This is a genomic window from Pseudomonas sp. LBUM1643 (assembly GCF_059716215.1).
On record NZ_CP166813.1, the window covers coordinates 2,405,967 to 2,867,339 of the forward strand.

General features: G+C 58.8%; 409 protein-coding genes, 2 tRNA genes and 16 pseudogenes (1 of these 427 cut by a window edge). 267 read left to right on the plus strand and 160 right to left on the minus strand.

Annotated features, from left to right (window positions below; all coding sequences use genetic code 11):
• Together ACA063_RS10855 and ACA063_RS10860 are read left to right on the plus strand one after the other, a co-directional pair.
• On the plus strand, positions 1 to 435 hold the 3' portion of the coding sequence (locus tag ACA063_RS10855; RefSeq protein WP_497665839.1) for a GlxA family transcriptional regulator. Its footprint begins 516 nt before the window's first position; only the last 435 of its 951 coding nucleotides appear in the window; its start codon lies off the left edge, out of view; the stop codon is at positions 433 to 435.
• Between the two features lie 168 nt (positions 436 to 603).
• Complete coding sequence (locus tag ACA063_RS10860) at positions 604 to 2,088, plus strand: ATP-binding protein (protein ID WP_497665840.1); 1,485 nt, start codon at positions 604 to 606, stop codon at positions 2,086 to 2,088.
• On the opposite strand, the gene ACA063_RS10865 is transcribed toward ACA063_RS10860, so the two are convergent.
• On the minus strand, positions 2,053 to 4,875 hold the full coding sequence (locus ACA063_RS10865) for an ATP-binding protein (protein ID WP_497665841.1): 2,823 nt from the start codon (positions 4,873 to 4,875) through the stop codon (positions 2,053 to 2,055). The two genes, ACA063_RS10860 and ACA063_RS10865, sit on opposite strands and share 36 nt — an antisense overlap.
• A gap of 519 nt (positions 4,876 to 5,394) precedes the next feature.
• On the opposite strand from ACA063_RS10865, the gene ACA063_RS10870 reads away from it, so the two are divergent.
• On the plus strand, positions 5,395 to 5,970 hold the full coding sequence (locus ACA063_RS10870) for a flavodoxin family protein (RefSeq protein ID WP_497665842.1): 576 nt from the start codon (positions 5,395 to 5,397) through the stop codon (positions 5,968 to 5,970).
• A gap of 148 nt (positions 5,971 to 6,118) precedes the next feature.
• On the opposite strand, the gene ACA063_RS10875 is transcribed toward ACA063_RS10870, so the two are convergent.
• A complete protein-coding gene (locus ACA063_RS10875) occupies positions 6,119 to 6,559 on the minus strand; it encodes a helix-turn-helix domain-containing protein (protein WP_497665843.1) in 441 nt (146 codons plus the stop codon).
• A 156-nt stretch (positions 6,560 to 6,715) separates the two neighbouring features.
• Between ACA063_RS10875 and ACA063_RS10880 the strand changes: the two genes are divergently transcribed.
• From ACA063_RS10880 to ycaC, 4 genes are all read left to right on the plus strand, one after another.
• Entirely contained in the window at positions 6,716 to 7,636 is a 921-nt protein-coding gene (locus ACA063_RS10880) for a LysR substrate-binding domain-containing protein (RefSeq protein ID WP_497665844.1), read from the plus strand.
• Between the two features lie 392 nt (positions 7,637 to 8,028).
• The gene (locus ACA063_RS10885; RefSeq protein ID WP_497665845.1) at positions 8,029 to 8,640 is read left to right on the plus strand and encodes an antibiotic biosynthesis monooxygenase; all 612 of its coding nucleotides are present in this window, start codon (positions 8,029 to 8,031) and stop codon (positions 8,638 to 8,640) included.
• Positions 8,637 to 10,475 (plus strand): amidohydrolase family protein, encoded by a 1,839-nt coding sequence (locus ACA063_RS10890; protein WP_490145869.1) that lies wholly within the window; start codon positions 8,637 to 8,639, stop codon positions 10,473 to 10,475. The genes ACA063_RS10885 and ACA063_RS10890 overlap by 4 nt, the downstream gene beginning before the upstream one ends.
• Positions 10,476 to 10,544: 69 nt before the next feature.
• Positions 10,545 to 11,171, plus strand: coding sequence for an isochorismate family cysteine hydrolase YcaC (gene ycaC / locus ACA063_RS10895; RefSeq protein WP_008032694.1), 627 nt, complete (start codon positions 10,545 to 10,547; stop codon positions 11,169 to 11,171).
• Positions 11,172 to 11,412: 241 nt separating this feature from the next.
• On the opposite strand, the gene ACA063_RS10900 is transcribed toward ycaC, so the two are convergent.
• Together ACA063_RS10900 and ACA063_RS10905 are read right to left on the minus strand one after the other, a co-directional pair.
• Positions 11,413 to 12,849, minus strand: coding sequence for a mechanosensitive ion channel domain-containing protein (locus ACA063_RS10900; RefSeq protein WP_497665846.1), 1,437 nt, complete (start codon positions 12,847 to 12,849; stop codon positions 11,413 to 11,415).
• A gap of 265 nt (positions 12,850 to 13,114) precedes the next feature.
• Positions 13,115 to 14,134, minus strand: a complete 1,020-nt coding sequence (locus ACA063_RS10905) for an alpha/beta hydrolase (protein ID WP_497665847.1) — start codon at positions 14,132 to 14,134, stop codon at positions 13,115 to 13,117.
• Between the two features lie 213 nt (positions 14,135 to 14,347).
• Between ACA063_RS10905 and ACA063_RS10910 the strand changes: the two genes are divergently transcribed.
• Positions 14,348 to 15,238, plus strand: coding sequence for a LysR family transcriptional regulator (locus ACA063_RS10910; protein ID WP_497665848.1), 891 nt, complete (start codon positions 14,348 to 14,350; stop codon positions 15,236 to 15,238).
• Between the two features lie 144 nt (positions 15,239 to 15,382).
• Here ACA063_RS10910 and ACA063_RS10915 read toward each other — a convergent pair whose 3' ends face one another.
• From ACA063_RS10915 to gspG, 3 genes are read right to left on the minus strand one after another with little or no spacing between them, the layout of a single operon-like run.
• Positions 15,383 to 15,988 (minus strand): hypothetical protein, encoded by a 606-nt coding sequence (locus ACA063_RS10915; RefSeq protein ID WP_497665849.1) that lies wholly within the window; start codon positions 15,986 to 15,988, stop codon positions 15,383 to 15,385.
• 29 nt (positions 15,989 to 16,017) lie between these two features.
• Complete coding sequence (locus ACA063_RS10920) at positions 16,018 to 17,205, minus strand: type II secretion system F family protein (protein ID WP_497665850.1); 1,188 nt, start codon at positions 17,203 to 17,205, stop codon at positions 16,018 to 16,020.
• A 14-nt stretch (positions 17,206 to 17,219) separates the two neighbouring features.
• On the minus strand, positions 17,220 to 17,654 hold the full coding sequence (gspG, locus tag ACA063_RS10925; protein WP_162440966.1) for a type II secretion system major pseudopilin GspG: 435 nt from the start codon (positions 17,652 to 17,654) through the stop codon (positions 17,220 to 17,222).
• Between the two features lie 195 nt (positions 17,655 to 17,849).
• Between gspG and ACA063_RS10930 the strand changes: the two genes are divergently transcribed.
• From ACA063_RS10930 to ACA063_RS11030, 21 genes are all read left to right on the plus strand, one after another.
• Positions 17,850 to 18,458: a lytic transglycosylase domain-containing protein gene (locus tag ACA063_RS10930; RefSeq protein WP_497666506.1), complete on the plus strand. Its 609-nt coding sequence runs from the start codon at positions 17,850 to 17,852 to the stop codon at positions 18,456 to 18,458.
• Between the two features lie 398 nt (positions 18,459 to 18,856).
• Positions 18,857 to 24,685 carry a manganese-oxidizing multicopper oxidase MnxG gene (gene mnxG, locus ACA063_RS10935; RefSeq protein ID WP_497665851.1) on the plus strand — a complete coding sequence of 1,943 codons (5,829 nt, stop codon included), beginning with the start codon at positions 18,857 to 18,859 and terminating at the stop codon, positions 24,683 to 24,685.
• A gap of 174 nt (positions 24,686 to 24,859) precedes the next feature.
• Positions 24,860 to 26,824, plus strand: coding sequence for a YncE family protein (locus tag ACA063_RS10940; RefSeq protein WP_497665852.1), 1,965 nt, complete (start codon positions 24,860 to 24,862; stop codon positions 26,822 to 26,824).
• A 13-nt stretch (positions 26,825 to 26,837) separates the two neighbouring features.
• The gene (locus ACA063_RS10945) at positions 26,838 to 27,494 is read left to right on the plus strand and encodes an SCO family protein (RefSeq protein ID WP_497665853.1); all 657 of its coding nucleotides are present in this window, start codon (positions 26,838 to 26,840) and stop codon (positions 27,492 to 27,494) included.
• On the plus strand, positions 27,491 to 28,111 hold the full coding sequence (locus ACA063_RS10950) for an SCO family protein (RefSeq protein WP_497665854.1): 621 nt from the start codon (positions 27,491 to 27,493) through the stop codon (positions 28,109 to 28,111). The genes ACA063_RS10945 and ACA063_RS10950 overlap by 4 nt, the downstream gene beginning before the upstream one ends.
• Before the next feature lie 9 nt (positions 28,112 to 28,120).
• On the plus strand, positions 28,121 to 29,671 hold the full coding sequence (locus ACA063_RS10955) for a cytochrome c/ABC transporter substrate-binding protein (protein WP_497665855.1): 1,551 nt from the start codon (positions 28,121 to 28,123) through the stop codon (positions 29,669 to 29,671).
• A gap of 12 nt (positions 29,672 to 29,683) precedes the next feature.
• The gene (locus ACA063_RS10960) at positions 29,684 to 30,637 is read left to right on the plus strand and encodes a peptidylprolyl isomerase (RefSeq protein ID WP_497665856.1); all 954 of its coding nucleotides are present in this window, start codon (positions 29,684 to 29,686) and stop codon (positions 30,635 to 30,637) included.
• Positions 30,638 to 30,857: 220 nt separating this feature from the next.
• Complete coding sequence (locus ACA063_RS10965) at positions 30,858 to 31,376, plus strand: response regulator (protein ID WP_497665857.1); 519 nt, start codon at positions 30,858 to 30,860, stop codon at positions 31,374 to 31,376.
• An 84-nt stretch (positions 31,377 to 31,460) separates the two neighbouring features.
• Positions 31,461 to 33,167 (plus strand): GspE/PulE family protein, encoded by a 1,707-nt coding sequence (locus ACA063_RS10970; protein WP_497665858.1) that lies wholly within the window; start codon positions 31,461 to 31,463, stop codon positions 33,165 to 33,167.
• Positions 33,148 to 33,951, plus strand: a complete 804-nt coding sequence (locus ACA063_RS10975; RefSeq protein WP_194693511.1) for a hypothetical protein — start codon at positions 33,148 to 33,150, stop codon at positions 33,949 to 33,951. Before ACA063_RS10970 ends, ACA063_RS10975 begins: the two co-directional genes overlap by 20 nt.
• Position 33,952: 1 nt before the next feature.
• Positions 33,953 to 34,498, plus strand: a complete 546-nt coding sequence (locus tag ACA063_RS10980) for a PilN domain-containing protein (protein WP_497665859.1) — start codon at positions 33,953 to 33,955, stop codon at positions 34,496 to 34,498.
• Positions 34,485 to 35,033 carry a GspMb/PilO family protein gene (locus tag ACA063_RS10985; protein WP_497665860.1) on the plus strand — a complete coding sequence of 183 codons (549 nt, stop codon included), beginning with the start codon at positions 34,485 to 34,487 and terminating at the stop codon, positions 35,031 to 35,033. The genes ACA063_RS10980 and ACA063_RS10985 overlap by 14 nt, the downstream gene beginning before the upstream one ends.
• Positions 35,033 to 35,554 carry a hypothetical protein gene (locus ACA063_RS10990; protein WP_497665861.1) on the plus strand — a complete coding sequence of 174 codons (522 nt, stop codon included), beginning with the start codon at positions 35,033 to 35,035 and terminating at the stop codon, positions 35,552 to 35,554. The genes ACA063_RS10985 and ACA063_RS10990 overlap by 1 nt, the downstream gene beginning before the upstream one ends.
• Positions 35,551 to 37,389, plus strand: a complete 1,839-nt coding sequence (locus ACA063_RS10995) for a type II secretion system protein GspD (protein ID WP_497665862.1) — start codon at positions 35,551 to 35,553, stop codon at positions 37,387 to 37,389. Before ACA063_RS10990 ends, ACA063_RS10995 begins: the two co-directional genes overlap by 4 nt.
• A 2-nt stretch (positions 37,390 to 37,391) precedes the next feature.
• A complete protein-coding gene (locus ACA063_RS11000; RefSeq protein ID WP_497665863.1) occupies positions 37,392 to 37,865 on the plus strand; it encodes a type II secretion system protein in 474 nt (157 codons plus the stop codon).
• Positions 37,866 to 37,869: 4 nt separating this feature from the next.
• Complete coding sequence (locus ACA063_RS11005) at positions 37,870 to 38,244, plus strand: type II secretion system protein (RefSeq protein ID WP_162440974.1); 375 nt, start codon at positions 37,870 to 37,872, stop codon at positions 38,242 to 38,244.
• Positions 38,219 to 38,758 (plus strand): type II secretion system protein, encoded by a 540-nt coding sequence (locus ACA063_RS11010; protein ID WP_497665864.1) that lies wholly within the window; start codon positions 38,219 to 38,221, stop codon positions 38,756 to 38,758. Before ACA063_RS11005 ends, ACA063_RS11010 begins: the two co-directional genes overlap by 26 nt.
• Positions 38,755 to 39,147, plus strand: a complete 393-nt coding sequence (csgE, locus tag ACA063_RS11015) for a curli production assembly/transport protein CsgE (protein ID WP_497665865.1) — start codon at positions 38,755 to 38,757, stop codon at positions 39,145 to 39,147. The genes ACA063_RS11010 and csgE overlap by 4 nt, the downstream gene beginning before the upstream one ends.
• Positions 39,144 to 39,563, plus strand: coding sequence for a curli assembly protein CsgF (locus ACA063_RS11020; protein WP_497665866.1), 420 nt, complete (start codon positions 39,144 to 39,146; stop codon positions 39,561 to 39,563). Before csgE ends, ACA063_RS11020 begins: the two co-directional genes overlap by 4 nt.
• A 31-nt stretch (positions 39,564 to 39,594) precedes the next feature.
• A complete protein-coding gene (locus ACA063_RS11025) occupies positions 39,595 to 40,461 on the plus strand; it encodes a CsgG/HfaB family protein (RefSeq protein ID WP_162440970.1) in 867 nt (288 codons plus the stop codon).
• A gap of 1,086 nt (positions 40,462 to 41,547) precedes the next feature.
• On the plus strand, positions 41,548 to 41,877 hold the full coding sequence (locus ACA063_RS11030) for a DUF6124 family protein (protein WP_497665867.1): 330 nt from the start codon (positions 41,548 to 41,550) through the stop codon (positions 41,875 to 41,877).
• Positions 41,878 to 42,100: 223 nt separating this feature from the next.
• Here ACA063_RS11030 and ACA063_RS11035 read toward each other — a convergent pair.
• Positions 42,101 to 42,319 (minus strand): annotated as a pseudogene (locus ACA063_RS11035) (curlin); the annotation flags it as partial.
• A gap of 137 nt (positions 42,320 to 42,456) precedes the next feature.
• Here ACA063_RS11035 and ACA063_RS11040 point away from each other — a divergent pair.
• A complete protein-coding gene (locus ACA063_RS11040) occupies positions 42,457 to 43,545 on the plus strand; it encodes an RHS repeat-associated core domain-containing protein (RefSeq protein WP_497665868.1) in 1,089 nt (362 codons plus the stop codon).
• Between the two features lie 148 nt (positions 43,546 to 43,693).
• Here ACA063_RS11040 and ACA063_RS11045 read toward each other — a convergent pair whose 3' ends face one another.
• From ACA063_RS11045 to ACA063_RS11060, 4 genes are read right to left on the minus strand one after another with little or no spacing between them, the layout of a single operon-like run.
• Positions 43,694 to 45,142, minus strand: coding sequence for a curlin (locus tag ACA063_RS11045; protein ID WP_497665869.1), 1,449 nt, complete (start codon positions 45,140 to 45,142; stop codon positions 43,694 to 43,696).
• A 27-nt stretch (positions 45,143 to 45,169) separates the two neighbouring features.
• A complete protein-coding gene (locus ACA063_RS11050) occupies positions 45,170 to 45,631 on the minus strand; it encodes a curlin (protein ID WP_497665870.1) in 462 nt (153 codons plus the stop codon).
• Positions 45,632 to 45,691: 60 nt separating this feature from the next.
• Positions 45,692 to 47,938, minus strand: coding sequence for an Ig-like domain-containing protein (locus tag ACA063_RS11055; protein ID WP_497665871.1), 2,247 nt, complete (start codon positions 47,936 to 47,938; stop codon positions 45,692 to 45,694).
• 35 nt (positions 47,939 to 47,973) lie between these two features.
• Positions 47,974 to 49,320, minus strand: coding sequence for a hypothetical protein (locus ACA063_RS11060; protein ID WP_497665872.1), 1,347 nt, complete (start codon positions 49,318 to 49,320; stop codon positions 47,974 to 47,976).
• Between the two features lie 282 nt (positions 49,321 to 49,602).
• On the opposite strand from ACA063_RS11060, the gene ACA063_RS11065 reads away from it, so the two are divergent.
• The 5 genes from ACA063_RS11065 to ACA063_RS11085 all read left to right on the plus strand — a co-directional run bounded on the left by ACA063_RS11065 (position 49,603) and on the right by ACA063_RS11085 (position 58,047).
• A complete protein-coding gene (locus ACA063_RS11065; protein WP_497665873.1) occupies positions 49,603 to 51,051 on the plus strand; it encodes a sensor histidine kinase in 1,449 nt (482 codons plus the stop codon).
• A 185-nt stretch (positions 51,052 to 51,236) separates the two neighbouring features.
• Positions 51,237 to 54,044, plus strand: a complete 2,808-nt coding sequence (locus ACA063_RS11070; RefSeq protein ID WP_497665874.1) for a multicopper oxidase domain-containing protein — start codon at positions 51,237 to 51,239, stop codon at positions 54,042 to 54,044.
• Entirely contained in the window at positions 54,041 to 55,069 is a 1,029-nt protein-coding gene (locus ACA063_RS11075) for an SCO family protein (RefSeq protein ID WP_497665875.1), read from the plus strand. Before ACA063_RS11070 ends, ACA063_RS11075 begins: the two co-directional genes overlap by 4 nt.
• Before the next feature lie 91 nt (positions 55,070 to 55,160).
• Entirely contained in the window at positions 55,161 to 56,651 is a 1,491-nt protein-coding gene (locus tag ACA063_RS11080) for a sensor histidine kinase (protein WP_497665876.1), read from the plus strand.
• Positions 56,620 to 58,047, plus strand: coding sequence for a sigma-54-dependent transcriptional regulator (locus tag ACA063_RS11085; RefSeq protein WP_497665877.1), 1,428 nt, complete (start codon positions 56,620 to 56,622; stop codon positions 58,045 to 58,047). Before ACA063_RS11080 ends, ACA063_RS11085 begins: the two co-directional genes overlap by 32 nt.
• A gap of 5 nt (positions 58,048 to 58,052) precedes the next feature.
• Here the strand turns inward: ACA063_RS11085 and ACA063_RS11090 are convergent, their stop codons facing one another.
• A complete protein-coding gene (locus tag ACA063_RS11090) occupies positions 58,053 to 58,433 on the minus strand; it encodes a hypothetical protein (protein WP_497665878.1) in 381 nt (126 codons plus the stop codon).
• 746 nt (positions 58,434 to 59,179) lie between these two features.
• On the opposite strand from ACA063_RS11090, the gene ACA063_RS11095 reads away from it, so the two are divergent.
• Both ACA063_RS11095 and ACA063_RS11100 read left to right on the plus strand, forming a co-directional pair.
• Complete coding sequence (locus tag ACA063_RS11095) at positions 59,180 to 59,986, plus strand: methyltransferase domain-containing protein (RefSeq protein ID WP_497665879.1); 807 nt, start codon at positions 59,180 to 59,182, stop codon at positions 59,984 to 59,986.
• A gap of 121 nt (positions 59,987 to 60,107) precedes the next feature.
• Complete coding sequence (locus ACA063_RS11100; protein ID WP_497665880.1) at positions 60,108 to 60,491, plus strand: c-type cytochrome; 384 nt, start codon at positions 60,108 to 60,110, stop codon at positions 60,489 to 60,491.
• Positions 60,492 to 60,722: 231 nt separating this feature from the next.
• On the opposite strand, the gene ACA063_RS11105 is transcribed toward ACA063_RS11100, so the two are convergent.
• A complete protein-coding gene (locus ACA063_RS11105; RefSeq protein WP_497665881.1) occupies positions 60,723 to 61,295 on the minus strand; it encodes a chorismate mutase in 573 nt (190 codons plus the stop codon).
• Positions 61,296 to 61,448: 153 nt separating this feature from the next.
• On the minus strand, positions 61,449 to 61,967 hold the full coding sequence (locus ACA063_RS11110) for a phage infection protein (protein WP_497665882.1): 519 nt from the start codon (positions 61,965 to 61,967) through the stop codon (positions 61,449 to 61,451).
• 235 nt (positions 61,968 to 62,202) lie between these two features.
• On the opposite strand from ACA063_RS11110, the gene ACA063_RS11115 reads away from it, so the two are divergent.
• From ACA063_RS11115 to ACA063_RS11130, 4 genes are all read left to right on the plus strand, one after another.
• The gene (locus tag ACA063_RS11115) at positions 62,203 to 62,802 is read left to right on the plus strand and encodes a histidine phosphatase family protein (protein ID WP_497665883.1); all 600 of its coding nucleotides are present in this window, start codon (positions 62,203 to 62,205) and stop codon (positions 62,800 to 62,802) included.
• Positions 62,803 to 62,983: 181 nt separating this feature from the next.
• Positions 62,984 to 64,330, plus strand: a complete 1,347-nt coding sequence (locus ACA063_RS11120) for an MATE family efflux transporter (RefSeq protein WP_490147511.1) — start codon at positions 62,984 to 62,986, stop codon at positions 64,328 to 64,330.
• A gap of 93 nt (positions 64,331 to 64,423) precedes the next feature.
• Positions 64,424 to 65,089 carry a phosphoribosyltransferase gene (locus ACA063_RS11125; RefSeq protein WP_497665884.1) on the plus strand — a complete coding sequence of 222 codons (666 nt, stop codon included), beginning with the start codon at positions 64,424 to 64,426 and terminating at the stop codon, positions 65,087 to 65,089.
• 326 nt (positions 65,090 to 65,415) lie between these two features.
• On the plus strand, positions 65,416 to 65,985 hold the full coding sequence (locus ACA063_RS11130; protein WP_497665885.1) for a YceI family protein: 570 nt from the start codon (positions 65,416 to 65,418) through the stop codon (positions 65,983 to 65,985).
• Between the two features lie 238 nt (positions 65,986 to 66,223).
• Here ACA063_RS11130 and paoC read toward each other — a convergent pair whose 3' ends face one another.
• From paoC to paoA, 3 genes are read right to left on the minus strand one after another with little or no spacing between them, the layout of a single operon-like run.
• On the minus strand, positions 66,224 to 68,422 hold the full coding sequence (paoC, locus tag ACA063_RS11135) for an aldehyde oxidoreductase molybdenum-binding subunit PaoC (protein ID WP_497665886.1): 2,199 nt from the start codon (positions 68,420 to 68,422) through the stop codon (positions 66,224 to 66,226).
• Complete coding sequence (locus tag ACA063_RS11140; protein WP_497665887.1) at positions 68,419 to 69,375, minus strand: FAD binding domain-containing protein; 957 nt, start codon at positions 69,373 to 69,375, stop codon at positions 68,419 to 68,421. Before ACA063_RS11140 ends, paoC begins: the two co-directional genes overlap by 4 nt.
• Positions 69,372 to 70,013, minus strand: a complete 642-nt coding sequence (gene paoA / locus ACA063_RS11145) for an aldehyde dehydrogenase iron-sulfur subunit PaoA (protein WP_497665888.1) — start codon at positions 70,011 to 70,013, stop codon at positions 69,372 to 69,374. Before paoA ends, ACA063_RS11140 begins: the two co-directional genes overlap by 4 nt.
• A 436-nt stretch (positions 70,014 to 70,449) precedes the next feature.
• Between paoA and ACA063_RS11150 the strand changes: the two genes are divergently transcribed.
• Positions 70,450 to 71,142, plus strand: a complete 693-nt coding sequence (locus ACA063_RS11150; protein ID WP_497665889.1) for a GNAT family N-acetyltransferase — start codon at positions 70,450 to 70,452, stop codon at positions 71,140 to 71,142.
• 154 nt (positions 71,143 to 71,296) lie between these two features.
• Here the strand turns inward: ACA063_RS11150 and ACA063_RS11155 are convergent, their stop codons facing one another.
• Together ACA063_RS11155 and ACA063_RS11160 are read right to left on the minus strand one after the other, a co-directional pair.
• Complete coding sequence (locus ACA063_RS11155; RefSeq protein WP_497665890.1) at positions 71,297 to 72,601, minus strand: ATP-binding protein; 1,305 nt, start codon at positions 72,599 to 72,601, stop codon at positions 71,297 to 71,299.
• Positions 72,598 to 73,338 carry a response regulator gene (locus tag ACA063_RS11160; RefSeq protein ID WP_497665891.1) on the minus strand — a complete coding sequence of 247 codons (741 nt, stop codon included), beginning with the start codon at positions 73,336 to 73,338 and terminating at the stop codon, positions 72,598 to 72,600. Before ACA063_RS11160 ends, ACA063_RS11155 begins: the two co-directional genes overlap by 4 nt.
• A gap of 306 nt (positions 73,339 to 73,644) precedes the next feature.
• Here ACA063_RS11160 and ACA063_RS11165 point away from each other — a divergent pair, with 306 nt between their 5' ends.
• The 3 genes from ACA063_RS11165 to ACA063_RS11175 all read left to right on the plus strand — a co-directional run bounded on the left by ACA063_RS11165 (position 73,645) and on the right by ACA063_RS11175 (position 75,670).
• Positions 73,645 to 73,908, plus strand: a complete 264-nt coding sequence (locus tag ACA063_RS11165; protein ID WP_162439512.1) for a DUF2790 domain-containing protein — start codon at positions 73,645 to 73,647, stop codon at positions 73,906 to 73,908.
• 43 nt (positions 73,909 to 73,951) lie between these two features.
• Positions 73,952 to 74,290: a hypothetical protein gene (locus ACA063_RS11170; protein WP_497665892.1), complete on the plus strand. Its 339-nt coding sequence runs from the start codon at positions 73,952 to 73,954 to the stop codon at positions 74,288 to 74,290.
• A gap of 168 nt (positions 74,291 to 74,458) precedes the next feature.
• Positions 74,459 to 75,670: a cytochrome c biogenesis protein DipZ gene (locus tag ACA063_RS11175; protein WP_497665893.1), complete on the plus strand. Its 1,212-nt coding sequence runs from the start codon at positions 74,459 to 74,461 to the stop codon at positions 75,668 to 75,670.
• A gap of 211 nt (positions 75,671 to 75,881) precedes the next feature.
• On the opposite strand, the gene ACA063_RS11180 is transcribed toward ACA063_RS11175, so the two are convergent.
• Complete coding sequence (locus ACA063_RS11180) at positions 75,882 to 76,343, minus strand: GNAT family N-acetyltransferase (RefSeq protein WP_497665894.1); 462 nt, start codon at positions 76,341 to 76,343, stop codon at positions 75,882 to 75,884.
• A 117-nt stretch (positions 76,344 to 76,460) separates the two neighbouring features.
• Positions 76,461 to 77,435 carry an AraC family transcriptional regulator gene (locus ACA063_RS11185; protein ID WP_497665895.1) on the minus strand — a complete coding sequence of 325 codons (975 nt, stop codon included), beginning with the start codon at positions 77,433 to 77,435 and terminating at the stop codon, positions 76,461 to 76,463.
• Positions 77,436 to 77,625: 190 nt separating this feature from the next.
• Between ACA063_RS11185 and ACA063_RS11190 the strand changes: the two genes are divergently transcribed.
• Positions 77,626 to 77,895: a DUF4242 domain-containing protein gene (locus ACA063_RS11190; RefSeq protein WP_497665896.1), complete on the plus strand. Its 270-nt coding sequence runs from the start codon at positions 77,626 to 77,628 to the stop codon at positions 77,893 to 77,895.
• A gap of 35 nt (positions 77,896 to 77,930) precedes the next feature.
• Positions 77,931 to 78,743, plus strand: a complete 813-nt coding sequence (locus tag ACA063_RS11195) for a class I SAM-dependent methyltransferase (protein ID WP_497665897.1) — start codon at positions 77,931 to 77,933, stop codon at positions 78,741 to 78,743.
• Between the two features lie 711 nt (positions 78,744 to 79,454).
• Here the strand turns inward: ACA063_RS11195 and pcsA are convergent.
• Positions 79,455 to 80,177, minus strand: a complete 723-nt coding sequence (pcsA, locus tag ACA063_RS11200; RefSeq protein ID WP_497665898.1) for a phosphatidylcholine synthase — start codon at positions 80,175 to 80,177, stop codon at positions 79,455 to 79,457.
• Positions 80,178 to 80,611: 434 nt separating this feature from the next.
• Here pcsA and ACA063_RS11205 point away from each other — a divergent pair, with 434 nt between their 5' ends.
• The 4 genes from ACA063_RS11205 to ligD all read left to right on the plus strand — a co-directional run bounded on the left by ACA063_RS11205 (position 80,612) and on the right by ligD (position 86,899).
• Positions 80,612 to 81,337, plus strand: a complete 726-nt coding sequence (locus ACA063_RS11205) for a tellurite resistance TerB family protein (protein WP_497665899.1) — start codon at positions 80,612 to 80,614, stop codon at positions 81,335 to 81,337.
• A 500-nt stretch (positions 81,338 to 81,837) separates the two neighbouring features.
• Complete coding sequence (locus tag ACA063_RS11210) at positions 81,838 to 83,220, plus strand: iron-containing redox enzyme family protein (RefSeq protein ID WP_497665900.1); 1,383 nt, start codon at positions 81,838 to 81,840, stop codon at positions 83,218 to 83,220.
• A 10-nt stretch (positions 83,221 to 83,230) separates the two neighbouring features.
• Positions 83,231 to 84,223: a methyltransferase gene (locus ACA063_RS11215; RefSeq protein ID WP_497665901.1), complete on the plus strand. Its 993-nt coding sequence runs from the start codon at positions 83,231 to 83,233 to the stop codon at positions 84,221 to 84,223.
• A 3-nt stretch (positions 84,224 to 84,226) separates the two neighbouring features.
• Positions 84,227 to 86,899, plus strand: coding sequence for a DNA ligase D (gene ligD / locus ACA063_RS11220; protein ID WP_497665902.1), 2,673 nt, complete (start codon positions 84,227 to 84,229; stop codon positions 86,897 to 86,899).
• A 343-nt stretch (positions 86,900 to 87,242) separates the two neighbouring features.
• Here the strand turns inward: ligD and ACA063_RS11225 are convergent, their stop codons facing one another.
• From ACA063_RS11225 to potE, 3 genes are all read right to left on the minus strand, one after another.
• Entirely contained in the window at positions 87,243 to 87,644 is a 402-nt protein-coding gene (locus ACA063_RS11225; protein WP_497665903.1) for a hypothetical protein, read from the minus strand.
• Between the two features lie 145 nt (positions 87,645 to 87,789).
• The gene (locus ACA063_RS11230) at positions 87,790 to 90,075 is read right to left on the minus strand and encodes an Orn/Lys/Arg family decarboxylase (RefSeq protein ID WP_497665904.1); all 2,286 of its coding nucleotides are present in this window, start codon (positions 90,073 to 90,075) and stop codon (positions 87,790 to 87,792) included.
• Positions 90,075 to 91,481 (minus strand): putrescine-ornithine antiporter, encoded by a 1,407-nt coding sequence (gene potE, locus ACA063_RS11235; protein WP_497665905.1) that lies wholly within the window; start codon positions 91,479 to 91,481, stop codon positions 90,075 to 90,077. The genes ACA063_RS11230 and potE overlap by 1 nt, the downstream gene beginning before the upstream one ends.
• A gap of 182 nt (positions 91,482 to 91,663) precedes the next feature.
• Here potE and ACA063_RS11240 point away from each other — a divergent pair, with 182 nt between their 5' ends.
• Positions 91,664 to 91,993, plus strand: a complete 330-nt coding sequence (locus ACA063_RS11240) for a hypothetical protein (RefSeq protein ID WP_497665906.1) — start codon at positions 91,664 to 91,666, stop codon at positions 91,991 to 91,993.
• A gap of 395 nt (positions 91,994 to 92,388) precedes the next feature.
• Complete coding sequence (locus tag ACA063_RS11245) at positions 92,389 to 93,042, plus strand: peroxiredoxin (protein WP_497665907.1); 654 nt, start codon at positions 92,389 to 92,391, stop codon at positions 93,040 to 93,042.
• Between the two features lie 104 nt (positions 93,043 to 93,146).
• On the opposite strand, the gene ACA063_RS11250 is transcribed toward ACA063_RS11245, so the two are convergent.
• From ACA063_RS11250 to ACA063_RS11275, 6 genes are all read right to left on the minus strand, one after another.
• Positions 93,147 to 93,668, minus strand: coding sequence for a cytochrome C (locus tag ACA063_RS11250; RefSeq protein WP_497665908.1), 522 nt, complete (start codon positions 93,666 to 93,668; stop codon positions 93,147 to 93,149).
• Between the two features lie 235 nt (positions 93,669 to 93,903).
• Positions 93,904 to 94,425 (minus strand): methylamine dehydrogenase light chain, encoded by a 522-nt coding sequence (locus ACA063_RS11255; RefSeq protein ID WP_497665909.1) that lies wholly within the window; start codon positions 94,423 to 94,425, stop codon positions 93,904 to 93,906.
• A gap of 18 nt (positions 94,426 to 94,443) precedes the next feature.
• The gene (gene mauD, locus ACA063_RS11260; protein ID WP_497665910.1) at positions 94,444 to 95,070 is read right to left on the minus strand and encodes a methylamine dehydrogenase accessory protein MauD; all 627 of its coding nucleotides are present in this window, start codon (positions 95,068 to 95,070) and stop codon (positions 94,444 to 94,446) included.
• Between the two features lie 3 nt (positions 95,071 to 95,073).
• Positions 95,074 to 95,613 (minus strand): MauE/DoxX family redox-associated membrane protein, encoded by a 540-nt coding sequence (locus ACA063_RS11265; RefSeq protein ID WP_497665911.1) that lies wholly within the window; start codon positions 95,611 to 95,613, stop codon positions 95,074 to 95,076.
• Between the two features lie 12 nt (positions 95,614 to 95,625).
• Positions 95,626 to 96,774: an amine dehydrogenase large subunit gene (locus ACA063_RS11270; RefSeq protein WP_497665912.1), complete on the minus strand. Its 1,149-nt coding sequence runs from the start codon at positions 96,772 to 96,774 to the stop codon at positions 95,626 to 95,628.
• Between the two features lie 546 nt (positions 96,775 to 97,320).
• On the minus strand, positions 97,321 to 98,811 hold the full coding sequence (locus ACA063_RS11275) for an ATP-binding protein (protein ID WP_497665913.1): 1,491 nt from the start codon (positions 98,809 to 98,811) through the stop codon (positions 97,321 to 97,323).
• 373 nt (positions 98,812 to 99,184) lie between these two features.
• Between ACA063_RS11275 and ACA063_RS11280 the strand changes: the two genes are divergently transcribed.
• The 9 genes from ACA063_RS11280 (at position 99,185) to feaR (ending at position 107,197) form a co-directional block, all read left to right on the plus strand.
• Complete coding sequence (locus tag ACA063_RS11280; protein ID WP_497665914.1) at positions 99,185 to 100,348, plus strand: acyl-CoA dehydrogenase family protein; 1,164 nt, start codon at positions 99,185 to 99,187, stop codon at positions 100,346 to 100,348.
• Between the two features lie 25 nt (positions 100,349 to 100,373).
• Complete coding sequence (locus ACA063_RS11285) at positions 100,374 to 100,745, plus strand: hypothetical protein (RefSeq protein WP_162441144.1); 372 nt, start codon at positions 100,374 to 100,376, stop codon at positions 100,743 to 100,745.
• Between the two features lie 3 nt (positions 100,746 to 100,748).
• Positions 100,749 to 101,219: a nuclear transport factor 2 family protein gene (locus ACA063_RS11290; protein WP_497665915.1), complete on the plus strand. Its 471-nt coding sequence runs from the start codon at positions 100,749 to 100,751 to the stop codon at positions 101,217 to 101,219.
• The gene (locus ACA063_RS11295) at positions 101,216 to 102,361 is read left to right on the plus strand and encodes an amidase (RefSeq protein ID WP_497665916.1); all 1,146 of its coding nucleotides are present in this window, start codon (positions 101,216 to 101,218) and stop codon (positions 102,359 to 102,361) included. Before ACA063_RS11290 ends, ACA063_RS11295 begins: the two co-directional genes overlap by 4 nt.
• 23 nt (positions 102,362 to 102,384) lie before the next feature.
• Positions 102,385 to 103,668, plus strand: a complete 1,284-nt coding sequence (locus ACA063_RS11300; protein ID WP_497665917.1) for an aromatic ring-hydroxylating oxygenase subunit alpha — start codon at positions 102,385 to 102,387, stop codon at positions 103,666 to 103,668.
• Positions 103,665 to 104,165, plus strand: coding sequence for an aromatic-ring-hydroxylating dioxygenase subunit beta (locus ACA063_RS11305; protein ID WP_497665918.1), 501 nt, complete (start codon positions 103,665 to 103,667; stop codon positions 104,163 to 104,165). The genes ACA063_RS11300 and ACA063_RS11305 overlap by 4 nt, the downstream gene beginning before the upstream one ends.
• Before the next feature lie 10 nt (positions 104,166 to 104,175).
• A complete protein-coding gene (locus ACA063_RS11310) occupies positions 104,176 to 104,916 on the plus strand; it encodes an SDR family NAD(P)-dependent oxidoreductase (protein ID WP_497665919.1) in 741 nt (246 codons plus the stop codon).
• A 258-nt stretch (positions 104,917 to 105,174) separates the two neighbouring features.
• Positions 105,175 to 106,125, plus strand: a complete 951-nt coding sequence (locus tag ACA063_RS11315) for a PDR/VanB family oxidoreductase (RefSeq protein ID WP_497665920.1) — start codon at positions 105,175 to 105,177, stop codon at positions 106,123 to 106,125.
• Between the two features lie 151 nt (positions 106,126 to 106,276).
• The gene (gene feaR, locus ACA063_RS11320) at positions 106,277 to 107,197 is read left to right on the plus strand and encodes a transcriptional regulator FeaR (protein WP_497665921.1); all 921 of its coding nucleotides are present in this window, start codon (positions 106,277 to 106,279) and stop codon (positions 107,195 to 107,197) included.
• A 309-nt stretch (positions 107,198 to 107,506) separates the two neighbouring features.
• On the opposite strand, the gene ACA063_RS11325 is transcribed toward feaR, so the two are convergent.
• Positions 107,507 to 108,136: a response regulator transcription factor gene (locus ACA063_RS11325; RefSeq protein ID WP_162440369.1), complete on the minus strand. Its 630-nt coding sequence runs from the start codon at positions 108,134 to 108,136 to the stop codon at positions 107,507 to 107,509.
• A gap of 261 nt (positions 108,137 to 108,397) precedes the next feature.
• On the opposite strand from ACA063_RS11325, the gene hpaC reads away from it, so the two are divergent.
• On the plus strand, positions 108,398 to 108,910 hold the full coding sequence (gene hpaC / locus ACA063_RS11330; RefSeq protein WP_497665922.1) for a 4-hydroxyphenylacetate 3-monooxygenase, reductase component: 513 nt from the start codon (positions 108,398 to 108,400) through the stop codon (positions 108,908 to 108,910).
• Positions 108,891 to 109,250, plus strand: coding sequence for a DUF6124 family protein (locus ACA063_RS11335; RefSeq protein WP_497665923.1), 360 nt, complete (start codon positions 108,891 to 108,893; stop codon positions 109,248 to 109,250). Before hpaC ends, ACA063_RS11335 begins: the two co-directional genes overlap by 20 nt.
• A gap of 356 nt (positions 109,251 to 109,606) precedes the next feature.
• Here the strand turns inward: ACA063_RS11335 and ACA063_RS11340 are convergent, their stop codons facing one another.
• Positions 109,607 to 110,929: an alginate export family protein gene (locus tag ACA063_RS11340; RefSeq protein ID WP_497665924.1), complete on the minus strand. Its 1,323-nt coding sequence runs from the start codon at positions 110,927 to 110,929 to the stop codon at positions 109,607 to 109,609.
• Positions 110,930 to 111,342: 413 nt separating this feature from the next.
• Here ACA063_RS11340 and ACA063_RS11345 point away from each other — a divergent pair, with 413 nt between their 5' ends.
• From ACA063_RS11345 to ACA063_RS11355, 3 genes are read left to right on the plus strand one after another with little or no spacing between them, the layout of a single operon-like run.
• Entirely contained in the window at positions 111,343 to 111,477 is a 135-nt protein-coding gene (locus ACA063_RS11345; protein WP_497665925.1) for a hypothetical protein, read from the plus strand.
• A 30-nt stretch (positions 111,478 to 111,507) separates the two neighbouring features.
• On the plus strand, positions 111,508 to 111,897 hold the full coding sequence (locus tag ACA063_RS11350) for a c-type cytochrome (protein ID WP_497665926.1): 390 nt from the start codon (positions 111,508 to 111,510) through the stop codon (positions 111,895 to 111,897).
• A 47-nt stretch (positions 111,898 to 111,944) separates the two neighbouring features.
• Entirely contained in the window at positions 111,945 to 113,435 is a 1,491-nt protein-coding gene (locus tag ACA063_RS11355; RefSeq protein WP_497665927.1) for an aldehyde dehydrogenase family protein, read from the plus strand.
• Positions 113,436 to 113,577: 142 nt separating this feature from the next.
• Here the strand turns inward: ACA063_RS11355 and ACA063_RS11360 are convergent, their stop codons facing one another.
• Positions 113,578 to 114,018: a helix-turn-helix domain-containing protein gene (locus tag ACA063_RS11360; protein ID WP_497665928.1), complete on the minus strand. Its 441-nt coding sequence runs from the start codon at positions 114,016 to 114,018 to the stop codon at positions 113,578 to 113,580.
• 4 nt (positions 114,019 to 114,022) lie between these two features.
• The gene (locus ACA063_RS11365; RefSeq protein WP_497665929.1) at positions 114,023 to 114,346 is read right to left on the minus strand and encodes a DUF4258 domain-containing protein; all 324 of its coding nucleotides are present in this window, start codon (positions 114,344 to 114,346) and stop codon (positions 114,023 to 114,025) included.
• A 153-nt stretch (positions 114,347 to 114,499) separates the two neighbouring features.
• Between ACA063_RS11365 and ACA063_RS11370 the strand changes: the two genes are divergently transcribed.
• The gene (locus tag ACA063_RS11370; protein ID WP_497665930.1) at positions 114,500 to 115,645 is read left to right on the plus strand and encodes an alkaline phosphatase family protein; all 1,146 of its coding nucleotides are present in this window, start codon (positions 114,500 to 114,502) and stop codon (positions 115,643 to 115,645) included.
• 201 nt (positions 115,646 to 115,846) lie between these two features.
• Entirely contained in the window at positions 115,847 to 116,068 is a 222-nt protein-coding gene (locus ACA063_RS11375; protein ID WP_497665931.1) for a hypothetical protein, read from the plus strand.
• Between the two features lie 203 nt (positions 116,069 to 116,271).
• On the opposite strand, the gene ACA063_RS11380 is transcribed toward ACA063_RS11375, so the two are convergent.
• The 6 genes from ACA063_RS11380 to ACA063_RS11405 all read right to left on the minus strand — a co-directional run bounded on the left by ACA063_RS11380 (position 116,272) and on the right by ACA063_RS11405 (position 123,220).
• Positions 116,272 to 116,649, minus strand: coding sequence for a RidA family protein (locus ACA063_RS11380; RefSeq protein ID WP_194693446.1), 378 nt, complete (start codon positions 116,647 to 116,649; stop codon positions 116,272 to 116,274).
• A gap of 34 nt (positions 116,650 to 116,683) precedes the next feature.
• Positions 116,684 to 117,385, minus strand: a complete 702-nt coding sequence (locus ACA063_RS11385; protein WP_497665932.1) for a DUF3726 domain-containing protein — start codon at positions 117,383 to 117,385, stop codon at positions 116,684 to 116,686.
• Entirely contained in the window at positions 117,385 to 119,091 is a 1,707-nt protein-coding gene (locus ACA063_RS11390; RefSeq protein WP_497665933.1) for a hypothetical protein, read from the minus strand. Before ACA063_RS11390 ends, ACA063_RS11385 begins: the two co-directional genes overlap by 1 nt.
• 26 nt (positions 119,092 to 119,117) lie before the next feature.
• A complete protein-coding gene (locus ACA063_RS11395; protein WP_497665934.1) occupies positions 119,118 to 120,671 on the minus strand; it encodes a BCCT family transporter in 1,554 nt (517 codons plus the stop codon).
• A 106-nt stretch (positions 120,672 to 120,777) separates the two neighbouring features.
• Complete coding sequence (locus ACA063_RS11400; RefSeq protein WP_194693442.1) at positions 120,778 to 121,764, minus strand: dipeptidase; 987 nt, start codon at positions 121,762 to 121,764, stop codon at positions 120,778 to 120,780.
• Between the two features lie 13 nt (positions 121,765 to 121,777).
• The gene (locus ACA063_RS11405; RefSeq protein WP_497665935.1) at positions 121,778 to 123,220 is read right to left on the minus strand and encodes an aldehyde dehydrogenase family protein; all 1,443 of its coding nucleotides are present in this window, start codon (positions 123,218 to 123,220) and stop codon (positions 121,778 to 121,780) included.
• 92 nt (positions 123,221 to 123,312) lie between these two features.
• Between ACA063_RS11405 and ACA063_RS11410 the strand changes: the two genes are divergently transcribed.
• From ACA063_RS11410 to ACA063_RS11425, 4 genes are all read left to right on the plus strand, one after another.
• Positions 123,313 to 124,194 carry a LysR family transcriptional regulator gene (locus ACA063_RS11410; protein ID WP_497665936.1) on the plus strand — a complete coding sequence of 294 codons (882 nt, stop codon included), beginning with the start codon at positions 123,313 to 123,315 and terminating at the stop codon, positions 124,192 to 124,194.
• A gap of 668 nt (positions 124,195 to 124,862) precedes the next feature.
• Positions 124,863 to 125,828, plus strand: a complete 966-nt coding sequence (locus ACA063_RS11415) for a Bug family tripartite tricarboxylate transporter substrate binding protein (RefSeq protein WP_497665937.1) — start codon at positions 124,863 to 124,865, stop codon at positions 125,826 to 125,828.
• A 1-nt stretch (position 125,829) separates the two neighbouring features.
• Complete coding sequence (locus ACA063_RS11420) at positions 125,830 to 126,324, plus strand: tripartite tricarboxylate transporter TctB family protein (protein ID WP_497665938.1); 495 nt, start codon at positions 125,830 to 125,832, stop codon at positions 126,322 to 126,324.
• Positions 126,325 to 126,337: 13 nt separating this feature from the next.
• Positions 126,338 to 127,846, plus strand: a complete 1,509-nt coding sequence (locus ACA063_RS11425) for a tripartite tricarboxylate transporter permease (RefSeq protein ID WP_497665939.1) — start codon at positions 126,338 to 126,340, stop codon at positions 127,844 to 127,846.
• A 6-nt stretch (positions 127,847 to 127,852) separates the two neighbouring features.
• On the opposite strand, the gene ACA063_RS11430 is transcribed toward ACA063_RS11425, so the two are convergent.
• The 3 genes from ACA063_RS11430 to ACA063_RS11440 form a co-directional block, all read right to left on the minus strand.
• Complete coding sequence (locus tag ACA063_RS11430) at positions 127,853 to 130,294, minus strand: TonB-dependent siderophore receptor (RefSeq protein WP_497665940.1); 2,442 nt, start codon at positions 130,292 to 130,294, stop codon at positions 127,853 to 127,855.
• 227 nt (positions 130,295 to 130,521) lie between these two features.
• Positions 130,522 to 131,499: a FecR domain-containing protein gene (locus ACA063_RS11435; RefSeq protein ID WP_497665941.1), complete on the minus strand. Its 978-nt coding sequence runs from the start codon at positions 131,497 to 131,499 to the stop codon at positions 130,522 to 130,524.
• Positions 131,496 to 132,002, minus strand: coding sequence for a sigma-70 family RNA polymerase sigma factor (locus ACA063_RS11440; protein ID WP_162440653.1), 507 nt, complete (start codon positions 132,000 to 132,002; stop codon positions 131,496 to 131,498). The genes ACA063_RS11435 and ACA063_RS11440 overlap by 4 nt, the downstream gene beginning before the upstream one ends.
• A gap of 201 nt (positions 132,003 to 132,203) precedes the next feature.
• Between ACA063_RS11440 and treS the strand changes: the two genes are divergently transcribed.
• Complete coding sequence (gene treS, locus ACA063_RS11445) at positions 132,204 to 134,270, plus strand: maltose alpha-D-glucosyltransferase (RefSeq protein WP_497665942.1); 2,067 nt, start codon at positions 132,204 to 132,206, stop codon at positions 134,268 to 134,270.
• Positions 134,271 to 134,453: 183 nt separating this feature from the next.
• On the opposite strand, the gene ACA063_RS11450 is transcribed toward treS, so the two are convergent.
• Positions 134,454 to 135,242: an AraC family transcriptional regulator gene (locus ACA063_RS11450; RefSeq protein ID WP_497665943.1), complete on the minus strand. Its 789-nt coding sequence runs from the start codon at positions 135,240 to 135,242 to the stop codon at positions 134,454 to 134,456.
• An 85-nt stretch (positions 135,243 to 135,327) separates the two neighbouring features.
• On the opposite strand from ACA063_RS11450, the gene ACA063_RS11455 reads away from it, so the two are divergent.
• Positions 135,328 to 136,326, plus strand: coding sequence for a bile acid:sodium symporter family protein (locus tag ACA063_RS11455; RefSeq protein WP_497665944.1), 999 nt, complete (start codon positions 135,328 to 135,330; stop codon positions 136,324 to 136,326).
• 358 nt (positions 136,327 to 136,684) lie between these two features.
• Here the strand turns inward: ACA063_RS11455 and msrA are convergent, their stop codons facing one another.
• Complete coding sequence (gene msrA, locus ACA063_RS11460; protein WP_497665945.1) at positions 136,685 to 137,194, minus strand: peptide-methionine (S)-S-oxide reductase MsrA; 510 nt, start codon at positions 137,192 to 137,194, stop codon at positions 136,685 to 136,687.
• Positions 137,195 to 137,964: 770 nt separating this feature from the next.
• On the opposite strand from msrA, the gene ACA063_RS11465 reads away from it, so the two are divergent.
• From ACA063_RS11465 to ACA063_RS11475, 3 genes are all read left to right on the plus strand, one after another.
• Positions 137,965 to 139,065, plus strand: a complete 1,101-nt coding sequence (locus tag ACA063_RS11465; protein WP_497665946.1) for a polyamine ABC transporter substrate-binding protein — start codon at positions 137,965 to 137,967, stop codon at positions 139,063 to 139,065.
• A 219-nt stretch (positions 139,066 to 139,284) separates the two neighbouring features.
• Positions 139,285 to 139,665, plus strand: a complete 381-nt coding sequence (locus tag ACA063_RS11470) for a RidA family protein (RefSeq protein ID WP_497665947.1) — start codon at positions 139,285 to 139,287, stop codon at positions 139,663 to 139,665.
• A 133-nt stretch (positions 139,666 to 139,798) separates the two neighbouring features.
• A complete protein-coding gene (locus ACA063_RS11475; RefSeq protein WP_497665948.1) occupies positions 139,799 to 140,236 on the plus strand; it encodes an HIT family protein in 438 nt (145 codons plus the stop codon).
• A 25-nt stretch (positions 140,237 to 140,261) separates the two neighbouring features.
• Here the strand turns inward: ACA063_RS11475 and ACA063_RS11480 are convergent, their stop codons facing one another.
• Positions 140,262 to 140,723: a hypothetical protein gene (locus ACA063_RS11480; protein WP_497665949.1), complete on the minus strand. Its 462-nt coding sequence runs from the start codon at positions 140,721 to 140,723 to the stop codon at positions 140,262 to 140,264.
• Positions 140,724 to 141,026: 303 nt separating this feature from the next.
• Here ACA063_RS11480 and ACA063_RS11485 point away from each other — a divergent pair.
• Positions 141,027 to 141,101, plus strand: a tRNA-Gln gene (locus ACA063_RS11485).
• Positions 141,102 to 141,221: 120 nt separating this feature from the next.
• Here ACA063_RS11485 and ACA063_RS11490 read toward each other — a convergent pair.
• Positions 141,222 to 142,172, minus strand: a complete 951-nt coding sequence (locus tag ACA063_RS11490) for a phosphotransferase (protein WP_497665950.1) — start codon at positions 142,170 to 142,172, stop codon at positions 141,222 to 141,224.
• Positions 142,173 to 142,463: 291 nt separating this feature from the next.
• Between ACA063_RS11490 and ACA063_RS11495 the strand changes: the two genes are divergently transcribed.
• The gene (locus tag ACA063_RS11495) at positions 142,464 to 142,919 is read left to right on the plus strand and encodes a GNAT family N-acetyltransferase (RefSeq protein WP_497665951.1); all 456 of its coding nucleotides are present in this window, start codon (positions 142,464 to 142,466) and stop codon (positions 142,917 to 142,919) included.
• A gap of 44 nt (positions 142,920 to 142,963) precedes the next feature.
• On the opposite strand, the gene ACA063_RS11500 is transcribed toward ACA063_RS11495, so the two are convergent.
• From ACA063_RS11500 to ACA063_RS11510, 3 genes are all read right to left on the minus strand, one after another.
• Complete coding sequence (locus ACA063_RS11500; protein WP_497665952.1) at positions 142,964 to 144,142, minus strand: trans-sulfuration enzyme family protein; 1,179 nt, start codon at positions 144,140 to 144,142, stop codon at positions 142,964 to 142,966.
• A complete protein-coding gene (locus ACA063_RS11505; protein ID WP_497665953.1) occupies positions 144,139 to 145,515 on the minus strand; it encodes a pyridoxal-phosphate dependent enzyme in 1,377 nt (458 codons plus the stop codon). The genes ACA063_RS11500 and ACA063_RS11505 overlap by 4 nt, the downstream gene beginning before the upstream one ends.
• Before the next feature lie 345 nt (positions 145,516 to 145,860).
• The gene (locus ACA063_RS11510) at positions 145,861 to 146,289 is read right to left on the minus strand and encodes a nuclear transport factor 2 family protein (RefSeq protein ID WP_497665954.1); all 429 of its coding nucleotides are present in this window, start codon (positions 146,287 to 146,289) and stop codon (positions 145,861 to 145,863) included.
• Between the two features lie 149 nt (positions 146,290 to 146,438).
• On the opposite strand from ACA063_RS11510, the gene ACA063_RS11515 reads away from it, so the two are divergent.
• Positions 146,439 to 146,705 carry a ParD-like family protein gene (locus tag ACA063_RS11515; protein WP_497665955.1) on the plus strand — a complete coding sequence of 89 codons (267 nt, stop codon included), beginning with the start codon at positions 146,439 to 146,441 and terminating at the stop codon, positions 146,703 to 146,705.
• Entirely contained in the window at positions 146,702 to 147,475 is a 774-nt protein-coding gene (map, locus tag ACA063_RS11520; RefSeq protein WP_497665956.1) for a type I methionyl aminopeptidase, read from the plus strand. The genes ACA063_RS11515 and map overlap by 4 nt, the downstream gene beginning before the upstream one ends.
• 471 nt (positions 147,476 to 147,946) lie before the next feature.
• Here map and ACA063_RS11525 read toward each other — a convergent pair whose 3' ends face one another.
• Entirely contained in the window at positions 147,947 to 148,477 is a 531-nt protein-coding gene (locus ACA063_RS11525) for a glyoxalase superfamily protein (protein ID WP_497665957.1), read from the minus strand.
• Positions 148,478 to 148,694: 217 nt separating this feature from the next.
• Here ACA063_RS11525 and ACA063_RS11530 point away from each other — a divergent pair, with 217 nt between their 5' ends.
• A complete protein-coding gene (locus tag ACA063_RS11530) occupies positions 148,695 to 149,174 on the plus strand; it encodes a VOC family protein (RefSeq protein WP_162440673.1) in 480 nt (159 codons plus the stop codon).
• A 59-nt stretch (positions 149,175 to 149,233) separates the two neighbouring features.
• Entirely contained in the window at positions 149,234 to 149,626 is a 393-nt protein-coding gene (locus ACA063_RS11535) for a GFA family protein (protein WP_194693423.1), read from the plus strand.
• Between the two features lie 154 nt (positions 149,627 to 149,780).
• Here ACA063_RS11535 and ACA063_RS11540 read toward each other — a convergent pair whose 3' ends face one another.
• A complete protein-coding gene (locus tag ACA063_RS11540) occupies positions 149,781 to 150,311 on the minus strand; it encodes a cupin (protein ID WP_497665958.1) in 531 nt (176 codons plus the stop codon).
• A 796-nt stretch (positions 150,312 to 151,107) separates the two neighbouring features.
• On the opposite strand from ACA063_RS11540, the gene ACA063_RS11545 reads away from it, so the two are divergent.
• On the plus strand, positions 151,108 to 151,533 hold the full coding sequence (locus ACA063_RS11545) for a DUF2628 domain-containing protein (RefSeq protein ID WP_497665959.1): 426 nt from the start codon (positions 151,108 to 151,110) through the stop codon (positions 151,531 to 151,533).
• A 186-nt stretch (positions 151,534 to 151,719) separates the two neighbouring features.
• Here the strand turns inward: ACA063_RS11545 and ACA063_RS11550 are convergent.
• The 3 genes and pseudogenes from ACA063_RS11550 to ACA063_RS11560 all read right to left on the minus strand — a co-directional run.
• Positions 151,720 to 151,998, minus strand: a pseudogene (locus tag ACA063_RS11550) (GGDEF domain-containing protein); the annotation flags it as partial.
• A gap of 48 nt (positions 151,999 to 152,046) precedes the next feature.
• Entirely contained in the window at positions 152,047 to 152,751 is a 705-nt protein-coding gene (locus tag ACA063_RS11555; RefSeq protein ID WP_497665960.1) for a class I SAM-dependent methyltransferase, read from the minus strand.
• A 60-nt stretch (positions 152,752 to 152,811) separates the two neighbouring features.
• Positions 152,812 to 153,753 (minus strand): DMT family transporter, encoded by a 942-nt coding sequence (locus ACA063_RS11560; protein ID WP_497665961.1) that lies wholly within the window; start codon positions 153,751 to 153,753, stop codon positions 152,812 to 152,814.
• Positions 153,754 to 153,827: 74 nt separating this feature from the next.
• On the opposite strand from ACA063_RS11560, the gene ACA063_RS11565 reads away from it, so the two are divergent.
• Positions 153,828 to 154,682 (plus strand): LysR family transcriptional regulator, encoded by an 855-nt coding sequence (locus ACA063_RS11565; protein ID WP_497665962.1) that lies wholly within the window; start codon positions 153,828 to 153,830, stop codon positions 154,680 to 154,682.
• Here ACA063_RS11565 and ACA063_RS11570 read toward each other — a convergent pair whose 3' ends face one another.
• The 3 genes from ACA063_RS11570 to ACA063_RS11580 form a co-directional block, all read right to left on the minus strand.
• A complete protein-coding gene (locus ACA063_RS11570) occupies positions 154,683 to 156,017 on the minus strand; it encodes an amidohydrolase (protein WP_497665963.1) in 1,335 nt (444 codons plus the stop codon).
• 506 nt (positions 156,018 to 156,523) lie between these two features.
• Entirely contained in the window at positions 156,524 to 157,216 is a 693-nt protein-coding gene (locus ACA063_RS11575; RefSeq protein ID WP_497665964.1) for an RES family NAD+ phosphorylase, read from the minus strand.
• Complete coding sequence (locus tag ACA063_RS11580) at positions 157,210 to 157,614, minus strand: hypothetical protein (RefSeq protein ID WP_490148392.1); 405 nt, start codon at positions 157,612 to 157,614, stop codon at positions 157,210 to 157,212. The genes ACA063_RS11575 and ACA063_RS11580 overlap by 7 nt, the downstream gene beginning before the upstream one ends.
• A gap of 190 nt (positions 157,615 to 157,804) precedes the next feature.
• Here ACA063_RS11580 and ACA063_RS11585 point away from each other — a divergent pair, with 190 nt between their 5' ends.
• The 3 genes from ACA063_RS11585 to ACA063_RS11595 are packed head-to-tail and all read left to right on the plus strand — an operon-like array spanning position 157,805 to position 160,731.
• Entirely contained in the window at positions 157,805 to 158,239 is a 435-nt protein-coding gene (locus ACA063_RS11585; protein WP_497665965.1) for a hypothetical protein, read from the plus strand.
• Complete coding sequence (locus tag ACA063_RS11590) at positions 158,236 to 159,696, plus strand: ATPase domain-containing protein (RefSeq protein WP_497665966.1); 1,461 nt, start codon at positions 158,236 to 158,238, stop codon at positions 159,694 to 159,696. The genes ACA063_RS11585 and ACA063_RS11590 overlap by 4 nt, the downstream gene beginning before the upstream one ends.
• Positions 159,697 to 159,705: 9 nt before the next feature.
• Positions 159,706 to 160,731, plus strand: coding sequence for a sensor histidine kinase (locus ACA063_RS11595; RefSeq protein WP_497665967.1), 1,026 nt, complete (start codon positions 159,706 to 159,708; stop codon positions 160,729 to 160,731).
• Here the strand turns inward: ACA063_RS11595 and ACA063_RS11600 are convergent.
• On the minus strand, positions 160,711 to 161,115 hold the full coding sequence (locus tag ACA063_RS11600; protein WP_497665968.1) for a GFA family protein: 405 nt from the start codon (positions 161,113 to 161,115) through the stop codon (positions 160,711 to 160,713). The two genes, ACA063_RS11595 and ACA063_RS11600, sit on opposite strands and share 21 nt — an antisense overlap.
• Before the next feature lie 109 nt (positions 161,116 to 161,224).
• On the opposite strand from ACA063_RS11600, the gene ACA063_RS11605 reads away from it, so the two are divergent.
• Together ACA063_RS11605 and ACA063_RS11610 are read left to right on the plus strand one after the other, a co-directional pair.
• Positions 161,225 to 161,797: a nucleotidyltransferase family protein gene (locus tag ACA063_RS11605; protein WP_497665969.1), complete on the plus strand. Its 573-nt coding sequence runs from the start codon at positions 161,225 to 161,227 to the stop codon at positions 161,795 to 161,797.
• Positions 161,798 to 161,845: 48 nt separating this feature from the next.
• Positions 161,846 to 162,094, plus strand: a complete 249-nt coding sequence (locus ACA063_RS11610) for a hypothetical protein (protein ID WP_497665970.1) — start codon at positions 161,846 to 161,848, stop codon at positions 162,092 to 162,094.
• A 166-nt stretch (positions 162,095 to 162,260) separates the two neighbouring features.
• Here ACA063_RS11610 and ACA063_RS11615 read toward each other — a convergent pair whose 3' ends face one another.
• Positions 162,261 to 162,485 carry a hypothetical protein gene (locus ACA063_RS11615; RefSeq protein ID WP_497666507.1) on the minus strand — a complete coding sequence of 75 codons (225 nt, stop codon included), beginning with the start codon at positions 162,483 to 162,485 and terminating at the stop codon, positions 162,261 to 162,263.
• 416 nt (positions 162,486 to 162,901) lie between these two features.
• On the opposite strand from ACA063_RS11615, the gene ACA063_RS11620 reads away from it, so the two are divergent.
• Positions 162,902 to 163,705: an alpha/beta fold hydrolase gene (locus tag ACA063_RS11620; RefSeq protein WP_497665971.1), complete on the plus strand. Its 804-nt coding sequence runs from the start codon at positions 162,902 to 162,904 to the stop codon at positions 163,703 to 163,705.
• Here ACA063_RS11620 and ACA063_RS11625 read toward each other — a convergent pair.
• Positions 163,695 to 164,510 carry a DUF1206 domain-containing protein gene (locus ACA063_RS11625; RefSeq protein ID WP_497665972.1) on the minus strand — a complete coding sequence of 272 codons (816 nt, stop codon included), beginning with the start codon at positions 164,508 to 164,510 and terminating at the stop codon, positions 163,695 to 163,697. The two genes, ACA063_RS11620 and ACA063_RS11625, sit on opposite strands and share 11 nt — an antisense overlap.
• A gap of 146 nt (positions 164,511 to 164,656) precedes the next feature.
• On the opposite strand from ACA063_RS11625, the gene ACA063_RS11630 reads away from it, so the two are divergent.
• The 8 genes and pseudogenes from ACA063_RS11630 (at position 164,657) to ACA063_RS11665 (ending at position 173,795) form a co-directional block, all read left to right on the plus strand.
• A complete protein-coding gene (locus ACA063_RS11630; protein WP_497665973.1) occupies positions 164,657 to 165,394 on the plus strand; it encodes a DUF72 domain-containing protein in 738 nt (245 codons plus the stop codon).
• A gap of 100 nt (positions 165,395 to 165,494) precedes the next feature.
• Positions 165,495 to 166,259, plus strand: a pseudogene (locus ACA063_RS11635) (MCP four helix bundle domain-containing protein); the annotation flags it as partial.
• A 132-nt stretch (positions 166,260 to 166,391) separates the two neighbouring features.
• Positions 166,392 to 167,117: a methyl-accepting chemotaxis protein gene (locus tag ACA063_RS11640; RefSeq protein ID WP_497666508.1), complete on the plus strand. Its 726-nt coding sequence runs from the start codon at positions 166,392 to 166,394 to the stop codon at positions 167,115 to 167,117.
• Between the two features lie 247 nt (positions 167,118 to 167,364).
• Entirely contained in the window at positions 167,365 to 168,933 is a 1,569-nt protein-coding gene (locus ACA063_RS11645; RefSeq protein WP_497666509.1) for an ABC transporter substrate-binding protein, read from the plus strand.
• 14 nt (positions 168,934 to 168,947) lie between these two features.
• Entirely contained in the window at positions 168,948 to 169,889 is a 942-nt protein-coding gene (locus tag ACA063_RS11650; RefSeq protein ID WP_497665974.1) for an ABC transporter permease, read from the plus strand.
• Positions 169,886 to 170,761 carry an ABC transporter permease gene (locus ACA063_RS11655; RefSeq protein WP_497665975.1) on the plus strand — a complete coding sequence of 292 codons (876 nt, stop codon included), beginning with the start codon at positions 169,886 to 169,888 and terminating at the stop codon, positions 170,759 to 170,761. The genes ACA063_RS11650 and ACA063_RS11655 overlap by 4 nt, the downstream gene beginning before the upstream one ends.
• A 2-nt stretch (positions 170,762 to 170,763) precedes the next feature.
• The gene (locus tag ACA063_RS11660) at positions 170,764 to 172,395 is read left to right on the plus strand and encodes an ABC transporter ATP-binding protein (protein WP_497665976.1); all 1,632 of its coding nucleotides are present in this window, start codon (positions 170,764 to 170,766) and stop codon (positions 172,393 to 172,395) included.
• Between the two features lie 116 nt (positions 172,396 to 172,511).
• On the plus strand, positions 172,512 to 173,795 hold the full coding sequence (locus ACA063_RS11665) for an OprD family porin (RefSeq protein WP_497665977.1): 1,284 nt from the start codon (positions 172,512 to 172,514) through the stop codon (positions 173,793 to 173,795).
• Between the two features lie 701 nt (positions 173,796 to 174,496).
• On the opposite strand, the gene ACA063_RS11670 is transcribed toward ACA063_RS11665, so the two are convergent.
• Positions 174,497 to 175,375: a GntR family transcriptional regulator gene (locus ACA063_RS11670; RefSeq protein ID WP_497665978.1), complete on the minus strand. Its 879-nt coding sequence runs from the start codon at positions 175,373 to 175,375 to the stop codon at positions 174,497 to 174,499.
• A 190-nt stretch (positions 175,376 to 175,565) separates the two neighbouring features.
• Here ACA063_RS11670 and ACA063_RS11675 point away from each other — a divergent pair, with 190 nt between their 5' ends.
• The 3 genes from ACA063_RS11675 to ACA063_RS11685 are packed head-to-tail and all read left to right on the plus strand — an operon-like array spanning position 175,566 to position 179,837.
• Entirely contained in the window at positions 175,566 to 177,065 is a 1,500-nt protein-coding gene (locus ACA063_RS11675; protein ID WP_497665979.1) for a serine hydrolase domain-containing protein, read from the plus strand.
• A 27-nt stretch (positions 177,066 to 177,092) separates the two neighbouring features.
• Positions 177,093 to 178,400 (plus strand): omega-aminotransferase AptA, encoded by a 1,308-nt coding sequence (gene aptA / locus ACA063_RS11680; RefSeq protein WP_497665980.1) that lies wholly within the window; start codon positions 177,093 to 177,095, stop codon positions 178,398 to 178,400.
• Positions 178,401 to 178,409: 9 nt separating this feature from the next.
• Positions 178,410 to 179,837 carry an aldehyde dehydrogenase family protein gene (locus tag ACA063_RS11685; protein WP_497665981.1) on the plus strand — a complete coding sequence of 476 codons (1,428 nt, stop codon included), beginning with the start codon at positions 178,410 to 178,412 and terminating at the stop codon, positions 179,835 to 179,837.
• Positions 179,838 to 179,889: 52 nt separating this feature from the next.
• Here the strand turns inward: ACA063_RS11685 and ilvD are convergent, their stop codons facing one another.
• The gene (gene ilvD, locus ACA063_RS11690; protein ID WP_497665982.1) at positions 179,890 to 181,572 is read right to left on the minus strand and encodes a dihydroxy-acid dehydratase; all 1,683 of its coding nucleotides are present in this window, start codon (positions 181,570 to 181,572) and stop codon (positions 179,890 to 179,892) included.
• Positions 181,573 to 181,981: 409 nt separating this feature from the next.
• Here ilvD and mqo point away from each other — a divergent pair, with 409 nt between their 5' ends.
• Positions 181,982 to 183,631, plus strand: a complete 1,650-nt coding sequence (mqo, locus tag ACA063_RS11695) for a malate dehydrogenase (quinone) (RefSeq protein WP_497665983.1) — start codon at positions 181,982 to 181,984, stop codon at positions 183,629 to 183,631.
• Between the two features lie 434 nt (positions 183,632 to 184,065).
• On the plus strand, positions 184,066 to 184,380 hold the full coding sequence (locus tag ACA063_RS11700) for a hypothetical protein (RefSeq protein ID WP_497665984.1): 315 nt from the start codon (positions 184,066 to 184,068) through the stop codon (positions 184,378 to 184,380).
• A gap of 71 nt (positions 184,381 to 184,451) precedes the next feature.
• Here ACA063_RS11700 and ACA063_RS11705 read toward each other — a convergent pair whose 3' ends face one another.
• Positions 184,452 to 184,736, minus strand: coding sequence for a hypothetical protein (locus tag ACA063_RS11705; RefSeq protein ID WP_497665985.1), 285 nt, complete (start codon positions 184,734 to 184,736; stop codon positions 184,452 to 184,454).
• Positions 184,737 to 185,166: 430 nt separating this feature from the next.
• Between ACA063_RS11705 and ACA063_RS11710 the strand changes: the two genes are divergently transcribed.
• The 4 genes from ACA063_RS11710 (at position 185,167) to ACA063_RS11725 (ending at position 188,440) form a co-directional block, all read left to right on the plus strand.
• Positions 185,167 to 185,478, plus strand: coding sequence for a DUF6124 family protein (locus ACA063_RS11710; protein ID WP_497665986.1), 312 nt, complete (start codon positions 185,167 to 185,169; stop codon positions 185,476 to 185,478).
• 304 nt (positions 185,479 to 185,782) lie between these two features.
• Entirely contained in the window at positions 185,783 to 187,138 is a 1,356-nt protein-coding gene (locus tag ACA063_RS11715; RefSeq protein ID WP_497665987.1) for a DUF6861 domain-containing protein, read from the plus strand.
• 10 nt (positions 187,139 to 187,148) lie between these two features.
• A complete protein-coding gene (locus tag ACA063_RS11720; protein ID WP_497665988.1) occupies positions 187,149 to 187,766 on the plus strand; it encodes a GAD-like domain-containing protein in 618 nt (205 codons plus the stop codon).
• Between the two features lie 56 nt (positions 187,767 to 187,822).
• The gene (locus ACA063_RS11725) at positions 187,823 to 188,440 is read left to right on the plus strand and encodes a GAD-like domain-containing protein (RefSeq protein ID WP_497665989.1); all 618 of its coding nucleotides are present in this window, start codon (positions 187,823 to 187,825) and stop codon (positions 188,438 to 188,440) included.
• 56 nt (positions 188,441 to 188,496) lie between these two features.
• On the opposite strand, the gene ACA063_RS11730 is transcribed toward ACA063_RS11725, so the two are convergent.
• The gene (locus ACA063_RS11730; RefSeq protein WP_497665990.1) at positions 188,497 to 189,702 is read right to left on the minus strand and encodes an MFS transporter; all 1,206 of its coding nucleotides are present in this window, start codon (positions 189,700 to 189,702) and stop codon (positions 188,497 to 188,499) included.
• Between the two features lie 112 nt (positions 189,703 to 189,814).
• Between ACA063_RS11730 and ACA063_RS11735 the strand changes: the two genes are divergently transcribed.
• On the plus strand, positions 189,815 to 190,426 hold the full coding sequence (locus ACA063_RS11735; protein WP_497665991.1) for a TetR/AcrR family transcriptional regulator: 612 nt from the start codon (positions 189,815 to 189,817) through the stop codon (positions 190,424 to 190,426).
• Between the two features lie 80 nt (positions 190,427 to 190,506).
• The gene (locus ACA063_RS11740; protein ID WP_268932937.1) at positions 190,507 to 190,635 is read left to right on the plus strand and encodes a hypothetical protein; all 129 of its coding nucleotides are present in this window, start codon (positions 190,507 to 190,509) and stop codon (positions 190,633 to 190,635) included.
• 66 nt (positions 190,636 to 190,701) lie between these two features.
• Here ACA063_RS11740 and katG read toward each other — a convergent pair whose 3' ends face one another.
• The 6 genes from katG to ACA063_RS11770 all read right to left on the minus strand — a co-directional run bounded on the left by katG (position 190,702) and on the right by ACA063_RS11770 (position 198,208).
• The gene (gene katG, locus ACA063_RS11745; protein ID WP_497665992.1) at positions 190,702 to 192,960 is read right to left on the minus strand and encodes a catalase/peroxidase HPI; all 2,259 of its coding nucleotides are present in this window, start codon (positions 192,958 to 192,960) and stop codon (positions 190,702 to 190,704) included.
• A gap of 438 nt (positions 192,961 to 193,398) precedes the next feature.
• Positions 193,399 to 194,412 (minus strand): proline racemase family protein, encoded by a 1,014-nt coding sequence (locus ACA063_RS11750; protein WP_497665993.1) that lies wholly within the window; start codon positions 194,410 to 194,412, stop codon positions 193,399 to 193,401.
• A 39-nt stretch (positions 194,413 to 194,451) separates the two neighbouring features.
• Positions 194,452 to 195,240 (minus strand): ABC transporter permease, encoded by a 789-nt coding sequence (locus ACA063_RS11755; protein WP_497665994.1) that lies wholly within the window; start codon positions 195,238 to 195,240, stop codon positions 194,452 to 194,454.
• Positions 195,237 to 196,079: an ABC transporter permease gene (locus ACA063_RS11760; protein WP_497665995.1), complete on the minus strand. Its 843-nt coding sequence runs from the start codon at positions 196,077 to 196,079 to the stop codon at positions 195,237 to 195,239. Before ACA063_RS11760 ends, ACA063_RS11755 begins: the two co-directional genes overlap by 4 nt.
• Positions 196,076 to 197,143, minus strand: a complete 1,068-nt coding sequence (locus tag ACA063_RS11765) for an ABC transporter ATP-binding protein (RefSeq protein ID WP_497665996.1) — start codon at positions 197,141 to 197,143, stop codon at positions 196,076 to 196,078. Before ACA063_RS11765 ends, ACA063_RS11760 begins: the two co-directional genes overlap by 4 nt.
• 15 nt (positions 197,144 to 197,158) lie before the next feature.
• Positions 197,159 to 198,208, minus strand: coding sequence for an ABC transporter substrate-binding protein (locus ACA063_RS11770; RefSeq protein ID WP_497665997.1), 1,050 nt, complete (start codon positions 198,206 to 198,208; stop codon positions 197,159 to 197,161).
• A 117-nt stretch (positions 198,209 to 198,325) separates the two neighbouring features.
• On the opposite strand from ACA063_RS11770, the gene ACA063_RS11775 reads away from it, so the two are divergent.
• On the plus strand, positions 198,326 to 199,369 hold the full coding sequence (locus ACA063_RS11775; RefSeq protein WP_497665998.1) for a GlxA family transcriptional regulator: 1,044 nt from the start codon (positions 198,326 to 198,328) through the stop codon (positions 199,367 to 199,369).
• A 167-nt stretch (positions 199,370 to 199,536) separates the two neighbouring features.
• Complete coding sequence (locus ACA063_RS11780; RefSeq protein WP_497665999.1) at positions 199,537 to 200,664, plus strand: GGDEF domain-containing protein; 1,128 nt, start codon at positions 199,537 to 199,539, stop codon at positions 200,662 to 200,664.
• Between the two features lie 710 nt (positions 200,665 to 201,374).
• Here the strand turns inward: ACA063_RS11780 and ACA063_RS11785 are convergent.
• The 4 genes from ACA063_RS11785 to ACA063_RS11800 all read right to left on the minus strand — a co-directional run bounded on the left by ACA063_RS11785 (position 201,375) and on the right by ACA063_RS11800 (position 207,686).
• Positions 201,375 to 203,585, minus strand: a complete 2,211-nt coding sequence (locus ACA063_RS11785; protein ID WP_497666000.1) for an LTA synthase family protein — start codon at positions 203,583 to 203,585, stop codon at positions 201,375 to 201,377.
• Between the two features lie 117 nt (positions 203,586 to 203,702).
• On the minus strand, positions 203,703 to 205,739 hold the full coding sequence (locus ACA063_RS11790) for an LTA synthase family protein (RefSeq protein ID WP_497666001.1): 2,037 nt from the start codon (positions 205,737 to 205,739) through the stop codon (positions 203,703 to 203,705).
• A 52-nt stretch (positions 205,740 to 205,791) separates the two neighbouring features.
• Positions 205,792 to 206,391, minus strand: coding sequence for a hypothetical protein (locus ACA063_RS11795; RefSeq protein WP_497666002.1), 600 nt, complete (start codon positions 206,389 to 206,391; stop codon positions 205,792 to 205,794).
• Positions 206,388 to 207,686 (minus strand): sialidase family protein, encoded by a 1,299-nt coding sequence (locus ACA063_RS11800; protein ID WP_497666003.1) that lies wholly within the window; start codon positions 207,684 to 207,686, stop codon positions 206,388 to 206,390. The genes ACA063_RS11795 and ACA063_RS11800 overlap by 4 nt, the downstream gene beginning before the upstream one ends.
• A 375-nt stretch (positions 207,687 to 208,061) precedes the next feature.
• Between ACA063_RS11800 and ACA063_RS11805 the strand changes: the two genes are divergently transcribed.
• The 14 genes from ACA063_RS11805 (at position 208,062) to ACA063_RS11870 (ending at position 223,973) form a co-directional block, all read left to right on the plus strand.
• Positions 208,062 to 208,769 carry an SDR family NAD(P)-dependent oxidoreductase gene (locus ACA063_RS11805; protein ID WP_497666004.1) on the plus strand — a complete coding sequence of 236 codons (708 nt, stop codon included), beginning with the start codon at positions 208,062 to 208,064 and terminating at the stop codon, positions 208,767 to 208,769.
• A gap of 135 nt (positions 208,770 to 208,904) precedes the next feature.
• Positions 208,905 to 209,957, plus strand: coding sequence for an AraC family transcriptional regulator (locus tag ACA063_RS11810; protein ID WP_497666005.1), 1,053 nt, complete (start codon positions 208,905 to 208,907; stop codon positions 209,955 to 209,957).
• Between the two features lie 73 nt (positions 209,958 to 210,030).
• Entirely contained in the window at positions 210,031 to 211,272 is a 1,242-nt protein-coding gene (locus ACA063_RS11815; RefSeq protein WP_497666006.1) for a sterol desaturase family protein, read from the plus strand.
• Between the two features lie 2 nt (positions 211,273 to 211,274).
• The gene (locus ACA063_RS11820) at positions 211,275 to 211,832 is read left to right on the plus strand and encodes a hypothetical protein (RefSeq protein WP_497666007.1); all 558 of its coding nucleotides are present in this window, start codon (positions 211,275 to 211,277) and stop codon (positions 211,830 to 211,832) included.
• Between the two features lie 75 nt (positions 211,833 to 211,907).
• Positions 211,908 to 213,872: a DUF1302 domain-containing protein gene (locus ACA063_RS11825; RefSeq protein WP_497666008.1), complete on the plus strand. Its 1,965-nt coding sequence runs from the start codon at positions 211,908 to 211,910 to the stop codon at positions 213,870 to 213,872.
• A gap of 50 nt (positions 213,873 to 213,922) precedes the next feature.
• Complete coding sequence (locus tag ACA063_RS11830) at positions 213,923 to 215,290, plus strand: DUF1329 domain-containing protein (RefSeq protein ID WP_497666009.1); 1,368 nt, start codon at positions 213,923 to 213,925, stop codon at positions 215,288 to 215,290.
• 287 nt (positions 215,291 to 215,577) lie between these two features.
• On the plus strand, positions 215,578 to 216,078 hold the full coding sequence (locus ACA063_RS11835; RefSeq protein ID WP_497666010.1) for a GNAT family N-acetyltransferase: 501 nt from the start codon (positions 215,578 to 215,580) through the stop codon (positions 216,076 to 216,078).
• Positions 216,079 to 216,365: 287 nt separating this feature from the next.
• Positions 216,366 to 217,586 (plus strand): helix-turn-helix domain-containing protein, encoded by a 1,221-nt coding sequence (locus tag ACA063_RS11840; protein WP_497666011.1) that lies wholly within the window; start codon positions 216,366 to 216,368, stop codon positions 217,584 to 217,586.
• Between the two features lie 35 nt (positions 217,587 to 217,621).
• Positions 217,622 to 218,254, plus strand: coding sequence for a Vgb family protein (locus tag ACA063_RS11845; protein WP_497666012.1), 633 nt, complete (start codon positions 217,622 to 217,624; stop codon positions 218,252 to 218,254).
• Positions 218,255 to 218,618: 364 nt separating this feature from the next.
• Complete coding sequence (locus ACA063_RS11850; RefSeq protein WP_497666013.1) at positions 218,619 to 220,622, plus strand: aminotransferase class I/II-fold pyridoxal phosphate-dependent enzyme; 2,004 nt, start codon at positions 218,619 to 218,621, stop codon at positions 220,620 to 220,622.
• A 24-nt stretch (positions 220,623 to 220,646) separates the two neighbouring features.
• Positions 220,647 to 221,429 carry a transporter substrate-binding domain-containing protein gene (locus tag ACA063_RS11855; RefSeq protein WP_497666014.1) on the plus strand — a complete coding sequence of 261 codons (783 nt, stop codon included), beginning with the start codon at positions 220,647 to 220,649 and terminating at the stop codon, positions 221,427 to 221,429.
• 119 nt (positions 221,430 to 221,548) lie between these two features.
• Positions 221,549 to 222,262, plus strand: a complete 714-nt coding sequence (locus tag ACA063_RS11860; protein ID WP_162440711.1) for an ABC transporter permease — start codon at positions 221,549 to 221,551, stop codon at positions 222,260 to 222,262.
• A gap of 5 nt (positions 222,263 to 222,267) precedes the next feature.
• Entirely contained in the window at positions 222,268 to 222,966 is a 699-nt protein-coding gene (locus ACA063_RS11865; RefSeq protein WP_162440710.1) for an ABC transporter permease, read from the plus strand.
• Positions 222,966 to 223,973 (plus strand): DMT family transporter, encoded by a 1,008-nt coding sequence (locus ACA063_RS11870; RefSeq protein WP_497666015.1) that lies wholly within the window; start codon positions 222,966 to 222,968, stop codon positions 223,971 to 223,973. Before ACA063_RS11865 ends, ACA063_RS11870 begins: the two co-directional genes overlap by 1 nt.
• Here ACA063_RS11870 and ACA063_RS11875 read toward each other — a convergent pair.
• Positions 223,929 to 224,414, minus strand: a pseudogene (locus tag ACA063_RS11875) (TetR family transcriptional regulator C-terminal domain-containing protein); the annotation flags it as partial. The gene ACA063_RS11870 and the pseudogene ACA063_RS11875 sit on opposite strands and share 45 nt — an antisense overlap.
• A 162-nt stretch (positions 224,415 to 224,576) precedes the next feature.
• On the opposite strand from ACA063_RS11875, the gene ACA063_RS11880 reads away from it, so the two are divergent.
• The 3 genes from ACA063_RS11880 (at position 224,577) to ACA063_RS11890 (ending at position 227,687) form a co-directional block, all read left to right on the plus strand.
• Positions 224,577 to 225,593: a M14 family metallopeptidase gene (locus ACA063_RS11880; RefSeq protein ID WP_497666016.1), complete on the plus strand. Its 1,017-nt coding sequence runs from the start codon at positions 224,577 to 224,579 to the stop codon at positions 225,591 to 225,593.
• Between the two features lie 427 nt (positions 225,594 to 226,020).
• The gene (locus ACA063_RS11885) at positions 226,021 to 227,049 is read left to right on the plus strand and encodes an AbrB family transcriptional regulator (protein WP_497666017.1); all 1,029 of its coding nucleotides are present in this window, start codon (positions 226,021 to 226,023) and stop codon (positions 227,047 to 227,049) included.
• A 170-nt stretch (positions 227,050 to 227,219) separates the two neighbouring features.
• Positions 227,220 to 227,687 carry a cupin domain-containing protein gene (locus ACA063_RS11890; RefSeq protein WP_497666018.1) on the plus strand — a complete coding sequence of 156 codons (468 nt, stop codon included), beginning with the start codon at positions 227,220 to 227,222 and terminating at the stop codon, positions 227,685 to 227,687.
• 64 nt (positions 227,688 to 227,751) lie between these two features.
• On the opposite strand, the gene ACA063_RS11895 is transcribed toward ACA063_RS11890, so the two are convergent.
• The 3 genes from ACA063_RS11895 to ACA063_RS11905 form a co-directional block, all read right to left on the minus strand.
• Positions 227,752 to 228,357 (minus strand): LOG family protein, encoded by a 606-nt coding sequence (locus tag ACA063_RS11895; RefSeq protein ID WP_497666019.1) that lies wholly within the window; start codon positions 228,355 to 228,357, stop codon positions 227,752 to 227,754.
• Between the two features lie 192 nt (positions 228,358 to 228,549).
• Positions 228,550 to 229,968 carry a MocR-like pyridoxine biosynthesis transcription factor PdxR gene (gene pdxR, locus ACA063_RS11900; RefSeq protein WP_497666020.1) on the minus strand — a complete coding sequence of 473 codons (1,419 nt, stop codon included), beginning with the start codon at positions 229,966 to 229,968 and terminating at the stop codon, positions 228,550 to 228,552.
• Positions 229,969 to 229,992: 24 nt separating this feature from the next.
• A complete protein-coding gene (locus ACA063_RS11905) occupies positions 229,993 to 230,595 on the minus strand; it encodes an FMN-dependent NADH-azoreductase (RefSeq protein ID WP_497666021.1) in 603 nt (200 codons plus the stop codon).
• A 193-nt stretch (positions 230,596 to 230,788) separates the two neighbouring features.
• Between ACA063_RS11905 and ACA063_RS11910 the strand changes: the two genes are divergently transcribed.
• Positions 230,789 to 231,244 (plus strand): carboxymuconolactone decarboxylase family protein, encoded by a 456-nt coding sequence (locus ACA063_RS11910; protein WP_497666022.1) that lies wholly within the window; start codon positions 230,789 to 230,791, stop codon positions 231,242 to 231,244.
• Between the two features lie 81 nt (positions 231,245 to 231,325).
• The gene (locus ACA063_RS11915; RefSeq protein ID WP_497666023.1) at positions 231,326 to 231,646 is read left to right on the plus strand and encodes a DMT family transporter; all 321 of its coding nucleotides are present in this window, start codon (positions 231,326 to 231,328) and stop codon (positions 231,644 to 231,646) included.
• A gap of 2 nt (positions 231,647 to 231,648) precedes the next feature.
• Here ACA063_RS11915 and ACA063_RS11920 read toward each other — a convergent pair whose 3' ends face one another.
• On the minus strand, positions 231,649 to 232,431 hold the full coding sequence (locus tag ACA063_RS11920) for an alpha/beta hydrolase (RefSeq protein WP_497666024.1): 783 nt from the start codon (positions 232,429 to 232,431) through the stop codon (positions 231,649 to 231,651).
• Between the two features lie 104 nt (positions 232,432 to 232,535).
• On the opposite strand from ACA063_RS11920, the gene ACA063_RS11925 reads away from it, so the two are divergent.
• The 6 genes and pseudogenes from ACA063_RS11925 (at position 232,536) to ACA063_RS11950 (ending at position 237,328) form a co-directional block, all read left to right on the plus strand.
• The gene (locus tag ACA063_RS11925; protein WP_497666025.1) at positions 232,536 to 233,822 is read left to right on the plus strand and encodes an NTP/NDP exchange transporter; all 1,287 of its coding nucleotides are present in this window, start codon (positions 232,536 to 232,538) and stop codon (positions 233,820 to 233,822) included.
• Positions 233,809 to 234,753 carry an aldo/keto reductase gene (locus ACA063_RS11930; RefSeq protein WP_497666026.1) on the plus strand — a complete coding sequence of 315 codons (945 nt, stop codon included), beginning with the start codon at positions 233,809 to 233,811 and terminating at the stop codon, positions 234,751 to 234,753. The genes ACA063_RS11925 and ACA063_RS11930 overlap by 14 nt, the downstream gene beginning before the upstream one ends.
• Before the next feature lie 228 nt (positions 234,754 to 234,981).
• Positions 234,982 to 235,501 (plus strand): annotated as a pseudogene (locus ACA063_RS11935) (ABC transporter substrate-binding protein); the annotation flags it as partial.
• A 220-nt stretch (positions 235,502 to 235,721) separates the two neighbouring features.
• Positions 235,722 to 235,937: pseudogene (locus ACA063_RS11940) on the plus strand (ABC transporter substrate-binding protein); the annotation flags it as partial.
• Positions 235,938 to 236,078: 141 nt separating this feature from the next.
• Positions 236,079 to 236,978: a polysaccharide deacetylase family protein gene (locus ACA063_RS11945; RefSeq protein ID WP_497666027.1), complete on the plus strand. Its 900-nt coding sequence runs from the start codon at positions 236,079 to 236,081 to the stop codon at positions 236,976 to 236,978.
• Positions 236,979 to 237,088: 110 nt separating this feature from the next.
• Positions 237,089 to 237,328 (plus strand): DUF1652 domain-containing protein, encoded by a 240-nt coding sequence (locus tag ACA063_RS11950; protein WP_162440551.1) that lies wholly within the window; start codon positions 237,089 to 237,091, stop codon positions 237,326 to 237,328.
• A 155-nt stretch (positions 237,329 to 237,483) separates the two neighbouring features.
• On the opposite strand, the gene ACA063_RS11955 is transcribed toward ACA063_RS11950, so the two are convergent.
• The gene (locus ACA063_RS11955; RefSeq protein ID WP_497666028.1) at positions 237,484 to 238,371 is read right to left on the minus strand and encodes a LysR family transcriptional regulator; all 888 of its coding nucleotides are present in this window, start codon (positions 238,369 to 238,371) and stop codon (positions 237,484 to 237,486) included.
• 127 nt (positions 238,372 to 238,498) lie between these two features.
• Between ACA063_RS11955 and ACA063_RS11960 the strand changes: the two genes are divergently transcribed.
• The 8 genes from ACA063_RS11960 (at position 238,499) to ACA063_RS11995 (ending at position 246,178) form a co-directional block, all read left to right on the plus strand.
• A complete protein-coding gene (locus ACA063_RS11960) occupies positions 238,499 to 239,647 on the plus strand; it encodes a muconate cycloisomerase family protein (RefSeq protein ID WP_497666029.1) in 1,149 nt (382 codons plus the stop codon).
• A gap of 10 nt (positions 239,648 to 239,657) precedes the next feature.
• A complete protein-coding gene (catC, locus tag ACA063_RS11965) occupies positions 239,658 to 239,948 on the plus strand; it encodes a muconolactone Delta-isomerase (protein ID WP_497666030.1) in 291 nt (96 codons plus the stop codon).
• Positions 239,949 to 239,999: 51 nt separating this feature from the next.
• Positions 240,000 to 240,929, plus strand: a complete 930-nt coding sequence (gene catA / locus ACA063_RS11970; protein ID WP_162440555.1) for a catechol 1,2-dioxygenase — start codon at positions 240,000 to 240,002, stop codon at positions 240,927 to 240,929.
• A 192-nt stretch (positions 240,930 to 241,121) separates the two neighbouring features.
• Positions 241,122 to 242,081: an AraC family transcriptional regulator gene (locus ACA063_RS11975; protein ID WP_497666031.1), complete on the plus strand. Its 960-nt coding sequence runs from the start codon at positions 241,122 to 241,124 to the stop codon at positions 242,079 to 242,081.
• A gap of 291 nt (positions 242,082 to 242,372) precedes the next feature.
• Positions 242,373 to 243,734, plus strand: a complete 1,362-nt coding sequence (gene benA, locus ACA063_RS11980) for a benzoate 1,2-dioxygenase large subunit (RefSeq protein WP_490146835.1) — start codon at positions 242,373 to 242,375, stop codon at positions 243,732 to 243,734.
• On the plus strand, positions 243,734 to 244,222 hold the full coding sequence (gene benB / locus ACA063_RS11985) for a benzoate 1,2-dioxygenase small subunit (RefSeq protein WP_497666032.1): 489 nt from the start codon (positions 243,734 to 243,736) through the stop codon (positions 244,220 to 244,222). The genes benA and benB overlap by 1 nt, the downstream gene beginning before the upstream one ends.
• 10 nt (positions 244,223 to 244,232) lie before the next feature.
• Positions 244,233 to 245,246 (plus strand): benzoate 1,2-dioxygenase electron transfer component BenC, encoded by a 1,014-nt coding sequence (gene benC / locus ACA063_RS11990; protein ID WP_497666033.1) that lies wholly within the window; start codon positions 244,233 to 244,235, stop codon positions 245,244 to 245,246.
• A gap of 164 nt (positions 245,247 to 245,410) precedes the next feature.
• Positions 245,411 to 246,178: a 1,6-dihydroxycyclohexa-2,4-diene-1-carboxylate dehydrogenase gene (locus ACA063_RS11995; RefSeq protein WP_497666034.1), complete on the plus strand. Its 768-nt coding sequence runs from the start codon at positions 245,411 to 245,413 to the stop codon at positions 246,176 to 246,178.
• A 22-nt stretch (positions 246,179 to 246,200) separates the two neighbouring features.
• On the opposite strand, the gene ACA063_RS12000 is transcribed toward ACA063_RS11995, so the two are convergent.
• The gene (locus ACA063_RS12000) at positions 246,201 to 246,563 is read right to left on the minus strand and encodes an NUDIX hydrolase (protein WP_497666035.1); all 363 of its coding nucleotides are present in this window, start codon (positions 246,561 to 246,563) and stop codon (positions 246,201 to 246,203) included.
• 207 nt (positions 246,564 to 246,770) lie between these two features.
• Between ACA063_RS12000 and ACA063_RS12005 the strand changes: the two genes are divergently transcribed.
• Entirely contained in the window at positions 246,771 to 246,962 is a 192-nt protein-coding gene (locus ACA063_RS12005; RefSeq protein ID WP_497666036.1) for a DUF2188 domain-containing protein, read from the plus strand.
• Between the two features lie 191 nt (positions 246,963 to 247,153).
• Here ACA063_RS12005 and ACA063_RS12010 read toward each other — a convergent pair whose 3' ends face one another.
• Positions 247,154 to 247,393: a hypothetical protein gene (locus tag ACA063_RS12010; RefSeq protein WP_162440563.1), complete on the minus strand. Its 240-nt coding sequence runs from the start codon at positions 247,391 to 247,393 to the stop codon at positions 247,154 to 247,156.
• A 172-nt stretch (positions 247,394 to 247,565) separates the two neighbouring features.
• Between ACA063_RS12010 and ACA063_RS12015 the strand changes: the two genes are divergently transcribed.
• Together ACA063_RS12015 and ACA063_RS12020 are read left to right on the plus strand one after the other, a co-directional pair.
• Positions 247,566 to 247,793 (plus strand): hypothetical protein, encoded by a 228-nt coding sequence (locus ACA063_RS12015; protein WP_497666037.1) that lies wholly within the window; start codon positions 247,566 to 247,568, stop codon positions 247,791 to 247,793.
• Positions 247,794 to 247,862: 69 nt separating this feature from the next.
• Positions 247,863 to 248,198, plus strand: coding sequence for a hypothetical protein (locus ACA063_RS12020; protein WP_162440564.1), 336 nt, complete (start codon positions 247,863 to 247,865; stop codon positions 248,196 to 248,198).
• A 3-nt stretch (positions 248,199 to 248,201) separates the two neighbouring features.
• Here ACA063_RS12020 and ACA063_RS12025 read toward each other — a convergent pair whose 3' ends face one another.
• The gene (locus tag ACA063_RS12025; protein WP_497666038.1) at positions 248,202 to 248,756 is read right to left on the minus strand and encodes an RrF2 family transcriptional regulator; all 555 of its coding nucleotides are present in this window, start codon (positions 248,754 to 248,756) and stop codon (positions 248,202 to 248,204) included.
• Positions 248,757 to 249,003: 247 nt separating this feature from the next.
• On the opposite strand from ACA063_RS12025, the gene ACA063_RS12030 reads away from it, so the two are divergent.
• The 4 genes from ACA063_RS12030 to ACA063_RS12045 all read left to right on the plus strand — a co-directional run bounded on the left by ACA063_RS12030 (position 249,004) and on the right by ACA063_RS12045 (position 253,749).
• Positions 249,004 to 250,206, plus strand: a complete 1,203-nt coding sequence (locus ACA063_RS12030; protein ID WP_497666039.1) for an NAD(P)/FAD-dependent oxidoreductase — start codon at positions 249,004 to 249,006, stop codon at positions 250,204 to 250,206.
• A gap of 304 nt (positions 250,207 to 250,510) precedes the next feature.
• Positions 250,511 to 251,800 (plus strand): NAD(P)/FAD-dependent oxidoreductase, encoded by a 1,290-nt coding sequence (locus ACA063_RS12035; RefSeq protein ID WP_497666040.1) that lies wholly within the window; start codon positions 250,511 to 250,513, stop codon positions 251,798 to 251,800.
• A gap of 27 nt (positions 251,801 to 251,827) precedes the next feature.
• Positions 251,828 to 252,382 (plus strand): helix-turn-helix domain-containing protein, encoded by a 555-nt coding sequence (locus ACA063_RS12040; RefSeq protein ID WP_497666041.1) that lies wholly within the window; start codon positions 251,828 to 251,830, stop codon positions 252,380 to 252,382.
• 20 nt (positions 252,383 to 252,402) lie between these two features.
• On the plus strand, positions 252,403 to 253,749 hold the full coding sequence (locus tag ACA063_RS12045) for a glutamine synthetase family protein (RefSeq protein ID WP_162440569.1): 1,347 nt from the start codon (positions 252,403 to 252,405) through the stop codon (positions 253,747 to 253,749).
• Positions 253,750 to 254,008: 259 nt separating this feature from the next.
• Here ACA063_RS12045 and ACA063_RS12050 read toward each other — a convergent pair whose 3' ends face one another.
• From ACA063_RS12050 to ACA063_RS12155, 22 genes are all read right to left on the minus strand, one after another.
• Positions 254,009 to 254,236, minus strand: a complete 228-nt coding sequence (locus ACA063_RS12050) for a DUF6555 family protein (protein WP_162440571.1) — start codon at positions 254,234 to 254,236, stop codon at positions 254,009 to 254,011.
• Between the two features lie 104 nt (positions 254,237 to 254,340).
• Positions 254,341 to 255,438, minus strand: a complete 1,098-nt coding sequence (gene tssA / locus ACA063_RS12055) for a type VI secretion system protein TssA (protein ID WP_497666042.1) — start codon at positions 255,436 to 255,438, stop codon at positions 254,341 to 254,343.
• 94 nt (positions 255,439 to 255,532) lie between these two features.
• The gene (locus ACA063_RS12060; protein WP_162439829.1) at positions 255,533 to 256,051 is read right to left on the minus strand and encodes an Hcp family type VI secretion system effector; all 519 of its coding nucleotides are present in this window, start codon (positions 256,049 to 256,051) and stop codon (positions 255,533 to 255,535) included.
• Positions 256,052 to 256,214: 163 nt separating this feature from the next.
• Positions 256,215 to 258,710, minus strand: coding sequence for a type VI secretion system membrane subunit TssM (gene tssM / locus ACA063_RS12065; RefSeq protein ID WP_497666043.1), 2,496 nt, complete (start codon positions 258,708 to 258,710; stop codon positions 256,215 to 256,217).
• Complete coding sequence (tagF, locus tag ACA063_RS12070) at positions 258,707 to 259,633, minus strand: type VI secretion system-associated protein TagF (protein WP_497666044.1); 927 nt, start codon at positions 259,631 to 259,633, stop codon at positions 258,707 to 258,709. Before tagF ends, tssM begins: the two co-directional genes overlap by 4 nt.
• A 31-nt stretch (positions 259,634 to 259,664) precedes the next feature.
• Positions 259,665 to 263,543, minus strand: coding sequence for a type VI secretion protein IcmF/TssM N-terminal domain-containing protein (locus ACA063_RS12075; protein WP_497666045.1), 3,879 nt, complete (start codon positions 263,541 to 263,543; stop codon positions 259,665 to 259,667).
• A gap of 30 nt (positions 263,544 to 263,573) precedes the next feature.
• Complete coding sequence (gene icmH / locus ACA063_RS12080) at positions 263,574 to 264,287, minus strand: type IVB secretion system protein IcmH/DotU (RefSeq protein WP_497666046.1); 714 nt, start codon at positions 264,285 to 264,287, stop codon at positions 263,574 to 263,576.
• On the minus strand, positions 264,284 to 265,627 hold the full coding sequence (gene tssK / locus ACA063_RS12085) for a type VI secretion system baseplate subunit TssK (RefSeq protein ID WP_162439824.1): 1,344 nt from the start codon (positions 265,625 to 265,627) through the stop codon (positions 264,284 to 264,286). Before tssK (ACA063_RS12085) ends, icmH begins: the two co-directional genes overlap by 4 nt.
• Positions 265,620 to 266,369 carry a type VI secretion system lipoprotein TssJ gene (tssJ, locus tag ACA063_RS12090; RefSeq protein WP_497666047.1) on the minus strand — a complete coding sequence of 250 codons (750 nt, stop codon included), beginning with the start codon at positions 266,367 to 266,369 and terminating at the stop codon, positions 265,620 to 265,622. The genes tssK (ACA063_RS12085) and tssJ (ACA063_RS12090) overlap by 8 nt, the downstream gene beginning before the upstream one ends.
• A gap of 23 nt (positions 266,370 to 266,392) precedes the next feature.
• Positions 266,393 to 268,996 carry a type VI secretion system ATPase TssH gene (gene tssH / locus ACA063_RS12095; RefSeq protein WP_497666048.1) on the minus strand — a complete coding sequence of 868 codons (2,604 nt, stop codon included), beginning with the start codon at positions 268,994 to 268,996 and terminating at the stop codon, positions 266,393 to 266,395.
• A complete protein-coding gene (gene tssG, locus ACA063_RS12100; RefSeq protein WP_497666049.1) occupies positions 268,993 to 270,063 on the minus strand; it encodes a type VI secretion system baseplate subunit TssG in 1,071 nt (356 codons plus the stop codon). Before tssG (ACA063_RS12100) ends, tssH (ACA063_RS12095) begins: the two co-directional genes overlap by 4 nt.
• On the minus strand, positions 270,027 to 271,859 hold the full coding sequence (tssF, locus tag ACA063_RS12105) for a type VI secretion system baseplate subunit TssF (RefSeq protein ID WP_497666050.1): 1,833 nt from the start codon (positions 271,857 to 271,859) through the stop codon (positions 270,027 to 270,029). The genes tssG (ACA063_RS12100) and tssF (ACA063_RS12105) overlap by 37 nt, the downstream gene beginning before the upstream one ends.
• On the minus strand, positions 271,859 to 272,341 hold the full coding sequence (tssE, locus tag ACA063_RS12110) for a type VI secretion system baseplate subunit TssE (RefSeq protein WP_162439819.1): 483 nt from the start codon (positions 272,339 to 272,341) through the stop codon (positions 271,859 to 271,861). The genes tssF (ACA063_RS12105) and tssE (ACA063_RS12110) overlap by 1 nt, the downstream gene beginning before the upstream one ends.
• Before the next feature lie 25 nt (positions 272,342 to 272,366).
• Positions 272,367 to 273,869, minus strand: a complete 1,503-nt coding sequence (gene tssC / locus ACA063_RS12115; protein WP_162439818.1) for a type VI secretion system contractile sheath large subunit — start codon at positions 273,867 to 273,869, stop codon at positions 272,367 to 272,369.
• Between the two features lie 10 nt (positions 273,870 to 273,879).
• Entirely contained in the window at positions 273,880 to 274,413 is a 534-nt protein-coding gene (tssB, locus tag ACA063_RS12120) for a type VI secretion system contractile sheath small subunit (protein WP_194693663.1), read from the minus strand.
• A gap of 70 nt (positions 274,414 to 274,483) precedes the next feature.
• Entirely contained in the window at positions 274,484 to 275,233 is a 750-nt protein-coding gene (locus ACA063_RS12125) for a hypothetical protein (protein WP_162439816.1), read from the minus strand.
• A gap of 650 nt (positions 275,234 to 275,883) precedes the next feature.
• Positions 275,884 to 276,786 carry an immunity protein Tsi6 family protein gene (locus ACA063_RS12130; protein WP_497666051.1) on the minus strand — a complete coding sequence of 301 codons (903 nt, stop codon included), beginning with the start codon at positions 276,784 to 276,786 and terminating at the stop codon, positions 275,884 to 275,886.
• A 59-nt stretch (positions 276,787 to 276,845) separates the two neighbouring features.
• Positions 276,846 to 277,109: a hypothetical protein gene (locus tag ACA063_RS12135; RefSeq protein ID WP_497666510.1), complete on the minus strand. Its 264-nt coding sequence runs from the start codon at positions 277,107 to 277,109 to the stop codon at positions 276,846 to 276,848.
• A complete protein-coding gene (gene tri1, locus ACA063_RS12140) occupies positions 277,106 to 278,227 on the minus strand; it encodes an ADP-ribosylarginine hydrolase Tri1 (protein ID WP_497666052.1) in 1,122 nt (373 codons plus the stop codon). Before tri1 ends, ACA063_RS12135 begins: the two co-directional genes overlap by 4 nt.
• A gap of 286 nt (positions 278,228 to 278,513) precedes the next feature.
• Positions 278,514 to 278,993, minus strand: a complete 480-nt coding sequence (locus tag ACA063_RS12145) for a hypothetical protein (protein WP_497666053.1) — start codon at positions 278,991 to 278,993, stop codon at positions 278,514 to 278,516.
• Positions 278,994 to 279,008: 15 nt separating this feature from the next.
• Positions 279,009 to 279,338, minus strand: coding sequence for a hypothetical protein (locus ACA063_RS12150; protein WP_497666054.1), 330 nt, complete (start codon positions 279,336 to 279,338; stop codon positions 279,009 to 279,011).
• Between the two features lie 8 nt (positions 279,339 to 279,346).
• Complete coding sequence (locus ACA063_RS12155; protein WP_497666055.1) at positions 279,347 to 280,807, minus strand: DUF6861 domain-containing protein; 1,461 nt, start codon at positions 280,805 to 280,807, stop codon at positions 279,347 to 279,349.
• Positions 280,808 to 281,505: 698 nt separating this feature from the next.
• On the opposite strand from ACA063_RS12155, the gene ACA063_RS12160 reads away from it, so the two are divergent.
• The 23 genes and pseudogenes from ACA063_RS12160 to ACA063_RS12270 all read left to right on the plus strand — a co-directional run bounded on the left by ACA063_RS12160 (position 281,506) and on the right by ACA063_RS12270 (position 307,280).
• On the plus strand, positions 281,506 to 282,546 hold the full coding sequence (locus ACA063_RS12160) for a hypothetical protein (protein WP_497666056.1): 1,041 nt from the start codon (positions 281,506 to 281,508) through the stop codon (positions 282,544 to 282,546).
• Positions 282,546 to 283,274, plus strand: coding sequence for a hypothetical protein (locus ACA063_RS12165; protein ID WP_497666057.1), 729 nt, complete (start codon positions 282,546 to 282,548; stop codon positions 283,272 to 283,274). The genes ACA063_RS12160 and ACA063_RS12165 overlap by 1 nt, the downstream gene beginning before the upstream one ends.
• Before the next feature lie 71 nt (positions 283,275 to 283,345).
• Entirely contained in the window at positions 283,346 to 285,193 is a 1,848-nt protein-coding gene (gene tssI / locus ACA063_RS12170; protein ID WP_497666058.1) for a type VI secretion system tip protein TssI/VgrG, read from the plus strand.
• A 12-nt stretch (positions 285,194 to 285,205) separates the two neighbouring features.
• Entirely contained in the window at positions 285,206 to 285,787 is a 582-nt protein-coding gene (locus tag ACA063_RS12175) for a hypothetical protein (protein WP_497666059.1), read from the plus strand.
• A gap of 35 nt (positions 285,788 to 285,822) precedes the next feature.
• The gene (locus ACA063_RS12180) at positions 285,823 to 286,290 is read left to right on the plus strand and encodes a DcrB-related protein (RefSeq protein ID WP_497666060.1); all 468 of its coding nucleotides are present in this window, start codon (positions 285,823 to 285,825) and stop codon (positions 286,288 to 286,290) included.
• A gap of 5 nt (positions 286,291 to 286,295) precedes the next feature.
• A complete protein-coding gene (locus tag ACA063_RS12185) occupies positions 286,296 to 290,534 on the plus strand; it encodes an RHS repeat-associated core domain-containing protein (protein WP_497666061.1) in 4,239 nt (1,412 codons plus the stop codon).
• Positions 290,531 to 290,818 (plus strand): hypothetical protein, encoded by a 288-nt coding sequence (locus ACA063_RS12190; RefSeq protein ID WP_497666062.1) that lies wholly within the window; start codon positions 290,531 to 290,533, stop codon positions 290,816 to 290,818. The genes ACA063_RS12185 and ACA063_RS12190 overlap by 4 nt, the downstream gene beginning before the upstream one ends.
• A 394-nt stretch (positions 290,819 to 291,212) precedes the next feature.
• The gene (locus ACA063_RS12195; RefSeq protein WP_497666511.1) at positions 291,213 to 295,379 is read left to right on the plus strand and encodes an RHS repeat-associated core domain-containing protein; all 4,167 of its coding nucleotides are present in this window, start codon (positions 291,213 to 291,215) and stop codon (positions 295,377 to 295,379) included.
• A gap of 16 nt (positions 295,380 to 295,395) precedes the next feature.
• Positions 295,396 to 295,728, plus strand: coding sequence for a DUF7716 domain-containing protein (locus tag ACA063_RS12200; protein WP_194693674.1), 333 nt, complete (start codon positions 295,396 to 295,398; stop codon positions 295,726 to 295,728).
• 170 nt (positions 295,729 to 295,898) lie between these two features.
• Positions 295,899 to 296,780, plus strand: a pseudogene (locus tag ACA063_RS12205) (AHH domain-containing protein); the annotation flags it as partial.
• A gap of 10 nt (positions 296,781 to 296,790) precedes the next feature.
• Positions 296,791 to 297,375: an imm11 family protein gene (locus ACA063_RS12210; protein WP_497666063.1), complete on the plus strand. Its 585-nt coding sequence runs from the start codon at positions 296,791 to 296,793 to the stop codon at positions 297,373 to 297,375.
• Positions 297,376 to 297,463: 88 nt separating this feature from the next.
• Positions 297,464 to 297,781 (plus strand): hypothetical protein, encoded by a 318-nt coding sequence (locus tag ACA063_RS12215; protein WP_497666064.1) that lies wholly within the window; start codon positions 297,464 to 297,466, stop codon positions 297,779 to 297,781.
• A gap of 112 nt (positions 297,782 to 297,893) precedes the next feature.
• Positions 297,894 to 299,801, plus strand: a pseudogene (locus ACA063_RS12220) (RHS repeat-associated core domain-containing protein); the annotation flags it as partial.
• Positions 299,802 to 299,831: 30 nt separating this feature from the next.
• Positions 299,832 to 300,176, plus strand: coding sequence for an HNH/ENDO VII family nuclease (locus tag ACA063_RS12225; protein ID WP_497666512.1), 345 nt, complete (start codon positions 299,832 to 299,834; stop codon positions 300,174 to 300,176).
• Positions 300,177 to 300,186: 10 nt separating this feature from the next.
• The gene (locus ACA063_RS12230; RefSeq protein ID WP_497666065.1) at positions 300,187 to 300,657 is read left to right on the plus strand and encodes an SMI1/KNR4 family protein; all 471 of its coding nucleotides are present in this window, start codon (positions 300,187 to 300,189) and stop codon (positions 300,655 to 300,657) included.
• A gap of 135 nt (positions 300,658 to 300,792) precedes the next feature.
• A complete protein-coding gene (locus tag ACA063_RS12235; protein ID WP_497666066.1) occupies positions 300,793 to 300,915 on the plus strand; it encodes a hypothetical protein in 123 nt (40 codons plus the stop codon).
• A pseudogene (locus ACA063_RS12240) lies at positions 300,903 to 302,435 on the plus strand (RHS repeat-associated core domain-containing protein); the annotation flags it as partial. The gene ACA063_RS12235 and the pseudogene ACA063_RS12240, both read left to right, overlap by 13 nt.
• 362 nt (positions 302,436 to 302,797) lie before the next feature.
• Positions 302,798 to 303,337: a DUF8309 domain-containing protein gene (locus ACA063_RS12245; RefSeq protein WP_497666067.1), complete on the plus strand. Its 540-nt coding sequence runs from the start codon at positions 302,798 to 302,800 to the stop codon at positions 303,335 to 303,337.
• 21 nt (positions 303,338 to 303,358) lie between these two features.
• Positions 303,359 to 303,667, plus strand: coding sequence for a hypothetical protein (locus ACA063_RS12250; RefSeq protein ID WP_497666068.1), 309 nt, complete (start codon positions 303,359 to 303,361; stop codon positions 303,665 to 303,667).
• Between the two features lie 391 nt (positions 303,668 to 304,058).
• Positions 304,059 to 304,348, plus strand: a pseudogene (locus tag ACA063_RS12255) (hypothetical protein); the annotation flags it as partial.
• Positions 304,349 to 304,402: 54 nt separating this feature from the next.
• Positions 304,403 to 305,464 carry an ankyrin repeat domain-containing protein gene (locus tag ACA063_RS12260; protein ID WP_497666069.1) on the plus strand — a complete coding sequence of 354 codons (1,062 nt, stop codon included), beginning with the start codon at positions 304,403 to 304,405 and terminating at the stop codon, positions 305,462 to 305,464.
• A gap of 204 nt (positions 305,465 to 305,668) precedes the next feature.
• Positions 305,669 to 306,415, plus strand: coding sequence for a hypothetical protein (locus ACA063_RS12265; RefSeq protein WP_497666070.1), 747 nt, complete (start codon positions 305,669 to 305,671; stop codon positions 306,413 to 306,415).
• A 178-nt stretch (positions 306,416 to 306,593) separates the two neighbouring features.
• Positions 306,594 to 307,280, plus strand: coding sequence for a hypothetical protein (locus ACA063_RS12270; RefSeq protein ID WP_497666071.1), 687 nt, complete (start codon positions 306,594 to 306,596; stop codon positions 307,278 to 307,280).
• A gap of 30 nt (positions 307,281 to 307,310) precedes the next feature.
• Here the strand turns inward: ACA063_RS12270 and ACA063_RS12275 are convergent, their stop codons facing one another.
• Positions 307,311 to 307,559 carry a hypothetical protein gene (locus ACA063_RS12275; RefSeq protein WP_497666608.1) on the minus strand — a complete coding sequence of 83 codons (249 nt, stop codon included), beginning with the start codon at positions 307,557 to 307,559 and terminating at the stop codon, positions 307,311 to 307,313.
• Positions 307,560 to 307,577: 18 nt separating this feature from the next.
• On the opposite strand from ACA063_RS12275, the pseudogene ACA063_RS12280 reads away from it, so the two are divergent.
• Positions 307,578 to 308,021: pseudogene (locus ACA063_RS12280) on the plus strand (RHS repeat domain-containing protein); the annotation flags it as partial.
• Here the strand turns inward: ACA063_RS12280 and ACA063_RS12285 are convergent.
• Positions 308,019 to 308,408 (minus strand): annotated as a pseudogene (locus tag ACA063_RS12285) (type IV secretion protein Rhs); the annotation flags it as partial. The pseudogenes ACA063_RS12280 and ACA063_RS12285 overlap by 3 nt on opposite strands.
• A 272-nt stretch (positions 308,409 to 308,680) precedes the next feature.
• Here ACA063_RS12285 and ACA063_RS12290 point away from each other — a divergent pair.
• The 11 genes from ACA063_RS12290 to ACA063_RS12340 all read left to right on the plus strand — a co-directional run bounded on the left by ACA063_RS12290 (position 308,681) and on the right by ACA063_RS12340 (position 314,757).
• Positions 308,681 to 309,121, plus strand: a complete 441-nt coding sequence (locus tag ACA063_RS12290; RefSeq protein ID WP_497666072.1) for a DUF6386 family protein — start codon at positions 308,681 to 308,683, stop codon at positions 309,119 to 309,121.
• A 90-nt stretch (positions 309,122 to 309,211) separates the two neighbouring features.
• The gene (locus tag ACA063_RS12295; RefSeq protein WP_497666073.1) at positions 309,212 to 309,754 is read left to right on the plus strand and encodes an imm11 family protein; all 543 of its coding nucleotides are present in this window, start codon (positions 309,212 to 309,214) and stop codon (positions 309,752 to 309,754) included.
• Positions 309,755 to 309,834: 80 nt separating this feature from the next.
• Positions 309,835 to 310,161, plus strand: coding sequence for a hypothetical protein (locus ACA063_RS12300; protein WP_497666074.1), 327 nt, complete (start codon positions 309,835 to 309,837; stop codon positions 310,159 to 310,161).
• Between the two features lie 190 nt (positions 310,162 to 310,351).
• The gene (locus tag ACA063_RS12305; RefSeq protein WP_497666075.1) at positions 310,352 to 310,705 is read left to right on the plus strand and encodes a hypothetical protein; all 354 of its coding nucleotides are present in this window, start codon (positions 310,352 to 310,354) and stop codon (positions 310,703 to 310,705) included.
• 86 nt (positions 310,706 to 310,791) lie between these two features.
• Positions 310,792 to 311,142, plus strand: a complete 351-nt coding sequence (locus tag ACA063_RS12310) for a hypothetical protein (RefSeq protein WP_497666076.1) — start codon at positions 310,792 to 310,794, stop codon at positions 311,140 to 311,142.
• Positions 311,143 to 311,249: 107 nt separating this feature from the next.
• Entirely contained in the window at positions 311,250 to 311,813 is a 564-nt protein-coding gene (locus ACA063_RS12315) for a hypothetical protein (protein ID WP_497666077.1), read from the plus strand.
• A 201-nt stretch (positions 311,814 to 312,014) separates the two neighbouring features.
• On the plus strand, positions 312,015 to 312,530 hold the full coding sequence (locus ACA063_RS12320; protein WP_497666078.1) for an SMI1/KNR4 family protein: 516 nt from the start codon (positions 312,015 to 312,017) through the stop codon (positions 312,528 to 312,530).
• A 115-nt stretch (positions 312,531 to 312,645) separates the two neighbouring features.
• A complete protein-coding gene (locus ACA063_RS12325; protein WP_497666079.1) occupies positions 312,646 to 313,125 on the plus strand; it encodes a hypothetical protein in 480 nt (159 codons plus the stop codon).
• A gap of 262 nt (positions 313,126 to 313,387) precedes the next feature.
• A complete protein-coding gene (locus ACA063_RS12330; RefSeq protein WP_497666080.1) occupies positions 313,388 to 313,678 on the plus strand; it encodes a YrhA family protein in 291 nt (96 codons plus the stop codon).
• 111 nt (positions 313,679 to 313,789) lie between these two features.
• The gene (locus ACA063_RS12335; RefSeq protein ID WP_497666081.1) at positions 313,790 to 314,248 is read left to right on the plus strand and encodes an SMI1/KNR4 family protein; all 459 of its coding nucleotides are present in this window, start codon (positions 313,790 to 313,792) and stop codon (positions 314,246 to 314,248) included.
• Positions 314,249 to 314,337: 89 nt separating this feature from the next.
• Positions 314,338 to 314,757, plus strand: coding sequence for a hypothetical protein (locus tag ACA063_RS12340; protein ID WP_497666082.1), 420 nt, complete (start codon positions 314,338 to 314,340; stop codon positions 314,755 to 314,757).
• 107 nt (positions 314,758 to 314,864) lie between these two features.
• On the opposite strand, the gene ACA063_RS12345 is transcribed toward ACA063_RS12340, so the two are convergent.
• On the minus strand, positions 314,865 to 315,497 hold the full coding sequence (locus ACA063_RS12345) for a response regulator (protein ID WP_194693681.1): 633 nt from the start codon (positions 315,495 to 315,497) through the stop codon (positions 314,865 to 314,867).
• Between the two features lie 32 nt (positions 315,498 to 315,529).
• Positions 315,530 to 316,891, minus strand: a complete 1,362-nt coding sequence (locus ACA063_RS12350; protein ID WP_497666083.1) for a cache domain-containing protein — start codon at positions 316,889 to 316,891, stop codon at positions 315,530 to 315,532.
• 399 nt (positions 316,892 to 317,290) lie between these two features.
• Here ACA063_RS12350 and ACA063_RS12355 point away from each other — a divergent pair, with 399 nt between their 5' ends.
• Both ACA063_RS12355 and ACA063_RS12360 read left to right on the plus strand, forming a co-directional pair.
• A complete protein-coding gene (locus ACA063_RS12355; RefSeq protein ID WP_497666084.1) occupies positions 317,291 to 319,348 on the plus strand; it encodes a carbon starvation CstA family protein in 2,058 nt (685 codons plus the stop codon).
• Positions 319,349 to 319,361: 13 nt separating this feature from the next.
• On the plus strand, positions 319,362 to 319,559 hold the full coding sequence (locus tag ACA063_RS12360; protein WP_059406027.1) for a YbdD/YjiX family protein: 198 nt from the start codon (positions 319,362 to 319,364) through the stop codon (positions 319,557 to 319,559).
• 148 nt (positions 319,560 to 319,707) lie between these two features.
• Here ACA063_RS12360 and ACA063_RS12365 read toward each other — a convergent pair whose 3' ends face one another.
• The 3 genes from ACA063_RS12365 to ACA063_RS12375 form a co-directional block, all read right to left on the minus strand.
• Positions 319,708 to 319,998 carry a hypothetical protein gene (locus ACA063_RS12365; RefSeq protein WP_497666085.1) on the minus strand — a complete coding sequence of 97 codons (291 nt, stop codon included), beginning with the start codon at positions 319,996 to 319,998 and terminating at the stop codon, positions 319,708 to 319,710.
• 452 nt (positions 319,999 to 320,450) lie between these two features.
• A complete protein-coding gene (locus ACA063_RS12370; RefSeq protein ID WP_497666086.1) occupies positions 320,451 to 321,179 on the minus strand; it encodes a class I SAM-dependent methyltransferase in 729 nt (242 codons plus the stop codon).
• Between the two features lie 115 nt (positions 321,180 to 321,294).
• Positions 321,295 to 323,463: a TonB-dependent receptor family protein gene (locus tag ACA063_RS12375; RefSeq protein WP_497666087.1), complete on the minus strand. Its 2,169-nt coding sequence runs from the start codon at positions 323,461 to 323,463 to the stop codon at positions 321,295 to 321,297.
• A 705-nt stretch (positions 323,464 to 324,168) separates the two neighbouring features.
• Here ACA063_RS12375 and ACA063_RS12380 point away from each other — a divergent pair.
• The 17 genes from ACA063_RS12380 to ACA063_RS12460 all read left to right on the plus strand — a co-directional run bounded on the left by ACA063_RS12380 (position 324,169) and on the right by ACA063_RS12460 (position 349,253).
• A complete protein-coding gene (locus ACA063_RS12380; protein ID WP_497666088.1) occupies positions 324,169 to 325,764 on the plus strand; it encodes an ABC transporter substrate-binding protein in 1,596 nt (531 codons plus the stop codon).
• Positions 325,761 to 326,693, plus strand: coding sequence for an ABC transporter permease (locus ACA063_RS12385; protein ID WP_497666089.1), 933 nt, complete (start codon positions 325,761 to 325,763; stop codon positions 326,691 to 326,693). The genes ACA063_RS12380 and ACA063_RS12385 overlap by 4 nt, the downstream gene beginning before the upstream one ends.
• Before the next feature lie 23 nt (positions 326,694 to 326,716).
• The gene (locus ACA063_RS12390; RefSeq protein ID WP_497666090.1) at positions 326,717 to 327,991 is read left to right on the plus strand and encodes an acyl-CoA dehydrogenase family protein; all 1,275 of its coding nucleotides are present in this window, start codon (positions 326,717 to 326,719) and stop codon (positions 327,989 to 327,991) included.
• Positions 327,988 to 329,337, plus strand: coding sequence for an LLM class flavin-dependent oxidoreductase (locus ACA063_RS12395; protein ID WP_497666091.1), 1,350 nt, complete (start codon positions 327,988 to 327,990; stop codon positions 329,335 to 329,337). The genes ACA063_RS12390 and ACA063_RS12395 overlap by 4 nt, the downstream gene beginning before the upstream one ends.
• Positions 329,338 to 329,375: 38 nt before the next feature.
• Positions 329,376 to 330,428, plus strand: a complete 1,053-nt coding sequence (locus tag ACA063_RS12400; protein WP_497666092.1) for an NADP(H)-dependent aldo-keto reductase — start codon at positions 329,376 to 329,378, stop codon at positions 330,426 to 330,428.
• Between the two features lie 44 nt (positions 330,429 to 330,472).
• Positions 330,473 to 331,360 (plus strand): ABC transporter permease, encoded by an 888-nt coding sequence (locus ACA063_RS12405; RefSeq protein WP_497666093.1) that lies wholly within the window; start codon positions 330,473 to 330,475, stop codon positions 331,358 to 331,360.
• On the plus strand, positions 331,357 to 333,015 hold the full coding sequence (locus tag ACA063_RS12410; protein ID WP_497666094.1) for a dipeptide ABC transporter ATP-binding protein: 1,659 nt from the start codon (positions 331,357 to 331,359) through the stop codon (positions 333,013 to 333,015). The genes ACA063_RS12405 and ACA063_RS12410 overlap by 4 nt, the downstream gene beginning before the upstream one ends.
• A 28-nt stretch (positions 333,016 to 333,043) precedes the next feature.
• Positions 333,044 to 334,462, plus strand: coding sequence for an NtaA/DmoA family FMN-dependent monooxygenase (locus tag ACA063_RS12415; protein ID WP_497666513.1), 1,419 nt, complete (start codon positions 333,044 to 333,046; stop codon positions 334,460 to 334,462).
• A 424-nt stretch (positions 334,463 to 334,886) separates the two neighbouring features.
• Positions 334,887 to 336,572, plus strand: coding sequence for an ABC transporter substrate-binding protein (locus ACA063_RS12420; RefSeq protein WP_497666095.1), 1,686 nt, complete (start codon positions 334,887 to 334,889; stop codon positions 336,570 to 336,572).
• Positions 336,569 to 337,561 (plus strand): ABC transporter permease, encoded by a 993-nt coding sequence (locus ACA063_RS12425; protein WP_497666096.1) that lies wholly within the window; start codon positions 336,569 to 336,571, stop codon positions 337,559 to 337,561. Before ACA063_RS12420 ends, ACA063_RS12425 begins: the two co-directional genes overlap by 4 nt.
• Positions 337,558 to 338,421, plus strand: coding sequence for an ABC transporter permease (locus ACA063_RS12430; RefSeq protein ID WP_497666097.1), 864 nt, complete (start codon positions 337,558 to 337,560; stop codon positions 338,419 to 338,421). The genes ACA063_RS12425 and ACA063_RS12430 overlap by 4 nt, the downstream gene beginning before the upstream one ends.
• Entirely contained in the window at positions 338,418 to 340,130 is a 1,713-nt protein-coding gene (locus ACA063_RS12435; RefSeq protein ID WP_497666098.1) for a dipeptide ABC transporter ATP-binding protein, read from the plus strand. Before ACA063_RS12430 ends, ACA063_RS12435 begins: the two co-directional genes overlap by 4 nt.
• Positions 340,131 to 340,156: 26 nt before the next feature.
• Complete coding sequence (locus ACA063_RS12440; protein WP_497666099.1) at positions 340,157 to 341,365, plus strand: acyl-CoA dehydrogenase family protein; 1,209 nt, start codon at positions 340,157 to 340,159, stop codon at positions 341,363 to 341,365.
• Between the two features lie 150 nt (positions 341,366 to 341,515).
• Positions 341,516 to 342,880, plus strand: coding sequence for an MFS transporter (locus tag ACA063_RS12445; RefSeq protein WP_497666514.1), 1,365 nt, complete (start codon positions 341,516 to 341,518; stop codon positions 342,878 to 342,880).
• Positions 342,881 to 342,975: 95 nt separating this feature from the next.
• On the plus strand, positions 342,976 to 344,802 hold the full coding sequence (locus ACA063_RS12450) for an ABC transporter ATP-binding protein (protein ID WP_497666100.1): 1,827 nt from the start codon (positions 342,976 to 342,978) through the stop codon (positions 344,800 to 344,802).
• 227 nt (positions 344,803 to 345,029) lie between these two features.
• Entirely contained in the window at positions 345,030 to 347,150 is a 2,121-nt protein-coding gene (locus ACA063_RS12455) for a TonB-dependent receptor family protein (protein WP_497666101.1), read from the plus strand.
• A gap of 201 nt (positions 347,151 to 347,351) precedes the next feature.
• Positions 347,352 to 349,253 (plus strand): potassium transporter Kup, encoded by a 1,902-nt coding sequence (locus tag ACA063_RS12460; protein ID WP_497666102.1) that lies wholly within the window; start codon positions 347,352 to 347,354, stop codon positions 349,251 to 349,253.
• A gap of 86 nt (positions 349,254 to 349,339) precedes the next feature.
• Here the strand turns inward: ACA063_RS12460 and ACA063_RS12465 are convergent, their stop codons facing one another.
• Both ACA063_RS12465 and ACA063_RS12470 read right to left on the minus strand, forming a co-directional pair.
• Entirely contained in the window at positions 349,340 to 350,290 is a 951-nt protein-coding gene (locus ACA063_RS12465) for a magnesium transporter CorA family protein (protein WP_497666103.1), read from the minus strand.
• A gap of 66 nt (positions 350,291 to 350,356) precedes the next feature.
• On the minus strand, positions 350,357 to 351,943 hold the full coding sequence (locus ACA063_RS12470) for a RimK family ATP-grasp domain-containing protein (protein WP_497666104.1): 1,587 nt from the start codon (positions 351,941 to 351,943) through the stop codon (positions 350,357 to 350,359).
• A gap of 92 nt (positions 351,944 to 352,035) precedes the next feature.
• On the opposite strand from ACA063_RS12470, the gene rimI reads away from it, so the two are divergent.
• On the plus strand, positions 352,036 to 353,172 hold the full coding sequence (rimI, locus tag ACA063_RS12475) for a ribosomal protein S18-alanine N-acetyltransferase (RefSeq protein WP_497666105.1): 1,137 nt from the start codon (positions 352,036 to 352,038) through the stop codon (positions 353,170 to 353,172).
• Positions 353,173 to 353,205: 33 nt separating this feature from the next.
• On the opposite strand, the gene ACA063_RS12480 is transcribed toward rimI, so the two are convergent.
• On the minus strand, positions 353,206 to 354,597 hold the full coding sequence (locus ACA063_RS12480; RefSeq protein ID WP_497666106.1) for a GntP family permease: 1,392 nt from the start codon (positions 354,595 to 354,597) through the stop codon (positions 353,206 to 353,208).
• Between the two features lie 120 nt (positions 354,598 to 354,717).
• Entirely contained in the window at positions 354,718 to 356,025 is a 1,308-nt protein-coding gene (gene hisD / locus ACA063_RS12485) for a histidinol dehydrogenase (RefSeq protein ID WP_497666107.1), read from the minus strand.
• Between the two features lie 216 nt (positions 356,026 to 356,241).
• Here hisD and ACA063_RS12490 point away from each other — a divergent pair, with 216 nt between their 5' ends.
• Together ACA063_RS12490 and ACA063_RS12495 are read left to right on the plus strand one after the other, a co-directional pair.
• Positions 356,242 to 357,315, plus strand: coding sequence for a LacI family DNA-binding transcriptional regulator (locus ACA063_RS12490; RefSeq protein WP_497666108.1), 1,074 nt, complete (start codon positions 356,242 to 356,244; stop codon positions 357,313 to 357,315).
• 404 nt (positions 357,316 to 357,719) lie between these two features.
• A complete protein-coding gene (locus tag ACA063_RS12495) occupies positions 357,720 to 358,550 on the plus strand; it encodes an alpha/beta fold hydrolase (RefSeq protein WP_497666109.1) in 831 nt (276 codons plus the stop codon).
• Positions 358,551 to 358,677: 127 nt separating this feature from the next.
• Here ACA063_RS12495 and kdgD read toward each other — a convergent pair whose 3' ends face one another.
• The 9 genes from kdgD to tspO form a co-directional block, all read right to left on the minus strand.
• Positions 358,678 to 359,589, minus strand: a complete 912-nt coding sequence (gene kdgD / locus ACA063_RS12500; protein ID WP_497666110.1) for a 5-dehydro-4-deoxyglucarate dehydratase — start codon at positions 359,587 to 359,589, stop codon at positions 358,678 to 358,680.
• Between the two features lie 191 nt (positions 359,590 to 359,780).
• On the minus strand, positions 359,781 to 360,509 hold the full coding sequence (locus ACA063_RS12505) for an amino acid ABC transporter ATP-binding protein (RefSeq protein WP_497666111.1): 729 nt from the start codon (positions 360,507 to 360,509) through the stop codon (positions 359,781 to 359,783).
• Positions 360,506 to 361,192 (minus strand): amino acid ABC transporter permease, encoded by a 687-nt coding sequence (locus ACA063_RS12510; RefSeq protein ID WP_497666112.1) that lies wholly within the window; start codon positions 361,190 to 361,192, stop codon positions 360,506 to 360,508. Before ACA063_RS12510 ends, ACA063_RS12505 begins: the two co-directional genes overlap by 4 nt.
• A 3-nt stretch (positions 361,193 to 361,195) precedes the next feature.
• Positions 361,196 to 361,924 carry an amino acid ABC transporter permease gene (locus ACA063_RS12515; protein WP_497666113.1) on the minus strand — a complete coding sequence of 243 codons (729 nt, stop codon included), beginning with the start codon at positions 361,922 to 361,924 and terminating at the stop codon, positions 361,196 to 361,198.
• A 127-nt stretch (positions 361,925 to 362,051) separates the two neighbouring features.
• Positions 362,052 to 362,951, minus strand: a complete 900-nt coding sequence (locus tag ACA063_RS12520; RefSeq protein WP_497666114.1) for a transporter substrate-binding domain-containing protein — start codon at positions 362,949 to 362,951, stop codon at positions 362,052 to 362,054.
• A 55-nt stretch (positions 362,952 to 363,006) separates the two neighbouring features.
• Entirely contained in the window at positions 363,007 to 364,209 is a 1,203-nt protein-coding gene (locus ACA063_RS12525) for a pyridoxal phosphate-dependent aminotransferase (protein ID WP_497666115.1), read from the minus strand.
• A gap of 267 nt (positions 364,210 to 364,476) precedes the next feature.
• The gene (locus tag ACA063_RS12530; RefSeq protein ID WP_497666116.1) at positions 364,477 to 365,196 is read right to left on the minus strand and encodes an SDR family NAD(P)-dependent oxidoreductase; all 720 of its coding nucleotides are present in this window, start codon (positions 365,194 to 365,196) and stop codon (positions 364,477 to 364,479) included.
• 97 nt (positions 365,197 to 365,293) lie between these two features.
• Positions 365,294 to 366,277 (minus strand): alpha/beta hydrolase fold domain-containing protein, encoded by a 984-nt coding sequence (locus ACA063_RS12535; RefSeq protein WP_497666117.1) that lies wholly within the window; start codon positions 366,275 to 366,277, stop codon positions 365,294 to 365,296.
• Positions 366,274 to 366,717: a tryptophan-rich sensory protein TspO gene (gene tspO, locus ACA063_RS12540; RefSeq protein WP_497666118.1), complete on the minus strand. Its 444-nt coding sequence runs from the start codon at positions 366,715 to 366,717 to the stop codon at positions 366,274 to 366,276. The genes ACA063_RS12535 and tspO overlap by 4 nt, the downstream gene beginning before the upstream one ends.
• Positions 366,718 to 366,933: 216 nt before the next feature.
• On the opposite strand from tspO, the gene ACA063_RS12545 reads away from it, so the two are divergent.
• The gene (locus tag ACA063_RS12545) at positions 366,934 to 367,371 is read left to right on the plus strand and encodes an NUDIX hydrolase (RefSeq protein WP_497666515.1); all 438 of its coding nucleotides are present in this window, start codon (positions 366,934 to 366,936) and stop codon (positions 367,369 to 367,371) included.
• Between the two features lie 189 nt (positions 367,372 to 367,560).
• On the opposite strand, the pseudogene ACA063_RS12550 reads toward ACA063_RS12545, so the two are convergent.
• Both ACA063_RS12550 and ACA063_RS12555 read right to left on the minus strand, forming a co-directional pair.
• Positions 367,561 to 367,956 (minus strand): annotated as a pseudogene (locus ACA063_RS12550) (phage portal protein); the annotation flags it as partial.
• Complete coding sequence (locus ACA063_RS12555; protein WP_497666119.1) at positions 367,953 to 368,117, minus strand: DUF6148 family protein; 165 nt, start codon at positions 368,115 to 368,117, stop codon at positions 367,953 to 367,955. The pseudogene ACA063_RS12550 and the gene ACA063_RS12555, both read right to left, overlap by 4 nt.
• Positions 368,118 to 368,150: 33 nt before the next feature.
• On the opposite strand from ACA063_RS12555, the gene ACA063_RS12560 reads away from it, so the two are divergent.
• The 7 genes and pseudogenes from ACA063_RS12560 to ACA063_RS12590 form a co-directional block, all read left to right on the plus strand.
• Positions 368,151 to 368,783: a hypothetical protein gene (locus ACA063_RS12560; RefSeq protein WP_497666120.1), complete on the plus strand. Its 633-nt coding sequence runs from the start codon at positions 368,151 to 368,153 to the stop codon at positions 368,781 to 368,783.
• A gap of 67 nt (positions 368,784 to 368,850) precedes the next feature.
• Positions 368,851 to 369,276, plus strand: a complete 426-nt coding sequence (locus tag ACA063_RS12565) for a cell wall hydrolase (RefSeq protein WP_497666121.1) — start codon at positions 368,851 to 368,853, stop codon at positions 369,274 to 369,276.
• An 84-nt stretch (positions 369,277 to 369,360) separates the two neighbouring features.
• The gene (locus ACA063_RS12570; protein WP_497666122.1) at positions 369,361 to 369,555 is read left to right on the plus strand and encodes a DUF7940 domain-containing protein; all 195 of its coding nucleotides are present in this window, start codon (positions 369,361 to 369,363) and stop codon (positions 369,553 to 369,555) included.
• 162 nt (positions 369,556 to 369,717) lie between these two features.
• Positions 369,718 to 370,002, plus strand: a pseudogene (locus ACA063_RS12575) (DNA adenine methylase); the annotation flags it as partial.
• Between the two features lie 355 nt (positions 370,003 to 370,357).
• Positions 370,358 to 371,443, plus strand: a complete 1,086-nt coding sequence (locus tag ACA063_RS12580; RefSeq protein WP_497666123.1) for a DNA cytosine methyltransferase — start codon at positions 370,358 to 370,360, stop codon at positions 371,441 to 371,443.
• Positions 371,444 to 371,535: 92 nt separating this feature from the next.
• Positions 371,536 to 374,652 (plus strand): N-6 DNA methylase, encoded by a 3,117-nt coding sequence (locus ACA063_RS12585; protein ID WP_497666124.1) that lies wholly within the window; start codon positions 371,536 to 371,538, stop codon positions 374,650 to 374,652.
• A 284-nt stretch (positions 374,653 to 374,936) separates the two neighbouring features.
• A pseudogene (locus ACA063_RS12590) lies at positions 374,937 to 375,101 on the plus strand (DNA cytosine methyltransferase); the annotation flags it as partial.
• Here ACA063_RS12590 and ACA063_RS12595 read toward each other — a convergent pair.
• The 4 genes from ACA063_RS12595 to ACA063_RS12610 all read right to left on the minus strand — a co-directional run bounded on the left by ACA063_RS12595 (position 375,102) and on the right by ACA063_RS12610 (position 377,912).
• A complete protein-coding gene (locus tag ACA063_RS12595) occupies positions 375,102 to 375,995 on the minus strand; it encodes a hypothetical protein (RefSeq protein WP_497666125.1) in 894 nt (297 codons plus the stop codon).
• A gap of 3 nt (positions 375,996 to 375,998) precedes the next feature.
• Entirely contained in the window at positions 375,999 to 377,066 is a 1,068-nt protein-coding gene (locus ACA063_RS12600) for a hypothetical protein (RefSeq protein ID WP_497666126.1), read from the minus strand.
• Positions 377,067 to 377,296: 230 nt separating this feature from the next.
• The gene (locus ACA063_RS12605; protein ID WP_497666127.1) at positions 377,297 to 377,494 is read right to left on the minus strand and encodes a hypothetical protein; all 198 of its coding nucleotides are present in this window, start codon (positions 377,492 to 377,494) and stop codon (positions 377,297 to 377,299) included.
• Positions 377,495 to 377,824: 330 nt separating this feature from the next.
• Positions 377,825 to 377,912 (minus strand) — tRNA-Ser (locus ACA063_RS12610).
• A 122-nt stretch (positions 377,913 to 378,034) separates the two neighbouring features.
• On the opposite strand from ACA063_RS12610, the gene ACA063_RS12615 reads away from it, so the two are divergent.
• Positions 378,035 to 378,706 (plus strand): Bax inhibitor-1/YccA family protein, encoded by a 672-nt coding sequence (locus tag ACA063_RS12615; protein ID WP_034147218.1) that lies wholly within the window; start codon positions 378,035 to 378,037, stop codon positions 378,704 to 378,706.
• A gap of 62 nt (positions 378,707 to 378,768) precedes the next feature.
• On the opposite strand, the gene ACA063_RS12620 is transcribed toward ACA063_RS12615, so the two are convergent.
• A complete protein-coding gene (locus tag ACA063_RS12620) occupies positions 378,769 to 379,098 on the minus strand; it encodes a YceK/YidQ family lipoprotein (RefSeq protein ID WP_497666516.1) in 330 nt (109 codons plus the stop codon).
• 57 nt (positions 379,099 to 379,155) lie between these two features.
• The gene (locus ACA063_RS12625; RefSeq protein ID WP_497666128.1) at positions 379,156 to 379,593 is read right to left on the minus strand and encodes an Lrp/AsnC family transcriptional regulator; all 438 of its coding nucleotides are present in this window, start codon (positions 379,591 to 379,593) and stop codon (positions 379,156 to 379,158) included.
• A gap of 135 nt (positions 379,594 to 379,728) precedes the next feature.
• On the opposite strand from ACA063_RS12625, the gene ACA063_RS12630 reads away from it, so the two are divergent.
• Positions 379,729 to 380,619 (plus strand): DMT family transporter, encoded by an 891-nt coding sequence (locus ACA063_RS12630; protein WP_497666129.1) that lies wholly within the window; start codon positions 379,729 to 379,731, stop codon positions 380,617 to 380,619.
• 41 nt (positions 380,620 to 380,660) lie between these two features.
• On the opposite strand, the gene ACA063_RS12635 is transcribed toward ACA063_RS12630, so the two are convergent.
• Together ACA063_RS12635 and ACA063_RS12640 are read right to left on the minus strand one after the other, a co-directional pair.
• Positions 380,661 to 381,731 carry an FUSC family protein gene (locus ACA063_RS12635; protein WP_497666130.1) on the minus strand — a complete coding sequence of 357 codons (1,071 nt, stop codon included), beginning with the start codon at positions 381,729 to 381,731 and terminating at the stop codon, positions 380,661 to 380,663.
• A gap of 17 nt (positions 381,732 to 381,748) precedes the next feature.
• Positions 381,749 to 383,374 (minus strand): NADP-dependent glyceraldehyde-3-phosphate dehydrogenase, encoded by a 1,626-nt coding sequence (locus tag ACA063_RS12640; RefSeq protein WP_497666131.1) that lies wholly within the window; start codon positions 383,372 to 383,374, stop codon positions 381,749 to 381,751.
• Between the two features lie 254 nt (positions 383,375 to 383,628).
• On the opposite strand from ACA063_RS12640, the gene ACA063_RS12645 reads away from it, so the two are divergent.
• From ACA063_RS12645 to ACA063_RS12655, 3 genes are all read left to right on the plus strand, one after another.
• Entirely contained in the window at positions 383,629 to 384,018 is a 390-nt protein-coding gene (locus tag ACA063_RS12645) for a c-type cytochrome (protein WP_497666132.1), read from the plus strand.
• A gap of 84 nt (positions 384,019 to 384,102) precedes the next feature.
• Positions 384,103 to 385,434 (plus strand): D-arabinono-1,4-lactone oxidase, encoded by a 1,332-nt coding sequence (locus tag ACA063_RS12650; protein WP_497666517.1) that lies wholly within the window; start codon positions 384,103 to 384,105, stop codon positions 385,432 to 385,434.
• A gap of 65 nt (positions 385,435 to 385,499) precedes the next feature.
• On the plus strand, positions 385,500 to 386,708 hold the full coding sequence (locus ACA063_RS12655) for a DSD1 family PLP-dependent enzyme (RefSeq protein WP_497666518.1): 1,209 nt from the start codon (positions 385,500 to 385,502) through the stop codon (positions 386,706 to 386,708).
• A gap of 171 nt (positions 386,709 to 386,879) precedes the next feature.
• Here the strand turns inward: ACA063_RS12655 and ACA063_RS12660 are convergent, their stop codons facing one another.
• Positions 386,880 to 387,830, minus strand: a complete 951-nt coding sequence (locus ACA063_RS12660) for a SphA family protein (RefSeq protein WP_497666133.1) — start codon at positions 387,828 to 387,830, stop codon at positions 386,880 to 386,882.
• A gap of 221 nt (positions 387,831 to 388,051) precedes the next feature.
• Here ACA063_RS12660 and ACA063_RS12665 point away from each other — a divergent pair, with 221 nt between their 5' ends.
• Both ACA063_RS12665 and ACA063_RS12670 read left to right on the plus strand, forming a co-directional pair.
• Complete coding sequence (locus tag ACA063_RS12665) at positions 388,052 to 389,092, plus strand: AraC family transcriptional regulator (protein WP_497666134.1); 1,041 nt, start codon at positions 388,052 to 388,054, stop codon at positions 389,090 to 389,092.
• Positions 389,093 to 389,213: 121 nt separating this feature from the next.
• Entirely contained in the window at positions 389,214 to 390,251 is a 1,038-nt protein-coding gene (locus ACA063_RS12670) for a GGDEF domain-containing protein (protein ID WP_497666135.1), read from the plus strand.
• A 144-nt stretch (positions 390,252 to 390,395) separates the two neighbouring features.
• Here ACA063_RS12670 and ACA063_RS12675 read toward each other — a convergent pair whose 3' ends face one another.
• Positions 390,396 to 391,811 carry an MFS transporter gene (locus ACA063_RS12675; RefSeq protein WP_497666136.1) on the minus strand — a complete coding sequence of 472 codons (1,416 nt, stop codon included), beginning with the start codon at positions 391,809 to 391,811 and terminating at the stop codon, positions 390,396 to 390,398.
• A 137-nt stretch (positions 391,812 to 391,948) separates the two neighbouring features.
• Between ACA063_RS12675 and ACA063_RS12680 the strand changes: the two genes are divergently transcribed.
• Together ACA063_RS12680 and ACA063_RS12685 are read left to right on the plus strand one after the other, a co-directional pair.
• Positions 391,949 to 392,854, plus strand: a complete 906-nt coding sequence (locus tag ACA063_RS12680) for a LysR family transcriptional regulator (protein WP_497666137.1) — start codon at positions 391,949 to 391,951, stop codon at positions 392,852 to 392,854.
• 160 nt (positions 392,855 to 393,014) lie between these two features.
• Positions 393,015 to 393,653, plus strand: coding sequence for a peptidoglycan-binding domain-containing protein (locus tag ACA063_RS12685; RefSeq protein ID WP_497666138.1), 639 nt, complete (start codon positions 393,015 to 393,017; stop codon positions 393,651 to 393,653).
• Positions 393,654 to 393,667: 14 nt separating this feature from the next.
• Here ACA063_RS12685 and ACA063_RS12690 read toward each other — a convergent pair whose 3' ends face one another.
• On the minus strand, positions 393,668 to 393,928 hold the full coding sequence (locus ACA063_RS12690; protein ID WP_497666139.1) for a hypothetical protein: 261 nt from the start codon (positions 393,926 to 393,928) through the stop codon (positions 393,668 to 393,670).
• Positions 393,929 to 394,548: 620 nt separating this feature from the next.
• On the opposite strand from ACA063_RS12690, the gene ACA063_RS12695 reads away from it, so the two are divergent.
• On the plus strand, positions 394,549 to 395,631 hold the full coding sequence (locus tag ACA063_RS12695) for a hypothetical protein (protein WP_497666140.1): 1,083 nt from the start codon (positions 394,549 to 394,551) through the stop codon (positions 395,629 to 395,631).
• 2 nt (positions 395,632 to 395,633) lie between these two features.
• Positions 395,634 to 395,987, plus strand: a complete 354-nt coding sequence (locus ACA063_RS12700; protein WP_497666141.1) for a DUF1428 domain-containing protein — start codon at positions 395,634 to 395,636, stop codon at positions 395,985 to 395,987.
• Between the two features lie 14 nt (positions 395,988 to 396,001).
• On the opposite strand, the gene ACA063_RS12705 is transcribed toward ACA063_RS12700, so the two are convergent.
• Positions 396,002 to 396,196: a hypothetical protein gene (locus ACA063_RS12705; RefSeq protein WP_194693372.1), complete on the minus strand. Its 195-nt coding sequence runs from the start codon at positions 396,194 to 396,196 to the stop codon at positions 396,002 to 396,004.
• 60 nt (positions 396,197 to 396,256) lie between these two features.
• Between ACA063_RS12705 and thpR the strand changes: the two genes are divergently transcribed.
• A complete protein-coding gene (gene thpR / locus ACA063_RS12710) occupies positions 396,257 to 396,793 on the plus strand; it encodes an RNA 2',3'-cyclic phosphodiesterase (RefSeq protein ID WP_497666142.1) in 537 nt (178 codons plus the stop codon).
• Between the two features lie 334 nt (positions 396,794 to 397,127).
• Here thpR and ACA063_RS12715 read toward each other — a convergent pair whose 3' ends face one another.
• The 5 genes from ACA063_RS12715 to ACA063_RS12735 all read right to left on the minus strand — a co-directional run bounded on the left by ACA063_RS12715 (position 397,128) and on the right by ACA063_RS12735 (position 402,524).
• Positions 397,128 to 398,225 (minus strand): polyamine ABC transporter substrate-binding protein, encoded by a 1,098-nt coding sequence (locus ACA063_RS12715; RefSeq protein WP_497666143.1) that lies wholly within the window; start codon positions 398,223 to 398,225, stop codon positions 397,128 to 397,130.
• A 240-nt stretch (positions 398,226 to 398,465) separates the two neighbouring features.
• Positions 398,466 to 399,347 (minus strand): ABC transporter permease subunit, encoded by an 882-nt coding sequence (locus tag ACA063_RS12720; protein WP_497666144.1) that lies wholly within the window; start codon positions 399,345 to 399,347, stop codon positions 398,466 to 398,468.
• The gene (locus ACA063_RS12725; RefSeq protein ID WP_497666145.1) at positions 399,344 to 400,258 is read right to left on the minus strand and encodes an ABC transporter permease subunit; all 915 of its coding nucleotides are present in this window, start codon (positions 400,256 to 400,258) and stop codon (positions 399,344 to 399,346) included. The genes ACA063_RS12720 and ACA063_RS12725 overlap by 4 nt, the downstream gene beginning before the upstream one ends.
• A complete protein-coding gene (potA, locus tag ACA063_RS12730) occupies positions 400,255 to 401,397 on the minus strand; it encodes a polyamine ABC transporter ATP-binding protein (RefSeq protein WP_497666146.1) in 1,143 nt (380 codons plus the stop codon). The genes ACA063_RS12725 and potA overlap by 4 nt, the downstream gene beginning before the upstream one ends.
• A gap of 365 nt (positions 401,398 to 401,762) precedes the next feature.
• Positions 401,763 to 402,524, minus strand: coding sequence for a gamma-glutamyl-gamma-aminobutyrate hydrolase family protein (locus ACA063_RS12735; RefSeq protein ID WP_497666147.1), 762 nt, complete (start codon positions 402,522 to 402,524; stop codon positions 401,763 to 401,765).
• A gap of 280 nt (positions 402,525 to 402,804) precedes the next feature.
• On the opposite strand from ACA063_RS12735, the gene ACA063_RS12740 reads away from it, so the two are divergent.
• From ACA063_RS12740 to ACA063_RS12755, 4 genes are all read left to right on the plus strand, one after another.
• Positions 402,805 to 404,181: a glutamine synthetase family protein gene (locus ACA063_RS12740; RefSeq protein ID WP_497666148.1), complete on the plus strand. Its 1,377-nt coding sequence runs from the start codon at positions 402,805 to 402,807 to the stop codon at positions 404,179 to 404,181.
• A gap of 178 nt (positions 404,182 to 404,359) precedes the next feature.
• Positions 404,360 to 405,850: an aldehyde dehydrogenase gene (locus tag ACA063_RS12745; protein ID WP_497666149.1), complete on the plus strand. Its 1,491-nt coding sequence runs from the start codon at positions 404,360 to 404,362 to the stop codon at positions 405,848 to 405,850.
• Between the two features lie 50 nt (positions 405,851 to 405,900).
• Positions 405,901 to 407,184 carry an NAD(P)/FAD-dependent oxidoreductase gene (locus tag ACA063_RS12750; protein WP_497666150.1) on the plus strand — a complete coding sequence of 428 codons (1,284 nt, stop codon included), beginning with the start codon at positions 405,901 to 405,903 and terminating at the stop codon, positions 407,182 to 407,184.
• Between the two features lie 385 nt (positions 407,185 to 407,569).
• Entirely contained in the window at positions 407,570 to 408,118 is a 549-nt protein-coding gene (locus tag ACA063_RS12755; protein ID WP_028623608.1) for a cupin domain-containing protein, read from the plus strand.
• A gap of 235 nt (positions 408,119 to 408,353) precedes the next feature.
• Here ACA063_RS12755 and ACA063_RS12760 read toward each other — a convergent pair whose 3' ends face one another.
• From ACA063_RS12760 to ACA063_RS12770, 3 genes are all read right to left on the minus strand, one after another.
• Positions 408,354 to 408,647 carry a fructose-bisphosphate aldolase gene (locus ACA063_RS12760; RefSeq protein ID WP_497666151.1) on the minus strand — a complete coding sequence of 98 codons (294 nt, stop codon included), beginning with the start codon at positions 408,645 to 408,647 and terminating at the stop codon, positions 408,354 to 408,356.
• Between the two features lie 587 nt (positions 408,648 to 409,234).
• Entirely contained in the window at positions 409,235 to 409,453 is a 219-nt protein-coding gene (locus tag ACA063_RS12765) for a PLD nuclease N-terminal domain-containing protein (RefSeq protein ID WP_497666152.1), read from the minus strand.
• A gap of 50 nt (positions 409,454 to 409,503) precedes the next feature.
• A complete protein-coding gene (locus tag ACA063_RS12770) occupies positions 409,504 to 409,893 on the minus strand; it encodes a VOC family protein (RefSeq protein WP_497666153.1) in 390 nt (129 codons plus the stop codon).
• A gap of 383 nt (positions 409,894 to 410,276) precedes the next feature.
• On the opposite strand from ACA063_RS12770, the gene ACA063_RS12775 reads away from it, so the two are divergent.
• Positions 410,277 to 411,149, plus strand: a complete 873-nt coding sequence (locus tag ACA063_RS12775) for a DNA/RNA non-specific endonuclease (RefSeq protein WP_497666154.1) — start codon at positions 410,277 to 410,279, stop codon at positions 411,147 to 411,149.
• Between the two features lie 93 nt (positions 411,150 to 411,242).
• Here the strand turns inward: ACA063_RS12775 and ACA063_RS12780 are convergent, their stop codons facing one another.
• The 5 genes from ACA063_RS12780 to ACA063_RS12800 all read right to left on the minus strand — a co-directional run bounded on the left by ACA063_RS12780 (position 411,243) and on the right by ACA063_RS12800 (position 416,756).
• Positions 411,243 to 412,658, minus strand: coding sequence for a purine-cytosine permease family protein (locus ACA063_RS12780; protein WP_497666155.1), 1,416 nt, complete (start codon positions 412,656 to 412,658; stop codon positions 411,243 to 411,245).
• A gap of 359 nt (positions 412,659 to 413,017) precedes the next feature.
• Entirely contained in the window at positions 413,018 to 414,169 is a 1,152-nt protein-coding gene (gene argE / locus ACA063_RS12785) for an acetylornithine deacetylase (RefSeq protein ID WP_497666156.1), read from the minus strand.
• Positions 414,166 to 414,843, minus strand: coding sequence for a DUF1028 domain-containing protein (locus tag ACA063_RS12790; protein WP_497666157.1), 678 nt, complete (start codon positions 414,841 to 414,843; stop codon positions 414,166 to 414,168). The genes argE and ACA063_RS12790 overlap by 4 nt, the downstream gene beginning before the upstream one ends.
• Positions 414,844 to 415,007: 164 nt before the next feature.
• The gene (locus tag ACA063_RS12795) at positions 415,008 to 415,424 is read right to left on the minus strand and encodes a RidA family protein (protein WP_201202981.1); all 417 of its coding nucleotides are present in this window, start codon (positions 415,422 to 415,424) and stop codon (positions 415,008 to 415,010) included.
• A gap of 21 nt (positions 415,425 to 415,445) precedes the next feature.
• Positions 415,446 to 416,756, minus strand: coding sequence for a flavin-containing monooxygenase (locus ACA063_RS12800; RefSeq protein WP_497666158.1), 1,311 nt, complete (start codon positions 416,754 to 416,756; stop codon positions 415,446 to 415,448).
• 332 nt (positions 416,757 to 417,088) lie between these two features.
• Here ACA063_RS12800 and tssB (ACA063_RS12805) point away from each other — a divergent pair, with 332 nt between their 5' ends.
• The 17 genes from tssB (ACA063_RS12805) to ACA063_RS12885 all read left to right on the plus strand — a co-directional run bounded on the left by tssB (ACA063_RS12805) (position 417,089) and on the right by ACA063_RS12885 (position 437,224).
• Positions 417,089 to 417,592, plus strand: a complete 504-nt coding sequence (gene tssB / locus ACA063_RS12805) for a type VI secretion system contractile sheath small subunit (protein ID WP_162438489.1) — start codon at positions 417,089 to 417,091, stop codon at positions 417,590 to 417,592.
• Positions 417,593 to 417,627: 35 nt separating this feature from the next.
• The gene (gene tssC / locus ACA063_RS12810; RefSeq protein WP_162438490.1) at positions 417,628 to 419,166 is read left to right on the plus strand and encodes a type VI secretion system contractile sheath large subunit; all 1,539 of its coding nucleotides are present in this window, start codon (positions 417,628 to 417,630) and stop codon (positions 419,164 to 419,166) included.
• 39 nt (positions 419,167 to 419,205) lie between these two features.
• Entirely contained in the window at positions 419,206 to 420,561 is a 1,356-nt protein-coding gene (tssK, locus tag ACA063_RS12815) for a type VI secretion system baseplate subunit TssK (RefSeq protein ID WP_497666159.1), read from the plus strand.
• Complete coding sequence (tssL, locus tag ACA063_RS12820; RefSeq protein ID WP_497666160.1) at positions 420,558 to 421,241, plus strand: type VI secretion system protein TssL, short form; 684 nt, start codon at positions 420,558 to 420,560, stop codon at positions 421,239 to 421,241. Before tssK (ACA063_RS12815) ends, tssL begins: the two co-directional genes overlap by 4 nt.
• A 7-nt stretch (positions 421,242 to 421,248) precedes the next feature.
• Positions 421,249 to 423,024, plus strand: a complete 1,776-nt coding sequence (locus ACA063_RS12825; RefSeq protein WP_497666161.1) for an OmpA family protein — start codon at positions 421,249 to 421,251, stop codon at positions 423,022 to 423,024.
• Positions 422,990 to 423,481 carry an Hcp family type VI secretion system effector gene (locus ACA063_RS12830; protein ID WP_162438494.1) on the plus strand — a complete coding sequence of 164 codons (492 nt, stop codon included), beginning with the start codon at positions 422,990 to 422,992 and terminating at the stop codon, positions 423,479 to 423,481. Before ACA063_RS12825 ends, ACA063_RS12830 begins: the two co-directional genes overlap by 35 nt.
• Before the next feature lie 152 nt (positions 423,482 to 423,633).
• Positions 423,634 to 426,294 (plus strand): type VI secretion system ATPase TssH, encoded by a 2,661-nt coding sequence (gene tssH / locus ACA063_RS12835; RefSeq protein WP_497666162.1) that lies wholly within the window; start codon positions 423,634 to 423,636, stop codon positions 426,292 to 426,294.
• A gap of 2 nt (positions 426,295 to 426,296) precedes the next feature.
• Positions 426,297 to 429,653: a type VI secretion system Vgr family protein gene (locus tag ACA063_RS12840; protein ID WP_497666163.1), complete on the plus strand. Its 3,357-nt coding sequence runs from the start codon at positions 426,297 to 426,299 to the stop codon at positions 429,651 to 429,653.
• Complete coding sequence (locus ACA063_RS12845) at positions 429,650 to 430,162, plus strand: hypothetical protein (protein WP_497666164.1); 513 nt, start codon at positions 429,650 to 429,652, stop codon at positions 430,160 to 430,162. Before ACA063_RS12840 ends, ACA063_RS12845 begins: the two co-directional genes overlap by 4 nt.
• A gap of 152 nt (positions 430,163 to 430,314) precedes the next feature.
• Positions 430,315 to 432,363 carry a lipase family protein gene (locus tag ACA063_RS12850; protein ID WP_497666165.1) on the plus strand — a complete coding sequence of 683 codons (2,049 nt, stop codon included), beginning with the start codon at positions 430,315 to 430,317 and terminating at the stop codon, positions 432,361 to 432,363.
• Between the two features lie 28 nt (positions 432,364 to 432,391).
• Positions 432,392 to 433,165, plus strand: coding sequence for a hypothetical protein (locus tag ACA063_RS12855; RefSeq protein WP_497666166.1), 774 nt, complete (start codon positions 432,392 to 432,394; stop codon positions 433,163 to 433,165).
• Positions 433,162 to 433,620: a hypothetical protein gene (locus tag ACA063_RS12860; RefSeq protein ID WP_497666167.1), complete on the plus strand. Its 459-nt coding sequence runs from the start codon at positions 433,162 to 433,164 to the stop codon at positions 433,618 to 433,620. The genes ACA063_RS12855 and ACA063_RS12860 overlap by 4 nt, the downstream gene beginning before the upstream one ends.
• 27 nt (positions 433,621 to 433,647) lie before the next feature.
• The gene (locus tag ACA063_RS12865) at positions 433,648 to 434,421 is read left to right on the plus strand and encodes a hypothetical protein (protein WP_497666168.1); all 774 of its coding nucleotides are present in this window, start codon (positions 433,648 to 433,650) and stop codon (positions 434,419 to 434,421) included.
• Positions 434,418 to 434,882, plus strand: coding sequence for a hypothetical protein (locus ACA063_RS12870; RefSeq protein WP_497666169.1), 465 nt, complete (start codon positions 434,418 to 434,420; stop codon positions 434,880 to 434,882). The genes ACA063_RS12865 and ACA063_RS12870 overlap by 4 nt, the downstream gene beginning before the upstream one ends.
• Positions 434,883 to 434,910: 28 nt before the next feature.
• On the plus strand, positions 434,911 to 435,684 hold the full coding sequence (locus ACA063_RS12875) for a hypothetical protein (RefSeq protein WP_497666170.1): 774 nt from the start codon (positions 434,911 to 434,913) through the stop codon (positions 435,682 to 435,684).
• The gene (locus tag ACA063_RS12880) at positions 435,681 to 436,454 is read left to right on the plus strand and encodes a hypothetical protein (protein ID WP_497666171.1); all 774 of its coding nucleotides are present in this window, start codon (positions 435,681 to 435,683) and stop codon (positions 436,452 to 436,454) included. Before ACA063_RS12875 ends, ACA063_RS12880 begins: the two co-directional genes overlap by 4 nt.
• Positions 436,451 to 437,224: a hypothetical protein gene (locus tag ACA063_RS12885; protein WP_497666172.1), complete on the plus strand. Its 774-nt coding sequence runs from the start codon at positions 436,451 to 436,453 to the stop codon at positions 437,222 to 437,224. Before ACA063_RS12880 ends, ACA063_RS12885 begins: the two co-directional genes overlap by 4 nt.
• Positions 437,225 to 437,384: 160 nt before the next feature.
• Here the strand turns inward: ACA063_RS12885 and ACA063_RS12890 are convergent, their stop codons facing one another.
• The gene (locus ACA063_RS12890; protein ID WP_497666609.1) at positions 437,385 to 437,666 is read right to left on the minus strand and encodes a hypothetical protein; all 282 of its coding nucleotides are present in this window, start codon (positions 437,664 to 437,666) and stop codon (positions 437,385 to 437,387) included.
• Here ACA063_RS12890 and ACA063_RS12895 point away from each other — a divergent pair.
• The 12 genes and pseudogenes from ACA063_RS12895 (at position 437,625) to ACA063_RS12950 (ending at position 452,640) form a co-directional block, all read left to right on the plus strand.
• Positions 437,625 to 437,891 (plus strand): PAAR domain-containing protein, encoded by a 267-nt coding sequence (locus tag ACA063_RS12895; RefSeq protein WP_497666173.1) that lies wholly within the window; start codon positions 437,625 to 437,627, stop codon positions 437,889 to 437,891. The two genes, ACA063_RS12890 and ACA063_RS12895, sit on opposite strands and share 42 nt — an antisense overlap.
• A gap of 3 nt (positions 437,892 to 437,894) precedes the next feature.
• Positions 437,895 to 439,058 (plus strand): KPHS_23130 family T6SS system protein, encoded by a 1,164-nt coding sequence (locus ACA063_RS12900; protein WP_497666174.1) that lies wholly within the window; start codon positions 437,895 to 437,897, stop codon positions 439,056 to 439,058.
• A 188-nt stretch (positions 439,059 to 439,246) separates the two neighbouring features.
• Positions 439,247 to 442,411, plus strand: coding sequence for an ImcF-related family protein (locus ACA063_RS12905; RefSeq protein WP_497666519.1), 3,165 nt, complete (start codon positions 439,247 to 439,249; stop codon positions 442,409 to 442,411).
• Positions 442,408 to 443,994: pseudogene (tssA, locus tag ACA063_RS12910) on the plus strand (type VI secretion system protein TssA). Before ACA063_RS12905 ends, tssA (ACA063_RS12910) begins: the two are co-directional and overlap by 4 nt.
• Positions 443,995 to 444,018: 24 nt before the next feature.
• Positions 444,019 to 445,788 carry a type VI secretion system baseplate subunit TssF gene (tssF, locus tag ACA063_RS12915; protein WP_497666175.1) on the plus strand — a complete coding sequence of 590 codons (1,770 nt, stop codon included), beginning with the start codon at positions 444,019 to 444,021 and terminating at the stop codon, positions 445,786 to 445,788.
• On the plus strand, positions 445,752 to 446,849 hold the full coding sequence (gene tssG / locus ACA063_RS12920; protein WP_497666176.1) for a type VI secretion system baseplate subunit TssG: 1,098 nt from the start codon (positions 445,752 to 445,754) through the stop codon (positions 446,847 to 446,849). Before tssF (ACA063_RS12915) ends, tssG (ACA063_RS12920) begins: the two co-directional genes overlap by 37 nt.
• Positions 446,830 to 447,366, plus strand: coding sequence for a type VI secretion system lipoprotein TssJ (gene tssJ, locus ACA063_RS12925; protein ID WP_497666177.1), 537 nt, complete (start codon positions 446,830 to 446,832; stop codon positions 447,364 to 447,366). The genes tssG (ACA063_RS12920) and tssJ (ACA063_RS12925) overlap by 20 nt, the downstream gene beginning before the upstream one ends.
• A gap of 3 nt (positions 447,367 to 447,369) precedes the next feature.
• A complete protein-coding gene (gene tssE / locus ACA063_RS12930; RefSeq protein WP_497666178.1) occupies positions 447,370 to 447,810 on the plus strand; it encodes a type VI secretion system baseplate subunit TssE in 441 nt (146 codons plus the stop codon).
• Between the two features lie 23 nt (positions 447,811 to 447,833).
• Positions 447,834 to 449,003, plus strand: a complete 1,170-nt coding sequence (locus ACA063_RS12935; RefSeq protein WP_497666179.1) for an OmpA family protein — start codon at positions 447,834 to 447,836, stop codon at positions 449,001 to 449,003.
• A 168-nt stretch (positions 449,004 to 449,171) separates the two neighbouring features.
• Positions 449,172 to 450,848, plus strand: a complete 1,677-nt coding sequence (locus ACA063_RS12940) for an MFS transporter (protein WP_497666180.1) — start codon at positions 449,172 to 449,174, stop codon at positions 450,846 to 450,848.
• Between the two features lie 213 nt (positions 450,849 to 451,061).
• A complete protein-coding gene (locus tag ACA063_RS12945; RefSeq protein ID WP_497666181.1) occupies positions 451,062 to 451,976 on the plus strand; it encodes a hypothetical protein in 915 nt (304 codons plus the stop codon).
• Positions 451,977 to 452,172: 196 nt separating this feature from the next.
• Complete coding sequence (locus ACA063_RS12950) at positions 452,173 to 452,640, plus strand: GNAT family N-acetyltransferase (RefSeq protein WP_497666182.1); 468 nt, start codon at positions 452,173 to 452,175, stop codon at positions 452,638 to 452,640.
• A gap of 143 nt (positions 452,641 to 452,783) precedes the next feature.
• On the opposite strand, the gene ACA063_RS12955 is transcribed toward ACA063_RS12950, so the two are convergent.
• Entirely contained in the window at positions 452,784 to 452,930 is a 147-nt protein-coding gene (locus ACA063_RS12955; RefSeq protein WP_497666183.1) for a hypothetical protein, read from the minus strand.
• A gap of 30 nt (positions 452,931 to 452,960) precedes the next feature.
• Here ACA063_RS12955 and ACA063_RS12960 point away from each other — a divergent pair, with 30 nt between their 5' ends.
• Complete coding sequence (locus ACA063_RS12960; protein ID WP_497666184.1) at positions 452,961 to 453,629, plus strand: ATPase; 669 nt, start codon at positions 452,961 to 452,963, stop codon at positions 453,627 to 453,629.
• A 27-nt stretch (positions 453,630 to 453,656) separates the two neighbouring features.
• On the opposite strand, the gene speF is transcribed toward ACA063_RS12960, so the two are convergent.
• Positions 453,657 to 455,840, minus strand: a complete 2,184-nt coding sequence (gene speF, locus ACA063_RS12965) for an ornithine decarboxylase SpeF (protein WP_497666185.1) — start codon at positions 455,838 to 455,840, stop codon at positions 453,657 to 453,659.
• Positions 455,841 to 456,200: 360 nt separating this feature from the next.
• Here speF and creA point away from each other — a divergent pair, with 360 nt between their 5' ends.
• A complete protein-coding gene (gene creA, locus ACA063_RS12970) occupies positions 456,201 to 457,412 on the plus strand; it encodes a creatinase (protein ID WP_497666186.1) in 1,212 nt (403 codons plus the stop codon).
• Between the two features lie 338 nt (positions 457,413 to 457,750).
• A complete protein-coding gene (locus tag ACA063_RS12975; RefSeq protein ID WP_497666187.1) occupies positions 457,751 to 459,085 on the plus strand; it encodes an MFS transporter in 1,335 nt (444 codons plus the stop codon).
• Between the two features lie 167 nt (positions 459,086 to 459,252).
• Here the strand turns inward: ACA063_RS12975 and cahR are convergent, their stop codons facing one another.
• Entirely contained in the window at positions 459,253 to 460,260 is a 1,008-nt protein-coding gene (gene cahR / locus ACA063_RS12980; protein ID WP_497666188.1) for a transcriptional regulator CahA, read from the minus strand.
• Between the two features lie 102 nt (positions 460,261 to 460,362).
• The gene (locus ACA063_RS12985; RefSeq protein WP_497666189.1) at positions 460,363 to 461,241 is read right to left on the minus strand and encodes a serine hydrolase domain-containing protein; all 879 of its coding nucleotides are present in this window, start codon (positions 461,239 to 461,241) and stop codon (positions 460,363 to 460,365) included.
• Between the last annotated feature and the right edge of the window lie 132 nt (positions 461,242 to 461,373).

A 461,373-nucleotide genomic window follows, 5' to 3' on the forward strand; every position in this document is an offset into this window, starting at 1 on the left:
GCCGAAGACCACGGCAAGAAAGTCGCCCAGGACGTGGCGAAAGTGCTGTTGGTGGTGATGAAACGCCAAGGAGGCCAGGCGCAGTTCAGTCCGTTGATGGCGGCGGTGGCTCCTCACGAAACCGCCATCACACGGGTCCAGAACCATGTGCTTGAGCACCTCGATAAGCCCTTCAGCATCGAATGCATGGCCAGTCTGGCGGCCATGAGCCCCCGCCATTTCGCCAGGGTATTTGCCCGGGACGTGAACATGACGCCCATGGAATTCCTCCAGAGCGCACGCATCGACAATGCCAGAAACCTCTTGGAAACCAGTGAGTTGCCGCTCAAGACCGTCGCCTTCAAGAGCGGTTTCGGCAGTGTCCGGCACATGCGTTTCCTGTTCAGTGAAAAGCTCGGTTTGACCCCGACCCAGTACCGCGAACAGTTCAGCTAGGGGCAATTGTCCGTTGTGCGCACCGAGATGGCCGTGACGCTCCCATCGCCGCAGTTGTGCTGTCACCGATGCCTGCCAAGATAGATGAGAACCAATTGCAATGGAGGTGCGGGAATCCGGGTAAGCGTGCAATGGGTGCGCCGGACCAGATTTCAGCACGTGAAGTGCATGAACAGTCTCAGAGATTTGAACAGCGATACGGTGCTGCGATTCGGCCCTTACGCCTTTCACCTGCAACAACGGCTGATCCTGGAAGGTGACCGGCCTTTGCGCATGGGCGGTCGGGCGCTGGATATCTTGCAGGTGCTGGTCGAACATGCCGGCACCGTGGTCAGCAAAGACGAGCTGATCGCCCGGGTATGGCCGACTTCCGTGGTCGAAGAAATCAGCCTGCGCGTGCACATCGCGGCGTTGCGTCGGGCGCTGGGCGACGGGCAGAACGGCCACCACTACATCGTCAACGTACCTCAGCGCGGCTATAGCTTTGTTGCCCCGGTGCAGGCCGAGAGTGTGGAGGCGCTGGTCTCGTTCGAGACGGCGCACAAACCCCAGCACAATTTGCCCGCGCGCCTCACATCCGTGACGGGGCGGGATTCGATTGTCGGCAGTCTGGTCAGGCAGTTGCCGGTTCGGCGTCTCATGACCCTGGTCGGCCCCGGAGGTATCGGCAAGACCACCGTGGCATTGCGGGTCGCCGAACTGCTGTTGCAGCACTATCGCGATGGGGTCTGGCGGGTGGATTTCTCGGTGATCGAAGACCCGGCGCGGGTGGTCGATCAGTTGACGCAAAGCCTTGAATTGCCAGTCGGAACAACCCTGGATGTCCTGGCCCAGCGTCATGCCCTGCTGGTGTTCGACAATTGCGAGCACCTGCTGGAGCGTTGCCGGACGCTGGTCGATGATTTGCTGCAGGCGGCGCCTCGGCTGTCGATTCTGGTCACCAGCCGCGAACCTTTGCAGGCGGCGGGGGAGACCGTCCAGCGCCTGTCACCACTGGCCGTCCCACCGGCCTCGGCGATGCACAGCGTTGCCGAGGTCATGGGCTATTCGGCGGTGCAGCTGTTCGTCAGCCGGGCCCGTGCCCGTCAGCAAGGCTTTGCACTGCGTGAACAGGACCTCGAGGCGGTCCGAGAAATTTGTCGACGTCTCGATGGATTGCCGCTGGCCATCGAGCTGGCGGCGGCGCAAATCGACGCGTTGGCGTTGGTCGGGCTGCAGGCTCAGCTGGATAACGTTTTCCAGCTGCTGACCCAAGGGCGGCGCACCGCCGTGCCACGGCATCAAACCCTCAAGGCTGCGCTGGACTGGAGTTATGAACGGTTGAGTCAGACGGAGCAAACCCTGTTGCAACGCCTGGCCGTGTTCAACCTGTCGTTCACCCTCGATGCGGCCATCGGCGTAATCAGTTGCGAGGTGCTGAGCCCCGTCCGCTTGAAGGCGCTGATGGAACGGCTTGTCGCCCAATCGCTGCTGTCTCTGGAGCGGACCAACGGCACCGCGCGCTATCGCTTCCTCAACACCACGCGCACCTATGCCTTGGAGAAGCTCGAACACAGCGGCGAACTGCGTCTGTTCGAGGCGCGTTACGCCCATTACGTGAGCCGGGCGCGCTGGGTGTCAGGCGTGCAAGTGCCCCTGGAGCTCGTCCAGTAACTGCCGGACGTTGATCAGATCCGGTGTGGCAAACCCTTCGGTGTAACGCTCATAAATCGGCGACAGCAATTCATGCGCTTGCAGCCGTTTTCCCTGGCGTTGCCACAGCTGTGCCAAGGCCGTCGCGCTTCGCAGTTCCCACGCCAGCGCGCCCTGACTGCGCGCCACGTTCAACGCCCTGATCAAGATAGTCTCGGCCGTCTCAACCCTGCTGCAGGCGGCGGCTTCGGTCGGCGGATCCTCCGCCAATAGGGCCATTGCCCGGGCCCGTAAAATCTCCGCCGTACTCCAACCGGCCGCCCCCGTGTTCGCCCTCAGCACCAACGCCTCATCCACACACCCGGTGTCCAGCGTCACCATGATTTCGTTGATCAGCCCGGCACCGGGCAACGGGACGACCTTGACCTCGGTACCACCGATCACCTGCGCATAGTGTTGCGCCCAGTTGTAGAACAGCTGGACGGAATGCTTCTGGGCTTGCTCCAGCAGTAAGCGCAACAGTTCACGGGCAGTGCCGGTGTCGCCGTTGTACTGTGCGATCAGACAGCCCGCCAGCGCCAGGGTGTAGCAGATGGACGTGCCGTGATTGATCTGGATCGCGATGTCCAGTGCCTGCCGGGCCGTGCGCCAGGCTTGTTCCGGTTGGCCTTGCAGCCAGAGGATGCGCGCCAGAATCGTCAGCGAGGCCACGCTCTGATCGTATTGCACGCCAAAGCCGTGAGTGAAACGGTTGAGGTGGCCGCTCTGGGCCATGCGCTGGATCACCTGTTCAGCGTTCACCCGCGCCAGTCGCTGGTTGCCGGCGAAGTGCAGGGCCAGCACGCGCAAGCGGTGCGTGCTCAGGGACAACACTTCTTCGCCGTGCAGCCCCAACCGGTCGAATTGCTGGCTCTGCCCCAGCGCCATCTGATAGTGGCCGCAACTGAGGTTGACCGCCATGTATCCGGAGACCGCCCGCAGTTCACCGGCCACATCGTTGCACTGTCTGGCCAGGGATCGAGCGCTGACGAACGCTTCGATGGTTTCGGTCGTGCCGCCCTGGCTGTGGTAGCAGGAGCTGCCGAGCGCGAGCTTGAGGGTCATCTGCAACAGGGGTGAGGGCTCTGGCGTGGCGTCGAGCAGGATCAGTGCCTTGCGCACGTAAGTACCGTGTTCCTTGAGCAGCGACAGTTCCTGCCAGAGCGGAGTGGAGGTCGCCGTCAACTGGATGGCCAGCGCCTGGGGCCCCTCGGCGTTGAGGCCCCAGTCGAGGGCGGCGCGGATGTCCGCCAGGCTCCGGGCGTAGCGCTCGATCCACAGGTTTGTCGGGATCAGCTCCCAGTCTTGCGCGGCCTGGCTCATCAGCGCCAGAAAGCGTTCGGCATGGCGTTTGCGGGTATCCGGCAAGTCATGGGCCTGGTCGAGTTTTTCCAGTGCATAGCCACGGGTGGTGTCGAGCAAGCGGTAGAACACCTCTTCGTCACCGACCTCCACATTCAGCAGGGACTTGGCCACCAGTTGCGTGATCGAGCCGAACACTTCGCACGGTTCGATCTGTTCGCCGACGATCACTGCCGCTGCGGATTCCAGGGTAAAACCGCCCCTGAATACACCGAGGCGGCGCAGGCAGGTTTGCTCGCAGGGGCTGAGCAGTTCGAAGCCCCAATCCAGGGTCGCACGCAGGGTTTGATGGCGCGCCAGGCTCAGATGGGAACCCTGGGTCAGCAGCCGAAAACTGCTCTGCAGTTGGGTCAGCAAACCGCTCAGGCCGAAGCGACCCACTTGCGCCGCCGCCAGTTCGATGGCCAACGGAATGCCGTCCAGGCGGTGGCAGATGTCGATCAACAGCGGCAGGTCGGCGTCCGTCAGTTCAAAGCTGTCGTGGCTGGCCATGGCCCTTTCGACGAACAGTTGCAGCGCCGAAAACGTCAGCGCCTGATCTCGATCGAGCACCGCAATCGGCGGCGGGCAATCCAGTGATTCCAGACGTTGCACGAACTCGCCCTCGGCCCGCAAACCTTCCCGGCTGGTGGTCAGAATGTGCACGTGAGGGGCGCCGCGCAAAATGTCTTCGCAGAGCAGTGCAACGGCGTCGATCAGGTGTTCGCAGTTGTCGATCACCAGCAGCATTTGCCGCTCGCGCAGGAACGTTACCAGGCCGCTTATCGGCTCGGCATCGTGCAGGGACAAATCGAGCAGCGTGGCCAGGTGCGCGGTGATCATCAGCGGATCGTTGATCGGTGCCAGGTCCAGCAGACGTATCCCGTCGCGGTAACGCCCGATCAGTTGTTCGGCAACGCGCAGGGCCACGGTGGTCTTGCCGATACCACCGGGGCCGACCAGGGTAATGAAACGCTGGCGTACGAGTTGCGTCATCAGGTTGTCGACCAGCGTCTGGCGGCCGATCAGGCGGGTGTTACGCACGGGCAGGTTATGGCGACTCGGTTCGACCGCTTCACCGGCGCAATGGGACTCAACCTGTTCCAGGGAAAAAGGCGCGACAAAACTGTACCCGCGCTGGGCAACGGTGATGATGTAGCGCTGGCCAGCCTGGCCGTCGCCAAGGGCTTTGCGCAGCGCCGCCATGTGCACCCGCAGATTGATGTCTTCGACGACGCTTTTGGGCCACACCCCGGCGATCAGGTTCTGCTTGCTGACCACCTGTCCTGCATGTTCCAGCAGGATCAACAGAATATCCATGGCACGCCGACCCAGGCGCAGAGGCTGGTCGGCCTCAAGCACCAGACGTCGTCCAGGGTAGATCCGGTAAGGGCCGAAATGGATGGCCTGTGTGGGGGAAAGGGTCAACGGGACACTCCTGCTTGCATCCGTCTAGTACGCGGTTTTCGAGCATATTCCTCAGGTTTGGGCGCCAGTGCAACGAGCGGGCTGGATGACTCCCGGGTGTTCGTCGTGACCGGCGCCTTCACGCCATTGTCGCAGGCGCCGTATTGACTCAGCGTAGCGGTGGTCAGCGGCGCGTCCAGATGTTCGGCGCGCGATTGAAAATTAACAACGTTTAACTCGTCGCGGCGGGAGTCAGGGCCAAGACTCAGGACTGTGTGAACAGCGGGGCCGCGGTTGTGCGGTTTACGGATGTGCATCATTTTGGATCTGTCTCTGTAGGAGCTGTCGAGTGAAACGAGGCTGCGATCTTTTGATCTTGTTTTTAAAAGCCAAAGTCAAAAGATCGCAGCCTCGTTTCACTCGACAGCTCCTACGGGTTTTGCGGCTTTGCGGGTGCGCGTTGACGGCTTTGGTAGCCCGATACCGTCCAGCAACTCCACAGCCTGACAAGGAATTCCACCTCTCTGGAGCAACACCGGAATGAGCAATGTGGTGGTGGTCTATCACAGCGGCTACGGGCACACCCGGGTCATGGCCGAAGCCGTGGCGCTAGGCGTGGAGAGGCATTTGGGCAGTACGTGCCTGTTGGTTCCGGTGGAGGAGGTGGACGATCACTGGGACCGTCTGCACCGCGCCGACGCGATCATCTTTGGCGCCCCGACTTACATGGGCAGCGCCTCGGCGCCCTTCAAGGCCTTCATGGACGCCACGGCCGCGTTCTACCTGTCCCAACCCTGGCACGACAAGCTTGCCGCCGGCTTCACCAATTCCGGCTGCCTGTGCGGCGACAAACTCAACACCTTGCTGCAGATGGCGGTATTCGCCGCGCAGCATTCGATGATCTGGGTCGGCCTCGACCTGTTGCCCGCACGCTCCAGCACGGGGGTGTTCGAGGGGCAAATGAATCGCCTCGGCAGTTCGCTGGGCGCCATGTCCCAGTCCAACGTCGAGCAACCTCCCGAACAGGCGCCACCGCCTGAAGATCGCTGCACCGCCGCGCATCTGGGCGAACGCGTGGCGCGCCTTGCTGAACGCATGGCCCGTTCCTCGAATTGATCCATCCAATCCACGCAAAGGCTCGCGCTGGCAGAAACAACTGCGCCGTAATACCTGTAGCAGCAGCCTCGCAGGCTCGGCAGCTGCTACAGGATTTGTGTTGTCAGGGAATTGAGCGCGAGGTTTGGACGTTCAGGCTTCGTCGGGACTATCGAGCGTGAAGTTGAGACGTGTAGGCGGAGGACGCGAGCTGGCTGCGCACAGTCCGGCAGCGCCATGCAAACGGATTGATGCCTTCACTGCGGGTGAAGATGTGGCAGAAATGTGCCTGGTCACAGAAACCGCATTCCAGGCTGATTTGCGTCAGGGACAGGTCGGTGCTCTGGATCAGCTGCTTGGCACGGGAGATGCGCTGGTGACGAATCCAGTCCTGGGGCGAGAGCCCGGTGCTGCACTTGAAGGCGCGTGAAAAATGACTGCGCGAGAGGGCGCAGGCGCGCGCCAGTTCGGTCACTTCCACGGTTTCACCCAGACGCTCGAGAATCAGTTGCTTGGCCAGTTGTTCGCGCCACGGAGTCAGACCGCCGGTGTTTTTCTTTCGCGTTTCAGTGACTGCCGCGCGGGCGGTGTTTTGCTGAAAGTGAGCCATGGCAGAGGTCCGTGTCGGTGAAACTCATTCTTGTTCGCAAGGCTCTGACTGGCGAGTTAATCGTTGTTAATTTCACTTTTATGCCGGGCGCTCTCAAGCAAACTCAGACACAATCATCCTCCTCGCGCCTGGCTGAACACCTAAGGAACCTTGCCAATGAACCGTAATGATCTACGCCGCGTCGACATGAACCTGCTGGTCATTTTCGAGGCCTTGATGTTCGAAAAAAACCTGACACGTGTCGCCGAAAAACTCTTCATGGGGCAACCGGCGGTGAGTGCGGCGTTGGGTCGGTTACGGGACCTGTTCGACGATCCGTTGCTGCTGCGCAACGGCCGTGGCATGGAACCGACGGCGAGGGCGCTGGCGATTCTCAAGGAGCTGCAGCCGGCGATGGACACCATCTCGGGCGCCGTCAGCCGGGCCAAGGAGTTCGATCCGACGACCAGTAGCGATGTGTTTCGCATCGGGCTGTCGGACGATGCCGAGTTCGGTCTGTTTCCGCCGTTGTTAACGCACCTGCGTGAGGAAGCGCCGGGGATCATTGTGGTGGTGCGACGGGCGAACTTTTTGTTGATGCCGGCGTTACTGGCATCGGGGGAGATTTCCGTAGGGGTGAGTTACACCACGGACCTGCCGGCCAATGCCAAGCGCAAGACGTTGCGCGACATTCCCTGCAAGATTCTGCGCGGTGATAAAAGGCCGGGCCCACTGACGCTGGATGAGTACTGTGAGCGACCGCATGCGATGGTGTCGTTTTCGGGCGATCTGAGTGGCAACATCGATCTGGATCTGGCGAAGATCGGGCGTTGCCGGCGGGTGGTGTTGGGGGTGCCGCAGTTCAGTGGGTTGCGGGCGTTGCTGGCGGGCACCGAGATGATCGCTACGGTGCCGGATTATGCGGCGTTTGCGTTGGTTGAGGGGTGTGCGTTGCGTGCTGAGGATCCGCCTTTTCCGATTGAGGCGGCGCAGCTGTCGATGGCGTGGAGTGGGGTGCATGATAACGATCCGGCGGAGCGCTGGTTGCGGTCGCGGATCAGTGATTTCATGTCCAGGCCGTTGCCTATTCTGTCGTGATGAGGTGGTTTTCGGGGCGATCTGGCTCGTTGGTCTGAACCCGATCCCCTTGTAGGAGTGAGCCTGCTCGCGATGGCGGCCTGACAGCCGACCCGATTCATGCGGCTGTACTCGTTCCTGTGGGAGCTGGCTTGCCTGCGATGGCGGCCTGCCCCTCAACCTGATCCCATGAATGTACCCAGCCCAACTGTGGGAGCTAGCCTGCTAGCGATTGCGGTGACCCAGACACCACCTACACCGAGCTGAGCATCGACTCACTCCAGCCATGGTGCTTTTACACCTAACCCGAAAACAGCACACACATCCAATTTCCCCCGCGCCCATACCGGCACTATCCACTCATGTCCCGACTTGCATGTCGGGGTTTGTGCGTTTCTCCGGAGCCTTGCGTTATGCCTGAATCAAACTCACTCGACACGCCCGCAAAGGGCTTTGAGGAGGTCGTGACGCTGGTGGTCAAACACCGGGTCAAGGCCGGTTTTGAAGTGCCGTATGAAGCCTGGTTGCGCAATATCGTTGCCATTGCCGGGCAGCAGGAAGGGCACTTGGGCGTGGACGTGATTCGGGGCAAGAACGCCGGCCTGGATTTCTACACCTGCGTGCTGCGCTTTTGCTCCACGGAGGCGATGCAGCGCTGGCTCGACTCGCCGCAACGGCTGGCGTTGGTGAACGAAGCCACGCCGATGCTCGCCGACGGCGACCAGACCGAGGTCAACCCGGTCAACGAGTTCTGGTTCGCGCCGCAGGTCGACGCTTCAACGCCGCCGCCACGCTGGAAGCAGGCGGTGGTGACACTGTTGGTGATTCTGCCGCACACCTTGCTGGTGCCGCTGATCTGGGGGCCGGTGCTGCGACTCAATGCCTTTCTCTCCAGCTACTTCGTCGCGACTTTCCTGATCACCCTGACCATCGTGGTGTCGGTGGTTTACCTGTTTATGCCGATGGCGACGCGCCTGTTCGCGCCCTGGCTGTCCTCTTCCACTCAGCCAAAGGAAACGCGATGAACGCCGATCTGATTTTATTCAATGGCCAATTCCATACCGTTGACCGGGAAAACCCGCTCGCCAGCGCCGTGGCCATCAGCGAAGGCCGTTTCGTCGCGGTCGGGACCGATGCGCAGGCCATGGCGTTGCGGGGTGCAAATACCCAGGTGATCGACCTCAAGGGTCGTTGTGTGATCCCCGGTCTCAACGACTCACACTTGCACCTGATCCGCGGCGGTTTGAACTACAACCTCGAACTGCGCTGGGAAGGTGTGCCGTCCGTGGCCGATGCGCTGCGCATGCTCAAGGAACAGGCCGATCGCACGCCGACGCCGCAATGGGTGCGGGTAGTGGGTGGCTGGAACGAATTCCAGTTTGCCGAAAAGCGCATGCCGACCCTCGAAGAACTCAACCAGGCGGCGCCGGACACGCCGGTGTTCGTGCTGCACCTGTATGACCGTGCCTTGCTCAACCGAGCGGCGTTGCGCGTGGCCGGTTACACCCGCAACACGCCGAATCCGCCGGGTGGCGAGATTGTCCGTGATGCCAACGGCGATCCGACCGGCATGCTGGTGGCGCGTCCCAACGCGATGATTCTGTACTCGACGCTGGCCAAGGGGCCGAAGTTGCCGCTGGAGTATCAGGTCAACTCCACGCGCCAATTCATGCGTGAACTCAACCGTCTCGGCCTGACCAGTGCCATCGATGCCGGTGGCGGTTTCCAGAATTACCCGGACGATTACCAGGTGATCGAGCAGTTGGCGAAAGACCAGCAACTGACCATTCGCATCGCCTACAACCTGTTTACCCAGAAGCCCAAGGAAGAGCTGGCCGACTTCAAGAACTGGACCAGCAGCGTGACCCTGCATCAGGGCGATGACTTTTTGCGGCACAACGGCGCCGGGGAAATGCTGGTGTTCTCTGCGGCGGATTTCGAGGACTTCCTTGAGCCGCGTCCGGACCTGCCGCAAACCATGGAAGACGAACTGGAACCGGTGGTCCGCCATCTCGTTGAACAGCGCTGGCCGTTCCGCCTGCACGCCACCTACAACGAATCCATCAGTCGCATGCTCGACGTCTTCGAGAAGGTCAATCGCGACATTCCGTTCAATGGCTTGCCGTGGTTTTTCGATCACGCGGAAACCATCACCCCGCACAACATCGAGCGGGTGAGGGCGCTGGGCGGTGGCATTGCGATTCAGGATCGCATGGCGTTCCAGGGCGAATATTTTGTCGAGCGTTACGGCGCCAAAGCCGCCGAAGCAACGCCGCCGATCAAGCGCATGCTGGCCGAAGGTGTGCCGGTGGGCGCGGGCACCGACGCCACGCGGGTGTCGAGCTACAACCCGTGGACTTCCCTGTACTGGATGGTCAGCGGCCGTACCGTCGGTGGTCTGGAGCTGCATAGCGAGGGCCTTTCCCGGCAGACCGCGCTGGAGCTGTTTACCCACGGCAGCGCCTGGTTCTCTTCCGAACAGGGCAAGAAGGGCATGATCAAAGTCGGCCAGCTGGCTGACGTCGCGGCGCTCAGCGCAGACTTTTTCAGCGTCGATGAAGAAGCCATCAAGTGGATCGAATCGGTGTTGACCGTGGTGGGCGGCAAGGTGGTGTATGCCGCCGGTGATTTTGAAAAACTCGGGCCGGCCAGCGTCCCGGTGCTGCCGGACTGGTCGCCCGTGGTGAAAGTCCCCGGCCATTGGCGCCCGACCTCGCCGATGCAGGCCCAGGTTCACCATTGCAGCGGACCGTGCGGCGTACACGCCCACAGCCACGACCGGGCACGGTTATCGAACGCGCCAGTCAGCGATTTCGCCGGGTTCTGGGGCGCTTTCGGCTGCTCCTGTTTTGCCTTCTGACACTCACAAAAAAGCGTCGGCCGATCGCGTCGGCGCTGTCTGTAACACCCATCCATCGAGGAGTTTTACATGAGCAATGTGCCTTACAAACGCTTGAACAAAGACGACGCAGTTGTCCTGCTGGTGGACCACCAGACGGGCCTGATCTCGCTGGTTCAGGATTTCTCGCCGAACGAATTCAAGAACAACGTGCTGGCCTTGGGCGACGTGGCCAAGTTCTTCAAACTGCCGACGATCCTCACCACCAGCTTCGAAAATGGCCCGAACGGCCCGATGGTTCCAGAGTTGAAAGAGCAGTTCCCGGACGCGCCGTACATCCCGCGTCCAGGCCAGATCAATGCCTGGGACAACGAAGATTTCGTCAAGGCGGTCAAGGCCACTGGCCGTAAGCAGTTGATCATTGCCGGTGTGGTGACCGACGTGTGCGTGACCTTCCCGACGTTGTCGGCACTGGCTGAAGGGTTTGAAGTGTTCGTGGTGACTGATGCTTCCGGCACCTTCAACGAAACCGTGCAGCAAGCCGCCTGGGCGCGCATGGCTGCAGCCGGTGCACAACTGGTGAACTGGTTCTCGGTGGCTTGCGAGCTGCAGGGTGACTGGCGCAACGACATGGAAGGCCTGGCAAACCTGCTGTCGCCGCGCATTCCGAACTATCGCAATTTGATGAACAGCTATTCGGTGCTGACTTCGAAATAAGCGAGCACCAATAACAGTTTCAGGCAAGCACGATACTGTGGCGAGGGGATTTATCCCCGTTGGGCTGCGAAGCAGGCGCAAAACCATCATACGCGGTGTACCTGATACACCTCGGTTGCAGGTTTTGGGGCCGCTTCGCAGCCCAACGGGGATAAATCCCCTCGCCACAAATGTAATGCGTACAGCATTACGCCAATGCGCGGCACTCCTTATGTGGCCAGCTCCGGATCTACAGGTCTGCTCATACATTCTGGCGTTTTTGCAGCCAACTCAAAAAGCCGTTTTTCTTGATGTGCACCGGTTTGGCCATCAACGCCAAACGGCTGTTCTGCTGCCGCACGGCCTGCAATTTGTTCAACGCCTGACCCACTTCGCTGCGCTGCTCCATGCAGTTTCGGGTCAAGGATTTGTCGATCCGGTAGATGATGCACGAGGTCAACGTGGTGAACGTGGCCATGGATGGGGTGTCGGTCAGGATGCTCTGTTCGCCCATGACCTCGCTCGGCCCCATGCGTCCGGCTTCGGTGTGTCCGTCACCGTCGGGAACTGTCGCGCTGACCACGCCCGTGGCAATGACCATCAGGTTGTCCGGTACCTCGCCCAGTTCCAGCACCACCTGGCCGGCGGCGTACTGCTGCGCAACCATGGACCGTGCCAGTTCATCGCGTTCTTTTTCGCTCAGGGAGCGGAAAATTTTCACTTCGTCCAGCAAGGCACGTGCGCGCGTGGAGGGTTCGATCACACCGTCGAGCTGCCGGGAAATACCCGCCGCTTCCAGGTGCCGATGCGCCAGGTCGAACAGCTGATTACGCACTTCGCTTTTCTTGCCCAGCTCGGTAATGAAGCCGCTGGCCACGTATTCGGACATGGTTTCGCCAGCCTCCTTGAGCACGGCTTTCGGCGCCGGATTCAACAGCAGGCTGCTGCTGCCTTGAAGCGTGCGATCCAGTGCGTCGAGCACCCGGCGCGGGCGGATATGGTTGGGCACTTGAATGCTGATCGACACGCCGTGCATGTTGCTCGGCCGACTGAGGTTGACGATTTTTGCCTTGGCCGCCACCGAGTTCGGCACCACCGCCGTACTGCCGGCACTGGTCAGCAGGTGCGTGGCGCGCCAGTCGATGTCGAGTACCTTGCCTTCCACGCCGTCGATCACGATCCAGTCATCCACCTGATAAGGCTTGGTGGTGTTGAGTACGATGCCGGAAAACACATCACTCAAGGTGCTTTGCAGCGCCAGACCGACGACGATCGCCACCACGCCTGAAGTTGCGAGCAATCCCTTGACCGGCAGCTCCAGCACATAACCGGCCGCGGCGACGATGGCGATCAGAAACACCAGCGCGCCAATGACATCCTGCAGCAACCGACCGCTGTGACCGATGCGCCTCATCAGGATCAGGCCGATAACCTCGGTGAGTACTCGTGCCGCGTACAACCACCAGAGAATCCCCAACGCCGTGGCGCCTGTTTGCGCCACGGAATCATCGGCAAACAGCGGTGCCTGCAACGGGCTGACGCCAGCGTTGATGATGAGCGCGCTGAACACCAGAAACAGTGCCAGGCGCACACCCACGCGAACGACGCGGTGTTTGAACGGCGCGAGGTGCCAGAGCACCGTGTCGATCACCAGCAGCAGGGCGCTCAAGGAGAGCAGGTGGGCGAGGAGGAAGGACATGGAAAACTCCGAAGGAAAGTGAGAACACGTTCAATGTTGCAGCCGCTGAAAGATCTCCAAAGCCACCGCGATCCCTGTAGCAGCTGTCGAGCCTGCGAGGCTGCGTCCGGCTGCGAAGCAGTCGTAAAATCAGCTGATGCGGTCGTTCGAGAAGACCGTGTATACCGGTTTAACGACTGCTCCGCAGCCGGACGCAGCCTCGCAGGCTCGACAGCTGCTACAGGGGACCGGTGCAGCCTCGCAGCCTCGCGAGGTCGCAAGGAACTCAGTTCAGATGCGTCTTGAGTTCCAGTGCTGCCTGACGCACCGCCGCTTTCACTTCAGGAATCTGGCTCAGCGGATTCAGCAACCCGAAGTCGTGAATCATCCCGTTGTAGCGCACCGCCGTGACCGGCACACCCGCCGCATCCAGATGCCGGGCGTAGGCCTCGCCTTCATCACGCAGCACGTCGAACTCGGCAGTCTGTACCAGCGCGGCTGGCAGGCCTTTGAGCTGTTCGGCGCTGGCTTGTAATGGCGACGCATGGACCTGCGTGCGTTCGCCGGCGTCAGTGGTGTAGTTGTCCCAGAACCAGCTCATCATGCCCTTGGTCAAGAAATGGCCTTCGGCAAACTGCTGGTACGACCCGGTGTCGAACCGGGCGTCCGTCACCGGCCACATCAACAACTGGAAGCGCAATGCCGGCGTTTTCTGTTCCTTGGCCATCAACGCCACGACCGCCGCCATGTTGCCACCGACACTGTTGCCAGCCACCGCAAGGCGCTTGCCATCGACGCCGATCTCCTGGCCATGCTCGGCCACCCAGCGGGTGGCGGCGTAGGCCTGGTTGATCGCGGTCGGGTACTGCGCTTCCGGTGAAGGCGTGTAGTCGACGTACACCGCGACGGCACCGGAGCCGACGACCAGGTCGTGGATCAGACGCTGGTGAGTCGGGAAATCGCCCAACACCCAACCGCCACCGTGGAAGAACATGAACACCGGTAACTCACCCTTGACGTTGGCCGGACGAACGATTTTCAGGTTGATGGTTTGCCCGTCGATCTTGATGGCGCGGTCGCTGACGTCCACGCCCGACAGATCAACCTTCACTGAATTCTGCGCACCGGTCAGTACCGCACGGGCCTCTTTCGGGCTCAACTGCTCGAGGGGCTTGCCACCGCCGGCGGCGAGGGCTTCGAGGAAGGCTTGGGTGCTGTGTTCGACACCGGGGCTGCCCGCCGCAAACGCGCTGTTGACGGAGAGGGCGAGGAGGGAGGCGATCAGGGTTTTCTTGGCGAGGTTCATGCGGGCAAATCCTTTTAATGAGAGAGATGAGATCCCTGTAGGAGCTGTCGAGTGAAACGAGGCTGCGATCTTTTGATCGTGTTCTTCAGGATCAAGATCAGAAGATCACAGGCTCCGGCAGCGCCTGTGTCTACGGGGTGAACACAGATTAATAGGATGCCGATAAAGGAAAAAGCCGCTATAAAGTGTTTGACTGTCAACCAGGACGTGACAATGAACCCGTTCGAAGATATGCGTATTTTTTGCCAGGTGATGGACTCCGGAAGCTTCACCGCGGCGGCCGATCAGTTGGGGCTTTCCAAGCAATTCGTCAGCCGACGTTTGATGCAACTCGAAGAGCGTCTGGGGGTGCGGCTGCTCAACCGTTCCACCCGGCGTCTGGATGTCACGCCCCTGGGCCAGAGTTATTACGAGTCAGCCTTGCGCCTGCTCAGTGAAGTCGAGCAAGTGGAGCAGGGCATCGCCGGGCAGACCACGGAGCCGCGCGGCACGATTCGGGTGAGTGCACCGCTGTCGTTTGCCCTGGCCCATCTGGGGTGTTTGCTGCCGCTGTTTCTGAAGCGTTATCGCGACGTCACCGTAGAAGTCGACCTGAGTGATCGCCCGGTGGATTTGCTCAGTGAAGGGTACGATCTGGCATTGCGCATCGGAACACTGGAAGACTCGACGCTGATTGCTCGTCGCATCGCGTCCATCGAGCGTGTGTACTGCGCCAGCCCGGCGTATCTGGGCGAGCGCGGCACGCCGCTTAAGCCCGAAGATTTAATTGCCCACGATTGCCTGCCTTACGGTCATGGCCGTCAGGTGCAATGGCGTTTCGAAGGGCAGGGCAAACCGCTGGCCGTACAGGTCACCGGGCGGATGCGGGTCAACAACGGTGAGTTGCTCAAAGACGCAGCGATTGCGGGTATGGGGATTACGTACCTGCCGACGTTTATTGTCGGGGCGGCCTTGAAAGATGGCAGGCTGGTGCCGGTGCTGGATGAGTTTCGGCCGGAGTCGCTGACGTTGTCGGCGGTGTACCCGCAACATCGCCAGGGGTCGAGGCCCGTGCAGGCGTTGATCGAATTTTTGCGTGAGCGGCTGGATCGGGTTGAGGTATGAAGTTCACTAAAGCCCTTGTAGGAGCTGCCGCAGGCTGCGATCTTTTGATCTTTTTTTTCCGGATTCGATCGAGATCAGGATCAAAAGATCGCAGCCTTCGGCAGCTCCTACAGGGGTGAGTGGTGTTCGTGTGATCAGCGTGAGTCAGGACCTCTTGTCATCGCCTGGCTCACCGCCGACATGCACACCACGGTCGTCGCCGACTTCACCATTGGCATGAACGCCGCGGTCATCACCGACTTCACCCGCACGATGTACCCCGTGGTCATCACCGACTTCACCCGCACGATGTACCCCATGGTCATCCCCCGGCTCGTTGTGGGTGCCGTTGCGCCCGGACGAGGATGAGGCCGTGTTGCCGGAATGGCCCGAGCCATGGTCGCTGCCGCTATGACCGCTGCCGCTATTGCCGCCACTGCCGCTGTTGCCACCGCCGCCGCTGCCACTACTGCCTCCACCACCGCTTCCACCGTGACCGCCACCATTGCCGCCGCCGCTTCCGCCGCCGCCACCATTGCCGCCACCGCTTCCACCGTGACCGCCACCATTGCCGCCACCACCTCCACCGCCGTTTCCGCCACCACCGCCACTGCCGCCACCTCCGCCACTGCCGCCACTACCGCCTCCACCACCACCACCGTCTTTCGCGTGAGCACTCGACATACCGGAAAAGCTGTCCGGTACAAGAACCGTGGACGCCGACAGAACTGCGCCAATAGCCACTGCGAGCAAAAGCTTCTTCATGTGCATATCGATCACCGTCTTTTTTTCTGGGTCTATCAGTGAATACTCGAGGCGAGCTCGAATATGGGGATGTACATCAGGATGACGATCACCCCGATCAGCAGGCCGATGAAGGTCATGAGCAAGGGTTCGAACAGCCGCACGAACCATTCCAGCCATCGGCTGATTTCTTCATCGTAGAAGTCCGCGCTGCGCTCCATCATTTGCCCCAGGTTGCCGGACTGTTCCCCGGCACGCAGCAGGCGCAGGGACACGGGTGTCACCAGATGATTGAGTTCCAGAGAGGTCGACAGGGATTGCCCTTCGCGTACTCGCTCGCACGCCTGGTCCAGGCGGCAACGCGAAGCGACGTTGAGCTGGGCTCGGACCATGCCCATGGCCGTGACGAGGGGGATGCCGCCCTGCAGCAGAATGCCCAGGGAGCGGTAGAAACGCGCCAGTTCGTACATGACGATGCGCTGGTGGATGGTCGGGATTTTTTCGATCAGACGGTCAACGCCACGGCGAAAGCCCGGTTGACGTTGCAGGAACACCAGCGCCGCGACGATCGCGGCCAGGGTCCCGAAGAATTCGCTCTGGTGAGCGTGCAGGAACATCCCGCTGCTCATCAGCACCTGGGACAGCCACGGCAGATTGTCGCCCAGGCCTTCGAACACCAGGCTGAAGCGCGGCACCACATAACCCATCAAAAATAAAACCACGCCACCTCCCACCACCAGCAACAGCATGGGGTAGATCGAAGCGCTGACGATCTTCTGTCGAACCTCGTCCATGCGCTGGCGATAGCTGACATAGCGGCCCAGGGCATCGCCCACGGCGCCGGTCTTCTCGCTGGACTGTACCAGCGCCACGTAAAGCGCAGGGAAAACCGCCGACAACTGGCCCAGTGCCTGGGAGAACGATTTGCCCTCATACAAAAGGCGAACCAGCTCACTCAAGGTTTTGCGGGCCTGCGGGGCGTTTTCTTTTTCGGCGAGGCTTTCCAGCGCATCGATCAACGGCAGGCCCGCATTGAGCAGCGTGGTGAGTTCCTGGCTGAACAACACCAGGTTGAACGTCTCGCGCTTTTGCAAACGCAGTGCTCGCCAGTGTCGCTCGGCGTGCAGGCTCACCACGCGCAGGCCCTGGTCTTCGACGATGCGCCGGGCTTCGCTGTGGCCGGGCGCTTCGACAGTCATCGACACCACGCCGGCCTTGCCTACTGCCTTGAGATGAAAGCGCATGCTCGCCACTCCCGTCATTGCCAACTGGTGACTTCGGCGTTTTCGCCTTCGCCGCCGGGCTGGCCATCCTTGCCCATGGAGAGCAGGTCGTACTCGCCGTTTTCGCCGGGGTAGCGATAGGCGTAGTTACGCCCCCACGGGTCCTGCGGCAGTTTTTTCTGCAGATAAGGACCGGTCCAGCGGGTTTCGTCGCTCGGCGCGGTGACCAGCGCCTGCAAACCCTGTTCAGTGGACGGGTAATGGCCGACCTCCAGTCGGTACAGATCGAGGGCCTTGCCCAGGCCTTCTATTTGCGCCTTGGCCACTTTTACCTCCGAGCGGCCGAGCTGGGCGAAATACTTCGGCGCGACGATGCCGGCCAACAGCCCGAGCACCACCAGCACCACCAGCAATTCCAGGAGGGTAAACCCGCGTTGGGTACGCGGGGCACAACACAGACGCTGATTCATGATGACCTCACACAGTCGGCAGAAGGGTCGCTTTGATGGCTTATGCAATTGCCATGCTCAGGCCCCGACATTCTGCTGCAACCCCCGTCCTGCGGGCCTCTCCAGTTGCGGCACGGTGCTTGCGTAAGCCTCTTCCACGATCAGCCATTGGGGCATTACCCCCATTTTTCGGGGCAGGTCAGGGGAGGCACCATGATCAAATCTCTCACCGCTGGACTGCTTGGCGGGCTGCTGCTGACCGGCATCGTGCAAGCCGATGTGTTCGTTTCCGTGGACGCCAAGGGCGGCTACGTGTTGTCCAACGTTCATCGCCCCGGACGCCACTATGAGCGGGTGATTCGCGAGCCCGAACAAGTTCAGGTCAGCCTCGATCAACAGCCCCAGATGATTGCGGCCAGGCCCTATGCCGAGTTGGTGTCGGCGGCCGCGACCGCCAACCAGTTACCGGCGGCGCTGCTGCATGCGGTGATCCAGACCGAGTCCAGCTACAACTCCAGCGCTACCTCACCTGCAGGGGCGGGCGGGTTAATGCAATTGATGCCCGACACGGCCCGGGAGATGGGGGTCAAGGATGTCTACGATCCGAAAGCCAACATCCAGGGCGGCGCCAAATACCTCAAGCGTCTGATGACCCTGTTCGACAACGACATCGCCCTCGCCGTGGCGGCCTACAACGCCGGCCCGCAAGCGGTGCTCAGCCGTGGCGGAGTGATCCCGCCGTTCGCCGAAACCCAGCGTTATGTGCCCAGTGTCCTGCGCCAGTACCGGCGTTTGCAGGGGCTGGCGGTGGATGCGCCGTTGTGAGTGGGGGGTTGCCCCAACATTGGGGAATGCTCCCAGGATCACGGTGTTCCTGGCACCGCACATGCGCTGGATTTACGACTGCTGCGCAGCCGAGCGGGAGCAAGCTCCCTCGCCACATTTAATCATTCGGCGAGGATTATGAGGTGTGCCTGCCACCGCAATACCCGTGGCGAGGGAGCTTGCTCCCGCTGGGTTGCGAAGCAGCCCCAAATTCTTCTCTTCCCCCAATTTCTCAAGCCCCCCGAAAAGTGGGGGAATGGGTGGGGAATATCCCCCTACTTATCAAGTCGTTCATCTAACCATCTGAAAAATAAACAGATTATTTATGGCATGCAGATTGCTCAAAGAGATTTGTCAAGAATTGCTCCTAATGAGCATCTCCAGCGAGGCCCGTGATCATGACCGGCAAACCCAACTGTCATCATCTGCTTAATCTGCTGCTGTTTCTGGTGCCGATGTTCGGCCTGGAGATGGCACAGGCGGCCCTGCGCTGTGAGCGCAATCTGGTCGCAAATGTCGTGGCGCTGGATCAGCCGCTGATGTTCAACCGGCTCGGCGCACAGAACGTCAACGGGATGATGTTCGCCCTGCGCCGCGATGTGGTCGACGACCACAACAGGTCACTGGCCCAGGGTGGCACGGCGGTGCCGGGTAAGGTTTCGCTGCGGCCCGACAAGCGTCCGCGTCCGTTGGTGCTGCGTGTTGCGGCCGGCGATTGCCTGACCATCAACCTGCAGAACCTGCTGGCCTACCAAGCCAACCCCGGCAGCCATGACAGCGGCGAGGAAGAGGAAGGCGAAATCGAAGGTGAAGTGCAGATCGGTGAAGCCGACGACTTCAAGGTCGACGAGCAAGTCACTGACCGCCATGTCGGCTTCCAGGTCAACGGCATGCAGGCGGTCAACAGCATCGATGACATTGCCTCCTTCACCGGCCGCAATGCCAACACCCTGATTGCCCCCGGCGCAAGCCGCTCCTATACCTTGTACGCCGAACGCGAAGGCGCCTTTGCCGCCAGCAGCCGTGGCGCCACCTTCGGTGGTGAAGGTGATGCAGGTAACGTCGCCAACGGCCTGTTCGGCGAAGTGGTCGTGGTGCCCAAGGGCGGGCGCTCCTATCGCAACACCGTGACCGAAGAAGAAATGCGTCTGGCCAGCACCGGGCGTACCCCGACCGGTCAGCCCATCGTCGACTACCAGGCGCGCTACCCGCAACGCGAGCCGTGGATTCGTGAAGGCAAGGCGGGCACGCCGATCATCAACATGGTCGACGGCAACGAAATCATCTCCAGCGAAAGTGACGCGATCGTCATGGGCAGCAACGCCGACGGCAGCTTCCCGCCTTCGACCTATCCGCTGGAAGCTGTTGGCAAACGCAATCCGGCGTTGCCCAACCGGCTGGAACCGTTCCGCGATTTCGCCTCGCAGTTCCAGGATGAAACCGCTGCGACCCAGGCATTCCCGGCCTACTGGGCAGACCCGGTCATGGCCCACGTGCTGGAGCCGACCCGCGATTCGTTCATGATCAACTATGGCTCCGGCGGCATGGGTGCTGAAGTGGTCGCCAACCGCCTGGGCGTCGGGCCGATGCACGACTGCCTGTCCTGTGCCTATGAAGAATTCTTCCTCAGCTCGCACACCGTCGGCGACGTGGCGATGCTGGTGGACGTACCGGCCAACGCCGGGCTGGAAAACATTCGTCCCGGTGAAACGCCACGCGCCGACCAGATCGGGGTCAAAGCCACCATGGCGCTTTACCCGTCCGAGCCGTCGAACGTCAACCACAGCTACATCGGTGACTTCGTGAAATTCCGCAACACGCACAACGGTCACGAGCAGCATATCTTTCACCTGCACGGGCATCAGTGGCTGTTCAACCCCAACGATGACAACTCCGACTACGTGGATGCCCAGGGCATCGGCCCGGGCGCCGGCTACACCTATGAAATCGCCAACGGGGGTTCGGGCAACCGCAACCGCGTGGCCGGCGATGCGATCTATCACTGCCACTTCTATCCGCACTTCGCCCAAGGCATGTGGGCCATGTGGCGGGTGCATGACGTGTTTGAAGAAGGCACCAAACTCGAAGTCTCGCAGCAAGGCGACGACGGTTACCACAGCGAACCCTATGCCCTGCGCAGCGGCAAACCCGCGGCGGGCGCACGGGCCTTGCCCGATGGCGAAATCATCGCCGGTACGCCGATTCCAGCGGTCGTGCCGCTGCCCGGTAAAGCCATGGCGCCGATGCCAGGCAAGGTCGCGGTCGTACCGAAAATCGGGGAAACCCTGGTGGCCGGTCACGACGATGACGATGAAGAAGACGATGACGACCACCAAGGTGGCACCGGTGGCGCCCAGGCCATCGGTTCGCTGGCCCTGGTGGATCGCAGCGAAGCCAACCGCAATGCCGATGGCAGCCTGAAAAACCCAGGCTACCCATTCTGGATCGGCGGCATGGAAACCTCGGTCGGCCAGCGCCCACCGACTCCACCCCTGGACATGCTCGATGCCGCCAAGGCCCAAGCCTTGAAAACCAGCGGCAACGCACTGTGGGCCAACCTCGACCCGGCGCAGTCCGGTGGTTGGGATGGCGGTTTGGGCCGGCATTCGCTGGACGGTTTCTCCGCCGGCGGTGAAGCGCGTACCGTCACCACTTCGCTGGATTTCTCCAAGGAAGTTACCCGCGCCAAGCCGATCTACATGCCGGAAGAGGGCACCGAGGTCGAGCAGGCCGCCATGGCCTTCCACGCCAAGAAGGATCACCCCAGCTACGCTCTGCTACCAGGTAACCAGATCGTTGCGAAAGCCTTCCGCACCAACGGCGCCTTGCCTATCGCGGGCGCGCCGTATTACGAACCTTGCATGGACGATCGGCAAAAACGCCTGACCAGCAGCGCCGGCACCGGCGAGTTTGCCAGCGGCGAACGGGTCGACGGCATGTCCTACACCGGTTCCTCTACCTTTACTGCCGACCGTCCGCGCGTCTACAAAGCGGCGAACATCCAGTTCGATGCGGTGTACAACAAGGTCGGTTACCACTTCCCGCAAGCGCGCATTCTCGCCCTGTGGGAAGACGCCTGGCCGGTGATTACCAAGCAGCGCCCACCAGAGCCTCTGGTCATGCGCATGAACACCTTCGACTGCGTGCAATACCAGCAAACCAACCTGGTGCCAGCCGTCTATGAGATGGACGACTATCAGGTGCGCACGCCAACCGATGTGATTGGCCAGCACATTCACCTGCCTAAATGGGACCTGACCGCGGCCGACGGTTCGGCGAACGGCTGGAACTACGAAGACGGCGTGCTCTCCCCGGGTGCCGTGCAGGAGCGTATCCACGCGATTCGCGAGTTCAATCAGTGCCTGGGCGCCGATCCGCGTGATGGCACACCGGCCTGCCCGAAAGCCAAGAATCACCCGTTTTTCGGTCAATATGGCCGGGCGGACTGGGTCGGGGCGCGCACGGCGATGCAGCGCTGGTTCGTCGATCCGGTGGTCAACACCAAAGGCGTCGACCGTGGCCTGGGCACCATCTTCACCCATGACCACCTCGGCCCATCGACTCACCAACAGATTGGTCTGTACGCCACCGTCCTGGCCGAACCTGCCGGTTCCACCTGGTTCCACGCCGAAACCGGCGAGCAGCTGTACAGCGGCGCGCGGCAGGACGGCGGGCCGACTTCGTGGCAAGCGGTGGTGTCCACCGGTGACCTGGACGGCGACGGCAAGAACGACAGCTTCCGCGAGTTCTTCCTCGAGTACAGCGACTTCCAGCACGCCTATGAAGCCGGTGTGTATGTCGGCGCCGGGCCCAATGGCGTGCCGAATCCACAAGCGTTCCCGGCCACGGCTGACAGCTTCCGCTACGCCATCAACCCGCCTGTGCGCAACAACGCCAGCAACCTGCTGGACGGCATCATTGAAGTGCAGGGCGGCATAGTTCCGGGTTGCCCGAGCCGGCCTTGTCCGCAGGCAATTTCGGTCGATGACCCGGGCATGTTCGTCGTCAACTACCGCAACGAGCCCTTGGCGCTGCGGGTCTATGACCCGAACAAAATCGGCCCGGACGGCAAGCGCGGCATGCAGGCGGACGGCCTGGCCGGCGACCTCGCTTACGCCATGCAAAGCCGTACCGACCGTGCCATCGCGGCAATGAACCTGGCGCCAAACCAGGTCACTTCCGCGACCGGCCCAACCGGCGGCACCACGCTGTTCCCACCGCACATCAACCGTGGCGGCGCAGAAGCTGGCGACCCGTTCACCCCGATGTTGCGCACCTACACCGGTGACAACGTGCGCCTGCGGTTGCATGCCGGTGGCCACGAGGAGGAGCACAACGTGACCCTGCACGGGGTGAAATGGCTGCAGAGCGGTTCCGGCTTCGGCAACAGCTCCAACTCCGGCTGGCGCGCCTCGCAAATGGTCGGTATCTCCGAGCAGATGGGTTTCAACGCACCGGTCTCGATGCTCTCCAGTTCGGCGGCGACCACGGGGGACTACCTGTACTCGATGGACGCCTCGATTGAAGGCTACTGGAACGGAATCTGGGGCGTGATGCGCAACTACACGGCCCAACGCAGCGATCTGTTCGCCTTGCCGAACAATCCGAAACCGGCGGGCATGCGCAACACCGTCGCGTACGAGGGTTCCTGCCCACGGTACAGCGCCAACCCCAATGGCATAGGCACCCGGCCGACCGTGCAACGTAACTATGAAGTGGTCGCGGCGCTGGCTAACGACATCCTGCGCAACCCGTTGAACCTGGTCATCGGCGATCCCGCCGGTCTTGGCCAGCATGTCGGCGGCCCGTTGAATCCGGCGGGCGGCACCCTGGTGTTCAACTCGCGGGCGGTGAATATCCCGCAGGTCACGGTGGTCGACCCTGAAGACGGCGAAACCATCACCATCGGCGGGCAAAGCGGGCCTCTGCACGATCCAACCGCGATCCTGTATGTGCGCAAATCCGACCTCGACCCCACCACCGGCAAGATGAAACCGGGTGTACCGGTAGAGCCACTGGTACTGCGCGCAGCGGCGGGTGATTGCATCAACGTCACCCTGGAAAACCGCCTGCCGCTGGTCATGCCCGACCTGACCCAGACTGCCGTGATGCAAGGCCTGGTCAAGCGTGATCGCAACAGTGGCCAAGGTTCGACCATCTTCACCAACAACTTGATCCGGCCGTCCAGTCATGTGGGGCTGCATGCCCAGCTGCTGGCGTACGACATCACCAAATCCGACGGCACCAACGTCGGCGCCAACCCGCCCCAGACGGTTCCACCACGGGCCGGCAACACTGGCGCCTACCCGACGCGTACCTACCAGTACTACGCCGGGCACCTGGAGCGTGAAGGCAAACCCGTCACGCAACTGGGCCGCAGTGTCGACAACATCAACGCCACGGCGGTGGAGTTCGGCGGGCTGAGCATCACCCCGGCGGACGTGATCAAGCAGGGGCAGAAAGGCCTGGGTGGTGCCATGAGCATCCTGCCGGTCGGTGCGACCTGGGTCGAGGATGCCCGCAAGACCAACGCCACGGTCACGGCGCCAGGACAGGCGGTGTACCGCGACTTTGCGATGGTCTGGCAGAAAGCCTTGAACATGCGCTGGGCCAATGGCCGGCCGGTGGAAGGTATTGCCGCCGAAGGGTTCGGGGTGCCGACCGATCCGCAGGACAACTCGAGCATGGCCATCAACTACAAGGCCGAGCCGCTGTGGTTCCGCTTCGGCCTGGCGCCAGACGCACCGTTCGGACATGCCGGTGGTGCCGGTTACGGCGACGTACCTAACGCCCACATGGCCTACAGCAATGCGCTGATCGGCGGTGATCCGCAGACACCGGTGCTCTATGTGAAACCGGGGCAACCGTTCCGCACCCACATCCTGTTGCCGACCGGTGGCAGCCGTGGTTCGACCTTCCAGCTGGATGGTCACGTGTGGTCGGTCAACCCGTTCCAGTCGGAGAAGAGCGATATCGGTGGTTATCCGATGAATACCCCAGGGGTAGGGTCGGTGCGGTTCGGCTACAACCCGATGTCGATGTACATCGGTGCCCGTGAAAGCATTCTGCCAGCGGCGCACTTCAGCTTCATGCACCCGAGCGCCGGGGGCAGCAACGCCATACCAGGTGATTACCTGTACCGGGACTACGGCGCATACGGCAATACCTCCGGGTTGTGGGGCTTGTTGCGGGTGACAAACGAACCGGAACCGGCGCCCGCGCCGTAACGGGAGGAACGCTCTAACTGTGGCGAGGGAGCTTGCTCCCGCTGGGCTGCGCAGCGGCCCCAAAATTTTGCAGTCAATGTGTTTTTTGTGAGTGCTACGCACTCAAGCGGGAGCAAGCTCCCTCGCCACAGGGTAAGCGTCAGACAGGCACAGATCTGTAAGGGGAGAAGTGACATGAACAGGACCATCAAAGTCACCCGTGGCGTGCTGGTTGTTGCGGCGGCACTCGTCTGGCTCGGCGTGTCGCGCGCCATCTGCGCAGACATGCCCGCAGCGCCCGCTTCACTCGCGAATGCCTCACCTGGGTCTGCCGACCAGACCCTGGTGCGAGACGGCGTATCGATCGCATTGCAAGTGCGCCCCTTGGCCGAAGACGGCGTGCTGCGCGAAGGCGAGTTCGCCGACGTGCGCTTTCGCATCACCGACAGCGCCTCCGGTCAGCCACTGGCAGGCGTATCGCCGGGTGCCTGGCTCGACCCGGAAACCGTCGCGGCGGATCAGGCCCAGGGCCGGGAAAAGAGCTGCAAATCCCGGGTCGGGGTGTTCCTCAAATCCAGCATCGGCGCACGCCCCATGCTCGACCTCAATAGCTACTTCCTGCTGGTGATGAACCGTGATGCCAGCGTCTCGGTGGTCGACCCTTCGGTCTCAGTGGGTGGCATCACCAGCACCATGGCGCGCATCGACATCAAGCAACCTCCGATGGACTGGACCACCCCCAAGGACAACAAGCGGGTGTTCGTCTCGATGCCCACGGCGGGTGAAATCGCCGTGATCGACAGCGAGCAATTCAAACTCCTCGACTCGGTGCCTGCTGGCAGTAACCCGGTGCGTGTGGCACTGCAACCGGATGAGCGTTTGCTGTGGGTCGGCAACAACGCCAGGAGTGCCGAAGAGTCCGGGGTAACGGTCATCGACGCACGCAGCCTCAAGCCTCTCAAACACCTGGCGACGGGTGCCGGGCACCATGAAATCGCCTTCAGCAAGGACAGTCGCCACGCCTTCGTCAGCAACCGCGACGACGGCACCGTCAGCATCATCGACATCGCGAGCCTGACCATCAGCAAGCAACTCAAGACCGGTTCGCATCCGCTGTCCGTTGCCTACTCGCCGCTGTCCGAGGCGGTGTACGTGGCCGACGGCAAGGACGGCACGGTCACCGTGATCGACACCGCCAGCCTGGCGGTTCGCCGGGTGATCCAGCTCAAGCAGGGCCTCGGTCCGATGAGCTTCAGCGCCGACGGACGCTTCGCCATCGTGCTCAATACCCTGGAGAACCAGGCCTCGGTCATCGACGCCGCGACCAACTCGCTGATCCATGATCTGGACGTCTCCGCTGAACCCTTCCAGGTTGTGTTCACCAAGGCCTACGCCTACATCCGCGGCCTGGCCTCGGCCAAGGTCACCATGATCAACCTGTCGTCCCTGGGCGAAGGCCGCAAGCCGATAACCCAGGGCTTCGAAGCCGGTCCCCAGGCCCCACGCCTGGCGGGCGACCTGCCCTTGGCGTCAAGCCTGGCGGTGTCCCGGGATGACAACGCAGTGTTCGTGGTCAACCCCGTGGACAACACCACCTACTTTTACGCCGAAGGCATGAACGCACCGATGTCCGGTTACCCCAATCGCGGGCAAGTGGCGCGCGCGGCCATGGTCATCGACCGCAGTCTGCGCGAAGTCGAGCCGGGGCTGTACAGCGCGCGGGTCAAACTGCCGGTGGCCGGGCGATTCGACGTGGCGTTCCTGCTCAACCAGCCGAACATCATTCACTGCTTCACCACGCTGGTTGAGCCCTCCTTGAACTTCGCCAAGCAACCCGGTGTGCCAAAGGTCGAGTTCATGCTGGACAAATCCACCGCCGACCTCGGCAGCCCTTACGTCGTGCGCTTTCGCATCGTCCAGGGCCAGCAAAAAACCGAGCGCAGCGGGGTCAGGGACGTGAAGGTGCGTTACTTCCTCGCGCCGTCATCGAAGACCCGGACCGTCGCGGCGCTGGAAGTGGGCAACGGCGTATACGAAGCCCCGGTGACCCTCGACCAGAACGGCGCCTGGTACCTGCATGTGCGCGCGGCCTCATTGGGCGCGAGCTTCGACGACAAGACATTTGCCAGCGTCCGGGTACTCCCTGGCAACGCCCACTGAAGAGGACATCGACATGAACCGATTCGCACACTGTGGACTGCTGACGCTGTGCCTGCTGGCCAGTGGTATCGGTCAGGCCCTGGCTCACTCGGCCGATGAACACGCCGGGCACAACATGGCCGCCAAGAGCGCCAGCTCCGAAAACGCGCAGGTCAAGTTCGCCGACGTTGCCCTGGTGGATCAGGACGGCAAGGCCGTGCGCCTGGAAAAAGACCTGGTGACCAACAAGATCGTGGTCATGAGTTTCATCTACACCAGCTGCACCACCGTGTGCCCGGTGGTGTCGTCGATCATGGGCAAGGTGCAGAAACAGCTTGGCGCGCGGGTCGGCAGCGAGGTGCAGCTGGTGTCGATCAGCATCGACCCGCAGCGCGATGATCCCAAGCGCCTGAACGATTACGCCCGTGCCTTCCAGAACGGTCCTGGCTGGAGCTGGCTGACCGGCTCGACCCAATCGGTGAATGAAACCCTCAAGGGCCTGGGCAGCTTCAGCGGTGACTTCAAAAGCCATGCGCCGCTGATTCTGGTGGGCGATGGCAACAGCAGCCACTGGACGCGTTACTACGGTTTCACCGACCCGAGCGTGCTGATCCGTGAGGTCGAAAAACTCAGTGGTCAACGCAACACCCACGCCAGGCACACCGCCATTGCCATGGAGCAGCAGCCATGAGAGCACTCATTTTGATCGTCCTGACCATGTGCTTCTGCGCGTTCAGCTTGATGGCGCTGGCGCACGAGGGGCATGCAGAACCCGCACCCGCCGTGGCTGCCGCGCAGCCGGCCACGGGCACCCGTGATGCCAAGGCCTGGTTTACCGACACGCCGCTGCAGGACCAGAACGGCGAGACCCTGCGCTTCTACAGCGACGCGCTGCAAAACCGTGTGGTGCTGTTGAATGTGATTTTCACCAGTTGCAACGATGCCTGCCCGTTGATCACCCGCAAGCTCAAGGAGGTTCGTGAAGCACTGGGCGACAAGGCGGACGGCATCACCTTTATCTCCCTTACCAGTGATCCGCTGCGGGATACCCCGGCGGTACTCAAGGCTTACACCTTGAAACAAGGGGTAGACGACCCCCACTGGCTTTTTCTCACCGGCGACAAGGCGCAGATGGACCTGGTGCTCGGACGCATAGGCCAGATCGTGCCCACCCCCGAGCAGCACTCCACGCAGCTGATTGTCGGTGACGTAGCCAACAAGCGCTGGAGCAAGATCCGCCCCGATGCCCCGGCCGCCGCCATTGCCCAGCGCTTGCAGTTGCTGACAATGCCTGTGGTCGGCCGTTGAGTGCGCGCCATGAAAATTTCACTCGTCTTCGGCTTGTTGTTCCTTGGCAGCCTGCAGGTCGCTGCCCAGGAACTGCCGTTGAGCCCCAGCGAAAGTGCCGGTAAACGGCTGTTCCGCGAAGGGCTGTCGGCGAGCGGTGAACCGATCATGGCGCGGGTCGGCGCGGCGGGGATGCTGTTGCCCGCCACCAGCCTGCCGTGCGCCAACTGTCACGGTGCCGATGGCCTGGGTCGACCCGAAGGGGGCGTGCGACCACCGGACCTGAGCTGGCTTCGGCTCAGCAGCACCTATGGCCAGCAGCAGGTCAATGGCCGCGATTACCCGGCGTACACCGACGCCACGCTGTCCAGGGCGATCCAGGAAGGCCTGGACCCTGGCAATAATCGGCTTGACCCGGCCATGCCGCGTTTCGTCCTGTCGATGAACGATCAGCGCAACCTCACGGCCTACCTCAAGCGCCTGGCCGATGACCGCGATCCGGGGCTGGACCCGGAGACCGTGCACCTGGGCACCTTGTTACCGAGCCAGGGACCCTTGGCCGAGGAGGGGGCCACCGTGGCGGCGGTGCTTAACGGCAGCGTGGCGCGGATCAACCAGGCGGGTGGCATTCATGGCCGGCGGATACGCTTGACCATTCTTGATCCCGGACCGGATCGCGCCAGTGCGGAGCAGGCGCTGGATCAGTTGATCGAGCGGGAACAGGTGTTCGCCCTGGTCGCACCGATGGTGCCGGCACTGGACGCAGAGCTGGCGGCGCGACTGGAGCGCGCCCGAGTGCCGCTGATCGGTCCGCTGTCGCACCAGGGCATGTCCGGGACCAGCCGGCAGATCTTCGAGCCGTTGCCGGGTTTGCGCGAGCAAATGATCGCGCTGGCGGATTACGCCACCGGCGGATTGCGCGTGCTGCAGGGACCGACGCTGATCACCTATCCAGACGAACCCAATCAGCGTCAGGCGGCACAAACCCTCGGCCAGTATTTGCAAGACCACGCGTGGCAGAAAGTCCATCTGCAAGTCTATGACCCGGCACGGGACGACCTGCCATTGGGTTCGCGTTCGGTGTTCTACCTGGGCAGCGGTGGCGGGTTCAGACGCCTCGCCGAGCGCTTGCAGACCGCGGGGCAGGTGCCGTATTTGTTCGCCGCTTCGAATCAGGTGGCCGGGGACTTGTTCCAGGTGCCCAGCAGCTTTTCCCGACGGGTGTTCCTCGCTTATCCGTTCGTGCCCAGCGACTGGACGCGGGCCGGACGCCTGGCCCTGTCCAGGGTGCGCGAAACCCAAGGCCTGGGCGGCGAGCACGCGGTGCTGCAAGTAAGCGTTTTCAGCTCGATGCTGCTGTTCAGCGAAGGCATGAAGCAGACCGGGCGGGACGCCAGCCGCGAGAAGCTCATCAACGCGCTGGAAGGCCTGCACGACTTCGATACCGGGCTGACCCCGCTGATCAGTTTCGGCCCGGGCCGTCGCCTGGGCTTGAGTGGCGCCCATGTCGTCACCGTGGACCTGACCGACCAGCGCTTCTATCTGGTCGCCCCCTACAAACCCATTGCCGCGATGCCCTGACTGGAGGTCGACATGAAACTCAATACCTGGTTGATCCTGATGAGCCTGTGGGCGCCCGTCGCCTTCAGCAGCAATGGCCCGGCCGCTGCGCGGGTCAACGGCGAGGAGATTTCCGAGTTTCGCCTGGAGCGTTTTTTCGTCGAATACCTGGAAGATCAGGGGCGGGCAGTCGGCAGTATTCGCAACCCCACGGCCTACAAGCAGTTGCGGCGCAAGGCGCTGGACGCGTTGATCGACAAGGAATTGCTCTGGCAAGAGGCGGTGAAACGCGGGGTGGTGATCAGCGACGCCGTTGTCAAAGACCAGATCGATCAAACCCGCGAGGCTATGGGCGGCACCGAGGTGTTCGTCCGCCGACTGAATGATGCCGGTTTCGACGAAGCCGGTTTTACCGAGTACACCCGTCGCGAATTGGCGGCGCAACAGGTGTACGCCGAGCTCACTAAAGTCGACGCGCCGGACGAACAACAGGTCCGCGCTTTTTACGAGGAGCATCGCGCAGAAATGAGCCGGCCCGAGGAAGTCCAGGCCCGGCATATTCTGGTCAAAGTACCGCAAGGTGCCGATGCCGCCACAATCGAAGCCGCGCGACTACGCTTGTCAGAGATGCGAGTGAAGATCACTCAAGGTGCAGATTTTGCCAGTGTTGCCAGAAGCAGTTCCGAGGATGACTCCGCCAGCGCGGGCGGGGACCTGGGTTACTTTCCTCGGGGCCGGATGTTGCCGGAATTCGAAGCGACAGCTTTTTCCATGGCCGCAGGTGAGATCAGTGAGCCGGTGCGCACCTCCGTTGGGTGGCACCTGATTTATCTACAGAACCACCAGGAGGCGGCCGATGTCACACAGGAACAAGGGCTTGAAATGGTCAGGGCGTACCTTGCCCGACAGCAACAGACCCAGGCGCGCCTTCAGGCCTTGGCCGGACTTCGGTCAAGCAATCGAATCGAACGGATTGACGACGATTGAAGATTGTTCCCCAATAGTGGGGCAAAGCTTCAGGGTACATCCGTGCGCTTCCCCCGCCTTTGGGGGGTGGGGTACCTGGGCGAAAATGATTTTTTATACATATCAACGACATGCAGTGGTAAAAACACCGGCGCTCAGCCTGGCATGAAGTGTGCGTTAGCCTCAGTAAGGCGCGCACTCCACCAGGCTCACTCGGACCTGCGGTTACAAGGAGTCCACCTTGTTAAACAAAATACTGGTTGTTGAAGACGAACAGCTGCTTGCACAAAACCTCCAGGATTATCTGCAGGCGCAAGGGCTGGAAGTCCGGATAGCACACGAAGGTGCCAAGGCCATCGGCGAAGCCGCTGATTTTGCTCCCGACGTGATGGTGTTCGATTACCGCTTGCCCGATATGGAAGGTTTCGACGTTCTCGATGCTGTCCGCCAGAACAGGAAGTGTCATTTTGTACTGATCACAGGGCACCCAACCGCTGAAGTCTGTGAGCGGGCCCGGCAACTGGGAGTCAGTCATATCCTGTTCAAACCGTTTCCGTTGGCGGAATTGGCCCGTGCCGTGTGTGACCTTTTAGGGATGAAGCGCGAAGCGAGTACCGCTGAAGGATTCGTCGAACGACGCCAGAGCAGAATCGAGAGTTTCCCGCTGCAGTTGTACGACGGCAGTTGGGTGCTGGTAGATCGCCGACGAACGTCGGCCTCCATGGCACCAGACGACGAACAATTGCTCACCGGGGAGTAGTGGCGCGACAAGACGTTCCGGCCCCCACCGTAACTGCTCGCCGCGTCGACAGGGCTCAAAGCCCCCGGCGTTGGAGAGCATGCCATGGACCGTCTATCCCTTGCCGTAGAACCGGCGCTGTTGGACTGTGTACCGTCTCGTTTTTCCAGTGAGCAACTGGCCCAGGCCCGGTCCCGGGCGGCCACCTCCGGCGAGCGGGTCCTCGAAGCCCTCGGGGTACTCTGCGAACTGGCCCCCATGCCTTTCATCGAGTGCCTTGGCGCCACCCTGCATTACCCGGTGCTCGACACCGACACCCTGTTTCAAGCCACCCCGGTGTTCGACCGGGTTACCCTGGCTCAATGCCTCAAGCGCGAATTCATCCTGCTGCGTCACGACGAAGCGGTCATCGGCGTCTTCGCCGACCCCTTCGACACCGCGCGCCTGGCCTGGATCGATGACTGCCTGCACGGCGCACCGCTGTACCTGGTGCATGCCGATGACCTGAAAGCCTACCTGGCACGTCACGAAGAAAGCTTCCATGCCGTGGAATCGCTCAACGCCCAGGCCGACGCCGGGGTCGAGACCGACAAGCTGCAAAGCCTGTCCCTGACCAGCATCAGCGAAGACGCCAGTGTCGTCGTCAAGTTGGTCAACTCGACCCTGTACGACGCCCTGAAAATGCACGCCAGCGACATTCACCTCGGCACCACCGGCAGCGGCCTGGTGATCAAATACCGCATCGATGGTGTGCTCAACAACATCAGCAAGATCCAGGGCAGCGAGTTCGCCGAGCAGGTGATTTCCCGGGTCAAGGTCATGGCCGAACTGGACATCGGCGAAAAGCGCGTGCCCCAGGACGGTCGTTTCAAAATCGGCATCAGTGGCCGTCAGATCGACTTTCGGGTGTCGATCATGCCGAGCATTTTTGGTGAAGACGCGGTGCTGCGGGTGCTGGACAAACAGGACCTGGCCGACAAGGTCAGCGGCGTGCAATTGCAAGCCCTGGGCTTCGAAGATGAAACCCTGCGCCAGCTGCGTCGCCTCGCTGCCGAACCCTACGGCATGGTGCTGGTGACCGGCCCGACCGGCAGCGGTAAAACCACCACCCTCTACGCCATGATCACCGAGATCAACCACGGCGTGGACAAGATCATCACCATCGAAGATCCGGTCGAGTATCAGTTGCCGGGCGTGCTGCAAATCCCGGTCAATGAGAAAAAAGGCCTGACCTTCGCTCGCGGTCTGCGCTCGATCCTGCGCCACGACCCGGACAAGATCATGGTCGGTGAAATCCGTGACCCCGACACCGCACAAATCGCCGTGCAGTCGGCGCTCACCGGGCACCTGGTGTTCACCACCATTCACGCCAACAACGTGTTCGACGTGATTGGCCGTTTTACCCAGATGGAAATCGACCCCTACAGCCTCGTCTCGGCGCTCAACGCAGTGCTGGCCCAGCGCTTGATCCGCCTGGTCTGCGCCAGCTGCAGCGCACCGCATCACCCGACCGATGACGAGCTGCACCTCTCCGGGCTCGACCCGCAACAGGTCAGCGATTTCCACTTTGTCCACGGCAAGGGTTGCGGCAACTGCCGTGGCACCGGGTACCGCGGACGCACGGCGATTGCCGAGCTGCTGCACCTGGACGACGAGCTGCGGCAGATGATTGTCGAGCGTCAACCGATTTCGAAAATCAAGGCCCACGCGTGCAAACGTGGCTTGCGCCTGCTGCGCGAGTCAGCTCTGGAACTGGTGCAGGAAGGGCGTACCACGCTCGAGGAGATCAATCGTGTCACTTTTGTCTCGTGATCGTTTTGTCGCCGTGCTCGGCGCCAGTGGTGTCGGTCTGGGCCAGCGCCGTGGCAACGAAACCCTGTGGCTGGGCAGCGTCGGTTTTATCGACGAAGGCTTCCACGCCTGGGCCGTCGCCCTGGAAACCCTCGACCGCCTGCTGGGCGAACATGCGCCGGCCGGTGCGCAGTTGAGCGTGGTGGTCTCCGGGCACTTCAGCCGTTTCTGCCTGGTGCCCTGGAGCGATCAAATCAGCAGCCCTGCCGAGCTGCAAGGGTTCGCCCAGCTGTGCTTTGAAGACCTGTTCGGCGTGCCGACGCAACCCTGGAACCTGGTGTTGTCGGCTGAACCGGCAGGCTACGACCGCATTGCCGCCGCATTGCCGCAGGACTTGCTGGAGCGTCTGCGCACGATGGCCAGCGGCCGTGGGTTGCGCCTGCGTTCCGTGCAACCGTACCTGATGGCGGCGTTCAATCACTTCGATAAAAGCCTGGATGCCGGCGACTTCCTCTTCGTGGTCGCCGAGCCGGTGCGCAGTGTGCTGCTGGTGGCGCGGGAAGGGCGCTGGACTTCGGTGCGTTCGGTGGGCAGCAGCGACAGCGACGCCGCACTGAGCGCGTTGATCGGTCGTGAAAGCCAGCTGCAAGCGTCCACCAGCGAACGTCCGCTGAACGTTTACCTGCACGCTCCGGCGCGCCTCGATTCACACCCCGACGTACCCGGTGTGCACTTGCGCACCCTTGAAGAGGACCGGACAGCCGTACGCGATAGCCTGTACGTCATGTCCCGGGCGGTGGCCTGACATGCGCGCCCTGATGCTCGACTTCCAGCCGCGTCGCCGCTCGGGCCCTTTGGGCTGGAGCCTGCTGGCCGGCGGTGTGGTACTGACCCTGGCCTGTGTCGTGGTTCAACAACACGTCAGCGCCCAGGCCGCGCAACAGCAAGGTCACCTGCAAACCACCCAGCGCGTGCTGACCGGCGACGCCGGCGGCAAAGTCGGCCTGACCCCGGCCGAAACCCGCGAACAGGCACAAAACCTGGCTGAAATGCGCAAGGTCTCCCAGCAACTGCGGCGGCCGTGGGAACGCCTGTTCGCCACCCTTGAAAGCCTGCCCCGGGACAACATTGCGCTGCTGACCCTGACGCCGGACGCCCGCAAAGGCCAGGTGCGCATCAGCGCCGAAGCGCGGGATCTGGACGCAATGCTCGACTTCCACCGCCGCCTCGAAGCCAGCGACGAGCTCTCCGATGTGTCGCTGCTCAGCCACGAAATCGTCGCCAACGTGCCGGAACACCCGGTGCAATTCAACCTGTCGGCTACCTGGGAGATTGGCGATGCAAATCCCTAAATTGATCGTTCACGAATACCTGCAAGGGCTGGGTGTGCCCGGTCTGGCGGGGCTGGCGCTGGTGCTGCTGGCAGTGGTGTATGGCTTGGCGGGCCTGATGCCGGACTGGCAGTCGTTGCAACAGCTCAGCCAGCAGACCCGCGAAGCCGGCGAATACCTGGCCAAGGTCGAAGAAGGCAGCATTGCCGCGCCGGTGCTGCCACAGCGTCAGCTCGACGACTTCCGCAGCAAGCTGCCGTCCCAGCCTCAGGCGACCGTCGCCATCGACAAGATCTACGCCTTGGCCGCCCAGGAACGCATCACCCTGGCGCGGGGTGAATATTCCCTGGGCATCGACCCCAAGACGCACCTGGCCCGCTATCAGATCCTGCTGCCGGTGCGCGGCAGCTACCCGCAACTGCGGCGTTTCCTGCACGCCTTGCTCGGCCAGTTGCCGGCCGTGGTGGTGGAAGACGTGGAGTTCCAGCGCAAGAAAATCGCCGACGCCGACCTGACCGGCCGGATCCGCATGACCCTTTACCTGTCGAGGTCATGATGAATACCAAACGCGCAGTGGGTTGGGTGGCGTTCTTCGCAGTGGCGGCAGCGCTGACCTGGGGGCCTGATTACTTCAAGCCGGCAGACGAGGGCGACGAGTCGGTCGCTGTCGTGGCCACCCCGGCCAAAACCACGGTTCGCGGCGCGTTGCCGGCGGCCGCATCAACCCCGGGTAAAGCATCGGAAATCAAGGACCTCAGCCCGGCAGGCGACCTGTTTGCCGCCCGCAGCTGGAAGGCGGCGCCGACCCTGGCCGTCGTCACCGAACAACCTGTCAACGTCACTCCGGTGGTGCAAGCCCCTAGCGCACCGGCCATGCCTTTCCAGTTCGTGGGAAGGCTGGATGACCGTTCGGACCTGCAAGTGTTTTTGCAGAACGGCGAAAAAATATACGTCGTGCGCAAAGGGGACGTGATCGACGAAACGTGGCGGATCGAAGGCATTTCCGACGTGGAACTGAGCTTCGTTTACCTGCCTTTGCATTTGTCTCAGACGCTGTCTGTGGGGAGCACGCAATGAACCGATCCCGTTTGCTGATAAGCCTTGTCTGCCTGTGTGCAGGGCTGGCTGCGTGCAGTTCCGCGCAAGTCGCCAAACAAGAGGCCTCCGACCTGATTGAGTCGGGACAATACGAAGCCGGTCTGGCCCGCATCGAGGAAGGCCTGCGTGAGAACCCACGCGACACCGAGCTGCACCTGGCCCTGAACAGCGGCCGTGCGCGCGCCGTGACGGCCTTGCTGACCCAGGCTGATATGGACCGCGTCCAGCGTGACTTTGCCTCGGCGCGCATGGGCTACGGCCGGGTGTTGACCATTGAGCCGAACAACCGTCGCGCCCAGGAGTCCCTGAGCCAGCTCGAACACATGCGCAGCCTGGACGAAAAGCTTGAACTGGCCCGTGGTGACCTGCGCCGTGGCGATATCTATGCAGCCGACCGCCAGGTTAAACAGATCCTCGAACTGGACCCGAAAAATGACGGCGCACTGGAGCTGCAAAGCAGCATCCGCCTGGTGCAGAGCCGCAACGTGGTGCAGTACCCACAGCTGCGTACGCGCCTTGATCGGCCCGTCACCCTGGAATTTCGTGATGCCAACCTGAAAACCATTTTCGAGGTGCTGTCCCAGGTGGCCGGGCTCAATTTCATCTTCGACAAGGACCTGCGCCCGGACATGAAAGCCACCATCTTCGTGCGTGACGTGCGCATCGAAGACGCCGTGGCGCTGCTGCTGCAACAGAACCAGTTGCACCAGAAAGTGGTGAACGAAAACACCCTGCTGATCTACCCGGATTCGCCGCAGAAGCTCAAGGATTATCAAGAGCTGGTGATGCGCACGTTCTACCTGACCAGCATCGACGCCAACACCGCGCTGAACATGATCAAGACCATGCTCAAGACCCGCGATGTGTTTGTCGATGAACGCCTCAACACCCTGACCATGCGCGACAGCGAAGACGCCATCCGCATGGCCGAGAAACTCCTGCAATCCCAGGATCAGTCCAACCCGGAAGTGGTGCTGGAAGTGGAAGTGATGGAAGTCGCTCGCCAACGCATTCTCGACCTCGGCCTGCAATGGCCCAACACCTTTGGCGTGCTCACCAGCGATGGTCAGCCGGTGTCGGTGCTTGATCAACTCAGAGGCATCAACTCCAGCCGTATCTCCATCTCGCCGTCGCCACAAGCCAAGATCAACGCCCAGGACAAGGACATCAACACCCTGGCCAGCCCGGTGATTCGGGTGAGCAACCGCGAGCAGGCGCGCATCCACATCGGTCAGCGCGTGCCCATCATCAGCGCCACCTCGGTGCCGTCGACGCAGGGCCCGGTGATCACCGAGAGCGTGACTTACCTGGACGTCGGTCTGAAGCTCGAAGTGCAGCCCATCGTGCACCTGAACAACGAAGTGGCGATCAAGATCGCCCTGGAAGTGAGTAACGCCACGCCGCTGGAACCGACCCGCCAGGGCACGATTCCGGTCCAGGTCGATACCCGCAACGCCCAGACCACCTTGCGCCTGCACGACGGCGAAACGCAGATTCTTGCCGGCCTGATGCGCAACGACCATGGCAGCAACGGCAACAAGATTCCGGGCCTGGGCGACATTCCGGGGCTGGGCCGCTTGTTCGGCAGCAATCGGGACGACGTCAGCAAATCGGAACTGGTGCTGTCGATCACCCCGCGGATCGTGCGCAACCTGCCGTACCAGAGTCCCTCGGACATGGAGTTCCCGACCGGCACTGAAACCAGCATGCACATTCAGGCACCGGACCGGTCGATGGACACGGCGATCCGCGCCGGAACCATGATCACGCCGGTCGCTTCCACCACCCCTCATGTCACTGTCGAGAAGCCTTGATCATGAACGCCTCGCAACGCGGTTTTACCCTGATCGAAGTCGTGGTGACGCTGGCCCTGATCGGCCTGTTGGCCGGCATGGCCGCGCCTCTGACCGAGACCGTGGTGCGCCGGGGTAAAGAGCAGGACCTGCGCACGGCGCTGTACCAGATACGCGATGCCATCGACGCCTACAAACGTGCGTTCGATGCCGGTTACATCGAGAAGTCGCTGAACAGCAGCGGCTACCCGCCGAACCTCAAAGTGCTGGTGGACGGCGTGCGTGATGTGCGCAGTGCCAAAGGCGCCAAGTTCTATTTTTTACGGCGCGTTCCCCACGACCCGCTGGCCACGGCCAAGCGTGACGACGAGGGCGGTTGGGGGCTGCGTTCCTATGACAGTTCGGCTGAAAACCCACGGGAAGGCGAGGACGTCTTTGACGTTTACTCCAAGGTCCGTGGCAAAGGACTCAACGGCGTCGCCTACCGGGAGTGGTGAGCTTATGCATCGGCAAAAAGGTTTTACCTTGCTGGAATTGATGGTGGTCATGGCAATCATCGCAACCCTGATGACCATTGCCTTGCCGCGCTATTTCAACAGCCTCGAGACATCGAAAGAGACCACCTTGCGCCAGAGCCTGTCGTCGATGCGCGAAGCCCTGGATCACTACTACGGCGACACCGGGCGCTACCCCGATTCCATCGATCAACTGGTGGAGCAGCGCTACCTGCGCAACCCGCCGATGGACCCGATTGCCGAACGCAAGGACACCTGGGTCATGGTCGCACCACCCGACGGAGTGGCGGGCGGCGTGGCGGATATCAAAAGCGGAGCCACAGGGAGGGCGCGTGATGGCAGCCTTTATTCCGAGTGGTAGGCCTTCGGGCGAAGACGGCTTCACCTACCTGGGTGTGCTGTTTCTGATCACGGTCATGGGCATGGGCCTGGCCAGTGCCGGCGAGCTGTGGTCGACCGCGTCGCGCCGGGACCGTGAAAAACAATTGCTGTGGGTCGGGACTCAATACGCCCAGGCATTGCGCAGCTATTACCGCAGTTCGCCAGGCCTGGCCCAGTACCCCAAAGAGCTTGAAGACCTGTTGCAAGACCAGCGTTTTCCGACGCCTAAACACCATATCCGCCAGCTGTACCCGGACCCGATCGGTGGCGGCGAATGGAACCTGCAACGGGGTTTTGACGGGCGCATCACCGGCATCAACAGCCCGTCTACGGAGAAGCCGCTCAAGCAGGTGGATTTCCCCAGTCAGTGGGCGGATTTCAACGGCATGGCGAGCTACAAGGACTGGCAGTTCGTGGCCGAGAAAGCCTTCCTCGAAGGCACCAACGGACCGGTCAAAGGCCAATCCGCGCAGCCTCAGGGGCTGCAGCCATGAACCGCTCATGGCTGGCCGCCTTGAGCCTGGTGCTGGTGATGCCTTTTGCCCAGGCCGGGGAAGAGGATGAAATGCTGGGCTTCATCGTCGACGACACGATTTCGCACATTGGCCACGAATTTTACTACTCGTTCAGTGAGCGCCTGCGCGCCACCAGCCCGATGGATTTCAACCTGGTGGTACGTGAACGACCCTCGGCACGCTGGGGCAGCCTGGTCACCGTGGAGTTTCAGCAGCGCCTGGTTTATCGGCGGTTCCTGCCGCCCAACACCGTGGACCTCAAGGACGACGCGTACAACGCCGCCGACTGGGTTCGCGGACAGATTGTCCAGCGCAAGCTGGAAGCCTTGTTGCAAGACACCACGGACCTTGAGAGGGACGAATTATGAAGACGAAGACGTTTTCGCAGCGCACCGCCATGTGGTTGCTCTGCCTTGGAAGTGGCGGCCTGGTCCAGGCGACCGAGTTGGTCTACACGCCGATCAACCCCTCGTTTGGCGGCAACCCGCTGAACGGCACCTGGCTGCTGAACAATGCCCAGGCGCAGAACGACTACGACGATCCCGACCTGAAAGATCGCACCTCGATCGCCGGGACTTCGGCCCTTGAACGCTTCAGCAGCCAGTTGCAATCGCGGCTGCTGGGGCAGTTGCTGGACAACATCTCCACTGGCAATACGGGGAGCCTGTCCACCGACGCATTTATCGTCAACGTTGTCGACGACTCTGGCGCACTGACTATCGAAGTGACCGACCGAGCGACCGGTGAAGTTTCGGAAATCCAGGTGAATGGCCTGGCTCCTTGAAGGAGCTGCGGGTCGATGGGGAGTGACGGACATGAAAAAAATAATCGTGCTAGGGATGCTGTTGGCGGCCTTACAGGGGTGCAGTCTGCGTGAGCCGATGTCGGCTGAGCAGGACACCGAAACCCCGACCCTGACCCCCAGGGCGTCGACGTATTACGACTTGCTGAACATGCCACGGCCCAAGGGTCGGTTGATGGCGGTGGTATATGGGTTCCGTGATCAGACCGGGCAGTACAAGCCGACGCCGGCCAGCTCGTTCTCGACCAGCGTGACCCAGGGTGCGGCGAGCATGCTGATGGATGCGATGCAGGCCAGTGGCTGGTTCGTGGTGCTGGAGCGTGAAGGGCTGCAGAACCTGCTGACCGAGCGCAAGATCATTCGCGCTTCACAGAAAAAACCGAATACACCGGTGAACATTCAGGCTGAACTGCCACCGCTGCAAGCGGCGAACATGATGCTGGAGGGCGGGATCATTGCTTACGACACCAACGTGCGCAGCGGCGGGGAAGGGGCGCGTTATCTGGGTATCGACATTTCCCGGGAGTATCGGGTGGATCAGGTGACGGTGAATTTGCGGGCGGTGGATGTGCGCAGTGGGCAGGTGCTGGCGAATGTGATGACCAGCAAGACCATTTACTCGGTGGCGCGCAGTGCCGGTGTGTTCAAGTTTATCGAGTTCAAGAAGTTGCTTGAGGCGGAGGTGGGTTACACCACGAACGAGCCGGCGCAGTTGTGTGTGTTGTCGGCGATCGAGGCGGCGGTTGGGCATTTGCTGGCGCAGGGGATTGAACGCAAGATGTGGCAGGTGGTGGGGGATAATTCGGTGCCGCCGCAGAATGAGACGCTGGATCGGTATTTGTCGCAGAACCGGGTAGCGCCGGAGGGTGAGGATGAGTGAGCCGAGGCGGCCTTCGGGTCGCCCTGTCTTTTGCGGATGTACCCCGATTCCTGTGGGAGCTGGCCTGCCAGCGATGGCGGCCTGACAGCCGACCATTTTTTTGCGGGTGTACATATCCGTTGCTGCGGTAACGGCCACTTAGGGTTTCGCCTGACGGCGACTCACTTTTTTTTCAAACGCCAAAAAAAGTAAGCAAAAAAAGGCTCGCCCCAAGCGTACAGCACCTCGCTCCGGGGCGGGTGGATCAAAAGCCAGATCAAGATCAAAAGCTTGCAGGCGAGCTAACGCTCGGCCTGTTGAGTGGTGAGAAGCGAAGCAGCTTGGCTCGTTTGCTCTTGAACTCCTGTAGGAACAAAGCTTGCTCGCGATGGCGGTCTGATTGTCGACCCGATCCATACGGATGTACTTAACCCACTGTGGGAGCTGGCTTGCCAGCGATGACGGTCTGACAGCCAACCTGATTTCCACGGATGTACCCGGTCAAACTGTGGGAGTGAGCCTGCTCGCGATGACGGCAGGACAGGCAATAAACATGTTCCTGCTGCCACGCGAACCCCTGTGGCGAGGGAGTTCACTCCCGCTGGACTGCGCAGCAGTCCCACTACCAGCCAACCGGGTTTGTCTGATACACCCGGAATACAGTTTTTGGGGCCGCTACGCAGCCCAGCGGGAGTGAACTCCCTCGCCACAGGGATCAGGAGAGTCAGACATAGTTGTAGGAGCAAATATCTATGATGTCAGACGGGGCTGTAGGACCAGGATTGAAACTACATCGTCTTGCGTCACTGCCTACAACTACGCCAGAATCCGCCGGCTTGTGCGCCTTGGCTCAGTTCTCTATCGTTTCCGGGTCGCTGCCAATTCAGCGATCGGGTTTAGCGATCCGGGTTTTACGTAGGCGCCACAACGCCCCAGTCTGAAGTGCAGCTTTTAGTGTCTGCGCTATTTGTCATGGCGGCTGTGCGTAGGAGACCTTCGTGTCTACCTGGGCTTCCTGTGTCCCGGATCGCTAACCTGCGTACAGCTGCCACCCTTACCTGTTCAGCGATAGGTCATGGTGGTTCAAGTTTTCATAGGAGACTTTCCATGCCAAAACCAACCCCCAAACCCCCCAAATCAAATAGCGAAAACACCACCCCCAACCCCGAATCCAGCCTCCACCTCAAAGCCGAAATCCTAAAAAAAACCACCCCCCATAACCCCAGCAAAATGTACGCAATCGTCGCGGACATGGACACCGAAAGCCTGCTGGCAAACGCCTGCGAATCCCTGGCATCGGCAAGCATCATGGCCAGCGATTTCGCCACCTTCCTGGAAGGTCCACAGCGCAGCATGTTGCTGGGTATCCAGCAGATCATCATGCTGGCCGACCTGGCCGTAAACCAGGCCCTGGACAACCTCGACCCCATAGCCTGAAGGCTCACCTCCCTGTGGTAGTGAACCCACCTGACTGCCGATGCAGTCCCTGAAATCACCCCAATCAACTGTAGGAGCTGTCGAGTGAAACGAGGCTGCGATCTTTTGATCTTTCAAAGCAGATCAAAAGATCGCAGCCTCGTTTCACTCGACAGCTCCTACAGGACCGTGTGAATCAAAAAAAACCGCGACTTCAGGGTCGCGGTTTTTTTACGCCCCTAAATCACTGCTGCAAAACAGTCGCCTGGTTAGCCGCCCCAAACTGCTGCACCGTCGCCATCTGATTCACCCCACTCTGATCCACATTGGCAATGCTCCCCGTCCCGCCCTGGGTCACATACGCCACGTTCATGCTGTCGGCCTGTTTAACCGTGATCTGGTTATCACTGCCATACAGCTACGAGGTATACGCCTGGTTTCCGGTGCCTGATTGGTCAAACTCGCCGTCGTGAATCACTCACAAAATTGCCTTTCTCCAATTTAGAGCCACCTCTGAAACCTAGCAGTTCTACTAGTTCCCGCCCGTGGCCATCCAGCAGATACTCAAACGCCCAGACCTTGAAAGCTCGGAGCGCCCCAATGTCTAATCAGCAACCCGCATTGCTCTGCCGCTATCGTTACGATCCGCTGGATCGTCTGATCAACCACACCCTGCCGGATACTCCCACGCTTCAGCGCTTTTATTGCAAAAACCGACTGGCTACCGAGATTCAGGGTGCCATGCAACATTCCATAGTCCAACACGGTGGCCAGCTATTGGCACAACAACAGCGTGAGGGTGATGTAGTTGATAACACGCTACTGGCAACCGATCAGCAGCGCTCGGTGCTGCATACGCTTGATAAAAACCATACGCCACAAACCATCGCCTACTCACCCTATGGTCATCGTCGTTTCGAAAGCGGCTTGAGCAGTTTGTTGGGCTTTACTGGCGAACGACCTGATCCAGTGACAAGGCATTATTTATTGGGTAACGGCTATCGGGCGTTTAATTCGGTGTTGATGCGATTTAATAGTCCAGATAGTTTAAGCCCGTTTGGAAAAGGCGGCTTGAATTCGTATGTGTACTGTATAGGCGATCCAGTGAACTTTGTGGATCCAACGGGGCACGTGATTACAATTCCCAAAATCCCCCGAATAACCCCTAATTCGTTTATCCCTAAAGTGAAAAATGTTCAGCCGATAAACTCGCTTGAAGGTCTCGATTACGATTCATTTTCGAAAATCTCTAAGTTTCTTGATCAATCGGATATGGATAATTTGGCAAAGACCTCGCATCAGTTAAATAAACACTCAGTGTTGGCTTCAGAATCGAATTTGAAGAGTCTTATAAGCCGGGCAAAGTCGGCTGGGGATAAAGTTCCTAGCACTAGGGGGAGGTTTAATTCTATTCGTGAAAGTGCGGAAGGAAAAATCGTTGAAGTGAGTTACGCAATACAAGGTATCGGCTCTTCTGCTTTTAAAAAATTGGATAATACAATCCAAGGGCCGAAAAGTCTGACACTACACCATGACAAAATCCGGAGAGGTCTTAAGTCTGGGATTCACAAGCGCGTCGCAATGAGTGAGGGAGATGGACGCGTTGTACGGGCATTGAACATCGAGCAAGCAGATGTATTGCTAAGTGCATTGGAAGGATCTGCGCTTTCTCTTAGGGAGACACCGTAATCATAAGTTCGCAGGTTGCTATCTGCCAGGCACCGAAATATTGATCGTACTATTTTGGGGAATGGCTTATAGCCGTTCCGCTCCTAAAGAACCGCAACATCAAAAAAAACCGCGACCCCAAGGCCGCGGTTTTTTTACGCCTGCCCAATCACTGCTGCAAAACAGTCGCCTGGTTAGCCGCCCCAAACTGCTGCACCGTCGCCATCTGGTTCACCCCACTCTGATCCACATTAGCCACGTTCCCCGTCCCGCCCTGGGTCACATACGCCACGTTCATGCTGTCGGCCTGTTTAACCGTGATCTGGTTGTCACTGCCATACATCTGATTGGTGAACGCCTGGTTACCGGTGCCGGACTGATCGAACTCGCTGCTGTTGCCCGAGCCATTGGAAGAGCCCTGAACAAGGTTGGTCGTACCGCGCTGGTCGGCGATGAGGATGTTGTCGCTGCCGTTCTGATCGAAGTACAGCTCGTTGTAGGAATCGGCCTGGCTGACCGTGGTTTTGTTGCCGGAACCGGACTGATGGGTGGTCATAATCTGGCCGACGCCGTCCTGGGTGAAGTTAGCCACGTTGCCGTTGCCGGACTGGGTGACGGTCGCGCGTTGGTTGGTGCCGAACTGGCCACCGGTTTGTGGGCCTTTCCAGTTGCTGGCGTAGACCTTGTTGTCGCTGCCCACCGAGGTGGCATTGAGCACGTGGCTGTCGCCGCTCTGGTAGGTGAAGTGCACGTTGCTGGTGCCCTGTTGGTACAGCGCCAGGGTCGAGCCGATGGATTCGAACTGGTCGGCGTAGATGGCGTTGAGGTCGCCGACTTGCAGGACCTGGGCAACGTTGTTCGAGCCGAAGCTCTGATCGACGATGGCTTCGTTGGCCCCGCCATATTGATTGACGAGGACCTGGCTGGCGGCCTGGCCGAACTGCCAGACTTCGCTGCCGTTCATGTCGCCGAACTGGTTGATGGTCACGGTGCCACCGACGCCGCTGCGCTGATCGCCATAGGCATAGTTGTTGGTGCCGGTCTGGTTGATCGCGATCTGGCCGCCCGAGTGACCTACCTGCTCGGCGGTGCCGTAGTTGGCGGTGCCGTATTGAGTGACCGTGGCGGTGTTGGCGTCCCCCAGTTCCATTTGTTCGATGTTGGCTTCGTTGCTGTCACCGAACTGGAAGGTGAACCCTGACGAGCCTTGCTGGCTGTCTTGGTACAGGAACGAGAAGTTGCCGCTGCCTTGCTGTTGTTGCACGGCCTGGTTGCCGGTCAGGCCGATGGACTGGCTGGCATGGGCGGTGTTGAGCGCACCGACTTGCTGCTGGACGATGGTGCTGCCGTCCTCGAACAGTTGCTCGGCGTAGCCGGCGTTGTAGTCGCCGGTCTGGTTCTGGTCGATAGTGCTGGTGGAAGTATCCTGCAGCGCCATCGCGTCGTTGCCCTGGCCGAACTGCTGCTGGGTGGCGGTGGCGAAGGGCGCCACGCTTTGTTTTACATTGGCGATGTTGGCATCACCGAATTGTCTCTGGGTCGAGACACTGTCGTCAGCCATGGCCTGGGCACTGACAATGACCAGGATGGCGGCGGTGAGGGGCGTCAGTTTGAACATGATGAAACCTCCAGGTAGTGCAGTGCTTTAGCGATATTGTTTGACCGAAACGCTCATGCCATTGCCGGACTGGGAAACGGCGCTGGAAAGCCCCGTGCCGGCCTGGTCGATGGAGGCGTCGTTGTTTTTGCCGTTTTGGGATATCTGCGCGCGGTTGTGGCTGCCGGTCTGGGTGATCTCGGCGTTGTTGCCCGAACCTTGCTGGTTGATCAATGCCATCAGGTCGTTGCCTTGCTGGAGGATGAAAGCCTCCTGATTACTTCCCGACTGGACGATGTTGCCGAGCAGCGACTGGCCGTTCTGGTTGACCAGTGCAACGTTGGCCTGTCCGTTCTGGTTGATCAGCGCTTGCTGCCCGATGGGCGGCGGCAATTCGCCGAGGTCGGCACCGGGTGCCAGGTCGTCGTTTTCCATCAAATCGTCGGCGCGCACACCCGCACTGCTGCAAAGCAGGAGCAGGCAGAGCAGGGCGGCGGTCGAAGTCTTCATGGCGTTGTCCTGTTTGAAGAGACCCGCCCCATCAACCCGTGGAGTTGATGGGGCGAGGGCTCAGTTCGCCGTTACGTTCACCGTGCGTACGGTGCCTTGGGACGAGGTGATGGTGGCGGTCGGGTTCGCCGACGGAATCACCGTTGTGCTGTTGCTCACCGTCAGCCTCCAGCGACCGGTCACCGGCACCGTGGTCGTGCCCAGGGTGACCGGGCCCGTCGGGGTGCTGACCTGCACGGTGATGGTGTTGCCAGTGATCACCGACGAGGTGCCGGTGAAGTCCCAGGTGAAGCGGTTATTGGAGCGTGCCGACACCGTGGCCGCAGTCACTGCGAAGTTTTCCGCAGCAGGCCGTGGCGAGACTTGCACGGTGACCGTCGCCGGGGCTGTCGACAGGGCGCCGAAGCTGTCCCGGGCGATGTAGGTGAAGGTCGTGGTGAAAGCCGTCGTCACAGTGGCCGGTGGGGTGTAGGTGAGCACCGTACCGTTGCTGCTGACGGTGCCGCGACCTGCCGCCGGTTGAGTGAAACTGTTCACCGCTAACGGCACGTTGCCTTCCGGATCGGTGTCGTTGGCCAGCACGCTGATCGGTACCGCCACGCCCAAGGTTGCAATGGCATCGTTGACGGCCACCGGTGCCTGGTTAGGCGCCACGGTAATGGTCACGGTCGCCGCAGCGGTCGAGGCCAGGCCTTTGATGTCTTGCGCCTTGTAGGTGAAGGTGGTGGTCAGCGGGGCGTTGACCACCGCAGGCGGGGTGTAGATCACCGCAGCCGCGCCGCTCAATGCCACAGTGCCTTGGCCCGCAGCCGGTTGGGTCAGCGCTGTGATGCTCAGCGGCGTGTTGCCGTCGGGATCACTGTCGTTGGTCAACAGGTTGAGGGTGATCGGCACGCCGAAGCTGGTGCTGCCGGTATCGGCGACGGCCAGCGGTGGCTGGTTTTCCCCGACGTTGGGGGCGCTGCCAACGACCACGACCGGCTCGGTGTCACTGCCGCCCGCAGCGGATTTCACCGTCACGGTAGCGGGTGGCTGGGACAGGTCGGCAATGGTGATTTTTTGCAGAGTGCCGGATTTCGACAGGCGTCCGTAGCCCTGGGCGACCATATCCGGCACCGCGACTTCGTCAGACGAGGTCGCTTCGATCAGCAGGCTGTGATTACTCCAGCTGTAGCGAGCGGTCTGGATTTTCACCACGTCGGTGAGCTTCTTCGACACCGCAGTCGGCCGGGTAGTCCCCGTCGGATTGGTGGCCGTGACCACCACCACCGACGGTACGTTGCCCGTGAGCTGCCGATGACCAAAGAACAGGCCGTTGTCGCCGGTCATGTTGACCAGGCACGGTGAAAGCGGCGGGCCGGGAACCAGGGCGACGGATTCGCGGAAGCACAGGTTCGCGCTGTTGCCCGATTTGCCAAAGACTTCCACCCGGGTGTTGCTGCCGGGGCCCGAAGACGCGCGATGGTAGGTGGCACGGTCTATTTCCACCGGCGTTTGCGCGCGGTCGTCGAGCACTTTGCCGGTCACGGTGAACAGGTTGGTCTGGATGGTCCCGGCCGGGCCCTGGATGCGTATGAAGTTGGTGTTGTTAGGACTGCCGGTCACCTGCTCGGTGAGGTTCGGATCGCCGACGAAAGTATCGACGGCCCCGGTGTCCGGGTTGACCTCGGTGTAGGGGCCATTGACGCTGCGCAGAAACGGCCCGATGTCGCCATTGAGCACGCCGCTGAAATTGCCCGGCGCACCGATGCCGATGTCGCGGGTCATGTTGATCGCGCGCCTGCCGGTGGTCGTGACGTTGATGGTTTCCACCCCGTACGGGTGAGTGATTGTATAGACGCCGGCGGTCGGCACCGTGACGCGGATGCGAATCCGCGCGAAGGAAACCTGGTCGCCATCGGCGGGGGTTTCAGCGCCAAATGCCGCCTCGACTGCGGCAACGTAGACTTCCAGTTCATACCCGCTGTTGCCGACTTGCGGGATCGCGGCTTCTGCGGTGAACCAGAACGCTTCGCCCGGCCAGTTGTCGGGGAAAACCATCGGCTGGGTGTCGTCATAGACGCCCGGTTCGGCCCCCAGCAGACACATATAGGACGGTGGATTGGTGGCCGGCACCCGCGAGCTTGTCGCCCGGGACTGGCACAGTTCCATCTTCAGTTGATTGCTGTCCTGATACCACATGGGGAATTTCCCCGTGGCAAAGGTATAAGGACCCGGGTCGACGGCGGCGAGTTGAGCGAACGCGCTGCCGGACAGCGATAGAGTCAGTCCCAGGGCGTTGAGCGCCAGGCGTGGCCAATTGTTCATGATGCCTCCTGATGAGGATCTGGGCATGTGGGCGTTCATTGCACGATGACCACTTCTTCGGTGTCGCTGCCGCCATTGGATGACGTCACACGAACCCGGGACGGTGGAATTGGCGAGATACCGGTGGCGAGGGTTTTAACCGCGCCTTCGCCACTAAGGGCGCCGATGGCGATTCCACTGCCCGAGGTTGCCGTGAGCACCGGCGGCGAGGTTTCATCGCTGGTGGAGGCCACAAGGGTCAGTTGCCCGGAACTCAGGCTGTACTCGGCGCGCTGGATCACCACCAGGTCGGTCAACGCCATGGACAAAGTGGTCGGCGTGCTGGTGGGAATTGCCACATGGTTGTCGGCAGTCACTTGCAGGAAGGTCGGCAAGGTCGGGTTCACCGACGATTGCGCGTACCAGTTGCCGGTGGTGTCGGCTTCGCTCAGGTTCAGCACGGGGGTGCTGCTGGTCAGAGTGACGGAGGCCGGTGGTGGCGGTGCCATCACGAAAACATCCTGCTGGGCCACCGGCGCACTTTCACCGGCCTTGCGCGAGTAGGTGCTGCGCTGGGTAATCAACGGGGTAGGGCGGGCCACGGTCGACAACTTGCCTGAGATGGAAAACAGCGTGGTGCGCAGGTCCAGGCCGTTGGGTCCTTCGATGCGTACGAAGTTGGTGTTGAAGGGGCTGCCGGTCACGGCTTCTTCGAGGTTCGGATCGCCAATGAATTGCTCGGCCGCACCGGTCAGGGGGTTAGTCTCGGTGTAGGGGCCGTTGACGCTGCGCAGGAACGGCCCGACATCGCCCCTGAGTGCGCCGTCGTAGGTTTTCGGCACACCGATGCCAATGTCCCGGGTCATGTTGATTGCGCGCCGCCCGGGGGTGTCGATGTTGAACACATCGACGCCATAGGGGTGCGTGATCACGTAGGTACCGGCCGTGGGCACGTCGACGCGAATGCGAACGCGGGCAAAGCTGACCTGGTCACCCTCGATCGGTTCTTCGGCGGCGAAGGCGGCTTCGATGGCCGTACCGAATGACAGGTCAACCCCCCGTGCCGCGTCGACGATGGCCGCGTCGGCGGTAAACCAGAACGCTTCGTCAGGAAAGTTGGTGGGGAAGACGATTGGCTGCGCGTCGTCGAACACGCCCGGCGTCGGCAGCAACGTGCACATGTAGGACGGAGCGCCGGGAGCACCGGGGGCTCGCGAGCTGACGGCCTTGGACAGGCACAGGTCCACGGTGCGTCCATGGGTGTCCTGATACCAGGCGGCAAAAGAGCCGTTGGCGGGTAGATAGGGGCCGGGATCGACCGCAAACAGCGCCGCCTGAGCGACACCTTGAGCTAGAGCACTGACGACCAGGACGGCCGCCGTTTTGGACAGTAAAGGGTGCATGAGTATTCCCTCTATCGGAGACCTGCCCCTGGGGGATGGGCCAGTTAAGAGGGGTTTTGGCAACTTCCATACCAACACACAAAAATCGCCCGCACAGGCCCGGCGTAAAGGCTTGCGCTGGCACACGGACGGCTTTTTGCGGAAAAACCCGACGGGCCCCTGCCCCCACAGTTGGGGGTAGATGGGGGCGGCGGGGAATGGGGAATAAGCAACACCCGGAATCGGGCAAACATCAGCGAGTGGGCTATAACCCTATAGGGGAAATCGTCGGGAACATCGTCAATGAATATGCCAACACAAACGCTCCAGTCCGAGCAGGGCGATGTCCGTTTGAGCACGCGAAAGCAGCCGTTCAATCTGCTGCGCTGGTTTTCGCTGATCAGCCTGGCGGTGATCGGCACGGTGGCAGTGGCGTTGGGGGCGGTTTCGACGCGGTTCGTGATTACCGAGAGCGTGCAGCGTGATGCGTTGCTGACCTCGCAGTTCATTCAGGCGATCGCGTCGGCCGAAGTACGTCACGTCTCGATCCCTCACGTACGAACCATGGGCGAGTTGCTCGACCCGCGCCAGGACAAGCATTTTCCCGACGTCGATCCGCTGGCACGCGCGGCGGCTCGCGGTGAGTTTCTGGACCACATCGAGCATTTGCCGGACGTGATCCTAGCCAACATTTATGCGCCTGACCGCACAGTGATCTGGTCGACCAACCCGGCATTGATGGGCACCACGATTCACGCCGATGAGGATCTGGAAGAAGCGTTCAAATCGAGGATTCCGGTGTCGGCCAGCTATCACGATGTCGACAAATCGCGCATGGAGCAGAAGTTCGTCACGCCACCGGAATACATCTTTATTGAAAACTACATTCCGCTGTTCGATGCCGACGGTGACAAGGTCACGGCGATGGTAGAGATCTACAAGGAACCCAAGGACCTGATCGATCGCATGGAGCGCGGACTGCTGCTGATCTGGCTGGCCACCGCGTTGGGCGGTGGCCTGATTTACCTGGGGCTGTACTGGATCGTGCGGCGTGCGGCGATTTTGCTGGCGGCGCAGCAGAAGCAATTGATCACCAACGAAACCTTTGTCGCCCTGGGTGAAATGTCTTCGGCGGTGGCCCACAGTTTGCGCAATCCGCTGGCGACCATCCGGTCCAGTGCTGAACTGGCCCTGGAGTTCGACGCTGGCGCAGCGCGCAAGAACATCAATGACATCATCGGTCAGGTGGACCGGATGTCGAAATGGGTGAGGGAGTTGCTGCAATCCTTGCGTCCGCTCAATGACGAAGCGGAGCCAGTGAACCTGGTTGCGGCGTTGCACGACAGCCTGATGGCGTTCGAGCACCAGATCGCCAAGGCCTCGATCCAGGTTGAGTTCGCGCCCGCGACGACCCCCATGGTGCTCAGCCAGCAGGTGCAGTTGTCCCAGATCCTCAACAGTGTGCTGTCCAACGCACTGGAAGCCATGGACAAGGGCGGCACGCTGAGTGTCCGGCTGGAGTCGACCGACGCTCAAGCGGTGAGCGTGGTGGTGAGCGACAACGGCAAGGGCATGACGGCGGAGCAACGCAAGATGGCGTTCCGTCCATTCTTCACCACCAAACAAGGCGGGCTGGGCGTTGGCCTGGTATTGGTCAAGCGGATCATGGAGCGGTTCGGTGGCTCCGTGAGGCTGGAAAGTCGCGAAGGCGAGGGCACCTGCGTTCGTCTGTCGTTCAAACTTACCCCCTGAAAACGGGTGTGAACCTTCCCCGGTAGCGGGTGTCATTCCCCAGTCGTTTTTTCAGTCATGGCACATTGATGTTGTTAAGCCATTGTTTTGTTAAGTATTAATACTTTTGTATAAATTTGTTACAAATATGGCGAGCTCTTTGCAAAACCACCAGCACCCCCTTCATGACTTCGAGGCGGCTGGTGATGGACATAAAAGCGCGGCACCCCTTCAAATGGTTCGGTCTGATGGCGCCTCTGAGCGTCGTCCTCACAGTCACCCTGGGCTCGGCGTCATTGCGCGCCAGCCCAATCGATGATGAACGACAGCCCGAACCCACGGATCCTTCGGCTTACTACGATGAACCCGAGGACAAGGCGGGCGCCTTGAACGCCATCCTGACCATGCCCGAGGCCAACGAAGATTCCTTCGACCTGCCCGATGGCGTCAAAGGCAGCCGAGCCACCACGCGCAAGGAAAACATCCTGCCGCCAGCGGTGCAGACCAGTTTCAACTACCCCACCAACGGCAAGCCGAGCCCATTGTTTGGCGCGCAGCCGTTCACGCAACAGCTGGTGCTGTTCGAAGAGTTCGGCCCGGAAAAACTCGACCCCACTACACCGGCGGCGCCGTTGCCATTTCCACCGGCGGCCATCGGTCCGGCGCCACAGCAAGACCCCACCAATGCGGCGCGCAGTGCGCCACCGAGCGCGGCACTTGATGCCTTCTTGCGCCAACCGGGGCTGACACCTTTCCCGAGCCAGTTCTCCAACGTGGTGGACCGCAACCCGTGGCAGGCGCAGATCGAATATTTCCTCAACCGGCACATCGGCTCGTCTGCCGAGGGCCGTCCACCAGGAAAGGGCTGGTCCCATCAGCGCTGGAACGAGTTTTACCCGCAATCGGCCTACAAGACCGTGCAGACTGGCGCGCGCGTCAATGGCGGCTTGCGTGACAGTCGTCAGATGCACGGCTATGCACTGGGTGAGTTCGGCCCTGGCGGCCTCTACCACAACGTCGCTGGCGTACCGGCAACCGATGGCACAGCCAAGGGCGTCGATGCGCGTTTCCATCCGAACATGCCGGTGCAGAATCACAATTCGGTGTGGACCTTCGACGGCACCCTGCCACCCAAATTGTTGATGGTGCGTTACGGACAGCCCGTGCTGATGCGCCACTACAACGGCCTGCCGATCGACCCGGCAGCGAACATGGGCTTTGGCCTGCACACCATCAGTACCCACGAACACAACGGTCACGCACCGGCGGAAAGCGACGGTTATGCCAACGCGTTTTTCTTCCCCGGCCAGTACTACGACTATCGCTGGCCGATCCAGTTGGCCGGTTATGACAGCATCAACACCGACGCCCACGATCCGCGTGCGGCGTTCCCTTGCGCGCCGGGCGAAACCCTGTGGACCAACGACCTCAGCCCGAGCCGCAAGACGTGCGAGAACGGCACGATCAAGATTCGTGGCGACTGGCGCGAAACCATGAGCACCCACTGGTTCCACGACCACATGCTCGATTTCACCGCGCAGAACGTCTACAAGGGCAACGCGGCAATGATGAATTACTACAGCGCCCTGGATCGCGGCAACGAGTCGGTCAACGACGGCGTCAACCTGCGTTTCCCCAGCGGCAGCGCCTTGCCATGGGGCAACCGCGACTATGACGTCAACCTGGTGTTCGCCGACAAGGCGTGGGATCAGAGCGGTCAACTGTGGTTCAACCCCTTCAACACCGACGGCTTCCTCGGTGACCAGATGCTGGTTAACTGGCAGTGGAAACCGACCCTTGATGTGCGTGCTCGCAGTTACCGGTTCCGCATCCTCAATGGCTCGGTGTCGCGCTACTTCAAGTTCGCCATCGTGCGCGAGATCAAGGGCTCCAGCGGTGAGTTCCAGGGGCCGAAGAACTCCGGGGTTTCCTACGCTCGCGTGCCGTTCCACATGATTGCCAACGACGGCAACATCATGGAGCACAGCGTGCCGTTCGACGGCACCATGGACCTGGACGCGGACGGCGATAAAAAGAATCACTTTGCGATTCTGCCGACCCAAGGCATCGCCGAACGCTTCGATATCATCGTCAACTTCGCGAAAAACGGTATCAAGCCAGGCGACAAGGTGTTCGTGGTCAACCTGCTGGCCCACGACGACGGCAAGGGGCCGAAAGAACCGATCGAGCTGGCGGATGTGCTCTCGGAAAAATACCTGGCGGTGATCAAGCAAAGCAGCAAAGGGCCGCAATGGGACAAGGGTGATCCGGGCGTGGGCAAGGTCATGCAGCTCAACGTCAAGGCCTACACCGGCCAGGACCTGGCCATGGACCCGGCGGCCTATGAACCGGCCAAACCGGGCAAGGCTGAAGGCATGGTTATGATCCCGCTGAAAATCCACCGCGACAACGCAGCCGATAAAGTGCTGCTGGCCCAGGCCCGTCACCGCACCTTCACTTACGGGCGCTCCGATGGCACCGATTCGGCGCCGTGGACCGTCAAGACCGACGGCGGTTTTGGCTTCCATATGGACCCACGTCGCTTGAACACGTCTATCCAGTTGGCCAGCGGTCCCACCGACGCCGGGGTGAATGGTTTCGGTACTCTGGAGGTGTGGAATATCAAAGCCGGCGGCAAGGGCTGGAGCCACCCGGTACACGTGCACTTCGAGGAAGGCATCATCCTCAGTCGTGGCGGCAAGGCGCCACCGGAATGGGAAAAATGGGCTCGCAAGGATGTGTACCGCATCGGCTCGGAAAGCGACGGCCTGGACAGCGTTGAATTCGCGATCAACTTCCGCGAATTCGCCGGGACGTACATGGAGCACTGTCACAACACCCAGCATGAAGACAACTCCATGCTGCTGCGCTGGGACATCGAGAAGCCGGGGCAATTCCAGTTGATGCCAACACCTCTGCCCAGCTGGGACGGCGTGCGCTATGTCAACTCGGCCGCGCTGCCTACCTTCCGTACCGGCGATGGCTTCGGGCCTCAAGTGACGGTGAAAAAATGAACCGCCGGGGAGCCGACAGGACATTGCACACGCCGCGCTCCCGCGCCCTGGGCATGCACCTTGTGCTGCTGCTGGTCACCTGCCTGCTGGGCAGTCAGGTGCTGGTGGCTCACGAGGTGGCATCACCGCCGACCGCGGCGGCGACACCCTGGGGCGGCGACTATTTCCCCAACACCCTGCTGACCGATCAGGACGGTCGGCAGGTGCGTTTTTTCGATGACCTGATCAAGGGCAAGGTGGTGGTGATCAATTTCATCTTCACCTCGTGCAGCGATTCCTGCCCGCTGGAAACCGCGCGCCTGCGTCAGGTGCAAACGTTGCTGGGTGACCGGGTCGGCAAGGACATCTTTTTCTACTCCATCAGCATCGATCCCTTGAGCGATACGCCTGAAGTGCTCAAGGCCTACGCACAGCGGTTCAAGGTCGGGCCGGGCTGGCAATTTCTCACCGGGGAATTCGCCGATGTCACCGAGCTGCGGCACAAGCTCGGTCTGTTCATCGAAGGCGTCGACAACGGCCGCAGCAAAGACCACAACCTGAGCCTGATCGTGGGTAACCAGGAAACCGGTCGCTGGATGAAGGCCTCACCCTTTGAGAATCCATGGATTCTGGCGGACCAACTGGCCAACACCTTGCAGAACTGGAAGCAACCCAGCATCGAAGAAAGCTACGCCGATGCGCCCGAGATCCGCCCGCCGAGTAACGGTGAAGAGCTGTTCCGGACCCGCTGCGCCTCGTGTCATAGCCTCGGCCCGCAAGACGGGCAGGGCATCGGCATGCGCAGCATCGGGCCGGACCTGATTGGTGTGACCCGTCAGCGCGATCCAGCCTGGCTGAATCGCTGGATTCGCGAGCCAGACCGCATGCTGGCGGAAAAGGACCCGATCGCCATAGAGCTGTTCGAACGCTTCGAAAAGATCCCGATGCCCAACCTGCGAATGGATGAAAAATCGGCGCAGTCCATCATCGATTTCTTGCAGGAAGAGACAGAGCGCCAGCAAACACTGGCCGCTCAAACACAATAGCGGCGAAATACTATCATTGGAGCGTCGGTGGCGATTAATGCCACCTACACTGATTGGAAATACCGCTGTAGAAGCAAAGCGGAATACGCCCATGCCGAGATCAGAACAACAAAAACTACCTGCGCCGGAACCGGCCGCAGCGCGTAAAGGCTGGCCCGTCCAGTTCAATCTGCTGCGCTGGTTTTCCGTCGGCAGTTTTTTGATCATCACGGGTGTGGCGTTGGGATTGGGTTTCATTTCCACGCGTTTCGTGGTCCAGGAGAGTATCGAACGTGACTCCATGCTGACTGCGCAATTCATCCAGGCCATTGGTGCGGCGGAAATCCGTCACGCGTCGATCAACCCCAACCGGACCATGGGCGAAATGCTCGACCCGCGAGATGACCATGCTTATCCCGACGTCGACCCCGAGACCCGGGCGAATGCGCGTATCGAGTTTCTCGACCACGTGGAGCGTCTGCCGGACATTCTGCTGGCCAACGTGTATGCCCTCGATCGCACGGTGGTGTGGTCGACCAACCCTCAGTTGATCGGTGTGCGTATCGAAGACGACGAAGAACTCGACGAATCCTTTGAAATGAAGGAGGCCGTCTCCACCAGTTACCACGAAGTCGATGACGAACGTCCTGAACAGCGACTGTTGCGCGAGCCCCAGTACCTGTTCATCGAAAACTACATTCCGATGTTCAATGCCGACAAAAGCAAAGTCATGGCCATGGTGGAAATCTACAAGGAACCGGTGGACCTGGTGGCGCGTATCCAGCGCGGCTTCAAGCTGATCTGGCTGGCGACCGCAGTGGGCGGCGCGGTGATCTATCTGGGGTTGTTCTGGATCGTGCGGCGGGCTGCCAGGTTGCTGCAGAGCCAGCAAACCCAATTGATCGCCAATGAAACCTTCGTCGCCTTGGGCGAGATGTCATCGGCGGTGGCTCACAGTTTGCGCAACCCGCTGGCAAACATCCGCTCCAGTGCCGAACTGGCCCAGGAAATTGCCAGCCAGAGTGCACAAAAAAACATTGGCGACATCATCAGTCAGGTTGATCGTATGTCCCGCTGGGTGCGCGAGCTGCTGGTGTCCTTGCGACCGGCCAATGATGACTCGGAAGCCGTCGACCTGATGCTCGCCCTCGACGATACGCTGAGCGCCTTTGACCCGCTGATCAAGCGTTCTAATGTCGAAGTGCGCTTCACGCCGCTGGCGGTCGAACCGATCGTCAGCCAGCGCGTGCTGCTCACGCAAATTCTCAATAGCCTGTTTGCCAATGCCCTGGAAGCCATGCCCAAGGGGGGCGTGTTGACCATCGAATTCGATGCATCCCAGGCCGGGTACCTGAGCATGACATTGAGCGATACCGGCAAAGGCATGACCGCGCAGCAGCAACAAATGGTCTTCAAGCCGTTCTTCACCACCAAACAAGGGGGGTTGGGGGTGGGCCTGGCGTTGGTCAAAAGAATAATGGAGCGTTTCGAAGGCTCGGTCGAACTGACCAGTCGAGAGCAGGAAGGAACTCGCGTCTGTCTCAACTTTAAAGTAGCAACGGGAGGGGAATATGGATCACAGCATACTGCTGGTCGAGGATGACGAACTTCTCGCCGAGAATATTCAGACCTACCTGGAGCGCAAGGACTTCGAGGTGACGGTCTGCCACTCGGCGGAAGATGCACTGGAGCAACTGCGCACGTTCACGCCGGACGTGGTGCTGACCGACAACTCCTTGCCGGGCATGAGCGGTCACGACCTGATCCAGAAGCTGCGCGTCAGCGCGCCGGACCTGAAAGTGATCATGATGACCGGCTACGGCAACGTCGAAGACGCCGTGGTGGCGATGAAAGAAGGGGCGTTCCATTACGTCACCAAACCGGTGGCCCTGCCGGAGCTCAAGTTGCTGCTGGACAAGGCCCTGGCGACTGACCGCATGGAACGTACGCTGTCGTTTTATCAAGAACGCGAAGCGCAGAAGTCCGGCGTGCAGGCCTTGATCGGCGATTCGGCACCCATGCAATACCTCAAAGGCACCATCGCGCAATTGCTCGACGCCGAGCGGCGCATGGCCAATACCGACCTGCCGCCCGTGTTGGTGGAAGGCGAGACCGGCACCGGTAAAGAACTGGTGGCGCGGGCACTGCATTTCGACGGGCCGCGCAGCAAAGGGCCGTTCATTGAGTTCAACTGCGCGTCGATTCCGTCCAACCTCGTGGAGTCCGAACTGTTCGGCCATGAGAAGGGCGCGTTCACCGACGCCAAGGACCGTCGCGTCGGGCTGGTGGAAGCCGCCGATGGCGGGACCTTGTTTCTCGATGAAGTGGGCGAGATGGACCTGCTGCTGCAGGCCAAGCTGCTCAAGCTGCTGGAAGACCGGACCATCCGCCGGGTTGGTTCGGTCAAGGAGCGCAAGGTCGACCTGCGGGTGATCAGCGCCACCAATTGCAACCTTGAACAGATGGTCCAGCAGGGCAAGTTTCGTCGCGACCTGTTTTTTCGGCTGCGGATCATCTCGATCAAGGTGCCGCGTCTGTATGCCCGTGGCGAAGACATCCTGTTGCTGGCCCGGCACTTCCTGGCCGCCCACGGTAAACGCTATGGCAAACCGAACCTGCATTTCAGCGACCATGCCGAAGAGCTGCTGCTGAGCTACAGCTGGCCGGGTAACGTGCGCGAATTGCGCAACATGCTCGAGCAGACCGTGCTGCTGGCCCAGAGCGACACCATTGCCGCGCATCAACTGAACGTGTGCCTGAGCCTGGTGGACGAGCCGCCCGTGTTGCAGGAGCCGCAACACTTCGAGCCGCGTCCGGCCTACAACGGCACCGAGTCAATGAACCTGCCGGAAGTGGAGCGCGACATGGTGCGCAAGATGCTCGACAAGACCGACTGGAACGTGACCAAGTCCGCACGCCTCCTGGGCCTGAGCCGTGACATGCTGCGCTACCGGATCGAAAAACTTGGCCTCTCGCGCCCGGACAAGCGCCAATGGTAGTCAGGTCACAACGACGGCCCCCGGCTGCGGCAGGCGAGCAAGCAGGTGGGGTCCTGGACTTCTTCGTTCACGTAGACGCCGCGTTCCGGGTCGTAGGAACGGATGAACACGCGAACGGTGGCGTCAGCGATCGTCGGCAGGCGCGAGTCGGAGAACGTGTGCTGGCTGGAAATCGGGATGAAGGTTTGCGGTGACGCCGGGATGTATGCCCCCGGCGGTATCGTGCTCAGAGACGGCGGGGAGGGGTGAGCGAATGGCTGGTCCGCGCCGTAGTACTGGAGCTCACTATTGGAAGTGTCGGTTTGCATCAGACTGTCATCGGCCTGAACGCCCTGGGCGGTGATGAGGCAGAACGCTAACGTAAACGTCAGTTTGGCTGTTTTCATGGCTGCACCTGCGTAACCGGTTTTGCTGCGTTTCCCCAAGGTCATTAACTATAGCTGGTGGGCAGCTACCCTGACTGTCAGCGCACGCGTTCCCCTGTAGGAGCTGCCGAAGGCTGCGATCTTTTGATCTTGCGCTTTAAAAACAAGATCAAAAGATCGCAGCCTCGTTTCACTCGACAGCTCCTACAGGGTTTTGTGTTAGGGATGGTCTCCGTCTCAAATCTAACGCCATCACCCTGTAGGAGCTGCCGAAGGCTGCGATCTTTTATCTTGCGCTTTAAAAACAAGATCAAAAGATCGCAGCCTCGTTTCACTCGACAGCTCCTACAGGGTTTTGTGTTAGGGATGGTCTCCGTCTCAAACCTAACGCCATCACCCTGTAGGAGCTGCCGAAGGCTGCGATCTTTTGATCTTGCGCTTTAAAAACAAGATCAAAAGATCGCAGCCTCGTTTCACTCGACAGCTCCTACAGGGTTTTGTGTTAGGGATGGTCTCCGTCTCAAATCTAACGCCATCACCCTGTAGGAGCTGCCGAAGGCTGCGATCTTTTGATCTTGCGCTTTAAAAAAAAGATCAAAAGATCGCAGCCTCGTTTCACTCGACAGCTCCTACGCAGGAAGAGTGTTCTCCAGTGGAAAACGGGGACGCCCGCCTTTACAACATTCCAACAAACCCCAAATGGGTATTTCCAGAGCGCTCACCTACACTCGTGGCCTTTCATCAAGACCGAAGTTCTGGAGCCTGCAATGGAAATGCCGACCAAAGAAACAGCCATCGCCAGCAACCGCGATGCGTGGAACGACTCTGCCCGTCATCACAAGGATTCCCCTGAATGGCCGGCATTGCTCGAGGCTGTCAGGCACAGCGATTTCAGTTGCATCGACGACACCTTGCGCGGGGTGTTGGAACAGGTCGGCGTGGCCGGCAAAGACGCCGTGCAAGTGGGCTGCAACAATGGCCGGGAAAGCCTCTCGCTGTTCGCATTGGGTGCCCGCAGCGTTGTCGGCATCGATCAGTCGCACGCCTTTCTCGATCAGGCCCGAGAACTCGCCGTCCGTTCACCCCATTCGGCGAAGTTCATCGAAGCCGACATCCATCACCTGCCCACCGAACTTCACGAACAATTCGACCTGGCGCTGATCACGATCGGGGTTTTGAACTGGATGCCGGACATCGCTGAATTCTTCCGCCACGTCGCGCAGATCCTCAAACCCGGTGGCGCATTGGTGATCTACGAAACCCATCCGTTCCTGGAAATGTTCGACCCCGAAGCAAACGATCCGTACCGCCCGGACAGTTCGTATTTTCGCAGCGAACCCTTCGTGCAAACCCAACCCATCGTCTACGAAGGCAAGGTCGAACAGCAGGCACCTGCGTCGTACTGGTTCGTGCACACACTGGGCGCCATGTTCAGCGGCGCCCTCGATGCCGGGTTGCGCATCAGTCATTTCAAGGAATACCCGCACTCCAACCGCGAAGAGCTGTATGACCGGTATGAGCAGCAGAAGGCCCAGTTGCCGTTGTGCTTTACCTGGGTGGGCATAAAAGGCTGATCGAGTGACGCCTTCGCGAGCAAGTCAGTTAGCAGAAACGGCGAGCGATGAGTAACCTGTGGCGAGGCGCGCGTCTGCTCGCCACAGGTTCAGTGTCACGTTTGGCTGCTTTGGAGTGAAAATGAAGAACACCGCTGTACTCGCCCTGCTGCTTGGCGCAGGACTGATCACCGCGCAGGCACAGGCGGCCGGCGATGCTGAAGCAGGGCAGAAACTCTTCAGCCGGATATGCGGCGGCTGCCACCAGGTCGGCGAGTCCGCGCGAGCGTCCTTTGGTCCGCAGCTCAACAACCTCTTCGGACGCCAGTCCGGCAGCACAACGGACTATCAGTATTCGGATGCTATGAAATCAGCCGGCATCGTCTGGACCCACGAGACACTCGCCGCTTACCTCGAGGCCCCCAAGAAAGTGGTCCCGGGGACCCGGATGATTTTCTGGGGGCTCAGCGACCCGGAAAAGGTCGAGGATGTGTTGGCGTACCTGCAGACGTTTCAGGAGAAGTGATTTGACGAGCGAAGGTCAAAACACATTCTATGGAGCAGCTGACGCCCCCCCCCTCTGTGGCGAGGGAGTTTACTCCCGCTGGGTCGCGAAGCGGCCCCACTCTTTAACCTGTAAAGCAGGGGGCTGCTGCGCAGCCCAGCGGGAGTAAACTCCCTCGCCACAGGGGGTTCGCCAGCAAAGGGATGGGGTTAAACGGATGACGTTTGCTCAACGATGGATGCCAAACCCCGATCACTGATCCGTCATACACAAATCCCCGGTAGCGCGAATGAGTGCCTGACCGTGCAACGTATCCTTGATCAGCCCCGACCGAGCCGTTGCCAGCCAGTCTGCGCAATTCGGGTCTTTGCGATAAGGCGCGAAGGCCGCGTAGTGCTGCATTAGTCTTTTTTGCAACTCATCCAGTTGGGGCCTGATCTGTTTGGCAAGGTCGGGCCTTGGCGTATCAGGCGCTTTGCCGGCCGCTTGCCAGTGGGCAAGCAACCCGTACTGAACCAGCTTGCTGGCTTCAATCTGCGCGGCAATCAGCTCAGCGACTTCATCCGGGTCCAGCTTGCGATCAATCGCCTGCTTTCTGGCGTTGGCAATGACCTGCGCTTCCCGCGTACTGTCCTGAGTCGGCTGGTGAGTGTCCCATTTGCTCAACGCGACGAGGTCAGCGAGGTTCAGCCGCTCGTTCATCGTCACCAGCAGCGGTTGCAGACTGGCAGGTGCTGGAGGAAGCGTATTGGCGTGGGCAGCACACACAAAAAAACCGGCAACGACACCGGTTAAAAGCTTTGAAAAGGAAGGGCAGAGGAGCATTGGCAAAAACCTCTTAAGCGCGGAATTTACGACTTAACAGTTATGTATCACAGGTGCGGCCGCGGCATTAAGTGGCGATTGAATGTTTCACCCACAAAAAAGCCCGGCTGATAAGGCCGGGCTTCTCGGTGAGTGTTGACGTAGAGCGGTACATCATACGGCGCGGCTTTCGATCAGACGATCCGAGCCACCTTCGGCCACACGGCGCTCGATCAAACGATCCGAACCACCTTCAGCCACACGGCGCTCGATCAGACGATCCGAACCACCTTCGGCAACGCGGCGTTCGATCAGACGATCCGAACCACCTTCAGCAACGCGGCGTTCGATCAAACGATCCGAACCACCTTCAGCCACACGGCGCTCGATCAGACGATCCGAACCACCTTCAGCAACGCGGCGCTCGATCAAACGATCCGAACCGCCTTCAGCGACGCGGCGCTCGATCAGACGATCCGAACCACCTTCAGCCACACGGCGCTCGATCAGACGATCCGAACCACCTTCAGCCACACGGCGTTCGATCAGACGATCCGAACCACCTTCAGCCACACGGCTTTCAATCAGGCGATCCGAACCACCTTCAGCGACAACCGGCTGAGTTGACGTGGCGGCAAAAGCGTTAACTGCGAAAACCGAAAAAGCGATGCTGAGGAGGGTCTGGCGTTTCATGATTGTGTGCTCCGGGGTGTTATTGGTTGGTATGGATGCGATGTTACGCCCCGGAATTTTTATGAGAACTTCATTGGAATGATGGTGACTATCGACGTCAGCAATGGTGATCCGAACTGCTCACAACCCTGTAGGAGCTGTCGAGTGGAACGAGGCTGCGATCTTTTGATCTGTTACAGCTACCACCCAGCTTTCAGTTGATATCATCCACCCCTGACAACCCGAGATGGATTTCATGCATTTACACGTCATACGCCACGGAGAAACCCTGGCTAACATCGAGAAGCGCTACCTCGGCACACTCGATGCACCACTCACCGAACGGGGCCGGCAACAAGCCCATGCACTCACGACACAATTGCCCGGCACCCTCGATGCCATCGTCGTGTCCCCCCGTCTCAGGGCCCAACAAACAGCCGAAATACTGAGCGCAGGCCTGAACATCCCACTGCAGACCATGGACTGCTTCGCGGAACGCAACGTTGGGGTTTTCGAAGGACTGACCCAGACCGAAGCCCGAGACCAGTACCCGCAACTGTGGTCGCAGAACATCACCCGTCAGTGGGATGCCGCACCGACGGGGGGTGAGTCGATTGCCGAAGTCGTGAGTCGCGTCAGAGACGGCCTCATTGAACTGGCCGCCCGGCATTCCACAGAAACCGTCGTGCTGGTCGCCCATGGCTTCGTGGCGAAGGTCATTCGGGCATTGGAGAAAGAGGATTTTTCGGATTTCTTCGAGTGGCAGCTGTCGAACGGAAGCGTGCTGGTGCTGGAAAACTTCCAAACCCCGTCGGCTACCGTTGATCGCCTGAAAAGCTCGATGCCTGTTTCCTGAGCCGAAAAACGGAGCCTCTCCTCGAAGTAATGCCAGTCAGCCGAGGTATAAATCCTGCGCCGGATTTTCTGTGGCCTAGCCGACTGGCATGGCCCTCCACTGCGTTAGTTTCCATTGCCCCCAGCCCAGAGGCTATCCTTCAGAACCCACCACCTCGCAGTCGAGACGGACCTCCCATCCAATGCAAACCCAGCCCCTCTGGAAAACCTACCTCCTTTTCCTCGCCCCCATGGTGCTCTCCAATTTCCTGCAATCCATGTCGGGCACGATCAACAGCATCTACATCGGCCAAATGCTCGGTACCCAGGCACTCGCCGCGGTGTCGGGCATGTTCCCCATCGTCTTCTTCTTCATCGCCCTGGTCATCGGCCTTGGCGCCGGCGCGAGCGTGCTGATCGGCCAGGCCTGGGGCGCGCGGGAGCTGCACATGGTCAAAGCCATCGCGGGCACCACGTTGTTGCTGGGCGCCATGATCGGCCTGACCGCTGCGGTGCTTGGCAGTGTGTTTGCACGCCCGGCCTTGCAGGGTTTGGGCACGCCGGTGGACGTGCTGGACGATGCCGTGGCCTACGCCCACGTGATGATGTGGATCATGCCGTCGCTGTTGGTCTACGTGCTGTTCACCCAGTTGCTGCGCGGAGTGAGCGATACGTTGTCGCCGTTGGTGGCATTGCTGGTGTCGACCTGTATCGGGTTGGCGCTGACGCCGGCGCTGATTCGCGGGTGGTTAGGGTTGCCGCCGATGGGGATTCAGAGCGCGGCCTATGCCGGGTTGGCGGGTAACCTGGCGGCGATGGGCTGGTTGGCGTGGCGGTTGATTTCCAGGGGGCATCCATTGGCCCCGGACCGGGAGATGTTTGCCGCGATGCGCCTCGACCGGGTGATTCTCGGCAAGGTGCTGCGCATCGGCCTGCCGACGGGATTGCAGATGGTGGTGCTGTCGCTGTCGGAACTGGTGATTCTGGCGCTGGTGAATCAGCATGGTTCCCAGGCGACGGCGGCGTATGGGGCGGTGACGCAGATCGTCAATTACGTGCAGTTTCCGGCCTTGTCGATTGCGATCACCGCATCGATCCTGGGCGCTCAGGCCATCGGGGCAGGACGCGTTGAACGCCTGGGGCCGATCCTGCGCACCGGGCTTTGGATCAATGTGTGCCTGACCGGCGGTTTGGTGCTGTTGGGTTATCTGTTATCGCACTGGTTGCTGGGCTTGTTCCTTACCGAAGATGCGACCCAGGTGATGGCCGAGCACTTGCTGCACATCATGCTCTGGAGCCTGTTGGTGTTCGGCTTCCAGGCGATCATCGGCGGCATCATGCGCGCCAGCGGCACGGTGTTGGTGCCGATGGCGATTTCGATTGTGTGCGTGCTGCTGGTGCAGTTGCCGGTGGCGTATCTGCTCGATGCGCAGTTCGGTTTGCAAGGGGTGTGGATGGCGTTTCCAGTGGCGTATCTGGGGATGCTGGCGTTGCAGACGACCTACTACACGTTCGTCTGGAAGCATCGCAAGATTGAACGGCTGGTGTAGCGCTGAGGTTGATGCCGACTCCTTTCGGATCGACAATCCAGAGTGACCCCATGAGGTGAACCGACAGGCGTGATCGCCTGGGGAGGTGTTCAAGTGAGTCCCTCATCGCCACTCATTTTGCAGGACCGGGCAGCGGCCGGCAGACGCCTGACAGAACCGCTGCGCCATTACGCGGACAGGCCCGATGTCATCGTCCTCGCCTTACCCCGAGGCGGGGTTCCGGTTGCGTACGAGGTGGCCACGGCCCTCAACCTTCGCCTCGACCTGATGCTGGTGCGCAAGCTCGGGGTGCCGTCCCAGCCAGAGCTCGCGATGGGGGCCATTGCCAGCGGCGGCATCCAGATTCTCAACGATCATGCCTTGCAGTTTCACCCGATTGACCGGGCGGTGTTCGAGGCCGTGGTCGCTCGGGAAACTCGGGAGTTGCTGCGCCGTGAGCAGGCTTACCGGGGAACGCGCGCACCCGTACAACTCAAGGATCAAGCCGTGATCCTGATCGACGATGGCCTGGCCACAGGTGCCTCGATGAGGGCGGCGATCCACGCGGTACGTACGCAGTCGCCGTCGCGCATTGTCGTCGCCGTGCCCGTGGCGCCGGTGGAGACCGCCGAAGCGTTGCGCCGCGAGGTAGACGAACTGATCTGCCCGATCACCCCCGAGTGGTTCACGTCGATCGGTCATTGGTACATGGATTTTTCCCAGACACCGGATGCCGAGGTGATCAGGCTGCTGCAACGCGCCTGGCAGCCGCGTGCGTAGTTCGGGTCTATCACTAAACCTGTGGTGAGCAAGCTTGCTCGCGCCGGGCAGCCGCGTGGGTAAATCCAGTCTGTCGACAAACCTGTGGCGAGCGAGCTTGCTCGCGCTGGGCAGCCGCGTAGGTAAATCCAGTCTGTCGACAAACCTGTGGCGAGCGAGCTTGCTCGCGCTGGGCAGCGAAGCGGCCCCCAAAACGCCCCCCGACAGATGGTCGGAAGCCTGCGCTTCGAGTGGAATAACCCGCTGTTCTTTGCTTTAGTCCACCTGTTGCCGTGCTGATCTGCACGGCTCTGAATCGGTAAGCAGAGCCTCGGCCGGAGAATCACATGACCTTTCGATTCCCGCGTTACGCCGCCTGTGCAGTAGCTCTGATGCTGGGCATGACGCCGCTCGCCGGCGCCACCGAATACACCCGCGTAAATCCCACCGCGAGCAAGATCAGTTTCACATTCAACCAGATGGGCTCCGAGGTGTACGGCACGTTTGGCAAATTCGAAGCCACCCTGGATTTCGACACCGCCAACCTGGCCGCAGCGCACACCAAACTGGTCATCGACATGGCCAGCATCGACGCGGGTAGTGAAGACGCCAATACCGAGTTGCAAAAGCCTGCCTGGTTCAACACCGCGGAATTTCCCCAAGGCATTTTCGAGTCGACCCAGGTGACTGACCTGGGCGATAACCGCTATGCCGTGAAAGGCAATCTGACGTTGAGGGGCATGACCCGCGAAGTGCAGGTGATGGTTGAGCTGAAGCCTGAGAGTGGCATCGGGCTGTTCAACGGTGAGTTTGTGCTCAAGCGCGACCACTTCAGGATCGGCGAAGGAGAGTGGGCGGACACCGTGGTGTCCAAGGACATCGATATCAAGTTTCGGGTCGTGGCGCCGGAGCATTGATCACAGTCTTTGTGCCGCTTGCTCTGCTGCAGGCCCTATCTGGACGGATTGTTCCGTAATCGAGACAGTCCTCGTCTTGCCAACCTCGCCGAATCAATGGCGGCCTGGCAGCCGACTAATTTCCCGCAGATGTACCCCGATCAACTGTGGGAGCCAGCCTGCTGGCGATGGAGGCTTGGCAGGCGGCGAGTTCCTTGAGGGTGTACTTATCAATTGCTGCGGTAACGACCACCGGCCTTCAAATCATCGGCGGCAACTTGTCCAGAATCTTGTCCAGCGTGATCGGATACTCCCTGACACGCGCTCCCGTCGCGTTGTAGATCGCATTGGCAATCGCCGCGCTCACCCCACACAACCCCAGCTCCCCAACGCCCTTGGCCTTCATCGGCGACGACATCGGGTCCACTTCATCGAGGAAGATCACCTCCTGATGCGGGATGTCGGCATGCACCGGTACTTCGTAGCCGGCCAGGTCATGATTGACGAAAAAACCGGCGCGTTTATCGACGGCCAGTTCCTCCATCAGCGCCGCGCCGACGCCCATGGTCATGGCGCCGATCACCTGGCTGCGGGCGGACGTCGGGTTGAGGATCCGCCCGGCGGCGCACACGGCCAACATGCGCCGCACGCGGGTTTCGCCGGTGGCGCTGTCGACCGCGACTTCGACAAAGTGCGCACCGAAGGTCGATTGCTGGTACTGCTTGCTCAGCTCGGCAAACTCGATTGAGTCTTCGGCAACCAGTTCGCTGGCCTGGGCGGCACTGCCCAATGGCACGCTTTTACCGGCGAAGCGCACTTCGCCATCGGCAAACACGGCTTCATCGGTGTTCATGTCGAGGCGCTGCGCAACAGCTTCGCGAAGCTTCATGCACGCGGCGTATACGCCGGCCGTCGAACAGTTGGCGCCAAACTGGCCGCCCGAGCCCGCCGACACCGGGAAACTGGAGTCCCCCAGGCGCACCACCACCTTGTCCAGCGGCACACCCATCATCTCCGCCGCCGTCTGGCCGATGATCGTATAGCTGCCGGTGCCGATGTCGGTCATGTCGGTTTCCACGGTGACGATGCCCTGATCGTTCAGCCGGACCCGCGCACCCGATTTCACCAGGTTGTTATTGCGAAACGCGACCCCGACGCCCATGCCGATCAACCAGCGCCCCTCCCGTTGCGTGCCCGGTTGCGGATGGCGTTTGCTCCAGCCAAAACGGGCCGCGCCGGTGCGCAGACACTCGATCAACTGCCGGGTGGAGTAGGGGCGCTTGGGGTTGGTAGGGTCGACCTGCGTGTCATTGCGCACGCGAAATTCGATGGGGTCCAGCTTGAGCTTTTCCGCCATCTCGTCCATGGCGATTTCCAGCGCCATCAGGCCGGGCGTTTCACCCGGTGCGCGCATGGCATTGCCTTCAGGCAGGTCCAGGGTCGAGAGCCGCATTGTCACCAGCCGATTCTCACCGGCGTACAACAATTTGCTCGGTTGCGCGGCCCGCTCGACCTTGCCACCGGGCAAGTCGCCCGACCAACCTTCATGGCCCATGGCGGTGATCTTGCCGTCGTGAGTAGCACCGATGCGGATGCGTTGGATGGTCGCCGGCCGGTGGGTGGAATTGTTGAACATCATTGGACGCGCCAGCGCGACTTTCACCGGCCTGCCAGACAGACGCGCGCCGAGGGCTGCGAGGACTGCATCGGAGCGAATAAACAGCTTTCCACCAAATCCGCCACCAATGTAGGGCGATATCAAGCGCACATTCTGCTTCGGCACGCCCAGGGTGGTGGCCAGGTCGGTGACGGACCAGTCAATCATCTGGTTCGAAGTCCACAGCGTGAGCTGGTCACCTTCCCAGGACGCCATCGACGCAAACGGCTCCATCATGGCGTGGGCCTGATCGGGGGTGGTGTAGGTCTGGTCCAGTTGCACCGGCGCCGCGGCGAACGCCCCGGCAAAATCCCCGTGGCTGACGTCCGGCATCTGATCCTTTGCTTCCACGCCTGACGCGCGGGTGCTGGCCAGATCGAAGGCGCCCTCGGCGCTTACATAATCCACCTTGACCCGTTCGGCAGCGGCGCGCGCCTGTTCAAAAGTTTCAGCGACCACCAGCGCGATGGCCTGGTGGTAGTGCTGGATATCCGGGCCGGCGAGCAGCCTGGCGGTGTTGTATTTCCCGAGGCCGAGTGTGCCGGCGTTGTCTGCCGTGACGATGGCGATCACACCAGGTGCTGCCTGGGCGTCGGCCAGATCCATCGACGCGATGCGCCCCTTGGCGATGCCCGAACCCACCACCACACCATAGGCCTGGTTTGGCACGGCGGTGTGGTGTTCGTAGGCATAAGGCGCCTGGCCGGTGGTTTTCAAAGGGCCTTCGATGCGCGTCGTGGGCTTGCCGACCACGTTCATCTGGTCGATGGGGTTGGTGGTGGCGGGGGTGTCGAATTTCATGCGTGAGCCCTCGCTTGGGCCATCACCGAGGCGAGCGTGCGCTCGACCAGTGTCAGCTTGAATGCGTTTTGCACGGTGGGCGTAGCGCCTGCGAGCAATTGATCGGTGACGGCTTTTGCGCCTTGGGACATCAGCGATTCGGCCGCTTCCACGCGCCACGGCTTGTGCGCGACACCACCGAGTGCGACACGCCCCGAACCGTCCGGTTGAATCACCACGCCGACCGAAACCAGCGCGAAGGCGTAGGACGCGCGGTCACGAACCTTCTGATAGATGTGCGTGCCACCCAGTGGCGCCGGCAGCGTGACCGCCGTAATCAGCTCGTGGGCGGCCAGTGATGTTTCGATGTTGGGTGTATTGCCAGGCAACCGGTGAAAGTCGGCCATCGCTATGACGCGAGTGGTGCCGTCGGGGCGGACGGTTTCCACCTGGGCATCGAGGGCGCGCATGGCCACTGCCATGTCGCTGGGGTGCGTGGCGATGCAGGCCTCGCTGACACCGATGATGCCGAGCGGGCGACTGAAGCCTGCGATGGCGGCACAGCCACTGCCGGGTTGGCGTTTGTTGCACGCCTGGTGGGTGTCATAAAAGTACGGGCAGCGGGTGCGTTGCAACAGGTTGCCGGCGGTGGTCGCCATGTTGCGCAATTGGCCGGAGGCGCCGGCGAGCAAGGCGCGGGACAGCAAACCGTAGTCCTTTCTGATCCGTGAGTCGGCGGCAAGGTCAGTGTTCCTGACCAATGCGCCGATCCTCAATCCGCCGTCGGGCGTCGCTTCGATTTTGTCGAGGGCCAGGCCGTTGACGTCGATCAGGTGCGTGGGTGTTTCGATGTCCAGTTTCATCAAGTCCAGCAGATTGGTGCCGCCGGCGATGAAACGTGAGCCGTCCACCTGTGCCGCCAGCGCGGCGGCTTCGGCGGGGGACTTGGTGCGTAAATAGGTAAAGGGCCTCATGCGCTGGCCTCCGCGACTTCGGTGATCGCTTCGATAATGTTGGAGTACGCGCCGCAGCGGCAGATGTTGCCGCTCATGCGTTCCTGGAATTCACTGGCGATCAGTTGCGGTTTATCCGTGAGACTCGGGCTGGCATGGCTGGGTATACCGTCGCGAATTTCACCCAGTACCGCGACCGCCGAACAGATCTGCCCGGGCGTGCAGTACCCGCACTGGTAACCGTCGTGCTTGATAAAAGCGGCCTGCATCGGGTGCAGTTTGTCGGGGGTGCCAAGGCCTTCGATGGTGGTGATGTTCGAACCTTCGTGCATCACCGCCAGCGTCAGGCAGGAGTTGATGCGCCGGCCATCGGCAATTACCGTGCACGCGCCGCACTGGCCGTGATCGCAGCCTTTCTTGGTGCCTGCCAGTTGCAGGTGTTCGCGTAACGTATCGAGCAACGTGGTGCGGGTATCGAGGTCGAGTTCTCTTAGTTGGCCATTGACGGTGAGGGACACCGTCGACTTGATCGGGCGTGCCGCGTTGGCGGCGCTGGCCTGGGCGCAGATGAAGGGCGGGAGCGCGAGCGCCGTGGCCGTTACGGCGCCGACAATCAGGAACGTGCGTCTGGATATCGAATGCGGGTCACGGTCGTCCATTGGTTCGGTTCCTAAGGTTGTCGACGTCGCCAAAACTCGTCAAAAGGAGTGACACCTGTGTATTCAGAAGGTTTTTGCGTTTTTCAGCTATAGAGTTATGCGTGTGATTCATGAATCGCACGGGAAAGGTTTTTATCGTTGCAGTCTAGTAAGGTTTGCTAAATCGATTAAGGGTGAAAATTGGCATGAAGTCATGAGGTGGTTTCATGAATGCATGTGCTTGCGAACAGGGTTTTTTGGGGGTGCTGACGGCTTCATCGCGAGCAGGCTCACTCCTACAATTGGATCTCGAATAGACGAAAGTCTGCTGTAGGAGTGAGCCTGCTCGCGATGACGCCGCTCCATGCGGCAAAACACTCACTGACCCACCACTCACGCCCAGCGCGTTATGATAGGCACCCCCAGCGAACACGCCCGCCCCAGAGTCAACACCACAATGCCCCAGATCACGCATTTCAAAACCCCGTGCCCTGAGCACTTCAACAGCCAGATCCTGCAGATGGTCGTCGACAACCTGACCGACATCAGCATGATCGCCATCCCCCCGAGCAACCTGTTGTACAACGTCTACCAGTACGCGATCGGCTTCGAGGTTCATCTGTACCTGGAGGCGCTGAACGGGGAGAAGGGAATTGCGGTGGAGTTACTCGTTGCCACCGACGAGGACGATCCGGAACAGGTCATCGGTTTCCTGTTGTACCTGCCGATCCAGGACGATCCCGAGGCGTGCGGCGTGGCTTACATGGCGGTTCACGCTAACCATCGGCGCCAGGGTGTGGCCCGGCGGATGCTGCGCGAAATGGTCGGCCGTTACCCGCACGCCGAACTGACATGCGCCGTGGCGAAAGTGCCGTGGTTCGAGTCCATGGGATTTCAGGTGGTGGGCGTGCGCGGCACCCAGGTGCTGATGAACACCCGTGACCACAGCAGCGACGGGTTGATGGGGTTGCTGGATGTGGGACCGATCTACAGTTCGCTGGAGGTGCGGCAGATTCACACCTACCTGCTGCAACTGCATGGCAAGCGGGCGATGGTTGACGCGGAGAAACAGCGTGATCGACATCTGGATCAGCTGACGTACAAGGCCAACGAGTTCGTTCGCGGGCGCAACGCAAAACCCCAGGGCTGATACCCATCTTCGCCGGACACCCCACCCTTGTAGGAGCTGTCGAGAGAAACGAGGCTGCGATCTTTTGATTTTTTTGCGATTCAATGGGCGCAGAAGATCAAAAGATCGCAGCCTCGTTTCTCTCGACAGCTCCTACAGTGGAGGTGTGATCGGCTTATGTGTGGGCCGGGAGTTGAAGCTCCGCACACAATCCACCCCCTTCACGATTACTCAAGGTCAGCGACCCACCCAATGCCAGCGCCAGTTGCTGGGCAATCGCCAGGCCCAGGCCCGTGCCACCGGTGCTGCGATTGCGTGAGTTTTCCACGCGGTAGAACGGTTCCAGTACGTGGGCGAGTTCTGCCTCTGCGATGCCCGGACCCCGGTCCATGACTTTCACCGACAGGCTGCCATCCGCTTTCGCTTGCACCTCCAGTTGCGCTGCACCGGCGAACTTCAGGGCGTTGTCCGTCAGATTGACCAGCACCCGCCGCAGCGCGTGCGGCCGGGTGTTGATCACCGCAGCGCTTTTGCCGTCGAGTGACACGTCCTTGCCCATGTCCTGATAATCGAACACCAGGCTGTCGAGGAACGAATCCAGATTGGTCCGGCAGATTTCTTCGGTAGCGCCATGCACGCTGCGCGCATAGGCGACACCCTCGCGCACCAGGTGCTCGATCTCGCCGAGGTCGTTCCAGAGCTTGTCCTTCTCGCTGGAATCGTCCATGAATTCGGCGCGCAATTTCATCCGCGTGATCGGGGTTTGCAGGTCGTGGGAAATGGCCGCCAGCAGCTGCATGCGTTCTTTCAGATAGGCCGCGATGCGCGCCTGCATGGCGTTGAACGCCTTGGCTGCATGGGCGACTTCGGTCGGGCCTTTTTCGTCCAGATGGACCGGGCGAGCGTTGGGGTCGAGGGTTTCGACTGCTTCCGAGAGGCGGGTGAGGGGCCGAATGGCGATCCTCACGGCCAGCCACGTGCACAAAATCAGCAGCGCCAGTTGCCCTGTCAGCACCATCGGCAGCCACGGCGACAACGGCACCATCGCCGGTCGGACGTCGATGGTCACCGGGTTGCCATCCGCCAGCTTAAGGTGCACCTGGAAGTGTTTTTGCGGGCCGGGAATATCGCTGTAAGTCATCGGGTAATCCTTGCCGATGGCTTCCTTGATCGAGGTCATGGCCATCGGCGAGTCGTGCATCGGTTCGCCCGGCGAGCCTTCATTGAGCAGGTATTGGTAATTGCGTCGATTGAGTTGTTGCAACCAGCCGGCACGCTCGTCCGCGGGCAAGCGGTCGAGTATCGCGATGGAGGTCGACACGTCGGTTTCCAGGTTGCCGAGCATGGTGGTTTTCGCGGTTTGATAACGCTCGTAGTACTGCACACCGAACGACAGCGCCTGCGCCAGGATCAACCCGATCAGAAAGATCAGCGAGAGTCGCGAGGCGAGGGTACGGGGCCAACGCATCGACAGGCTCATGCGGGTGCCCCGATGATTTCGACCGGCAGGGAAAACACATAGCCTTCACTGCGCACGGTCTTGATGTAGGCCGGTTCGCGGGCATCGTCCAGCAGGCGCTGGCGCAAGCGGCTGACCAGCAAGTCGATGGAACGGTCGAACAGGTCGGCGTCGCGGCCCTGGGTCAGGTTCAGCAATTGATCACGGTTGAGCACGCGCTGGGGATGGTCGAGGAACACCCGAAGCAAGCGGTACTCCGCGCCACTGAGCGCGACCATGGTGCCGTCCTCGTCCAGCAGATGCCGGGCCGAGGTGTCCAGGCGCCAGCGTCCGAAGGCCAGCAGGCGACCGCTTTCCGTCACCACCAGGTTCGGCGGCAGCATCCGCGTGCGGCGCAGCACGGCGCTGATTCGCGCGAGCAACTCACGGGCGGCGAACGGTTTGACCAGGTAATCGTCGGCGCCCATTTCCAGACCAATGATGCGGTCGGTTTCATCGTTGCGGGCGGTGAGCATCAGCACGGGAGTGGCCTTGTGTTTACCGGCGCGCAATTCGCGGCACAGCGTCAGGCCGTCTTCACCCGGCATCATGATGTCGAGCACGATCAGGTCCACCGGCGTGGACTCGAGGAAAGAACGCATCTGCCGGCCATCGGCGACGACGGTGGTGCGCAGGCCGTTCTTCTTCAGGTAGTTGCCGACCAGCTCGCGAATCTCGCGGTCGTCGTCGACGATCAGAATGTGATCAACGTGTTCCATGGGGCCAGGCCTCTATGAATGGGGAATGTCGCGCAGTCTATCGAGCCTTCGCGCGCGCGACTTCTGCCCTTTGTATTGCAGTGTATCCGGCCTGTGGACGGATACACGGGGACGTAAAAATCCCGATTTTCAGGGGGTTTGTATCGCTGTGTATCAAGAGGCGGTTCAGATACGTAGCGATTTATCCACGCCGGTTTTCGACACAGAGGGGATACCTCACGCGCTTTTAATGGGTTCCATCGAGGCAAACCAAACCGCCTCGGCTCAATTGAACGATTGACCCATTGAAGCCTTGAGGAAACCGCCATGAACACCAAAGCCATCTACGCCGCTTGCCTGTTTGCCGCCCTGAACATCTGCACCCTGTCGGCCCGTGCCGAAGCCGATGTCACCCCTGAAACTTACACCTACGGCACCCACCTGGACATCAAGAAAGTGATCTCGATGAAGCAGGACGCCACGCCTTCCTGCGGGATCGTCAATGCCCAACTGACCTACCTGGATTCCCAAGGCAAAACCAAGGTCCTGGACTACCGCAAGTTTGCTGACGGCTGCCAGGAAGACAACTGAGTTTTGCGATCACCCGTTACCCTTTTTTAACAGGAAGAACGCCATGAACAACGTCACCCGCTATTTGACCGCAATTGCCTTTTCCGTAGCCGGCGCGGCGGCTCACGCCAACGCGTCGGTTGAACAAAACACCTGTGGCAGTGCCACCTGCTTTCAACTGACGCCAGTGGCCGAGAAGGGCGGTAGCGCCTTGCTGGCCGCAGATGGTTCGAGCCGTACGCCGCAAGGGCAGATGGTGGCCGCAGACGGTTCGAGCCGTACACCGCAAGGGCAGATGGTGGCCGCAGATGGTTCGAGCCGTACACCGCAAGGCCAAATGGTGGCTGAGAACGGCGGAAGCCGGACACCTCAGGGGCAATTGATGGACAGCCAGATGGCCTGAGCCCCACCTCATTTATGCAGCCCACACCGACCACTGTAGGAGCGAGCCTGCTCGCGATGGCGGCTTACTAGCCAACGTTGATGTCGACTGACACGGCGCAATCGCGAGCAGGCTCACTCCCACAGGGGAATGTGTTAACCCGACTCGCTCAGTTCCAAGGTGACTACCATGTTCCTCATCGCTTTCCTGGGCGGTATTCTGACCGTCCTCAGCCCCTGCATCCTCCCGGTCGTGCCGTTCCTGTTTGCCGGTGTCGAACGCACACGCTCCTCGATCCTGCTGACGCTCGGCGGCATGGTCCTGACCTTTGCCCTGATCTCCAGCCTGGCGGTGGTCAGCAGCGAATGGGTGATCCAGGCCAACAACACCGGTCGGCACGTAGCGCTCGTGGTGATGGCGCTGTTCGCCCTGTCGCTGATTTCCGCCCGCGTCGGCGGATGGCTGGCACGGCCTTTTGTGCTGCTGGGTAACCGCCTCGACCCAAACACCCGAAAAATGTCCGGACCGCTGGGCTCGATCATGATCGGCGTCGCGACCGGTCTGCTGTGGGCACCCTGCGCCGGGCCGATACTCGGCGTGATTCTCACCGGCGCCATGCTGCAAGGCGCCAACGCCGGGACCAGTCTGTTGCTGGTGGCCTACGGCTTGGGCAGCGCCTTGTCGTTGGGAGCGTTGATCTTCGCCGGTCGCGGCCTGGTTAACCGCCTCAAAGCGTCGATTCCAGTGACGGGCTGGCTACGCCGAGGTGCCGGTGTAGCCGTGCTGGCCGCTGCCGCGGTGATCTCCACCGGCGCGGACAAAACACTGCTGGCGGGCACCTCGTCCGAAGGCGTCAGCAGCGTCGAGAAAAGCGTGCTGGAAACCGTGCCAAAGGTCGTCGATTACTTCGTCAGCAAGGTCAAGGCCGACGCGACCATGGACAACGCCAAAGGCGCCATGCCCTCGCTGTCCGGCGCAGTTGAATGGCTCAACTCGCCTGCACTGACCACCGAATCCTTGAAAGGCAAAGTGGTGCTGGTGGATTTCTGGACCTACGACTGCATCAACTGCCAGCACACCTTGCCGTACGTGAAGGACTGGGCGAAGAAATACGAGAAGGATGGCCTGGTGGTGATCGGCGTACACACCCCTGAATACGGGTTCGAACGCATCATCGACAACGTCAGGGATCAGGTGAAAAAGCTCGGCATCACCTACCCGGTAGCGATCGACAACAACTACGCCATCTGGCGCAACTTCGACAACCAGTACTGGCCGGCACATTACCTGATCGATGCCAAAGGCCAGGTGCGATACACCCACTTTGGGGAAGGTCGCTATGAGACGCAGGAACAGATGATTCAGCAGTTGCTGCAAGAGGCGAAGGCGCCTGCTGCGTAACCCTCGTGATACGCAAATACCGCGCACTACGCGTAACGCTCGCGCACTACGCGTAACACTGTAGGAGCTGCCGAAGGCTGCGATCTTTTGATCTGTAGCGACATCACTAATGCTAAAGATCAAAAGATCAAAAGATCAAAAGATCAAAAGATCGCAGCCTTCGGCAGCTCCTACAAGGGATCGTATTTCAGCCTTGGTCGACATTTTTGGCTCACAGGTCCCGCGCCATGAGCCATTGTTCTTTTCCCCATGCCTGAAAATTTTCCAGCACCGTCCACCCGCGTTTGGCGTAGTAGTCGCGCTTGTCCCGGGTGTGCAGATAAATCCTCGCCACGCCATTCGCCTTTGCCTGCGCACAAATACCCTCGATCAAACCTTCCGCCAATCCCTGGCCGCGCGCTTCGGGCGTAACGAACACGCAGGCCAGCCACGGACCAAGATCCGGCCGGTGCGCCAGATCCGCCTTAGCCAGCGCCGCGCCGCCCAGCAGTTGATCGTTGTCGAGTGCGATCAGGCAGTTCCAGTCACCGTTTGTTTGGCCATCGGCAAACTCCCGTTGCCAGTCGGGCAGGGGCTGTTCGGCGTATTCATAGTGGAACTGCTGGTGGATCCAGGCGGCGAAGGTGTCGCTGTGGTGCGGGTGGTGGATGATCCAGTCGAGGGTTGGTTGCATGGGGTGAGTCCTTTCCAGAGTCGTCGGCCCATCACAGCGCATTAGTCCACTGGCGGCAATCCCCGGGAGATCGTTGATAGCGACTCTCGGCACGAATGTTGGCGAAATTCTCGTTACTCAATGCCGTTGCTGCAACGCGGCAGCCTGGCAACGGCGCCACGCAGCGGGTGGCGATCCGAACTCACGTCTGAAGGCGCGACTGAACGCGGTGTCCGTCTGATAACCCACCTCCTCGGCGATACGGGCCAGCGAGGTATTGCTGCGGCTCAACAGATTGGCCGCCAACAACATCCGCCATTGCGTCAGGTACTGCATCGGCGAGCTGCCCACCAGTAGCTGAAAACGTTCGGCCAGCACTGACCTTGAGGTGCCGGCCGTGCGCGCCAGCTCTTCCAGGGTCCAGGCGTCTGCGGGGCGTTTGTGCAAGGCGTTCAGGGCTGAACCGACGATGCGGTCACTGACGCCCGCCAGCCATCCGGTGCGGCCTTCACCCTGTTCGTTCATGTACAGGCGCAGCACTTCGATGAACAACACTTCGGCCAGTTTCGCCAGCACACCTTCGCCACCCGGTCTGGGTGACCGGGCTTCAGCCAGCGCATAGCGAACCGAAGATTCAAGCCAGATACCGGCGTTCGATCCGCGCACATTGACCCTGACCACTGCCGGCAACCCGGTCAGCAGCATGCCCGCCAGTCGCGTATCGCACGCCAGGTACCCGCACACCAGGCGCGTGACGGCGCCGCCTCCGCCGTAACTCAATTGCCGCGGACGGCGCGCCAGGACTGCATCCAGCCGCGCACCACTTGCGGGTGGCAGGCCTGGTCGGGAGCTCATGCGATGGGCATCGCCCTGGGGGAAGACCACCACGTCGCCCGCGGTCAGCAGCAGCGGTGGGTCATCACCGAGCTCGACGTAACACTCGCCTTCGGTGATCAGGTGGAAGATCACCACCCGCTCGGCACCGGGCTCAAGAAAGGGCGCAGCGGTATCGGCGCTCGGCGACTGATAGCACCAAGGCGCGGTGAACCTGGCGTTGATGAAAATCGCGCCGACCAGGCGGACGACGCGCAGGGTCTGGGACAGGGCGTCCATGGTGAGTTTCTCGTTAAAGCGCCCATGTACGAAGGGTGGTTTAAGTGTGGCCCCCTCACCACGCAATGCGAATTCTCCGGACGATCGGACAAGCCTGGCCGACGATCGGGCAGGACGGCGCCGTCCGTCAGCGCGATAGTTTGCACACAGGGCGTCAGACCCTGTCCCAAAACAAGAATGAGAGGTTGTCATGCCAAAATTCGTTATTGAACGGGAGATTGCAGGCGCAGGAGCACTGTCGGAACGGGATTTGAAAGCCGCTGCGCAAAAGTCCTGCAGGACCTTGCGCGACTTGCCGCAGGTGCAGTGGCAGCAGAGTTATGTCACTGGCGACAAGCTCTATTGCGTGTACATCGCGCCGGATGAAGAGCAGATCAGGGAACACGCCAGGCAGAGCGGCTTTCCGGCCAATCGCATCTCCCAGGTGATGAACATCATCGATCCCACCACGGCTGAATAAGCCGCTGCGTCTCAACCCGCAACGGAGCGCAATTCATGAGTACACCCATTGATCTGACTGCCTTGAAAAACCGTCAAATGGCCTCGTGGGCCAGTGGCGACTACGCCGTGATCGGCACCACCTTGCAGATCGTCGGCGAGCAACTGGCGGAAGCCTGCGATTTGCTGTGCGATGAGCGCGTGCTGGACGTCGCGGCGGGTAACGGCAACGCGACACTGGCCGCCGCGCGTCGGGGCTGCAATGTCACCTCCACCGATTACGTGGCCGCCTTGTTGGAGCGCGGCGAAGACCGGGCGAGGGCGGAGCGGCTGGACGTGACGTTCCAGGTCGCCGACGCCGAAGCGTTGCCCTTTGAAAACGAGAGCTTCGACGCCGTGCTGTCGACTTTCGGGGTGATGTTCACCCCGGACCAGGCCAAAGCGGCCTCGGAACTGGCGCGCGTCTGTCGCCCCGGAGGGCGGATCGGCTTGGCCAACTGGACGCCCGAAGGCTTCGTCGGCCAGGTGTTCAAGACCCTGGGCCGGCACATGCCGCCTCCCGCGGGCGCGCAACCGCCTTCGCTGTGGGGCACCGAGGCCTGGCTGCATACGCACTTCGACGAGCGCGACTTTCTGGTCCAGGTCACGCAACGGACGTTCAACTTCCGCTACCGTTCGGCCGCGCATTTCATCGACACCTTCCGCACCTGGTATGGCCCGGTGCACAAGGCCTTCGCCGCGCTGCCAGCCGATGGCGCCAAGGCGCTGGAAAATGACCTGACCGAGTTGCTGACCCGCCTGAACCGGGCGGGAGACAAGTCACTGGTGGTGCCGAGTGAATACCTGGAAGTCGTGATCACGAGGCGTTAACGCGGTCGCTGATACATCGTACCTCGTAGATCACCCGCGGCTGTTGTGTACTCACGTGGGCGGTGTGCTCATGAAATGCACGCGGCTGTTGTGTACTCATGGGGGCGGGGTGCTCATGGAATGCACGCGGCTGTTGTGTACTCACGGGGCGGGGTACTCATGAAATGCACGCGGCTGTTGTGTGCTCATGGGGGGCGGGGTGCTCATGGAATACACGCGGGCCTCTGTAGGAGCTGTCGAGTGAAACGAGGCTGCGATCTTTTGATCTTGTTTTTAATGATCAAAATCAAAAGATCGCAGCCTCGTTTCACTCGACAGCTCCTACAGGGTGTTCATCAAGAGATCGCGGCCTTACACAAAGTGAACTCACGGGGCAGGGTACTCATGAAATGCACGCGGCTGTTGTGTACTCATGGGGGCGGGGTGCTCATGGAGTACACGCGGCTGTTGTGTACTCACGGGGGCGGGGTGCTCATGGAATACACGCGGCTGTTGTGTACTCATCGGGCCGGGGGGCTCATGAAATGCACGCGGGCCTCTGTAGGAGCTGTCGAGTGAAACGAGGCTGCGATCTTTTGATCTTGTTTTTAATGATCAAAATCAAAAGATCGCAGCCTCGTTTCACTCGACAGCTCCTACAGGGAACGCGTTCAAATAAGGGCAACGAGGGACCGCGTTAAAGCAATACCGGCGGGAGGCCGCCCCAGGCGCTTACTTGTGACGCGCCCCGTCAAACCACTCCAGCGCCGTACGCCAGATGCAGATGCCCAGGAAGTACGCCGACATCAGCAACCAGAGCCCCATCACCAACGGGTTGATGACCGGGTGATTGATGACCAGCGACAAGCTGCACAGCAACCAGATGGCGGTGACGGCGATGTTGATCGGCATGAATTTGCGCACGCGGAACGGGTGCAGGAATTTCATCCGTGTGACCGTCAGCAGTGCCAGGCCAATCACCGTGAGCAAGGTGATCCACGGCGACGGCGCAATGATGTACAGGCACAGCGCGACGACGTTCCAGGCAGCGGGGAAACCCTGGAAATAGTTGTCCTTGCTCTTCATGTTGACGTTGCAGAAGCAGAACAGCGACGAGACCAGAATCAACGACACTGTCAGCAGCAGCGTGTACTCCGGCAGCGGGATGTAACGGTAGATAAACAGTGCGGGGATAAACACGTACGTCAGGTAATCGATCACCAGATCGAGGATCGAGCCGTCGAAGCTCGGCAGCACCGATTGCACGTTGACCTTGCGCGCCAATGCGCCATCCAGACCATCGACGATCAGGGCGACGCCCAGCCACAGCAGGCAACTGGTCGGCTGGTTTTCAAGCAGGGCGAGGGTGGCGAGGAAGGCGGTGACCACGCCAGTGGCGGTAAAACCATGGGCGCCCCATGCTTTGAGCCTGGCGATGTGTAGGGTCGATATCACGGGGGCGTTCTCCAAAAAGTGAAGCAAGCCAGTCATCACCCTCAACAGAGAGGGCGGCGGCAAACCGGTTCGGGTTGCAGGTATCGACCGGAAATCCGGGAATAAGGTTCACCCACTGTAAATCTTAGCTGCGCCGCCAAAAAATACGCTGGATAAATCCACGGGTTTTCGCCCGTCTCCATTGGCACACCAAATGGCTTCGACGCAACGCATCCTGTGGCGAGGGAGCTCGCTCCCGCTGGGCTGCGCAGCAGCCCCAAAGAAAGGACTGCTGCGCAGCCCAGCGGGACGGTGCGACGATTCGATAAACTCCCTCGCCACAGGAATCTCCATGGTTTTTTCGCATTAATCAGACAGCCAGACGGTGGTGGCATATTTGCCTGTGCGTACTATCTTTTCTTCACCGAATTATTCCCTTTATAAAGGACGACGTCATGAACACCAGCGATCTGCTCGAACAACTGTTGCGGGCCGGTCAAGGCTCGGCGCAGCAACGTGGTGCCGCTCCGTCACAAGGCGGGATCGGCGGCGGTCTGGGTGGATTGCTCGGCGGACTGCTGGGCGGCGGTGCCGGTTCCAGCATGGGCGGTGGTGGCTTGGGTGGTTTGCTCGGTGGATTGCTGGGCGGTGGATCACCTGCATCCACATCACCCCGGACCCGGTCGAGCGGTGGCGGCATGAATTATGCTGCCCTGGCGTCATTGGGCATGATGGCATTCCAGGCGTATCAGGCCTGGCAGCGTAACCAGGCGTCGGCACCACAAGAAGCGCCACGCACCGTGGATTTATTGTCCGGCCCGGAAGTTGAAGACCACAGCCACGCGATCCTCCGGGCATTGATCGCAGCGGCAAAGGCCGATGGCCGGATCGACGACAGCGAGAAACAGTTGATCAGCAACGAACTCGCCCGCCACACCGACGATCCGCAATTGCAGCAATGGCTGGACGACGAAGTCGCGCGCCCACTGGACGCCGCCGATGTTGCGCAATCGGCGACGGACACTGGCATGGCCGCAGAAATGTACCTGGCCAGCGTCCTGCTGGTAGACGACCAACAGGACGCCGAGCGCACCTATCTGGATGAACTGGCCGCGGCGCTGAAAATAGAACCCGAACTGCAAGTGCACCTGGAAAAACAGGCCAAGTCAGGCTTGGCGTAGCCCTTAATCACCCTGTAATTGAATGGACTCGCCCTCGCTGTCGTTGGCTGTTTAGACTGCCACCGTGGCGCATTGACGCCTCGGCTTGGGCGAGTCCATTCAATTACAGGGTTCAGCAAATCCGGCTAGCGAGTTTCCTCCGACCCACCGCAACCGCAATTTCAATCAATCACCCTGTAGCAGCTGGCGAAGCCTGCGTCCGGCTGCGAAGCAGTCGTAAAACCAGTGCATGCGGTGGGTCAGGGAAAATGCGTTAGTCGGGTTTACGACTGCTGCGCAGCCGGACGCAGGCTTCGCCAGCTGCTACAGAGACCGGGGATCAGGAGGAGGATCGGGTATCCCCGGGATCTACGCTAACCACCTCACGTTCACCGCCACAAGCCCGTCTGTCCGGGCAATTTCAACGCCGATTGAATTTTTTTCCCGGCGCATCGCTCTGCTGAAGTAGAGACGTGTTGATTCAGCGTCCTGCCGCTGGCCATAGACCGAGAGATGCGCCCATGACTGCCCTGACAAGACTTGAATCGCAACCTGCCCGTGGACACCTGATTCCGACGGCCGGTTGCATCAAAAACACTTACGAACAGCTGCTGCTGAGCACCGACGAAGCGCAACGTCGCGCGCTGGCTGAGACTTTCCTGACCGAGCAACTCGAACTCGCCGCTGGCCTGCCCGAAGAGATGCCTCAGGACCTGTCCGCCCTGCAGGACTTCGTCGAACAACACTGCGTCGAAGTGGCTCACCAATACGCCGACTATCTGCAACAACGCAAAGCCGGCGGGCCGCGGAAATTTTTCAGCAACAAAGCCCATGCGTTGTTTTTCCTGCAGGCGGTGGGCCCCACCAAACTGGTGGACGGCGCGTGGCTGTACGGCCTGCTGCCACACTGGCGCGATCCGCGATTTGACGGACTGATTTGCACCTATCTCGAAGAATTGGGTGACGGTAATCCCGCGCAGAATCATGTGGTGATCTACCGAAAGCTGCTCGCAGAACACGGTCTGCAAGACACCAGCGCATTAACTGACGAACGTTACCTGCAAGGTGCGATTCAACTGGCACTGGGCGAACGCGCTGACCGGTTTCTGCCGGAAGTGATTGGCTATAACCTGGGCTACGAGCAGTTGCCACTTCATCTGTTGATCAGCGCCTATGAGCTCAGCGAGTTGGGCATCGACCCGTACTACTTCACCCTGCACGTCACCATCGACAATGCCAGCACCGGTCACGCCCAGAAAGCCGTCCAGGCAGTGCTGGACTTGCTGCCGGTAGAAGCTGACCGCGAGGCGTTTCTGCGCCGGGTTTCGGCGGGCTATCGGCTTAATGATCTGGGGCAGGGCAGTCGTGCAATTATCGAATCTTTCAACCTCTACGACGAGCTGCTCGGCATGCTCGAACGCAAGCGCCCGTTCGGCCAACACATGCATTCCGACTACTGCCGCTTTGAAGGCAAGACCGTCAATCAGTGGTTGTCATCGCAGGAACAGTTGCCCGGCTTTCTTGAGGTCATGGAAAACAAGGGCTGGATCAAGCGGCACCAGGACCCGCAAGCCAGCCGTTTCTGGCAAATGATCGTCGGTGACGGCGCCGCGATGTTCGGGGTGTTCAGCCCCTATGAAAAACAACTGCTGCACGACTGGATCGCTGGCGACTGGACGCCCGAACGAACACCCGCCTATCGACGCGTCACCCGAGTCAATACCACCCCGGCGTTGCCGGTTGGTGATCCTGATGTCCAGACCCTGCAAGCGTCACTGGAAGGATTGGACGATCACGCCCGGATGCAAGTGCTGATTCCGTGGCTGTCAGCCCATCGACATGCTCATCCGGCCGGCCTGTTGGCTACCCGGCGCTTCATCGAACTCAAATCCAGTCTGCGCTAGGGAGCCGCTCATGAATCAGGAAGAACAGCTGGGCGCTGACGAGTTAGTGCTGCTGCAACTGGGGCGGCGATTGCAGGCAGACGGTTATCGATTCATCACACCCACGCCAGTGACCCACCAGCGGGTCAATGATCGTGCGGCCGGTCAGCAGGCCCGAACGTTGCGCGACGTATTCGGTTGGTCGCGGCCATTCGAGCCCGGTCTGTTGCCGGCGCAAGAGCAAAAGCAATTGCAGCAGGCCGGTGTGCTCGAAGCAAGCCACGGGCAGCTGAAAAGCCGCGTGCGCTGGTCCAGCCTGGATGACCTGCTGTTCGTGCATTCGGGCTTTCCCACCGAAGCGGCTGATTCGGTGTTCTTTGGTCCTGACACCTATCGTTTTGCGCAATTGATTCATAGCCATCTGCAGCACAGTTTCGCCCCGATCAGGCGCGCTGTGGACATCGGCTGCGGCGCTGGCGTGGGGGCGATCGTGATTGCCCGCGCACGCCGTGAAGCCGAGGTGCTGGCCGTCGACATCAACCCGGCAGCCCTGCGACTGACGGCGGTCAACGCGGCGCTCGCCGAGGTCGCCAACGTCACGGTCGAGGCCAGTGATGTGCTGCAGGACGTTGAAGGCAATTTCGACTTGATCGTCGCCAATCCGCCTTACATGGCCGATCCCGCCGAACGTGCATATCGCCACGGGGGCGGCGCGTTTGGTGCGCAATTATCCCTGCGCATTGTCGAGCAAGCGCTGTATCGCCTGGCACCCGGTGGCTCACTGGTGTTGTACACGGGTGTGGCGATGATCGACGGGCGTGATCCGTTTCTTGAGGCGCTGACTTCGCGCCTGGAATCTCCGACGTTCGGCTGGACCTATCGCGAACTGGATCCCGATGTCTTCGGCGAAGAACTGTTGACGCCCGGTTATCAGCGAGTGGAGCGCATCGCAGTGGTCGCGCTGATCGTTACGCGCACGGGCCCAGGCATCGGGGGCCGCGTTGAATCGGTAGCAGGTGAATGAGCCATGAACAAGAATCTGGACGACTACAACCGCATGCGCGATTTTTCGGCGACCTCTGAACCGGCGGCGAAACGCTCACGCAAGAAAATCGCGAAAGACCATGCCCTGCAGTTCTGCATTCAGAAGCATGACGCCTCACGCCTGCACTATGACTTTCGTCTGGAACTCGATGGCGCGCTGAAAAGCTGGGCGGTGCCCAAGGGGCCGTCGCTGGACCCTAAGGTCAAGCGTCTGGCGGTGCATGTCGAGGACCATCCGATCGACTACGCCACGTTCGAGGGCAGCATTCCCGAGGGGCATTATGGCGCGGGTGACGTCATTGTCTGGGACCGTGGGGTGTGGATTCCGCAAGAGGATCCGGCCACCGCCTATGCCAAGGGCAAACTCAAATTCGAGCTGCAAGGTGAAAAGCTCGCGGGGTTGTGGAACCTGGTGCGCACGCACATGCCGGGCAAGCAGGAGCAATGGTTTCTGATCAAGCATCAGGACAATGCAGCCAAGCCCGAGAGCGATTACGACGTCGTCGCCGCCGAGCCCGACAGCGTGCTGAGTGACCGGACCATCGTGGCGAAAAAAGCGAAAGCGCCCGCCAAACCCAAACCGGTCAAGAAGCCTGCCCCCAAGGTCGCCACCCAAGCGCGTTCGGCGCAGTTGACGGGCGCCCACAAAGCCAAATTGCCCGACCTGATCAAACCCGAGCTCGCCACCCTCGTCGAAAAGGCGCCGGGGGGCGAATGGAGCTATGAGATCAAGTTCGATGGCTACCGGATCATGGCGCGCATCGACCACGGCACCGTTACGTTCTTCACGCGTAACGGTCATGACTGGACCCACAAGTTGCCAGCCCAGGCCGAGGCGGTGGCGGCGCTGGAACTTGAATCGGCCTGGCTCGACGGTGAAATGGTGGTGGCCAATGAGCAGGGCGTGCCGGATTTTCAGGCGCTGCAGAATGCGTTTGATTCGGGCAGTGGCGCCAACATCCTTTACTACCTGTTCGACATGCCTTACCTCAATGGCGTGGATTTGCGCGAAGTGCCTGTCGAGGAGCGGAGGGTGGCGCTGGCGACGGTGCTCAAACCCAGTAAAAACCCTTTGCTGCGCTTCTCAGATTCCTTCGGCGAGGCACCGGAGGCGCTGCTCAACAGTGCGTGCCAGATGCAGATGGAGGGCTTGATTGGTAAGCGCCTGGGGTCGCCCTATGTCTCGCGGCGGAGCAGTGACTGGATCAAGCTCAAGTGCAAGCATCGTCAGGAGTTTGTGGTCGTCGGCTTCACGGATCCGAAAGGCTCGCGCAATGCCTTCGGCGCCTTGTTGCTCGGTCTGCATGACCGCGACAGCGGTGAATTGCGCTACGCCGGCAAGGTCGGCACGGGGTTCAATGAAACCACGCTGAAAAGCATCTACGAACAGCTCTTGCCCTTGAAGGCGAAAAAAGCCTCGGTGGTGAATCCTCCCACCGGGTTCGACGCCAAGGGTGTGCACTGGCTCAAGCCCGTCTTGCTGGCGGAAATCGCCTTTGCCGAAATGACCAAGGACGGCTCCGTGCGCCATGCCGTGTTCCATGGGCTGCGTGACGATAAGCCGGCCAAAGACATCACCGAGGAGCGCCCGACCGTGGTGAAGAAAACCGCTGCAGAAAAACCCGCTGCGAAAGCTAAAAAGACAGCTCAAAAACCCGCTGCGGCGGGTAAGAAGACTGCAGCAGAAAAACCCGCACCTGCTGGAAAAAAGACTGCCAGCAAAAAAGCATCTGACGAAAAGGCTGCCCCCGCACCGTCACAGGCAGGCCTGGCAGAAGGCAAGGTACGCATCACTCATCCGGATCGGGTGATTGACGCCAGCAGTGGTACCACCAAGATGCAGTTGGCCGAATACTACGGTCGCGTCGCCGAATTCATCCTGCCCGAACTCAAGGACCGCCCGGTTGCACTGGTCCGTGCGCCGGATGGCATTGCTGGCGAACTGTTCTTCCAGAAAAACGCCGAACGCCTGGCGATTCCGGGTATTACCACGCTGGACAAGGCACTCACGGGGCAGCCGGTGATGATCATCAACAACGCCGAAGCGCTGATCGGTGCGGTGCAGATGAGCACCGTGGAACTGCACACCTGGAACGCCACGTCGGACAACCTCGACAAGCCGGACCGCTTCGTCCTCGACCTCGACCCGGACCCGGCGTTGCCGTGGAAAAGCATGGTCGAGGCGACGCAACTGACGCTCTCGGTGCTGGATGAACTGGGTCTCAAGGCGTTTCTCAAAACCAGTGGTGGCAAAGGCATTCACCTGGTGGTGCCGCTGACGCGCAAGCTCGGTTGGGACGAGGTCAAAGACTTCAGCCACGCGATTGTCAGCCACATGGCCAAACTGCTGCCGGAACGGTTTTCCGCCGTTTCCGGACCGAAAAACCGGGTCGGCCGGATCTTCATCGATTACCTTCGCAACGGTCTGGGTGCCACCACCATTTGCGCTTACGCCGTGCGCACCCGGGAAGGATTGCCGGTGTCGGTGCCGATCTTTCGGGAGGAAGTGGGCGAGTTGAAGGGCGGTAATCAGTGGAACGTGAATAATGTGCATGAGCGGTTGGCTGAGGTGGGGCATGAGCCGTGGGCAGACCTCAAGAAGACCCGGCAGACGATTACAGCCGAAATGCGGCGCAGGGTGGGTATGAAGAAGTAAGGCCGACACCGTTTTATTGTAGGAGCGAGCCTGCTCGCGATGGCGGACTGGCTGCTATGCAAGTGTTGACTGTGCAAATGTCATCGCGAGCAGGCTCACTCCTACAAGATCGCGGCGTTCAATGCCTTAAATGGTCGCTTGGATCTGGTGTGTTGGCTGCCCTTGTGGGTCTGCTTCGCAGCCCAGCGGGAGTAAACTCCCTCGCCACAGGGGTATTTGTGTTTCCTTGAATGGTGATGTGCCAAGTGCTTTTTGTGGCGAGGGAGCTTGCTCCCGCTGGGCTGCGCAGCAGCCCCAAAAACATACACTTCAGAAACTGCTGAAGGTCGCGGTCCCCAGCCCTTCAAGCATCCCGCAACAAGTCATTGGCATTCAGCAGCTCGTAAGCCACTTCAGGATTCTTCTCCAACCCCCGCCGAATCGCCGCCGGAATCGCCACACGCGTCTTGCGGCACAACCCTGGCAGTTCATTGATGGAGATGGCGATACCGCGCATGGTGCGCACTTCGTTAAAACCAGGCGCGATGTCGACGCGGATACCCAGTTGCTCATGCATCCGCCGCTGCAAACGCTCCAGATCGCTCAGACTCTGGAGATTTTCCAGACGCTCGACCAGGCGCTTTTCCTCGGCACGGGTCAGAAACAGAATGCGCACATCCGCGCCCGGTGTTTCCAGCAGCGGGTCACGCCCGCAATCGCAGGCGCCGGGCGGGCAGGGTTGGCGGATCACAAGTGTGGTCGTCATGGGGCAATCATAGAGCGCCGCGGTCGGATTTGCCCATAGGCTTGCTCGCGAAAGCGCTTTCCCGTCAGCCAAGAAGCCCCACAACGAAAAAGGCCGTCGCATCACACTGTGATGGACGGCCTCATGCACGGGGGAAAGCGTTACCTCACTTCAACACCAGCAGGCTGTAAACCCCATCCTCCGCTTCAATCCCGTGGGTGTCATGGGTGAAGCCCGGGAAGGATTTGTCAAAGTTTTCCAGCGCCTTCAGATAAGCCAGCAACGGCCCGTCCGCAGGCCCTGCGTTTTCACCCGGCATCAGCAATGGAATGCCCGGTGGATACGGCACAATACCGGTGGCGGCGATGCGGCCGGCGGCTTGGTCGAGGGTCACCAGTTCGACTTCGTTGCGGACCAGTTTTTCGTATGCTTCCACCGGGCTGAACTCGGCTTGCGGAAGCGTGCCGAAGGCCTGGGCCATGGCGGCCGTGGTCTTGTTCTTCTTCATGGCGGCGAAAATTTCGTTCGCGAGGTCCTTGAGGCCCATGCCCGCGTAGCGCTGCTGGTTGGCGGTCAACAGATCCGGCAGGCACAGCTCGAGTTCGACGTTGTCATCGTAATCGCGCTTGAAGTCGAGGAGGGCGTTGACCAGCGTGCCCCATTTGCCTTTGGTGATGCCGATGGAGAACAGGAAGAGGATGGTGAAATCGGTGGTTTTCTCGACCACGATCCCCTGGCGTCCGAGGTAGGCGGTGAGCACGCAGGCCGGAATGCCGAAGTCGAGCAAGTTGCCGTCGTCGCCCATGCCCGGGCTCAGGACCGACACCTTGATCGGGTCGAGCATGCAGTAGCCTTCTTCGATGTCGCCGAAACCGTGCCATACCTCGTTCGGGTGCAGGACCCAGCAGTTCGGCTCGGATTTCAGCAATACCGGATCGACTTCATGGAAAGGCACTGCCGCCGCGCCAACCTGCACGGTCGGTGGCTGCCAGCAGGTGAAGAACCACTGGTCGTTGCTCGCCATCTCGTGGTGCATGCGCGAGATGACCTGGCGGAAGCTGATGGCTTCTTCGATGGATTCAGTGGTCAGGATCTGCCCGCTGGGTGCTTCCATCATCGCCGAGCTGACGTCGCAGGACGCCATGATCGCGTAGTTGGGCGAGGTCGAGGCGTGCATCATGTACGACTCGTTGAAACGCCCGTGGGGGATCGGGTTACGGCCATTGCGCACGTGAATCATCGACGCCTGAGAGAGCGCAGCCAGCAGCTTGTGGGTCGATTGCGTGGCGAAAACGGTCGGACGCGATTCGTCGTGATCGTCCGGGCTGCCGTGCATGGCAAAGCGTTCGCGGTACAGCGGGTTGAACCGCGCATAACCGTACCAGGCTTCATCGAAATGCAGGCGATCGACACTTTTCCCCAGCAGTTCTTCGACGCGGGTGACGTTGTAGGTCAGGCCGTCGTATGTGGAGTTGGTGACGATGGCGTGGACCGGCGTCGGGTCGATGCCGTCCTTGACCAGCGGGTTGTTTGCGATGGCGGCTTTGACGCCTTCTGCACTCAGGGTTTGCGGCAGGATCGGACCGATGATGCCGTAGCGGTTGCGCGTCGGAACCAGGTAGGTCGGAATGGCACCCGACAAGGTCATCGCATGCTCGGCGGACTTGTGGCAGTTACGGTCGCACAGGGCGATCTGATTGCGCGTCACGCTGGCCATGAGAATGACGCGGTTGGACATCGACGACCCGTTGGTCACGTAATAGGTGCGATGCGCGCCAAACACTTTGGCGGCATAACGCTCGCCCTGGCCGATCGGGCCACTGTGATCGAGCAGCGAACCGAGTTCACCGACCGAAATCGACAGGTCGGAACGCAGCAGGTTCTCCCCGAAGAATTCGTAGAACGCACGGCCCGCCGTACTTTTCAGAAAGGCTGTGCCGCCGGCATGACCTGGCGTGTGCCACGAGTATTCATAGGACCGGGAGAACTTGACCAGCGCGCCGAACATCGGCGGCAGCGCGGCCTGACGATAGCGTTCGATGGCGGCCATGATGCGGCCGCTGAGGAAGCGGCTGGTGTCTTCCGGCAGCCAGATAAAGTCGTCTGCGTGCTGCATGACCACCAGCGGAATGCTCGACGCGGTGCTGCGGTCGCTGATCAAAAAGACCGGTACGCGGGTGTTGCGCTCACGCAGGGTGGTCAGCAGTTTGATGCATTCCTCGTGGCCTTCGCTGTCGTCCATTTCCCAGCTCAGCAGGACGCACTGGATGGCCGAGTCCGAGCGCAGGATCGACGTGGCGTCGCTCAGGCTTTCGGACATCAGCACGCTGATGGAACGTTCTTCAACGTCGTGGATTAGCTGATCCAGGGCACGGCCGAAGACAGTACGCTTGTCCGGTGGTGAACCCACCACCAGCGCAAGCATCCCGAGTGAGTGTTTATAGTCCGTCATTATCTAACCTCCAGAGTGGCCGTTTGCAGATTGTTCACCGGCACAGGTTCGCCGGTGATGTGCTGAGCGCTGACCGTTTGCGTCGGTACGCTGTTGTTGTGCGCTTCAAGTGCAATCAGGCGGTTGTTGACGAAGCTGAACAGGGTGTAGCCAAAGATGGTTGCGACACCGCCGAGCATGAGTGCCTGCTCGCCGGAACTGTACAGCGCCAGGTAGCTGTAGGCGGTTGCGACCCAGGCAATAATGTTGGTGGCCAGCGCCTTGCTTGGCGGTACGTTGGAGACTTTCTGGATGGTCATCAGGGCCGCCATGGACAGGATGTACGGCACCAGGTTGGTGACCACGGCGAGGTTGACCAGGGTGTCGAACTGCTTGCTCAGGTCCGGGCTGATCGTGAGCAGGCCGATCGCGGTTTGCAGGGCCAGCAGGATCAACATGCCGACAATCGGCGTGCCGGTTTTGGTGGCCTTGGCGAAGATCGGCAGGAAGTAACCGGTGTCCGCCGAGCTTTTGAACACCTGGGCGATGGTGAACTGCCAGCCCAGCAGCGAACCGATGCAGGCGAGGACCATCGCCCCCATGACGAGGTCGCCGATGAACGGGGTGAACATCTTGGCGAAAACCAGACCGAACGGCGCGGTGGAGGAGACGAGTTCCGGGTTGCTGACGATGCCGGCGATCACGTTGGTGGACACGATGTAGATCACTGCCGCACCGAGCGTACCGCCGAGTACCGCAATCGGTACGTTCTTCTCCGGGTTTTCCACGGCGTCGGTGTTGGCACACGCCGATTCAAGACCCAGGAACGCCCACAAGGTGATCGCCACCGAGGCGCCCGCCGCTTCCAGATACCCCATGTTGTGCGGGTTCCAGCCGGCGGCGTAAACGCTGCTGTCGAACCAGAACCAACCGATGGTGGACACCAGTACCACAGGCGCAATCACGCCCCAGACGGTGATCGAACCGATCCTGCCGGTGATCCGCGCGCCACCGAAGTTGGCGAACGTGGTGATCCAGAGCAGGGCGATGGTCGCCAGGCCTACTTGCAGCGAATCAAGCTTTATGTCGAACAGCGTCTGTATGTAGCCGACTGCCGTGATACTGATCGCCACGTTGGCAATCAACAGCGAGACCCCGTAGGTGTAGTTCGTGAGGTAGTTACCGGCTTTACCGAAGGTGTATTCGGCGTAGCCGCCCATGCCGCCTGTCTTGCGACTCAGCATCCCGCAGCGCGCAAACGCATAGGCCAGTGCAAGGGAGCCGGTGGCTGTGATCAGCCAGGAGAGGATGGAAATACCGCCGACCTCGGCGAGTTTGGTTGGCAACAAAATAATGCCTGAGCCCAACATGTTGACGGCCGTCAACATTGTCAGTTGCCCTACCGTCATCTTCTTTGCGACTGACATTCCGTTGCCTCATTTAAGAACTTTGGGAGTAGTAGCTATAGCTAAGTATTGGAATGTAGCAAGAAATGTCCTGCTCGTATCGAGAAGATTTCTCATCTGCATGTAAGGCATTTTACTGGCCCCGAACATTGAAACATTTGATCAAAATCAATTTAATTTCAGATTGTTAAGGTCGAATCTAAATGCGGAATGTGATGATCGCGCTACTGTCGTGCGGGTTGGCGAGCATGGCAGCACAGGGCGAGGCCAAGGAGCTGGTGCAAAATGACCGTTACATGTGCAGTTGGGGCGCGGGGACGGCCGCCAAGGCGCAGGAGTTGAAGCTGGCGGGCGTCTCGCTGTATGCCGCGCGGCAAAAGCTGCAAACCTATAAATTCAGCAAACCGTGGATGCGTATGTTGGCGATGGGCATTACGGAGCAGACCTACGACAGTCCGTCACGCATCAAGCCGGCGGCGATCAAGCAGAGTTTTTACGAGGACTGCTTGCGCTACAAGCTGGCGCGTAAATAGCAACCCGTTTGCTGGCGGCTGTAGGGAAACGCATGCTCCTGTGAATTTAAGATGTTTAGGAGCTATGTAGGACTATGTAGGGCCTCTGTAGGACTATGTAGGGCTCTGTAGGAGCTGTCGAGTGAAACGAGGCTGCGATCTTTTGATCTTGTCTTTTGAAAAACAAAAAACAAAAATCAAAAGATCGCAGCCTCGTTTCACTCGACAGCTCCTACAGTTTCTGCCGCTCATACACGTTCACACGTTCACACGTTCACACGTTCACACGTTCACACAGGTTCTACGGTTCTACAGCTCCTACAGGTTCTACAGTTGATCGGGGTGTGCCTTCGGGAACGTCCCCTATACTGATTCGTCCAACAGTTTCCCTACCCTTCACAGCGAGGAGAACGCACATGACCATCCGTATTGGCGACGAAGCACCGGATTTCACCGTCGAGAGCACCGAAGGCACCCTGCATTTCCACGAATGGATCGGCGACAAATGGGCCATCCTGTTTTCCCACCCCAAGGACTTCACCCCGGTGTGCACCACCGAGCTGGGTTACATGGCCGGACTGAAGCCCGAGTTCGACAAGCGCAACACCAAAATTGTCGGTCTCAGCGTCGACCCGGTCGGCAACCACACGAGTTGGGCCAAGGACATCGAGGAAACCCAGGGGCATGCGGTGAACTACCCCATGATCGGCGACGAGAACCTGGTGGTCGCCAAGCTCTACGACATGATCCACCCCAATGCCAGTGGCGGCACCCGGACTGCTGTCGATAACGCCACGGTACGTTCGGTGTTCATCATCGGTCCGGACAAGAAAATCAAGGCAATGCTGGTGTACCCGATGAGTGCCGGGCGCAACTTCGACGAAGTGCTGCGTCTGCTCGACGCCATTCAACTGAACGCCAAACACACCGTGGCGACCCCGGTGAACTGGCGTCCGGGCGATGACGTGATCATTCCGACGTCGGTCTCGGATGAGGACGCGAAAAAGAAATACCCGGACGGCTTCAAGACGGTGAAACCGTATCTGCGCACTGTGGCGCAACCCAAGTAACGTTCAATCAATGGCGTTGATCAACTCGGCGCGGTTTCTGGCTTTGCAGAACGGCGCCGAGGCTTCTTCGACCATCCCTTCAAGCCAGCGGTGAAACCCTGGCCTCAGTTGTTCATCCCGTCTTCAATCGCGATGCCTTGTGCGCGCATCGCCTTGATCAGCTCGGCACGCGTGCCGGGCAGGTTGAGCATGGTTTTTGCGCGCAGCTGCGTGACTTCTTCAGCACTGTAGGGCTGGTAATCGTCGGGCAGGCTTTTGCCGGCCATGCCGTCTTTGCGCATCAGCCAGTTGAGCAAATCCGCCAGCTGGGCATCGTTCAGCGCCGACTGTGACATACCCGGCACGCGCACGAGGAATTCGCGGCCACCCGGTACTTTCAGGAAATTGCCAACGAACCCGGTCATCCGAGGGGTGTCATTGGCGGGGGAACCCATGCCGTTGCCCAGGTGGCACCCGGCGCATTGCAGCTGGTAATTCACACCGACGCTGTACCCGGCGTCGGCGATGGGTTTTTGCGCTTCTTCGTTGCCCGGCGCGTGACGCTGAGCCGGGTTGGGAATGGCGCGGGCGTAGGCCAGCGGAGCGGTCATGACGCAGACCAGACCGAGGATTAGCAATGTGCGCATGAAAAACACCTCTGCAATTAACACCGATCCTATGTAGCAGCTGGCGAAGCCTGCGTCCGGCTGCGCAGCAGTCGTAAAATCAGCGCTCGCGGTGTTTCAGACAGACCTTGCAAGCCGGGTTTACGCCTGCTGCGCAGCCGGACGCAGGCTTCGCCAGCTGCTACAGTGGAGCATCGTCCGCCATGTGGATCGACAATAACCGTCGTTTGGCTAAGCAATCGACGGCCAGTGCCCACTAAACCGCGACGCCGCGGATGATCGAAACGGTGCAGTGATAGATGTGCGATTTGGCGGCCAGGCACCAGTTCACATCGTTGTTGTTGAACGGGCGGTAGGCCGGCTCTTCACTGTCGTTGCGGGTGCAGGCGCATTGGGCGCAGCTTTGTTTACCGCAGCAATCGTTGTACGAAATGATGTAGTCCTTGCCATCCGCCGGGTTGCGGCAGGTGCCGATCCAGGTGACCTGCGACGCTTCGGTGCCGGGCGGGCACGACGTCACCGAACCACCGCAGCAGGTGCACAGAAAGCCGTCGATGGAGCAGTAACGCCAGTAGTCGCAGCTGTTCGGATCACCGGGATCGCCGGCTTTCGGGTTATCGGCGGCCAGGGCCTTGCTGGTGCGATCCAGCGGCAACAGCAGGGGCAGCGCAGCCCCGGCGACCATCAGCGAGCCCATGCGCGCCAGCAGTTTGCGACGTGATGTGGTATCGGCAACGCGGCGCGACGAGCGCTCAAACAACAGATCCAGCAATTTCATAACAGTCTCCCTGCCTTATCAGTGGCTATGGCCGTGGCTGTGGTCATGCGCATGGGGATGCGGCTGGCTGTTCAGGTAGTCCTGCAGCGTGGCGCTTTTCAGATGCTCGACTTCGAACAGGCTGTCCAGATGTTCCCGGGAATTGACCAGGCCCTTGGCGCGCAGGGTGCCGGCCTTGTCGATCAGCGCCGCGTACGGCAGCTTGCCGATCTGATAGGTCATGCCCACTTGTGGCCCGACCACGTAGGTGACGTCGTCGAGTTTGTGTTCGCGGATCAGTGCTTGCTGGGCGTCCATATCGCCGTCACTGATGAACACCACGTCGAGACGATCAGCCTGTTCCTTCGCGATGGACTTGATGGCCGGCAACAGCGACTTGCAGATCGGGCAGGTCGGCGAGAGGAAGAACAGCAATTGTGATTTCTCACCGGCGTAACCGAAGTTCACCGGGCGACCGTGACGGTCGGAGGCCGTGACTTGCGGCGCAGGCTCGTTGACGGCCACGCCTTTGTCGACCATCAGAGCGCCCGCCGGGGCGATACGGCCGTGCAGTACGCCAATCTGACGCACCAGACCCATCACGGCGAAGGCCAGGGCCAACAGCAAAATCCAGAGCAACGCGTTGGAAACGATTAAGCCTTCCATTGATCACCTACCAATCAGTTTGTGCAGAAGAGGAGAGTTCGCCAGCAAGCCATCGGCTGCGGCGTATATCAGCAGCGCGACAGCGCTGGCGAAGAGGGTCACAAAGCCGTCGAAAACGTTCAGGTCGCGGACAATCGGCGCCACGCTGGCCAGCAACGCGAGGCCGACCAGCACGCTGTTGCGCAGCAGCAGGACAGGGCGCAACGGTTGCGCCTGGTCCGGGCCGGCACAGCCACAGTCGATGTCGCGACGACCGCGCCACAGGTTGATGCCGATAGCGGCGGCGTACAGCGCGATCAGGCTGGCGGCCGTCAACGCCGCCCATGATCGGCTGACCGGCACCAGCAGCGCGAAGGCGATTGCCAGTTCAAGTACCGGAATCACCCGTGCGCTCGGGCGCACCAGCGCCTCGGGCAACAGTTGATAGTCCGCCAGCTGTTTGGCAAAACGTGCCGGCGCGCGCAACTTGTGGGTCGCGGCGCTGGCCAGCAACACCGCAATGGCGAGTGCGCTGGCAATGATGAAGATCGGATCGATGTGCATGGCCGAACCTCGTTAGTAGCTCATGACCTGAGTCGCCGTCTTCGCGACTTTCGGCATGCTGCCCGTGAGCGTGTTGGATGTGAGGTCGAAGATCTGCAAGCCGCCTTCCACATCGGCACCGAGCAACAGCGGTTTGTCGTCGCCCGTCGCCTGCATGCTCCACACCGGAACCGGGGCTTGCAGGGTCGCCACTTTTTTCCGGGTGTTCAGATCGAAGACCCAGATCAGCGGGCTGGGGTCTTCCCACTTCATCGGTTCATGGGCGTCGTGCATCAGCACGTACAAGCGGTTGAGTTTTGGCGCGACTGCCATCAGTTGCCAGCCACCCGGCGCCCAGCCGGCTTTCTTTTCTTCATCGTTTGTCAGCGACCAGGACGGCAGGATCTTCGGCGCGTCGCCGGCGAAATCCACCGGGCGAACGGTGCCGGTCGTGGTGGTGAAGTAGTAGGTGTCGCCGACGTTGACGGCGCGCTCTACCAGCTTCTCCGCGTTGGGGTCGAAGAACGGCGTGCGGCTGCGCGCGGTTTCCAGGCCCTGATCATTCAACGTGACCACCTGCAAACTGCCGTCGCCGCACAACGAGGCGAAGCGGCGGTTACCGACGGGGTAGTTGAGCACGCAACCGGGGATGGCGATTTCCGAGGTCACTGCCTTGGCCTGGGTATCAACCACAGTGACCGAAGTCGATGGGGTGAAGTTGTAGACGTAGACAAAGCGGTCATCGCTGCTGGTCTTCAACCCGTAACGCTGGGTCAGCGACTCGGCGCGCTTGGTCGGAATCAACAGTTCCCAGGCCGGTGCCAGAGTCGAGGTGTCCCAGGCAGTCAGCACGTCGGTGCGTGCTCCGCGGGTGCCACGGGAGTAGAAGATGTCCGCGCTGTAGAGGGTTTTCTGATCGTGGCTGAGCGCCGAGGGCGCCGCAAAACCGGTCGGGACCATGCCAAGGATGCGTTTTTTGTCGGGGTCGACCACGGTGACACGACCCGCCACGAAACTCTCGAATTCGACATCGACGACAAATGCCCGGTGGGCCTCCGGCGGAAATGCCAGAACAGTCTGGCCGATCGTGTCAGCGGGCAAGTCCGCGCTGGCATTGTTCAAACCGAGTACGAGCAGGCTGATACCCAGCGCTGACTGTACGGTGATCCTGGTGGCTCGCATTAGGGGGAACTCCCTGAATTATTGTTCACGCGAATCGCGGGTGCAGAGGCAGATTTTTGCAGTTCGATTCTGCCCTGCCGGGGAAACGGGAGAATTGTTGTGGCTGCCAAGTGGTTGTGTGTCTGTGCCAGTCTTCAGGGCCGCATTTCGCCGAGCCGAAATTGCACCGGCTTCGCGAGCTCGCCACAGGATGGTGATTGTCTGGAAGAATGCCGGGGGCCGCTTCGCAGCCTAGCGGGACGGTGCGACGATTCGACGAGCTCCCTCGCCACGGGTTGGTGGTTGGCTGAAGGATTGGGTTGTGAGTTGGTTTTATGAAATCACTGACACGCCGCATCATTCAAACGCTTGCACTCCTTGTGGCGAGGGAGCTTGCTCCCGCTCGGCTGCGCAGCAGTCGCAAAACCGGCGGGCGCGGATTGGCTGGAAGAATGCCGGGGGCCGCTTCGCAGCCCAGCGGGAGCGAGCTCCCTCGCCACGGAATGGTGGTTGGCTGAAGGGGTGGAGTGTGGTTGGTTTTATGGAATCACTGACACACCGCGCCATTCAAACACCTGCACTCCTTGTGGCGAGGGGAAGGGAGAAGGTGAACACCGCGCCGCAAGGCGTCAGGTTCTGTGCCCAGATGTCGCCGCGGTGGCGCCCGATGATGTTTTTGCACAGCGCCAATCCAATGCCATTGCCACTGACCTTGGACGAGAAAAACCCGTCGAACAGCTTTTCCTGCGCCTCGGCCTGGATGCCCCGGCCGCTGTCTTCGATGCGCACCAATGCCGCGTCATCGCCCTGGCTGGCATGGATGCGCAGCAGGCGGCGTTCAACGGGCAGGTCGCTCATTTCTTCAATCGCATTGAACGCCAGGTTTAAGATCACCTGTCCGATCAACACCTTCTCGCAACTCACCCACAACGGCCGGTCGCTGGTGACAATCTCCACCCGGACTGCACTGGGGTCCGCCCGCAAGCTGATGAAGTAGCGGGTCTCGCATAACAGTTCGTTGAGGTCGATCAGCTCTTCGCTTTGCTCCAGTTTCACCACGTAATCGCGCACGCTTTTAATGATCAGCGACGCATGCTCGATCTGCCTGACGGCGTTCTGCAAACCCCAGGCCACGCCCTGGTCACCGGATTGATCCTTGCCCAGCCGAATCACCGCACCCTCAATGAAGTTGCGGGTTGCCGCCAGTGGCTGACTCAGTTCGTGGGCGATGGCCACGGCCATTTCGCCCATGGCGTTATAGCGGGCCAGGTATTCGAGTTTTTGCTCGCTCACTCGCCGGGCCTCTTCAGCGCGTACCTGTTCGGTGACGTCGCGAAACAGCAGCAGGTGGCCCACCAGGTCGTCTTCAATCTCGATAAAACGGCAGGTTGCCTCGTGCCAGCGCCATTCACCGTCGCGCCGTTGCACGTGGTAATGCACGCTGAACGGCGCGTGCTCCGGCGTTTCGTTGGCCAGTTGCGCGAGCAGGCGTTGATGCGAGGCATCGTCACACCAGTCGAGGAAGTTCTTGCCGATCAACTGGTGCTCTTCGCCCTTGAGCAGGTGCGCGCCGGAGTCGCTGATAAAACGGATATCACCCTGCGGACCGAGCACGGCAACGCCTTCGGCCAGGTCCTGCATGAACGCCTTGAGCCGGCTTTCGAAGCGCTTGAGATCACGTTTGACCTTGTCTTCCCTGGAAATATCGCGGAACTGCACCATCAGCACATCGCGGCCGTCCAGGTGGACCAGGGTCGCCACCGCCTCGGAAAGAATTTCCACCCCTTGCTTGGAGCGATAACACCATTCAATGGCGCGCTGGCCGGTGCGTGCGGCGCCTTCGAGCCAGCGTAAGCCCACCGAGCGCCGGTACTTGGGCGCGTCTCGGGTCATGTCCGGCGCTTTGAGCGGCGTCAGCTCTTCCAGGGTGAAACCCAGCGCGTTCAAGGCGGCGGTGTTCGCCCACAGAATCTCCTTGTTGTGGGCATCGTGAAGAATGATGCACAGCGGCATGGCTTCGATGAGGGTGTAGAAATCATTCGGTTTTGGCAGGTACATCGCGCGGCCCTTGGAGGCGGGAGGTTCCACTACGGGTGAGCGTGGAAGTATGGCTTTTTATACCGGCTTGCGCGTGGGGATGCGCTCAGAGGTTATCGGGGGAGGGCTAGGGGTTTTCTTTAGACCAGAGGCTATACGCCCCAATAGTGAGGCGCGGGTGCGGTTTTTACACTGAGCCTCAATGAAAGGCATCACACACCTCCCCTGTAGGAGCTGCCGGAGGCTGCGATCTTTTGATCCTGAAAAATCAAAATAAAGATCAAAAGATCGCAGCCTTCGGCAGCTCCAACAGTGATCGCGGCGCGGCGGCGTGTCGTTTACAGACGGAGGTGCGGCGTGGCCCCACCAACAATAAGCAAAACGGAGAAAGCCCATGCTGCGTTCAGCGGTTGCGCAACAAGACGCTCTGATCGGCGTTGACGAGAATGTCGTCGACAGCCACGCCTTTGCCAAGGTGCTGGAGGAAGTGCGCCAGCGTCGGGATGAATTCGACGCCGGCTCCCATGTGCCACGGGACATGATCGAGCGCTTCAAGCAGGTCGGCATCTACCGTGCGGCCACACCCAAATGCTTCGGTGGCGACGCGTTGGCGCCGGCACTTTTCCTCCAGATGATCGAACGCATCTCCGAAGCCGACGGCTCGGCGGGCTGGGTGGCCAGTTTCGGCAGCGCCGGTGTCTACCTCGCCGCTTTGCCGCGGGAAACCCTGGCGGAGCTCTACGCTGAAAGCCCGGACCTGGTATTCGCCGGCGGGCTGTTTCCGTTGCAACCGGCCGAGGCCGTCGAAGGCGGCTGGCAGGTCAACGGCACCTGGAAATTCGCCAGCGGCTGCAAAGGCGCTGACTTGCTGGGTGTCGGCATCGGTGCCGCTGGCGGCAAGCCTCGCACCGCCGTATTTCGGCCAGAGCAGGTCGAGATCGTCGAAAACTGGGAGGTGGTCGGTCTCAAAGGCACCGGCAGCCACGACCTGCGCGTCACGGATAAACGCGTTGATGAACGCTGGACCTTCATCCGTGGCGGCGCCGCAACCATCGACGAGCCGCTGTTCCGCTACCCCTCCATTGCCTACGCCGCGCAAGTACTGGCGGTGGTCAATCTCGGCCTGGCCCGTGCTGCGCTCGACGAAATCAGCCGCATGGCGGGCGGCAGTGGCATCACGGGTGCGCCGAAGTTGTCCGACCGCGCTTATGTCCGCATCGAAATCGCCAAGGCCGAAGCGCAACTGGCTGCCGCGCGCAGTTTTTTTTACGGCGCCACCGAACAGGTGTGGAACTCGATCGTCGCCGGCAACCCGGTCACGCCTGAACAGACCAGCCTGTTGCGCCTGTCCGCGATTCACGTGTCCCAGGCGGGTGCGCAAGTGGTGCAAAGCGCTTACAGCCTGGCCGGCACCACCGCCATTTACCTGCGCCATCCACTTCAGCGCTACCTGCGCGATTCGATGGTGGTCACCCAACACGCCTTTCTCAGCGAAGGCCTGTACGACGGCGCCGGCTCGGTGTTCCTCGGCGTACCACCGTTCCCTGGCTACATCTGAATTTTCCATTCAAGGATAAACCCCCATGTCCCAGACCACCCAAGAACCGTTGCGCGTCGTTTTTTGCATCGGCATCACCCAGAATTTTTTTGACCTGCCCACCGGCGAAGGCCTGAGCGTTTGGAAAGGTTTCAGCCAGATGATGGGCGACCTCGGCGCCATGCCGGGCATCACCGTGCTCGGCGCGATGGACGATGACCGCCTGATGGTGGGGCCGTCCACGACGTCGCCCTGGACCGTCTACATCATGGCCGACGTCGACTGCCACCAAACGGTGATCGACGCCTGCAATCTGTTCCGCACCACGCCGGTGAACGAGTACAGCCTGTGGCGCTATGCCAAGGTCGAAGCGCGCATCGGTCGTCCATTGACCATCCCTGAAGCAGCCCGGGTCTGAGCCATGAACGAGGCCTTGCTGCAGCGTCTCGAGACGCTCGAAGGGGAAAGCCAGGTGCGCCGTTTGATGGCGCGCTACATGGACCTGTGCGATGTGCCGAGGGCCGTGATCCAGGTTCATGAACTGGCGCAATTGTTTACCGTTGACGCGATCTGGGAAGGCGTCGGCAGCCAGACTGCACAGACCTTCGGCCAACACCGGGGGCGCGACGCAGTGGCCGCGTTTGTCGGGGGTTACCTGCCACCGTCGGATCACTTCCGGCTGAACCTGCATTACCTCACCAGCGAGTCGATTGTGGTCGACGGCAGCGGGGCGCAAGGGCAGTGGATCATGCAGCAGATTTCTACCTATGCCGATGGCCGCAACGAGTTGTTCGGCACGCGCTTGAACATCGATTTTCGTCGCGTCGAGGGTGTCTGGCTGATTACACATTTCCGCACGCAACGCTTGTTCAATACGGAGCTTTGCGCATGAGCATCTTTATCAGCGAATTCCTGCTCGGTGGCAGCGGCAAGCGCGTTGCCATCAAGGACTCCATCGACATCGCCGGCCACGCCACCCAATCCGGCAGCCGGGCCTTTGCCCACGCGTTGCCGGCCCTGCGCAACGCCGAGGTGGTCGATGCGATTCTCGCGGCGGGTTGGCAAATCGTCGGCAAGACCAACCTGCATGAGCTGGCGTTTGGCGTCACCGGCATCAACGACTTGACCGGCACACCGATCAATCCGCAGGCGCCGGACCGGGTGCCTGGCGGTTCGTCCAGCGGTTCGGCTGCCGCTGTTGCAGCGGGGCTGGCGGACATCGCCATCGGCACTGACACCGGCGGTTCGGTGCGGGTGCCAGCGGCCTGCTGCGGCATTGCCGGGCTGAAACCGACCTATGGCCGCGTCAGCCGCGTGGGTGCACATCCGGCCGCCTCCAGCCTCGATTGCGTGGGGCCTTTTGCGGCCAGCATGGATGACCTGATCGCGGCGATGCAGGTGATTTGCCCTGGTTTCCAGGCCCAGGGTTTGCCGTCGAGCAACGCCTCGGTGGGCTTTCTCGACGTGGCCTGCGATGCGCAGGTGCGAGCGTGCCTCGTCGCGGTCGCCGACCGTGCCGGCTGGCGCCGCAGCAGTGTGCAATTGAGTGAATTCGAAGCAGCGTTTACCGCCGGCCTGACGGTGATCAATGTTGAAAACTGGGCCGCGTTCGGCCACCTCACCGGCCAGGGCCTGATCGGTGCGGATGTCGAGATGCGCCTGTTGGCCGCCAGCCGCACCAGCGCTGCCGAACTGGCGCAAGCCGAACAGGTTCGCACGCGCTTCAGCCAGCAGGTGGATGCCGCGCTGGAGCAATTTGACGTGTTGCTGTTGCCGACGATGCCAAGCCTTCCTCCCACGCTGATCGAAGCCCGCAGCGCAAGCAAAGCCGTGGCCGGCATGACCCCGCTGGTTCGACCTTTCAACCTCAGTGGCCATCCGGCGCTGACGGTGCCGGTGGAACTCGATTGCGGCGGGTTGAAAGTCGGCCTTCAAATCGTCGGTCGAAAAGGCCAGGACGAACGGGTCTGCGCCTTCGGTGCGCAGCTGCAACACAGCATGGCCGGCGAACGTCCAGCCTTCCAGAAATCATAAAAAGAAGCCATGAGGAGAACCACATGAGCACTCATGAATATCGACTGATCGCCTCGTCGAAAAGCCCGGACGACCTGGTCCGGCATGACCGCGTCGACGTCTCGCTGTACAACGATCCAGCACTGTTCGAAGCCGAGCTGGAGAAGATTTTCTACCGCACCTGGGTGTGGGTCGCCCACGAAAGCGAAGTGCGCAACAGCGGCGACTTCAAGACCGCCACCATCGGCCGTCGTCCGGTGATTGTGGTGCGCGACAAGAAGAACACCATCAACGTGCTGGAAAACCGTTGCCGCCACCGTGGCGCCACCGTGTGCGAAAAGCACAAGGGCAACGCCACCGGTTTCACCTGCCCTTACCACAGCTGGTCCTATGGCCTGGACGGCAAGTTGCGTGCGCTGCCGTACCCGGATGGCTATGAGGGGATTCTGGAAAAGTCCGAACTGCCGCTGACCAGCCTGCGCGTCGAAAGCTACGCCGGGATGGTCTTCGCCAGCTACAACGACGAAATCGAACCGCTGGAAGAGTTCCTGGGCGGTGCGAAACACTGGATGGACCTGTTCATGAAGCAGGGCGCCGGTTACCCGATCAAGACCCAGGGCGAACACAAGTTCAGCTTCAAGGGCAACTGGAAGATCCAGCTGGAAAACACCACCGACGGTTACCACTTCCCGATCGTGCACAAGTCGTTCATGTCGTCGGTGGATGAAGAAACGTCGCAAATGCTCTCGTTCATGACCGATGAACAAGCAGTGACCCATTCCCTGGGCAACGGCCACAGCGTGATGGTGATGGTGCCGGAGCACGTCGATCTGGATCACGACGACGGCACCGAACAGTTGCAGGAGCGCTTCGCCCATGTGACCGAAGCATTGTCCAAAACCATGGAGCCGGCACAGGTACGGCGCATTGTGCGTTCGCTGCACGGTGCCGGTTTCAACCTGAACCTGTTCCCGAACGTCGCGATGTCGATGTCGTTTTTCCGCGTGCTGCGTCCGGTGTCGGTGACGGAAACCGAGATCCGTCACGTGGCCCTCGGCATGGATGGCGGCCCGGAAATCGCCAACCGCGAACGCATGCGCATCCACGAACATTTCCAGGGCCCGTTCGGTTTCGGCAGCCCCGACGATGCCGAAGCCTGGGATCGCGTGCAGCGCGGCTCGTATGCCGGCGTCGATGCGCCAATCCTGGTCAACCGCGGCCTGAACCGGGAAATCACTGCTGAAAATGGCGACAAGGTCAGCCACGCCACCGATGAAGGCGGCATGCGCGGTGCCTACGACATGTGGAAAAGGATGATGAGCCAATGAGCAATCACGACACCCTGAACGGTTTTTCCGGCCCGTTGGCCCAGGCCATCGAATTCATCTGGCGCGAAGCCGAACTGCTCGACCGCAAGCACTACGCCGAGTGGGCGACCTTGTGGAGCGACAACGGCCTGTACATCGTGCCGATCGACCCGGAGACCGAAGACTTCGAGGCGAACCTCAACTACGCCTACGACGATGCGCGCATGCGTGACCTGCGCATCGAACGCCTAACCGCCGGCTACTCGCCGTCGGCCGTGGACGCGGCGAAAACCATCCGCAGTGTCTCGCGTTTCCGTCTGGTGGAAGCGGCGGGCGACCTTGTTGAGGTCAACTCCGCACAGCTGCTGTACGCCTACAAGCGCGGCGTGCACACGCCGTTCGTGGCGGACCTGAACCACCGCATCCGCTTCACCAATGGCGTGCCGACCCTGGAACGCAAAGTCGTGCGGCTGATCAATTCCACCGACAGCCTGAGCGCGCTCGGCTTCCTTCTGTGAGGGCAACATCATGAGTCGAGTAGCCCTCGTAACGGGTGCTTCACGCGGATTGGGCGAGTGCATCGCCCGCCGTCTGCACGCGGCAGGTTATCGCGTCGGTCTGGCCGATGTGCGCCTCGACGGCGTGCAGCGTCTGGCCGCTGAACTTGATAGCAGCGGCGCGAGTGCCTTCGCCATCGAACTGGATGTGCGCAACAAGGCCGATTTCGTCCGGGCACGTGACCTGCTCGCCGAGCGTTGGGGTGGCACGGACATCCTGGTGAACAACGCCGGCGTATCGAAGGTGGCGGCGCTGATGGACATTACGCCCGAAGAGTTCGATGAGTCGATGGCGATCAACCTGCGCGGCACTTTCGTGGCGTGCCAGGTGTTCGGCGCGCACTTTGCCGAGCGTGGGTTTGGGCGCATCGTCAACATCGCCTCGCTGGCCGGGCAGAACGGCGGCACTGCCACCGGCGCGCATTACGCGGCGGCAAAGGGCGGTGTTGCGACGCTGACCAAGGTGTTTGCCCGTGAACTGGCGGCACAAGGCGTGACGGTCAACAGCCTCTCGCCGGGTCCGCTGGATTTGCCGGTGGTGCGTGAGTCTGTTGCGCCCGAGCGTCTGGAGCAGATTTTGAAAATGATTCCGGCAGGCACTCTCGGTGACCCTGAGTTCATCGCCGACGGCGTGTTGCTGTTGATCGCCGACAACGCTACCTCCGTCACGGGCGCATGCTGGGACATCAATGGCGGGTTGTTCATGCGCTGAGATTGGATGGGCTGATATGAACTGTGGCGAATGAACATTTGTGGCGAGGGGATTCATCCCCGTTGGGTGGCGCAGCCGCCCCAAAATCTCAGCAACCCTACAAATTTTACGACTGCTTCGCAGCCGAACGGGGATGAATCCCCTCGCCACAAAAGCTCGTTCACCACAAAAGTTCCCTCACCACAAAAGCTCTATAACCACAGCACCGTTTTCAACCTAAGGCTTTTTAATCGAAACAACCGTATTTCAGGTGACTCAATGATGAAGGTGAAGATCGAAAGGATCGTCGACGAAGCGCTGGATATCCGTTCCTTTCGCCTCGTGCGCAGTGACGGCCAGCCGCTCGACACTTATGAACCGGGCGCCCATGTCGACCTGACCGGGCCGACCGGGGTGACGCGTCAGTATTCGCTGTGCAGCCCGCCACAGGATCGCCGTGCGTACCTGGTGGCGGTCAAGAAAGAGGCACTATCGCGTGGTGGTTCACTGGCGCTGCACGAAAACGTGCAGGAAGGCATGGAGCTGGAAATGGGTGCGCCGCGCAGCCTGTTTCATCTCGATCCGAGTGCCACCGAGCACGTGCTTTTCGCGGCCGGGATTGGTGTCACGCCACTGTTGAGCATGGCCTATCGATTGACAGAAAGCGGTCAGCCGTATCGCCTGCATTACTTCGCTCGTTCGCCGGAGTACGCCGCTTTTACTGATCTGTTGGCCACCACGTTCGCCAACCACGTGCAGTTTCACTACGGCATCGAGCCCGCTGATCTGGACGCCGCGTTAAGTGAGTGCCTGAACCAGGCGGGCAGCGCCGCCCATGTCTATACCTGCGGCCCGGCGCCGTTCATGAACAAAGTGGTGGAAGTGGCCGCCCGCAGCCGCAGCGATGACGCCATTCATCTCGAACACTTTGCCGCCGATCCGGCCGCCAATGCCGGCCCCAGCGGCGGTTTTGAAGTCGAACTGTCCAGTTCCGGCGTGGTGCTTCAGGTGCCCGCCAGCACCAGCCTGGTCGATGTGCTGCAGGCCCACGGCTGCGACATCGATACCGAGTGTCGCGAGGGGATTTGCGGCACGTGCATCGTCGAGGTGCTGGACGGCGTGCCCGAGCACCGCGACAACTGTCTGTCGAACAAGGAAAAAGCCTCCAACAAGCAGATCTGCGCCTGTGTTTCCCGCGCTGTTTCCGCTCGTCTGGTATTGGACCTGTAATTGCATTGAACACTGGCAAGCGTAAGCCTGAGCCGGAAGAATAGCGCTCCGGCGGCCGTCGAAGGAGGAGCCAGCCAGGGATGACTATTTGCCGAACCGCTCGACGAAGCGGTCGAAAAATAACAATAAATACGCGTGAGGCTTTGCAGTGATGATGACTTCTTCGGCGGTTCGCAACGAGGCGTTCGAACATTGGTTAAACCAGGTCAACCAGGCGTGTGGGCGCTTCGATGCCCGCGCGCTGGACACGGATTTCTACGGTGAACTGGCGGAGTTTCGCAGTGGCGCGATCAACCTCAGTGTCGTCGATATGGCGCACGTGCACCTGTATCGCACCAGCAAGGACGTCAGTGTCAGCAGCGATGGTCATTACTACGCGGTGTTCCAGATGCGCGGCAGTTCGCAGCTGGAGCAGGTCGGTAACCGCGCTGAGCTGGGGTGTGGCGACATCGCCCTGATCGACGCCTGCCGCCCGAGCGACATGACCTACAACGACGATTCCCGGCAGTTGTCATTGATCCTGCCACGCCAGGTGGTCGAGCGTGGCTCGCACCTCAAAGCGCTCAACTGCGCCACCCGCATCGCGGCCACCACGCCACTGGCGACGATGGCCAACAAGCTGGTGCTGGAAACCCGGCAGCAGGAAAGCCTGGATATGCAGGAAAGCGAGGCGGTCCTCGATGCGCTGGTCAGCCTGTTGTTGCCGGGGATCAGTGCCCACGACAGTGGTGGGGATGCCCATGAGCGGCAGTTTCGCAAGATCATCGCCTACATCGACGAACACATCAGCACCGAAGAACTGTGCCCCGAACTGATCGCGCGCGAGGTGGGAATATCGGTGCGCGGTTTGTACCGGATGTTCTCCAAGCGCGGCCTGGTGGTGGCGCAATACATCAAGCACCGCCGCCTGGATTTCTGTGCGGAAAACCTGCGCCGCTCCCGTGATGAACAGAAGCTGTCGGCGCTGTGTTACGCCTGGGGATTTTCTGATTCCAGCTACTTCTCGTCAGCGTTCAAGTCACGCTTTGGCGTGTCACCCGGTGCGTATCGCAAGCGGTATAGCCAGAACTGACCACACATCCCCTGTAGGAGCTGCCGAAGGCTGCGATCTTTTGATTTTTCAAGATCAAAAGATCGTCCGAACGCGGCCCGAGCCTTCGGCAGCTCCTACAGGAATCTCCAGCGTACACAAATTAGTGTGGGAGCTAGCCTGCTCGCGATGGCGGAGTGTCAGGCGGCATGATTTTGGATGTGATGGCCTCATCGCTAGCAGGCTAGCTCCCACATTGGAATGGGGTGAACACACATTCTGTGTACGTCGCCGATTCCCTGTGGGAGCTAGCCTGCTAGCGATGGCGGCGTCATGATCGCCGCCAATCACTTAGTGCCGCACAGGCTCATCCGCCGGCAGATGCAGCACTTCTCTCACCAGCATGGCGATGCTGGTCACGCCCATTTTTTCCTTGATCTTGGTCCGGTGGACATCAACGGTTTTCACGCTGATGTTCAGTTCCCGGGCGATGACTTTGCTGGCCTTGCCATCCACCACCAGCATCAACACTTCGCGTTCCCTGCTGGTCAGCAAGGCCAGTTTGCCTTGCATGTGCTGGCGCTGCTGCTGATCGGCCTGGGCATGCACGGCGACCTTCAACGCCGCCTGGATGCGGTCGATCATCTGCTGCGGGTTATAGGGCTTTTCGACGAAGTCCAGCGCGCCGTTCTTCATGGCGGTCACCGACATCGGAATGTCACCATGGGCGGACACGAAGATGGTCGGCAGGGTGCTACCGCGCTGGTTGAGGATTTCCTGCAGTTGAAAGCCGCTGGTCTCCGGCATGCGCACGTCCAGCACCAGGCACGCGGGCTGTTTGGGATCGTACTGGCTGAGAAACTCTTCAGCGCCGGCAAAGCATTGCGCTTGCACGCTCACCGACTCCAGCAACCACGCCAGCGAGGTGCGCAGGTCTTTGTCGTCATCAACGATGTAAACAATCGGTTTGCGGTTTTCCATCAGGGGACTGCCACGAGAATTTCTAATTATTGTTTTCGCACGCGAGCACGCTGCGGCGGACATCAGCCCTCATCGGAGCCAGTCAGCAGAATACCCACTGCGAAGGGCCGTGACGATAAAGAAACCACCTAGTCGACTAGCGGAAAGCCAACCTCGTCATGGGGATCGTCAGGATGGTTGCGCACGCCGCCGGGCTTTAGTCTTGTTCCATCACCTACGGGCCGCGAACGGGCGGTCCTCCTGAAAGGAAGGGGCATCGACATGGCCGACCTGAGCCAGCAGCAAATCGACTTTCGCAACGCCATGGCGCAGTTGCCTGCCGCGGTGAACATCATCACCACCAACGGCCCCGGCGGACGCTGCGGCATCACCGCCAGCGCGGTGTGCTCGGTGACCGATTCGCCGCCGACTGTGTTGGTGTGCGTGAACCGTGGCAGCGCGACCCACGATGTATTTCGTGCGAACGGGCGCCTGTGCATCAACGTCCTGTGCGGCGAGCAAGAGGACCTGGCGCGACACTTTGCCGGGATGACCCAGGTGCCCATGGCGGAACGTTTTGCCTGGGATCTGTGGGACGGCGGTGAAACGGGTGTGCCGGTGCTGCGAGATGCGCTGGTGCAGCTGGAAGGGCGTATCAGTGAGTGCAAGGAAGTGGGGTCGCATTCGGTGATGTTCGTGGAGTTGTCGAAGGTGGGCGTGCGCGGGGAAGGGGATAGCCTGGTGTATTTCAATCGGCTGTTTCACCGATTGGAGCATGCGGCTGCGGCTTGCTGAGAGACAGCGTTATCGTTCTTCGCGGGCAAGTCACGCTCCCACAGGATTGTGTGGCGAATACACCCTTTTTGAACGCCGCAAAACCCTGTGGGAGCGTGGCTTGCCAGCGAAGGCGGTGTCCGTCGACATCAAAGCCACCCCACGCACACTCCCCAACATGTTCATCATCAACCCTGAGCGGGACGTCGAAACCCTCCTGGTTCACGCCTGCGAATCGCTGGCCTCGGCCAATGTCATGGCCATCGACCTGGCCGATCATCTGGAATGGCCGAGCCGCAACTCCCTGCTCGGCATCGCGCAAGTCATCATGCTCGGTGAACTGGCGGTGAACTGGCGGTGAACTGGCGGTGAACCGGGCGCTGGATCGATTCGAACCACCTCAACACTTGAATACCTAGACGCAACCTTCACGGCACAAACCCTGTAGCAGCTGGCGAAGCCTGCGTTCTTGTGGCGAGGGGATTTATCCCCGTTCGGCGACGTAGTCGCCGCGAAACCGGCACACGCGGTATGCCAGATTCATCTGGTCGCCCTGATTTGGGGTCGCTTCGCAACCCAACGGGGATAAATCCCCTCGCCACAAGGACGCAGCTTCGCCAGCTGCCATAAGGACGCAGCTTCGCCAGCTGCCCCAAGGACGCAGGCTTCGCCAGCTACTACAGGGGGCATAGTGCGCCATTGATGTGAAGGGCTTGCTTAGAACGTCGTGGCGAAAATCACCTGGCTGTAGAGGTTCTTGTCGTTGTTGCCCAGCTGCGTACCGCCCTGATCGGCGCTCTTGTCCGGCTGGAACAGGCCGATCAGCGGCATCACGCTAAGGTTTTCATTGACGTGCCATTCGGCGTACAGGTCGGCTTCGTGGCCATCGGCGTTGCCCAGGTTGCGATCGATGGTGTCGAAGTTGAAATACATCGCGCCGACCGTCAGGTTCTCAAGTGGCGAGACGCTGAACTTGACTTGCTGGATGCGCGCGTTGCTGTTGAACGGACCGGCATAGTTGCCTGCCACCTCACCCTGGAACCAGGTGCCGAAGCCACGACTGAAACCGTAGAACAGCGTGTCGTAGCCTTCCGAAAAACGGCTGTAGCGGTAGCTGACATAGGGCGACCAGGCCACGTCGGAAAAGGTCCAGCCGGCTTCCAGGTACCAGGCGTCTTCAGTCGAGGTGTGAGGCTTGTCCTGTCTGGCGTATTCACCGGAGAGGAACAGGTCTTTGACGCCGGCATTGCCGGTAGCGCGCAGGCTGTAGGTCTTCATGCCGTCGCGTTCGAGTTGAATCGGCGAGGCGTACTGCTCGTCGACGTCGGTGGTGTCGATGTAGGTCAAGCCGACGGTGCCGACGTCGGACACGTGTTCCAGCGTGCCAACGTACATTTCGGTCATGGCCTGGGCGCGGTTGTTGGATTTCAACCACATCAGGTCCCCACGCCAGCCTTCCTTGCCACCGATGCGCAACACGGCGGTCTCATCGAACGCCTTGCGCGCGGCCAGCCAGTAGGCGCCGCCACGGTTGAACTCACCGTCGGCCAGGCCCTTGCCCATGTTCAATGCGTCGCCATCAATCAGGAAACCATCACCGACCACGATGTTCTGGCGGCCGAAGGACAGGTCGATACCGTCGTCCCCCAAAACCGGGAACAGGTCTTTTGAACGCCAGCCCAGGTAAGCGTCTTCGAATTTTGTGGTGCGCTCCGAGCCATCGCTGAAACCCGCAGCATCGCCGTCGCCCCAGGTACCGGAGCTGAGCAGGTTCGCGGCGCCATACGCGGTACCCGCGCCAGCCAGACCCTTGTCAAAACTCAAACCGTATTTGAGATAGCCCTCGCGCCATGACGATGAGCCCTCGTCGAGACGGCCCGACAGCGAATAGTTTTCCTGGCTGTGGAAAATGCCGAAAACCGCTTCCAGGGTGGCGTTCAGGTGGGTGTCGTCGTCGGCGTACAGTTCATAGGCGCCGGCGTGACTGGCGCTGATCATCAGCGCGAGCGTCGAGAGGCGAAGCAAGGGGGACTTGAGCATCGTGTGGCATCCGTTCTTGTTCTTGAACGCAGGGTTGCGGTCTCTTTCGATACTACGGCCGTGAACTTTTTCGCCCTTTTGTGTGGTTGCCAAAGAGTTGGTTGTGCTTGCCAAAATGCAGTGCTGCATCAAACGTCCGTCGCGACGTGAAATCGCTTGTGGAGCTGTGTAGGCCTGTTGGCCTGTTAGCCTGTTAGCCTGTAGGACTGTAGGACTGTAGGAGCTGTCGAGTGAAACGAGGCTGCGATCTTTTGATCCTGTTTTTAAAGTGCAAGATCAAAAGATCGCAGCCTCGTTTCACTCGACAGCTCCTACAGACCTACAGACCTGCAGACCTACAGGCCAACGAGCCAACGAGCCAACGGTCAAACGGGCCAACGGGCCAACGGTCAAACGATCCAACGATCCTGCAGATGAGTGTTTGGCAGCCTCGCCAATACGACTGGCACGCAGGGAAAATCCTGCGCATCAATGACCATCGACAATCCGTACCAACCCAGCCGATGCCTCCCGCACCGGCCTTATCAGTGTTGGTGTTCGTCGACTGACGGGCACGCGGATTTCAAGGTCGTTTTCTTATGTTCACCTCGCTGCGATTGCCACTTTTCGGTCTGCTTTCACTCACCCTGGCCAGCGCCGCGTTCGCCGCAGACTGCACGCCGGACCAGGGCCACGGTGCCCAGGTGTTTGCCAATGAATGCGCGGTTTGCCATTCGGTCACCAAGGGCGATGCCGGCATGATGGGGCCGAACCTGGCGGGCGTGGTCGGGCGCAAATCCGGTTCGCTGGCAGGCTTCAACTATTCCCAGGCCATGCGCAACAAAGACATCAACTGGCAAGCCGAGAACATCGCGCAACTCATCACCCAGCCCCAGGCATTCGTGCCGGGGACTTACATGCCTTACATGGGGCTGGCTTCGGCGCAAGACCGTCAGGCGGTCGTGTGTTTCCTCAAAGAACAACAGTAATCAGCCGGTTTTCCGGTTGAACCACTCGACTGAGTCAAAGGTGATTTATGAGCAACGTTGAAATTCTGCCCCAGGTGGCTGCTTTCCTTGAGCGTCGTCATGGCTGCTTTATCGATGGTCAATGGGTGTTCGCCGAAGGGCAAAGCATCGCCGTGGTCAACCCGGCTACCGGACAAACCCTGTGCGAAACCCTCGATGCGCCGCTGGAAATCGTCGAGCAAGCCGTACAGTCCTCCCACAAGGCTTTCAAGTCCGGCGTCTGGTCGGGTTTGCGCCCGGCCGACCGCGAACGCATCCTGCTGAACTTCACCCGTCTGGTGGAAGAACACGCCGAGGAACTGGCCCAGCTGGAAACCCTCAGCCAAGGCAAGTCGATCAACATGGCCCGCGCGCTGGACCTGAATGCCACGGTCGAGTTCATGCGCTATATGTCCGGTTGGGCGACCAAGATCGAAGGCCAGACCTTTGACGTGTCGATCCCGCTGCCACCCGGCGCCAAGTTCACCGCCTTCACCAAACGTGAGCCGGTGGGTGTGGTGGTCGGGATCGTGCCGTGGAACTTCCCGCTGCTGATCGCCGCCTGGAAACTCATGCCGGCCCTGGCCACCGGTTGCACGGTGATTATCAAGCCCGCGATGGAAACCCCGCTGACTGCCATGCGCCTGGCCGAGCTGGCGCTGGAAGCAGGTATTCCAGCGGGCGTGTTCAACGTTGTGACCGGTGGCGGGGCCTCGGTGGGTGGCGTGCTGACGGCGCATCCGCTGGTCAGCAAAGTCTCCTTCACCGGCTCCACTGCCGTGGGCAAAAGTGTGGGGGTGGCATGCATGGCAAACATGACGCGCTTCGCCCTGGAGCTGGGCGGCAAGAACCCGATGATCGTGCTCGCCGATGCCGACATCGAAAAAGCCATTCAGGGCGCGATCCTCGGCGGCTTGCTGAACAGCGGCCAGGTCTGCGCGGCAGCTTCACGTTTTTACGTGCACCGTTCGATCCACGACCAGTTCGTCGAGGGCCTCGCGGCCGCGGTATCGGCCATGCCGATTGGCGCGGGCATGAACTGCAACGCGGCGATCAATCCGCTGGTGTCGCGCAAGCAGCAGCAAGGCGTGCTCAAACACATCGAACTGGCTCGACAGGAAGGTGCGCGGGTGGTATCCGGGGGCGAGTTGATTGAAGGCGATGGCTTCTACGTGCAGCCGACAATCCTCGCCGACATCGACCACAGCATGACCGTGGCGCGGGAAGAAGTGTTCGGCCCGGTGTTGGGCGTGATGCCGTTCGACGATGAAGACGCCGTCATCGCCCTGGCCAACGATAACCGCTACGGCCTCGCGGCGAGCTTGTGGACCAACGACCTGAGCAAAGCGATGAACCTGGTGCCACGCATCGAAGCCGGCACCGTGTGGGTCAACGCCCACGTCCTGCTCGACCCGGCGATGCCCTTTGGCGGGGTCAAGCAATCCGGCATGGGACGCGAATTCGGCCGTGCGGTGATCGAGGCGTACACCGAGCTGAAGTCGGTGTGTATTGCGCATTGATGTGGCTGCACGCGAGAGGCTGGGTTAGGGGCTGTGCATGAGGTGGTGGCGAGGGAGATAGCTCCCTCGCCACTATTTTTTTTTGATCTCGATAATCGTTTTAACCAGCAGTCCGATGTGGGTGCGATGGACTACCTCCTGCTCAGGCACAGGTTTTATCTTGCTTGTGCCAGCCATTTTCAAACTCAAGGTTGAGTTTATGAAGTTCATGGTCGAGGTCGTTGATCGTGTTTATGGCAGCCAGTAAATCTGCCTCCCCAGTCTTGGCTTCCAGGTATAGCCCACGCAAGTAGCGATCATTGACGGTCGGAATCTTGTCGGTCTTTTCCCAAATCGCCACCGCCTGGGAGGTGAGCCCGACAATATTGGCCAGCCGTTCTTGCGACAGGCCCAGCTCTTTGCGCAGGAAACGAAATTCAGCGCCGGTAAGCGCTGTCGGTTTTTGCGCGATTGTTTTGCCGATAAAGTCGTGAAGACCCTCGACATCCGTGATGGCAACAGACTCGCCATAGGCAGTCTCTTTCACCACGTAGCCGTTGCTGAGCCAGATGTTTGGCAGGCCGCTTTCAACGTAGTGGTACATAAAATTATTTCTCCTTTTGCATCGCGGTCACTACGACAAGGAATCTCCCGCTTTCATCGACATCAATCGCGCCGACAATCTGCAGGGGGGACCCTGCCCTGAACCAGGAAACACTAAATCTCCAATCACCTCCGGGTGCTTGATAAGGACCGTCGGTGATCTGTCCTCTGCGCAGACAATCCATGACATCAGGCATGGTTATCTCCCGCTCGATCATGCGCGAGCGTGCGTGTCTGGAGTAAAAGACACGCTCGGACTTCTCCGAAATCTCCCTGATTATTTCCCGGGCTTTCTTTCTCGACAGCGGAAACGGCAGTAGGTCAGTCATGAGTTATCTATAGTATTTATAGGTTCCGACAGCCTAAAGCTCAAGGATTAATTGTCAAAGCGCGGAAATAAAATGAGACACGTGGCAGAGTGCAAGCAGGATGCCCGAGGGTATAACCGGGCAAACGCTAGTGAGGCATCAAGGAGGTGCTCAATGCTTCAGCCAACAACGTCCGGTTTGGCTATTTTGACTCAGTCAATTTTCAGATCACTGGGTGTCGGCGCTGATTCGGCAGGCTTTGTCTTGCCACCGTGTCGGCATGCGGTGGTGTGTCTTGTCGATGGACTGGGTGCTGATCTGCTGAGTCGTTATGCCCACCGGGCGTCGTATCTTGGGTCGTTGTGGAACCGTGCGGAAGGGCAGGTGTTGCGCTCGGGCTTTCCGTCGACCACGGCTGCCAGCCTGGCTTCGCTGGCCACGGGAATAGATAGCGGTGGCCATGGGATTGTCGGCGCCGCTTTCAATCTGGATGAGGGGCAGTTCAATCCGTTGTCCTGGCAAGTCTGCGAGCCGGGCACGGGTGAGTTCCACCGGGCTGCTGGGGAGGATGATGTCGTGTTAGGCCGTTCGGCCTGGTTGGAGGGCGTGGCGAGCGGTGTGTCGATCAATGCGTTTTTGCCTGCTGCCATTGCGGATTCGTCTTACACGCGCAGGGTGTTCAAAGGCGCGGACGTGATTCCGGTTCGCGGCACTGACCATTTGATTGAGTGTTTTCGGTCACTTCCCAAGCGCACTCAACCGCAGATGTCGTATGTGTATTTCAGTGAACTCGACCATGTCGGGCATTTGCAGGGTCCGGGATCGGAACCTTGGCAGGCGGCGCTTCAAGACATTGATCGGCGAATTCAGCGTTTGCGTGAGTGCATTGATCAGGACACGGTACTCATCGTGACTGCTGACCATGGAATGACGACGCTGGACGAGGCCCGGGTGGTGGATTTTGATGTGAGCCCCGACCTGCAGAGGGGCGTGTCCAGTGTGTGCGCGGATATTCGCGCCAGGCATGTTTATCTGGACACTGCCATGGAGGCTGAAGTGTTGATGCGGTGGCGCGATGTTCTTGGGGCCCACTTCAGGGTGCACGCGCGAGAAGAAGCGGTTGCCCTTGGATTGTTTGGGCCGCAGGTGGCGGAGTCGGCTTACAGGCGCATCGGCGATCTGGTGGTGATTGCGGGCGAGGGTGCGGGATTGGTTCGATCCGTGCGCGAGCCGTTTCAGACATCCTGGATCGGGCATCACGGAGCGCTGACGGATGAAGAACAGGTTGTGCCGTTGATTGTCACGAAGGGCAGCAGGTAGTGGCCACGACGCAATTCCTGTAGGAGTGAGCCTGCTCGCGATCGCGGTCGTGTATTCGGTTAAGGCGTTGGCTGACACAGCCTCTTCCCGAGCAAGCTTTGCTCCTGCAAAGGGGAAGATAAATCCTTTGCCGTATGTCGGAGCCCAGGAACCGCTACGTGGCGCAACTACCCAACCATAACAACAGTTGGGAGTCCGGCCATGAATGACGATCGCAAGAAGCAAGCCCTGGAAGCCTGGTACCAGCTCCTCAAAGAGCCTGAAATCCGCATGGACAGCGAAGAGCAGTACGATGAATTGCTTAAGGCCGCCGATGAGATGGAGCGGGCCGGGCTCATTACCAGCAGCGAATGGCGCAGGCTGGTGCGCGAGGCAGGAACGGCGTTTGCGCAGGCGACCGAGGGCATCAGCGGGGGCACCTGATATCGGCGGGGGCACCTGATAAGGGAGAAATCGAAGCTGTAGGAACTGTGTAGGAGCTGTCGAGTGAAACGAGGCTGCGATCTTTTGATCTTGATCTTTAAAAACAAGATCAAAAGATCGCAGCCTCGTTTCACTCGACAGCTCCTACAGGGTTTCTACGTATGCAAGTGTTTACGCATTCACGCATTCACGCATTCACGCATTCACGTTTCAACGCACGCATACACCACCAACTCCACCAACATCTCCTCCCTGGCCAGGCCCGCCACCACCACGGCGGCCCGGTTAGGGTAGGGCGCGTTGAAGTAGTCGGTGTACAGCGCATTCACCGTCGCCAGGTAACTGCGGTCGGTGACGTAAATCAGCACCTGGGTCACCGCATCAAGCGAGCTGCCAGCGGCTTCAAGCGTGTGACGCAGATTGTCCAGGGTCTGTCGGGTCTGGGCTTCGATGCCACCCGTTACCACCTGGCCTTCACGGTCGATGGGGATTTGTGCGGTGTACAGCGTGCCGTTGCCGACGACGGCCCACTCCATCGGTGCGCGTGAGGCGAAGAGGTCGGTCTTGATCGCATATTTCATTGATGAATTCCTGAAGCGTTTTTAAAGAGTTTGATCAAGCGTCGCTGCTTTCACCGGCGCCCCGGCGCCGCGATTCTTCGGTGCTCTCCACCAGCACCCGTTCACCCAGCTTTTTCAACATCCCCCATACCTCGTCATCCACCTCCAGACCGTCCGCGAGCGACTGGCTGTGTTTGCCGGCCAGGCTGAGGCGTGGCAGCAGGGTGAAGTGGCGGGATATCAGCACATTGATGCTCTGTTCATCGCTCATGGCCGGTTGCGGCAGCTCATGCACCCGCAGTGAAGGATGACTGTCGCCGGCACTGAATGTCGCGACCAGCTCCTGACGCGCATCCCGCCAGTACACGCAAAAATTCAGGCCCTGATCGGCGCAGCGCGCAAGGTAGCCGAGCAGCAGGATGCGGTTATGGCAGTGACGAATCCGGATGAACGCGCTGCCGCCACGCAAGGCTTTGCTCACACCCAGCTCGACGGCTTGAGCGGCGCAGCGCAACACGCTCTGGCCATGAGCATCGAGGGTCAGTTGCGCGGCGTCTTCGTAGCAGGTTTCGATCGGTCGATCGACCTCGTCGTGAAGGAACGCGAGGGCTTTTTTCAGCGCGCCGATGCCGTCGAGCCCCTGTTGTTGCAGGCGGGCGATCATGTCGGCGGCGTCGTCGCAATCGCCGGGCGCAAAACCCAGGCCTTCGAACGCCTTGCGGCTGATCACCTGCACTTCGTTGAACGAAACACGCATCAGACTTCTCCGCTCAGTGTGGGCATGACGGCAAAATTCCAGTCATCGCTAAAAGGCTGGCCGATTTCACTCACTAAAGGTGCACCCTGAAACAAGGTGATTCGTACCCAGCGGCTGGATTTCGGATCGAACTTGCCCGCGCCGAAGAACGCCAGTTTGCAGCGCAGCAAGTCAATCGGCAGCATGCTGCGGTCCATCAGGTTGGCGCGGATTTCCCCGTAGGCGCAGCGGGCCATGCCTTGCAAGCGGCAGACCGTGCCTTTGAAGTGCGGTCGGGCCAGCAGAAAATGTGCGGTCAGCTGCTGCGGATGCTGTTCCATGTAGGCGATCAGTGCGGCGTGGCAGCGCTGGATGTTGTGCGCAATGCCCAGCTGCATTTCCTTTTCGGCGCCGGGCTCCATGGCGCGCTCGCCCAAACGCGGCTCCTCCTTTTCTGCGGAGCGATACCAGAAAAAATGATTGGCTTCGGGGTCGTTCAAGTCGAAATCCAGCGCCCAGCGGTAGTGGTCTTCGATCAGTGTGCGCAGCTCGGCCAGGGGCATGTCGGCGTTGAGTCGAAAGCCTTCCTTGACGGCCATCTGTTCGGCCAGCGGGTCCACCTGTTCCGGGTACAACTCCAGCAGCAGGCTGACCAGCAATTCCTGACAGCCCTTGCTGCCATGGATCTGGGCCCAGGCCTGGATGCGCGGCCAGAGGTCGGCGCAGACCGGCTGACTGTCGAACCACTCGACCAGCAAATCCAGATCCGCCAGGGTGCGCTGATCGATCACGCTTTGGCGCTGATCGTCAGTGACGCTCTGCTGCACATGCCGGCGTGCCCGCTCCAGCAAAGTCCGCATGCGCTGAACCTTGGGAAGATCGGCGGCTTGCTCCATGACCCGCGCCAGGGCGGTCTCTTTGGCCCATACCCATTGATTGACCAGTTGCGGGTGATTGACCAGGAACGGCGCCATGCCCAGCCCGGTGGAGTTGCCCACCCCGAGATAACGCTGCAGGGCAACATCCAGCCCGACGGCCCGTTGCGGATTGCGCGCCCGTGCCATGTGTTCGATCTGCTCGATGCTGAAGTGCCGCAGCAAGTACACCGTGAACATCTGAGCGCTGAACGGTTGCGTGAAATCCGCAGTGCCTTGCAGGCAGCTGAAATCGGCGATGCCGAACTTGCCGTTGCCGTACACGGCGGTGGTGCGATACAGGTAGCCGACTTCGGCGAGCTGTTGCGGTTGTGGCTGAACACCCTCGGCGAGGGCGCCGAGGAAGCGGTCGAAGTTGCGCAGGCTGCGGTTGGCCCGCGACAACACCAGTACGCGGGCATCAAACCGGCCGGCTTCCTGCAGCGGAACGTTGCGTCGCAAGTCCGCCAGTTGTTGCGCATCCACATCCCCGGCGACCAGGACAAAACTGACGTCCCACTGATCGGCGATCACCCGGTCACTGCGTTTTTCCGGCGGCAAATAAGCGGAGAAGATCACGCAATGGTAGTGCGCGTGAGGGGTGTCGATTCGATAGATCGCGGTGCCGAAGCCGTCGGCATCCAGGTCGAAACAGCTGCGCTGGATGCGCCATTGCTCGTTCATCATGCGGCGCATGCTGCTGCGTACGAAACTCAAACGACTCTGGAAATGGCTGCCCAGCCGATCAAGGTCCATGACCTGATCGGCAGGGCGCAGGGCCGGCGGCGTGGCTTCGGAAGGGGAATACGACATCGTGGTAATTCCTGAACGATTCATGGTCAGACTGCCTGTTCACGGGCCATGTGCCGGGCGATCTTTAGCGCATCCCACAGGGACGGCAGGATCAGGAGCGACACCGGAACGGCGGTGATCACGATAAACGATTGCAGTGCAGTAACGCCGCCCGAACCGATGGTGATCAACACGACAGCGGCCAGGCCCATGCCAATCGCCCAGAACGCCCGCAGCCATTTTTTCGGTTTGTCATTGCTCGACATCGCCATCGCCACGGTGAACGCCATGGCATCACCGTTGGTGGCGACCGAGATAAAGCTCAAGAACAGGAACAGCGCCGACACCAGGCCGCCCAGGGGCAGGTTTTGCGTGACGCCCAGCAGCAGCGACTCGGGTTGTGCACCGTTGGCGGTGACGATGCCCGGTGTTTGCAGTTCCATGCCGATGCCGGTTCCGCCGACCACGGTGAACCAGAACATGGTGACGATGGGCGCGATGATCGACAGGGTCATGATGACTTCGCGGATCGTGCGGCCACGGGAGATCTTGGCCACGTAGAGCGCCACCATCGGCGCGTAGCCAATGAACCAGCCCCAGTAGAATACCGTCCACCAGTCGAGCCATTTCGGATCGGCGCGGAACAGCGTCATCGGAATGAACTGCTCCAGGTGCAAGGCGAACGCCGTGGGGAAGCCGCCGAGGATGAACGCGGTCGGACCGAACACCACCATGAAAATCGCCAGGCCGATCATCAGCCATACGTTGATTTCACTGACGAAGCGGATGCCCTTGAGGCCCACCAGACAAGACGTGGTGTACATGACCGTGACCAGAATAATGGTGATGGCCTGGGTGGTCAGGTCGTTCTGGATGCCCCACACCGAGTGCAACGCGCTGCTGATTTGCAGGCCCAAAAAGCCAATGGGCCCGATGGTGCCGGCGACCACGGCGATGATGGACGTGGCGTCTGCCAGTGTACCGATCGGACCTTTAAGCGCACGTTCGCCCAGCAATGGGTAGAGCAGGGTGCGTGGCGCCAAGGGCAAGCCTTTGTCGTAATGCAGGTGCATCAGGACGATCGCCAGCAGGCTGCCCAGTACCGCCCAGGCGAGAAAACCCCAGTGCACGAAGGATTGCGCCAGTGCGACATGCGCCGCGGCTTCGGTGTGCGGCTGCACCCCGGCGAACAGCGGCGGCGGGCTGGCGAAGTGCATCATAGGTTCCGCGGCCGCCCAGAATGCACCGCCACCGGCGAGCAGCGCGCACATGATCACGGCGATCCAGTTGAAGGTGCTGGTGTCGGGTGGCTGGTCAATGCCACCCAGACGCACACGTCCGCATTTGCTGAAGCAGATGAACAGGCTGACGGCGAAGGTCAGCAGCATCAGGATTTGCCAGTACAGGCCGAAGAACTTCGTCGACCAGGCGAACAGCGTGTTGACCAGATTCGAGGTGCCTTCGATGTCGACCAGCGCGGCAATCAGGAAGGCGCCCAGGAAGCCGCCACTGATCAGGAACAGCGGCCAGTCGATGTCTTTTTTCGGCGTTGCAAGGGCCAGCGGCTGGCCGTCGGCTTGCAGTGTGGTGGATGTTTTCATGATGCCTCCAAAATACGCGCTTGAGGCTGTGCATCGCCGGTCGGGGAGATGAACGGGAGGCTATTGTTTTTGTTGTTCATGGTGTCCTCACGGTGGATATCAGGGGTCAGACGATTGCAGAAGTGGCGGTTTCCAGCAGACGCAGCCAGTTGAGTCCCATGATGTTGCGCACATCGTCCTCGGTGAATCCGCGCGCGCGCAGGCCCTGAGCGATCACCGGGAAATCCCGGCTGTCGCGGAACCATTGCAGCGGTGACGGCCAGTTGGCGTTGTCGGCCGATCCTTCGCCGTAGTCCTTGTCTTTGCTCCAGCGTCCGTTGCGCATCCATTCCAGTACGCTCAGGGGTTGTTGCTGGCACAGGTCGGTGCCGATGCCGATGTGCTCGACGCCCATCAGGTCGGCGGTGTTGGCGACCATGTCGCAGAACGACTCGAGGGTGCAGCCCGACGCGCCTTTGAGGTGAAACGGATAGGTACTGAAACCGAGCAGGCCGCCGGACTCGGCGATGCCGCGCAGGACGGCGTCGGATTTGTTGCGCTTGGCGGCGTGGAAGCTCGACGGGTTGGCGTGGGACACAATGACCGGCCGGCTCGACAACTCGATCGCTTCCAGGGTGCTGCGCTCGGCGCTGTGGGACATGTCGATCAGCATGCCGACGCGGTTCATTTCGCTGATCACCTGGCGGCCGAAGCGGCTGATACCGTTGTCTTCAGCCTCGTAGCAGCCGCTGGCCAGCAAGCTCTGGTTGTTGTAGGTGAGCTGCATTACCAGAACGCCCAACTGACGGAAGATCTCCACCAGGCTGATGTCGTCTTCGATGGGTGAGCAGTTCTGGAAGCCGAAGAAGATCCCGACGCGGCCTTCCTGGTGTGCCAGACGAATATCGGCCGCCTCGCGAACCGGACGGATCAGCTCGGGCCAGGTCTCGAAACGCCGGTTCCATTCGCCCAGTCGCGAGAGGGTTTCCCGGGCGTTTTCGTGGTACGCGATGGTCGCGTGCACGGCGCTCAGGCCACCGGTCTGCATCTGGCGAAAGATGTCTTCGCTCCAGTTGGAATATTGCAGGCCATCGATCATCAATAAGTCGTGCATGGTGATCTCCGATTCAGGGACGCACGTAGGTGGTCTTGACCACGGTGTAGAACTCGCGGGCGTACTGCCCCTGTTCACGCGGGCCGAAGCTCGAGTTTTTGCGACCGCCGAAGGGCACGTGGTAATCGGTGCCGGCGGTGGGCAGGTTGACCATCACGCAGCCGGTGCGGGCGCGGCGCTTGAAGTCACTGGCATGGCGCAGCGACTGGGTGATGATCCCCGCTGTCAGGCCGTACTCGGTGTCATTCAGCGTGGCGAGGGCCTGTTCGTAGTCGTCGACCCGGATCACGCAGGCAATCGGCCCGAAGACTTCTTCGCGGTTGATGCGCATGTCGTTGCGGCTGTTGATGAACAGCGCCGGGCGCATGTAGTGCCCGGCAGGTTCCAGTGCCAGCAACTCGCCGCCTTCGACCAGCGTGGCGCCTTCGGCCTTGGCCAGTTCCAGGTACTGCAGGTTCTGCTCCAGCTGGCGGGCTTCCGCGACCGGGCCGATGTGCACGCCTTGTTCGAGGGCATGGCCGACTTTCAGTTGGCGCATGCGGGCGGTCAGTGCCGCGACGAAGCGATCGTGAATTCCGTCGCAGACGATCAGGCGTGATGAGGCGGTGCACTTTTGACCGGTGCCGAAGAAGGCGCCGTTCAAGGCGCATTCAACGGCGATTTCCAGGTCGGCGTCGTCGAGTACGACCAAGGCATTCTTGCTGCCCATTTCCAGCTGGCAGCGCACCAAGTTGGTGGCCGTGGCCACCGCGACGCGGCGTCCGGTTTGCAGTGATCCGGTGAACGTCAGCGCATCGATATCCGCTGACTGGATCAGGCTTTCGCCCACGACACTGCCACTGCCCATGACCAGATTGAACGTGCCCGCTGGCAGCGCCTGGCGGCTGATGATTTCGGTGAGTACCCAGGCACTGGCCGGGACCAGGTTTGCCGGTTTGAACACCACCGCGTTCCCGAAAGCCAGGGCCGGGGCGATCTTCCAGGCAGCGGTGGCCATGGGGAAATTCCAGGGGGTGATGATGCCGACCACGCCCACCGGTTCGCGCTGCACTTCAATCTCGATACCAGGGCGCACGGACGCGGCGGTCTCGCCCATCTGGCGAAGCACTTCGGCGGCGTAGTAGTGGAAGAACTGGGCCGAGCGATTGACTTCGCCGATGCCCTCGGCGAGGGGTTTGCCTTCTTCCCGGGAGAGCAACTGGCCGAGCTCTTCCTTGCGCGCCATCAGCTCGTTGCCGATGGCCATCAGCACCTGTTGGCGCTGTTCCAGGCCGGTCGCTGCCCAGAGCGGCTGAGCGACACGGGCGGCGGCGATGGCGTTGTTGGTTTGTTCGGCGCTGGCTTGCTGGTATTCACCGATCAGGTCGGCGACGTCGGAAGGGCTGCGGTTGGCGATGACGCCCACACCTTCGCACCAGTCGCCAGCGATGTAGTTTTTATAAGTTTGCGTTGCCATGAGGAACCTCCGATTGCGTGGTTCCCATCTTGCGAGTATTAATCTGCAAATAAAAATTAATAATAGAAATGAAACGATAAGGAAAACTTACCATGCTGCCCGAGCTGAAAATCACCCAGCTGCGCTATTTCGTTCTCGTCGCGCAGCTCAAAAGTTTCCACGGCGCGGCTAAACAGGCCTATCGCACGCAGCCTGCGTTGTCCCTGGCTGTTCGTGAACTGGAGCAGAAGCTGGGGCAAGCGCTGTTCGAGAAGGGCGGCAAGACCGAGTTGACGCCCTTTGGCGAGCATTGCTTGCCGCTGTTCCAGGACTTGCTCGCGCACCACGATCGTATCGCCAGTGAGGTGAGCTTGCTGGCCCGGCACGAAATCGGCCAGGTCAGCATCGCTACCGTGCCTTCCGTGGCGAGCCGGTTATTGCCGCAACTGCTGGCGCGGTTTGTCAGCGAGCACCCGAAGATCCAGATCAGCATTCAGGACGGAAACGCGGACAGCGTGCAGCAACTGTTGTCCCAAGGTCAGGTGGATTTCGGCATCAGCAGTGTCTGGATGCCGGATGAGAACATTGAATTCGTTCCTATCCTGAGCGATCAAGTGGGCGTGGTGTGTCGCAAGGATCACCCGCTGGTTGCCCAGGGTGGAGCGTTGCATTGGTCTCGCTTGCAAGATTACCCGCTGGTGCGCAACGGCACCTCGCGTTTGCTCGAAGGCACGCAGGCGGCGGGGTTGCTGGAGAGCAGTCTGCTGTTTGTCTCCAACATGATTTCGCTGATCGCGATGCTTGAGGAGGGGATCGGCATAACCACGTTACCTTCGTTGGCGTTCCCGGTGGGCAATGAACAGTTGGTGTTCTTGCCGCTGGCGGAGCCGAAAGTCGAACGGCAGATCGGGATCCTGTGCCGCAAAGGTCGCAGCCTGTCGCCGGCGGCGGCGGAGTTGATGACGTTTTTGCGGGGGAATATGCAGGTGAAGTGAGAGAGGGTTGATAGCTTGCGGTGGCGTTGTATCAGGCGACATTGGTGCTGGATGACAGTCCGTCATCGCGAGCAGGCTCACTCCTACAATGGAATGTGTGGCCGTCCCCAAATTTTGCGTCCGCCGCAGTTCACTGTAGGAGCGAGCCTGCTCGCGATGAGGCCCACACATTCAACATCTCCATTGCCTGACACACCGCCATCGCTGGCAAGCCAGCTCCCACAGGGGATTTGTGGTGTGCCCAGATTTTGTGTCCGCCGCAGTTCAATGTAGGAGCGAGCCTGCTCGCGATGGGGCCCGTACATTCAACATCACCATTGCCTGATACACCGCCATCGCTGGCAAGCCAGCTCCCACAGGGGATTTGTGGTGTGCCCAGATTTTGCGTCCGCCGCAGTTCACTGTAGGAGCGAGCCTGCTCGCGATGGGGCCCGTACATTCAACATAACCATCGCCTGATACACCGCCATCGCTGGCAAGCCAGCTCCCGCAGGGGATTTGTGGTGTGCCCAGATTTTGCGTCCGCCGCAGTTCACTGTAGGAGCGAGCCTGCTCGCGATGGGGCCTGGATAGCGCCATAAATAGGGGAATGAGATGCCCTTGCGCCTGTGTACTACGCTGTCTGAAATCGACTCGCCATAAAAACAACAATCCAGGGAGATTCCCCCATGTTTGCTTCGGTCCATTCATTCCGCCGCTGCGTCGCTGTAGCCCTGACTGCTGCCGTTTTTGCCACACCGGCCTTCGCCCTGGACACCGTCAAGTTCATGGCTCCCGGCTCGGTTGGGGGCGGTTATGACCAGACCGCCAGGGTGCTGGGCAAGGCCATGGTGGAAGCTGGCACCGCCAAGTCCGCGACCTTCGAAAACAAGGGCGGTGCGGGCGGGACGTTGGGGCTGGCGCAGTTTGCCAACAGCACCAAGGGTGATCCGAACGCGTTGCTGGTGGTCGGTGCGATCATGGTCGCGGGCATTGAGCAGAACAAGCCGCAGATCAGCTTGAAAGACGTGACGCCGATTGCGCGGTTGTTCACCGAGTACAACGTGATCGCCGTGCGCAAGGAGTCGCCTTACAAAACCCTGGATGACCTGATCAAGGACTTCAAGGCCAACCCGCCCAGTGTGACGTTTGGTGGCGGCTCCAAGGGGTCGATCGATCACATCGGTATTGCCGAGTTGGCGAGCAAGCTGGATGTGCCGGTCAACAAGGTCAATTACGTAGCCTTCGCCGGTGGCGGTGAGGTGGTGGCGCAAGCCTTGGGTGGCCAGATCAAGGTCATCACGGGCGGCTATGCGGAGCTGGGTCAGTACATCAAGAACGGTCAGTTTCGGGTCCTGGCCATTGGCGCGCCGAATCGGGTCGAGGGCATTGATGCGCCGACGCTGAAAGAGAGCGGCTACGACGTGACGATCGGCAACTGGCGCGGTGTCTACGGTGCCGCGAACCTCACGCCCGAGCAGCGCCAGGCCGTCATCGAAGCGGTGGTGGCCGCCACTAAAAGCAAAACCTGGCAGGACAACATCCAGACCAATGCCTGGTCGCCAAGCATCTTGACCGGTGACGATTTCGGCAAATTTGTCGACGAAGAACACGTGCGGTTGCGCGCGATGCTGGTCAAGGTCGGGCTGCTTTGAAATGGCCGGTACTCGCTCGATAGTGCCCGCGCAACTGGCGATCGGCGTCGGCCTGATTGCCCTCAGTGCAACGCTGGCGCTCGGTGCCTATCGGTTTCCAGCCGAAATGGGCTTCGTCATTCTGGCGGCGTACGTCTATCCCTACGCGCTGGCGGCCTTCGTCGGCGTTGTCGGCCTGGTGTTGTGTTATCAGGCGGTGACCGGCGGCTTTCGCGATCTCGCCGACCATGAGGATGAATCGGCCCGCGCGCTGCCCGGTGGCAAGGCCGGTGTGGCGTGGGTGACGGCGGGGCTTGTCGCCGTGGCGTTGCTCATTGATGTCATCGGTTTTGTGTTGGCGGCCGCGTTGCTCTTTGCCTGTTCTGCCAGGGGATTCGGCAGTCGTCATCCGCTGCGAGACCTGGCCATCGGCATGGCCCTGACCTTGCCGATTTACTGGCTGTTCAACGCCGGACTCGGGGTTGCCCTGCCGCCGCTGGTCAACGCCTGGATCTGAGGAGATCGACAGCATGGACATTCTCTCGAGCCTGGCGATGGGTTTTTCAGCGGCGCTCACACCGATCAATCTGATGTGGGGTTTTATCGGGTGTTTGCTCGGCACCGCCATTGGCGTGTTGCCGGGTATCGGCCCGGCGCTGACAGTGGCCTTGCTGCTGCCGATCACTGCCAAGGTCGATCCGACCGGCGCGCTGATCATGTTCGCCGGGATCTACTACGGTGCGCAGTTCGGCGGCTCGACCACGTCCATCCTGCTCAACACTCCCGGCGAATCGTCGTCCATGGTCACGGCCCTGGAAGGCAACCTCATGGCCCGCAACGGTCGAGCCGGACCGGCGCTGGCCACGGCGGCGATCGGATCGTTTGTCGCCGGCACCATCGCCACCATCCTGCTGACCCTGTTTGCTCCGGTGGTCGCCCGGCTGGCGCTGAACTTCGGCCCGGCGGAGTATTTCGCGATTCTGGTGTTGTCGTTCACGACGGTTTCTGCGGTGCTCGGCGCTTCGATGTTGCGCGGCTTTGCGTCGTTGGGGCTGGGGTTGGCCATCGGCTTGATCGGCCTGGACTCGACCTCCGGGATCGCCCGCTACACCTTGGGCGTGCCGGAACTGGTGGACGGCATCGAAGTGGTGCTGGTGGCGGTCGGTCTGTTTGCGGTGGGGGAGGCGTTGTACAGCCTGCTGTATCAGAAAGAAGAAACCTCGGGCCGGCATCGCCTGACCTCGTTGTGGATGACCCGCGCGGACTGGAAGCGCTCGATTCCTGCCTGGTTGCGGGGCACGCTGATCGGCTTTCCCTTTGGCTCGATTCCGGCCGGCGGCGCGGAAATTCCGACCTTCCTGTCTTATTCCACCGAACGCAAACTCAGCAAGTACCCGAAGGAGTTTTCAGCGAACAAAGGCGAGGGTGCCATCGAAGGGGTCGCCGGGCCTGAAGCCGCGAACAATGCGAGCGCGACCGGTTCGCTGGTGCCGCTCTTGACCCTCGGCATCCCGACATCCGCCACGGCGGCGATATTGTTGGCGGCGTTCCAGAACTACAACCTGCAACCGGGGCCGATGCTCTTCGAAACGTCCGCCGACCTGGTCTGGACGCTGGTGGCTTCGCTGTACATCGGCAACGTCATTTTGCTGGTGTTGAACCTGCCGCTGGTGGGCCTGTGGGTCAAGCTGCTGCAGATCCCCAGACCGTACCTGAACGCCGGGATTCTGGTGTTTGCCACCATCGGCGTGTACGGCATGCGTCACTCGTCATTCGATCTGTTGCTGATGCTCGGGATTGGCTGGGGCGGGGTGTTGATGCGGCGGTTCGACTTTCCTGTGGCCCCGGTGATAGTCGGCATGTTGCTGGGGCCGATGGCGGAAAAACAGCTGCGCAACGCCTTGTCCATCAGCCAGGGCGACTGGCTGATTTTCGTCACGCAGCCCATATCGGCTGCGTTCCTGGCGTTGACACTGTTGGTGCTGGTGGTGCCGCATCTGCTGCATGCCCGGGGTATCAAGCTGCATGAGGATGATTGAGCAGGCTTAAAACTCCGGGGTGTATTTCACGCTGAACATCAGGTTGCGTGGATCGCCATAGTGGTTGTTGCCGTTGAGCTGGTTATACCCGGCCGTGATGTAGCTCTTGTCGAACAGGTTGTTGGCGTTGACCGCGAGGCCGATTTCCGGGGTGACCTGATAGCCGACACGCGCATTCCACACGGTGTAGCCCGGCACTTCATAGGTGTGTTCGTAACCCAGGGTGTGACTCTGGGTCGTGAAGCCCAGACCGGTGCTGAGGCGGCTGAAGTCGCCACTGAACTGGTAGTCGCTCCATACCCGCAACATGTGCTTGGGCGTCCAGGTGCTGAAGGTCTTGCCTTCGTTGTCCGGGTCGTCGAGGTACTTGGTCGTGTTGTAGGTGTAGCCGGCGAACAGTTGCAGGTTATCAAGTACTTCACCGCTGATTTCGGCATCGAGTCCCTGGCTGCGGACTTTCCCCGAGGCAGTGGAGCAGTACCAGCCGTCGCAGGCGAAGCCCGAGGCCACATCGTTGACTGCGCGGTTTTCCTGGTCGTAGCGGAACAGCGCCAGGGACGTATTGACCCGGCCATCCATCAACTCGCCCTTGAGGCCGACTTCGTAGTTGCTACCGATCACCGGTTTGAGCACCGAGCCGGCGACAGTGCGCGAAGTCTGGGGCTCGAACACGTCGGTGTAGCTGGCGTAGACCGCCCACTCGCGGTTCAGGTCATAAACGATGCCGGCGTAGGGCGTGACTTCACCGTTTTCGCTCATTTTGCTAGGGGCTTGGGGCGTAGCGAAATCTTCAAAAGCGTTCTGGGTCGATGACTTGTAGCTGTAGTCGTACCAGCTGACACGGGAGCCGAGCACCAGGGTGAGCGGTTCGATCGGCTTGACCCGCCAGCTGCCGTAGAGGCCTTTCTGGCTGATGTCGTACTTGCTGGGAGTGGCGCGACCACCCGGGGTGTTGAGTATTCCCTCGTAGCTGATCTCGGGACGATGGTGGTCGATGTCGAAGATCGTGTCGGTGCTGTTGTTGAAGGTGCGGGCGAATTTGTCGTCGGAATGCAGCTTGGAATAGTTGCTGCCGATCATGATTTCCTGCGGCATGGACAAGGCGTCGAAGCGCCCGGTGAGGTTCATGTCCAGGCCGATTTTGGTGGCATCGAAGTCCGAGACAAAGTCGGCATATTGCACGCCGCTGCCATCAGCATTGATGCTGGAGCCCGATGATTGCAGCCGTTGGTTCTTGGCGTCATTGTCTTCAGACATGTGCACGGCGCCGACCTTGAACGCCCAGTCGTCATTGAAACGGTGTTCCAGGTCCGCATAGACCGTGGTGACGTCAATTTGCGAGTGGTTCCAGGTCGAGCCGGTGAACGTCGAACGGGGCACGTTCACCATGCTGCCGTCGGCGTAGCGCGGCAGGCCACGGATCATCGGTCGCGACTCGGCTTCAGTGCGACTGACCGCCAGGCCCAGGGTGGTGTCTTCCCGCAGATCGAAGTCCAGTGCGCCGTACAGCGAATGGGTTTTGCTCCATTCGTAGTCGATGAACGAATGGCTGTCGTCCTCGTCGGCGACCAGGCGCCCACGGACCGTGCCGCTTTGATTCAGTGGGCCGCCAGCGTCCAGTTGCAGGCCGTAGCGGTCCCAGGAGCCGGCCTTGCCGGTGAGGGTCACGGTGGGCACAGATTGCCCGCGTTTGCGTACCAGGTTGATCGCCCCGCCCGGGCTGCCGGTGCCCTGGAGCAAACCTGATGCACCGCGCAGGATTTCCAGGCGATCAAAGAAAATCAGGTCCTGAGTCGCCCAGTTTCCCAGTGCATACGTGTTGCGCGGGATAGGGACGCCGTCGTATTGCCAGTCATCGATCTGGAAACCGCGCGATGTCAGGATCATGCCTTTGCCAACACCCTGAACCCCGACCAGACCGGTGGTGTGATTGGCGGCGTCCTTGAGGTCGGTCAAGTCCTGGTCGTCCATTTGCTTGCGGGTCATCACGGTGACCGACTGCGGTATTTCCTTGAGGGTGTGAGTGCCCTTGCCGATGGTCACTGCCCGTGCTGCGTAGGAGCCGGAACCTTCGGTGGTGGCGTCGACGCTGCGTTCAACGATGTTGGTCGCGCCCAATTGCAACGCCGCGCTGTTGTCCGGCGCCGGCTCGACGCTGAAGTTACCTTGACCGGTCACGCGCAATTGCAGTCCGCTGCCGGCCAGTGCCTTGTTCATCGCCTGCTCGGGGAGCATCTGGCCAACCACTGCTGGCGCCTGTTTGCCCTGTACCAGCACGGGCTCGAGGGAAACGATATGACCGCTTTGGCTGGCAATCGCATTCAACGTGGCAGCCAACGGTCCGGCCGGCAGGTTGAAACTCAGAGGTTGCGCCTGGGCCAGGGCTGGGCTGGCCAGGGTGGCAAGGGCAACGGCGACGGAAAGGGCGTGGGGCCACGGGTTGAACACAGCATTCTCCTGATGATTTGTAAGTGTCAGGAGATAGGTGGGATGAGAATCAAAAACCGGACACGAATAAGAATTATTTTTAAAAAATTTCAGGCATCGCTGTGGCCATGTGGCGACGGAGCTTGCTCCCGTTGGGCAGCGCAGCGGCCAAAAATAGTAGGCCTGCTGCGCAGTCCAGCGGGAGCAAGCTCCCTCGCCACAGGTTTCTCGGCGTGGCTTTTGGACGGTTACCTCGTCTCATTTGCTCGGATCAGCGTCAGCCAGGGACTGTAGCGATCCACCCGGATCGGCAGGGTTTCGGCCAGTGCATTGAAGGTCCTGTCCGGGTCGTCGAGGGGGAAGACACCCTGCACTCGCAGGTGACGAACCTCGGGTGCCACGCGGACAAACCCTCGGCTGTAAGGGCGCAATGCGTCGACGACCTGCTCAAGGGGTTCGTCGAGCACATTCAGCCGTCCGACCACCCAGTCGGCGCGAGCGCGTTGGTCGCCGATCATGGGCGTGATTTTTCCGCCCGCCAGCGTGGCTGACTGACCTTCCTGCAGCGTCCGGGTCGTGCCGTCCTGAAGCCGCACCTCGACCGAATGCTGCAGCACAATCACCCGAGTGGCGTCCTGTTCCTGAGCCACCAGGAATCGTGTCCCCAGCGCCTGCACTTCACCTTGGGCCGTGCGCACGCGCAATGGCCGGAGGGGATCGGGCGCCACCTGAATCACCAGTTCGCCGTGGCGCAGGACCACCAACCGTTGTTTGTCGTCGAAGCGCAGGTCCACGGCGCTGTTGGCGTTCAGGCTCAGACGACTGCCGTCCGCCAGATTGAAATCCTGCCGCTGGCCGCGCCCGGTGTGCAGGTCCGCCAGCAGTGAGTCTCCCAGCGGGCTGCGCGCGCCCAGCCACAGGCCGCCGCCGAGCAGCCCGAGACCGGCAATGACACGCAGCGCATCCCGTCGCGATCCATGGGGTTGAAGCAAAATTTGCCGGGCTTCACCGGCCTGACCGGGCAGACGCCGGTCCAGGGTGCGGACGGTGTTGAAGGACCCGCCAAGGCGTTCCTGCAAGGTCGTCCAGGCCTGCAGGTGTGCGGGGTCTGCCCCCAGCCAGGTATTGAAGCGCGCTTGCAAGGCGGCATCCGGCGTCGCGGCACGCAGCTTGACCATCCAGTCGATGGCCTGCTCGCTGACAGGGTCCAGGCGCCGTGTGCTCATGGCGTCAACTCACTCAGGTAGCACTGACGCAGGGCTTGTTTCATGTAGCGGCTGACCGTGCGTTCCGACAGCCCCAGTTTCTGCGCGATGGCCACGTAGCTCAGGCCGTCCAGCTGGCTGTAGAGGAAGGTGGCCTTGACGACCTGTGGCAAGCCGTCGATGGCCCGGTCGATGGCGACCAGGGCTTCGATCAGCAGCAGTTGTTCTTCGGGAGAGGGGGCCAGCGCTTCGGGCAGCAGGGACAGGCGCTCGACATAGGCCAGCTCCAGCTTGCGCCGCCGATGACGATCAAAAATCAGCCGCCGGGCAATAGTCGACAAATACGCGCGGGGTTGTTCGATGCTGTCGGGATCAACCCGCGCCGCCAGCAACTGGCAAAAGGTGTCGGCGGCGGTGTCCTCGGCGTCCGCGTGATTGCGCAGGCGCTGCTGGATATGCTGCAGCAGCCAGCGGTGGTGGTCGCTGAAAAAGAAGCCCAGCTTGCGGGTCGAAGAGGGTTGCACCGGTCGGCTTTCCAGATGTGAGTGAGAATCGCTCTCAATACTACCTGTGCGATGGTGGCGACTGCAATCACTCGATAGTGGCATTGGTCGGCGCCAGGGATGCAACGAATGCCCCGACAGGGCCTCATATGAAAACGAGCGCTGCCATTGAAGCGAGATGGCCGAGTGCGATTTTGAACCCAGACAACAGGTGATTGTTTTATGACGGCGGCGGAAAAAAACCATGTGTCCTGGCTGGTTGAACAATCGATGCTGCACGCGGCACGGCAGCGAGCCAAGCTCTACTCGGGCCAGGGTCGCCTGTGGCAGCAGCCCTACGCCCATACCCGGCCTCGGGATGCGTCGGCGCTGGCGTCGGTGTGGTTTACCGCGTATCCGGCGTCCATCATCACTCGCGAAGACGGTACCGTCCTCGAGGCGTTGGGCGATGAGACCCTGTGGCACGCGCTGTCGAGAATCGGCATCCAGGGCATTCACAATGGCCCGCTGAAGATGTCGGGCGGTTTGCGCGGCACGGAGCTGACACCGACCATCGATGGCAACTTTGACCGCATCAGTTTCGAGATCGACCCGCAACTGGGCACCGAGGCGCAGTTGCAGGCCCTGACCCGCATGGCTGCCGCGCACAACGCCGTGATCATCGACGACGTTATTCCATCCCACACCGGCAAAGGCGCGGATTTTCGCCTGGCCGAGATGGCGTATGAGGACTATCCGGGTCTCTACCACATGGTGGAAATTCGTGAGGAGGACTGGCCGCTGCTGCCGGACATTGCCGAAGGTCGCGACGCGCAGAACCTCAGCCCGCAGCAGGTCGACATCCTGCGGGACAAGCATTACATCGTCGGTCAGTTGCAACGAGTGATCTTCTTCGAACCCGGGGTCAAGGAAACCGACTGGAGTGCGACACCGGTAGTGATCGGCGTCGACGGTAAGCCGCGGCGTTGGGTGTACCTGCATTACTTCAAGGAAGGGCAGCCGTCGTTGAACTGGCTGGACCCGACGTTCGCCGCGCAGCAGATGATCATCGGCGATGCACTGCATGCCATCGACGTGATGGGCGCAAAGATTCTGCGTCTGGACGCCAACGGCTTTCTCGGCGTGGAGCGCAAGCTTGATGGCACCGCCTGGTCTGAAAGCCACCCGTTGTCGATCACCGGTAACCAGTTGCTGGCGGGGGCCATTCGCAAGGCCGGCGGCTTCAGTTTTCAGGAGCTGAACCTGACGGTCGACGACATTGCCGCCATGTCCCACGGCGGCGCGGACCTGTCTTATGACTTCATCACCCGCCCGGCTTATCAGCATGCCTTGCTGATGGGCGATACCGAATTCCTGCGCTTGATGCTGCGCCAGATGCACACCCTGGGCATTGATCCGGGCTCGCTGATCCACGCGTTGCAAAACCACGATGAACTGACCCTCGAGCTGGTGCATTTCTGGACGCTGCACGCCCATGACACCTACCTGTACCAGGGCCAGACCTTTCCCGGCAGCATCTTGCGCGAACATATTCGCGAGCAGATGTACGAACGTCTCGCCGGGGAGCATGCGCCCTATAACCTGAAATTCGTCACCAACGGTGTGTCGTGCACCACCGCCAGCATCATCACTGCGGCATTGGGGATTCGCGATCTCGACGCGATCACGGACGCGGATACCCAGCAAATTCGGCAGGTGCACCTGCTGTTGGTGATGTACAACGCCATGCAGCCGGGGGTGTTTGCCTTGTCGGGTTGGGACCTGGTCGGTGCATTGCCATTGCCGGCAGAACAGGTCGCGGACTTGATGCTCGATGGTGATACCCGCTGGATTCATCGCGGTGCCTACGATCTGGTGGACCTCAACCCGGACGCGCCATTGTCGGCGGGTCAGATGCCTCGTCCCAAGACCTTGTACGGCAGCTTGCCGACCCAATTGAAGGACCCGGACTCGTTTGCCTCGCAGCTGAAAAAGATCCTCGCCGCGCGCCGCGCTTATGACATTGCCGCCAGTCGCCAGATCCTCGTACCGGACGTGCAGCATCCGGGCCTGCTGATCATGGTTCACGAACTGCCGGCCGGCAAAGGCACGCAAATCACCGCGCTGAACTTTGGTTCGACGCCGATCACCGAAACCCTGCACCTGCCCAATATCGCACCGGGGCCGGTGGTCGATATCATCAATGAACGGGTGGAAGGCGACCTGACGCCTGAGGGCGACTTCACCATCACGCTGGATGCTTATGAAGGTCTGGCACTGCGGGTGGTCAGCAGTTCGCCGATGATTTAGCGGAGTGTGGGCTGTGTGGGATCTGTGTAGAAGCTGTGTAGGAGCTGACGAGTGAAACGAGGCTGCGATCTTTTGATCTTTTTTTAAAGATCAAGATCAAAAGATCGCAGCCTCGTTTCACTCGACAGCTCCTACAGGGGGCACCAGATTCTTCAGAGTCACTGCAGCCGTCAAATGTTACTCCTATCGAAAAAACTCCCCTGGCGTCTCGCCAAATTGCTGCCGAAACGCTGCGATAAACGCCGAGGTTGAATCATACCCGCAGGCCAGTGACACATCGGTAACCCGTGCGCCCTGTTCCAGGGGCGTCAGGGCGCCGAGCAGGCGCGAGCGTTGGCGCCATGCGCGGAACGTCAGGCCGGTGTCGCGCAGGAACAACCGGCTCAGGGTTTTCTCGCTCACGTCGAATTTCTGGCTCCAGTGAGCCAGCGTCGTCTGTTGTTCCGGGTGCAGTTGCAGGCTGTGATAAATCTGCCGCAATCGGCTGTCCTGAGGCAATGGCAACATCAAGTCTATCTGGGGCGCCTCGGCGAGCTGATCCAGCAGCACCTGCGTCAGCCGTCCCTGCGCGCCATCCTGCTCATACTCCACCGGGATCTTGCTGAACGCGTGGATCAGCTCCCGCAGCAGGTCGCTGACGCCGAGTACATGGCAGCGCTGCGGCGCCCAGGCCGTGACGCTGCAATCGAGGTACAGGCTGCGCATTTCCGTGCGCGGCGAACTGAAGACCCGGTGCGGCATGCCCGCCGGAATCCACACCGCACGCTCGGGCGGAGCAACGAAGCGTCCGGCACTGGTTTGCACTTCAAGCACGCCCTGGATCGCATATGACAATTGCACCCAAGGGTGGCTGTGGCGTCGGGTCAGCGCACGGTTCGGCAGCGATTCGGTACGTCCGTAGACAGGTCGCGGCAGGCTGGGAAGCCCGGGAATACTGCGTCTTACGCTTTTGTCATGTCCTTTTGGCGGCATCAGCTGGCTCATCGGCGTTAGTCGGTCATCGCCAGTCACGTTAGAGTCGTTCCCACGTCCTTGGCAACCCCCGGATATCTCTCTGATGACTCGCCCTCGTTTCCTCCCCGATAACTTCACCCTGACCCTGATCGGCGTGGTGATCCTCGCCAGCGTGCTGCCTGCCAGCGGGCAAGTCGCGGTCGGCTTTGGCTGGTTGACCAACAGTGCCATCGCGCTGCTGTTTTTTCTGCACGGTGCAAAGTTGTCCCGCGAGTCGATCATCGCCGGCGCTGGCCACTGGCGCCTGCACTTGCTGGTGTTCGGCCTGACGTTTGTGCTGTTTCCATTGCTCGGCCTGGCGCTCAAACCGCTGATGGCGCCCATGATCGGCGACGAACTTTACATGGGCATGCTCTACCTCTGCGCGCTGCCCGCCACAGTGCAGTCGGCCATTGCCTTCACCTCGCTGGCGCGGGGCAATATTCCGGCAGCGATCTGCAGTGCGGCGGCGTCCAGCCTGTTCGGGATTTTCCTGACGCCGTTGCTGGTCACGCTGATGCTTGACGTTCATGGCGATGGCGGCTCGACGCTCGATGCGATTTTGAAGATCAGCGTGCAATTGCTGTTGCCGTTTATTCTCGGGCAGATCGCGCGTCGCTGGATCGGCGCCTGGGTGGCGCGCAACAAAAGCTGGCTGAGGTTCGTTGATCAGGGGTCGATCCTGCTGGTGGTCTACGGGGCTTTCAGCGAGGCGGTGACCGAAGGCATCTGGCATCAGATTCCACTGTGGGAACTGGCGGGGCTGGTGGTCGTGTGCTGCATCTTGCTGGCGTTGGTCATCGTGGCGGCGACGGTGCTTGGCAAGGCTTTTGGCTTCAATCAGGAAGATCGCATCACCATACTTTTCTGCGGTTCGAAGAAAAGCCTGGCTACCGGCGTGCCCATGGCGCAGGTGCTGTTCGCCGGTAGCACCATTGGCGTGCTGATATTGCCGGTGATGCTGTTCCATCAGATTCAGTTGATGGTTTGCGCGGTGCTGGCGCAGCGTTACGCCAAACGCCCGGAAACGGTGGCCGAGATGATGGGGCAGGTGGATCCTTGATCGCCGACACACAGACTAATCCTCCGGGTCAGGCTGATCCTTGAATACACCCAAATAACCCTGTGGCGAGGGAGTTTACTCCCGCTGGGTTGCGCAGCGACCCCTCAGAAATGGGCCTGCTGCGCAGACCAGCGGGAGCAAGCTCCCTCGCCACGGGTTACGCGGTGATTCGCGTTTGGCAATTTCCAGTCCGGCCGGATGAAATGGCAGGTATAGCCACTGAACACCTCTGTGGCGAGGGAGCTTGCTCCCGCTGGACTGCGTAGCAGGCCCCTGCTTTTTAGGTGAAAGAGTGGGGTCGCTGCGCAACCCAGCGGGAGCAAGCTCCTTCACCACAGGTTATGCGGTGAATCGGGGATTATTCGGCGCGTTTTGGCAGTTTCCAGTTCGGTCGGATGAAATGGCAGGTATAGCCATTCGGATACTGTTCGAGGTAGTCCTGATGCTCGGGTTCGGCTTCCCAGAACGGTCCGGCAGGCGCGATTTCGGTGACGACCTTGTCGGGCCAGAGGCCTGACGCATCGGCGTCGGCCACGGTGTCTTCCGCGACTCGTTTCTGTTCCTCACTGAGGTAGAAGAGGGCAGAGCGGTAGCTGGTTCCCACATCGTTGCCCTGGCGATTCTTCGTTGTCGGATCATGGATCTGGAAGAAAAATTCGAGGATTTGCCGATAACTGATCTGGTCCGGATCGAATACGATTTCCAGCGCTTCGGCGTGGGTGCCGTGGTTGCGGTAGGTGGCGTTGGGCACGTCTCCACCCGAGTAACCCACCCGCGTGGACACCACGCCGGGGTAGCGTCGGAGCAGGTCTTGCATTCCCCAGAAGCAACCACCGGCGAGAATGGCGGTTTCAGTTCGCGTCGTCATTTTGCGGTTCTTCCCGTCAGTGAAATTGTGCTTATCAGGGCGCTGTGTGTTGGCTATTGGTCAGCGACCGGGCTGTTGAACGGGTCGGTGTAGCTGTTTGATACATGGACCCAGCAGTATAGATCGACTATACGAGCCTGATTCACCTCACGTATACCGATAAAAAACGCGCGGACAAGCGTAGGTTTTTCTTGCTTCCGGTAGTTCTAATGTCAGGCCAAATCAATCTAAAACGCGAACGCGTTTTTGCGAGGGCTTTGCTATTCTCAAACCTGTAGGTGAAGACGCAGACTGATGCGCAAGCGGATAGCGAGGAAACGCGGGGCAGCGTTCCGAAGGGTACACGGTTAGAAAGATCTCCGCGCTGAGATCCAGCCCTGATGCCGTGTGAAGCACTAGCGCACAAAACGCTTGTGTGGGAGTCCTGATAAACCTTGTAAGCCAGATACCAGCACTGGCCACCTACTCGAATTACAAGCCCGCCTCGCGCGGGCTTTTTCATCCCCCAAGATCCATTCCCGATGCACACCAACATCCTCCATCGTCCAAATATGGACATGGATTTTGGCCACTTCGATCTCCTTTTGGCCAACCTCGCACTGTGATCCGCCCTGACTGTCAGCAAGAATCGGAACAAGGACGCTTGTTGCCGAGCGCTCAGCGATATCAAAACCAACATCCGAGACTTCTTGCCCTTGGCTTTTTTCAAAACCGCTGCCGTGTACAGAACATAAAAACCGTCGTACTAACGTCACACTTGGGGAAAATCCATGGTCACGATGAAACGCATACTGGGCGCCACTGTGTGTGGGCTGACGCTGCTCGCCAGCGCCGTGCAGGCTGAACAGCGCGAGCTGAGGGTGTACAACTGGGCGGACTACATCCTGCCGTCCGTGCCCAAGGATTTCGCAAAGGACACCGGCATCAAAGTGACCTGGGACACCTTCGATACCAACGAGTCCCTGGAAGCCAAGCTGCTGACGGGCAACTCGGGGTACGACCTGGTGGTGCCCTCGAACCAATTCATCGAAACCCAGATCAAGGCGGGGGTTTTCCAGAAACTCGACAAGTCCAAACTGCCGAACTGGAGCCATCAAGACCCTGAATTGCTCAAGCTGCTGAACAAGAATGACCCCGGCAATCTGTACGGCGTGCCTTACATGTACGGCACCGTGCTGATCGGCTTCAACCCCGCCAAGGTCAAGGCCGCGCTGGGTGAAAATGCGCCGGTGGACAGTTGGGACCTGGTGTTCAAGCCCGAGAACATGGAAAAGCTCAAAGCCTGCGGCGTGGCGATGCTCGACTCACCGTCGGAAATCCTGCCGCTGGCTTTGCATTATCTGGGGCTGGATCCCAACAGCCAGAACCCGGACGACTATGAGAAAGCCAAGGCGTTGATGATGAAGATTCGGCCTTACGTCACTTACTTCAACTCCGCCAAGTACATGACCGACATCGCCAATGGTGATATCTGCGTCGCCATCGGCTACTCGGGCAGCTTCTACCAGTTTGGCAATCGCGCCAAAGAAGCCGGCAACGGTGTGGTGGTCGATTGGCGCTTGCCAAGAGAAGGCGCGCCGATCTGGTTTGACACCTTCGCGATTCCAAAAAGCGCGAAGAACGTCGAAGAGGCCCACGAGTTTCTCAACACGCTGCTGGACCCGAAAGTCATCGCACCCATCAGTGATTTCCTCGGCTATCCCAACGCCAACAAGGACTCGCTTGCGTTGATCAACAAGGACATCACCGGCAACCCGAACCTCACGCCGACCAGCGAAGCGCTTAAAACGCTGTATGTCGTGCAGCCCCTTCCGCAGAAGCTCGAACGCGTGCGTACGCGCGTCTGGACCAGCATCAAGTCCGACAAATAAAGCCAACACCCACACCGTTGCGCGTGGATGCGCATCGGTGTGGGGCAGGGCGCAATCAGAAGTAATCTGCGGCACGCCCCCCTTGCCCGACACACGCAAGATGCCGGAGCGCATGGCGAACTCTTCGATCCGGGTTGTAAACTGCTCCGGCAGAAGGCGTCGCCGCATTCATTTCTTCACCGGCCCGCCACCTCATTGACCCCTCACCAAGAGATTCCCATGGCAAACCACGACATCACCTACGTCCCCGATCCTGACGAGGATTCCATCTCGTCCGACGTCACCGGTTTCGGCGGGCTGCTGGTCTCCACGCAGATCCCTACCCGTGCCGACGGCAGCCTGGAACTGGGCGATATCACCTTGCAGAGCGAATGCACCCTGCAGGCACTCAAGGTTGCGCTGGAGCGCGCCGGCAGTTCCATGGATCGCGTCCTGCACCTGACCATCTACCTTACCGAAATGGCTGATCGCGCAGCCTTTAACGAGGTTTACAAACGCTTCTTCGCCAAACCCTGGCCAGTTCGTGCCGCCGTTGGCGTGGCGGCTCTGGCCGTGGAAGGCATGCGCGTGGAAGTGACGGCGATGGCAGCCAAGGGCTGAAACGGCGTGTTTGACGGTGGCGTCACTCAGCGAGCGCCGCCACCAGGACACGTTTCATCCGCGAGTTTGCCCCAGACTCGGCATGACGATGGTTGGCACTCGATGCCATGGACAACACGACTAAGGACCAGTGATGCCTCTGATATCGCAACGTGTAGAGATGGCACGCAACGGAACAAACGATAAGGTCATTTGCCGAATGGCGTCCGGTTGGGCAGTCATGGGCGACGTGCAATTTCTACCTGGGTACTGCCTCTTGCTACCCGACCCTGTCGTTCCAAGCCTGAACGATCTCGATGCTGAGGCCCGAGCGACCTACCTGCTCGACATGGCCCGCATCGGAGACGCGGTTTTGCAGGCCACCGCTGCACTTCGTATGAACTACGAGATATTGGGCAATTCGGAGCCTGAGCTGCATTGCCACATTTTTCCGCGTTACGCCTCAGAGCCGGAAAACAAACGCAAGATGCCCGTGTGGTTCTACGACTGGAAAACAGCGATCTCCTATTCAGAGGAGTTGCACGGAGAGTTGCGTAAAAGAATTGCCGGTTTGCTGCTTGAACGCGGATGACTTCAGTCGCCACAGAATCAGGCCATCAAGGATGCGCCTGCCCTGTGCCTCCTTGCTTGATATCCCCGCAAAAGATATCGACGTTGCCACTCTCCGGCGCCGTTCGTACCAGTATCGAGTACTCACCTGACAGCAGAACCGACAGCTCAACAGGTGCGGTTCTGGATAGAGTCCAGCCACGTATGGCCTCGCGCTCAGTGTTGACCTGATCATTGAGTGCATAGGCGACCGCGCCAGGTTGCTGGCAGCTGCCTTTGTTGATGAAGGTGTAGAGGCGCAAGGGCAGGGTGGTGCCGCCAGGCGCACCGCTGATAAAGAAACTGAGTCCGGTTTGCTTGTCCCAGCTGGTCAAGGTAACCGTGCCGATCTGACCGGTGTTCTGCCGGGTAGCCACCAGAGGAACAGTCACTCCATGGTCTGATGAAGTCGTACAGCCAGACAGGCTGACGGCGATCATCAGGACTGCGCATGAATGTCTGAGCTTCATTTGCAAACCTCCTGGGTTGAAGAACTGCAAGGGGAGATTAGCCGGTATAGCTCAATAATCCTCCGCGAGGTGGCAGGCGAACGTGGCAATGCATCACCTGTTCGCTGCCGTTAGAGGCAAGTGACTGTTTTAAAACAAAAAAAGATTTCGGTGGGGGCTTCCATGACGAACCGAAAATTGATAAATTCCCGCGCATTCCTGCACAGCGCCTTACGGAGCTGGTAGCGAACGCAGCAACTTTCCATGTTGCTCACACACTGAAAAAACAGAAACACCGTGCATCGCGCACATCGCAACAGATACAGGGGCGTCGCCAAGCGGTAAGGCAGCAGGTTTTGATCCTGCCATGCGTTGGTTCGAATCCAGCCGCCCCTGCCATTTCTCAATACCTATTCCTGTCTAAAATCCGTGATTAGCGTTCACTTCGACGCGCTCGCTTCCGATATTCCGTGTGAAAGGAAAATGGGTACATCAACGGATCCGAGAAGCTGGTGCAGCTCATAATCGGCTGCTGAGTTCCTGGGCACACCAGGCATCAATGTTGGCTTTTACCTTGTCGTTCAAATGCCCCGTCCAGATAGCCTGAGACGGCCCTTTCAGACGGTACAGAACTTGGAAACTCAGGTGACGCCTGAAGCGCCTGTACTTGGCAATATTGCGGGTGTCAATTTCATAACAGTGCCAGAGCAAGTTGATCACTGATTCGATATCCTCGTCGATGACCGAAGCAGCAATGACTATTTCCGATATCAAATAGGCGGCGTCGTGTGTGCCGCAACCTAATTGACCTTGCTCGAAATCTATTATTGCAATGCGTCCGTCTTCACAAATAATAATATTTCTGGAGTTCAAATCTCCATGCAATAAAGTCGCTTCTATTATCAAGTGTTCGTTTAGGAAAACATTGGCTTCCTCAAGGTTTTTGTTTTGTAAGAATTCGAAGGATTTTTGGTATTGAAGAATTGCTTTGTAGCGTTTGAACGCTTCACTGTTGATTTTTAGAACAGGAGTGTTCGAATTTCTTAATTCATGAAAGGATTTGAGCCATATTAAAACGTGTGAAACCCTTTCAACAGCAAAAGGGAATGTCGCTTGATTCACCATGTATTCGAACAGGTTAATCCCTTTGGCACCCTCCATGGCAATGGCTCTGTTTTCGAGATCCACGGCCATCAATCGAGGCACATACACGTTGCTCGTGACTACCGTTTGAGCTTGCTCATGCACGGCAACAGCAATTTCATACCGCTGTAGGGCGGTCGTTGGCTGGGGAGGAAAATTCAGGGCTTTAGCCTGGTCTGAAAACGATTTTATGTAGAAATGCTCCCCCGCCTTGATCACGCGATGCACGTCATTAAATAAACCTCCGTCCACCACGCAAGCAATATCATTGCGAGTCAGTTTAAGGGCTCTATAAAGTTTTTCGTGGCGCGGATTCAATTTTTTCACTCGGGACAATGCGTTATGACAGAGATTCCTGCAAACATATTGCTGGCCGAGGCTGTGCGTCAATAGCGAAAAAGATATAGGGAGTTCTGCTCGCTTTTTCTGTAGTCCGAAACCCTTAAGTAATACTCGTTATGCGTGGTAGGAAGTTACCTATGACTTTTTCCCTATCCATCATGGGCGGTAGACGTTTTGCTCCGGTTCTGCCCAACATATATAGCGACTACCCCCAATCTATCGCCCATCGGCGCATCCGTTTACGATGGGCCTTTCCACGGAGCGGAGGCACACCCAATGGATTATCAGATTCGACTTGCAGCAACCCCTGATGCAGCAGCAATCAGCCTCATAACGATCAGATCACTGCGTGAATCCAACGCGCAGGATTACCCGCACGACGTCATCGCACGAGTGGAGCAGGGGTTTTCCCCGCAAGGGATTCTTGGATTGATGGCGCAGCGGCAGGTCTATGTGGCGACGGTCGATCAACTGGTCGTCGCCACCGCCAGCCTGGATAAGGACGTGGTACGAAGCGTGTTTGTCGACCCGCACTATCAAGGGCGCGGCATCGGTCGGCAGCTCATGGCGGTCATTCATGTGGTGGCCGTCGATGCGGGCCTGGATGGTTTGCGGGTGCCGTCTTCGATCACTGCCGAGGGCTTTTATGCTGCGTTGGGGTATCGAAAAATTCGCGATGAGTTTCACGGTGACGAGCGCACGATCATCATGCACAAGCGTTTGATGAAGTAGCGAGGCCGGATCGGGGCCCCGCTGGTGTCGCTAACGAACGCTGATCACACCCGCTCCAGCGCCTGAGCCAGATCCGCTCGCAAGTCTTCCACATCTTCGACGCCCACCGACAAACGCACCAGCGCATCGCCAATGCCGAGTTGTGCGCGGGTGTCGGCGGGGATAGTGGCGTGGGTCATGATCGCCGGGTGTTCGATCAGGCTTTCGACGCCGCCCAGGCTCTCGGCCAGGGCGAAGATTTGCACGCTTTCGAGGAAGCGCCTGGCGCCTGCCAGATCACTGTTCAGATCAAGGGAGATCATGCCGCCGAAACCGCGCATTTGCCGCTGTGCCAGTTCGTGCTGAGGATGTGACGGCAGGCCCGGATAGTAGACGCGTGCGACTTGCGGTTGGCGTTCCAGCCATTGCGCCAGTTCCAGTGCGTTGCTGCAGTGGCGTTCCATGCGCAGCGCCAGGGTTTTTACGCCGCGCAGGGTGAGGAAGGCGTCGAACGGGCCGGCGATGGCGCCGACGGCGTTTTGCAGGAAGCCCAGGCGCTCGGCCAGTTCGGGGTTTTGTCCGACCACGGCGATGCCGCCGATCACGTCGGAGTGGCCGTTGAGGTATTTGGTGGTCGAGTGCAGGACGATGTCGAAGCCCAGTTCCAGCGGGCGCTGAATCCAGGGGCTGGCGAAGGTGTTGTCGGCCACGCAGATGATGCCTCGGGCACGGCAGAGGCGAGCGATGGCGGCGAGGTCGGTGAGGCGCAGCAGAGGATTGCTGGGCGTCTCGACCATGACCATCCGGGTGTCGTCCTGCAGCGAGGCTTCGAAGGCCGACAGGTCGGTCAGGTCGACGAAACTGAATCGGTGCCCGGCGCTGCGTCGACGGACCTTGTCGAACAGGCGGAAAGTGCCGCCGTAGAGGTCATTGCCGGAGACGATGTGTGCATTGGCGTCGAGCAGTTCGAGTACGGTAGAGATCGTGGCCAGCCCGGAGGCGAAGGCAAATGCCTGGGTGCCGCCTTCGAGGTCGGCGACGCAGCGTTCCAGGGCAAAACGCGTCGGGTTGTGTGAGCGGCCGTAGTCGAGACCTTTGTGCACGCCGGGGCTCTGTTGCAGGTAGGTGGAGTTGGCGTAGATCGGCGGCATCAACGCCCCGGTGGAAGGGTCAGGCGTCTGCCCGGCGTGGATCACGCGAGTGGCAAACGCATGCGACGGGGCGGTTTCATCGTGCTGACTCATGCAAGGGATCTCCGTAAATGATTGAGCAGGTCGACGCGAGTGATCAGGCCGTGGAACCCCGAAGCGTCGGCGATGATTGCCACCAGTCCGCGGTCGAGCTCCGCCTGGAGTTCTGCCAGGCCGGCGCCGGGCGGCAGGGTTTGCACCTTGTCGGTCATTGCGCTGGCGACGGTCATGCGAAAGTGCGACGCGTCTTCCTGCATGCCGAGCAGGATGTCGGATTCATCGATCACGCCGACCAGTTGTTGCCCGTTCACCAGCACCGGCAACTGCGAGACATCGGCCAGGCGCATGCGCTGGAAGGCCGTTAGCAGGGTGTCGTCCGGACCGACGCTGATCACCCGGCCATCTTCGAAACGCCGGGCGATCAGGTCGCGCAAATCGCCGTAGCGTTTGTACTGCAGCAGGCCTTGATCGTTCATCCACTGGTCGTTGTAAACCTTGGACAGGTAGCGGGTACCGGTGTCGCAGACGAAACTGACCACGCGCTTGGGCTCGGTTTGTTCGCGGCAGTAGCGCAACGCCGCCGCTAGAAGGGTGCCGGTGGAAGAACCACCGAGAATGCCTTCGGCGCGCAGCAGTTGGCGGGCGTGATCGAAGCTTTCTTCGTCGCTGATGGAGTAAGCCTTGCGCACACTGGAGAGGTCGGCAATCGACGGGATGAAATCTTCGCCGATGCCTTCGACGGCCCAGGACCCCGGCGTGCCGAGGGTGCCGCTGCGGCTGTACTCGGCCATCACCGAACCCACCGGGTCGGCCAGCACCATTTCGAGATCGGGTTGCACGCGGCTGAAAAAACGCGTCAATCCGGTCAGCGTGCCGGCGGAACCGACGCCGACCACGATGGCGTCCAGATCATGCTGGGTCTGCGCCCAGATTTCAGGCGCGGTGCTGCATTCGTGAGCGAGGGGGTTGGCCGGGTTGTTGAACTGGTCGGCGAAGAACGCGTCGGGAATGTCCTGAGCCAGGCGCGCGGCAACATCCTGGTAGTACTCGGGATGACCTTTGCCAACGTCGGAGCGGGTGATGTGCACTTCGGCGCCCATCGCCTTCAAGTGCAGCACTTTCTCGGTGGACATCTTGTCGGGGACCACCAGGACCACTCGATAACCCTTGGCACGGCCGACCAGGGCCAGGCCGAGGCCGGTGTTGCCGGCGGTGGCTTCGACGATAGTGCCGCCGGGTTTGAGGCGACCATCGCGTTCGGCGGCGTCGATCATCGCCAGGCCGATGCGATCCTTGATCGAACCGCCGGGGTTCTGTGATTCGAGTTTGAGAAACAGGGTACACGGGCCGGTATCGAAGCGGCTGACACGCACCAGTGGCGTGTTGCCGATCAGTTCGAGCACGGCAGGGCGGGAGTCGTTGGGCATGTCGTCACCTCGCTACTGAAATTCGCAATGGATGGACAGCATTTCGCTGCAAGTCATCGCACCAAAAACGGGCGACGTCTGGCATGGACCATAGGTCGGGATGGTGTCATTCGCAACTGTGGATGGCTGGCCGGTTGTGTGGGCAGATCAAAAGATCGCAGCCTCGTTTCACTCGACAGCTCCTACATGAAGCAGGCCGTGTCGCCGTATTGTTTCAATCGCAGTTCGTACAGGGCATAGGCCAGGGGTGCGGCTTCTATTCGATCGCAGTTCCTACAGGGAGCCGCACCTGTAGGAGCTGTCGAGTGCAACGAGGCTGCGATCTTTTACCGGATCACCCCAGACTCAACCCTTGCTCGCCGCCAGGTAAGCACCCAGCCGCTGCCCCATCTGTTCCCCCAGCGCCTGCAAGCCACTCAACGGTCGGACCATCACTTCGAAATCGACAATTTTTCCCTGTTCGTTGAACCGGATCATGTCGATGCCCTTGAGCTCTTTTCCGTTCACGTTGGCGCTGAACTCCAGCACGACATTCAAACCGTCCGCGGTAGCCAGTTCGCGGTGATATTTGAAGTCCTCGAAGACGTCGAACACCGTGGTGAGAATCATCGCCACCACGGCGGCACCGGGGTAGGGCGTGTGCGCCATCGGCGAGCGGAAGACCACGTCGGGTGCCAGCAATTCGGGCAAGGCCTGCAAATCAGCGTTGCCAATCATCTGGTGCCACTGGCTCAAGGTCGCCAAGGCGTTGGGGTGCAGGTTCAGTTCAGACATGTTCGACTCCTGTTTTTTTTGTTCTGCGGGGCCTGACGTTATACCAACCCTGATCTTCAAAGGGCAGGGGGGGTGATGCCCGAACATTTGCAATCCGCAGGCTTCATACCTAATATACGTTTCATATGCATTTCATATTAGGCAAGCCAATGGGTATCGTAAAAATTTCAGAGCACATGCACGAGAATCTGCGGGTCGCCAGCGATGCGTTGAGTCGCTCGATCAATGCCCAGGCCGAGCACTGGATGCGCATCGGCATGCTGGCGGAGCTCCATCCAAATCTTGATCACCGTGACATCTGTCGCTTGCTGATCCGTGCCGAACTGGCGGGGGGGCTTGATTTGAAGGCGTTGGGTTCGCTGGAGGCTTTTCCTCGGGCAGATCAGGTTCATGCGGCCACGGGAGCCAAGCAATGAAGGCGCACGTCCCGATCAACACGCCGGCACAAATAGCACTGTCCCGTGTGGCGGGCATGCTGGCCGCCGAGGTGCTGGCGATGATTGCACCGTACGTCAAGGCGGGAGTGACGACCGACGAACTTGATCAGCGTTGCCACGATTACATCGTCAATGTGCAGAAAGCCATTCCCGGAAATGTCGGCTATCACGGATTCCCCAAAACGGTCTGTGCGTCCGTGAACCACGTGGTCTGCCATGGCATCCCTTCGAAGACGCCACTGAAGGATGGCGACATCGTCAACATCGACATTGCCGTGGTGAAGGATGGCTGGTTCGGCGACACCAGCCGCATGTACTGCGTGGGAGATCCCGCTCCGGATGCGCTACGGCTGATCAACACCACTTATGAGGCGATGTGGGCCGGTATTCGCACGGTTCGCCCCGGCGCTACGCTGGGTGACATTGGTCACGCGATTCAGACGGTTGCGGAGAAAGACGGCTTCAGCGTCGTGCGCGAATACTGCGGTCACGGAATCGGCAAGGTTTATCACGATGAGCCGCAGATTCTTCACTATGGCTATCCCGGCCAGGGGATGACGCTCAAGGCCGGCATGATCTTTACCATCGAGCCCATGTTGAACGCCGGCAAACGCCACGTGAAAACCCTGGCGGATGGCTGGACCGTGGTCACCAAGGATCAGTCCCTCTCAGCGCAGTGGGAACACATGGTGGCGGTCACAGACGAGGGTTATCAGGTGTTGACGCCTTGGCCGGACAGTACCGACTGAAGCATTCTGCGCACCTCTTTAGCAGCCGCCGAATGCAGGCTTCGGCAGCTGATACAGGGAGTAGGGTGAAGACGTGTACGTACCGGCGGTCAGACGGTATGAATTATCTCGGATGGATTCACTCGATGAACGGTGGAGGTTTGCTTCGCAATGGCGGTGATATCCGCCCGGGGCGCACTCAATGACATCGGTAGACGACTTCAGAACCAAATCCCACGAACTTCTGATCGAACTGGACGCCGCTACGATGGCCATGATGCACCTGGTCTCCTCCAGATGTGTGTCTGGGCCCGTATGGGAAGAGGCGACTCAACGGCATCACGATGCTTATGAGGTCTGGAACACCTTTCTCAATGCGCCAGAGTCAGGGGCGAGCCCGGACGCTCTCTGACTTTTGCCAGGAGCGACCGGGTTTTTCAACTGCTTGAAGATCACCGAAGCGGACCGGGTTACCCAGTCCGCACGGCAAGGTCAGCTTTGGCAGAACCGGATCCGGTTACCGAAAGGATCGTAGACCTCGAGGATCTTTCCCCAGCCCTGTTCAACGATATCCGGCCGTCCGTATCCGTAGCGTTTGCCCTGCAATTCGTCTCGCAGCATTTCGATATTTTGCATCGGAACGAATATCGTCGAGCCAGGGCTCGCATCGCCATGATGCTCCGAGAGATGAAGGTGCAGACCGTTGCGGCTGATGCCCAGGTACAGCGGTAGATCGGCTTCGAAACGGTGTTCGAATTCGACGCTGAATCCCAGGAAATCCAGGTAAAACTCACGCGCCTTGGTCTCGTCAAACATCCGCAAAATCGGAATGGCTTTGTCGAACGTTATCCCGGGCGTGGCGTTTTCCTGTGGCAGCAGCGCTGATGCGGTGTTCCAGTCCTTGTAGCCCAACTGGTGCGCCACCGTTTCAAGCGCGGTGGCGTGGGACACCTCTTGATTGCGTACTTCCAGCGAAGTACGCAGCCGCTTGGCCATCTGCTTGGCTTGCTCGATTGAAATCATTGTTCCTCCTGTGGTCCAGGCATGTGGGTGCTCGCGTTGCCAAACCTCGACCGTCAAGAGAATCAACAGGATTTGGGGAGAAGAGATGCTTTCACCTGTCCTTTCGGAAGCGAGCGGCGGGCAGCATCGGCCCGGGCAGATGGTACATCACTCCCACAATTAGATCTTCGTATCCACTGCTAGAATTGTTGTCTCAGTTCTATCCTGGAGAACCAAGATGATCAGTAAAAATACGATTTGTCTCTGGTACGACGGCACGGCCCTGGATGCAGCGACGTTTTATGCCAAGACGTTCCCGGACAGTGCCGTAGGGGCTGTCAATCGGGCGCCGGGTGATTATCCGGCGGGCAAGCAGGGCGATGTCTTGACGGTTGAATTTACGGTGATGGGCATTCCTTGCCTGGGTCTGAACGGCGGGTCGGGGGTCACACACAACGAGGCGTTTTCATTTCAGGTGGCGACCGACGATCAGGCTGAAACGGACCGTTTGTGGGACGCGATCATCGGCAATGGCGGTAGGGAGAACGTCTGTGGCTGGTGCCAGGACAAGTGGGGTCTGTCATGGCAGATCACGCCACGCATCTTGTCGACGGCCATCGCCAGCCCTGATCGAGCGGCGGCCAAGCGTGCCTTCGAAGCGATGATGCAGATGAAAAAAATCGACGTCGCGGCGATAGAGGCGGCTCTGAAGGGGTGACCGGCGCTTGATCCGCACGATGTCGCGTACATGCCACAGGTTTTCAGAGGAGGTGCAGCATGGAGCGATTCAACGGTGGTTGCCTGTGTGGCAACGTCCGCCTCGAGGCGATTGGTCGGCCTTACCGGGTGGGCCTGTGTCATTGCCTCGACTGCCGTAAACACCACGGGGCCCTGTTTCATGCGAGCGCCATATTCCCTCAGGAGGCGGTGACCATCGAGGGCGAAACCCGGGACTACGCCGGCCGGTTTTTCTGCCCTCGTTGTGGTTCCTCTGTCTTTGCGCGCACCGACGACGAAATCGAAGTGAACCTGGGATCCCTCGATGCACCGGACCAACTCACGCCGACCTACGAGAGCTGGATCGTGCGGCGTGAGTCCTGGTTGCCGTCGTTTCCGTTGACGAGACGGTATGAGCGCGATCGTGAAAATCCGGGCCGACTGGAGGAGTAGGCCGCACCCCGTGTGCGACCATGCTATTGCGAGCGAATGGTGTTACTTGCTGGCCAGGTTTGCGCTGCTGATTCCGGTGACGCTCATCTACAACCTTACGGCTTCAAGGTCTTCAGCGGGAAAGTTCGCGCGGCGCATGATTGACTGCGACCGTTCAGCGCTGGGGCACCCAGTACTTTTGCACGGCGCCTTGCAGACCTTGCACGGGGTCCGTGTCGGGAAACGGCAGAGTGTCGATGCGCGCCAGTTGGGCCTGGGTGGGGGCCTCGCGACAGATATCGGCACGCTGTCCCGGCGGGTAAGCGCCGACGACCAGAAAGTCTTCGCTCGACTCCAGATTGCAGTGGCCGATACCGGCGGGCAGCAGCAGTACATCGCCTGAACTAACGTCAAGCACATGCCCGTCCGGGCCACCCAGCATCAGGCGTGCCTGGCCACTGGTGACGCCCAGCACTTCATGGCCTTCGGTGTGGTAGTGGTGATAGTTGTAAATCCCGTATCGCCATTGCGGCGGCCAGCCGTGGGTGCTGAACGTCTTTTCGAACAGTGCCGCCGGATCACTGCCTCCGATGGCAATCGCCTTGGTGTAGACAAGGACCGGCAGGCGTGGATTGTTGGGGACCCATTGGTTGCGTTCAAACATGAGGGTCTGGACGGTAGCTTTGACTGTTCCCGACGTATTCATAAGGTCTCCTTTCTCTCCCGGTAGGAGCAAAGCTTGCTCGCGGCCTGACAGGCACCTGATTTCCTGTGAATGTACCCGATCCCACTGTAGGAGCGAGCCTGCTCGCGATAGCGGCCTGACAGCCGACCATTCTCTCCCGAATGTCACCCGATCAAGTGTGGGAGCTGGCTTGCCAGCGATGGCAGCCTGATAGCCGACCGATTCTTCCCTGGTGTAACCGGATCAAACTGTGGGAGCTGGCTTGCCGGCGATGACGACATTATTGGCGGCGAGATTCTTGCGGGTGTACATATCCATTCCTGCGGTCATGGCTGCTATTGGTTTCGCTTTTACAGCGAGTCACTTTCGAAAAGCGCGAAAGTAACCAAAGCGCTCTTGCCCCTTTCGTCCGGTGCCTCGCCTGGGCTCGGCATACCCTCGCTCCGGTCCTGCTCCGTGGGCCCGCCGCGATCGGCCATCCATGGCCGTGCGCGGCTAACCCGGCATCCATGCCGGGTTGCCCACTGCGCAGAACCTGCGCTCGGCCTTCCGAGGGGGCAAGAAAGTCAACAGCAGATCAAAATCAAAAGCGAGGCGGCCTGACAGCCGACCTGACTTTCGAAGCGCACGCGTTCACCTGTGGGAGCCGAGCTTGCTCGCGATGGCGGGCTGACAGCCGATCCTTTTCTCCGATGTACCTGAATCGTAATCATTGCATTTGAAATGAGAGTACTGTGGGTCGGCAGCACACGACACACCGCACTGTCACGGAAGTCTGGAAGAAACACACCATTCAGGGACTACAGGGAATTATCGAATGAGCACGACCGATCAAGTGCATGACCACAGCAAGTACAGCGCGAAATGGCAGGAGCGTTTTGCGTTTTTCGATACATACGGTGCGCCCAATGCGCCGGGATACAAACCAGCACTCCAGCAGCTTCCCTTTAAACGGAAGATAACCATCAACTCAAACATTATCGCGTTCTTCTTTGGCCCGATTTACCTGTTTGTGCTGGGGCTGTGGAAGAAGAACCTGACGCTGATTGCGATCATTATTGCGCTCACCCTCGTGCTGGATGTTGTTTTCGCACTGGTCGAGTTCAGCTATGCCAAGCAGGTCAACTTTGGCGTAGGGTTTGCGATGAACATGTTGTATGCACTTTCCACAAACTACGCTTATTACCTTAAGGAACAGAAGGGCGAGCAGGGTTGGAATCCGTTCAAGGGCATGCGCTGGTAAGTCATCTGCACGAGCGCCTGCGAGCGGCAAGTCAACGTGTCCGCTGAGACTCGCCACTCGCGCGGGTCCGATCGACCAGGCGGATGCTGTTGCGTCCGCCGCGCTTGGATTCGTAAAGCGCGGCGTCACCTTGCTCGATCAAATGCCGCCAGGCTGGCAGGCGGCTGGTCGAACAGGCTGGCGCCGAGCGCGTGACAGTCGCGCCTCTGTGAAGCGCGCAACGCCCATCAGGAACAGCCAGTGAGCGGTCACCAGCAGGCTGTTGGCAAACCAGATGCCGATCAATAAAAGACCGCTTCCGCGCAGCAAGGCCAGGGTCGATCCCACAGTGATCGTCGCAAACCCTGCGCTCCAGAACAGCAACGAGGGCTCCCGAACGTTGCGCCACTCAATCGCCAGGTACGGCGCGGCGGCCGCTGCGAGGGCGATGGACAGTATTAATAGGGTGGGAGGGTCGAGCGCCATAGCCTGACGGGGTGACTGATTGGAAATGAAGGGCGCGATTGTAAGCGTTTAAGATGAATTTTCGCAGGGTTGGCCGTCGCCACGTATTCGTTGCTCCGCCACCAGCAAAAGCGACTGCGGCAGCGGACTTTGCGGGTGCTGGGGCTCTTGCACACTGGCGAGGCGAAAACCGGCCATGTCCAGCGCGTTGACCCAACTGGACAGGGTCCGGAAGTACCAGGGCATTGGCTGCCAATCCCCTTTGAACCCCTCGAACGTTTCTTCTCGCCACCCATCCTGATAGTCGCCCCCTGCTGCGGCCCATGGATGCAATGTCTGGATCAGCAGTGCGCCTCCAGGGGCGAGCAGGGCATTCATGGCGGTGAGCAGAGGAATGATGTCCTGATGCAGCAGGGCGAAGTTGGCGCAGATCACGTCGTACGCAGTGCCAATGTCGACCTTCGCCTCCACCAATTCTTCATAGCTTGCCAAATGCACCCGTGAGTCACCCGCCGCGCGCGCGGACTCGACCAGCATCGCATCGCCATCCACGCCGATCGCTTCGATGGACCGTTCGCTCAACGCGCGCAACAGCCAACCTTCACCGCACCCCAGGTCGAGCACGCGCTCGGGCTGACGGCACAGCACTGCCAGCACAATGGCCTGGTCGGTGACCTTGAGGCGGCTGTCGATGCTGCCGGTACGGATGGCCTCTATCCAGGAGTGGGCGTTGTGGTGCCAGCTGTGGAGGAGGGTGGATTCGGGATCATGCATTTCGCTGTCCGGTGTGGTTGCGTGGAGGAAAGAATAGGACAGGTACGCACGCAACGAGCATCAGTTTTGGCGCGATGTTTGCCGACCCTCCGAACGCACCACCAGCCAGATGCCCATCCCTGACACCGCCATGCCTGCGATCATTTGCCATGATAACGGTTCATCGAACATGGCCCAGGCCCAGAGCATCGTCACGGGTGGGCTCAAGTACAAGACGCTGGCGACCCGAGTGGCCGTGGCGCGGCGCAGGCAGATCCAGTAGAGCCCATACCCGCCGAGTGTCGATAAACCGACCGTCCACAGCACGCTCAGCGCAAACCCTGTGTTGGCTATTGGCATCAAGCTGCCCTGCGCGCCCTCGACGATGGCGAATGCCACGCTGGAGACCGCACATTGCAGCCAGAGATTGGGCAGCAGCCCCAGGGATTGCGAAGCGGGTAAATGCTTTTGCCAGAGCGTCGCCACAGCGAGCGACAGCATGCCCAGCAGCGGCAAGCCGTAAGCCCACAGAGGCGCGTTGCCCCATCCCAGCGCGCCATGGGTCACCAGCACCACCCCGATAAGGCCGATGACCAGCCCCACCCAGACTTGCCAGGCCATTCGTTGCCCAAGGACGACCGCCGCGAGCAAGGCCATGCCCATCGGCAGCAGGTCCGCGAACAGCGCCGCAAGTCCCGCTGGTACGCCCAGGGCAATACCTTGCACGACACCGGCCAGATAGCCCGCCATGGCCAGAAGGCCGATGCCTGCGTTTTTCAACAGCATGGCAAGCGAGGTCTGGCGCAATTGCCTGGCGACGAAAGGGAACAGGATGAGCGTGACTACGACGCAACGCCAAAACACCACTAGCAATGGCGGCGCGTAATCAAGCGAAAATCGCGCACCGACGAATCCTGAGCTCCACGTCAGAACCAGCCCGGCCTCAAGCAAGGGCAGGGGAAGCGTCTGGCGCCAGTCAGGCGTGGCTTGCTGATGACAGGAAATCGGAGTGTGCTGGTTCATCGCCACAGGCTACGAAATCAGCGTAATCTAATAAATCAAAATTAAATGCATGAGTCATTCACGAAGACGGAATCATGACAGCGATCCTCGATATCGAGCTGGTGCGTACCTTTCATGCGGTGGCGCGGATAGGCAAATTCAGTGCGGCAGCCGAGCAGCTGCACAAGAGCCCGGCAGCGGTGAGTGTGCATATCCAGCGACTTGAAGCGGTAGCCGGCGGCCGCTTGCTCAATCGCGATAATCAGTCAGTCTCCCTGACCGCGCTGGGCAAGCGCCTGCTGCTGTCGACGACAGAATTGCTGTGCACCCATGACCGGGTGCTGGCCGACCTGCATGGCACCCATTTGTCGGGGCGCATCACCCTGGGCGTGCCCGATGAGTACGCCACCCACGTAATCCGCGACATCCTGCCGACATTCGCCGCCGCCTGGCCCAACGTGGTGCTGGAGTTAAAGACAGCGCCCAGTTATGCGCTGCGTGATCAGGTACTGCGGGGAAGGCTTCAGGCCGCTGTGATTGCCCAACCCGAGGGGCAGTCGAGCGCGCAGGCGCAGTTACTGGTCTCCACCACGCCTGTCTGGGTGGGGCCGGCCAATACCCCGATGGCCACGACGGATCCACTGCCGCTGGCCGTGCATGCGGCGCAATGCCCTTATCGGCAAGCCATGATGGAATCGCTCAAGCACAGTGGCCGACGCGCTCGCGTGGTGCTGGAAAGCCCGTCTAATCAGGCCATCAAGGCCTGTGTGGAGGCCGGGCTGGCGATCAGTTTGATCGACCGCGCCCGTGTGACGGAAAACATGCAGATCCTCGACGGTTTTCCCGCCATACAGGCCCATGAGATTGTGTTCATGCGCTCGCTGGCATCAGAAGCCGATGAGGCGGTGGATCTGCTTGCCGATGCCATGCAGCAATGCTTTCGGCTTTAGTCAAGGTGTCACAGTCGATCGCCCGGGATAGTTCATGACGAACTGCACATGCGCCTTCACGCCGGTGGCGAGGGTGGCGTCATCGGCGGTGAAGTAAGGGCTGTGGTTGTTCGGCGCCTTGCTCATGTCCTGGCCTTCGGGCGTCGCGCCAAGGAACACGAACAGTCCGGGCACCTTTTGAGCGTAATAGGAGAAATCTTCGCTGGGTGACAATGACGCCTCAAGCCGCTCGACTTTGCCCGGTGCGGCCAGTTCAAGTGCCGGCACCATGGCCTCGGTGAGTTTCGGGTCGTTGGTGGTCACCGGTGCATTGTTCACGAGCAGCAGCTTGGCTTCGGTTTCATAAGCGCTGGCGATGCCGCTAACCAGTGGTGGCATTTTTTGCAGGAGGGTGTCGCGGATATCGGCGTTGTTGGTGCGAATGGTCCCGGTCATCTCCAGAGTTTCGGGGATGATATTTGCTGCCGAGCCGGAATTGATCGTACCGACGCTGATCACGCCCATACCCTTGGTCAGGTCGATGCGCCGGCTGACCAGGGTCTGCAAGCCGCTGATGATGCTCTGGCTGGTAACAATCGGATCGATCCCGGTCCAGGGCGCGGAGCCGTGGGTCTGCTGCCCCTTGAGCGTGATGCGGAACGAATCGCTGCTGTTGAGCACAGTCCCGGACTTGTAATAAAGGTGCCCGGTCGGGTATCCCGCCATCACGTGCACGCCGAATACCGCTTCGACCTTCGGTGAATCCAGGGCGCCATCGCGGATCATCGCTTGCGCGCCTATCAGGGTGTCGGTCTGGAATTCGTCCACGTCCGCAGCGCCTTCTTCGGCAGGCTGGAACAGGAACACCACCGTGCCGCGAACCTGATCCCGATGCTCGGCCAGTACCTTGGCGGCACCCAACAGCATCGCCGTATGGGTATCGTGGCCACAGGCGTGCATCACCGGCACGCTCTTGCCTAGCCTCACGCTGGTGGCCTGACTGGCAAAGGGAAGGTTGGTCATTTCCTTGACCGGCAACGCATCCATGTCGGCACGCAGGGCTACCACCGGACCGGGCAAACCACCTTTCAGGACACCGACGACGCCGGTCTTGCCGACTTGCGTGCGCACCTCGATGTTCGACGCCTTGAGACGCTCGGCGACCAGGGCAGCGGTTTTGACTTCGAGGTTTCCCAGTTCCGGATGCTGGTGGATGGTGTGACGCAGATCGATGACTTCCTGATTGACCGAGGTGACCGCTGGGTCCACCCAATTCAGGTCGGCGGCCTGGCTTGAAGTGGTGGCAACGGCAGCCAGCAAGGCCAGACATAAAGGGGTTTGGATCGGACGCTTCAAAGTGATTTCTCGCTTATGTTTTTGTTGTGGATACACAGTTGCAGCGCCCAAGGGTATGACGTGGTCAGCGAGGGGACAAAGGCAGTTGACCGGTAATCGCACAGCTTTTTGCTTTTTAGCAAACCACCCAATTCGGTGCATCATCGCGACACTCAAACGTGCTCGATACGGATAATGATCTGCAGAAACTGGCTATTGCCGACGAGAAACTGTTGGCTGTCAGGCCGTCATCGCGAGCAGGCTTGCTCCCACAGTGAACTGCGGCGAACACATAATCCGAGTAATCCACAAATCCCCTGTGGGAGCTGGCCTGCCAGCGATAGCGTTGTATCAGGCGAAGGTGATGTTGATTGTATGGGCCTCATCGCGAGCAGGCTTGCTCCCACAGTTGGATCTTCGCCGGGTGCAGGAATTGTGTGCGGCACCAACCCCCTGTGAGCTGAGCCTGCTCGCGATGAAGAGGGCGCATATGCAGGAGGAGATCTGTGCAAGAGCTCCAGCCCTGATCACGCTTCGCTGATTTTATTAACCCCGGTGATCTGCCCGTTCCAGATCATTTCATAATGGGCCGTCTGGATAATCTGTGAGACGGGCCTGGGTGTCATCAGCGCCCAGCAATAGCCACCTTGCAGGCGAACCGAGTGATAGCGAATGCCGGGGCAACGGGCCTCTTTAATGGCCTTGCCCAAACGATGAGAATGCGAGTAATCGTCCGGCGCATAGATCGGATCTGTACTCGCGATGGAGGTGGCATCTTTCATCGCCGTGTTGACGAAGGAGCAGGACAAGCCCCGGAATACAAACCGCTCATAGTTCAGGCCCCGGACTTTCGACCAGTACAGACCCTGGTGATGCTGCACTTCGGCGAGCGCGGTTTCCATGGACGCTGCCAGGTACAGCACGCCAAAGCTGCCATCGCTGAATCGTGAGCCGGCAGGGTTGACGTGGGTGAAGGGCGCTATTGCGTAAGAGCAGCCAGGAATACCGAAAGGGATCTCGCTTCGCGCAATCATCTCAAGCTGACCGACTTCGTTTTTCAGCCTGGGATTGGTGAGTGCCTGCAGTTGATACAGCACCTCGAATTCCTGGGCGTCAGCGACGTCATCGAACAGGTCGATGGGCGGGAATTTCGAGTTGACCAGCCGATAAGCCTGCAGCAGTTCGCCAGTGAACTCGGGCAGCTGCTTCAGCGTCACCATTGCGCGCCTCGCAGCACGTCGATGCGGCGGAAGGTTTCGTACAGCGAAATCATGTCGCCCTGAGACATGATGTCCAGCGGAGTACGCCCGTTGAAAAACTCGTTCTCATTAGGCATCGCCGGGAAGCCATACACATTTTCCGGATTATCAAACACCAGGCGCAGCGCCGCGTGGATGTTGAGCACAAAGCTGATGCGCTGCATCTGATCCGCATCCAGCAACACGGACCAATCAGGGTCGCGTTGCTTCGCGCGGGTATGGGTGCTGCGGGATATACGAAGGATCCGGCAGGCCTGTTCGCTGGAAGCACCCCACTTTTCGATGATGCCGACGGCCGCGCGAAGGCCGGTGACGCATTGGCTCTTGGAAAATGCTTGTGCTTGAAGGGTGACGGCCATGACAACGTCCTTAATTTTTAATCTATAGATCAATTTATAATCTTATTGAATCTACAGATCAAGCTGGGAAAAGAAAGTTCTGATGCGCATCAATGTTTACGGTCACCCGCCCCAACGATGTGTTTATTAACGTAGCGAGGCCTGACAGAGGGTGTAGTATCGAGTTCTGACCATCAGATATCAGTTTGCCATGACCGCGCAAAGCGAAGAGAGCCGTCAGATCGTAGCTTCTCTGGCGCACCGTGTGGGTCCAGACGCTGACATTGCCAGGATCGCCCAGGCGCTCGTTACCACCTTGCAGGATATGGGCGCAGCCCTCACGCCCATCATTGGCCATCAAGGGGTTGTCGCGCTTTATCGCCGCAGCATTCACCTGTGCGCCTCAAACCATCCACGTCTGGCCGGCACCTACGACAGTGTTCAGTCGACTCTGGATCTTATTGCCCTCAAGTCCGTGCTCGTTGAACAGAGCGAAACCGATGCGTTGTTTTTCGGTGAAGTGCTGCTGACCACGTTTTACGAGTTGTTGACAACGCTGATCGGGCCCTCGCTCACCGCACGTTTGCTTCGTGACGTGTGGGGACCTTCTTTGAGCGACACCCCTTCGCAGGAAATTTCGTCATGAGCTCCAAAGTAACGATCAACCGTCTGGCCACCGGCGTGCCAGGCCTGGACGAGGTGCTGGGTGGAGGTCTGCCGGAATTTTCGTTCAACCTGATCGCCGGCCCGCCAGGTTGCGGCAAAACCACCCTGGCGCACCAGATGATGTTCGCCCTGGCGACACCGGAACGCCCGGCGTTGTTCTTTACCGTGCTCGGCGAGCCGCCATTGAAGATGCTGCGTTACCAGCAGCAGTTCGACTTCTTCGACAGTGAAGCGATCAACCATTCGATTCGCTACATCAACCTGGCCGACGACACCCTGGCCGGTGACCTGGACGAAGTGCTGCGGCGCATTGTCAGCGAGGTGGAAACTCACACCCCGGCACTGGTGTTCGTCGACTCGTTCCGTTCTGTGGTGCTGGCCAGCCAGACCCAGGACAACCCGAACAACAATCTGCCGCAGTTCGTTCAGCAACTGGGCATGTTGATGACGACCTGGCAGGCGACGACCTTCCTGATCGGCGAGTACTTCACCGAAACCGACACCAACCCGATCTTCACGGTGGCCGATGGCCTGATCTGGCTGCGTCAAAGCGTTCAGCGCAACTCCATGGTCCGCAAGATGGAAATCATGAAGATGCGCGGCCAGCCGACGTTGCCGGGACTGCACACGTTCCGCATCGCCACGTCGGGGATCAAGGTCTTTGCGCCGGCGCCACTCAACCTGGCTGACACTCCATTGGAATACCCCGCCAAGCGCCTGAAGATGGGCGTGCCGCAACTCGACGACATGCTCGGTGGCGGGCTGCCTCGGGGTTATTCGCTGCTGGTGGCCGGGCCGTCGGGTTCGGGCAAAAGCATTCTGGCCGCCACCTTCCTCGCTGAAGGTGCGCGCAACGGTGAGACTGGCGTGATTGCAGTGTTTGAACAGCGTCCCAACCATTCGCAAAACGCTACGTTGGCCAACTTGATCCAGGCCGGCAAGGTGAGTCTGGTGGACAGTCGCGCTCCGGACCTGTCCATCGACGAAATCGTCCAGTTGCTGCTCAGCGAGATCGACCGGCTGAAAGCGACCCGCGTGGTGATCGATTCGCTGTCGGGCTTCGAACTGGCGCTGGCGCCGACCTTCCGGGAAGACTTTCGCGAGTCGCTGTCACGCATGGTCAATGCGTTGACCGGCGCGGGGGTCAGCGTGCTGATGACTTCGGAGCTTGAAGACCGCTACACCGACCTGCGATTCAGCCCCTACGGCACGGCGTTTCTCACCGACGCGATCATCGTGCAGCGCTACATTGAAGTGCAGAGCCGCTTGCTGCGCATCATGGCGGTGGTCAAGGTACGGGCCAGTGCTCACTCCGATGAGTTGCGTCTGTACAGCATCGACGAAAACGGGCTGAAGGTCGGTAACATGTTGCCCAATCAGGAAGGGTTGCTCGGTGGTCGCCCCACCCAGAAGCACACAGGCCTTGAAAATGGATGAGCCAAGATCATGAACGGGGCCGATAGCAGGAACGAGGAAGCGCTGGCAACTGCCGCTCGCGAATTGTTCCTGCTCGGTCAGAAAACCGTTGAAGCGCGAGCGGTGCTGGCTGCCCTGCAAAAGGAACTGACCGACACCAGTACCCGGCTGGTGGATCACCGGCAGGTGGAGCAGTTGCTCGAGGCCAATCAACAGCTGGTGCTGGCGATCCTGATGGCACAGTCCGATGCGGAAAAACCACATCGTACCGAGCAAGAGCAGCAGATGCTCCTCGAGATGCGCGAAGCCAACGAACAACTGGTGATCGCCGCCCTCAGCGCGCAACAATTGCAAGCTTCGGCTGAGCACTCGCTGGAGCAGCAACGCAACATCCTGACCTTCGTCGCCCACGAGTTGCGCAATCCGCTGACGCCCATCAGCATGATCGCCGGCCGGCTGGTACGCGTGCCAAGCGATGAGCTGCCGCGCATGCAGAAGTTGATTGAAGGGCAGGTGAAGCACATGTCACGACTGGTAGAAGACTTGCTCGATGCCTCCCGTGTCAGCACCGGGAAACTGCGCTTGAACCGATGCCTGATCGACATGCTGCCGATCATTGAAGACGCCATCGAGGTGTGCCGTCCGGTCATGACGGCTCACCATCTGCAGTTCATCTGCGAGTTGCCCGAACAGTCGTTGGCGGTCGATGGCGATCCCGTGCGCCTCACGCAAATTCTCGGCAACCTGCTGGGTAACGCCGCCAAGTACACCCCGGCGGGCGGCGTCGTGACGCTTGCAGTCACGGTCGAAGGTGACAGCCTGACGGTGAGCATTCGCGACGATGGCATCGGTATTTCGGCCAAGGCATTGCCGTTCATTTTCGAGCCATTCGTGCAGGACGTTCATGCCGTCGGCTTCAATGGGGCCGGCCTGGGCATTGGCCTGACGGTGGTGCGCGAATTGGTCGAGGCTCATGGCGGTACCGTGATCGGCATGAGCGATGGCGATGGCAAGGGCAGCGAGTTCGTGGTGACGTTACCTTTGGTAAGCCGTTAACGGTTCGTCAATCGGATACCACGACGCTTTCGACTCGACGTGCACGTGTTTTTGCTTCTTGATCAGAAGCGGCGTATCCAGCGTGCCGATGGCCACCGATACCCAGTCCGGAAAATCACCCTTCGAGTCAGACCAGAACAGTGAAGACCCGCACTCGCCACAAAACTGTCGCGCGACTCCTTCAGACGAATGAAAGGTCTTGAGCACGTGCATGCCCTGGTCAATCGACAGCGTTGAGCGAGGTGCGCTGGCATAGCTTGCAAACGCTGCCCCGTGACCCTTTCTGCATTGACTGCAATGGCAATGCGTAACGGCTTTCAGCGCGCCCGACACGTGATAGGTGACGGCGCCGCACAGGCAGCTTCCTCGGTGCAGTTCATCCATGATGCTCGTGATCCCGGGAGTTGAAAGGCGCTATTTTAGTGGCAAGAACCCTAACGGTTCTAATGTATTGTCCGTTTCCAGGGATTTTCATACCGGACAAGGAGTGCGCATGACACTGACCGCAGAACGCTTGATCGACATCGCCATGACCAACCCGGCAAACGCCGAGATACTCAAGCGTTTGCCCGCGCTTGGCCTGAACCAGTGCATGCTTACCGCAGGCTGTCTGTTTCAAGCGGTCTGGAACCATCAGGCCGAGCGTCCCGTCGCATGGGGCATCAAGGACTATGACGTTTTCTACTTTGATAAGGACGTGTCATGGGAGGCCGAGAACGACGTCATCCAGGCCGCCGGCGAACTGTTCCACGACCTCGATGTGAGCATTGAAATCAAGAACCAGGCGCGGGTTCACCTCTGGTACGGCGAGCGGTTTGGCGGGGCGTATCCCCAGCTGAACTCGGCGAAGGAGGGGGTTGATCGATACCTGATCGCGGGAACCTGTATCGGCGTCGATGTACTGACGGGCGAGGTGTATGCGCCTTACGGATTGAGTGACGTCGAGGAAGGTCTGTTGCGGATCAACCCGGTCAACCTTCAGCGGCATCTGTTTGAGCAAAAAGCCAGGAGTTATCAGGCGCGCTGGCCGTGGCTGAAAATTCTGGACCCGGAATGCGGGCTGTGATGAAGGTCGAACGCTGGACTCACGTTTTGGACGGCTGGAGAGATCAACTTGGAGTACATCGATTACGTTCAATGGCCTGCCATGGTGATGACAGTAGCTTCTGCCTGGTTTATCGGTTCGCAACGCGCGTACCGGCGAATGATCGCTTTTTGGGGATTCATCCTCAGCAATGCACTCTGGGTTATCTGGGGTCTTCACGCCGACGCCTATGCGCTGATCCTCCTTGAATGCATACTTTTGGGGATGAACGTCCGAGGCTTCAAGAAAAATTTCAATGCATCTAAATCATCTCACTGAGACCGGTCGCTCAGGTGACGTTTACCCCGCGTGACCTGAATAGGCTTCACATGTACGTGGGCTTAGGGCATGTCCTGGAAGGGGCCTGCGTACCTGCACCCCCGATTCCTTTTACAGGCCTGTTGCTGAGTGCGGACAGTAAAGAAAGCGATTTCGCTGACAACCGTCAGTCCTGAGACTGCTCGTTTTCTTTCCCTTTCGAGTTTTTCCTGAGTCCCCGAAGGTTCATGAGGAAAAGACAGACCTGCAAGACAATTAATGCATACGCCCCTGCATAGACTCCCCAAATCACCCACAATACGTTGCTCAAACTGAAGCATACAAACCCGATCATCCTTCGTCCTGGCCTCTGCGATCCGATTAGCCATGCGGCGAGCACGGTCACAACCATCGCTGGCCATTGAACCCAATCCAGATAAGTCAAAATATCCTCCGGGCACAGTTCCGTGAGCGAAATCGCTGTGCGCTGTCGTGCTAGTCAATCGGGCTTCTGATGGTTGGATGAGGCTTTCGATTTTCCCAGGATGTAGCAGGGGTGAAGCTGGCCATTAGGATGTGTCGTGACGACCACAGATATCAATAACCAGCCTTCGTGAAGCTTGAGGTTTGCTTCGTTGACTGTTAGCGCTTCCATGACTTGGATTGTCTCGGATATTTGCATGTCGTCTTTCTCGAATTCCGGGGATCAACCATTAGGCGCCGCGTACGGATAAGGGTTCCATACCACGTGACTCGCCACTGGATCGTTTGGCGTCGTGCCAGGTCTACAGTCAGGATCGGGGGCATCGCGAGCCCAAAGGCGAAATCATGACGACGCACAGACTTACCATCAACGATGTTCAGTTGAACGTTTCAATCAGCGGGCAAGGCTCGCCGCTGCTCTTGCTCAACGGTTTGGGTGGCTTGATTCGAACCTTCGATTCCCTGCGTGATGAATTGGCGGACTACACGACCATTACGCTGGACGTGCCAGGCGTCGGTAAATCGCAAATGCCCCGCTGGCCGATGCGTCTGCCGCGCCACGCCGACTTGATCGCCGAAATGCTCAAGCAGTTGGGTATCGAACAGGTCGATCTGTTCGGCGTGAGTTGGGGCGGTGCCTTGGCGCAAGAGTTCGCCCTGCGTTACCCGGGCATGGTACGCCGGCTGATCCTGGCGGCGACTTCGGCTGGCCCGGCGTTGCTGGTGAAGCCTGCCGACATCGTGGATTTTTTTGGCAGGAGCAAAAAGGCCAAACCATGCAAACAAGCAGTCCCGCGCAATTCGATACAGACGCTGCTGCGCTTCGGTCTGGTTAACGGCATGCTCACGGTCAACCCGCGAACCTATTACCACCAGCTCACCGCCCTGGTCGGCTGGACAAGCCTGTTGAGGTTGTTCCGTCTGCGTCAGCGCACGCTGATTCTCACTGGCGAACGCGACACTCTGGTGCGGCTATACAACGCGCATATCCTGTGCCGCACCATTCGCTACGCCGAACTGCACGTCCTCACTGGGGAGGGGCATTTTTTCGTGGTCACCAGTGCCAGGCGAACCGCCGAAGCGATACGCGAATTCCTCTGCGAGCAGCACGGTGATGAAGAACCAGGTCACTTGGCGACTACGATCTAGAAACTCCCGGCACATCCATGTTTATTTTTCGCCAGGCCGCTTCGGAAAAGCTGTAGGCCGAAAAGGCAATCAACCCCAGCGCCATCACCATCAGAATCAAGGCGCCGGCTGGCAGGTTCTGGAGAGCATCAAGGGCTTCCTTCAAGCCTGGGGGATTCGTGGCTTTAAACCGGGAACCGCTCATCGCCAGAAGCAGGGCTATCTCGATAAACACCACGCCTCGGGCTATGAGTCCAAATCGAGACACCGGGCGTATGTAACGCATTACATCTTCGTCAGCCTCAAAGTACTTCTCGAAGGTCGCCTTCCATCCCTTGATGATGTGAGCAATGCCGACACCCAACGGGACGAGCGCAACGAGGTAGACCAGCACGTTCGAGTGATCCCAGGACAGAAGATGCGCCAGTAAATCCTTTGTGCCCTCACCTCCGGAACTGCCTGAACTCCGAAGGCCAGTGATGAGCAGGCCCAATGCAAAAAATGCCAGGGCACCGTTAACCAGACCTCCCGCCAACAGACCTGCACGAATCACCCAACCCTTGAGTTGCGTACCGTGATGATCGACGTCGCGAATCGCTTGCAGAACTCGCCACCCGGCGAAGGCCAGCAAACCGGCCACGACTAGACCGACCAGGACATATCCGAATGGCTGGCTTAACAGCGCCTCCAGGCTTTTGTGACTGTCTTTTGGTTTTGTCGAGTCATGAGCCGCCAACAGAGCGAAGATGCCAATGATCAGGTAAAGAACACCTCGGGCGGCATATCCGCCCCGAGCGAGTAAGACAAGTGTGTGTTGAGCGAGCATTGAATTATTTCCGATGAGTTATATAAGAGCAGACCCATCGCTTGGAGAGGGGTTCGATAAACCGATTTGTTTGAACGATGTTGAAGTGGCGGTAATCGATTGAACTAAGGAGAAAGACAACCCGGTTACTGAGCGAGGCCAATCACATGCCCCCTGTCTACGTCGGTTGTGCCGGCTGGAGCTTGCCTCGCGAGCATTGGCCGCTGTTCTCGGCTGACGGTACTCACCTGCAGCGATACGCATCGCAACTGACGGCGGTCGAAATCAACAGTTCGTTTTACCGCCCGCATCGACCTCAAACCTATGCACGCTGGGCCGAGTCAGTCCCGGCGACGTTCCGGTTTTCGGTCAAAATGCCAAAACTCATTACCCATGTTCAGCGCTTGCAGGACTGCGAGTCGTTGCTGGAGGAATTCCTGTCCCAATGCACTGCCCTCGGGGCGTCGCTGGGCTGTTTGCTGGTGCAGTTGCCGCCGTCGCTGGCCTATGACGAAGCCGTTGCCGGCGCATTCTTTAGCGCGTTGCGCCAGCGTTACGCTGGCTTGGTGGTGCTTGAGCCCCGGCACGACAGTTGGCTGAACGCCCACGCTCTGATGGTCGAACAGCGCATTGGACGCGTGGCGGCTGATCCATCGCCCATCCCGGGTGGCGACGCGCCGGGTGGCTGGCCGGGGATTCAGTACTGGCGCTGGCACGGTTCCCCGCGCATTTATCACAGCAACTATGAACGCGACCGGCTGGAAAATCTGGCGCAGCACATGCGCCAGGCGGCGAAAGCCGGGAGCGTGATCTGGTGCATCTTTGATAACACCGCTAGCGGTTTTGCAGTGAGTAATGCCATGACCTTGCGTGCCATGCTGGCCGACCCCGACCGCAGGTCGTAAAGAAACAGTCGTTTGGAAATCGCCTTCATTAACCCGTTCGCCCGGCCGATAACCTGTTCAGAGAAACCATCCACGCATGGTTTTACCCAACTGATCAGGAATGCACAAAGTGTCGATAAAATTACGCTTGATTTTGCTGATTGGCACCGGCCTGCTCACGGCCTTGATCATGAGCCTGGTCGGATACCTGGGTAATACACACATGGCGGGGGCGGTGAACGAAAACGAGGTCAGCATGGCCGCGCTGCGCAACCACCTTGAGGCCGACATGATGCATGACGCCCTGCGCGCCGACGTCTTGTCCGCGATGCTGGTGGGGTTGGGCAAAAGCACCAGCAGCAAAGCCGAGGTGCGCAGTTCCATCGACGAACATGCCGCGCGTTTTCATGAGGTGTTGGGCAATAACCTCAAGCTGCCGGTCAACGACACCATCAAAACGGGCCTGAACAAGGTCAAGCCCAGCCTCGATACCTACATCAGTGCGGCTGAACGCATTGTCGGGCTGGCGCTGGAAAATCCCGACGCAGCGCAAAAAGACCTGGGCACCTTCAACGCGGCGTTCAGCCAGCTCGAGGGGCAGATGGCCGCCCTCAGCGAGTTGATTGAAACCGATACCCAGCAGACCAGTGTCGGCACACAGCAAGCCATCAGCAACGCCAACATGGCCCTGGGTGGCGTACTCATCGCCAGTCTGTTGCTGCTGCTTGCCCAGGGACGCTGGGTGATGTTGAGCATCATGGGCCCGCTGCAATCGGCCAGTCGTATCGCCGACAGCATCGCCAGGGGCAATTTGAGTGAGCCGATTGTCGAGCCCACCGCAAATGACGAAGCCAGCACATTGATCCGCAGCCTGGCGACCATGCAGCGCGACCTGCGCGGCATGATCGAGGTGGTTCGCAGCAACGCTCACGGCGTGAGCGGCATGAGCGAGCGTCTGAGCAGTGGTTGTCACGAAGTGGCCGGCAGCAGTCAGCAGCAGAGCAGTGCCGCCAGCACCATGGCCGCAGCAGCCAGCGAGATGACCGCGAGTATCGAGGAAATCACCCGGCACGCCGAGCGCGCGCTGAACATGGCCAATCAAGCGGAAACACTGGCCAAGGATGGCGGCCGGGTGATCCATCAGGTGGTCAATGATATGGATGGCATCGCGCGTTCGGCGCAGCAGTCCGCTCAGGTCATTCGCACGCTGGACAAAGAGTCCGAAGGGATTTTCAGCATCATTCAGGTGATCAAGGGCATTGCCGATCAAACCAACCTGCTGGCACTGAACGCTGCCATTGAGGCCGCGCGCGCCGGTGAGCAGGGGCGCGGGTTTGCCGTGGTGGCCGACGAAGTCCGCAGCCTCGCGGGTCGCACCAGCGCCTCCACCCAGCAAATCGCCGACATGGTTGCGCGTATTCAGCAAAGCACTCGTGAAGCCGTCAGCAGCATGGAGGCCGGCGTTGCACAGGTCGACAAAGGCATGGCCGTCACCGCCGAGGTCGAGCGGGCGATCCGGGAAATTCTCGACGCCACGCTGAACACCACTCAACTGGTCAACGACATCAGCCGCACGATTGGCGAGCAAAGCCTGGCCAGCAACGAAATTGCCCATCAGGTGGAAATGATCGCCGGCATGTCTGAAGACAACAGTCGAGTCATCGGCCAGACCGCCACGACGACCGATGAACTGGCCACGTTGGCAGGCAAGCTGTCGCAGTCGGTGGATCGGTTCAGGCTTTGAGCTGGCGGCTACACATGAGGGAGGGTTGAGAGCAAAAAAACTAAACAATGTTTTTATATGCTCAAAAAAACATTTACAAGCAATCAGCATGCTGTGAATATGTCCGTGCGAATTTAAAAAAACAAAATCGCATGCGGCGCTGATCAAGGTCAGGCCATAACAAAAACGACATAAACACAGGCTTGAAGCCGGCTCTGCCCCTGGCCGGACTTTTCAGCGAAGGAGAACCTCTCCCGTGCATCGCATATTGAACAAATCTCTCTGCGTCACCCTGCAAGCCCTCGGCGTGGTCGCCCTCGGTGCTGCGTTTGCGCAGGCTCAGGCCAACACCACCTTGCGAGTCGGCCTCAACGCCGACATCCGCAGCACCGAGCCGGGCGTCAACCGTGACGAAAATACCGACACGGTCATGCTGCACATTGTCGAAGGTCTGGTGGCCCATCGCGAAGACGCGTCCGTCGGCCCCTTGCTGGCTCGGGAGGTTCAGGTCTCCGATGACGGCCTGACCTACACCTTCAAACTGCGCGAAGGGGTGCACTTTCATAACGGCGCCACGCTGAGTGCTGCCGACGTCAAGTGGACCTGGGAGCACTACCTCAACCCCAAGACCCAGTGGCGCTGCCTGGCGGAATTCGATGGGCGAGGCGGGGCGAAAATCACCAGCATTGCCACGCCCGATCCACTCACCGTGGTGTTCCAGCTTGACCAGCCAAGCGGGCTGTTTCTCGCGTCCATGGCGCGGCCGGATTGCGGCGGTGGCGGCATTCTGCACCCGGATTCAGTGGCAGCAGACGGCAAATGGAAGGCGCCCATCGGCACCGGTCCTTTTACCCTGGCGGACTGGAAACCGGGCCAGTCTGTGGAGTTGGCGCGTTTCAAGGATTACAGCGCCCGTGACGATGCCGGGCCGGACGGATTTACCGGCAAGAAGCAGGCGTTGGTCGACGTGCTGCGCTTCATGATCATTCCCGATGCTTCGTCGGCCAAGGCCGCCTTGCTCTCGAACAACATCGACTTGCTGCCCGACGTGACCGCCAGCGATGCCCAGGAGCTCAAGACACTGCCGGGGATTCAGGTCTCCGTCAGCCCGATCATGGCGATCTGCGGCCTGCTGTTCCAGACCAATGACCCGTTGCTCAAGGATGTGCGCATCCGTCAGGCGATTGCCCATTCCCTGGACTACGGACAAATGGTCACTGCCTTGTCCAACGGGCTGTCCGAGCCCAACAACTCGGCCGTTCCGCAGACCAGTGCCTTCTATAGCGCCGCCGCCAGGCAGGGCTATAAATACGATCCGCAGGAAGCTCAACGCCTGTTGAAAGAGGCGGGCTATCACGGTCAGCCGATCAAGATGATCGTCAACAAACGCTATCAGCAGATGTTCGACATGGGTGTACTGAGCCAGGCCATGGCGCAGGGCAGTGGCTTGAATATCGAGATGGAAACCCTGGAGTGGGGCACCCAGCTGGAGCGTTACCAGAGCGGTAACTACCAGATGATGTCGTTCTCCTATTCGTCCCGGCTGGACCCGGCACTGGGCTTCGATTCGCTGATGGGCGACAAGAGCAAGGAGCCGCGCAAGGTCTGGGACAACCCGCAAGCCCAGGCGCTGTTGCGTGATGCCGTGCGCCAGAGCGACACGGGTAAACGCCAGGCGTTGTTCGATCAGCTGCACAAGATGATGATTCAAGACACGCCGATGGTGATCATTTACAACGGCACCATCATTGGCGCGCTACGGGACAGCGTCCGTGGCTATCACTCCTGGCCGGTGGCCAAGCCTCGTCTGTGGGGCGTCAGCCTCGCGGCACAGTAAGGCGGAGTCTGATCATGTTGCGTTTTATCCTGCAAAAACTCGGGATGGCGATACCGACCCTGTTACTGATCTCGGTGATGGTGTTCGCATTGATTCGCCTCATCCCCGGTGACCCGGCACTGTTGATGCTCGGCGACATGGCCGACCCGCAGAGCCTGGCCGACATGCGCCAGAACCTGGGGCTGGATCACACGTTGGTGACCCAGTTTCTGATCTGGATCAAAGCCGTCCTCAGCGGCGACCTGGGGTTTTCCATCAGCACCAAACAAGCGGTATTGCCGCTGATTGTCGAGCGCTTCAGCGTCAGCGCCATCATCGTTCTGGTGTCTGTACTTCTGGCCACCCTGATCGCGGTGCCGGTCGGGCTGATCGCAGCGTGGAAGCAGAACAGCGCGCTGGACCTGGGGCTGGTCACCACGGCCACGCTGCTGCTGTCGATTCCCAGCTTCTGGCTCGGCTTGCTGTTGCTGCACGCCTTCGGCATCAAGCTCGGCTGGTTGCCGGTGGTGGGGTACGTCAGCTTTGCCGAAGCGCCCTGGAAAGCGATGAGTTACCTGGTGCTGCCGGTGGTCACCCTGACACTGGTCGAGCTGGGCGCGATCACTCGCATGGCCCGGGCCAGTACCATTGAAGTACTGCGCCTTGAGTACATTGCCCATGCCCGCGCCAAAGGCCTGTCCGAGCGTGCAGTGCTGTGGCGGCACGCCTTGCCTAATGCGTTTGCGCCGACCTGGACGCTGGTCGGGCTGATCCTGGGCAACCTTCTGGGCGGCATTGCAGTACTCGAAACCGTGTTCACGTTGCCGGGCATCGGCCGGCTGATGGTGGACGCGATTTTCGCCCGCGATTATCCGGTGCTGCAGGGCTGTCTGTTGCTGATCACCTTCATCTATGTGCTGGTCAACCTTTGTGTGGATCTGCTCTACCCGCTGTTCGATCCAAGGGTGAAGTTATGAGTTCGAATCTTCCCGTGGCACCCGCTGCCGGCGCCATGAAGACGCCCACAAAACCCCCGCGCGCCTGGCCACCAGCCAACGCGCTGATCGGTGGCAGCCTGCTGCTGATACTGATCTTCCTGGCTTTGCTGGGGCTGGTCTGGACGCCGTTCGATCCGCTGCGCATCGACCTGTTGTCGCGGTTCCAGGCGCCATCGGCCCTGCATTGGCTGGGTACCGATGAGTTCGGTCGCGACGTGTTCAGCCGGTTGCTGATCGGCGCCCGTACGAGCCTGTGGATCAGCTTGCTGACGGTCAGTGTTGCGGTCTTCGCCGGAACACTGATCGGCATGCTCGCCGGTTACCTGCGTGGCTGGACCGACCGCTTGCTGATGATGTTCAACGATGCGCTGCTGGCGTTTCCGGGCATCCTCATGGCGCTGGGCATCATGGCAATCATCGGTGCCAGCAAGTACGGCATCGTTCTGGCGCTGGGCATTGCCTACACGCCATCCGTGGTGCGGGTGGTGCGGGGCACGGTGCTGTCGCTGCGCGAGCTGGAATACATCGAAGCATCGCGCGTGATCGGCAACTCCGAGCTGTACACCATGCTGCGCCATATTGCGCCTAACTGCCTGGCGCCGCTGTGCGTGCTGGCGACCAGCATGTTCGGTTGGGCGCTGCTCTCGGAAAGCGCCTTGAGCTTCCTCGGGCTGGGCGTTCCACCACCGGCTGCGACCTGGGGCAACATGCTCGCCAGCAGTCGGCCGTACATCGCCTCGGCGCCTTGGCTGGGAATCTTCCCGGGGCTGTTCATCTGCCTGGCACTGTTGGCAATCAATCTGTTCGGCGATGCCCTGCGTGATCGTCTCGACCCCCGGATGAGGAAATGAGCATGTCAGCCGACAACGTTTTGCTGAACGTGGAAAACCTGAAAATTCGCGTGGGTGAGCATGGCACGCTGGCAGTTGACGACCTCAGCTTCAGCGTCGCACCGGGGGAGATTGTTGCCTTGGTTGGCGAGTCGGGCAGCGGCAAGACCATGGCTGCCCGGGCAGCGATCGGCCTGCTGCCCCAGCCGATGCAAGTCTGTGGCGGACGTCTGGATTTCCAGGGCCGCGATCTGGTCAACCTCGACACCGCGCAGCTTCGGGCCATTCGTGGGGCGAGTATCGGCATGGTGTTTCAGGAACCGATGGTGTCGCTCAATCCGGCCTTGAAGATCGGTCAGCAGATGAGTGAAGCCCTGCAGTTACACACCGATCTGAATGCCGCACAGATCCGCGAGCGCTGCGTGACGATGCTGCAACGCATCGGTATCAAAGACGCCGAACGTTGCCTGGAATCGTATCCGCATCAGTTCTCCGGCGGCATGCGCCAACGGATCATGCTGGCCTCGGTGATGCTGTTGCGTCCGGCCCTGTTGATTGCCGACGAGCCAACCACCGCATTGGACTGCCTGGCACAGCTGGACGTGATCGAGCTGATGCTCGAACTGACCCGGGAGCAAGGCACGGCGATCCTGTTCATCAGCCACGATCTGTCGCTGGTGGCGCGCTATGCCCACAAAGTGGTGGTGATGCGCCACGGCAAATCGGTAGAGCAAGGCACCATCCAGGACATCCTGCTGGCCCCCAAGGCCGAGTACACCCGACAGTTGCTGGAAGCGTTGCCCAGACGTGGTGAATTGGCGCCGCTTCCGGCCAGTAACGGGCCGTTGGTGGAAGTCGATCAGGTCTGTATCGAACATCCCGGACCCACCTCGTTCTGGGGTAAACGCCACTACAAGCGCGTTGTGCACTCGGCCAGTCTGGCCATTGCACCGGGCGAAACCCTGGCACTGGTGGGCGGCAGCGGGTCGGGAAAAACCACCCTTGGCCGATCGTTGGTAGGCTTGATCAAGCCCTGTTCCGGTGCAATACGCTTCAAGGGCGTGGACATCCTCAAAGCCGCCAATCGCACCCATCGATTGCAGTGTCAGATGATCTTTCAGGACCCTTATTCATCCCTCAATCCGCGGATGAAAATCGGTGAGATCCTGGCAGAGCCGTTGCGCCATGAGCCGGGGCTGAATGCGGATCAGCGGCGAGAACGTGTGGCGCAAACCCTGCGAGATGTCGGGCTGGCCGAGCAGTTTGTCGACCGGTTTGCGCACCAGCTCTCCGGGGGGCAACGCCAGCGTGTTGCGATTGGCCGGGCGCTGGTTCGCCACCCGCAACTGGTGATCGCTGACGAGCCGATTTCCGCCCTGGACATGACGATCCAGAAGCAGATTCTCGAGCTGTTCGAGCGCTTGCAGGCGCAGTACGGTTTTGCCTGTCTGTTCATTTCCCATGACCTGGCGGCCGTTGAACGCATTGCTCACCGCGTAGCCGTCATGCACCAGGGCGAAGTGGTGGAGGTGGGAGGGCGCGAGCAGATCTTCGACCGTCCGCAGCACCCGTATACGCGCCAGTTGCTCGCGGCGGCCAGCCCGTTGGAAAAACTCGTTGACGGCGGTTATCGAATACGACCTGCCAGCTTTTGATTTAACACCCTGACTGCACCCCGCGCGCCAGCCTCGACACTGGCGCGATGGGCGAAGTCATGCCTGAAAAAACAATAAGACCGACTCGACAATCACGACTGCCAGGAGCCAAGACAATGAATAACAACAACTTCAACCTGATTTTGAAGAGCGTGGGCCTGATGGGGGGCGGCCTCATGTGTGTGCCGGCCCAGGCCGATTTCATCAAGGAGAGCAAGGCTGATCTGGACCTGAAAAATTACTACTTCAATCGCGACTACCGTGAAGACGCCGGGCAATCGAAACGCGAGGAGTGGGCCCAGGGGTTCATCCTCAATCTGAAGTCGGGTTTCACCGAAGGCACCGTCGGCTTTGGGGTCGACGCGGTCGGCATGCTTGGCGTTAAACTCGACTCCAGCCCCGACCGCTCCGGTTCCGGCCTGCTGTCGCGAGACAACGAGCCAGAGCCCGGTCAACCGAGCTACGTTAAACGCGCCCACGATGAATACTCCAAGCTGGGTGTGACCGGGAAGATGCGCTTTGCCAAGAGCGAACTGCGCAGCGGTTACTTGCTGCCGGACCTGCCGACCTTGCAGCCCAACACCAGCCGATTGTTCCCGCAGACATTTCGCGGAACTCAGGTGACATCCGCCGACATCACCGGCCTGAACCTGAACGGTGGCCAGATTGACCGGACGAAGCAGCGCGAATCGACCGATTACCAAGACATGGGGCTGACCAGTCAAAGCGGCGCTTACAAGAGCTCGGCGAAAAGTGATCAGTTCCGCTTCATGGGGGGGGATTACAAGGTCAATCCGAACCTGACGCTGACGTATCACTTCGCTCAACTGGAAGACATCTACCAGCAGCATTACGTGGGGTTGAAGAACAGCTTTGCGCTGGGCGGCGGCACGTTGAAAACCGATATCCGTTACTTCGATGCGGACAAGGCGGGTGCGGGCCTGGCAGGCAAGGTCGATAACCGCGCGCTGAGTACGCGGGTGGCCTATAGCTACAAAGGACACAGCCTGGGCGGCGGTTATCAGGAACAGTTCGGTGATACGCCGTTCACCTATGTGGATGGCACTAATACCTATCTCTTTTCCGAGTATCAGCTGAGTAACTTCTCGCAGACCAATGAGCGGGTCTGGCATGCGCGTTACGACTTTGATTTTGCGGCTTTGGGTGTTCCGGGGCTGACGTTTTCGACGCGTTGGGCCAAGGGCGATCAGGCCCAGGTGTTGGGCTTTGCGGGGGAGGGGCGTGAGTGGGAGCGCGATATCGACCTGGGTTACGTGTTCCAGTCCGGGGCGCTCAAAGGGGTTTCTTTGCGGTGGCGCAATGGGTTGAGCAAGGCCAATTACCTGCGTGACATGAATGAAAACCGGCTGATCGTCGGTTACACCGTGGCGCTCTGGTAATGAGTGCGCTGTTGCTATGGCGGGTTGATAGGCAGCCACGGTTTGTCGGGCACACTCCGATCAACTGTGGGAGCTGGCTTGCTCGCGATGGCGGCCTGGCAGCCGCTGCATCCCTCAAAGATGTTCCGCATTCAAACTGTGGGAGCTGGCTTGCCAGCGATGGCGGTCTGGCAGCCGCCGCATCTCTCAAAGATGTTTCGCATTCAAACTGTAGGAGCGAGCTTGCTCGCGATGGCGGCCTGGCAGCCGCCGCATCTCTCAAGGATGTTCCGCATTTAAACTGTAGGAGCGAGCCTGCTCGCGATAGCGGCCTGGCAGCTGACAAATTTTTAGCTGGTGTACATATCCGTTTCTGCGGTAACGGCCTCCTATGGTTTCGCTCTTACAGCGAGTCACTTTTGGCAAACGCCGGAATGCCGGCCCAGCCCAAAGTAACCAAAAGGTCTTGCCCCACCATACGGCCCCTCGCTGGGGCTCGGTGTTCCCTCACTCCGGCATTGCTCCGGGGGCACGCCGCGATCGGCCATCCATGGCCGTGCGCGGCTAGCTCGGCATCCTTGCCGAGCTGCCCCCTGCGCAACGCCTGCGTTCGGCCTGCTGGAATGGGGCAGGTAGATCAAGAGCAAAAGCCAAAGCAACAGCAACAGCTTCGCGAGCAAGTCGACCTGTCGCACCGCTGCTCCCACTCGGGTTCGCGTGCGTTAAGCCTTGTTGCGCGCAACACCCATCTTGCTGGCCACTTCCAGATGTCGGTGCAGCAGGGTGGACGCCCATTCGTTATCCCCTTGCTCCAGGGCATCGAGGATCGCCAGGTGCTCGCGGCACGAGACCTTGACCCGTTCGACGTTGCTCGCCGAATGAAACTCGGTCAGACGCCGCAACCGGTTCTGTTGCTGGATCGCCTGCAGGATGTAGGTATTGCCGGACGCTGCCGCCAACAGCTCATGAAACTCGGCGTTGCTTTCAAAAAAACGCTGTCCGTCGACCTGTCCTTCAAGCAACTCGAGCTGGCGTTCGCGGCAGCGCCGGAACTGTTCCGGGTTGATCTTGAAGGTCGGTTCGAGCAAGCCGGAAGGCTCAAGCAGCATGCGAAAACGATAACTCTCGAAGCGGGTCTGCGGGCTGCTCAACGTCGGCAGGAACAACCAGCCATGCCCGTGTCGGCGCTGCATCACGCCCTCATCGGACAGGCGCAGCAAGCAGCGACGCAACACGCTTTTGCCCACGCCATAGCGCCGCAGCAGATCACTTTCGGAGATCTGGTCGGGCAGGACCTGGTTCAGGCGGTCATCGATCAGTCGGGTGTAAAGCTCGTCCTCCTCGTTGTGCAGCTCACTGACCTGCTGCGCAAGACCCGTAGCGGTTTGCAACGGCACGCGAAAGCCCTGTTGGGGCAACGGTTCGATCAGTTGCTGTTCGGCCAGGTACGACAACGCGCTGCGAATCGGCGAGCGGGACACGCCCAGGCGCTGCGTCAGTTCGACTTCCTTGAGATGGGTACCGGGTTGCAGGTCGCCCGACTGAATGGCGGAAAGAATCTGGCCGGCGACTTTGGTCTGCAGCGAGGTGAGTTGAGACATGGCGCGTGGTCGTTCCTGTGACAGGGGAGGGAAGGATACCCGAAAACTGCAAACAGCTTCGATGCGGCCTTAGGCGGAATTATAGGCAGCACAAATACATTTATGCAGCGATCAATAAATCTTTAACTGTATTATTTCGAATATAAAAACATTGCCGGTACATGAGCGGCAATTTTGAGGACGCTTTTTTATGACCTATGTACCCCTGCCCAGGGCCTTGCCTCATGAACGGGGCGTCGACGCCGGCGCCATCGTGGACTTTCTATCAGCGATCACCCGCGCCGACCTCGAAGTGCACAGCTTTATGCTCTACCGCCAAGGTGCGGTGGTGGCAGAGGCGTTCTGGCAGCCGTACTCGGCCCGGCGCATGCACGTGCAGCATTCAGCGACCAAGAGCTGGAGCGCCACTGCCGTCGGCCTGCTGGTCGACGATGGCCGCCTGAAGCTCGAGGACAAGGTAGTCAGTTTCTTCCCTGGATTGTGCCCGGTCGAGGTCAGCGCGAATCTCGCCGCCATGACCGTGGAAGACCTGCTGACCATGCGCACCGGGCACCAACGGGGCATTTCCGGTGGTGCCTGGCGCCACCTGCAAACCAGCTGGGTCGAGGCTTTTTTGCAAGAGCCGGTGGATGAACCGCCTGGCAAATCGTTCATCTACAGCAGCGCCTCGAGCTTCATGTTGTCGGCCATTGTCACCCGCGTGACCGGGCAAACCATGCACGCGCTGTTGCAGGAACGGGTGCTGGATCGACTGGGCCTGGACAAGCTCGAATGGGACCTCGCTCCCGGTGGGTTCAACTCCGGCGGTAACGGCCTGAGCTGTACCACTGAAGACTCGCTGAAGTTTGGTGTTCTGCACCTGAACAAGGGGCTGTGGGAAGGGCGCCAGCTGCTGTCGCCGGAATGGATCGCCAAGGCCACACGCAATCAGGTCGATGATGTCTGGATGGGCGAATTCGACGGCAAGCAGTACCTGCCCCGCAACAAGGATGCTGCCAATGAAGCCAAGCGTGAAGGCTATGGCTATCAATGGTGGATGACCCCGCATGGCGGTTACTACGCTTCGGGCGTTTTCGGTCAGTACTGCATCGTGTTGCCCGAACAGGACACCGTCATCGCATTCACTTGCGGCCTGCGCCTGGGCGAGCGGCGTTTGCACGCGGCCATCTGGGAACGGCTGTTTCCGGGGTTGGGACGTGAGGCAACGGATCCCCAGGCCAGCCAGGCCCAACTCGACGCGCTGATCGATGGCCTGCGTCTGCCCACGCTGCAGGGTGTGAGCGAATCGCCGCACGCCGCCGCACTGCAAGGTCGTTTTAGCATTGAGCCCAACGAGGACGGGGTTCGCGAACTGGCCTTCGATTTTCATGATGATTACTGCGATTTCAGTCTGGTCGACCACCGTGGCACCCACCGCCTGCGCGTCGGTTTGCAGCAGCCGGTCGAGTCCGTCACCAGCCTCACCGGCAATTATCTGCACCACCAATATCAACCGGAACAGACCCCGGTCATCGCTCACGCTCGCTGGACTGACGCGGGCGAATTGCGCATGGACTGGCGGTTTGTCGAAACCGCTTTTGGCGATCACGTCAGCTGCCGCCTGGAAGAGGGCCGCCTGCTGTTCGATCGCGGCGTCAACACCAATGCCGGATCGATGCAGCGCCCGACATTGACCGGTACCCGGATCTGAATTGCCTACGATTCAAGGAGCAAACCTGTGAACTACACCTCGACTTCGGCGCTGTGGGCGCCCTTTACGCCCATGCGTCAATTCAACCGCCAACCGATGCTGTTCGACAGCGCCGAGGGCATGCACTACACCACGACGGACGGCCGCCGGGTGCTGGACGCCATGGCCGGGCTCTGGTGTGTCAACGCCGGTCACGGACAGGCGCGTATTGTGGAAGCGATTCGTGAAGCGGCGGGGCGTCTGGACTTTGTTTCCTCGTTCAAGATGAGTCACCCGGCGGCGCTGGAAATGGCCGATCAATTAGTCGCGAAAGCGCCGGAGGGCCTCGATAAGGTGTTCTTCACCAACTCCGGTTCCGAGGCGGTGGACACCGCGCTGAAGATTGCCCGTGCGTACCATCAGGCTCGCGGCGACTGTCGCCGGACCAAGTTGATCGGCCGCGCCAAGGGGTATCACGGCATGGGCTTTGGTGGTCTGTCGGTTTCCGGGATAGGGCGTCAGAAGCGCGACTTCGGGCCGTTGCTGGGTGATGTCGCACACCTGCCGCTGCCTTACGACGCCAGCCTTCGATTCAGTGCCGGACAGCCTGAGCAAGGCGCGCACTACGCGGACGCCCTGCTGCAGCTGCTGGAGATCCATGACCCGGCCACGGTGGCGGCAGTGATTGTCGAACCGGTCACGGGGTCTGGCGGTGTCTACGCGCCGCCAGTCGGGTACCTGCAAAAGCTGCGCGAAATTTGCGACCGCCATGGTGTGCTGCTGATTTTCGACGAGGTGATTACCGGTTTCGGTCGACTGGGCGACAACTTCGGTGCACAGGTCTTTGGTGTGACGCCGGACTTGATGACCCTGGCGAAGGGCTTGACCAATGGCGCGGTGCCGATGGGCGGCGTGCTGGTGAGCGGTGCGGTGTACAACGCGTTCATGAACGGTCCCGAGCAGGCCATCGAGCTGATGCACGGTTATACCTATTCTGCGCACCCGCTGGCGTGTGCGGCGGGTCTGGCGACCTTGGCGGTGCATGAGGAACTGGGCATCAACGCTCATGTACAACGCATTGCGCCGACCTGGCAGAACACCGCGCTCGCCTTGCGTGAGCAGGGCCTGGTGCTGGACGTTCGCGCCATCGGCATGCTCTGCGCGGTAGAACTCAAGCCGCGTGACCAGGCACCGGGCGCGCGCGCTGCCGAGGTGGCCCAGCGCTGTTTCGATGCGGGTCTGCTCGTTCGTGCCTCGGGCGAAAATATCGTGTTGTCACCGCCGCTGATCGTCACCGAAGAGCAGATTGCCCTGATCTTCGACACCTTGCGCAGCGCCCTCGATCAAACCGCCTGAGGAGCAACGATGAACTACCTGGATTTCTACATCGACGGCGAGTGGGTCAAACCTGAAGGCGCCGCGACCCTGGAGGTGATCGACCCCTCGACCGAGCGGTCCGTCGGCGTTATCAGCCTGGGTTCGCGCGCTGATCTGGACCGCGCCGTGGCCGCCGCCAGACAGGCCTTCGCGGGCTATGCGCAATGGTCCCGTGAGCAGCGGCTGGAGCTGTTGGCGGCAATCATCGAGGGTTATGGAAAACACAGCGAGGCGTTGGCCGAGTGCGTGCACAAGGAGATGGGCGCGCCGCTGTCACTGGCGCGCAGCGCCCATGTCCCGGCGGGTCTGGGGCATCTGCGCCGGGCCTTCGAGGTCCTGCGCACGTATGACTTCGACCGACCCCATGGCACCACCCTGATCAGCCGCGAGCCGATCGGCGTGTGTGGCCTGATCACGCCGTGGAACTGGCCGCTTAACCAACTGACCTGCAAGCTGGCACCTGCGCTGGCGGCTGGCTGCACTTTGGTGCTCAAGCCCAGTGAAAAGGCCCCGCTCTCGGCCATGTTGCTGGCCGATATCCTTCATCAGGCCGGCGTGCCCAAAGGCGTGTTCAATCTGGTCAACGGCGACGGCCCGACCGTGGGTGACGGCATCGCCCGGCACCCTGACATCGACATGGTATCGTTCACCGGGTCCACGGGCGCGGGCATTGCCGTGGCCAAGGCTGCGGCGGATACGGTCAAGCGGGTCTCCCAGGAGCTGGGGGGCAAGTCGGCCAACCTGATTCTGGCCGATGCGGACATTGATTTGGCCGTTCGCCATGGGGTCAGCAGTTGTTTTCGCAACAGTGGGCAATCCTGTAATGCGCCGACCCGATTGTTGATTCCGCGCGCGCTGCAGCAGCAGGCCATCGAGATTGCCAGGCACGTCGCCGCCGAGGTCTGTTTCGATGACAGCCATCCGTCCACGGCCATCGGGCCGCTGGCCAATCAGGCGCAGTTCAAGCGGGTCCAGGCCTTGATCGACGCCGCCCTGCAACAAGGGGCGCACGCCGTGTGTGGCGGTGTTGGCCGCCCCGACGGCGTGTTGCAAGGCTATTACGTCAAGCCGACGGTATTCGCCGATGTCACTGCCGACATGCCGATCGCCCGGGAGGAAGTCTTCGGGCCAGTGCTGGTGATCATCCCGTATGACAGCGAAGACGAAGCGGTGGCCATCGCCAACGACAGCCCTTATGGGCTTTCGGGTTATGTCACTGCGGGTACGCTGGATCGCGCGCGGTCAGTCGCTCGGCGCTTGCGCACCGGAATGGTCCACCTCAATGGCAGTAAAGCCGACAACGGCGCGCCTTTCGGCGGCTACAAGCAATCAGGCAATGGTCGCGAGTGGGGCGTCTACGGGTTGGAGGACTACCTGGAAGTGAAATCGATATTCGGTTATCAGCCGAACGCCTAGGGGACCGAACCTGCTGGCAAAGGCAGCAGTTCGGTCCGTGCGGTACATCAGGTTAGAGGTACTTGTCCGTGACGGCGCCTTCCGAGGCGCTGGACACGGTCTTCGCATACTTGGCCAGCACCCCGCGTTTGTACCTGGATTCCGGCCGCACCCAGCGGGTCTTGCGCTCGGCCAGTTCAGTGTCGGAAACATCGACGGTGATCTGGCGGGTTTCGGCGTCAATGACAATCCTGTCGCCGTCTTCCACCAGCGCAATCGGACCGCCCTCGAACGCTTCAGGGGTGACATGCCCCACCACGAAGCCATGCGACCCTCCCGAAAAACGCCCATCCGTGATCAGTGCAACGTCCTTGCCCAATCCCTTGCCCATGATCGCTGAAGTCGGCGAGAGCATCTCGCGCATCCCCGGTCCGCCCTTGGGCCCTTCATAGCGGATGACGATCACGTCGCCAGCCTTGACTTCGCCGTTGAGAATGCCCGCCAGCGCGCCTTCCTCACCGTGGTAAACCCGCGCCGTGCCTGCAAAGCGCAGGCCTTCCTTGCCGGTGATCTTGGCCACTGCGCCGGTGGGGGCCAGGTTGCCGCGCAGCACCACCAGGTGTGAATCCTTTTTGACCGGCTTATCAAACGGCAGGATCACGTCCTGGCCCGCCGGGTAGTCGGGCACGTTTTGCAGGTTTTCCGCCAGCGTCTTACCGGTGACGGTCAGCGCATCGCCGTGCAACATGCCGGCGTCGAGCATGCGTTTCATCAACGGTTGAATGCCGCCGATCGCCACCAGCTCGCTCATCATGTATTGGCCGCTGGGACGCAGATCGGCCACCACCGGGGAGACCTTGCCCAACTCGACGAAATCATCCAGCGTCAGCTCGACCTCCACGGCATGTGCCATGGCCAACAGATGCAACACGGCATTGGTCGAGCCGGCGAGGGCGATCACCACGCGGATCGCATTTTCAAACGCCTTGCGGGTCATGATGTCCCGCGGTTTGAGGTCCAGCTTGAGCAGCTCCATGACCTGCTGGCCGGCGCGGAAACTGTCCGAGGCCTTGTCGCTGCCGTCCGCGTCCTGGGAACTGGACCCCGGCAAGCTCATGCCCAGCGCCTCGATGGCCGAGGCCATGGTGTTGGCCGTGTACATGCCGCCACAGGAGCCGGGGCCGGGGATGGCCACTTCCTCGATCTGCTTGACCTGAATCTCGTTGATGTCCCCGCGCGCCTGCTGGCCCACAGCCTCGAACACCGAGATGATATCGGTGTGGCCGGCGCCAGGTCGGATGGTGCCGCCGTAGACGAAGATCGACGGGCGATTCAACCGCGCCATGCCGATCAGGCAGCCCGGCATGTTCTTGTCGCAGCCGCCCACGGTGACCAGCCCGTCGAAGCCTTCGCAACCGGCCACCACTTCTATCGAATCAGCGATCACCTCCCGCGACACAAGCGAGTACTTCATGCCTTCGGTGCCATTGGCGATGCCGTCGGAGATAGTGATGGTGTTGAAAATCACGCCCTTGGCGCCGGCGGCATTCGCGCCGCGTTCGGCCTCGAGCGCCAGCTTGTCGATGTGCATGTTGCACGGCGTGACCATTGCCCAGGTCGAGGCAATCCCGATCTGCGGCTTCTTGAAATCGTCGTCGGTAAAACCTACCGCTCGCAGCATGGCGCGCCCGGGCGAGCGCTCTACACCGTCGACCACCTGGGAGGAATATTTGCGCAGATCGACTTCATCGCTCATCACGAGTCCTCATGGGTTCAATCGGAAAACGCTGAGTATAGTCGCCCGCCACACCCAGACCTGGCGGCGCCGGGGCAGTCAGCGCAAGGATTAACACGTCGCGAACAGACGCGCGGGTTCGCCCTGACGTGATATTCTTCGCATCAACTTGGTTTGACCTATTCAGTTTGCGTGTCCTCGAGACGCGCCAACAGAATCACTGTCGCTCAAGTAGCTGAAGCCAATAAAGATAAAAAACCAGTTCAGAAGGGACATATAAACTGAGGTCGATACAGTCAATCGGCCTTGTGTGCCCACCCTCCAATCCAGATGCACGAGCACCCCACGACATCCTGCCTGAATGCCGTGAAACATGGGGCTCGAGACTGAGGATGGCAGGGCGGATGGCGTTTTATCATAGGTGCTACAGATGTTTAAAAAAATGAACACGGCCCTGCTGGGGCTGGCTTTGTCGATGGGGATCACGTCCGTTCAAGCGGAAGAGGCAAAGAAAGTCGATGTACTGCTGATCGGCGGCGGCATCATGAGCGCGACCCTCGGTGTCTGGCTCAATGAGCTGGAACCGGGCACCTCGATGGAAATGATCGAGCGTCTTGACGGCGTCGCCCTCGAGAGCTCCAACGGCTGGAACAACGCCGGTACCGGGCACTCTGCCCTGGCCGAGCTGAACTACACCCCGGAAGACGAGAACGGCAAAGTCTCGATCCCGAAAGCCGTTGAAATCAACGAAGCGTTCCAGATCTCCCGTCAATTCTGGGCCTGGCAGGTTCAGCAAGGCGTGCTGAAGAATCCGCGTTCGTTCATCAACTCCACACCGCACATGAGCTTCGTCTGGGGCGATGACAACATCAAGTTCCTGAAGAAGCGCTACGAAGCGCTGCAAGCGAGCCCGCTGTTCGCTGGCATGCAGTACTCCGAAGACCCGGCTGTGATCAGGAAGTGGGTCCCGCTGATGATGGAAGGGCGTGACCCGAACCAGAAAATTGCGGCAACCTGGAGCCCGATCGGCACCGACGTGAACTTCGGCGAAATCACCCGTCAGTTCGTTGCGCACCTGCAGACCACGCCGAAATTCGACTTGAAGCTGTCCAGCGAAGTGCAGGACATCACCAAGAACGACGATGGCACCTGGCGCGTCAGCTACAAAAACCTGAAAGACGGCAGCAAGTCCGAAACCGACGCCAAGTTCGTGTTCATCGGCGCGGGCGGCGGTGCCCTGCACCTGCTGCAGAAGTCCGGCATTCCTGAAGCCAAGGAATACGCTGGCTTCCCGGTCGGCGGCTCGTTCCTTGTGACCGAAAACCCGACCATCGCCGAGCAACACCTGGCCAAGGCCTACGGCAAAGCGTCTGTCGGCGCACCACCGATGTCGGTTCCGCACCTGGACACCCGCGTCCTGGACGGCAAACGCGTGATTCTGTTTGGCCCATTCGCAACCTTCAGCACCAAGTTCCTGAAAGAAGGTTCGTACCTGGACCTGCTGACCACCACGACCACGCACAACGTGTGGCCGATGACCAAGGTTGGCATCAAGGAATACCCGTTGGTCGAGTACCTCGCCGGCCAGCTGATGCTGTCGGATGAAGACCGCCTCAACGCCCTGAAAGAATACTTCCCGAACGCCAAAGCCGAAGACTGGCGCCTGTGGCAAGCCGGCCAACGCGTGCAAATCATCAAGCGTGATGAAGCGGCCGGTGGCGTGCTGAAACTGGGCACCGAGATCGTCGCTTCCCAGGATGGCAGCATCGCTGGTCTGCTGGGCGCCTCGCCGGGTGCATCGACAGCCGCACCGATCATGCTGACCGTGCTGCAGAAGGTGTTCAAGGACAAGGTCGCTACCCCGGCCTGGCAGGAAAAGCTGCACCAGATCGTGCCGAGCTATGGCACTCAGCTCAACGGCAGTCCTGAGAAGGTTGCCGAAGAGTGGGCGTATACCGCCAAGGTATTGCAGCTGACTCCTCCGCCAGTGATGGATCAGATGGCAGCTCCGGCGGCTGCTCCGGTTGAAGCTGAAAAGGCTGCGCCGAAGGCCAATGCTGCGAGCGATATGGCTTTGTAATTTAAAAGCCCGGTTGTGAAGAAGCCCGCTGAACCGGTAATGGACAGCGGGCTTTTTTGTGGGTGCTCCGGATTAACCCGATACCTGTAGGAGCTGTCGAGTGCAACGAGGCTGCGATCTTTTGATTTTTTAAAGACAGGATCAACAAATCGCAGCCTCGTTGCACTCGACAGCTCCTACAGGGGTGGGGTTCTGCTCGAATTCGGTGGTGCGATTGGCAGAGCCCAAGGCTAACATCGCTGAGACGGGTAAGACTTGAACCTTCGCTAAAGTCAATTCTTGGGCGAAAATGACGACGGCTATTCAGTGCCTACACCGTTTCAGGCCGTCGGTTCGCTAACATTTTGGCTAACACTATGATTCATATAATTTTTTTGGTGGTCTGAAATACGACATACAATCGACGTTTCCCTGCCAAATTAGCGAGTTGAAATTTGAAAATTTTAAACGCTGACCGCTTTGATGATGTTGGCGACGACTTTGAATATGTATACCGCGGTGTCAACTATGTAATTCAGGACGAGGAGAGTTTTTTTCACGTTAGGATGTACGATGATGAAGCTAGAATGGCCACGCTGGTGCATCCCACAAAAAAACCCGCAATGGATGTCCTCAGAAGGTTGATAGTTTTTTTGCAATCCGAGTTAACTGTGGATGGATTCTCTCTGTATAGAGGCGAGCTGGGGCAATATACCGAGATTGATCTAAAAACATTGGCATTTCGGGAGTTCGATGCTTCCGCTAGGTGACGTCGAGTGCCTCTGAAACGTGTGAAAATGGATGTTGTGGTGACTGCCAGTTGAGCGTTGTGAACTAAAAATCATTTACATGCAATCACTAGGTTTCTTGTTATGACAGTACCCCCATAAAGCCCAAATTGATTTCCTGCCGTAGTGCTACCTTCATCACTGGGTTTTTCAAGGACGTCGTAACCGCGAGCACCACACAACTCTCCCGCTTTTTCATAACATTTACCCCAACTTAAAGCGCTGCCAGAACAGTCGATACTAAATCCCTGTCTTCCGTCTGAGGTGTAGGTTTTTGATGCCATAGCACAACCACCTAGACCCATGCTTGCGGCAAGAAAGATAAATATGAGTTTCATCGGGCGGCTCCAATCGCTGAAACGAGCAAATGAAGCATAGCTGTGGTACTCGTTTCGTCTATTGCAATACCAAGCACCACGAATCTGAACGAGATCAAAGGCCACTTACCATCCCATCAGCCCCCATGCAGGTAACGCGACACCCAGGGATAACGTAGTCGTGCTTCCAGCCACGGAGCTTGCACTTCGCAAGCCTCATCGCTAACCTTGCCTCGCCGCTGCAAATTCAGCGGACGGGTGTGGTAGCCCGGTTATTTCATAGACCCAGAACGCCTCAGGGCGTTTTTTATGCTGGCTGCTTTGTGGCGGCTGTGCATGGGAGGCTTCGGCCTGCCGGGTTCCTATGACCGGTCTACCACCCTGTGCACAGTCGCCTCCTCACTTTGCGTGGTAGCGGGTGAAGAGGAACTCACGTCATAGGAGTTCCAGCATGATCAAAGAAACCCCCAACCCTCCGGAGACGGATGGGCACACAGAAACCGAGTTCGAGTTTGAATCCCGCAAACCAGCGGTGGCAAAGCGCTGTGCTTCTCCGATGTTTATCATCGCGCCGGATGTACACAGTGAAATGTTACTGGCCCACGCCTGCGAAACACTCGCTTCAGCCAGCGTCATGGCCAGTGATTTGGCCTTTGTTCTCAGTGGGCCGAAATGCAATTTGGCATTGGGTATTCAACAGATGATTTCGTTGGCAGAGTTGTCGGTGAATCGGTTGCTGGATGAACTTGAACCTCAGAAATAGCTGATGGTCCTGGAAGGCCAGCAAGAGTAAGCCCGCTAAGCCGATGTGGTTAGCGGGCTTTTTTGTGGGCGTTAGTTTTTTAATGGTGCGGGTACAAGTAAGAAAGTTCTGACGGAAAATATAAAAATCAAAGTATGAAACTTCCTGTTTTGATAAACGGTGCCTGAAGTAATCCCGCGCTTTATTGTTTGAAAAAATCTGCCTGATTAGGGTGACGCATTAGAAGTTTCAACGCAGTTTGATGCCCGGTTTTTTTTCGGCCTCTCACTGCGTCAGCACTTCGTCCCTGTCAGGAAGACGCAGCATGGCGCTATGGAACATCGTGCCTACGTGGTTCGAAATAGAAGATCGCATGACCCAGGACATGGGGCATCAGGGCGGGCACGGCCGCATTCATATCAATGATTATGCTTCCTCCATAAGTCTGAACATTCGGCGGATCCACAATATCCGGACGGCGTTCACGCGCGCGGAATGGGAGGTCGCCAGGTCCTTGAGGCAACGCTTCTCAGACCTCGACATCTCCAGCGTCCTCACCGAATTGATCAGCGTCGTTAGTCAAATGGCAATGATCGTTGCCGGCAGTGTGTTGGCAGGCGGAGCCATTGGCGCGGGTGTAGGCGCTTTTGTCGGGGGTGTGGGCGCGATTCCGTCCGGTATGGCCGGCGCTGCAATGGGTTTGAAAGTCAGCACCTGGATACTGGGGGTACTCGGCCTGGTTTCCATTGCCGAGTTCTTCGTCGAAGGCTTGCCGCGCATTGGCGAGTACTACCTGGACGGCATCGACATCTCATGGAAAGGCACCCAGGGCGATGAGGGTCTACATCCCTTCAGCCGTGATGATCCTGCTGCCATCGACAGGGCCGCTCAGCACATCGCTCGAGGGCATGAAGAAGTCATCGTTCTGTTGTTGGGAGCCATCGTTGCCTACCTGACGCGAGGGCGGGGCAATGCCCAGGTACTTGCCAGCGAAATGCAGGCTAGCGCCAAAGGTGCACGGTTAGGGCAGTGGATGCTCAAGCATGAAGAGGCCCTGAAAAAACACCCGGACCTGCAACTGCCAACGTCACGCCAAGGTGCGTTTGGCCGACAAGAAACGCCATTGCCTACGCGCCGCCAACCTGAGCATCCATCACCGAAAAAACCGTTGGGCATGCCGGAACACAAGGTGCCATGCTTTAACGTGAGCAAGAAGCATGGGGAGAAGATTCCGGAGTTTGATCGGCAGCTGGCGGGCCAGGAAAAGGGGTTGAATGATCTGAGTGTGGATGAGTATTTGAGGGGGCGGGAGGCGTTTACGGCGAAGAATGTTGTGCGGGATCCGAAGGTTGCTGCGGAAGCTCGATACAGGCTTAGTTCAGATATGGCAGCAGAACTTCAAGAGACACTGAGGTTGAGCGGTGTACCTCTCGAACAGGCAAAAACACTAGCCATGGAGACAGTGTCGCAGAAAATGGCAACGTTGGCCGCCTTGCATAATCCCGACCTGCTCGCGGGAGGAAAGGACATTATCAGTGACTTTGGTGATCGGCGTATTAATTCAAGCATTGGTCCCCAATGGTCCAGCCGCATTGGCAGTCTGGACGCTGCCGCGGCCAGCGTGCCTGAGAATACTCGAGGCACCACAAAAATTAACGCAAAACTTGAAAGATGCAAATAAGGAGTCAGTGTTGGACGAGGATTATGATTTTTTTATCAAGAATTTTGGCCCTGCAACCACTCGGGAGGAAGTTCCTGAGTCGAGTGTGGACCGATATCGAAATAGGCTGCCAAATCAATTACTACAGTACTGGAAGGAGTATGGCTGGTGCGGGTTCTTGGATGGTTTGTTTTGGACAGTAAATCCTCAAGCCTACGAAGACATAATAGACCACTGGCTTGCTGATAAAGAATTTTACTCTCAGGATACTTATCATGTTATTGCGCGTAACGCATTTGGTTTACTTTATGTGTGGGGTGAAAATAGTGGTTATTGCTTGACTATTTCTAGTAGTTTAGGGCGCTACTCTTGGCGAACGTCTAAATTTAAAGGTGATAAGCTTGACTTTGGGGTTAGAGTGTTTTTTTCATCTATGACCCCCGAGTACAACGATTTCGGCGATCTTTTCATACCCTCTCTAAAAAGACTGGGAAAACTTAGGGCTGACGAAATGTACGGTCTAGTGCCGGCCCTCGCGCTGGGTGGATCGATAGATATAGAAAAAGTTGCAATAGTCAAAACTATAGAACATCTAGAATTTTTATCACAGCTCACACCACTAACCGATTGGGGGTTTCCGAAAATTTGATATATGTCGCCTGATTGTCACAAAGCCTCTCTAAAGGTTGAAGCAAGGAAACGTTTGTGGATGAGTTTTTTGCCTGCTTTCTTGAGGAATTTGCTCCTGAAATAGGGCGCCAGAAAGCTCCCGGTTCAAGCATGGTCCTGTACAGACACAGGCTACCCGAGCAATTACTTCAGTATTGGAATGAACATGGCTGGAGTGGCTATGCCGATGGGCTGTTCTGGACCGTAAACCCACAGTTTTACGAACCTCTGCTTAGCCATTGGTTAGTCGACGCGGAATTTTATGACAAAGACAATTATCACGTGATAGCACGTAGCGCTTTTGGAGACCTCTACGTATGGGGAGAGAAAAGCGGTTATTGCTTGACTATATCTGGCCCGCTGGCACGTTACTCATACCGTATTTCCATGTTTACCGGTGAGAAACTCGATTTTGGAGTAAAGGCATTCTTTTTGGCGATGAGTACGGAATCCAATGACTTTGCAGACATGTTTGAACTTGCCGTAAATAAACTGGGCAAATTGAGTAGCGACGAAATGTATGGATTCGTCCCCGTCCTGGCTCTCGGTGGTCCGATAGAGTTCAATAATCTACAGAAAGTAAAAGTTATCGAGCACCTCGACTTTCTGTCACAACTGACACCGCTAACCGACTGGGGCTTCCCGGAATATTAGACAATTCACAGATAATCGAGAAAACCCCGAAAAAAAGCCCCCTGGCACACTTCCAATCAGTGCCCGGCAATCACCAAACCACTGTCCCTGTCACCCTTCGGAAAACCATGCCCCCGCGCATTGAACGCGATGCAGAAACTAATCACCACCAGCACCAGCAACACCCAAGGAAAGGCACTCACGCCCAACTGGTCGAGCATCACCCCACCCAATAAGCCACCCACCGCAATCGCGCTGTTCCAGACCACCACATTCATGGAAAGCGCCACGTCCGCTCCCTTTCCCGCAGCGTCAGCCAGCGCAGTCTGGAGCAGAGTCCCGGCGCCACCGAAGGTCAGTCCCCAGACGAATACGCCGACAAGCATCGCGATGGCAGAGTGCGAGAACGCGCCGAACAGGACAGCAACGGCGGCAAAAGTCGCCAGGCTGGCGAGCACGGCAGTGCGCAGATGCCGATCGACCAGCCGGCTGGTGATCCAGATACTCGCGAGCGCAGCGACACCGAAAACCAGTAGCACCACGTCGACATTGCGGCTCAATCCTGCGGATGCGAGGAAGGGGGCGATGTAGGTGTAGAGAATGTTGTGCGCCAGCATCCAGGTCACGACAACGCCGAGTACTGACCGAACGCCCGGGGTGCAAAGCACCTGGCGCAGCGGCATGCGTTTTGACGAGGTGTGGCCCTGGTAGTCGGGGACTTTGATCAGCACCCACACGATCAGCCCAAGGGTTAATCCTGACATGAGCGCGAACGCCATTCGCCATCCCATCAGTCCGCCCAGCCAGGTGCCTAATGGCACGCCCAGCGATAGCGCGATCGGGGTGCCCACCATGGCCACCGCCAAGGCGCGACCCTGCAGGCGAGGGACAACCATGCGCCGTGCATAGCCCGCCAACAGGCTCCAGGCCAGGCCGGCAGAGGCGCCGGCGAAGAATCGGGCAATGAGTGTCAGCAGGTAATCCGAGGACAACGCCGTCAGGGTGTTGAACACCAGAAAGCCAAGAATCGTCGACAGCAGCACTGTGCGGCGCCGCCAGCCTTGCGTGGCGATCGTCAACGGAATAGCGGCCAGCAACGATCCCAGTGCGTAGACCGTCACCATTTGCCCGGCCAGTGGCTGTGAAACATTCAAGCCCGTGCCGATTTCCGGTAACAGGCCGGCGGGCAAGGTTTCGGTCACGATGCAGATAAATCCGGTCATGGCTAACGCCAGTAATGCGCCCAGCGGTAGTCGCTCGGCTTGCTGCTCATCAATCGTCATTCCATGCTCCAGGTGACTTATATATCGATCGATATAAATCTAGGGAGGTGGGCCCTCGTTGTCAACGACTTATGTATCGATTAGTATCGAACTCATGCAAACGGAGGATCGTATGGCACAGATGGGAAGACCGCGCACCTTCGACCGTGACGCGGCAATCGATCAGGCAATGAATCTGTTTTGGGAGCACGGCTACGATTCCACGTCGCTCAATCAGCTCAAAGCCACCATCGGCGGCGGCATTTCCGCACCGAGCTTTTATGCCGCATTTGGCTCAAAGGAAGCGCTGTTCAAAGAGGTCATGGCGCGGTACCTGAGCACGCATGGCCGCGTCACGGACAGCCTGTTCGATGACACGCTGGCGCCCAGGGATGCCATCGAACTGACCCTGCGTCGCTCCGCCAGAATGCAGACCGAAGTCGACCACCCCACAGGCTGTCTGGTTTCATTAGGCTGGATGAGCGCGTGCTCGGACGAGAGCAAAGCCATCTCGCAGCCACTCGCCCGGACAAGGGCTTTGAATCGGGCGGGAATCGTGAAATGCATCGAACGCGGCGTTGCCGAGGGGCAGTTGCGACCGACCGTCGACGTTGAAGCCCTGGCTACGATGTTCGACAGTTTTCTGTTGGGGCTTTCCACGCTGGCCAGAGATGGAGTTTCACATGCTTCGCTGGATGCCGCAGTGACGCAGGTGATGACCGTTTGGGATGCATCAACGAAGTAATAGCAATGTTCATCCTGAGCTCTGGCGCGGGTGCTCTGATCCGTATTTTTCATCGCTATCTGCCTCTGTAATGCACACAGATGCCCGCTCACAATAAGGGCACTTTCCGCGAGCAGGAGGCCCCGATGGGCAAGATGGCGATTTTCCTTGGTGGTTTTCTCGTATTGACCGTTTTGATCGGTGCGCTGGCGACGATTTCTCCCGTCTGATCATTGTCCGTGAAAAACAAAACGCCTCCACTCAGGGAGGCGTTTTGCGTTTTCAGGACTGCAGCATCACTTCAGATCAAAGCGATCCAGATTCATCACCTTCGTCCACGCCGCCACAAAGTCCTTCACGAACTGCTCCTTCGCATCGCTGCTGGCATACACCTCGGCAATCGCCCGCAACTGCGCATTCGATCCAAACACCAGATCGACACGCGTGCCGGTCCATTTCACTGCGCCCGTCTTGCGATCTCGACCCTCGAACTCTTGCGCATCATCCGAGACCGGCTTCCATTCCACGCTCATGTCCAGCAGGTTGGTAAAAAAGTCGTTGGTCAGCGCTTCCGGCTGCTGGGTAAACACGCCATGTCTGGTTTGGCCTACGTTGGTGTTCAGCACGCGCAGGCCGCCAATGAGCGCGGTCATTTCCGGTGCGGTGAGGGTCAGCAGTTGCGCCTTGTCGATCAGCAATGCCTCGGCTGGAACGCTGTAGCGGGTTTTGAGGTAATTACGGAAGCCATCGGCGGTGGGTTCGAGGAAGCCGAACGACTCGACGTCGGTCTGTTCCTGAGTCGCGTCCATCCTGCCTGGCGTGAACGGTACCGTGATGTTGACTCCCGCGTTTTTGGCGGCCTGCTCGATACCGGCGCTACCGGCCAGGACGATCAGGTCCGCGAGGGAGACTTTCTTGCCGCCGCTGCTGAAGTCACGCTGAATCCCTTCAAGTTTTGCGAGCACGCTCCCCAATTGTTCCGGCTGGTTGGCCTGCCAGGATTTCTGTGGTTCCAGGCGCAAGCGTCCACCGTTGGCGCCGCCGCGTTTGTCCGAACCACGGAAGGTCGAGGCGGCCGCCCATGCTGTCGATACAAGCTGCGAAACCGACAGACCGCTGGCTTGCAGTTTGCTCTTGAGTGCGGCGATGTCGCTGTCGTTGATCAGCTCATGGTCGACTTCTGGGATCGGGTCTTGCCACAGCAGTTCTTCGCCGGGCATTTCCGGGCCGAGGTAGCGCGAGAGGGGGCCCATGTCGCGGTGGATGAGTTTGTACCAGGCGCGGGCGAAGGCGTCGGCCAGTTGATCGGGATTGGCCAGGAAGCGCCGGGAGATCGGTTCGTAGATCGGGTCGAAGCGCAGCGCCAGGTCCGAGGTCAGCATGGTCGGGTTGCGGCGTTTGGAAGGGTCGTGGGCATCGGGAATGATGCCGGCGCCGGCGCCGTTTTTCGGGGTCCACTGGTGCGCGCCCGCCGGGCTTTTGGTCAGCTCCCATTCGAAGCCGAACAGGTTTTCCAGGTAGTTGTTGCTCCACTTGGTCGGCGTGGTGGTCCAGGTCACTTCCAGGCCGCTGGTGATGGTGTCCGGGCCTTTGCCGGTGCCGAAGCTGTTTTTCCAGCCGAAGCCTTGCTCTTCAAGACCGGCGGCTTCGGGTTCCGCCCCGACATTGTCCGCAGGGCCGGCGCCGTGCGTCTTGCCGAAGGCATGGCCGCCGGCGATCAGGGCCACGGTTTCTTCGTCATTCATGGCCATGCGGCCAAAGGTCTCGCGGATATCCAGGGCCGATCTGACCGGGTCCGGTTCGCCTTCCGGGCCTTCCGGGTTGACATAGATCAGGCCCATTTGCACGGCGGCGAGGGGTTTTTCCAGATGGCGGCCGGGTTCGACTCGGCTGTCTTCGTTTTCTCCAGGTTCGGCCACGAGTGGTCCTTCACCGGGTTCCTGCATGGGTTCCTTATGACCCTGATCGTAGCGGGTGTCGCCCGCCAGCCACTTGTTTTCCGAGCCCCAGTAGACGTCCTCATCCGGCTCCCAGACGTCTGGACGGCCACCGGAAAAACCGAAGGTCTTGAAATCCATGGATTCCAGCGCGACGTTACCGGTGAGAACGATCAGGTCGGCCCAGGAAATTTTACGGCCGTACTTCTGCTTGATCGGCCAGAGCAGCCGGCGCGCCTTGTCCAGGCTGACGTTGTCCGGCCAGCTGTTGAGCGGAGCGAAACGTTGCTGACCCGAGCCAGCGCCGCCACGTCCGTCGGCGGTGCGGTAGGTGCCGGCGCTGTGCCAGGCCATGCGAATGAACAGCGGCCCGTAGTGCCCGAAGTCTGCCGGCCACCAGTCTTGTGAGTCGGTCATCAGCGCGCGCAGGTCTTGCTTGAGCGCCTGAAAATCCAGAGTTTTGAATGCCTCGGCGTAATTGAAACCTTCGTCCAGGGGATCAGAAAGGGACGAATGCTGGTGCAGGATTTTCAGATTCAGTTGATTCGGCCACCAATCGCGGTTCGTCGTGCCACCGCCAGCGGCGTGGTTGAATGGGCATTTCGATTCATTTGCCATGTGTGAGCTACCTTTGGGTCGTGATCTTGCGGGCTATCCGCGCCTTGTGGACACGGGCAAGCGACGAGCGAAATCAATGACACAGGCTGCTGGGCCAGCAGTTCAATCAACTGGGTGATGTGACCGCGCGGGGGTGAAAAACAGCGGCAATCGGGTCGCCAGCGCGGAGGCCCACGGCAGGCTTAGTCATGTTTCAGACTCATTCCTGTCTCCTTATCAGCACTACTACGGCCGGCTTATGGCGCCAGCGCAGGACTAAGGTTAGACCCGACTCGGGAAGTCAGCTAATAGGTGCAGTGTTGGGGGGTGATAGGCAAAGTCTTTTAACCGGCGGTGCTGGTATTGCGCCTGCTGCGCAGCCGGACGCGGGTTGCGCCAGCTGCTACAGGTCTCAGTCAAGGCTGATGCTCGACGCAGTGCGCCGGGCATCCTTGGACTTCAGTTCACAACGAAGCCCGCACCGACGGGGTCGTTACGTTCGATGACCCAGCGTGACGTCCCCAGGATACTGGCGGTGCCTTTCACCGTAGGGCGTACCGCACGTGTCCCGTTGAGGTCCACTTCGCCGAGCAGGCAACCTTCGAAAGTGCCACTGCCCAGCAAACCTTCGGACAGGATAGGCTGGTTAAGGCCGAGTTTCCCTCGAGCCTCGAACATCGCCATCATCGCGCTGGTGCCGGTGCCCCCGGGAGATCGATCGAGCTGGCCGGCGCTGAATACGTGGACGTTCTTGTAGAACGCACCGTCGATGGTCGCCGGGTGCCAGAACGTAATGAAATTGAGATCGTTGATGTGCGCCTCGGTCGGGTGCTGGATCTTCAGCTGTTTCTGGATCTGGTCCCGTGCCAGCAACCCAAGGCGTGAAAGTTCGCTGCCATTTTCGGGGCTGATACGCAGGTCGCTGTTGGTCAGGTCGACAATACCGAAATAGTTGCCGCCCCAGACCAGGTCGGCTTTAAGGTCGCCGTAGCCCGGCAGGTGTACGGGAATGTCCTGGGCCGCGACATAAGCCGGCACGTTTTCGAAACGGGTCCAGAGTACGTTATCGCCTTCGGACGCCACTTCGGCGACAACCAGTCCCGCCGTGGTTTCGAAGCGGATTTTGGTGATGCCATCGGCGCCGCGCGGCACCAGGCCCAGGGCAACCATCGCCATACTCACGGCAATCGTGCCGTGGCCACACATGTGCGAATACACGCTGCCGTCCATGTAGATCAGGCCCGCGTCGTACTCACTGCTGGAAGGCGGGGTGAGGAAGACCCCGAACATGTCCTTGTGGCCGCGAGGTTCCTGCATCAGCGCTTTACGCAACCAGTCGTAGTTCTGTTCCAGAAAGGTACGCTTGGCCAGAATGCTGGAACCGGCGGGGTAGGGAATGCCGCTGTGCACGATGCACAGTGGTTCACCTTCGGTATGGGTATAGATCACATCGAACGTGTCTTGCATACGCATGACTGAACTCCTGGCTTTCGGGGTGTAGGTGTGGGGGGGTTATTTGCGTTCTGACAAAAGGTCGAGACCAATGCACAGATCGAGAATGATCACGGCGATGACCACCACGACAATGGTCGCGCCGGAGGCGGCGGCGATCGTTGGGTCGACGGTGTACTGCACGTAGTTGAAAAGCTTCACCGGGATGGTGTTGAGGTCCGGGGTCGTGTTGAAGATCGACAGCTCGACGTTGATCCATGACGAGATGAAGGCAAAGATTGACCCGGTGACAATCCCCGGCCTGATCTGCGGCAGCACCACATGAAAGAAGGTGGCCCACGGTGTTCCGCCCAGATCGCTTGATGCTTCCTCCAGCGCACGCTGCTCCGGTGTCAGCATCGACAGCACCGAGCGCAATACAAACGGCGAGATGATGATCGTGTGGCCGATCAGCAGTGCGAGAAAACTGCGGGTCAGTCCGAAGTAGCCGCCGAACTGCAACAGCGCCGCGCCCAGCACGATGTGCGGGAACACCAGCGGTGAAGTCAGGGCGGCCAAAATCGCGTTCTTGCCCGCAAATTCGTAACGCGCTATCGCCAGCGCGGCCGGCACGCTGAGCAATACGGCGACGAAGGTCGCGACCAGTGCCAGCACCGTACTGGTGGCAAACGAGGCCACGTAGCTCGGGTCGCTGAGCATCTTGGCGTACCAGTCCAGGGTCCAGCCTTGTGGCGGAAACGCCAGGAATGACGTGGCGGTGAACGAGACGCCCATGATCACCACCAGGGGCAGCAGCATGTAGCCGAGCACGGCCCAGGCGATCAGGCGAACCAGCATGCGAGTGATCATGAGTTGCTCCCTCTGATGCTGCCGACGCGTCCGGCCAGTCCGACCATGACCAGGGTGAAGATCAGCAGGACGACGCTCAGTGCGCCACCGTAGTTGAAGTCGAAGACCGAGCTGTACTGCTGGAAAATCAGCATCGAGAGCACGGAGATTCTTCCGCCCGACAGAAGCGCCGGCGTCACGTAGGCACTGGCCGCAAGGGTGAACACCATGATCGAGCCGGAAATGATTCCGGGCATGGTCAGCGGCAGGATCACGTGGAAAAAGGTCGCACGGGGGCTGGCACCGAGGTCGTCGGAGGCTTGCTCATAGGCCGGGTCGACCTGGGCCAGGGCGTTGCCGGCCGCCAGTACGATGAACGGTAGCAGGATGTACACCATGCCGATCAGGATGCCGAGCTCGGTGCCCAGAAAGCGCACCGGCGTATCGATCAGGCCGGTATCCAGCAAGCTCTGATTCACCAGGCCTTTGCGTCCCAGCAGGACCATCCAGCCGAACGAGCGCACGATGTTGCTGGTGAACATCGGCACCACCAGCAAGATCACACAGGCTCGGCGCCAGGCACGCCACTTCACGACACGCACCAGGTACCAGGCAAGCGGATAGCCAAGCACCAACGACACCAAAGTGGTCAACGCGGCGATGCGGAAGGTCACCAGAATCACATCCCAGTGGTACTGGTCGCCCAGCACGCGAATGTAGTGATCCAGCGTAAAGGCCTGGTCAGCGCCCTTGGTCAGACTGGCGAAAATCACCACTGCGAACGGTGCAAGAAAGAACGCGGTGAAAAAGGCCAGTGCCGCAAAGAGCATCAGCAACGGGGCGAGCGTCCTGCGTTTCATGACGACTCCCCGATCAAGTGCAAATGAGCAGGGTTGAAGCCCAGGCGCACGGCGCTGCCGGCCATCATGTCCGCCCGCGGAAAGCCCATGGTGCGTGCCACGATCAGTTGCCCGTCAATCAAGGTGTGGATCAGCGTGTGGCTGCCGACCGTGACGATATCGCTCACGGTGCCCTGGATTTCGCAACAACTGGTGGTCTCTGGGGTTGAGGCGTCCAGGACCTGCAGATGCTCGGGACGCAGGACGGCCACCCCTTGCTGAGCGATGTTCCTGGTATCGCGAGGCAGCGGTTTTGCGCGAATGTTCAGACGTATCTCGTCAGCACCAGTGGCCTGGTAGTCGATGAGGTTGGCCTCGCCAATGAAGTCCGCCACAAAGCGCGAAGCGGGTGCACTGTAGATTTCGCTGCTGGAACCGGTCTGTTCGATGCGGCCTGCGTTCATCACCACAATCCGGTCGGCGATAGTCATCGCTTCTTCCTGATCGTGGGTCACGAAAATGAACGCGATGCCGAGTTTCGCCTGCAGATGCTTGAGCTCCAGCTGCATGCGCTTGCGCAGCTTCATGTCCAGCGCAGAGAGCGGCTCGTCGAGCAACAGCAATTTGGGTTTATTGACGATGGCCCGTGCCAGTGCCACGCGTTGTTGCTGGCCGCCCGACATGCCGCGAGGGTAGCGATCGCTGAGCGCTTCCAGACCTACCATTGCCAGTGCTTCGCGAGCACGGTCTCGGGCTTCGGTGCGATTGACACCCTGGCGTCGCGGACCGTATGCGACGTTCTCCAGCACTGTCATGTGCGGAAACAGGGCGTAATTCTGAAACACAGTATTCAGTGGACGACGGTAGGGCGGCAGACGACTGACGTCCTGGCCATCGATCGTGATGGTCCCGGAGTCGGGTTGCATGAAGCCAGCGATAGAGCGCAGCAAAGTGGTTTTGCCGCAGCCGCTGGGGCCGAGCAGCACGATAAATTCGCCCTGCTCGATGTCCAGGTTGATCGTGTCCAATGCCTGGTAGGAACCAAAGTTTTTGCAGACGCTGTCGATGCTCAATAAAACTGACATTGCAGACCTCTTGAGCTATTTGGCGGTGACTTTGCGGTTCCAGTCATTGGTGACACTCGCGCGCTGCGCGTTGATCTGGGCCCAGTCGAACAGGCGCAGATCGCTGATCGATCCACCGGCGCCCCATGGCAACTTGCGAGCAACGTCTTCAGAGACTTCCACGCCTTTCACCGCTGGCCCCAGATAGAGCTTGCCGGCCAGGCAGGACGCCGCTTCCTGGGTCAGCGCGGTATTGATGAATTGCTCGGCGGCCTTGCTGTTGCGTGCGCCTTTGATCAGGTGCAAGCGAGCATCGGTTGCCCATGCACCTTCCTTGGGAATCGTGAAACCGATGGGCGCGCCCTTGTCGATCAAGTCCCAGGCACCGACGTTGAAATGCGCGCCGATAATGGCTTCACCACTTTGGAAGGCGTTGGTGGCGGCGCCCGAACTGTCGAAGAACAGTGCGGTGTCCAGAGCGCCGAGCTTGCTGTACAGCGGCGCCAGGTCGGACCGGTCAATACCCCAGACGTCAGCCATGAAGAATACGAACGGCACCCCGGAGGAGTTGGCCGGCGAGGGCAGGGCGATTGCACCGGCGTATTCGGGCTTCCACAGGTCCTTCCAGCTGGTCGGCGCTTCTTTTATGTCCTTGGTGTTATAGGTCAGGCCAAGGGAGTAGAAACCGCTGCTGACGGCGAAGGTGTGGCCGGCTTCGGAGTAAACGCCTTTATCGACAACGTTTTTCAGGTTGGGAATGGCGGCAGGGTCGAGGTCGGCGAGTACACCGGCCGCATACGCGAGCTCGCTGATTCCGCCATCCATCCAGGCCACATCAATCGTAGGGTTGGACTTTTGCTGCTGGAGTTTCGCCAGGGTCGTGGTTGAGGTACCGACTTCCGCCGCAACGGCAATCCCGGTAGCTTTCGTGAAAGGTTCTGCAACACAATTGAGGAAAGCATCCCCCCAGTTGCCGCCGTACAACGCGACCGTCAGCTTCTGCTGATCGGCCATGGCGCTTTGCGAGGAGATGCAGCCCGCCAGTGATAGCGCGACTGTGATTTTGTTCAGCGTTTTTATTCTCATCTCATGTCCTCTGGGGCGTAGTTGTACTGTTTCCCCTTGTCTGCATCTTGCTCGTAACGTCGATACGAGCGCTTGCACTCGGGGGTCTTAAAGTTGAATAGTTGGGTCATGCCCAAAATGACTCAGAATCATCAAGAACTCCACGCCGCGCCCGGGTCCCTTCCCGAGCCAAACGCGCGCCCGCAGTTATCGGTGGGGCTGGTCCTGCTGGATCAGTTCACGCTGGCGGCATTTTCGGGGTTCGTGGATGTGCTGCGGTTGTCCGCCGATGTCGGCGGCGCCAGTCGGCAGATCCATACCGCGTGGCGGGTGATGAGTGTCGACGGCTTGCCGCGAACTTCCAGCGCCGGCATCACACTGGAAGTTGCCGGTGGCCTGGCTGAGGACCTGGAGCAGTTCGATTACGTGGCCATTTGTGGCGGCAACGATTACCCCAACACGCACTTGCCCGTTCAGTTGCGCGACTGGTTGCAGCGCGCAGCGAACAGCCGTACCCGCTTGTTGGGTATTTGCACGGGCACCTTCGCGCTGGCACAAGCGGGCGTGGTGGGCAATCGGGCCGTGTGCGTGCACTGGAATGTGCTGGATGCGTTTCGTGCGAGGTTTCCGAAGACGCCTGCAGCCGTCGATCACCTGTTCATCGACGAGGGGGATTTGATTACATGCGCGGGATCAACGGCGGCGATTGACCTGGGGTTGTACCTGGTCGCCAGGCACTGCGGGCGCGAAAAGGCGCAGCAGGCCGTGCGGCATATGATGCTGCAGGGCATCCGCCAGGGACGGCAGCCACAGGCGCACTTCTATGCAAACCTGGCGGACATTAAGGACGAACGTGTCCGCCAGGCAGCGCACTACATCGAACAACGCATGGACAGCCTGCCGACGCTGGATGCCATTGCGCGGTATGTCGGCCTGGGCCGGCGCCAGCTGACCCGCGCGTTTCAACAATCCCTGGGCATTTCACCCATGGAGTTCCAACGTTCGCTGCGCGTGGAATACGGCAGCTGGCTGCTGGTGAACAGTCACAGCAGCATCACGCAAATTGCCATGGATTGCGGTTTCGCCGATGGCGCGCACTTTTCGCGGGAGTTTCGAACCCGCTTTGGCGTGTCTCCGCGTCAGTTTCAGCGCCAGGAGCGATCAGCCCTGCATGAGCAGTAGCTGGAGCAGCTGATTGAAGACGTTGATCGGACATGGGTTTCACTCCTCAATGCAGCAGCTAAGCTTGCCGTGAGATTGAGCTGCAAATGGGTGTGATTCTTGTGTTTGCGTTAGTGGCGAGATGCCACAATGGCGTTTTTTCGCAGCATCATGATCAGGCGGATCATATGGATGGGCTTGGGCTTCGATACGACCAGGAAAGCTATATAGCGCAGCAGGTACGCGCTGACCGGTTGCACCAGTTGTTTCACCAATCCGTCTCGGCAGTGTTCGGCAGTTATCTGGCGGCTATCATGCTGTGCTGGCTGTGCTGGGACAGCTTTGATCACAGCGTCGTTTATTGGTGGATTGCGATTCTGTCTGCATCGTCATTGCTACGGCTTGCCATGTTCATCGCCTATTTTCGCAGCCCCGACGTTGAGCGTACGCCGCAACGTTGGGAACGCACGTACTGGTTCACGCTGGTTCTCTCTGCCGGGATCTGGGGTGTTGGAGCGCTGGCGGTGATACCGGCCGATAATCTGTTGTCCCAGGCGCTGGTGATGCTGTTCGCGGTCGGGATGTCGGTGAGCGCGGTGTCCTGCTACTCGTCTTATAGCCACATGACGCTGGCGTCGATTGCGCTGGTGTTGCTGCCGTGCACTTCCTGGCTGCTGTTTCAATCGTCAACGATTCAGGTCGGCATGGCGCTGGCGGTTCTGGTGTTCGCCTCGTTTGTCGCTGGCGCGACACGCAAGCTGTCCGAAGCACTGGAAACGGCGTTTCGCCTGACCCGTGAGATGGAGCAGGCGCACAACATTTCCACCCGCGCGGCAAAGACCGACGAACTCACCGGATTAAACAATCGTCGAGCCTTTTTCGAGCATGCCCAGCAGTTGTACAGCCATTGCAAAAGCCACCGTTTACCGCTGTGTGTGGTGATGCTGGATATGGACCATTTCAAGCATATCAACGACACCTACGGGCATCAGGTCGGGGACCAGGTGTTGCGGCAAATGGGGGTGGTGATCAGCAAGTCTTTTCGGGCGACGGACGTGTATGGGCGCTTGGGGGGCGAGGAGTTTGCTGTGCTGCTCCCAGATACGTCCATTGAGGTAGCTCTGGATATTGCCGAGCAGGTGACGCGTTCGATTGCGGGTTCAATGACCGGGCCTGTTCACTGCATCACGGCCAGCCTGGGTGTGGCGTCGATGGAGGCTGGTGATCATGATTTGCACAGTGTGATGAATAACGCGGACAAGGCGCTGTACCGGGCGAAGGCGCGTGGGCGTAATCAGGTGGCGGTGTCTGAGTGAGGGCTGCAGGCATTTGGTTTGCTCGCGATAGCGGTCTGACAGTGGCCCATTTTTGGCGGATGTACCCGGATCCACTGTGGGAGATGGCTTGCCAGCGATGGCGGCCTGTCAGGCGATGAGTTTCCTGCAGGTGTACATATCCATTCCTGCGGTAACGGCCGCTATTGGTTTCGCTCTTACAGCGAGTCACTTGGAAGAGCGCCAAGTAACCAAACGCTCTTGCCCCTTTCGTCCGGTGCCTCGCCTGGGCTCGGCATACCCTCACTCCGGTCCTGCTCCGTGGGCCCGCCGCGATCGGCCATCCATGGCCGTGCGCGGCTAACCCGGCATCCATGCCGGGTTGCCCACTGCGCAGAACCTGCGATCGGCCTGCCGATGGGGCAAGAAGATCAAGATCAAAAGCAGATCAAAAACAAAGCGAGGCGGCCTGAGAGCCGACCTGACTTTCGAAGTTCACGCGTTCGCCTGTGGGAGCCGAGCTAGCTCGCGATGGCGGCCTGACAGCCGACCCTTTTCTTTGGATGTATCCGGATCAAACTGTGGGAGCTGGCCTGCCAGCGATGGCGGCCTGACAGCCGACCATTTTCTTTTCGGATTTACCCGGATCAAACTGTGGGAGCGAGCCTGCTCGCGATGACGGCCTGACAGTCGCTCATTTCTGGCAGATGCACCCCATTAATCCGGGAGCTGAAATCGCCGGCCTCAACGACTCAACTCGATTCAGCGGTATCGTCATCAAGCGTTTCGCCAACCGGTTCTTCTTGCCCCGGCAACTCAGTGATGACGCTGAAGTCGCTGACCTCGATAGCCCCCGTGCCGTAACCCAGAAGGTGGAAGGAGAACGCCTTGCGCGACTCGGGGTTGTCGAAGCTGAAGTCCATCTCCAGCGGTTGATCCGCCGTGACCTGCATTTGCTCTGGCATTCCAACTTGCACGTCCTGTTCGAACTCTTTGGTCTTGAGCAGGATGTAGGCGTTCTCTTGTAAATCGACCGAGCGCACGGTCAGGCGCACGCGCGTGTGCGAGCCTTTGGGCATTTCCAGGTATTGGGCGCCGATCAGGTTGTCTGCCCAGTCGTCCTTGATCTGCGCCTGCAGAGGAATGACTTCCGAGCTTCCAAACTGATAACGCTGGTTCAAGGGTGTCTGCATCAGTGTGCGATCCAGTGCCGTGGCTCTTGCGGTGATCTGCCTGGCACGCTGGCCGCCGTATTGGCCGAGGAATTTGGCGCGCTCGGCGATGAATCCTTCGCTGGCGTAGTACCGGCAGCGCTGTTGAAAGTCGCACTCGGTGAACGTGCCCTGGCCGTCGTGATAACGCAGGTTGCCGTTGGTGTACGACATGATCTCGCGGCCCGTGTCGTAGTTGCGAAACAGCGAACGGCCGCTCAGGGCTGAAGGAACGGGGAGGGCAAAGTAGTCGAGTATCGACGTACTCAAGTCCACATGCCCGTATACGCCGGTTTTGACCTGCGGCAACTGTGCCTGCTCGGGTGCCAGGGTCAGGTTGAAACCCCAGGATGAGGCAAGGCGGACGCCGTCGATGCCGTGGGACTCGTCGGAGGTGATCACGACCAGGGTGTCCTTGAGGACGCCTTGGCGTTCCAGGCCGTTGAGGAATTGATCGAGGGCATCATCCAGGTAGCCGACCGCCGCTTGCTTGGGCGTGTCATAGCGTTCCAGATAGTCTTCAGGCGCGGAATAAGGCTGGTGGGTGCCGACGGTCAACAGCGTCAGCATCCACGGCTTTTTCTGTTTTTTGAGTTCGCCAACGTAATCCAGCGCACCTTCGAAGAAGGCCTTGTCATCCTTGCCCCACGGGAAATCCAGGTACGAGGCATTGGTGAACCACTCAAGGCCCAGCGTCGTGTTGAAGCCGATGTGCGGCATGATCTTGTCTTTGGCCATGAAGCGCAGGCCGGCGCCTTGCAGATAATGGGTGGCGAAACCGTTTTTGCGCAGTTGCGCCGGCAGGCACGCCTGGTTGCGCTCGCTTTGGGTCAGCATCTCGACACCCTTGGGAGTGCCGTTGTCGAGTTTGTCGTAATCACCGCACAGCATGGCGTACAGGCCGCGGATGGTCTGGTGGCTGTGCAGCACGTAATCCGGGGTGTTCATGCCACGCTCGGCCCAGCGGCTGAGGTGCGGCATCAGGTTTTCCTGATAGCTGCTGTGCAAGGTCTGGCGATTGACCCCGACATAGGCGCCGGGAATGCCTTCGAGCGCGATGATCAATACGTTGCGCGCGCGTCCCGGCCCCGCCAGTAAACTTTCCCCGGACAAGTCCAGTTGGGTCAGCCCCGCCATTTGCGGCGGCACATCGACCACATCGCCCTCGAGCCATTCTTCGACGTTGATTTGAACGCTGCCCACACCCGCCGTCAGCAGCTGATGCGGCAGGTTGAACACGCGCCATTGGTCGGCGTCGGTGGGTTGCAAATGCTGAGCGCTCCAGTGCGCGATCAACAGCAGCAGCGGGGCAGTCCAGGCGTGGCGGGGCAGCGACGGGGACGGGGCGAAGGGGGCAAACCAGTGTGTGAGCAGCCACACGAACAGCCCGATCAATAACGTAGCGGCCAGCCACGGTTGGGCAAAACCACCCCCCGTGGAGTTTTCCAGAAACTGCGGGTCGATCAGGTAGTGCACGTCTGAAACGTTCGGCAGTCGGCCGACGGCGCTGACCAGCTCTGCGCTGGCTACTGTCAGGAAACCCCAGGGAAGCAATACCGCAAGCGCCAGCCACCAGGGGCGACGGTACAGCAGCACGACGAGCAGGCAGCCGATGCCTGCGTCGGAGAGGTAGCCGTGTGGATTTGACCAGCCCAGCGCTGCACGCAGGCACAACGGCACGATGAGAACCAGGCCGATGAGGGCGATGAGACGTGCGTAGGGTTTTTGCAACCCGAGACGGATGATGTTCACAAAATTTTTCTTCCAGCCACTAAATCGTCACACAAGTGTGCTGGATGGTATCAAGTGCCGGGCACGCTGGCCCGGATATATCAGGTCACACTTAAGTGGCCGGCACTTGATCAGGCGTTACTTTCGTACGTTCTGGTACAGCATCAACCGAGACGTTTCATGCATGCCACGGGTCAGTTGCACCAGGCGCTTGAACTCTTCGGGGTTTTGCCCCGCGACGTCGTCCAGTGGTGTCATCGAGGCCAGGTCATGCAGGGTCGGCGAGCTTCCGTCGTGTTCCATCTGCACCATGAAGTGTTGGGTGACGCCGGCAATCAGCGGGAACGTACCTTCGCGCAGCACCAGTGGCACCACACGTTCGCCTTCGGGGGCGGGTTGCTGGATATCCCGTCCCATGCCGCTGTTACGGAATTCCATCCCCGCCATGCCCGCGACGGTGGGCAGCAGGTCCACCAGCCCTACGGCTTCCTTGACCGCACGAGTGCCGATCAGGCCCGGTGCGTGGATGATCATTGGTACCGCGTTGCTTTCCAGTCCCAATTGCTCGTAAGCCGGCGCCAGGAAGGGGATCTGGGCGATGCGGGTGTTGTGGTCGCCAAACAGCACGAAAATGGTGTTTTCGTAATAGCCGCCGGCTTTGGCGATTTCCATCAGGCGCCCGATGTTGAAGTCCAGCAGGCGCACCGCGTTGTACTGCTCGACACTGCGCGAACCCGCGGCCTGCACTTCGGCCAGGGTCGGATGCTTCACCTCAAAACCATCGTTGGTCTTGGGAATGGTGAAGGGACGATGGTTGCCCGCGGTCTGCACATACGCAAAGAACGGTTTGTCCTTGGGCAGCGCCTGCAGGATCTGGTCGGTTTCCTTGAACAGGTCCAGGTCTGAAATCCCCCAGACATCCACCACCGGCGATTTCCAGTCGCGCTCTTCGAACAGGCGCACCCCATCGATGCTTTGCTTGATCAGCGCGTTCATATTGGCCCAGCCGGAGTTGCCGCCAATGGTGTAGATCTTCTCGTAATCGGTGAAGGCGTTGATCAGGGTGTTCTGCTGAGTGATCAGCGGATTGCGCGTCGCGGTTTCCTGGCGGGTGACGTCAGGCACGCCGGAGATGCTCGCCCAGACCGTTTTCGCAGTGCCGGTCACGGGCACATAGAAGTGCTCGAAGAACCAGCTCTGGGTGGCCAGGCGATCGATGTTGGGCGTCGGATTGATCGGGTTGCCATAGGCCCCGACGGCGCTGGTGCCGAGGGACTCGAGCATGACAAACATGACGTTGGGTGGTCGCGAGTCCGAGACCTTGTAGGGCTGCGGCGCCTGGTGACGGACAAAATTCAGGGTTTGCGGGTCCGGCTGATCGACGCCCAGGTAGTTGGACATCACCGCGTAGAGTTCGCGCACCTGGGCTTCGTCGTAGCGCGACTGACCGACCTTGACCGTGTCATAGAGGAAGATCACCGGGTTCAGGCCCAGGGCAGCGACCTGGTTGTTGCCCGAGAAGAACGCATCGCTCCAGCGCAAGGGCACCGGGTTTTCCAGGTTCATGTTTTCCACACGGCCCAGAATTCCCAGCAGTACCAGCACCACCATTACGGCGCCGCCCCATGTCGCGGAGAGCTTACGAATAGGCTTGCGCGGACGATCCAGGGTGACCCGTTCCAGGCGCACCAGACCCAGGGTGACGAGCACCACGGTGGTCAGCCAGCCCAGGGAAATCCAGATCACCGGGTAGGTCTGCCAGACCATGTCGCGGGATATCTGCGCATCGTCGATGAAGCGCAGCACCGTGGCGTTGATCCTGACGCCCAGATACGCGTAATGACCAAAGTCGATGATGTAGATCAGCAGCAGGAGGCTCAGGGCGACGACCAGATACACCCGCGCAATCACGCGCAGCAGGCGGCTGGTGGTCAGGTTCCAGCGTGGGATCCAGGCCAGCAACGCCAGTGGCAGCATCACCAGAATGGCCAGTCGCAGGTCGAAACGAAAGCCGATACCCAGGGTTTCCAGAACGGCTTTTTCGCCACTCAGGGCACTGGCATCAAATCCGGAAAAACCGAAAAAGAACATCACCCGAAGCAGTGCAAACAACACAAACGCAATCGCGGTCGCGCCCAGCCAATAATGCAAGCGTCTCGATTGCAACCATCCCATCCTTGTTTCCCCTGTCAAAAAAATTGTTGAATCTGAAACGGATTTGCTGAAGTCAGCGAGCTGGACGGCGCTGCCGGATCAGCCAGCGACACGCCGCGCGCACGGCCAGGACCAGCAGGGCGCCGCAGCAATACAAGCCCAATAGCGGATCGACCAGATAGTCCCAGTAGTTGTGCGAAGGTTTGATCCCGAACATGAAAGCCAGGGTCGCGCCGGCCAGCATCGCGACCGCCAGGCCGTGGCGCAGGTAAAACAGGCCCAGCGTCAGCAAGGCGATGAACGTCAGCAAAATACGCGGGCTGTAGCCAAACCGGTACGGGTCCAGATAGCTGAGCCCCAGGGTCGCCGGGTACAGCACCAACGCCATCGCCGCGAAAATAATCAGTACGCTGATTTGACCGTGCTGCGCCGGGGGCAGGATGTCGAGGCGACGCAAGCAGCCCCACGCCATGAACAGCAGTGTGGTGATAGCCAGGTCGTCAATGTGGCTGCGCAGGTAGGCGGCCAGTGAGAGCCCGTCCAGCGGTAAGAAACTGGCGGCAAACAACGCGGCCAACAGCACCGATCGCCACATCCTGCTCAGCCCGAAACCGGGCAACAACAGGAAGATGATCATTGCGAAACTGAGATGGGCCTGCCACAGGTTGATCATTTGAGACGCTCGGACAGCCATGCATCGTTGAAGGTGACATGCTTGATGAAGGTGTTGTTCCAGGAATAAACCAGGTGATACATGCCGTCGGGACTGCGGATGAAATAGGGGTATTCGTATTCGAATTCACATCCTCGACTGGTACAGACACGCTTGTCGAGATTGCTCAGGAACTCCGCTTCCAGTGGCTGGCGAAGCGCGCCGCTGGAGTCGCGAAATTCGTGGCCGATAATTTCCTTATAGGCTTGAGGGGAAAACGGATTGCCCTGCGGATCGGGTGATTTGTCCAGATCACGCACCGAGCGCCAATCGTCCATTTTCGCATCGGTGCCGTAGAGGCTCAGCTTGAAACGCCCTTCCTGCAGGTCATTGAGTGCCACCAGCAAACCCTGTTCGGGCGTCGCCACGGCGGCCAGCGAGGAGTTCGGATTCGACGGGTCGAGCGGGTAGGGCTCACTCCAGGTTTGCCCGGCATCTTCGGTGCGGGTCGCCAATACGCGGTGGTGCGTTTCGCCGGCATAACGCAACAAGGCAATGCCGCGCTGTCCGTCCAGCGGCACCACCGTCGGCTGCAGCGAGTTGTTGCCACGACTGATGCGGTATTTATCGATCACGTTGCCGTCGGGACTCAGGTACAGGTATTCGGCGAACTTGCCCAGAAATTCGTGATAAACCGGCAGGCCGATGGATCCGTCGGCATGGAAGACCGGTGCCGAGCGAACCAGGGTGCTGATGTTCAGGAAGGGTGAGGTGATCAGCTGGCGCGGTGCGGACCAGTTTTCACCAAAGTCGTCCGACACCATCACATTCACTGCGCTGCCGGCCCATCCACCCATCGATACCGACACATAGAACAACCACAGGCGGTTGTCCGGCGCGAGTGCAACGACCGGGTTACCCAGTTTGCGGATGTATTTTCGGGTGCCCAGTTGGGTCGAATCCCTGGTCGCCAACACCCGTTCCGCGCCCCATTCGCCGGTTTTTGCATTGAACACGGCGGAGCGTACCTGCACGTCCGCGGCGCCTTCGCGCGTGCCGGCGAACCAGACGGACATCAGGCTGCCATCCGGCAGGGCGGTGACCGCGGAGGAATGCACGAAGTCCACCAGCCCGGAGGAGGCGAACCGGCTGGTGTAGATGGGCTTGGCGACTTTATCGGCCACGGCCATCGTCGGGCTCATCAGGGCGAAAGAAGAATGCACCGGGGCAGGGTGGGTCAACCATACGATTGCGAACAGGCAAACCAGGGCAAGGTAGGTCACAAAAACGGCAGGGCGGGGGCGTTTGATGCGCATAGGTACGGCTCGGCATCTCAGGGTTCGATCGAGCGCGGTAACCTATCATTGCTAGTCGCGATTCCGGTGTTTAGCCAGCAACGCTTTTGTAAGAAATTGTTTGCAAAGTCCGAGAGTGTTCAACAAAAACCCTCGAATGTGCGCTGAAACGGCTGATTTAGAGAGATCGTTTCGGATGTTTATGGTTTTGTCTGTCAGAAAAATCCTTATTTGCTTTAGACGTGTGGTTGCAATAGCCAAGGCGCTGGCCTTTGGGAACACCGACGAAGGCTGGCGCGATCAAGCATTAAATTCGTCGTCTCTCATCAAGCGTCCCCCCCAATGGAGCCGCTAGCCTGCCGCTGACTTTCATTTTTTAAAGCCGGGGCGCGGGTGATGGATAACGATCTTCAAGGGCAAGTGGTGGCGATTACCGGAGCATTCGGCAGTCTTGGACTGGCAGTGGCGCAGGCGGCGGCCGAACGGGGCGCGCAGGTGGTGATGATCGATCGGGCGAATGCGGCGCCTGAGCGTCTGACTCCCGCCTTGAAGGCTGCGATGCACCTGGGAGGCGTGGACCTGACCGACTCTAACGCCGCCAACCAAGCGATGGCCCAGATTGCAGAACGCTTTGGTCGACTCGATGCACTGGTCAACGTCGCAGGTGGTTTTCGCTGGGAAACCCTCGCTGACGGAGATCTTGCCAGTTGGGATTTTCTCTACCACATCAACCTGCGCACCGCGCTGACCACGACCAAGGCCGCGCTGCCGATGATCCTGCACAGTCCTGCGGGGCGCGTGGTGAACATCGGTGCCGGCGCGGCACAAAAAGCCGGCGCTGGAATGGGGGCCTACGCGGCTTCGAAATCTGGCGTTGCGAGGCTGACCGAAAGCCTGGCCGAAGAACTCAAAGACACACGGATCACCGTCAATGCCGTGTTGCCCAGCATCCTCGACACCGAGCCGAATCGGCGCGACATGCCGGATGCCGATCACACTCGCTGGGTCTCGCCGGACGCGCTGGCGGCGGTCATTGTGTTCCTGCTCAGCGCACAAGCGAGCGCCGTGACCGGAGCGTTGTTGCCCGTCAGCGGCCGGGTCTGAGCGGTGACTGGCCTACGACTGATGTCTTCTTTCGGGCGTCTGATAGACTCCGCGCGCTCAACGGTTTGCGACCCTGAAAACCGCAATGCTCAGAGAGAGCACTCACTCATCTGTCAGCAATCACATGGCCCCCGGATGCACTCATCAACCACCAGCGCCGCGTTTATCAACCATGTTCTGGAGATTGCGGCGAAACATGGCTGTGATCCTCAACGACTGATCCAGCAGACGGGTTTGTCGGCCTCGCAACTGGACGACCCAATCAAGCGCGTCGGTTTGTGCAAGCTGCGCGCCTTGTTCGCGGCCGCCGTTGAAACCAGCGGCCTGGCGCATTTCGGCCTGCTGGTCGGCGCGACCGTTCGGCCCGCCACCTATGGCGGTCTTGGCTACGTCGCGATGACCAGTGCCACGCTCGGCGAAGCGACGGCGATGATCCGGCGTTTTGGCAAGATGGTGTTCGACAACCCCTCCAGCCGAACCTACCTGACCATCAACGAGGGTGTGGCGATGCTCGAGGATCGGCGCATCACCGAGCTGGAACCCTACTGCGCCAGGCACATGGACTCGATCCTGTCGGGCTGGACGGCTTATGGGCGCTGGCTCACCGGTTCTGCCCCGGCGTTGGTTGAAGTGCACATGATGCACGCGCCGCCCGCCGACCCCGCGGAGTACGAACGCTTTTTCGGTTGCCCGGTGCGCTATAACAGCCGCACCAACGCGCTGCTGTTTCCAGTCGAAGCCTTGCAATTGCCCGTGTGTGGCGCGGATCGGCGCACCCACAAAAGCATGCTGCTGGAGGCGGAATTGCAGATGAACCATTCCTACGCATCGCTCTCGATTAGCCGCCGTGTGCGGGCTTTGCTGATGGAGCGCCTGGCCCATGGTGAGTCTCATCTGGAGGCGCTGGCCGATGAGATGGCCATGTCACCTCGCACGCTGCAGCGCAAGTTGGCCGCTGAGGACGAAAGCTTTTCCAGCATTCTTGAATCGGTTCGGCTGGAGCTGGCCGAGCATTATTTGCGCCTGTCTGACCTGAGCATCCTGAACATTGCGTTTGCGCTGGGCTTCTCCGAGTCCAGCGCCTTCAGCCATGCGTTTCGCCAGTCACGGGGTATTTCGCCAGGCGACTATCGCAAGCGTCACTCGCTGGACTGTGCGCAAGTCAACTTGGCGTCCATGAGCATTTAGGTTGGCGCGGTACATCAAGATGAAGGAGGTCGGGAACGCTAGTGTGCGCAGAGAATAAAAAGGAGGCCTCTGCATGCCCAATCCCATCGTCTACGCCGTACCGTTCTTCCTCGTCCTGTTGTTGCTGGAACTTTTGTTTGGCTGGGTGCGACGCCAGCAAACCTTTTCCCTCAGCGATACCCTGAGCAGTCTGTCCCTGGGCTTGAGCGGCCAGGTGATGAACGTGTTCGTCAAAGCCATCAACATCGGCGTATACGTGCTGGCCTATCAGTACCTGTCGCTGTTCGAGCTGTCGGCCCAACACTGGTGGGTCTGGGTGATCGGGCTGGTGGGGTATGACTTCTGCTACTACTGGACCCACCGCATGGGCCATGAAACCAACCTGATGTGGGCCTCGCACGTGGTGCATCACTCCAGCGAGGAATACAACTACGCCACGGCCCTGCGCCAATCGAGCACGGGGTTTCTGACCACCTGGCTGTTCTTTTGGCCGCTAGCGGTTATCGGCGTCCCACCGACGGTGTTCGTGATCAGCGGCGCGGTGAGCCTGGCCTACCAATTCTGGATTCACACGCGGCACATCGGCAGCCTTGGCTGGTTTGATCGCTGGTTCGCGTCACCGTCCAATCATCGCGTGCACCACGGCCAGAACGCGTATTGCGTGGACCGTAACTACGGCGCGATCCTGATGCTTTGGGATCACCTGTTCAAGACCTTCGCCGCTGAGCGTCCGGGCAACCAGGAGCCGATCATTTACGGCATTCACGGGCAGCTCAACAGTTGTGATCCGCTCAAGGCGAACCTGCATAAATATGCCGACCTGCTCGCCGATTTTCGTCTGGCCACTACCTGGAAAGAGCGCCTGCAACTCTGGGTGTCACCGCCTGGCTGGCGTCCTGCCGCTGCCCACGCGCTCGACCCGAAGCCCGCGCATGACCTGAGCCGGTTCCGCCTTTACCGCCCAAACCTGAATCGCGCAACGGCCGTTTATTGCCTGGCGCAGGTGATGCTGCTGTTCGTACTCGGGTTGCTGTTTATCGGCTTCGCTTTTGAGTTGCCGCTGCTCTGGCGGGTGCTGGGTGCGGCGTGGCTATTGGTATCGCTGTGGGTATTGGGCCGAAGCCTGGAAAACCATCCGGGACAGAGCCGCGCGCAATGGGTCTGGCTGAGTTCGTTGCCGGTGCCGATGGCACTCGGGCACTTCGCGCTCGGGTTGCCACTGGATCAGTTGTTGATGATCACCGGCATCACTGCAGCACTCCTGGCATTGCTGTTGATGCGATCCGGCAGACCCACCGTCGCGCTGGAGGTGTGAGCATGATTTTGCATGTTCTGGGTGAGCTGATACTCGCCAGCGTCTGCCTGTGGGCAGCCTTGCGGGCAATGATGCAAAGCGAAGGATGGCGAGTGTGCGGTTTCGTGTTGATGGCCCTCGGTGCGTTGACCGGGGCGCTGGAATACGCCGGGGTCAGTCAGGCGCAGTCCTGGCATCAATGGGCGGTGCAATGTTCATCGCACTGGAGCCTGCTGTTGATCGCAGTCGGCGCGCTGTCCGGAAGGCGGGGGAACGCCATGGTGGTGGCGATTGCCGCATTGCTTTGGACAGTGCCCGACGCCCTGGTGTTGGCCGCCAATCTGCTGGCATTGCTGGTGATTGGCTGGCGTGGCCGATCGCAGCGCTGGCCACTGGCGCTGATCGGTTGTGCGTTGTTCGTGGTGAGCGGTTTGTGGGTGGCCGGGCCGGGGAGCTGGCTGGGTATTCCACGGGTCGACCTGTATCACCTGGGCCTTGCGATCGCGGTTTTTTGCTGGATCAGGGCAGGGCTCCACGGTCGCTGGCCGGCGCCTCGACGCACGTTATATCCGACTGTTTGATCCACCGATTCACCCCGACGGCGCGCTGCGCCCGACCACAACAACAATAAGATTCAGACCATGGAGTAAGTCCGTATGGAGATCCTTTCCTCCACGCCGCGTGTGCACCGTATGCCCGGTGACGCCGGGTTCGCCCTGGCCAGCCTGTTGCCTTTGTTTCTGGCCGCTCAAGCCCATGCAGTCGAATTCAATCTGGCGGACAGCCGGATTTCCGGTTCGCTCGATACCACGGTGTCCTATGGCACGTTGTGGCGGGTTCAAGGCCAGGACAAATCCAACAACGACGTCAACAGCAACGACGGCAATCGCAACTTCAATCCGGGCCTGGTTTCCGAGGTCTACAAAATTACCTCCGAACTGGGGGCGACCTATGAAAACTATGGTGTGTTCGCCCGTGGCACGGCGTTTTACGACACGCAGATCATGGACAAACGCAACGACTACTACGACAACAACACACCGCCGCAGCCGAGCCAGACCTATCCCTACAACAACCGCTTCACCGAGCAGACCCGGGACAGCGCGGGGCATCGGGCGGAAATTCTCGACGCCTATGTCTACGGTAACTGGGATGTGGGTGACACGCCGTTGTCAGCGCGACTGGGGCGCCAGGTCTTTAACTGGGGAGAGGGGCTGTTCTATCGCGGCGGCGTCAACACCACCAACCCGGTGGATGGGGCGAAGTTTCGTTTGCCGGGTTCGGAGCTCAAGGAGGTCCTGATGCCGGTGGAGGCGGCCAGTTTCAATATTGGCTTGAGTGACAACCTGTCGATGGACGCCTTTTACCAATGGAACTGGAAGGAAAGCCGGATCGATCCGGTGGGGACTTTTTTCTCGGAAACCGACCTGTTTGCCGACGGTGGCAACACCTCGTATACCCGCGTGGGCGCACTCGCCAGCCCGACGTTCCAGAGCCTGTATCCGCAGCTCAGCACGGCCCACGTCGGCGGCTTGCAGGGCACGCAATACCTGGACTCGAGCGGCATGTTCAAGGTCGCTAACGTCGGCAGTGACATCAACGCCAAAAACGATGGCCAGTTCGGCGCCGCGTTCCGCTACATGGCCGAGCAACTGAACTCCACCGAGTTCGCGTTCTACTTCGTCAACTATCACGCCAAAGAACCGGCGATCTATGCCGATGTCGATCAGGCCTATGCCGGGCTGAACATCGACCAGTTGGCCGGTCTTGGCGGCTTTGCAAGCTACGCCGACCTGCGCGCAGCAGCACCGAGCAGTGCTGCCGCGCAACAGTTGCTGGGGCTGGTCAATGGCGCGGCAGCGGTGGACCTGGCCAACCAGGTCACGACCCGACGCGAGTACGTTGAAGACATTCGCATGTACGGTTTGAGTTTCAACACCACCGTGGGCGATGCCTCGGTGTTCGGTGAGCTGGCATACCGTCCCAACCTGCCGATCGGCGTCGCGACCACCAACGACTTGCTCGGCGACATGCTGGCGCAGGCGGCCCCCATGACCGCTGGCGCGCAGGTAGACATCGGTGGCAAGCGCGTGGGGATCAGGGACCAGATCCACAATTGTGAGCGGGTCGAGGCGTTCAACACGTCCATCGGTTCGCTGTACAACTTCGGGCCAAAGCTGAGCTTCGACTCGCTGTTTGGCATCGTCGAACTGGCCAGCGAGCAGGTTCGCGGCAGCAGCCTGCAATACCGTGCCTATGACGGCAGCGTCCGTTACTACTCCGGCCGACCCAATGGCGCCTATGCCTCGGGCTACGACCGCGACGATCAGATCAACCGCAACGCCTATGGCTACACGCTGGTCCTCAGCGGTACGTGGAACGATGTGTTTGCCGGCATCAACCTGTCGCCCTATGCCGTCTACAAGGACGACTTCGAAGGCAACTCCAGTCAGACCGGTAACTTCATCGAAGGGCGCAAGGCCTACACCCTGGGGCTCAAGGCCAACTACCTGAACAGCCTGGAAGCCGAGGTGCAATACACCAACTTCTATGGCGCCGGTAAAAACAACGCCGGGCGCGATCGCGACAACGTCGGGTTGAACATCAAGTACTCCCTCTAACAGTAAAAAAGCCCTGCATGTTTGCAGGGCAGGGTTCAAGGAGATTCAGGATGATGAAGATGCATTCGTTGATCGCGCTGGCGATCACATTGTCAGTCACCAGCGCAGTGGCCATGGCCGGCGTTTCGGCGCCGGAAGCGGCCAAACTGCAATCGAGCCTGACACCCATGGGCGCGGAAAAGGCCGGCAACGCGGCGGGCACGATTCCGCCCTGGACGGGCGGTATCACCCAAGCGCCCGCCGGGTACACGCCGGGCCAGCACCACCTCGATCCGTACGCCGGCGACAAACCGCTGTTCACCATCACCAAAGCCAATGTCGAGCAGTACAAGGACAATTTGTCGCCGGGTGAACTGGCGCTGTTCAAGACCTATCCCGACACGTTCCAGATGCCGGTCTATCCGACCCGCCGGTCTGCCTCGGCACCGAAATGGCTGTATGACAACACTGCGAAAAACGCCCTGTCCGCGAAGTTGGTAGAGGGCGGTAACGGCTTTGTTGATGCCTATGGTGGTGTTCCGTTCCCGATCCCGCAGAACGGGGTCGAGGTGTTGTGGAACCACATCGCCCGGTATCGTGGCAACTACATCGTGCGCCGTGCCTCCGAGGTGGCGGTGCAACGCAATGGCGCTTATTCGCTGGTGACGTCGCAGCAGGAAGCCTTGTTCAAGTACTACCTGCCCAACGGCAATTTCGCGGACCTGAAGAACATCCTGTTTTACTTCATGAGCTTTACCACCAGTCCCGCACGGCTGGCCGGCGGGGCCGCGCTGGTTCATGAAACGCTCGATCAGGTCGCCTCCCCGCGTCAGGCCTGGGCTTACAACGCTGGCCAGCGGCGCGTGCGTCGCGCACCGAGCCTGGCGTATGACACGCCGATCGCCGCCGCCGATGGCCTGCGTACGGCGGATGATACGGACATGTTCAACGGAGCACCGGACCGTTACGACTGGAAGCTGGTCGGTAAAAAAGAGCTCTACATTCCTTACAACAATTACAAGATCACCAGCCCTGAGGTGAAGTACAAGGACTTGCTGGCGGTGGGTCATCTCAACCCGGCGTACACCCGCTATGAACTGCATCGGGTGTGGGTGGTGGAGGGGACGCTCAAGGCGGGCGCGCGACATATCTATGCCAAGCGGGTGCTGTTTTTGGACGAGGACAGCTGGGGCGCGGCGCTGGTCGATCAATACGATGGCCGAGGGGAATTGTGGCGGGTGTCGATGGCTTATCTGAAGAATTTCTATGATTTGCCGACGACCTGGTCGGCGCTGGATGTGTTCCATGATCTCCAGGCGCGGCGTTATCACGTGCAGAATCTGGATAACGAGGAGACCAGTACGGTGGCGTTTAATCAGCCGATTCCCAATGACGATGATTTTTCGCCGGATGCAATGCGTCGGCGGGGGACGCGGTAGTACTCCAATTCTGTGTGGGAGCTGGCTGGTCGGGGCGCCGAACTTAACTGTGGGAGCAAAGCTTGCTCGCGATGGCGGCCTGACAGCCGACCATTTTTTTGCAGGGGTACGGCCTCCCGACGGGGCGGGTGGATCAAAAGCCAGATCAAGATCAAAAGCTTGCAGGCGAGCTAACGCTCGGTCTGTTGAGTGTTCGCGGGCCTGCGGCGGGAGAAAGTCGGGCCGCACTTTTAACTATTACCCGCGAGCCCTAAGCTGTGGCACCTACATTTGGATGGAGCCAAATCATGCTGTTAACCCACCGCCCCGTCAGCACTGACGATGTCCTGACGATTTGCAGCTTTCCTCAAACGCCACAAGAGTTGTTCTTCATGTTCCCCAAGGCGCAGTACCCGCTGACGGAGGAACAGTTGCAGACGTCCATCGCTCAACGCAGCGATTCGACCGTGGTTGAGGCGGATGGCTGTGTCGTAGGCTTTGCGAATTTCTATACGTTTGAACAAGACGGTCGTTGTGCCATTGGCAACGTGATCGTGTCACCGAAGGCCCGGGGCAAGGGGGTTGCCAGGTATCTGGTGGAGACGATGATCGCGATTGCGTTCGAACGGCATCGGGCTCGTGACGTAGAGCTTTCGTGCTTTAACGAAAATACGGCCGGCCTGTTGCTTTACCCCAAGCTCGGGTTCGAACCGTTTGCGGTAGAGGAGCGTTTGTCGCCGGACGGGCGAAGGGTGGCGTTGATCAATCTGCGGTTGGTCACTAAAGGCCAAGCACAGATCGCCGAGTGAAGGGATAAACCTTAAGACAAGCAAGTCCCGTGGCGAGCGAGTTTACTCGCGCTGGGCTGTGTAGCAGCCCCAAAAATCTGATGAACAATTAAATGATTTTTGGTGAGTGCTGCGCACTCAAGCGCGAGCAAGCTCGCTCGCCACAGGGTTCTCACTCACTCATCCACTCATCCACTCATTCACACAAGAACTCACTCAAGAACCCAGTCTTGACTGGAAGCTCTCGGTCCTGACTAGACTCACCATCAGGAACGAACCGAAGAGGTGACAAGCATGGCGCGATACAGATGGATTCGTTGATCAGGGCGGCGGCACGTGCGCTGGCCGCGGGCGATCCGCTCGGTGCGCTGGACCGGATTGCCCTGCGTGAGGATGCTCCGGCGCTCGCGCTGCGGGGCATCGCGATGGCGCAGCTGGGTGATCTGGTTCGGGCCAGGGAGTTAGTGCGCCGTGCCGCGCGGGCGTTCGGGCCGAAGGAAGCGTTGGCCCGTGCGCGCTGTCTGGTTGCCGAGGCCGAAATCGCCCTGGCCTCCCGGGACCTGGGGTGGCCGACCAAGGCACTGGAAGCGGCGCGGGTCGTGCTGGAGGCTCAGGGTGACCGGATCAACGCAGCCCATGCTCGGTATCTGCAGATTCGGCGTTTGTTGCTGGTCGGACGGCTCGATGACGCCCAGGGATTACTCGCAGACCTCGACCCGGCGCCATTGCCTCCCGCCTTGAGGACTGCCCATGAACTGGTCGTTGCAGGCATTGCGATCCGGCGACTGCAAACCGACAAGGCGCGTGCGGCGCTCGCACGGGCCGCCAATGCGGCGCAGGAGGCGGGCATTACGGCACTGACAGCCGAAGTGGAAAACGCCGCGCTCGTGCTCGACACCCCTGTTGCGCTGCTGATCGTCCGGGGAGCGGAACGGCCGATCCTGCTGGATGAAGTGGAGGCCTTGCTCGGTTCGACCGTGCTGGTCGTGGATGCCTGTCGATCGATTGTGCGCGGTGTCGGCATGTCAGTGTCCCTGGCCACGCGCGCGGTGTTGTTTTCCCTGGTTCGGGTACTGGCCGAAGCCTGGCCTGGCGATGTGTCCAGAGAAGTGCTGATTGCCCGGGCCTTCCGATTGAAGCTTGCCGATGAATCCCACCGCGCACGATTGCGCGTTGAAATCGGACGCCTGCGTGTTGCACTCAAGCCCCTGGCCGGGGTGAGCGCGACTAAACGCGGATTTGTGCTGGTGCCGCTGGTTTCATCTGAGGCAGTCCTGCTCGCGCCGCCCGTTGAAGAGAAGTACGCGTCAGTGTTCGCCTGCCTCGCGGACGGTGAGTCCTGGTCCAGTTCAGCCCTGGCACTGGCGCTTGGCGCCAGTCAGCGCACGGTGCAGCGCACGCTCGACAAGCTGTCGGCGGCAGGCAAGGTGCAGTCGTTCGGTCATGGTCGCGCCCGTCGCTGGATGACGCCGCCGGTGCCGGGTTTCGCGACGACCTTGTTACTCCCGGCACCACTTCCCGGTGATTAGGATGAACGTCACCAACCCGTGAAGAGGATCCGAAAATGAAACATTCAACCGCTGAAATTCTTCGTGAATATGGACCGTTTCCAGGCGTCGACAAGGTGCACGGCGTGACCTGGGACGGTCAGCATGTCTGGTTTGCCGTCGGTGAAAAACTCACCGCGCTCGACCCTGCGAACGGCCAGACCGTGCGCTCGATTGACGTCGCCGCGCACGCCGGTACGGCCTTCGACGGTGAGCACCTGTATCAGCTCGCCGAAGATCGCATCCAGAAGATTGACCCGCACACCGGTCGGGTGCTCAACACCATCCCGGCGCCGGGCGGTGGCAACGACTCTGGGCTGACCTGGGCTGAAGGTTCGCTGTGGGTCGGTGAATACCGTGAGCGCAAGATTCACCGGATTGATCCGGAGAGCGGGGCCATCTTGCGAACGCTGGAATCGAACCGTTTCGTCACCGGCGTGACCTGGGTCGAAGGGCAGCTTTGGCATGGGACGTGGGAGGGCGATGAAAGCGAGTTACGCCATATTGACGCCACGACGGGTGAGGTCCTGGAGAGCGCCAGGCTGCCGGATGGCGTCGGCGTGTCGGGGCTTGAGTCGGATGGAGGCGAGCGATTTTTCTGTGGCGGCGGAGGCAGTGCGAAGGTGAGGGTGGTTCGTCGGCCACGATAAATGTGCCTTGGATTCGAGGGCCTCATCGCGAGCAGGCTCGCTCCCACAGTGATCCTCGGTGAATACACATTTTGTGTACAACAGGGTCCCCTGTAGGAGTGAGCCTGCTCGCGATGGGGCCTTCACAAACACAGCAAAAATCAGCCCATGCCAACTGCCACAACAGCACTAACCGCACCCTCTCAATCAAAAATCCCACCTGACCGATAAACGGCATGACTGTCGTAAAAACGACCTGTTTGCGCTGAACGCGAACCACTGTGACTTTTCTGTTGAACGACTGTTCAGCTTCGACTATGTTGGTTCCCACTTCCCCGGCTGGTAGCGCGGGCTTGCGTTTCTTCATTTTGAACGAGGCACTTGCATGCGGTTTTCACCCTTTGTTGAACGGATTACAGGCGACGGCGTTGCCGCTTGGGATATCCACTACGCGGCGTACGAAGCCCAGCGCCGTGGCGAGGATGTGATCATCCTCAGCGTCGGCGACCCGGATTTCCCCACCCCTGATTTCATCACCGACGCCGCCATTCACGCCCTGCGCGAGGGCGACACCCACTACACCGAAATCGCAGGCCGCCTGGCCTTGCGCGAAGCCATCGCCGCCCGCTACACCACTTTGCTCCACCGCGAAGTACAAGCGCCTGACGTCATCCTGACGGCGGGGGCGCAGAACGCACTGTTCGCCGCCTCGCTGTGCTTGCTGACGAGTGGCGATGAAGTGATCGCCCTCGACCCGATGTACGTCACCTACGAGGCCACGCTCAAAGCTTCCGGCGCGACACTGGTGCGCGTCCCGTGTACGGCGGATTCCGGTTTCCGGCTCGACGCCGCGGTGCTGGCCAAGGCCATCACCCCGCGCACCAAGGCGATCTTCCTCTCCAACCCCAATAACCCCACCGGCGTTGTGCTCAACCGCGAAGAGCTGCAAGCCATTGCCGAACTGGCCATTGTCCATGACCTCTGGGTGGTGGTGGATGAGGTCTATGAAAGCCTGGCGTTCGAGCGCGAGCACTTGAGCCTGGCGGCGTTGCCAGGCATGGCCGAGCGTTGCGTGGTGATCGGCAGCCTGTCGAAATCCCACGCCATGACCGGCTGGCGCATCGGCTGGATCGTCGCCAATGAAACCCTGGTGGCCCATGTCGAAAACCTGGTGCTGAGCATGCTTTATGGCCTGCCGGGGTTTGTCATGGAGGCGGCACTCAAGGCGGTGCAGGCCCATGCCGACGTCACCCACGGCATGCGTGACATCTATCGCCGTCGTCGCGATCTGGTGGTGAACAGCCTGGCGGACTGTCCGGGTATTTCGGTGCTCAAACCCGACGCTGGCATGTTCGTGCTGATAGACGTGCGCAACACCGGCCTGACGTCGCTTGAATTCGCCTGGCGCCTGCTGCGCGAAGCGCATGTTTCGGTGCTGGATGCGGCGGCGTTCGGTGAACCGGCTCAAGGCTTCGTGCGGCTCTCGTTTACCCTCGGTGAAGAGCGACTGGCCCAGGCCTGTCAGCGGATTCGCAAGTTTGTCCTGGTGCTGAACGGCGAAGCGCCTCGGCCCGTGATCTCCCGCGTGACTTGTGAAGCGACTATCGAACCGGCCTCGTGCAAAACCATGATCGAAGTCGATCGCCTGCACAAACGCTTCGGCAATATCGAGGTGCTCAAAGGTGTCTCGTTGACGGCGCGCGAGGGTGAGGTGATCTCCCTGATTGGTGCCAGCGGCTCGGGCAAAAGTACCTTGCTGCGTTGCATCAACATGCTCGAAATACCGGACCAGGGACGCATTCTGGTGGACGGTGAAAGCATTCACCTGAACCAGAATCGGCCTGGCGCGCCCTTGGTTTCCGACGCCAAGCAGCTGGTGCGGATTCGCTCGAGCCTGGGCATGGTGTTCCAGAACTTCAACCTCTGGCCCCATCGCACGGTGCTGGAAAACCTCATCGAAGCGCCGACCCAGGTCTTGCGTGAAAGCCGGGCGGAGGCGACCGAGCGCGCCGAAGCCTTGCTCGAACGCGTAGGGCTTGCGGCCAAACGCAACGAGTACCCGGCGTTTCTCTCCGGGGGGCAGCAACAACGCGTCGCCATTGCCCGGGCCCTGGCCATGCGCCCCAAAGTCATGCTGTTCGATGAACCCACCTCGGCACTCGACCCGGAACTGGTCGGCGAAGTGCTACGGGTGATTCGCTCCCTCGCCGAAGAAGGCCGGACCATGATCCTGGTCACTCATGAGATGGCCTTCGCACGTGATGTCTCCTCCAAAGTCGCCTTTTTGCATCAAGGGTTGATCGAGGAAACCGGTTCGCCGGACGAAGTGTTCGTACACCCACGCAGCGAGCGCTGCCGACAATTCGTCAACGCTCATCAAACTCGCTAATACATAAAAAGACGGGAAAAAATCATGGGAAATCGACGTTTGGCAAACTGGATGACGGGCGTGGCATGCGTGCTGCTAGCCGGCATCAGCAGCGCTCAAGCTGCGCCGATCAGGTTCGCGGTGGCGGCTGAACCCTATCCGCCGTACACCGAGAAGCAGGCCAACGGTGAATGGAAAGGCTTTGAAGTCGACCTGATCCACAAGCTCTGCACCGAAATGAAAGCCGAATGCGAGATCAAGGAAGTAGCATGGGACGGGATCATTCCGTCGTTGCTGGCGAAGAAAATCGACGTGATTTTCTCCTCGATGTCCGTGACTGCAGAGCGCGAAAAACAGATCGCCTTCAGCAAGGCTTACTACGATTCGCTCATCGCGATTGTGGGGCCCAAGGGCGCCAAGGTGAGCAAGTACCCGGATGATTTGAAGGGCAAGATCATCGGCGTGCAGAACTCCACGGTCAGCGCCAGCTACCTGAAGGCCTACTACGAAAAAATCGCCGACGTGAAGTACTACGACACCCAGGATTCGGCCAACGCGGACCTGATCGCCGGTCGCATCGACCTGATGATGGCGGACGGCACGGCCATGACCGAGTTCGTCAAGACCCCGGACGCCAACAACCTCGAGTTCCTCGGCACAGTGCCCTATGACCCGATCTTCGGCAAAGGTGTCGGTGCCGGTCTGCGCAAGGACGACACCGATCTCAAGGCCCGACTGGACAAGGCGATCACCGCCCTGTTGGCGAGCAAGGACTACGACGACCTCTCCCAGAGCTACTTCGGCACCAGCGTGAAACCTGCTTTCTAGATGATCACAGTTCCAGGTGGGAGCGTGCCTGTGTGGTGAGGGGATAAATCCCCTCGCCACACAGGCTCTCACACACTGGGATTCAGGCAGGTTGTTGATTGCGAAACTGGGAGACCGAAATGCCGGAAATGTTCGCTTTGATCAATTTCACCGAACAAGGATGGGGTGGTGCGCTACTGAAGGGACTGTTGATGACCCTGCAGATCTCCGCAGGGGCATTTGTCGTCGGGCTGTTCATCGGCCTGGTAGTGGCCTGCCTCAAATTGGGCGCACCCAAACCGATCGCGGCGCTGATGCGCGGCTACACCACATTGTTCCGTGCGATTCCCGAGTTGCTGCTGATTCTGTTGCTGTACTACGTCGGCTCCATGCTCCTCAATTCACTGATGGCCAAGATGGGTTACGACGCGGTCAACGTCAGTGGTCCACTGGCCGCGATCCTGGTGCTGGGGCTGGTTCAGGGGGCTTACGCTTCGGAGATTTTCCGGGCGGCCATCCAGGCCATTCCCTATGGCCAGATCGAAGCGGCGAGGGCGTTTGGCCTCAGCGGTTTCGGGCTGTTCCGCCGCGTCACGTTGCCGATCATGGCGCCCTACGCAATGGCCGGGATGGCGAACCTGTGGATCAACCTGATCAAGGACAGTGCCCTGATCAGCGTGGTCGGCACCAACGAACTGCTGTACACCGCCAAGCAAGGCGCGGGTTCGACCCGTCACTACCTGTTGTTCTACCTCACGGCTGCGGCGATGTATTACGTGGTGACGCTGGCGTCCAATTACCTGTCCGGACGACTTGAACGACGCATCCGTCGCTGGATGCCTTTGGCTGAGTGAATGAAATGATTCCAGCGTGGATAGTTGAATACGCGGCCCTGTTGGGTCGGGGTCTGCAAACGACCATCACCATTTTGCTGATCTCCATGGTGTTCGGTTTCGTGTTGGCGGTGCTGGTGGCGCTGGCACGGATCTCGAAGAACAAAGTGATCGCCAGGGCCAGCCTGTTCTATACCAGCGTGTTGCGTGGCACGCCGCTGCTGATCCAGATCTACATTTTCTACTACGGACTCGGCAGCCTGTTTGCCCAGTTTCCGCTGATCCGTGGCAGCTTCTTCTGGCCGTACCTGCGTGACGGCTACTGGTACATCGTTTTCGCGCTGGTGCTGTCGGTGGGCGCGTATGTCGGAGAGGTGATCCGCGGTGGGTTGCTGGCAGTGCCCAAGGGTGAAATGGAAGCCGCGTCGGCCTTCGGCATGACCCAGCGCCAGGCTTTGTTGCGGGTACGCTTGCCTCGGGCGATGCGGTTGCTGTTGCCGACCCTCGCCGGGGAGACCGTGATGCTGCTCAAATCCACGGCACTGGCGTCGACCATTGCGATCATCGACCTGCTGGGCGCGGCCAACGTGGTGCGTGCGCAAACCCTGCAGGTCTACGAGCCGCTGCTGCTGGTGGCCGGTGTGTATGTCTGCCTGACGTTCCTGATCGAGGCGCTGTTCGCCTTCTTCGAGCGTCGCGGAACGCCAGTGCGCAGGTCCGTGTGATGAGCACGCCAGGGACGGTCGACCGGTCGTTGCAAGGTATTGGTCTGTGCACCTTGGGCTATGCGTTTCTGGCGTTGCAGGACGCGGTGATCAAGTGGCTGGTGGCCGATTATTCGGTGGTCACCATCCTGTTCTGGCGCAGCTTGTTCGTGGTGTTTGTGTGCCTGGTGGCGGGGCGCTTGCGGCTGGTGCAAAAAGCCTGGCGCTCGCCGAGCCGACGCCTGCTGGTGCAGCGTGGTTTGCTGTCGATTATCGCCTGGGTGCTGTATTACACGGCGGCCCGGGACCTGTCGCTGGCGGAGATGACCACGCTGTATTTCTCGGCGCCGATCATGGTCACGGTGTTGGCGGCGGTGTTCCTCAAGGAGCGCGCGAACGGCTGGCAGTGGTTCACCCTGATCGTCGGATTTGTCGGGGTGATCATCGCCTGCCGCCCCAGCAACATCGCCGAGCCATTGCCGGTGGTGCTGACGCTGCTGGCAGCCATGTGCTGGGCCTTCACTTACATCCAGTTGCGGCAGGTGGATGACCAGACGTCGGTGCTGGAGCAAATGCTCATCACCAACGTGGTGTTTGTGATCTGCATGACCGTGGCGCTGCCCTGGACCCACACGCCGTCGCCGACCCCGGCGTGGCTGGGGATGCTCGCGGCGGGCCTGGTGGGCGGTATCGGTCAGTACCTGTTGTTTGCGAGTTTCCGGCGGGCCACGGCGACGTTGCTGGCGCCGTTCGAGTACACAGGGCTGATCTGGGCGTTCCTGTTGTCGAGCCTGATCTGGGGCACGGTGATGGATGTGTCACTGATGATCGGCGCCGGGCTGATCGCGGTCAGCGGCACCCTGGCGATGATCTTTGGGCGTCACGCCTCACAGGACGTCGTCGGTGCTGAATGCTCCGTGACGCAACCCCTTTATCCAGCAGCGACAGATGTGGAGCCCGTTGGCGGGACTGAAGGTTTCGGGGTTGAGGCACCACTCGATCCAGAGTCCGTCGAGCATCGCCGATAGGCCGATGGCGGCCAGGTGCGTGTCGTGAATCACAAAGCCTTCGCTGGCGGCCAGGTCATCCAGGAGCTGGCGGAGCAAGTCGAGGTAGGCGCGGTAGCTTTTTTCGTGAGACTGGCTGACGTGTTCGGAATGGCGAATCAGGCTCCAGAACACCACCCAGGCGCCGAGCAAGTCGGGGTCCATGACCCGTGGCGCGAATGAACCGGTCAGGAACGCGTCCATCCTCGCGGCCGGCGTGTCGGCCTGCTCGATTTCCTGAAGCAGGGCCGTGGTCAGTTCGCTCGCGAGCTTCTGATAGGTGTCGGCGATCAACGCATCGATGCTGCCGAAATGATGGTTGAGCAAGCCAACGGACACGCCGGCCTCGGTGGCGATGCGGCGCACGGAGATACCGGCATGCCCGTCACGGACCAGGCAACGCAGCGTGGCAGCCACCAGCATTTCGCGGCGCTCGTCTGGTTCGGCGCGACGGTTTTTCGGAGCGGTAGTGGTCACAGGGACGTCCTTGGGTGCGGTTACTCGTTCGCGAGCTTAGTTGAACGTCTGTTCAATCACCAGCGGCGATGCACGGGTTTTTAACGGTCATGACGGGAGGACACGCGGATGGCGCAGGATATTTCGTTCAACGTTCGTAGCAACAACGGCGACCCGCTGCGGGTGGGTGCCTGGCGTTTCGAGGGCGATGGCAGTGGCCCCAAGGTGCACCTGCAAGCCGGGGTGCATGCCGATGAGATCGCCGGGATGCTGGTGTTGCACCTGTTGATGCAACGCCTGCAAGTGGCCGAGGCCGAAGGTCGGCTCAAGAGCCAGGTGACAGTGGTGCCCCAGGCCAATCCGCTGGGTATCGGGCAGTTTCGTCAGGGACGTCTGCTGGGCCGATTCCACGAGGCGACCGGCCATAACTTCAACCGCGGGTTCGACCAGTCCGCAGCGATGAATCCACCTTCGACGAATATCCAGGAATGGCAGAAAAGCCTGGTGCAACTGGCCTCCAGTGCAGACGTGATGCTCGACCTGCACACCGATGACGAGGCGCTGCCGTACCTCTACGTGCACCGCAGTTTCTGGCCCCGTGGCCGTGAGCTGGCGGTCGCGATGAAAATGGATGTGGCGATTATCTGGGACGACGGCGGCGATGGCTCATTTGAGGAAAGCATCATTGCGCCCTGGCTGCGCAAGGGCGTCAGCGAGCGGCAGATGGCGGCAACGCTGGAGCTGCGCGGGCAGGGCGATGTCAGCGACCGGTTTGCCGAACAGGATGCCGAGGGGCTCTATGCCTGGTTGTGCAGTTACGGGGTCATCGATGAGGCGCTGACGCCGGGTGACTGGCCCGTCGAAACCATGGAAATGGGGCAGATGGAGACCATCCTGGCCCCGCAACCGGGAGTGCTGATCTTTGAAAAAGACCTGGGGGATTTTGTCGAGGAAGGGCAGCGTTTTGCCCGAATTCTGCGGCGTCCCGGGGATCCGGCGTCAGAGGTGGTGTTGGTGGCCGAGCAAGCGGGGCGAATGGTGACGCGCTATCGCGATCGATTGGTGTCCCAGGGCATGGTCGTGGCGAAGTTCACCGGCAGCCGGGTGTCGCGCCATTGGCGTGGCGGGTTGCTGGATCCGAACTGACACCGTTCAGTCTGTAGCAGCTGCCGAGGCACGAGGCTGCGTTGCGTGTCCGCAGGACCGCCCTCGGGGGCCGCTGCGCAGCCCGACGCAGCCTCGTGCCTCGGCAGCTGCTACAAAGAGCGCGATCACGTGGTCTGCAAAATGTTGGCTCATGACGGCGATTGAAGGTGTCACCCGATTCTGAATCCTGTTAATTCCCCTGTAGCAGCTGCCGAGGCACGAGGCTGCGTTGCGTGTCCGCAGGACCGCCCTCGGGGGCCGCTTCGCAGCCTGACGCAGCCTCGTGCCTCGGCAGCTGCTACATGTGTTTTGGGCGTTACTGTCTGGTGTTTTTGCTTGACGCTGCCGGTTGTTCAGTGGGAAAAATGCGGGCAGGAACATCGATTGGATCCAAATTGCAGGCCAACGCTGGAATTAAGGACGATTCATGAAAACGCTTTTGTGTTTGCTGTTGGCCATCGCGGTCGGCACCGCGCTGCAGTCTGTGGGTGTGCCCCATGGGCTCTTGCTGGGCTCGATACTCTCAACCGCGATCATCGTCAGCCAGTCGGGTTTTTCTCCCACGCTGCGCTTCAGCCTTGGCTTCGTGCAAATCGTCCTGGGGATTGCGACCGGGTTGATGTTTCAGGCGTGGGACAACCAGGCCGTCGCGTCGCTGTTGCCCAGCCTTGGCCTGTTACTCCTGTGCCTGGTCGTTCAGGTCGGCATCGCCGGTTTGTGGCTGTACAAAGTCACTGGCTGGAACGTCAAAGACTCGCTGCTGGCGGTCTATCCGGGTGCGCTGGCTGCGGTGTTTGATTTGCTGGAGTCCGAGCGAGCGTCCAGCAAGGTGATCGTGGTGCATCTGGTCCGGCTGTTGTCCATCACGGTGCTGGTGAGCTTCTGCATTCCCGGCACACCTGGCCTGGCTGCTGCTGAAAGCAGTCCTTGGGTCTTGAGCACCGTACTGACACTGGCGTCACTGATCGTGCTGTGCCTTTTGTTGGGTCGCCTGTTGTTGCGATTTGGCGTTCCGGCACCGTTCATGCTGACGGCCATCGTCCTCACCGGTGTGTTCATCAAGGTGGGTTATCTGCAGACGTTCCACATGCCGCAATGGAGTGTCGATTTCGCGTCGGTCCTGCTCGGCGTGTTGATCGGCTCGAAGTTCCAGGACATCAGCTTCAAGGATCTCGTGCGTCACGGCAGGGCTGGACTGATCGGCGTGGTATTGATGTTGCTGGTGGCTGCGGCGTTCGCCGCCGTGGCCGGGAAAGTCCTCGGCAGCGACCCGCTCACGGCGTGGCTGGCGTACATGCCGGGCGCTATCGAGACCATCACCATTGTCGCGTTCAGTGGCGGGCTGAACGTGGTGTTCATCCTCTCTCATCACCTGGTGCGGATGGTGTTGCTGCATTTCGCGCCGGCCTTGCTGATCCAGGCGCGACGCTGGCGGGAAATGTCCGAGCGCTCCTGATTCGCCATGGCTGCGTGTATCAGCACGTATCAATCCCCCATGCAGCCAACTTCGAATACAACTCCGTAGCGCTCCTGACACGTGCGCGATACATGCAGGCCGTTGAATGAGGTCACCGCAACCGCGGCATTTATCGTGCACTGACTGGCTGCACTGACTGGAGAACCGCAATGTTCCGATTCGACTTCCCTAAAACCGCTGGCTCGCTTGGCTTGGCCGTTGCCGTTGCAACATTTGTCGCTTTCACCGGTTTTGCCCAGGCTCAAGAGGCTGCCATCGGCGTTGACCAGAGCGTGCCGGCGGCGAAAAGCTGGCAGACCGGCCTGCACCGCACAGACCTGCTGCACCGTGACCTCGACGTTCCAGAACGTGAAGTGATTCAGGTACGGGTGGATTTTGAACCGGGCGTGACATCGCCCAAACACGCCCATCCTGGTGTTGAAGTGGCCTACGTTCTGGACGGTACATTCGAGTATCAACTGGAAGGGCAGCCACCCGTGACGCTAAAGACCGGTGATTCGCTGTACATCCCGGCCGGGGTCGCGCATGTGGCGAAGAATGTGGGGGCGAATACGGGATCGGAACTGGCGACCTACATCGTCAAGAAAGGCCCGGCGCTGGTAGAAATCGTGAAGTGACGTAAAAAAAGGGCCCGGGCGACAGTGTTGGGAGCTGCATCGCCAAGGCCCGAAATCGTTGTGATCACGCGTGTATCGAAGGCCGCGCGGCGATCCATTTGGTAACGGTCGGGGCTTGCCATTGTTCAAGCGCATCAAGGACCGCGCAGGGGTCGGCGTTGAAGATCAGCATGTCGCTGTGTTCGGTTTTCATGAAGCCTTCCCTCACCGCATGGTCAAGCAGGCTGCGAACCGGGTCGAAGAAATGGCCGATGTTCAGGCAGGCCACACCTTTGTGGTGCTCACCCAGTTGGGTCAGCGTCGCCACTTCAAACAGCTCTTCGAAGGTACCCAAACCGCCGGGCAAGGCGATGAATGCATCCGCGCATTCACTCATGCGTGTCTTGCGGCTGCGCATGTCCGGTGTCACTTCATGTCGGGTCAGCTCGCCATGCAGGTGGCCGAGGTCGAACAGCAGTTGCGTGATGATGCCGACCACTTCGCCTCCCTCTGCGAGCACCGTGTCTGCCAGGACACCCATCAAACCCTTGTCTGTACCGCCATAGACCAGGCGTATGCCACGCTTCGCCATTTCCCGGCCCAGCGCCTGGGCACCTGCGATATAGGCGGGGTTGAAACCGTAGTTGGAACCGGAGAAGACAGCGATGCTGCGCAAGCGAGGTGAGGGCATGGGATTGTTTCCGGATGAGCGTCGGTGGCCATGATGCGGTTCGATGGCCATGATGCAGTTCGAAGGAGAGAGCCGGAAGGGCCAAGATCGGGCTAATCCACTGTGCCATGGTCGCAGCGAACGCTGCGGCGATCCAACAGGAGCGGCCATTATTTCGCGATGTACCAGACCCGAACGGCAGGAGCGAACCGCCTACATCAGTGCCAGAATCCGCGTCCCCAGCCGCTCGGCCGTTTCCTGCGAATCAATATTGGCAAAGCCCAGCAACAACGCAGCATCCCCTTTGCCACGGATACTCCAGTCACTCAGCGCCTCGGCATAGATTCCCGCCTGTCGCAGCCGCTCGACCAGCGCTCGATCGGACTGTTGCTGCGCCAATCGTAAAATCAGGTGCATGCCGCCCGGCTGCGCATCAATTCCAATATGCTCGCCCAGCGCTTTCTTGAGACCCTTCGCGGTCGCTTCCCGCCGCTCGCCATACAGCTTTCGCATTCGCTGGATGTGTCGCGCAAAATGCCCCTCGGTCACAAACGTCGCGACGATGGCCTGGGTGAGTTCCGGACAACCGCCCAGGAACACCTGACTCACCGCCTCGAACCGTTCGACCTGCGCTGGCGGCACCACCAGATAAGCCAGGCGGATACCGGGAAACAGCACCTTGCTGAACGTCCCGGAATACAGCACCCGACCATCGCGATCCAGGCTCTTGAGCGCCGGAAGTGGACGACTGATGTAGCGGTACTCGCCGTCGTAATCGTCCTCGACAATCCAGGCCTGTTCGCGGGCTGCCCATTCAAGCAACTCCAGACGCCGTGGCAAGGACAGCGACACGCACAGTGGGCTTTGGTGAGCCGGTGTGACGATCGCTGCGCGTGCGCCCATCGAGTCGTTTACACCTTGGGAGACCTGCATGCCGTGCAGGTCCACCGGAACCGGCACAACCTTCATCTGCAGATGTTCCAGCAACTGCCGGGTAGGCAGGTAGCCGGGGTCTTCCACCAGCACGCGATCCCCCGGTTCGAGCAACGCGTGGCTGATTAACGCCAGGGTGTTTCGGTATCCCGAGGTAATGAACACCTGGGACGGCGAGCAGGTGATGCCACGGGCGACCTGCAGGTAGGTGGCGATGGCCGTGCGCAATGATTCGAGCCCGTACACGGACGGATTGGCCATGTCCGCGACCTGCGTGGCGCGCACGCAGCGTGCGCCGATTTGCGACCAGATTTTCCTGGGGAACTCATCCAGTGCAGGCAGGGCCATCTGAAACGGCAACACCGGCGCCTTGTGCCTGATGGAGGTGCCGCCCGCCGAACGGACGGCCTGCTCCGTGGCGCGAGCCGGCGATCTGACGTTGATACCCGGCGCCACGACCGTGCCCGCCTGGCCACGAGGCTGGATGTAGCCCTCGGCGGTCAACAGTGAATACGCGGTATCGACGGTGCCCCGCGCCAGACCAAGTTCCTTCGCCAGCGCCCGGGCAGCGGGGATCCGTTCGCCGGGGGTGAGCACGCCGTCATTGATCGCGTCGCGAAATCGCCAGTAGATTTGCCGGTAAATCGGTTCTGTCGAGGAAGGATCCAGCGGTGAAAAACTGTTCATTGAAGTGCTCATCGGCCTCGCCAGGACAGGGGGTACCTATCGTTCAAAATACGCGAGCAGCGCCTGTTCTGTCTTGCTCCGGGCCAGTGCCACCGCTTCGGGACCCATCGCAGTGCCTTCAACGGAAAAGAACATCAGGTCATGCAGTCCGATCATACCCAGTACCGCCTTCAGATAGGGTGTCAGGAAGTCTGGCTGACGCGGCGTGACCCCACTGAACCGGCCGCCCGATGCCACCGCAACAAACACCGGTCGATCGCGCAGCAGGCTGGTTTTGCCTTGGGCGCCCACATTGAATGTGCGCCGAACACGGGCGATATGATCGATCCAGACTTTCAACGCCGCGGGGACGGTGAAGTTGTGCATGGGGGTCGCAATCACCACGATGTCGGCGGCGTCCAGTTCTTCAATCAGAAGGTCCGATCGGGCGATGGAACCTTGCCTGGAGGTATCGGCGTGGGACTGCTGCGAAGTCGCGTACGGCTCATCGACAAGCGGCAACTCACCACCACCCACCGCCCTGTGTACAAGCGTTGCAGTGGGATGGTCGTTCATCAGCAATCCTATGATGTTCTTCGACAGCTGATAACTTTCCGAAGCCTGCCCGCGAGGGCTGCACGTGATCTGCAAGATGTTCATGATTCACCTGTCTGTGGGTTGGCGTGTTTACAGGGAATCAGTCTAAGAGGCCTATGACCCACACCAAAGATCCAAGAATCGTATGAATGACCAGGCCATGATGGCCTATGTCTCAAGGCCATTCATGGACCTTACCAACCAGACCAAGACACCTCACGATGGAGTCCTCAACCCACCCACACAAGGATTCATCATGAGCAATCGACTCGACTACGCCAAAGCATCGCCTGAGGGCTACAAAGCCTTTGGCAGCGTTTATGTCAGCGTGCAAAACAGCGGTTTGTCCCACGAACTGATCGATCTTGTTTACCTTCGAGTGTCGCAAATAAACGGCTGCGCTTATTGCATCGACATGCATTCACGTGACCTGGTCAAACTCGGCGTCGGTGTCGAAAAACTTGTTCTGGTGCCCGTCTGGCGCGAGGCCGGTGCCGTATTCAACACTCGCGAGCGGGTCGCGCTTCGCTGGGCAGAAACCGTTACCCGGGTCGCTGAAACCGGCGTTCCCGATGAGGACTATCAAGCCGCTGCCGAAGAATTCAGTGACAAGGAACTGACCGACCTGACGTATGCGATCGGCCTGATGAACGCTTTCAATCGGTTCGGCGTGACCTTCCGCTCCAAACCCGCGGCTGCCGCCAACGTTTGATCAGCTGCAGCACTCGCTGAAACCTCTCATCACGTACCGCCAGGCGAGTGCCTGGCGAGTCAATCATCAGGTCTATTACTTATGGCATGGTCACTGTTGGGCATCGCCGGTGTTCTCGAAATCGCCTTTGCTTTTTTCATGAAAGGCTCCGACGGTTTCACGCGATTAACCCCCGGACTCCTGGCCGCCGTTACCGGCTTGTCGAGTGTCTTTCTGCTTTCACTGTCCTTGCGTTCGCTGCCCGTGGGCACGGCCTACGCGGTATGGACCGGCATCGGCGCGGCAGGTACGGCGATTCTCGGGATAGCCGTACTGGGTGATGCGGCAACCCCGTTGAGGCTCTTGTGCATCGTTTTGATTCTCGGCGGCGTGATTGGCCTCAAGCTGGTATCTGGCCAATGAGTTCACAGCCCGTCACCCAGCAGCCTGAGGTACTCAGGGCTGTCGGAAATCGAATTGTGCCCCACCTCCGGAATCACCTCCAACGCCGCCACACCCTTGGCGAAATGCTCGTATAACCGTTGCGTGCTCGAACCCGGTATGACCTCGTCCTGCCCGGCAGCGATCAACAGCGTCGGTATGTTGATGCGCGCGGCGTAGCGCCAGGATTCAAACCGGTCCCGCAACAGCCACTTCACCGGGAATATCGGGAACTGGCGCGCGGCAATTTCTTCGAGACTGTTATAAGGCGTAATCAGCACCAGACGTGCCGCCGGGCGCTGGCTGGCGAGGCGTATGGCCACGCCCGAACCCAGGCTGCGGCCCACCAGCGCAATGTGCGGGTGCTCGGCGTACACCTTGTCGAACAAGGCCACGGCATCACGCGCAATGGCGTCTTCCGACGGCGAGCCGGCGCTGCCGCCGTAGCCTCTGTAATTGAGAAAATAAAGGGCGTGATCAGGAAAGGCCTGGGCAAACGAGGGCATGTTACGAGACACGTCCTCGGCATTCCCGCCGAAATAGATCAGTGCATTGGGCCCGTCGTGCGCTCGCCAGGAAACCAGCACCTGCGTGCCCGCGTCCGAGAGCGTTAACAGCGGCGTCTCGACAGACCGAGGCTGCGGAAAGTAGATCAGCGCCCGTTGGAAGACCCACAGCCCGACACACAGCGCCAGGTACAACGCGACAACGATAACGGCAATGAACATTAGGACTCGCGGCATTCGGCTAACGTTAGGTGGCGGCATTGACGGCTCTGGGATTGAAGGTGGCGATCGCGTGATCGCCGTCAGAGTGTAGTCGACCGGTCGTGAGGCACGCCGATCCTGGCGGTGCAAAGAGGAGGGGATCGATGCCCGTCACCCTTAAATGGCTCACTGTTCAGCCCGCTGAAAAAACCGCGTTGATGCTGGGCTTTGCCTTTCACTTTTGCGTGCTTGCCAGTTATTACCTGGTACGGCCGCTGCGCGATGCGTTGGGGCTGGAGGGGGGCGCCGACCAGTTGCAGTGGCTGTTCACCGCTACTTTTGTGGTCATGTTGCTGATGGTTCCCCTCTACGGCGCACTGGTTTCCCGGCTGCCGGCCACGCGATTCGTGCCGCTGATCTACCGGCTGATTGCGCTGTCGATGCTGGTGTTCGGTGTGCTGATCGCCAATCGCGTCGCGCCGGTGACCGTCGGGCGTGTGTTCTTTGTGTGGATCAGTATCTACAACCTGTTCATCGTGACGATTTTCTGGAGCGTGTTGGTTGACCGCTTTTCCAATGAACAAGGGCGCAGGCTGTTCGGCTTCATTGCCGCCGGTGGCACGCTCGGAACCTTCATCGGGCCGTTGCTGGCCGCGACCATGGCTACCCGTCTCGGACCGGTGGCCCTCACGCTCGCTGCGGCCGTGCTGCTGGAGATCGCGGTGCGTTGCTACCGGGCTTTGCTGGCCCGCACCGCTTCACAGTCCGGCAAACAAGCGCTGGATGATCGGCGCCTGGGCGGCGGCATGCTGGCGGGTGTCACCCTGATCCTGCGTTGCCGATACCTGATGGGGCTGGTGCTGTTCATGTTGCTGCACACCAGTGCGGCGACGTTGTTGTATTTCGAACAGGGCCGGATCGTCGCAGGCAGCTACGCTGATGTGGCGAGCCGGACGCAATTTTTCGCTATTGTTGATCTGATCGTCTCGGCGTTGACCTTGCTGGTCCAGCTCGTGTTGACGGCGCCCCTGATACGGTTGATCGGCGTGGGCGGCGCACTGGCGGCACTGCCGCTGGCCACGATTGTGGCGTTCGCCGCCATGGCCCTGGCACCGGTGCCCGCGACCGTTGCCCTGGCCCAAGGGCTGCGTCGGGCGGTGGAATTTGCCGTGGTGCGGCCGGCGCGAGAAGTGTTGTGGACGGTGGTCAGCCGCGAAGAAAAGTACAAGGCCAAGAATGTGATCGAAACCCTGGTCTATCGCGGCGGTGATGCTGCCAGCGGCTGGCTGTCCGCCGGGTTGAGCGCATTGGGCGCGGGATTTGGTCTGGTGGCGGTGGTGATCGTGCCGTTTGCCGGGTTGTGGGGCGGTTTATGTTTCTGGCTGGCCAGGCGGCAAGAGCAGCGGGCGGCTGGCACACAGGTGGAAGGGGCATACGATGAACCACACTGACGGCATTACGCGTCGCCGATTACTCACGTTGGCTGCCGGTGTCTCGGCGGTCTTCACGTTCGATCACGCCACGGCGCAACCCTCGCCGCCGACCGCAACAGGAGGCAAGAACATGCAGACCCGAGCCATTCCTTCCAGCGCCGAGCCGCTGCCCATTGTCGGGCTGGGCACCTATCGCGGTTTCGATGTTGCCCCTGCAGACCCGGCCTACAAGCAGTTGCCCGCCGTGCTCAACGCGTTGTTCGAGAAGGGCGGGACACTGATCGACAGCTCGCCGATGTATGGCCGTGCCGAGCAGACCACCGGCGAATTGCTGTCGATCCATGAACCGCGCTCGCCGGCATTTCTGGCCACCAAAGTCTGGACGCGCGGACGTGAGGAGGGCATCGCGCAGATGGAGCAGTCGTTCCGGTTGCTGCAAACCGACCGGATTGATTTGATGCAGATTCATAATCTGCTGGACTGGAAAACCCACCTGCCGACGTTGCGGCAATGGAAGGAAGAAGGGCGCATCCGCTACATCGGTATCACCCATTACACGGCGTCGGCGTATGACGAAGTGGAGGCGGTGCTCAAGGCCGAAGCGCTGGATTTCCTGCAAATCAATTACGCGCTGGATGATCGCGGAGTCGAGAAGCGCATTCTGCCGCTGTGCCGCGAACGCGGTGTGGCGGTGATGTGCAATCGACCGTTTGGCGGCGGTGGTTTGATCTCGCGACTCAAAGGCAAACCGCTGCCGGGTTGGGCGGCGCAGGTGCAGGTCAATAGCTGGCCGCAGCTGGCGCTGAAGTTTTTGCTCTCGCACTCGGCGGTGACCTGCGTCATACCGGGCACCGGGAACCCGCGTTACATGGCCGACAATGCCGGGGCGGGATTCGGGCCGATGCTGACGGGGGCGCAGCGTGAGCAGTTGATTGATCTGGTGGGGTAGGGGGAGGGAGGAGGTTGAAGGTCAAAAGATCGCAGCCTCGTTTCACTCGACAGCTCCTACACAGCTCCTACACAGCTTCTGTGTTTGTCGCCAGATAAACAGTCTGTTGAATCACTGTTGGTGGGTAAACAGCCATTTCTTGTGGATCTGAGCTTATGCGCAAATAGCATTTAAAAATTATTTGTAAGAGCGTTATGGTCTATGGCAAACACCTTCAAGGATTCTCCGATGAACCTGTCCCGTTTCGTGCGCTGCCTGCTGGCCAGCGCATTGTTTGCCGCGCCGATCGCCTACGCGGCTGAGCCCGTCGTCCTGCACGTCGGTGATCAGAATTACTACAACGTCCGCGCCTCGGTCGAGGCTTCAGGCGTTTTAGATGGGGCACCGTATACCGTTGACTGGAAACACTTCCAGGCGGCCGCTCCGCTGGCGGAAGCGCTGAATACCGGCGCATTGGACCTGGGTTTTCTCGGCGATTCGGGATTTCTCTTCCTCGCCGCCAAGCAGGCGCCGGTGAAATTGATCGGTGTGTCGCGCCAGAACCCGGACACCATTGCATTGCTGGTGCCCAAGGATTCTCCGGTTAAAACCATTGCCGATCTCAAGGGCAAGAAGGTTGCCTATTGGCCCGGTGCCTGGAGTCAGCAACTGACCTTGCGCGCCCTTGAACAAGCCGACCTGCCGGAAAACTACGTCGACTTCATCAAGCTGATGCCGATCGATGCAGCCGCCGCGTTGCCCCAGGGCGCGCCATCGCCGATTTTTCGGTGCGCCTGAACAAGGTCGGTGCCTGGGTCTGATGCTGTTCACTTAGCGATCGTCAGACGAGCAGGATCCTGTGGCGAGGGGATTTATCCCCGTTTGGCTGCGAAGCAGCCCTATAAGCTGCAACCGAGATGCATTAGGTACACTGCGTGCGCTGGTTTTACGACTGCTGCGCAGCCGAACGGGGATAAATCCCCTCGCCACACGCCGACCTGTGGGCCAGGAAGGCCAACCTGGACCAGAACGTTTCGCGTCATTGGTTGCGTCAGGCACACATGACCGTCGGCCCGGTGGATGCGCAAGCTGCTGCGGATTTGCAGAGCACGGCGGACTTTCTGTTCAAGGTCAAGGCACTGCCGACAGCCTTGGCCACCGCGCCGATTATCGACCGTTCGTTTGATCGATCCTTTGCCCAATAGCTGACGGCCAGGCAGCGCTGGAACCAAACACTGTGTACCTTATCCAACCTCGGCCAGCAGCGAACTGCGGGCCGATAATGGATAAACGGGCGAAGGGTTTTTGCCATCAAACGTGACCGTAAGCGTCTGCCAAGGCAAAACATGAAACAGCTGTTCAAGGTTCTCGCTGCAATCGCCGTCGTTACCGGGCTTGCCGGTTGCATCGCCGCCCCCATCGAAATGACCCCGCAGACCGAACAACGTCTGCGCGGGCAAGCTCCGATCCGTTTTCTGCTGACCTTTGACGATGGTCCCAGTGCTTCGAGTTTCTGGAACCCGAGCATGACCGTGCTTGATAGCCTCGCGAACAATCCGTTGCAGCCGAACATCAAAGCGGTGTTCTTCGTCCAGACCCGGGCTTCTCGGGCGGGCGGCAGTGAGATCGGGCATCACGTCATGCGCCGCGAGCAGGCCGAAGGTCAGGTCCTGGGATTCCATACGGCTACGCCTGGGCATAGTAATCATCGCTCGCTCGATGACGTCGAGCTGGAGCAATCGCTCAGCAACGGCACCGCCGACATCGCGGCGATCACCGGCACGCCACCAACGCTGGTGCGCCCGCCGTTCTGGAATTACGACAAGCGTACGTTCGCGGCCTATCAACGCCACGGGTTGCAGGTGCTGCTGACGGACCTGAGTGCCAATGACGGCAAAATCTGGGGCTTTAACGCCAGTCCGCGGCGGCGGGCCAACATGCTGCGGCAGCTGTCAGTGGTGCGCGAGCGCATCGCGCTTGGCGAACTGCCGACGGTGGACGGGGTGATTCCGGTCGTCGTGACCTTCCACGACCTGAACCGCTACACCGCCCGGCACGCCCGCGAGTATCTGCAAATACTCATCGACAGCGCCAACACCACCGGGCTGAAACTGGCGCAGAAACCCTTTTACGACGATAAGGCCGAGCTGCAACGGGCGGCGATGGCGCGCACCGTCACGGACAGCTCCCAAGCGGTGCAGCTACCGGGTCTCTGGAACTGGATATGGGACGGGGATCGCCACTGATCAATGCCTGTAAATGAGAGGCACTTATCACTTTTTACTGGCGCAGGATTGGCCAAGGGCATCTATTCTCATTAAGTTCATCCGTCCAACTGCCGCCCGAGACGTCAGCCATGGTTCCTATTTCAGTCCTTTGCAACATTGTGGAGTGTGGTTTCACCCCGTTGTCCTGCGAATGCACGGAGAGCGGCGGATTGCTGCGTATTGAAGTGTTTGAACCTGATACCGGGCAGGTTGAACTGTTGATTTGCGGTGTCTCGACCGAGCAACTGACCAGCGTTCGCGCAATCTCCGAGCTGGTGGGCGAGTTGCGCTCGGAGATGAACGCCGGACGCCGGGCGTTTGCCGGGTGACCCTTTTGGGTCTGTAGGTCTGTAGGTCTGTAGGAGCTGTCGAGTGAAACGAGGCTGCGATCTTTTGATCTTGCCCCTTTAAAATCAAAAGATCGCAGCCTCGTTTCACTCGACAGCTCCTACAGGTTCAACAGGTTCAACAGGTTCAACAGGTCCTACAGTTTCGAAGGCGACAACTCCTCAATCATCCGCAAACAATGCCTCAACCCCGGTGATACATCCCCGACCCGTTGGCTGAGGATGATCGGCGACGTCGCGTTGTCTTCCAGCAGTGGGGTGAATCCGATGTCATCGCGGTGCAGCAGTTGCACCGACGCCGGCACCAGCGTGACGCCAATTCCAGCGCCCACCAGACCAATCGCCGTTTGCAGCTCGTTGGTCCATTGCGCCACATGAATGCTCACCCCATAGGATTCGAACAGCGCGATGACATGGTCGGCGTAGCTGGGCCGTGGGTTGACCGGGTACAGCACGAAGGGCTCTTTGGCCAGTTCGCGAAGGCTGATCGGCGCGCCCAATAAAGGATGGCCGGCGGGCAGGGCGGCGACCAGGCGGTCTTCGGTCAGCACGGTCTGGATGATGGCCGGATCATCAATGCGAATGCGTCCAAAGCCGATGTCGATCCGTCCGGCCTTGAGTGCCTGCACCTGTTGCAGCGTGGTCATTTCCGACAGCCCAAGCTCCAACTCTAGCGGCTCGCCACTGCGCAAGCGGCGGATCAGATCCGGCAGCACGCCATACAGGGTCGAAGGAGCGAAACCGATACCCAACCAGGTCTTTTCGCCCAGGCCGATCCGCCGGGTGTTGTCGCACACGTTGCCCAGTTGCTCGAGCAGGGCGCTGGAGTGTTCATGGAAAAACCGCCCGGCATCGGTCAGCTTCAGCGGGCGGCCACGCTCCAGTAGCAGCACACCGAGTTCGTCTTCCAGCTGCTGGATCTGCCGGCTCAGGGGCGGTTGCGCGATGTGCAGCAGTTCTGCAGCGCGGGTGAAATTAAGGGTTTGAGCCAGCACCTGAAAATAGCGCAGGTGACGCAGTTCCATGGGACCTCCATAAGCCTGTCGTTTTCATACCTTAAAGGTATCAAGTCAGACCAATTCTATATTGGCTTCCCGAAAAAAGCCGTACGAGAATCGGTTCCAGAACTTTAAGAACCTGACGGGTATTGAAATGCTTGCGACAGCCATTGAATCGATCGAGACGATCATCGTCGATCTGCCGACCATCCGCCCGCACAAGCTGGCGATGCATACCATGCAGAACCAGACACTGGTGATCATTCGTGTTCGCTGTGCCGATGGCATCGAAGGCATCGGTGAATCCACCACCATCGGTGGGCTGGCCTACGGCAATGAAAGCCCCGACAGCATCAAGACCAACATCGATCGCCATTTCGCGCCGCTGTTGCTCGGCCAGGACAGCGCCAACGTGAACGCCGCGATGTTGCGGCTGGAGCGCAGCATTCGTGGCAACACCTTCGCCAAGTCAGGCATCGAAACCGCCTTGCTCGACGCCCAGGGCAAACGCCTCGGCCTGCCGGTGAGCGAGCTGTTGGGCGGACGTGTGCGGGATGCGCTGCCAGTGGCCTGGACCCTGGCCAGCGGCGATACCGACAAGGACATCGCCGAAGCGGAAAAGATGCTCGACCTGCGCCGCCATCGGATCTTCAAACTGAAAATCGGTGCCGGCGAAGTCAATCGCGACCTCGCTCACGTCATCGCCATCAAGAAAGCCCTGGGCGACCGCGCCAGCGTGCGGGTCGATGTCAATCAGGCCTGGGACGAAGCTGTTGCTGTGCGCGCCTGCCGGATTCTGGGCACGAACGGCATCGATCTGATCGAGCAACCGATCTCGCGCAATAACCGCTCCGGCATGGTGCGCCTGAATGCCATGAGCCCGGCGCCGATCATGGCCGATGAATCCATCGAATGCGTGGAGGATGCCTTCAATCTGGCCCGCGAAGGCGCGGCGTCGATTTTCGCCTTGAAGATCGCCAAGAACGGCGGCCCTCGCGCGGTGCTGAAGACTGCGGCCATCGCCGAAGCGGCGGGTATCGGCCTGTACGGCGGGACCATGCTCGAAGGTGGTATTGGCACCATGGCGTCGGCCCATGCCTTCATCACATTGAACAAGCTGACCTGGGACACCGAGTTGTTCGGGCCGTTGCTGCTGACCGAGGACATCCTCAGCGAGCCGTTGGTCTACCGCGATTTCGAGCTGCACGTGCCAAAAACACCGGGCCTGGGCCTGAGTCTGGATGAAGAGCGCCTGGCGTTTTACCGTCGCGACAAGTCATCCACCGTTCTTCATCACGTCTGAGGAGTGCATCATGCTGTTCCACGTAAAAATGACCGTGAACCTGCCGGTCGACATGAACCCCGAACTGGCCGCCCGGCTGAAGGCTGACGAAAAGGCTTTCTCCCAGAGCCTGCAAGACCAAGGCAAGTGGCGTCACCTGTGGCGCATTGCCGGGCTCTATGCCAATTACAGCGTGTTCGACGTCGACAGCGTTCAGGAGCTGCATGACCTGCTGATGCAATTGCCGCTTTACCCGTACATGGCGATCGAAGTCACCGCGATGTGCCGGCATCCTTCGTCGATTCGCGAGGATGACCGCTGAGCCCAGCCTGCTCAGTTCGCTACGCTAATAATTACAAGATGAGGAACCACCATGAACGTCAAGATTTCCCACACTGCCGCTGCCCAGAAATTTCTCGAAGAAGCCAGCGGCCTGCAAAACGACGCCGGCAGCCCGCGCGTCAAAGCCCTGGTTTATCGCATCCTGCGTGACTCGGTGAACATCATCGAAGACCTGGCCGTGACGCCGGAAGAGTTCTGGAAAGCCGTCAACTACCTCAACGTGCTGGGCGCGCGTCAAGAGGCGGGGCTGGTAGTGGCCGGGTTGGGGCTGGAGCATTACCTCGACCTGCTGATGGACGCCGAAGACGAGGCGGCCGGCAAGGCTGGCGGCACGCCACGGACCATCGAAGGGCCGCTGTACGTGGCCGGTGCGCCGCTCTCTGACTTCGAAGCGCGACTGGATGATGGCGTGGATCCGGGTGTGACGCTGTTCATGCAAGGCCAGGTGCTCAACACCGCGGGCGAACCGCTGGCCGGCGCGGTCGTGGACGTCTGGCACGCCAATACTGGCGGCACCTACTCCTACTTCGATACCACCCAATCGGAATTCAACCTGCGCCGGCGCATCGTCACCGACGCCGAGGGTCGTTATCGCTTTCGCAGCATCGTGCCGTCGGGCTACGGCTGCCCGCCGGATGGTCCGACCCAGCAACTGCTCGATCAACTGGGGCGTCATGGTCAGCGGCCGGCGCACATTCACTTCTTCATTTCCGCGCCGGACCATCGCCACCTGACCACCCAGATCAACCTGGATGGCGATGAGTACCTGCATGACGATTTTGCCTATGCCACCCGTGATGAGCTGATCGCAAAAATCACCTTCAGTGAAGATCAGGCACGAGCAGCGGCGCACGGCGTGAGCGGTCGGTTTGCCGAGATCGAATTCGACTTCACCCTGCAGTCGTCCGCCCAACCGGACGAGCAACAGCGGCCTGAGCGGGTCCGCGCACTCGAGGATTGATTCGCGATATGAATTAACCTGAGGACCTGGTAGGAGCTGTCGAGTGAAACGAGGCTGCGATTTTTTGATGTTGTTTTTTCAGATCAAGGTCAAAAGATCGCAGCCTCGTTTCACTCGTCAGCTCCTACAGGTATTGTGCACACCGTTCTAGAATGACCCGATGCAACCTACAACAACAACGAGAATGCCCCGATGATGCACGCGCAGCTGTTGAGTCAGCGCAGCAGAGTATTCGACCACGCCGATCCTTATGCGGTGTCGGGTTACGTCAATCAGCATGTCGGTAATCACCACATTCTGATGCCTCGCGCGGGGCGTCCGCTGGCCAGTCTCGATCATCGTAAATTCGCCAGCCTCGACCTCTGCCGCATCAGCTACGGCGCCCCCGTGCGGGTGACGTCGGGTGCGCTGGACAGCATTTATCACTTGCAGGTGTTACTCGGTGGTCATTGCCTCTGGCGGGGGCATGGCGAGGAGCATTATTTCGCGCCGGGTGAACTGTTGTTGATCAACCCCGACGATCCGGTGGACCTGACCTATTCCGACGATTGCGAAAAATTCATTCTCAAAGTCCCGGCATTGCTGCTCGAATCCGTGTGCAACGAGCAGCGTTGGCATTACCCGGACCAAGGCGTGCGGTTTCTGGAGAATCGCTATCAGCTCAACGAGCTGGAAGGTTTTGTGGGGCTGCTGGCGATGATTTGCCAGGAGGCCGAGGCCACTGAGCAAATCCCCAAGGTGCAGGAGCATTACGCGCAGATCATTGTCAGCAAGATGCTGAGTTTGATGAAAACCAATGTCAGTCGCGTCAACCCGGGTTCGCCGTCGGCAACGTTCGAGGCGATTGCCGACTACATTGCGCGCAATCTCAAGCACGACATCGACAGCGAAGAACTGGCACGCCAGGCGCACATCAGCCTGCGTTCGTTGTACGGATTGTTCGAGCGCAACGCCGGCACCACGCCGAAAAACTACATCCGCCAGAAACGTCTGGAACGCATCAACGCCTGCCTGAGCGACCCCACCTGCAATGTGCGCAACGTCACGGAAGTGGCGATGGATTACGGCTTCCTGCATCTGGGCAGGTTCTCCAGCAGCTACCGCCAACAATTCGGCGAACTGCCTTCCGACACCCTCAAGCGCCGGCATTGATGTAACGACAACGCAAAACCTGTAGCAGCTGCCGAGCCTGCGAGGCTGCGTTCGAGTGCGCAGCGCTCGCAAAGTGGCAGGCGAATGCTGCGCATCCGAACGCAGCCTCGCAGGCTCGGCAGCTGCTACAGGAAAACCACGCAGTCTCGCGGGCTCGGCAGCTGCTACAGGGGGCGGCGCTGGTTTCTGTAATGCACAAAACGGATACAGGTCTGCACCCTTCGGATAGTCCGCCTCAACCCCCCGACCTAGCATGGCCCTGCCTGAATAAAAACAATGGAGGCGGCGGCCATGACCCTGCGACCCGAATACCTTCACTCCTTGCTTGAAGACAATCCAGAGCAAGGCATCTATCGCTGCAAGCGCGAGATGTTTACCGATCCACGCTTGTTCGACCTGGAGATGGAACACATCTTCGAAGGCAACTGGCTGTACCTCGCCCACGAAAGCCAGATCCCCAACAAGAACGATTTCTACACCACCACCATGGGGCGCCAGTCGATCTTTATCGCGCGCAACAAGGACGGTGAACTCAACGCGTTCATCAATGCCTGCAGTCACCGTGGCGCGACGCTTTGCCGGCACAAGTCCGGCAACAAGAGCTCCTACACCTGCCCATTCCACGGCTGGACCTTCAACACCTCCGGCAAGCTGCTCAAGGTCAAAGACCCGGCAGCGGCAGGCTACCCGGCGAGCTTCAACTGCGAAGGCTCCCACGACCTGACCAAAGTGGCCCGTTTCGAGTCCTATCGCGGCTTCCTGTTCGGCAGCCTCAAGGCCGATGTGGTGCCGTTGGTGGAGCACCTCGGCGAGTCAGCGAAAATAATCGACATGATCGTCGACCAGTCCGCCGACGGTCTTGAAGTGCTGCGCGGTTCCTCCAGCTACATCTACGAAGGCAACTGGAAACTCACCGCCGAAAACGGCGCCGATGGCTATCACGTCAGCTCCGTGCACTGGAACTACGCGGCCACGCAGAACCAGCGCAAGCAGCGCGAGGCCGGTGACAGCAACCCGACCATGAGCGCCGGTACCTGGGCCAAACAGGGCGGCGGTTTCTATTCCTTCGACAAGGGCCACATGCTGCTCTGGACCCGCTGGTCCAATCCCGAGGACCGTCCGCTGTACGAACGCCGCGACGAGTTGGCCAATGATTTTGGTAAAGCCCGTGCCGACTGGATGATCGAGAACTCGCGCAACCTGTGCCTGTACCCGAACGTGTACCTGATGGACCAGTTCAGCTCGCAGATCCGCATCGCCCGGCCGATTTCGGTCAACCGCACGGAAATCACCATCTATTGCATCGCCCCCAAAGGCGAAAGCGATCACGCGCGGTCGAGCCGAATCCGTCAGTACGAAGACTTCTTCAACGTCAGTGGCATGGCCACGCCGGACGATCTGGAAGAGTTCCGTTCCTGCCAGACCAGCTACCAAGGCAGCGTCACCACCTGGAACGACATGTCCCGGGGGGCTGAGCACTGGATTGAAGGAGCGGATGAAGCCGCGAAGGAGATTGACCTGCATCCGCTGCTCAGCGGCGTGCGTACCGAAGACGAAGGGCTGTTCGTGCTGCAGCACAAATACTGGCAGCAGACCATGCTCAAGGCCCTGGCCGCCGAGCAATCCGCGCTGATTGCCGTGGAGGAAGTGTGATGATCGCCACCTACGACACCGTGCGGGATTTTCTCTACCGTGAAGCGCGCTACCTCGACGACCGCCAGTGGGATGAATGGCTGGAGCTGTACGCGCCGGACGCGACCTTCTGGATGCCGTCCTGGGATGACAACGATGAGCTGACCGAAGACCCGCAGCGGGAGATCTCGCTGATCTGGTACGGCAACCGCACGGGGCTTGAAGATCGTGTATTCCGCATCAAGACCGAGCGTTCCAGCGCGAGCATTCCGGACACGCGCACCTCCCACAACATCAGCAACATCGAGCTGCTTGAACAGGTCGACGGGGTCTGCAAGGTGCGCTTCAACTGGCACACCCTGAGTTTCCGCTACAAGACCGTCGACAGCTATTTCGGCAGCAGTTTCTACACCCTCGACGTGCGCGGTGAAAACCCGCTTATCAAGGCCAAGAAAGTGATCCTGAAGAACGACTACGTTCGCCAGGTCATCGATGTTTACCACCTGTGAGGCAGCCGTCATGACGCATTCCATTGCATTGAATTTCGAAGACGGCGTCACTCGTTTCATCGACGCCAGTCCCCATGAAACCGTGGCGGATGCAGCCTACCGCCAAGGTATCAACATTCCGCTGGACTGCCGCGACGGCGCTTGCGGCACCTGCAAGTGTTTTGCCGAAGCCGGGCGCTATGACCTCGGCGAGGAATACATCGAAGACGCCCTCAGTGCCGATGAGGCCGAGCAAGGGTTTGTGCTGACCTGCCAGATGCGTGCGCAGAGCGATTGCGTGGTACGTGTGCCGACGTCTTCGGATGTCTGCCGTACGCGCCAGGCCAGTTACGACGGCACCATCAGCGCGGTGCGCCAGTTGTCCGACAGCACCATCGCGCTGTCGATCAAGGGCGAGGCGCTGAGCAAGCTGGCGTTCCTGCCAGGGCAGTATGTGAACCTCGCGATTCCCGGCAGCGAGCAGACGCGGGCCTATTCCTTTAGCTCGTTGCAGCGCGACGGTGAAGTCAGTTTCCTGATTCGCAACGTGCCTGGCGGCTTGATGAGCAGCTTCCTCACCGGCATGGCCAAGGCCGGCGACAGCATGAGCCTGGCCGGGCCATTGGGCAGTTTTTACCTGCGCGAGATCCGCCGTCCGCTGTTGCTGTTGGCCGGTGGCACCGGCTTGGCGCCCTTTACCGCGATGCTGGAAAAGATTGCCGAGCAGGGCAGTGAGCATGCGCTGCACCTGATCTATGGGGTGACGCATGATTTCGATCTGGTGGAACTCGATCGCCTGGAAGCCTTTGCCGCACGCATCCCGAATTTCAGCTTCAGCGCCTGCGTCGCCAGCCCTGACAGTCAGCACCCGTTGAAGGGCTACGTGACCCAACACATCGAACCGCGGCATTTGAACGACGGTGACGTGGACGTCTACCTGTGCGGCCCGCCGCCAATGGTCGAAGCGGTCAGCCAGTTCATCCGTGAACAAGGCATTGCCCCGGCGAATTTCTACTACGAGAAATTCGCTGCCAGCGCGGCCTGAATATCCACACCTCTTTGTGTAGGAGCCCTGTAGGAGCTGTCGAGTGAAACGAGGCTGCGATCTTTTGATCTTAAAAAATCAAAATCAAAAGATCTCAGCCTCGTTTCACTCGACAGCTCCTACAGGGGGCGTCTTGTTAATACGATTGGTTTCACGGGGTGCATATGAACAGATTTCACGAAAAAGTCGCGCTGATCACCGGTGCGGCCCAAGGCATCGGCCAGCGTGTCGCTGAGCGCATGGCGGAGCAAGGGGCACGCTTGATCCTGGTTGACCGCTCCGAGCGAGTGTTCGAGTTGCAACAGCAATTAGGCCAGGACAGCCTCGCGCTGACCGCCGATCTCGAGCAATACACCGAGTGCGGCCGTGTCATGCAGGCGGCGGTCGAGCGGTTTGGTCGACTCGACATCCTCATCAACAACGTCGGCGGCACGATATGGGCCAAGCCTTTCGAGCACTACGAGCCGTCGCAGATCGAGGCCGAAGTCCGCCGCTCGCTGTTTCCGACGCTGTGGTGCTGCCATGCCGCGCTGCCGTTCATGCTGGAGCAAGGCAGTGGTGCGATCGTCAACGTGTCCTCCATCGCCACGCGCAGCGTCAACCGTGTGCCCTACGGCGCGGCGAAGGGCGGGGTGAATGCCCTGACTGCCTGCCTGGCGTTTGAAACGGCTGGCCGGGGCGTGCGAGTCAACGCCACGGCCCCCGGTGGCACCGAAGCGCCGCCACGGGTGATACCGCGCAACAGCGCTGAACAAAGCGCAGAAGAGAAGGTGTGGTATCAGCAGATTGTCGATCAGACCCTCGACAGCAGTCTGATGAAGCGCTACGGAACGCTGGATGAGCAGGCCAGCGCTATTCTGTTTCTGGCCAGCGACGAAGCGTCTTACATCACCGGCATGGTCATGCCGGTGGGGGGCGGCGATCAGGGCTGATCCGGGGCGATTGAAACGGGTGCTACAAGCGGCGCCGAAACGCGTTGACGATTCGTAGCGTGGCGTCGTTTGTGTCGAGGTTGTTGACCGAATCCAGCGGATGCCAGACGCAGTCGACGATCTCATTTAAGGGGCGTGCGGCGTCGTAATTCACCACCGACGCCTCGTAGACGTGGTGACGGGTGTCGCCGGATTCCAGCTCCATCAGGTAGAGCATGTCGTCCACCCCGAGCCCGGTTTCTTCCTGAAGCTCGCGAACGGCGGCGGCCGCAGCGGTTTCGCCGCGCTCGACTTTTCCGCCGGGCAAGGTCCAGCGACAGCGGGATTTGCGCACCAGCAGGATGTGCCTGTCCTGCTCGCAGATGACGGTTGCGCGTACTTTCATAGGTATTTCCCATTGACCGGCTGTCACAATACAGACATAAAAGTGCAACAAGCGCGCCGGATCGAAACCGACGGTTTGATCGTTGGAGCTGTCAATCGTGCCGAAGTGCAATGTTATTCGCCGCGACGTCTGGTCGGCACCTTGGCGGGAGTCAGGTGTAAGGTAGGCACGTCAACCCTGGATATTCCTGCCTGAATGGAGGTGTACATGAGCGTTCCGATGTTGAACAAAATGCACATGAATGGTTACGACGTACTCAGCGTTAACAACGGCCCGTGGCGCGTATGCACCAAAAGTGACCGGCTTGGCGCTTTTCCCAGCCGAGAAGAGGCGCTGGCGTTTGCGGCAGCGTTACCGGCCTATCGCGCGCGATCGTCTCGAGCTGCCAATAATCAGTAGGTGAGAGAAGCATTAATGTGGCGAGGGAGTTTATCGAATCGTCGCACCGTCCCGCTGGACTGCGCAGCAGTCCCATCTTTTGGGGCCGCTGCGCAGCCCAGCGGGACGGTGCGACGATTCGATAAACTCCCTCGCCACAGTAAACTCCTTAGCAACACATACTCCCTCGCCCGAAAAACCCTTTCCGGTACCTAAGCAGCTTTGTTACGAGTAATGGTTTTGGCTTTCACCTCTTCGGCATACCCCGCCAGTCGTGCTTCGTCGCCCTGAAACAATTCGCACAATCGCTTGGCCGCCTCCGCGTCCACGTCATTGCCGGCCATGCGCAGTTGTTCTGCAATACGCAGCAACTCGACCGCCGACCATCGCAGATCCGAAGCGACGCCCTGCAGATCCCGTCGAAGTTGCTGTTCCGATTCGTTGAGCCACATGCTGACCTCCTGCAATAAATTCTCCGTTACGAAAGACTAGACCCAAATCAGAGGTGGGGCAGGGCGATGCCGTTTTCCCATGAGGCGCTGCCGTTGGTCGGGAGCGTTAATGCGAACGTGAATGCTGGATGTCGTACTAATAGCGAATGTTCGCAAGGGCGAGGCCACTCCAATGACGACCACTGATGATTTCAGGTTTCACGCCCATGAGCTGATCGTCGAGCTGGACGCGGCCACTACGGAAATGATGATGCTGATTTCGGCTCATCAGCTGAACGGCCCGGAATGGGAAAGGGTCACGCAGCGGCAACATGACGCCTATGAACGTTGGATGAAGTACCTCAACGAGAGGTCCTATCCGAATGCCGCGGAACCTTCCGATAACAAACCTGCTGACTAAGATCGCCTGAGCGAATGGATGTCTGCACCGCGACACGCTACATTTTCCTTTTCAGGAAAAGGAAGTGTCATGCGGATGCTTATTGCGGGAGTCATGTTGGTGTCGCTGGCGGGTTGCTCGTTGCCCGCTTCCGTGGTGCCAGGGGAGCCGAACGTCAGCAAGTACAGTGAGAAGCCGCCCAAGGAATACGCGGCGTGCGTGCTGCCGTTGTGGCAGAAGGAAGTCTCGAACACTAAACAGACCTCAATTTCCAACGGCTACCGAATCAATGCGCCGGGGATCATTACGGCCGACGAGATTCTGGACATCGTGAAGTCGAAGGACGGCAGCCGGGTTTCGTTGTATCAGGGGCCACCGTGGGCAAAATCGGGAGCACTGCGCCAGGCCGTGCGCGATTGTCTCTGAGGCTTAGTCAGTGATGTCGTTCACCGGGATGGCTTGCGGGTTCACGTTGCTTTTTTTCTCGCGACGTTCATTCATCCAGTTGTCCACCTGCTCACCGAACTCCGCTGGAGCCTTGCGTCCGACCTTTCTGGCGAGATCAAGAATGGTCTGCTGAGACAACGCCTCTTCCATGCGTTTTTGCGCATTCATCATCGCGCCGTGAACCGAGCAGGGACCATCAAGGGCCCACTCGGGCGCAGTCCCTTCGAACAGGGCGCAACGCCCGCGAATCTCCCGGCAATCGAAAATCAGCTTGCAACCGTCAATGGCGTTGACGATGTCGAGCAGACTGATTTCGTCCGAAGGCCGGGCCAGCTTGAACCCACCGCGTACGCCTTCAGTGGCGACCACCAGTTGTGCCTTGGCCAGTTTGGTGAAGATTTTCGCCAGATAGTCCAACGGCACGCCTTGCAGCTCGGCGAGATCGCGCACGCTCGCCTCACGGGTATCACCGCGATTGCCTACCAGAAAAATCAGGCAATGAATGCCGTACTCAACGCCTGCGCTGTAAAGAGACATTTTGATCTCCGACTAATGTTGTCGCCAATATTAGCAGCCGACCGGGAGCAGAACAATCACCGGGAATCCCCGCTCTAGCCAGTCATATGCGAAACGAACAATCGATACGGGTGATGGCAACCATCAAAAAATTCCGATTGCGTTTAATAACTCGGATCAATACAGTCGTAGTTGTTCGGTTGGCGATGCTCTTCAGCCAGCGAGACCTTTAACAATTTCAACACGCGGTTTTTTCCTGGAGTTAACGATGAAGCAGCACATTCTGGTAATCGGCGCAGGTTTCGGTGGTATGTGGACGGCCTTGAGCGCCACGCGCCTGTTCGATATTCACGGTCATGACGACGTTGAAGTCACCGTGCTGGCCCCGCAGGCCGAGCTGCGCGTGCGTCCGCGCTTCTACGAACCGAATGCACATCAACTGGCTGCGCCGCTTGGCGAGCTGTTCGATGCGGTCGGCGTGAAGTTCATCAAGGGCGCTGCCGAGACAATCGATGTGCAGAGCAAACAGGTGGGTTACCGCGATGATTCGGGCGTCCAGCAGGTTTGCAGCTACGACAAACTCGTTCTGGCCACTGGCAGCCGTCTCGCAGTGCCAAACACGGCGGGCGCGGTCGAGCATGCGTTTGATGTCGACCAGCTCGAAGAAGCCGTCCGCCTGGAAAACCATCTCAAATCCTTGAAGCACCTGCCGCAGAGCAAAGCGCGCAATACCGTCGTGGTCGCCGGTGGTGGTTTTACCGGTATTGAAACCGCAACCGAAATGCCCGCCCGACTGCGTGCCATCCTCGGCGACGCTGCCGACATCGACGTGATCATCGTTGATCGTGGTGAAAAAATCGGCGCGTCGATGGGGGCCGGAATCAGCGTTTCGATCGCCGAGGCCAGCGCTGAAGTGGGCGTTGAATGGCGCTTGAAGTCGTCAGTGGTTTCCGTCGATGAAAACGGCGTGACCCTGGACGACGGCCAGCGAATCGACGCTAAAACCGTGATCTGGACCACCGGCGTGCGCGCCAGCTCACTGACCGAACAAGTGCCCGGTGAGCGCGACGCGCTGGGTCGTTTGCATGTGGACAGCCATTTGAAGGTCATTGGCCAGGACGACATCTTCGCCACCGGTGACGTGGCCTATGCCGCCTCCGATGACATCGGCAACCACGCAATGATGACCTGCCAGCATGCGATCGTGTTGGGCCGTCATGCCGGTCACAACGTGGCCGCGCAGATCCTCGGCGTTGATCCGACCCCTTACAGCCAACCCAAGTACGTGACCTGTCTGGACCTGGGTGCCTGGGGCGCGGTGTACACCGAGGGCTGGGATCGCCAGGTGAAGTTGGTCAGGCAGGAAGGCAAGGCGCTGAAAACCCAGATCAACACCCAGTGGATCTACCCACCGGCGGCGGATCGTGAAAGTGCATGGGCGGCGGCGGATCCGTTGATTCCGATTGCTTGAGTGTTCGCCTGAGAAGTACCGCTCCCTCTAACGCTGTTTACTAAAAATTTCTAAGCGAATGAAATCCCGTGGCGAGGGAGCTTGCTCCCGTTGGGCCGCGAAGTGGCCCTCTAAAACAAGGACTGCTGCGCAGCCCAGCGGGAGCAAGCTCCCTCGCCACGGGAAACAGTGTTGCGTTTACGTAAGCGGTATTACCTCTATCGGGAGCGTGTCGCGTTCAAAATACTCAACATCACCTTGCCGTTATGAAATATCCCGTGTATTTTTTCATGAAATTTAAATAATAAAATTTCATGAGGCCCGCATGTTTCAGCAATCCGATCAGCACGTCGACAGTTACTACGCCCACACCTGCGCTGACCGTCTGATTGATCGCACCCCTCTGGAAGGCGAGCACGACACCGAAGTATTGATCATCGGCGCTGGCTTCAGCGGTCTGCACACGGCGCTGCGCCTGGCGTTGGCTGGTAAGCGGGTGACGGTGCTGGAAGCCAGTCGGGTCGCCTGGGCGGCGTCTGGACGCAATGGCGGGCAGGCGATTCTCGGATGGTCCTGTGACATGCCGCCCCTGGAAGCCGCGCTGGGTCTCGAACGCGCGCGGCGCTTGTGGGACGGTATGCGCTGGGCTGCCAGGGAATTGCGCGATTTGCCGGGTCGCCATTATTTCGATTGCGATTATCGCCCCGGCCACCTCTGGACGTCGGTGATGCCGCGACGGGTCAGTCTGCTGACGGAGTGGCAACACGAGGCCAGCCACAAGTGGGGCCATGATGGATTGCAGTTCATTGCCAAGGAGCAGTTGCCGCAATGGGTGGCCAGTGATCGTTATCAGGCCGGGCTGTTCGATCCAGAAGGCGGGCACCTCAATCCACTGAAACTCGCCCTCGGCCTGGCGGCTGCCATTGAACGTGCCGGTGGACGCATTCACGAACTCAGCAAGGCGACGAGCTATCGCGAAGAAAACGGACGCTTTGCCGTCGACACCGAGCGCGGGCGCATCCGCGCGGATGTGCTGGTGCTGGCGTGCAATGCCTACCTCGATCAACTGGATCCTCAGCTATCGAGTTGTGTTTTGCCAGTCGGTACTTATCAGGTGGCCACTGAGCCGCTGCCGGAAGAACTGGCCATCACGCTGCTACCGAGCAATGTGTGCGTGACCGACAACCAGTTCGTGCTCGATTATTTCCGCCGTACGCCGGATAACCGTCTGCTGTTCGGCGGTGGCTGCACCTACCTTGGGGGTATGCCCAAGGACATCGCCGCTGCGACCCGGCCGTATCTGGAACGCGTGTTTCCTCAACTCCAGGGCGTCGGTCTGGAATTTGCCTGGGGCGGGCACATCGACCTCACCCTCAAGCGCACGCCGGACATTGGCCGACGAGGTGATCTGTATTGGCTGCAAGGTTACTCCGGGCACGGCGTACTCCCGACCCTGGCCGGCGCTCGCGCGGTGTCCGATGCGATCCTCGGTCAACCGGATGAACTCGCGTTGTATCAGGGGCTGGTCAATGACCGTTTCCCCGGCGGCAAGTACATGGCCGCTCCCCTGGAAGCCATTGGCAAAGCCTGGTATCGCCTGCGCGACAGCCTCTGAACCGCACAATTTCTGGAAGCTATCTAGATGGACATGCAAGAAGAAATATCGGCGCTGGCGATCCTGATCCAGGACCTGCGCAAACACAAGAAGTACACGCTCAAGGACCTGGCGGACAAAATCGGCCGTTCCGTCGGCTTCCTCTCTCAGGTCGAGCGCGGCTTGTCCCGGCCCACGGTGGCCGACTTGACCGCCATCAGCGAAACCCTCGGCGTGCCGACCACCTATTTCTACAGTCTGCCCAAACCCATGGCCCTGCCGTGGGTGACCCGCCCGGACGAACGCCGCACGTTGTATTACGCCGACGGCATCACCGACATCCTCGTCTCGCCGAAAATGCGTGCGTCCTTCTCGATGCTCGAAAGCCGGCTAGAGGCGGGTGCCAGCAGTGGTGACCGGCACATGAACGACAGCTCGGAGCAGGGCGGTTATGTCCTCGAAGGCGAGCTGACGCTGTGGCTGGATGACGATCAACCGGTCACGTTGCGCACCGGCGACAGCTTCCAGCTGGCCAGTCATACCCACTGTCGTTACGGCAATCTCACCGACCAACTCACCCGCGTGCTCTGGGTTTACACCTGATAACAACAAGGAACATTACGATGGATGCTGTCTGCTCTGATCTGGTTGCTGAAGTGCGTGCGTTTCGCCAGCGCTTTCCGGATGTGCGATACGTTGACCTGATCGCCCTGGACATCCCGGGGCATTTTTACGGCAAGCGTTACCCGATCGAGATGCTCGAAAAAGTCGCCGCCGGAAGCGTGCTGAAACTGCCGCAGAACTGCGTGCTGCTGGGCACCCAGGGTGGGCTGTTCAAAATCGGCGATTATTGTTTCAACGATGGCGACCCGGACGCCGCGCGTCGACTGGTGCCTGGAACACTGAAACTGGTGAGTTGGGAAAAGCAACCGCTGGGGCAGATGCTGATTACCTCGGACGGCACTGCCAATCCGATCGAGTTCGAACCCCGTGAAGTGCTGGCGCAGGTGCTGCAACGGCTGAACCGCAAAGGGATCTTTCCGGTGGTGGCGTTCGAGCTGGAGTTCTATCTGTTCGACCGTCAACTGCGTGACGGCCTGCCGCAGTTCCCCCGTGATCCGCTGACCGACGATGCCGATGATCAGCCAAACATGCACATCGAGCGGCTGTCGCGATTTTCAACGGTGCTGGACGACATGGTCGAGACGGCGCGAGAGCAAGGCATCGAGACCACGGTGATCACGGCGGAGTTGGGGCCGGGGCAGTTCGAGATCAACTTCGGTCACCTGGACGATGGTTTGCGCGCGGCGGACTGGGCGGCGTTGTTCTGCCGAAGCAGCCGAGGCGTTGCCCTCAAGCACCATTACCGCGCCAGTTTCATGGCCAAGCCCTACGTGCAGCACCCCGGCAGCGGCATGCATGTGCACGTGAGTCTTTACGACGAAGCCGGGAACAACCTGCTGGCGGCCAATGATCAGCAACCCCTGCGGCATGCTGTTGCCGGCTGTCTTGAGGTGTTGCCTCACTGCATGCCGATCTTCGCGCCTAATCACAACGCCATGCGTCGTTTGAGCGGCACGGTGAATACCGCCACTCGAGCCAGTTGGGGCTTTGAAGATCGGGATGCCTGTTTGCGAGTGCCTGATTCAGACCTGAAAAACCTGCGCATTGAACACCGTTTGTCGGGTGCTGATGCGAACCCTTATCTGGTGTTGGCAGCCATTTTGGTTGGCTTGGAACAAGGGCTGGAAGCAGGCCAGGAACCGATCACTCCATTGAACGAAGATCGCAACAGCGGCATTGGTTTTCCGACCCAAATGCTTGAAGCGGTGCAGGCCATGCAAGGCTATGCGCCCGTTCGCGAAGGGTTGGGTGCGGAATTTGTGGACGTGTATTGCGAAAACAAACGCCAGGATCATTTGGCGTTCATGGAGGAAATCAGCGCGCGGGAATATCGTTGGTTCATGTAGTGGCATCCTTAAAAAATGTGTGGATATATAAGGACTTATAAACCTTAGTAACTTTATGGTTAATCAAAACATATTGTTACATGACGAAATATTCAGTAATATTCGCCCCGCGTTCACCACCACGGTTTATGCATTTTTAAGTCCCAGGCGTCCATCAGCTGCCTGGGATTTTTTTTGCCCGGGATTTGGCCCACCACTTTTCTCGTGGATGCGCTCCCACTTGGTAATAGGGAGAAACCTTGAGTGTCGAGCAGGCCCCTCACGGCAATGCTTCCCATTTGACCTGGGTTACCCCGGATTTTTCTGCGTGCAGGCGCAGCGCCGCAAAATCCTCCTGCGCATCATCGTCCCCATACACAAGGCCCACACCGGCGTGCAGGCAGGCGTAATACCAGGCATCGGCATCGGTCATGTATGAGTCGGGCTGGACGAACACCTGTCGGGCGTCGTTCAAGCGGTAAGTGATTTGAAAATGCAGGGCGCGCATCCGATTCTCCAGGCGAAGCCACTACGACCTTGCTGGCTCATCGCCAGTTCCCTTTCTTTTCGGATGCGCCGCCTGGATCACCGCGAGGCCTGCTCCAGTACAGGTCAGCCCTTCGATTCCTTGGTCCCGAGCACATCGCGGATGCTGTCCACGACGTTGCTGTCCTTGATCACGTCATTCAACCAACCCTCCAGCGGCATGTTGCCCCATTTGATCGCGCGTTCGATCAGGTAGGGGACAGGGCTCTGCGGTTCGGTTTGTTTGAAGAACTGGGCAATGCCCGCGAGCTGGGTGAACGCTTCGTCACGGGTCAGCGGGGTGGTGCGCAGCGGGGTGGTCGAGACGTCGTGTTGAATCTGGGTCATTGCAACACCTGCAGGTTGGTCGGCAGCGCTTTGCGCGAGGGCCTGAGCGGGAGCGACAGGTGCGGGATGCAGTTCGATCCCCCGGTCCTTGAGCAGCTTCTCGGCCAGTTGTCCTGCCCGGGACAGAACGTCAGACAGCGAAGCAAAGCTCGGCGCGTCGGCGCCGAAGAGTCGGTCAGCGGTGATCTGCAACTGTTGGCAGGCCTTCAGGCTGGCGCCAATCTCGCCGGCCTTCAGGCGCAGATGATCCGAGTCGGTGAGCACCACCGAGCGCTGGAAGACTTCGGCGTTGATCTTGCCTTCATCAATGGCGGCACGCATGGCCTGAGGGTTTTGCAGTGCCAGGTTTTCGACATGCCTGGATTCGTCATAACGAAGCAGGCCGAACAGTTGACCCTGGGTGATGGGCAATCCGCCGACGACATCGGCCAGGGACGTTTTCATCCACGCCAGGCGAGCGGCGCGTTCATCGACACCGTCTTCAAGGGACGGAAACAGGTCCGCCCAGAAAGCTTCAAGAATGCGTTCGGCCAGGGTCAGGCCGAAGGTGATACCCACGAAGTGGTATTTGTGCGCCAGGCCCTCGCTGAGCCAGGCAACGAGCATCAGGTCTTTGCTCTGTCGAGCCAGACCTTGTGCCGCCAGGGAGATGGTCAGATCCCAATCCGAAGATTTGAGGTCGGTTTGCCAATCGCCCTGGGTGAGGTAGTCGGGGTCTGCTCGACGCGCTTCTTTCACCTGATCGAACAAGGTGGAAAAGCTCAAGTCTTCACCGCTCCCCTCATTGATGGGCGCTGTCAGTTCGGCCAGCGAAAGGTCGTTGAGAAATTCAGACATAGTGAACTCTGATCAAAATAAAAGAACACCGCGCCTGAAGGACAGGCACGGTGCTTAACGCGGACCGCGTGCGCGGCCCGCCATTGCTGCAGACTTAAGCGAAAACCTTGTTGGCTGTGCGATCCCAGCCACCGGTGACGTTGCCGCCGCCCTGGCCATCGGCACGGCTCTGTTGGGTGTAAGTGGTTTTGATGCGCGCGAAGTTGAAGCTGATTTCTTCAATCGGCAGATCGCTTTCCGCTTCGTCCTTACCGCCCTGGCTACCGCCGGCAACGGTATTGACCGAAGCCACCACCACTTCTTCCAGGTTGTAGGTCAGGTAGGTGACCTTGTCGCCACCGGCACGGTTCACGTTCAGCTGGATCTTGGCGATGTGAGTGCCTTTGCAGCACGCTTCGAACAGCTTGGCAGTGGCTTTGTCGGCCGCTTTGCGAATGGTGAAGTTGCTCAAGACAACGCGTTCCGAAGAAGCACCGCCCGAAGAACTTGCTGTCGCAGAGGTGGCCTGGGTTGCGCCGAACTCGTAGCCCAGCACTTCGATCCAGTCCTTGTGCTTGTCGTCCAGTACTTCGCCAGGAATGCCGTCGATCTGGATGTATGCGTCAAATGCCATTTCTAATTTCTCCTTACCTACATTTAAACGGTGTGCCTGCGAGCAGTGCACAACCCTTCGTTTTAACCTCTTTGAAAACAATCAAAAGAGGTGTCTTGCCGTTGACCGGGCCTCAGATCGAGACAGCCCGGGCAGCGGTTTTTCTTCAGCAAGCGGGGCAGTGTCAGTTGACTGCCCGCACTTCGATTTCTACGCGCCGGTTAGGTTCCAGGCACTCGATAAGTTGGGCTCTTGATTGCTGCATATCGCACTTGACCAAGGGCTTGGTGCTGCCTTCACCGACCGCTTCGACCAACTCACCGGGAACGCCTTTGCCCACCAGGTACGTCTTGATGGTTTGCGCGCGTTGTTTGGAAACCTGCTTGTTGATTTGCGGGTCCCCCAGTTGATCGGCGTGGCCGGCGATGATGATCTTGCCAATGTCCGGCGTGCTCAACAGCTTGCCGGCGATGGCGCTCAGCTGGCTTTGGCCCGCGGTTTTCAGGCTTTGGAAGTCGGCACGGCCAAAGGCGAACAGTGTGTCCGACTCAAGCGTGATGGTTTCAATGGAACGCAACGACTGGGTCAGCAGGCTGTTGATGTAGTTACGCGAGCTGGACGTCAGGAAGGCGTTATCGAGAATCCGCGGCACGTCTTCTTCGTGGATCTGATCGCTGTAGAAGTTGATCTGCCGACTGGCAAATTCGTAATCCTGAGTGGCGCTTTCAGTGCCGTTGGAAGCACCGATGGTCTTGCCGGTCTGGCGGGCGATCGCCGGGTACCAGTAGTCCGGGATTTTCGCCTTCAGGAACGCCGGGTCAGCCTTCTCGCGCTGGGCTCGGGAGAGCATGACGTAGGTGTCCAGCGTGGTCTTGCCGAAGGCGGCGATGGATTGTGCACGGTTGTCGTCAGGCAGGGCCTTGGGTTCGACGCTGTCGATGCCGGTCACGGGCAGCAGTTGATTGGTGTTGCGCTGGTACACCTTGAGGGTGGTCAGCAGGTACAACGAGCGGGTCAGGTTGTCGGCCGTAGGCTTGAGCATCACGCTTTCCAGGCGATCGAAATACTGACTGCGCACCAGCGGCTCGACTTTGTAGCCCTGATACAGACCCAGGCGCATGCGCAGCGGCACGCCTTCACTGTGGTGTTGCGCGTAGTAATGAGCGGTCCAGAAACGCATGCGATCCAGGGTCTGCCACGCGGTGTATTGCCCTGTCGTCGCGGCGTCGGCAGTCGCCGCCTGGGCCAGCTCCGTGGAGATGCTCTGCACGGTGTTGCGATTGTTCACATAGGACCAGCCCAACAGGCCGCACAACAACGTCGCGACCAGGCCAGCGCCACCAATCCAGGCGGCCTTGCGCCGACGTTCGCGATGATTGGTGGTGTACAGCGCCACCAGATGCTGATCGGGGATGATGACTTTTCTGAACAGGCTGTTGATGAACAGCGGACGCGGTTGCGCATCGCCGCTGACAGTCTCCAGATCACTTTCCAGCGAGAAGCGCTCGGTGACCTGGCGTGCATGTCCACCCAGTTCAGGCTGGTCGGCGTCCAGCGCACTGGTGAAATAGAAGCCGCGCAGCAGTTCTGCCTTTTGATACGGATTGGCGCGCAACAGGGCGTCGACAAACAACTGCAGCCTCGGCTTCAGTGCTGCCAGCTCCAGCGGGAAGCGATACACCGCTGAATCCTGACGGGTGATCTGGATGTCCTGCGTCACCAATTGCTGGCTCGCCACCTGCTGCCAATAGGCAACCAGCTCATCCATGGCCACGCCGAATTGCTGGCCCCAATCGGCCTGCTCATAACCTTTATGGGCAAACGTCTTGCCCATGACTTCGCCACGGGCGACGTCATCCAGTTGACGGTAGAAGGGGGCAAAGCCGGGTACCAGGTCGCACTTGGTGAACACCAGGTACACCGGCAGCCGCACTTCCAGCAGCGCATGGGTCTCCTGAATGCGTTCGCGCAGGCGTTTGGCAATGCGTTCCTGATCGTCAAGGGACGCTTGCAGGATGTCGTGGATGCTGACGGTGACGATCAGGCCATTGAGTGGCCGACGCTGGCGGTGTTGGCGCAGCAGCTGGAGGAATGCCCGCCATTTACCGGCTTCTTCCTGGTTGTTCATGTAGCGCCCGGCGGTGTCCAGCAGGACGGCCTCGGAACTGAAAAACCAGTCGCAATTTCGTGTCCCGCCCAAACCCGCCACGCGAGCGCCTTCGCGTTCTGCATAAGGGAAGTTCAGGCCCGACTGATAGAGCATCGTACTTTTGCCGGCAGCCGGCTGTCCGATCACCAGGTACCAGGGCAGGGCGTACAACGCATCCTTGGGATTGCTGCCGCGCGGCTTGTTGCTGTGCAGGCGCTCGATGCTTTGCAACAAACGCTCGCGCAGCAGGCTGACTTCCTCGCGGTCCGCCGGGCTGGCATTGAGCACGGCCTGGTCGGCGTCATCGCGCAGCAGGCCTTCGAGGTTGTGGTGCCGGGACACCCCGCGATACATCAACAGCACGTAGCCCGACGAGAGCAGCAGGAACACACCGATGCCCGTCAGCAGGCTGTTCAGCGAGCTGAAGTCAAAGGCCCGGCCGATGCCCCACACCACAAAGATCGTGAGGAAAAAGGCGACCCCCAGAATGTAGGGTTGATACCGCAAGAAGTAATACTTGATCTTGTTCATACAGACTTCGAATCCAGGGCATCGACAAAACGGTCGATGACGTCATCAAGGGGACGGTCGATTTCAGGGAAAGCGTGTACCGGGTGGTGCTCGTCAAACGCGTCGAAAGACGCCAGCACGTCGTAGCTTTGCGAGCGCTCACCGATACCGGTCAGCACGCGATAGGCGTCGCTGGTGGTGCGTGATGCAAAGCAGATCAGCCTGGGGCGCATGAAGTCGTCGGCCAGCAGACTGATCTGCGGCACCGCGTTGCCGGGTGTCATGCGCGTCAGCCAGGTCACCCACAAATCGGCAGTGGGATTTTTCAAGCCCCTTTCCGCCGGCAACGGCAGGGCCATGCCGATCGGCGAGCCGTTTTGCAGAGGTCGTTTCAAGGCTTGCAGACGGGTGAGCACGGCATTGGTGACGAACTCCGGATACGAGCTTTCCAGCGCGGTTGCGATGTCGCGAAGGTTGAAGTTCACGAGGAATTTTGCGTGCACGCGCCGGAACAATTCGAAGTCCTGCAGTTGCAACGGGCGCAAGGCCTTGATGCGTTCGAACAGGACCGAGGTGCTTTCCCCTTGGGCGGCCATGTGCAGCAACGGCTTGATCTGCCCGCTGAACAGTTCGCCCAGGGTGAAGGGATTGACGAACGGCTCGGCGTCACTGGCTTTTACCGTCTGGAAAATGAAAAACGGATAGCGCCGCTGGCTGGAGTCCCTGGAGCTGATCAACCCGCCCAGCAACCAGTTGCCACTGCGTGCGCGGTAGCAGAAAAAGCACAGCGGCAAACCGTCGAACAGCGCTCGCCAATCCTCGCGATGCTGCAAGGCTGCCAAGGCACCTTGCAACCACGCATCGAACTCGCAGACGTCGTCAGATGCGCCGTGCAGGCTGACGAAGTCCGGGCTCGCGGGCACCTTGCCGAAGCAGCCAATCATTGGCTGCGTCCCTGATTCAAGGCGAGCATGCTCACTGGACCCGCCCGCCGGAAGCATTGAGTGAACTCAACGCTTTGACGTTGGCCAGGTCGGTCAGCTTGACCCCGCCATAGTTACGCACGGCGAGGCTGACCTGACCGCTGGCGGTGTTCCAGCTGAAACGTTGCTGGATGCCGTCTAGGTCACTGACGCGAGCGCTGTCGTTCATGCGCAACAGACCCCAGCGGCCCGGATAATCGAACACAGTGATGCGTTCGCCGGTCAGCGTGACCACGTCCATGCGAGCGCCGGGTGCGGTGGTGGTGCCCGGCCAGGAGAAGCGACTCCAGCTGGTCTTGCCGTTGCGGTAATGCTGCACCTGACCATCGAGGGTAAAGATGATGTCGGTGAAGTAAGCCGACGGTTCCAGCATGATCTCGAAGCCGTTTTCACGGTCCGACAAGCTGGCGATCACCTGACCCAGGGAGCTGGCCTTGTCGATGCTGTTGACCATGTTCGGATTGACCAGCGGCGTCGATTTGCTCGCGCTGCTCATGCCCAGGCCTTCACCACCGGAGAGGTTGCCGATTTCGTTGCGCTTGAAGTTCGGCAGCAAGCCGGACTCCGGGTCGACGAAACGCTGCAGATCCTTGACCGAAGCTTCATTGCGGCTGCCTGCTGCAATCGGGAAGCGGTGCGCCATGACCTGTTCCCAGGGCTTGGCGATCTGCTGCGCCCAGGCCTTGGCGATCTGTTCGCCGGCCGGGTCGCGCAGGGTTTCCCAGGTGAACTGGATCGGCAGACTGAACAGGCTTTGCAGCGAGGACGACAAGCCGCCCTGGCTGGTGTCGACGGTGGTCTCGACATAGTTGCGCACGCTGGTGACTTCGCTCGGCTGACCTTCCAGGGTCTCGCTGATCAATTGCTTGCTGCTTTTACCGACGTCCTGCGAGCGCTGGATGTTGTTCATCCGCACCTTGAGTTTGCGCAGCGCCGCGAGGTAGCGATCCATGATGGTGCTGTCCGCGCCCTCGGCGTTCTGCACGGCGAAAACCCGGGACACCGGCTCGAAACGCTTGGCCAGGCTGCCGTCATCCACCGCTGGCAGCGGCGAGATCAGCGCATTTGGCGAAGCGTCCGGGCCGTCGAAAATACCCGTGACCTTGCCCCAGAAACCGTCATCGCGCTTGATCCCGGTTTGTTGTGTTTCTCGCGGCGCCGGCACATCCCACTGGGTGTTGTCGTTGACGGCGGCCAGCAGGATTTTCACCGGCGAGTTCTGCACATCGCTGAGCAGCGACAGTTGCTGGGTCGCGTTGGCCATGTCGGTGAAGTGCCGCACGCCCACGCTATCGATGAAGCCGTACCAGGCTTGGGTGTAGTCACGCTTGTAGCGCGTCATGAATTCGCGGATGAAGTTGGCTTTTTGCACCAGGCTATCGCCACCTTCACCATCGAGTACCCAGTCCGATTCGTTGCGCAGGTTCCCTGACACCAGCTTGATCAGCTCCGGCTTCACGAATTGTTCCCAGCCCTGACGGGTGAAAATCGCCGGCACGGCTTCGGTGCCGTACAGCAGTTGACGCCCTGGCAGGGGCACCAGGTCGCTGAGGCCAAGCGCCGGAAACTGACGGCTGGATTCCAGTTGCAGGCGCAGGTATTCACGGTCTACCAGGGAGCTGGAGATCATGAACGACTTCAAGCTGTTACGGGTTTCGCTGATCAGTTGCTCGTTGCGTGGCAAAGTCGGCGCCTGACCATTCTTCAGCAGTTGCACGTAGACCGGCACGTTGTCCTGAATGACTTCAGCGCTGACAGGATTCTGCTCGCTGGCGGTATTGGCCCAGGCCGCCGGCAATGCGGCGCCGACGAACTCAGGCTCCGGGTGCGCATCGGGTTGGGTCAGCATCAGATACAGCTTGAGGGCGTTGTAGGACTCGATGATCGATGCAACCTGGCGTTCGTCCAGTCGGCCCAGCATTTCCTCGGACAACGACAACCCGCCCGTGGTCGCCGACAGATCGGCAGCGTCACTGGCGGTGGCCGGGTTGCGCAGCGCGGTCATTGCATCGCCGCGTGTCTTGCTCGCGGCGCCTTTGGCTGCGCCGCTCAAACGGCTGGTGACCTCACCGGTGCTGCGCGGGACGCCGCTCAAGCGGGTCGGCAGTTTCAGGCCCTGGACGCGAGCTTTGGCTGACGGGTTGCCAGCTTTGGCCGGCGCTGTCGCAAAGCTGTTTTGCGGGTCCATGGTTTTTGCGAACTCATTGAAGGCACGCATCTGCAATTGAAGTTGCAGCGTGACCGGCTCCAGTGCCTGGGTGCGCAGTTGCTGCAAATAAGCGTTCTGAGCGACGAGGTAAATGTCGTCACCCCGATAAAGACCTGCACTCAGTTGCAGCGGCACGCCTTTGACGCGGTGCTTTTCGATGACGGCAAGTTGATCGCGGAGCAATTCCAGCCCTTGGCCCGAGGCGAGCAATTGCGCCCGGTCCGGGGATTGCTGCAATTCATTCAACTGATCGCGCAACGAGGCCAGCCATTGACGGTTGTTCTGGAACGACAGGGCTTGCCAGCCGATGAACGCCAAGCCCGCCAGCAGCGCTACACCCAACACGACAGGGCTCAGGGACTTGTTCCGGCCGAAGCGCGACTGGTACAGCGTCAGGTCGCGGTCCGGAAAAATCACCCGGCGGAACGTATCGGTAATGAAGTAACTGCGGTCGCTGATCTTCTTGCCGCTGCTGTCGTTATCCAGGGCGGTTTCCGGCTGCAGGGCAAACGACTCGGCGAGGTCGTCTTCATAGACCTGGCTCAGTTGCTGATCGGTTTGCAGTGCGCTGGTGAAATACAGGCCGCGCAACAGCAGGGGCGAGCCGGCATGCCGGGTGTCGGCGAAGTGCTGGAGGAATTGCTCCAGCACCACAGACAGTTCGGAGAAATAGTTCGGGAAGTTCAGCAGCGCACTGTTGGCGTCCGCGCCCAACGCAATCATCTGCGCGTCGACGTGACGGCGGATATGGCTGTGCAGGTTGGCCAGCTTGGCATCCAGCACCGGGCGCAGGCCCTGGTTACGGATCTCCGACAAGCCGAACGTCATGCCCAGCGGTTGCTGGCGTTCATTCAGGTCCAGGCCTTCAAAGGCTTGGCTGAAGCCGGGCAACTGGTCGGTCTTGCTCAACATCAGGTAGATCGGTGGATTGGCGTCCAGGCAATCGGTGTATTCCTCGATGCGCGACACCAGCTGTGCCGCCAGCGCGTTACGCTCGTCAGCGCTGGCCGCCAGCAACTCCGGCAGGCTCACCACTAACACCAGGCCATTGACTGCCGCTTTGCTGCGTTGCTTTTTCAGCATCTTCAGGAAGGCGGCGAACTCGCTGGCGGACTGGTCGTCGCGCAGATACCGACCGGCCGTATCGATCATCACGGCCTCGGGGCTGAAGTACCAGTCGCAATGCTGCGTGCCGCTCTGGGTGTCGTTGGCGCTGTTGGCGATGCTCGCGGACAGGCCGGAACGGGTCAGCAGCGAGGTTTTGCCGGCACCGGACATGCCGATGACCAGGTACCACGGCAGGTCGGACAGGGCGGAAGCACCACCGCCACCGGCCGAGCGATCGGTACGCAGCATCGCGATGGCGTGCTTGAGGCGTTCGCGCAGCACTTGCTGATCGCGGAACTCACCGGTGGATTTGAGCGAGCGATCGACCTCGATCTGCACCAGGTTCTCAAGGTTGTGTTCAGCGCGGATTCGCTTGTACTGACGCAGCACAATGATCAGCAGGTAGAACGCACTGATGATCGCCATCGCTTCCAGCGTATAGCCCCGCAAGCCACTCACGTGCGGCGCCACGAACCAGCACACGGCCAGGCTCGCCAGCCACAGGACCGGGATGACGAACCAAAAACTTTTTAACAAGCGCAATAATGTCTTCATGTCTTCCTGACTCGATTACCTGACCTGGGATCAGGCACTGAACAGCTGGCTGATTTGTTCGGACAGTGCGGCTACGTCCTTGGCCAACAGCCAGTCCAGCGTCAGGTAAACCCCTACGCAGACCAGCGCAATGAGCGCCAGGTAGAGCCAAACGGGTACTTCGTGTCGAAGCATCTGCGAGACCTGGTCGGGCAATGCCCAGTCAGGTGAAAGCGCTTTGGGCGTTTTTTTATAACGGGCGATGTCCTGGCCCAGCGTGTTGGCCAGGTAACGCAGCTGGTCTTTCTGACCGAGGCTGAACTTGCCTTCGAAACCCAGCGCCAGGCACAGGTGGTACACCTCGAGCACGTCGAGGTTCTTTTTGACGTCGCTGCGCAGCGAATCGATTTTCTCGAAAAAGCCTTCACCCGCCAGGTGCACGCCGAAATAACGGAACTGCAGCGGCTGCAGCTCGAAGTGACGCCGCAGTTCGTTGTCGCCGGAGCGCAACACGCTTTCGTCGAGGAACGCGCACAAGGCGTATTGGGTGTCCTTGACCTGCTCAACGCTGTAGTTGGCGCTGCGGGCTTCGCGCTCCAGTGTCGAGAAAAAGTTGTCGACGCTCGCTTCGAAGGCCGTGACCGACGTCACTTGCCGGCCCTTGCGCACGATCAGCGCCATGCTGATGAAGTCTTGCACCAGGTCTTTCAAACCCGGTTTTTCGGTTGCGGCCGTCACGGCGCCTTGCATTACGGCTTCAGTCATTTGAGTACCGCCATCAGTTCAAGCTTGAGATTGGTAAAGGCGCTGGGTGCGTAAAAAGAGATGGCCTGGGCACTCATCATTCGTTCGTACACGCGGCCATGGGGCTCGATGGAGAAGTAGTGATTGTCCAGACGCACCGGAATCGCATTGGGCAAGCGGGTCGAGTGATTGAGCGTGACCCCCGGCATGGCGCTGTTGACCACAACTTCGATGTCTTCCGGCGAGCCCACCTTGAACGCGCGCGGCACCAGTTCCAGCAGGCTGGAGCCGGGCATGTCGGCGTGCACGGAAATATAGAAATCCGCCTCGGCCAGGCGCGGGTCGAGCAATTGGCCCTGCCAGTACGAAGGCTTGGTCTGGGTCAGGTTGATCACGACGCACTGGTTGGGCACGACGTTGTCGAGCAGCACCCGGATCATTTCATCGAGCTTGACCAGCGAGGCCGCCGGGTCGTGGTGGTCGTACTCGGGGATATCGTTGAGTTGCGTATCCAGCGAGAACGTCAGCAATCCACCGGCCAGTTCGGCCAGAAACAGATACAGGCGCTCGGGGTGCAGGCGGGGGTGAGCGAGCAGGTGCGCCAGGCTAGGGTGAGCCCGGTTGACCGTGTTCAGCAGCCAGAACAGCGTCACGTCGCTGGAGCCAAACTCGGCAATCTGATCCGCCCGTTCACGACGACGGCCCGACAGTGCCTTGCTTTTCGATTGCAGGGCGCCGAGCAGGCGTTTGCCCAGGCCGATCAGCGTTTCATGCGTACCGACGTGCAGCGTGGGGTGCACGAAGTGCGCATCGAGGTTGAACCCGCCGATGTTGTTGCGCGACAGGCGGGCGATCGGGCAATAGCTGTAACCGTCCAGATTGTCGCCGTCGATCAGCATCACGACGTTCAGGCGCAGGCTGGTGATTTCGTTTTCGAGGTCGCCTTCGTTCAAGTCCGGCAGGGTGTCGAACTGCTTGCGAAAACGGCGCGCGCTCTTCTGTTCCTGACCGTCTTCAACGTAGTTCATGCCGAAGGGCTCAGGCAGTTTCAGCGCGGCGTAGACCTTCAGGTCGTTGCCCTTGAGCAAGTCTTTCAAGTCTCGGGCGGCCGGCAGCGGATCATGCTGCGGCGCGTCGAACAGGCTACCGTCCGGGAACACCAGCTTCAGTCGTTTGAGTTGCAGAGAGCCGGTCGCGAGGGCTTCTTCGTCAACCTGGAGCATCTGCACGCCCCAATGAAACGGCGTGCTGCGCAGTGTCGACTCCGCCAACTGATGCTGGTGGAACTCATCCTGGTATTGGAAATGCTGCGGCAAAAGGAACATGCCTTCCGACCACATCACCCGGCTCTGCTTACTCATGAACGCCATCCAATAGAGAGTTTAATTTTGATTCGGTCGCTTTCTTCGCGGAGCTGGTCGCGGTGTCTTCCGCTTGCTGCAGGGCCGCGTCCTGAAGGCGTTGGGTCAAGGTGTTTTCTTCCGGCGAAGTGGCGGCCTGGGCGAGTTGTTCGGCGGTCTTGGGTCTGTTCAAGACGTCGACGCCAGCAACGGCCGTGACCGTGTTGTTGTCCACCAGCACCCGCAGGCCATCGGCGGAGAACCAGATGCCTTCTTTGCGCAGGGAGTTGGCATCAAACGCGACCTTCCAGCGACTGTCTTCATCCGAGCGGAAAAACGCGGCGACGCCGACATAGCTCGCGGCCTTGTTCAACGGCCAGCGGTCGACTTGACCCATGCCTGGCAGCAAGGTGATTTCGCGGTTCTCGATCAAGGTATTGCCGAGGGCTTTTTGCGGGTCGTCCCACAGGGAGTCGGCGTCGGTGGACGAAAAGCGCTCAAGCGAACTCAGCTGGTACACACGCATCACCACGGACAGCGGCTTGCCGGTTTCGTCGGGATTGAGCTGATTGCCGCCGTCGGACGTCAGGATGACCTTTTCGTTATCGTCGAACAGCATGTCGCCGGCCCACGTGTCGTCCACGCGCTTGCCGACACGGTCGGTGACGCCACAGGCCGTCAGCACCATCATCATGGCTGCGGCGATCAGGCATTTGGCAAATGCGGGTTGCGCAGAGCGCTTCCTTGCTTGTTGGTTATCCATGAGGGTTACCTTTAAATGCTCGTTCAGCACAGGCTGTAGGCGAAATCGCCGTCGCTGCCCAACTCGATCTTCAGACTTTGAATCGGCTTGTCCTGCGCCATCCGTTCCAGGACCCGTTGGGCCAGTTCCGGCATCAGGGTCTTCGACAGAATGTTGTCGATGTTGCGGGCGCCGCTGTCGACTTCCGTGCAACGCGATGCAATGGCTTTGACCAGCGCCTCGTCGTAGCTCAGGACCGCCTGATGATTGCGCTCGAAACGCTTGCGAATGCGCTCCAGCTTGAGCGCGACGATGCGCTCCAGAATGGCGTCCTTGACCGGGTAGTAGGGGACGATGGTCAGGCGACCGAGGAACGCGGGTTTGAACACCTGGTTCAGCTCGTCGCGCAGGCCTTCGACGATGTCTTCCGGCGTCGGTTGCTGCTCGGCGTTCAGGCACCACTGCATGATGCGATCAGTGCCGGTGTTGGACGTGAGGATGATCACGGTGTTGCGGAAGTTGATCTCCCGGCCTTCACCGTCATCCAGCACACCTTTGTCGAAGACCTGGAAAAACAGCTCGAGTACGTCCGGGTGGGCTTTTTCCACTTCATCCAGCAGCACCACGCTGTAAGGCTTGCGCCGTACCGCTTCGGTCAGCACGCCGCCTTCGCCATAGCCGACGTAACCCGGCGGCGATCCCTTGAGGCTCGAGACCGTGTGGGCTTCCTGGTACTCGGACATATTGATGGTGATGACGTTACGCTCGCCGCCGTACAGGGTGTCGGCCAGGGCCAGGGCGGTTTCGGTCTTGCCGACGCCGCTCGGGCCGAGCAACAGGAACACGCCGATGGGTTTGTTCGGGTCTTCCATGCGGGCCCGGGACACCTTGATGCGCTTGCCGATTTCATGCAGCGCGTGATCTTGTCCGAGCACGCGTTCGCCCAGCAGGGCAGGCAGGCGCTGGACGGTTTCGATCTCGTCGCGGAGCATTTTGCCCAACGGGATACCGGTCCAGCCGGAAATCACTTCGCCAATGGTTCCGCCGTCCACCAGGGCATGCACCAGTGGTTGTTCACCCTGGACGCTGGTCAATTCGGCACGCACAGCGGCAATCTCCCGGGCATCGGGCGCCTTGTTGTCCGGATGGCTGAGGGCGCCGAGTTTTTCCACCAGTTCCAGCTCACGCTGCCACTGTTGTTCCAGTGCGTCGCGGGTCTGCTGCTGTGCCTGCAGCTCGGTGTGCAGGGTGGCCAGGCGGCGCGCATGGTCGCTGCCTTTGGCGGCTTCCTGTTCCAGCACGGTGATCTCGGCCTGCAGGTTGTCGATCTGCCGCTTGCAGTCTTCGAGGGGTCCCGGTTGTGCAGACTGGCCCAGGGCGACTCGCGCGCAGGCCGTGTCCAGAACGCTCACGGCCTTGTCCGGCAACTGGCGGCCGGTGATGTAGCGATTGGACAGCCGCACGGCTTGCACCAGTGCTTCGTCCATTACCGTGACCTTGTGGTGATCCTGCATCTTGGCCAGCAGGCCGCGCAGCATGTGGATCGCCTTGTCTTCGTCCGGCTCTTCGACCTTCACCACCTGGAAGCGGCGGGCGAGTGCAGCGTCTTTCTCGAAGTACTTTTTGTATTCGGCCCAGGTCGTCGCGGCGATGGTGCGCAGTTCGCCCCGAGCCAAGGCTGGCTTGAGCAGATTGGCCGCGTCGTTCTGTCCGGCCTGACCACCGGACCCGATCAAGGTGTGTGCCTCGTCGATGAACAGGATGATTGGATGAAGGCTGCGTTTGGTTTCTTCGATGACGGATTTGAGACGGTTCTCAAACTCGCCTTTCACACCGGCACCGGCCTGGAGCAAGCCCAGGTCCAGGGTGTGAATGGCGACGTCTTTGAGTACCGACGGCACATCACCTTGAATGATGCGCAGCGCCAGGCCTTCCACCACGGCGGTTTTACCCACGCCGGCTTCACCGGTCAGGATCGGGTTGTTCTGGCGGCGGCGGGTCAGGATGTCGACCATCTGCCGGACCTCGAACTCACGGCCCAGCACCGGGTCAATCCGGCCTTCGCGAGCGCTTTGCGTCAGGTTGACGGTGTATTGATCGAGGGCCGGGGTCTTGCCGTTGCCTTTGACCGTGCTGCGGGTACTGACGTCTGCACCGGCCAGGGGTTTGGCCTGTTGCGATTCGGTGCTGCCTTCGACCAGCGCGCCAAGGTTCACGCGCAAATCGTCGGCATTGATTTTTTCCAGCTCCGGGGCGGAGGCGATCACCACCCGGCGCAGTTCGTCGTCATCGAGCAAAGCCTGCAACAGATAGCCGGTGCGAATCTGCCCCTGGCCGAATTCGATGGAGGCCAGCACCCAGGCCTGCTCGATCATGCGCGTGATGTGCGGCGACAACGCAGGCGTGCGGGTATTGCCCTTTTTGAAGGTCCCCAGCGCCGTCACCAGTTGCGCCTGCAGGCGATCGGGCACCACGTCGTAGTGACGCAGGATGACCGGCAGGTCGTTGTCGTTGCTGTCCAGCAACTGCAACAACAGGTGCTCGATTTCGACGTCGTAATGCTGTTCCGAGAGACACAGGGCCGCCGCACTTTCTGTCGCGGTGCGGCTGGTGTCGTTCAGTTTGGCAAACAGGGACTTCAGGTTCACAGGGAGACCCCATCAAAAGGAATGTGGAAGAGGGCGCAACGGGAGGGTTCCACGTCGACGCCAGGGCGTTTGAGCCAGCCGAGCCAGCCCAGTGACACGTTGCCCTGGCGACCGAGGCGGGCCGCGGGTACTGCTTCGGGTTTGAGCTTGGGTGCCAACTGGAAGTCCAGTTCGGCACCGACGTAGAACCGCACCAGTTCCACCAGTTTCTGGTAGTCCACGGTGCCGGGCTGGAAGCGTTGATAGTCGGACAGGTCCAGCGGGGCCGTCTCGATGCGTACGCACGATTGGTAGTCCCAGACACGGTTCCCGGCGACAGCGCTTTGTCCGAGCACCGCGTTCTTGCGACCCAGTTGCGTGCATTGGCTGGCATCGAGTTTCAACCAGCGACCGGCAAACGGCTTGACCTTGAACGGCAACGAAAAATAGAAGCTCAGCATGGCTTCGAGGTTCATCGCATTGCGTGGTTTCTGTGCGAACAGACCGGAAAAGTAGCTGAATAATTCGCGACGCAGGGGTGAGCCTTGCTTGTCGAATTTCTGCTTCTGCGCCTCGGGACCAAAGCCCACCAGATTGAGCAGGTAGCGATCAAAATCCGAGGTGCCGTTGCGTTCGTACTCGATGTAGAACTTGTATTTTTGCCACGCTTCGTAAAACAGCGTGGTCATGCGGTGGGAGAAAATATCGAGGAACGCATGGGCCGCGTCGTCCCGGTACTGGACGTGCCGTTCGATCAGCAGCTCGGTGTACGGGCGCGGCAGCACACCCGACGGCCCGACCAGTCCCATGAACGTGACTTGCACCTCGGACAGCGGCAGACCTGCCGCCGACACCTTGCCTTCACGCTCGAACTGCAAGTCGCTGACTTCGCTGGCAGGGAAGTTCAGGGACAGCTGTGAGCGAAAACGCAAAGGGTCTTCGTGCGGTCGGGTGTCCAGGTCCATGCGCCCGGTTCTGCTGTAATGCAGGCGGAGCAATCGCACCAATTGGAAAAATTCGAATCGGTGCGGCTCAGCCCGTGCCTGGTCGATCAGACCAGGGGTTGATCGCCGGTTCGAGGTGGCCATTGGACGACTCTCTTTTCGCGCTGCAAGGTGCGAAGGGTTAATTGGGTAAAGCTGTTCATGCTGCAGTACTGGCCAAAGAAGTGGTCCAGCACCATGCCGAACAAAAACACACCGCTGCCGGTGTACTGGCTTTCATCGAAATTCAGGGTGATGCCGACACCGCGCACGAAGTTCGGGCGCGGGTGACCGATGCGTGCCACCACCGGTTCGCTAGTGACCGAGACAATGCCGTTGATCTGTTTGCGGATCGCCGAAACGTTGCGGTAGTTGTAGAGCGACAGCAGCTCCAGCAGCACGTCGCGACCGCGGGACACCAGCGACATGTGGTTGAGCGACAAGTGCGAGATCAACCGCCAGATCACCCCGTTGCCCAGCGGCACGCGAGCGGTGGCGGTGGGTTTGCGCAAGCAACGGATGTCGCTGATGACCGAGTTGCCCGGAATACTGAAATCGCCGCGCTCGCCGCCGAACGGCAGCATCAAGGGCAGGTCGCGATTGCTGCAGGTCAGACGGATGCTCAAGGTGTCGTTGCTGGAATCCAGCAGTTCCAGCTCACGATCCACGACGCGGATAAACATGTTCGAGCCATCGCGCTGCTGGGTCTGTACCGGGCGACGCCGGGCAATCCAGAAGCTTTGGCCGGGACCTTGGTCGCCTCGCGGTTCGAAGAACGGATGGCAGGTGGCGACCTGGTCGATGCCGCCGACTTTGCGCACCCGACGCACGCGATCGATGGACACCACTTCCGCCGAGCTTTGCAGGCGCACGTCGGGCGTCACCGCGTACTCGTGCTGGGCGTGGGTCAGCTTGATCGGCTCGGCCTGCTGGCGGAACAGGTTGATGATCGGGGTGCAATTGAGCTTGAAGTTGTTGCGGCCGATGTTCTGCGTCAGACGCGCCAGGCGATCACTCAGGTCGTAATCGGAAAAGTAGAAGTTGATCTCGATTTTCTCGAGATTCTGGCCCGCCAACAGTCGTGCAAACCCCGACAGGTCGAAGAACATGAACTTGTCCGGGAAGGTGAAATATTCGTGCAGCAAGCGGTAACCCAGAAACGAGCGCTCCGAGTAATCCACCAGACCTTCGTCCAGACCGTAACCCACGGCTTTCAAGGCGTTCGCCGGCAACGTGATTTCGCGCGTGCGGCCCTGATCTTCGAAGCTCAACGTGGCTTTGGCCAGGTTGTTGAACAGCAACTCATACAGCTGCAGCATCAGGGTGCTTTCGCCGTCGAGGAAAAACCGCAGGCGGTCCAGCTCCATCTTGCCGAACATCACATCGGACGTGGCGCTCAGACCGATGCGCAGGCGTGCGACCAGGTCAGCGCTGTGGCCGTTGAACGCCGAACGCTCCATCTCGATGAACGAGGCTTGATGCACCGCTACCGGCCACAGTTCAACCGGGTAGCAGGTGCGGAATTTGCACACCACGCCATCAATCGGGTTGGCGCTGAGCTCGGTGTGTCGGGCCACGCGGAAGGCTTCGGTGACTTTTTCCTGCTTGCCCAGGTTGAACTCGACAATCGACATCGACGGGGTAGGGCGCAGGTAATGCGGGTACAGCACTTCGAGAAACGACTCGACGATTTCAGGCAACTCGTCATCGAGTTTTTTATGCACGCGTGCAGACAGGAACGAGAACGCTTCGATCAAGCGCTCGGTGTGCGGGTCTTCGCAGTTATCGCCCTCGATGAGCAACCGCGAAGCAATCTTCGGGTACTGACTCGCAAACTCCTGCCCTAAGAAGCGCAGGTGCGACAGTTCCTTTTCGTAATAGGGGAGCAGATCGTCGAGCATCAGTTGAGGTTCTGCACTTTGTATTCCTGGGTGTTGACCTGCAGCACCGCGTCGAAGGAAACCTGACGGGTGATGTCCTGCAGGCGCAGTACTGCGTCCACGCGAAAGGTCAGCATGCGTTGGCCGGTTTGTTGTGCGAGCAGTTGGACTTTGACGCTGCGAAACCGCCGGTCGCCGACGGAGATCGCCTTCTCCAGCTGGCGTTGAATCAGCAGGCGATCCTGCGGATCCAGCACACTGCGACTGGTGAAATCCGGCATGCCGTAGTCAAGGATGGTTCCGTTCAAATTGACGAAACCCTCCAGCTCGTTGGCGACCAGGGACTGGCGAGTGTTCACCAGTACCTCCAGGTCACGAACGATACTGGCCTTGTAATCGGCCAGCGAACACAAGCGTTGCGATGAGGCTTCCATGGACTGATGCGGATGATCGTCCAGCAATCGATCCAGCAACGATGGCAACAGCTTGTGTTGACTACTCATCTTGCCTCCTTGGCAATGATGCCGATCAGCCGCGAGTCGATTGCGGCAATTCGGCAACCAGACGCAACGAAGCGGTCAGCTCATCCAGTTGATAATGCGGACGCAGGTAGGTCACCGCCTTGTACACGCCTGGCTTGCCCGGAACCTCAAACACTTCGGCCCGCGCTTCGCGCAACGGGAACTTGGCTTTCGCTTCCTGGCTCGCGGTGTCGTCCAGCAACACGTAGCTCGACAGCCACTTGTTGAGGAACATCTCCACGTCCTTGCGCGAAGCGAAGCTGCCGATCTTGTCGCGCATGATCGCCTTCATGTAGTGAGCGATACGCGAGGTGGCGAAGATGTACTGCAACTGCGCCGAGAGACGGGCGTTGGCGTTGGCGATGTCGGTGTTGTAATGCTTCTGCTTTTGCGTCGACTGGGTGCCGAAGAACGCGGCGTAGTCGGTGCCTTTGCAGTGCACCAGCGGGATAAAACCGAGGTCCGACAGCTCTTTTTCACGGCGGTCGGTGATGGCGATTTCGGTCGGGCACTTGAGGGCGATTTCGCCGTCGTCGGTCTTGAATGTGTGAGTCGGCAGGCCTTCAACCAGACCGCCACCCTCGACACCGCGAATCGCGACACACCAGCCATAACGGGAGAACGCGTCGGTGACCCGGGTGCCCAGGGCGTAGGCGGCGTTCATCCACAGGTATTTGTTGTGGTCGCGACCGTCGACGCTTTCAACGAAGTTGAATTCTTCGACCGGCGTGGTATCCGGGCCATACGGCAGGCGACCCAGCACGTGCGGCAAGGTCAAACCGACGTAACGGGAATCTTCGGAAGCGCGGAACGACTTCCACTTGGCGTATTCGACGGTGTCGAAAATCTTTGCCAGGTCCCGTGGGCCGGACATGTCGGTAAACGAATCCCAGCCGAACAGCTCAGGCGAGGCCGCCGAGATGAACGGTGCGTGGGCCGCTGCGGCGACATGGGAAATCTCTTCCAGCAGGTACATGTCTTCCGGGCTGCGATTGAACTCGTAGTCACCCAGCAGCATGCCGAACGGTGCACCACCAAAGGTGCCGTATTCTTCTTCGTAGATCTTTTTGAACAGGGCGCTCTGGTCGAATTCGGAGGCTGCCTTGAGGTCGCGCACCAGGTCTTTCTTCGAGGCGTTGAGCAGTTGAATCTTCAGCGTGGTGCTGGTTTCGGTCTGGTCCACCTGATACTTCAGGCCACGCCACGACGCTTCCAGTTGCTGGAATTCGCGGGCATGCATGATTTCGTTCATCTGCTCGGAAAGCATCGCGTCGATTTCGGCGATGCGCGCGTCGAGCACGGCAATCAGGTCCTTGCTCGGCGTCATTTCGCCTTCCAGCACCTGGCCGACCAGTTCACCGATCAAGTCACGGGTACGGGTGCGCTCGGTCTCGGAGCGAGCCACGCGGCTTTCCGAAATGATGCTGTCGAGCAGTGAGGATTGCGGGGCGAAGTTTTCCACTTCAACCAATTCGCTGTCCTGTTGAGTCACGGTTTGCTTGTCGTTCATCTTCAGGCTCCTACTGTTTGCCATCGGTGGCTGGAACCGCGGCTTCGCGGCCGAATTCCTTGCCCAGCGTTTTCAACTTCTCAGTGTTCTGCAGCACGTCCATGAGCAGCTCTTCGAGCTTGTCATTGCCGCCCATCTTGTTGCGCAGATCAGCCAGCTTGTTGCGCACTTCCAGCAGTTTGCGCAGCGGCTCGACCTGCTTGACCACGTTCTGCGGCTCGAAGTCTTCGAGGGCATTGAAGTTGAGCTCGACGCCCAGCTGCGTGCCGTTCTTGGCCAGGGTGTTGTCGACCCGGTAAGTCAGGCGCGGCTTGATGCCCTTGAGCACACCGTTGAAGTTATCGCGGTCGATGAAGATGAACTTGCGGTCCTTGAGCTTCGGCAGCGGCTCCAGCGGGTTGCCGGAGAAATCGCCCAGCACACCGACGACAAAGGGCAGCTCTTTCTTTTCCTGAGCATCACCGATGTCCACGTCGTAAGTGATATGGACCCGAGGCGCGCGAACGCGATCGAGTTTGTGCTGGGTACTTTCCTTCTTCGCCATCGTCATCTCCTGGTGCGAACAAATTCGCTGCAAGTCATTTGCGTCTAGGCTCAACAGTCGGCCTGGCGCGTTACATTCCTTCGATCGTCAGCAGAAGGCGCTGACGGATTTCATCGTTCATTTCCAAAATATTCTCGTGGCCTACCAGCTCTTCGAAGCTGGTATTGCCGGCGATCTGGGTGCTGCTGCGGATCACCGCATCATCAGGCAGCTGGGCCCGTACGGGCGAACTGATCACGCAAAAGGGCAGGTCACCAAAGTCTTTCAACCGTTCGAAACTGACGGGAAAACGCAGGCCTTCCAGCAATCGGCTCAACCCCGGTGACTTGCTCAGGCAGTAGAACAGCACCAGGTAGTGCACGACGAAACGGTACAGCTCGGCGCTGCTGCGATTGGGGTCTTTGATGACGGTGCGAAAACGGGCCAGGTCAAACGAACTGAACCCGACCACCCAGCGCACAGGGCTGGTGATGCGAATGGATTGACCGCTCTGCGACAGCACCTTGTCGTACTCCAGCGGGAACAATTCCGGCGTCGTACTGATCAGGTTGAGGGGGACTTCAAGCTCATTGACCAGCTGGAACGGCGAGGCCGAACCGATGCGGTCGTACAGTTCCTTGAGCTCTTTGAAATGGTGCTGGGTCTCGCGCCCGCTGCTGCGTTGCGCGCCTTGCAGGTACTCACCGAAAAACGACTGCGGACGGATCAGCAATGCCAGGGTCGACAGGTAATCCGAAGCTTGCGTCTTGAGCGCATCGGAAATAGCCCGGGTCTGGCCTCGCAATTTGATCAGTGCTTCAACGTCAAACGCTTGAGTCATCGGTATTTATCGTCCTTGAACCTTTCACGATTGCTACCCGGATTATCCGGGAGCGTGAAGAGCCACTAATTTCTCGATTGAACACCTGTTCACACAGTGCGAGCCCTGATGTTTTTGACATCATTTATCGCACTGCCAGGAATAATTTCTTTGAATGCTGGCATATCAGTGTCGATTAGCCAGCAACGTGGTGTATGGCAACAATTGGCATACAAAAGTTCACGAGGGAGCGGATTTTTTCTCGTTTTTGATACATGCCGCAATGATGTCCGCTTGCCATTAGTCGGTGGTTCTGTCTTACAGACGGGTCTGAAACCCAGCAACTTCAAGGGTTTGAGGAGGGGTGTGGATCCAATTTTTAATTGAAATTAATTTCGAAAAAGGTGAAGCGGTTCACCTAATTTGGGTAATCCCGGTCGTTCGGTGGGATTTTAATTTCAGAAATGGCCGTTGAAAGTGATGGCTATACTGAGTAATTGCACTAAAAGAGCGCTATTTCGCATTTTGTAATGGGCAAAAAAAGGCTTTAATGGCTAAGGTTGGGAAGGTGAATAGGTTCACCCGCTAGCAACAGGGTTCCGTGTCGAGCACTATGCGGGGTCTCGGTGATCATTTTTGCCTCAAGCGTTATTAATGAAGTCGCAAAAATGCTATGGGTGAGGAAGACTTTCTGGTGGCATTCCATTCGGCAGCTGAATCTTCAAACCGCGGGCGATTTGATCGCCAATGTAGAGGGCAATCCCCAGTGCGCTGGCTAGTTCAGGGTCGTTGGGTTCAAACTCTCTGCCGATCCAGTCACCGAGAGTTAATTGGTGCAGTCTTGCTTTGTCTTTTTCAGTTCCCAGCAACACGTTTTTGATGAATTGCAATTGGATCAACGAGCTTGAGTAGATGTGGTATTCCGGGCACTTGTTGTATCCCCGGGCGGTGATTGCTATCGCATTGTCGATATAATCCAGGGCCGTTATTGGTGTTTTCAAGGAGGGCTCGCTTCCGGTTCCAGCGGTTTGATAGCTACGTGACGCCACGTAATCATCAAACATTTGAGCCTGTTCTCCTGTCTGGTCAGAGTTTCGAACAACGTGTTTTCTATAGCCAAGGAACTGTTCCGATTGTGGCCCATGAGTCAGTAGGGAAACAATGGCTGCACATTGGATGAGCCAATAGATTTCAAACGAGGATTCGGTGCCTCGACAAAAACCAAGATTTTCTGCCTGCTTGTACAAGTCAGCGGCCAGTTGGTCGGCGTTTTCGTGGTTTATCGTGTTCTGTGGTGTCAAACCGACCGGCTCATTCGCTATCACGAATACCCGATAGCGTTGTAGCAGAAGGGCATCAACAAGCGTCAAGTCCGGGCAAGCAGGCGGTGACAACGGTACAAAAACCTCCATTTCACGATTGATGGGTATCCAGGACAAGTTCCTCTCCACTTGGGAAGGCTCCTTGGCCATTTCGGTCAAGGGGACTTCTTCAACTACCTGCACCGTTGGGACGGGTGGAAGAACGGTTTTTTGCCTGAAAAGAGCTTTTAATTGATTCAGTAGCTTTAACATGGGAAAGCCCTCAGCGGTCCAATCAACGTTAATTATCGATATCTGTTCCCATCTTAATATTAAATGGCCGACCCTCTGTTATTTCCAGGCTTCTCAATCAGCAACTCGTCCAGTTCTCTGCGACGGCATTTCATAACGAAATCCACAGCAGCAACACTGTTCTGTTGAAAAAATTCGAAGCTTGCGTGATCTATTTCGTAATACTCCTCGTAGTCAATCATGCCGTTGCTAACTGGAAATGAAACGTAGAACCTTCCGGAGGTTTCATCGATTCCCAAGGAAAACAGTTCTTCGTGATTTACGTAAATGTCTTTGCATTTCAGATGTGTTCTCCGCCAAAAATTACCGCGTCCATTTCGTCATGCAGTGGAGCCCTCTCGAATAGTCTTTGGGCCAAGCCCTGGATATGCTCTGACCATGCGACTTGCGTGACCCATTCTTCCGGCATTCCCGATACTCCGTACAGCGCCCCGGCTATCTGGCCAGCGGTAGCTGCCACGCTGTCCGCATCATCCGCCAGATTGGCGGCCAGCAGGATCGCATCCTTGAAGTTATCCGTGTTCCACACCGCCCATAGTGCCGCTTCCAGCGTGTCGATGACGTAGCCGGAGGAACGGATTTGATCGCGGGTTTTTTGTTTGTACTCGCCTGCATTGATGATCAATGGTCGGGGGTACAGGGCTCTTGGCATTGGCGACAAGGCTTCTTCCTTGTCCGCACCGTTGAGAGCCAGGTGCAATTGTGCACCCAATAGTTCGCAGCCATTCACTGCCTCTACGGCCCGGTGGGTACATCGGCTCTGTGCCGCGCTTTCCCGCCAGGTGCCAGACAAGGTGTGGCGCCGGAAAATAGCGGTGGGTGCCAACCGAATGATTGACCCATTGCCAGCTGTCGATGGATGGTCATTACCGTACCAATCAACACCCTGTGCCAGTGACCCTTCCAGTGCAGCACGAGTGGCATTGCCAATATCGAAACACTTTCCGTTATGACTGTTCTCGCCGTTTTTGTACCAACGACAAAGCCGTTGTGAAAAGTCACGGAAGTCGAAATTGTTGTTTGCTACGTAAGTGTCCGCCAAGGCCAATGCCATGCTGGTATCGTCGGTCCATTCGCCCTTTTTCAGATTGAAGGGCCCGCCTCCCACCATGTCACTGACATGTTCGATATCACGGGGCAAGAATTCCAGCGTTGTACCTACCGCATCGCCAATCGCGAGCCCTAGCAGGCAACCCTTCGCACGGTCCAGTGCCTGTTCTTCAGTGAGGGTGCAAGGCCTGGAAGTCAGCCAGCCAGGCTTCTCGTTAGTTACCTTGGGGGCGTCCGGCTGCAACATGAAATCCATGCGCTGACGCAGCTGAGGAGAAGGGGGTGGGAGGAGATGATCGTAACGCTCAGTGTATTTGGAGAGCGCTTCGTCCGAGCTTCTCAAATCAATCATGGCTGCTCTCTAGTCTGGTGTGCTCTCAAAGATACGGCTTCCAGGCAACTCGGGCGAGGTCATAAGGATTTTGGTTTTCGATAAAATGTGTCCGTAAATCGGTAAAATGTGTGCACAGAGCCAATACATCGAAAACGTACCGATCATGATTGCGTACAGTACAAAAGCTAGAGCGCCCAGTCTGAAAGTCATAGGAGACATAAAAATTTTAGATGTGCGTAGTGGTTTGAGCACTTCAACCTATGACACTAACTGCAGGTTGGAAAACCGACTGCTGATAGTAACGTCAATCTTTACAATCGCCCGGTGCTAACGTGACTTCGGCAATGTTTTTCAAGTCAGCGCTGCTGTATTGGTAAGTGATTTTGTTGCCTAACGCTAGCACCAACAAATACGCGGTTTGGCTGCACAGGGATTTGTTTATTTGTTGGGCCAGATAGCTTTGATAATAAGCTTGCTCACCGGGACGACCTTCGTACCCCGACAGCGTCAATTTATAATGGACTGTTCGATCTGCGTACGTGATGTTGTCGATGCGTGTGGCTAAGTCGAGCATGATCGGTAACTGTTGCTGCTGCTGATTAACAACCTCGGCGAGTATTTTTTCCGCATCCGCCGCGTACAGGGGCGTCGTGAAAATCATTGCAGCGATGAAGGCCAAAGGGCCATGGCGGAAACAGGACGGCTTCAAACTGATCTCTCCCTGATGTGTGGTTGCGGCTGCAAAATTGACAGCCGCCCATGCTGACTGATCATCCGTGGTCACGCGTTCGCGCTGTTGTCAGTCAGGCTTCGAACCGCTGTTCTTCTTCTCTTCCATCTGCGCCTTGAGTCGACGCAGCGTCGGTGATTCTCCGCCGGTGAGTTCGATTTTGAACTCGGCGAAGGCATGCTCGAGCTCGGCGTACTGCTGCAAGCCTTCTTCGGTGAACAGGTAACGTCCTGGGATATCCCTCCACTCCATTGGAGCCCGAATCTGGCCACGTTCCGCCAGGATCAGCAGCGGTTCCAGCTCCACGGCCAGTTTTGCGGCGGCAGGGTCTTTTGCTTTCAGCGCGTCAATGGCTGCCCGTAGCTTCTGTGTCTTTTCTTTCAGTAGTTCAATATTCATACGGGGCTCTAGTTGGAGGTCGTGCCGATCAATTTTGGCACTCCCCACTCGGCACGGTTAGGTGTCAGGTATTGGAAGGCTTCGCCAGTGCGTTGGATCGCGCCGCTCAATTCTGTCGTAGGGGCGACTTTACTGACAAATACCTCGGTTGGCTTCAAAGGCGCCATCTCGAAGATGGAATAGCGGGGTGCCTCGCTGCCCAATGGCAAGCCGAACGAGTCGGCCAGCGTTCGCCCGGAACTGGTGGCTGCCTGCAGTTCCTCGTGGGTTGTGAAGAAAGGCGAGTAGGGGGAAACGCTCTGGCCTTCAGGCACAATCTTGATCAGGGGCGAATTGATCAACCGGACTTCTGGAATCGTCGAGCCTGATGCCACCTGGTCAAACGCTCGGGAGTAAATGGTGGTGGCGTCGGCATCCGGCGCCGCGGCTTGCAGCTTGCCCAACAGTTTCTCCCCGTCCGTAGTGTTCAGGAAGCTTTCGATCTGCTCGTTCGACAAGCCCTTGGTCTTGAAGGTCTGGACCTTCTTGATCTGGTCTTCCACGGACACGAAGTCGGGATCTTGCTTGGCGTAGTACTCGCGCATGGTCTCCGGTTCAGCCTTGGCAAGTGGCGTCGGCTCCTTCACCTGCAACTCAGCCTGAGCCAGCAACTTCTGCTCATTGCGCGCCAGCCAGCCCGCCAATTGCTTGTTCGATATCTCGGCCTGCAGCTTCGCGCTGCGTGTTGCGATGCTTTCCATGCTGCCCACGACGCCCGCTTTCACCTGGCCGCGTGTCAGGTAGGTGACGATGGCGGTGAGCAGCAGCAACACCAGTTGCTCCTGGCCCCGGGCCAGTTGTCGCGCTGCGCGTTCGGTGCGTTCCTGGACCAACGAGGCAGAGCCGCCGCTGGGGTCCAGGCCCGCGGGCTTCACGCCTTCTTCGGCGTGCCATGCAGTGGCAATGCCTTCCTGCAACGTGGAGAGGCAGGCGGGGAGGCCGTCGTAAAAATACTCAGCGATGGCCGACAAACCCAGGCCCATAAGAATCAGGTTACCGACTTGCAAGCCGATACCGGCCCCGGCAGCAGCTCCCGGTGCTGCGCCAATCCCGAACGCAAAGGCTCCTGCCGCACCGCCGGCGATAGTGCCAACCGCAACGCTGCCACCCAGAATCATCGACACTTCTTTGACCAGTTGCAGCAGCACGGGAAGGATCTGCTCGATTTCGATCGAGGCCCATTTGCGCTTGAGGTCCATCTGGATGATCGGGTAGGAGAGAGCAAATGCCCGGTTCACCGCATCGATGCGGTGGCCGCCCATGTAGCCATAGGCCTGGCTCGCGCCGTTGCCGACGCGTCGGGTGAAACCGTTCCAGTTGTCGTGAGCGCTCTGCAAGCCCTCGTTGACCCCCTGGTTCAATTCGCTGAATTTCTGATCGAGGTTGCGTTCGACGTCGGCCCAGCTGGGCACATTCGCTAAAAGATCCATTTACACATCACTGTCCTTGAAACATCCCAACCTAATCGTCTTGTAAAATTCGAACGCTTGCGACGGCTTGATTCCTCTGACTGGCCGATGGTGGCGTTGGTGCCGCTAGCGCATGATTTTCCCCAACTTTCACCCCGATGCCTTGGGTGCCAAAATCCAGATTTGCGTCTAAGCATGCTAAAGCTGATCGTCCGATAGGTTGACACCATCGGCTCAGCGGTGTCTCCTTTGGGCGATTGGGTGTACGTCCAAGCAACTGTGACCGGTTTCTCTTTTTTGAAACACTGTTAGCACTTTCCCATTTATCCGTTGTCTCAGCGGTTCAGTCTGGTGAGCCACACGGCTGCCGCCGCCAGCATGATGATTGGCGGAAGGCTATAGCCTATGTCCTACAGAATTCTAGGGGTGTAGTGCAGCTCGATGCGATGCCAACGGTAGGAACGTCTCGCTGGAAGCGTTAATTTTGGCGTCCCGATTGTAGTTCGCGAATACCTCGACTGGTCACTCCATCGCGCTGGTATTCCGGTCGAATCCAAGGATATATGCAGAAATATGGACATCACTAAGCTGCTTACACCGTCAAATTGCCAGCGATTGCAAGAAACTGATCTGCGTCGTGGGTGCGAATTATGGAGCACTACTGGGTCGATTGATGCCGCGGTTCAGAGCCTGAGCGGGCAGACAGTGAAGGAGCACACATGAGTAACTTTCTGACACCTCCCACTTCGGCCAGCATGCGATGTGAGCGCAGGCAGCCGGGCCTACTAGGGCGTGGGCAGCAGGGGTTTGCAGGCGAGTCTGCAATGGATTTCTACATGCAGCCTGGGCAATTCGCCGGAGAATACGCGACTGATGATTACACGGCTGCGGTATATCTGGTGCATCAACTGTCATCTCCCGACAAGGATATGAGCCCTGATGAATTCAGAAGTGCTGCTTTGCTGCTCCGTGAACTCCTGCAGAAACTGAAGTCCGCCACTAATATATCGGCTGAAGCGTTGCAAGCCCTGCAAGAGGCCGCCAAAAAAATTCCAGTAATTGGAGAACTGATGTTTTCGGGAGGTAACTTGCCCGGAACTATTGCAACTGCTGCAGGCGGCGTTATGGCGGCAGCCAAGGCCAGAAAAGTAACTGATTTACTAGATTTAACTGTTGAGCAGAAAACAAAGCTGATTTCTTGGGCCAATAGTCGGGGAGCCCCCGGCGCTCAGTCAGCTAGTAAAACGTTCAAAGGCAGTATTAAAATAATTTCCAAGAACGGTCAGTTGTTTTTCGAGATACCTGTAACTGCTATAGCGAAACATTATAAGATACTTGGTGAAGTTGGGCCGTCTGTCGCTCATCTCTCTGTCGGGAATACCAAGGCGGCACTGGCTCAACGTGCACATCTGCATGCGAATGGCGCTACTGGCATGTTGAAGTTCATGGGGGGGAATTCTGTCGGTGCTGCTCTGGCTGTAGGTCCGCAAGCATTTCTGGATTATTCAAGTTCGACTACAGGCACAGAGTTCTATAATAAGTCTGTTTACAGCCAGCCCACTAATATCCTGTCGGCTGCTGTAGGCGTCGGTTCCGGGTACGCCTTGGCAGGCGCCGCTGCCCTGTTAGCGGTTCCAGCAGCGCCATTAGTGGTGGTAGTGGCCGTTGGATTCGTTGCAGGTTTGGCAATGCAGTGGGCGATGGTGGAGTTCGGGGTGGATGAGGTGATTGGCAACGCGTTGAAGATTGAGAAGCCATAATGATTGACTCAGATAAGCTCAAAAAATTCACATGGTTTTTATTCGGTTTTTTTATTTTATTGTTCGCCTTTGGTCCTTCAGGGTTTAGGTATTTTTGGCCTATATATTTCGTGGTGTCTTTATCTGCATTTATGTGGACCTTGTATCTTGTCTATGCGTGTGAAAAATTTACTCTGTATATGACTTCGATACTTATTACGGTCGTAAGCGTCTTCTGTTTGTTCGCCTCCACCTCGGCTTATTTGGTTGCGGCCAAATTCTGGGGTAAGACAAGTATTGCTGCCCTCATGATGTGGCCTGTTCCAATAGGGATCGTGACGTTGACGTATTTGGTCCTGGCAAATGGCAAATCGTCATTTCATCCATTCGAATATGATGGAATCAAAGTCCAGCCACGTCCGCAAAACAAGCAAAAAACATCGGCCGCATATAGCCCTCTTTTGGTGGCCGGCGCAACCACCTTGGCGGCAAGTATTTTTACTAAAACAGCCGGCTTCCTCACTACCGGTATGGTTGTCCTATTTGGGATGCTAGCTGTTTCCATCACAATATTATTCTACGCACGCCACGTAATCAGAGGCCTGCGCACCCTCCGCATCCAAGAAAAAACCATGCCCATCCCCTACACCTTCATGCAAATCGACGAAATTCGCGAAGCGCGCAGTCGTTGGTGGTTGAGCAGATTGTTCAAGTGGGTCGCTTCCAGGCGTAAGTCGCCAAGTGCCTGATTTTCGATGATCACTACGTGCAGGCCGTTCAAGCCTGATGACGTGTTACCGGTTAAGGAGTAGTTGAAGCGATGGATCTTTCCTCACTGTTTTTGGCGCAGAACAGGCGCATGTTCAAGCTGACCATGGCCCTCAAGGGCGGCCAGGAGTTGTTGCTTGAATCCTTTGCCGGGAGTGAAGGTTTATCGACTGATTTCGGATTTCAGCTGGATCTGATTTCCGAGGACGCGAGCGTAAAACTCAAGTCCGCAATCGGCCAGGCCGCGACGATTGAAATAGAACTTGCTACCGGCGGTAGCCGTTATATCAACGGCCATGTGCTGAGCTTCGGGAACAACGGCAGTGATGGCGGCATGTCGCGCTACTCAGCCTATGTGGGTTCATGGTTGAGCTTGATTGCGCAGCGGTATGACTCTCAAATCTATCAGGATCAAACCGTAGAGCAGGTGATCAGGAAGGTATTTGGTCGCTACGAAGGTCTCGCGAAATACGAGTTCCGCGTCAGCCGTACACTCAAGCCACACAGCTATATCACTCAGTACCGTGAAAGCGACAGTCACTTCGTCATGCGGCTGCTTGAGCAAGAAGGGTTGTTCTTCTACTTCGAGCACACGGCCGACAGCCACATGCTCATCATCATGGACGACTCCAGCGTTCTGACGCCGCTGCCTGAGCAGCCGCAAGTGCGCTTCCACACAGCATCAGTGACTGAAAACTCTGACTCCATCACTCACTGGAGTTCCGCCCGGGAGTTCCAGGCCGGAAAGATCTCGGTGCAAACCTTCGATTATCGACAGCCCGGAAATCGGATTCCCGTCACGATGAACAGCCTCAATCAACAAGGTGATGTTCCGTCGTATGAAATCTTCGATTACATGGGGCAGTACACCCACGGCACGTATGAAGATGGCGAACTTCTGGTGCGTAACCGCATTGAGGCGCTCGAGCTCAAAGGCAAGACATTTGTCGGGTCAAGCAACTGTCGCGCTATGCGCCCAGGCAATACGTTTGAGCTGACGCAGCATTACGAGCATGACGCTGGCTCTGCCGATGACAGGCAGTTCCTGGTGATGAGCATCGAGCACCGCGGCAGCAACAATTACACCTCGGGAAGTCAGGCTGGCTACGGTAATAAATTTTATTGCGTGCGGAAAAAAATCAAATTCCGTCCACAGATGGACCTGCTCAAGCCTGCGATTTCCGGCCCACAAACCGCCATCATCGTCGGCCCGCCCGGCGAAGAAATCTACACTGACGAAATGGGCCGCGTGAAAGTGCAGTTCCACTGGGACCGCTACGGCGAGTTCAACGACAAAAGCTCCTGCTGGGTCCGCGTTGCTCAAGCCGGTGCCAGCGGCGGTTTCGGCAGCATTCAGATCCCCCGTGTCGGCGACGAAGTCGTGGTGGTCTTCCTCGACGGCAATCCTGATCGGCCGTTGATCATGGGTAGCCTGTACAACAGCAAGAACACACCACCGTGGTCGTTGCCGGCGAACAAGACGCAGAGCGGGTTTTTGACGCGGTCGATGAAGGGCGATGGCGGCACGGCGAACTTCTTTCGCTTTGAAGACAAGGCCGGCGCCGAGCAAGTCATCATGCACGCCGAGCGCAACATGGACACCGAGATCGAGGTCGATGAGACCCACAGTGTCGGTAGCAATCGCACGATCACTGTGGGTGGCACGCACACTGAAACGATCAAGAAAGACACGGTGATGAATGTCCAGGAAGGCTCGCTGACGATTCAGGTCGATAACCAGTTCATTCAGGTGAGTGCCAAGGAGCACATTATTTTGCAGGTCGGAGAAAGCAGCATCACGCTGACTCCGGCCGGCATTGAGATCAGAGGCAAGACGATCACCACTACCAGCACGGACACCACCCAAATCACCGGCTCCGAGGTTCGGATCAATGACTAGGGAATCGTGCCAATGACCAGAACCAGCCTCTATGACCGAATTTCCGCCAAGCGCATTGCGCTGGAGGAAGCGGCTCGTCTTGAACAGCAGAATGCACCGATAGTCGAAGCAGAGGCCGAGCCAGAACCTGTACCTGTGGTCGCCCTGCAAGACACGCCTAGCAGCTTCAACTTCGGCGGGTTCAATCTGGCATTTCCATCGGGTTTCAACTTCCGCGATATTCAGACAACCATCGAGCACGAAGGCGAGCCAATCATCCTGACGATCAATCGTCGCGATGTGGCGCAGGGCCAGAATCTTGAAAATCTTTTTGACGGCTCCGTGCAGGCGTTCCACACGATTTATCCGGGGCTGCGCATCATCCGTCAGCGCGAGTACAGCCTGGCAGGCAATGCCGCCAAGTGCGTGGATTTTCACTTCAAGACCGGTCACGCCGAACGCCATGGGCGTCTGGTGGGCGCCATCGTTCCTGTCGCCGGGCGTGACGAAGTGCAATGGCTGAATATTTCGTGCGTGATTGATCCGACCAAGCCTGCGCTGAGTCTATGGCTGGTTGATTTCGACAGCATGCTCGAAGGCCTCGCGGCCCGCTGATACCTAATTTTTTCGATTTCAGGAATTTACATCACATGGATTATGAATTGCAGGAAGGCAGCATCGCGTTGCCGCAGGGTTTTCAGGACCGCACGGTAAACATGTTTGTGCTGGGGGCGAGCATTCCTGCACCGCTGAGTATCACCATCTCCAGGGACATGCTCCTGCCGGCCGAGGTGCTCAAGGCCTACGTAGACCGCCAGGTAAAAATGCTCGCATCGAAACTGCGTGGCTACACCTTGCTGGGCAAAAAGACGGTCGAGCTTTCCAGCACTGCGCCGATTGATGGCATCCAGATCGATGCGTATTACATGACCGATGGTCGTCCGTTCTATCAGCGTCAGGCGGCATTCCTGATCGAGCCGGGCCGCGCAATCATTTTCTCCACCACGGCGCAGGCTGACTTCAGCAGTGAGCAGAATCAGAACTGGGCCGACCTGCTGGCCAGCTTCCAGCCTCGCCAGCCCGGCGCCAACAAGACCGACTCCAGCGAACAGGAGTAACGGTCATGTTCGAAGCCGCAAGGTTTGGCGACGAAATAAGCCACACCAGTGCCCTGGGCGGGTTTCTGATTGGGGCCGCGCTCGGGATTGCATTGATTGCCACGGTCGCTATCGCGACGTTCACCTGTGGGTTTGGTGTGGCGCTTTTGGCGGGTCTGGCCGCAGGCGTCGGAGGTAGCCTGTTGACTTTCCTGGGGGAGAAAATAGGCAGTAGTTTTTCCTCGCCCTCCGGGACCATCGTCATTGCGTCGGACAACGTATTCGTTAACAGTCGCAAGGCTGCCCATGTCGAAAAAAGCATTGGCGCCTGCGACAAGCATCCAGGTCCGGTACAGGTCGCAGAGGGTTCGACCAACGTTTTCATCAATGGCACTGCAGCGGCCCGAAAGGGCGACAAGATCACCTGCGGCGCAACGATCTCCAGCGGTTCGGATAACGTGCTCATCGGCGGCGGCACCCACCGCTACCTGCCGGTAGATGACGAGATTCCGGGCTGGCTGCGCACTACTGTCGATATTCTCATGGCGGTCGCCGGTGCGGCGGGCGGTATCGCTCAATTGATCAAGGCAGGGACACAGGCGGGCATGAAGGCCGTCATGCCCTGCGTGTTGAAATTCACCGCCGGGTTCGTCGCCGGTGAAGTGGCCAGCCGTTACGTCGTAGGACCGGCGATCGAGCGTGCAGTCGGCGGTTTGATCGGCAACCCTGTCGATGCCACCACCGGCCGCAAGGTCATCCCCGACGAAACCGATTTCAGCCTTCCGGGCCTGATGCCCATCGACTGGTCACGCTTCTACGCCAGTGACCTGACCGTCGACAGTGTGCTCGGCAAGGGTTGGGTGTTGCCTTGGGAACAAAGCCTGCGCCGCAGTGGCAGCTTCGTTTACCTGACCGACAATCAGGGGCGCACGGTGCCCTTCGTAGACGTCAAGCCGGGAGAGCGCATCTACAATCCGCACGAACAGGTGTATCTGGTCTGCACCGAAGGCGGTCACTACCTGCTGCAAACCCTCGACAACATCTTCTTTTACTTCGGCGAAGTGCCGGACGACAACAACCCTGTCCCGTTACAACGCATCGAAAATGCCCTCGGTCACTTCCTGCATTTCACCCGCACGGTCGACGGCACGCTGACCGACATCAGCGCCACCGGCGGCGTTCGTGTGCACCTGCATTACGACAACCCGCTGGGTCGCCTGACCGATGTCAAACGCGTTGTCGACAATCAGGCCGTCGAAACCCTGGTGCAGTATCGCTACGACGACAATGGCCAGCTTATCGAGGTGATCAATCGCAACAACGATTCGGTTCGCCGCTTCAGTTACGCCGACGGCGTCATGGCCAGTCACAGCAATGCCTTGGGCCTGACCTGCAATTACCGTTGGAATACCATCGCAGACCAACCTCGAGTGGTGGAACACTGGACCAGCGATGGCGAGCATTTCCATTTCCGCTACGACATAGCTGCCCGCACCACGTGGATCACCGATGTACTCGGGCGCGAAGCTGAACTTCATTACAACAGCGAAAACCGCGTCACCTCGAGCCGCGACTTCGGTGGCGAACACTACGTTATAGAGATCGACGACACCGGCAACATGACCGGACTTACATTGCCCGATGGCAATACCGTCAAGCTCAAGTACGACGAGTACGCTCGGCTGGTCGAAGAAACCGATCCGCTCGGGCGCAAGATCAAATACCAGCACCACCACCTGACGACCCTGGTCACCCAGGTCGACTACCCCGACGGCAGTACCTGGAAAGCCCGCTACGACGCCAAGGGCAACCTCATCGCCGAAGTCGATGCGCTGGGCAACAAGACCGAATACCTCAACAGCGACGACGGCCTGCCGCACACCATCATCGACGCCACGCAAAAATCCAAATACCTGTGGTGGAACACCCTGGCCCAGGTTGAGCGCTTTCAGGACTGCTCAGGCAAAAACACCCGGTACCGTTTCGACGAGCGCCACCACCTCGTCGCTGTCACCGATGCGCTGAACCAGACCACCACCCTGGAACGCAAACCTGACGGCGAAGTGCTACGCATCCAGCACCCGGACGGTAGCGCCGAATCCTTCACCTACAACGCCCTCGGCCAAGTGCTGACGCACACCGACGGCAAAGGCCAGACCACGCGCTTGCTACGTACCGCCCGAGGTCTGCCAAGCAGCCGCCAGGACGCCAAAGGCCAGCGCATCCGTTACGAGTACGACCAGGCCATTCGCCTGACTGCGCTGGTCAACGAAAATAACGCGGCTTACCAGTTTGCCTACGACGCCTCCGATCGGCTGATCGAAGAAAAACGCATCGACAACCTGACCCGCCAGTTCAGCTACAACCTCGGCGGGCATCTGACGCGGGTCAACGAAATCGGCTACGGTGAGCGCGCCGAACGACCACAACGTCAGACCGAATTCGAACGCGATTCCATCGGCCGACTGCTGGCCAAACTCAATGCCGACGCGCGTCAGGATTATGCCTACGACGACGCCGATCGCTTGCTCTCCATCGCGCGTCTGCCTACCGTCAACGGCAAGAAACTCGGCATTTCTGAAGAAAAGCTCGAATTTTCCTACGACTTGCTGGGCCGTCTGATCAAAGAGACCACCCCACAAGGCGCTCTGTCCTACGACTACGATCCGCTGAGTAACCTGACCACGCTGACCCTGCCCACCGGTCAACACCTGAACCACCTGTACTACGGCAGCGGCCACCTGCACCAACTCAACCTCGACGGCCAGCTCATCAGCGACATGGAGCGCGATGACCTGCACCGCGAGGTGTTGCGTACCCAGGGCAAACTCACCAGTTGTTTTGGCTATGACGCGATGGGCCGCAAGGCTTGGCAATTCGCCTCGACGTTGCCGGCGGAGAAACTGTCGCAGATTCTCAATCCCGGCATTCAACCCGAGCTGTTGGTGGAACACGCCTACAACCCGATTCACCGCCGTCACCAATACGATCCTGCCGGCGAACTCATCCGCACCCTCGACAAACTGCGCGGCGAGATCAAGTACGAGTACGAAGCCAACGGCCAGTTGCACAGCCGTGATACTGGCAAGCTGGTGGACAGTGAAGAGTTCCGATACGACGCGGCGGCAAACCGGCTGAACTTCAATACCAGTCAGTTTGATCACGTGAAAGACAACCGGATCAAGCAGTGGCGGGATCAGGAATATACCTACGATGCGTGGGGCAACCTGATTGAAAAACGCAGCGGGATCAGCCGGCTGCAGACGTTCACGTATGACTGCGAGAATCGGCTCGTCAGGGCTGAGACGCTGGTGAACGGTAAGCTGGAAAGCAGCGGCGCCTATCGCTATGACAGCCTGGGACGGCGTGTCGACAAGGTGTCGGAGGTCAACGGGGTCACCGAGCAGAAGCATTTTCTGTGGCAGGGTTTGCGCATGTTGCGTGAGGAGACGCCGGGGCAGAGTAGCCTCTACATTTACGAGCCGGGGAGTTATGCGCCGTTGGCGCGGGTGGATCAGGTCGAGGGTAGAGAGCAGGCGCTTTACTACTTCCATACTGACCAGATTGGTACACCGCTGGAAATGACTAACCGTGAGGGGCAGATTGTCTGGCAGGCGACGTACAAGGCGTGGGGGGCGGTGGAGCGTCTGGACGTCAACATAGTCGAGCAGAATCTGCGGTTTCAGGGTCAGTATTTCGATGATGAGACGGGGCTGCATTACAATACTTTTCGGTATTACGATCCGGAGGTAGGGCGGTTTATTACGCAGGATCCTATAGGATTGGCAGGGAGTTTTAACCTTTACTCATATGCTAAAAATTCTCTTGCTTACATCGACCCTCTAGGCTTGAGTGCCTGTTCTACAGTCGGTCGGCCTCGTGCCCAGCAGTACGCTGGTGTTAAGGATGCCTCTGCATACCTGAAAAGCAAAGGCGTTCCACGAACGTTTAGAAAGCAAGTTCTGGAATCCTTTGAAAAAGAGACTATTACTGTTAGGCCCGCCTCAGCGAACGAATATGGATTAAGATACTTTGATGGTGTTAATGCTAAGGCAGAAGGGCGATATTTATTTGAGGCGTTTCCTGCAACTAGAGAAAGCTTGGCTGTGAAAACGGAGTGGAACCAAATGACTAAAATCGCTCAGTTTAAAGTGTCGCCTGGATCGACTATTATCGAAGGTCGAGCCTCTGCGCAAGGCGTGGGATTGCCCGGAGGTCAGGTGCAAAAATATATTACTAATTTGTCAGATTTGTTGGCTCTATGAAAAACTTAAATAAAGCAATTCAAAAAATCGAGCGGGCTGTCGACGCCATCGAAGACGCGATATGTCAGAAAAGGCAAGATGTTCTTGCAGTTACAACTATAGATCAGCTTAATAAGTTTAAAGCATGTTTCTTGCGTGTTTTGAGCTTAATTTCATTGGGGGATATTCCCAAAAAAAATAGTCGCGAGCTCGGTATCGCCAGAATAATAGTAGACCAGTGGCCCTTTGATCTCGAGTTGGGATTGTTAATCGTTGAAGCGGAACAGGCCTACAAGAGTATATAGATCTGTTTGCTCAATGCTACGAAACTGGCCAGAAAGCTGGATCGTTGGCGTCAGGCGTTTAGATTCTGGTTGAGGCTTGGTTGAATTAGTAAAGATGAACTATTGAATTTGCTGCAGGAATTTCTCCCGGAATTTGCGGATCGTAGAGATCGAGCGCGCTGAAAGCTATTTGCATGCGATAATAAAAGTTACAAGTCGGTGATATGCGGATTGATAAATGATGATCTAGTGGGAAACCTAATAAAAAGTTCGCTGCGGGAGTGCCTGGAAATTTATAGTGATTATGAAAATCCCCTGCTTAAAAAATGGATTATGCACTAAAAGTTAGCGTCGTATATCGTGGCTAATCCTTGAGCATTAAAGGTTTTTCTGATGTCCAAGGTTTGGCGACGAAATAAGCCACACCAGTGCTCTGGGCGGGTTTCTGATTGGGGCCGCGCTCGGGATTGCATTGATTGCCACGGTCGCTATCGCGATGTTCACCTGTGGGTTTGGTGTGGCTCTTTTGGCGGGTCTGGCCGCAGGCGTCGGAGGTAGCCTGTTGACTTTCCTGGGGGAGAAAATAGGCAGTAGTTTTTCCTCGCCCTCCGGGACCATCGTCATTGCGTCGGACAACGTATTTGTTAACAGTCGCAAGGCTGCCCATGTCGAAAAAAGCATTGGCGCCTGCGACAAGCATCCAGGTCCGGTACAGGTCGCAGAGGGTTCGACCAACGTTTTCATCAATGGCACTGCAGCGGCCCGAAAGGGCGACAAGATCACCTACGGCGCAACGATCTCCAGCGGTTCGGATAACGTGCTCATCGGCGGCGGCACCCACCGCTACCTGCCGGTAGATGACGAGATTCCCGGCTGGCTGCGCACTACTGTCGATATTCTGATGGCGGTCGCCGGTGCGGCGGGCGGTATCGCTCAATTGATCAAGGCAGGGACACAGGCGGGCATGAAGGCCGTCATGCCCTGCGTGTTGAAATTCACCGCCGGGTTCGTCGCTGGTGAAGTGGCCAGCCGTTACGTCGTAGGACCGGCGATCGAGCGTGCAGTCGGCGGTCTGATCGGCAACCCTGTCGATGCCACCACCGGCCGCAAGGTCATCCCCGACGAAACCGATTTCAGCCTTCCGGGCCTGATGCCCATCGACTGGTCACGCTTCTACGCCAGTGACCTGACCGTCGACAGTGTGCTCGGCAAGGGTTGGGTGTTGCCTTGGGAACAAAGCCTGCGCCGCAGTGGCAGCTTCGTTTACCTGACCGACAATCAGGGGCGCACGGTGCCCTTCGTAGACGTCAAGCCGGGCGAACGCATCTACAATCCGCACGAACAGGTGTATCTGGTCTGCACCGAAGGCGGTCACTACCTGCTGCAAACCCTCGACAACATCTTCTTTTACTTCGGCGAAGTGCCGGACGACAACAACCCTGTCCCGCTACAACGCCTCGAAAATGCCCTCGGTCACTTCCTGCATTTCACCCGCACGGTCGACGGCACGCTGACCGACATCAGTGCCACCGGCGGCGTTCGTGTGCACTTGCATTACGACAACCCGCTGGGTCGCCTGACCGATGTCAAACGCGTTGTCGACAATCAGGCCGTCGAAACCCTGGTGCAGTATCGCTACGACGACAATGGCCAGCTTATCGAGGTGATCAATCGCAACAACGATTCGGTCCGCCGCTTCAGTTACGCCGAAGGCGTCATGGCCAGTCACAGCAATGCTTTGGGCCTTACCTGCAATTACCGCTGGGAAACCATCGCAGAGCAACCTCGAGTGGTGGAACACTGGACCAGCGATGGCGAGCATTTCCATTTCCGCTACGACATAGCTGCCCGCACCACGTGGATCACCGATGTACTCGGGCGCGAAGCTGAACTTCATTACAACAGCGAAAACCGCGTCACCTCGAGCCGCGACTTCGGTGGCGAACACTACGTTATAGAGATCGACGACACCGGCAACATGACCGGACTTACATTGCCCGATGGCAATACCGTCAAGCTCAAGTACGACGAGTACGCTCGGCTGGTCGAAGAAACCGATCCGCTCGGGCGCAAGATCAAATACCAGCACCACCACCTGACGACCCTGGTCACCCAGGTCGACTACCCCGACGGCAGTACCTGGAAAGCCCGCTACGACGCCAAGGGCAACCTCATCGCCGAAGTCGATGCGCTGGGCAACAAGACCGAATACCTCAACAGCGACGACGGCCTGCCGCACACCATCATCGACGCCACGCAAAAATCCAAATACCTGTGGTGGAACACCCTGGCCCAGGTCGAACGCTTCCAGGATTGCTCGGGCAAAAACACCCGGTACCGTTTCGACGAACGTCATCACCTCGTCGCCGTCACCGATGCCCTGAACCAGACCACCACCCTGGAACGCAAACCCGACGGCGAAGTGCTGCGCATCCAGCACCCCGACGGCAGCGCCGAGTCCTTCACCTACAACGCCCTCGGCCAAGTGCTGACGCACACCGACGGCAAAGGCCAGACCACGCGCTTGCTACGTACCGCCCGAGGTCTGCCAAGCAGCCGCCAGGACGCCAAAGGCCAGCGCATCCGCTACGAATACGACCAGGCCATTCGCCTGACCGCGCTGGTCAACGAAAACAACGCGGCGTACCAGTTTGCCTACGACGCGTCCGATCGCCTGATCGAAGAAAAACGCATCGACAACCTGACCCGCCAGTTCAGCTATAACCCCGGCGGGCACCTGACCCGGGTCAACGAAATCGGCTACGGGGAACGCGCCGAACGCCCACAACGTCAGACCGAATTCGAACGCGATTCCATCGGCCGCCTGCTGGCCAAACTCAATGCCGATGCCCGCCAGGATTACACCTACGACGACGCCGATCGCTTGCTGTCCATCGAGCGTCTGCCTACCGTCAATGGCAAGAAACTCGGCATTTCTGAAGAAAAGCTCGAATTCTCCTACGACTTGCTAGGTCGCTTAATTAAAGAGACCACCCCACATGGCGCGCTGTCCTACGACTACGATCCGCTGAGTAACCTGACCACGCTGACCCTGCCCACCGGTCAACACCTGAACCACCTGTACTACGGCAGCGGCCACCTGCACCAACTCAACCTCGACGGCCAGCTCATCAGCGACATGGAGCGCGATGACCTGCACCGCGAGGTGTTACGCACTCAGGGCACGCTCACCAGTTGTTTTGGCTATGACGCGATGGGCCGCAAGGCTTGGCAATTCGCCTCGACGTTGCCGGCGGAGAAACTGTCGCAGATTCTCAATCCCGGCATTCAACCCGAGCTGTTGGTGGAACACGCCTACAACCCGATTCACCGCCGTCACCAATACGATCCTGCCGGCGAACTCATCCGCACCCTCGACAAACTGCGCGGCGAGATCAAGTACGAGTACGAAGCCAACGGCCAGTTGCACAGCCGTGATACTGGCAAGCTGGTGGACAGTGAGGAGTTCCGCTACGACGCGGCGGCGAATCGCCTGAACTTCAACACCAGTCAGTTTGATCACGTGAAAGACAACCGGATCAAGCAGTGGCGGGATCAGGAGTACACCTACGATGCGTGGGGCAACCTGATTGAAAAACGCAGCGGGATGAGCCGGCTGCAGACGTTCAGTTACGACTGTGAGAATCGGTTGGTTAAAGCTGAGACGCTTGTGGGCGGCAAGCTGGAAAGTACCGGGGCCTATCGTTATGACAGCTTGGGGCGTCGTGTCGCCAAGGTGTCGGAGGTCAACGGGGTCACCGAGCAGAAGCATTTTCTGTGGCAGGGCTTGCGCATGTTGCGTGAGGAAACGCCGGGGCAGAGTAGCCTTTATGTGTATGAGCCGGGGACTTATGCGCCACTTGCTCGGGTGGACCAGGAAGAGGGTGGGGAGCAGGCGCTTTATTACTTCCACACTGACCAGATCGGTACGCCGCTGGAGATGACTGACCGGGAAGGGCAGATTGTCTGGCAGGCGACGTATAAGGCGTGGGGTGCGGTGGAGCGTCTGGACGTCAATGTAGTCGAGCAGAATCTGCGGTTTCAGGGTCAGTATTTCGATGATGAGACGGGGCTGCATTACAATACGTTTAGGTATTACGATCCGGAGGTAGGGCGGTTTATAACGCAGGATCCGATTGGGTTGTTCGGGGGAGACAATCTCTACAGATATGTAGAGAATCCTATTGGATGGATTGATGTTTTGGGTCTTGCAAGCTCAAATCCTGGGGTGTACGACGTATTTTTTGAAGCAAGATTACCTACACGTGAAATGTATAGGTTGTCGGATCCCGTGCACTTTAGTGAGTCGAATAGACAGCTTTACTATGCAATGAAAAATGATCCGACTCTAAGGTCTCACCTAGAGGGGAAATATCCCGGAATTGAATCCCACGTTTCTCCTACTACACGTGGAACCTTCCGAGGAAAAGCTTTCCCAGGAACTACATGGCACCATCATGGCCAAGTTGGAGGTCTCCTACAGCTAGTCGACATGAAGGATCATAAATCAAGACATACGGATTATCATGCTAAAGGTGTTGGTGGTCGAAAGGGTTGGGGCGGCGGAAGTTCATGCAGGTAAATAAGGGAGTTTAGTTATGATCAGATATAAAAATTTTGGCTCTCTCCTTGCTGAAGTTGACAATCTTGACAAGTTCGGGACGTTGTTTGCATGTAAAAGCGGCTGGGCTGAGGATCCTAGTAATACTGAAATATTATTATTGCTTGGCGATGATGAGCTTGAAGATTTAGATGAGCGTGGCAACCCGGTGTTGGCCAATAAATATGGTGCAAGCTATTTTTTTGATGTGGAGATATTTCAGAGTGTGATCGACTTGCAAAGAAAGAACAACTCAAAGTCAAACGTTAACGACTATATTCATGCAATAAACTATTACCTTGAAAATGATGATTTTTATGAGGTGACTTAAATACAGTTACACATGGAGGTGAAGGGCGGGGACAGCATTTCGACGTAAAGACGGCGCTGTATCACTACGGAACACCAAAAGGGTTCCTCAGCGGGGCCGCGTTGATACCACTGTCACGACGTTTAGCCTGGTTGAAAAAACGCAGTGGGATTAACCGACTGTAGACGTTCACGCGGCTGCTGCGCACCGCCCGAGGCCTGCCAAGCAGCCGACAGGACGCCAAAGGCCAGCGCATCTGCTACGAATACGACCAGGCCATTCGCCTGACCGCGCTGGTCAACGAAAACAACGCTGCGTACCAGTTCGCCTACGACGCGTCCGATTGTCTGATCGAAGAAAAACGCATCGACAACCTGACTCGCCAGTTCAGCTACAACCTCGGCGGGCACCTGACACGGGTCAACGAAATCGGCTACGGCGAACGCGCCGAACGACCACAACGACAGACCGAATTCGAACGCGATTCCATCGGCTGACTGCTGGCCAAACTCAATGCCGACGCCCGCCAGGCTTACACCTACGACGACACCGATCGCTTGCTCTCCATCGAGCGCCTGCCGACCGCCAACGGCAAGAAACTCGGCTTCAGCGAAGAAACGTTCGAATTCTCCTACGGCTTATCGCCTAGCCAGCAACTTGCAAGTGCTATGGCTAGAGCGGGAAACACGGTTCCTAGCGGATACGCAGCGCACCATTTGATTCCTACTAACGTGCTCAATAAATCTAATTTGATTCAAGAAGCGATTAAGAGGGGAATATATAATCCGAATGGCGCTAGCAACGGATCGGCACTGCCAACTACCTCAGCGGAATCTCTTTCGAGTGGTAAACCTCTTCACAGTGGTGGGCATTTAGGATCTTACTATGACGCGGCTCGTAATCGGATTTTAATGGCTGAACAAAAAATCGGTAGTCTCGCACAAGCATCTGATAGCCAAATTCTTAAAAAAATTGGTGCTGTAGAACGCAGTATGAAAATGAGCTTAAGCGCTGATACTTTGCGCTTACAGAATACGGACCCGAGACCTAAAGGTACTCGCTCGACTTGTTAGGGGGTGTGACATGCAATACTATATTCTTCGACATGAGGATTTATCTGGTGGATTTATTGACGGCGATGTGGAATTTTCCCCCGCGCTTCCAGATTACTATCAGATAGGTAAAAAAATACTTGTGCCTGAGACTAAGGTTAGCCTTGTTTTAGATAAGCGTGTAAAAAAAATAAAATCCGATTTTTTCATTACAACTTGTGGTGCATTTTTTGTTTCAGAACAGATGAAAAATGTGATGGAGGAGCATAGGTTTGCCTCTGATTTGTTCCCCGTGGATGCTAAGTATTTCAGTGGAAAAACTACGGAGAAAAGATATTTTTTAATTCATGCTAATAGCAAAGTGGCATGCTTTGATTATCTCAATTCTGAATACTCCGGAAAGTCTATGGTTTTAGGTAGGCTTGCCAATGGCGAGCTCTCAGATGATTATAAGGTTAGGGGTATAAAAAAACTTTGCGTCGAAGAACAGAAAGTTGCGGAGTTGGATTTTTTCTTTGTTGATAAAATTATATGGATTGATCCTTTGGTTTCTGAGGCGTTTGTGAATATTGCGAAAATAAATGGTCTTGGATTGAATGTCCAAAAAATTTGCTAAAAGGCTAGATGTTAGAGAGCCAGGCACTAGAAAGTTAATTGAATTGCAAGATATATCTACAGTGATTCGTGCGAAGTAGGAGGCTTTAATGAATGATTTAGATTTCACGTTGTGCAGTATACCCATGCTTGCATCTAGAAATAAAAGCACGGCGTATCAAGAGCAAGTATTTCTGCGGTATACGGTGTTAATGCATTTTCTCAAATCGCACAGCTTGATTGATTTAGAGCCATTTGATGGTCGTGGCAATCTGAAGATGGACTTGATTTTGAAAAAATCCGATACCACCGCTCAGGGCCTTGAATTGTTCAAAAAAGTGATACCAGCTTGGCATACCTATGTAGATAAAGGTGGTGATGTAAATAATACGGACAAACTTGAAAAAGCCATTTTAAAATTGTCGTAATGAAGCCTCTTTGTAAATAACAGTGTGCAAGTTGTTAAGTTTCAATTGGCCCTGTAATTAATTTTAAGTCTCGTAAATTCTATTGCTGCTATTAAGTAAAGCATTTTAGATCCAGGATTGCTCGGGCAAAAACACCCGGTACCGTTTCGACGAACGTCATCACCTCGTCGCCGTCACCGATGCCCTGAACCAGACCACCACTCTGGAACGCAAACCCGACGGCGAAGTGCTGCGCATCCAGCACCCGGACGGCAGCGCCGAGTCCTTCACCTACAACGCCCTCGGCCAAGTGCTGACGCACACCGACGGCAAAGGCCAGACCACGCGCTTGCTACGTACCGCCCGAGGTCTGCCAAGCAGCCGCCAGGACGCCAAAGGCCAGCGCATCCGCTACGAATACGACCAGGCCATTCGCCTGACCGCGCTGGTCAACGAAAACAACGCGGCGTACCAGTTTGCCTACGACGCGTCCGATCGGCTGATCGAAGAAAAACGCATCGACAACCTGACCCGCCAGTTCAGCTACAACCTCGGCGGGCATCTGACGCGGGTCAACGAAATCGGCTACGGCGAACGCGGCGAACGTCCGCAGCGCAGTACCGAATTCGAACGCGATTCCATCGGCCGACTGCTGGCTAAACTCAATGCCGATGCCCGCCAGGATTATGCCTACGACGACGCCGATCGCTTGCTCTCCATCGCGCGCCTGCCTACCGCCAACGGCAAGAAACTCGGCATTTCTGAAGAAAAGCTCGAATTTTCCTACGACTTACTAGGTCGCTTAATTAAAGAGACCACTCCACATGGCGCGCTGTCCTACGACTACGACCCACTGAGTAACCTGACCACCCTGACTTTGCCCACCGGCCAGCACCTGAACCACCTGTACTACGGCAGCGGCCACCTGCACCAACTCAACCTCGACGGCCAGCTCATCAGCGACATGGAGCGCGATGACCTGCACCGCGAGGTGTTACGCACTCAGGGCACGCTCACCAGTTGTTTTGGCTATGACGCGATGGGCCGCAAGGCTTGGCAATTCGCCTCGACGTTGCCGGCAGAGAAACTTTCGCAAATCCACAATCCGGGTATTCAACCCGAGCTGTTGGTGGAGCACGCCTACAACCCGATCCATCGCCGTCATCAATACGATCCTGCCGGCGAACTCATCCGCACCCTCGACAAACTGCGCGGCGAGATCAAGTACGAGTACGAAGCCAACGGTCAACTGCATAGCCGTGATACCGGCAAGCTGGTGGACAGTGAAGAGTTCCGATACGACGCGGCGGCAAACCGGCTGAACTTCAATACCAGTCAGTTTGATCACGTCAAAGACAACCGGATCAAGCAGTGGCGGGATCAGGAATATACCTACGATGCGTGGGGCAACCTGATTGAAAAGCGTAGTGGCATGAGCCGGCTGCAGACGTTCAGCTATGACTGCGAGAATCGGTTGGTTAAGGCTGAGACCTTGGTCGGCGGCAAGCTGGAAAGTACCGGGGCTTATCGTTATGACAGCTTGGGACGTCGTGTCGCCAAGGTGTCGGAGGTCAACGGGGTCACCGAGCAGAAGCATTTTCTGTGGCAGGGTTTGCGCATGTTGCGCGAGGAGACGCCGGGGCAGAGCAGCCTTTATGTGTATGAGCCGGGGAGTTATGCGCCACTTGCTCGGGTGGACCAGGAAGAGGGTGGGGAGCAGACGCTTTATTACTTCCATACCGACCAGATTGGTACGCCGCTGGAGATGACTGACCGGGAAGGGCGGATTGTCTGGCAGGCGACGTACAAGGCTTGGGGTGCCCTCGAAACGCTGACGGTGAATGAGGTAGAGCAGAACCTGAGGTTTCAGGGGCAGTATTTTGATGACGAGACGGGGCTGCATTACAATACTTTTCGGTATTACGATCCGGAGGTGGGGCGGTTTATTACGCAGGATCCGATTGGGTTGGCAGGTGGATTCAACCTTTATCGATATGCTCCAAACGCGAATAGCTGGGCCGATCCATTAGGCTGGAGTTGCTGGGCGGCTAAAACTGTTGCAGGTCGAAAGGTGTATCAACGCAAAGATATATTTGACCCTAACTACGTTGATGATTTGGGAAGGACGAATGTTCAAAGGATGAGAAAGGGTGATGCACCGATAGGGAAGGATGGTGCTGAGGTTAATCTCCACCACCTAACCCAAGATGAGCCCGGGTCAATGGCCGAGATACTTAGTAGCTTTCACTCAAAAAATGATCGTGTGCTGCACATGTACTCTAATCAATGGGATAAAAGTTGGGTTGGGTCAGATGGCGTCAGACGGCTTTATAATAGCGCGCCACAAAGTATGAATCGCGGTCCTTTCAATACCTGGAAAAAGGGTTATTGGAAACTTAGATCACTGGATTTCTGAAGGTGGATATATGAATTATATTGATGCAATTGAAGCAGAAATTTATGCCTCTGGCGACGATCCTGCGTGTGCGGGTGCGGCGAGCGATGCCCTGATTGCTGAATTTGAAGCGGCGCTGGGAGTAAAGTTTCCTATGTCATACAAGTTGTTTCTTAAAAAGTTCGGTGCCATGTCATTCGCCGGGGATACTTATTATGGAATAACTAAAAGTGGCGTATTTGCTACAGCTGTCCCTAGCGTTTTGTTTGCTACAAAAACTGCGAGAGATAACGGAGATGCGGATGAAGCGATGATTGTAGTCAAGTCTACAGGCTACGGCCCTATTTATTCTATTGATACCTCTAGTTGCGACGCGGATGGCGAAGCAGCAGTAGTTATTACTGAGCTTTCCTTTAAACGAAGTGGGGAGAAAGTTAAGGTTGCTAACAGTTTTGAAGAGTTTTTTTGTGAGTCAGTTAGAAAGTCGATAGATGAGCTGTGATTCCCATAAGACATCATTTGAATGCCGAGTATCTTTCAGTGTAGTAGGCTTCGCGGGTCAAAAATATTCGATTTTTCGTAGATAAATTTTGCGGGAATTACCGCCCAACTGACCAAGGCGGGGACCCAGGCCGGTATGAAAGCGGTCATGCACTGCGTGCTGAAATTCACCGCCGGTTTCGTCGCCGGGGAAGTCGCCAGTCGGTACGTCGTAGGGCCGGCCATCGAGCGCGCAGTGGGCGGATGGTCGGCAACCTGACTCGCCAGTTCAGCTACAACCTCGGCGGGCACCTGACACGGGTCGACGAAATCGGCTACGGCGAACGCGCCGAACGACCACAACGACAGACCGAATTCGAACGCGATTCCATCGGTCGACTGCTGGCCAAACTCAACGCCGACGCGCGCCAGGACTACACCTACGACGACGCAGACCGCTTGCTGTCCATTGAGCGCCTGCCGACCGCTAACGGCAAGAAACTCGGGGTCAGCGAAGAAACACTGGAATTCTCCTACGACCTGCTGGGCCGTCTCATCAAAGAGACCACACCCCAAGGCGCGCTGTCCTACGACTAGTCCTACGACTACGATCCGCTGAGCAACCTGACCACGCTGACCCTGCCCACCGGCCAGCACCTGAACCACCTGTACTACGGCAGCGGCCACCTGCACCAACTCAACCTCGACGGCCAGCTCATCAGCGACATGGAGCGCGATGACCTGCACCGCGAGGTGTTACGCACCCAAGGCAAACTCACCAGTTGTTTCGGCTACGACGCCATGGGCCGCAAAGCCTGGCAATTCGCCTCGACGTTGCCGGCGGAGAAACTGTCGCAGATTCTCAATCCAGGTATTCAACCCGAGCTGCTGGTGGAGCACGCCTACAACCCGATTCACCGCCGTCACCAATACGATCCTGCCGGCGAACTCATTCGCACCCTCGACAAACTGCGCGGCGAGATCAAGTACGAGTACGAAGCCAACGGCCAGTTGCACAGCCGTGACACCGGCAAGTTGGTGGACAGTGAAGAGTTCCGATACGACGCGGCGGCGAACCGGCTGAACTTCAACACCAGTCAGTTTGATCACGTAAAGGACAATCGGATCAAGCAGTGGCGGGATCAGGAATATGCCTACGATGCCTGGGGCAACCTGATTGAAAAGCGTAGTGGGATGAGCCGGCTGCAGACGTTCAGCTATGACTGCGAGAATCGGTTGGTTAAGGCTGAGACCTTGGTCGGCGGTAAGCTGGAAAGTACCGGGGCTTATCGTTATGACAGCTTGGGACGTCGTGTCGCCAAGGTGTCGGAGATTAATGGGGTCACTGAACAGAAGCATTTTCTGTGGCAGGGCTTGCGCATGTTGCGTGAGGAAACGCCGGGGCAGAGTAGCCTGTATGTGTATGAGCCGGGGAGTTATGCGCCACTTGCTCGGGTGGACCAGGAAGAGGGTGGGGAGCAGACGCTTTACTACTTCCATACCGACCAGATTGGTACGCCGCTGGAGATGACTGACCAAGAGGGGCAGATTGTCTGGCAGGCGACGTACAAGGCGTGGGGTGCGGTGGAGCGTCTGGACGTCAACATAGTCGAGCAGAATCTGCGGTCTCAGGGGCAGTATTTCGATGATGAGACGGGGCTGCACTACAATACTTTTCGGTATTACGATCCGGGTGTGGGGCGGTTTATAACGCAGGATCCTATAAGTATTCTCGGTGGCGCCAACCTGTACCAATATGCCGTAAATCCTTTGGGATGGCTCGATCCGCTAGGGTGGGCTGGTAATCCTGCCAATGCTACCCACATTACCTACGAGGGGATAAAAAATGGTAAGCCTTACATCGGATATGCGAGCAAACCAGGTTTAGGACACGCGGCTCAAGATGTATTGGAATATAGATATTCTAGTACTGCTCATTTCGATGTTGCTCCGGAGGCTATATTTGTTGGTGATGGGCAAGCCGGTAAAGACACCGCACGAGGCCTCGAGCAGCGGATATTTGAGGAGCGAGGTGGTCTGGACGGTACATCGAACAAGCAAAATCCTGTAGGTAAAAATAACCCAAACAGAAATCGATATCTCACGGCTGCTGATAGTCATCAGGCGAGCGGTACCAGAACTAGCGGAGCAAAAGGGGTGGCATGTTGAGAAACTTGAAGTGGGAAGAAGGGGCAGTGCTAAGTATTCAGGTTGAAGAGGGGTTATTTACTCTGGCACAAATGAGAGTTAATCACCTCCTAGAAGTCTTCGATGTGTTTAGGTCAGATGAGGATTGGACTGGTGTTGATTTAAATTCATCTGAGATATTATTTTGTATATTTGTGTCTACGAAGAATATCAAAGGGATATTTTCAAGTCGAGTTGGTGACGCCGTAGTGCCAAATAGCCGTCCAGTTAAGAAGCGTATGTTATCTGCCATTTTTGGTGCGGCAGGGAGTATGGGAGCAAACCTTATTGATCTTTCTGAGGGGTATTCTAATATTGGCGCTGACCTCATTAAGGCGTCACTGACGCTTGAGAACGATTTAGACATAATTTATAACCATGAATTGTGCGGCATGGTCGGAAATCCTGAGAAAATATTAAAAAGGCTAAAGGTCTACCATGAAACTGGTGTGAACTGGGATGAGTCTAAGGTTTTTCTATTTCCTGATATTAAACCTCCGCAACCGTCCCGTTGACCATTCTCAAGGAGTTTTCCCGTGGATGCTACAGAAACAGCGGTTTTATATCAGCAGCTCGATTTTCTGGATGGGGATGAGGAGTTTTTGGATAAAGTCAGACCGGTAATGTTTGAGTTGGTGCTAAATCTAGAAGCTTTGCCATACTCAAGCTTCGGTAAAGGCGCGCTTCCCATGTTTAAACGTTGCATAGTCAGGCTAAATTCTTTCGAGGAAGACATTGAAACAGTGGAGCGGGAGTCATTGCTGGATGTTATTTATCGATTGGGAGAATTGGTAGGTTTAACTAGAGCTAGTGAGTTTGCTGAGGCATGGCGCGGTGATTGGTAGTAGGGTGGGTTGTGCATTTTCGATTAGATAGCTTGCTTCATGTTTATAGTTTTCCGAATTTTTTCTAAGCTCTTTTAAAATGTGTAAAGCAGGTGGTTGCCGACCTTGTCTCAGCCACCTGTTATCCCTGCTTTCATTGCGGCCTTTGCATGCGTTGGTAGAGTTAATTGGCATGGCTTTATAGCAATCATCTTCCGCAACATACAACAATATTTCGTTCAACTTCGCCGAAGTACTAACGACAACATCAACGTCCCGCTACAACGCCTCGAAAATGCGCTCGGTCACTTCCTGCATTTCACCCGCACGGTCGACGGCACGCTGACCGACATCAGCGCCACCGGCGGCATTCGTGTGCACCTGCATTACGACAACCCGCTGGGTCGCCTGACAGTGGCGGGATCAGGAATATACCTACGATGCTTGGGGCAACCTGATTGAAAAGCGCAGCGGGATGAGCCGGCTGCAGACGTTCAGTTACGACTGTGAAAATCGGTTGGTTAAGGCTGAGACGTTGGTGGGCGGCAAGCTGGAAAGTACCGGGGCTTATCGTTATGACAGCTTGGGACGTCGTGTTGCCAAGGTGTCGCAGGTCAACGGGGTCACGGAGCAGAAGCATTTTCTGTGGCTGGGCTGCAGACGTTGCTGGACGAGCCTTCGGGGAAGAGTAGCGTGTACGTGTAACCTAGTGGTTCTATGATGAAAAACCTCTTTATCAGGATGATGACTGCCTCTATGAGTAAGCGTAAAAGAAAGACACTTCCAAAGGATTTCGATCAACTGCTGGAGCACGCTCCGTTTGCCGACTTGATCGCAGTGTTCGATGTGTGCGAGCTCGAAGCCACTGGTGGTTACAGCAAAAGCACCGCGCTTGGTTTTTATAATTGCCCGGATGATCTGGTCCGGTGGCTGGTGGAGCAGGGCGCAGACGTTGATGCCCGTGACCAGTATCAGCGAACGGCCTTGCACCATCGTAGTTCGAGCGGGAAAGGAGGTGTCGATCTGCTGCTGGATCTAGGGGCCGAGATCGAGGCTCAGGATTATCAGGGCGACACACCGCTGCATGCGGCGATCAAGAGTCACAAGGCTGATGCACTCGCTGCCCTGATCCGCCGAGGCGCCAATACAACAGCTAGAAGTCGGCAGGGATACAGCCAGTTACACCTCACACTGCTCACGACGTCCAACGCCGACATTGAGGCCACTGCGAAAGTCACTCAGATCTTGTTAGAGGCAGGCTCGCAAGTCGATGACGCTATGCGCTCGGAGGTGCAGCGTATCGGCCGTGAATTCGAATTTCACCGGGCCGGCTTCAACCCTGATTACCTAGTGGCAACCGATGCAGCCCTTGCCACTCTCTATCGCCTTTTAAATGTCACTCCAGTTGCCGCGCGCAATACCCATGACGGTCAGGCTGCGATAGTCGTGACAGAGACTGACTGGCCTGCCCAGCATCAGCAATTGTGGGAACTGCTGGTCCCATCTTCTGGAGCAGCAACGACGGCGCAAGGTGAAGTCATCCGCATCAGTGGTCGTATCTCGATAGAGATCAACGATAACGGCTCGGCCAACTGGGACGCCGATTTCAAAAAAATGCTAAATGCGCTTGTAGGGCATATGGGCAGTGCCGTTCCCTTAAGTGACCTTGATCTGGCCGAAGCCCGCACGCTCGCTGCTGCAATGAAAAACGGTACCGATGCTGCCGAGCACAGCGATCGCCTCCGTGAACTGGCAGTATGCTGGGTCATTGCTAACCCGCTGCCAATGCCGTTGAGTACGCCTTCTTATAGACGATAAACATAGGCGCGATCCTTTCTTCGTTGCGGCGCTGCCCTGATGGTAGAGCGTTGAAATACGGCTCGTCCAAGCAGTTTACGATCCTCTATTGCATCTCCTCGACCGATGGAGGTTCCTCGAATGAGATCGAAGTGCCGGTAACTTAACGGCCCGGCAATCCCCTTCATGATCCGGAGGTGGGGTGGTAGATTGTGGGTTTAAATTATGAGTGATGTAGGGCTTATGGATATTAAGAGTTTTCTTGAAGATAAGTATGGTGATGTGGTAGCTAAAAGTTATGATATGTTTTTCTTTCAGCTAGAAACCAAAACATATGTAATTAACTATTGGTTAAGAGCGCGAGGAGATAATTCTAAATTGCTAGTTATCTCTCAAGACTTTATCGATGATGCATTGGCGGAAATTATTGTTGACTCAGTTCCTGTCCTGTCCTTAATGGATAAACCGGCGATATTCTCGATCGCCGCTGGTGAACACTCTTCTAGTTTGTTTACCCATATAATTGTTTTTCCACAAAATCACCATGGGGCTATGAAAGATGCAGGTATGGATCTTGATGATCTCTATTGGTGTGTTCCCATTTTCCGTTGTGAGTTTTCTGGCGAGGAAAGCGTCGAAGAGTTTATGAGTATGCGTGTAGATTTTGTGCCTGTTCTCGATTGGAAACGCACGATCCGTCCTAAAGTTAGCGTCTATTTTGACAATCCTAAAACTGGCGCAGGCGCCGACGAAGCTCGTGTCCTGGTCAAATATTCAACTCTGCTTCAAGAGGTTGACAATCTTGAAGGTGTTTCTAACGGCTTTATTGAGTTGGAAAACTATAAGGGAGAGGTTGTAGAGATTTTATCTCCTGCAAAAAGCGAATTTATTCTTATCCTGAACAGGGAGGAGGAGACTGCTATGTCCAAAGATGTATTAAAAGCCCATTTGGACGAGTTTGTGATGAGTTGAGCATATATGCGATGCTGGTGACTTGACGTCGCTGGTTTGCACACTGCTTCGGTGACCCAAACAGCTGGTAGCGAAAATTTAAAATTTCGTTGGGCTGTAGCGTGCGAAAACAAAGTTGTGCAGTAATCTTATTCCAAATTACCGATTTTTTGACTGATTATCAGTGGGTGCGTGTTAGATGAAAAATATTGATGACCTAAAGAAAAAAATCGGTGCAGAACTTGAAGGCTACACTATATACTTTTCTCCTGAAAGCGTTCCTGCAAATATTGACTTTCCTGTTGCTTGGGGAAACTTTGGCTTTGTTGATGGTAAAAATTCTCGTATTCCCGCTACGTGGGATCTCTTTGTAAATCACCTGCCGTGGGTGACCGCTTGGCTAGATACGTGTGTTTTAGGAACCTTTTTGGCTGTTAGTGATAAGCCTTATTTGCTGTATGTTTATCGTGAGGATGATGAGCTTAGTTTTTATATCGGCGGTGTACCGATTAAAGATGATGGCGAGTGGAGTGGAAAGCTTGCCTGTTTGAGTGACGACTTGAAGCGTTTTTATTGCACTTTACATGATGGCTTTGGATTTTATATCGGTTGCACTATGGGGCCGTCGCGCGCAGAAGACTTTGTGTGCATAGAGGATCTGTGCGATGAGGTTATACCAACCTTGCCTAGCTTAGTTGGCTTTTTTTCAAGCGGTGCTGGTGACTATTTAGCTGTTGAACTGAAATCCTCGGCTGATGAAGGTTATATTTGGTGGCATGAAAAACCAGAGTCTCCAGATAAAAATGTAAATGTTTGGGCTGTTATGGATACTTGGATGTCTATTTTTCTCGAGAACTCTGACTCTAACGAAATTATGTACGTTTAGTTTATTCACTGTGCTGCTTTTATCGACGGGCTAGTTGGTGGTGACGTGAACTGTGGTTTTTAACCAAGTATGGTGCTGATGAAATATTAGACTTCGTACGACGAAAACAACGCGGCCAATCAGTTTGTCTACGACGCCTCCGACCGTCTGGTCGAAGAAAAACGCCGACAACTGACTCGCCAGTTCAGCTACAACCTGGGCGGGCATCTGACGCGAGTCAACGAAGTCGGCTACGGCGAACGTACCGAACGCCCACAACGTCAGAACGAATTCGAACAAGGTGCCATCGGCCGACTTCTGGCCAAACTCAACGCCGACGCCCGTCAGGATTACACCTACGACGACGCCGATAGCTTGCTGTCCATCGCGCGCCTGCCTACTGCCAATGGCAAGAAGCTCGGCGGCAACGAAGAAACACTCGAATTCTCCTACGACTTGCTGGGCCGCCTGATCAAAGAGACCACATCCCAAGGCGTTCTGTCCTACGACTACGACCCACTGAGTAACCTGACCACCCTGACTTTGCCCACCGGCCAGCATCTGAACCACCTGTACTACGGCAGTGGCCACCTGCACCAACTCAACCTCGACGGCCAGCTCATCAGCGACATGGAGCGCGATGACCTGCACCGCGAGGTGCTGCGCACCCAAGGCAAACTCACCAGTTGTTTCGGCTGCGACGCCATGGGCCGCAAAGCCCGGCAATTCGCCTCAGCCCTGTCGGCGGAAACGCTCTCGCAGCGGTGCGTAGCTGCCCGGCTCGTAGAGGTGCAGACTGCTTCGCCCCAGCGCTTCCTCGTGCAACATCCGCAAGCCTTGCCACAGGAAATGCTTCGTTGACCACTTACACCTTGGCCACCCGTCGTCCCAGGCTGTCGTAGCGATAGGCACCGCTGCTTCCCAGCTTGCCATTCACCAACGTCTCGGCTTTGACCAGCCTATTCTCGCCGTCATTGCTGAGCGTCTACAGCCTGCGTCGCGGTCGTTCAACTGACCATTGGCTTCGTAGTCGTACGTGATCTCGCCGCGCAATTTGTCGAGGGTGCGGGTCAGTTCACCGGCGGGGTCGTACTGGTGACGGCGGTGGATCGAGTTGCAGGCGAGCTCCACCAGCAGTTGCGGCTGAATGCCGGATTTTGGTTTCAGGGGCAGTATTTCGACGACGAGACAGGGCTGCACTACAATACGTTTCGGTATTACGATCCGGGGGAAGGGGGGCAGTTTATTACGCAGGATCCGATACAGTTTGAGGGCATAATCATTACAGCCATGCTTCAAACGCGACTGCTTGGATGGGGCCGTGAAACGGTAGGGGGGAGATGTATATAGCACCAGAAAGTTGAAAAAGCCTTGGCTAAAATTTCGTAATGACAATGCTCCTCACAAGGTAAAACAGGCTAATGGAAGTTATTTCAATAAATACTGGCACTGCTACTGTCGCGGTATTTGATCTTGCGGCAATAAGACACAGGGTTTCAGATTCGCCGGACTGGTGGAGTATTGTAAAAGATGAAATTCAAGAAATAAATGACGGAAATATAGCTTTTTTGGGGATGGGGCAGGACGGTAGTTATAGAATAGCTATTGTCGACGACTTAGTTCGGGGCTTTGGAGCGTTGTATCTTGGCTTCCCTTCGGGACAGGTGTTTGTTGGCGCAGGAGAAGATACTACTGGCGGCGATCTGGAGCCTGACGGAACTGACGCTATTCAAGGGGCCGTATTGAATTTCAAACCGGGGAGCTATTTGATGAAATATAAAAAAACAGGAAGTGTTTTAGAATTGGCTTTCTCTCCGTCAGAAAAACGAAGTAATCAGTTTGAAGATTCGATAAGGCTGTGAAGTGAGTGGGTGTTTGAAATTCACTGCTGGTAAACGTAATGCTTTACCTGCAGCCCGTGTAACGGTCCCGATTTATTTGGGTGATGTATGATGATTTATTCGATTACGCAAGATGACAAGTATAAAACTCTGATTGATGCAGATCATGGTGAAGGTCTGCATGACTTCGCTACAAAGCTAGCGTTCGGTAGCAGCAGCTTGGAGTCTGATAATCGCGAGTATCGCGTCGTATACAACCCTGATGATAAAAAAAAAGTAGCGCTTTCTGATTTTTATACATTTTTCAGACCTGTCCTGGTCGTGTCGGCAAAAGCCTACGAAGAACTTGGATTTTTGCAAGTTTTCCCTCGCGTTAACATATCCGGACCACGTGCGGATGACGTGGCGTTATATGTTGCTGAGTTGCTATTAGATGTATTCGATTGTGAAGAATCTGATTATGATTATGATAAGGGCGAGGACGGTTACGTAGTTTATAAGGCCGTATTAAAAATGCCCAGAAACTACAGGGGCGAAATATTCCGAGTTTCTGAACGTCCGCAGGTGCTGTATGTCAGTCAAGTTTTCAAGGATGCTGTTGAATCGAACGGTCTTAACGGGCTTAGTTTTAGGGAGGTTGAACGGACTGGTTAAAAAGGCGCGGCAAAAGCGCTGAAAGCAAAAGATTTGCTAATGCAGGTGGCAGCAGTACCTGTCGATAATTAGAGGACAGCATGAAAGAACTCATAGGGTTTGCCGGTCTGTTGGCTAATATAGATAAATTACCTATCGTAGGATGGGTGTTTGTTAACACTCAGGTCGACAGGGCATCGTACGAAGCTTTGAGATCAGCCATTTTTTATGTGGCGGAAGATGATATAGAAGAGATTTATTTTGAAAAGTCCAAGCAGACATTTATTGAGTGCCCAATTTTTATGGATATCAAGTCTGTAGTCGATCGGAGCCCGAGTAAGCCGGACTTACAGGCGTACCTGGTAGCAACTATGTACTACATTGAAAACGATGACTTTTTTGAAAGACCGAATTTAATACAGATTTAGCTTCTTTCTTTCTTTCTTTCGTGTATTGAATGTGCTGTGTTGCTTATGAACTGGATAGGTTTCGTCGGGACCGAGATCATTGCATCTAGTAAGTATCAAGCATTCGCCTCGGTGCGCAATCGTGCCAAAACTGGGTGTCATGGCAAGTATCTCTCCCCGGTTTCATTTTTAAATTTTTGAGTGTGGGCCTATGTCGGTTTTAGCTATTGTGATTTGCGAGCCATCGCCCGATGCCAAAGCGCTCCTGAGGTTACATAAAGCTTTAGGAGTTTCTTTGCAATTGCTGAAGGATTCTTGGATAAACGGTAGACCGATTGTAGAGCTAGAGCTTTTCGAAGGACATTATAAACAAAGGTCTTCGACAATACGCTTGATTCTAAATATCATCTTGGAAGAGATGTTATGTGCAAAATTTTATGAGATTCCTTTTGGTGAGCGGTATTCCGATAATCTTCAACTCAAGACGTGGGAGATTGACATTGAAATAATGGTTGGTATTTTGGACGCGGCTGATATAGAAGTGAAGAGACAACTAGATAGTTAGCTGTTAGATTCCTGGGGGAGAAAATGTGAATGTTCGACATGCGAACAATCATGAGTAGTAATTCGCTGGCTTACTAAGGAGTATTTATGCGGGTCGATAATAAAGTAGTGGTGGCGTTATTTCATGAGTTGCTGGATAAAAATTTTGAGTATTATAGAGAGTCCTTGAGTCGGGTGGCTAATAATGATGGTGATCCTTTTGCTAAAGCCAGAGAGGCTTTGGCTAAGTTGAGTGAGCCAGACAGAGCTAATATTATAGATTTTTTTAAAGTTATTATCGCCGATAGTGCTTCAGTTGTGCTGGGCACGCTAGATGGTGTGCATTTTCCTGGTGAATTGGAGGGTGATTTTACTGTTTTGTATGATGGCGTGGAGATTCAAGGCGATCTCATGGATATTTTTGTAGGTAAAGCGCAGCAAGAAAATATATACGGGTAACTGAATGCATTAATAGTTGAAGCCTGGAATAATTGCAAAGAGTTCGCAGTGCATGGAATACTGAATATGACATTGTTAAGCCCAATTTCAAGGCGGCAGGAGGTACGGTGAAAACTACAGCGAAGATCGAATTATTTGAGTCAGGTATAGTTGTTTTCGATCCAGTTGCACTGAATGATTTCGTGATTAGTAACGCCATTCAATCCCACGATCTGTTCGATTTTTTTTTGAATAATGAAAAAGTTGGAAGGTGCGCAGTGGAAAGTGGGGTGGTTGTTCCTATTTATCAGGTCCCGCAAACAGAGTACAGCTTCTTTCTGAAGGGGGCAGGTGATGATTCAAATTTTAAAGGTGCGAAAGAAGTATTTTGTTATTCGGACATTCCCCTCAAAGTGGTTTCAGATCTTGTTGTGGTCGCAGATTTAAATGCGCTGAAGGATTGGGATGAAGTTTTTTTTATGAATTATAGAGCTGTGTGTGCTGATGGTTTGGGGAATAATGATTACTTGGACGTGGTGAGCGGGTTTTATGCGTTGAGTATTAAAGGTTTTAAAGGGTTGAACTATCCGTTCGTATCGCTAGGTTACGAGTTTGAGTTTAAGCCCGTTGGAAGTCTGTCGAGTATTTCTCTCGCTGCTACCACCGAGGATAGGGTTTTTTCAATTGTCTGAGAGTTTTCAGTTTATTCATGAACTTATTTTTGATAGACGCTCGGCTGGCCCCGTCGAGTAGATTGCAGCGCCCCCAGTCAGGTAGCGACGCTGGCTGAAAACAAGTTGGATAGCGCACGTGGCGTTGCAGTACGACTTTGCTTGCTGGATATTCACTACTGAAAGCAAACAAGATTGCTACTAATTTAAATAAGGATCGAAATGTCGCTGGTATACAAGACAGGTTTAAAACCTGTTGAGATTGATCTGATTGAATCAGAAATCAAGCGGACCTTCCCAGATGATTATAGGGCGTTTTTAATAGCAGCGAATGGCTGCTTTATGACAGCGCCTGAATATGCGCAGATTCAGCTAAGCGCTGTTGACGAAGGAACTATCAGCTTTGATCAACTTTTTGGGCTTTTACCAGGAGAGGATTGCAATGATTTAATCAGTTTTAATAAAGAGTTTGTTGATGAATTGGATTTTGTAGAAGAAGCGGTCGTTATAGGCGAGGATGGAGGGGGAAACCCTTACGTGATCATTGGGAAAGCCGGAAGTCAGGGTGTTTACTATTGGGACCGCACGCATCTCCATGAGTCGAATTCAAAAAACCAGTTTGATATTCCAGAGCAAAATGGAAGTGGTAATTTGTTTTTTATATCTGGAAGCTTTCGTGAGTTTCTCGATCTGGTAATCATGAGTGTGGGTGGAGCTGCAACCATCAGTCGGGACTGAAATAGAAGTTGTCTCGTACCGCGGCCCAGATATACCATCGGGCTGGGGCGCGTATTAACAGCCAAATTGAGCAAATGCTGAGCCTCTGCCGACTGTTACATTACGAGATTTCAATATGATTGATGTGGATGAAGAGATTATAAAAATAAGGAAATTTAATTTCTTTTCGAGCTTGGGTGTCAGCGAAAAGAAAGACAGCACATTAATATATATAGGCACCGTCAGAGAAGCTTTCGTGGAGCCTTCGGTGCAAGCGTTTGAGGGGCTCTATAATGATGTTAAATGGTTGCCTTCAGCCCCATGTCAGCCAGATCCTTTTTATAATCTACCCAAACCATCATCCGATCTTGTCGCGATGCGCATGAAAATTAATAAGGCAGTTTTGGCCGCGACGAACAATTTTGATAAAAGCAAGTTCCGATGTGCTCCGCATGATTTTAGCGTTGCAGCAAGAAATGGTGTGTGTTTTGCCTTTAGGCAGTATGTGTCTGAACAGTATTACGGTTTAGGTGATCATTGGGCAAGGATTGTGGCTCTGTATGGTAAAGGCCATTGGCCTATAGGTTATTTTGAGAATAAGTTGGTCGTTATTTGAGTTTTAGAAGTGGCAAGGCGGTGAAGTTGCCAGTTTAGCTATCCGAAATATGTCGAGTTGGGAGTTAGATATGGGTGAAATTAAGCAATGAACCAGGAAATTGAGCGTAAGATAATTTTTTTGCGGAGCCAATTGGATGAAGCTGATATGTTTCTTGGTGGTCCTGCGCGAGAAGAGGACATTGTAGCTCTCGGTTCAAGGGCCAAAATTGAATTTTCGGAAAATGTGCCTGATCAATATGTAGCGTTTCTTAAGTCGTATGATGGCTTGGTTTCGAGCGGTATTTTTATATTCAAGCCGGCCTCATAAATTTTTGGATAGTGATGGGTTTAGTCATTCATTTGTAGAGCAGAACGTAATGGCCCGAGATCTTGGGTTTATGAGCAAATTTCTCATTTTTGGTGAAAGTGATCAAGATGAGTACGTTTTTGATATCATAAGAAAAAAGTATCAGGTTCGAGATAAGCAAGCGTTTGATAATGTATTCGAAGAGTTTGATACGTTTGATGGTCTATTGCATTTTATGGTGGATTTGATAGGCGAACGATTGTGAAGTATTTGCGTCTCAATCTATTAGGCTTCATGTAGGGGCTTGAGCTTAACATTGGTCAATCAGAATGGTCATATGTAGCTTGCCATTAAGTAAGGAGTTAATAATTTAAAAATGCTAGATATCAATAGTTTGGAAGCAAGGTATACAAAAATTCATGGCGGCGAAGGGTGTCAGCCAGATGTCTTGCTCTCTATTGAAAATTTATTAGGTGTCAAGCTTCCATCCGACTTTGTGGCGATAGCAAAATTTTACAGCGGTGGCTTGTTAGGGGGGATAAGTCATCACGATGTTGGTATTGATGGTGACGCAACAAACATCGTGCGCGAAACATTTAGGTTGAGGCAGGCGATCGACCTGGCGCCAGAATTTATTGTGTTGGCAGAACCTTCAGAAAGCCTTATCGTATTAAATGTCTGTGGCGAGCCCGCTGTTATCTGGTGTGACAGTGCGGACGCGATGAATATAAGTTTGATGGCTTATGAGAATCCGCCGGATTACTGGTTTAGCTATGCCAGTTTCTTTTCGCACTTGCTGGATCAAGAGGGGCTTGAGCGTGGAGTTGCTGAGTAGTAGGTGATTTGTTTGTCATAAGACTTTAATAAAAATGAGCGTTAGTGCACGTATTGCCAACGTCTCCAGGCCGAAGCTAAGGTGTTGTCGTGTTTTATATTATCGAGCCAGAAATCGCAGGTGGATTGGGTGAAGGCACTATAATGGATAGCGCATCCCATCCCCCGACAGTATCCAGGCTGGAATATAAATTTTATGGTTGGTTGGGCGGCGAACTGCTGGAATCGTTTCCGTGTTTTATAGTGACTGAATCTGTGGCGTTGGAAATTATAAAGCGAAAGCTCACTGGATTCACCCTGGGTGAAGTACTGATTACCAAATCTGATGCGTTTTACGAGATGCAACCCTCGGTGGTTCTGCCGAATTTTTCTTGGTTAAAGGTTGAGGGTGACGCAGGTCTCTCAGATTTTGGTATCGCTAGTGACCACAGGTTAGTTGTTTCTATCGAAGCCAAGAAGGTATTGGGCAACTATGATTTGGGCGATGCCATTTTTGAAATCTATAATTGACGTGATTTTAACGAGAATGAAAGCAGTTCGCTGCTTGCCGCGAACAACCTCGTCGGAACGCCTCCCGGGCAAGGTCGTTCCAACGGGGGATGGACGAGTCGCCAGGCTTAACGCGAAATAATCCCATGATCAATCGCATACTTCACCAACGCCGCCGGTTTATCGATATTCAGCTTTCGACGAATACTCAATCGATGGGTCTCAACAGTCCGCACGCTGATATCCAGTTCCCGCGCCATTTCCTTGTTGTTCAACCCCTGGGCCATTTTGTACAGCACCTGACTTTCCCGAGGTGTCAGCTCAGTGTCGGTGCTTTTATCAGCGATCAGCCGTTGGGCAATTTCCGCGCTGTAGAACGATCCGCCGTTGGCGATGGCTTCGATGGCCGCGATGATTTCCCGGGACGGTGAGTTCTTGAGGACGTAGCCGCTGGCACCGGCGCGGACGGATTCGCTGACGTATTCATGATTGTCGTACATGCTCAGCACCAGCACTTTGAGCGTCGGGTAGCGGTTGCGCAGCAGCCGGGTGAGTTCCAGGCCGTTCATGTCTTTGAGGCCGATGTCGACCAGTACCAGATCTGGCTGGCAGCGGCCGACCATGTCGATTGCGTCTGCGCCGTTCTCGGCTTCGCCCACTACTTCCAGCGGTGCCATGACCGAGAGCAGGGCTTTGATGCCGTCGCGGACCAGGGAGTGATCGTCGACCAGGGCGACGCGGATCGGGGAGGGCAGGTTCATCGCGGCTTTTACTCTTGTTGTTGGGCGGGCGGTCAGCGTGTGGCGCCGGTGGGTTTCATTGGCAGCAGCACGTCCAGCTGGCTTCTTCCCGGTGTCGATATCAGGGCGAATTGGCCACCAAAATGTTCGACGCGTTCGCGGATGTTACGCAGGCCGATGCCGGTTTGGCGACGTTCGACCTGGGCGACGTTGAAGCCGATGCCGTCATCGACCACGCTCAGGCGTACGCCTTCTTTTGAGCCGTGCAGGGTAATCGCTACGTTTTTCGCCTGGGCATGGCGTTCGATGTTGGTCAGGCCTTCTTGCACGATGCGAAACAGCGAGACCGCGGCGCCGTCGACCAGATCACAGTCGAATTCGTTGTCGTTGTAGGTCACTTTCAGGCCGCTGCGTTGCTCGAATTCGGCGGCGAGCTGGCCGATGGCGGCGGGCAGGCCGAGGGTGTCGAGCAAGGATGAGCGCAGGTCGTGGGACAGGCTGCGGACTTCGCCAATGGCATCGCCGAGGCGTTCGGTGGCTTCTCGCAGGATGCTCAAGCCTTTGTCCTGACCGTTCTCCAGCACATGGCTGGCCAGCTCGAACTGGAACTTGATCGAGACCAGCACCTGGCTGATGCCGTCGTGCAACTCGCGGGAAACCCTGGAGCGTTCTTCTTCTTGCAGGCTGACGATGCGCTGGGTCAGGCGCTGGAGTTTCTTGTCGGCCAGTCGGTGTTCGCTGACGTTGAGTGTCATGCCGCTGGCGAAGACGAACAGCACCGCGACGAGGGCGACGGCGGCGATGGCCAGCATGGTTTTGCGGATGCCCTGGGCGACCTCGTCACGGGCTTGCTGGGTGGCGCGTTCGACGTCTTCCAGGTAGATGCCGGTGCCGAGCATCCAGCCCCAACGGTCGAGCATCACCACGTAGGCGAGCTTGTCGGTGACTTGTCCGGATGAGGGTTTGTTCCAGGCATAGCGCTGGAAACCCTCGCCGGATTCGGCACTTTTCAGCAAGGCCTGAATCACCGGCAGGCCGTGTGGGTCTTTCATGTCCCACAGGTATTGGCCGACCAGTTCCGACTGGCGCGCGTGCATCAGGCTGCGGCCCTCGCGGTCATAGACGAAGAAGTAGCCGTTGATGCCGAAGCTGAGTTTGCGCAATTCTTCCAGTACTTGTTGCTGCGCGTGGGCGTCGCCGTGGCCGTCGTCGTAGAGCGGGGCGATCAGGCTTTGCGCCATTTCCACGTAGTTTTTAAGCTCCGCGCGCTTGCTCGCCAGAATGCTGTCTTCGATGAGCTGCGCCTGCTGGTCACCGAGTTGGCGGTTCAGGGAAATCACCAGCGCACAGATGACCGCGATGGCCAGGACCAGCGGCAGGATGCCGAGCGCGACGATTTTGTGTTTGAGCTGCATCTGGGCTCCTGTCCGGGCCGAGGGGGAAAGCGAGGGCCCGGCATCATATGCCAAAGATACGCGGGTTCTGTAGCGCTGCTGGACGGAATGACTTGTGGCGGCGATGTCTGCGATCTGAAACATAACCCCTTGCAGGAGTGAGCCTGCTCGCGATGGCGGCGTATCAGAAGACATTGATGTTGCATGACACACCGCCATCGCGAGCAGGCTCACTCCTACAGGGGGTGTGTGTCTGGGCCTGTAAACGGGGGTGTCTACGTAGAACTACGTAGGCCGGTTGTACGTAGTTCTGCGGATTTATTTGTGGACGGCATGCGGGGATATTGGGCCAGCTCCGCACAGCGGACACAATTATAAAAATTACCGCCGCGGCCACGAGCTGTCGGCAGGAGACACACAATGCCCCGTCTGGCTAAACACCTCGCCTGGTTTGCCGTGGCTGTCCTGGGAGCGTTCGCGCTGAGTGTCGTGGCCCTGCGCCGCGGCGAAGCCATCAACGCCCTGTGGATCGTAGTCGCAGCAGTCGCTATCTACCTCGTCGCTTATCGCTATTACAGCCTGTTCATCGCCAACAAGGTGATGCAGCTCGACCCCAATCGGGCCACCCCCGCGGTGCTCAACAACGATGGTCTGGACTTCGTACCGACCAACAAGCACGTCCTCTTCGGTCACCACTTCGCTGCCATCGCTGGCGCGGGGCCTTTGGTCGGTCCGGTGTTGGCGGCACAAATGGGCTATCTGCCCGGCACGCTGTGGCTGATCGCCGGCGTGGTGCTGGCCGGTGCGGTTCAGGACTTCATGGTGCTGTTCCTCTCCACCCGCCGCAACGGTCGCTCATTGGGCGATATGGTCCGTGAGGAAATGGGCCGCATTCCTGGCACCATCGCGCTGTTTGGCTGCTTCCTGATCATGATCATCATCCTCGCGGTACTGGCGCTGATCGTGGTCAAGGCCCTGGCCGAGAGCCCGTGGGGCATGTTCACCGTGATGGCGACCGTGCCGATCGCGATGCTCATGGGCATCTACATGCGCTACATCCGCCCGGGCCGCATTGGCGAGATTTCGGTGGTGGGCGTGTTGCTGCTGCTGGGTTCGATCTGGCTGGGCGGGCAGATCGCCGCTGATCCGGTGTGGGCCAAGGCGTTTACCTTCACCGGGATCCAGATCACCTGGATGCTGATTGGTTACGGGTTTGTCGCCGCGGTGCTGCCGGTGTGGCTGATCCTGGCACCCCGTGACTACCTGTCGACCTTCCTGAAAATCGGCACCATCATGGCCCTGGCGATCGGCATCCTGGTGACCATGCCAGACCTGAAAATGCCAGCCCTGACCCAGTTCATCGACGGCACTGGCCCGGTGTGGAAAGGCGGTCTGTTCCCGTTCCTGTTTATCACCATCGCCTGCGGCGCGGTGTCGGGTTTCCATGCGCTGATTGCTTCCGGTACTACGCCGAAGTTGCTGGCCAGCGAAGGGCATGCCCGTTACATCGGTTACGGCGGCATGCTGATGGAATCCTTCGTGGCCATCATGGCGATGGTTGCTGCTTCGGTGATCGAGCCGGGTGTTTACTTCGCCATGAACAGCCCGGCGGCGATCGTCGGTTCCGATGCTGTGACGGTTGCGCAGACGGTTAGCAGCTGGGGCTTTGCGATCACGCCGGACGCGCTGGAAGCGGTGGCCCGGGATATCGGTGAAACCACCATTCTGGCCCGTGCCGGTGGTGCGCCGACCCTGGCTGTGGGCATCGCGCAAATCCTGCACCAGTTGCTGCCGGGTGAAAACACCATGGCGTTCTGGTACCACTTCGCGATTTTGTTTGAAGCGTTGTTTATTTTGACAGCGGTGGACGCCGGTACCCGTGCCGGGCGCTTCATGCTGCAGGACTTGCTCGGCTCGTTTGTGCCGGCGCTGAAACGCACCGAATCCTGGACTGCCAACCTGATCGCCACCGCCGGTTGCGTGGCGATGTGGGGCTACCTGCTGTATCAAGGCGTGATCGACCCATTGGGCGGCATCAACACCTTGTGGCCGCTGTTCGGTATCTCCAACCAGATGCTGGCGGGTATCGCGCTGATGCTGGCGACGGTCGTGCTGATCAAAATGAAACGTCAACGCTACGTCTGGGTGACCATGCTGCCCGCCGTCTGGCTGCTGATCTGCACCACCACGGCCGGTTTCATCAAGCTGTTCGACGCCAACCCGGCGATTGGTTTCCTGGCATTGGCCAAGAAGTACAGCGATGCGCTGGCCAATGGTCAGATCCTGGCTCCGGCCAAGGACATCAACCAGATGCAGCACGTGATCTACAACGCTTACACCAACGCTACGTTGACGGCGATGTTCCTGCTCGTGGTGTTCAGCATCCTGTTCTTTGCACTGAAAGTCGGTATTGCCGCCTGGGGTACGAAAGAGCGCACGGATAAAGAAGCACCGTTTCAGGCGCTGCCAGAGGCTTGAGTGAGGAGGGCACATGTTCAATGACTTGAGCCGCCTCGGTAAATACCTGGGGCAGGCTGCGCGCTTGATGGTGGGTATGCCTGACTACGATAACTACGTTGAGCATATGCAGAGCAAACACCCGGACAAGCCGGTGATGGATTACGAGATGTTCTTCCGGGAACGCCAGGAGGCGAGGTACGGGAGTAAGGCTGGGCCTAAGTGTTGTTGATGCGTTTGCCGGAATAGTAGCAAACCTGTGGGAGCTAGCCTGCTAGCGATGGCGGACTGTCAATCAAAAGTGATGTTGACTGTTCAGCCGCTATCGCTAGCAGGCTAGCTCCCACATTTGCTATCTGTGTATCCACTAACCAGGCGTATCAGCTACCGCCACTGCCACCGCTGCTGCTCCCGCCACCCGCCTTGTCAGCACCACCGGCTTTCGAACCGGCAGGTGTAGGGCCGCTGTCGGTAGTGCCGCCATCCGCGCCTTGTGGCAGGGAAGCAGCGTCCGGATCCGCATTAGTGGCTTTGGGCGCTGGATCACGGGTCTGGCTGGTGCCATCCGCAGAGGGCGATCCAGTGGTCGTTTCGCCCGCCGCAAAGGCGTGAAGCGAGCAGGCCGACATGATGCCTGCAAGCGTAAGTACCGCAATTTTTCTGTTCATCATGTTGAATCTTCCTTGCGAGTGGTTAACACAACATTGGAAGGATGAACGGGCCATAGGTGCGGGCCAGCGGACGAACGGTATCAACACTCAAATTCTGAAAACCACAAAGCCCTGAAATGTCAGGGCTTTGTCGTATTAGTGAGTTGTGTCTGCGCCGTTCAATCAACGCCGCAAGCGTATTTTCTGCCAGTTATCCGCACTGGTGAGCGTTCCCGTGTCGCCGCGCACTGAATACAAGGTGGCTCGATAGAAAGCAGTGAGGCGAGAGCAGTGCAGGCCACGAAGCTTTCGGTACGCCCATGTCCAACCATGCTTAGGTATGTCGCTCATACATTCCCCTATATCAAGATCATCCATTCCCTGAGGGTAGCAGGTTACTTCGTCGGTGTCGGGCGATTGGATCCAGTCGATGCCAGAGGGTCGCTGAGACCTTTGGACCGTCTAGGTGGCGCTTATCGACTGACGGCGACGATCAACATCATGGGGCGATGCACCTCATCGGCCAGGGCGGGGCGGGCAACGAGGTCCTCGGCTGAGGGTCCCCATTCGTTGATGTGGTCGAGCCTGAATCCCGTGTCGATCAACAGATTCAACAGCGTGCCCAGGGTACGATGCTGCTTGATCACATTGTTGCTCAGCCAGTTGGTCGAGCGCGGGCCCTCGACCTGGTAGTGGTCCACGGGCCATGTTTTGCCTTTGTGTTCGTCGACAATCCAGTCGGGGTGCAGCGAGGCCATGAAGATCGGGTGCTCGATCGAGAACACCAGTTTTCCTCCCGGCACCAGTGCTTGATACACCGTGCGCAGCAGTGCCGCCAGGTCAGTGATGTAGTGGAAGGTCAGCGAACTGTAGGCGAGGGTCAGGCTGGATGGCTCAAGTTCAAGGTGTTCGAGGTCAGCCTGACGGTAAGTGATACGCGGGTGATGATGCCGGGTCTCGGCACGCTCCAGCATCTTCTGCGAGACGTCCAGGCCGGTCACGCTGGCAGCGCCCTGTTCGGCGGCCCAGTCACTGAACCAGCCGTAGCCGCATCCAAGGTCCACGACTTTTTGCCCGGCCATTTGCGGTAGTAGCTCACGCAAGCTCGGCCATTCAGGCGCGCCTGCGAGTCCTTCAACGGAACGGGGCAGTTGGCTGTAACCCTCAAAAAATTCGGGGGTGTCATAGATGTTCTGCGTCACGTCTTGCCTCTCTCGATGAATCTCCGATGTGGGTCACAAGGGCAGCCTGCGCCAGGTCAGGCTGCCTGTATTTCAATGGTCATCGACAGCTCGATTAGCCGTCACCGGCTGCAATTCAATAACGCATTTCTACCGCCACGTACGCGCCAATCCCGTCACCCGGATACAACGCCGCAGTGTCCTGGCCTTTGGCGTCATACAGCGGTTGGACCGCGGTGACGTATTTTTTGTTCGCCAGGTTCTTCAGATCAAGCGACACCTTCCAGTCTTTGTTGGGGGTCTCGTAACCCACGTTCGCGCCAAAAATAGTGTAGGAGGGCGCGTAGAAACTGTTGGCGTAATCGACCGCCGTGCGGGACGCGGACTGCACGTTCACACCGGTGTAGAAACCTGTCGGGTGCTCGTACTGAACTTCACCCTGATACACATGTTTGGGGATGCCCGGCAGTTGGTTGTCACCGAAGGTCGGGTCATGACGGTAGTAGAAGTCGTTGTAGGTGTACACCTGGCGCCACGAGACCTGCTCGCCGCTGTCGCTTTCCCACAAACGCGTATTCAACCCGGCTTCAATGCCTTGGTGGATCGTTGGCGTCGCGTTGAAGGCGCCGGTCACCGCCGCGGCGGTCGAGGTAGCGGGGATCAGCTGAACGTTCAGCAATTCGTTCTTAACCCACGATCGATAGAGCGCCAGGCTGCCATCGAAAATGCCTTCGGAACCCTTGATGCCGACTTCCACCGTATTGGCTTTCTGCTCAACCAACGGACGCACGTATGGCGCGGTCGGACCGGAACCCGAATACTCCCAGGACGCCGGTGGATCCACCGAGCGGCTGACGTTGGCAAACACCTGCAGGTTCGGATTGAACTGGTACCGCACGCCGATGCGTGGCGCCAGGCTCCAGTTGTCGTAAGTCACATCGGTGGGGAACGCGGTGGTGTTGGGCACCAGCGATTCCTTCACGTTGGCGTGACGACGGACGTTGATGGCCGACAGGCCGGTGGTCAGCCACAGGTCATCGACCAGTTCCAGGTCATTGCCCAGCGAGAACACGTGATCGAACGAGGAGCCATAATCCACGAATTTGCGGGTCTGTTTGTTGGCGAACGTGGAATTGACTTCGCCCTTCAGATGCTCGGTGGAAGTGAAGGCCACACTCGAGCGGCTTTCATGGCCGAACCATTGATCCGTGCGGTCGTAATTGATCACGGCGCTGAGGTCATGCCAGTCCCAATAGCTCGGGTTACTGGGGCTGTTCGGGCTGTTGTTGTGAGCGTACTCGTAGTAGGACAAACCCACCGACAAGGTGGCGTCGTCGTCGAACGTGTAGGTGGTTTTGCTGCCGGCCCAGACGCTGCCCGGACGACGGCTGCCGGCACCGCTGGATGCGGCGGTTGCACTGGCGCGATCGCTGTGGTGCTTGACCTGATCCAGCGTGGTGGCGCTTGGGTCGTTGTGGTACTCGTCGCGGTAACGCAGCATCAGCTGGGTTTCCAGTTTTGGGCTGAACTTGTAGCCGAAGTTGGCGACCACCCCTTGGCTTTTCGAGAGGCTGTAGTCGCGGAATCCATCGCTGCGGTAATTGTCGGCGTTGACGTAGTAGTCGAAGGCACCCTCGACGCCACCAAAACTGGCGCTCTGTTTGTTGTAGCCATAGCTGCCAGTCTCAGCGCGCAGGCGCAGACCCGGCGCGGTGTAGCCAGTCTGGTTGACGAAGTTGATCGCGCCGCCCAGGCTCAAGGCCCCGTACTGGAAGGCGTTGGCACCGCGCAAGATTTCGGTGTAATTCACCCCGGAGCCGTTCAGAAACTCGTAAGGCGTGCCGCCGGGACCGGTGATGGGCAAACCGTTGAACAGAAATTTGATGCCCTCGCGGAAGTAACCCGGCGAGGTGTTGGCACCCGAGCCGCGAATGGAAATCTTCGCCGCGTCATTGCCGCCAGTGGATTGCACGAACACACCCGGCTGATAGGCGAGGGTGTCTTGCAGCGTCGCGGTCCGTCCTTTGGACACTTGCTCGCTGTCGACAATGCTGGTGCCGCCCGGTACTTCATCCAGCTGACTTTTTGCGGCCTCCACCGGTGTGATCTGCTGCCCCTTTACCGTGACCGTCTGAAGCTGTGGCTCGACCGATTTCGATGAACCGGTTGTTGTGGTTGATGTGTCATCCGCACGTACGACACCTGAGAGCAACAACGCAGAACCGAGTCCTACTGTTGTCAATCGGGTGGCCTGTCGGATGGCCTGCGGTAACTTTTGTAACGCTCCCCGGAATACTGAACGCATCAAGCTTAATCCCCAATGAATAGATAAATTCGTCTGAGCTTTCTATTCGTATAGTCATGCTTGATTGGCTCTAAGCAGTAACTGTGCCAATGGAATTGTTGGTTGAAATTCGCTGTTTAATGGCTTGCAGTGCAGCGATAACGTTGCTGCGCAATGATCTTTTATTTGAACCGCTGTTGGTGTGGCAACAGTTGGCGATCCCCTGCACATCCCGGTAGGCGCACAACTTGCTGGTGATGGCGGACCGATATTCAATATCGATGTTGACTGATACGACCTCATCGCGAGCAAGCTGTGCTCCTACAGGGCTGTCAGCTGTTTCTGGCGCAACAGTGAATGGACAGATTGCGAAATAACCGGCAGTTACTGGCTGGCAATAAATGCATATCGATATAAGTGTTTGTCATTAATAAAGGCCCAGGGGTTCGAATAATAAATCGACTAAACACCACAGAACAAAAGGCCTTGCGCAAGTAACAACCTCTGCAGCATTCGGCTATTAATAATCCAGTCTCGACGCTTATTAGTCCATGGCATGTTCAGTGCATACACACTTACAACTTCAGGTGTTTGCTGAATTCTATTAAGGACGCGTCATTGAGAACAGTCTTCAAACTCTCGGGCCTTATCGTTTTATCCCTCGCGATAAACGCCTGCTCGCCCACATCGGCTCCCCAGCCCGGCGCGCCGCAGGCTGACGGGACCGTGAACAATGGAATCATTTCCTACCCGGCGGCGGATTTTCACGAGTCGTCACCCGGTCGCAGCGGTGGAACCCTGAAAGTCTCGGCAGCCTCGGACGCCGGCAGTTTCGACATCCACGCCTTGTCCAACGGCAACATTCAATGGCTGGGCCGAATCCTGTTCGACTGCCTGGTGTATCAGGACGAGCATGGCAACATCAGCCCGTGGCTGGCGCGTTCCTGGGAGATCTCCGAAGACGGCAAGACCTACACCTTTCACCTGCGCGATGACGTGACGTTCAGCGATGGCGAAAAATTCAACGCCGCCGCGCTGCAAACCAACCTGGAACACATGCGTGATCCGGCGACCAAGTCGCCATTGGCAGCGGCGTACATCGCGCCTTACCTGGACGGCAAGGTCGTTGATGAGTACACCTTCGAAGCGCACCTGCGTGAGCCCTATACACCGTTTCTGGATGTGCTGGCCCAGTCCTGGCTAGGGATGATCTCGCCGAAGCAGATCCGTGAAGCGCCGAAAACCATTGCCGAACACCCCGTCGGCAGCGGCCCGTTCCTGCTCCAGAGCTACACCCGGGATCAGGGCGCTGTCTTTGTAAAACGCCCCGGCTATCACTGGGCGCCGGCGGTCACGCGCCACGTCGGTGAGGCCTACCTGGACCGTATCGAACTCAGTTATGTGCCCGAAGCGATGATCCGCTTCACCGCGCTGGAATCCGGGCAATCGGATTTCGCCCTGGATGCGCCGGCGCAGAACGCGGCTGCAATTCGCGCCAACCCTGAACTGATGATGCGCAGCCGTATTCGCAAAGGCAACCCGAGTCGCAGCATGACGTTCAACGTCGAGCAGCCTCCCTTTGATGACGTGCGGATACGTCGCGCAGTGGCCCGGGCAATTGATCGCGAAGGCCTGGCCTGGATTTCCGGTTTCGGCGAGTTCCTGAGCAAGGCTGATTTCCTCGCCGCCAACACGCGCTTCTATCAACCCCACAACGACGCCCTGGCGTATGACACCAGTGCCGCCAACGCCTTGCTCGACGACGCGGGATGGACCGGACGCGATGCTCAGGGGTACAGGACCAAAGACGGTCAGCGTCTCAAAGCGACCTTACTGACCTATGACAATCCGGCCTTTCCCGCCAGCGTGTCGGTGGCCATACAGGCCGATCTGAAAAAAGTCGGCTTCGACATGCCCATTGAAATGCTGCCCCTGACCCGCGTCACAGAGCGGCGCTATGCGGGCAAGTTTCAGGCCTTGGCCGCGGGTTACTGGCACACCAACACGCCTGATGGTTTGTTCGTGCTCTACCACAGCCAGTCAATCAGCACGGCGAAACTGATCGGCCAGAACGCCGGGCGTTTTCGCGACGATGAACTGGATCGCGTCCTCAGCGCCGCGCGTCGCTCTCGCGATCCGGTGGAGCTGCAGGCGCTTTACAGCAAGGCGCAACAGCGTCTGGTTGAAACAGTGCCCGCCGTGCCTTCGGTCGAAAGCCAGGTACTGACCGCGTATGGGCGTCAGGTCAAAGGCGTGATTTTCGACACGTCCCACAACGTTCCGTTTTTCACCAGCGTCTGGCTGGACCGGGGGCAACCATGAACCTGCTCAAACGTATTGCCTGGCGTCTGTTGGCGGGCATTGGTGTGTTGTGGGGGGCCGCCACCCTGACGTTTCTGGCGGTGAACTTCAGTGGTGGCGACACCGCGCTGGCGATCCTCGGTGGCCCGGATGCCTTGCCGACGCCGGAGTTGCTGGCCAGGGTGCGTGCCGAGTACGGACTGGATCAGCCATTGATCGTGCAATACGGCCATTACTTGCTGCGCCTGGCTCACGCCGACCTGGGCGAGTCGTATCGCTTGCGCATTCCGGTGTCGCAGGCGATCGGCGAACAGATCGGCGCGACCCTGCAATTGTCCGTCAGCGCAGCGTTGTTGGCGGTGGTGCTGGCGCTGGTCTGCGCGATCCTGACCGCCAACCGTTCGCGATGGGTTCGCTCGTTCGCGTCAGGCAGCGAGCTGGTTATTTCGTCCGCACCTTCATTCGTGATCGGCATCGTGCTGCTGTTGGTGTTTTCGTTTCATTGGCACTGGTTGCCACCGTCCGGGTCCGTGGGCTGGCGTTCGCTGATATTGCCTTCGGTAGCGCTGGCATTGCCAGTGGCGGCGGTGCTCACCCAACTGTTGCGCCAGTCCCTGGAAGACACCCTCGAACAGCCCTTTATCGCGATGGCCCGTGCCCGTGGACTGTCCGAAACCGCCGTGCGCCTGCGCCATGCCCTGCGTCATGCACTGGTGCCTTTAGTGACGCTGGCCGGGTTCATTTTTGCCAGCCTGCTGGGTGGCGCAGTGGTCATCGAACTGCTGTTCGCACGCCAGGGCATTGGCCGCTTGATGCTTGACGCCACCAGCAACAAAGACGTGCCCATGGTGTTGGGTGTGACCTTGCTCGCCGCCGCTGTTTACGTGGTGGTGAACCTGACTGTCGATTTGATCAACCGCTGGATCGACCCTCGGGCGGATCAAGCGTGAGTGTCTATGAAAAAGGAAAAATCATGAGTGCTGCGATTTCAATTGCTGTGACCGATGAAGACCTGAACCACCGGTTTGCCGAAGTATTTGCCCGCATCGCCGACACCGCTGTCGCTCGCGAGCAGCAACGCGAGTTGGCGCATGACGCGGTGACCTGGCTGCGCGAAGCGGGGTTCGGGGCGTTGCGGGTGCCCGCCTCCCAGGGTGGCCTGGGTGCCAGTCTGCCGCAGTTGTTTCGGCTGTTGATTGCCCTGGGCGAAGCCGATTCGAATCTGCCGCAGATCGTCCGTGCGCACTTCGGCTTCGTCGAAGGCCGGATGTCCAGCCGTGACGCCGATTCGCAGGATTACTGGCTGGGCAAAGTGGTCGACGGCCAGCTTTGGGGCGCGGCCATGGCCGAGCGCAGCGACACCACACGCAACTCGGTCACGCTCAGCGCCGTCGAGTCTGAAACGGGTGAGGCTGGCTGGCAGCTGGATGGCGAGAAGTACTACTGCACGGGCACGCTGTATGCCAACTGGATCGCCGCCGTGGCACTGGACGGCGATGACTTTGTCAGCGTCGCCGTGCCCACCGATGCACCGGGCGTGACGGTCGAGGATGACTGGGACGGTTTTGGCCAGCGTCTCACGGGCAGCGGCACCACGCGCTTCAAGGCGGTGAAGGTGCCGGCGCAGCACATCGTCCGTCGCTTCAAGAAGGACGAGCTGCGCGCCGAGTCTTACCTGACGGCCTTCTATCAGCTGTTCCATCTGGCGACGTTGGCCGGCATTGCCAATGCGGTGCTGCGTGATGCCACCGAATTCGTGCAAGGACGCACGCGGGCGTTTGGCGTGCCGGGGCAATCCAGTCCCAAGGATGATCCGTTGGTACAGCGTGTCATTGGGCGCCTGTCCAGCCTGGCCTATGCCGCGCGCACTCAGGTGTTGGCGGTGGCCCAGGTGCTGCAGGAAGTCCATGAAGCGGAGCAGGGCGGTACTGCCACCGAACAGCAGTACACCGAGGCGGAAATTCGCGCGTATCAGGCGCAACAGATCGTGCTTGAGCAAGTGCTGGAGGCCACGACCTTGTTGTTTGAGGTGGGCGGCGCTTCCGCTACCAGCGAGGCACGACGCTTTGATCGTCATTGGCGCAATGCGCGCACCCTGGCCTCGCACAACCCGGCGATCTACCGCGAGCGCGCCCTGGGCAATTACTACCTCAACAACATCAGCCCCAACGCCGCCTGGCGCCAACTGCAAGCGGCCGACGCCGAGAAGCAGGGCAGCGGCGCGCGTGACGAAGCGAGTGCCGTATGAGCAAGCCATCGAGCAATACCCGTGACGGGCAAATGAGCCTGGGCATGAACATCCTGGGCTTTGGTGCGCACTCCGGCGCCTGGCGTGCGGCAGAGGTGCCGGCCAACGCTTATCTGGACGTGGAGTACTACCGCAACATCGCGCGAATTTCGGAACGCGGCTGCCTGGATGCGATTTTCCTCGCCGATGGCCCGGCGTTGGCAGGCGACGTTGCCAGTCAGCCGGGCGGACGCCTGGAACCCACCGTGTTGCTGACCGCCGTGGCGCTGGCGACGCAGCGCATCGGGGTCATCGCCACGGCCTCCAGCACCTACAACGATCCGTACAACATCGCCCGCCGCTTTGCCTCGCTGGACTACATCAGCGGTGGTCGCGCGGCGTGGAACGTAGTGACCAACGCGGGTGATGCCGCTGCGCAAAACTTCGGCCTTGCCGGCGCGCCGCTGCACGTGGATCGCTATGCCCGCGCAGACGAATTCATCGACGTCACCGTCAAGTTATGGGACAGCTGGGAGGACGACGCGATCATCGGCGATGCACGTGCCGGACGTTTTGCCGACCCGAAAAAAGTCCACACCATCGACTTCGTCGGGCAGCACTTTTCCGTCAAAGGCCCTTTGAACGTGCCGCGTTCACCCCAGGGCCGGCCGGTGCTGGTCCAGGCCGGGTCGTCGGAGGGCGGCAAAGCCTTGGGCTCGCGTTACGCCGATGCGATTTTTACCACCCAGACCACTCTCGAAGACGGACAGCTGTTCTACGGCGAAATGAAGGAGCGGGCACTGGGCTGGGGACGCAATCCCGAGCACCTGAAAATCATGCCCGGCCTGTCGACCGTGATCGGCAGCACCGAAGCGGAGGCCCATGCACGCTTCGATGCACTCAATGCGTGGCACGGTGAACACGGCTTGCTGGAGCAGGTGGCAGGCCGGATCGGCATCGCTGCCAAGGAGCTCGATCCGGACGCGCCATTGCCTTGGGACCGTATCGGCTCGGTGGCTGATTTCGAGCGCGGTTCCCAGGGTTTCCTTGAGGCGCAACTCAATCTTGCCCGTCGGGAGAACCTCAGTATTCGCCAGCTTTCGCGGCGCATTCTGGTGGGTCACCGGTTGCTGGTGGGCACGCCGGAACAGGTCGCCGACACCTTGTCGCACTGGTTCCTGGCACATGCCGCAGACGGCTTCAACATCATGCCGGACATGTTCCCTTCCGGCGTCGAGATCTTTGTCGACGAGGTCGTGCCGCTGCTGCAACAACGCGGATTGTTCCGTCACGAGTACACCGGCAGCACGTTGCGCGAGCACCTCGGCTTGCCGTTTCCGACCAATCAATACGCGCTGCGGACCTGAACCCCGGCGTCTTCAACATTTCAATGAAAGGATGAACCATGCGTTACCGCCAATTGGGCAACAGTGATATCGAAATCAGTGTGCTGGGTCTGGGCACCATGACCTGGGGTCACCAGAACAGCGAAAGCGATGCGCATCAACAAATCGATCTGGCCCTGGCCGAAGGCGTCAATTTCATCGACACCGCCGAGATGTATCCCACGCCGACCCGGGCTGAAACCTGGCGCACCACCGAGCGCTACATCGGCAGTTGGCTGGCCGCCAGCGGTGGTCGTGAGCGTATTGTCCTGGCCAGCAAAATCGCCGGCCCGGCTCGCGATCCTGCGGGTCAGCAGCATATTCGCGACGGTCTCAGCCGGCATGATCGCCGCAACATCGTCGAGGCGCTGGACGGCAGCCTCAAGCGCTTGAATACCGATTACCTGGACCTCTATCAACTGCACTGGCCAGACCGGAAAACCAACTTCTTCGGTCAGCGCGAATACCCTTATCTCGATGACGCTGACAGCGTCGCCATCGAGGAAACGCTGGAAGTACTGGCCGATCAGGTCAAGGCCGGCAAGGTCCGTCACATTGGCGTGTCCAACGAAACGCCGTGGGGCGTGGCTGAGTTCATCAAGCAAAGCGAGCGCCTCGGTCTGCCGCGGATTGTCAGCGTGCAGAACCCTTACAGTTTGCTCAATCGCCTGTACGAGGGCGGCCTCTCGGAGTTCAGCCATCGCGAGGGCGTCGGGCTGCTGGCGTACTCGCCCCTGGCGTTTGGTGCGCTGACCGGCAAATACCTGGGGGGCGCGCGTCCTGAGGGTTCACGGCTTTCGGCGGTCTATCGCACGTTCAATCGCTACGACAGCGCGTCGGCTCAGGAAGCCATCGCCGGTTACGTGCAGGTTGCGCAACAGCACAACATCAGCCCGGCGCAATTGGCACTCGCCTATGTCATCAGCAAGCCATTCGTTGCCAGTGCCCTGACCGGCCAGACAAGCCTTGCGCAGTTGCGCGACAACCTCGGTGCGCTGGACGTCGCCCTCAGCGAAGAGATTCAGGCGCAGGTCGCGGCCATCCACCAACGCATTCCCAATCCCGCGCCGTGACATGACGTGCGGGGAATGATCGGGTTCGAAAAAAGGAGCGGTGAATGGCGCAGACAATTGGAACGGTGATGACAGGGCCGGTGGTGGGCGTAGGGGGGCATCGCCCATTGCGTCTTGCCGGCCTGGGACGGTTGCGACCCGGTTTGTTACTGGCCGGGGTGTTCGTGGCACTTTTGCTGCTGGCGGCGGCGTTTCCAGCGGCGCTCGCTCCGTATGACCCGCTCGATGCGTCGGCGCGATTGGCCTTTCAGCCGCCCGGCAGCGTTCACTGGCTGGGCACCGATGAAAATGGTCGGGATGTGCTCAGCCGTTTGATCCACGGGGTGCGTTCATCATTGTTCATGGGCCTGGCTGCAACAGCGCTGGGCCTGGCATGGGGCGCGTTGCTGGGGTTGTTGTCGGGCCTTGGACCGCGTTGGCTGGACGCCGCGCTGATGCGCGCCATTGATGTGCTGCTGGCGTTTCCCGACCTGTTGCTGGCGCTGGTCATCATCACGTTCTTCGGTCAGGGCACTGCCAACCTGATTCTCGCCGTGGGCATTGCTGGTGTTCCCCGTTATGCACGACTGGTGCGGGCGCAAACGCTCAATGTGCGTAACGCCGGTTATGTCGAAGCGGCGGTCACCCTCGGGCAATCCCATCTGGCGGTGGTGCTGCGGCACATCCTGCCGAATGCGTTCAAACCTGTGCTGATCCTCGCCACCATCGGCATCGGTGGGACCATTACGGCGGGCGCGGCCCTGAGTTTCCTGGGGTTTGGTGCGCCGCCTCCCGCGCCGGAGTGGGGCGGGATGATGGCCATCGGTCGCAGCTTCCTGGCCAACGCTCCGTGGCTGGTCGCCTGGCCGGCGCTGGTCATCACCCTCACCGTCGTCTCCATCAGCGCCATTGGCCGCGAACTGCTGCGTCGCAGCGAAGGAAAACCTCTATGAATGCGAATATTCAGACCCTGGGTCCGTTGGTTGATATCCGTGATTTGACGGTGCGTTTCGGCGCGGCCGAACCGGTGCTGCACGGGGTCAGTGTGCAGGTGCATCGCGGCGAATGCCTGGCGCTGGTGGGGGAGTCGGGGTCCGGCAAAAGCGTGACCGCGCGGACCCTCGCCGGGCTTACCGGCCGGGGTGCACAGGTGCAGGCGGCCAAGCTGGCGTTTCAAGGCATCGACCTGCGTCAGCTCAATGAGCGGCAATGGCAGCGGCTGCGCGGCGCGAGCATCGGATTTGTCATGCAGGACGCGCTGGGTGCACTGGACCCGTTGCGCCGCGTCGGTGCCGAAATCGAAGAGCCATTGCAGTTGCACACGCCGCTGGGCCTGGAAGCACGACGCTTGCGGGTACTGGAGCTGCTGCGCAATGTCGGCGTGCCCGAGCCGGAACTGCGGGCCAGCCAATACCCGTGGCAGTTGTCCGGTGGCTTGCGGCAACGGGCGTTGATCGCGTCCGCCATCGCCTGTAACCCACGGCTGATCATTGCCGATGAACCCACCACGGCACTGGACGCGACGGTGCAGGCACAGGTCATCGCCTTGCTGGAAAGCTTGCGCGGCGAGGACAACGCGCTGTTGATGGTCAGTCACGACCTGTCCGTGGTGTCGCGCCTGGCGGACCGTGTGGCGGTGATGCGTCATGGGGTCATCGTTGAGCAGGGGACGACCGAGCAGGTGTTGCAGGACCCGCGTCATCCGTACACCCAGTCGCTGCTGCGGGCTGCCAGGGCCGTGCATTTTCAACCGGCGCGCAGGCTGCTCAGCGCGGTCGAAACCGAGCCGGAGCCGGTGGGCGAGGTGTTGCTGGAGGCGCGCGGGCTGTCGAAGTCGTACGTCGGCCCGGACCACCGTAGTCGTGCCGTCCTGAACCAGGTGTCGTTGCAGCTTCGTCGCGGTGAAACCCTGGGCATCGTCGGTGAGTCAGGCTCCGGCAAAACCACGTTGACCCGATTGATTCTGGGGCTGGAAACGGCCGATGTCGGCGATGTCTGGATCACCGGGCAACGCTGGTCGACGATGGACGCCACGCAAAAGCGTCAGGCGCGGCGTGCGGTACAGGTGGTGTTCCAGGACCCGCTTAACTCTTTCGATCCGCGCTACACGGTGCAACGGGTGTTGTTCGAAGCGTTGGCGGTGGCGAGGTTGCCGCGCCGCGATTGGCGCAGCCGGGCGCTCGAATTGCTCGATCTGGTGCGACTGGACGCCAGTGTGCTGACGCGCCGGCCGATTGAACTCTCCGGCGGGCAGCGACAACGCATCGCCATTGCCCGGGCGCTGGCGTCCCAACCGGAAATCCTGATCTGTGATGAGCCGGTGTCGGCGCTGGATGTTTCGGTGCAAGCGCAGATTCTCGAACTGCTCGACGACCTCAAGCGTCGTCTCGGGCTGGCCTGCCTGTTCATTTCCCATGACCTGGGTGTGATCAATCACGTGAGTGATCGCGTGTTGGTCATGAAGGACGGCGTGGTGGTGGAATCCGGCTCGGTGCGCGCGGTGTTTGACCGTCCGGCGCATGCTTACACACGGGCATTGATCGATGCGATTCCGACACTCGAAACCGAGTACACGCCGCCCGCGTTCTTTCTGCAGTTGGCGATCTGAGGGTCTGGTTTGAAAAGGAGTATGGATGGTGCCCAAGCAACTGCACGTCAACCTGTTTGAAATGAACTGTGTGAGCCACATCGTCCACGGATTGTGGGTGCACCCGGAGAACAATCGGCACCGCTTCAACGATCTGGACTACTGGACCGAGCTGGCGCAGTTGCTGGAATACGGCACGTTCGACGGGGTGTTTCTCGCCGATGTGATCGGCACTTACGATCGCTTCCGGGACGGCCCGGAAACTGCCCTGCGTGAAGGCATGCAGATCCCCAGCAATGATCCGCTGCTGGTGATTCCGGCGATGGCGGCGGTGACCCGAAACCTGGGGTTCGGTGCGACGTTTTCCACGACCTACGAACCACCCTTCGCCTTTGCCCGGCGCATGAGCACCCTGGACCATCTGACCAAGGGCCGGGTGGGCTGGAACATCGTCACCTCGTACCTGCCAAATGCGGCGCGCAACTTTGGCCACGACACGGAGGTCGTTCATGACCACCGCTATGAGATCGCTGATGAGTACCTGGATGTGCTGTACAAATTATGGGAAGGCTCCTGGGACGATGATGCGGTGATTCAGGACCGCGAACGGCGCGTCTACACCGACCCGAGCAAGGTGCGTTACATCGATCACGTCGGCGAGCACTTCAAAGTGGCCGGACCGCATTTGTGCCAGCCTTCCCGGCAGCGCACGCCGGTGTTGTTCCAGGCCACGGGTTCGCCAGCCGGTATCGAATTCGCCGGACGGCACGCTGAAGTGGTGTTCACCGGGGGCGCCGACACGGCGGGTGTACGGGCCAATATCCAGGCCATGCGGCAGAAGGCGATTGCCCATGAGCGTGATCCGGTGGGGTTGAAGTTCATTGTCATGGCCGGTGTGATCGTTGGTCGCACCGATGAAGAAGTCAGTCAGAAGCTCGACAGCTATCGCCGGCTGATGAGCGTTGAAGCGTCGCTGGCCCATGCGCAGTCGGCGGTCGACCTCACAGCTTATCCCCGAGAGTGGCTGATCAGTGACTTGATCAGCCGCGAGGTCAAGGGCTGGCAAAGCTTGCAACGCTACAACCCGACTTCGACGGTGGGTACGGTGTTGGCGCAATTTTCGGGGTTCAATCAGGAGCGTTTTTTTGTCGCGGGGACGCCGAGTGTGGTGGCGGATGAAATCGAGAAATGGCTGGATGTGGATGGCATCGACGGGATCAACCTGCGTCAGTACCTTTCGTTTGAAACGGCGCGGGATTTCATTGAGTTGGTGATTCCTGAATTGCGTCGCCGTGGTCGTTTTCGTGAGCGTTACAACGACGGGGAAACCCTGCGGGAGCGGTTGTTCGGAGCCGGGCAGGCGCGTTTGCCGGCCGACCATTTCGGCGCCCGGTACCGCGATCCCGCGGCGCTTGGGCAGCCGGCGCTGCCATTGCGGTTTTCGGATACGGATAGGTCGACACGATAGAAATCGGTCGGCGCTCGGGCCGTCATCGCGGGCACGCCGAACCCTGTAGGAGCTGTCGAGTGAAACGAGGCTGCGATCCTTTGATCTTGCTTTACAAGCTAACGTCAAAAGATCGCAGCCTCGTTTCACTCGACAGCTCCTACAGGGGACTTGTTTTAGATCAGAACGATTGGCTGACACTCGTCGCCACCGTCGCACCTCCGGGCCAACCTCTGCGGCCTGCACTTCTGTCAGGCTGTCATCGTCTGAATGTCGCGCGAGCTCGTTCAGCCAACTGTTGCCTCACCAACACTCGCCGCACACATTGTTCTTTCTGACGCCGCGCAGCGCCCCATCCTCCACTCAACCCCCCGTGTTTGCTGCCGCAAAAAACCGGCATGCCTTGTGCAATAGCCCTGTTCCCGGACTATAGGCATCAGGACCCATGCGAGCACTTGCCCCTTATTTGCGACTTTACGGCAGCCGACCCAGGTCGCTGTTCAAGCACACGCCCATTGTCGGTATCGCTGCGATGTGCAGTCTGTTGATTGGCTGCGGTCAGGGCGAGTCCACGGTGACTCGCAGCGATCAACCGGTCAGCGGCGGGACGTTGGTGTACGCCACTGACCGCGAACCCACGTGCCTTGATCCGCATGTGGGCGGCGACATGCCGCAGGTTTTCGTCGCGCAGCAGTACCTCGATTCGCTTGTTTCCATGGACGAGGAGGGCCGTATCGGTCCTTGGCTGGCAGAGCGCTGGGAGGTGTCCGCCGATGGTCTGGCGTACACCTTCCATTTGCGCAATGACGTGCGCTTCACCGATGGCACGCCGTTCAATGCTGCCGCGGTCAAGGCCAATCTGGATCACATGGCCAACCCGAAAACCCAGTCCAGCACGGCCGGTGGCTACATTCGCCAATACCGCAGCACCGACGTGCTGGATGACTCTACGGCGGTGGTGCACCTGGCGACGCCGTATGCCGCGTTTCTGGAAGTGCTGGCGCAAGGATTTCTCGGCATCCAGTCGCCCACCGCGTTGACGCGCTCTCGTGACGTGAACTGTGAAAGTCCGGTGGGCAGCGGCCCGTTCAAGGTCGTGCGTTGGGATCGTCAGAGCCAGGTAGAACTGGTGCGCAACCCGGATTACAACTGGGCGCCGCCCACGGCCAAACATCAAGGGCCGGCCTGGCTGGACCGTATTGTCTGGAAATTCATTCAAGAACCGTCGGTGCGTTTTGCGTCGCTACAGGCCGGCGAAGTGGACGTGATCGAGGCCTTGCCGCCGGAATCCCACGAAGCTGCCCGACGCAATCCAGACCTCGCGTTGATCATCGCCCAGCGTCCGGGTAACCCCACCAATGGCACGCTGAACATCACTCGCGCGCCGTTCAATGACCTGAAAGTGCGCGAAGCCTTTGTGCGCAGCGCGGATGTCGAGGGCGCGTTGAAAAGCGTGTACTTCAATGAGTTCCCGCGTGCAGGTGGGCCGCTCAGTTCAGCCACGCGTTTCTACAGCCCGGACTTCCAGAGCGCCCAGGATTACCAACCCGCCAGAGCCGCGCGGCTGTTGGATGAAGCGGGCTGGACCACGCGCGATGCCGAAGGTTACCGGACCCGGGACGGCAAGCGTTTGCAGGTTCACGTGATCATGGGCAATCGCACGCCGCCCTCTGAGTACACCCTCTGGGAGCAGGTCCAGGCGACCACGCGTCAAACCGGCTTTGAGTTGATCGTCGAGCAAATGAGCGACGTGCAGAGCACCAAGCGTCAGGCCGACTGGGATTACGACATCCGGCTGGGTTACTGGAACACCAACACCGCCGACGTGCTGCGGATCATCTTCGGCGCTGATTTCATCAGTCCCGCTGGCGTCGGCGGCTATCACCAGAACACCGCCGGGTACACCGATCCCCAATTCGAAGGGCTCGTCCAGGGTGCCTTGACCACTCAGGACGCCGAGCAACGCCGAGCGCTGTATTACCAGGCGCAGCAGCTGGCTTCGAGTCAGTACCTGCAATTGACCACCTACCCGCAGAGTTCGCGGCTGGGTATCTACAAGACGACTCAGGGCGTGCGCCTGGAGCCTTCTCTGGCGGTGACGTACCTCTATGACGCATGGGTGAACAAATGACGAGTGAATCGTTGGTCAACGAACTTCCCAACCCACGGCGCGAGCGTCTGTCTCGTTTGGGGCAACGCGCGCTATGGCGTTTGTCGGGTGGCGTGCTGGTGTTGTGGGCGGTGGCGACACTGACGTTTTTCGCCTTGCGCCTGATGCCGGGTGATCCGGTGCTGGCCATTCTCGGCGGTCCGAGTGGCAACCCGACAGCCGAAACCATCGCCGAGGCCACCCGTGAATACGGTTTGGACAAACCCTTGGCGGTTCAGTACGCGCTGTACCTGGGCCGTCTGGTTCAGGGGGACCTGGGGGTTTCCTATTCCCAGCACTTGCCGGTGACCCGCGTGCTCGCGGAACAGTCCTGGCCCACCCTGGAGCTGACCCTGACCTCGCTGGTGCTCGCCTGGATACTGGTGCTGGCGCTGACCGTGCTGACGGCGGGTCGTCGGCGATGGGTGTCGAGCCTGGCATCGCTGGCAGAAACCCTATCGGCGGCTCTCCCGCATTTCTGGCTCGGGATCTTGCTGCTGGCGGTGTTCGCCTTCGGCCTGCGGCTGTTCCCGCCCGCCGGCAGTGATGGTTGGCGCACTTTGGTGTTGCCGTCGGTGGCGTTGGCGATCCCGTTGGCCGGATTCATCGCACAGGTCACCCGTGAGTCCCTCGAACTGACCCTGGATCAACCCTTTGTGTTGACCGCCCGAACCCGTGGGCTGAGTGACACGGCGGTGCGTTTCAAACACGCGCTGCGCCACGCCGTATTGCCCGGCATCTCGTTGTCCGGCTGGGCGATTGGCGCCCTCATCAGTGGCGCCGTGGTGATTGAAGTGATCTTTTCCCGCAAGGGGCTTGGCCGTCAGTTGTACCAGGCGGTGCAGGCACAGGACCTGCCGCTGACCATCGGCATTAGCCTGGTGGTCGCCGCCGGGTACGTGCTGGCAAACATCCTCGTCGATCTGCTGTACCTCTGGGTCGACCCACGACAACAGGAGCACGCGGCATGAGTGAACTCCTCCTCGACACACCGCTGCCCGGCATCCGGGTTCAACGCACACCGCGCAAGTGGCGCCTTGGTCCTTTACTGGCCGTCAGCTTTCTTGCGTTTCTGATCATCGCAGCAGTGTTGCCGCAACTCTTCGCCCACAGCGATCCGTTGGCGATCGTTCCGCACGACGCTTTTCATCCACCAGGCTGGGCGCATTGGTTCGGCACTGATCAGTCCGGGCGCGACATCTTTTCCCGGGTGATCTACGGCACACGCCAATCGCTGTTCATCGGCCTGGCCGCCACGGCCTTGGCGATGTCGATTGCGATTGTGCTGGGATTGCTCGGCGGCCTGGGAGGCGCTTACCTGGACCGGGGCGTTGGCTGGTTGCTGGAAATTCTCTTCGCCTTCCCAAGCCTGATCCTCGCGCTGCTGTTCGTCGCGGTGTTTGGCAGCGGCATTGGTCCATTGATTGTCGCCACCGGATTGGGCGGTGCGCCTGGCTACGCGCGGATGGTGCGCGGCCAGGTGTTGGCGGTGCGCAACGCCGGCTATATCGAATCGGCAAAAGCCCTCGGCCATCCACCGCTGCGGATCATTACCCGCCAGCTTCTGCCCAACGCCATGCGCCCGCTGATCGTCACGCTGACCATGGGCGTTGGCCAGGCCATCGTATGGGCTTCGGCCTTGAGCTTTCTGGGTCTGGGTGCCCGTCCGCCCGCGCCGGAGTGGGGGACGATGCTCTCGATGGGGCGTGATTTCATTGCCAACGCCTGGTGGCTGACGTTTTTCCCAGGGCTGTTCATCGTCCTGACCACGCTGTCGACCACGGTCGCTGGCCGTTACCTGCAACAACGCCTGGAGGGCCGTCTCGCATGAGCGATAAACAGTTGATCGTCGAAGGCCTGTCCATCGAATTCGCAGGCCAGTCGGTGGTGCGCAACCTGTCGTTCACCCTCGCGCCGGGCAAGACCCTGGCGCTGGTGGGGGAGTCCGGTTCCGGCAAGAGCGTCACCGCCCGCAGCCTGATCGGTCTGGCGGGTGCCGGCGCGCGAGTGACCGCGCGCACCCTCAGTTACGGCGGACAGGATTTGCTCAGCTTGTCCGAACGCGGTTGGCGCGGCTTGCGCGGCAAGGGCATCGGTTTTGTGTTGCAGGATGCCCTGGTGTCGCTCGACCCATTGCGCCCGGTGGGCAAGGAAATCCTCGAAGTGCTCCAGACCCACGACTGGGGTGACCGCCGCAGTCGCCCGGAACGGGTCATCGAACTACTGGAAAAGGTCGGCGTGCCCGAGCCTCGGTTACGGGCCCGTCAACGTCCCGATCAACTGTCCGGCGGCCTGCGCCAACGCGCGCTGATCGCCAGTGCGCTGGCGCTGAGCCCCGGCCTGGTCATCGCGGACGAACCGACCACGGCCCTGGATGCCACGGTGCAGGCGCAAATTCTGCAAGTGCTGCAAGAAATCAAGGCACGGGGCGACTCGCTGCTGATCATCAGCCACGACCTGGCCGTGGTCGCGCAACTGGCCGATGAGGTGCTGGTGCTGCGCCACGGCGAAGTGGTCGAGCAAGGGCCGATGGACCAGGTGTTGCGTCATCCGCGCCATCCCTACACCCGAGCGTTGCTTGATGCGGTGCCCGCCGAGCATGCCCGGGGCACGCGCCTGTCGCCGGAGCGCAACACCGTAGTCGCGCCACCACGGCCCGGTGCGGACTCGCCGGTGGTGCTGAAGGCAACGCAACTGGGTAAACGTTACGTCGGCCCCGATCAGCAATCGCGTCAGGTGGTGGATGACGTCAGCTTTGAGCTGCGGGCCGGGCGCACGCTGGGGATCGTCGGCGAATCAGGATCGGGCAAAACCACGGTGGCCCGTATCGTCCTTGGCCTGCTGGAACCGGACGCCGGCCAGGTGCAGTTTCTCGATCAGCCCTGGTCAGGCGCCGGTCACGCACGCGTGCAGGAAAAGCACCGGCGGCTGTACCGACGGGACATCAGCGTGATTTATCAGGACCCTCTCAGTTCGTTCGACCCACGCTGGAGCGTCGGGCAGATTCTCGCCGATGCGCTGGACGTCGCCGGCATCGCGCCAGACCAACAGCCCGCACGGATCGCGCAACTGTTGGATCAAGTGCGTCTGCCCAAAGAGCTGGCGGTTCGACGGCCTTTGCAGCTGTCGGGCGGACAGCGTCAGCGCGTCGCTATTGCCCGGGCCATCGCGAGCAATCCTAAAGTCATTATCTGTGACGAACCGGTCTCGGCGCTGGATGTGTCGGTTCAGGCCCAGGTGCTGGACCTGCTGGCCGATCTGCAAGCGACCCTGGGGCTGGCGTATCTGTTCATCTCTCACGACCTGGGGGTGATCCGCCACGTCAGCGATGACGTGCTGGTGATGCGCCACGGCAAGGTCGTTGAAAGCGCCACGGTCGAGACGCTTTTTGAAAACCCGCAGCACGAGTACACCCGTCGACTGCTGGGGGCGGTGCCGCGTTTGCCGAGCGCCGAGACAACCCTGGTCGTGCCGCCGCTGGAACCGGAAGACGCGGCGTGGCTGTTTGATGAATCCCGGCTTTGGAAAATCGCCATTTAAGTTCGACCTTTGAACAAGGAACTGCCATGACTACGTTGACTGCTGTACCCAAGACACCGGTTGCTTCGGTGGAAGAACTCAATGCCCGTGCCGACCGTTTGTTGCCGCAGATCGCCGCAGGCGCGGCGCAACGTGAGCGTGATCGGCAATTGCCTTATGAGGCCGTGGCGCAGATCGCTCAGGCGGGTTTGTTCACCGTGCGGATCCCGACCCGCTTCGGGGGCGCCGGGGGTTCGGTCAAGGATGCGATTGCGTTGTTGATTCGAATCGCCTCGGCCGACTCCAATGTGGCCCAGGCACTGCGCCCTGGTTTCGGGTTTATCGAAGGGCTGCTGGCGTCACGCGCCGACGGGGCGGAGGGCGAACGTGAGCGCTGGTTCGAGCGTTATCTGCAGGGTGCTGTGGTCGGGAATGCCGGGTGGGAAGTGGGCGGTGCAAACGGTTCGATCAGCGCGCGGATCGTGCGTGACGGAGATCACTACCGCGCCACCGGCAGCAAGTATTACAGCACCGGATCGTTGTACGCGGACTGGGTCAGCGCCGTCGCCCTGGACGAGAACGAGCAACCGGTGTCGTTCATTCTTCCCCGTGATCGCAAGGGGCTGGAGTTGCTCGACGACTTCGACGCGATGGGCCAGCGCCTGACCGCCAGCGGCACCACCCATTTGCATGACGTGGAGGTGAAGGCCGACGAGATTCGCACGCGCACCGTGGAGGAGGGCAAGCGCACCATCGTCACGCCGTTTCTTCAAGTGTTCCTCGCGGCCGTGCAGGCGGGTATCGCGCGCAACGCGTTGAATGATGCGGTCGCGTTTGCCAATGATCATGCGCGCCCGATCAAGCACAGCACGGCCACGCGGTCGGTTGACGACCCTTATGTAGAACTCAGTGTCGGCGATATTTCGGCCCGCGCGTTCACGGCGGAAGCGGTGGTGTTGCGGGCTGCCGAAGCCATCGACCGGGCCTGGGCGGTCGACCTCGATCCGCAGGCCGTGGATCAGGCGGCGGTCGATGTCGCGCAGGCGCAATACATCGCGGCCGAGTCTGCGCTCAAGGCGGCAGAGCTGGTATTTGACGTGGGCGGCGCCTCTACAACAGGTCGTGCGCACAACCTGGACCGTCACTGGCGCAACGCGCGCACCGTGGCCAACCACAATCCTCGGCACTGGAAAGCGGCCGCCGTGGGTGCCTGGCAACTCAAAGGGACGCCGCCACCGACCTCGGGATTGTTTTGAGCATGGGCCGGACTGTGCGTCGAATGGGCGCCTCTATCAGGCGGATGACCCGAGGGCTTCATGGGCGCGACTGAACGCATCGATACGCTTGAACGGGTCGCCCTTCAACCTGTCAGCCCGGTGGCGGGCGCCAGCCTGCGCCGGGTGCCGATGATCATCGGCTGTGCCCTGTTCATGGAACTGATCGACGCCACGGCGGTGCTCACGGCGTTGCCGCAGATGGCCCGTGATTTCGGTGAGCCCAGCGTGCGCATGAACCTGGTGGTGTCGCTGTATTTGCTGGCGGTGGCGCTGTTCGTCCCGGTCAGTGGCTGGGCGGCGGATCGCTTCGGGCCTCGGCGTGTGTTCGTCAGTGCGATCGTGCTGTTCACCCTCGCATCGGTGGCCTGCGCCTGTTCGGGCTCGCTGTTGCAACTGTCGCTGGCGCGCATGGCGCAAGGGGCGGCCGGCGCAATGATGGTGCCGGTCGGACAGGTGATTCTGTTGCGCTGGTCGGCGCGGGAGAACCTATTGCGCGCGATGTCCTACCTGACGATTCCGGCGCTGATCGGGCCGGTTTTGGGGCCGCCTTTGGGCGGTTTGCTGGTGACCCTGTTGTCGTGGCACTGGATCTTCCTGATCAATGTGCCGATCGGCATATTGGGCATCGCGCTGGTGGTGCGCTACATCCCCGATTACCCCGGTTCGCGCGGGCGGCCACTGGACGTCCCCGGCCTTTTGCTCAGCGCGGTCGGCCTCGGCGGTCTGGTGTTTGGTTTCGAGGCATTCGGTCACGGCTTGCTGGCGCGGCAGTGGGCGATGCTGCTGATTGCGTTGGGGGTATCGAGTGCGTGGTTGTACGTCAGGCATGCCCGGCGTTCGGCGCATCCGCTGATTGATTTCTCCTTGCTGCGCATCCCGACCTTCGGGGTGAGTTTCTGGGGCGGCAACCTGATGCGTATCGGCAGTGCCTCCCAGCCATTTCTGTTGGTGCTGCTGTTCCAGTTGTGCTTTGGCCTGAACCCACTGGAAGCCGGTCTGTTGAGTTTTGCAGGCGGGGCAGGTGCGTTCCTGATGAAGTTGCTGGCGGTGCGAATCGTCAGCCGGTTCGGCTTCAGGCGCACGTTGATCGGCAATGCCGTGCTGACGGGGCTGACGATCATTGCCTGCGGGATGTTCGAAGTGTCCACCCCATACTGGATCGTCGTGCTGGTGTTGTTCGGCAGCGGCATCATCCGTTCGCTGCAGTTCAGCACGCTGGGCGCCTTGACCTATGCCGATGTGCCGCCGGAGCAGTCCAGCCGGGCAAGCAGCCTGTCGGCGATGACCATCCAGCTGACGATGAGTTTGTCAGTGGGCATCGCCGCTGCGTTGCTGAGCCTGATCATGTCCCTGCGCGGGCATGCCAGTCTCGAGCAAAGCGATGTGGCGCTGGTCATGGTGTTCGGTGGGGCGATGTGTGCCTTGTCAGGATTGGTGTTTCGCCGGCTTTCGCCATCGGCGGGTTCGGCCGTGTACGCCGGGCGTTCCGGCTGATCCGTTGTTTTTAGCTATTGAACCGGGCACCTCGTGTGCCCCTTTTTGCCTGAAAGCTGCGCGGCCACAGGCGTCATTCAGGAATGCCATCCGTCATGACCTCGTCTTTTTCACCTTTCACGCCCCGTGACCGCCGGCTGCACAACTGGAACGTCCAGCATTTGCCGGCCACGCCGGGTGCGTTCGTGCGTTTTTTTATCGGCAACTTCAAAGGCTGGTACGTGGCGATCCTGTTGCTGCAGATCGCTGCGGTGGTGTGCACCATCCTCATTCCGTGGGGGCTGGGCCAGATCACGCGCACGGTCAGCAACGGGCTGGAGGCCGAGCGCGCATTCGAGGTGCTGCAGTGGCCGTTGACCCTGTTCGGCGCTTTGCTGGTGCTGGAAGTGCTGTTTACCCGAGCTGCTGCGGGTTGCCACATTCACGTCTTGCCGTTGCAGCGGCGCACGGTCACGCATGTGGTCTTCGCCTACCTGCAGCAGCACTCGCATCGTTTCATCAGCAACGAATTTGCCGGCGCCCTGGCGCACCGGGTGTCCGAGATTGCGCTCGGGGTCAATCAGACCCTGAGCATCCTGCTGTTCGATCTCATCCCGCTGCTGGTCACGCTGAGCCTGGCCACGGTGTTGCTGTGGACGGCCTCGCCGCTGCTGGCGATGTTCATGGCGGGTTGGTCACTGCTGTTCATTGCCGTGTGTTATCTGCTGGCGCGCCGCAGCCATCCTCTGGCCCAACAATACTCGGCAGCGCGCAGCACCAGTTCGGGCAAAGTCGTCGACGCCGTGTCCAACCTCGCCAACATCCGCTTGTTTGCCCGTCATGCGTTCGAGCACAGCTATCTGGGCACGTTTCTGGACAAGGAAGTGGCCGCGGCGTATCGCTCGCTGGGGTACATGGAGAAGATCCGCTGGTTTCAAACCGGTTGTGGCGTGGTCCTCAAACTGGGGCTGTTGCTGGTGGCGCTGTACTTGTGGCGCACGCAGCGCATCGACATCGCCGCGTTTGTCATGTCGACCAGCCTCTCGCTGTTGATCATCAGCGACGTGGGGAATCTGTCCCGGCGTTTTCTGGAATTCTTCGAGGCGACCGGGAACATTGCCAACGGCGTGCGCACGCTGATTCGTCCGCACGAAGTGATTGACCGGCCCGGTGCGTCAGCCTTGCAGGTCAAGCGTGGCGATATCGAGTTTCGCGACGTTGGCTTCAGCTACGGTTCTGACCAGCCGATTTTCAGCCGCCTGAATATTGTGATTCCGGCGGGACAGAAAGTCGGGCTGGTGGGCTCTTCGGGGTCGGGTAAGTCGACCCTGCTCAATCTGCTGCTGCGCTTGTATGACGTGCAGCAGGGGGCGGTGCTGATTGACGGCGTGGATGTGCGCGATGCGACGCAACATTCGCTGCACCAGCAGATCGGCCTGATCCCGCAAGAGCCTGGCCTGTTCCACCGCAGCATTCGCGAGAACATTCATTACGGGCGCCTGGATGCCTCGATGGATGAGGTGGCCGAAGCGATCCATCGCGCGGGCGCCAGCGAGTTCATCGACAGTATGGAAGACGGTTATGAGTCGCTGGTGGGGGAGCGCGGCGTGAAGTTGTCGGGTGGTCAACGGCAACGGATTGCTATCGCGCGTGTGCTTCTGAAGAACGCGCCGATCCTGGTCATGGACGAGGCCACTTCAAGCCTGGACTCGATCACCGAGCGTTTCATTCAAGACAAACTGGACGAAATCATGGAAGACAAGACGGTGGTAGTGGTCGCACATCGGCTGTCCACCGTCGCCCATCTGGACCGCATTCTGGTGTTCGATAACGGCCGGGTGATCGAGGATGGCAGCCATGAGGAACTGCTGCGTCAGGGTGGGCAATATTCACGCCTGTGGAGTCGTCAGTTCAGTGCGGCTTTCGATGAAGCGGTGGTGTGATTTGATGGGGCGGCTGCTTTGGTTGCTCAAACGGACGTCTTCAAGACGTCAAGTGTTGTGAGCGAAACAGCCCTTCAGCAATGTGCACCGCTGCACCGCGATATAGGCTCGTATTTACCTGTTTTTACTGCGTTTTCTGCTGGCACGAACCCTGCAAAAGCTGAGGTGAGAGCGCGACTATACACATAGATGCTCCAACCATTAATCAGGCCAGGAGTATCGAAACGATGTGGCAGAAGTTTGAAGCACGCGCTCTGGGGCTGGACCCGTTCAAGACGGCATCCAGCCTGGGCATTCTGATGATGCTGGTTCAGGGCACTTGCGCGGCGGCTCAAGCGCAGCCGACAGGTCAGGACCCGACATTGGCCACGGTGGTGGTCACCGGAGCCCAGGCCACCGAGGTTCAGAAAGCTCAACGACAGCTGGAAAAAGTGGCGGGGCAGACCGCTGTGGTGGACAACCGGGAAATCGAACGCGGTCGGGCTGCCAATGCCGAGGACGTGCTGGCCTTGCAGCCGGGGGTGTTTGCCCAGGCCACCAGCGGGTCCGGCGCCAACAAGATTTCGATCCGTGGCTCGGGGCTCAATACGTTCTATCAAGGCTACGTGCTGGGGATCAAATTCCTGTTTGACGGGCTGCCGCTGACAGGGCCGGGCGGTACGCAGGAGGACATGCTCGACATGGCGTCGGTGGACCACACCGAAGTGCTGTACGGCGCCAACGCCTTCAACTATTCAGCGCTGTCACTGGGCGGCGCCATCAACTTCGTCAGCAAGACCGGTCGCACCGATCCGGGCAATTACGCGCGCTTCGAAGTCGGCAGTTTCGGCTATCGCAAGCAGCAATTGAGTACCGGCGGGGTGGTCGATAACAGCGACTACTACGTCAGTATTTTGCACAACGAGCGGGACGGTTATCAGGACAACACGCCCAACGAAGGGCAGGGCATCGTGGCCAACTTCGGGCATGTGTTCAACCCCAAGCTGGAAACGCGTTTTTTTGTGCGCTATCGCGAAGAGACGCTCACCCAGGGCAATACGCTGACCAAGTACCAGATCAAGCATGACCCAAAGAGCAACAACGTCCCGACCGGTCGACAGAAGGATGGATCGACCCTGCTGGGCAGCAAGACTACGTACACCTTCGACGACAATGCAAAGCTGGAAGTCGGCCTGGGTTATAACGATTACCCCTTGTACAACGGCTGGCGGTACTCCGCGACGCCCCAGGATTGGCGATCCAAGGACATCAACCTGACCCTGCGCTACCTGCGTACCGGCGATACATTCCTCGGTTTGCCCAGCGACAGCAACGTGACCTTCAGCAATACCCGCGCGTACCTGGCGGATGTGAAATCTCACGCCAAGGGCACCGACACCAAGCTGCAGGAAACCAACTACACGGGCTCGCGCGATACCGTGTTCTCTTTGGGCAACGAGCTGCAATTCGGCGAACGTACCTGGCTGTCCACCGGCCTGTCGTTTATCGATATCAAGCGCAAGGCGGAGATCGAATACACCACGGGCACCAACACCACGGCGTTTCCCAACGGGGTCGAGTACAACGAGCACGACATCGCCCCGCGCATCGGCTTGCGTTACCAGCTGACCCCGGAATTTGAAGTGTTCGGCAACGTCAGCCGCTCGATTGATCCGCCTGTGACCTGGCAGTTGGGCAGCACCGGGACGCCTTACATTCGTGATGTGCGGCCGCAGAAAGGCAACACGGTGGAGTTCGGTATTCGCGGCGGGCACGGCATTTTCGATGGCAGCCTGACGGTTTACCGCTCGTGGATTCAGAAAGAGCTTCTCTCGATCGTGGTGCGTCAGGCAACGGCCACGCAAGATCAACTGGTGGCCACGTCCAACGGCAGCGGGACCATTCACCAAGGGATCGAAGCGGGGCTGAATGCGCAGCTTTGGGAAGGTCAGAATGGCGACACGGTGACGTTGCGCCAGGCGTACACCTTCAACGATTTCCACTACCGGGACGACGACACGTTCGGCGGCAACGAGCTGCCAAGCTTGCCGCGCGAGGTCTATCAGGCCGAGCTTCAATATCGGCAAACCACTGGCTTTTACGCGCAACTGAATGCACGCGCCGCTTCCAGCTATTACGTCGATTTTGCCAACACCCTCAGCGCGCCGTCTTACACGATCTGGGGCGCAAAAGTGGGCTATGAAGCCCCGAGTAAAAAGTGGGAAGTGTTTCTGGACGCCCGTAACCTGACCAACGAGCGCTATGCCACGGCGGCAAACACTGCGTACGACGCCAAAGGTAACGACTCGGCGAACTTCTATCCGGGTGATGCTTTCAACGTCACCACGGGGGTGGCATTTCGCTTTTAGGTGAACGGGCCCAAAAAATTTACGCTTTTTTTACGGTCGATTCTGTTACTCGCAACGATACTGGCCGGCAAAATTGACAGTACTTTTAGTGTCCAGAAACGTGCCCTTGTCTCTGAATCAAAAAGCTATTTCAATAAAATCCACAATGGCCTTGAATCTCAAGGAATGCGTTTTCGGCCCTCTATACGCGAGATGTAGAAAGTGAGTGAAGCAGCGACCCTTGCCACTGAAGAGACCCATCGCAAAACGTCAGCGGCAGGACTGCTCGTCGCTGCCGTCGGGGTGGTGTACGGGGACATCGGCACCAGCCCCCTGTACACGCTCAAGGAAGTGTTTTCCGGCCATTACGGCGTCCAGGCCAACCACGACGGGGTGCTGGGTATTCTGTCGTTAATCTTCTGGTCATTGATCTGGGTGGTCTCGATCAAGTATGTGCTGTTCATTCTTCGCGCCAACAACCAGGGTGAAGGCGGGATCATGGCGCTGACGGCGTTGGCCCGGCGGGCGGCCGCGCCTTACCCGTACATGAGTAAGGTACTGGTTCTGCTTGGCCTGTTTGGTGCGGCGCTTTTTTACGGGGACAGCATGATCACCCCGGCGATTTCAGTGCTTTCTGCGGTTGAAGGACTGCAGCTGGCGTTTGACGGAATAGAGCACTGGGTTGTGCCCTTGTCCGTGATCGTGCTGGTGGCGCTGTTCTTGATACAGAAGCACGGCACGGCTCGCATCGGCATCCTGTTCGGCCCAGTGATGGTGCTGTGGTTTGTAGTGTTAGGCGCGCTGGGGATCCATGGCATTTTGCAGCGACCGGAAGTACTGCATGCGCTCAATCCATACTGGGGAGCGCATTTTTTTATCGCTCATCCGGGAATCGGTGTGGCGATTTTGGGTGCCGTCGTGTTGGCATTGACTGGTGCTGAAGCGCTGTATGCCGACATGGGCCACTTCGGTCGCAAGCCGATTTCTCGCGCCTGGTTCATCCTGGTGTTACCAGGGCTGGTACTCAACTATTTTGGCCAGGGAGCCTTGATCCTGGAAAATCCGGAGGCGGTGCGCAATCCGTTCTATCTGCTTGCGCCTGGCTGGGCACTGCTGCCGATGGTCGCGCTCTCCACCCTGGCGACCATCATCGCGTCCCAAGCCGTGATCTCGGGTGCTTTCTCCCTGACTCGTCAGGCGATCCAGCTTGGGTATGTCCCTCGCATGTTTATTCAGCACACCTCCAGTCAGGAGCAGGGACAGATTTACATCGGTACGGTTAACTGGGCGCTGATGGTTGGTGTCGTGCTGCTGGTGATCGGTTTCGAATCGTCCAGTGCGTTGGCCGCCGCCTATGGGGTCGCCGTGACAGGAACCATGTTGATCACCACGCTCCTGTCCTCGGCGGTCGTCCTGCTGCTATGGAAAACGCCGCGCTGGCTGGCCATCCCGATGCTGTTGGGTTTTCTACTGGTAGACACCCTGTACTTTGCGGCCAATGCACCAAAAATCTTCCAGGGCGGTGCGTTCCCTGTGATCGCTGGCATTGGCTTGTTCATTTTGATGACCACCTGGAAGCGGGGCCGAAAGATTATTGTCGAGCGGCTGGACGAAACTGCGCTTCCTCTACCCCTGTTCATCGGTAGCATCCGGACGCAGCCTCCTCATCGGGTGCAAGGGACGGCGGTTTTTCTGACGGCCAGGGCCGATGCTGTTCCTCATGCACTGCTGCACAACCTGCTGCATAACCAGGTTTTGCATGAGCAAGTGGTATTGCTCACCGTGGTGTCTGAAGACAGCCCTCGCGTGAGTGCTGAACGGCGGTTCGAGGTTGAAGCCTATGGTGAAGGCTTCTTCCGGGTCAGTCTGCATTTTGGTTTTATCGAGGAGCCCGATGTTCCTCAGGCATTGAGTCTCTGCCACCTGGCTGAGCTGGATTTCAGTCCGATGCGCACCACCTATTTCTTGAGCCGGGAAACGGTCATCCCGACCAAACGCATTGGCATGGCCCGCTGGCGAGAAAGCCTGTTCGCGTTTTTGCTCAAGAATGCCAACAGTAACCTGAAGTACTTCAAGTTGCCGTTGAATCGGGTGATAGAGCTGGGCACACAGGTTGAGATGTAAAGCGTCATCGGGTATCCAGCGGGGCTCATGGGCGGCGGCGCGAGAAGGTTGAAGCTGCCGCGTTGCCTGTGCAGCACCTCAAGCGTTCAATGCGGGCCATTCATGCCAGATGAACCCCGGGTCAGACGCTTGAGCGCAACGACCATCAGGCCTCCTGCAAGCAGCATTCCCGTGAGAAAAAGCGGATACGCCACCCACCACGGAACGGCCGAGGTCATCATGCTGAACTCGGACATGCCGCCGATGCTGGCGATCAGGTTGAGCGGCAGGAAAACCACATTGATCAGGGTCAGTTTGCGCAGCAGGTTGTTCATGGTGTTGTTCATCAAATTGCCGCGCGCATCGATCAGGCCGGCGAACACCCTGGAGTAGATTTCCGCCTGTTTGTTGCACTGGGTGTTTTCGATGATCAGATCGTCGATCAGCGCGATCGCCTCGGCGCTGAAGTGCTCTTTTTCTGCGTGGTTGCGCAACCGGGTCAGGACAGCACCATTGCTGTGAATCGCGTTGATGTAATAGATCAGGCTTTCGCTGAGGTTGAACATCTGGATCAGATGCCGATTCTCCATCGAGGTGTTGAACTTCTGCTGCAGTTCCCGAGCCACCATCTTGATCACCTTGAGGTGACCGAGGTAGTGGTGGAGGTTGTTGAACAGCATGTCCAGCAGCACATCCAGCGGCGTGTGCAAGGGGTGCCGTTCCCCCAGTCCGCTCAGTTGGGAGTCGTCGGTCGCAATGACGAGCAAGCGTGTTTTGGAGAACAACAGACCGAATGACGACACCTCAAACGTCAGGCTTTCTGCGCCTGAGTAACTTTCCGGACGCTTCCAGATCAGGAACAGATTATCCGGGTGGAACTCGATGCGTGAGACCTCGTCCGGATCCAGTGCCGAAGCCAGCGCGTGATCGTCCAGTTTGAAATCGCTGCGCAGCAGATCCCGTTCGGCGATGTCGGGATTGCTGAACAACATCACCTCGCCATTGAGGTGTTCGACCGGTAGCAACGCCCCATCGGCGAGTTGAAAAGGCTTGATCACATCTGGCCTCTGGCGTTATCGACTGGGAAAGTCAGGGTTTTGCAGGATGCGTGTCGAATAACGCATTCACCAGGCCTGGCCGCGACGTTTGAGTTCCAGGCGCCGGACGAACTCTTCCAGTACCAGTGAATACAAATCGTCCTGCAGGTAAGCGTCTTCGGTGCCGGCGTCCATGTTCGGGTTGTCGTTGACCTCGATCACCACCACCTTGTCGCCGGATTGCTTCAGGTCGACGCCATACAAACCATCACCAATGAGGTTGGCGGTCTTCACCGCCAGTTCGACCACCGCTCGCGGCGCCTCGTGGACCGCCAGGGTGCGGCATTCGCCGTTGATGTCCTGGCCCTTGGCTTTGTGGTTGTAGATCTGCCAATGACCTTTGGACATGAAGTACTGGCAGGCGAAAATCGGCTTGCGGTTGAGCACGCCGATGCGCCAGTCGTACTCGGTGTAAAAGAACTCCTGAGCCAGCAACAGCACCGAGTGTTCGAACAGCTCACAGGTGGCTTCCAGCAATGCTTGCTGGCTTTCGACCTTGATCACGCCACGGGAGAAACAACCATCGGGAATTTTCAGAACCAAGGGGAAGCCCAGGCGTTCACCGACTCGCTCGAAGTCTTCCGGTCGTTCCTTGTACAGAATCTCGGTGGCTGGCATGCCCAATTGGTGGCTTTTGAGCAGATCGGTCAGGTACACCTTGTTGGTACAGCGCAGGATTGAAGTGGGATCGTCCATCACCACCAGACCTTCACTTTCCGCCTTCTTGGCGAAGCGGTAGGTATGGTTATCCACGCTGGTGGTTTCGCGAATCAGCAGGGCGTCATACTCGGCGATTCGTGAGTAGTCTTTCTTTTCGATCAGATCGACATCGATACCCAGGCTTTTGCCGACCCGGATAAAACTCTCGAGTGCCTTTGCGTTGGAAGGCGGCAGCGCTTCTTGCGGGTCATGCAAAATGGCCAGGTCGTAGCGGGCCACGCGTGGTGAACGCGGCATTCGCCAGATCTTGCGACTGAAACTGTCCAGCGAGTTGGCGAATTGATCTTCCTGGTCGTCGCGCAATTTTTGCAAAACGCCGGACCTTATTCCCTCGATGCGCCAACTCGTGCTTTTACGGAACTCAATCAAGAGTATCGGACACGGGAATGTTTCGAATATTTGTCGCGCCAGTTCTTGCAACGGTTCAAGGTTGGTTTTACCGAAGTAAAGTGTCAGCGTGAATCCTTCGGTATTGCTGTAAAGGTGGTTGTTAAGTGCTTTGTCGAGTGCTTTGTCCAAATCATCCAGTGCCAGGCCATACAATGACTTTCGGGTCAGCTCACTGATAGTCCTTACTGATGGAATAACTTTATGGCCGCGGGCTTCCGCCAACAGTGAACAGTAATAGCCATGCCCGAGATACTTGTAGCTCCGGCACAGGTTAATCACCTGGACACGCTTGCCAATCTCGCTTTCAGGGGATTGCTCGAGGTACTCCTGGGCACTCATCACGTCTTCCGAAGGGGAGTAGGAAGCCCAGTCTTCTTTTCGTTCGACAATAATAACCACTTGGCTGGTTCTTCGAGGTTCGCCCGATAAATAAGTTGGGTTTGATATTGCTGTTAAGCGATTTTGCTCTGATACTTTGCGCAAGTAACCCTGTGCCGCTGACATAAGAGAAGGTCCGTTGGATAACAAGTCCTTATCTATTAAGCACGAAATTTCAAGGAAGTCTCGTTTCGTTACGCAACTTTTACGGCGGTTATATGAACCTGGTATTTCGCAACGCGACACACGATGATCTGGAGTCCCTGCTGGCGCTGGAAAACCAGTGCTTTACCTGCGATCGACTGACGCCGCGCAGTTTTCAGTGGATGATCAGCCGAGCCCATGCCAGCCTGATCGTTGCGCAAGCCGGCAGTCAACTGGTGGGCTACTGCCTGGTCCTGTTTCACCGTGGCACCTCCCTGGCGCGTCTGTACTCAATTGCTATCGCCACCCACAGTCGTGGCCTCGGGCTGGGAAAACGGCTGTTGGATCAGGCGGAGGATTGTGCTCGCGCACACGACTGTGCCTACCTGCGACTGGAAGTCCGACCGGATAATCCCGTCGCCATCAGTCTTTATGAGCGCAATGGATACCGACGCTTCGCTGTGGTTCACGACTACTACGAAGACCATGTGGATGCGCTGCGTCTGGAGAAGCGCATTCTGCAACATCGGGAAAGTCGAGAATTCCAGGTGCCTTATTACCAACAGACCACTGAATTTACCTGCGGCCCCGCTTGCCTCTTGATGGCCATGAGCGCACTGCAGCCAGATCGCATGATCGAGCGTAGGGACGAACTGCAAATCTGGCGTGAAGCCACGACGGTGTTCATGACGTCGGGGCACGGCGGTTGCAGTCCCCAAGGGTTGGCACTGGCGGCCTGGCGCCGTGGGTTTCGCGTACGCCTGCAAGTCAGTGTCACAGGACCGCTGTTTCTCGACGGCGTGCGCGACGAACATAAAAAAGAAGTCATGCGCCTGGTACACGAAGCGTTCTGCAGCGAGCTTTCGCACAGTGATGTGGAGCAGGTCAGCAGCAACCAGCTGGATCTGGCCCAGACGCTCAAGGCTGGCGGTCAACCCTTGGTGCTGATCAGCAGCTACCGACTGACGCGCTCAAAAGCCCCGCACTGGGTCATGGTCACTGACTATGATGAAGACTTCGTCTACCTGCATGACCCGGACATTGACCACAGTCAGCACCGACAGGCACTCGACTGCCAGCACCTTCCTGTCAGTCACAAGGCGTTCGACAAGATGTGTGCTTTCGGCGGCAACAAGTTGCGCGCCTCCGTGACGCTCTACGCACGCGAGCAGCCCCAGGCCTCCAGGGAAATGGGGGGAACGGCAACCTGAGGCTGCCGTTGTCTGTTGCCTGATCACATCCGGTCAGACGATCCCGGTCAGGTAATAGACGCCGATCACGAAAAACGCCGCGAGTATCTTGAAGATTGTCATGCCGAAAATGTCCTTGTAGGCCTGACGATGGGTCAACCCGGTCACCGCCAGCAAGGTAATCACGGCGCCGTTGTGGGGCAGGGTATCCATGCCTCCAGCGGCCATGGCCGCCACGCGGTGCATGACTTCCAGCGGGATGTGCGCTGCGTTGGCGGAGGCGATGAAGGTGTCTGACATGGCAGCAAGCGCAATGCTCATGCCGCCCGATGAAGACCCGGTGATCCCGGCCAGCAGGTTGATGGTGATGGCTTGGTTGACCAGGGGATTGGGAATGACCTTTAGCGCTTCAACCACGGCGACGAAGCCAGGCAACGCCGCAATAACGGCACCGAAACCGTATTCGGACGCGGTATTGAGGGTCGCAAGCATCGCGCCGCTGACGGCGGTGCGGCTACCTTCGGCCAGTTTGCGCACGATGGTCCGGTAGCTGAACACAAAAACGGTGACGATCCCGACCAGCAACGCTGCCTGCACCGACCAGATGGCGATCATCTTGGACACTTGGGTCTGGATGGGCGCCTTCAAGCCTGGCAGGTCGATTTCATAGAGGCTGCCATACCACTGTGGAATCCAGTGCGTGAACGCCAGGTTCATCACACCGACCAACACCAGGGGCAACAGCGCCACCAGCGGGTGGGGCAGGGCGATGTCCTGCGGTGTCTCCGGTTCATTGCGCAGATCGGTTCCGTAGCCTTCACCCGCACGTTGGGCTTTACGCCGCTGACGCTCGAGGTAGAGCATGCCGCCGATCAGCACGAACAACGAACCGATTACGCCCAACCAGGGGGCTGCCCAGGAAGTGGTGCCGAAAAACGTGGTCGGGATGATGTTCTGGATCTGCGGCGAACCGGGCAACGCATCCATGGTGAAGGTGAACGCGCCGAGGGCGATGGTCGCGGGCATGAGCCGCTTGGGAATGTTGCTTTGCCGGAACATTTCGGCCGCAAAGGGATAAACCGCGAACACCACCACAAACAGCGAAACGCCACCGTAGGTGAGCAGCGCGCAGACAAGGACAATCACCAGCATGGCCTGGCTGCTGCCCAGCACGTGAATGACGGATCTGACGATCGAACGGGAAAAACCGGACAGCTCGATCAGTTTGCCGAATACGGCGCCGAGCAAAAATACGGGGAAGTAGAGTTTGATGAAGCCGACCATCTTGTCCATGAAAATATCACTGAACGCAGGGGCAACCGCGCTGGGATCAGTGAGTAAAACGGCACCGAGTGCAGCAAGCGGCGCGAAGATAATGACGCTGTATCCCCGATAGGCAGCGAGCATTAACGCGAACAGCGCCAACAGGGCGATGATGACACTCATGGGATGTCCTTTGTGGCTGGGCCTGAAGCGCAGGGGTGGCGAGCGACGGGCTGCGCATTGGCTGTGATTTTTTGTTGTGGGGCCGCGCACGTGTCGCGGCCCTTTTTAGCCAGGCTGTTCTTACTCTGCGATACCGGCGTACGGCACATCCTTGTGACCGTAGCGACGGACGCGGATGTTGGCCTGTTCGCCGTGTCCGGAGAATCCTTCCAGCGCACACAGGCGTGAGCAGTACTCACCAATGAGCGCCGACGCTTCGTCAGTCATGACCTTTTGATAGGTGCAGGTCTTGATGAACTTGCCGACCCACAGGCCGCCCGTGTAACGCGCGGCTTTCTTGGTGGGCAGGGTATGGTTGGTGCCGATGGCCTTGTCGCCATAAGAGACGTTGGTGCGCGGCCCGAGGAACAGCGCGCCGTAGTTGCGCATGTTTTTCAGGAAGAAGTCCGGGTCATGGGTCATGACTTGTACGTGCTCGAACGCCAGGTCATTGGCGATGGCGAGCATTTCCTGTTCGTCTTGCGCCACGATGACTTCGCCAAAGCTTTCCCAGGCCTGACGGGCAATACCCGCAGTCGGCAGAATCTTCAGCAGACGCTCGATCTCGGCCATGGTCTCGCGCGCCAGTTTTTCCGACGTCGTCAGCAAGATTGCAGGCGAATCAGGGCCGTGTTCGGCTTGACCCAGCAAGTCGGTGGCGCAGATTTCACCGTCGACAGTTTCGTCGGCGATCACCAGCGTTTCGGTAGGGCCGGCGAACAAGTCGATGCCGACGCGGCCGAACAGTTGGCGTTTGGCTTCGGCGACAAACGCGTTGCCCGGGCCGACCAGCATATCGACCGGCGCAATCGATCTGGTGCCCAGGGCCATGGCGCCGATTGCCTGAATCCCGCCCAGGCAGTAGATCTCATCGGCGCCCGCCATGTGCTGCGCGGCAACAATTGCCGGAGCCGGCTTGCCATGGAAGGGTGGGGCGCAGGTGATGATGCGTGGCACGCCAGCCACCTTGGCCGTGATCACCGACATGTGCGCCGAAGCCAGCAGCGGGTATTTGCCCCCTGGCACATAGCAACCCGCCGCGTTGACTGGAATGTTTTTGTGGCCGAGGACGACGCCCGGCAGCGTTTCGACTTCCAGATCGCGCAGGCTATTGCGTTGGTGCTGGGCAAAATTGCGCACCTGGGTCTGGGCAAACTCGATGTCGGATATGTCGCGTTTGGTCAGCTGCGCCATGCATGCATCGATCTCGGCGCTGGTGAGACGGTAATCCTCACGGTCAAGGTTATCGAAGCGGATAGAGAGGTCTCGAATCGCGGCGTCGCCACGTTCTTCGATATCGGCGAGGGTCTTTTCGACGGTGTCACGCACTTCGCGGGCGGCCGATTTGATGACCGATGCTTCCGCACCTTTTTTGAGCCAGGTTGCCATGGGATGAATTCCTGAGTGTTGTTGTTTTTGGTATTGCATACGTATGCAATGTGCGACAATCCTAAGCCATTCCCGAGGAAGATGAAAAGGGGGCGGCGAAAAAAGACCGGAAATTTTTCAGGACAGGCTCAAGCGTCTGCGCGAAGAATCGGCAGGCAGCACACGCTGCAGTCAATGGCAGGTATGATCGGCATTTCGACTTTGGGCTGTGACGTAATGGCTGATTCCAATGACCAATCCCGGCATCCGATAACGGCTCACGATGTGGCCAGGTTGGCGGGTGTTTCCCAGTCTGCGGTCTCGCGAACCTTTACCAAGGGCGCCAGTGTTTCTCCAAAGACGCGACAGAAAGTCGAGGACGCGGCGACGGCCTTGGGTTATCGCCCGAACCAGTGGGCACGCTCGTTGATCAAGCGCCGCTCCAATCTGATCGGCGTGGTCGCGCCCAGTATGGAAAACCCGTTTTACTCAGCGGTGCTGGAGGCCTTGTCGGCGGCCTTCGAAGAGCTGGGTTATCGCGTGTTGCTGTTCTCCACCGCCAACCATGAAGACTCCGACCCGGTGCTCGAAGAAGTGCTGGGTTACCGCGTCGAGGCGCTGGTCCTGGTCTCGGCGAGCCTGTCTTCTCGGTTTGCCCAGGAATGCAAACAGAATGGTTTGCCTGTGGTGCTGCTTAACCGTAGAAATGACAGCACCAGTATCTCCAGCGTGACCAGTGACAACGCGCAGGGCAGCATGGAAATCGCGCAGTTTCTGGTGGCGGGTCGTCATCGTCAGCTGGCGTACATCGCCGGTAAGGAAAGCTCTTCGACCAGTCGCGACCGGGAAATCGGGTTTGTGGAGGCCCTGCAACGTCTCGGTCATCCTGCGCCGCAACGCGAAACGGGTCATTACACGTTTGACGGTGCAATGGACGCCACTCGCCGACTGCTGTCGAGCGCCCAGCCACCTGATGGCATTTTTTGCGCTAACGACATCATGGCGTTGGGCGCCATCAATGTCGCACGCGAGGAGTTCGGGCTAAAGCCGGGCCACGAAATTTCAATCGTCGGTTTCGATGACATTACCCTGGCCGCCTGGCCGGTTTTTTCGCTGACCACGTACGTTCAACCGGTTGCCGACATGGTCAGTCGCGCGGTCGGTATCATTTGCGCGCAACTGGAGAATCCCGATACGCCTGCGATTCAGGAGGTCGTTCGAGGGCAGTTGATCGTGCGCAACAGCTCGAAAATTCCGGCGGTGGGCGTCAAGCAGAAACCTGATTGCCGGGTATGGCAACCGCACGAGTAGGCTTCAAGTACCCGTCGAATCCGGCCAGGAATACACCGATGCCTCAACGCCGCTCGACCGTGATTGCTTTGCTGGTAGCCGTCACATCGCCTGCCGATCTGGCACGGGTGCTGAAACTGGATGCTCTCCGGTTTCCAGCGCGACTTTGCCCGCGCCACAGGAAACCGACATCCAGTCGCTGGTGGCCGGTTTTTCATCGGCAATCTCCATTTATCGTTTGAAAGTGTTGCTTTCCGTGCGTCTTCTACACTGACCTAGCCCTCTCGTGACCCGCTCCTCACGACGTCGGGCTCACCGCCTTTTGCACGTTTGCCGGTAACGCTTTTCAGCCTTTGCGGGTTGACGCAGGCACTGATAAGCAACCTGCAACCTCACACCCACCTGATCGCGAGGGGACACACGCCATGAACGCAATTACGACCAAAGACGGCACCCGGATTTTCTACAAGGATTGGGGCCCGAAAGACGCGACGCCCATCGTGTTTCACCACGGTTGGCCGTTGAGTGCGGATGACTGGGACAATCAGATGATGTTCTTCTTGCTCAAAGGCTACCGGGTGATTGCGCATGACCGTCGCGGACACGGGCGCTCGACCCAGACGTGGGAGGGCAACGAAATGGACACCTACACCGCCGATGTCATCGAGTTGACCGATGCGCTCGACCTCAAGGGCGCGATCCATGTCGGCCACTCGACCGGCGGCGGGGAAGTAGCACGCTACGCCGCGCGAGCCAAACCAGGACGCGTTGCCAAGGCCGTATTGATCAGCGCGGTTCCGCCCATCATGGTCAAGTCGGAAAAGAATCCTGGAGGTTTACCTCTGGAGGTGTTCGACGGTTTCCGTTCGGCATTGGTTGCCAGTCGTGCACAGTTTTACGTCGACGTGCCGGCGGGGCCGTTTTACGGTTTCAATCGACCCGGGGCCGAGGTTTCGCAAGGCATCATCGACAACTGGTGGCGCCAAGGCATGATGGGCGGTGCAAAAGCTCATTACGACTGCATCAAGGCGTTTTCCGAGACTGATTTCACCGAAGATTTGAAAGCGATTGAGGTGCCGACGCTGGTCATGCATGGCGAGGACGATCAAATCGTGCCGTTTGCAGACTCGGCGCCGCTTTCGGCCAAACTCTTGAGGCATGCCACGCTCAAAACGTACCCGGGCTTTCCTCACGGAATGCCGACGACCAACGCGGATCAGATCAATGCTGATTTGTTGGCGTTTATTCGCGGCTGAGGTTTTAGCGAGCGGCGTCGGCGGTTTCTCTGGCGAAAAAAAACACCCTGCGAAAGCTTGACCTTCGCAGGGTGCATTAAACCTCTCGATAAGCGGCGCTTTTCAGCACCTTTGAATCATCGGTTTTTTATTGCGGACCAAGCTTGTCGATCAGCGCTGCAAGCATTTCGTATTCTTGCGAGGTCAGGTCGGTGAGCGGGGCGCGTACCGGTCCTGCATCGTAACCGACGATTTTTGCGCCGGCCTTGACGATGCTCACGCCATAACCCTGGCAGCGATTACGAATGTCCAGGTAGGGCAGGAAGAAGTCGTCGATCAACTTGCCAACCGCTTCGTGATCTTCCCGAACGATGGCGTGATAGAAGTCCATTGCGGTTTTCGGGATGAAGTTGAACACCGCCGAAGAGTAGACCGGCACGCCCAGCGCCCGATAAGCCGCTGCATAGACTTCGGCGGTTGGCAGACCGCCCAGATAGGTCAGACGATCGCCAAGACGACGGCGGATCGACACCATCAGCTCGATATCACCCAGGCCGTCCTTGTAGCCGATCAGGTTCGGGCAGCGCTCGGCCAGACGTTCCAGCAACGAAGCGGTCAGGCGGCACACGTTACGGTTGTAGACCACCACACCGATCTTCACCGATTTGCAAACGGCTTCAACGTGGGCGGCAACGCCTTCCTGGCTGGCTTCGGTCAGGTAATGCGGTAGCAGCAGCAAGCCTTTGGCGCCCAGACGTTCGGCTTCCTGTGCGTATTCGATGGCTTGACGGGTCGAGCCGCCAACCCCGGCCAGGATCGGCACGCTGGTTGCGCAGGTGTCGACGGCGGTCTTGATGATTTCCGAGTATTCGCTGGCTGCCAGAGAGAAAAACTCGCCGGTGCCGCCTGCAGCGAACAGGGCGCTGGCGCCGTATGGGGCCAGCCACTCAAGGCGTTTAACGTAACCGGCGCGATGGAAATCGCCCTGGGCATTGAAGTCGGTCACCGGGAAAGACAGCAGGCCGGAGGAGAGGATCGATTTCAGTTCTTGTGGATTCATTGTTCGAAATGTCCTTATTAGCGTACGGAGAAATGTATCTGTGTTGTTGGTTGTTGTACGTCATCGTACAACCTAAAATGACAATGCTCAAGACGATCAGGCAGATTAAATTTCAGGGGTGGATTTGTTACTGCATCCGGGGGTGGCTGACCGTTCTCCAGCGAGGTTGCACAATCAGCGGAGCCCCGTGATCAATGCTGCAAGATCTTCGACAGGAAGCTGCGTGCGCGGTCCGTGCGAGGTGCACCGAAGAATTCTTCGGACTTCACATCTTCGATAATCTCGCCGCCATCCATGAACACAATGCGGTCAGCCACCTTGCGTGCGAAGCCCATTTCGTGGGTGACACACATCATGGTCATGCCCTCGTGGGCCAATTCGACCATCACGTCCAGCACTTCATTGACCATCTCGGGGTCGAGTGCCGAAGTGGGCTCATCGAACAGCATCGCGATCGGGTCCATGGCAAGGGCGCGAGCGATCGCTACCCGTTGCTGCTGACCACCGGACAACTGGATCGGATACTTTTGCGCATGACTCTTGAGCCCTACGCGCTCCAGCAACATCATGCTTTTTTTCGTCGCCGTGACGTGGTCCCGGCGCAATACCTTCATTTGTGCAAGGTTGAGGTTTTCGATGATGGTCAGGTGCCCAAAGAGTTCGAAATGCTGGAACACCATCCCTACACGCGCACGCAGTTTGGGCAAGTCCACACCCTTGCCGGTGACGGGCTGGCCTTCGATGAATATCTCGCCTTCCTGAACCGGTTCCAGCCCGTTCACGCACTTGATCAAGGTGCTTTTACCCGAGCCGGATGGCCCGCATACCACCATCACTTCGCCGCGAGAGAGTTGTGTGGTGCAGTTTTTCAGGACCTGAAAGTTGCCGTACCATTTACTCAGGTTTTTCATCTGGATCATGCTGTTTTCCCTATGTTTCTTTTCATGCGTTTAGTCAGGCTGGACAGCAAATAGCAGATCACCAGGTAGACGAGGGCGACGAACAAATACAGCTCGACCAGACGCCCGTCACGTTGGGCGAATTTGCTGGCCGCACCGGTGAAATCGGCGATGGACAGCACGTACACCAGCGACGTGTCCTGGAACAGGATGATGGTCTGGGTCAGCAACAGGGGCGCCATGCGGCGCAACGCCTGGGGCAGGATCACGTAGATCATCGCTTGCGACGGCCGCAGGCCAAGGGCCGCTGCAGCTTGTTTCTGACCGCCGCTGATGCTCTGGATACCGCCACGAATGATCTCGCTGTAGTACGCCGCTTCAAACATGCAGAAGGTCACGAATGCGGTCACCACCGGGCCGATCTGCACTGGCCGTTCTGTGCTGAAAGCCATTTGCAGCAGCAAGGGCATCAGGAAGTAGAACCAGAAAATCACCAGGACCAGCGGAATGCTGCGCATCACGGTGACGTAGCCCAGTGCAAAGCCACGCAAGACGCGGTTGTGCGACAGGCGCATGAGTGCCAGCAAGGTGCCGGCGACAATCCCCACCGACATCGCCACCAGGGTCAGCAGCAAGGTAAATTTCAGGCCGCTCCACAGCGCCGGCATGGCCCTGACAATGACACTTGGATCTAGATCAAACATGACTTACCTCGTCGCGCCGCGAATGGTCAGTGAACGTTCGATATGACCCATGACGAAGGTCACCAGCAGCGAAATGACCACATAGATCACGGTCGCGGCAGTGAAGGCTTCGAAGGTATTGAACGAGTATTCGCTGACGTTGCGTGCTTGTGCGGTCAGCTCCATCAGGCCAATGGTCAGCGCCACGGATGAGTTCTTCAGGGTGTTCAGCGCTTCGGAAGTCAGTGGCGGGAACACCACCCGGATGGCCTGAGGCAGCAGCACCTGCAGGTACATCTGCGTCGGCCGCAAGCCCAGTGCCAATGCCGCGCCACGCTGGCCCGCGGCAACCGATTCGATGCCGGCCTTGAACAGTTCCGACAGCTTGGCCGAGGTGAACAGCGTCAGGGCGACGACAGCACTGAAGAAGGAGGGATAAGGCAAATCCTGCTTGAGGTAGTCACCGAGCGATATTGGCAGCAGTTCGGGCACGACGAAAAAACAGATGAACATCTGCACCAGCAGGGGGATGTTGCGGAACACTTCGGTGTACAGGTTGCACAACCACACGACGGGTCGCAGGGTCGTGGTGCGCAGGGTACCAATCAAGCCACCGATCAGGAACGCCAGGATGAACGCGACGAGGGTAGTCGCCAGCGTCCAGCTTGTGCCAGTGATCAGCCAATACAGATACGAAGACGTCTCTCCGGGCGCGGAGCCCCAGAAGACGCCCCAATTCCAGTTGTAATCCATGAAAACACCAACCTTGGTGAGGGTGCGCAGCCTGGAACAGCCCGCAGTACCGGCCAATCAGGCGCACTTGAATGGCTTGATTGGCGGGTATCGAGGCGTGTCCACCCGGCACAGTGACGGGGCGGGATCAGACGCCGGTATCGTTCGGGTTCGCGATGGCTTCTTTGAGTGCTTCGCTCATGGGCAGATTGATCACCGCATTCTTCGGAGGGATCGGCTGCTGGAACCATTTCGGATACTGGGTGTTGATCTCGCCGCTGCTGTAGAGGTTGCGCAGAACGTCATCGGCGAACGCCTTGAACTGCCCATCGTTTTTGCGAATGCCGATGGCATAAGGTTCAGCGGACATCGGCTCGGGGAGCAATGTATAGGCATCCGGGCTGCGACTTTGCGCGATGGTTGCCATCAGCTGCACGTCGTCATTGATGTAGGCAACGGCGCGACCCGTCTCCAGCATCAGGAAGGCTTCGCCGCCATCCTTGGCATTGAGGATCTTCAGGCCCAACGCTTTTTCGCGGTCGAGGTTCTTGGTGATCCATTCGCCGCTACCCCCAGTGATGACCACCACAGACTTGCCTTTGAGATCGGCAACGCTGTTGATGCCGGCGGTTTTTTTCACCGCGTATTTGGCGCTGGCCACGTAGCTGGTGAGCAGGAAACCGATTTGTTTCTGGCGCTCCACGGTGTTGGTGGTGACGCCGCATTCCAGATCGATGGTGCCGTTGATCAACAGAGGCGTACGAGTGGCTGCAACCACCGAGACGTACTCGGTCTTGAGGTTGGGTTCACCGACTTTGACTTTGATTTGATCGACGATTTTTTTGCACAGTTCAATGCTGTAGCCGATGGGCTGCTGGGCATCATTGAGGTAGGAGAAGGGCAACGACGCGTCGCGATAACCCAGGGTGACGGTGCCCAGTTCCTTGATTTTTTTCAGTGTTCCGGTGAGGTCGTCAGCCTGTGCAGCGCTGGTGCTCAGGCACGCAGCAACGATGAGGGCAAGCAGCTTTTTCTTCTGATCGAACATGGGGAATCTCCGATTTATTGTTATGGCAGCTATGGCACAGCGAAAGGCGAAGGCTTCAGCGCAAGGCTGCAAGCGCTTCACTGATTGAAACGACGGCTTTTCTTATTTGTTCGCGAGAGGTGGCAAACGACAATCGGAAGTAACCCGGCAAGCCGAACGCAAGTCCCGGTACTACGGCCACACCTGCTTGATCAAGCAGATAGGCGGACAGTTCGACGTCATCATTGATCACCCGACCTTGCGGGGTGCTGCGCCCCAGTAACTGGCTGCATTCGGGGAAGGCATAGAAGGCACCGGCCGGTGCGCTCAGGCGCAAGCCTTCGCACTGGCTCAGACCGTCCACGAGCAGGCGTCCGCGCTCGGCGTATTCGGCGGCACTCTGGCTGACAAAATCTTGCGGACCTTGAAGCGCAGCCCGGGACGCTTCCTGGGAAATCGCGCTGGCACCTGAGGTGCTCTGCGATTGAATCTTGCTGATCGCGGCAATCAGGGCTTTGGGGCCGGCGGCATAACCGATGCGCCAGCCAGTCATGGCATAGGCCTTGGCCACGCCATTGATCAGCAAAGTTCGTTCACGCAGTTGCGGGCAGGCGTTGCCAAACGAGACGAAGGGCTGATCAGCGAGTAACACGTGCTCGTAGATCTCGTCCGACATCACCAGGACGTTGGGGAAATCTTCCAGCACCTTGCCCAGCGCTTGCAGTTCGGCTTCGGAGTAGATGGCGCCACTGGGATTGGAGGGCGAGTTGAGGATCAGCCAGCGGGTTTTGCCGGTCAGTGCACCTTGCAGTGCCTCGGCGGTCAGCTTGAAGCCAACGTCGATGCCACAGGGAATGACCTGCGGGCTGCCACCGTTGAGCGTGACGATATCGGAGTAGGAAACCCAGTAGGGCGCGGGGATGATGACTTCGTCGCCGGCTTCCAGGGTCGCCATGAACGTGTTGAAGATGACTTGCTTGGCGCCGTTTCCGACGGTGATTTCATCAACGCTATAAGTCAGCCCGTTTTCCCGCTGGAACTTGCTGACAATCGCCTGGCGCAGGGCCAGGGTGCCTTGCGGCGCGGTGTAGCGGGTGTGGCCATCACGCATGGCCTGGTAAGCCGCTTCGACAATGTGTGCGGGGGTATCGAAGTCGGGTTCGCCGAGGCTCATGTCGACAATGTCGCGGCCTTGGCTGGCCAGCTCTTTGGCGCGCATGGAGATGACCATGCTGGGAGAGGAAGAGATCTGTTTGACGCGTTGACTTTCAAAGCTCATGAAAATGCCCGCCTTCCTTGGAGGTACGCCAGGTGTGATCTGGCGTACCGATGATGTTGTACGACGTAGTATGACATGACAAAAAAAGTTTTTGCAACGGCAGACAAACCCTAAATTTCGGGTAGGTGTGAATGATTGCAGGCTGGATTACAGAGGGGGGATGGGCGAGGGTGGTGCACGATAAAACACGAGGGTCATTGGAGCAGGTGCCGTGACGGCGACTTGGCTGCTCCCCCGACTTTTTCTACCGCAGTGATCGGCCTCTCATCAAAAACGTTCGTCGAATATTGCCGGCAAGGTGAGTTCCTTGACGAAGCTTGCGCAAGACAGACTCAAGACCATACGCACGACCTGCACGACGTCGTGCACGGGAATCGAGTGGCCTTCACCGCGCTGCTCGGCGAGCGCTCGTGGCGTGCTCAACGGGTCTTCGGTGTTCAGGTAGCCGAGGTTCAGACAGGTCACGCCCAGCCGTTGCTGCCGGTAGCCTTCGCGCAGCGCATCGGCGATCCCGCGCAATGCAAACTTGGAGGCGCCAAAGGTCACTTCTGGTCGTCCACTTTGTGGCAGGCCCGACGTCGAGCCGGTCAATATGATCCGCGGGTTTTTACTCTCGAGCAGCAGCGGAAGCAGGCGCTTTATCAGCAATATGGTCGAGGTGATGTTGCAGCTGACGATGGCCTCGACCTGGTCGTCCTGGTCAGCCAGGAAGTTGTAGGTGGAATCAAAGGCAAACTCTTCCCATATCCCCAGGTTGTAGATCAGCGTATCAAGCCCGCCATCCACCACCGCGTCCTTGATTATCTGCGCAGCCTTGGCGGGCGCACTCAGATCGGCTTCTACCCAGCGCAAATCGACACCGGCCTTGCTTACAAGATTTTCCGGGCGGCTACGAGAAACGCCAATCAAGGTGTCCCCGTGCTCGCCCAATCCTTCGATCAAAGCCCTGCCCAATCCTTTGCTTGCGCCGACCACCATGGTTTTCATTGACTGTCTCCTGACGTGATTGCAGATCGTGGGACGAGCATGCAAGCAAACATTTCAGGGCTGGGCCAGTCAGAGGTTGTTTCCAGATGTTCCTTGATTAGCGCTGAGCAATTCGAGCCGAAATCCACTCCCGGCTGTAAGCAAGCACGCTATCTGCTATGGCCGTCGGAAAGTGAATGAAGCCGTGGGGAGACGAGGGCAAGACGTGCACTTCCACAGGGGCCGATTTCATCCACCGATCAGCGAGATCGAGCGTGTCGTCCCTCAGAGGATCCAGTTCGCCGGCAAATAGGAGCGCAGGGGGAAAATCCGTAAAGTCGCCATACAGCGGTGACAAAGGAGGCCGCCGGCGTTGCTGGTCATTGAGACCGGGCGTGAGCATGCGAAACGCTTCAACCATACCAGGACCATCCAATACCAGCGTTTCAGCGGACGCTGCCCGGACACTCGAGGTTCCCGTCAAATCGTAAACGCCGTAATACAGCAGCGCGCCGCTCACCCGTTGAAGCAAGTGGGGCCATTGTTTCAGCGCCAGTAACGTTGCGGCAGCAAGGTGCGCTCCGGCTGATTCACCCACGACGATAACGGGCAGTTCAGCAAACTCATCACAGTCCTCGTTCAGCAGCCAGCGAGCAGCACACAGGCAGTCCTCCATCAAGCCTTCAATCGGCGTTGAGATGGCAAGCCGGTAGTCGACCGAGACGACTGTGACGTCGCACGTATTGACCATCGCCACGTTGAAGGCGTCATTCATCTGCGCATTGCCGATAACCCATCCACCTCCGTGGAAATCAAGCACGACGCCTTTTGCTTTACCTTTGGGCCTGATGATCCGCACGGGCACTGAAATGTCGCCGACACCCATCGTCTTCCGCTCAGCCTTGAGCCCATGCTTGAGCAATTGACCGGCGCCGCCTAGTTGGCTGGCGCGCAGCAGCGCCTGAATCACCCGAGGCGTAAAGCGATTACGGATTCGAAAGCGCGGCAACCAGGCAAGTTTCTTGTTGAAATCCCGAACCTGCGCCAAGTCCCGTTCGCTGGCAGGCCAAGGTGTTTTTAGCTCCGAGTTGGAATTGATCATCCGCGGTTATTGCGCAGGATGGAAAAATTCAACGCAGCGGCTACGCACAGCCACACAAGGTAAGGGAACAGGATAAGCCCCGTGATCAGGTCGAGCCGCAATGCCATCACCACCATTGCCGCGACCACGAGCCACAGCAGCGCCAGGATGACCATCGCGGCAAAAATGCGGTGCGCGCCGAAGAACACCGGTGTCCACAGCGTATTCAATGCAATCTGCGTCGCCCACAAAGCCAATACCACCTGGCTTCCGGGTATCAGGGTCAAGCGATACCCTGCCCAGGCAAGCAACAGATAGATAATCGACCAGGCCACCGGAAACAGCCAGTTGGGGGGTGTGAAGCCGGGTTTAACGAGCGATTCGTACCACTGGCCAGGTTTGAAAAGAAGGCCGGTGCTCGCTGCGGCACCGCAGGCCAGGAGAAAAATAAAAAAGGTCATTAGCTATCCTTGGCTGAAGCCAGCCGTCTGAGGGTGCCAAGCCATGTTGGCGTCATTAAAGAAGGACGCCCGGTGAAACGAAAAGTTTGAAACGGGTGATGAGATTTTTCTTTTGCGATGGCAGCAGTCGATCCATGACTGCTGCTCACGACCCCCGTTACAGTAATCTCTCAATGCGTATGATGGCGTGCTTTCATTACCGATAAGGAAATCGCCATGCTTCCCGACAAGGCTTGCGCAGTCGTTCTGTCTTCCGGGCAGCGCCCCAGGATTCTTCTGTTCCGTCATCCTCAGGCAGGGGTGCAACTGGTGAAGGGAAGTATTGAAAAGGGAGAGATGCCGGATCGAGCCGCCCTGCGTGAACTGGCGGAAGAGTCTGGTATAAGCGCCGCCACCATCGAAGACGATCTGGGGTGTTGGGATTGCGGTCATCAAGACCAGATCTGGTCGTTTCAACTGTGCCGGGCGGTTGGAGCGCTGCCTGAACGATGGTCGCATCAGACGCTTGATGACTTCGGTCACACCTTTGAGTTTTTCTGGGCTTCGATCGACGATTTGCCTTATGAGGATTGCCACCCGGTTTTTTGTCGAGCGCTCGTCTTCTTGTGCGAGGTTTTGGAAGCGCGTGGGCATTTGATGGACAGGCAGCGTTGATTCGACGGACGAACGCCTGCTTTCGGCTGTGAAGAGATCAACGAAAATGCGGTGATCTCTGAAAGGAGGGGCAAGCGGTCGGCAGGCCGACAGCAGGCGAGCCCAGTGTGAGTTGGTGCGATCGGCCAGTTCGCCGAGGCGAATGCGCAACTGCCCGGTTTTGTCGCGGCGCAGCTCCTTGACCAGCACCTCGATCGTCGCTTCGTAGTTGCGCTGCCAATCACGTGCGGTGTCCTCATCCCAGCCGAGGATCTGCCGATTGACCACCGACTTCAGCGCCAACCCAGTGCCGACCGTTTTGGTCACCTCCGTGTTGATCGCGCCGCCACCGATGGGGTTGTTTCGCTCCAGGTCGCGGCAACGCTCCCGTAGAGTCGGCAGATCGGGCAGCAGATCGGCAGCTGCACTTCCAGCCGATGGGTTCCAGGCACTGAGCGAGCGTTTGCGTTTGGAGGCGCCGCTGTAACCCCCCATTGCCGTCATCGTCATACGCGCCTGCATACGCTTGGCGCCGATCTCGGGACTCAACCAACTGATCGCCCGATCCAGCAACGTGGGCTCGGGAGACTTGATTGAACGCCTCATAACGGCGTGATCCCGCGCAGGACAATGCCGCGAGGGCGACCGCTGGCCAATCGATCCACCTGTTGCTGCCAGTAATCGATCATCTTGGTGATCTCTGCAGCGTCGGCGTAGTTCAGTTGGCGGGTGCCGATGCGGTAGCTCTGCTTCTGGCTGACCTTCATGCTTGCGTCGACTGGAACAACTATTCCTATTTGATGAGTGCAAAAGGGAGAGTTTTTGCTGGCGGTATGGTCGAGCGAAACCATCAGATGTTTTTTAGCAGCAACAGCTTCACGGGGATCAGTGGCATCAGTCTGGACGGGTCCACTACGTGGAATACCGCTTCGGGCACGCGTTACTACCGTGTGCAGCTCATTCTCGATGGTGGGCGGGCAGTTGGGCGTAACGGCACAGCAGCAGAAGTGAGCGTAGCTGTAACGAACGGGGGCTCAGGGGTCCGTTTGGATGTGGACTATGGCTACCGTATACCCGGTGGCGTACTGCGTGTTTTCTCCGGTGGTACACCTGGCCTATACGACAAGTTCGCAGAGATCCACGCCGTCAACACGGCTCGGGTATACGACAACGGCGGCGCAATCAACGGCGTTCCGTGGGTCGCGAGAGCTCCATCAGCACTGCCGGCAATTAACGACAGCATGGGGGAGTCTGAAATTCGTCTATCCGGAACCCGGGCTGTTTTCGTGGCCGCGAGCATACCTGTAACGGGGACTTGGGCTCAAAACGATGAGATCGAGCGGTCCAATGTTGCGGCGGGTGGTAAGCGCGGGAACATCAACATCACGGCGGGGGCGCCAGCCTTCAAGGCGTGGGGCGCCATCGACGCCTAAATATTCGGAATAGAAACAATCGCACGCCCGCTGACTATGCGGGCTTTTTTTTGCCTGGAGAAAAGTAATGATCGTATCCGAGAAAGACCGCGACATCCTCGCCCGTACGTTGTGGGGCGAGGCCCGCGGCGAATCCCTGACCGGCCAGATCGCCGTGGCCTGGACCATCTGCAACCGCGTGAACGACGGCAAGACCAAGTCATGGTGGGGGGAGGGCTATGCCGGCGTATGTCAGAAGCCGTACCAGTTCAGTTGCTGGAACAGGAACGACCCGAATTTTTCCTACCTGAGTGGCGCGAAGCCGATTCCCTTCCGTGAGCTCGCGCAAGCGCGGATTGCCGCTGACCAGGTGATCGATGGAAAGGTACCTGATCCCACCGGCGGTGCCACCCATTACTTCGCGACCACCATGCCCAAGCCACCGAACTGGGCGAAAGGCGCCAAGGAAACGTTGAGGCTCGGCCATCACATCTTCTTCAAGGACGTGCCGTGAACCCCGCAGCGCTGAAATTTGCGTTTACCAGGTCACGTTGAAGGCGCTGGCCTGAACCTTTCTCAACACCCGAGGCAACAAACTATGCAACTGATTAGTAATTGGAAAGATGCGTTGAAGTTGTCCAGCGTTCAGACAGGCGGCGCGATCGCGGCACTGGGTATGGCTGAACAGATGCTGCCTCAGTTGCAGGCGGTACTGCCGCCGGCAGCCTACGGCGTTCTGGGTATTCTGGTGATGCTGGCCCGAGTGATCCTGCAGCCAAAGTTGAGTAAGTAAGCATCAAAAAAGAGCGGTCGGTGTGGATGCGTCAACATCTAGACCGACCGCCGTCCTCGCAGATTTCCCCTGCAAGTCCAGCCAAGGCTCTTGCTTCGTGCACAAAGCGAATCGAGTCTGGCACCTGTTTATATATACAGTAAATGTCTTGCTTTCAATGTCCACACCTTTCACTATATGGACCCGCCTTACTAGCAGACCGCTGGGTATGGCGTCGACTTCCCGTTCGAGAACTACGAGCGGATGGCTGATTTCATGCGCAGCGCAAGGGCAAGGATAGTCAGCATCAACGACCACCCGGACATCCGTCGGGTGTTTGAGGGCTGTCACTACGAGATGCTGGACATCCGTTACTGCAATACCAATCAGCGACAGGGGAAGGTTGAGGTGAGTGGAGAACTGGTGATCATGAATTGGGGGCTGGAAGCCTGGAGCGGTTTATACTGATGTCGATTACCAGTTGATCGACCGGAGAGTGAACCACTAGATCATCCGTTTTTTACCACTGATTCGGTAGGGGGATAGGTATCAATTGTTCACCACTTTGGTGTAGAGTGGTGAGGAAATTTTGCAGGTAAGCATGTCATGTCAATACAGAGAAGACGGCAGGACGCTGGTGCTCATGAGCGTAGCGTTCGTGCATCCATCAGCTTTCCTGAAGAGCAGTACACCGTGCTGGAAAAGATCGCAGCGGAACATCGGGTCTCGCTTGCATGGGTGGTACGGGATGCGGTTGATGGGTATTTAAAGGCACGCTGGCCGCTTTTGGCGCAGGGCGGGAGCTCGGAAGAAACAAAATCTGATGCAGGGTAATGTGAATAGTATTTTTGAGAAAGATGGGGAAAAAATCCGAGTCCTTTCTTTATTCTCCGGATGTGGAGGAATGGATTTCGGTATCGAAGCTGCCGGCGGTCACATCGTTTTTGCGAATGATATCCTTAAGGATGCGTGCAAAACGTTGGAGAAGTATTTCCCCGATACGGACGTGAGAAATGGCGATATATCGCAGGTTCTTGCATTCCCGAGTGCGGATGTCGTGGTTGGGGGGTATCCGTGTCAGTCGTTTTCGATGGCTGGAAACAGGGATCCAGAGAAAGACGAGCGCACGAATCTTTACAAGCAGTTCTTGCGGGTAATTAATCTCGTCCGGCCTAAGTACTTCGTGGCTGAAAACGTTTCTGGATTGAAGCAGCTGGGGGCAGGTAGTTTTCTGGAAGAGCAAGAAACGGCCTACAGGCAGGAAGGGTATGTTGTCAGCCATCACCTAATTAATGCCAAGGCATATGGTGTCCCGCAATCGCGCAAGCGCCTAATCATCGTTGGCGTCAGGAAGGATCTAAATCAAATTTTCGAATTTCCGCCGGAAACGCACGGAAAACCGACAAAGAAAAATGCTGATCTGAAGCCTTATGCGTCTCACGGTGATGTGATTCTGGATCTGCCCCTGTGGCCAGAGGGTGAGTTCTATGAGCGTCCGCATGATCCGGAAGGCCACTTCTCTTGGTATTTCATGTCCCGGAATCGGAAAGCCAAATGGGTTGAGCCAGCCTATACAGTGGTTGCCAATTGGCGGCACATTACGTTGCATCCAGCTAGTCCTGTAATGAAACTGACATGGTCGAATTTGGCCGACGGTTGGAAACAAAGATGGGACTTCTCGGATGAATATGAGCACCTGGTCGCCGATCCTGCACGGCCTAAGCTGGAGCAGCCGAGACGTCTGTCTTGGAGGGAGTGTGCGCGTATCCAGACTTTCGGCCGTGATTTCGAGCCAGTCGGCGATACTGCGTCAAAGTTCACCCAGATAGGCAACGCCGTCCCTCCAATGCTTGCTGAGGCTATCTTCCGACATCTTTTCACAGGGGCTGGATTGAAGAGCACCGGGTAGGAAAGCTCAATAGGGATAGGGAAGACGCTGGCGGGAGTTCACTTGCTGCCAGCAATGGTACAACTTGGATTAATATTTACAGGATCGCCGCAGTGCCCAAAATTGCATTACAGCTCGTTAGCACGGTCTCTAACGCTTCTGAAGCGGCAGAGAATGAAGCTCAACTGCGGCACGAGCTTGAAGGTGCTCTTAAGAAAGCATGCGATGCGCGAGGTATCCCGTGGACACCTTTCCAGTTAGAGCGAGCGCTTAAGAAGGCTGGGAAACCCACGATATTTGCTGACGTCGCTCATGGCGCAGTGGTCATTGAATATAAAGCGCCGAAGTTGTTTGCCGGACGCCTTAATCGCGAGGCCGAGAAGGCTCGTGATCAAGCGGAGGAATACGCTGAATTGATTTCGGCTGAAGAAGGTCGGCGTCTTGAGGACTACATGTTGGTGATATGGGATGGATCCCATATTAGCTTCGGCAACTTTGACGAGGCGTGTGCGCAATGGGGCGGTGTCATTCCTTTCGATACTGGTTCGGCAAATCGGTTGTTGACGCTGTTGGAACAGAATGGTCGCCCACTGGTTCACCCTCAGCTTTTACAGGCATTGGTGGGGCCGGACTCTGAGTATGGGGTTGCGCTGATTCCCGAACTATATGGCAGCATATGTCAGGCAGAGTCTAGTTCCCAGACGTCTAAAGCAAAAATGCTGTTCACGGAGTGGCGTAGACTTTTCAGTCAAGTTGTCGGTTTTCAGCCGGAGAACATGAAGAAGCTGCTTGCTCGGCAGAAGATATCTCATGCTAAACCCTATGAAAAAAATCCTGCAGCTTACCTTTTTGCCCTGAACACCTACATCGCGATCATTGCCAAGGTCGTTGCTGCATGTGCTCTTCCTAAGCCGAGCCAAGATCTTTTGGATTCGACGGTCCCCATTGCCGAGCGTCTACGTGCGGTTGAGACGGGCGAGCTTTTTGAGCATTCGGGCATTCTCAATATGCTCAGCGGCGACTTTTTTTCTTGGTACTTGGATGATAGTAATTGGGAGGAGTACAGGCCTCACTTGGAGGCTTTGTTTGTAAGGCTTTCCGGCGTGGACTTCACCATCGCTAAAAAGCATCCTGATACGACACGGGATCTGTTTAAAGGGATATACGAACGATTTATCCCCCGTGAAGTTCGCCATGCACTCGGAGAGTTTTATACGCCGGACTGGCTCGCCGAGCACGGAATGGATCTGATTGAGTGGGGCGCGAAAGATTCTCTCACCGATCCCACATGTGGTTCTGGCACGTTCCTGTTAGAGGCGCTACGTCGGCGTCGGTTGGAGTATGGCGATGTCTCCACCGCGAGATCACTGCTCACTGGGCTGCATGGTATCGATCTAAATCCACTCGCGGTACTCACTGCTAAGGGGTCCCTGGCAGTATTTCTTTCTCCATTCTTGGATCCTGCTGATCCGATACGCTTACCTGTATACCTCGCTGATGCAGTCAACCCCGCCTGCGTGAGTAATGGTCTGTTCCCGAGCTATAGCTATGTCATGCAGACAGAGGTTGGTCCGAAGGAGTTCTCAGTTCCGCAGGCTATGATCGACCATTCTGAATTCTTTAAGGTATTCGCGAGGGTCAGAGTTCTGATAGATGCAGATATTGCTGCCGCTAAAATAAATAGCGCGATTCGACCTGATCTTGAGGGTATGGGACTGAGTGGTCGCGATATTGAAATTGTAGAAGCAACTGTCGGAAATTTGGTATCGCTCCATGAGCAAGGATGGAACGGAATTTGGTGCGCGGTTCTGGCTGATCGTTTTGCTGCGGGCGCCATCCCCCCATCGAGCCATGTCTGCGGCAATCCTCCATGGGTGAAATGGGGCAACCTACCTAAGGAGTACACCAAGACGATCAAGGAACAGTGCATAGAGCTTGGCATTTTCAGCAAGGGCAAGTGGGTGGGAGGTAACGCGGCGGATATTTCGACGGTAGTGACTTACCAAGCGATCAATCACTATCTGGCCCCCTCAGGGCGTCTTGGTTTTTTCTTGCCTGGTTCCGTCTTTACTACGCCTTCGAGCGCGGGTTTTCGGAGATTTTCAGTTGGCCCCAATGGCGTGAAATGCAAGGTGCTATTGGTTGAAAATTTTGATGCGATCAGTCCATTCGATGGTGTAACTAATATGCCTCGTTTCCTTGCTTTGGAAAGAGATGCCTCGACAGTTTTCCCGGTGCCATACCGTGTATGGACGACTGGTGATGTGCCGGTAGCGAAACTGCGGCGCTCAACTAGAGCTGAAGAATTTCGCCGGGATGCAAAGCAGATCGACGAGTTGGCTATTCCCGTGTCAGGTGGTGATGGAGGGAGGCCCTGGCTCACTGGGTCGAAGGAAGAGCATGTCGTTTACGGAAAAGTGTGTGCCGGGGCAGGTCAAACATACGAGGCTCGCAAGGGGGTGACGACGGACCTCAACGGTGCGTATTGGGTCTATGAGAAGGAGCAATGCGATGAAAATACCGTCACGGTACGAAATGCTGCTGTTATCGGGAAGACGAAAGGCATTCCCGAGATAACGGATCGCATTGAGGCCAAACATCTTTTTCCTCTGCTTAGAGGTCAAGGGGTAAGAGCGTTCTGCGCTGTTCCAGATGAGCAGCTACGTATCATTTTTCCTCAGCAGGAGAAGAATGGAGATCCTGAACTTGCGACTCATTCTCCGCTGGTATTCAGGTTTTTGAACCGTTTTAGGTTCCTTCTAGAAAATCGTTCAAGCTATAAGCTGTACCAGAAGAAGGAGGTGTTTTACTCCCTGTGGAGTACGGGGCCATACACGTTATCGCCTTATAAGGTTCTATGGCGCGAGATAGGTAAAACGTTCGCTGCCGCCTATGTAGGAAGTGCTTCTACTAGTTTTGCGGGCGAAAAAATAGTTATACCGGATCACAAACTTTACTTTATTCCTGTTGAAACGGAGGGGGAGGCAGCGTATTTAACTGGCTTTCTAAACGCTCCGATGATTTCCAGTACCGTTTCGGCTTTTGCCTCTCGGCTGAGCTTGGGGGTAAGTGTTACGAGTTATTTGAATATCCCGAATTTTGATGCAAATAACGCTGAAATTAGAGCGATACGAGATTTATCACTTAAAATTACAGCTAGATCTGGAGGTGCATCTGACAGCGAACTTCTCGATCTGGATACGCATGTCAAGGCGCTGTTGAAATTTTAACTGCGTACAAAGGCTAAGACTACGAAGAGGTAATCTGTGCGGTAGTGCGGTAGTGCGGTTGTGGTTTAAGGAGCAATCAGAACAATTCGGGTTCGCTAAAAACTACCATTAGTTAAAGTCCAGAGCCCCCGGGGTATTACCTGTTCAGAGATAGACGCAATGGTTTGGATTAAACGTCTCGGACGATCGTTGCAAATCCTCTGCATATGCCCTTGCATCAAATGAGTCCCGCTATGGTAAAGCTTGGACATAATGTATGAGAGTTTGAGAGTGATTCTCCTGTTCGTGTGATTAGCTATCGTGAGGCCGCTCGAATTCAGGGGTTTGGAGATTTAATTTTTCCTGAATCAGAAAACGTCTCTCAGATGCAACGATATACCTTAGTTGGAAATGCTGTTCCACCACCTCTATTTGAGGCAGTGTCGAAAGCTCTTCCTGATATTTGGTGATTATACTAACTCTAGTCTCTCGTCAAGAAAGTCAAAGAATAGTTGAGGCGGGGATACATGCGTCCAGTCTAGGTCGCCTCCTATTTTTTGAATAATTCGCAGTCTGTCATAGATTATTGTTGAGGCGATCTCACCGTCGACAGCCCATCCCCCATGATTGTTTCTAAAGCAGTGTGGAATGAAAATCAATTGCATCCATGGGTGGGATGGGTGAATCATTATGTTCAGTCGATCACGAGAAATTTCTGTTTGCTTGGTAACCCAATCCGTCCTTGAGCATGCACATTGACCAAGTGCGGAAGGGATGTTTCTCGTTTCATAATCATCCAGCCCCATCCATGCAACCAGATCTATGCCTCCATCTCCGCTATCCCGGCCTCTGAATGTCCTTTCGGTACATAGCCCTTGGGCTCCAAGATTAGTGGCTAGCTTATTAATTCTTTCTGCCTTAGTGCCGGTGTAATTGGTCTCATTTTTTCCGAAGGGCCGAATATTCGAGCCGGCAGGCCAGGAGCGCTCAAGGGCAATTAATGCCAGGCGCTCAAATGCGTCAGTTATGGTGCCTCTATTTTCCAAGAAGGGAAGGTTTGCACATAGAAGCAATAGCACATAAAGATGGTGGACTTGATCAAGTTCTTCCGGGGCGGAAAATGTCTTTGAGCTCCTATCTATCACGAAAGGATAGAATCCATCAAAGCTTTGTGAGCGCCATTCCAAATGACTAAAGCAGTCATCTAAAGCGGCGTCGCTAATGTTAGCGTCTCCAACGTCTTTGATCTGATCGGAAATGGTCTCTCGTGAGCAAATACGATCTTGCGTTAGCAGGCACAAAAGCTCTGCAAAGTCTGCCAGAGTGTGAATGTCTGAGTCGCGTGGCTTGTTAAGGGTGATCATGATCTACTCGATAGGATTCAAAAGGCCGTGCAGGGCTGCATGCAAAGCTGTGGATATTTTTTTAATCCGCCCTGCTTGCTCTATATCCGAGCTACTAATGCCATCTGCAACACTAAGAGTACTCATTGCGCTTTCGAGGCGCTCCTCAGTCTCCCTAAGAAGGTTACGCAGCGCCTCAAGTGGGCCGCTCGTATAGAGGTCAGCCATTTCCAAGGTCGTGCCACGACGGAGTTCATTAAGAGCTTGCTCATTATGGACTACGCGGGCAAGTTTTTCTAAGTTTCGAGACTCTCCAAGAGTTGTTGATCCGCGCGTTTTATCAAATATCCAACTAAAAAACTCAGTGAACTCTGGTTCTTTTAACCCATTGGCATCAACGTCTGACGCGGATGAGATTCCAATAAACTCACATATATTTTTATAGCCGATACCAGTAGTTAGGAGCGAGAATTGAATGTCGTCCTCTTCAAGCTTTATATGCGAGAGTAGGCCGCTGTCGCGCGCCTTTTCGACTAGAGTAAGTCCAGTTAGTAGCTTGGCAACGTAAGCGGATTTACTTCCGATTTCTTTTGCTAGTGCCTTATGTGCCTCTGCGTGGTCAGCTCCATGCCTTGCCCGAAGTTGTCGAAGATATCGGGCTTTTGCTAGTGCGTCCCATTCTTTAATACCGGTAATATGCCGATAGCCGAGATAGCTCAGTATGTCATTTCTGTCATCAAATTTTAAAGCGGAAATTAAAGTCGGCGCATTATTTGTAATCTGGCGCGCCTCATTTACTTGAGTTGGCTTTACTGGAGGTGTCACGTCGGGCTGGAGAAGCTTTAGAGCCCCGAGCCGTCTGTTACCTTCTACTACGGTCCAGCCGCCTGCCGCTCTAGGTACGACGAGTAATGGCTCCCCTGCGAAAAAACCATGCTCGCCGATAGATAGCATCAGCTCTATCAAGTTGCATTCAAGCAGTAAATATCTGATGACGTCTTCATCACCCTTATGCTTCAAGTTGTTCGGAAGTCGAGGGTTCTCCGGGTCGAAGTGAAGTTCACTGAGTGGGAGTTCTGAGAGTGAAGACATTTTTCAACTCGCTGTGAGTGGATGTTTTTTGTTGCCTTCGCGCATAGGCTAAGGCGGTGACATTTCACACATCACCTCGAGCACAGGGGATACTAGTTGAATACGAAGATAGCATCCAGTGCTGCCGCGTCATCATGTCGATGGTGTAAAAACCTGTTGGCCCCCTTTTCAGTCTCCACCCTAAAGCTTCCTTCCTTTACCGCATCGGCAAAGCCGTCATTAGGGCGCAATTATACTGACAGCTTTATCGCTGAAAGCTGCTTATCTGGAAACACGTATTCCTTCACTGGCGGACTGCCCGGCGACGCAGGCGGACAGCGCAAGTAGATGCCCGTCAGCAGCCATTGCCGCGAATGCTCCAGCACCTGGCGATCCAGTCCCGGCAACTCCGCGTTCTGTTGCGTTGGTTTAGGCGATTGTTCCGTCATGGCCCCCTTCATTTGCTATCTGTCCCTGGTTGCGTGTCAAGCCAATACAGCGGTCAACGATAGACCAGTCCGATCGGGTGGTAACCGGGCGATGTAAAAAGCGATGAGGCAGGCTCTTGCGAGGGGAGCAATGAGATTGCCTGTAATAGCGATTTACTTTGGCGGAAAGGGTAGGGTGGGGCGATCGGCAGGACGCCGGAGGGCAGAAAAAAGCGGAATAATTTTGTAACGCCCGCCCAATAGTTTTGTAACGCTTCGCGGGCAGAGGGCGTTTCTCCAAACCCCAGAAACGAAAAAGCCCCGAATAATCAGGGCTCTAACGTACAAATATGGCGGAGGCGATGGGATTCGAACTCATGGACCTGTTACAGTCGACGGTTTTCAAGACCGTTGCCTTAAACCACTCGGCCACACCTCCGTTGCGTTGCGGGCGCCATAATACCTGAATGAAACACACTGTCAAACTCTCTGCGTAGCTTGTTACAGAGTGTCTGTTATGATCTTTGCGACTGAACGTTTCAAACCAACAGGAGTGTCGCCATGCGCGAACAGGATTACGCAGTTAATAACAGCGTGCAGGCTGAGCAGCTAGAGGTTAGCCGCGTCCTGCGCAACACTTACGGCTTGCTCGCCCTCACCCTCGCATTCAGCGGCGTGATGGCGTTTGTCGCTCAACAGATGCGTGTCGGTTACCCGAACATTTTCGTGGTTCTGATCGGTTTCTATGGCCTTTTCTTCCTCACCAACAAACTACGTGATTCCGCGTGGGGCCTGGTGTCGGCCTTTGCCTTGACCGGTTTCATGGGATTCCTGCTCGGCCCGATCCTCAACCGTTACCTGGGTATGCAGGGCGGTGCCGAGGTTGTCAGTTCGGCTTTCGCGATGACCGCACTGGTGTTCGGTGGCCTTTCGGCCTACGTACTGATCACCCGTAAGGACATGAGCTTCCTCGGTGGTTTCATCACAGCAGGTTTCTTCGTGCTGCTGGGTGCGACGCTGGCAAGCTTCTTCTTCCAGATCAGCGGTTTGCAGTTGGCGATCAGCGCCGGTTTCGTGCTGTTCTCCTCGGTCTGCATTCTGTTCCAGACCAGCGCCATCATTCACGGCGGCGAGCGCAACTACATCATGGCGACCATCAGTCTGTATGTATCGATCTACAACCTGTTCATCAGCTTGTTGCAGCTGTTCGGCATCATGAGCCGCGATGATTAATCGCCGGCCATAAGTAAAAAACCCGCTCAGGCGGGTTTTTTATTGCCTGAAAATCCAGATGATCAGTTGACGATAATGCTGCCGTCGGCCTGCTGTCGGTAAATGGTGTAGGGCAGCATCAAGGTATCGAGTGCGCCGGAAAAGACTACATCGACCAGCAGTCCGAGTGGCGCATTGTCATATTTCTGCGCGTCCCGTCCTTCTTCCAGTGGTGCGAACAGAACGCAAAAATCATAGGTCACGCCGCTGTAGATTCGCGGGACTGCGCCGCAATAGCTCTTCTTTTGCTTGAGACTCTTGGCAGCAGACTCATCACCCATCATGACGGTTTGAACCGTGCCACACCCTGTCACCATCAATACTGCTGCCAGTACCATTACCTGAGTTTTCAAATTGCCATTCCCTAGCTGAAAAATCCTGAACATACCCATTGAAACCTGGCGTTTCACTTACGCCATCGGTGGTAATCGGCGTTTGACGGGTGTTTTCTTGACGATCGCCGTATTGGTTTCGGCATGGGTATTAAGGCGATCCAGCAGCGTATCAAGCTGTTCCATGGAACGCACATGCAGTCGCGCAATAAAGCAGTCGTCCCCAGTGACCTTGTCGCACTCGGTGAACTGTGGGATCGCCTGAATCTGCCGTTCAACTTCCTGCAGCTGGCCTGGCAGCGGGCGGATGCGCACGATGGCCTGCAGCTGATAACCGAAGCACTTGGGGTCGATCTCGACGGTATAGCCTGTGAGCACGCCCCGTTCTTCAAGACGCCGCAAACGTTCGGCGACACTAGGCGAAGACAAACCACTGATGTTCGCCAGCGCCTTGAGCGATCGCCGGGAATCCTCCATCAATGCCGTTATCAGCACTTGATCAATATCGTCGGTCACGGCGAAACCTCTCTTAGGCAATTAATCAAATCCGCCTTTATAAAAAAGGCAGATTCGAATTCTAGCCTGCTTTTTGCGCTGGAGAAGCCTGCGGGCGAATAGGCATACTTTGGGCTCAAATACAGGAGTCTAATGATGGACAACTCAATCCGTCGCGGTTCATCTGAAATGACCGCCGCCATGCTGATTTCCGGAACCATCGGCTGGTTCGTGCTGGTGTCCGGCCAACCGGTGCTGGACGTAGTGTTCTGGCGTTGCGTGTTCGGTGCCGGCACCTTGCTGCTGATCTGTGCGGCATTCGGCTTTTTACGTCGCAAAATCCTGACCCGAACCACGTTCCTGCTCGCCGTACTCAGCGGCATGGCGATTGTCGGCAATTGGGTGCTGTTGTTTGCGTCGTATTCCCGGGCATCGATAGCCATCGGGACAGCGGTCTACAACGTCCAGCCGTTCATGCTGGTGGGGCTGGCCGCGCTTTTCCTCAACGAGAAAATCACCCTGCAGAAGTTGTTCTGGCTGGGCATCTCGTTTCTGGGAATGCTGGCGATTGTGAGTGCGCACGGCACGCAGGGCGAGAGTGGCAATGACTACCTGTTGGGTATCGCACTGGCGCTGGGCGCTGCGTTTCTCTACGCCATTGCAGCGTTGATCATCAAGCGCCTGACCGGCACTCCGCCGCATTTGATTGCACTGGTCCAGGTCTGCACCGGCGTACTGTTGCTCGCGCCGTTCGCACACTTTTCGGCGCTGCCACAAGCGCCAAGCGCCTGGGCCAGTCTGGTCACTCTGGGCATCGTCCATACCGGTGTGATGTACGTATTGTTGTACGGCGCCATCCAGAAACTGCCGACAGCACTGACCGGCGCGCTGTCATTCATCTACCCGATCGCCGCGATATTTGTGGACTGGTTCGCCTTCGGCCATCGCCTGGAGCTCCTGCAGTGGTTCGGTGTCGCGGCAATCCTGCTGGCGGCGGCCGGCATGCAGCAGGGCTGGAGCCTGAAATTTCGCCGAGTAGTCGCCTGATGCCTGCCGCCAGCGGCTACGGACCGCCGTTTTAAGCGGGATCAAATACTCCAGCGCGGCGCAGTCCTGGCCAGGCGTTCGCGCATTTCATCAATGTTGGCGACCAGCTGCAAAATCAATAACCGGTACCCATCCAGAGGGCTGTAAACCGGTGCTTCAAGGCTCGCCTCCCGCGCCGGCTCCACGGGCCGATTGAGTCGCTGGTAGGAACCGGTTTTCAACGCCCGGGCCATGCCAACAAGCTGTACCCGAATCAACCGATGTTCAGCTTTCAATACCGATTGAAGTTGACCCATGGCCTGAGCGTCATTGGCGTCCGGCCGGGTGTTGGCCAGTATTTCCAAAGTGCTGACACACATCCGCAAGTTGCGTTGGAGGGCATCGAGCTCCGTCATGGAGATCCTCACTTCCTTGGACACCGACGGCATTAATGAGCGCAATTGCACCATCACCGTGTTCAGGCGGCCCATGAGTCTGAGGTGTTCATCATCGGTGACCGATTGGCCATTGATGATGCGCCCGTAGATCGTTGCGCAATCGCGCAATGAATCCGCCAGGTTGTAGCGCCAGGAAAACACTGCGTACAGCGGAAGGGCGAACGAAAACGCGAGCGCCAGGGCAATCCCGATCAGGATGTCCACCCCGCGCCACAAACCGTCGCTGAGCGGATTGTCGCCATGCCCCGCGACGATAAATACAGTGATACCCGCCAGCAGCGCGGTGTAACCCCCTTTGCCGATGGCGTGATACGAGAAAAAACCGCACACCACCGACATGACGAAATAGGTCAGCCACGGCATCCCGAGCCAGGTCTGTTGCAGCACCAGCAGCAAACCGATGCCGGCCCCGACCAAGGTGCCGATGGCCCGCTCGGCGGCTTTTTTGCCAATGTTGCCGTGGTGCTGCAAGCCGCCGATGACCACCAGCATCGTCACCGATGCCCATTCACCATGGGGCAGGTTAATGCCGGTGGTCAGCATGATCGAAGCCAGTAACCCAAGCGACACACGCACCGCGTGGATCAGTTTGGCGTGTTGATAGCGCCGATACGGATCCAGCAACGGACGCAACAACCGGCGCAACAGCGGTGGCAGTCGATGGGCTCTGATCATGCTAAGACCTGATCTCCTCAGAAGATGTAATCAGTGGTCAGGAAACTCGAACTGCGGCCGCTGATAATTTCGCTGATCAGCTCTTTGTTGGTTTCCTGGAACTTGGTGGCCACCAGCGTGCGGATCGAAAAAACCCTCAGCGCATCATGTACCGACAACGTGCCTTCGGCGGAATTTTTGCGCCCGTTGAACGGGTAGGTGTCCGGGCCGCGCTGGCACTGGGCGTTAAGGTTGATCCGGCCGACCTGGTTGGCAAAGGTGTCGACCAGCCTGCCGACTGCCACCGGATTGGTGCCGAAGATGCTCAGTTGCTGGCCGAAGTCAGACTCCAGCACGTAATCGATCACGGTATCCAGGTGACGGTACGGCACGATAGGAACGACCGGGCCGAACTGTTCTTCCTGATACACACGCATTTGCGGCGTGACCGGGAACAGCACGGCAGGGTAGAAGAACGAGGCGCGGGTTTCACCGCCGTTGGGGTTGACCACCTTCGCACCTTTGCTCTCGGCATCGGCCACCAGCGCGTGCAGGTAATCGACTTTACCCGACTCCGGCAAGGGCGTCAGGGCCACGCCGCTGTCCCATGGCATGCCCGGTTTGAGCGTGGCGAGCTTGGCGTTGAATTTCTCGATGAACGCGTCGACCACGTCTTCGTGAACAAAGAGGATTTTCAGCGCAGTGCAACGCTGGCCGTTGAAGGACAACGAGCCGGTGACGGCTTCGTTCACGGCGTTATCCAGATCGACTTCGGGCAACACGATGCCGGGATTCTTCGCGTCCAGACCCAGCGCCGCGCGCAAACGGTGTGGCTTGGGATGCAGCTTTTTAAGGTCGCTGGCGGCCTTGTTGGTGCCGATAAACGCAAAGATATCGATCTTTCCACTGGCCATCAGCGCACTGACGGTTTCGCGGCCGCTGCCGTAGATCACGTTGATCACCCCGGCCGGGAAGCTGTCGCGGAAGGCTTCCAGCAGCGGGCGGATCAGCAGGACACCGAGCTTGGCCGGTTTGAACACTACGGTGTTACCCATGATCAGCGCCGGAATCAGCGTGGTGAAAGTTTCGTTCAGCGGGTAGTTGTAAGGCCCCATGCACAGCGCCACGCCGAGCGGAACGCGGCGAATCTGTCCGAGTGTGTCCTGTTCCAGTTCAAACCGGCTGGAACGGCGATCGAGTTCCTTGAGGGCGTTGATGGTGTCGACGATGTAATCGCAGGTGCGGTCGAACTCTTTTTCCGAATCCTTGAGGTTCTTGCCGATCTCCCACATCAGCAACTTGACCACCGCCTCACGCTGTTCGCGCATGTGCCCGAGGAAGGTTTCAACGTGCTGAATGCGCTCGGCCACGCGCATGGTCGGCCATAGGCCCTGGCCTCGGTCATAGGCGCGGACAGCGGCGTCGAGGGCGGTCAATGCGGTCTCGGCGTCGAGCAGTGGCGTGCTGCCGAGGATCACCTGCTCATCACCTTGTTCATCGGTCAGGTACACCGGGCTGCGGACTTGAGCGAGCGGCCCCGACCAGATCTTCAGCTCGCCATCGACCAGGTACTCGCGCTGTTCGGTCGGGCCGTCGAGGCGGTATTTTTCCGGGACGCTGGCCGCGTCAGGAAACAGGTTGCCAAGGATATGTGCTGTGGACATGTCGCTACCCCATCTGGATTGTCTGATTCGCTGATGAATCGTTTTAGCAGACCTGCGCTTCGCTTGTCATGACTCATTTCGTCTCAGTGGCGAACAGGCAGGTTCCTTGGTGCTTGCGGTCATGGCCTCAGAAGCCCCCCTTGTTGGCCCCCAATGCCCTGAACCCTGCGGCACGGGTGCCTTAGTGTTGAGCTCTCCTTGCACACAATAAAAAGGTGCACCCGGCTGGCCGGAGCGCCAAAGAGAGGACCGTCATGCGGGCACTTCGATTCACGGGAAAGCCTAGCCTTTGTTTGGCGTTGGTGGGGTGCGCCTTCGTCGCGCTGCTCAGCGGTTGTGGTGAAGAGAAAAAAAGCCCGGCGACCCACGACCAAGCCGCCACCGCCCAACCGGGCGATCCCGCGCTGGCGCAGATTTACGACAACAGTTGCAAGCTCTGCCACGCCAATCCGGCGGCCGGAGCGCCATTGACCGGCGACAGAAATGCCTGGGAGCCACGGCTGCTCCAGGGCGCTGATACGCTGCTGGATCACGCCATCAACGGCTACAACGGCATGCCACCCATGGGCCAATGCGTGGAGTGTTCAGAGGAACAGTTCCTCGCGCTGATCAGCTTCATGGCCGGGCAAACCCTCCAACAATAACAACCCGGGGTGCACTTGATGACGATGGATTTAACACGGCGGCAATGGCTGCAGCGGGCAAGCATCATTGGCGCTTTCACGGCCCTGGGCAGCAGCCCGGCGCTCGCTGAATTGCTACGCGCACCGCGGCTGATCCCTTGGCGCAATTGGTCCGGCGCCCAGAGTTGTCTGCCGGCGGCGCGGCTGGCGCCCAAGCATCTCGATGAATTGACCCAGGTTGTCCGTCAGGCGCCCGGCAAGATTCGTCCAGTCGGTTCGGCGCACTCCTTCAGCGCGCTGGTGCCCACCGATGGCACGCTGTTGTCGCTGAGCTACTTCACCGGGTTGCTCGATCACGATGCCCAGACCCTTCAGGCCGAGTTCGCCGCCGGCACGCCGATGTCGCAGATGGGTACACCGCTCAAGGGCATCGGGCAGGCGCTGCAGAACATGGCCGACATCGATTACCAGACCCTCGCCGGCGCGATTTCCACCTCGACCCACGGCACCGGCAAGCAGTTTCAATCCTATTCGGCGCATGTCTGCGGCCTGCAACTGGTGACCGCCAGCGGCGACGTTCTTGACTGCGACAGCACGCGCCATCCCGAGGTATTCAGCGCCGCCCGGGTGTCCCTCGGTGCCTTGGGCGTCGCTACCAGAATCCGCCTGCAAAACCGTCCGGCTTATCGCCTGAGGGAGCGCCAATGGATCGCCAAAACCGAAGAGCTGCTGGAAGACCTCGACAAGAACACCCGTGAAAATCAGCACTGGGAAATGCTCGTGGTGACCCATTCCGACTATGCCCTGTCAATCGCCCTGAACGAGACCGTCGACCCGGCCACGCCGCCGATCCCGGCAGACGAGGAGGGGGGTAACGAGTTCGTGAACCTGATCGAGAAGATCGATAAGTACGGCAGCGATTTTCCTGACCTGCGCCGAACCCTGCTCAACAACCTGCGCCACCTGGCCAGTTTCGATGATCGGGTGGGCGACTCCTTCGATATCTACGCCAACGTGCGCACGGTGCGCTTCAACGAAATGGAATACTCGGTCCCGGCGGAACACGGCCCGGCTTGTCTGCGGGAAATTCTAAAGTTGATTCAGGACAAGGACCTGCGCACCTGGTTTCCCATCGAGTACCGCTACGTCAAGGCCGATGACATTCCACTGAGCATGTTCGAAGGCCGGGACAGTTGCTCGATCTCGGTTCACCAGCATTACCAGATGGACCATCACAACTTTTTCGCTGTCATCGAGCCGATCTTCTGGAGGTACAACGGCCGGCCGCACTGGGGAAAATTGCACACGCTTAACGCAAGGAACCTGCAACCGCTGTATCCGCGCTGGCAGGAATTCATTCAGGTACGCCAGGCCCTCGACCCCAGCGGCAAATTCCTCAATGCGCACCTGGCATCCATCCTGGGGGTGAACCCATGAATCGGCGTCATTTCGTGATGGGAACGGTGGGTGTCGGGGTCTTGCTGGCCGGTGTCGCCGTGTGGTTGCGACCAGGGGACCGAGGTGGGCCCTACAGCGATTATTTTCGTGCGCTGAACCGCGAACTCAAGGTGCACGGGCCGATGCGGCCGGTGATGCTGATTGACCTGGATCGGCTCGATCACAACATCGATGTGGTGATGCAGTCGGTCAAGCGTGGGGGCAAACATCTGCGCCTGGTGGAAAAATCGTTACCGGCACCGGGTTTGCTGGCGTACATCGCCAAGCGCGCTGGCACACAGCGGTTGATGTCGTTTCATCAACCGTTTCTCAACCATGACGCCATGGCGTTTCCAGAGGCTGACATCCTGCTGGGCAAACCGTTGCCAGTACGCTCGGCGCAGTTGTTTTATCAAACGCACACCGGTCCGTTCGACCCGTCGAAGCAATTGCAGTGGCTGATCGATACGCCGCATCGCTTGCAGGAGTACCTGGCGCTGGCTCAGGGATTGGGCACGCGATTGCGGGTGAACATCGAGCTGGATGTCGGCCTGCATCGCGGCGGTGTAGGTGATGTGACGCAGCTGGGGCAGCTGCTGACGCTGATCAGCGCTAACCCGCAGCACCTGGAATTTGCGGGTTTCATGGGGTATGACCCGTTCGTGGGCATGGGCGTACCGGGTATTCTGGGTTCGCCTGAAGAGCTGTTCGCCAAGGTGATGGTGATCTACAACCGTTACGTCGATTTTACCCGTCGCGAGTACCCCGGTCTTTGGCATTCGGGGCTGACGCTCAACACCGCCGGCAGCCCCAGCTATCGCCTGCACGAGCAGGAGAAACTCAGCACCGAAGTATCGGTGGGAACTGCCATGCTCAAGCCCACTCATTACGATCTGCCGTCGCTGGTGGAGCATGTTCCGGCGGCTTACATCGCGACGCCTGTGCTCAAGAGCACCGGAGCGGTGAATATCCCGGCGCTGGATGACAAGTCGAAGCTGTTTTCGTGGTGGGACATCAATCAGCGCGAGACCTTTTTTATCTACGGCGGCAATTGGATGGCCGAGTTCGAATCGCCCAAGGGGCTGCAGAGCAACGGGGTATATGGCCGCAGTTCCAATCAGGAGATGGTCAATGGTTCGGCGGCGGTGGGGTTGGCGTTGGAGGATCAGGTGTTTTTGAGACCGACCCAGACAGAATCGGTGCTGTTGCAGTTCGGGGATTTGCTGGCGGTGCGCGGCGGCAAGATTGTCGACACCTGGCCCGTGTATTCCTGAGCCCTTGTAAAACCTTGTACCCCGGTTCGCCTCGTAGGAGCTGTGTAGGAGCTGTCGAGTGAAACGAGGCTGCGATCTTTTGATCTTAAAAATCAGGATCAAAAGATCGCAGCCTCATTTCACTCGACAGCTCCTACAGCTCCTACAGCTCCTACGAAGCCTGGCATTCACTCAAAACGCATACGGAATACTCACCTTCGCCCACAACATTTCCCCCTCGGGCCGGTTTTCCACGTCAAATTCCTTGGCCCAGCGAATCTCCGCGCTGGCGTATTTGAGGAAGGTCAGGTGCAACGCCGGGCCGATGGCGAACACCTGCCCGCGCACGCCGTCATTCACATCTTCGCCGTTGAACTGCACGGTTCTGCCGAACTGCTTGTCGTCGGTGGTCTGCTTCAAATAGTAGCCATTCAAGCCGAGCATCAGGTTGTCGGTGATCTTGTAACTGGCGGAATAATCGAAGTGAAAAATCTGCCCCGATTTGTAGTCGGTGTCCTTGTTCTTCTCGTTGAAGCTGTAAGTCGTCTTCATCGACAACTCGGTTCTCGGCGTCGGCAACCAGGTGAAGGAAAACAGCGGTTTGTAGGTGTAGAAGTTGTTGCTGGTGTTGGCGAGCCGGTCGACGCTGTATTCACCTGTCGGCACGGTGATTTCCACGGCAGCACCGAGGGTCAGGTTCTTGCCCATGTCCCAGAGAATGATTGGCGCGATGGTGGTGTCGCCCATGCCTTCGCGGGTGTCCTGCAAACCGAACACCGAGACTTCCTGTTTCAGCCACGGCTGCGCGATGTAACCGGCCAGACGCCCCCCGAATACCCGCACCGGGCTGAGGTAATCGATACGCGGAATGACCGCCGTGGATTCAATCTCGACATTGGGCACTTTGCCGCCCAGCGAGCTGATGTTCAGCTTGGTGGATGTGTAATGGTTGTAGTAGAGGTTGAAGGCCAGCATGTTGTCCGGGAGGCTGTTCACGTCCAGAGGCAACATGAAAAAGCCGTCGGTGCCAGGGCCAATGTTGTCTACGCCGGCCTCGGTGGCTAACGCCGGTAATTGAATGGCGCAGACACCCGCCAGGCCGACGGCCAGTCGCAAGGAAACGTTCATCCGGATCAGGTTCATGTGTGTACTCATTCTTATTGTGAGTGGTCGCGCCGGTGGCATGACGCCGGTGACCAGAGCCCCAGGGCATAGAAATAAGCTGTTAAGGCGAGCGCGGGCAGGGTATTGGCGGCCAGATAGGGGGCTTCTGCGGACAGCCTTCAAAGCCTGTGCTAACTTCCTTAGACATAACCGGTAACAAAAAATAAGAATCCAGACACGATCCGGAACGTATAGCGCCCATGCAGATGAAAGTAATCGATCCCACCTATGAACTGGCGCTGGTGTCGCCGTTTCTGTTGCAAACCCTGGCAGAAGTCGCGCAGCAAAAAGGCATCAACCCCGAGACCCTTTGCCGAGGGTTGGGCTTTACCCTCGAAGACCTGCAGGACCCGGCGCACCGCATTTCCTACCGCCAGGCCGTGGCGATGATTCAGCGTGCGTTGAAGGTGTTGCCGAACCGCGGTTTGGGGCTATGGGTCGGTGCGCAGAACGTACTCGGCACCCTCGGGCTTCTCGGCCATGTGCTGTCCCTGTGCAAAACCCTGCGGGATGCGTTCGAGCTGGGTATCCGTCATCAGCACACCTCCGGCGGCATCGCCGTATCGAGTGTCGAAGAAACGGCGGACCGGGTGCTCGTCGACGTCGAATGCCGGTTGCCGTTCGCCGACGTGCAGGTGTTCGCGGTCGAGGAGTTTTTCGCCAGTTTGCTGGTGTACGGCCGAGCGCTGGTGGGCGCGGATTTCAAGCCGATAGCCGTGGAGTTCGTGCACGCGGCGCCGGATTACCGGGCCGAGTACCACCATTGGCTGGGGCCGGATGTGCGCTTTGGCTGTCTGCAAAACCGCATGGTCATTGCCGCTCACTGGCTGGAGGTGTGCCTGCCCAATCATCATTCCCTGGCATTGCGTCAGGCGGTCAAATTGCTTGAGCTGGAGGCCGCGCAGATTCACCAGAAAATGGACTTGATCCAGGCGGTGGAGCGCGCGATTTCCCGCGACCTGACCGAGGGCAGCCACATCGAAAAAATTGCCGGTGACTTGAACATGAGCAGCCGTACCTTGCGTCGACGGCTCACCGAGCATGCGCTGACGTTCGAAACGTTACTGGAACAAGTACGCCAGGCGCGCACCATGAGCCTGTTGGGCAATCCGGAGATGTCCATCGAGCGCATTACCGAAGAAGTCGGCTACAGCGATGTGCGCAGTTTCCGTCGGGCGTTCAAGCGCTGGACCGGCATGAGTCCCACGGCGTTTCGCAACGAGGGTGCCGTCTTGCAATAACTTGGCCTTGGCGCTCAATAAAAAGGGCCGTATTTGCTGGCAAGTGGCTATCCGTTTACCAGACGTACGGTTATGCTCCACGCGTTTCCATTTGCCAATGATTACTAACCATAGTGACGCTATGAGCCAATCCGAGACGCGTGCGACTGTTCTAGAGATGTATCCGGAAGATTCCCGCGAGGCGGCGGCCCTGCTCAAGCAAGCCGTCCCATTGATGGTTCGTCATAACATCCCGCCCAACCCCGTGCACTACGCGCTCTGGTACACCTACAGCAAGGGCCAGGTGCCCGAGCTCAATCGGCAACTGGACAAGGTACTCAAGGATTTCGATCGCTTTCCTGCCGAGTCCGCATCGAAGCTGTTTCGCGACTACATCATTCGCGACGAGCTGGAAGATGCGCGCGCCGGCCAGCAGCAAGCGATCAATCTGGTCGACGACATGGCGCGGGACGTGTCGCGCAGTGTCGAAGGCAATCGCAACTTCCAGACCAGCCTCGTTCACTGCCTGGACATGCTCGAAGCGCCTACTAACGAGCGCTTGCCGGACATCTTGAGCGAACTGCAACAAAGCACCCGGCTCATGCAGAGCCAGCAGGAACACTTTCTATCCCAACTGCATTCCGCCCAGGACGAAATCAAGACCCTGCGCAGCAAACTCGAGCGCGCGCAACTGGCCGCGACGATCGATGGCCTGACCGAACTGCTCAATCGCGCGGCCTTCACCCGTGTGCTGGAACGGGCGCTGGGCAGACCATCGCGAGGCGTCGCTCTGGTGATGCTCGATATCGATCACTTCAAGCAATTCAATGACCAGTACGGCCATCCCTTGGGCGACCGGGTTCTCCAGCATGTCGCGCAAACCTTGCGCCACTCACTGCCCAACCACGCCAATGCCGCGCGTTACGGCGGAGAAGAATTCTGCGTGGTGCTGGAGCAATGCCCCGATCTCGCCAGCGCCCGGGCTTTCGCCGAGCAACTGCGCCTGAAGATCCAGTCGCTGCGAATCAAGGCGCGTGGCGACGGCAAGGTGCTGGACACCATAACGGCCTCGTTCGGTGTGGCGCTGGCAGTGCCCGACGACACCCTCGACAGCCTGCTGACCCGTGCGGATGACGCGTTGTATCAGGCCAAACGCAACGGTCGGAACCAGGTTATCTGAAAGAAGGGCCGGTCGAAGTCGGCGTTCAGGTGACGGTGATCGTCAGAAAATAGCGGCAGGAACCCGGACAAAACCGTTTCCTGTAGGAGCGAGCCTGCTCGCGAAGGCGGCGTGTCAGGCACCATCAATCCGAGTATGACGGCCTCATCGGATAGACCTCTTAAAAGCTTGCAACCGCCGCAGCGCAATGACCAACGCCAAGCCCATCAACATCAACGCTACGGCAAACGTGCTCTGCATCCCTTGTGCAATCGCATCGGGATGCGCGAGATTGCTCCCGGCAGAGCTTGATGCCAGCGCAAACACCGCGCCCAACGCAGCGGCGCCGGAGACCAGTCCCAGATTGCGCGACAAGTTGAGCAGACCCGAAATCACCCCTCGCTGGTCCGCTACGACATCTGCCATCACCGCAGTGTTGTTGGCCGTCTGGAACAGCGCGTACCCCAATGTGATGACAGCCACGGCCACCACATAGCCGCCGATGCCGAACTCCACCGGCGTTATCGATAACGCGCAGCACCCAATGACCATCGCTGCAAGCCCCGAGACAGTCATACGCCGAGCGCCGAACCGGTCGACAACGCGGCCCGCCGGCACCCCTGTCAGCGCAGCGACCACTGGCCCGACCGACATCACCAGGCCAACCCCGACGGCATCCAGTTCAAGTGCCTCTGACAAGTAAAAAGGCCCGACCACCAGCGTCGCCATCATCACCATGGTCACCAGCGCACTCATCGCCAGGCAGGCGCTCAAGTCTGGATCGCGGAACATTTTCAGGCGAATCAAGGGTGAGGCGACACGCTTTTCGATGGACACAAACATCCAGAGAGCAACACCCGCAAACACCAGCAGCGCACTGTTGAGCCATCCGAAACTGCCGCGCCCGATCGTCATCGCCAGCCCGTACGCCGTCAGCATGACCACGAACATCAACGTGCCCGGCACATCGAATCCACTGCGCCTGGCTCCGGATTCCGCGCTGTCGGCAGGGAGCCACCGATACGCGAGCCACCCTGTCAGCAGACCCAGTGGAACAGCGATCAGAAAGATCGCCCGCCAACCGAATCCATAAATCAAAAGACCACCCAATGTAGGCCCCATCGCGGTGCCGATGGCCGACATCGTCCCGAGCATCCCCATGGCCCTGCCGATCCCGGGTTTGGGCACGGCATCGCTTACAAACGCCAGGGTCAGCGCCATCATGATGGCGGCGCCAAGCCCCTGCAGCGCTCGGGCGGCGATCAATAGATTCAGGGTCGGCGCCACACCGCATAACACCGACGCCAGGGTAAACAGACCGATGCCGATCAGCAGTAAACGTCGGCGCCCCGTGATATCACCGAGCCGTCCGACACTGACAATCAACGCGGTGATGGCGAGGAGGTAGGCAATCACGACCCATTGCACCGACTGAAAGGGCGCGTTGAACGCTTCAGACAATGTCGGCAATCCCACGTTGGCAATGCTGGTCCCTAGCGACGAGAGCAACATCGAAAGGGAGAGACTGGTGAGCGTCCACCGTGTGGCGCCAGCCGATCGAGCGGCGGCAATCGTAGTCATTATCTGCGTCCTCTTTCTGACCACTCCCGAAGCGGGGCTGTCCGAAATCTACGCCCAGGCCTAACATGGCGGAAGACGCACGGTTTGCACTTTATCCATGCGCCAGACGCCATCTCCCACCTGCCTGGAGGCGAAGCATGCCTTTCCCCGATCTGAATTTGCTGATCACTCTGGATGTGCTGCTCGCTGAAGGCAGCGTCGCCCGCGCCGCCAAACGCCTGCGGCTCAGCCCCTCGGCGATGAGTCGCTCGCTGGCCCGTTTGCGCGAGACCACGGGCGATCCGCTTCTCGTCAGGGCAGGGCGCGGTTTGGTGCCGACCCCCCGGGCCATCGAATTGCGCGAGCGCGTCGGGCAGCTGGTGCAGGACGCCGAAGCTGTCCTTCGCCCGGCCGAACAGCCGGATCTGCAACACCTGAACCGCCTCTTTACCCTGCGCACCAGCGAGGGCTTTGTCGAAAACTTCGGCGCGCCGCTGATAGCACGCATCGCCGAGCAAGCCCCCGGTGTGCGACTGCGCTTCATGCACAAACCCGATAAGGACAGCACCGCGCTACGGGACGGTACCGTGGATCTGGAAACAGGCGTGGTCGGGAAGGGCGCAGGGCCGGAGTTGCGCACGCAGGGGCTGTTCCGTGATCGCTTCATTGGCGTCATGCGCGAAGACCACCCACTCGGCAAAGGCGACATCACGCCTGCTCGCTTTGCGGCGGGCGGGCACATCAGCATTTCCAGAAGGGGGTTGGATAAAGGACCGATTGATGACGCGCTGGCGGCGCTGCAACTCACACGCGACATCGTGACGACGGTCGCCGGTTTCTCGACCGCGCTGGCGCTCGCCAGGGGCACCGACCTGATCACCTGTGTTCCAGAGCGCCACACGCAAAGCCTGCGTGTCGGAATGCACAGCTTTGCGCTTCCCTTTGAAGTGCCGCCATTTACCGTCGCCATGCTTTGGCATCCGCGAATGGACGCCGACCCGGTGCATCGCTGGTTGCGCGGGTGTCTTAAAGAGGTGTGCGCGCCATCAGTCGTGGCCCGATAAATTGATCCGTTTGCTCTCTGAAAAAGAGGAAATGCCTGACATATAAGTTTTATCAAGAACGCCTTAATTCCCGTGCACCAGTGTCCAGGAAAGGTGTTTCGCAGGAGCCTGCTGAAGCCGTTGGACACTCGATGAACAGACAGAATCGAGGAGCTTCACCGTGGCAAAACCGCTGGATTTTACGTCTCAGGCTCAGGCCGCTGTGCAGGGTGACTACACCCTGAAAAAACCCAGTGGTCGTTCTTGGGTGTCGGAGTTTCCAACCAGTACGCGTCTTGATGATCTGAGCCCGGCCTTTGGTTCGTCAGCCCTTTCCTTCATCAGAGCCCTTCAAGCAGCAGGTGCGAGCGTAAACATCGCCGCCACGTTGCGTCCTGCCCAGCGCGCATTCCTGATGCACTGGGCCTGGAAAATCTTAAATGCGGACGCAGACCCGAAGACCATCCCGACCCGCGAGGGCGTGAACATCGCGTGGGGCCACGTAGACGAAAAGGGCGAATTTTGTAGCGAGCGATCCATCGCCGCCGCCCGGGAAATGGTGGATGCCTATGGCCTGAAAAAACTGAGAGTTGCCCCGGCGCTGAGGTCACGACACATCGAGGGGAATGCCATTGATATGGCCATTTCCTGGGCGGGAACGCTTTCTATAGCGGACGCCTTGGGCACGACCGTTCACATCACGACAGCGCCCAGGACAGGAATGAATACGGACTTGCACGCGGTGGCTATCACTTACGGCGTCATCAAGTTCAAGGGCGGCGACAAGGACATACCTCATTGGTCAACTGATGGATGCTGAACTCACGCCAGCTCCTAAAACGTGAACCGACGCGCGGTATCCAGAGCCACTTCCTTGTCCAATAGGTGCTCAACCAACACATCATTCAAAAACCGAAACTGGTCATTCAGCCCCACCACTTCATTACTGAAATGATTAGCGGCGGCCGGCATCAGCAACGCTTCGAAATTTTTGTCGAACACCAGCGAAATCGCCTGGCGCGGAACAACCTGCTGGGAATAGTAGTTATTACCAAAAACCGGAAAGCTCACGGAGAGAGTGACGGCGTGGATCATGATGGCTGCTCCTCGGTCTGATCGACGTCCAGAACGATGTAAGAAAAAAGCGTCAGGGTGACAGCGGTCAGGGCCAGGCAAGTCAGAAGATGAATCAGCATGATGAACCCCTCCGTTACGGGATTTGTTGACGGGATAAGGTGATCCTACGCTGACGGATTTTTTGCGGAAGGCATTCGGGACGATGGTGGTTATCGATGGGAATGATGGTAAGGAGGGGTGGTGTTTTGACTGGCCCCTGATGATCCGGCATCGATGCCAACTGGCACGGCCCCATCGCGAGCAGGCTCACTCCCACAGGTTTCGGCGGTGTACGCCAATGCTGTGACCCACAAAGATCCCTGTGGGAGTGAGCCTGCTCGCGATAGCGGTCTTGCATCCAATACCGACATCGACTGACACGGCCCCATCGCGAGCAGGCTCGCTCCCACAGGTTTCGGCGGTGTATGCGAATGCTGTGACCGACAAAGATCCTTGTGGGAGTGAGCCTGCTCGCGATAGCGGCCTACAGATTCGACACCGGACCAAGGACAGACCCAGACCTCCACCTATACTCAAACCAGTACCCCTTCGACCGCCGATCCTTACGGTCGGCGTAACATTTTCGGGAAGCCGCGACCTTGAACCTGCGTTCGCTGATCGTTGCCGTGCTGTTGGTCGTGGCGGGTTGCGCCACGCCTACGCGTGCGCCTCTTACCGCGCCACCGGTCATCGTTTCCCAGGCCACCTGGCAGCAAGTGGACCGGGACATTGTCGCGGCATCACGATCGGCCACCGAACAGGCCAAGGTCTTTGCGCGCGGGTCCATGGATCATTGGCGCACACGCGTTTACGAACAGACCGAAGAGAATTTCATTCCGTGGTTCAGCAGTTACTGGGCCCAGGAATGGATGTCGATGAAAGTCAGCTGGTACACCATCAGCGCCAAAGGCGAGCAGGACGCGTCGGCCAAGCGTCTGGCGGCGTATTTGCTGGAGGAATACCAGGAACGTGTCCTGGCACCGGTGGCGGTTGAGATAGACCCGGACGCGATTCTTCATCAGGCCACCGAGTTTTATGTGCAGCTCATTGGCCAGCAACTGCAGGTCATCTCCCAGCGCTACGGCGTGCCGATGGACCAGCTCAATGCCCGCGTCAACAAGATCCCCGCCATCGCGCTGGGCCCACCCTCTGCCCGGGATGCCTCGCTCTATCAGGTCATCCATACCGACCTGAATATGCTCCCGGCGTTTTCCGCGCTGATCGACAAGATCCACACCGCGGGCGGCGACAAGGGCGTCGGCTCGACCGATACCGCCATGGCGCCTGTGGCCAAACGCGCCAGTCAGCGGATGGAAGCCGAAATGGCCCCGCGCGGGGCGGCCAGTGCGGTGGCGGCGGCGGCAGGGAGGCTGGCGGGAGGATTGATTACTGTCGGCGTCGCGGGCATTCGCGCAATTATCCAGGCCAGTGACCGGCCTGACAGCGAGGCGCTGATTCGCAGCAGCCTGGGCAATACGTTCGACAAAGCCTGGGTGAAGCTGGTGCAGAACCCGACGACCGGTGTGATGGCCGGGACGTTGTACATGGCGGCGCAAGTTGAAGGGAATCTGGCGGGGGCCGTCGAAGCACCGTCGGTCAGTTCGGGTGGCGGGTCTGTCGACTGGAGCCCGACGGAATCGACTAACCAGCAGATCGACCCTCTACCCCCCGCAGGAGAATGACCATGTCTTACGTTGATGGCTTCATTGCAGCAGTCCCAACGGCCAATCGGGAAAAATTCAAAAAACACGCCGAGTCGGCGGCCGTCATTTTCAAAGAAAACGGTGCCTTGAGCGTCGTTGAATGTTGGGGCGATGACGTGCCCGACGGCAAGGTCACCTCGTTCCCCATGGCGGTCAAGCTCAAGGACGACGAAACCGTGGTGTTTTCCTGGATCGTATGGCCCGACAAAGGCACCCGCGATGCCGGAATGAACAAGCTCATGTCCGACCCGCGTATGCAGCCGGACGTCAACCCGATGCCGTTCGACGGTCAGCGCATGGTATTCGGCGGTTTCAACGTGATCGTGCAAGCCTGACGCCCGTCGCAGGATCACTCCGATGAAGGGGTGATCCTGCAGCTCTTGCGATTGCGGATCTCGCTGTCCGTAGGTCGTTCCCGGATAAATTCGAAACGCGGTTCACCTTCGCTATAGTGAACCAGCCATCCCCAGTCCAGCTCGGACTCATCCTGACCGGGTCGCGGCGGCATTGCCCACCACGGCTCCTTGCTGATGATCTCTCGCATGGTCACCTCCCGTTGATTCGGTTGTCTGAACTATAACTTGCCCACCAGGAGCTGCCAGGCATGAGCGACGAATCCCATGAGCCGTCCAAACGGCTGTTTTTTGCGCTGGACTGCGCACCCGCGCAACGCCGGGCGATAGCGCAGTGGCGTAACGCGCTGCAACTCAGGACAGGCCGTCCGGTGCCTGCGGAAAATTTCCACCTGACGCTGTTGTTTCTCGGCTCGGTCAATGCGGCGCAGATCGCCGATGTCTGCAGCGCCGCCGGCAAGGTTCGCGTGCCCGGTGAGCCATTGCGGGTCGAACTGGATCGGCTGGATGCCTGGCGCAGGGCAGGGGCGCTGGTGCTGGCATCAGAGCAGGCGCCGCCCGCGTTGCTACGTCTGGTGTATGCGCTGGAGCAGGCGATGCTGCCGTTCGGATTCGAGGAGACGTCCAAGGACTTTAGGCCGCACCTGACCTTGATGCGCGACTACCGGGCGCCGGTGCCCGAGTCGACGACGCCGCCGACGTTTTTCCTGCATGCCGATCACTTCGCCCTGTTCGAATCCCATAAAGGCCGTTATCGGGCACTCGCGCAGTGGCCGTTGATACCGTAACGTCAGCCACAAAAAAAGGCGCCCGAGGGCGCCCAAATCCACCTTGACCGAGGAAGCCAGGTGAGGCCGTTCTTCATCAGAGAAAGGCAGCGGTGGTAAGGCGCTGCGGGAACGGAAAACGTGTTGTCCGGATGCACATCTCCCCCTGTAGGAGCTGCCGGAGGCTGCGATCTTTTGATCTTTGATGGCTTGATGAAGAAAGATCAAAAGATCGCAGCCTGCGGCAGCTCCTACAATGATTTGCGTTGCGACGCGCACCCTGTGTGTGGGCTTGCTCGCGAAGGCGAAGGCGAAGGCGAAGGCGAAGTCAGCTTCAGCGAGAAGTCCAGGTTGTTCACTTACCGAGCTTCACCCGAGTCCAACCCCGAGTCATCACCCGCTGAATACCAATCGGCAAATCCGGAATCGCATACAACGTCGCGATCACGTCTTGCGGCGGATACGACCCCGGATCATCACGAATCGCCTCATCCACCAAGGGCGTAGCCGCCGCGTTGGCATTACTGTAGCCAATGTTGTTGGTGATCTCGGCGATGATGTCCGGGCGCATCAGGAAGTTCATGAACAGGTAAGCGTTCTCGACGTTCGCCGCATCGCGGGGGATGGCAACCATGTCATAGAAACTGCCGGCACCTTCTTTCGGAATGCTGTAGTCAATCTTCACTTTATCGCCGGCTTCCTTGGCGCGGGCCTTGGCCTGCAGCACATCGCCGGAGTAACCGACTGCCACGCAGATGTTGCCGTTGGCCAGGTCGGAGATGTACTTCGAGGAGTGGAAATACGCCACCGACGGGCGAATCTTCATGAACAGTGCTTCGGCTTCAGCGATCTGAGCCTTGTCCTGGGAATTCACCGCATAACCCAGATAGTGCAGGGCAGCCGGCAACATTTCCGTTGGCGAATCGAGGAAGCTGATACCGCAGGCTTTAAGTTTTTCGGCGTTTTCCGGTTTGAACAACAGGTCCCAGGAGTTGGTCGGGGCATTGCCGCCGAGCACTTCCTTGACCTTGTCCGGATTGAACCCGATACCGATCGAGCCCCACATGTACGGGAAGGCGTGACCGTTGTCCGGATCGCTGGCAGAGGCGTTTTTCAGCAACACCGGGTTCAGGTTTTTCCAGTTCGACAGCTTCGACTTGTCCAGTTCCTGATAGACGCCAGCCTTGATCTGCTTGGCCAGAAAACTGTTCGACGGCACGACGATGTCATAGCCGGATTTGCCGGCAAGCAGCCGGGCTTCGAGGGTTTCATTGCTGTCGAACACATCGTAGGTCACACGGATGCCGGTCTCGTCTTCGAACTTTTTGACGGTGTCCGGGGCGATGTAATCCGACCAGTTGTAGACGCGCAGTACCTTGTCATTGGCCTGGGCGCCTGTGGCGATCGCGCCGAATAAGGACAGTGTCAGCAAAGTCCTGCCAAGCATTTTCATCGAGTACAACTCCATTCTTTTTATTCAAAATCACACAGCAAAGATGCAGTGAACACACAACCTGTTAAGCAAACACAAACCCTGGTGTAAAACATCAATCCTGTGGCGAGGGAGCTTGCTCCCGCTTGAGTGCGCAGCACTCACGAAAAATTGGCAGGATGGCCGGAATTTTCGGGGTCGCTTCGCAACCCAGCGCGAGCAAGCTCGCTCGCCACAGGAGCGTGTTCACGTCCGATGACATCAGGCGGTAGCACCCGCCAATGACTTACCAGGCTGCCACGACTCACTGGCCGTCTGATCCATCGCTTCCTGAATAGCACGCTTACGGCTCGCTTCAGCACGACGGCTGAAGTACCAGACCATGAACGTCACAATCGAGACCGCCAACAAAATCAGGCTGGCAACCGCGTTGATCTCAGGCTTCACACCCAGACGAACCGCCGAGAACACTTCCATCGGCAGGGTCGTCGACCCCGGCCCCGACACGAAGCTCGCCAGCACCAGATCATCCAGCGACAAGGCAAACGACATCATGCCGCCCGCCGCCAGTGACGGCGCGATCATCGGAATGGTGATCAGGAAAAACACCTTGAACGGCTTCGCACCGAGGTCCATGGCCGCTTCTTCGATGGACAGGTCCAGCTCGCGAAGGCGGGCGGAGACTACCACTGCGACATAGGCGGCACAAAACGTGGTGTGGGCGATCCAGATCGTGACGATGCCACGCTCCATCGGCCAACCGATCAACTGCGCCATGGCCACGAACAGCAGCAACAGCGACAGACCGGTGATCACTTCCGGCATCACCAACGGCGCGGTCACCAGGCCACCGAACAACGTGCGACCCTTGAAGCGTGTCACGCGGGTCAGCACGAACGCCGCCAATGTCCCCAGTGCCACCGCCGCCACCGCCGTGTAGCAGGCGATTTCCAGCGAGCGCACCACCGAGCCCATCAGTTGAGTGTTGTCGAGCAGGCCGGCGTACCACTTGAATGACCAGCCGCCCCACACCGTCACCAGCTTCGAGGCGTTGAACGAGTAGATCACCAGAATCAGCATCGGCAGGTAGATAAACGACAGGCCGAAAACCAGCATGAACTTTGAAAATCCGAAGCGTTTCATCCTCGTGCCTCCATCTCTTTGGCCTGGCTGCGGTTAAACAGCAGAATCGGCACAATCAGAATCAACAGCATCACCACCGCCAGGGCAGACGCCACCGGCCAATCGCGATTGTTGAAGAACTCTTGCCACAGCACGCGACCGATCATCAGCGTCTCCGGGCCACCGAGCAGCTCGGGAATCACGAACTCACCGACCACCGGAATGAACACCAGCATGCAACCGGCGATGATGCCGTTCTTGGCCAGCGGCACGGTGATTTTCCAGAAGTTGTTGAAGTTGCTCGAACCCAGGTCCTGCGCCGCTTCCAGCAGGCTGCCATCGTGCTTGACCAGGTTGGCGTACAGCGGCAAAACCATGAACGGCAAGTACGCGTACACCACACCGATATAAACGGCGGTGTTGGTGTTGAGGATCTCGATCGGGTGCGACGTCAGGCCGGTCCACATCAGGAACGCGTTAAGCAAACCGTTGTTGCTGAGGATGCCCATCCACGCATACACACGGATCAGGATCGCGGTCCAGGTCGGCATCATGATCAGCAGCAGCAAGACGTTTTGCGATTCCTTGCTCGCCTTGGTGATTGCGTAAGCCATCGGGAAACCGATCACCAGGCACATCACCGTACTGAGCAACGCCACTTTCAACGAACCGAGGTACGCCGAGATGTACAACTCATCCTGAGTCAGCAACGAGTAGTTGCCGAGGTTAAGCAGCAACTGGAATTTCTGCTCGGCGAAAGTGTAGATCTCCGAGTACGGCGGAATCGCCAGGGCCGCTTCTGAGAAGCTGATCTTCATCACCAAAAAGAACGGCAGCATGAAGAACAGAAACAGCCAGATGAACGGAATGCCGATGACCAGTTTTCGCCCGCTGGGGACCAGTCTCAGGAATTGCTGATTGAAGGTTCTCATGCGCGCAGTACCACGCCGCTGTCGTCTTCCCACCACACGTAGACCTGGTCGTCCCAGGTCGGACGTGCGCCGCGGCGTTCGGCGTTGGCCATGAACGACTGCACGACTTTGCCGCCCGGCAGCTGCACATAAAACACCGAATGACCGCCGAGGTAGGCGATGTCATGCACCTTGCCCACGGACCAGTTGTAGCGGGTGTCTGGCTTGATGGTGCTGACCAGCATTTTTTCCGGGCGGATCGCGTAGGTGATCGACTTGTCCTGCACCGACGTGCTGACGCCGTGACCGACGTAGATCTTCTGCTCAAGGTCCGGGCTGTGAATGATCGCATGACCTTCAAGGTCTTCAACAACCGTGCCTTCGAAAGCGTTCACGTTGCCAATGAACTCGCAGACCATGCGGCTGACCGGTGCTTCGTAGATGTCGACCGGGCTGCCGATCTGGGCGATCCAGCCCAGGTGCATGATCGCAATGCGCTGGGCCATGGTCATGGCCTCTTCCTGATCGTGGGTCACCATCACGCAGGTCACGCCGACGCGCTCGATGATTTCCACCAGCTCAAGCTGCATCTGCGAACGCAGTTTCTTGTCCAGCGCCCCCATCGGTTCATCGAGCAGCAACAGCTTCGGACGCTTGGCCAAAGAGCGAGCCAACGCCACACGCTGACGCTGACCGCCGGACAGTTGGTGAGGTTTGCGCTTGGCGTACTGGGTCATGTGCACCAGTCGCAGCATCTCTTCCACACGGGCGTCGATTTCACTGGAGGACAGCCGATCCTGCTTCAGGCCGAAGGCAATGTTCTGCGCCACCGTCATGTGCGGGAACAAGGCGTACGACTGGAACATCATGTTGATCGGCCGCTCGTATGGCGGCATGTCGGTGATGTCCACACCGTCGAGCAGGATACGTCCTTCGGTAGGGCGCTCGAAGCCTGCGAGCATGCGCAGCAGCGTCGATTTACCGGAGCCGGAACCGCCAAGCAGGGCGAAGATTTCGCCTTGATGGATCTCAAGCGAGACGTCATCCACTGCGACGGTTTCGTCGAATTTCTTGGTGACGCGGTCGACTTTCACCAGCACCTTTTTCGGTGCCTGGTGACCTTCAAGAGCCTTCCTGTAAATGCTGGAGGCGTTTGCCATGTGAAACTCCCAACAGGTTTCAGTCGTCGGGCCAACGCGGCCTGACTTAATAGTGAATTGCAAGCCCGGAGGTTGCGATGCCATCCAATTCAAACGCGGTTCCCTGTAGGAGCTGCCGAAGGCTGCGATCTTTTGATGTTGCTCTTCAAGATCCAGATCAAAAGATCGCAGCCTTCGGCAGCTCCTACAGGGCATTGCGCATGAGTTGCAGGTACCTGCTACTCGGGCCTATTCGGCGCCGCCGTCCTGGCTGCCTGGGTCGTACTTGTTGTTATTGCAATGTGTTGTTTTCACAAGTCACGGATGCGCAAAGGCGCACCCGCCAGACTCGCGGGGGCAGTAATTAAGTTGATCGTCTGTTTAAGTCAGCGCGCGTTACGCAGCGCAGCCCGTCGCCGGCACGCATCGCCGAACGCCTGGAAAATACTCAAATAGGGAGGGTTTGAAAGCACCTGCCATTCCGGGTGCCATTGCACGCCGACGGCAAAGGTGCGGCTGTGCTCCACCGAAATCGCCTCGATCAATCCGTCCGGCGCAACCGCCTCGCAGCGCAGGCCAGGACCCAGTCGGTCGATGCCCTGGCTGTGAATCGAATTGACCATGAACCCGGCGGGCAACTTCAGCGCTTCAAACACACCCCCTGGCTGAACCGTCACGGCATGAGCCGGTGCGTATTGCACGGCCAGTTCCGGGTGATCCGCCTCGCGGTGATCGAGCATGCCCGGCAGCTCATGCACCTTCTGATGCAGGCTGCCACCAAACGCGACGTTCATTTCCTGAAAGCCACGGCAGATGCCGAGCACCGGAACGCCCGCCGCAATGGCTGCACGTAATAAGGGGAGGGTGGTGGCATCCCGCGCCGGATCGTGATCCGTGCCGGGCGCACTGTCCGGGCCTTGATAGTGGAAAGGTTCCACATTCGAAGGTGAACCGGTCAGCAACAGACCGTCGAACTGCGCGAGCAGATCCTCGATTTCAGTCAGTTCGCCTAATGAAGGAATGACCACGGGCAACCCCAAAGCCGCGACGCTGACAGCACGCAAGTACTTGTCGCCGCTGACGTGGTAGGGGTGCAGGCCAATCTGTTTGACGCATGCAGTAACGCCGATCAATGGCTTGAATGCCATTTTTATCACCTCGAAGTTTCACACTTGAACGAGCTTTTCCGGAGCTTAGCCTTGTTGATTTTAATTAACAACTCTCATGTAAAAAATTCTAAACGCCGCGCGTCTGATCCTCAGGATTTACGCGGCGTGCGGGACCAATTTGGCACTCTAGTCCCCATTAAACGCCCGAAAATAAAGGTTGATAGGCCAAGTGTTCGCTATTGACTTCACTTTGTCTTTCGGATTGACTGAGCTCGCAACAAGGTAGTGAACATAATAATTAACAGCTAATAGGTGCATCATGTCGGTCCCTCTGCGTACCGTTCAACTCAACGAAGCAAACGCATTCCTTAAGAAATATCCTGAGGTTTTGTACGTCGACCTTCTGATTGCGGATATGAACGGTGTGGTGCGCGGCAAGCGCATCGAACGCACCAGTCTTCATAAGGTTTACGAAAAAGGCATCAACCTTCCGGCCTCGCTCTTCGCTCTGGACATCAACGGTTCCACGGTGGAAAGCACCGGCCTGGGTCTGGACATCGGCGACTCTGACCGGATCTGCTTCCCCATCCCTGGCACCCTGAGCATCGAGCCGTGGCAGAAGCGCCCAACCGCTCAATTGCTGATGACCATGCACGAACTGGAAGGCCAGGCGTTCTTCGCCGACCCACGGGAAGTGCTGGCCAATGTCGTGCGTAAGTTCGATGACATGGGCCTGACCATCTGTGCAGCGTTTGAACTGGAGTTCTACCTGATCGACCAGGACAACGTGAACGGTCGGCCGCAGTCGCCGCGCTCGCCGGTTTCAGGCAAGCGTCCGGTGTCGACCCAGGTCTACCTGATCGATGACCTGGACGAGTACGTCGACTGCCTGCAAGACATCCTCGAAGGCGCGAAAGAGCAGGGCATTCCTGCGGACGCCATCGTCAAGGAAAGCGCCCCGGCGCAATTCGAAGTGAACCTGCACCACGTCTCCGACCCTATAAAGGCCTGCGACTACGCGGTGTTGCTCAAGCGTCTGGTGAAGAACATCGCCTACGACCACGAGATGGACACCACCTTCATGGCCAAGCCGTATCCGGGCCAGGCGGGTAATGGTCTGCACGTGCACATTTCGATTCTCGACAAAGAAGGCAATAACATCTTTGCCAGCGAGGATCCCGAGCAGAACGCCGCGCTGCGACACGCGATCGGCGGTGTGCTCGAGACCCTGCCGGCGCAGATGGCGTTCCTCTGCCCGAACGTCAACTCGTACCGCCGCTTTGGCGCGCAGTTCTACGTGCCGAACTCGCCAAGCTGGGGCATCGACAACCGTACCGTGGCAGTGCGTGTGCCGACCGGTTCGCCGGACTCCGTGCGCATCGAACACCGCGTAGCCGGTGCCGACGCCAACCCGTACCTGCTGATGGCGTCAGTCCTGGCCGGTATTCACCACGGCCTGACCAACGAAATCGAGCCGGGTGCACCGGTCGAAGGCAACAGCTACGAGCAGAACGAACAGAGCCTGCCCAATAACCTGCGCGATGCCCTGCGCGAGCTGGACGACAGCGAAGTCATGGCGCGTTACATCGATCCGCTGTACATCGACGTGTTCGTGGCGTGCAAGGAAAGCGAACTGGCCGAGTTCGAAAACTCCATCTCGGACCTTGAGTACAACTGGTACTTGCACACCGTCTAACGACGGGCAATAAACCCTGTAGGAGCTGCCGAAGGCTGCGATCTTTTGATTTTGCTTTTTGAGATCAAGATCAAAAGATCGCAGCCTTCGGCAGCTCCTACAGGGGGATTGCATTCCAGGTTTTAAAAGACAGGTGCCAGCCTGACGATCACCTATTCCCCTGCGTCGAGTCACAACAATGACAAACACTCGCAGCGACTGGGAGCAACGCTTCCAGTCCCTAACAATAGAAAGCCGCGCCTTCATCGACGGCCAATACCGCCCGGCACTCAGCGGTGACACCTTCGAATGCATCAGCCCGGTCGACGGCCGTTTCCTGGCCAACGTCGCCAGCACTGACGAAGCCGACGCCAACGCGGCAGTCGCCGTCGCGCGCCGCACCTTCGAATCCGGCATCTGGGCCAATCTCGCCCCGGCCGAGCGCAAGCGCATCCTGATCCGCTTCGCCGACCTCATCCTGGCCAACCAGGAAGAACTCGCCTTGCTCGAAACCCTCGACATGGGCAAGCCGATCAACGACTCGATGAACATCGACATCCCGGCGACCGCCAACGCGATCCGCTGGAGCGCCGAAGCCATCGACAAGATCTACGACGAAGTCGCCGCCACGCCCCACGACCAGCTCGGCCTGATCACCCGCGAGCCGGCAGGTGTGGTCGCCGCCATCGTGCCGTGGAACTTCCCGCTGATCATGGCCAGCTGGAAGTTCGCTCCAGCCCTGGCAGCCGGTAACTCGTTCATCCTCAAGCCGTCGGAAAAGTCGCCACTGACGGCCATCCGCATCGCCCAGCTTGCGCTGGATGCGGGCATCCCGAAAGGTGTGTTCAACGTGCTGCCAGGCTTCGGTCACACCGTCGGCAAGGCGCTGGCGTTGCACATGGACGTCGACGTTCTGGCGTTCACCGGCTCGACCGCGATTGCCAAGCAACTGTTGATCTACGCCGGCCAAAGCAACATGAAACGCGTCTGGCTCGAAGCAGGGGGGAAGAGTCCGAACGTGGTGTTCGCCGACGCGCCGGATTTGCGCGCGGCGGCACAAGCCGCAGCCGGCGCGATCGCCTTCAACCAGGGCGAGGTCTGCACCGCCGGTTCGCGCTTGCTGGTGGAACGCTCGATTCGCGAGCAGTTCATTCCGCTGTTGGTGGAAGCGCTGCAAGCCTGGAAACCGGGGCACGCTCTGAATCCGGAAACCACGGTTGGCGCGGTCGTCGATCAGCGTCAACTGGACAACGTGTTGCGCTACATCCAGGTCGGTAAAGACCAGGGCGCGCAACTGATCGCGGGCGGCAGCCGTACCCTCGAAGACACCGGCGGCCTGTACGTGGAACCGGCCATTTTCGACGGCGTCACCAACGCCATGACCATCGCCCGTGAAGAAATCTTCGGCCCAGTGTTGTCGCTGATCACCTTCGACACGGTCGAAGAAGCCCTGACCATTGCCAACGACAGCATCTTCGGACTGGCCGCCGGCGTCTGGACCAGCAACCTGAGCAAGGCCCACACCTTTGCGCGCGGTTTGCGCGCCGGTAGTGTCTGGGTCAACCAGTACGACGGCGGCGACATGACCGCGCCGTTCGGCGGGTACAAGCAGTCGGGTAATGGACGGGACAAATCGCTGCACGCGTTCGATAAATACACCGAACTCAAAGCGACCTGGATCAAGCTCTAATACTTCTACAACGGCGGTCGCAGGCTTGCTTGCGACCTTCGGAGAAACCTATGAAACAAACCCATGTAAACAGCTACTACGCCGCCACCCGCAACTTCACCGGTGATTTCCCGGTGCTGGAACAGGCCGTGGACTGCGACGTCTGCATCATCGGCGCCGGCTACACCGGCCTGTCTTCGGCGCTGTTCCTGGCTGAATCCGGCTACAGCGTCACCGTGCTCGAAGCCGCCAAAGTCGGTTTCGGTGCCAGCGGTCGCAACGGCGGTCAACTGGTCAACTCCTATAGCCGCGACGTCGATGTGATCGAAGAGCGCTACGGCGACAAAACCGCCGAAGTACTCGGCAGCATGATCTTCGAAGGCGCCGACATCATTCGTCAGCGCATACAACACTACGACATTCAGTGCGACTACAAGCCCGGTGGCATTTTTGCTGCGCTGAACAAAAAGCAACTCAAAGGCCTGGCCGAGCAGAAAAGCAGCTGGGAACGCTACGGCAACAAGAACCTGAAAATGCTCGATGCGGCCGACATCAAGCGCGAAGTCGGTTGCGACAACTACGTCGGCGGCCTGCTCGACATGCAGGGCGGCCACATCCATCCGCTGAACCTGGCCCTTGGCGAAGCCTCGGCCATCATCGGCCTGGGCGGCAAGATCTACGAACAATCGGCCGCAGTGGAAATCACCTACGGCGAACCGATTACCGTACGCACCGCCAAAGGCGTGGTCCGCGCCAAATACCTGCTGATCGCCGGTAACGCCTACCTGCCGCAAGACCTCGACAGCCGCGTCACGCGTAAAAGCATGCCGTGCGGATCGCAAATCGTCGTCACCGAACCGTTGTCCGAAAAGGTGGCGCGCAGCCTGATCAAAAACAACTACTGCGTCGAAGACTGCAACTACCTGCTCGACTACTACCGCCTCACCGCCGACAACCGCCTGTTGTACGGCGGCGGCGTGGTCTACGGCGCCCGCGAACCGGACGACATCGAACAACTGATCAAGCCGAAGATCCTCAAGACCTTCCCGCAACTCAAGGACGTGAAAATCGACTACCGCTGGACCGGCAACTTCCTGCTGACCATGTCGCGCATGCCGCAGTTCGGCCGTATCGAGAAAAACGCCTACTACATGCAAGGCTACAGCGGCCACGGCGTCACCTGCTCGCACCTGGCCGGCAAACTGATCTCGGAAATGATCCGCGGCGACGCCGAACGCTTCGACGCGTTCGCCTCGCTCCCGCACATGCCAATGATCGGCGGCCGCACCTTCCAGGCCCCGCTCACCGCCATGGGCGCCGCGTATTACGCGCTGCGCGATCGATTCGGGATCTAAGCCACACCAGCGATCAAAATGTGGGAGCGAGCCTACTCGCGATGAGGCCATATCAGCCGCTATTGATGTAGCTGACACACCGCTATCGCTAGCAGGCTAGCTCCCACAGAGATCCAGTTTGAGCAAAAAATCCACGGCCAACCGGGACCAAACTGTAGGAGTGAGCCTGCTCGCGAAGAGTCCATACCAGCCGCCATCAATCCCGACTGACATCCAGGGACCGCCATTTCACCCACCCATTCATCGAACCTGCTGAGCAACACCACCAAACGTGATTTAATACCCGACTTTCAAATTTCCGGGACAGGGAAGCGGTACCTTCGCGGCCAAAAGTCGCCCGCCATCCACCCCCATAACCCTTAAGTTTTCCTCACATAAGGCTGTCATGGACACGGGCTCACGACTCAAACTAGTACGCGAAAGCTACAAACTCTCCCAGCGCGAGCTGGCCCGGCGTAGCGGCGTCACCAATGCCACCATCTCCCTGATCGAGCAAAATCGCGTCAGTCCCTCCGTCAGCTCCCTGAAAAAACTGCTCGAAGGCATTCCCATGTCTCTGGCGGATTTCTTCACCTTTGATCAGCCACCACGTGAACATCAGTACGTATTCCGCGCCAACGAACAGCCGGACCTCGGCCGCCATGGCCTGCGGTTGCTGTTGATTGGGGCCTCGGTGCCAAGCCGGCAGATGCGATTGTTGCGCGAGCAATACGCGCCAGGGGCGAGCTCGGGGGAAGAGCCGATCGTGCACTCGGAAGGCGAGGAGTGTGGGCTGGTTACGCGGGGTACGGTTGAGCTGACGGTAGACGGCCAGATTAGTGTTCTCAATGCGGGTGACGGTTACTACTTCCCGACAACGCTGCCGCATCGGTTTCGCAACATCGGCCAGGACGAAGCAGAAATCATCAGCGCCAACACCCCGGCTAACTTCTGATATCAAACCGGACGCCTACCTGTACGCGGCACCGTACCTGTGGCGAGGGGATTTATCCCCGTTCGGCTGCGCAGCAGTCGTCAAACCATCACACGCGGTGTACCTGATACACCGCGGTTGCAGGTTTGCGACTGCTGCGCAGCCGAGCGGGGATAAATCCCCTCTCCACAAATGTATGCCTGCCGCTTAAGTGAACAGCCCGCGAAAAGACGGGTTTTTTTTCGACTGGAGTTTTTCACTGCCCCTGTGGCGTATCAATCCCCCGCTGCTCGATCACCCGAAACACGTCGCTCACATCCTGGACCAGGATCCGGGCGATGTTGGTCACGGTGTTGATGTCGTCTTCGGCAGCATCGGGGTGGCCGGTGCAGGCCATCAGGTGGAGGTATTTGAGGACGGCGTTGAGGCGTTCGCTGACGCAGTTGTGTAGTTCGCGCAGCGGGGCGTCGCTGTCGATGAGGAGGACGGGGTAGTCGGAGGCGAATTGGGACATGGGGGTGAAGCGGCGCGGCGGGTTTTGGTTTGTCATGATTTTTAGTCCTAGAAAGATGAATCACAACCGTCATATCCAATTCACAGACGAACAACGACTGTGTCGAGGAAGTGACGATACTCGGTGTCTTCTTTTAGGGCTGCGAAACCCCGCCACTAACGACTGTCAGCGACGGGGCGAACTATATGTGGCAGTTTTTCCGTCTGCAAACGGGTGTGTAGGACGTCAGGTGGTTCTTGCGGTGATGGTCGAGACTGCAATTCGATGCTTAGCAGTTGTAGTGTCAGAATTCGTTTTTGTCAGATGAACCTTGCATACTGGATTGATGGCTGCTGTGCAGCCGAACGTAGGCTTCGCCAACTGCTACAGGATGTGGGCACGTTTAGGATTTCGGCGGGGTTGGGGCGGCTTCTCTGCCCAGCGGAAGCGAGTTCCCTCACCGACATGGGTAATTTCCTACGCGATTTTCGGACGTCAAAATCAAAAGATCGCAGCCTTCGGCAGCTCCTACATTGATTGGCTGCATACCTGTGGCTGCCCGGAACAACAAAGCCCCGAGTTTTCGGGGCTTTGTTTTATAAAGATTTCGAAATCTTAGAATTAAGTTAAGTCCCGTCCCTGCGCTACTGCCTGGCCTGCGGCGAATGCGGATTCTGAGCCGTGTGCTTCGGCCCTGCCAGCGCCCACGCTACCAGCCCAAACAGCGGCACAAACACGATTACCACTATCCACACCAGCTTGTTGCTCGATTTCCCCTCGGCTTTACGCACCCGATTAATCGCCCACAACTCGACCAGCACCAGAACTGCCGCGAGTACGATCCAGATCGTTTCGATTTGCATTAGCCACCTCCTGATAGTCATTCAGTTAGGTGGCCTGAGGCGCGCAGGGTTCAATTTACTGGTGTGCAAAGTTCCACCAGCGTTCCGTCCGGGCAGCGAACGTAAGAGACCGTCTGACCCCAGGGTTTGAGGAGCGGGGCGGCTATTTCGATGGCACCTGCGTTCAGGGCTTTGGCATGGGCGATGGTGACGTCTTCGGTGACCAGGCCGACTTCCATGCCCAGCGGTTTGATCGAGCTGTGGGCCGAAACGTGGCCGCTGCTGAAGTTCATGGCAGCGAGCTCATCGGCGGCGAAGGCCAGGGCGGTGTCACCGGTTTCGAGTTCGCCGTAGGTGTTGGATTCGTGGAGAAAGCGCGTGGTGAGGCCGAATGCGGTTTCGAAGAATCGCAGTGAGGCGGGAACGTCAGCGACGTAGATGATCAGATAGCCGAATTTCATGGACGAACACTCCTTGTTGAGAAATTGGGGCATGAATGTAGCAGATTGGGTCGCAAGTCAGTCGTTCAGAAAGCGCCTTGAAGTCTGGTCGGAAGCGTTCCAGTGCGCGGACGGGCCCGAGGCTGGGTGTGTCGTAGGCCAGGACCGTCTTGGCGATTAAGATGCAAGTACGCCTCAGCACTAAATTGACTTGTCACGGTCAATAATTCCCGCAGATCGTCAGCGGTCCTCCTGCCTGGAGCCGACCGGTTCTACTTCGGTGGTTTGATCAAGGAAAGTGAAAGGATGCTCGCCGCAATGTAACTAGCCACTGCCTCATTGAGTCTCGGTGAATCGCGACTCGCCGCACGTTTTTCCTCTATTCAATACAAAGAATTCAAAGCATGAACCTTCGCAAAATTGCAGTTGGGCTGTCGGCCCTTGTTTTGCTCTCGAACGGCGCGCAAGCCCGCAGCCTGTTTGATCTCCTTAAACCGCCCGCCGAGCACCAGCAACACACGTCCCGTTCGGGTTCGATCAATCAGAACTCGGCGCTGGACCTCTATTCAAACAAACAGAAACAGGCCTCTTTTGATGGCTGTGCAGACCTGTTTCCGGCGGCGAAACCGATCAATCTCGCCACCGTACCTGCAACCATGAAACCCCTGGCCCTGTGTTCCGATAACTTTGCGGTGCTGTACTCGCAAACCAGCAAGACGCCGATGGTCGTCGTCGAACGCCTCAATTCAGCCCTGTTGCAGGACGCCAAAGGCGAGGAGCGCACCAACCAGTTCTACCCGGATCCGCGTATCCCCAAGAGCGGGCGGGCAGAGTTGAGCGACTATCGCAGCCAACACCCGGCCGTGGACCGTGGGCACCAATCGCCGGCCGCCGATGCACCGAGCCCTAATGCCATGGCTCAATCCTTCGCGCTGTCGAACATGGTGCCGCAGGACCCGACGAACAATCGGAAGATCTGGAGCAAAGTCGAATCGGACGTCAGAAAGTTTGCGAAGCGCGCCGATGGCAATGTGTTTGTCTTTACCGGCCCGTTGTTTGACCAAGGCCACACCACCATCGGCAACAACAAGGTCTGGGTCCCGACTCGCCTGTTCAAGCTGGTTTACGACGCATCCTCCAAACGTGCCTGGGCCTACGTGTTACCGAACGCTGAAACCCGTATCGAGAAGCCGATGGATTACGACACGTTCGTGAAGAGTACCGGGCTGAAGTTGTTGGGCAATCTACCGGTTACAGGGTCTGTCGGGCGCACTTGATGGCTTGATGGGTGACACTCCCAAGTCTCGAAGCACAAAAAAACCCGCATCGTCGTGCGGGTTTTTTTTTACTTGAAATCGACGAGCTCTCCCTTACAAAGCGTTCGCCAGTTTTCCGCTCGACAGGCGACGCTTGTACGCCGTGTCACGGTTTGCCAGCCAATAGTAGAGCGGCGAAGTGATCAACAGGCCCACCAACCACGACAAGTCAGCCCCGTTGATATGTTCCGAAATCGGCCCGACGTACAGCGGCGTGTTCATGAACGGAATCTGCACCACGATGCCAATCGCGTACGCCAACAACGCTTGCGGGTTGTATCGTCCGTAAATCCCGCCATCCACCTGGAAGATCGAGTTGATGTCGTACTTGCCTTTGTGAATCGCGTAGAAGTCGATCAGGTTGATCGCGGTCCACGGCACCAGGACTACGAGCAACACCAGCACCATGTCGACGAAGTGGCCGATGAAATCCGCCGAGGCACCGACAGCGGCAAAGCAGCAGCCGGCGAGGACGATGATCGAGATGACGGCGCGGCTTTTGGCCGTGGGGATCCAGCGGTAGGCGAAGGTTTGCACCAGGGTGATCAGCGACAACACGGCGCCGTAGAGGTTAAGGGCGTTGTGGCTGATGACGCTGAGCAGGAACAGCACCAGCATCAACGGGCCGATGGAACCGGTGGCGAGTTTGACGGCGTCCATGGTGTCCATGCCGACCGGCGTGGCGAGGACCGCGACGGCGCCGAAGATGAACGAGAGGCTGGAGCCGAGCACGGTGCCCAGGTACGTGGTCCAGAAGGTCCTTGCCACCGGTACATCGGCCGGCAGGTAGCGTGAGTAGTCGGAAACATACGGCGCGAAGGCGATCTGCCAGAGCGCGGCGAGGGAAACAGTGGCCAGCCAGCCCGAGATGTTGAAGCTGCCGCGAGTGAGGAAGTCGGCGGTCTGTACGTGGGTGAAGATGTAGCCGAAACCCAGCACGATGCCGGCGCCGAGTACCCAGGTACCGATGCGGTTGAGCACGTGGATGAAGCGGTAACCGATGATGCCGATGATGCCCGATCCCACGGCGCCGATGACGATGCCCACCGGTACCGGAATGGTATCGACCACACCGTGCAGGGACTTGCCGGCAAGGACGATGTTGGACGCGAAGAAGCCGATGTACATGATGCCGGCGATCAGCACCACCAGCAGCGCGCCGAGTGAACCGAACTGCGCACGGCTCTGGATCATTTGCGGTATGCCCATCTGCGGGCCTTGCGCCGAGTGCAGCGCCATCAGCACGCCGCCGACCAGGTGACCCACGAGGATAGCGACGATGCCCCACACCAGGTTCAGGTGGAACAGCTGCACGCCGAGGGCGCCGGTGACGATGGGCAGCGGCGCGATGTTACCGCCGAACCAGAGGGTGAACAGGTCCCTTGTCTTTCCATGGCGATCTTCGGGTGGCACGTATCCTATCGTGTGTTTTTCGATGAGCGGGGCGGACGTTGTTGCGCAGGTGACCATGACGAACTCCAAGGCAAAGTGAGTACGTTTTCGTACTTCGGTGAGCGCCGCGCGAACGACGCTTTTCTTGTTGGAGTGATGATGGGCGGTGGGGGGAGAGAGATAAATTAGTAAGTTTGTTGCTACAGACGTTAAAAAAAGTATGCCCGTGGATCAGGTGGGTCCGGTATTTTTCAGCGGGGTCACACGGCTGCGAAATCCCTAAATTTGGTCCCCTTTTTTGCGAGCACCGCGGTGCCCTGTAGGAGCTGTCGAGTGAAACGAGGCTGCGATCTTTTGATCTTGTTTTTCAAGAGCAAAGTCAAAAGATCGCAGCCTCGTTTCACTCGACAGCTCCTACAGGGAGTGGTGTTGATTAATCAGTTGCTGATTGATCGCAGCATCTGTTGCAGCATCGCGTCGCAGCCATTCAATTGTTCCAGGCTGACAAACTCGTCCGGTTTATGCCCCTGATCCATACTGCCGGGGCCGCAGACGACGGTGGGTATGCCTGCCGCGTCGAATAGACCGCCCTCTGTCCCGAACGCCACGGTGCCGAACTCTCGGGAACCGGAGAATGCAGCAATCAACTCAGCCGCTTCGCTGTGCGCATCAGTCGCCAAGCCGGGATAGGCCGACAACTCGCTGAAACGAATCTCGCTCTGCTCACTCACCGCGCGCATACGGGGCAGCACTTGCTGTTCGGCAAAGGCCTGCAGTTCCTGCGCTACGTCACTGGGATCATGGGAAGGCAGGGTGCGAATTTCGAAGTCGAAGCGGCAATCCGCCGGCACGATGTTCAGCGCCTTCCCACCGGAAATGACACCGGTCTGCACCGTACTGAAGGGCGGATCGAAACGAACGTCGTGATGCTCGGGCGCCTTGAGGCGATGGCCAATCCGGCCCAGTTCACTGATCAACTCGGCGGCGTATTCAATCGCGTTGACCCCGAGCGGCGCATACGCGGAATGACAGGCCTCGCCATGAACATCGCAACGCATCGCGAGCTTGCCTTTGTGGCCCAGCACCGGCTTCAACTCGGTCGGCTCGCCGATGATGCAGAGCATCGGTTTGACCGGGCGCTTTTCCAGTTCCGACAGCAACGAACGAACGCCCAGACAACCCACTTCTTCATCGTACGACAGCGCAATGTGCACCGGCTTTTTCAGGTCGGCCCGCACCAGTGATGGAACCAGGGCGAGCACACAGGCGATATAGCCTTTCATATCCGCTGCGCCACGCCCGTACAGCTTGCCGTCACGCTCGGTCAGCTCGAAGGGCGGCAGGGTCCACGGCTGGCCATCGACCGGCACTACATCGGTGTGCCCGGACAAGACAATGCCCGGCAGTTGCGCAGGGCCGATGGTCGCGAACAGATTGGCCTTGCTGCGCTGTTCGTTGTAGATCAGCTCACAGGGCACATCAAAATCCGCGAGGTAATCGCGCACGAATTCGATCAGGTGCAGGTTTGATTCGCGGCTGGTGGTATCGAACGCCACCAGGGTTTTCAGCAAGTCGAGGCTGGTGCTCATCGATCGTCTCCGGCGACTCCGTAGCCTGGGGATTTGTCGGGCGCGAGGGCGCGGTCGATGTAGTCCTGTACCTGCGGTCGATAGGCGTCCCAGAGTTTTTCCAGTTCGGCGATCGGGTTTTCATCAGCCCAGTCGACCCGCAGGTTGATGATCGGCCAGGTCAGCTCACCGACCACTACCATTGCGGCGGAATGCACCGGTCCGGCTTCACCGCCTGCTGCAATAGCGGCGTTCATGGCGGCGAGCAAGCGGTCAGCCAGCTGACCTTCGCCCTGCTCGAACGCGTTGACCATCGCTTCGATGACGGCGCGGTCCGCGAGCATGTTTCCCGCCGCGACACACTGCTCACCGGATACGGCATTGTGATTGCCCAGGGTCTCGCTGCCGCTGAAATGCGCGGTGCGGCCGAGATGATCGATGGCGGTGATCTGTCGGTACTGGCTGTAACCGTTGCGCGTCAGCACCTTGTCCATCGCCTCGGCAGGCGCCAGGCCTTGTTCCATCAGGGCGAGGGTTTCCGGGCCAAGGGAGGGCAGGGTGATGTTCTGCGTCGAGACCGCGCCGACACCGGGCAGCAGCCATGGGCAGCGGGCGCCGACGGCGATGCTGGAGGAGCTGATGGCGATGCCGAACTGGCCGGTTTCGGGGCAACGGGCGGCGATGGAGAAGGTCATGGTTTGATTCCTTGGTTATAGCCCTGACGGGTGCGTGTCTGAAAGGGCGCCATCGCGGGCAAGCGCGCTCCCACAGGGATTGGCAGCGGCCACAAAATGTGTGCACGACGACTTACCCTGTGGGAGCGAGCTTGCTCGCGATAGCCGCAACTCGGTCCTCCCGATTACTCAGGAATCACCGCAATCACATCAATCTCCATCAACCATTGCGGCTGCCCCAACGCCGATACCACCAGTCCGGTCGAAATCGGAAACACACCTTTGAGCCACTTTCCGACTTCCTGATACACCGGCTCGCGATAACGCGGATCGATCAAATAGGTCGTGGTTTTAACAATGTGACTCAAGTCGCTGCCGGCCTCTTCCAGCAACTGCTTGACGTTACGCATCGCCTGTTCGGTCTGCGCGCGCGGGTCACCGAGGCCGACCAGTTTGCCCTCGAAGTCGGTCCCGACCTGGCCACGGACATACACCGTGTTGCCGGCGCGTACGGCCTGGCAAAGGTCGTTGTCCAGGCTCTGGTTTGGGTAGGTTTCCTTGGTGTTGAACATGCGAATACGGGTATGGGTTGGCGTGGACATGTGTGGCTCCTGAAGAAAGAATTAAGCACTGACCGGCGTTTTAGCCGCGACCGCAAGTGGCTCGGCCTGACGTTGAGCGGCATCGTGGTAGTCCAGGTATGAACGCTGGATGGCGATGTGATCGGCCACGTATTTGGCGTCGTGCCAGACGCCCCAAATGAACGAAGAACCCCGACGGGATTGCCACGGCAGGCCGAGGAAATAAATGCCTGGCTCGCTGGCGACACCGCGCTGATGCTGTGGTTTTCCGTGGTCATCGAAGGCATCAACCTTCAGCCAGCTGTAATCTGTGGCGAAACCGGTGGCCCAGATGATCGACGTCACGCCGGCCTTGGCCAGGTCGAGTTCCAGAATCGGGTGGGTGACGCATTCCGGGTCCGGAAACGTGTGCCGCGCCTCTGGCTCTTCCGGCAGGTCCAGGCCATTGCGTTCGATGTAGGCGTCAGCAGCATTCAACAGCGCCAGGTAGTTCTCGTCACCGCGCGCCAGGTTATCGGCCAGATTCGGCTGGAAGGTCGCCACCGCTCCATTGAACGCCTGGGTCAGCCCTACCAGCGTCATCCCGCGATGGGCCAGCCCCCGGAAATCCACCGTGCGCCCGCCATGGGCACCGCTGACCGCGATGGTCACGTGTTCCCGACCAGGCTTCATGGCCGCCTGATCCCACTCGCCGAGCACACCCAGCCACCAGCAGAAATCACGGTTGCGATAAGCGCGAGGAGGGCGATCGTGTGCGCCCACAGACAGGTAGACCTTCTTGCCGGCGCGCTGCAATTCATCGGCGATCTGCACCCCCGACGAACCTGCGCCGACCACCAGCACGGCACCCTCGGGCAGCTGCGCAGGGTTACGGTAGTCAGCGGAATGGATCTGCAGGAACGGCACGTCTCTCGGTGCGATCGGCGGGATGACCGGACGCTGGAACGGCCCGGTAGCCGCGACGACACGGTTGGCTTCGATCACGCCCTCGGAGGTTTCGATGGTAAAGCCCGGACGTCCGATATTGCGCTCGACCTTCAGTACATCCACGCCGGTACGGACGGGGGCGTTGAATTTCTTTGCGTACGCTTCGAAGTAATCGGCTACCCGCTCTTTCGGGGCGAAGCCGTCGGGGCTGAGGTCGTCGAACTCAAGACCGGGAAAGCGATCGTGCCACGCCGGACCGTTGGCCACCAACGAGTCCCAGCGCCCGGTGCGCCAGCGCTCGGCAATACGGTTGCGCTCCAGCACCAGGTGCGGCACGCCGAGTTTGCTCAGGTGCTCACTCATCGCCACGCCAGCCTGACCGGCGCCCACAATCAGCGTGTCTGTTTTTATTGTTTCAGTGGTCATCTCTCTACCCTTCGATGTGGGATTCAGGCGGTTATGGCCTGCCATCTCTTGGGCTCAAGACTAGGGATCACCCCGGTATCGGTAAAATATTATTAAGCTGGCATTTGAGTATAAATAACTGATGCAGAGTGTTTTGTTCCCCGTGACGGGTAGGAGCAGTGCGCATCAGCCGCTAATGACAGAGGTGTCTGTCAGGGTTTTCTATTTTTACGTAGGAATGTTCTGGATTTTGTCCGAAGGGTGGAATGGCTGCGTCGGATGGTCCATCGTTTGCGCCACTGAAAGGATTTTTGTCACGGCAATGATTGTCGTGTGTATGTCTGGAGGCGGTGATGACGTCAAGCAGTTTTCAAAACGAAGTGCCCAAGGCACGGGTCAACATAAAACTCGATTTGCATACCGGCGGTGCGCAGAAAAAAGTCGAGTTGCCATTGAAGTTAATGGTGATGGGTGATTACAGCAACGGCAAAGAGCAGCGGGTAATCTCGGAACGCACCAAAATCGGCATCAACAAAAATAATTTCGACAGCGTACTGGCCCAGTTTTCCCCGGACCTGAAGCTGGCGGTAAAAAACACCCTCGTGGATGACAGCGCCGAAAGCCCGGTCGAATTGAATTTTCAAAGCATGAAGGATTTCGAGCCTGAGCAGGTGGCCCGGCAGATCCCGCAACTGCGCGCACTGCTGGCCATGCGCAACCTGTTGCGCGACCTCAAGTCGAACTTGCTGGACAACGCCACCTTTCGACACGAACTGGAGCGCATCCTCAAAGATGATGCACTGAGTGATGAGCTGCGAGCTGAATTGGCCGCCTTGGCACCCCAGGAAAGTCGTTAATTCACTTCGGATTATTTAAAGGGAATTTTTTCGTAATGAACACAGAAAGTTCTAACGTGCAATCGCGCGGCGCTACAGTGTTGTCTGAAGAAAGCAAAGGCGTTTATAGCGCCCTGTTTGGCAAGATCAATCTCAGTCCAATTACAACATTGGGCGGAATCGAAGTTTTTCAAAATGCCGAAGCACTTTCTGAAGCCTCTGTCGATGAACGGGTAACAGCTGCCGTCAGTGTATTCATGAATCTGCTCAAACAGTCCGCGCAGAAAGTCGAGCGTCTGGACAAGACGCTACTGGATGAACACATAGCGTCGCTGGATGCACAGATCAGCCGCCAGCTTGATGCTGTCATGCACCACCCTGATTTCCAGCGAGTGGAATCCACATGGCGCGGTGTCAAATCGTTGGTCGATCAGACGGATTTCCGCCAGAACGTCCGTATCGAATTGCTGGATGTCAGCAAGGATCACCTGGTCCAGGACTTCGAGGACGCACCGGAAATCGCCCAGAGTGGTTTGTATGTTCATACCTATATCCAGGAATACGACACGCCGGGTGGTGAGCCGATAGCGGCGGCCATTTCCAACTACGAATTCGACCGCAGTCCACAGGACATTGCCCTGTTGCGCAATATTTCCAAGGTGTCGGCGGCAGCGCATATGCCTTTCATAGGTTCTGTCGGTCCCGCTTTTTTCGGCAAAAAATCGATGGAAGAAGTTGCGGCCATCAAGGACATCGGCAACTACTTTGACCGTGCGGAATACATCAAGTGGAAGGCCTTCCGCGATAGCGATGACGCGCGCTACATCGGCTTGCTCATGCCGCGCGTGCTGGGCCGACTGCCTTATGGCCCGGACACCATTCCAGTGCGCAGCTTCAATTACATCGAAAGCGTCAAGGGGCCGGATCACGACAAGTACCTGTGGACCAATGCCTCGTTTGCCTTCGCTGCAAACATGGTGAAGAGCTTTATTGCCAATGGCTGGTGCGTGCAGATTCGGGGCCCTCAGTCGGGTGGCGCCGTCACCGAGTTGCCAATCCACTTGTACGATCTGGGTACCGGGAACCAGGTGAAAATTCCATCGGAAGTGATGATTCCGGAGACCCGCGAATTTGAATTCGCCAACCTCGGCTTCATTCCACTCTCCTATTACAAGAATCGCGATTACGCCTGTTTCTTCTCGGCCAACTCGACCCAGAAGCCGGCGTTGTACGACACGGCGGACGCCACCGCCAACAGTCGGATCAACGCACGATTGCCCTACATCTTCCTGCTCTCGCGCATTGCTCACTATTTGAAGCTGATCCAGCGCGAGAACATCGGTACGACCAAGGATCGTCGTTTACTGGAACTGGAACTGAACAAATGGATCGGCAGCCTGGTGACTGAAATGACGGATCCGGGTGACGACTTGCAGGCGTCGCACCCGCTGCGCGATGCGAAAGTCACGGTAGAAGACATCGAAGACAATCCAGGCTTTTTCCGCGTCAAGTTGTATGCCGTACCGCATTTCCAGGTGGAAGGCATGGACGTCAATTTGTCCCTGGTTTCGCAGATGCCCAAGGCGAAGGCCTAAGCCCCTTCGACCCCAATCACTTCGTAGGGAAACGACGTAATGAAGATAGACCGCCCCTTATGGGTCGCGGGGGCTCTGTTGTCTCCGCAGCAATTCCAGCAGCAGGCGCGCTGGGAAGCCTGGGCCAACGAGCGACTCGCGCATTTGTCCCTGGTGCATCCCTGGGGCGTTCAGGCCGTGGCGTTTGACCTGCAAGCACTGCGATTGGGCAAGCTCAAAGCCACTCAGCTGTGCCTGCGCATGCCCGATGGCACCTTGATCGATACCGATTATATAGACCGGCTGCCACCGGGGCTGGAGTTGACCAGCCTGCTGCCCGATGACGTTCAGAACCCGATATTGGTGTTGGCATTGCCACTGGAACAAGCCAATGGCAACAACTGCCTGTTCGATGCCACCAGGGCAGATCGGCCGATCCGCTATCGCCAGGCCTGGCGTGATGTGCAGGACATTTATGCCGACGAGGTGCAATCGATCGCCGTTCTGGAGCACATGCTGAGCCTGCGCTTCGATCACGACGAGAACGGCGATTACCTGACATGTCCCGTTGCACGTCTGGTGCGCGACGGGCAGGGCGGATGGAGCCTCGATCCAGCCTATGTGCCGCCGCTGCTCAGCTTCGCTGCTCATCCTGGCTTGCTGGTCCAGTTCGACAACCTGCTGACCCAGCTGGCTGCCAAGCGCCAACGACTGATGGGCATGCGCCGGGAGAGCAACCAGCGCATGGCAGACTTTGCCGTGGCCGACGTATCGCTGTTCTGGTTACTCAACGCCCTGAACACCTACCAACCGGTACTGATGGACTTCAAGGCCTGGCCCGCGCGACATCCCGAGCAGGTCTACCTGGAATTGACGAAGCTGGCCGGCGGCTTGCTGACCTTTTCCCTGGAACACGATCTCGACCAGATACCCGCGTACCGGCACGAGCACCTGGAAGCGGTGTTCCCGCCGTTGATGCGCATGATCTCCACGCTGCTCGAGGCGAGTCTTCCTTCGCGGGTTGTTGCACTGACATTGGAGAACAGCAGTGCCAACCGTTGGCAGGTCACCCTCAATGATGCCCGACTGCGGGAACGTGATAGCGCGGACTTCTATCTCTCCGTGCGGTGCCGGCTGCCAGCGGTTGAACTGCAAGGCCAGTTCCCGCGCCTGTGCAAGGTCGGTACCCCGGATGATGTCGATCATCTGATCAACGCCGCGCTCGATGGTGTGCCGTTGCAATCACTCAGCCACGTGCCGGCGGCCATCCCCCTGCGTCTGGAGAACCAGTACTTCGCCCTTGATCTGAGCCACCCCAAGGGGCAAGCCATGCTGGCGGCAGGGGTTTGTGCATTCTACGTCCCGAGCACTCTGGTCGACGTGAAGCTTGAACTGTTCGCGGTGCTGCGCACATGAACCTGAACCCATCCAACGACCCTACGTTGATGTCCGTGGATATCGACGCCCTGTTGCAGGACAGCTACCTGCTGGTCGTGGAGCTGCGACAGGGGGCTTGCGCGCTGAACACAGACAAACTGTCGGCGCTTTGCATCAAGCAGATCGAACTCGTTCGCCGCCTGCTCAAAGAGGCAGGCCTGAGCTCGCGCAGCATCGACCACATCAGCCATGCTCAATGCGCTTTGCTGGATGAAACCGTGCTGGGTCGCGGTAAGGATGAAGACCATGCCAAATGGGCACGCAAGCCCTTGCAGGCAAGGTTTTTCAACCGTCATCAGGCCGGTGAGTTTCTGTATGAAGACATGCGCGAAGTGCTGCGCGAACCTTCGGCCGACCTGCATGTGCTGACAGCCTTTCATCGAGTGCTGATGCTCGGTTTTCAGGGCCGTTATCGTGATGAGAACGACCCCGAACGTGAACAACTGGTAGTTGCCCTGGCAGCCCGTGTAGCGCCTTTGAAACTCAGTCATACGTTAACGACCCACATTAATGTGGGGCGCCGGATGAAGGCGTTTTACTGGTTGCGTTCGCCATTGGCTCATGTACTGGCGGCCAGCCTGCTGCTCGTGGGCGTCTGGTGGGGGCTGGATCATCTGTTGAATGGCGTCATCGCCTCGCTCTCATCGGTCGAGGCGTGAGGAGCAAATGACGCTCAAACTCAAAAAAGCACTGTTGCTGTGGACTGGTGCGCTTGCGTTGGCGCTGCTGGCCTTTCTCCCGCTTGCAGGCTGGGGACAGGTATTCACGGCGTTGACGGTGATGTGTGGCGTCGCGCTCGCCTGGATTCAGGCAGTACGTCGGGCTTCGCGCCAGCGCCAACGCCTGGAGTTTGCGCACAGATTGACGCTGCCTCCAGCGGCTTACCGCCAGCCCGTAATACTGGTGTGCGGTGACGGCCTGGATGGCCTGTTTGGTGCGACAGCCGACGAACAACCCGCGCTACGCGTGACCGAACACGGATGTTATTTGCGGGTATCTCATCTGGAGCAACTGCCGCACTTGACCGACAGCATCATGGCCGTGCGGCCGCAATGGTGCGGTCAGCTCAGTGTGATGTTCGTTGCCAACCCGGCTGAACACACTGATGCCGCGATGCTGGCCGGGCAGGTGCATGCGTTCAGCTATCAGTGGGCACAGAGTCGCAAGCACGGCCTGGCGCTGCCGCTTCTGCTGGTGAGCTATCTGCAAGCCTCACGAGGCGAGGGTCGCTGGTTCAGCTGGGAATCAGGCCAATCGAATTCACGTGTTTACGAGGCCGGCGCTTGCCACAGCCTGGGAGAATGGCAACGTCAAATTTTCAACGGCGTGGCGACGACCCATCGCTTCCAGACAAGCGTGCAACTCGACAGTGCAGCGGCCTGGCTGGCTGATCACGTCATGCCACATTTGACGGCCTATAAACGCCATGCTGTCGGCCCGCCGACGGTCAGTGCGATCACGCTCGTGCCGGCATTGCCCCATAGCGTGAAAGGCAACCTGTGGCAGCAATGGCTGCGTGACAAGGGTGCGCTAGTAGAACACGCGCCAGCGGTCGGCACGTCTCTGCCGTTTCCCGACCCCTTGCTGCATTTGCTTCCCACGAAGGTTCAACGATCTCCAGTGCATCGCGCCGGTGTGATCGCCATGTGGTTGTTCACCGCCGCAGGTGTCATGGCCTTGGCCAGCTCCGCCTGGCAGAACACGTTGCTGCTACGCCAGGTCAGTGACGACCTGCGCCGTTACACGACCATTGCGCCGTTAGAGCACCGTGACAGGCCCGGTTTTGTCCTGCGTGAAGAGGCATTGAGTGCTCTACGCGAGGACGCAGCGCGTCTGGACAGTTACTACCGGGAAGGTGAGCCACTTGCATTAGGACTAGGGCTGTATCGCGGTGAAATTCTGCGAGCCCGGCTGCTGTCGACGATTGCCGGTCACCGTGAACTCTCGGCGGGACCAATGCCCGTGGGAGCACCCAGGCCGGTGCGGCTGAACAGCCTGTCGCTGTTCCGCACCGGTAGCGCACAACTCAAGCCTGAGTCGACCAAGGTACTGATCGATGCCTTGAACGACATCAAGGCTCAGCCTGGCTGGTTGATTGTCATCACCGGGCACACCGACGCCGTTGGCAGTGACGATCACAATCTAAAGCTCTCCCGAGACCGCGCCTCGGCGGTGCACGACTGGATGCGCCAAATGGGTGGCATCCCAGACAACTGTTTTGCAGTTCAGGGCATTGGCAAAAGCCAACCCATCGCCAGCAATGACACCGAAGCCGGACGCTCGGCCAACCGTCGCGTCGATATCCGTCTGGTGCCGGAAGTGGGGGCGTGCGAGTTCCCCACGGCGGGACCAGACCTGCAACCCCCTGTCGCCCTACGCGACATTCATCCAAGAAAAGGAGTTTCACATGGCAATTCCGGTTTACCTGTGGCTGAAAGATGACGGCGGCGCCGACATCAAAGGGTCGGTGGACGTACAGAAACGTCAGGGGAGTATTGAGGTGGTCGCCCAGGACCATAGCCTTTATATCCCGACCGACAACAACACGGGCAAGTTGACCGGGACGCGGGTGCACACCCCGTTCCTCTTTACCAAGGAAATCGACTCATCCAGTCCGTATCTCTACAAGGCGGTGACCACCGGACAGACGCTCAAGAGCGCCGAGTTCAAGTGGTACCGCATTGATGAAGGCGGCGAGGAGGTCGAGTACTTCATCACCAAGCTGGAAAACGTAAAGGTCGTGAAAGTCGCGCCAAAAATGCACGACGTCAAGGACCCGGCCAAGGAGAAGCACAACCACCTGGAACAGGTTGAGTTGCGTTACGAAAAGGTCACCTGGACCTACAAGGACGGCAACATCATCCACTCCGATTCCTGGAACGAACGCCAGAGCGCCTGATGCAACAGGTCCGGCAGACAGGTTCAAGTCTGCCGGGCCTCTGGTGTGCAGGGTTGAGCGTCTGTTCGCGGGCGCTCAGCCAAACACATCAAGCGCCAGGCTTATTGCTTGCCCCGACGACACCTCGCGAATACCGAACAAGGATGTAACGCATGACACAGAATTCCACGCGTTTGCTTCGCCGCCTCAATCCCTACTGCGCCCAGGCGCTCAGTGCGGCGGCTTCGTTGTGTCAAAGCCGTGCTCATGCACAGGTCAGCATCGAGCACTGGCTGCTCAAGTTGCTGGAGCAAGGCGAGGGCGACCTGACCCTCATTGCCCGACGTTACGAATGGGATATGGATGCCCTCTGGCGTGGCCTGCTGGACCATCTCGATACGCTGCCGCGCAGTGTGCAGAGCAAGCCGCAGCTAGATGGCAAGCTGCAGGAACTGATCAGAAGTGCCTGGTTGCGGGCGTCACTCGAAGGTCACGCAAACCTGCGATCGGCACATGTGCTCGGCGCCTTGCTGGAAGCTCCCAACCTGCTCGCATGCGACGCCGCCTGGCCCTTGCTCAGCCTTGGCCAAATTCAGCTGCAACGATTGTTCCCCTTCCTGGATCAACATTCCGAAGAGCGCCCGGAGGTGCAGCAGCCAGAGGGCCTTGGCGACGCAGACGTGCTTGAACCGCTCGCCACTTCGCCAACATGTGACGCCCGGAGCGAAGCTTTGCAGACGGTTCTGGACAAGTTCACCCAGGACATCACCGCCAAAGCCAGGGCAGGGCACATCGATCCCGTATTCGGTCGCGATGATGAGATCCGTCAGGTCATCGACATCCTCAGTCGCCGGCGCAAGAACAATCCAATCCTGGTCGGCGATCCTGGAGTTGGCAAGACCGCATTGGTCGAAGGCCTGGCGTTACGCATTGCCGAGGGCAATGTGCCCGACAGCCTGAAACCGGTGAGTGTGCGCACCCTGGACCTGGGATTGCTTCAGGCGGGGGCGGGGGTCAAAGGCGAGTTCGAACAGCGGCTGAAAAATGTCATTGATGCCGTACAGCAATCGGCTGATCCGGTACTGCTGTTTATCGATGAAGCCCATACCCTGATCGGCGCCGGCAACCAGGCAGGCGGCGCCGACGCTGCCAATTTGCTTAAGCCTGCCCTGGCTCGGGGCGAGTTGCGCACCATCGCCGCCACCACCTGGAGCGAGTACAAGCAGTACTTTGAGCGTGATGCCGCCCTGGAACGGCGCTTTCAAATGGTCAAGGTAGACGAACCGGATGACGCTAATGCCTGCCTCATGTTACGAGGTCTCAAAGCCCGTTATGCCAGTCATCACGGCGTGCACATCCAGGATGCGGCGGTTCAGGCGGCGGTCAATCTGTCGCGGCGTTATCTGACGGGTAGACAGTTGCCGGATAAAGCCATTGATCTGCTCGACACCGCCAGTGCGCGGGTGCGCATGAACCGCGATTGCGAACCTCAGGCACTGGTCCGGATCAAGGCAGGCCTGGCAGCTCTGGAACTGGAACGACAGGCGCATGAAGAGGACGTGCGGCTTTGCGGCGGTACTTCAAGCGAACGCCTCAACATGATCGCCACGCAAGAAGCCGAACTCCTTCAACAGCAAACTGACCTGCTGAGGCAATACCGATTTGAACGCTCTCTGACCCGGCAATTGCTTGACGCACGCCAGACCGAGCATCCGCCGTTAAGCGTCCGCGCACAGGTGCAGCGGCAACTCGTCGAGATCCAGGGCGAACAACCGTTACTCTCTCTGGATGTCGGCGTGCGCGATGTGGCCGAAGTCATTGCCGACTGGACCGGCGTGCCCATGGGCAGTCTGCTCAAGGACGAACAGACCAGCCTGTTGGCTCTGGAACATCAGTTGAACGAGCGGGTCATTGGCCAGGAGTCCGCGCTGAGTGCGCTGGCCCAACGCCTGCGTGCAGCCAAGACTGGCCTGACGGAAGAAAAGGCCCCGTTGGGGGTATTCCTGCTGGTGGGCACCAGTGGCGTCGGCAAGACCGAAACCGCCCTGGCCTTGGCCGACTGCCTGTTTGGTGGCGAGAAATCGCTGATCATCTTGAACCTTTCCGAGTATCAGGAAGCTCACACGGTCAGCCAGCTCAAAGGTTCGCCGCCGGGTTACGTCGGTTACGGCCAGGGCGGTGTATTGACCGAAGCAGTGCGACAGCGGCCCTACAGCATCGTATTGCTTGATGAAGTGGAAAAGGCCCACCGCGACGTCCTGAACCTGTTCTATCAAGTCTTTGATCGTGGCTTCATGCGCGATGGCGAAGGGCGCGAAATCGACTTTCGCAACACCGTCATTCTCATGACCTCCAATCTTGGCAGCGATGTGCTGCAAGCGGGACTTCAGGAGCAACCCGAAGCATCGGACAGTACCCTGCACGAATGGCTGCGGCCAACCCTGCGTGAGCATTTTCAACCGGCGTTGCTGGCGCGTTTTCAAACCCTGGTTTATCGGCCTTTGCAACCCGAGGCACTCAAACAAATTGTTGCGCTGAAACTCGCTCGGGTCGCCAACCGCCTGCAGCGCCATTACGGCCTGAGCTGTGAGATCGACGAGTCACTGAAGGATGCGTTGGTAGCCGCCTGCTTACTACCCGACACCGGCGCCCGCAACGTCGACAGTCTGCTCAACCAGCAGATCCTGCCCGTTCTCAGTCAGCAATTACTGCAGCGTCAGGCCGCCAAACAAAAAACCCGCAGCGTCACCCTCAGCCATAGCGACGATGAAGGCATCACCCTCTGTTTCGCCGACGCAATGAGCGCGGATATGCCTGTCGTGACGGAGGCCTGAACATGCTCACCCAACTGCCCGCTTTCTTCGACCACAGCCGCCACAAACTCGAGGTCCGTCGCGTCGATTTACCCCTCGACGTCCTGGCCTTCCACGGTGAAGAACGCCTCAGCCAACCCTTCACCTACCTCATCGAATTCACCTCCACTCAACTCGACATCGGCGCCGAGCAGCTGCTCAACAAACACGCCCAGTTCAGCCTCTTCGCCGCCGTGCCACCGCTGTTCATCCGCGGCCTGCCCAAGCCCGAAATCAACCCCCTGCGCACCTTGCGCGGGGTCATCACCGGCTTCAAGCGCCTGTCCGGTTCCAACGACGAAGCCCGCTACGAAATCACCCTGCAACCGCGCCTCGCCCGGCTGGGCAGGGGCCAACAGTGCCGCATCTACCAGCATCAATCCGTGCCGGAAATCGTCGAGCACATCCTGCGCAGTCGTCACGACTTCGAAGGCCAGGACTTCCTTTTCCACCTGCACCGCGACTACCCCAAGCGCGAGCAGGTGATGCAGTTCGGCGAAAGCGACCTGGCCTTCATCGACCGCCTGCTGGCTGAAGTCGGCATCTGGTACCGCTTCACCAGCGACGATCGCCTGCACATCGACGTCGTCGAATTCCACGACGACCAACGCGCCTACCAGTTCGACGTCGAACTGCCGTACCGCCCGCCCTCCGGCCTCAACAGCCACCAGCAAGACGGCGTCTGGCAGCTGCAATCGAGCCACGCCGTGGTCGAACAACACGTCAACATCCGCGCCTACCACCACCGTGACGCCCGCGCCCATCTGGACGGCGAAATCGACCAGACCCGTGGCGCCCCGACCACCTACGGCGAGGCCTACCACTACGCCGAACCCTACACCGTGCTCGGCGACCGCTACGACCAGGACGAAGACCTGCAAAGCGAAAGCGGCTACTTCTACGCCCGCCTGCGCCACGAACGCTACCTCAATGCCCAGACCCGGCTCAGCGGCATCAGCAGCAGCGCCACCCTGGCACCCGGCCAGGTGCTGAAAATCTCCGGCGGCGCGCCCCAGGCCTTCGAGTCCGGCAGCGTCATCACCCAACTGATCACCCAGGCCGCCCGTGACCGCAGCTTCGAAGCGCACTTCCAGGCCATCCCCTACTCGCAAACCGTGTGCTTTCGTCCACCGCTGCCGGCCAAACCACAAATCGCCGGCACCATCCCCGCCCGCATCACCAACCCCCAGGCCAACGACCCGTACGCCGAAATCGACCTCGAAGGCCGCTACCGGGTCAACTTCCTGTTCGACCGCGACACCTGGAACCCCGGCCTGGAAAGCATGTGGCTACGCCTCGCCCGACCCTACGCCGGCGACACCCACGGCCTGCACCTGCCACTGATCGCCGGCACCGAAGTGGCCATTGCCTTCGAGCAAGGCGACCCGGACCGCCCCTACATCGCCCACGCACTGCACGACAGCCAGCACCCGGATCACGTCACCCTGGCCAAACGCGACCACAGCCGAAATGTGCTGCGCACGCCGGCCAACAACAAGTTGCGCATGGAGGACCGGCGAGGGCAGGAGCACGTCAAGCTCAGTACGGAATATGGTGGGAAAAGTCAGCTGAATCTGGGGCATCTGGTGGATGCCAAGAAGCAGAAACGGGGGGAGGGGTTTGAGCTGCGCACGGATGACTGGGGGATTCTCCGCGCGGGTAAAGGGATCTTTATCAGCGCTGATGGACAGCCCAAGGCAAAGGGTGAGCAGCTCGACATGACGGCGGCCATTGAACAACTGGAAAGTGCGTTATCGCTGGCGCGCTCCCTGGCTGATGCCGCCCGTAGTGCACAAACCACACCGAACGACACCGACAGCCAGCGGCGCCTGTTGCAAGCGCTGAACGGATTGGCGCAACCGGGTGTCTTGCTGCATGCCCCAGCGGGCATTGGCCTGGTCAGCCCGGAGGCCGTGTGCCTGTCCTCGGGCACTGAAAGCGTCGCCATCGTGGCCGCCCACAACACCGACATCAGCGCCGGTCACAACTTCACAGCCACCGCGGACGGTGGTGTGAGCTTGTTCGCACACAAGGCTGATATGCAGCTAAAAGCCGCCCAAGGCAAGGTCGAGTTGCATGCTCAAGGCAGCCACCTCCACGCTTTGGCAAAGTCCGATATCAAGATCGAAAGCGTCGAAGGACGCGTTGAAATCAGTGCGCCGGATGAGCTGCTGCTCAGCTGTGGCGGCGCCTACATTCGCTTGAAGGGCGGCGAGATCGAGTTGGTGGCGCCCGGCAACATCTACCTCAAGGCTGCGCATGTGCAAAAAATGGGTGCTGCCAGTCTGGAGACACCCGTGACACCGTTGCCGAAAGGGTATGCCGCTGGTTATCGCTTGAAGGACGAGGCTCAGGCACCAACGCCGTTTAACCGTTACAAGATCACCACCGAGCAGGGAGAGGTATTCAGCGCAGTGACCGACAAGGACGGCCACACCATGAGTGTGCACACGTTGTTGCCGGGTGCTTTGAAAATAGCGTTTCCAACTTATGACGAACAACTTCGCTTGCTGGGTCCGAATGGTGAGGTGCCGAGTAATCTGAAGTACTCGATCACGTTGTCAGACGGTAGCGTGATGGATGGCGTGACGGATTCGCAGGGTTACACGCAACGCTTGGTTACTCCGCAGCCTGCCCGGATTACGCACTTGACGCTCCACCCGCCAGAGGAGGTCGCGCCTTTTTGTTGTGCTGCACAAAATGCCCAGGCCCCAATGGAGATTGACCTGACGGCCAGCAACATCTCTACCCATGACACGGACGTGGGCAGTTCAACCCACCACGTCCCCCTGCCCAAAGGCAAAAAGCGTCCTCTGACGTCTGGTGAAATCGCCATGGCAGGTACTGTCTTCAGGGATGCCATTGATTACACCAAAGTCAAGGTGCATCACGGCGGGTGGTGGTTGTTCTTTGGATTTCAGAATACCGCCGTGACGCCTAATGGTGAGATGTACTTTCCGGAGAGTACCAAGTATTACAGAGAGGATTTCTCAGCAACTGGTAGAGGTCGGGATAAAGCGTTGTTTATGCACGAGATGACACACGTCTGGCAGTACCAACTGGGTTATCCCGTGAAGCGACGGGGCCTGACTGTTACAAGTCAGGGAGCGGCTGCGTATATATACAATCTGGTGCCTAAAAGCGTGTTCTCGGATTTTAATATGGAACAGCAGGGTGAAATTGTATCTGATTATTATATGATCTGTGTCGAGGGCGATCCAAGCGCCGTATGGAATTACGACAACAGGAACAAGAATCCCGTAATGCTCGCTTCAGTATTGGAGGGGTTGTTGCTCACTCCTACTAATAAAAGTCATCTCCCCGATGATAAGAACTTATGAATATCGTTTCCGTTTTTACAATTTTTGTATTGATCACGCCTGTTACTGCTGCTAATGGCACTCCTTGGGGCGCAGCTGAAGACGCAGTTATTCGACTTCAAGAAGGTAAACTTGCTCTATGTCTGCCGGGAAAGCCTACGCAAGGAACTAGCATCAGCTCAATATCCATATCTCAAAATAACGCCAAAACTGGGGGGCGAGTGACTGTCTGGGACATTGAGTTAGAAAAAGGCAGTGTTCCTCTGTATTTGGAATCAGGCGGCTGTATTTCGTATGGTACTAAATTGTCAGGATATAAAGAGTTGGTTTCTCCGAGGCCATTGAGTGCTGGAAATACGTACTATTCTCGTGTGAATGTATATGTTGAGAATCCAGTCAGAACCAGTACTTTGTTTTACGATGCAGTTTTCTGCGTGCAAGAAAAATCTCCGGGTTTGTTTGATTATCTTCAATATCAATACATGTCAGATGGGTCGACGATAGTGCCTTCTTGTGGAGTGGGGTTGTGATGGACGAGGTACGACCGAGTCTTGACTTGTAGGGCGTTTCGCTCCTGGGTGGAAGTTTTTCAAACCCGTAAACGGATCTTGATCCCGGCCCGAACCGGATCACTGATGTACAAATTCAAATAACTAATTTACGCAAGTCAATAGGGAAGATTATGGACGACACTCTGCACTACACGGACACCCTCAACCCTCGAAAGGACGTTACCTGCGTCGTACAGAAACGGGAATGGATCGAGTTTCAGTTGCTGGACGAACAGGGCGAGCCGCTGGCGAACCTGCCTTACCGGGCGATCAATGAAGCGACCCTTACGGGCCACTCCCCTGAATACACCGGTCAAAGTGATGCTCAAGGGCTCATCCGCATTGACGAACTGTACCCACTGGCGATCACTCTTTGGCTGGGCGCCGATGCTCTGGCGGAGCAACTGCAAACCCGCCGCCTGCGTGCCGAACGCCCCGAACCAGCGAGGCCGATCATCGGCGATCGCACTCCACTCTATAGCCCGCAGCGTTCGGGTTTCTCCCCTGTCGAGAAAGGGGCTCAGGCAGCCGGGCATGTTTACCATTACCTGCGCATCGGCCAGTTGTGCGATCAACAACCGACGTTCGACCCGCCCCTGGCCGACCGAAATAAGCTGCCGGCCTACCATTTCCCTGACCCTAAGTTTGGCGGTTTTACCGTCGGCGACGACCAGCTGGAGCGTCGTCATGTGCTGGAGGTCTGTCCGTTTCGCGCGTGGTCGCTGGTGTTGCATCATCAGCCGGAATACAGCCTGGCGAACGCCTACAACCTTGGGCTGATGAGTATTTTGGCGTACAGCAAGCTTCCTGAGAAAGAGCGGGGATCTGTTAAGGAATTTTTTGAACAGCAGTGTCTGGACCTGTCGCGTACACCACGGGTTTGGGATGACAGTGCGAATTGGCCCTGCCTCGTCAACGATGTGCCCTTCAGTGATCGCTATGTGAGTGTAGAGCCACTGGACACTACCAAGGCGCAGCCTCCTGAGGGTGATACTCAACTGTTTTATGCCATCAATGCCGCGCAGGTATTGGTAGCGTGGCGTGGCACCGAAGTGGGTTTTCCTCACGCGCCCGATCTTGCCACGGACCTGACTTTTCGTCCGGTAAAACCGGAGGTGCCTGCGAATTGTGAGCCTAAGGTGCCCTGCGCTGACTTAACACCTAAAGGCAGTGTGCACTTGGGCTTTCGAGATGCGTATGAAGTGGCTAGAAGAATTTATTCGAGGGACCTAGGCAAGACGATTCCGGAAAAGGCGTTCGATAAAGAGCTATTCATCTGCGGCCACAGCCTCGGTGGTGCTCTCGGCCTGATTCATGCAGCATCGTTAAAGGGACACAACCCCCTGCTGTATACCTATGGCATGCCGCGCACCTTTACCCTCAACGCCGTGCGATCTCTCGGTGAATTGCGGCATTTCCGCCATGTCAACGACACTGACCTGATCCCCAGCGTTCCCCCTGAGGCAGCTCTGGATAACTACCTGTACGACCTGTATGGGCCCTTGGGCACGAGCCTCGGATTTACCTGGTCGATACTCCAGATGACGGCTAGCGCCTTGGTCAAACACGGCGACCCTTACGGCCATCACGGCGAAATTGCCATGTTCTTCAGGGCCGAGCAGCATCGGGAAGAACGCGGTTCGCATTACCCCGCCTATCGCAGCAAGGATGGGCTCGGCGCGCCCTATCAAACTACCATCGCTCGCCGTCTGCCGGAAAAGTCCAAACTCTTTTTAGTGCCCGGCCTGAGCCCGGGCGAGAGCCAGCAAGCCGAGCAATCACAAGAGCGCCTCATCGGCTCGTTGAACGCGGAAAACCGGGCCCGGTTTTTCCCTGCCTACAGCAACCCTAAGGCAGGTCGATTGCTGGGAATCCGCCATCACTTCATGGGCAAATACCAACCCTACTTGTACAGCCAGTTACTAGAGTCGATCAATCCCGAGCGCGCACCCTTGCTGAAACAGCAAGAGGAAAGGCAACGGTTCGAGCAGCAGATGAATAACTATTACGGGCACATTCCCGAGGATGAGTTCGCCCGCAATCGCGTGTTCCTTGACTTGCAGAACCTGATGGGTCAGGCGTTAAACGTCACACAGCAAACCGAAGGTGGCGCTGCGGCGTTGCAGCGTTTCGACGCCGTCGCGGAGCCTGACGCTTACTTCACCAAAACCTATGGTTGAGCCAGTGAACGAGGTTAAGGACAAGACAATGATCAAGAAAATCTCCGTTGCGCTTCTCACCCTGTTTGTCAGCCTGAGCGGCTGCGCGAAAGATTACGGTCTTGCGCCGCCTGAAGACAGCGAACAGATCACTGTGTCGGTGAAAGTGCCCAAGGAGCTCACAGCGGAAACCATGCAGGTGATGTACCGATCAACCCTTTGCACGTTCACCGATTACACCGCCAGTGGCAGGCCTTATCAGCGCGACGGGCACCAGAGTGTCGATATCCAACCGGTGCGGCAGGGACAGAGTGATCTTTACGAAGCGAAGCTGGCGATGGATGGAGGCGGGGTGTGTCGCTGGCGATTAAGTAATGTGACCTTTGGCGTGATCTATGACGATCCCACACGCTTTGGCGAGAACGTTACATACGGCGCTGGCGGCGGTGTTGTAGTTGTATTCGATCACAACAATTCGCCACGCGGTCAGACCGGAATAGAGGTAGATGGAGATCCAATAATCAAGAAGGATTATTACCCTTGGCTGAGTGAAGCTTTTCTCGGCGGGTATAGAAAGCAGATTAGTTTGACAGGCGAAGGAAGTATTTTCCTCGGATACCAAGCATTGCAGGCACGGCGGGTATATTTCGAGCCAATTCTGCACTCAAATTTCGCTGTAACTTCCGTGCAGCCAAAGGTTAAGAAAAGGGGTAACCACACTTCTTTCACCTATCCCGACGGTAGCATTTCGGCTGATGGCCGTTCTGATCCAGATTTCCGCAAACTACAGGCTATCCGCCTAGCTGCGGAGAGCAATAAATGAGGACTGCTCTTCCCTCCGCTCTTAGCCCGGACGACAACCGGCAGGCTAAACAATCACAAGAGCGCCTCACCGGCTCGCTGAATGCCGCTGATCGAACCCGGTTTTTCCCGCCTTACCGCAACCCCAAAGAGGGCCGGTTGCTGGGAATTCGCCATCACTTCATGAGCAAATACCAACCCTACCTGTACAGCCAGTTATTGGAGTCAATCAACCCTGAGCGCGAACCCTTACTGAAGCAGCAGGAGGAACGTCAATGTTTCGAACGACAGATGAAAGAGCACTACGGAATCACTCCTGAAGATGAGTACGCCCGCAATCGCGTGTTCCTCGACTTGCAGAACCTGCTCGGTCAGGCCTTGCGTGTCACCCAGCAAACCGAGGGTGGCGCTGCGGCTTTGGTGCGCTTCGACGCCGTCGCCGAACCTGACGCCTATTACACAAAAACCTATGGTTGAGTCCATGAACCCCTTCCAGGAAAGACCATGATCAAGAAGATGCCTGTCGCATTACTCGGCTTGTTGGTCAGTGTGAGCGGCTGTGCCAAGGACTACAACTTGGCGCCGCCGCCTGACAGCGAACAAATCACCGTGACGGTGAAAGTCCCCGCGGAGCTTGTAGCTGAAACGTTGCAGGTAATGTACCGCTCGACCCTGTGCACCTTCACTGATCACACGGCGGGTGGCAGACCCTATCAGCGCGACGGGTACCAGCGTGTGGATATGCAGGCGGCGCGCAAGGGCCAAAGTGATCTGTACGAAGCCGAATTGCCGGTGGATGGAGGGGGGGCATGTCGCTGGCGATTGAGTAATGTGACCTTTGGCGTTGCTTATGCTATTCCCACTCGATTTGGCGAAAACGTGACATACGGCGCTGGCGGCGGTGTCGTGGTGATTTTCGATCACAACAATTCGCCAAGGGGGGGAGCTGACGTAGAAATTGAAGGAGATGTAACGGTCAAGACAGATTATTACCCTTGGCTGAAAGAGAGGTTTTTAGGTGGGTACAGTAAGCGTGTGAGTTTGACAGGTGAAGGCGGTATCTATCTTAGTTATCAAGCATTACAGGCACGAAAAGTATATTTCGAGCCTGTCCTGCATTCCGACTTCGTGGTCACGTCAGCCGGCCCCAAAGTGAAGAAAGAGGGCAATTACACCACCATTACTTATCCCGATGGTTCTATCGAGACCGATGGTCGTTGGGGCCCGAACTTCCGCAAACTACAGGCCATCCGTCTGGCAGCGGACAGCAGAAAATGAGGCAAGCTCTTCATGGCGAGTGCATTCCAATCCCGCACAACGACCAGCAAGCCAAGCATTCACAGGAGCGCCTCATCGGCTCCTTGAACGCGGAGAACCGGGCCCGGTTTTTCCCGGCTTACAGCAACCCCAAGGCAGGTCGATTGCTGGGAATCCGCCATCACTTCATGGGGAAATACCAACCCTACCTGTACAGCCAATTACTGGAATCGATTAATCCCGAGCGCGCACCCTTGCTGAAACAGCAAGAGGAAAGGCAACGGTTCGAGCAGCAGATGAATAACTATTACGGGCACATTCCCGAGGATGAGTTCGCCCGCAATCGCGTGTTCCTTGACTTGCAGAACCTGATGGGTAGGGCGTTAAACGTCACACAGCAAACCGAAGGTGGCGCTGCGGCGATGCAGCGTTTCGACGCCGTCGCCAAGCCTGACGCCTATTACACCAAAACCTATGGTTGAGCTTGTGAACGACGCCAAGGATAAGACCATGATCAAGACGATGCCCGTTGCATTCGTCACTCTGTTTGTCAGCCTGAGCGGCTGCGCGAAGGATTACAGCCTGGCACCGCCCCCGGATAGCGAGCAGATCACCGTGACGGTGAAAGTGCCCAAGGAACTCATAGCGGAAACCATGCAGGTGATGTACCGATCAACCCTTTGCACGTTCACCGATTACACCGCCAGTGGCAGGCCTTATCAGCGCGACGGGCACCAGAGTGTTGATATCCAACCGATACGTCAGGGCCACAGTGATCTGTACGAAGCGAAGCTGGCGGTGGATGGAGGCGGCGCCTGTCGGTGGCAACTGAGTAATGTGATATTTGGTGTTGCTTACGCTTATCCAACTCGCTTTGGCGAGAGCGTGACATACGGCGCTGGCGGCGGTGTTGTAGTTGTATTCGATCACAACAATTCGCCACGCGGTCAGACCGGCATAGAGGTTGATGAAGATCCAGTAATCAAGAAAGATTATTACCCTTGGGTGGACGAGGAGTTTTTGGGGCAGTACAAAAAAACGGTCAACTTGGCGGGCGAGGGCAGTATCTACCTCAACTATCAGGCATTGCGAGCACGCCAGGTTTATTTCGAACCGCTCCTGCACTCGGATTTTGTGGTTAATTCGGCCGGGCCGAAAGTAAAGAAAAAAGGCAACCACACTGTTTTCACTTATCCCGACGGTAGCATTTCGGCCGATGGTCGCTCGAGTCCAAATTTTCGCAAACTGCAGGCCATCCGATTCGCGGCGGAGGGCAAACAATGAGGCCAACTCTACCTGCCGCATTTATCACTCTGTTTTTCTGCCTGAGCGGCTGCGCGAAGGATTACAGCCTGGAACCGCCTCCGAATAGCGAAAAGATCACCGTGACAGTGAAAGTGCCCAAGGAACTCAAAGCAGAAGCCATGCAGGTGATGTACCGTTCGACCCTTTGCACTTTCACCGATTACACCGCTAGCGGCAGGCCTTATCAAAGCGACGGGCACCAGAGTGTCGATGTAAAACCGTTGCGTCAGGGACAGAGTGAACTCTACGAAGCGAAGCTTGCGGTGGATGGAGGCGGGATGTGTCGCTGGAGATTAAGTAATGTGACCTTTGGCGTGATCTATGACAACCCCACTCGCTTTGGCAATAACGTGACATACGGCGCTGGCGGCGGTGTCGTAGTTGTATTCGATCACAACAATTCGCCACGCGGTCAGACCGGAATTGAAGTTGATGGAGATCCAATAATCAAGAAGGGCTATTACCCTTGGCTAAGTGAAGCTTTTCTCGGCGGCTATAGACAGCACATCAGTTTGACGGGCGAGGGTGGTATCTATCTTAATTATCAGGCATTGCAAGCACGGCAAGTGTACTTCGAGCCGGTTTTACATTCCGATTTCCTGGTCTCTTCAGTCGGGCCAAAAGTAAAGAAAGAAGGCAACAACACCATTATCAAGTATCCCGATGGGAGTGTAGAGACGGACGGGCGGTGGGGACCAAATTTTCTGAGACTGCAGGCCATCCGTTTCGCTGCGGAGGGCAAACAATGAGGCCAACTCTACCTGCCGCATTTATCACTCTGTTTTTCATCCTGAGCGGCTGCGCGAAGGATTACAGCCTGGCACCGCCCCCGGACAGCGAACAGATCACCGTGACGGTAAAGGTGCCCAAGGAACTCACAGCGGAAACCATGCAGGTGATGTACCGATCAACCCTTTGCACGTTCACCGATTACACCGCCAGTGGCAGGCCTTATCAGCGCGACGGGCACCAGAGTGTCGATATCCAACCGGTGCGGCAGGGAAAGAGTGATATTTACGAAGCAAAGCTGGCGATGGATGGAGGCGGGGCGTGTCGCTGGCGATTAAGTAATGTGACCTTTGGCGTAATCTATGAAAATCCCACGCACTTTGGCGAGAACGTGACATACGGCGCTGGTGGCGGTGTTGTAGTTGTATTCGATCACAACAATTCGTCACGCGGTCAGACCGGAATAGAGGTTGATGGAGATCCAATAATCAAGAAGGATTATTACCCGTGGCTGAGTGAGGCTTTTCTCGGCGGCTATAGAAAGCAAATTAGTTTGACAGGCGAAGGAAGTATTTTTCTCGGATACCAGGCATTGCGGGCACGGAAGGTGTACTTCGAACCTGTCCTGCATTCTAATTTTCTGGTTCGTTCGGAGGGAACGAAGGTACATAAGATCGGTAGTTTTATTAAGTTCACCTACCCCGATGGCAGCAGTGCGGCAGATGGTCGCTCGGTCCCAAATTTCCGCAAACTACAGGCTATCCGTCTTGCTTCGGAGAGCAAAGAATGAGGCCCTCTCGTCCTTTCGAGTCCGGTCTGAGCCCTAACGACAAACGGCTAGCCGAGCAATCACAAGAGCGCCTCATCAGCTCCTTGAACGCGGAAAACCGGGCCCGGTTTTTCCCTGCCTACAGCAACCCTAAGGCAGGTCGATTGCTGGGAATCCGCCATCACTTCATGGACAAATACCAGCCATCTAGTTTTACAAGGGCTCGGCTTTCAAAAGGTAAGTGCATCAAGACTTCCCTGGTGATGGATTTCAATACCCCAATTACAAGCCGGGATGCATCGGGTAAGCGGCCGATAATGTTCCGGCGACTGCTGTTAGAAACAGCGACGAATGAGCGATGACCGAGTAAGAAAATACAGATGTAAAAACCATTTTCAAAAACAAAAGAGAAATAACCATCATGTCTCAGGGATTTGTTTTGCTCGGCGATAGCACCACCCACGACGGAGTCGTGATATCGGCCTCATCTACGACGTATGCGCATGGTAAACCGGTGGCATTGGTGGGCGATGAAGTCCGTTGCCCGATACCTGGCCATGGGGTCAATGCCATTGTGGAGGGTTGCGAAGACTGGTCCGAAAATGGTCGTGCGTTAGTGGTCGATGGTTGTCGCAGTGAATGTGGCTGCCGGATGATTTCGAGCGCTACCGATTTCGTGGTGGGCTGAGCCATGGGGTGGGATCGTCAGTCACCCCCCATGGTGGAAGCTCCAGTACCACCCATGGTGGGCCGTTGGGTGTTGGCGGGAGCTGTAGCAGTGTTGGCCAGCGTGCTGCTGTTCTTGCTTTACGCCTCCGAGCAGGTGCCGCAATTGCAAGCACTGAATATTTGGGCACTTTCTGTTTCGCCGATACTTGTCTGGGTATTGGCCTTCGGTGCACGTGCATACAGTCATGGTGGAGCTGTGAGTCATCACCGGTTTTTTGAGGATGAGGTTCAATCGATCCAGCAGGCCTGGGAGGAGTGGGCGCATCGTTATCTGGCTGTACATGCCAGCTGTGTGGTGCTTCCGGACGATATTTGCGCCAGCGTGCTCACTCGACCCCCGGTCCATTCACCCATTCGTACAGGAGAGGCGCGGCGCGTTGCGGCGTTGCCCGCGCAGAAGGAGGATCGTGCGCAGGCAGGGCTTCAGTTGTTGCTCGCTGCACTTAAACCTGTATTGCAGACCATGTCCGCTGAGCAGGAATTGCGTGTCACCTTGTTGAGCGATGTCGACCCAAGGAATTACGAATCGTTGCGCGATGTTTGGCGGCGGAACTGGGCCAGCTTCGCACATCAGGTACAGCCAGGGGTGGTGACCTTTGCGGAGGAATTATCGTATGACTGGCTGGACGAAAAGATCAAGACGGCCAGTTCAGCCTTTGAGTTGATCATCGTTGTACAGGTACATGGCGAGGCAATGTATTCCGATGGGCTGGCGGCAATGCTGTTGTGCCCGGACCGATTGGCGCCTGCCTGGAAGTTGCCAGTGATGGCGTGTCTTTTTCGTCCAATGCCGTTGAACATCGACTCGCTGAAGAGTGAGTTGCCGCTGTTTCTGAAAGCCCAATCAAGTGCTTGTCGGGCGACTGGTCTGCTGGCTGATCGTGCCGACTGGCTCGCGCTGGTTGGCAAAATCATTACGGGCAGCGGGGCTTGCGGTGTTTCGCTGAAGGCGGATCAGCAATGGATTCAGGAGTCTCTGTGCGGCTTGGCTGGGCCACTTGGTCATTGGCTGATGTTGGCACTTGGGGTGGAAGTGGTTCGTCATCGGCAGCAGCCTCTGATGGTACTGGCAAAGGAAAGTTCAACGCATTGGATCGGCACTGTCGGTACGGGAGAGTTGGTATGAACACAGGGAGTAATGCTTGGCGCCGTGCGGGTATTTCGGTGTGGATCATTGCACTGATAGCGGCATTGGTGTGGATGATATGGAGGTATGGTGAACGAGTAGGACTGTTGGAGAACCACCACAAGTTAACGGTGCTTTTACTGATTATCGGCATCGCATGTCTGGTGTATCTGGCGCCGCGTATATTGATGCATCTCAAATGGCAAAACCATCGCGAGCAGGGACTGGCAGATAAGGTCTATCCTCAGCCCGATGCACCTTCGTCGTTGCCAAAAAAATCGGCTTTTACGTACTTCGAACTGCGCAAATACCTACGCTACAACCACGGCCCCCTCTGGCGCCAAAAAATCCGCATCCTCCTCATCGTCGGCGAACCCGACCAGATCACCGCCATTGCCCCCGGCCTCACCCAAACCCACTGGCTCGAAGGCCAAAACACCGTCCTGCTGTGGGGCGGCAGCGTGCAAGACCCACTCGACAATGGGGTCGTAAAACAATGCCAAAGCCTCACCCGCTGGCGCGCACTCGACGGCGTCATCTGGGCCTTGCCCCCCCACCAAACCACTGACGCCACCGCCATGGGCACCGGCATAAACCATCTGCAAACCCTGGCCCGTAACCTGCGCTGGCAGCTCCCGCTGCACCTGTGGCAAGTGTGCGAAACCCCATGGCTACAGACCGCCCGCCAGACCCAACCCGTCGGCTGCCTGTTGCCTGGACGCGTCACTTCGATCGAGCTGGAAACCCGCCTCGATGCACTGGTCGAGCCCCTGCGCCGTGCAGGCCTGGGGCAGATGCACAGTCAGATGAACCATGACTTCCTGCTGCGCCTGTCCCGCGATTTGCAGGTCGAGGGCATTGCGCGCTGGCGTCAGGCGCTGGCGCCTTTGTTGGGTGCGTTCGCCCGTGGTGTGCCGTTGCGCGGGCTGTGGTTCAGCTTGCCGATGCCCCAAGTTGAAAACCCCGGCAAGCATTATTGGCCCGTCGCTCCGGCCTGGCAAGGCGTGCTGGGTGATACATCGACCCACCCTCGTCGCCAGGGCTGGCCTGCCTCGCGAATCGGTTATGCGCTGGTGCTTGGCCTGGCGTTGATGTGGGGCGCGGGGCTGCTGTTGTCCTTCGTCAGCAATCGCGCGCAGATCGCTCAGGTACACAGCTCGCTCGCCGCGTTGCAGCAGTCAGAACAAGGCGACGCTCAACTGCGCGCGCTCAACGAGTTGATGCGCGAGCTGGCTCGTCTGGATTACCGCGCCGAGCACGGTACGCCCTGGTATCAGCGTTTTGGCCTGAACCCTAATCAAGACCTGCTCAAGGCCTTATGGCCGGCGTATGTCGAGGCCAATAATCGCTTGCTGCGCGACCCGGCCGCGGCCAATTTGCAGCGCCAGCTCAACGCGCTGATCAAGCTGCCGCCAGACAGTCCCGAGCGCGCCGACCGTGCCCGTAACGCTTACGACCAACTCAAGGCCTACCTGATGATGGCGCGTCCGGAAAAAGCGGAAGCGGTTTTCCTGGCGAAAACCCTCAACGACGCCGAACCCCTGCGTTCCGGAATTTCCCCAGGCCTGTGGCGAGGCCTGTCCCCGACCCTGTGGCAGTTTTACGCAGAGCAATTGCCCGCGCATCCAGCCTGGCGCATCGAAGCCGATCCGACGTTGGTGGCTCAGGCTCGGCGGGTGTTGCTCGGACAGCTGGGCCAACGCAACGCCGAGAGTCACCTGTACCAGAAGGTCCTTGAATCAACCGCCAATCACTACCCGGACATGAATCTGCCGCAGATGGTCGGTGATACCGACGCCCAAGCGCTGTTCACCAGCCGGGCCAGTGTTCCGGGGGTGTTTACCCGTCAGGCCTGGGAAGGGCAGGTGCGTCAGGCCATCGAAGCCATCGCCGAGGCGCGCCGTGAGGAAATCGATTGGGTGCTCAGCGACAACCACCGCGACCTCGCCAGCGAACTGACCCCGGACGTGCTCAAGGCGCGCCTGACCGAACGTTACTTTCAGGATTACGCCAGCGCCTGGCTGGATTTTCTTAACAGCCTGCGGTGGCAGCCGGCTGACAGTCTGGGCGACGTGATCGATCAACTGGCGCTGATGAGCGATGTCCGCCAATCGCCGCTGATTGCACTGATGAACACCCTGGCTGTTCAGGGCCAGGCGGGCATCCGGGGGCCGGCGTTGGCCGAATCGTTGATCAAGTCCGCGCAGCAATGGGTCGGCCAGGACAAGGTGCCGCAGATCGAGCAGTCGATGCCTGGCGCAACCAGCCCGCTGGACGCCACCTTCGGGCCGTTGCTGGCGCTGCTCGGCAAAGAAGTCGACGGCAGCAGCGAACGGTTGAGCCTGCAGGCGTTTCTCAATCGGGTGACGCGGGTGCGCTTGAAGCTGCAGCAAGTGAGCACCGCAACCGATCCGCAGGCCATGACTCAAGCCCTGGCGCAAACGGTGTTTCAGGGTCAGAACGTTGATCTCACCGACACCCAGTCCTATGGCAGCCTGGTCGCCGCCAGCCTCGGTGCGCAGTGGGACGGGGTCGGTCAGACGCTGTTCGTGCAGCCACTGGAACAGGCCTGGCAACGGGTCTTGCAACCCTCGGCGGCGAGCCTCAACAGCCAGTGGCAGCGTGCGATCGTCCGTGACTGGCACAGCGCCTTCGCCGGCCGTTACCCCTTTGCGGTCACTGCCAGCGATGTGTCCTTGCCAATGCTGGGCCAGATGATCCGCGCCGATTCGGGGCGCATCGAACAGTTTTTGCAGCAACAACTGGGCGGTGTTTTGCGCAAGGAAGGCAGTCGTTGGGTGACCGATTCCCGGCACAGTCAGGGGCTGCGTTTCAATCCGCAGTTCCTGGACGCGATCAATCAGCTCAGCCACCTTGCCGACGTCCTCTACACCGACGGCGGCATGGGCCTGAGCTTCGAACTGCGGGGTAAACCCGTGCGGGACGTGGTGCAAACCACTTTCATGTTGAACGGCGAAACACATCAGTACTTCAATCAGAAGGAAAGCTGGCAGCGTTTCAGTTGGCCGGGGTTCAGCGACCATCCCGGCACGAGCCTGACCTGGATCAGCGTGCACGCCAACGAGCGCCTGTTCGCCGATTACGAGGGCAGTTGGGGGTTGATCCGTCTGCTGGAACAAGCGCAGGTCACGCCCCTGAACGACAGCGACAGCCACTACCGTCTGCGCCTTAAAGCGCCCGATGGACTGGACCTGACCTGGCACCTGCGCACCGAACTGGGCGCCGGACCGTTGGCGTTGCTCAAGCTGCGGGACTTCACCTTGCCGCAGCAGATATTTCTCAGCGAGGGCAGTGCCGCAGAGCCTTCGGCGAAAAACGGGAGGTCCGGATGAGTTTGCGCACATTAATAGCCCGATGCCTGGGTGAACGCGATGCTCTGTCTCTTGCTCAAGAACAATCGAATCGCTGGGCGTCCTGGCTGGAACCCATCAGTGACAGCTCGGCTGTCGGGGAAGATCCGGGGTACGACGATGACTTCCAGCTCATGCGTGAAGAGGTCAACAAGCTGTCTGGAGCCGACATTGATCAAGTGGTGCTGCTGGCGCGCAAGCTTCTGACTCAGCGTTGCAAGGACCTGCGCGTGGCCACTTACTATTTGTGGGCACGCTTGCAGAAGGACGGTGAGACCGGCTTGAGCGATGGCGTGAGTTTGCTGGCTGCCCTGATAGAGCGCTACACCAGCGACGTACTGCCTGCGCGACCGAACAGTCGCAAGATGGCCCTGGAGTGGCTGACCAGCGGCAAGGTGCTGGACAGCCTTTCGCTGTACCCGGAAGTCGTGAAGGACGAGGCTGAACGCACGGTGGCCGCACTCGCCTGGCTGGAGCGCGGTCTGCTGGCCTGGCCGGAGGATCAACGTCCGGAACTCGGTGCACTGTACGGAGCGTTGTCCGCCCGACTGGCGCAGTCGGGCGGCGTGGATGCGCTGGTTCCGCAGAACACGGCCAGTCATGAGTCGAACGCGCAAGCGACTGCGACGAGCGCTACGGCCATCAAATCCGGAAGGGATCTGCTGGACAGCGGGCGGTCCTTGTCCGGTTACCTTCGCGAGCAGCCACAAGGTTGGCTGGCGGCCCATCGTTTGATGAAGAGCCTGCGCTGGGACACCGTGCATCAGGTCCCGCCCCAGGACGCTACCGGGATGACGCGCCTGACGGCGCCCCGTGGCGAATACCGGGCACAACTCAAGCGACTGTACCTGCAACAGAGCTGGAATGAATTGCTCGATCAGGTCGAACGAATCTACGCCGAAAGCGTGAACCATTTCTGGCTGGACCTGCAGTGGTACCTGTGCCAGGCGTTGAGCAAACAACCGGCGCCGCAGGACAGTTGAGCCGATATTGCCAAGCGGGATCTGGGCATGTTCCTGGAGCGACTGCCGGGCCTGGAGGAGTTGAGCTGGAGTGATGGAACGCCTTTCGCCGACCAGACCACCCGTGAGTGGATCGTCCAGCACGTCAGCGGCAATCGTCCCCAGCAGTGGTTGCCTGCACCGGCTGTTGCCCCCGCGAGTGCGGATGCAGATGTGCTGTCGCTGGAGGGTGAGGCATTGGCTCAGGCAGACAGCGACGGGGTGGAACACGCGCTGGCCTGGCTGGCCGCGCGCCCAGGCGTACAGACCGGACGGCAGCGGTGGTTATTGCGCCTGTTGATGGCTCGGGTGGCCGAGCAGTGTGGCAAGAGCGATCTGGCCATCCATCTGCTGGGCGAACTGGAGGTTACGGCTGATCGCCAGGCGCTGGCCGACTGGGAGCCCGAGCTCAATTTCGAAGTCAAGGCGCGTCTGCTCAAGCTGTTGCGCCTCAAAGCGCAGCGCAATCATGCCGACAAAACCACGCTGGGCCGGCGCACGGAGTCGCTGCTCGCGGCGCTGGTGGCGATTGATCCGGTTCGCGCTGCAGTGCTCTGCGGTTAACTCTCTTTCATCAGGATGATTTCTTTGAGCATGGACAATCTGACACTGCGTTACTTCGACGCCGAAATGCGCTACCTGCGCGAGGCCGGTCAGGAGTTCGCAGAAGCGTTCCCGGACCGGGCCACGCAGTTGAATCTGGACAGGTCAGGCGCACGCGACCCTTATGTGGAGCGTCTGTTCGAGGGCTTCGCTTTCTTGATGGGACGGTTGCGCGAAAAGCTCGACGATGACCTCCCCGAGTTGACTGAAGGTCTGGTCAGCCTGCTTTGGCCCCATTACCTGCGCACCATTCCGTCGCTGTCCATCGTTGAGCTGGCCCCGGAACTCGCACAAATGAAACGCAGCGAACGGATTGCGACAGGCTTTGAAGTGCTGTCGCAGCCCATCGGGCCCCGGCGTACCCGATGCCGCTACACCACCACCCAGGACCTGATACTGCAACCACTCGCGCTTGAGTCCGTACGGCAGGCTTACGAGCCCGATGGCCGTTCGCTGTTGCGCCTGCGTTTTACCTGCGGCGCGTTGACCGACTGGAGTGAGATCGACCTGAGTCGCCTGCCGCTGTACCTGAACGCCGATGCCCCGTTGGCGAGTGCGCTGCATCAGGCGTTGACCCTCAACACCCAGGCGTTGTACGTGCGCTGGCCGGGGCAGCTGGATCGTCAGCCACTCAAAGGTCATTTTTCGCCCAAGGGGTTTGCCGATGAGGATCGCTTGTGGCCAAAGGGGGAGAGCGCTTTCAGTGGTTACCAGCTGCTGCTGGAGTATTTCACCTTCCGCGAGAAGTTCATGTTCGTGACCCTCTGTGGGCTGGAACATCTGACGATTGTTCCGGGAACCGCCTGGTTTGAACTGGACGTGGTGCTGGGCGAGCCGTGGCCTCATACCTTCAATCTCAGCGCCGAACACCTGCGGCTGAACACTGTGCCGGTGATCAATCTGTTTGCGCTGGAAGCCGACCCGATGGCCCTGGCACCCCTGCAAACCGATTACCTGCTCAGACCCATGCGACTGCAGGACGGCCATACCGAAATCTATTCAGTGGATCGAGTGACCTCATCCAGGGATGCCGAGCGGCAGGACTATGTGCCCTTCAGCAGTTTTCGCCACAAAGGCGGAATGTTGCGCGATGACGCACCGGAGCGGTACTTCCATACGCGGCTGAAGCGGGGTGCCAACGGCCTGCATGACACCTGGCTGATACTGGGAGGCGAGGGTTTTGACAAGGATCGACTGGACGGCAAGGAAAGCCTGTCGCTGCGCCTCACCGGCACCCACGGCCAGCTTCCGCGCAAGGCCTTGCAAAGCACATTGCTGGACACGCTGGTGCAGTCCTCGCAGATCGGTTTGCGGGTGCGCAATCTGTGCGCGCCCACCTTGCCGTGCTACCCGCCCAATCGCGACCGTTTTCACTGGCGAGTACTCAGCCACCTGGGGTCGAATTTCCTGCCGATGCTCGACAACGCCGAAGTGCTGCGAGGCACGCTGGCGCTGTACGACTGGACGGACAGTGAGCTCAATCGCCGCCGCCTGGCAGCCATCGTCGAGGTCAAGCACCACGTGGTGCAGCGCTTTGAAAAAGGCTTTTTGCTGCGTGGGGTGGACATAGAAGTCACGCTCGATGCCCATGGCTTTTCAGGCGAGGGCGACATCAGCCTGTTTGGCGAAATGCTCAATCGCTTCTTTGGTTTGTACGCCGACATTCATCTGTACAACCAGCTCACTCTTATCCTTCAACCTTCTGGAAAATCCCTGCGATGGAACGAGAATCACAGTCAGCGTATTCCCGGCTAAACGCCAGCGGATTACTCGAGGCGCTGGAGGGGCGGGTGGCTGAGGCCAATGTGTATCGCTTTTGTCAGTTGCTGGAACAGGCATTACCTGATCACCCGCCACTGGGCAGTACCACCCACCCGGCGGATGACCCGGTGCGTTTCCGACCCGACCCGGGGATGGGTTTTCCTGCCGGTGAACTCAAGGGGATCGAAACCGACGTGAACCATCCGCAGCGCCCGGCCACGGTACGCACGCGCCTGCTTGGGTTATACGGGGTCGACTCGCCGTTACCGACGACGTTCCTGGACGACATCGCCCAGCGTCGCGAAGGTCATGAGGCACTGGAGGCGTTCCTCGATATTTTCAACCATCGGATCTTCACCCAGTTCTATCGGATCTGGCGCAAGTACTCGTATCCAGCCGCCTTCGAAAAAGGTGGCACCGATGCGACATCGCAATGCCTTCTGGGGTTGATCGGTCTGGGTATTCCGGGCACCGCCAAGCAGATCGCAACGCCGATATCGCGCTTTCTGGCGCTGCTGAGTGTGATGCGCCTGCCCACCCGTAACGCCGAAGGCATCATTGCGCTGGTGACGCTGTTGGCACCCGCCACTCAAGCGAAGGTGACGCCCCATTGGCCGCAGAGAGTTTCGCTGGCCCATCCGGCCAGTCTTTCTACCCACCGTCCGGTGAGTCTGTCCCAAGGCACGCCGCTAGGCAGTGTCGGGCACGACGCCAATAGCCAGCTGCTGCTGTCATTGTTCACCGACGATCCGGGCGAGGCCTCTGGATGGTTACCAGGTGGGCAGTTGCACGCCGATCTGCTGGTCCTGCTGCGTGTCTATCTGGGCTGGCGCTGCACCGCGAAGCTGCGCCTGTCGCTGCCGGTGAGCAGCCTGCCGCATCCGATGTTGGGGCGAGCATCGGTACAGCTCGGCATGACCGCTGTATTGGGGCTGGGCTGCGCACCCCGAACCGGCGCTGAGCACGACACCGTCACGATCAATCTGGGCCGATACCAAGGCCTTCGAGATAACCCACACAACAGGGAAACACACCATGTCGCGTACCGTTTTTAACCTCGTGTTACTGGCTGTTATTGGCACATGGCTCGGTGGTTGTGGTGTGACTCAAACCGTCACGGATGCCAGCACGTCCACCGCCAGAGCGATTTTCTACAAGCAGGTCACGACCTTGCACCTCGATTTCAGCGGACGAGCCGCGATCAATACCGACACGACGGACATGAATGCGCTGTCGGTACCGACCTTGGTGCGCGTGTATCAGTTGCGTGACGGGAAGTCCGTGGAAAAGGCCTCCTATGACAATTTGCTGAGTCATGACGACCGGGTACTCAGCGCGGATCTGCTGGACAAACGGGCCGTGGTCGTCAAGCCGGGGGAGGGAGCGCAGGTCAGTGTGCCCTTGGACAAAGACGCGCGTTTCGTCTCGGTGATCGCTTTGTTTCGCCACCCCGATAACCAGATGAATACGTGGCGCGTGACCCTGGCCCGAGATGAACTGGACCCCGATCTCGCGCGGGTCATCGAGTTGGGTGACAACCGATTGACCTTGCGACCGCTGGCCAGGGAGTAACCGATGACCCCGTTTAACCCTTCACTCTACGAAACCTTGCTGCAGAACTTCGATGGGGAGCTGGACCTGCATCAAGTCGCCGAAGAGGATCAATACACGCTGTCGGTGCTGGACAATCTGCAACGCATCCTCAATAGCCGGGCGGGTGCGCTGGACCACCTGCCGGATTACGGACTCCCGGATATGGGCCACATTCTTCAGGGGTTACCCGCTGCGGCGCATGGGTTGATGAAGACCCTGGCGGACACCCTCATGCGCTACGAGCCTCGTCTGGATTCAGTGGACATTGAACTGCTGCCGCAGACTCAGCCCGGTCATCTTGAATACGCGCTGGACGTACAACTCAAGGGCGGCAAGCGGGTGACGTTCGGCACCACGCTGGGCGCCGAAGGCAAGGTCCTGGTGCGTCACTTGAAACGCCAGAGCTGGTTGGCTCAATCGTGAACCTGTAACGGAAGGGAAGCTGAATGACGGTGTTGTTTGAAATGCGTATTCGGGTCGGCGGTGATCCGCGCGGCTTCGTCGAGTTTGGGGCACTGCGCGATGAGCTGGCCAGGTTGAACCATCCGGCGTGTCCGGACGTGGACTGGGCGAGGGTCGAGCAGCTGTGCCTGACGCTGTTCCAGCAGAACGGCGGGGACCTGCAAACAGCCGCGTCCTTCGCGCTGGCGCGCAGCCATCGCTATGGTCTGGAAGGCATGGCCCAGGGGGCGTCGCTGATAGAAGCGCTGGCCTGCGAATGGTCGACCCTATGGCCGCCCGTGCCGTCCGTGCGCCTGGATATCCTGGCCTGGCTCTTCGCGCAACTGCAGTGGTTGTTGCGCAGCCTGGAGATCGATGGGCGAAGCCTGCCTGCGCTCCTCCAACTGGGCACTGAGCTGCAGCGGTTGCACCAGCGTCTGGATCATCAGGCGCACGCCCCTATGGTTGCGTTGCAGGCGCTGCGCCAACAGATCGAAGCGCTGATAATTCGGTTGCAGGGACACCCCGTATCGGGCGGCATGACGCCGTTGTCGACGAGAGGGTCGGGGCCGGCAGTATTGATGCCCGTTGTCGTTGTGCCAGCGACCCCGATGCCCGAGATGAAATCTTCGAAGCGCCGCCTCGTCATTGGTCTGAGTGCCGGGGTGGCCTCGATCCTCTTGGCAAGTGGACTGTGGTGGCACACCTCGGGCGCGAACAAGGAGGGCTCGCCCGGTCTCATCAGCCTGTTCAAGCCGGAGCAAACCGTCCCCGTTCCGGTGCGTCTGAACAGCCTCTCGCTGTTCAAGGCGGGCAGCGCCGAGTTCAACCCTGACTCGACCAAGGTATTGATCAGCGCCCTGGTCGACATCAAGGCCCAGCCCGGCTGGCTGATCGTGATTACCGGGCATTCCGATGCCCAGGGCAGCGCTGAACACAACCTGCAGTTGTCCCATGCGCGTGCGTCCGCCGTGCGGGGCTGGATGCAAACCATGAGTGACATCCCCGATAGCTGCTTTGCGGTGCAGGGGCTCGCGGCGAGCCAACCGGTCGCCAGCAATGACACCGAGCCGGGCCGTGCGGCCAATCGGCGTGTCGATATCAGCCTGGTGCCGCAAGTGGGGGCGTGCGGGCAGGCGGTGGAACCCGGTTTTAACGCGATGTCGAGTGGATAACTGCGCGATCCTGATTATGCTTTAGGAAACCTTGCAGCAATGCGAGGCCGTCAGCCTGTTCGCATGCTTTACGCAGTCCGTAATCCGATGACATCAGCCCCATGGCCTGGGTGCGGCGAGGGTAGTGAGGTACTCCGGCCTACAACAAGAGATAGACGGAGAACACTCATGGCCGCAATCGACAACACCACCACGGGCAGTGCGCCCAAGCACAGCATCACCAAGGAGGAGCGCAAGGTTATCTTTGCCTCCTCCCTTGGCACGGTGTTCGAGTGGTACGACTTTTACCTGTATGGCTCACTGGCCGCGATCATCGCGAAGCACTTTTTCGCCGGGGTCAACGAGACAACGGCTTTCATCTTCGCGCTGCTCGCGTTTGCGGCGGGGTTCGCCGTCAGGCCCTTCGGTGCGATTGTGTTCGGTCGGCTGGGGGACATGATCGGGCGCAAACACACCTTTCTGATCACGATCGTGATCATGGGTATCTCCACGGCCATCGTCGGTTTCCTGCCGGGATACGCGACCATCGGGGTCGCAGCGCCGATCATCCTGATCACCTTGCGGTTGCTGCAAGGCCTGGCGTTGGGCGGGGAATACGGCGGTGCGGCGACGTATGTGGCCGAACATGCACCGAAAGGTAAACGAGGCTATTTCACTTCCTGGATTCAAACCACCGCCACGCTAGGCCTGTTTCTGTCGCTGCTGGTGATCCTCGCCTGCCGGACTGTGCTCGGTAACGAAGCCTTCGAAGCCTGGGGATGGCGGATTCCGTTCCTGCTGTCGATCCTGCTGTTGATTGTCTCGGTGTACATCCGCCTGCAACTCAGCGAGTCGCCGGTGTTTCTGAAAATGAAGGCTGAAGGCAAAGCCTCCAAGGCGCCGCTGACCGAGTCCTTCGCGCGCTGGGACAACCTCAAGATCGTGATCATGGCATTGCTCGGCGGCACGGCGGGGCAAGCAGTGGTCTGGTACACCGGACAGTTCTATGCGCTGTTCTTCCTGCTGCAGACGCTGAAAATTGATGCGCAGACCGCTAACTTGCTGATCGCGGGTTCGCTGTTGATCGGCACGCCGTTCTTCGTGATTTTCGGCAGCCTGTCCGACCGCATCGGCCGCAAGGGGATCATCATGGCCGGCTGTATTCTGGCGGCGTTGACCTACTTTCCTATCTTCCATGCGTTGACCCAATACGGTAACCCCGACGTGTTCATCGCGCAGGAAAGAAACCCCGTTACGGTGATCGCCGACCCCGACCAATGCTCGTTCCAGTTCGACCCGGTGGGCAAGGCCAAATTCACCAGCTCCTGCGACCTCGCCAAGACCTTGCTGGCGAAACGAGCCATCCCGTACAAAAACGAGAAGGCTGAGCCAGGAACGGTCGCGCAAGTGCGCATCGGCGACAAGGTGATCCCCAGCTTCGATGGCGCCAGCATGCCGGCTGCGGACTTCAAGGCCCGCAACGATGCGTTCACGGCCACGTTAGGCGCGGCACTCAAGGAAGCCGGTTATCCAGAGAAGGCCGATCCGGCGAAAACCAACTACCCGATGGTGCTGCTGCTTCTGACCATCCTGGTGATCTACGTGACGATGGTGTACGGCCCGATCGCCGCCTGGCTGGTGGAGCTGTTCCCGACGCGCATCCGCTACACCTCGATGTCGCTGCCGTATCACATCGGCAACGGCTGGTTCGGCGGCTTCCTGCCCACGGTGGCGTTTGCCATGGTCGCGGCGACGGGGGATATCTACTACGGGCTGTGGTACCCGATCGTCATCGCCGTGATGACGGCCATTCTGGGCACGTTCTTTCTGCCGGAAACCAAGGACCGGGACATCCTTAACGACTGACGGCCGAGCCCTCTCTCGCGAGGGAGAGGGCCTCTGCTGCGTTGATCGGTACCCCGTTATGAACGAATACGGTCCACCCTGTTCAAAACAGTGCCCACCCCGGGATGACTGGACTTCAGTCAGACAACACCCCAATCGACGCCGCGTTCATCGGCGAAGCCAGCCTGGATGGCGGCGCGTCTCGACTCTCTCTTACAAGGAAGCAAGAACCTCATGCAGCAATCCTCATCTCCGTCTACGCCGGCCACCGGTGAGCTGGTCGCGTCCTTCCGCCATGGCAAGGGTTTCCCGATTTTCATCCTGATCGTCGGTCTTGTCATGCTGGGCATGGCCTGTTTCGTTTTGTACCTGAGCACGATACTGCCCGCAGGCAGTTCCGGACCTGTGAGTGTGACCTCCAGCCGCGGCACCCACCTGGATTTCTCCAGCCCGCAAATGATGATGTATTTCGCCAGCGCATTCCTGGCGTTCATCGCTTTGGGCCTTTTTGGCCTGTTTATCTGGCAAAAACGGTTACGTCAGGGCAGCTATGAAGTCTACGAACATGGCATCGCGCACATCATCGGAGCGAAGAAGGAATACGTTCCTTTTGTCGAGATCGAAGACCTTTATCTGTTCAGCTCCGGGCAAGCGGCAATCAGCGGCCTGATCACCAACCTGGCGTATCGGCGCAATGCAAACGAGCCGTTTCATCGGGTCATTCATTCCCTCAAGGGTTTTCTTGACTTCCAGCAGCGGGTACGCGAGCTGCATGTGCGCGAACGCCTCCCTGCCGTCATGCAGACCCTGGAAGGCGGCGGGGTGGTGACTTTCAAGTACGTACCGAGCAGTGCGGTATGGGGCAAGCGCATGAAAGGCAATTTCCTTGATGTGGAAACGCAGCCAATCTTGATGACGCGCGAGTTCCTGGAGGTGCAGGGTCGCAAGGTGCCGATGTCGAGTTTGCGCACCGTGGATTTGAGTGCGTGGAGTGAATTGGTGGTGATCAAGGACGAGGCCGGGAATGAAGTGCTGTCGACACTCTGCACCGGGATTCTGAGCCACGACCTGTTCCTCGCCACCCTGGACGCGATTCTGGATCACGCGGCGTTAAACCGCGCCGAGCCTGTCCCGGTGTTGCAGGATTGACAATCCAGGGCGCCAAACGACACTATCGAACCATGAACGACACACTCAGCATGAACATGATGTGCACTTCCATGACTGCCTCTGGCGGACCATGAGTTCACGCGTGCTTGTTACCTGACGTAGTAACCCTAAGGCCCCGCCAGAAATGGACGGGGCTTTTTAATGCGCCGTCCGCCAATGGCTGATGGAGATCAAAATGTTGGACATCAAACGAGCCCGGTACGACGACTGCGGGACAGCCTTCGACATTCGCCTCAAGGCGATACGGCATCAATGCATCGGCGCGTATACCCCGGAACAAATGCAGGCCTGGACGGCAGGGAAGGCTGAGGACGGCTATTGCGACCTGATGGAGAAGCACTTTTATCTGGGGTGCATCGAAGGCGAGCCGGTGGCGACGGGAATGCTTGACCTGAAGCACAAGGAAATCGGCGCGATCTTTGTGCTTCCAGCGTTCATGCAGCAGGGCATTGGCAAGCGGATGCTTGATTTCCTGGAGTCCCTGGCAGGGGAGTCGGGACTGGAGGAAGTCATCCTGGACGCTACGTTGAATGCGGCTGACTTCTACCGGCGATGCGGCTACGTGGGGGAGCAGGTTGCGATTTACCAGTCGCCGTCGGGGCTGCAACTGGCGTGCGTGCCGATGGTGAAGAGGCTTTTATGACCTGTGCTGTTCACTTAAACACGCCACTGTAACTGTGGCGAGGGAGCTCGCTCCCGCTGGGCTGCGAAGCGGCCCCATTCTTTACCTGAAAATCGGGGTCTGCTGCGCAGCCCAGCGGGAGCAAGCTCCCTCGCCACGGGTTTTCATTTCAGTTCAAGATTTCTTGAGTGAGCAGCATCGCTATCGTTGCCGGCCATTGCGGCGGGGACACCCAACCATTCGTTTAATCGATAACCACCATCAAGAAATGCATGTTCAGTATTTCCATCAAGAGAGGAAGATAACCACATACCGAACTCGCCTTTGAAGGAACCTGTGCGATGAGAATCTCTTCCCTGCTGGCCATTGCCGCCGTTCTCACTGGCAGCCTCGCTGCCACTGCGCCTGTCTACGCGGCGGACCCGTCCTGCCACTTTCTCCCCGTTGCGAACAGCTCAGCCGACCTGCGTCATGCCCGGTCGGTCGGGGTGATCTACAGCGAAAACACCCTCAACACGATCGAGTACCTGGAGCAGTACCACGCGGTCGCGGTGAAGGGCGCGAAGAACCCTCAGCTCGACTCGCGTATCAGCAGCGCGTTCGTCAAAAGCTCCGAGCCGACCATGGCGATTGACTGGTTGATGGGGTCGTTGCAGAAGGAGTTCGCATCGGTCAAGGTCTACGACAACCTGGACGCGGTCGTGCAAGCTCATCCGGACGTGGTGGTGATGCTGGATTCGTACAGCCGCCTGGTGTCCAAGCGCAATCCGCAGGTGCAAGCGCGATTCCTGGCGAAGTTCTATGACTCGAACCTGCAGTACATCGGCCAGGCCGAAGGCTCACGGGAAAAGCAGATGCCTTCGCTTTGGGTTCACGGCAAAGCGGCGCCGGAGATTGCAGCACAGATCGATCAGCAAACCGAGTTGCAAGTGAACGCCTTGAAGCAGTTCGATACCTCGCTCAAGGCGTTGGTGAGCGCGGGTGATGTGGCTCAGGTCGCGACTAAATAAGGCGACCTGGCCACACATTAACTCGCGTCAGTTCTTGATCACGTACCCATACGCACGAATACGCCCTTCAACTTCCTTCAAGTAAACGCCTTGAAGTTCCGGGGTAAAACCTGGCAACGCGTTAATCCCTTCTTCCAGCGCCAGGAAGTACTTGAGCACCGCACCGCCCCAAATTTCCCCCGGCACTACGCAGAGCACGCCCGGCGGGTAGGGCAGTGCACCTTCGGCGGCGATGCGTCCATCGGCATCGGCCAGCGCCACCAATTCGACGTTGCCACGAATGAACTCGAACTGCGCAGCCTGCGGGTTCATGGCCTTCTTCGGGAAGTATTCCTTGCGGAACATCTGTTTCTGCAACTGCTGCACATTGTGATTGCGGTAGAGGTCGTGCATCTCCTGGCAGAGCTGGCGAATGGTGTAGTTGCGATAGCGCGCTTCGTAACGCGCATAGATGGCCGGCAACACGCGGCTCATCGGGGCGTCGTCATTGACGAAACGTTCGAAACGCGCGATCTGCGCGGCGAGGTGGGTCATTTTCGCCCAGTCTTCAGCCGGGGTCAGCAGGAACAGAATCGAGTTCAGGTCGCACTTTTCGGGAACGATGCCGTTCTCGCGCAGGAAGTTGGCGAGAATGCCGGCATGAATGCCGAAATCGGTGTAACTGCCATCAACCGGATCGATGCCGGGGGTGGTGAACAGCAATTTGCACGGGTCAATGAAGTACTGCTTTTCCCCGTAGCCCTGGAAGGCGTGCCAGCGATCTTTGGGATGAAACTCGAAAAACCGCAGGTCATTGGCGATTTCTTCAGTGGGGTAATCCTCCCACGCACGGCCTTCGATGGTAGCGGGCACAAATGGTCGGACCATGGTGCAGGCTTCCAGAATCAACTTGCGTGCGTCGATGCCGAATTTCACGCAGTCATCCCACAGCTTCAGGCCACTGCGGCCCGAGTGGATTCGCGCGTTCACGTCCAGCGAGGCGAAAATCGGATAGAACGGACTGGTGGACGCCTGGGACATGAACGCATTGTTCAATTGCGCGTGGTTGCAGTAGCGGGCTTGTCCTTTGATGTGACGGTCTTTTTTGTGCACCTGCGAAGCCTGGGAGAAGCCGGCCTGTTGCTTGTGCACCGATTGGGTCACGAAGATGCCGGGGTCGTCCGCGTGCAGGTCCAGCAGCAGTGGCGAGCAGTCTTTCATCATCGGGATGAACTGTTCGTAGCCCACCCACGCCGAGTCAAACAGGATGTAATCGCACAACTTGCCAATGCGATCGACCACCTGACGGGCGTTATAAACGGTGCCGTCATAGGTGCCGAGCTGAATGATCGCCAGGCGGAACGGACGCGGTTGCTGGGCCTTGTCCGGCGCCACTTCAGCGATCAGTTCGCGCAGGTACTCCTCTTCAAAACAGTGGGCGTCGATGCCGCCGATGAAACCGTAGGGGTTGCGTGCGGTTTCCAGGTACACCGGCGTAGCGCCTGCCTGGATCAAGGCACCCTGGTGGTTGGACTTGTGGTTGTTGCGGTCGAACAGCACGAGGTCGCCAGGCGTGAGCAGTGCGTTGGTGACCACCTTGTTGGAGGCCGAAGTGCCGTTAAGCACAAAGTAAGTCTTGTCGGCGTTGAATACTTTGGCCGCATGTTTTTGCGCCAGCAGCGCCGGGCCTTCATGGATCAGCAGATCGCCCAGCTTGACGTCGGCGTTGCACATGTCGGCACGAAACAGGGTTTCGCCAAAGAAGTCGAAGAACTGCCGACCCGCCGGGTGCTTGCGAAAAAACTGACCACCCTGGTGGCCCGGGCAAGCGAACGTCACGTTGGCCGATTCGGTGTAGCGCTTGACTGCGTCGAAGAACGGCGGCAGCAGGCTTTCTTCGTAGGCCTTTGCGGCGGTCTCAAGCTGGTGACCATGATATTCAGCGTTGTTGCGCGAGCGGTCAAAAATGCCGTTCACCTGCAACAGGACATTTTCAAGGTGCTTATAGACGTCGCGTGCGCGGTTGCCGGTGCCGGGGGAGGTCGCAAGGAAAATCGGGATATCGAAACCCGTACGCTGGAGCGATTCCAGAGCGCCTGCCATCACATCTTCGACCGAGAACACCGCCACCGCGATATCGGTGTAGTCGGTCTGACTGATGGGTACCACCTCCCTGTAGGTCTGAAAACAATCGATGGCGGTTTCGCTGGCAGCTATCTTCAAGATTTTCATGCGCAATTTCTCCTGGCGGACATTCACTTGTCCGCTGTTTTTCAAGCGATCAATTTAACCAGGGATCCTTCAGCACTCCCTGATCCAAATCATGCCAACACTGGTTATAGACGTGATTGATTCGATTGAAAGGTGGGTGCGGACAATCGGGAGTCGACGACTGACGACGGGTTGAAAACCCATTCTGGTTGACGCAGGGCGCGCGCACCCCCGTGAACATGTGGCTGCGACCACAGCGGATCTGACCAACTACAGGTCGGATTCGCGCAAAAAACCTGTCCTTGCATCTGTTCGAATGATCTCCAGCGGCCCACCAGAGTGGCGCCCTCTGTCGCTCAATCACTGACAAGGATCTATGACATGCAAATGCCGAAAACCATCCAGATCAAGAACGGCGAGAAAGTGAGCCCGACGTTCTCGACTCAGGAATACGCCAACCGTCAGGCCAAACTGCGGGCTTACCTGGCGCAAAACAATATTGACGCGGCGGTCTTCACTTCGTACCACAACATCAACTATTACAGCGATTTCCTGTACTGCTCGTTTGGCCGTCAATACGCGCTGGTGGTGACCCAGGACAGCGCGGTGACCATCAGCGCCAACATCGACGGTGGCCAGCCATGGCGCCGGACCGTCGGCACCGAGAACATCGTCTACACCGACTGGCAGCGCGACAACTACTTCGTCGCCATTCAACAGGCGCTGCCCAAGGCCGGTCGCATCGGGATCGAGTTCGATCACCTGAACCTGCTCAACCGCGACAAGCTCGCCAGCCGCTACCCGCAGGCCGAGCTGGTGGACATCGCCGCACCGTGCATGCGCATGCGCATGATCAAGTCAGCTGAAGAACACGCGATCATCCGTCACGGTGCTCGCGTGGCGGACATCGGTGGCGCGGCCATCGTCGAAGCACTGCGCGACCAGGTACCGGAATATGAAGTGGCACTGCACGCGACCCAGGCGATGGTGCGCGAGATTGCCCGCACCTTCCCGGACTCGGAATTGATGGACACCTGGACATGGTTCCAGTCCGGCATCAACACCGACGGCGCGCATAACCCGGTCACCTCGCGCAAGGTCAACAAGGGCGACATCCTCAGCCTCAATTGCTTCCCGATGATCGCCGGTTACTACACGGCGCTGGAACGTACCTTGTTCCTGGACCACTGCTCCGACGAGCACCTGCGTTTGTGGGAGGTCAACGTCAAGGTGCATGAGGCCGGCCTGAAACTGATCAAGCCAGGCATGCGCTGCTGCGATATCGCCCTGCAACTCAACGAAATTTTCCTCGAACACGACCTGCTGCAATACCGCACCTTCGGTTACGGCCACTCGTTCGGCACGCTGAGCCATTACTACGGTCGCGAAGCCGGGCTGGAGTTGCGTGAAGACATCGACACGGTGCTTGAGCCGGGGATGGTAGTGTCCATCGAACCGATGATCATGCTGCCGGAAGGTCTGCCGGGTGCAGGTGGTTACCGTGAGCACGACATCCTGATCGTCAACGAGCAGGGCGGGGAAAACATCACCAGGTTCCCGTATGGGCCAGAGCACAACATCATCAGGAAATAAAAACACCGCAGCACACTGAGCTTTTGTGGCGAGGGAGCTCGCTCCCGCTGGAGTGCGAAGCAGTCCGCTGTTTCTTTGGGGGCTGCTCCGCACCCCAGCGGGACGTGCGACGATTCAGGGTCAGTGTTCATCGCAGCTTCTATGCGCTGATCCTGTTTGCGCGACTGACTCACACGGATGTCTTGATCCACGTTTAAAAATAATCGCATGCGCGCCGAAGAGCGCGCAGCCTTTACTGACCCTTAACCCTGCCAAATAGAACAATAGAGGGTATTTGTCATGTCCCACGTCTCCACGGTTCAACCCGATCACCGCACCTCTACCACCGGAGGTGCGCAATGAGCACCGCAAGCCTTAACCCAGCCCTGGAGCAGGCCCGTGAGCAGACGTCCGAGCGCAAGGCCTTGCGGCGCGCGGCCAGTGCCAGCTTCATGGGCAACTTCGTCGAATGGTTCGACTATGCAGCCTACGGCTATCTGGCCACGGTCATCGCACTGACGTTTTTTCCGCAAACCGACAAGGCCAGTGCGTTGCTGGCGACGTTTGCGGTGTTTGCGATTTCGTTCATCGTGCGGCCATTAGGAGGCCTCGTCTGGGGGCATTTTGGCGACAAGTACGGGCGGCGTAGTGCGCTGTCCTGGTCGATCCTGATCATGTCGGTATCGACTTTTTGCATTGGCATCCTGCCGACGTATAACCATATCGGTCTCTGGGCGCCGGCGTTGTTGTTGCTGATTCGCCTGTTCCAGGGCTTCTCCGCGTCGGGTGAGTACGCCGGGGCTTCGGCGTTTCTGGCCGAGTACGCCCCTGAAGGCAAGCGTGGGCTGTACACCAGTATTGTTCCGGCGAGCACCGCCGCCGGTTTGCTGTTTGGTGCGGTGTTCGTGGCCTGTTTGCATGCATGGCTGACTGTCGAGGATCTGCACAGCTGGGGATGGCGCTTGCCGTTTCTGTTGGCCGCACCGTTCGGTCTGGTGGGGCGTTACATCCGCATGAGCTTGCAGGACACGCCTAAATTCCTCGAGATGGAAAAACGCCTCGAAGCCAAGGAATGCGCGACCCACTCCCCGGTTCGCGAATTGCTGACGGTGCACCGGCGCAGCGTGATGATCGGGATTGGCGTGACGTGTCTGAATGCGGTGGCGTTCTATCTGCTGCTCAGCTACATGCCGACCTATTTATCGACCGAGATGGGCATGAGCGAGAGCGACTCGTTTCTGGCATCGACGGTGTCGCTGGCGACCTACATCGGGCTGATTTTCCTGATGGGCAAACTGTCGGACCGCTTCGGGCGCAAGACCATGCTGCTGACGGCGTCGGTGTTGTTTCTGGTGCTGACGTTCCCGCTGTTCGGCATGCTGGATCATCAGCCGCTACTGGTGATTCTGATGATCCAGATCGCCTTCGGCGCGATCCTGGCCATGAACGACGGCACCTTGCCGTGCTTCCTCGCCGAGATATTCCCCACGCGCGTGCGATTCAGCGGGTTTGCTTTCAGCTTCAACATCGCGAATGCGGTGTTTGGCGGGACGGCCCCGTTTATTGCGACGTGGTTGATTCAAATGACCGGGAACAAGATGGCACCGGCCTGGTATTTGTTGGCCGCGGCTGCGGTGGCGTTGGTGGCGATGCTGGCGAGCCGGGAGACGGCGCATAAGGCGTTGCAGGATTGATCCGGGTTGGCCTGAGTCGTTGTTGGTGATTTTGACGGCGCCATCGCGGGCAAGCCCGCTCCCACAGTAGACCGAGTTGTTTGGACGAACGCGGTCAACTGTGGGAGCGGGCTTGCCCGCGAAGGGCCATCAATAACACCCCCCATTTCAATCCAAACGCCAACCCATCAATGCACCGCCGCCACCTGCTTACGCTCACCAATCGGCGATACACCAAAAAACCGGCTATAGCATTTGGAAAAGTGTGCCGGCGAAACAAAGCCGCAGGCGAGGGCGATGTCGCGGACCTGCGATTCGCTTCGCAGTAACAGCTGTCGTGCCCGCGACAGGCGCAATTCCAGGTAGTACTGGCTCGGTGTGCGTTGCAGGTGCTTGTGAAACAGCCGCTCCAGTTGACGCACCGACACCTCGTTCAACCGCGCCAGTTCTTCCAGGCTCACCGGCTCTTCAAGATTGGCCTCCATGATCGCCACCATCTGGCTGAGCTTGGGCTGGGAGGTGCCCAGTTTCTGTCGCAACGGCACACGCTGTTGTTCCTGCGCTCCGCGCACCCGATCACACAGCAGTAACTCGGCGGCATGGGCGGCGATGTCTCGTCCACCCGGTTCACGGGCAATCAGCTGCAAGGTCATGTCCATGGACGCCACACCGCCGGAACAGGTGAAGCGGTCGCGATCGAGCTCGAACAGCTGATTGGAAATGATGATGCCGGGGAAACGCTCTTTCAGGGCCTCGATGTCTTCCCAGTGAATGGTGCAGCGATAGCCCTTGAGCAGGTCGGCGCGGGCCAGCAGATGACTGCCGGTGCAGATGCCCCCCAGCGTGACCTGTTGATGTGCGAGTTTGCGCAGCCAGTTGAGCAACGGCCGGCTGCTGTGGTTGGACACGATCGGGTTGGAGCCGACCACGAACAGAATGTCGAGTTTGGGCGCGTCCTCGATCGAGTAATCCGGGAGGATGCGCATGCCGTTGCTGGCCGTGACCGGGTCCAGCGTAGCGCCGATGACCACCGTGCGAAACATCGGCTGGCGCGCCGCCATGTTGGCCATGCGCAAGGTTTCCACCGAGGAGGCGAAGCCGATGGTGGTGAAGTTTGGTATCACGAGAAAGCCAACAGTTTTCACGGGCCGTTGTTCATTGGCCACACGTTCTGCAAGGGGGATTTTCGCCTTCATCAATACGCTCCGCTGTACCCGTGACGCGTTCTGCGCAGATACCGGCCCGTCGCAGCGTCATCTCTTTTTTATGAGGATGACCCGCTGGCGGGTCATTGAATCTTACACCCAGTGCTCGCTCAGCAGACGCACGGCTTCAGCCTCCACGGCTCCTTCGTCGGTGCCATCGGAAAAGACGGCGCAGGTGGTGCGCTCCTGACCGCACACACTGTTGTAGATCGCCACCACACTGCCAGGTCCGCCACCGGTGTGACCGCTCAGAATCCGTCCGCCGTCGACCGGGCCGTGCATCAGGCCGAGCCCGTAGCCGGGTGCAATCCAGGGACGTCCGGGGATCGGTCCGCCGAGCGTGCGGGTCGTTTGCATTTGAGCCAGCAAGGAGTGCGCCAGGAGTTCGCCGGTGAGCAGTCGGTCAAGGCACAGCGCGGCCTCCACCAGCGGGCCAACGAGCAAGCCGTGATAGACCCAACCCGGGTTATAGCGGGAGGCCGTGCCCATGTTCACGCCGTGCAGGTCGGTTTCGGTACGGGCGAGGCGAACGCGCGATAAACCCAAAGGGGCGAACACGCGTTGCGTCAGCGCTTCACCGAGTTCGAGCCCGGTGACTCGCTCGATGAGTCGAGCCACATACCAATAGCCCACATTCGAGTAGCGCCAGCCACTTCCCGGTGCATAGCGCAGGCGGGTTGCCTCAAGTCGTTGCAGCATTTCTTCGGCCGGCCACGGTGTTTCATGGCGGGCAACGGCGGCATGGTAGTCGGAGAGTTCACCGTAATCCGCCAGCCCGGCCTCGTGGCGCAACAGCTGGCGCAGGGTGAAGGGGCCTTCGGGCAATTCGTCATCCAGCGTGATCAGTCCGTCGCGGACAAGCGACAGTGCCGCCGCCGCGAGCACGGTCTTGGTGAAGCTCCACCACGCAACCGTGGCATCCGGTCGATCAGGCGTGAGGGGAGAACCGTTCGAGACAAGGGAGAAAAGCATCGCTGACTGCTCTGAGTGGGGGCGCGGCGAGAGTTTGCCAGAATGCCAGGCGTGCGACGAAATGATTTAAGCGAGAAAGCGACGGGACCCTTCAGCGCCACGACGATCCCCGCGCTTGCAAGGCGCTAAAGC

Bases quoted from the DNA above. Each gene is read 5' to 3' on its own strand.
- ACA063_RS12705 (WP_194693372.1), bottom strand. From the start codon at position 396,196: ATGCGAGAGATCATCAGCAAGGAGCCGTGGTGGGCAATGCCGCCGCGA.
- ACA063_RS12845 (WP_497666164.1), top strand. From the start codon at position 429,650: ATGAATATCGTTTCCGTTTTTACAATTTTTGTATTGATCACGCCTGTT.
- ACA063_RS11400 (WP_194693442.1), bottom strand. From the start codon at position 121,764: ATGCACGACTTATTGATGATCGATGGCCTGCAATATTCCAACTGGAGC.
- ACA063_RS12840 (WP_497666163.1), top strand. From the start codon at position 426,297: ATGCTCACCCAACTGCCCGCTTTCTTCGACCACAGCCGCCACAAACTC.
- ACA063_RS11020 (WP_497665866.1), top strand. From the start codon at position 39,144: ATGAAGACGAAGACGTTTTCGCAGCGCACCGCCATGTGGTTGCTCTGC.
- ACA063_RS12600 (WP_497666126.1), bottom strand. From the start codon at position 377,066: ATGTCTTCACTCTCAGAACTCCCACTCAGTGAACTTCACTTCGACCCG.
- ACA063_RS11365 (WP_497665929.1), bottom strand. From the start codon at position 114,346: ATGACTGACCTACTGCCGTTTCCGCTGTCGAGAAAGAAAGCCCGGGAA.
- ACA063_RS11835 (WP_497666010.1), top strand. From the start codon at position 215,578: ATGCTGTTAACCCACCGCCCCGTCAGCACTGACGATGTCCTGACGATT.
- ACA063_RS11455 (WP_497665944.1), top strand. From the start codon at position 135,328: ATGACTCGCCCTCGTTTCCTCCCCGATAACTTCACCCTGACCCTGATC.
- ACA063_RS11495 (WP_497665951.1), top strand. From the start codon at position 142,464: ATGGATTATCAGATTCGACTTGCAGCAACCCCTGATGCAGCAGCAATC.
- ACA063_RS11450 (WP_497665943.1), bottom strand. From the start codon at position 135,242: ATGCCGCCAAAAGGACATGACAAAAGCGTAAGACGCAGTATTCCCGGG.
- thpR (WP_497666142.1), top strand. From the start codon at position 396,257: ATGAGCGACGAATCCCATGAGCCGTCCAAACGGCTGTTTTTTGCGCTG.
- ACA063_RS10875 (WP_497665843.1), bottom strand. From the start codon at position 6,559: ATGGCTCACTTTCAGCAAAACACCGCCCGCGCGGCAGTCACTGAAACG.
- ACA063_RS12165 (WP_497666057.1), top strand. From the start codon at position 282,546: ATGATTGACTCAGATAAGCTCAAAAAATTCACATGGTTTTTATTCGGT.
- ACA063_RS11755 (WP_497665994.1), bottom strand. From the start codon at position 195,240: ATGATCACTCGCATGCTGGTTCGCCTGATCGCCTGGGCCGTGCTCGGC.
- ilvD (WP_497665982.1), bottom strand. From the start codon at position 181,572: ATGAGCGATGAAGTCGATCTGCGCAAATATTCCTCCCAGGTGGTCGAC.
- ACA063_RS11605 (WP_497665969.1), top strand. From the start codon at position 161,225: ATGACACTGACCGCAGAACGCTTGATCGACATCGCCATGACCAACCCG.
- pdxR (WP_497666020.1), bottom strand. From the start codon at position 229,968: ATGAGCACTTCAATGAACAGTTTTTCACCGCTGGATCCTTCCTCGACA.
- rimI (WP_497666105.1), top strand. From the start codon at position 352,036: ATGAACCTGGTATTTCGCAACGCGACACACGATGATCTGGAGTCCCTG.
- ACA063_RS11995 (WP_497666034.1), top strand. From the start codon at position 245,411: ATGAACAGATTTCACGAAAAAGTCGCGCTGATCACCGGTGCGGCCCAA.
- ACA063_RS10945 (WP_497665853.1), top strand. From the start codon at position 26,838: ATGAACCGATTCGCACACTGTGGACTGCTGACGCTGTGCCTGCTGGCC.
- ACA063_RS12935 (WP_497666179.1), top strand. From the start codon at position 447,834: ATGACGGTGTTGTTTGAAATGCGTATTCGGGTCGGCGGTGATCCGCGC.
- ACA063_RS11885 (WP_497666017.1), top strand. From the start codon at position 226,021: ATGAAAACGCTTTTGTGTTTGCTGTTGGCCATCGCGGTCGGCACCGCG.
- ACA063_RS12905 (WP_497666519.1), top strand. From the start codon at position 439,247: ATGCATCTCAAATGGCAAAACCATCGCGAGCAGGGACTGGCAGATAAG.
- ACA063_RS12480 (WP_497666106.1), bottom strand. From the start codon at position 354,597: ATGAGTGTCATCATCGCCCTGTTGGCGCTGTTCGCGTTAATGCTCGCT.
- ACA063_RS11335 (WP_497665923.1), top strand. From the start codon at position 108,891: ATGCGGCTGCGGCTTGCTGAGAGACAGCGTTATCGTTCTTCGCGGGCA.
- ACA063_RS12235 (WP_497666066.1), top strand. From the start codon at position 300,793: ATGAAAGCGGTCATGCACTGCGTGCTGAAATTCACCGCCGGTTTCGTC.
- ACA063_RS11115 (WP_497665883.1), top strand. From the start codon at position 62,203: ATGCATTTACACGTCATACGCCACGGAGAAACCCTGGCTAACATCGAG.
- ACA063_RS12300 (WP_497666074.1), top strand. From the start codon at position 309,835: ATGAAAGAACTCATAGGGTTTGCCGGTCTGTTGGCTAATATAGATAAA.
- ACA063_RS12955 (WP_497666183.1), bottom strand. From the start codon at position 452,930: ATGTGGTTATCTTCCTCTCTTGATGGAAATACTGAACATGCATTTCTT.
- ACA063_RS12215 (WP_497666064.1), top strand. From the start codon at position 297,464: ATGAATGATTTAGATTTCACGTTGTGCAGTATACCCATGCTTGCATCT.
- ACA063_RS11585 (WP_497665965.1), top strand. From the start codon at position 157,805: ATGACCGCGCAAAGCGAAGAGAGCCGTCAGATCGTAGCTTCTCTGGCG.
- ACA063_RS12720 (WP_497666144.1), bottom strand. From the start codon at position 399,347: ATGAAACGCTTCGGATTTTCAAAGTTCATGCTGGTTTTCGGCCTGTCG.
- ACA063_RS11650 (WP_497665974.1), top strand. From the start codon at position 168,948: ATGTTGCGTTTTATCCTGCAAAAACTCGGGATGGCGATACCGACCCTG.
- ACA063_RS11775 (WP_497665998.1), top strand. From the start codon at position 198,326: ATGACTCAGAATCATCAAGAACTCCACGCCGCGCCCGGGTCCCTTCCC.
- ACA063_RS10980 (WP_497665859.1), top strand. From the start codon at position 33,953: ATGCGCGCCCTGATGCTCGACTTCCAGCCGCGTCGCCGCTCGGGCCCT.
- ACA063_RS12635 (WP_497666130.1), bottom strand. From the start codon at position 381,731: ATGATCAGAGCCCATCGACTGCCACCGCTGTTGCGCCGGTTGTTGCGT.
- ACA063_RS11090 (WP_497665878.1), bottom strand. From the start codon at position 58,433: ATGAAAACAGCCAAACTGACGTTTACGTTAGCGTTCTGCCTCATCACC.
- ACA063_RS11625 (WP_497665972.1), bottom strand. From the start codon at position 164,510: ATGCTCGCTCAACACACACTTGTCTTACTCGCTCGGGGCGGATATGCC.
- ACA063_RS11880 (WP_497666016.1), top strand. From the start codon at position 224,577: ATGGCGCAGGATATTTCGTTCAACGTTCGTAGCAACAACGGCGACCCG.
- ACA063_RS11730 (WP_497665990.1), bottom strand. From the start codon at position 189,702: ATGACGATTGATGAGCAGCAAGCCGAGCGACTACCGCTGGGCGCATTA.
- ACA063_RS11595 (WP_497665967.1), top strand. From the start codon at position 159,706: ATGAACGGGGCCGATAGCAGGAACGAGGAAGCGCTGGCAACTGCCGCT.
- ACA063_RS12445 (WP_497666514.1), top strand. From the start codon at position 341,516: ATGATCATCGGCTGTGCCCTGTTCATGGAACTGATCGACGCCACGGCG.
- ACA063_RS11955 (WP_497666028.1), bottom strand. From the start codon at position 238,371: ATGGAACTGCGTCACCTGCGCTATTTTCAGGTGCTGGCTCAAACCCTT.
- ACA063_RS12260 (WP_497666069.1), top strand. From the start codon at position 304,403: ATGAGTAAGCGTAAAAGAAAGACACTTCCAAAGGATTTCGATCAACTG.
- ACA063_RS12740 (WP_497666148.1), top strand. From the start codon at position 402,805: ATGTCGGTCCCTCTGCGTACCGTTCAACTCAACGAAGCAAACGCATTC.
- mqo (WP_497665983.1), top strand. From the start codon at position 181,982: ATGTTTAAAAAAATGAACACGGCCCTGCTGGGGCTGGCTTTGTCGATG.
- ACA063_RS12800 (WP_497666158.1), bottom strand. From the start codon at position 416,756: ATGACCACTGAAACAATAAAAACAGACACGCTGATTGTGGGCGCCGGT.
- ACA063_RS11715 (WP_497665987.1), top strand. From the start codon at position 185,783: ATGGCGCTATGGAACATCGTGCCTACGTGGTTCGAAATAGAAGATCGC.
- ACA063_RS11030 (WP_497665867.1), top strand. From the start codon at position 41,548: ATGCCAAAACCAACCCCCAAACCCCCCAAATCAAATAGCGAAAACACC.
- ACA063_RS11890 (WP_497666018.1), top strand. From the start codon at position 227,220: ATGTTCCGATTCGACTTCCCTAAAACCGCTGGCTCGCTTGGCTTGGCC.
- tssF (WP_497666050.1), bottom strand. From the start codon at position 271,859: ATGCTCGACGATCTGCTCCCCTATTACGAAAAGGAACTGTCGCACCTG.
- ACA063_RS11920 (WP_497666024.1), bottom strand. From the start codon at position 232,431: ATGCCGCCACCTAACGTTAGCCGAATGCCGCGAGTCCTAATGTTCATT.
- ACA063_RS11085 (WP_497665877.1), top strand. From the start codon at position 56,620: ATGGATCACAGCATACTGCTGGTCGAGGATGACGAACTTCTCGCCGAG.
- ACA063_RS12125 (WP_162439816.1), bottom strand. From the start codon at position 275,233: ATGACTCAAGCGTTTGACGTTGAAGCACTGATCAAATTGCGAGGCCAG.
- benC (WP_497666033.1), top strand. From the start codon at position 244,233: ATGACGCATTCCATTGCATTGAATTTCGAAGACGGCGTCACTCGTTTC.
- ACA063_RS11210 (WP_497665900.1), top strand. From the start codon at position 81,838: ATGACTGCCCTGACAAGACTTGAATCGCAACCTGCCCGTGGACACCTG.
- ACA063_RS11750 (WP_497665993.1), bottom strand. From the start codon at position 194,412: ATGCGTATGCAAGACACGTTCGATGTGATCTATACCCATACCGAAGGT.
- ACA063_RS12345 (WP_194693681.1), bottom strand. From the start codon at position 315,497: ATGAACCTGCCCTCCCCGATCCGCGTCGCCCTGGTCGACGATCACTCC.
- ACA063_RS12860 (WP_497666167.1), top strand. From the start codon at position 433,162: ATGAGGACTGCTCTTCCCTCCGCTCTTAGCCCGGACGACAACCGGCAG.
- ACA063_RS10890 (WP_490145869.1), top strand. From the start codon at position 8,637: ATGAACGCCGATCTGATTTTATTCAATGGCCAATTCCATACCGTTGAC.
- ACA063_RS12545 (WP_497666515.1), top strand. From the start codon at position 366,934: ATGCTTCCCGACAAGGCTTGCGCAGTCGTTCTGTCTTCCGGGCAGCGC.
- ACA063_RS11170 (WP_497665892.1), top strand. From the start codon at position 73,952: ATGAACAACGTCACCCGCTATTTGACCGCAATTGCCTTTTCCGTAGCC.
- ACA063_RS11025 (WP_162440970.1), top strand. From the start codon at position 39,595: ATGAAAAAAATAATCGTGCTAGGGATGCTGTTGGCGGCCTTACAGGGG.
- ACA063_RS10915 (WP_497665849.1), bottom strand. From the start codon at position 15,988: ATGCACATGAAGAAGCTTTTGCTCGCAGTGGCTATTGGCGCAGTTCTG.
- catC (WP_497666030.1), top strand. From the start codon at position 239,658: ATGCTGTTCCACGTAAAAATGACCGTGAACCTGCCGGTCGACATGAAC.
- ACA063_RS12425 (WP_497666096.1), top strand. From the start codon at position 336,569: ATGACGAGTGAATCGTTGGTCAACGAACTTCCCAACCCACGGCGCGAG.
- ACA063_RS12305 (WP_497666075.1), top strand. From the start codon at position 310,352: ATGTCGGTTTTAGCTATTGTGATTTGCGAGCCATCGCCCGATGCCAAA.
- ACA063_RS12330 (WP_497666080.1), top strand. From the start codon at position 313,388: ATGGCTTGGTTTCGAGCGGTATTTTTATATTCAAGCCGGCCTCATAAA.
- ACA063_RS10970 (WP_497665858.1), top strand. From the start codon at position 31,461: ATGGACCGTCTATCCCTTGCCGTAGAACCGGCGCTGTTGGACTGTGTA.
- ACA063_RS12870 (WP_497666169.1), top strand. From the start codon at position 434,418: ATGAGGCAAGCTCTTCATGGCGAGTGCATTCCAATCCCGCACAACGAC.
- ACA063_RS11840 (WP_497666011.1), top strand. From the start codon at position 216,366: ATGGATTCGTTGATCAGGGCGGCGGCACGTGCGCTGGCCGCGGGCGAT.
- ACA063_RS11120 (WP_490147511.1), top strand. From the start codon at position 62,984: ATGCAAACCCAGCCCCTCTGGAAAACCTACCTCCTTTTCCTCGCCCCC.
- ACA063_RS11325 (WP_162440369.1), bottom strand. From the start codon at position 108,136: ATGGAAAACCGCAAACCGATTGTTTACATCGTTGATGACGACAAAGAC.
- ACA063_RS12865 (WP_497666168.1), top strand. From the start codon at position 433,648: ATGATCAAGAAGATGCCTGTCGCATTACTCGGCTTGTTGGTCAGTGTG.
- ACA063_RS12665 (WP_497666134.1), top strand. From the start codon at position 388,052: ATGCAGATGAAAGTAATCGATCCCACCTATGAACTGGCGCTGGTGTCG.
- ACA063_RS11850 (WP_497666013.1), top strand. From the start codon at position 218,619: ATGCGGTTTTCACCCTTTGTTGAACGGATTACAGGCGACGGCGTTGCC.
- ACA063_RS12825 (WP_497666161.1), top strand. From the start codon at position 421,249: ATGACGCTCAAACTCAAAAAAGCACTGTTGCTGTGGACTGGTGCGCTT.
- ACA063_RS12855 (WP_497666166.1), top strand. From the start codon at position 432,392: ATGATCAAGAAAATCTCCGTTGCGCTTCTCACCCTGTTTGTCAGCCTG.
- ACA063_RS12880 (WP_497666171.1), top strand. From the start codon at position 435,681: ATGAGGCCAACTCTACCTGCCGCATTTATCACTCTGTTTTTCTGCCTG.
- ACA063_RS12615 (WP_034147218.1), top strand. From the start codon at position 378,035: ATGCGCGAACAGGATTACGCAGTTAATAACAGCGTGCAGGCTGAGCAG.
- ACA063_RS12765 (WP_497666152.1), bottom strand. From the start codon at position 409,453: ATGCAAATCGAAACGATCTGGATCGTACTCGCGGCAGTTCTGGTGCTG.
- ACA063_RS11060 (WP_497665872.1), bottom strand. From the start codon at position 49,320: ATGCACCCTTTACTGTCCAAAACGGCGGCCGTCCTGGTCGTCAGTGCT.
- ACA063_RS11230 (WP_497665904.1), bottom strand. From the start codon at position 90,075: ATGACGGACTATAAACACTCACTCGGGATGCTTGCGCTGGTGGTGGGT.
- ACA063_RS12000 (WP_497666035.1), bottom strand. From the start codon at position 246,563: ATGAAAGTACGCGCAACCGTCATCTGCGAGCAGGACAGGCACATCCTG.
- ACA063_RS12180 (WP_497666060.1), top strand. From the start codon at position 285,823: ATGGATTATGAATTGCAGGAAGGCAGCATCGCGTTGCCGCAGGGTTTT.
- ACA063_RS10900 (WP_497665846.1), bottom strand. From the start codon at position 12,849: ATGTCCTTCCTCCTCGCCCACCTGCTCTCCTTGAGCGCCCTGCTGCTG.
- ACA063_RS11040 (WP_497665868.1), top strand. From the start codon at position 42,457: ATGTCTAATCAGCAACCCGCATTGCTCTGCCGCTATCGTTACGATCCG.
- ACA063_RS11525 (WP_497665957.1), bottom strand. From the start codon at position 148,477: ATGATTTCAATCGAGCAAGCCAAGCAGATGGCCAAGCGGCTGCGTACT.
- argE (WP_497666156.1), bottom strand. From the start codon at position 414,169: ATGAGCACCAGCCTCGACTTGCTGAAAACCCTGGTGGCGTTCGATACC.
- ACA063_RS11050 (WP_497665870.1), bottom strand. From the start codon at position 45,631: ATGAAGACTTCGACCGCCGCCCTGCTCTGCCTGCTCCTGCTTTGCAGC.
- ACA063_RS12430 (WP_497666097.1), top strand. From the start codon at position 337,558: ATGAGTGAACTCCTCCTCGACACACCGCTGCCCGGCATCCGGGTTCAA.
- msrA (WP_497665945.1), bottom strand. From the start codon at position 137,194: ATGACGACGCGAACTGAAACCGCCATTCTCGCCGGTGGTTGCTTCTGG.
- ACA063_RS12960 (WP_497666184.1), top strand. From the start codon at position 452,961: ATGAGAATCTCTTCCCTGCTGGCCATTGCCGCCGTTCTCACTGGCAGC.
- ACA063_RS11765 (WP_497665996.1), bottom strand. From the start codon at position 197,143: ATGTCAGTTTTATTGAGCATCGACAGCGTCTGCAAAAACTTTGGTTCC.
- ACA063_RS12075 (WP_497666045.1), bottom strand. From the start codon at position 263,543: ATGAAGACATTATTGCGCTTGTTAAAAAGTTTTTGGTTCGTCATCCCG.
- csgE (WP_497665865.1), top strand. From the start codon at position 38,755: ATGAACCGCTCATGGCTGGCCGCCTTGAGCCTGGTGCTGGTGATGCCT.
- ACA063_RS12160 (WP_497666056.1), top strand. From the start codon at position 281,506: ATGAGTAACTTTCTGACACCTCCCACTTCGGCCAGCATGCGATGTGAG.
- ACA063_RS12030 (WP_497666039.1), top strand. From the start codon at position 249,004: ATGAAGCAGCACATTCTGGTAATCGGCGCAGGTTTCGGTGGTATGTGG.
- tssJ (WP_497666177.1), top strand. From the start codon at position 446,830: ATGTCGCGTACCGTTTTTAACCTCGTGTTACTGGCTGTTATTGGCACA.
- ACA063_RS11710 (WP_497665986.1), top strand. From the start codon at position 185,167: ATGATCAAAGAAACCCCCAACCCTCCGGAGACGGATGGGCACACAGAA.
- ACA063_RS12175 (WP_497666059.1), top strand. From the start codon at position 285,206: ATGACCAGAACCAGCCTCTATGACCGAATTTCCGCCAAGCGCATTGCG.
- ACA063_RS12490 (WP_497666108.1), top strand. From the start codon at position 356,242: ATGGCTGATTCCAATGACCAATCCCGGCATCCGATAACGGCTCACGAT.
- ACA063_RS11225 (WP_497665903.1), bottom strand. From the start codon at position 87,644: ATGACGACCACACTTGTGATCCGCCAACCCTGCCCGCCCGGCGCCTGC.
- ACA063_RS11830 (WP_497666009.1), top strand. From the start codon at position 213,923: ATGATGAAGATGCATTCGTTGATCGCGCTGGCGATCACATTGTCAGTC.
- ACA063_RS10860 (WP_497665840.1), top strand. From the start codon at position 604: ATGAACAGTCTCAGAGATTTGAACAGCGATACGGTGCTGCGATTCGGC.
- ACA063_RS11870 (WP_497666015.1), top strand. From the start codon at position 222,966: ATGAGCACGCCAGGGACGGTCGACCGGTCGTTGCAAGGTATTGGTCTG.
- ACA063_RS12945 (WP_497666181.1), top strand. From the start codon at position 451,062: ATGCAGCAATCCTCATCTCCGTCTACGCCGGCCACCGGTGAGCTGGTC.
- ACA063_RS12405 (WP_497666093.1), top strand. From the start codon at position 330,473: ATGGCGCAGACAATTGGAACGGTGATGACAGGGCCGGTGGTGGGCGTA.
- ACA063_RS12350 (WP_497666083.1), bottom strand. From the start codon at position 316,891: ATGCAGCTCAAACACAAAATCGTCGCGCTCGGCATCCTGCCGCTGGTC.
- hpaC (WP_497665922.1), top strand. From the start codon at position 108,398: ATGGCCGACCTGAGCCAGCAGCAAATCGACTTTCGCAACGCCATGGCG.
- ACA063_RS12675 (WP_497666136.1), bottom strand. From the start codon at position 391,811: ATGACTACGATTGCCGCCGCTCGATCGGCTGGCGCCACACGGTGGACG.
- ACA063_RS11395 (WP_497665934.1), bottom strand. From the start codon at position 120,671: ATGAAAACATCCACCACACTGCAAGCCGACGGCCAGCCGCTGGCCCTT.
- ACA063_RS11545 (WP_497665959.1), top strand. From the start codon at position 151,108: ATGAGCACGACCGATCAAGTGCATGACCACAGCAAGTACAGCGCGAAA.
- ACA063_RS11270 (WP_497665912.1), bottom strand. From the start codon at position 96,774: ATGCGAGCCACCAGGATCACCGTACAGTCAGCGCTGGGTATCAGCCTG.
- ACA063_RS11465 (WP_497665946.1), top strand. From the start codon at position 137,965: ATGGTCACGATGAAACGCATACTGGGCGCCACTGTGTGTGGGCTGACG.
- tssC (WP_162439818.1), bottom strand. From the start codon at position 273,869: ATGAACGACAAGCAAACCGTGACTCAACAGGACAGCGAATTGGTTGAA.
- ACA063_RS12605 (WP_497666127.1), bottom strand. From the start codon at position 377,494: ATGACGGAACAATCGCCTAAACCAACGCAACAGAACGCGGAGTTGCCG.
- ACA063_RS11665 (WP_497665977.1), top strand. From the start codon at position 172,512: ATGAATAACAACAACTTCAACCTGATTTTGAAGAGCGTGGGCCTGATG.
- tssG (WP_497666049.1), bottom strand. From the start codon at position 270,063: ATGGCCACCTCGAACCGGCGATCAACCCCTGGTCTGATCGACCAGGCA.
- ACA063_RS11275 (WP_497665913.1), bottom strand. From the start codon at position 98,811: ATGTACCTGCCAAAACCGAATGATTTCTACACCCTCATCGAAGCCATG.
- paoC (WP_497665886.1), bottom strand. From the start codon at position 68,422: ATGAAATTCGACACCCCCGCCACCACCAACCCCATCGACCAGATGAAC.
- ACA063_RS11915 (WP_497666023.1), top strand. From the start codon at position 231,326: ATGGCATGGTCACTGTTGGGCATCGCCGGTGTTCTCGAAATCGCCTTT.
- ACA063_RS11370 (WP_497665930.1), top strand. From the start codon at position 114,500: ATGCTTCAGCCAACAACGTCCGGTTTGGCTATTTTGACTCAGTCAATT.
- tssJ (WP_497666047.1), bottom strand. From the start codon at position 266,369: ATGGATAACCAACAAGCAAGGAAGCGCTCTGCGCAACCCGCATTTGCC.
- ACA063_RS11240 (WP_497665906.1), top strand. From the start codon at position 91,664: ATGCGGAATGTGATGATCGCGCTACTGTCGTGCGGGTTGGCGAGCATG.
- ACA063_RS12200 (WP_194693674.1), top strand. From the start codon at position 295,396: ATGATCAGATATAAAAATTTTGGCTCTCTCCTTGCTGAAGTTGACAAT.
- ACA063_RS12895 (WP_497666173.1), top strand. From the start codon at position 437,625: ATGTCTCAGGGATTTGTTTTGCTCGGCGATAGCACCACCCACGACGGA.
- tssK (WP_497666159.1), top strand. From the start codon at position 419,206: ATGAAGATAGACCGCCCCTTATGGGTCGCGGGGGCTCTGTTGTCTCCG.
- ACA063_RS11795 (WP_497666002.1), bottom strand. From the start codon at position 206,391: ATGATCAACCTGTGGCAGGCCCATCTCAGTTTCGCAATGATCATCTTC.
- ACA063_RS11005 (WP_162440974.1), top strand. From the start codon at position 37,870: ATGCATCGGCAAAAAGGTTTTACCTTGCTGGAATTGATGGTGGTCATG.
- ACA063_RS11540 (WP_497665958.1), bottom strand. From the start codon at position 150,311: ATGAATACGTCGGGAACAGTCAAAGCTACCGTCCAGACCCTCATGTTT.
- ACA063_RS12570 (WP_497666122.1), top strand. From the start codon at position 369,361: ATGCAACTGATTAGTAATTGGAAAGATGCGTTGAAGTTGTCCAGCGTT.
- ACA063_RS11150 (WP_497665889.1), top strand. From the start codon at position 70,450: ATGCCCCAGATCACGCATTTCAAAACCCCGTGCCCTGAGCACTTCAAC.
- ACA063_RS11950 (WP_162440551.1), top strand. From the start codon at position 237,089: ATGGTTCCTATTTCAGTCCTTTGCAACATTGTGGAGTGTGGTTTCACC.
- tssI (WP_497666058.1), top strand. From the start codon at position 283,346: ATGGATCTTTCCTCACTGTTTTTGGCGCAGAACAGGCGCATGTTCAAG.
- ACA063_RS11160 (WP_497665891.1), bottom strand. From the start codon at position 73,338: ATGGAACACGTTGATCACATTCTGATCGTCGACGACGACCGCGAGATT.
- ACA063_RS11555 (WP_497665960.1), bottom strand. From the start codon at position 152,751: ATGCATGATCCCGAATCCACCCTCCTCCACAGCTGGCACCACAACGCC.
- ACA063_RS12035 (WP_497666040.1), top strand. From the start codon at position 250,511: ATGTTTCAGCAATCCGATCAGCACGTCGACAGTTACTACGCCCACACC.
- ACA063_RS12985 (WP_497666189.1), bottom strand. From the start codon at position 461,241: ATGCTTTTCTCCCTTGTCTCGAACGGTTCTCCCCTCACGCCTGATCGA.
- ACA063_RS10960 (WP_497665856.1), top strand. From the start codon at position 29,684: ATGAAACTCAATACCTGGTTGATCCTGATGAGCCTGTGGGCGCCCGTC.
- ACA063_RS10985 (WP_497665860.1), top strand. From the start codon at position 34,485: ATGCAAATCCCTAAATTGATCGTTCACGAATACCTGCAAGGGCTGGGT.
- ACA063_RS11975 (WP_497666031.1), top strand. From the start codon at position 241,122: ATGATGCACGCGCAGCTGTTGAGTCAGCGCAGCAGAGTATTCGACCAC.
- ACA063_RS11385 (WP_497665932.1), bottom strand. From the start codon at position 117,385: ATGCGTGTTTCGTTCAACGAAGTGCAGGTGATCAGCCGCAAGGCGTTC.
- ACA063_RS11620 (WP_497665971.1), top strand. From the start codon at position 162,902: ATGACGACGCACAGACTTACCATCAACGATGTTCAGTTGAACGTTTCA.
- ACA063_RS12400 (WP_497666092.1), top strand. From the start codon at position 329,376: ATGCGTTACCGCCAATTGGGCAACAGTGATATCGAAATCAGTGTGCTG.
- ACA063_RS12270 (WP_497666071.1), top strand. From the start codon at position 306,594: ATGAAAAATATTGATGACCTAAAGAAAAAAATCGGTGCAGAACTTGAA.
- ACA063_RS12555 (WP_497666119.1), bottom strand. From the start codon at position 368,117: ATGAAGGTCAGCCAGAAGCAGAGCTACCGCATCGGCACCCGCCAACTG.
- ACA063_RS11070 (WP_497665874.1), top strand. From the start codon at position 51,237: ATGGACATAAAAGCGCGGCACCCCTTCAAATGGTTCGGTCTGATGGCG.
- ACA063_RS11305 (WP_497665918.1), top strand. From the start codon at position 103,665: ATGAGCAATCACGACACCCTGAACGGTTTTTCCGGCCCGTTGGCCCAG.
- ACA063_RS11435 (WP_497665941.1), bottom strand. From the start codon at position 131,499: ATGAGCACACGGCGCCTGGACCCTGTCAGCGAGCAGGCCATCGACTGG.
- ACA063_RS11380 (WP_194693446.1), bottom strand. From the start codon at position 116,649: ATGAAATATGCGATCAAGACCGACCTCTTCGCCTCACGCGCACCGATG.
- ACA063_RS11345 (WP_497665925.1), top strand. From the start codon at position 111,343: ATGAGTGTTTGGCAGCCTCGCCAATACGACTGGCACGCAGGGAAAATC.
- paoA (WP_497665888.1), bottom strand. From the start codon at position 70,013: ATGGACGACCGTGACCCGCATTCGATATCCAGACGCACGTTCCTGATT.
- ACA063_RS11290 (WP_497665915.1), top strand. From the start codon at position 100,749: ATGAACGAGGCCTTGCTGCAGCGTCTCGAGACGCTCGAAGGGGAAAGC.
- ACA063_RS12005 (WP_497666036.1), top strand. From the start codon at position 246,771: ATGAGCGTTCCGATGTTGAACAAAATGCACATGAATGGTTACGACGTA.
- tssH (WP_497666162.1), top strand. From the start codon at position 423,634: ATGACACAGAATTCCACGCGTTTGCTTCGCCGCCTCAATCCCTACTGC.
- ACA063_RS11855 (WP_497666014.1), top strand. From the start codon at position 220,647: ATGGGAAATCGACGTTTGGCAAACTGGATGACGGGCGTGGCATGCGTG.
- tri1 (WP_497666052.1), bottom strand. From the start codon at position 278,227: ATGATTGATTTGAGAAGCTCGGACGAAGCGCTCTCCAAATACACTGAG.
- ACA063_RS11375 (WP_497665931.1), top strand. From the start codon at position 115,847: ATGAATGACGATCGCAAGAAGCAAGCCCTGGAAGCCTGGTACCAGCTC.
- ACA063_RS12385 (WP_497666089.1), top strand. From the start codon at position 325,761: ATGAACCTGCTCAAACGTATTGCCTGGCGTCTGTTGGCGGGCATTGGT.
- ACA063_RS11630 (WP_497665973.1), top strand. From the start codon at position 164,657: ATGCCCCCTGTCTACGTCGGTTGTGCCGGCTGGAGCTTGCCTCGCGAG.
- ACA063_RS11110 (WP_497665882.1), bottom strand. From the start codon at position 61,967: ATGAAACGCCAGACCCTCCTCAGCATCGCTTTTTCGGTTTTCGCAGTT.
- ACA063_RS12525 (WP_497666115.1), bottom strand. From the start codon at position 364,209: ATGAGCTTTGAAAGTCAACGCGTCAAACAGATCTCTTCCTCTCCCAGC.
- ACA063_RS11315 (WP_497665920.1), top strand. From the start codon at position 105,175: ATGATGAAGGTGAAGATCGAAAGGATCGTCGACGAAGCGCTGGATATC.
- potA (WP_497666146.1), bottom strand. From the start codon at position 401,397: ATGGCAAACGCCTCCAGCATTTACAGGAAGGCTCTTGAAGGTCACCAG.
- ACA063_RS10905 (WP_497665847.1), bottom strand. From the start codon at position 14,134: ATGAACCTCGCCAAGAAAACCCTGATCGCCTCCCTCCTCGCCCTCTCC.
- potE (WP_497665905.1), bottom strand. From the start codon at position 91,481: ATGTCAGTCGCAAAGAAGATGACGGTAGGGCAACTGACAATGTTGACG.
- ACA063_RS12775 (WP_497666154.1), top strand. From the start codon at position 410,277: ATGAACCTTCGCAAAATTGCAGTTGGGCTGTCGGCCCTTGTTTTGCTC.
- ACA063_RS11800 (WP_497666003.1), bottom strand. From the start codon at position 207,686: ATGCGCATCAAACGCCCCCGCCCTGCCGTTTTTGTGACCTACCTTGCC.
- ACA063_RS12940 (WP_497666180.1), top strand. From the start codon at position 449,172: ATGGCCGCAATCGACAACACCACCACGGGCAGTGCGCCCAAGCACAGC.
- ACA063_RS11740 (WP_268932937.1), top strand. From the start codon at position 190,507: ATGCCCGCTCACAATAAGGGCACTTTCCGCGAGCAGGAGGCCCCGATG.
- ACA063_RS11685 (WP_497665981.1), top strand. From the start codon at position 178,410: ATGAACTACCTGGATTTCTACATCGACGGCGAGTGGGTCAAACCTGAA.
- ACA063_RS12050 (WP_162440571.1), bottom strand. From the start codon at position 254,236: ATGCGCGCCCTGCATTTTCAAATCACTTACCGCTTGAACGACGCCCGA.
- ACA063_RS12735 (WP_497666147.1), bottom strand. From the start codon at position 402,524: ATGGCATTCAAGCCATTGATCGGCGTTACTGCATGCGTCAAACAGATT.
- ACA063_RS11010 (WP_497665864.1), top strand. From the start codon at position 38,219: ATGGCAGCCTTTATTCCGAGTGGTAGGCCTTCGGGCGAAGACGGCTTC.
- tssL (WP_497666160.1), top strand. From the start codon at position 420,558: ATGAACCTGAACCCATCCAACGACCCTACGTTGATGTCCGTGGATATC.
- ACA063_RS12715 (WP_497666143.1), bottom strand. From the start codon at position 398,225: ATGAAAATGCTTGGCAGGACTTTGCTGACACTGTCCTTATTCGGCGCG.
- ACA063_RS11470 (WP_497665947.1), top strand. From the start codon at position 139,285: ATGGCAAACCACGACATCACCTACGTCCCCGATCCTGACGAGGATTCC.
- ACA063_RS11820 (WP_497666007.1), top strand. From the start codon at position 211,275: ATGATTTTGCATGTTCTGGGTGAGCTGATACTCGCCAGCGTCTGCCTG.
- ACA063_RS11310 (WP_497665919.1), top strand. From the start codon at position 104,176: ATGAGTCGAGTAGCCCTCGTAACGGGTGCTTCACGCGGATTGGGCGAG.
- ACA063_RS12830 (WP_162438494.1), top strand. From the start codon at position 422,990: ATGGCAATTCCGGTTTACCTGTGGCTGAAAGATGACGGCGGCGCCGAC.
- ACA063_RS11420 (WP_497665938.1), top strand. From the start codon at position 125,830: ATGGCCGGTACTCGCTCGATAGTGCCCGCGCAACTGGCGATCGGCGTC.
- ACA063_RS12040 (WP_497666041.1), top strand. From the start codon at position 251,828: ATGGACATGCAAGAAGAAATATCGGCGCTGGCGATCCTGATCCAGGAC.
- ACA063_RS12975 (WP_497666187.1), top strand. From the start codon at position 457,751: ATGAGCACCGCAAGCCTTAACCCAGCCCTGGAGCAGGCCCGTGAGCAG.
- mnxG (WP_497665851.1), top strand. From the start codon at position 18,857: ATGACCGGCAAACCCAACTGTCATCATCTGCTTAATCTGCTGCTGTTT.
- tssK (WP_162439824.1), bottom strand. From the start codon at position 265,627: ATGAGTAAGCAGAGCCGGGTGATGTGGTCGGAAGGCATGTTCCTTTTG.
- ACA063_RS11245 (WP_497665907.1), top strand. From the start codon at position 92,389: ATGACCATCCGTATTGGCGACGAAGCACCGGATTTCACCGTCGAGAGC.
- ACA063_RS11180 (WP_497665894.1), bottom strand. From the start codon at position 76,343: ATGCAACCAACCCTCGACTGGATCATCCACCACCCGCACCACAGCGAC.
- ACA063_RS12185 (WP_497666061.1), top strand. From the start codon at position 286,296: ATGTTCGAAGCCGCAAGGTTTGGCGACGAAATAAGCCACACCAGTGCC.
- ACA063_RS12130 (WP_497666051.1), bottom strand. From the start codon at position 276,786: ATGTTAAAGCTACTGAATCAATTAAAAGCTCTTTTCAGGCAAAAAACC.
- ACA063_RS11480 (WP_497665949.1), bottom strand. From the start codon at position 140,723: ATGAAGCTCAGACATTCATGCGCAGTCCTGATGATCGCCGTCAGCCTG.
- ACA063_RS11165 (WP_162439512.1), top strand. From the start codon at position 73,645: ATGAACACCAAAGCCATCTACGCCGCTTGCCTGTTTGCCGCCCTGAAC.
- ACA063_RS12750 (WP_497666150.1), top strand. From the start codon at position 405,901: ATGAAACAAACCCATGTAAACAGCTACTACGCCGCCACCCGCAACTTC.
- gspG (WP_162440966.1), bottom strand. From the start codon at position 17,654: ATGAATCAGCGTCTGTGTTGTGCCCCGCGTACCCAACGCGGGTTTACC.
- ACA063_RS12515 (WP_497666113.1), bottom strand. From the start codon at position 361,924: ATGGATTACAACTGGAATTGGGGCGTCTTCTGGGGCTCCGCGCCCGGA.
- ACA063_RS11410 (WP_497665936.1), top strand. From the start codon at position 123,313: ATGCTGCCCGAGCTGAAAATCACCCAGCTGCGCTATTTCGTTCTCGTC.
- ACA063_RS12015 (WP_497666037.1), top strand. From the start codon at position 247,566: ATGACGACCACTGATGATTTCAGGTTTCACGCCCATGAGCTGATCGTC.
- ACA063_RS11080 (WP_497665876.1), top strand. From the start codon at position 55,161: ATGCCGAGATCAGAACAACAAAAACTACCTGCGCCGGAACCGGCCGCA.
- ACA063_RS12365 (WP_497666085.1), bottom strand. From the start codon at position 319,998: ATGATGAACAGAAAAATTGCGGTACTTACGCTTGCAGGCATCATGTCG.
- ACA063_RS11655 (WP_497665975.1), top strand. From the start codon at position 169,886: ATGAGTTCGAATCTTCCCGTGGCACCCGCTGCCGGCGCCATGAAGACG.
- tssM (WP_497666043.1), bottom strand. From the start codon at position 258,710: ATGAACAAGATCAAGTATTACTTCTTGCGGTATCAACCCTACATTCTG.
- icmH (WP_497666046.1), bottom strand. From the start codon at position 264,287: ATGACTGAAGCCGTAATGCAAGGCGCCGTGACGGCCGCAACCGAAAAA.
- treS (WP_497665942.1), top strand. From the start codon at position 132,204: ATGACGGCGGCGGAAAAAAACCATGTGTCCTGGCTGGTTGAACAATCG.
- ACA063_RS12660 (WP_497666133.1), bottom strand. From the start codon at position 387,830: ATGAACCTGATCCGGATGAACGTTTCCTTGCGACTGGCCGTCGGCCTG.
- ACA063_RS12520 (WP_497666114.1), bottom strand. From the start codon at position 362,951: ATGTTCGATCAGAAGAAAAAGCTGCTTGCCCTCATCGTTGCTGCGTGC.
- ACA063_RS12290 (WP_497666072.1), top strand. From the start codon at position 308,681: ATGGAAGTTATTTCAATAAATACTGGCACTGCTACTGTCGCGGTATTT.
- ACA063_RS12725 (WP_497666145.1), bottom strand. From the start codon at position 400,258: ATGAGAACCTTCAATCAGCAATTCCTGAGACTGGTCCCCAGCGGGCGA.
- ACA063_RS12560 (WP_497666120.1), top strand. From the start codon at position 368,151: ATGAGTGCAAAAGGGAGAGTTTTTGCTGGCGGTATGGTCGAGCGAAAC.
- benB (WP_497666032.1), top strand. From the start codon at position 243,734: ATGATCGCCACCTACGACACCGTGCGGGATTTTCTCTACCGTGAAGCG.
- map (WP_497665956.1), top strand. From the start codon at position 146,702: ATGAAGGCGCACGTCCCGATCAACACGCCGGCACAAATAGCACTGTCC.
- tssB (WP_162438489.1), top strand. From the start codon at position 417,089: ATGACGTCAAGCAGTTTTCAAAACGAAGTGCCCAAGGCACGGGTCAAC.
- ACA063_RS11190 (WP_497665896.1), top strand. From the start codon at position 77,626: ATGCCAAAATTCGTTATTGAACGGGAGATTGCAGGCGCAGGAGCACTG.
- ACA063_RS11215 (WP_497665901.1), top strand. From the start codon at position 83,231: ATGAATCAGGAAGAACAGCTGGGCGCTGACGAGTTAGTGCTGCTGCAA.
- ACA063_RS10950 (WP_497665854.1), top strand. From the start codon at position 27,491: ATGAGAGCACTCATTTTGATCGTCCTGACCATGTGCTTCTGCGCGTTC.
- ACA063_RS12505 (WP_497666111.1), bottom strand. From the start codon at position 360,509: ATGATCCAGATGAAAAACCTGAGTAAATGGTACGGCAACTTTCAGGTC.
- ACA063_RS11825 (WP_497666008.1), top strand. From the start codon at position 211,908: ATGGAGATCCTTTCCTCCACGCCGCGTGTGCACCGTATGCCCGGTGAC.
- ACA063_RS12310 (WP_497666076.1), top strand. From the start codon at position 310,792: ATGCGGGTCGATAATAAAGTAGTGGTGGCGTTATTTCATGAGTTGCTG.
- ligD (WP_497665902.1), top strand. From the start codon at position 84,227: ATGAACAAGAATCTGGACGACTACAACCGCATGCGCGATTTTTCGGCG.
- ACA063_RS11790 (WP_497666001.1), bottom strand. From the start codon at position 205,739: ATGGGATGGTTGCAATCGAGACGCTTGCATTATTGGCTGGGCGCGACC.
- ACA063_RS10990 (WP_497665861.1), top strand. From the start codon at position 35,033: ATGAATACCAAACGCGCAGTGGGTTGGGTGGCGTTCTTCGCAGTGGCG.
- ACA063_RS10940 (WP_497665852.1), top strand. From the start codon at position 24,860: ATGAACAGGACCATCAAAGTCACCCGTGGCGTGCTGGTTGTTGCGGCG.
- ACA063_RS12335 (WP_497666081.1), top strand. From the start codon at position 313,790: ATGCTAGATATCAATAGTTTGGAAGCAAGGTATACAAAAATTCATGGC.
- ACA063_RS11505 (WP_497665953.1), bottom strand. From the start codon at position 145,515: ATGCCCAACGACTCCCGCCCTGCCGTGCTCGAACTGATCGGCAACACG.
- mauD (WP_497665910.1), bottom strand. From the start codon at position 95,070: ATGGAAGGCTTAATCGTTTCCAACGCGTTGCTCTGGATTTTGCTGTTG.
- ACA063_RS11865 (WP_162440710.1), top strand. From the start codon at position 222,268: ATGATTCCAGCGTGGATAGTTGAATACGCGGCCCTGTTGGGTCGGGGT.
- ACA063_RS11265 (WP_497665911.1), bottom strand. From the start codon at position 95,613: ATGCACATCGATCCGATCTTCATCATTGCCAGCGCACTCGCCATTGCG.
- ACA063_RS11045 (WP_497665869.1), bottom strand. From the start codon at position 45,142: ATGTTCAAACTGACGCCCCTCACCGCCGCCATCCTGGTCATTGTCAGT.
- ACA063_RS11670 (WP_497665978.1), bottom strand. From the start codon at position 175,375: ATGTCTCAACTCACCTCGCTGCAGACCAAAGTCGCCGGCCAGATTCTT.
- ACA063_RS12155 (WP_497666055.1), bottom strand. From the start codon at position 280,807: ATGGATCTTTTAGCGAATGTGCCCAGCTGGGCCGACGTCGAACGCAAC.
- ACA063_RS11105 (WP_497665881.1), bottom strand. From the start codon at position 61,295: ATGCTCCTCTGCCCTTCCTTTTCAAAGCTTTTAACCGGTGTCGTTGCC.
- ACA063_RS11805 (WP_497666004.1), top strand. From the start codon at position 208,062: ATGGATAACGATCTTCAAGGGCAAGTGGTGGCGATTACCGGAGCATTC.
- ACA063_RS11945 (WP_497666027.1), top strand. From the start codon at position 236,079: ATGAAACAGCTGTTCAAGGTTCTCGCTGCAATCGCCGTCGTTACCGGG.
- ACA063_RS12875 (WP_497666170.1), top strand. From the start codon at position 434,911: ATGATCAAGACGATGCCCGTTGCATTCGTCACTCTGTTTGTCAGCCTG.
- ACA063_RS11640 (WP_497666508.1), top strand. From the start codon at position 166,392: ATGGCCGCAGCAGCCAGCGAGATGACCGCGAGTATCGAGGAAATCACC.
- ACA063_RS11415 (WP_497665937.1), top strand. From the start codon at position 124,863: ATGTTTGCTTCGGTCCATTCATTCCGCCGCTGCGTCGCTGTAGCCCTG.
- ACA063_RS12790 (WP_497666157.1), bottom strand. From the start codon at position 414,843: ATGACCTTCTCCATCGCCGCCCGTTGCCCCGAAACCGGCCAGTTCGGC.
- ACA063_RS11565 (WP_497665962.1), top strand. From the start codon at position 153,828: ATGACAGCGATCCTCGATATCGAGCTGGTGCGTACCTTTCATGCGGTG.
- tssC (WP_162438490.1), top strand. From the start codon at position 417,628: ATGAACACAGAAAGTTCTAACGTGCAATCGCGCGGCGCTACAGTGTTG.
- ACA063_RS12885 (WP_497666172.1), top strand. From the start codon at position 436,451: ATGAGGCCAACTCTACCTGCCGCATTTATCACTCTGTTTTTCATCCTG.
- ACA063_RS11205 (WP_497665899.1), top strand. From the start codon at position 80,612: ATGAACACCAGCGATCTGCTCGAACAACTGTTGCGGGCCGGTCAAGGC.
- ACA063_RS11285 (WP_162441144.1), top strand. From the start codon at position 100,374: ATGTCCCAGACCACCCAAGAACCGTTGCGCGTCGTTTTTTGCATCGGC.
- ACA063_RS11340 (WP_497665924.1), bottom strand. From the start codon at position 110,929: ATGCTCAAGTCCCCCTTGCTTCGCCTCTCGACGCTCGCGCTGATGATC.
- ACA063_RS11185 (WP_497665895.1), bottom strand. From the start codon at position 77,435: ATGGACGCCCTGTCCCAGACCCTGCGCGTCGTCCGCCTGGTCGGCGCG.
- ACA063_RS12360 (WP_059406027.1), top strand. From the start codon at position 319,362: ATGTTCAATGACTTGAGCCGCCTCGGTAAATACCTGGGGCAGGCTGCG.
- ACA063_RS11140 (WP_497665887.1), bottom strand. From the start codon at position 69,375: ATGAGGCCCTTTACCTATTTACGCACCAAGTCCCCCGCCGAAGCCGCC.
- ACA063_RS12150 (WP_497666054.1), bottom strand. From the start codon at position 279,338: ATGAATATTGAACTACTGAAAGAAAAGACACAGAAGCTACGGGCAGCC.
- ACA063_RS12670 (WP_497666135.1), top strand. From the start codon at position 389,214: ATGAGCCAATCCGAGACGCGTGCGACTGTTCTAGAGATGTATCCGGAA.
- ACA063_RS12395 (WP_497666091.1), top strand. From the start codon at position 327,988: ATGAGCAAGCCATCGAGCAATACCCGTGACGGGCAAATGAGCCTGGGC.
- ACA063_RS11500 (WP_497665952.1), bottom strand. From the start codon at position 144,142: ATGAGTCAGCACGATGAAACCGCCCCGTCGCATGCGTTTGCCACTCGC.
- ACA063_RS12745 (WP_497666149.1), top strand. From the start codon at position 404,360: ATGACAAACACTCGCAGCGACTGGGAGCAACGCTTCCAGTCCCTAACA.
- ACA063_RS12580 (WP_497666123.1), top strand. From the start codon at position 370,358: ATGCAGGGTAATGTGAATAGTATTTTTGAGAAAGATGGGGAAAAAATC.
- tspO (WP_497666118.1), bottom strand. From the start codon at position 366,717: ATGACCTTTTTTATTTTTCTCCTGGCCTGCGGTGCCGCAGCGAGCACC.
- ACA063_RS10995 (WP_497665862.1), top strand. From the start codon at position 35,551: ATGAACCGATCCCGTTTGCTGATAAGCCTTGTCTGCCTGTGTGCAGGG.
- ACA063_RS12510 (WP_497666112.1), bottom strand. From the start codon at position 361,192: ATGTTTGATCTAGATCCAAGTGTCATTGTCAGGGCCATGCCGGCGCTG.
- ACA063_RS12770 (WP_497666153.1), bottom strand. From the start codon at position 409,893: ATGAAATTCGGCTATCTGATCATCTACGTCGCTGACGTTCCCGCCTCA.
- ACA063_RS12850 (WP_497666165.1), top strand. From the start codon at position 430,315: ATGGACGACACTCTGCACTACACGGACACCCTCAACCCTCGAAAGGAC.
- ACA063_RS11175 (WP_497665893.1), top strand. From the start codon at position 74,459: ATGTTCCTCATCGCTTTCCTGGGCGGTATTCTGACCGTCCTCAGCCCC.
- ACA063_RS12045 (WP_162440569.1), top strand. From the start codon at position 252,403: ATGGATGCTGTCTGCTCTGATCTGGTTGCTGAAGTGCGTGCGTTTCGC.
- ACA063_RS12640 (WP_497666131.1), bottom strand. From the start codon at position 383,374: ATGTCCACAGCACATATCCTTGGCAACCTGTTTCCTGACGCGGCCAGC.
- ycaC (WP_008032694.1), top strand. From the start codon at position 10,545: ATGAGCAATGTGCCTTACAAACGCTTGAACAAAGACGACGCAGTTGTC.
- ACA063_RS11250 (WP_497665908.1), bottom strand. From the start codon at position 93,668: ATGCGCACATTGCTAATCCTCGGTCTGGTCTGCGTCATGACCGCTCCG.
- ACA063_RS12900 (WP_497666174.1), top strand. From the start codon at position 437,895: ATGGGGTGGGATCGTCAGTCACCCCCCATGGTGGAAGCTCCAGTACCA.
- tssA (WP_497666042.1), bottom strand. From the start codon at position 255,438: ATGTCTGAATTTCTCAACGACCTTTCGCTGGCCGAACTGACAGCGCCC.
- ACA063_RS12565 (WP_497666121.1), top strand. From the start codon at position 368,851: ATGATCGTATCCGAGAAAGACCGCGACATCCTCGCCCGTACGTTGTGG.
- ACA063_RS12375 (WP_497666087.1), bottom strand. From the start codon at position 323,463: ATGCGTTCAGTATTCCGGGGAGCGTTACAAAAGTTACCGCAGGCCATC.
- ACA063_RS11845 (WP_497666012.1), top strand. From the start codon at position 217,622: ATGAAACATTCAACCGCTGAAATTCTTCGTGAATATGGACCGTTTCCA.
- tagF (WP_497666044.1), bottom strand. From the start codon at position 259,633: ATGATTGGCTGCTTCGGCAAGGTGCCCGCGAGCCCGGACTTCGTCAGC.
- ACA063_RS11560 (WP_497665961.1), bottom strand. From the start codon at position 153,753: ATGAACCAGCACACTCCGATTTCCTGTCATCAGCAAGCCACGCCTGAC.
- catA (WP_162440555.1), top strand. From the start codon at position 240,000: ATGAACGTCAAGATTTCCCACACTGCCGCTGCCCAGAAATTTCTCGAA.
- ACA063_RS12535 (WP_497666117.1), bottom strand. From the start codon at position 366,277: ATGATCAATTCCAACTCGGAGCTAAAAACACCTTGGCCTGCCAGCGAA.
- ACA063_RS12450 (WP_497666100.1), top strand. From the start codon at position 342,976: ATGACCTCGTCTTTTTCACCTTTCACGCCCCGTGACCGCCGGCTGCAC.
- ACA063_RS11675 (WP_497665979.1), top strand. From the start codon at position 175,566: ATGACCTATGTACCCCTGCCCAGGGCCTTGCCTCATGAACGGGGCGTC.
- ACA063_RS11895 (WP_497666019.1), bottom strand. From the start codon at position 228,357: ATGCCCTCACCTCGCTTGCGCAGCATCGCTGTCTTCTCCGGTTCCAAC.
- creA (WP_497666186.1), top strand. From the start codon at position 456,201: ATGCAAATGCCGAAAACCATCCAGATCAAGAACGGCGAGAAAGTGAGC.
- ACA063_RS11405 (WP_497665935.1), bottom strand. From the start codon at position 123,220: ATGGCAACGCAAACTTATAAAAACTACATCGCTGGCGACTGGTGCGAA.
- ACA063_RS12645 (WP_497666132.1), top strand. From the start codon at position 383,629: ATGCGGGCACTTCGATTCACGGGAAAGCCTAGCCTTTGTTTGGCGTTG.
- ACA063_RS12420 (WP_497666095.1), top strand. From the start codon at position 334,887: ATGCGAGCACTTGCCCCTTATTTGCGACTTTACGGCAGCCGACCCAGG.
- ACA063_RS10920 (WP_497665850.1), bottom strand. From the start codon at position 17,205: ATGCGCTTTCATCTCAAGGCAGTAGGCAAGGCCGGCGTGGTGTCGATG.
- ACA063_RS11705 (WP_497665985.1), bottom strand. From the start codon at position 184,736: ATGAAACTCATATTTATCTTTCTTGCCGCAAGCATGGGTCTAGGTGGT.
- katG (WP_497665992.1), bottom strand. From the start codon at position 192,960: ATGGCAAATGAATCGAAATGCCCATTCAACCACGCCGCTGGCGGTGGC.
- ACA063_RS11355 (WP_497665927.1), top strand. From the start codon at position 111,945: ATGAGCAACGTTGAAATTCTGCCCCAGGTGGCTGCTTTCCTTGAGCGT.
- ACA063_RS12355 (WP_497666084.1), top strand. From the start codon at position 317,291: ATGCCCCGTCTGGCTAAACACCTCGCCTGGTTTGCCGTGGCTGTCCTG.
- ACA063_RS12410 (WP_497666094.1), top strand. From the start codon at position 331,357: ATGAATGCGAATATTCAGACCCTGGGTCCGTTGGTTGATATCCGTGAT.
- ACA063_RS11425 (WP_497665939.1), top strand. From the start codon at position 126,338: ATGGACATTCTCTCGAGCCTGGCGATGGGTTTTTCAGCGGCGCTCACA.
- ACA063_RS11530 (WP_162440673.1), top strand. From the start codon at position 148,695: ATGATCAGTAAAAATACGATTTGTCTCTGGTACGACGGCACGGCCCTG.
- ACA063_RS12025 (WP_497666038.1), bottom strand. From the start codon at position 248,756: ATGTCTCTTTACAGCGCAGGCGTTGAGTACGGCATTCATTGCCTGATT.
- ACA063_RS12950 (WP_497666182.1), top strand. From the start codon at position 452,173: ATGTTGGACATCAAACGAGCCCGGTACGACGACTGCGGGACAGCCTTC.
- ACA063_RS12440 (WP_497666099.1), top strand. From the start codon at position 340,157: ATGACTACGTTGACTGCTGTACCCAAGACACCGGTTGCTTCGGTGGAA.
- ACA063_RS11860 (WP_162440711.1), top strand. From the start codon at position 221,549: ATGCCGGAAATGTTCGCTTTGATCAATTTCACCGAACAAGGATGGGGT.
- ACA063_RS12680 (WP_497666137.1), top strand. From the start codon at position 391,949: ATGCCTTTCCCCGATCTGAATTTGCTGATCACTCTGGATGTGCTGCTC.
- ACA063_RS11280 (WP_497665914.1), top strand. From the start codon at position 99,185: ATGCTGCGTTCAGCGGTTGCGCAACAAGACGCTCTGATCGGCGTTGAC.
- ACA063_RS12795 (WP_201202981.1), bottom strand. From the start codon at position 415,424: ATGTCCACGCCAACCCATACCCGTATTCGCATGTTCAACACCAAGGAA.
- ACA063_RS11780 (WP_497665999.1), top strand. From the start codon at position 199,537: ATGGATGGGCTTGGGCTTCGATACGACCAGGAAAGCTATATAGCGCAG.
- tssB (WP_194693663.1), bottom strand. From the start codon at position 274,413: ATGGCGAAGAAGGAAAGTACCCAGCACAAACTCGATCGCGTTCGCGCG.
- ACA063_RS10910 (WP_497665848.1), top strand. From the start codon at position 14,348: ATGAACCCGTTCGAAGATATGCGTATTTTTTGCCAGGTGATGGACTCC.
- ACA063_RS12230 (WP_497666065.1), top strand. From the start codon at position 300,187: ATGAATTATATTGATGCAATTGAAGCAGAAATTTATGCCTCTGGCGAC.
- speF (WP_497666185.1), bottom strand. From the start codon at position 455,840: ATGAAAATCTTGAAGATAGCTGCCAGCGAAACCGCCATCGATTGTTTT.
- ACA063_RS11095 (WP_497665879.1), top strand. From the start codon at position 59,180: ATGGAAATGCCGACCAAAGAAACAGCCATCGCCAGCAACCGCGATGCG.
- ACA063_RS12190 (WP_497666062.1), top strand. From the start codon at position 290,531: ATGAAAAACTTAAATAAAGCAATTCAAAAAATCGAGCGGGCTGTCGAC.
- ACA063_RS11615 (WP_497666507.1), bottom strand. From the start codon at position 162,485: ATGGTTGTGACCGTGCTCGCCGCATGGCTAATCGGATCGCAGAGGCCA.
- ACA063_RS12455 (WP_497666101.1), top strand. From the start codon at position 345,030: ATGTGGCAGAAGTTTGAAGCACGCGCTCTGGGGCTGGACCCGTTCAAG.
- ACA063_RS11100 (WP_497665880.1), top strand. From the start codon at position 60,108: ATGAAGAACACCGCTGTACTCGCCCTGCTGCTTGGCGCAGGACTGATC.
- ACA063_RS12010 (WP_162440563.1), bottom strand. From the start codon at position 247,393: ATGTGGCTCAACGAATCGGAACAGCAACTTCGACGGGATCTGCAGGGC.
- ACA063_RS11360 (WP_497665928.1), bottom strand. From the start codon at position 114,018: ATGTACCACTACGTTGAAAGCGGCCTGCCAAACATCTGGCTCAGCAAC.
- ACA063_RS12470 (WP_497666104.1), bottom strand. From the start codon at position 351,943: ATGTCAGCGGCACAGGGTTACTTGCGCAAAGTATCAGAGCAAAATCGC.
- ACA063_RS12530 (WP_497666116.1), bottom strand. From the start codon at position 365,196: ATGAAAACCATGGTGGTCGGCGCAAGCAAAGGATTGGGCAGGGCTTTG.
- ACA063_RS11255 (WP_497665909.1), bottom strand. From the start codon at position 94,425: ATGAAATTGCTGGATCTGTTGTTTGAGCGCTCGTCGCGCCGCGTTGCC.
- ACA063_RS10885 (WP_497665845.1), top strand. From the start codon at position 8,029: ATGCCTGAATCAAACTCACTCGACACGCCCGCAAAGGGCTTTGAGGAG.
- tssG (WP_497666176.1), top strand. From the start codon at position 445,752: ATGGAACGAGAATCACAGTCAGCGTATTCCCGGCTAAACGCCAGCGGA.
- ACA063_RS11575 (WP_497665964.1), bottom strand. From the start codon at position 157,216: ATGGTGACGCTGAAGCAGCTGCCCGAGTTCACTGGCGAACTGCTGCAG.
- hisD (WP_497666107.1), bottom strand. From the start codon at position 356,025: ATGGCAACCTGGCTCAAAAAAGGTGCGGAAGCATCGGTCATCAAATCG.
- ACA063_RS11590 (WP_497665966.1), top strand. From the start codon at position 158,236: ATGAGCTCCAAAGTAACGATCAACCGTCTGGCCACCGGCGTGCCAGGC.
- ACA063_RS11075 (WP_497665875.1), top strand. From the start codon at position 54,041: ATGAACCGCCGGGGAGCCGACAGGACATTGCACACGCCGCGCTCCCGC.
- ACA063_RS12210 (WP_497666063.1), top strand. From the start codon at position 296,791: ATGCAATACTATATTCTTCGACATGAGGATTTATCTGGTGGATTTATT.
- ACA063_RS11960 (WP_497666029.1), top strand. From the start codon at position 238,499: ATGCTTGCGACAGCCATTGAATCGATCGAGACGATCATCGTCGATCTG.
- ACA063_RS12390 (WP_497666090.1), top strand. From the start codon at position 326,717: ATGAGTGCTGCGATTTCAATTGCTGTGACCGATGAAGACCTGAACCAC.
- ACA063_RS11760 (WP_497665995.1), bottom strand. From the start codon at position 196,079: ATGAAACGCAGGACGCTCGCCCCGTTGCTGATGCTCTTTGCGGCACTG.
- ACA063_RS12245 (WP_497666067.1), top strand. From the start codon at position 302,798: ATGTTGAGAAACTTGAAGTGGGAAGAAGGGGCAGTGCTAAGTATTCAG.
- ACA063_RS11600 (WP_497665968.1), bottom strand. From the start codon at position 161,115: ATGGATGAACTGCACCGAGGAAGCTGCCTGTGCGGCGCCGTCACCTAT.
- ACA063_RS11130 (WP_497665885.1), top strand. From the start codon at position 65,416: ATGACCTTTCGATTCCCGCGTTACGCCGCCTGTGCAGTAGCTCTGATG.
- ACA063_RS11660 (WP_497665976.1), top strand. From the start codon at position 170,764: ATGTCAGCCGACAACGTTTTGCTGAACGTGGAAAACCTGAAAATTCGC.
- ACA063_RS12265 (WP_497666070.1), top strand. From the start codon at position 305,669: ATGAGTGATGTAGGGCTTATGGATATTAAGAGTTTTCTTGAAGATAAG.
- ACA063_RS12760 (WP_497666151.1), bottom strand. From the start codon at position 408,647: ATGACAAACCAAAACCCGCCGCGCCGCTTCACCCCCATGTCCCAATTC.
- ACA063_RS11770 (WP_497665997.1), bottom strand. From the start codon at position 198,208: ATGAGAATAAAAACGCTGAACAAAATCACAGTCGCGCTATCACTGGCG.
- ACA063_RS11065 (WP_497665873.1), top strand. From the start codon at position 49,603: ATGAATATGCCAACACAAACGCTCCAGTCCGAGCAGGGCGATGTCCGT.
- ACA063_RS11515 (WP_497665955.1), top strand. From the start codon at position 146,439: ATGGGTATCGTAAAAATTTCAGAGCACATGCACGAGAATCTGCGGGTC.
- ACA063_RS12325 (WP_497666079.1), top strand. From the start codon at position 312,646: ATGATTGATGTGGATGAAGAGATTATAAAAATAAGGAAATTTAATTTC.
- kdgD (WP_497666110.1), bottom strand. From the start codon at position 359,589: ATGAATCCACAAGAACTGAAATCGATCCTCTCCTCCGGCCTGCTGTCT.
- ACA063_RS12435 (WP_497666098.1), top strand. From the start codon at position 338,418: ATGAGCGATAAACAGTTGATCGTCGAAGGCCTGTCCATCGAATTCGCA.
- ACA063_RS11475 (WP_497665948.1), top strand. From the start codon at position 139,799: ATGCCTCTGATATCGCAACGTGTAGAGATGGCACGCAACGGAACAAAC.
- ACA063_RS11930 (WP_497666026.1), top strand. From the start codon at position 233,809: ATGAACCACACTGACGGCATTACGCGTCGCCGATTACTCACGTTGGCT.
- ACA063_RS11295 (WP_497665916.1), top strand. From the start codon at position 101,216: ATGAGCATCTTTATCAGCGAATTCCTGCTCGGTGGCAGCGGCAAGCGC.
- ACA063_RS12295 (WP_497666073.1), top strand. From the start codon at position 309,212: ATGATTTATTCGATTACGCAAGATGACAAGTATAAAACTCTGATTGAT.
- ACA063_RS12060 (WP_162439829.1), bottom strand. From the start codon at position 256,051: ATGGCATTTGACGCATACATCCAGATCGACGGCATTCCTGGCGAAGTA.
- ACA063_RS11535 (WP_194693423.1), top strand. From the start codon at position 149,234: ATGGAGCGATTCAACGGTGGTTGCCTGTGTGGCAACGTCCGCCTCGAG.
- ACA063_RS12495 (WP_497666109.1), top strand. From the start codon at position 357,720: ATGAACGCAATTACGACCAAAGACGGCACCCGGATTTTCTACAAGGAT.
- ACA063_RS11300 (WP_497665917.1), top strand. From the start codon at position 102,385: ATGAGCACTCATGAATATCGACTGATCGCCTCGTCGAAAAGCCCGGAC.
- ACA063_RS11000 (WP_497665863.1), top strand. From the start codon at position 37,392: ATGAACGCCTCGCAACGCGGTTTTACCCTGATCGAAGTCGTGGTGACG.
- ACA063_RS11510 (WP_497665954.1), bottom strand. From the start codon at position 146,289: ATGTCTGAACTGAACCTGCACCCCAACGCCTTGGCGACCTTGAGCCAG.
- benA (WP_490146835.1), top strand. From the start codon at position 242,373: ATGACCCTGCGACCCGAATACCTTCACTCCTTGCTTGAAGACAATCCA.
- ACA063_RS11350 (WP_497665926.1), top strand. From the start codon at position 111,508: ATGTTCACCTCGCTGCGATTGCCACTTTTCGGTCTGCTTTCACTCACC.
- ACA063_RS11390 (WP_497665933.1), bottom strand. From the start codon at position 119,091: ATGTCGTATTCCCCTTCCGAAGCCACGCCGCCGGCCCTGCGCCCTGCC.
- ACA063_RS11735 (WP_497665991.1), top strand. From the start codon at position 189,815: ATGGCACAGATGGGAAGACCGCGCACCTTCGACCGTGACGCGGCAATC.
- cahR (WP_497666188.1), bottom strand. From the start codon at position 460,260: ATGAAGGCGAAAATCCCCCTTGCAGAACGTGTGGCCAATGAACAACGG.
- tssE (WP_497666178.1), top strand. From the start codon at position 447,370: ATGACCCCGTTTAACCCTTCACTCTACGAAACCTTGCTGCAGAACTTC.
- ACA063_RS12020 (WP_162440564.1), top strand. From the start codon at position 247,863: ATGCGGATGCTTATTGCGGGAGTCATGTTGGTGTCGCTGGCGGGTTGC.
- ACA063_RS11055 (WP_497665871.1), bottom strand. From the start codon at position 47,938: ATGAACAATTGGCCACGCCTGGCGCTCAACGCCCTGGGACTGACTCTA.
- feaR (WP_497665921.1), top strand. From the start codon at position 106,277: ATGATGACTTCTTCGGCGGTTCGCAACGAGGCGTTCGAACATTGGTTA.
- ACA063_RS11810 (WP_497666005.1), top strand. From the start codon at position 208,905: ATGCACTCATCAACCACCAGCGCCGCGTTTATCAACCATGTTCTGGAG.
- ACA063_RS12780 (WP_497666155.1), bottom strand. From the start codon at position 412,658: ATGGTCACCTGCGCAACAACGTCCGCCCCGCTCATCGAAAAACACACG.
- ACA063_RS12690 (WP_497666139.1), bottom strand. From the start codon at position 393,928: ATGATCCACGCCGTCACTCTCTCCGTGAGCTTTCCGGTTTTTGGTAAT.
- ACA063_RS12755 (WP_028623608.1), top strand. From the start codon at position 407,570: ATGGACACGGGCTCACGACTCAAACTAGTACGCGAAAGCTACAAACTC.
- ACA063_RS10870 (WP_497665842.1), top strand. From the start codon at position 5,395: ATGAGCAATGTGGTGGTGGTCTATCACAGCGGCTACGGGCACACCCGG.
- ACA063_RS12595 (WP_497666125.1), bottom strand. From the start codon at position 375,995: ATGATCACCCTTAACAAGCCACGCGACTCAGACATTCACACTCTGGCA.
- ACA063_RS10955 (WP_497665855.1), top strand. From the start codon at position 28,121: ATGAAAATTTCACTCGTCTTCGGCTTGTTGTTCCTTGGCAGCCTGCAG.
- ACA063_RS11905 (WP_497666021.1), bottom strand. From the start codon at position 230,595: ATGAACATCTTGCAGATCACGTGCAGCCCTCGCGGGCAGGCTTCGGAA.
- ACA063_RS12320 (WP_497666078.1), top strand. From the start codon at position 312,015: ATGTCGCTGGTATACAAGACAGGTTTAAAACCTGTTGAGATTGATCTG.
- ACA063_RS11580 (WP_490148392.1), bottom strand. From the start codon at position 157,614: ATGGCCGTCACCCTTCAAGCACAAGCATTTTCCAAGAGCCAATGCGTC.
- ACA063_RS12630 (WP_497666129.1), top strand. From the start codon at position 379,729: ATGGACAACTCAATCCGTCGCGGTTCATCTGAAATGACCGCCGCCATG.
- ACA063_RS11195 (WP_497665897.1), top strand. From the start codon at position 77,931: ATGAGTACACCCATTGATCTGACTGCCTTGAAAAACCGTCAAATGGCC.
- ACA063_RS12700 (WP_497666141.1), top strand. From the start codon at position 395,634: ATGTCTTACGTTGATGGCTTCATTGCAGCAGTCCCAACGGCCAATCGG.
- ACA063_RS11155 (WP_497665890.1), bottom strand. From the start codon at position 72,601: ATGAGCCTGTCGATGCGTTGGCCCCGTACCCTCGCCTCGCGACTCTCG.
- ACA063_RS11815 (WP_497666006.1), top strand. From the start codon at position 210,031: ATGCCCAATCCCATCGTCTACGCCGTACCGTTCTTCCTCGTCCTGTTG.
- tssE (WP_162439819.1), bottom strand. From the start codon at position 272,341: ATGAGTAGTCAACACAAGCTGTTGCCATCGTTGCTGGATCGATTGCTG.
- ACA063_RS11925 (WP_497666025.1), top strand. From the start codon at position 232,536: ATGCCCGTCACCCTTAAATGGCTCACTGTTCAGCCCGCTGAAAAAACC.
- ACA063_RS10880 (WP_497665844.1), top strand. From the start codon at position 6,716: ATGAACCGTAATGATCTACGCCGCGTCGACATGAACCTGCTGGTCATT.
- ACA063_RS11910 (WP_497666022.1), top strand. From the start codon at position 230,789: ATGAGCAATCGACTCGACTACGCCAAAGCATCGCCTGAGGGCTACAAA.